The organism is Alishewanella sp. HL-SH06 (assembly GCF_052656265.1).
The window spans coordinates 543,530-1,004,902 of the sequence record NZ_CP199752.1 but is presented as its reverse complement, the minus strand read 5'-3'; the positions used below and the strand labels follow the sequence as shown (position 1 = coordinate 1,004,902).

428 protein-coding genes, 1 tRNA gene, 1 other RNA gene, 3 pseudogenes and 1 riboswitch (2 of these 434 only partly in view) are annotated in these 461,373 nt (G+C 46.3%); of the genes and pseudogenes, 194 read left to right on the top strand and 239 right to left on the bottom strand.

The window, feature by feature from the left end; all coding sequences use genetic code 11:
• Together tnpC (ACUJFK_RS04575) and ACUJFK_RS04570 are read left to right on the top strand one after the other, a co-directional pair.
• Positions 1 to 21, top strand: partial view of an IS66 family transposase gene (gene tnpC, locus ACUJFK_RS04575; protein WP_445426758.1) — the 3' portion only. 1,509 nt of this gene lie to the left of the window's left edge; only the last 21 of its 1,530 coding nucleotides appear in the window; its start codon lies beyond the left edge, outside the window; it ends in the stop codon at positions 19 to 21.
• Between the two features lie 174 nt (positions 22 to 195).
• Positions 196 to 492 (top strand): hypothetical protein, encoded by a 297-nt coding sequence (locus ACUJFK_RS04570; protein WP_445426214.1) that lies wholly within the window; start codon positions 196 to 198, stop codon positions 490 to 492.
• A 69-nt stretch (positions 493 to 561) separates the two neighbouring features.
• Here the strand turns inward: ACUJFK_RS04570 and ACUJFK_RS04565 are convergent, their stop codons facing one another.
• From ACUJFK_RS04565 to ACUJFK_RS04555, 3 genes are all read right to left on the bottom strand, one after another.
• Positions 562 to 1,251, bottom strand: a complete 690-nt coding sequence (locus ACUJFK_RS04565; RefSeq protein WP_445426213.1) for a hypothetical protein — start codon at positions 1,249 to 1,251, stop codon at positions 562 to 564.
• A gap of 163 nt (positions 1,252 to 1,414) precedes the next feature.
• Positions 1,415 to 3,052 (bottom strand): chaperonin GroEL, encoded by a 1,638-nt coding sequence (gene groL / locus ACUJFK_RS04560; RefSeq protein WP_226749493.1) that lies wholly within the window; start codon positions 3,050 to 3,052, stop codon positions 1,415 to 1,417.
• A gap of 49 nt (positions 3,053 to 3,101) precedes the next feature.
• Positions 3,102 to 3,392 carry a co-chaperone GroES gene (locus ACUJFK_RS04555; RefSeq protein WP_226749492.1) on the bottom strand — a complete coding sequence of 97 codons (291 nt, stop codon included), beginning with the start codon at positions 3,390 to 3,392 and terminating at the stop codon, positions 3,102 to 3,104.
• Positions 3,393 to 3,563: 171 nt separating this feature from the next.
• Between ACUJFK_RS04555 and cutA the strand changes: the two genes are divergently transcribed.
• The 9 genes from cutA to purH all read left to right on the top strand — a co-directional run bounded on the left by cutA (position 3,564) and on the right by purH (position 12,639).
• On the top strand, positions 3,564 to 3,890 hold the full coding sequence (gene cutA / locus ACUJFK_RS04550; RefSeq protein WP_226749491.1) for a divalent-cation tolerance protein CutA: 327 nt from the start codon (positions 3,564 to 3,566) through the stop codon (positions 3,888 to 3,890).
• Positions 3,880 to 5,817: a protein-disulfide reductase DsbD gene (locus ACUJFK_RS04545; protein ID WP_445426212.1), complete on the top strand. Its 1,938-nt coding sequence runs from the start codon at positions 3,880 to 3,882 to the stop codon at positions 5,815 to 5,817. The genes cutA and ACUJFK_RS04545 overlap by 11 nt, the downstream gene beginning before the upstream one ends.
• A gap of 259 nt (positions 5,818 to 6,076) precedes the next feature.
• Positions 6,077 to 6,535 (top strand): type II 3-dehydroquinate dehydratase, encoded by a 459-nt coding sequence (gene aroQ, locus ACUJFK_RS04540; RefSeq protein ID WP_226749489.1) that lies wholly within the window; start codon positions 6,077 to 6,079, stop codon positions 6,533 to 6,535.
• An 18-nt stretch (positions 6,536 to 6,553) separates the two neighbouring features.
• Positions 6,554 to 7,012, top strand: coding sequence for an acetyl-CoA carboxylase biotin carboxyl carrier protein (accB, locus tag ACUJFK_RS04535; RefSeq protein ID WP_445426211.1), 459 nt, complete (start codon positions 6,554 to 6,556; stop codon positions 7,010 to 7,012).
• Between the two features lie 15 nt (positions 7,013 to 7,027).
• Positions 7,028 to 8,371 carry an acetyl-CoA carboxylase biotin carboxylase subunit gene (accC, locus tag ACUJFK_RS04530; RefSeq protein WP_226749487.1) on the top strand — a complete coding sequence of 448 codons (1,344 nt, stop codon included), beginning with the start codon at positions 7,028 to 7,030 and terminating at the stop codon, positions 8,369 to 8,371.
• A gap of 122 nt (positions 8,372 to 8,493) precedes the next feature.
• Complete coding sequence (gene prmA, locus ACUJFK_RS04525) at positions 8,494 to 9,375, top strand: 50S ribosomal protein L11 methyltransferase (RefSeq protein WP_445426210.1); 882 nt, start codon at positions 8,494 to 8,496, stop codon at positions 9,373 to 9,375.
• A 251-nt stretch (positions 9,376 to 9,626) separates the two neighbouring features.
• The gene (gene dusB, locus ACUJFK_RS04520; RefSeq protein ID WP_445426209.1) at positions 9,627 to 10,598 is read left to right on the top strand and encodes a tRNA dihydrouridine synthase DusB; all 972 of its coding nucleotides are present in this window, start codon (positions 9,627 to 9,629) and stop codon (positions 10,596 to 10,598) included.
• Between the two features lie 18 nt (positions 10,599 to 10,616).
• A complete protein-coding gene (fis, locus tag ACUJFK_RS04515) occupies positions 10,617 to 10,907 on the top strand; it encodes a DNA-binding transcriptional regulator Fis (RefSeq protein ID WP_068228306.1) in 291 nt (96 codons plus the stop codon).
• Positions 10,908 to 11,052: 145 nt separating this feature from the next.
• A complete protein-coding gene (gene purH / locus ACUJFK_RS04510) occupies positions 11,053 to 12,639 on the top strand; it encodes a bifunctional phosphoribosylaminoimidazolecarboxamide formyltransferase/IMP cyclohydrolase (RefSeq protein WP_445426208.1) in 1,587 nt (528 codons plus the stop codon).
• A gap of 58 nt (positions 12,640 to 12,697) precedes the next feature.
• Here purH and ACUJFK_RS04505 read toward each other — a convergent pair whose 3' ends face one another.
• Positions 12,698 to 13,114, bottom strand: a complete 417-nt coding sequence (locus tag ACUJFK_RS04505) for a gamma-glutamylcyclotransferase family protein (protein WP_445426207.1) — start codon at positions 13,112 to 13,114, stop codon at positions 12,698 to 12,700.
• Between ACUJFK_RS04505 and ACUJFK_RS04500 the strand changes: the two genes are divergently transcribed.
• A complete protein-coding gene (locus ACUJFK_RS04500) occupies positions 13,113 to 13,340 on the top strand; it encodes a hypothetical protein (RefSeq protein WP_445426206.1) in 228 nt (75 codons plus the stop codon). The two genes, ACUJFK_RS04505 and ACUJFK_RS04500, sit on opposite strands and share 2 nt — an antisense overlap.
• On the opposite strand, the gene ACUJFK_RS04495 is transcribed toward ACUJFK_RS04500, so the two are convergent.
• Positions 13,337 to 13,675, bottom strand: coding sequence for a tRNA-binding protein (locus tag ACUJFK_RS04495; protein WP_226749482.1), 339 nt, complete (start codon positions 13,673 to 13,675; stop codon positions 13,337 to 13,339). The genes ACUJFK_RS04500 and ACUJFK_RS04495 overlap by 4 nt on opposite strands.
• 57 nt (positions 13,676 to 13,732) lie before the next feature.
• Here ACUJFK_RS04495 and ACUJFK_RS04490 point away from each other — a divergent pair, with 57 nt between their 5' ends.
• The gene (locus ACUJFK_RS04490; RefSeq protein ID WP_445426205.1) at positions 13,733 to 14,476 is read left to right on the top strand and encodes a ferredoxin--NADP reductase; all 744 of its coding nucleotides are present in this window, start codon (positions 13,733 to 13,735) and stop codon (positions 14,474 to 14,476) included.
• Between the two features lie 39 nt (positions 14,477 to 14,515).
• Here ACUJFK_RS04490 and traT read toward each other — a convergent pair whose 3' ends face one another.
• Positions 14,516 to 15,337: a complement resistance protein TraT gene (traT, locus tag ACUJFK_RS04485; RefSeq protein WP_306177134.1), complete on the bottom strand. Its 822-nt coding sequence runs from the start codon at positions 15,335 to 15,337 to the stop codon at positions 14,516 to 14,518.
• Complete coding sequence (locus ACUJFK_RS04480; protein WP_445426204.1) at positions 15,338 to 16,066, bottom strand: complement resistance protein TraT; 729 nt, start codon at positions 16,064 to 16,066, stop codon at positions 15,338 to 15,340.
• A gap of 225 nt (positions 16,067 to 16,291) precedes the next feature.
• On the opposite strand from ACUJFK_RS04480, the gene suhB reads away from it, so the two are divergent.
• Together suhB and ACUJFK_RS04470 are read left to right on the top strand one after the other, a co-directional pair.
• Positions 16,292 to 17,095, top strand: coding sequence for an inositol-1-monophosphatase (gene suhB / locus ACUJFK_RS04475; RefSeq protein WP_226749478.1), 804 nt, complete (start codon positions 16,292 to 16,294; stop codon positions 17,093 to 17,095).
• A 149-nt stretch (positions 17,096 to 17,244) separates the two neighbouring features.
• Positions 17,245 to 18,531, top strand: a complete 1,287-nt coding sequence (locus ACUJFK_RS04470; RefSeq protein ID WP_306177136.1) for a mechanosensitive ion channel family protein — start codon at positions 17,245 to 17,247, stop codon at positions 18,529 to 18,531.
• Positions 18,532 to 18,592: 61 nt separating this feature from the next.
• Here ACUJFK_RS04470 and ACUJFK_RS04465 read toward each other — a convergent pair whose 3' ends face one another.
• From ACUJFK_RS04465 to ACUJFK_RS04400, 14 genes are all read right to left on the bottom strand, one after another.
• Positions 18,593 to 18,964, bottom strand: a complete 372-nt coding sequence (locus ACUJFK_RS04465; protein WP_226749476.1) for a rhodanese-like domain-containing protein — start codon at positions 18,962 to 18,964, stop codon at positions 18,593 to 18,595.
• Between the two features lie 59 nt (positions 18,965 to 19,023).
• Entirely contained in the window at positions 19,024 to 19,971 is a 948-nt protein-coding gene (gene secF / locus ACUJFK_RS04460) for a protein translocase subunit SecF (RefSeq protein WP_226749475.1), read from the bottom strand.
• A gap of 10 nt (positions 19,972 to 19,981) precedes the next feature.
• Entirely contained in the window at positions 19,982 to 21,838 is a 1,857-nt protein-coding gene (gene secD / locus ACUJFK_RS04455) for a protein translocase subunit SecD (protein WP_306177137.1), read from the bottom strand.
• A 28-nt stretch (positions 21,839 to 21,866) separates the two neighbouring features.
• Complete coding sequence (gene yajC, locus ACUJFK_RS04450; protein WP_226749473.1) at positions 21,867 to 22,202, bottom strand: preprotein translocase subunit YajC; 336 nt, start codon at positions 22,200 to 22,202, stop codon at positions 21,867 to 21,869.
• Between the two features lie 26 nt (positions 22,203 to 22,228).
• Positions 22,229 to 23,359 carry a tRNA guanosine(34) transglycosylase Tgt gene (gene tgt, locus ACUJFK_RS04445; RefSeq protein ID WP_226749472.1) on the bottom strand — a complete coding sequence of 377 codons (1,131 nt, stop codon included), beginning with the start codon at positions 23,357 to 23,359 and terminating at the stop codon, positions 22,229 to 22,231.
• Between the two features lie 109 nt (positions 23,360 to 23,468).
• A complete protein-coding gene (gene queA, locus ACUJFK_RS04440; protein WP_445426203.1) occupies positions 23,469 to 24,494 on the bottom strand; it encodes a tRNA preQ1(34) S-adenosylmethionine ribosyltransferase-isomerase QueA in 1,026 nt (341 codons plus the stop codon).
• Between the two features lie 438 nt (positions 24,495 to 24,932).
• Positions 24,933 to 25,853: a hydrogen peroxide-inducible genes activator gene (locus ACUJFK_RS04435; RefSeq protein WP_226749470.1), complete on the bottom strand. Its 921-nt coding sequence runs from the start codon at positions 25,851 to 25,853 to the stop codon at positions 24,933 to 24,935.
• Positions 25,854 to 26,010: 157 nt separating this feature from the next.
• Positions 26,011 to 27,276, bottom strand: a complete 1,266-nt coding sequence (locus ACUJFK_RS04430) for an inorganic phosphate transporter (protein ID WP_226749469.1) — start codon at positions 27,274 to 27,276, stop codon at positions 26,011 to 26,013.
• An 18-nt stretch (positions 27,277 to 27,294) separates the two neighbouring features.
• Positions 27,295 to 27,972 carry a TIGR00153 family protein gene (locus ACUJFK_RS04425; RefSeq protein WP_226749468.1) on the bottom strand — a complete coding sequence of 226 codons (678 nt, stop codon included), beginning with the start codon at positions 27,970 to 27,972 and terminating at the stop codon, positions 27,295 to 27,297.
• Positions 27,973 to 28,114: 142 nt separating this feature from the next.
• The gene (phoU, locus tag ACUJFK_RS04420; protein WP_226749467.1) at positions 28,115 to 28,828 is read right to left on the bottom strand and encodes a phosphate signaling complex protein PhoU; all 714 of its coding nucleotides are present in this window, start codon (positions 28,826 to 28,828) and stop codon (positions 28,115 to 28,117) included.
• A gap of 47 nt (positions 28,829 to 28,875) precedes the next feature.
• A complete protein-coding gene (gene pstB / locus ACUJFK_RS04415; RefSeq protein ID WP_439647494.1) occupies positions 28,876 to 29,649 on the bottom strand; it encodes a phosphate ABC transporter ATP-binding protein PstB in 774 nt (257 codons plus the stop codon).
• A gap of 44 nt (positions 29,650 to 29,693) precedes the next feature.
• Positions 29,694 to 31,046 (bottom strand): phosphate ABC transporter permease PstA, encoded by a 1,353-nt coding sequence (pstA, locus tag ACUJFK_RS04410; protein WP_226749466.1) that lies wholly within the window; start codon positions 31,044 to 31,046, stop codon positions 29,694 to 29,696.
• Positions 31,046 to 32,908 carry an ABC transporter permease subunit gene (locus ACUJFK_RS04405; RefSeq protein WP_226749465.1) on the bottom strand — a complete coding sequence of 621 codons (1,863 nt, stop codon included), beginning with the start codon at positions 32,906 to 32,908 and terminating at the stop codon, positions 31,046 to 31,048. Before ACUJFK_RS04405 ends, pstA (ACUJFK_RS04410) begins: the two co-directional genes overlap by 1 nt.
• Positions 32,905 to 33,876, bottom strand: a complete 972-nt coding sequence (locus tag ACUJFK_RS04400) for a PstS family phosphate ABC transporter substrate-binding protein (RefSeq protein ID WP_445426202.1) — start codon at positions 33,874 to 33,876, stop codon at positions 32,905 to 32,907. The genes ACUJFK_RS04405 and ACUJFK_RS04400 overlap by 4 nt, the downstream gene beginning before the upstream one ends.
• Before the next feature lie 264 nt (positions 33,877 to 34,140).
• Here ACUJFK_RS04400 and ACUJFK_RS04395 point away from each other — a divergent pair, with 264 nt between their 5' ends.
• The 4 genes from ACUJFK_RS04395 to ACUJFK_RS04380 all read left to right on the top strand — a co-directional run bounded on the left by ACUJFK_RS04395 (position 34,141) and on the right by ACUJFK_RS04380 (position 38,997).
• A complete protein-coding gene (locus ACUJFK_RS04395; RefSeq protein WP_226749463.1) occupies positions 34,141 to 34,638 on the top strand; it encodes a glycine cleavage system protein R in 498 nt (165 codons plus the stop codon).
• Between the two features lie 92 nt (positions 34,639 to 34,730).
• On the top strand, positions 34,731 to 36,863 hold the full coding sequence (ppk1, locus tag ACUJFK_RS04390; RefSeq protein WP_445426201.1) for a polyphosphate kinase 1: 2,133 nt from the start codon (positions 34,731 to 34,733) through the stop codon (positions 36,861 to 36,863).
• Complete coding sequence (locus tag ACUJFK_RS04385; protein ID WP_445426200.1) at positions 36,860 to 38,413, top strand: Ppx/GppA phosphatase family protein; 1,554 nt, start codon at positions 36,860 to 36,862, stop codon at positions 38,411 to 38,413. Before ppk1 ends, ACUJFK_RS04385 begins: the two co-directional genes overlap by 4 nt.
• Entirely contained in the window at positions 38,413 to 38,997 is a 585-nt protein-coding gene (locus ACUJFK_RS04380) for a DNA-3-methyladenine glycosylase I (protein ID WP_445426199.1), read from the top strand. The genes ACUJFK_RS04385 and ACUJFK_RS04380 overlap by 1 nt, the downstream gene beginning before the upstream one ends.
• A 33-nt stretch (positions 38,998 to 39,030) precedes the next feature.
• Here the strand turns inward: ACUJFK_RS04380 and phoR are convergent, their stop codons facing one another.
• Both phoR and phoB read right to left on the bottom strand, forming a co-directional pair.
• Positions 39,031 to 40,362 (bottom strand): phosphate regulon sensor histidine kinase PhoR, encoded by a 1,332-nt coding sequence (gene phoR / locus ACUJFK_RS04375; RefSeq protein WP_445426198.1) that lies wholly within the window; start codon positions 40,360 to 40,362, stop codon positions 39,031 to 39,033.
• Between the two features lie 6 nt (positions 40,363 to 40,368).
• Positions 40,369 to 41,058 (bottom strand): phosphate regulon transcriptional regulator PhoB, encoded by a 690-nt coding sequence (gene phoB, locus ACUJFK_RS04370; RefSeq protein ID WP_445426197.1) that lies wholly within the window; start codon positions 41,056 to 41,058, stop codon positions 40,369 to 40,371.
• Positions 41,059 to 41,392: 334 nt separating this feature from the next.
• On the opposite strand from phoB, the gene ACUJFK_RS04365 reads away from it, so the two are divergent.
• Both ACUJFK_RS04365 and ACUJFK_RS04360 read left to right on the top strand, forming a co-directional pair.
• Positions 41,393 to 44,077, top strand: a complete 2,685-nt coding sequence (locus tag ACUJFK_RS04365) for a hypothetical protein (protein ID WP_445426196.1) — start codon at positions 41,393 to 41,395, stop codon at positions 44,075 to 44,077.
• Between the two features lie 102 nt (positions 44,078 to 44,179).
• Entirely contained in the window at positions 44,180 to 46,840 is a 2,661-nt protein-coding gene (locus ACUJFK_RS04360) for a TonB-dependent receptor domain-containing protein (protein WP_445426195.1), read from the top strand.
• Positions 46,841 to 46,969: 129 nt separating this feature from the next.
• Here ACUJFK_RS04360 and ACUJFK_RS04355 read toward each other — a convergent pair whose 3' ends face one another.
• From ACUJFK_RS04355 to ACUJFK_RS04320, 8 genes are all read right to left on the bottom strand, one after another.
• Positions 46,970 to 47,188 carry a hypothetical protein gene (locus ACUJFK_RS04355; protein WP_445426194.1) on the bottom strand — a complete coding sequence of 73 codons (219 nt, stop codon included), beginning with the start codon at positions 47,186 to 47,188 and terminating at the stop codon, positions 46,970 to 46,972.
• Between the two features lie 270 nt (positions 47,189 to 47,458).
• Complete coding sequence (locus tag ACUJFK_RS04350) at positions 47,459 to 48,370, bottom strand: porin (RefSeq protein WP_445426193.1); 912 nt, start codon at positions 48,368 to 48,370, stop codon at positions 47,459 to 47,461.
• A gap of 268 nt (positions 48,371 to 48,638) precedes the next feature.
• Positions 48,639 to 49,427: a phosphate ABC transporter ATP-binding protein PstB gene (gene pstB, locus ACUJFK_RS04345; RefSeq protein WP_445426192.1), complete on the bottom strand. Its 789-nt coding sequence runs from the start codon at positions 49,425 to 49,427 to the stop codon at positions 48,639 to 48,641.
• A gap of 43 nt (positions 49,428 to 49,470) precedes the next feature.
• On the bottom strand, positions 49,471 to 50,841 hold the full coding sequence (gene pstA / locus ACUJFK_RS04340) for a phosphate ABC transporter permease PstA (RefSeq protein ID WP_445426191.1): 1,371 nt from the start codon (positions 50,839 to 50,841) through the stop codon (positions 49,471 to 49,473).
• A 6-nt stretch (positions 50,842 to 50,847) separates the two neighbouring features.
• Positions 50,848 to 52,242 carry a phosphate ABC transporter permease subunit PstC gene (gene pstC, locus ACUJFK_RS04335; RefSeq protein ID WP_445426190.1) on the bottom strand — a complete coding sequence of 465 codons (1,395 nt, stop codon included), beginning with the start codon at positions 52,240 to 52,242 and terminating at the stop codon, positions 50,848 to 50,850.
• 203 nt (positions 52,243 to 52,445) lie between these two features.
• The gene (locus ACUJFK_RS04330; RefSeq protein ID WP_445426189.1) at positions 52,446 to 53,474 is read right to left on the bottom strand and encodes a substrate-binding domain-containing protein; all 1,029 of its coding nucleotides are present in this window, start codon (positions 53,472 to 53,474) and stop codon (positions 52,446 to 52,448) included.
• A gap of 123 nt (positions 53,475 to 53,597) precedes the next feature.
• Entirely contained in the window at positions 53,598 to 55,238 is a 1,641-nt protein-coding gene (locus tag ACUJFK_RS04325) for a methyl-accepting chemotaxis protein (RefSeq protein WP_445426188.1), read from the bottom strand.
• Positions 55,239 to 55,436: 198 nt separating this feature from the next.
• Positions 55,437 to 55,727, bottom strand: coding sequence for a high-potential iron-sulfur protein (locus ACUJFK_RS04320; RefSeq protein WP_445426187.1), 291 nt, complete (start codon positions 55,725 to 55,727; stop codon positions 55,437 to 55,439).
• A gap of 319 nt (positions 55,728 to 56,046) precedes the next feature.
• On the opposite strand from ACUJFK_RS04320, the gene ACUJFK_RS04315 reads away from it, so the two are divergent.
• Positions 56,047 to 57,285 (top strand): DUF819 family protein, encoded by a 1,239-nt coding sequence (locus tag ACUJFK_RS04315; RefSeq protein ID WP_226749447.1) that lies wholly within the window; start codon positions 56,047 to 56,049, stop codon positions 57,283 to 57,285.
• A 61-nt stretch (positions 57,286 to 57,346) separates the two neighbouring features.
• Here ACUJFK_RS04315 and typA read toward each other — a convergent pair whose 3' ends face one another.
• Positions 57,347 to 59,182 (bottom strand): translational GTPase TypA, encoded by a 1,836-nt coding sequence (gene typA / locus ACUJFK_RS04310; RefSeq protein ID WP_226749446.1) that lies wholly within the window; start codon positions 59,180 to 59,182, stop codon positions 57,347 to 57,349.
• A 345-nt stretch (positions 59,183 to 59,527) separates the two neighbouring features.
• Here typA and glnA point away from each other — a divergent pair, with 345 nt between their 5' ends.
• From glnA to glnG, 4 genes are all read left to right on the top strand, one after another.
• Positions 59,528 to 60,937, top strand: a complete 1,410-nt coding sequence (gene glnA, locus ACUJFK_RS04305) for a glutamate--ammonia ligase (RefSeq protein WP_226749445.1) — start codon at positions 59,528 to 59,530, stop codon at positions 60,935 to 60,937.
• Positions 60,938 to 61,068: 131 nt separating this feature from the next.
• Positions 61,069 to 61,575 (top strand): DUF4124 domain-containing protein, encoded by a 507-nt coding sequence (locus ACUJFK_RS04300; protein ID WP_445426186.1) that lies wholly within the window; start codon positions 61,069 to 61,071, stop codon positions 61,573 to 61,575.
• Between the two features lie 87 nt (positions 61,576 to 61,662).
• On the top strand, positions 61,663 to 62,724 hold the full coding sequence (gene glnL, locus ACUJFK_RS04295; protein ID WP_445426185.1) for a nitrogen regulation protein NR(II): 1,062 nt from the start codon (positions 61,663 to 61,665) through the stop codon (positions 62,722 to 62,724).
• A complete protein-coding gene (gene glnG / locus ACUJFK_RS04290; RefSeq protein ID WP_226749442.1) occupies positions 62,721 to 64,133 on the top strand; it encodes a nitrogen regulation protein NR(I) in 1,413 nt (470 codons plus the stop codon). The genes glnL and glnG overlap by 4 nt, the downstream gene beginning before the upstream one ends.
• 32 nt (positions 64,134 to 64,165) lie before the next feature.
• On the opposite strand, the gene ACUJFK_RS04285 is transcribed toward glnG, so the two are convergent.
• Positions 64,166 to 64,693, bottom strand: coding sequence for a Spy/CpxP family protein refolding chaperone (locus tag ACUJFK_RS04285; RefSeq protein ID WP_445426184.1), 528 nt, complete (start codon positions 64,691 to 64,693; stop codon positions 64,166 to 64,168).
• A 138-nt stretch (positions 64,694 to 64,831) separates the two neighbouring features.
• Between ACUJFK_RS04285 and ACUJFK_RS04280 the strand changes: the two genes are divergently transcribed.
• Genes ACUJFK_RS04280 through ACUJFK_RS04270 form a run of 3 tightly spaced genes read left to right on the top strand, consistent with a single transcriptional unit; the run spans position 64,832 to position 67,973 of the window.
• Entirely contained in the window at positions 64,832 to 65,527 is a 696-nt protein-coding gene (locus ACUJFK_RS04280; protein ID WP_445426183.1) for a response regulator, read from the top strand.
• A complete protein-coding gene (locus ACUJFK_RS04275) occupies positions 65,527 to 66,930 on the top strand; it encodes an ATP-binding protein (RefSeq protein WP_445426182.1) in 1,404 nt (467 codons plus the stop codon). The genes ACUJFK_RS04280 and ACUJFK_RS04275 overlap by 1 nt, the downstream gene beginning before the upstream one ends.
• The gene (locus ACUJFK_RS04270; RefSeq protein ID WP_445426181.1) at positions 66,930 to 67,973 is read left to right on the top strand and encodes an alpha/beta fold hydrolase; all 1,044 of its coding nucleotides are present in this window, start codon (positions 66,930 to 66,932) and stop codon (positions 67,971 to 67,973) included. The genes ACUJFK_RS04275 and ACUJFK_RS04270 overlap by 1 nt, the downstream gene beginning before the upstream one ends.
• Before the next feature lie 3 nt (positions 67,974 to 67,976).
• Here the strand turns inward: ACUJFK_RS04270 and ACUJFK_RS04265 are convergent, their stop codons facing one another.
• On the bottom strand, positions 67,977 to 68,441 hold the full coding sequence (locus ACUJFK_RS04265) for a tRNA (cytidine(34)-2'-O)-methyltransferase (protein WP_226749437.1): 465 nt from the start codon (positions 68,439 to 68,441) through the stop codon (positions 67,977 to 67,979).
• A gap of 169 nt (positions 68,442 to 68,610) precedes the next feature.
• On the opposite strand from ACUJFK_RS04265, the gene ACUJFK_RS04260 reads away from it, so the two are divergent.
• A complete protein-coding gene (locus tag ACUJFK_RS04260) occupies positions 68,611 to 70,494 on the top strand; it encodes a putative bifunctional diguanylate cyclase/phosphodiesterase (protein ID WP_445426180.1) in 1,884 nt (627 codons plus the stop codon).
• Here ACUJFK_RS04260 and gpsA read toward each other — a convergent pair.
• The 4 genes from gpsA to ACUJFK_RS04240 all read right to left on the bottom strand — a co-directional run bounded on the left by gpsA (position 70,484) and on the right by ACUJFK_RS04240 (position 72,699).
• Positions 70,484 to 71,497, bottom strand: a complete 1,014-nt coding sequence (gpsA, locus tag ACUJFK_RS04255) for an NAD(P)H-dependent glycerol-3-phosphate dehydrogenase (RefSeq protein ID WP_226749435.1) — start codon at positions 71,495 to 71,497, stop codon at positions 70,484 to 70,486. The two genes, ACUJFK_RS04260 and gpsA, sit on opposite strands and share 11 nt — an antisense overlap.
• Positions 71,497 to 71,922, bottom strand: a complete 426-nt coding sequence (secB, locus tag ACUJFK_RS04250) for a protein-export chaperone SecB (protein WP_445426757.1) — start codon at positions 71,920 to 71,922, stop codon at positions 71,497 to 71,499. The genes gpsA and secB overlap by 1 nt, the downstream gene beginning before the upstream one ends.
• Positions 71,923 to 72,004: 82 nt before the next feature.
• Positions 72,005 to 72,262 carry a glutaredoxin 3 gene (grxC, locus tag ACUJFK_RS04245; RefSeq protein WP_226749433.1) on the bottom strand — a complete coding sequence of 86 codons (258 nt, stop codon included), beginning with the start codon at positions 72,260 to 72,262 and terminating at the stop codon, positions 72,005 to 72,007.
• Positions 72,263 to 72,264: 2 nt separating this feature from the next.
• Entirely contained in the window at positions 72,265 to 72,699 is a 435-nt protein-coding gene (locus ACUJFK_RS04240; RefSeq protein WP_226749432.1) for a rhodanese-like domain-containing protein, read from the bottom strand.
• A gap of 191 nt (positions 72,700 to 72,890) precedes the next feature.
• Here ACUJFK_RS04240 and gpmM point away from each other — a divergent pair, with 191 nt between their 5' ends.
• The 3 genes from gpmM (at position 72,891) to ACUJFK_RS04225 (ending at position 76,465) form a co-directional block, all read left to right on the top strand.
• Positions 72,891 to 74,435, top strand: coding sequence for a 2,3-bisphosphoglycerate-independent phosphoglycerate mutase (gene gpmM, locus ACUJFK_RS04235; protein ID WP_445426179.1), 1,545 nt, complete (start codon positions 72,891 to 72,893; stop codon positions 74,433 to 74,435).
• A complete protein-coding gene (locus ACUJFK_RS04230) occupies positions 74,436 to 75,593 on the top strand; it encodes a murein hydrolase activator EnvC family protein (protein WP_445426178.1) in 1,158 nt (385 codons plus the stop codon).
• 98 nt (positions 75,594 to 75,691) lie between these two features.
• Positions 75,692 to 76,465, top strand: coding sequence for a divergent polysaccharide deacetylase family protein (locus ACUJFK_RS04225; protein WP_445426177.1), 774 nt, complete (start codon positions 75,692 to 75,694; stop codon positions 76,463 to 76,465).
• Between the two features lie 111 nt (positions 76,466 to 76,576).
• Here ACUJFK_RS04225 and ACUJFK_RS04220 read toward each other — a convergent pair whose 3' ends face one another.
• From ACUJFK_RS04220 to ACUJFK_RS04200, 5 genes are all read right to left on the bottom strand, one after another.
• Positions 76,577 to 76,948 (bottom strand): VOC family protein, encoded by a 372-nt coding sequence (locus ACUJFK_RS04220; protein ID WP_445426176.1) that lies wholly within the window; start codon positions 76,946 to 76,948, stop codon positions 76,577 to 76,579.
• A 70-nt stretch (positions 76,949 to 77,018) separates the two neighbouring features.
• A complete protein-coding gene (locus ACUJFK_RS04215) occupies positions 77,019 to 78,350 on the bottom strand; it encodes a sodium-dependent transporter (RefSeq protein WP_306177166.1) in 1,332 nt (443 codons plus the stop codon).
• Between the two features lie 741 nt (positions 78,351 to 79,091).
• Positions 79,092 to 80,276: an IS4 family transposase gene (locus ACUJFK_RS04210; protein ID WP_445425728.1), complete on the bottom strand. Its 1,185-nt coding sequence runs from the start codon at positions 80,274 to 80,276 to the stop codon at positions 79,092 to 79,094.
• Between the two features lie 239 nt (positions 80,277 to 80,515).
• Entirely contained in the window at positions 80,516 to 81,187 is a 672-nt protein-coding gene (locus ACUJFK_RS04205; RefSeq protein WP_445426175.1) for a site-specific integrase, read from the bottom strand.
• Positions 81,188 to 81,199: 12 nt separating this feature from the next.
• Entirely contained in the window at positions 81,200 to 81,799 is a 600-nt protein-coding gene (locus tag ACUJFK_RS04200; protein ID WP_445426174.1) for an Arm DNA-binding domain-containing protein, read from the bottom strand.
• Positions 81,800 to 82,014: 215 nt separating this feature from the next.
• Here ACUJFK_RS04200 and ACUJFK_RS04195 point away from each other — a divergent pair, with 215 nt between their 5' ends.
• Complete coding sequence (locus tag ACUJFK_RS04195; RefSeq protein ID WP_445426173.1) at positions 82,015 to 82,245, top strand: helix-turn-helix domain-containing protein; 231 nt, start codon at positions 82,015 to 82,017, stop codon at positions 82,243 to 82,245.
• A 120-nt stretch (positions 82,246 to 82,365) separates the two neighbouring features.
• On the opposite strand, the gene ACUJFK_RS04190 is transcribed toward ACUJFK_RS04195, so the two are convergent.
• Positions 82,366 to 83,550 carry an IS4 family transposase gene (locus tag ACUJFK_RS04190; protein ID WP_445424681.1) on the bottom strand — a complete coding sequence of 395 codons (1,185 nt, stop codon included), beginning with the start codon at positions 83,548 to 83,550 and terminating at the stop codon, positions 82,366 to 82,368.
• A 442-nt stretch (positions 83,551 to 83,992) separates the two neighbouring features.
• On the opposite strand from ACUJFK_RS04190, the gene ACUJFK_RS04185 reads away from it, so the two are divergent.
• Together ACUJFK_RS04185 and ACUJFK_RS04180 are read left to right on the top strand one after the other, a co-directional pair.
• Positions 83,993 to 84,451, top strand: coding sequence for a DIP1984 family protein (locus tag ACUJFK_RS04185; protein ID WP_445426172.1), 459 nt, complete (start codon positions 83,993 to 83,995; stop codon positions 84,449 to 84,451).
• 769 nt (positions 84,452 to 85,220) lie between these two features.
• Complete coding sequence (locus tag ACUJFK_RS04180) at positions 85,221 to 85,607, top strand: hypothetical protein (protein WP_445426171.1); 387 nt, start codon at positions 85,221 to 85,223, stop codon at positions 85,605 to 85,607.
• 771 nt (positions 85,608 to 86,378) lie between these two features.
• On the opposite strand, the gene rpoH is transcribed toward ACUJFK_RS04180, so the two are convergent.
• The 4 genes from rpoH to ftsY form a co-directional block, all read right to left on the bottom strand.
• Positions 86,379 to 87,230 (bottom strand): RNA polymerase sigma factor RpoH, encoded by an 852-nt coding sequence (gene rpoH, locus ACUJFK_RS04175; protein ID WP_226749423.1) that lies wholly within the window; start codon positions 87,228 to 87,230, stop codon positions 86,379 to 86,381.
• Positions 87,231 to 87,357: 127 nt separating this feature from the next.
• The gene (gene ftsX, locus ACUJFK_RS04170) at positions 87,358 to 88,338 is read right to left on the bottom strand and encodes a permease-like cell division protein FtsX (RefSeq protein ID WP_226749422.1); all 981 of its coding nucleotides are present in this window, start codon (positions 88,336 to 88,338) and stop codon (positions 87,358 to 87,360) included.
• Positions 88,335 to 89,018 carry a cell division ATP-binding protein FtsE gene (gene ftsE / locus ACUJFK_RS04165; protein WP_226749421.1) on the bottom strand — a complete coding sequence of 228 codons (684 nt, stop codon included), beginning with the start codon at positions 89,016 to 89,018 and terminating at the stop codon, positions 88,335 to 88,337. Before ftsE ends, ftsX begins: the two co-directional genes overlap by 4 nt.
• Positions 89,019 to 89,023: 5 nt before the next feature.
• Entirely contained in the window at positions 89,024 to 90,400 is a 1,377-nt protein-coding gene (gene ftsY, locus ACUJFK_RS04160; RefSeq protein WP_445426170.1) for a signal recognition particle-docking protein FtsY, read from the bottom strand.
• Positions 90,401 to 90,481: 81 nt separating this feature from the next.
• Between ftsY and rsmD the strand changes: the two genes are divergently transcribed.
• Complete coding sequence (rsmD, locus tag ACUJFK_RS04155; RefSeq protein WP_445426169.1) at positions 90,482 to 91,072, top strand: 16S rRNA (guanine(966)-N(2))-methyltransferase RsmD; 591 nt, start codon at positions 90,482 to 90,484, stop codon at positions 91,070 to 91,072.
• Here the strand turns inward: rsmD and ACUJFK_RS04150 are convergent.
• Positions 91,061 to 91,687 (bottom strand): YjaG family protein, encoded by a 627-nt coding sequence (locus ACUJFK_RS04150; protein ID WP_226749418.1) that lies wholly within the window; start codon positions 91,685 to 91,687, stop codon positions 91,061 to 91,063. The two genes, rsmD and ACUJFK_RS04150, sit on opposite strands and share 12 nt — an antisense overlap.
• 350 nt (positions 91,688 to 92,037) lie before the next feature.
• Between ACUJFK_RS04150 and ACUJFK_RS04145 the strand changes: the two genes are divergently transcribed.
• On the top strand, positions 92,038 to 92,625 hold the full coding sequence (locus tag ACUJFK_RS04145; protein WP_226749417.1) for a DUF4136 domain-containing protein: 588 nt from the start codon (positions 92,038 to 92,040) through the stop codon (positions 92,623 to 92,625).
• An 8-nt stretch (positions 92,626 to 92,633) separates the two neighbouring features.
• Here ACUJFK_RS04145 and ACUJFK_RS04140 read toward each other — a convergent pair whose 3' ends face one another.
• On the bottom strand, positions 92,634 to 93,218 hold the full coding sequence (locus ACUJFK_RS04140; protein ID WP_445426168.1) for a DUF3833 domain-containing protein: 585 nt from the start codon (positions 93,216 to 93,218) through the stop codon (positions 92,634 to 92,636).
• A 105-nt stretch (positions 93,219 to 93,323) separates the two neighbouring features.
• Here ACUJFK_RS04140 and ACUJFK_RS04135 point away from each other — a divergent pair, with 105 nt between their 5' ends.
• Entirely contained in the window at positions 93,324 to 93,941 is a 618-nt protein-coding gene (locus ACUJFK_RS04135) for a 2OG-Fe(II) oxygenase (protein ID WP_445426167.1), read from the top strand.
• Between the two features lie 3 nt (positions 93,942 to 93,944).
• Here the strand turns inward: ACUJFK_RS04135 and ACUJFK_RS04130 are convergent, their stop codons facing one another.
• Genes ACUJFK_RS04130 through ACUJFK_RS04120 form a run of 3 tightly spaced genes read right to left on the bottom strand, consistent with a single transcriptional unit; the run spans position 93,945 to position 95,784 of the window.
• Positions 93,945 to 94,385: a DUF192 domain-containing protein gene (locus tag ACUJFK_RS04130; protein WP_445426166.1), complete on the bottom strand. Its 441-nt coding sequence runs from the start codon at positions 94,383 to 94,385 to the stop codon at positions 93,945 to 93,947.
• Positions 94,382 to 95,269 (bottom strand): 4-hydroxybenzoate octaprenyltransferase, encoded by an 888-nt coding sequence (gene ubiA / locus ACUJFK_RS04125; protein WP_445426165.1) that lies wholly within the window; start codon positions 95,267 to 95,269, stop codon positions 94,382 to 94,384. Before ubiA ends, ACUJFK_RS04130 begins: the two co-directional genes overlap by 4 nt.
• Positions 95,266 to 95,784, bottom strand: coding sequence for a chorismate--pyruvate lyase family protein (locus tag ACUJFK_RS04120; protein WP_445426164.1), 519 nt, complete (start codon positions 95,782 to 95,784; stop codon positions 95,266 to 95,268). Before ACUJFK_RS04120 ends, ubiA begins: the two co-directional genes overlap by 4 nt.
• Positions 95,785 to 95,937: 153 nt before the next feature.
• Between ACUJFK_RS04120 and ACUJFK_RS04115 the strand changes: the two genes are divergently transcribed.
• Positions 95,938 to 96,336: a flagellar basal body-associated protein FliL gene (locus tag ACUJFK_RS04115; RefSeq protein ID WP_226749411.1), complete on the top strand. Its 399-nt coding sequence runs from the start codon at positions 95,938 to 95,940 to the stop codon at positions 96,334 to 96,336.
• Positions 96,337 to 96,343: 7 nt separating this feature from the next.
• Here the strand turns inward: ACUJFK_RS04115 and glpG are convergent, their stop codons facing one another.
• Together glpG and glpE are read right to left on the bottom strand one after the other, a co-directional pair.
• Positions 96,344 to 97,153: a rhomboid family intramembrane serine protease GlpG gene (gene glpG / locus ACUJFK_RS04110; RefSeq protein WP_445426163.1), complete on the bottom strand. Its 810-nt coding sequence runs from the start codon at positions 97,151 to 97,153 to the stop codon at positions 96,344 to 96,346.
• Positions 97,140 to 97,463, bottom strand: a complete 324-nt coding sequence (gene glpE / locus ACUJFK_RS04105; RefSeq protein WP_445426162.1) for a thiosulfate sulfurtransferase GlpE — start codon at positions 97,461 to 97,463, stop codon at positions 97,140 to 97,142. The genes glpG and glpE overlap by 14 nt, the downstream gene beginning before the upstream one ends.
• A 151-nt stretch (positions 97,464 to 97,614) precedes the next feature.
• Between glpE and ACUJFK_RS04100 the strand changes: the two genes are divergently transcribed.
• The 6 genes from ACUJFK_RS04100 (at position 97,615) to dusC (ending at position 102,602) form a co-directional block, all read left to right on the top strand.
• Positions 97,615 to 98,205, top strand: a complete 591-nt coding sequence (locus ACUJFK_RS04100; protein ID WP_226749408.1) for a LemA family protein — start codon at positions 97,615 to 97,617, stop codon at positions 98,203 to 98,205.
• 3 nt (positions 98,206 to 98,208) lie between these two features.
• A complete protein-coding gene (locus ACUJFK_RS04095; protein WP_445426161.1) occupies positions 98,209 to 100,017 on the top strand; it encodes a M48 family metallopeptidase in 1,809 nt (602 codons plus the stop codon).
• Between the two features lie 81 nt (positions 100,018 to 100,098).
• Positions 100,099 to 100,563: a hypothetical protein gene (locus tag ACUJFK_RS04090; RefSeq protein WP_226749406.1), complete on the top strand. Its 465-nt coding sequence runs from the start codon at positions 100,099 to 100,101 to the stop codon at positions 100,561 to 100,563.
• 42 nt (positions 100,564 to 100,605) lie between these two features.
• On the top strand, positions 100,606 to 101,478 hold the full coding sequence (locus tag ACUJFK_RS04085; RefSeq protein ID WP_445426160.1) for an HDOD domain-containing protein: 873 nt from the start codon (positions 100,606 to 100,608) through the stop codon (positions 101,476 to 101,478).
• A gap of 1 nt (position 101,479) precedes the next feature.
• Positions 101,480 to 101,635 (top strand): DUF2256 domain-containing protein, encoded by a 156-nt coding sequence (locus tag ACUJFK_RS04080; protein ID WP_226749404.1) that lies wholly within the window; start codon positions 101,480 to 101,482, stop codon positions 101,633 to 101,635.
• Position 101,636: 1 nt separating this feature from the next.
• Entirely contained in the window at positions 101,637 to 102,602 is a 966-nt protein-coding gene (gene dusC / locus ACUJFK_RS04075) for a tRNA dihydrouridine(16) synthase DusC (RefSeq protein ID WP_445426159.1), read from the top strand.
• 37 nt (positions 102,603 to 102,639) lie between these two features.
• Here dusC and tdh read toward each other — a convergent pair whose 3' ends face one another.
• The 3 genes from tdh to ACUJFK_RS04060 all read right to left on the bottom strand — a co-directional run bounded on the left by tdh (position 102,640) and on the right by ACUJFK_RS04060 (position 105,678).
• Complete coding sequence (tdh, locus tag ACUJFK_RS04070; RefSeq protein WP_226749402.1) at positions 102,640 to 103,665, bottom strand: L-threonine 3-dehydrogenase; 1,026 nt, start codon at positions 103,663 to 103,665, stop codon at positions 102,640 to 102,642.
• 14 nt (positions 103,666 to 103,679) lie between these two features.
• Positions 103,680 to 104,876: a glycine C-acetyltransferase gene (locus ACUJFK_RS04065; RefSeq protein WP_226749401.1), complete on the bottom strand. Its 1,197-nt coding sequence runs from the start codon at positions 104,874 to 104,876 to the stop codon at positions 103,680 to 103,682.
• A gap of 130 nt (positions 104,877 to 105,006) precedes the next feature.
• Positions 105,007 to 105,678, bottom strand: coding sequence for a TetR/AcrR family transcriptional regulator (locus tag ACUJFK_RS04060; RefSeq protein WP_226749400.1), 672 nt, complete (start codon positions 105,676 to 105,678; stop codon positions 105,007 to 105,009).
• A gap of 109 nt (positions 105,679 to 105,787) precedes the next feature.
• Between ACUJFK_RS04060 and coaD the strand changes: the two genes are divergently transcribed.
• Complete coding sequence (coaD, locus tag ACUJFK_RS04055) at positions 105,788 to 106,297, top strand: pantetheine-phosphate adenylyltransferase (RefSeq protein WP_445426158.1); 510 nt, start codon at positions 105,788 to 105,790, stop codon at positions 106,295 to 106,297.
• Between the two features lie 98 nt (positions 106,298 to 106,395).
• Here coaD and ACUJFK_RS04050 read toward each other — a convergent pair whose 3' ends face one another.
• Positions 106,396 to 107,130 carry a SapC family protein gene (locus tag ACUJFK_RS04050; protein ID WP_445426157.1) on the bottom strand — a complete coding sequence of 245 codons (735 nt, stop codon included), beginning with the start codon at positions 107,128 to 107,130 and terminating at the stop codon, positions 106,396 to 106,398.
• Positions 107,131 to 107,323: 193 nt separating this feature from the next.
• Positions 107,324 to 108,922: an AbgT family transporter gene (locus ACUJFK_RS04045; protein ID WP_445426156.1), complete on the bottom strand. Its 1,599-nt coding sequence runs from the start codon at positions 108,920 to 108,922 to the stop codon at positions 107,324 to 107,326.
• A 399-nt stretch (positions 108,923 to 109,321) separates the two neighbouring features.
• Here ACUJFK_RS04045 and ACUJFK_RS04040 point away from each other — a divergent pair, with 399 nt between their 5' ends.
• From ACUJFK_RS04040 to ACUJFK_RS04010, 7 genes are all read left to right on the top strand, one after another.
• A complete protein-coding gene (locus ACUJFK_RS04040; protein WP_226749396.1) occupies positions 109,322 to 110,071 on the top strand; it encodes a 3-hydroxybutyrate dehydrogenase in 750 nt (249 codons plus the stop codon).
• Positions 110,072 to 110,111: 40 nt separating this feature from the next.
• Positions 110,112 to 113,597: a PAS domain-containing hybrid sensor histidine kinase/response regulator gene (locus ACUJFK_RS04035; protein ID WP_445426155.1), complete on the top strand. Its 3,486-nt coding sequence runs from the start codon at positions 110,112 to 110,114 to the stop codon at positions 113,595 to 113,597.
• A 159-nt stretch (positions 113,598 to 113,756) separates the two neighbouring features.
• Positions 113,757 to 115,007, top strand: a complete 1,251-nt coding sequence (locus tag ACUJFK_RS04030; protein ID WP_445426154.1) for an HlyD family secretion protein — start codon at positions 113,757 to 113,759, stop codon at positions 115,005 to 115,007.
• A 32-nt stretch (positions 115,008 to 115,039) separates the two neighbouring features.
• Complete coding sequence (locus ACUJFK_RS04025; protein WP_445426153.1) at positions 115,040 to 115,282, top strand: hypothetical protein; 243 nt, start codon at positions 115,040 to 115,042, stop codon at positions 115,280 to 115,282.
• 15 nt (positions 115,283 to 115,297) lie between these two features.
• The gene (locus ACUJFK_RS04020; protein WP_445426152.1) at positions 115,298 to 115,519 is read left to right on the top strand and encodes a hypothetical protein; all 222 of its coding nucleotides are present in this window, start codon (positions 115,298 to 115,300) and stop codon (positions 115,517 to 115,519) included.
• A 48-nt stretch (positions 115,520 to 115,567) separates the two neighbouring features.
• Complete coding sequence (locus ACUJFK_RS04015; RefSeq protein ID WP_445426151.1) at positions 115,568 to 115,780, top strand: hypothetical protein; 213 nt, start codon at positions 115,568 to 115,570, stop codon at positions 115,778 to 115,780.
• 219 nt (positions 115,781 to 115,999) lie between these two features.
• A complete protein-coding gene (locus ACUJFK_RS04010; protein ID WP_445426150.1) occupies positions 116,000 to 118,093 on the top strand; it encodes a peptidase domain-containing ABC transporter in 2,094 nt (697 codons plus the stop codon).
• A 14-nt stretch (positions 118,094 to 118,107) separates the two neighbouring features.
• Here the strand turns inward: ACUJFK_RS04010 and ACUJFK_RS04005 are convergent, their stop codons facing one another.
• Together ACUJFK_RS04005 and ACUJFK_RS04000 are read right to left on the bottom strand one after the other, a co-directional pair.
• Entirely contained in the window at positions 118,108 to 118,758 is a 651-nt protein-coding gene (locus tag ACUJFK_RS04005) for a response regulator transcription factor (RefSeq protein ID WP_306177190.1), read from the bottom strand.
• Positions 118,759 to 118,825: 67 nt separating this feature from the next.
• A complete protein-coding gene (locus tag ACUJFK_RS04000) occupies positions 118,826 to 121,069 on the bottom strand; it encodes a TonB-dependent receptor (RefSeq protein WP_445426149.1) in 2,244 nt (747 codons plus the stop codon).
• 170 nt (positions 121,070 to 121,239) lie between these two features.
• Between ACUJFK_RS04000 and ACUJFK_RS03995 the strand changes: the two genes are divergently transcribed.
• The 3 genes from ACUJFK_RS03995 to ACUJFK_RS03985 are packed head-to-tail and all read left to right on the top strand — an operon-like array spanning position 121,240 to position 124,608.
• Positions 121,240 to 122,541 (top strand): GntP family permease, encoded by a 1,302-nt coding sequence (locus ACUJFK_RS03995; RefSeq protein WP_226749388.1) that lies wholly within the window; start codon positions 121,240 to 121,242, stop codon positions 122,539 to 122,541.
• An 11-nt stretch (positions 122,542 to 122,552) separates the two neighbouring features.
• Positions 122,553 to 123,716 carry an E22 family MetX-like putative esterase gene (locus ACUJFK_RS03990; RefSeq protein ID WP_226749387.1) on the top strand — a complete coding sequence of 388 codons (1,164 nt, stop codon included), beginning with the start codon at positions 122,553 to 122,555 and terminating at the stop codon, positions 123,714 to 123,716.
• 19 nt (positions 123,717 to 123,735) lie between these two features.
• Positions 123,736 to 124,608 carry a substrate-binding periplasmic protein gene (locus tag ACUJFK_RS03985; protein WP_445426148.1) on the top strand — a complete coding sequence of 291 codons (873 nt, stop codon included), beginning with the start codon at positions 123,736 to 123,738 and terminating at the stop codon, positions 124,606 to 124,608.
• Positions 124,609 to 124,621: 13 nt separating this feature from the next.
• Here ACUJFK_RS03985 and ACUJFK_RS03980 read toward each other — a convergent pair whose 3' ends face one another.
• The 5 genes from ACUJFK_RS03980 to ilvC form a co-directional block, all read right to left on the bottom strand.
• Positions 124,622 to 125,662, bottom strand: coding sequence for an ABC transporter ATP-binding protein (locus tag ACUJFK_RS03980; RefSeq protein ID WP_445426147.1), 1,041 nt, complete (start codon positions 125,660 to 125,662; stop codon positions 124,622 to 124,624).
• A complete protein-coding gene (locus ACUJFK_RS03975) occupies positions 125,662 to 127,230 on the bottom strand; it encodes an ABC transporter permease (protein WP_445426756.1) in 1,569 nt (522 codons plus the stop codon). The genes ACUJFK_RS03980 and ACUJFK_RS03975 overlap by 1 nt, the downstream gene beginning before the upstream one ends.
• Positions 127,231 to 127,334: 104 nt before the next feature.
• Positions 127,335 to 128,357: a Fe(3+) ABC transporter substrate-binding protein gene (locus ACUJFK_RS03970; RefSeq protein ID WP_306177198.1), complete on the bottom strand. Its 1,023-nt coding sequence runs from the start codon at positions 128,355 to 128,357 to the stop codon at positions 127,335 to 127,337.
• Positions 128,358 to 128,555: 198 nt separating this feature from the next.
• Entirely contained in the window at positions 128,556 to 128,987 is a 432-nt protein-coding gene (locus tag ACUJFK_RS03965) for a methylglyoxal synthase (RefSeq protein ID WP_226749382.1), read from the bottom strand.
• A gap of 179 nt (positions 128,988 to 129,166) precedes the next feature.
• On the bottom strand, positions 129,167 to 130,648 hold the full coding sequence (gene ilvC / locus ACUJFK_RS03960) for a ketol-acid reductoisomerase (protein WP_306177200.1): 1,482 nt from the start codon (positions 130,646 to 130,648) through the stop codon (positions 129,167 to 129,169).
• 166 nt (positions 130,649 to 130,814) lie between these two features.
• Between ilvC and ilvY the strand changes: the two genes are divergently transcribed.
• Positions 130,815 to 131,696 carry an HTH-type transcriptional activator IlvY gene (gene ilvY / locus ACUJFK_RS03955; protein ID WP_229584865.1) on the top strand — a complete coding sequence of 294 codons (882 nt, stop codon included), beginning with the start codon at positions 130,815 to 130,817 and terminating at the stop codon, positions 131,694 to 131,696.
• A 49-nt stretch (positions 131,697 to 131,745) separates the two neighbouring features.
• On the opposite strand, the gene ACUJFK_RS03950 is transcribed toward ilvY, so the two are convergent.
• The 8 genes from ACUJFK_RS03950 to zapE form a co-directional block, all read right to left on the bottom strand.
• Entirely contained in the window at positions 131,746 to 132,159 is a 414-nt protein-coding gene (locus ACUJFK_RS03950; protein ID WP_445426755.1) for a ClpXP protease specificity-enhancing factor, read from the bottom strand.
• A gap of 8 nt (positions 132,160 to 132,167) precedes the next feature.
• Positions 132,168 to 132,806, bottom strand: coding sequence for a stringent starvation protein SspA (gene sspA, locus ACUJFK_RS03945; RefSeq protein WP_226749379.1), 639 nt, complete (start codon positions 132,804 to 132,806; stop codon positions 132,168 to 132,170).
• A 76-nt stretch (positions 132,807 to 132,882) separates the two neighbouring features.
• Positions 132,883 to 133,617, bottom strand: coding sequence for a cytochrome c1 (locus ACUJFK_RS03940; protein ID WP_226749949.1), 735 nt, complete (start codon positions 133,615 to 133,617; stop codon positions 132,883 to 132,885).
• A gap of 2 nt (positions 133,618 to 133,619) precedes the next feature.
• A complete protein-coding gene (locus ACUJFK_RS03935) occupies positions 133,620 to 134,894 on the bottom strand; it encodes a cytochrome b (RefSeq protein ID WP_306177202.1) in 1,275 nt (424 codons plus the stop codon).
• Positions 134,894 to 135,484, bottom strand: a complete 591-nt coding sequence (petA, locus tag ACUJFK_RS03930; RefSeq protein ID WP_229584862.1) for a ubiquinol-cytochrome c reductase iron-sulfur subunit — start codon at positions 135,482 to 135,484, stop codon at positions 134,894 to 134,896. The genes ACUJFK_RS03935 and petA overlap by 1 nt, the downstream gene beginning before the upstream one ends.
• Positions 135,485 to 135,813: 329 nt before the next feature.
• Positions 135,814 to 136,206 carry a 30S ribosomal protein S9 gene (gene rpsI, locus ACUJFK_RS03925; RefSeq protein WP_019675270.1) on the bottom strand — a complete coding sequence of 131 codons (393 nt, stop codon included), beginning with the start codon at positions 136,204 to 136,206 and terminating at the stop codon, positions 135,814 to 135,816.
• 12 nt (positions 136,207 to 136,218) lie between these two features.
• Positions 136,219 to 136,647, bottom strand: a complete 429-nt coding sequence (rplM, locus tag ACUJFK_RS03920) for a 50S ribosomal protein L13 (RefSeq protein WP_226749376.1) — start codon at positions 136,645 to 136,647, stop codon at positions 136,219 to 136,221.
• A 203-nt stretch (positions 136,648 to 136,850) separates the two neighbouring features.
• Entirely contained in the window at positions 136,851 to 137,942 is a 1,092-nt protein-coding gene (zapE, locus tag ACUJFK_RS03915) for a cell division protein ZapE (RefSeq protein ID WP_445426146.1), read from the bottom strand.
• 123 nt (positions 137,943 to 138,065) lie between these two features.
• On the opposite strand from zapE, the gene ACUJFK_RS03910 reads away from it, so the two are divergent.
• The 3 genes from ACUJFK_RS03910 to ACUJFK_RS03900 all read left to right on the top strand — a co-directional run bounded on the left by ACUJFK_RS03910 (position 138,066) and on the right by ACUJFK_RS03900 (position 141,127).
• Positions 138,066 to 138,506, top strand: coding sequence for a YhcB family protein (locus ACUJFK_RS03910; RefSeq protein WP_226749374.1), 441 nt, complete (start codon positions 138,066 to 138,068; stop codon positions 138,504 to 138,506).
• Positions 138,507 to 138,595: 89 nt separating this feature from the next.
• The gene (locus ACUJFK_RS03905) at positions 138,596 to 139,948 is read left to right on the top strand and encodes a Do family serine endopeptidase (RefSeq protein ID WP_229584860.1); all 1,353 of its coding nucleotides are present in this window, start codon (positions 138,596 to 138,598) and stop codon (positions 139,946 to 139,948) included.
• A gap of 93 nt (positions 139,949 to 140,041) precedes the next feature.
• Positions 140,042 to 141,127, top strand: coding sequence for a trypsin-like peptidase domain-containing protein (locus ACUJFK_RS03900; RefSeq protein WP_445426145.1), 1,086 nt, complete (start codon positions 140,042 to 140,044; stop codon positions 141,125 to 141,127).
• An 89-nt stretch (positions 141,128 to 141,216) separates the two neighbouring features.
• Here ACUJFK_RS03900 and murA read toward each other — a convergent pair.
• The 7 genes and pseudogenes from murA to mlaF all read right to left on the bottom strand — a co-directional run bounded on the left by murA (position 141,217) and on the right by mlaF (position 145,759).
• Positions 141,217 to 142,471, bottom strand: a pseudogene (gene murA / locus ACUJFK_RS03895) (UDP-N-acetylglucosamine 1-carboxyvinyltransferase).
• Between the two features lie 8 nt (positions 142,472 to 142,479).
• The gene (locus ACUJFK_RS03890) at positions 142,480 to 142,737 is read right to left on the bottom strand and encodes a BolA family protein (RefSeq protein ID WP_306177207.1); all 258 of its coding nucleotides are present in this window, start codon (positions 142,735 to 142,737) and stop codon (positions 142,480 to 142,482) included.
• A gap of 9 nt (positions 142,738 to 142,746) precedes the next feature.
• On the bottom strand, positions 142,747 to 143,040 hold the full coding sequence (locus tag ACUJFK_RS03885) for an STAS domain-containing protein (protein WP_226749369.1): 294 nt from the start codon (positions 143,038 to 143,040) through the stop codon (positions 142,747 to 142,749).
• A 3-nt stretch (positions 143,041 to 143,043) separates the two neighbouring features.
• Positions 143,044 to 143,709 carry an ABC transporter substrate-binding protein gene (locus ACUJFK_RS03880; protein ID WP_445426144.1) on the bottom strand — a complete coding sequence of 222 codons (666 nt, stop codon included), beginning with the start codon at positions 143,707 to 143,709 and terminating at the stop codon, positions 143,044 to 143,046.
• The gene (mlaD, locus tag ACUJFK_RS03875) at positions 143,709 to 144,173 is read right to left on the bottom strand and encodes an outer membrane lipid asymmetry maintenance protein MlaD (RefSeq protein WP_226749367.1); all 465 of its coding nucleotides are present in this window, start codon (positions 144,171 to 144,173) and stop codon (positions 143,709 to 143,711) included. The genes ACUJFK_RS03880 and mlaD overlap by 1 nt, the downstream gene beginning before the upstream one ends.
• Before the next feature lie 3 nt (positions 144,174 to 144,176).
• Complete coding sequence (gene mlaE, locus ACUJFK_RS03870) at positions 144,177 to 144,959, bottom strand: lipid asymmetry maintenance ABC transporter permease subunit MlaE (RefSeq protein WP_306177208.1); 783 nt, start codon at positions 144,957 to 144,959, stop codon at positions 144,177 to 144,179.
• Positions 144,956 to 145,759, bottom strand: a complete 804-nt coding sequence (mlaF, locus tag ACUJFK_RS03865; protein ID WP_445426143.1) for a phospholipid ABC transporter ATP-binding protein MlaF — start codon at positions 145,757 to 145,759, stop codon at positions 144,956 to 144,958. The genes mlaE and mlaF overlap by 4 nt, the downstream gene beginning before the upstream one ends.
• A 287-nt stretch (positions 145,760 to 146,046) precedes the next feature.
• Between mlaF and ACUJFK_RS03860 the strand changes: the two genes are divergently transcribed.
• The 11 genes from ACUJFK_RS03860 to ACUJFK_RS03810 are packed head-to-tail and all read left to right on the top strand — an operon-like array spanning position 146,047 to position 153,759.
• Positions 146,047 to 147,024: a calcium/sodium antiporter gene (locus ACUJFK_RS03860; protein WP_445426142.1), complete on the top strand. Its 978-nt coding sequence runs from the start codon at positions 146,047 to 146,049 to the stop codon at positions 147,022 to 147,024.
• Between the two features lie 8 nt (positions 147,025 to 147,032).
• Positions 147,033 to 148,004, top strand: a complete 972-nt coding sequence (locus ACUJFK_RS03855) for a KpsF/GutQ family sugar-phosphate isomerase (RefSeq protein ID WP_226749363.1) — start codon at positions 147,033 to 147,035, stop codon at positions 148,002 to 148,004.
• A gap of 1 nt (position 148,005) precedes the next feature.
• A complete protein-coding gene (gene kdsC, locus ACUJFK_RS03850) occupies positions 148,006 to 148,560 on the top strand; it encodes a 3-deoxy-manno-octulosonate-8-phosphatase KdsC (RefSeq protein ID WP_445426141.1) in 555 nt (184 codons plus the stop codon).
• Positions 148,557 to 149,111, top strand: a complete 555-nt coding sequence (gene lptC / locus ACUJFK_RS03845; protein WP_306177210.1) for an LPS export ABC transporter periplasmic protein LptC — start codon at positions 148,557 to 148,559, stop codon at positions 149,109 to 149,111. Before kdsC ends, lptC begins: the two co-directional genes overlap by 4 nt.
• Entirely contained in the window at positions 149,101 to 149,592 is a 492-nt protein-coding gene (gene lptA / locus ACUJFK_RS03840; RefSeq protein WP_226749360.1) for a lipopolysaccharide transport periplasmic protein LptA, read from the top strand. The genes lptC and lptA overlap by 11 nt, the downstream gene beginning before the upstream one ends.
• The gene (gene lptB / locus ACUJFK_RS03835) at positions 149,589 to 150,311 is read left to right on the top strand and encodes an LPS export ABC transporter ATP-binding protein (RefSeq protein WP_445426140.1); all 723 of its coding nucleotides are present in this window, start codon (positions 149,589 to 149,591) and stop codon (positions 150,309 to 150,311) included. Before lptA ends, lptB begins: the two co-directional genes overlap by 4 nt.
• A gap of 48 nt (positions 150,312 to 150,359) precedes the next feature.
• A complete protein-coding gene (locus tag ACUJFK_RS03830) occupies positions 150,360 to 151,847 on the top strand; it encodes an RNA polymerase factor sigma-54 (protein WP_445426139.1) in 1,488 nt (495 codons plus the stop codon).
• 25 nt (positions 151,848 to 151,872) lie between these two features.
• A complete protein-coding gene (gene hpf / locus ACUJFK_RS03825; protein ID WP_226749357.1) occupies positions 151,873 to 152,160 on the top strand; it encodes a ribosome hibernation promoting factor in 288 nt (95 codons plus the stop codon).
• Between the two features lie 6 nt (positions 152,161 to 152,166).
• Entirely contained in the window at positions 152,167 to 152,640 is a 474-nt protein-coding gene (ptsN, locus tag ACUJFK_RS03820) for a PTS IIA-like nitrogen regulatory protein PtsN (protein ID WP_226749948.1), read from the top strand.
• Positions 152,637 to 153,494, top strand: a complete 858-nt coding sequence (rapZ, locus tag ACUJFK_RS03815; RefSeq protein WP_226749356.1) for an RNase adapter RapZ — start codon at positions 152,637 to 152,639, stop codon at positions 153,492 to 153,494. Before ptsN ends, rapZ begins: the two co-directional genes overlap by 4 nt.
• Positions 153,484 to 153,759, top strand: a complete 276-nt coding sequence (locus ACUJFK_RS03810; protein WP_226749355.1) for an HPr family phosphocarrier protein — start codon at positions 153,484 to 153,486, stop codon at positions 153,757 to 153,759. The genes rapZ and ACUJFK_RS03810 overlap by 11 nt, the downstream gene beginning before the upstream one ends.
• Positions 153,760 to 153,794: 35 nt before the next feature.
• Here ACUJFK_RS03810 and ACUJFK_RS03805 read toward each other — a convergent pair whose 3' ends face one another.
• The 6 genes from ACUJFK_RS03805 to ACUJFK_RS03780 are packed head-to-tail and all read right to left on the bottom strand — an operon-like array spanning position 153,795 to position 159,654.
• Positions 153,795 to 154,178 carry a Na+/H+ antiporter subunit G gene (locus ACUJFK_RS03805; RefSeq protein ID WP_226749354.1) on the bottom strand — a complete coding sequence of 128 codons (384 nt, stop codon included), beginning with the start codon at positions 154,176 to 154,178 and terminating at the stop codon, positions 153,795 to 153,797.
• Between the two features lie 8 nt (positions 154,179 to 154,186).
• Complete coding sequence (locus ACUJFK_RS03800; RefSeq protein WP_226749353.1) at positions 154,187 to 154,456, bottom strand: K+/H+ antiporter subunit F; 270 nt, start codon at positions 154,454 to 154,456, stop codon at positions 154,187 to 154,189.
• Positions 154,450 to 154,986 (bottom strand): Na+/H+ antiporter subunit E, encoded by a 537-nt coding sequence (locus ACUJFK_RS03795; protein ID WP_226749352.1) that lies wholly within the window; start codon positions 154,984 to 154,986, stop codon positions 154,450 to 154,452. The genes ACUJFK_RS03800 and ACUJFK_RS03795 overlap by 7 nt, the downstream gene beginning before the upstream one ends.
• Positions 154,983 to 156,506, bottom strand: a complete 1,524-nt coding sequence (locus ACUJFK_RS03790) for a monovalent cation/H+ antiporter subunit D (RefSeq protein ID WP_226749351.1) — start codon at positions 156,504 to 156,506, stop codon at positions 154,983 to 154,985. The genes ACUJFK_RS03795 and ACUJFK_RS03790 overlap by 4 nt, the downstream gene beginning before the upstream one ends.
• On the bottom strand, positions 156,503 to 156,859 hold the full coding sequence (locus ACUJFK_RS03785) for a Na+/H+ antiporter subunit C (RefSeq protein WP_226749350.1): 357 nt from the start codon (positions 156,857 to 156,859) through the stop codon (positions 156,503 to 156,505). The genes ACUJFK_RS03790 and ACUJFK_RS03785 overlap by 4 nt, the downstream gene beginning before the upstream one ends.
• The gene (locus tag ACUJFK_RS03780; protein ID WP_445426138.1) at positions 156,859 to 159,654 is read right to left on the bottom strand and encodes a monovalent cation/H+ antiporter subunit A; all 2,796 of its coding nucleotides are present in this window, start codon (positions 159,652 to 159,654) and stop codon (positions 156,859 to 156,861) included. Before ACUJFK_RS03780 ends, ACUJFK_RS03785 begins: the two co-directional genes overlap by 1 nt.
• 466 nt (positions 159,655 to 160,120) lie before the next feature.
• Here ACUJFK_RS03780 and ACUJFK_RS03775 point away from each other — a divergent pair, with 466 nt between their 5' ends.
• Complete coding sequence (locus ACUJFK_RS03775) at positions 160,121 to 160,303, top strand: helix-turn-helix domain-containing protein (protein ID WP_226749348.1); 183 nt, start codon at positions 160,121 to 160,123, stop codon at positions 160,301 to 160,303.
• Here the strand turns inward: ACUJFK_RS03775 and ACUJFK_RS03770 are convergent.
• The 8 genes from ACUJFK_RS03770 to mgtE form a co-directional block, all read right to left on the bottom strand.
• The gene (locus ACUJFK_RS03770; RefSeq protein WP_445426137.1) at positions 160,289 to 161,194 is read right to left on the bottom strand and encodes a phosphotransferase; all 906 of its coding nucleotides are present in this window, start codon (positions 161,192 to 161,194) and stop codon (positions 160,289 to 160,291) included. The two genes, ACUJFK_RS03775 and ACUJFK_RS03770, sit on opposite strands and share 15 nt — an antisense overlap.
• Positions 161,137 to 161,775 (bottom strand): nicotinamide riboside transporter PnuC, encoded by a 639-nt coding sequence (gene pnuC / locus ACUJFK_RS03765; protein WP_306177214.1) that lies wholly within the window; start codon positions 161,773 to 161,775, stop codon positions 161,137 to 161,139. Before pnuC ends, ACUJFK_RS03770 begins: the two co-directional genes overlap by 58 nt.
• Positions 161,772 to 162,020, bottom strand: coding sequence for a hypothetical protein (locus tag ACUJFK_RS03760; RefSeq protein ID WP_226749345.1), 249 nt, complete (start codon positions 162,018 to 162,020; stop codon positions 161,772 to 161,774). The genes pnuC and ACUJFK_RS03760 overlap by 4 nt, the downstream gene beginning before the upstream one ends.
• A gap of 10 nt (positions 162,021 to 162,030) precedes the next feature.
• On the bottom strand, positions 162,031 to 164,109 hold the full coding sequence (locus ACUJFK_RS03755) for a TonB-dependent receptor (protein ID WP_445426136.1): 2,079 nt from the start codon (positions 164,107 to 164,109) through the stop codon (positions 162,031 to 162,033).
• A gap of 110 nt (positions 164,110 to 164,219) precedes the next feature.
• A riboswitch (TPP riboswitch) is annotated at positions 164,220 to 164,337 on the bottom strand.
• 189 nt (positions 164,338 to 164,526) lie between these two features.
• Positions 164,527 to 166,908, bottom strand: coding sequence for a putative bifunctional diguanylate cyclase/phosphodiesterase (locus ACUJFK_RS03750; protein ID WP_445426135.1), 2,382 nt, complete (start codon positions 166,906 to 166,908; stop codon positions 164,527 to 164,529).
• Positions 166,909 to 168,078 carry a hypothetical protein gene (locus ACUJFK_RS03745; protein ID WP_445426134.1) on the bottom strand — a complete coding sequence of 390 codons (1,170 nt, stop codon included), beginning with the start codon at positions 168,076 to 168,078 and terminating at the stop codon, positions 166,909 to 166,911. It lies immediately after the preceding gene.
• Positions 168,068 to 168,484 carry a hypothetical protein gene (locus tag ACUJFK_RS03740; RefSeq protein WP_226749341.1) on the bottom strand — a complete coding sequence of 139 codons (417 nt, stop codon included), beginning with the start codon at positions 168,482 to 168,484 and terminating at the stop codon, positions 168,068 to 168,070. Before ACUJFK_RS03740 ends, ACUJFK_RS03745 begins: the two co-directional genes overlap by 11 nt.
• A 137-nt stretch (positions 168,485 to 168,621) precedes the next feature.
• Entirely contained in the window at positions 168,622 to 169,965 is a 1,344-nt protein-coding gene (gene mgtE / locus ACUJFK_RS03735; protein WP_226749340.1) for a magnesium transporter, read from the bottom strand.
• Positions 169,966 to 170,237: 272 nt separating this feature from the next.
• On the opposite strand from mgtE, the gene ACUJFK_RS03730 reads away from it, so the two are divergent.
• The 5 genes and pseudogenes from ACUJFK_RS03730 to ACUJFK_RS03710 all read left to right on the top strand — a co-directional run bounded on the left by ACUJFK_RS03730 (position 170,238) and on the right by ACUJFK_RS03710 (position 175,472).
• Positions 170,238 to 171,047, top strand: coding sequence for a DUF432 domain-containing protein (locus ACUJFK_RS03730; RefSeq protein WP_226749339.1), 810 nt, complete (start codon positions 170,238 to 170,240; stop codon positions 171,045 to 171,047).
• A 10-nt stretch (positions 171,048 to 171,057) separates the two neighbouring features.
• The gene (locus ACUJFK_RS03725) at positions 171,058 to 171,933 is read left to right on the top strand and encodes a mechanosensitive ion channel family protein (RefSeq protein ID WP_445426133.1); all 876 of its coding nucleotides are present in this window, start codon (positions 171,058 to 171,060) and stop codon (positions 171,931 to 171,933) included.
• 92 nt (positions 171,934 to 172,025) lie between these two features.
• Positions 172,026 to 173,657: a BamA/TamA family outer membrane protein gene (locus ACUJFK_RS03720; RefSeq protein WP_445426132.1), complete on the top strand. Its 1,632-nt coding sequence runs from the start codon at positions 172,026 to 172,028 to the stop codon at positions 173,655 to 173,657.
• Between the two features lie 167 nt (positions 173,658 to 173,824).
• Positions 173,825 to 174,156: pseudogene (locus ACUJFK_RS03715) on the top strand (alpha/beta hydrolase family protein); the annotation flags it as partial.
• A gap of 17 nt (positions 174,157 to 174,173) precedes the next feature.
• Positions 174,174 to 175,472 (top strand): APC family permease, encoded by a 1,299-nt coding sequence (locus ACUJFK_RS03710; RefSeq protein ID WP_445426131.1) that lies wholly within the window; start codon positions 174,174 to 174,176, stop codon positions 175,470 to 175,472.
• A 74-nt stretch (positions 175,473 to 175,546) separates the two neighbouring features.
• Here the strand turns inward: ACUJFK_RS03710 and mutM are convergent, their stop codons facing one another.
• The 5 genes from mutM to radC all read right to left on the bottom strand — a co-directional run bounded on the left by mutM (position 175,547) and on the right by radC (position 178,158).
• Entirely contained in the window at positions 175,547 to 176,356 is an 810-nt protein-coding gene (gene mutM / locus ACUJFK_RS03705; protein ID WP_445426130.1) for a bifunctional DNA-formamidopyrimidine glycosylase/DNA-(apurinic or apyrimidinic site) lyase, read from the bottom strand.
• A gap of 3 nt (positions 176,357 to 176,359) precedes the next feature.
• Complete coding sequence (locus ACUJFK_RS03700; RefSeq protein ID WP_445426129.1) at positions 176,360 to 176,821, bottom strand: hypothetical protein; 462 nt, start codon at positions 176,819 to 176,821, stop codon at positions 176,360 to 176,362.
• 94 nt (positions 176,822 to 176,915) lie between these two features.
• Positions 176,916 to 177,071: a 50S ribosomal protein L33 gene (gene rpmG / locus ACUJFK_RS03695; RefSeq protein ID WP_008219722.1), complete on the bottom strand. Its 156-nt coding sequence runs from the start codon at positions 177,069 to 177,071 to the stop codon at positions 176,916 to 176,918.
• An 11-nt stretch (positions 177,072 to 177,082) separates the two neighbouring features.
• Positions 177,083 to 177,319: a 50S ribosomal protein L28 gene (gene rpmB / locus ACUJFK_RS03690; protein WP_026349251.1), complete on the bottom strand. Its 237-nt coding sequence runs from the start codon at positions 177,317 to 177,319 to the stop codon at positions 177,083 to 177,085.
• Between the two features lie 164 nt (positions 177,320 to 177,483).
• A complete protein-coding gene (radC, locus tag ACUJFK_RS03685; RefSeq protein ID WP_445426128.1) occupies positions 177,484 to 178,158 on the bottom strand; it encodes a RadC family protein in 675 nt (224 codons plus the stop codon).
• 92 nt (positions 178,159 to 178,250) lie between these two features.
• Here radC and coaBC point away from each other — a divergent pair, with 92 nt between their 5' ends.
• The 3 genes from coaBC to slmA are packed head-to-tail and all read left to right on the top strand — an operon-like array spanning position 178,251 to position 180,543.
• The gene (gene coaBC / locus ACUJFK_RS03680; protein ID WP_445426127.1) at positions 178,251 to 179,474 is read left to right on the top strand and encodes a bifunctional phosphopantothenoylcysteine decarboxylase/phosphopantothenate--cysteine ligase CoaBC; all 1,224 of its coding nucleotides are present in this window, start codon (positions 178,251 to 178,253) and stop codon (positions 179,472 to 179,474) included.
• Entirely contained in the window at positions 179,474 to 179,932 is a 459-nt protein-coding gene (gene dut / locus ACUJFK_RS03675) for a dUTP diphosphatase (RefSeq protein WP_329605539.1), read from the top strand. Before coaBC ends, dut begins: the two co-directional genes overlap by 1 nt.
• A 17-nt stretch (positions 179,933 to 179,949) precedes the next feature.
• Entirely contained in the window at positions 179,950 to 180,543 is a 594-nt protein-coding gene (gene slmA, locus ACUJFK_RS03670) for a nucleoid occlusion factor SlmA (RefSeq protein WP_226749330.1), read from the top strand.
• 205 nt (positions 180,544 to 180,748) lie between these two features.
• Here slmA and ACUJFK_RS03665 read toward each other — a convergent pair whose 3' ends face one another.
• From ACUJFK_RS03665 to rph, 3 genes are all read right to left on the bottom strand, one after another.
• On the bottom strand, positions 180,749 to 181,126 hold the full coding sequence (locus tag ACUJFK_RS03665) for a diacylglycerol kinase (RefSeq protein ID WP_445426126.1): 378 nt from the start codon (positions 181,124 to 181,126) through the stop codon (positions 180,749 to 180,751).
• 77 nt (positions 181,127 to 181,203) lie between these two features.
• Positions 181,204 to 181,848 carry an orotate phosphoribosyltransferase gene (pyrE, locus tag ACUJFK_RS03660; RefSeq protein ID WP_445426125.1) on the bottom strand — a complete coding sequence of 215 codons (645 nt, stop codon included), beginning with the start codon at positions 181,846 to 181,848 and terminating at the stop codon, positions 181,204 to 181,206.
• A gap of 2 nt (positions 181,849 to 181,850) precedes the next feature.
• Entirely contained in the window at positions 181,851 to 182,570 is a 720-nt protein-coding gene (gene rph / locus ACUJFK_RS03655) for a ribonuclease PH (protein WP_445426124.1), read from the bottom strand.
• Positions 182,571 to 182,808: 238 nt separating this feature from the next.
• Between rph and ACUJFK_RS03650 the strand changes: the two genes are divergently transcribed.
• Complete coding sequence (locus tag ACUJFK_RS03650) at positions 182,809 to 183,669, top strand: YicC/YloC family endoribonuclease (RefSeq protein ID WP_445426123.1); 861 nt, start codon at positions 182,809 to 182,811, stop codon at positions 183,667 to 183,669.
• A gap of 148 nt (positions 183,670 to 183,817) precedes the next feature.
• On the opposite strand, the gene ACUJFK_RS03645 is transcribed toward ACUJFK_RS03650, so the two are convergent.
• Together ACUJFK_RS03645 and ACUJFK_RS03640 are read right to left on the bottom strand one after the other, a co-directional pair.
• Entirely contained in the window at positions 183,818 to 186,958 is a 3,141-nt protein-coding gene (locus ACUJFK_RS03645; protein ID WP_445426122.1) for a DUF3427 domain-containing protein, read from the bottom strand.
• A gap of 168 nt (positions 186,959 to 187,126) precedes the next feature.
• Positions 187,127 to 187,435: a hypothetical protein gene (locus ACUJFK_RS03640; protein WP_445426121.1), complete on the bottom strand. Its 309-nt coding sequence runs from the start codon at positions 187,433 to 187,435 to the stop codon at positions 187,127 to 187,129.
• 272 nt (positions 187,436 to 187,707) lie between these two features.
• Here ACUJFK_RS03640 and ACUJFK_RS03635 point away from each other — a divergent pair, with 272 nt between their 5' ends.
• From ACUJFK_RS03635 to ACUJFK_RS03625, 3 genes are all read left to right on the top strand, one after another.
• On the top strand, positions 187,708 to 188,013 hold the full coding sequence (locus ACUJFK_RS03635; protein WP_445426120.1) for a hypothetical protein: 306 nt from the start codon (positions 187,708 to 187,710) through the stop codon (positions 188,011 to 188,013).
• A gap of 53 nt (positions 188,014 to 188,066) precedes the next feature.
• Entirely contained in the window at positions 188,067 to 188,981 is a 915-nt protein-coding gene (locus ACUJFK_RS03630; RefSeq protein ID WP_445426119.1) for a helix-turn-helix transcriptional regulator, read from the top strand.
• Between the two features lie 155 nt (positions 188,982 to 189,136).
• Positions 189,137 to 190,450 (top strand): ATP-binding protein, encoded by a 1,314-nt coding sequence (locus ACUJFK_RS03625; protein ID WP_445426118.1) that lies wholly within the window; start codon positions 189,137 to 189,139, stop codon positions 190,448 to 190,450.
• Between the two features lie 510 nt (positions 190,451 to 190,960).
• Here the strand turns inward: ACUJFK_RS03625 and ACUJFK_RS03620 are convergent.
• Positions 190,961 to 191,236, bottom strand: a complete 276-nt coding sequence (locus tag ACUJFK_RS03620; protein ID WP_445426117.1) for a hypothetical protein — start codon at positions 191,234 to 191,236, stop codon at positions 190,961 to 190,963.
• Between the two features lie 194 nt (positions 191,237 to 191,430).
• Here ACUJFK_RS03620 and ACUJFK_RS03615 point away from each other — a divergent pair, with 194 nt between their 5' ends.
• The 8 genes from ACUJFK_RS03615 (at position 191,431) to ACUJFK_RS03580 (ending at position 201,053) form a co-directional block, all read left to right on the top strand.
• Positions 191,431 to 193,836: a fatty acid cis/trans isomerase gene (locus ACUJFK_RS03615; RefSeq protein ID WP_445426116.1), complete on the top strand. Its 2,406-nt coding sequence runs from the start codon at positions 191,431 to 191,433 to the stop codon at positions 193,834 to 193,836.
• A 79-nt stretch (positions 193,837 to 193,915) separates the two neighbouring features.
• Positions 193,916 to 194,410, top strand: a complete 495-nt coding sequence (locus ACUJFK_RS03610; RefSeq protein WP_226749315.1) for a PaaI family thioesterase — start codon at positions 193,916 to 193,918, stop codon at positions 194,408 to 194,410.
• 91 nt (positions 194,411 to 194,501) lie between these two features.
• Positions 194,502 to 195,134 carry a guanylate kinase gene (gmk, locus tag ACUJFK_RS03605; RefSeq protein ID WP_226749947.1) on the top strand — a complete coding sequence of 211 codons (633 nt, stop codon included), beginning with the start codon at positions 194,502 to 194,504 and terminating at the stop codon, positions 195,132 to 195,134.
• A 59-nt stretch (positions 195,135 to 195,193) separates the two neighbouring features.
• Positions 195,194 to 195,469, top strand: a complete 276-nt coding sequence (gene rpoZ / locus ACUJFK_RS03600) for a DNA-directed RNA polymerase subunit omega (protein ID WP_226749314.1) — start codon at positions 195,194 to 195,196, stop codon at positions 195,467 to 195,469.
• Between the two features lie 123 nt (positions 195,470 to 195,592).
• A complete protein-coding gene (gene spoT / locus ACUJFK_RS03595; RefSeq protein WP_445426115.1) occupies positions 195,593 to 197,713 on the top strand; it encodes a bifunctional GTP diphosphokinase/guanosine-3',5'-bis pyrophosphate 3'-pyrophosphohydrolase in 2,121 nt (706 codons plus the stop codon).
• 5 nt (positions 197,714 to 197,718) lie between these two features.
• Positions 197,719 to 198,111, top strand: a complete 393-nt coding sequence (locus ACUJFK_RS03590; protein WP_226749312.1) for a RidA family protein — start codon at positions 197,719 to 197,721, stop codon at positions 198,109 to 198,111.
• Between the two features lie 9 nt (positions 198,112 to 198,120).
• On the top strand, positions 198,121 to 200,205 hold the full coding sequence (recG, locus tag ACUJFK_RS03585; protein WP_445426114.1) for an ATP-dependent DNA helicase RecG: 2,085 nt from the start codon (positions 198,121 to 198,123) through the stop codon (positions 200,203 to 200,205).
• Positions 200,206 to 200,252: 47 nt separating this feature from the next.
• Entirely contained in the window at positions 200,253 to 201,053 is an 801-nt protein-coding gene (locus tag ACUJFK_RS03580) for a putative hydro-lyase (protein WP_226749310.1), read from the top strand.
• 18 nt (positions 201,054 to 201,071) lie between these two features.
• Here ACUJFK_RS03580 and ACUJFK_RS03575 read toward each other — a convergent pair whose 3' ends face one another.
• Positions 201,072 to 202,085 (bottom strand): diguanylate cyclase domain-containing protein, encoded by a 1,014-nt coding sequence (locus ACUJFK_RS03575; protein ID WP_445426113.1) that lies wholly within the window; start codon positions 202,083 to 202,085, stop codon positions 201,072 to 201,074.
• Positions 202,086 to 202,365: 280 nt separating this feature from the next.
• On the opposite strand from ACUJFK_RS03575, the gene ACUJFK_RS03570 reads away from it, so the two are divergent.
• From ACUJFK_RS03570 to ACUJFK_RS03525, 10 genes are all read left to right on the top strand, one after another.
• On the top strand, positions 202,366 to 203,154 hold the full coding sequence (locus ACUJFK_RS03570) for a 5-oxoprolinase subunit PxpA (RefSeq protein WP_445426112.1): 789 nt from the start codon (positions 202,366 to 202,368) through the stop codon (positions 203,152 to 203,154).
• Positions 203,142 to 203,885 (top strand): 5-oxoprolinase subunit B family protein, encoded by a 744-nt coding sequence (locus tag ACUJFK_RS03565; protein WP_445426111.1) that lies wholly within the window; start codon positions 203,142 to 203,144, stop codon positions 203,883 to 203,885. Before ACUJFK_RS03570 ends, ACUJFK_RS03565 begins: the two co-directional genes overlap by 13 nt.
• Entirely contained in the window at positions 203,882 to 204,880 is a 999-nt protein-coding gene (locus ACUJFK_RS03560) for a 5-oxoprolinase subunit C family protein (RefSeq protein ID WP_445426110.1), read from the top strand. Before ACUJFK_RS03565 ends, ACUJFK_RS03560 begins: the two co-directional genes overlap by 4 nt.
• Positions 204,877 to 205,785 carry a glutamate cyclase domain-containing protein gene (locus ACUJFK_RS03555; protein WP_445426109.1) on the top strand — a complete coding sequence of 303 codons (909 nt, stop codon included), beginning with the start codon at positions 204,877 to 204,879 and terminating at the stop codon, positions 205,783 to 205,785. The genes ACUJFK_RS03560 and ACUJFK_RS03555 overlap by 4 nt, the downstream gene beginning before the upstream one ends.
• A 24-nt stretch (positions 205,786 to 205,809) precedes the next feature.
• Positions 205,810 to 206,676 carry an aminotransferase class IV gene (locus ACUJFK_RS03550; protein WP_445426108.1) on the top strand — a complete coding sequence of 289 codons (867 nt, stop codon included), beginning with the start codon at positions 205,810 to 205,812 and terminating at the stop codon, positions 206,674 to 206,676.
• A gap of 177 nt (positions 206,677 to 206,853) precedes the next feature.
• The gene (locus ACUJFK_RS03545) at positions 206,854 to 207,273 is read left to right on the top strand and encodes a pilin (RefSeq protein WP_445426107.1); all 420 of its coding nucleotides are present in this window, start codon (positions 206,854 to 206,856) and stop codon (positions 207,271 to 207,273) included.
• Positions 207,267 to 207,725: a pilin gene (locus tag ACUJFK_RS03540; protein ID WP_445426106.1), complete on the top strand. Its 459-nt coding sequence runs from the start codon at positions 207,267 to 207,269 to the stop codon at positions 207,723 to 207,725. The genes ACUJFK_RS03545 and ACUJFK_RS03540 overlap by 7 nt, the downstream gene beginning before the upstream one ends.
• An 832-nt stretch (positions 207,726 to 208,557) precedes the next feature.
• Entirely contained in the window at positions 208,558 to 210,990 is a 2,433-nt protein-coding gene (locus ACUJFK_RS03535) for a TonB-dependent receptor domain-containing protein (RefSeq protein WP_226752135.1), read from the top strand.
• A gap of 135 nt (positions 210,991 to 211,125) precedes the next feature.
• Positions 211,126 to 212,151 carry a LacI family DNA-binding transcriptional regulator gene (locus ACUJFK_RS03530; protein ID WP_445426105.1) on the top strand — a complete coding sequence of 342 codons (1,026 nt, stop codon included), beginning with the start codon at positions 211,126 to 211,128 and terminating at the stop codon, positions 212,149 to 212,151.
• Between the two features lie 195 nt (positions 212,152 to 212,346).
• Positions 212,347 to 213,573, top strand: coding sequence for an MFS transporter (locus ACUJFK_RS03525; RefSeq protein ID WP_445426104.1), 1,227 nt, complete (start codon positions 212,347 to 212,349; stop codon positions 213,571 to 213,573).
• 186 nt (positions 213,574 to 213,759) lie between these two features.
• On the opposite strand, the gene ACUJFK_RS03520 is transcribed toward ACUJFK_RS03525, so the two are convergent.
• The gene (locus ACUJFK_RS03520; protein ID WP_445426103.1) at positions 213,760 to 215,688 is read right to left on the bottom strand and encodes an alpha-amylase family glycosyl hydrolase; all 1,929 of its coding nucleotides are present in this window, start codon (positions 215,686 to 215,688) and stop codon (positions 213,760 to 213,762) included.
• 308 nt (positions 215,689 to 215,996) lie between these two features.
• The gene (locus ACUJFK_RS03515) at positions 215,997 to 216,809 is read right to left on the bottom strand and encodes an HDOD domain-containing protein (protein ID WP_226752139.1); all 813 of its coding nucleotides are present in this window, start codon (positions 216,807 to 216,809) and stop codon (positions 215,997 to 215,999) included.
• A gap of 189 nt (positions 216,810 to 216,998) precedes the next feature.
• Here ACUJFK_RS03515 and ACUJFK_RS03510 point away from each other — a divergent pair, with 189 nt between their 5' ends.
• The 7 genes from ACUJFK_RS03510 (at position 216,999) to yacG (ending at position 223,780) form a co-directional block, all read left to right on the top strand.
• The gene (locus ACUJFK_RS03510; protein ID WP_445426102.1) at positions 216,999 to 217,832 is read left to right on the top strand and encodes a substrate-binding periplasmic protein; all 834 of its coding nucleotides are present in this window, start codon (positions 216,999 to 217,001) and stop codon (positions 217,830 to 217,832) included.
• Positions 217,833 to 218,110: 278 nt separating this feature from the next.
• Entirely contained in the window at positions 218,111 to 219,811 is a 1,701-nt protein-coding gene (pilB, locus tag ACUJFK_RS03505; protein ID WP_445426101.1) for a type IV-A pilus assembly ATPase PilB, read from the top strand.
• Positions 219,812 to 219,858: 47 nt separating this feature from the next.
• Complete coding sequence (locus ACUJFK_RS03500; protein ID WP_445426100.1) at positions 219,859 to 221,091, top strand: type II secretion system F family protein; 1,233 nt, start codon at positions 219,859 to 219,861, stop codon at positions 221,089 to 221,091.
• Entirely contained in the window at positions 221,088 to 221,966 is an 879-nt protein-coding gene (locus tag ACUJFK_RS03495) for a prepilin peptidase (RefSeq protein ID WP_445426099.1), read from the top strand. Before ACUJFK_RS03500 ends, ACUJFK_RS03495 begins: the two co-directional genes overlap by 4 nt.
• Positions 221,963 to 222,601, top strand: coding sequence for a dephospho-CoA kinase (gene coaE, locus ACUJFK_RS03490; RefSeq protein ID WP_445426098.1), 639 nt, complete (start codon positions 221,963 to 221,965; stop codon positions 222,599 to 222,601). The genes ACUJFK_RS03495 and coaE overlap by 4 nt, the downstream gene beginning before the upstream one ends.
• On the top strand, positions 222,598 to 223,350 hold the full coding sequence (zapD, locus tag ACUJFK_RS03485; protein ID WP_226752145.1) for a cell division protein ZapD: 753 nt from the start codon (positions 222,598 to 222,600) through the stop codon (positions 223,348 to 223,350). The genes coaE and zapD overlap by 4 nt, the downstream gene beginning before the upstream one ends.
• 190 nt (positions 223,351 to 223,540) lie before the next feature.
• Positions 223,541 to 223,780 carry a DNA gyrase inhibitor YacG gene (gene yacG / locus ACUJFK_RS03480; protein ID WP_226752146.1) on the top strand — a complete coding sequence of 80 codons (240 nt, stop codon included), beginning with the start codon at positions 223,541 to 223,543 and terminating at the stop codon, positions 223,778 to 223,780.
• Between the two features lie 103 nt (positions 223,781 to 223,883).
• Here yacG and mutT read toward each other — a convergent pair whose 3' ends face one another.
• Both mutT and secA read right to left on the bottom strand, forming a co-directional pair.
• The gene (mutT, locus tag ACUJFK_RS03475) at positions 223,884 to 224,291 is read right to left on the bottom strand and encodes an 8-oxo-dGTP diphosphatase MutT (protein WP_445426097.1); all 408 of its coding nucleotides are present in this window, start codon (positions 224,289 to 224,291) and stop codon (positions 223,884 to 223,886) included.
• The gene (gene secA, locus ACUJFK_RS03470; RefSeq protein ID WP_445426096.1) at positions 224,275 to 226,995 is read right to left on the bottom strand and encodes a preprotein translocase subunit SecA; all 2,721 of its coding nucleotides are present in this window, start codon (positions 226,993 to 226,995) and stop codon (positions 224,275 to 224,277) included. The genes mutT and secA overlap by 17 nt, the downstream gene beginning before the upstream one ends.
• 220 nt (positions 226,996 to 227,215) lie before the next feature.
• Here secA and ACUJFK_RS03465 point away from each other — a divergent pair, with 220 nt between their 5' ends.
• On the top strand, positions 227,216 to 227,689 hold the full coding sequence (locus tag ACUJFK_RS03465; protein ID WP_236128895.1) for a DUF721 domain-containing protein: 474 nt from the start codon (positions 227,216 to 227,218) through the stop codon (positions 227,687 to 227,689).
• Between the two features lie 77 nt (positions 227,690 to 227,766).
• On the opposite strand, the gene lpxC is transcribed toward ACUJFK_RS03465, so the two are convergent.
• From lpxC to mraZ, 16 genes are all read right to left on the bottom strand, one after another.
• Positions 227,767 to 228,678 carry a UDP-3-O-acyl-N-acetylglucosamine deacetylase gene (lpxC, locus tag ACUJFK_RS03460; RefSeq protein WP_445426095.1) on the bottom strand — a complete coding sequence of 304 codons (912 nt, stop codon included), beginning with the start codon at positions 228,676 to 228,678 and terminating at the stop codon, positions 227,767 to 227,769.
• Between the two features lie 146 nt (positions 228,679 to 228,824).
• Entirely contained in the window at positions 228,825 to 229,988 is a 1,164-nt protein-coding gene (gene ftsZ / locus ACUJFK_RS03455; protein ID WP_226752151.1) for a cell division protein FtsZ, read from the bottom strand.
• 26 nt (positions 229,989 to 230,014) lie between these two features.
• Positions 230,015 to 231,250, bottom strand: a complete 1,236-nt coding sequence (gene ftsA / locus ACUJFK_RS03450) for a cell division protein FtsA (protein ID WP_306177257.1) — start codon at positions 231,248 to 231,250, stop codon at positions 230,015 to 230,017.
• Positions 231,247 to 232,005 carry a cell division protein FtsQ/DivIB gene (locus ACUJFK_RS03445; RefSeq protein ID WP_445426094.1) on the bottom strand — a complete coding sequence of 253 codons (759 nt, stop codon included), beginning with the start codon at positions 232,003 to 232,005 and terminating at the stop codon, positions 231,247 to 231,249. Before ACUJFK_RS03445 ends, ftsA begins: the two co-directional genes overlap by 4 nt.
• A gap of 1 nt (position 232,006) precedes the next feature.
• Positions 232,007 to 232,918 carry a D-alanine--D-alanine ligase gene (locus tag ACUJFK_RS03440; protein WP_445426093.1) on the bottom strand — a complete coding sequence of 304 codons (912 nt, stop codon included), beginning with the start codon at positions 232,916 to 232,918 and terminating at the stop codon, positions 232,007 to 232,009.
• Entirely contained in the window at positions 232,915 to 234,369 is a 1,455-nt protein-coding gene (gene murC, locus ACUJFK_RS03435; RefSeq protein WP_445426092.1) for a UDP-N-acetylmuramate--L-alanine ligase, read from the bottom strand. The genes ACUJFK_RS03440 and murC overlap by 4 nt, the downstream gene beginning before the upstream one ends.
• Complete coding sequence (gene murG, locus ACUJFK_RS03430) at positions 234,366 to 235,451, bottom strand: undecaprenyldiphospho-muramoylpentapeptide beta-N-acetylglucosaminyltransferase (RefSeq protein WP_445426091.1); 1,086 nt, start codon at positions 235,449 to 235,451, stop codon at positions 234,366 to 234,368. The genes murC and murG overlap by 4 nt, the downstream gene beginning before the upstream one ends.
• Positions 235,444 to 236,646, bottom strand: a complete 1,203-nt coding sequence (ftsW, locus tag ACUJFK_RS03425) for a cell division protein FtsW (RefSeq protein WP_236128900.1) — start codon at positions 236,644 to 236,646, stop codon at positions 235,444 to 235,446. Before ftsW ends, murG begins: the two co-directional genes overlap by 8 nt.
• A complete protein-coding gene (murD, locus tag ACUJFK_RS03420; protein ID WP_445426090.1) occupies positions 236,643 to 237,971 on the bottom strand; it encodes a UDP-N-acetylmuramoyl-L-alanine--D-glutamate ligase in 1,329 nt (442 codons plus the stop codon). Before murD ends, ftsW begins: the two co-directional genes overlap by 4 nt.
• Before the next feature lie 4 nt (positions 237,972 to 237,975).
• Positions 237,976 to 239,058, bottom strand: a complete 1,083-nt coding sequence (gene mraY, locus ACUJFK_RS03415; RefSeq protein ID WP_226752158.1) for a phospho-N-acetylmuramoyl-pentapeptide-transferase — start codon at positions 239,056 to 239,058, stop codon at positions 237,976 to 237,978.
• Positions 239,052 to 240,431 (bottom strand): UDP-N-acetylmuramoyl-tripeptide--D-alanyl-D-alanine ligase, encoded by a 1,380-nt coding sequence (locus ACUJFK_RS03410; RefSeq protein ID WP_445426089.1) that lies wholly within the window; start codon positions 240,429 to 240,431, stop codon positions 239,052 to 239,054. Before ACUJFK_RS03410 ends, mraY begins: the two co-directional genes overlap by 7 nt.
• Positions 240,428 to 241,885, bottom strand: a complete 1,458-nt coding sequence (locus ACUJFK_RS03405) for a UDP-N-acetylmuramoyl-L-alanyl-D-glutamate--2,6-diaminopimelate ligase (RefSeq protein WP_445426088.1) — start codon at positions 241,883 to 241,885, stop codon at positions 240,428 to 240,430. The genes ACUJFK_RS03410 and ACUJFK_RS03405 overlap by 4 nt, the downstream gene beginning before the upstream one ends.
• Positions 241,875 to 243,626, bottom strand: coding sequence for a penicillin-binding transpeptidase domain-containing protein (locus tag ACUJFK_RS03400; RefSeq protein WP_445426087.1), 1,752 nt, complete (start codon positions 243,624 to 243,626; stop codon positions 241,875 to 241,877). The genes ACUJFK_RS03405 and ACUJFK_RS03400 overlap by 11 nt, the downstream gene beginning before the upstream one ends.
• Entirely contained in the window at positions 243,623 to 243,931 is a 309-nt protein-coding gene (gene ftsL, locus ACUJFK_RS03395; RefSeq protein ID WP_226752162.1) for a cell division protein FtsL, read from the bottom strand. The genes ACUJFK_RS03400 and ftsL overlap by 4 nt, the downstream gene beginning before the upstream one ends.
• The gene (gene rsmH, locus ACUJFK_RS03390) at positions 243,928 to 244,869 is read right to left on the bottom strand and encodes a 16S rRNA (cytosine(1402)-N(4))-methyltransferase RsmH (RefSeq protein WP_226752163.1); all 942 of its coding nucleotides are present in this window, start codon (positions 244,867 to 244,869) and stop codon (positions 243,928 to 243,930) included. Before rsmH ends, ftsL begins: the two co-directional genes overlap by 4 nt.
• Positions 244,870 to 245,334, bottom strand: a complete 465-nt coding sequence (gene mraZ, locus ACUJFK_RS03385; RefSeq protein WP_445426086.1) for a division/cell wall cluster transcriptional repressor MraZ — start codon at positions 245,332 to 245,334, stop codon at positions 244,870 to 244,872. It abuts the gene before it with no gap.
• A gap of 359 nt (positions 245,335 to 245,693) precedes the next feature.
• Here mraZ and ACUJFK_RS03380 point away from each other — a divergent pair, with 359 nt between their 5' ends.
• Complete coding sequence (locus tag ACUJFK_RS03380; RefSeq protein ID WP_445426085.1) at positions 245,694 to 246,539, top strand: MurR/RpiR family transcriptional regulator; 846 nt, start codon at positions 245,694 to 245,696, stop codon at positions 246,537 to 246,539.
• Here ACUJFK_RS03380 and ACUJFK_RS03375 read toward each other — a convergent pair.
• Together ACUJFK_RS03375 and ACUJFK_RS03370 are read right to left on the bottom strand one after the other, a co-directional pair.
• Entirely contained in the window at positions 246,536 to 247,633 is a 1,098-nt protein-coding gene (locus ACUJFK_RS03375) for a dipeptide epimerase (RefSeq protein WP_445426084.1), read from the bottom strand. The genes ACUJFK_RS03380 and ACUJFK_RS03375 overlap by 4 nt on opposite strands.
• An 11-nt stretch (positions 247,634 to 247,644) precedes the next feature.
• The gene (locus ACUJFK_RS03370; protein WP_445426083.1) at positions 247,645 to 249,039 is read right to left on the bottom strand and encodes an SH3 domain-containing protein; all 1,395 of its coding nucleotides are present in this window, start codon (positions 249,037 to 249,039) and stop codon (positions 247,645 to 247,647) included.
• 197 nt (positions 249,040 to 249,236) lie between these two features.
• Between ACUJFK_RS03370 and ACUJFK_RS03365 the strand changes: the two genes are divergently transcribed.
• Positions 249,237 to 252,080: a TonB-dependent receptor gene (locus ACUJFK_RS03365; protein ID WP_445426082.1), complete on the top strand. Its 2,844-nt coding sequence runs from the start codon at positions 249,237 to 249,239 to the stop codon at positions 252,078 to 252,080.
• Positions 252,081 to 252,143: 63 nt separating this feature from the next.
• Here ACUJFK_RS03365 and rnpB read toward each other — a convergent pair.
• Positions 252,144 to 252,524: RNase P RNA component class A (rnpB, locus tag ACUJFK_RS03360), an RNA gene on the bottom strand.
• Between the two features lie 184 nt (positions 252,525 to 252,708).
• On the opposite strand from rnpB, the gene ACUJFK_RS03355 reads away from it, so the two are divergent.
• A complete protein-coding gene (locus ACUJFK_RS03355) occupies positions 252,709 to 253,782 on the top strand; it encodes an alpha/beta hydrolase (protein WP_445426081.1) in 1,074 nt (357 codons plus the stop codon).
• 7 nt (positions 253,783 to 253,789) lie between these two features.
• On the opposite strand, the gene rsmI is transcribed toward ACUJFK_RS03355, so the two are convergent.
• Positions 253,790 to 254,641, bottom strand: coding sequence for a 16S rRNA (cytidine(1402)-2'-O)-methyltransferase (gene rsmI / locus ACUJFK_RS03350; protein WP_445426080.1), 852 nt, complete (start codon positions 254,639 to 254,641; stop codon positions 253,790 to 253,792).
• Between the two features lie 60 nt (positions 254,642 to 254,701).
• Between rsmI and ACUJFK_RS03345 the strand changes: the two genes are divergently transcribed.
• The 4 genes from ACUJFK_RS03345 to dolP are packed head-to-tail and all read left to right on the top strand — an operon-like array spanning position 254,702 to position 258,097.
• Positions 254,702 to 256,579 carry a penicillin-binding protein activator gene (locus ACUJFK_RS03345; protein WP_445426079.1) on the top strand — a complete coding sequence of 626 codons (1,878 nt, stop codon included), beginning with the start codon at positions 254,702 to 254,704 and terminating at the stop codon, positions 256,577 to 256,579.
• A gap of 6 nt (positions 256,580 to 256,585) precedes the next feature.
• Positions 256,586 to 256,930 (top strand): YraN family protein, encoded by a 345-nt coding sequence (locus ACUJFK_RS03340; RefSeq protein WP_445426078.1) that lies wholly within the window; start codon positions 256,586 to 256,588, stop codon positions 256,928 to 256,930.
• 11 nt (positions 256,931 to 256,941) lie between these two features.
• A complete protein-coding gene (locus tag ACUJFK_RS03335; protein ID WP_226752173.1) occupies positions 256,942 to 257,529 on the top strand; it encodes an SIS domain-containing protein in 588 nt (195 codons plus the stop codon).
• 1 nt (position 257,530) lies between these two features.
• Complete coding sequence (gene dolP / locus ACUJFK_RS03330) at positions 257,531 to 258,097, top strand: division/outer membrane stress-associated lipid-binding lipoprotein (protein ID WP_226752174.1); 567 nt, start codon at positions 257,531 to 257,533, stop codon at positions 258,095 to 258,097.
• 62 nt (positions 258,098 to 258,159) lie between these two features.
• On the opposite strand, the gene ACUJFK_RS03325 is transcribed toward dolP, so the two are convergent.
• Positions 258,160 to 258,837, bottom strand: coding sequence for a DUF599 domain-containing protein (locus ACUJFK_RS03325; protein WP_226752175.1), 678 nt, complete (start codon positions 258,835 to 258,837; stop codon positions 258,160 to 258,162).
• 100 nt (positions 258,838 to 258,937) lie between these two features.
• Positions 258,938 to 259,390 (bottom strand): thioesterase family protein, encoded by a 453-nt coding sequence (locus ACUJFK_RS03320; protein WP_226752176.1) that lies wholly within the window; start codon positions 259,388 to 259,390, stop codon positions 258,938 to 258,940.
• Positions 259,391 to 259,532: 142 nt separating this feature from the next.
• On the opposite strand from ACUJFK_RS03320, the gene recQ reads away from it, so the two are divergent.
• From recQ to ACUJFK_RS03305, 3 genes are all read left to right on the top strand, one after another.
• Positions 259,533 to 261,332, top strand: coding sequence for a DNA helicase RecQ (gene recQ, locus ACUJFK_RS03315; protein ID WP_445426754.1), 1,800 nt, complete (start codon positions 259,533 to 259,535; stop codon positions 261,330 to 261,332).
• Positions 261,333 to 261,370: 38 nt separating this feature from the next.
• Positions 261,371 to 262,564 (top strand): 7TM-DISM domain-containing protein, encoded by a 1,194-nt coding sequence (locus ACUJFK_RS03310; protein ID WP_445426077.1) that lies wholly within the window; start codon positions 261,371 to 261,373, stop codon positions 262,562 to 262,564.
• A gap of 111 nt (positions 262,565 to 262,675) precedes the next feature.
• Complete coding sequence (locus tag ACUJFK_RS03305) at positions 262,676 to 263,281, top strand: YkgJ family cysteine cluster protein (RefSeq protein ID WP_445426076.1); 606 nt, start codon at positions 262,676 to 262,678, stop codon at positions 263,279 to 263,281.
• 49 nt (positions 263,282 to 263,330) lie between these two features.
• Here the strand turns inward: ACUJFK_RS03305 and ACUJFK_RS03300 are convergent, their stop codons facing one another.
• Entirely contained in the window at positions 263,331 to 264,350 is a 1,020-nt protein-coding gene (locus ACUJFK_RS03300; RefSeq protein WP_445426075.1) for a zinc-binding alcohol dehydrogenase family protein, read from the bottom strand.
• A 53-nt stretch (positions 264,351 to 264,403) separates the two neighbouring features.
• Positions 264,404 to 265,378, bottom strand: coding sequence for a DUF4862 family protein (locus ACUJFK_RS03295; protein WP_445426074.1), 975 nt, complete (start codon positions 265,376 to 265,378; stop codon positions 264,404 to 264,406).
• A gap of 159 nt (positions 265,379 to 265,537) precedes the next feature.
• On the opposite strand from ACUJFK_RS03295, the gene ACUJFK_RS03290 reads away from it, so the two are divergent.
• Entirely contained in the window at positions 265,538 to 266,224 is a 687-nt protein-coding gene (locus tag ACUJFK_RS03290; protein WP_445426073.1) for a thiol:disulfide interchange protein DsbA/DsbL, read from the top strand.
• Between the two features lie 18 nt (positions 266,225 to 266,242).
• Here the strand turns inward: ACUJFK_RS03290 and ACUJFK_RS03285 are convergent, their stop codons facing one another.
• Positions 266,243 to 266,551, bottom strand: coding sequence for a hypothetical protein (locus ACUJFK_RS03285; protein ID WP_445426072.1), 309 nt, complete (start codon positions 266,549 to 266,551; stop codon positions 266,243 to 266,245).
• A 231-nt stretch (positions 266,552 to 266,782) separates the two neighbouring features.
• Here ACUJFK_RS03285 and ACUJFK_RS03280 point away from each other — a divergent pair, with 231 nt between their 5' ends.
• The gene (locus tag ACUJFK_RS03280) at positions 266,783 to 267,004 is read left to right on the top strand and encodes a helix-turn-helix domain-containing protein (protein WP_226752183.1); all 222 of its coding nucleotides are present in this window, start codon (positions 266,783 to 266,785) and stop codon (positions 267,002 to 267,004) included.
• Between the two features lie 28 nt (positions 267,005 to 267,032).
• Positions 267,033 to 267,647: a hypothetical protein gene (locus tag ACUJFK_RS03275; RefSeq protein ID WP_445426071.1), complete on the top strand. Its 615-nt coding sequence runs from the start codon at positions 267,033 to 267,035 to the stop codon at positions 267,645 to 267,647.
• Positions 267,648 to 267,649: 2 nt separating this feature from the next.
• Here ACUJFK_RS03275 and ACUJFK_RS03270 read toward each other — a convergent pair whose 3' ends face one another.
• A complete protein-coding gene (locus ACUJFK_RS03270; protein ID WP_445426070.1) occupies positions 267,650 to 267,844 on the bottom strand; it encodes a hypothetical protein in 195 nt (64 codons plus the stop codon).
• Between the two features lie 262 nt (positions 267,845 to 268,106).
• Between ACUJFK_RS03270 and ACUJFK_RS03265 the strand changes: the two genes are divergently transcribed.
• From ACUJFK_RS03265 to ACUJFK_RS03255, 3 genes are all read left to right on the top strand, one after another.
• Complete coding sequence (locus ACUJFK_RS03265) at positions 268,107 to 269,549, top strand: IS1182 family transposase (protein WP_445425745.1); 1,443 nt, start codon at positions 268,107 to 268,109, stop codon at positions 269,547 to 269,549.
• Positions 269,550 to 270,186: 637 nt separating this feature from the next.
• Positions 270,187 to 270,642 carry a hypothetical protein gene (locus tag ACUJFK_RS03260; RefSeq protein WP_226752185.1) on the top strand — a complete coding sequence of 152 codons (456 nt, stop codon included), beginning with the start codon at positions 270,187 to 270,189 and terminating at the stop codon, positions 270,640 to 270,642.
• Complete coding sequence (locus ACUJFK_RS03255; protein ID WP_226752186.1) at positions 270,635 to 270,859, top strand: helix-turn-helix transcriptional regulator; 225 nt, start codon at positions 270,635 to 270,637, stop codon at positions 270,857 to 270,859. The genes ACUJFK_RS03260 and ACUJFK_RS03255 overlap by 8 nt, the downstream gene beginning before the upstream one ends.
• Before the next feature lie 401 nt (positions 270,860 to 271,260).
• Here the strand turns inward: ACUJFK_RS03255 and istB (ACUJFK_RS03250) are convergent, their stop codons facing one another.
• From istB (ACUJFK_RS03250) to ACUJFK_RS03230, 5 genes are all read right to left on the bottom strand, one after another.
• Positions 271,261 to 272,016 (bottom strand): IS21-like element helper ATPase IstB, encoded by a 756-nt coding sequence (gene istB / locus ACUJFK_RS03250; protein WP_445426069.1) that lies wholly within the window; start codon positions 272,014 to 272,016, stop codon positions 271,261 to 271,263.
• A gap of 20 nt (positions 272,017 to 272,036) precedes the next feature.
• Complete coding sequence (gene istA / locus ACUJFK_RS03245; protein ID WP_445426068.1) at positions 272,037 to 273,599, bottom strand: IS21 family transposase; 1,563 nt, start codon at positions 273,597 to 273,599, stop codon at positions 272,037 to 272,039.
• A gap of 482 nt (positions 273,600 to 274,081) precedes the next feature.
• Complete coding sequence (locus tag ACUJFK_RS03240) at positions 274,082 to 274,414, bottom strand: hypothetical protein (RefSeq protein WP_226752187.1); 333 nt, start codon at positions 274,412 to 274,414, stop codon at positions 274,082 to 274,084.
• A 604-nt stretch (positions 274,415 to 275,018) separates the two neighbouring features.
• Positions 275,019 to 275,786: a PEP-CTERM sorting domain-containing protein gene (locus ACUJFK_RS03235; protein WP_445426067.1), complete on the bottom strand. Its 768-nt coding sequence runs from the start codon at positions 275,784 to 275,786 to the stop codon at positions 275,019 to 275,021.
• Positions 275,787 to 277,276: 1,490 nt separating this feature from the next.
• Positions 277,277 to 277,822 carry a hypothetical protein gene (locus ACUJFK_RS03230; RefSeq protein WP_226752237.1) on the bottom strand — a complete coding sequence of 182 codons (546 nt, stop codon included), beginning with the start codon at positions 277,820 to 277,822 and terminating at the stop codon, positions 277,277 to 277,279.
• A gap of 381 nt (positions 277,823 to 278,203) precedes the next feature.
• On the opposite strand from ACUJFK_RS03230, the gene ACUJFK_RS03225 reads away from it, so the two are divergent.
• Positions 278,204 to 279,759, top strand: a protein-coding gene (locus ACUJFK_RS03225) for an IS3 family transposase (RefSeq protein WP_445426066.1) whose coding sequence is annotated in 2 segments (ribosomal slippage) — positions 278,204 to 278,687 and positions 278,687 to 279,759 — 1,557 coding nt in all. Because the reading frame shifts where the segments join, the coding sequence is not laid out codon by codon here.
• Between the two features lie 355 nt (positions 279,760 to 280,114).
• Here ACUJFK_RS03225 and ACUJFK_RS03220 read toward each other — a convergent pair.
• From ACUJFK_RS03220 to ACUJFK_RS03190, 7 genes are all read right to left on the bottom strand, one after another.
• On the bottom strand, positions 280,115 to 280,657 hold the full coding sequence (locus tag ACUJFK_RS03220; protein ID WP_445426065.1) for a hypothetical protein: 543 nt from the start codon (positions 280,655 to 280,657) through the stop codon (positions 280,115 to 280,117).
• Positions 280,658 to 281,247: 590 nt separating this feature from the next.
• Complete coding sequence (locus ACUJFK_RS03215; protein WP_445426064.1) at positions 281,248 to 281,532, bottom strand: hypothetical protein; 285 nt, start codon at positions 281,530 to 281,532, stop codon at positions 281,248 to 281,250.
• Positions 281,533 to 281,607: 75 nt separating this feature from the next.
• Entirely contained in the window at positions 281,608 to 282,057 is a 450-nt protein-coding gene (locus tag ACUJFK_RS03210; RefSeq protein WP_445426063.1) for a hypothetical protein, read from the bottom strand.
• Between the two features lie 84 nt (positions 282,058 to 282,141).
• Positions 282,142 to 282,450 (bottom strand): hypothetical protein, encoded by a 309-nt coding sequence (locus ACUJFK_RS03205; RefSeq protein WP_445426062.1) that lies wholly within the window; start codon positions 282,448 to 282,450, stop codon positions 282,142 to 282,144.
• A 144-nt stretch (positions 282,451 to 282,594) separates the two neighbouring features.
• Complete coding sequence (locus ACUJFK_RS03200) at positions 282,595 to 282,885, bottom strand: DUF3144 domain-containing protein (RefSeq protein WP_445426061.1); 291 nt, start codon at positions 282,883 to 282,885, stop codon at positions 282,595 to 282,597.
• Between the two features lie 471 nt (positions 282,886 to 283,356).
• Complete coding sequence (gene ltrA, locus ACUJFK_RS03195; protein WP_445426060.1) at positions 283,357 to 284,694, bottom strand: group II intron reverse transcriptase/maturase; 1,338 nt, start codon at positions 284,692 to 284,694, stop codon at positions 283,357 to 283,359.
• A gap of 525 nt (positions 284,695 to 285,219) precedes the next feature.
• Positions 285,220 to 285,426, bottom strand: a complete 207-nt coding sequence (locus ACUJFK_RS03190; RefSeq protein WP_445426059.1) for a hypothetical protein — start codon at positions 285,424 to 285,426, stop codon at positions 285,220 to 285,222.
• 305 nt (positions 285,427 to 285,731) lie between these two features.
• Here ACUJFK_RS03190 and ACUJFK_RS03185 point away from each other — a divergent pair, with 305 nt between their 5' ends.
• Complete coding sequence (locus ACUJFK_RS03185; RefSeq protein ID WP_445426058.1) at positions 285,732 to 286,691, top strand: integron integrase; 960 nt, start codon at positions 285,732 to 285,734, stop codon at positions 286,689 to 286,691.
• 355 nt (positions 286,692 to 287,046) lie between these two features.
• On the opposite strand, the gene ACUJFK_RS03180 is transcribed toward ACUJFK_RS03185, so the two are convergent.
• The 4 genes from ACUJFK_RS03180 to ACUJFK_RS03165 form a co-directional block, all read right to left on the bottom strand.
• The gene (locus ACUJFK_RS03180; RefSeq protein ID WP_229584747.1) at positions 287,047 to 287,415 is read right to left on the bottom strand and encodes a hypothetical protein; all 369 of its coding nucleotides are present in this window, start codon (positions 287,413 to 287,415) and stop codon (positions 287,047 to 287,049) included.
• Between the two features lie 79 nt (positions 287,416 to 287,494).
• Complete coding sequence (locus ACUJFK_RS03175) at positions 287,495 to 288,679, bottom strand: IS4 family transposase (RefSeq protein ID WP_445426057.1); 1,185 nt, start codon at positions 288,677 to 288,679, stop codon at positions 287,495 to 287,497.
• Between the two features lie 88 nt (positions 288,680 to 288,767).
• Positions 288,768 to 290,323, bottom strand: a protein-coding gene (locus tag ACUJFK_RS03170) for an IS3 family transposase (RefSeq protein WP_445424806.1) whose coding sequence is annotated in 2 segments (ribosomal slippage) — positions 288,768 to 289,840 and positions 289,840 to 290,323 — 1,557 coding nt in all. Because the reading frame shifts where the segments join, the coding sequence is not laid out codon by codon here.
• 140 nt (positions 290,324 to 290,463) lie between these two features.
• Complete coding sequence (locus tag ACUJFK_RS03165) at positions 290,464 to 291,045, bottom strand: hypothetical protein (RefSeq protein ID WP_445426056.1); 582 nt, start codon at positions 291,043 to 291,045, stop codon at positions 290,464 to 290,466.
• Positions 291,046 to 291,105: 60 nt separating this feature from the next.
• Here ACUJFK_RS03165 and ACUJFK_RS03160 point away from each other — a divergent pair, with 60 nt between their 5' ends.
• The 5 genes from ACUJFK_RS03160 (at position 291,106) to ACUJFK_RS03140 (ending at position 294,680) form a co-directional block, all read left to right on the top strand.
• Positions 291,106 to 291,978 carry an ISAs1 family transposase gene (locus tag ACUJFK_RS03160; RefSeq protein ID WP_445426055.1) on the top strand — a complete coding sequence of 291 codons (873 nt, stop codon included), beginning with the start codon at positions 291,106 to 291,108 and terminating at the stop codon, positions 291,976 to 291,978.
• Positions 291,979 to 292,023: 45 nt separating this feature from the next.
• A complete protein-coding gene (gene tnpA / locus ACUJFK_RS03155) occupies positions 292,024 to 292,308 on the top strand; it encodes an IS66 family insertion sequence element accessory protein TnpA (RefSeq protein ID WP_226752469.1) in 285 nt (94 codons plus the stop codon).
• Between the two features lie 2 nt (positions 292,309 to 292,310).
• Positions 292,311 to 292,667 (top strand): IS66 family insertion sequence element accessory protein TnpB, encoded by a 357-nt coding sequence (gene tnpB / locus ACUJFK_RS03150; protein WP_445425237.1) that lies wholly within the window; start codon positions 292,311 to 292,313, stop codon positions 292,665 to 292,667.
• Between the two features lie 92 nt (positions 292,668 to 292,759).
• On the top strand, positions 292,760 to 294,340 hold the full coding sequence (gene tnpC, locus ACUJFK_RS03145; protein ID WP_445425506.1) for an IS66 family transposase: 1,581 nt from the start codon (positions 292,760 to 292,762) through the stop codon (positions 294,338 to 294,340).
• Between the two features lie 19 nt (positions 294,341 to 294,359).
• A complete protein-coding gene (locus tag ACUJFK_RS03140; protein WP_445426054.1) occupies positions 294,360 to 294,680 on the top strand; it encodes an ISAs1 family transposase in 321 nt (106 codons plus the stop codon).
• 12 nt (positions 294,681 to 294,692) lie between these two features.
• Here ACUJFK_RS03140 and ACUJFK_RS03135 read toward each other — a convergent pair whose 3' ends face one another.
• The 6 genes from ACUJFK_RS03135 to ACUJFK_RS03110 form a co-directional block, all read right to left on the bottom strand.
• Positions 294,693 to 295,157, bottom strand: coding sequence for a hypothetical protein (locus tag ACUJFK_RS03135; RefSeq protein ID WP_445426053.1), 465 nt, complete (start codon positions 295,155 to 295,157; stop codon positions 294,693 to 294,695).
• 201 nt (positions 295,158 to 295,358) lie between these two features.
• The gene (gene tnpC / locus ACUJFK_RS03130; RefSeq protein WP_445425506.1) at positions 295,359 to 296,939 is read right to left on the bottom strand and encodes an IS66 family transposase; all 1,581 of its coding nucleotides are present in this window, start codon (positions 296,937 to 296,939) and stop codon (positions 295,359 to 295,361) included.
• 92 nt (positions 296,940 to 297,031) lie between these two features.
• Positions 297,032 to 297,388, bottom strand: coding sequence for an IS66 family insertion sequence element accessory protein TnpB (gene tnpB, locus ACUJFK_RS03125; RefSeq protein ID WP_445425237.1), 357 nt, complete (start codon positions 297,386 to 297,388; stop codon positions 297,032 to 297,034).
• 2 nt (positions 297,389 to 297,390) lie between these two features.
• The gene (tnpA, locus tag ACUJFK_RS03120) at positions 297,391 to 297,675 is read right to left on the bottom strand and encodes an IS66 family insertion sequence element accessory protein TnpA (protein WP_226752469.1); all 285 of its coding nucleotides are present in this window, start codon (positions 297,673 to 297,675) and stop codon (positions 297,391 to 297,393) included.
• A gap of 45 nt (positions 297,676 to 297,720) precedes the next feature.
• Complete coding sequence (locus tag ACUJFK_RS03115; RefSeq protein WP_445426052.1) at positions 297,721 to 298,413, bottom strand: ATP-binding protein; 693 nt, start codon at positions 298,411 to 298,413, stop codon at positions 297,721 to 297,723.
• The gene (locus ACUJFK_RS03110) at positions 298,410 to 299,348 is read right to left on the bottom strand and encodes a hypothetical protein (RefSeq protein ID WP_445426051.1); all 939 of its coding nucleotides are present in this window, start codon (positions 299,346 to 299,348) and stop codon (positions 298,410 to 298,412) included. Before ACUJFK_RS03110 ends, ACUJFK_RS03115 begins: the two co-directional genes overlap by 4 nt.
• Positions 299,349 to 299,474: 126 nt before the next feature.
• On the opposite strand from ACUJFK_RS03110, the gene ACUJFK_RS03105 reads away from it, so the two are divergent.
• Both ACUJFK_RS03105 and ACUJFK_RS03100 read left to right on the top strand, forming a co-directional pair.
• The gene (locus tag ACUJFK_RS03105; protein ID WP_445426050.1) at positions 299,475 to 299,756 is read left to right on the top strand and encodes a transposase; all 282 of its coding nucleotides are present in this window, start codon (positions 299,475 to 299,477) and stop codon (positions 299,754 to 299,756) included.
• Positions 299,753 to 300,457 (top strand): annotated as a pseudogene (locus ACUJFK_RS03100) (IS3 family transposase); the annotation flags it as partial. The gene ACUJFK_RS03105 and the pseudogene ACUJFK_RS03100, both read left to right, overlap by 4 nt.
• A gap of 41 nt (positions 300,458 to 300,498) precedes the next feature.
• On the opposite strand, the gene tnpC (ACUJFK_RS03095) reads toward ACUJFK_RS03100, so the two are convergent.
• The 6 genes from tnpC (ACUJFK_RS03095) to waaA form a co-directional block, all read right to left on the bottom strand.
• Positions 300,499 to 302,058, bottom strand: coding sequence for an IS66 family transposase (gene tnpC, locus ACUJFK_RS03095; protein ID WP_445426049.1), 1,560 nt, complete (start codon positions 302,056 to 302,058; stop codon positions 300,499 to 300,501).
• Between the two features lie 92 nt (positions 302,059 to 302,150).
• Positions 302,151 to 302,507 (bottom strand): IS66 family insertion sequence element accessory protein TnpB, encoded by a 357-nt coding sequence (gene tnpB / locus ACUJFK_RS03090; RefSeq protein WP_445425237.1) that lies wholly within the window; start codon positions 302,505 to 302,507, stop codon positions 302,151 to 302,153.
• 2 nt (positions 302,508 to 302,509) lie between these two features.
• Complete coding sequence (tnpA, locus tag ACUJFK_RS03085; RefSeq protein ID WP_226752469.1) at positions 302,510 to 302,794, bottom strand: IS66 family insertion sequence element accessory protein TnpA; 285 nt, start codon at positions 302,792 to 302,794, stop codon at positions 302,510 to 302,512.
• A 49-nt stretch (positions 302,795 to 302,843) separates the two neighbouring features.
• The gene (locus ACUJFK_RS03080; protein ID WP_445426048.1) at positions 302,844 to 303,368 is read right to left on the bottom strand and encodes a TnsA endonuclease N-terminal domain-containing protein; all 525 of its coding nucleotides are present in this window, start codon (positions 303,366 to 303,368) and stop codon (positions 302,844 to 302,846) included.
• A gap of 132 nt (positions 303,369 to 303,500) precedes the next feature.
• Positions 303,501 to 304,682 (bottom strand): NAD(P)/FAD-dependent oxidoreductase, encoded by a 1,182-nt coding sequence (locus ACUJFK_RS03075; protein ID WP_445426047.1) that lies wholly within the window; start codon positions 304,680 to 304,682, stop codon positions 303,501 to 303,503.
• Between the two features lies 1 nt (position 304,683).
• The gene (waaA, locus tag ACUJFK_RS03070) at positions 304,684 to 306,687 is read right to left on the bottom strand and encodes a lipid IV(A) 3-deoxy-D-manno-octulosonic acid transferase (protein WP_445426046.1); all 2,004 of its coding nucleotides are present in this window, start codon (positions 306,685 to 306,687) and stop codon (positions 304,684 to 304,686) included.
• Positions 306,688 to 306,877: 190 nt separating this feature from the next.
• Between waaA and ACUJFK_RS03065 the strand changes: the two genes are divergently transcribed.
• Positions 306,878 to 307,903 carry a glycosyltransferase gene (locus tag ACUJFK_RS03065; protein WP_445426045.1) on the top strand — a complete coding sequence of 342 codons (1,026 nt, stop codon included), beginning with the start codon at positions 306,878 to 306,880 and terminating at the stop codon, positions 307,901 to 307,903.
• Between the two features lie 60 nt (positions 307,904 to 307,963).
• Here the strand turns inward: ACUJFK_RS03065 and ACUJFK_RS03060 are convergent, their stop codons facing one another.
• The 7 genes from ACUJFK_RS03060 to prlC form a co-directional block, all read right to left on the bottom strand.
• Positions 307,964 to 308,755, bottom strand: a complete 792-nt coding sequence (locus tag ACUJFK_RS03060) for a glycosyltransferase family 25 protein (RefSeq protein ID WP_226750390.1) — start codon at positions 308,753 to 308,755, stop codon at positions 307,964 to 307,966.
• Between the two features lie 9 nt (positions 308,756 to 308,764).
• Positions 308,765 to 309,505: a glycosyltransferase gene (locus tag ACUJFK_RS03055; protein WP_226750391.1), complete on the bottom strand. Its 741-nt coding sequence runs from the start codon at positions 309,503 to 309,505 to the stop codon at positions 308,765 to 308,767.
• A gap of 269 nt (positions 309,506 to 309,774) precedes the next feature.
• Entirely contained in the window at positions 309,775 to 310,248 is a 474-nt protein-coding gene (locus ACUJFK_RS03050) for a peroxiredoxin (protein WP_226750392.1), read from the bottom strand.
• 10 nt (positions 310,249 to 310,258) lie between these two features.
• Positions 310,259 to 311,008: a class I SAM-dependent methyltransferase gene (locus tag ACUJFK_RS03045; protein WP_226750393.1), complete on the bottom strand. Its 750-nt coding sequence runs from the start codon at positions 311,006 to 311,008 to the stop codon at positions 310,259 to 310,261.
• Positions 311,005 to 311,706, bottom strand: a complete 702-nt coding sequence (locus tag ACUJFK_RS03040; RefSeq protein ID WP_445426044.1) for a DNA-3-methyladenine glycosylase I — start codon at positions 311,704 to 311,706, stop codon at positions 311,005 to 311,007. Before ACUJFK_RS03040 ends, ACUJFK_RS03045 begins: the two co-directional genes overlap by 4 nt.
• A 42-nt stretch (positions 311,707 to 311,748) precedes the next feature.
• Positions 311,749 to 312,234: a hypothetical protein gene (locus ACUJFK_RS03035; RefSeq protein WP_445426043.1), complete on the bottom strand. Its 486-nt coding sequence runs from the start codon at positions 312,232 to 312,234 to the stop codon at positions 311,749 to 311,751.
• A gap of 29 nt (positions 312,235 to 312,263) precedes the next feature.
• Complete coding sequence (gene prlC / locus ACUJFK_RS03030) at positions 312,264 to 314,330, bottom strand: oligopeptidase A (RefSeq protein WP_445426042.1); 2,067 nt, start codon at positions 314,328 to 314,330, stop codon at positions 312,264 to 312,266.
• Positions 314,331 to 314,485: 155 nt separating this feature from the next.
• Here prlC and gorA point away from each other — a divergent pair, with 155 nt between their 5' ends.
• From gorA to ACUJFK_RS03005, 5 genes are all read left to right on the top strand, one after another.
• A complete protein-coding gene (gorA, locus tag ACUJFK_RS03025) occupies positions 314,486 to 315,844 on the top strand; it encodes a glutathione-disulfide reductase (protein WP_445426041.1) in 1,359 nt (452 codons plus the stop codon).
• Positions 315,845 to 315,937: 93 nt separating this feature from the next.
• Positions 315,938 to 317,263, top strand: a complete 1,326-nt coding sequence (locus ACUJFK_RS03020) for a tyrosine-type recombinase/integrase (RefSeq protein ID WP_445426040.1) — start codon at positions 315,938 to 315,940, stop codon at positions 317,261 to 317,263.
• Complete coding sequence (locus ACUJFK_RS03015; protein WP_445426039.1) at positions 317,256 to 318,986, top strand: hypothetical protein; 1,731 nt, start codon at positions 317,256 to 317,258, stop codon at positions 318,984 to 318,986. The genes ACUJFK_RS03020 and ACUJFK_RS03015 overlap by 8 nt, the downstream gene beginning before the upstream one ends.
• Before the next feature lie 14 nt (positions 318,987 to 319,000).
• Positions 319,001 to 321,049, top strand: a complete 2,049-nt coding sequence (locus tag ACUJFK_RS03010) for a hypothetical protein (RefSeq protein ID WP_445426038.1) — start codon at positions 319,001 to 319,003, stop codon at positions 321,047 to 321,049.
• A complete protein-coding gene (locus tag ACUJFK_RS03005; protein ID WP_445426037.1) occupies positions 321,046 to 321,507 on the top strand; it encodes a hypothetical protein in 462 nt (153 codons plus the stop codon). The genes ACUJFK_RS03010 and ACUJFK_RS03005 overlap by 4 nt, the downstream gene beginning before the upstream one ends.
• 670 nt (positions 321,508 to 322,177) lie before the next feature.
• On the opposite strand, the gene ACUJFK_RS03000 is transcribed toward ACUJFK_RS03005, so the two are convergent.
• The 7 genes from ACUJFK_RS03000 to tnpA (ACUJFK_RS02970) form a co-directional block, all read right to left on the bottom strand.
• Positions 322,178 to 323,107: a hypothetical protein gene (locus ACUJFK_RS03000; RefSeq protein WP_445426036.1), complete on the bottom strand. Its 930-nt coding sequence runs from the start codon at positions 323,105 to 323,107 to the stop codon at positions 322,178 to 322,180.
• Between the two features lie 155 nt (positions 323,108 to 323,262).
• Positions 323,263 to 323,472, bottom strand: coding sequence for a hypothetical protein (locus tag ACUJFK_RS02995; RefSeq protein ID WP_445426035.1), 210 nt, complete (start codon positions 323,470 to 323,472; stop codon positions 323,263 to 323,265).
• Positions 323,473 to 323,572: 100 nt separating this feature from the next.
• Positions 323,573 to 324,949 carry a DEAD/DEAH box helicase gene (locus tag ACUJFK_RS02990; RefSeq protein ID WP_445426034.1) on the bottom strand — a complete coding sequence of 459 codons (1,377 nt, stop codon included), beginning with the start codon at positions 324,947 to 324,949 and terminating at the stop codon, positions 323,573 to 323,575.
• On the bottom strand, positions 324,924 to 325,454 hold the full coding sequence (locus ACUJFK_RS02985; protein WP_306022601.1) for a helix-turn-helix transcriptional regulator: 531 nt from the start codon (positions 325,452 to 325,454) through the stop codon (positions 324,924 to 324,926). The genes ACUJFK_RS02990 and ACUJFK_RS02985 overlap by 26 nt, the downstream gene beginning before the upstream one ends.
• A 172-nt stretch (positions 325,455 to 325,626) precedes the next feature.
• The gene (gene tnpC / locus ACUJFK_RS02980) at positions 325,627 to 327,207 is read right to left on the bottom strand and encodes an IS66 family transposase (protein ID WP_445425506.1); all 1,581 of its coding nucleotides are present in this window, start codon (positions 327,205 to 327,207) and stop codon (positions 325,627 to 325,629) included.
• A gap of 92 nt (positions 327,208 to 327,299) precedes the next feature.
• Positions 327,300 to 327,656, bottom strand: coding sequence for an IS66 family insertion sequence element accessory protein TnpB (gene tnpB / locus ACUJFK_RS02975; RefSeq protein ID WP_445425237.1), 357 nt, complete (start codon positions 327,654 to 327,656; stop codon positions 327,300 to 327,302).
• 2 nt (positions 327,657 to 327,658) lie between these two features.
• A complete protein-coding gene (gene tnpA, locus ACUJFK_RS02970; RefSeq protein WP_226752469.1) occupies positions 327,659 to 327,943 on the bottom strand; it encodes an IS66 family insertion sequence element accessory protein TnpA in 285 nt (94 codons plus the stop codon).
• Positions 327,944 to 328,003: 60 nt separating this feature from the next.
• Between tnpA (ACUJFK_RS02970) and ACUJFK_RS02965 the strand changes: the two genes are divergently transcribed.
• Positions 328,004 to 328,351, top strand: a complete 348-nt coding sequence (locus ACUJFK_RS02965) for a helix-turn-helix domain-containing protein (RefSeq protein WP_445426033.1) — start codon at positions 328,004 to 328,006, stop codon at positions 328,349 to 328,351.
• A gap of 48 nt (positions 328,352 to 328,399) precedes the next feature.
• Here ACUJFK_RS02965 and ACUJFK_RS02960 read toward each other — a convergent pair whose 3' ends face one another.
• Positions 328,400 to 328,633, bottom strand: a complete 234-nt coding sequence (locus tag ACUJFK_RS02960; protein ID WP_445426032.1) for a hypothetical protein — start codon at positions 328,631 to 328,633, stop codon at positions 328,400 to 328,402.
• Positions 328,634 to 328,774: 141 nt separating this feature from the next.
• On the opposite strand from ACUJFK_RS02960, the gene umuD reads away from it, so the two are divergent.
• The 5 genes from umuD to istB (ACUJFK_RS02935) all read left to right on the top strand — a co-directional run bounded on the left by umuD (position 328,775) and on the right by istB (ACUJFK_RS02935) (position 333,321).
• On the top strand, positions 328,775 to 329,203 hold the full coding sequence (gene umuD / locus ACUJFK_RS02955) for a translesion error-prone DNA polymerase V autoproteolytic subunit (RefSeq protein ID WP_445426031.1): 429 nt from the start codon (positions 328,775 to 328,777) through the stop codon (positions 329,201 to 329,203).
• Positions 329,203 to 330,480, top strand: a complete 1,278-nt coding sequence (gene umuC, locus ACUJFK_RS02950; protein WP_445426030.1) for a translesion error-prone DNA polymerase V subunit UmuC — start codon at positions 329,203 to 329,205, stop codon at positions 330,478 to 330,480. The genes umuD and umuC overlap by 1 nt, the downstream gene beginning before the upstream one ends.
• Positions 330,481 to 330,683: 203 nt before the next feature.
• Positions 330,684 to 330,905 (top strand): hypothetical protein, encoded by a 222-nt coding sequence (locus ACUJFK_RS02945; protein ID WP_445426029.1) that lies wholly within the window; start codon positions 330,684 to 330,686, stop codon positions 330,903 to 330,905.
• 149 nt (positions 330,906 to 331,054) lie between these two features.
• Entirely contained in the window at positions 331,055 to 332,575 is a 1,521-nt protein-coding gene (gene istA, locus ACUJFK_RS02940; RefSeq protein WP_193759634.1) for an IS21 family transposase, read from the top strand.
• Positions 332,572 to 333,321, top strand: a complete 750-nt coding sequence (gene istB, locus ACUJFK_RS02935; RefSeq protein WP_445426028.1) for an IS21-like element helper ATPase IstB — start codon at positions 332,572 to 332,574, stop codon at positions 333,319 to 333,321. The genes istA (ACUJFK_RS02940) and istB (ACUJFK_RS02935) overlap by 4 nt, the downstream gene beginning before the upstream one ends.
• Before the next feature lie 402 nt (positions 333,322 to 333,723).
• On the opposite strand, the gene ACUJFK_RS02930 is transcribed toward istB (ACUJFK_RS02935), so the two are convergent.
• The 6 genes from ACUJFK_RS02930 to ACUJFK_RS02905 form a co-directional block, all read right to left on the bottom strand.
• Positions 333,724 to 334,446 (bottom strand): hypothetical protein, encoded by a 723-nt coding sequence (locus ACUJFK_RS02930; RefSeq protein ID WP_445426027.1) that lies wholly within the window; start codon positions 334,444 to 334,446, stop codon positions 333,724 to 333,726.
• Between the two features lie 108 nt (positions 334,447 to 334,554).
• Entirely contained in the window at positions 334,555 to 334,785 is a 231-nt protein-coding gene (locus ACUJFK_RS02925) for a hypothetical protein (protein ID WP_445426026.1), read from the bottom strand.
• A gap of 226 nt (positions 334,786 to 335,011) precedes the next feature.
• A complete protein-coding gene (locus ACUJFK_RS02920) occupies positions 335,012 to 335,200 on the bottom strand; it encodes an antitermination protein NusB (RefSeq protein WP_261257931.1) in 189 nt (62 codons plus the stop codon).
• Positions 335,201 to 335,329: 129 nt separating this feature from the next.
• Positions 335,330 to 335,671, bottom strand: a complete 342-nt coding sequence (locus ACUJFK_RS02915; protein WP_274450032.1) for a hypothetical protein — start codon at positions 335,669 to 335,671, stop codon at positions 335,330 to 335,332.
• 679 nt (positions 335,672 to 336,350) lie between these two features.
• Positions 336,351 to 336,566 carry a hypothetical protein gene (locus tag ACUJFK_RS02910; protein ID WP_445426025.1) on the bottom strand — a complete coding sequence of 72 codons (216 nt, stop codon included), beginning with the start codon at positions 336,564 to 336,566 and terminating at the stop codon, positions 336,351 to 336,353.
• Positions 336,567 to 336,972: 406 nt separating this feature from the next.
• Positions 336,973 to 337,224 carry a hypothetical protein gene (locus ACUJFK_RS02905; RefSeq protein WP_445426024.1) on the bottom strand — a complete coding sequence of 84 codons (252 nt, stop codon included), beginning with the start codon at positions 337,222 to 337,224 and terminating at the stop codon, positions 336,973 to 336,975.
• Between the two features lie 801 nt (positions 337,225 to 338,025).
• Between ACUJFK_RS02905 and ACUJFK_RS02900 the strand changes: the two genes are divergently transcribed.
• The 4 genes from ACUJFK_RS02900 to ACUJFK_RS02885 all read left to right on the top strand — a co-directional run bounded on the left by ACUJFK_RS02900 (position 338,026) and on the right by ACUJFK_RS02885 (position 343,828).
• A complete protein-coding gene (locus ACUJFK_RS02900) occupies positions 338,026 to 339,180 on the top strand; it encodes a hypothetical protein (protein ID WP_445426023.1) in 1,155 nt (384 codons plus the stop codon).
• Between the two features lie 84 nt (positions 339,181 to 339,264).
• Positions 339,265 to 341,727 (top strand): type I restriction-modification system subunit M, encoded by a 2,463-nt coding sequence (locus ACUJFK_RS02895; protein WP_445426022.1) that lies wholly within the window; start codon positions 339,265 to 339,267, stop codon positions 341,725 to 341,727.
• Positions 341,724 to 343,049 (top strand): restriction endonuclease subunit S, encoded by a 1,326-nt coding sequence (locus ACUJFK_RS02890; protein WP_445426021.1) that lies wholly within the window; start codon positions 341,724 to 341,726, stop codon positions 343,047 to 343,049. The genes ACUJFK_RS02895 and ACUJFK_RS02890 overlap by 4 nt, the downstream gene beginning before the upstream one ends.
• Entirely contained in the window at positions 343,049 to 343,828 is a 780-nt protein-coding gene (locus ACUJFK_RS02885; protein WP_445426020.1) for a hypothetical protein, read from the top strand. The genes ACUJFK_RS02890 and ACUJFK_RS02885 overlap by 1 nt, the downstream gene beginning before the upstream one ends.
• Before the next feature lie 202 nt (positions 343,829 to 344,030).
• Here the strand turns inward: ACUJFK_RS02885 and tnpC (ACUJFK_RS02880) are convergent, their stop codons facing one another.
• The 3 genes from tnpC (ACUJFK_RS02880) to tnpA (ACUJFK_RS02870) all read right to left on the bottom strand — a co-directional run bounded on the left by tnpC (ACUJFK_RS02880) (position 344,031) and on the right by tnpA (ACUJFK_RS02870) (position 346,326).
• Complete coding sequence (gene tnpC, locus ACUJFK_RS02880) at positions 344,031 to 345,590, bottom strand: IS66 family transposase (RefSeq protein ID WP_445425668.1); 1,560 nt, start codon at positions 345,588 to 345,590, stop codon at positions 344,031 to 344,033.
• Between the two features lie 92 nt (positions 345,591 to 345,682).
• Positions 345,683 to 346,039, bottom strand: a complete 357-nt coding sequence (gene tnpB, locus ACUJFK_RS02875; protein WP_445425669.1) for an IS66 family insertion sequence element accessory protein TnpB — start codon at positions 346,037 to 346,039, stop codon at positions 345,683 to 345,685.
• Between the two features lie 2 nt (positions 346,040 to 346,041).
• Entirely contained in the window at positions 346,042 to 346,326 is a 285-nt protein-coding gene (gene tnpA, locus ACUJFK_RS02870; RefSeq protein ID WP_445425670.1) for an IS66 family insertion sequence element accessory protein TnpA, read from the bottom strand.
• Between the two features lie 64 nt (positions 346,327 to 346,390).
• Here tnpA (ACUJFK_RS02870) and ACUJFK_RS02865 point away from each other — a divergent pair, with 64 nt between their 5' ends.
• Genes ACUJFK_RS02865 through ACUJFK_RS02850 form a run of 4 tightly spaced genes read left to right on the top strand, consistent with a single transcriptional unit; the run spans position 346,391 to position 354,497 of the window.
• The gene (locus tag ACUJFK_RS02865; RefSeq protein ID WP_445426019.1) at positions 346,391 to 348,199 is read left to right on the top strand and encodes a DUF262 domain-containing protein; all 1,809 of its coding nucleotides are present in this window, start codon (positions 346,391 to 346,393) and stop codon (positions 348,197 to 348,199) included.
• A complete protein-coding gene (locus ACUJFK_RS02860) occupies positions 348,192 to 350,693 on the top strand; it encodes a DUF262 domain-containing protein (protein WP_445426018.1) in 2,502 nt (833 codons plus the stop codon). Before ACUJFK_RS02865 ends, ACUJFK_RS02860 begins: the two co-directional genes overlap by 8 nt.
• Entirely contained in the window at positions 350,686 to 353,787 is a 3,102-nt protein-coding gene (locus tag ACUJFK_RS02855) for a type I restriction endonuclease subunit R (RefSeq protein ID WP_445426017.1), read from the top strand. Before ACUJFK_RS02860 ends, ACUJFK_RS02855 begins: the two co-directional genes overlap by 8 nt.
• On the top strand, positions 353,787 to 354,497 hold the full coding sequence (locus tag ACUJFK_RS02850; RefSeq protein WP_445426016.1) for a M48 family metallopeptidase: 711 nt from the start codon (positions 353,787 to 353,789) through the stop codon (positions 354,495 to 354,497). Before ACUJFK_RS02855 ends, ACUJFK_RS02850 begins: the two co-directional genes overlap by 1 nt.
• Positions 354,498 to 354,620: 123 nt before the next feature.
• Here ACUJFK_RS02850 and ACUJFK_RS02845 read toward each other — a convergent pair whose 3' ends face one another.
• Positions 354,621 to 355,001 carry an ATP-binding protein gene (locus ACUJFK_RS02845; protein ID WP_445426015.1) on the bottom strand — a complete coding sequence of 127 codons (381 nt, stop codon included), beginning with the start codon at positions 354,999 to 355,001 and terminating at the stop codon, positions 354,621 to 354,623.
• A 409-nt stretch (positions 355,002 to 355,410) separates the two neighbouring features.
• Between ACUJFK_RS02845 and ACUJFK_RS02840 the strand changes: the two genes are divergently transcribed.
• Entirely contained in the window at positions 355,411 to 357,408 is a 1,998-nt protein-coding gene (locus ACUJFK_RS02840) for an alkaline phosphatase D family protein (RefSeq protein WP_445426014.1), read from the top strand.
• A gap of 84 nt (positions 357,409 to 357,492) precedes the next feature.
• Here the strand turns inward: ACUJFK_RS02840 and ACUJFK_RS02835 are convergent, their stop codons facing one another.
• The 4 genes from ACUJFK_RS02835 to bfr (ACUJFK_RS02820) all read right to left on the bottom strand — a co-directional run bounded on the left by ACUJFK_RS02835 (position 357,493) and on the right by bfr (ACUJFK_RS02820) (position 364,296).
• Positions 357,493 to 360,363: an insulinase family protein gene (locus ACUJFK_RS02835; RefSeq protein ID WP_445426753.1), complete on the bottom strand. Its 2,871-nt coding sequence runs from the start codon at positions 360,361 to 360,363 to the stop codon at positions 357,493 to 357,495.
• A 263-nt stretch (positions 360,364 to 360,626) separates the two neighbouring features.
• Complete coding sequence (locus ACUJFK_RS02830) at positions 360,627 to 363,035, bottom strand: TonB-dependent receptor (protein ID WP_445426013.1); 2,409 nt, start codon at positions 363,033 to 363,035, stop codon at positions 360,627 to 360,629.
• A 320-nt stretch (positions 363,036 to 363,355) separates the two neighbouring features.
• The gene (bfr, locus tag ACUJFK_RS02825; protein WP_226750401.1) at positions 363,356 to 363,823 is read right to left on the bottom strand and encodes a bacterioferritin; all 468 of its coding nucleotides are present in this window, start codon (positions 363,821 to 363,823) and stop codon (positions 363,356 to 363,358) included.
• Positions 363,823 to 364,296, bottom strand: a complete 474-nt coding sequence (gene bfr / locus ACUJFK_RS02820) for a bacterioferritin (RefSeq protein WP_226750402.1) — start codon at positions 364,294 to 364,296, stop codon at positions 363,823 to 363,825. The genes bfr (ACUJFK_RS02825) and bfr (ACUJFK_RS02820) overlap by 1 nt, the downstream gene beginning before the upstream one ends.
• Before the next feature lie 243 nt (positions 364,297 to 364,539).
• Here bfr (ACUJFK_RS02820) and ACUJFK_RS02815 point away from each other — a divergent pair, with 243 nt between their 5' ends.
• The gene (locus ACUJFK_RS02815) at positions 364,540 to 366,054 is read left to right on the top strand and encodes a S10 family peptidase (RefSeq protein WP_445426012.1); all 1,515 of its coding nucleotides are present in this window, start codon (positions 364,540 to 364,542) and stop codon (positions 366,052 to 366,054) included.
• A 93-nt stretch (positions 366,055 to 366,147) separates the two neighbouring features.
• Here the strand turns inward: ACUJFK_RS02815 and ACUJFK_RS02810 are convergent, their stop codons facing one another.
• Positions 366,148 to 367,518: a peptidoglycan DD-metalloendopeptidase family protein gene (locus ACUJFK_RS02810; protein WP_306177294.1), complete on the bottom strand. Its 1,371-nt coding sequence runs from the start codon at positions 367,516 to 367,518 to the stop codon at positions 366,148 to 366,150.
• 253 nt (positions 367,519 to 367,771) lie between these two features.
• Between ACUJFK_RS02810 and ACUJFK_RS02805 the strand changes: the two genes are divergently transcribed.
• Positions 367,772 to 369,424 carry an amidohydrolase gene (locus ACUJFK_RS02805; protein WP_445426011.1) on the top strand — a complete coding sequence of 551 codons (1,653 nt, stop codon included), beginning with the start codon at positions 367,772 to 367,774 and terminating at the stop codon, positions 369,422 to 369,424.
• A 78-nt stretch (positions 369,425 to 369,502) separates the two neighbouring features.
• Here ACUJFK_RS02805 and ACUJFK_RS02800 read toward each other — a convergent pair whose 3' ends face one another.
• Positions 369,503 to 369,874: an HPF/RaiA family ribosome-associated protein gene (locus ACUJFK_RS02800; protein ID WP_226750406.1), complete on the bottom strand. Its 372-nt coding sequence runs from the start codon at positions 369,872 to 369,874 to the stop codon at positions 369,503 to 369,505.
• Positions 369,875 to 370,064: 190 nt separating this feature from the next.
• Here ACUJFK_RS02800 and ACUJFK_RS02795 point away from each other — a divergent pair, with 190 nt between their 5' ends.
• The 4 genes from ACUJFK_RS02795 to ACUJFK_RS02780 all read left to right on the top strand — a co-directional run bounded on the left by ACUJFK_RS02795 (position 370,065) and on the right by ACUJFK_RS02780 (position 373,191).
• The gene (locus tag ACUJFK_RS02795) at positions 370,065 to 370,832 is read left to right on the top strand and encodes a TrmH family RNA methyltransferase (protein ID WP_306177296.1); all 768 of its coding nucleotides are present in this window, start codon (positions 370,065 to 370,067) and stop codon (positions 370,830 to 370,832) included.
• Positions 370,829 to 371,713, top strand: a complete 885-nt coding sequence (gene cysM / locus ACUJFK_RS02790; RefSeq protein ID WP_226750408.1) for a cysteine synthase CysM — start codon at positions 370,829 to 370,831, stop codon at positions 371,711 to 371,713. The genes ACUJFK_RS02795 and cysM overlap by 4 nt, the downstream gene beginning before the upstream one ends.
• Positions 371,714 to 371,725: 12 nt before the next feature.
• The gene (locus ACUJFK_RS02785; protein WP_445426010.1) at positions 371,726 to 372,616 is read left to right on the top strand and encodes a DMT family transporter; all 891 of its coding nucleotides are present in this window, start codon (positions 371,726 to 371,728) and stop codon (positions 372,614 to 372,616) included.
• Between the two features lie 119 nt (positions 372,617 to 372,735).
• Entirely contained in the window at positions 372,736 to 373,191 is a 456-nt protein-coding gene (locus ACUJFK_RS02780; protein ID WP_226750410.1) for a GNAT family N-acetyltransferase, read from the top strand.
• Positions 373,192 to 373,331: 140 nt separating this feature from the next.
• Here the strand turns inward: ACUJFK_RS02780 and ACUJFK_RS02775 are convergent, their stop codons facing one another.
• Together ACUJFK_RS02775 and ACUJFK_RS02770 are read right to left on the bottom strand one after the other, a co-directional pair.
• Positions 373,332 to 375,410 (bottom strand): TonB-dependent receptor family protein, encoded by a 2,079-nt coding sequence (locus tag ACUJFK_RS02775; RefSeq protein ID WP_445426009.1) that lies wholly within the window; start codon positions 375,408 to 375,410, stop codon positions 373,332 to 373,334.
• Between the two features lie 111 nt (positions 375,411 to 375,521).
• The gene (locus ACUJFK_RS02770; RefSeq protein WP_445426008.1) at positions 375,522 to 376,226 is read right to left on the bottom strand and encodes a 2OG-Fe(II) oxygenase; all 705 of its coding nucleotides are present in this window, start codon (positions 376,224 to 376,226) and stop codon (positions 375,522 to 375,524) included.
• Positions 376,227 to 376,242: 16 nt separating this feature from the next.
• Here ACUJFK_RS02770 and ACUJFK_RS02765 point away from each other — a divergent pair, with 16 nt between their 5' ends.
• Both ACUJFK_RS02765 and ggt read left to right on the top strand, forming a co-directional pair.
• Positions 376,243 to 376,641, top strand: a complete 399-nt coding sequence (locus ACUJFK_RS02765; RefSeq protein ID WP_445426007.1) for an acyl-CoA thioesterase — start codon at positions 376,243 to 376,245, stop codon at positions 376,639 to 376,641.
• 92 nt (positions 376,642 to 376,733) lie between these two features.
• Positions 376,734 to 378,452, top strand: coding sequence for a gamma-glutamyltransferase (gene ggt, locus ACUJFK_RS02760; protein WP_445426006.1), 1,719 nt, complete (start codon positions 376,734 to 376,736; stop codon positions 378,450 to 378,452).
• A gap of 4 nt (positions 378,453 to 378,456) precedes the next feature.
• Here ggt and ACUJFK_RS02755 read toward each other — a convergent pair whose 3' ends face one another.
• The 7 genes from ACUJFK_RS02755 to ACUJFK_RS02725 form a co-directional block, all read right to left on the bottom strand.
• Positions 378,457 to 379,029, bottom strand: a complete 573-nt coding sequence (locus ACUJFK_RS02755) for an acyl-CoA thioesterase (RefSeq protein WP_226750414.1) — start codon at positions 379,027 to 379,029, stop codon at positions 378,457 to 378,459.
• Positions 379,030 to 379,060: 31 nt separating this feature from the next.
• Positions 379,061 to 379,417, bottom strand: a complete 357-nt coding sequence (locus tag ACUJFK_RS02750; RefSeq protein ID WP_226750415.1) for a DUF2288 domain-containing protein — start codon at positions 379,415 to 379,417, stop codon at positions 379,061 to 379,063.
• Between the two features lie 25 nt (positions 379,418 to 379,442).
• Positions 379,443 to 380,792, bottom strand: a complete 1,350-nt coding sequence (locus tag ACUJFK_RS02745) for a sigma 54-interacting transcriptional regulator (protein WP_226750416.1) — start codon at positions 380,790 to 380,792, stop codon at positions 379,443 to 379,445.
• Positions 380,785 to 381,393 carry a hypothetical protein gene (locus ACUJFK_RS02740; RefSeq protein ID WP_226750417.1) on the bottom strand — a complete coding sequence of 203 codons (609 nt, stop codon included), beginning with the start codon at positions 381,391 to 381,393 and terminating at the stop codon, positions 380,785 to 380,787. Before ACUJFK_RS02740 ends, ACUJFK_RS02745 begins: the two co-directional genes overlap by 8 nt.
• Complete coding sequence (locus tag ACUJFK_RS02735) at positions 381,390 to 382,811, bottom strand: sensor histidine kinase (protein ID WP_445426005.1); 1,422 nt, start codon at positions 382,809 to 382,811, stop codon at positions 381,390 to 381,392. The genes ACUJFK_RS02740 and ACUJFK_RS02735 overlap by 4 nt, the downstream gene beginning before the upstream one ends.
• A 122-nt stretch (positions 382,812 to 382,933) precedes the next feature.
• On the bottom strand, positions 382,934 to 383,122 hold the full coding sequence (locus ACUJFK_RS02730) for a hypothetical protein (protein ID WP_226750419.1): 189 nt from the start codon (positions 383,120 to 383,122) through the stop codon (positions 382,934 to 382,936).
• Between the two features lie 313 nt (positions 383,123 to 383,435).
• Entirely contained in the window at positions 383,436 to 384,662 is a 1,227-nt protein-coding gene (locus tag ACUJFK_RS02725; protein ID WP_226750420.1) for an adenosine deaminase family protein, read from the bottom strand.
• 238 nt (positions 384,663 to 384,900) lie between these two features.
• Here ACUJFK_RS02725 and ACUJFK_RS02720 point away from each other — a divergent pair, with 238 nt between their 5' ends.
• Positions 384,901 to 386,745, top strand: coding sequence for a methyl-accepting chemotaxis protein (locus ACUJFK_RS02720; RefSeq protein WP_445426004.1), 1,845 nt, complete (start codon positions 384,901 to 384,903; stop codon positions 386,743 to 386,745).
• 32 nt (positions 386,746 to 386,777) lie between these two features.
• Here the strand turns inward: ACUJFK_RS02720 and ACUJFK_RS02715 are convergent, their stop codons facing one another.
• Together ACUJFK_RS02715 and ACUJFK_RS02710 are read right to left on the bottom strand one after the other, a co-directional pair.
• Positions 386,778 to 388,397, bottom strand: a complete 1,620-nt coding sequence (locus tag ACUJFK_RS02715) for a methyl-accepting chemotaxis protein (RefSeq protein WP_445426003.1) — start codon at positions 388,395 to 388,397, stop codon at positions 386,778 to 386,780.
• A 448-nt stretch (positions 388,398 to 388,845) separates the two neighbouring features.
• Positions 388,846 to 388,932: transfer RNA gene (locus ACUJFK_RS02710), tRNA-Leu, on the bottom strand.
• A gap of 274 nt (positions 388,933 to 389,206) precedes the next feature.
• On the opposite strand from ACUJFK_RS02710, the gene ACUJFK_RS02705 reads away from it, so the two are divergent.
• From ACUJFK_RS02705 to ACUJFK_RS02695, 3 genes are read left to right on the top strand one after another with little or no spacing between them, the layout of a single operon-like run.
• Entirely contained in the window at positions 389,207 to 389,758 is a 552-nt protein-coding gene (locus ACUJFK_RS02705; protein WP_306177305.1) for a GbsR/MarR family transcriptional regulator, read from the top strand.
• 21 nt (positions 389,759 to 389,779) lie between these two features.
• The gene (locus tag ACUJFK_RS02700) at positions 389,780 to 391,156 is read left to right on the top strand and encodes a cytochrome ubiquinol oxidase subunit I (protein WP_445426002.1); all 1,377 of its coding nucleotides are present in this window, start codon (positions 389,780 to 389,782) and stop codon (positions 391,154 to 391,156) included.
• Complete coding sequence (locus ACUJFK_RS02695) at positions 391,156 to 392,160, top strand: cytochrome d ubiquinol oxidase subunit II (protein WP_226750712.1); 1,005 nt, start codon at positions 391,156 to 391,158, stop codon at positions 392,158 to 392,160. Before ACUJFK_RS02700 ends, ACUJFK_RS02695 begins: the two co-directional genes overlap by 1 nt.
• Before the next feature lie 104 nt (positions 392,161 to 392,264).
• Here the strand turns inward: ACUJFK_RS02695 and ACUJFK_RS02690 are convergent, their stop codons facing one another.
• The 3 genes from ACUJFK_RS02690 to ACUJFK_RS02680 all read right to left on the bottom strand — a co-directional run bounded on the left by ACUJFK_RS02690 (position 392,265) and on the right by ACUJFK_RS02680 (position 395,101).
• Entirely contained in the window at positions 392,265 to 392,924 is a 660-nt protein-coding gene (locus ACUJFK_RS02690) for a PEP-CTERM sorting domain-containing protein (RefSeq protein WP_445426001.1), read from the bottom strand.
• Positions 392,925 to 393,196: 272 nt separating this feature from the next.
• Entirely contained in the window at positions 393,197 to 393,727 is a 531-nt protein-coding gene (locus ACUJFK_RS02685; protein ID WP_229584693.1) for a TIGR00645 family protein, read from the bottom strand.
• 72 nt (positions 393,728 to 393,799) lie between these two features.
• Positions 393,800 to 395,101 carry a hypothetical protein gene (locus tag ACUJFK_RS02680; protein ID WP_445426000.1) on the bottom strand — a complete coding sequence of 434 codons (1,302 nt, stop codon included), beginning with the start codon at positions 395,099 to 395,101 and terminating at the stop codon, positions 393,800 to 393,802.
• A gap of 397 nt (positions 395,102 to 395,498) precedes the next feature.
• Here ACUJFK_RS02680 and leuA point away from each other — a divergent pair, with 397 nt between their 5' ends.
• Genes leuA through leuD form a run of 4 tightly spaced genes read left to right on the top strand, consistent with a single transcriptional unit; the run spans position 395,499 to position 400,163 of the window.
• Positions 395,499 to 397,085 (top strand): 2-isopropylmalate synthase, encoded by a 1,587-nt coding sequence (leuA, locus tag ACUJFK_RS02675; protein WP_445425999.1) that lies wholly within the window; start codon positions 395,499 to 395,501, stop codon positions 397,083 to 397,085.
• Positions 397,082 to 398,158: a 3-isopropylmalate dehydrogenase gene (leuB, locus tag ACUJFK_RS02670; RefSeq protein ID WP_226750429.1), complete on the top strand. Its 1,077-nt coding sequence runs from the start codon at positions 397,082 to 397,084 to the stop codon at positions 398,156 to 398,158. Before leuA ends, leuB begins: the two co-directional genes overlap by 4 nt.
• On the top strand, positions 398,158 to 399,564 hold the full coding sequence (gene leuC, locus ACUJFK_RS02665; RefSeq protein WP_445425998.1) for a 3-isopropylmalate dehydratase large subunit: 1,407 nt from the start codon (positions 398,158 to 398,160) through the stop codon (positions 399,562 to 399,564). Before leuB ends, leuC begins: the two co-directional genes overlap by 1 nt.
• Positions 399,561 to 400,163 (top strand): 3-isopropylmalate dehydratase small subunit, encoded by a 603-nt coding sequence (gene leuD, locus ACUJFK_RS02660; RefSeq protein ID WP_445425997.1) that lies wholly within the window; start codon positions 399,561 to 399,563, stop codon positions 400,161 to 400,163. Before leuC ends, leuD begins: the two co-directional genes overlap by 4 nt.
• A gap of 45 nt (positions 400,164 to 400,208) precedes the next feature.
• Here leuD and ACUJFK_RS02655 read toward each other — a convergent pair whose 3' ends face one another.
• Complete coding sequence (locus tag ACUJFK_RS02655; RefSeq protein ID WP_445425996.1) at positions 400,209 to 401,174, bottom strand: hypothetical protein; 966 nt, start codon at positions 401,172 to 401,174, stop codon at positions 400,209 to 400,211.
• Positions 401,175 to 401,370: 196 nt separating this feature from the next.
• Between ACUJFK_RS02655 and ACUJFK_RS02650 the strand changes: the two genes are divergently transcribed.
• The 7 genes from ACUJFK_RS02650 to ACUJFK_RS02620 all read left to right on the top strand — a co-directional run bounded on the left by ACUJFK_RS02650 (position 401,371) and on the right by ACUJFK_RS02620 (position 410,656).
• Complete coding sequence (locus ACUJFK_RS02650) at positions 401,371 to 402,003, top strand: trimeric intracellular cation channel family protein (protein WP_445426752.1); 633 nt, start codon at positions 401,371 to 401,373, stop codon at positions 402,001 to 402,003.
• Positions 402,004 to 402,128: 125 nt separating this feature from the next.
• A complete protein-coding gene (locus tag ACUJFK_RS02645; protein ID WP_445426751.1) occupies positions 402,129 to 403,502 on the top strand; it encodes a class II fumarate hydratase in 1,374 nt (457 codons plus the stop codon).
• A 56-nt stretch (positions 403,503 to 403,558) separates the two neighbouring features.
• The gene (locus ACUJFK_RS02640) at positions 403,559 to 404,179 is read left to right on the top strand and encodes a YigZ family protein (RefSeq protein ID WP_445425995.1); all 621 of its coding nucleotides are present in this window, start codon (positions 403,559 to 403,561) and stop codon (positions 404,177 to 404,179) included.
• Positions 404,180 to 404,269: 90 nt separating this feature from the next.
• Positions 404,270 to 407,935 (top strand): ATP-binding protein, encoded by a 3,666-nt coding sequence (locus tag ACUJFK_RS02635; RefSeq protein ID WP_445425994.1) that lies wholly within the window; start codon positions 404,270 to 404,272, stop codon positions 407,933 to 407,935.
• Positions 407,935 to 408,555, top strand: a complete 621-nt coding sequence (locus ACUJFK_RS02630; RefSeq protein ID WP_306177316.1) for a hypothetical protein — start codon at positions 407,935 to 407,937, stop codon at positions 408,553 to 408,555. Before ACUJFK_RS02635 ends, ACUJFK_RS02630 begins: the two co-directional genes overlap by 1 nt.
• On the top strand, positions 408,555 to 409,796 hold the full coding sequence (locus tag ACUJFK_RS02625) for a hypothetical protein (RefSeq protein ID WP_445425993.1): 1,242 nt from the start codon (positions 408,555 to 408,557) through the stop codon (positions 409,794 to 409,796). The genes ACUJFK_RS02630 and ACUJFK_RS02625 overlap by 1 nt, the downstream gene beginning before the upstream one ends.
• Positions 409,796 to 410,656: a DUF7281 domain-containing protein gene (locus ACUJFK_RS02620; protein WP_445425992.1), complete on the top strand. Its 861-nt coding sequence runs from the start codon at positions 409,796 to 409,798 to the stop codon at positions 410,654 to 410,656. The genes ACUJFK_RS02625 and ACUJFK_RS02620 overlap by 1 nt, the downstream gene beginning before the upstream one ends.
• A 37-nt stretch (positions 410,657 to 410,693) precedes the next feature.
• On the opposite strand, the gene ACUJFK_RS02615 is transcribed toward ACUJFK_RS02620, so the two are convergent.
• Both ACUJFK_RS02615 and ACUJFK_RS02610 read right to left on the bottom strand, forming a co-directional pair.
• Positions 410,694 to 410,870: a superinfection immunity protein gene (locus tag ACUJFK_RS02615; RefSeq protein WP_445425991.1), complete on the bottom strand. Its 177-nt coding sequence runs from the start codon at positions 410,868 to 410,870 to the stop codon at positions 410,694 to 410,696.
• A 113-nt stretch (positions 410,871 to 410,983) separates the two neighbouring features.
• Positions 410,984 to 412,438: an amidohydrolase family protein gene (locus ACUJFK_RS02610; RefSeq protein WP_445425990.1), complete on the bottom strand. Its 1,455-nt coding sequence runs from the start codon at positions 412,436 to 412,438 to the stop codon at positions 410,984 to 410,986.
• Between the two features lie 205 nt (positions 412,439 to 412,643).
• On the opposite strand from ACUJFK_RS02610, the gene ACUJFK_RS02605 reads away from it, so the two are divergent.
• The 4 genes from ACUJFK_RS02605 (at position 412,644) to glpD (ending at position 416,995) form a co-directional block, all read left to right on the top strand.
• Positions 412,644 to 413,147, top strand: a complete 504-nt coding sequence (locus ACUJFK_RS02605) for an RNA polymerase sigma factor (RefSeq protein WP_445425989.1) — start codon at positions 412,644 to 412,646, stop codon at positions 413,145 to 413,147.
• The gene (locus ACUJFK_RS02600) at positions 413,131 to 413,712 is read left to right on the top strand and encodes a hypothetical protein (RefSeq protein WP_445425988.1); all 582 of its coding nucleotides are present in this window, start codon (positions 413,131 to 413,133) and stop codon (positions 413,710 to 413,712) included. Before ACUJFK_RS02605 ends, ACUJFK_RS02600 begins: the two co-directional genes overlap by 17 nt.
• Before the next feature lie 196 nt (positions 413,713 to 413,908).
• The gene (gene glpK, locus ACUJFK_RS02595; protein WP_306177322.1) at positions 413,909 to 415,387 is read left to right on the top strand and encodes a glycerol kinase GlpK; all 1,479 of its coding nucleotides are present in this window, start codon (positions 413,909 to 413,911) and stop codon (positions 415,385 to 415,387) included.
• A gap of 120 nt (positions 415,388 to 415,507) precedes the next feature.
• On the top strand, positions 415,508 to 416,995 hold the full coding sequence (glpD, locus tag ACUJFK_RS02590; protein WP_445426750.1) for a glycerol-3-phosphate dehydrogenase: 1,488 nt from the start codon (positions 415,508 to 415,510) through the stop codon (positions 416,993 to 416,995).
• 16 nt (positions 416,996 to 417,011) lie between these two features.
• Here glpD and ACUJFK_RS02585 read toward each other — a convergent pair whose 3' ends face one another.
• A complete protein-coding gene (locus tag ACUJFK_RS02585; RefSeq protein WP_445425987.1) occupies positions 417,012 to 417,563 on the bottom strand; it encodes a histidine phosphatase family protein in 552 nt (183 codons plus the stop codon).
• Between the two features lie 236 nt (positions 417,564 to 417,799).
• Here ACUJFK_RS02585 and ACUJFK_RS02580 point away from each other — a divergent pair, with 236 nt between their 5' ends.
• Positions 417,800 to 420,463, top strand: a complete 2,664-nt coding sequence (locus ACUJFK_RS02580; protein ID WP_306177324.1) for a M14 family zinc carboxypeptidase — start codon at positions 417,800 to 417,802, stop codon at positions 420,461 to 420,463.
• A gap of 67 nt (positions 420,464 to 420,530) precedes the next feature.
• Here the strand turns inward: ACUJFK_RS02580 and ACUJFK_RS02575 are convergent, their stop codons facing one another.
• Together ACUJFK_RS02575 and ACUJFK_RS02570 are read right to left on the bottom strand one after the other, a co-directional pair.
• Positions 420,531 to 421,226, bottom strand: a complete 696-nt coding sequence (locus tag ACUJFK_RS02575) for a hypothetical protein (RefSeq protein ID WP_445425986.1) — start codon at positions 421,224 to 421,226, stop codon at positions 420,531 to 420,533.
• A gap of 360 nt (positions 421,227 to 421,586) precedes the next feature.
• Positions 421,587 to 422,177: a hypothetical protein gene (locus ACUJFK_RS02570; RefSeq protein WP_445425985.1), complete on the bottom strand. Its 591-nt coding sequence runs from the start codon at positions 422,175 to 422,177 to the stop codon at positions 421,587 to 421,589.
• A gap of 342 nt (positions 422,178 to 422,519) precedes the next feature.
• On the opposite strand from ACUJFK_RS02570, the gene ACUJFK_RS02565 reads away from it, so the two are divergent.
• Complete coding sequence (locus ACUJFK_RS02565) at positions 422,520 to 423,038, top strand: DUF7482 domain-containing protein (RefSeq protein ID WP_226750448.1); 519 nt, start codon at positions 422,520 to 422,522, stop codon at positions 423,036 to 423,038.
• 517 nt (positions 423,039 to 423,555) lie between these two features.
• Here the strand turns inward: ACUJFK_RS02565 and ACUJFK_RS02560 are convergent.
• Positions 423,556 to 424,998, bottom strand: coding sequence for an IS1182 family transposase (locus ACUJFK_RS02560; RefSeq protein ID WP_445425745.1), 1,443 nt, complete (start codon positions 424,996 to 424,998; stop codon positions 423,556 to 423,558).
• A 401-nt stretch (positions 424,999 to 425,399) separates the two neighbouring features.
• On the opposite strand from ACUJFK_RS02560, the gene ACUJFK_RS02555 reads away from it, so the two are divergent.
• On the top strand, positions 425,400 to 426,005 hold the full coding sequence (locus ACUJFK_RS02555) for a tyrosine-type recombinase/integrase (protein ID WP_445425984.1): 606 nt from the start codon (positions 425,400 to 425,402) through the stop codon (positions 426,003 to 426,005).
• Between the two features lie 345 nt (positions 426,006 to 426,350).
• Here ACUJFK_RS02555 and ACUJFK_RS02550 read toward each other — a convergent pair whose 3' ends face one another.
• The 4 genes from ACUJFK_RS02550 to ACUJFK_RS02535 are packed head-to-tail and all read right to left on the bottom strand — an operon-like array spanning position 426,351 to position 428,518.
• Positions 426,351 to 426,839, bottom strand: a complete 489-nt coding sequence (locus ACUJFK_RS02550) for an ankyrin repeat domain-containing protein (RefSeq protein ID WP_445425983.1) — start codon at positions 426,837 to 426,839, stop codon at positions 426,351 to 426,353.
• Positions 426,840 to 426,848: 9 nt separating this feature from the next.
• Positions 426,849 to 427,484 carry an RHS repeat-associated core domain-containing protein gene (locus tag ACUJFK_RS02545; protein WP_445425982.1) on the bottom strand — a complete coding sequence of 212 codons (636 nt, stop codon included), beginning with the start codon at positions 427,482 to 427,484 and terminating at the stop codon, positions 426,849 to 426,851.
• 58 nt (positions 427,485 to 427,542) lie between these two features.
• Positions 427,543 to 427,983 (bottom strand): helix-turn-helix domain-containing protein, encoded by a 441-nt coding sequence (locus ACUJFK_RS02540; RefSeq protein ID WP_445425981.1) that lies wholly within the window; start codon positions 427,981 to 427,983, stop codon positions 427,543 to 427,545.
• A 10-nt stretch (positions 427,984 to 427,993) separates the two neighbouring features.
• Positions 427,994 to 428,518 carry a DUF4258 domain-containing protein gene (locus ACUJFK_RS02535; RefSeq protein ID WP_445426811.1) on the bottom strand — a complete coding sequence of 175 codons (525 nt, stop codon included), beginning with the start codon at positions 428,516 to 428,518 and terminating at the stop codon, positions 427,994 to 427,996.
• A 359-nt stretch (positions 428,519 to 428,877) separates the two neighbouring features.
• Between ACUJFK_RS02535 and ACUJFK_RS02530 the strand changes: the two genes are divergently transcribed.
• A complete protein-coding gene (locus ACUJFK_RS02530) occupies positions 428,878 to 429,249 on the top strand; it encodes a c-type cytochrome (RefSeq protein ID WP_226750453.1) in 372 nt (123 codons plus the stop codon).
• A gap of 3 nt (positions 429,250 to 429,252) precedes the next feature.
• Here ACUJFK_RS02530 and ACUJFK_RS02525 read toward each other — a convergent pair whose 3' ends face one another.
• The 4 genes from ACUJFK_RS02525 to ACUJFK_RS02510 all read right to left on the bottom strand — a co-directional run bounded on the left by ACUJFK_RS02525 (position 429,253) and on the right by ACUJFK_RS02510 (position 437,421).
• The gene (locus ACUJFK_RS02525) at positions 429,253 to 432,471 is read right to left on the bottom strand and encodes a DEAD/DEAH box helicase (protein WP_445425980.1); all 3,219 of its coding nucleotides are present in this window, start codon (positions 432,469 to 432,471) and stop codon (positions 429,253 to 429,255) included.
• A gap of 163 nt (positions 432,472 to 432,634) precedes the next feature.
• Positions 432,635 to 434,317, bottom strand: coding sequence for a type IV pilus assembly protein FimV (locus ACUJFK_RS02520; protein WP_445425979.1), 1,683 nt, complete (start codon positions 434,315 to 434,317; stop codon positions 432,635 to 432,637).
• Positions 434,318 to 434,333: 16 nt separating this feature from the next.
• The gene (locus tag ACUJFK_RS02515; RefSeq protein ID WP_445425978.1) at positions 434,334 to 435,137 is read right to left on the bottom strand and encodes an outer membrane lipoprotein-sorting protein; all 804 of its coding nucleotides are present in this window, start codon (positions 435,135 to 435,137) and stop codon (positions 434,334 to 434,336) included.
• Positions 435,127 to 437,421, bottom strand: coding sequence for an efflux RND transporter permease subunit (locus tag ACUJFK_RS02510; RefSeq protein ID WP_445425977.1), 2,295 nt, complete (start codon positions 437,419 to 437,421; stop codon positions 435,127 to 435,129). The genes ACUJFK_RS02515 and ACUJFK_RS02510 overlap by 11 nt, the downstream gene beginning before the upstream one ends.
• A gap of 166 nt (positions 437,422 to 437,587) precedes the next feature.
• On the opposite strand from ACUJFK_RS02510, the gene ACUJFK_RS02505 reads away from it, so the two are divergent.
• A complete protein-coding gene (locus tag ACUJFK_RS02505; RefSeq protein WP_306177337.1) occupies positions 437,588 to 439,090 on the top strand; it encodes a YifB family Mg chelatase-like AAA ATPase in 1,503 nt (500 codons plus the stop codon).
• Positions 439,091 to 439,126: 36 nt separating this feature from the next.
• Here ACUJFK_RS02505 and pyrC read toward each other — a convergent pair whose 3' ends face one another.
• Positions 439,127 to 440,158 carry a dihydroorotase gene (gene pyrC, locus ACUJFK_RS02500; RefSeq protein ID WP_445425976.1) on the bottom strand — a complete coding sequence of 344 codons (1,032 nt, stop codon included), beginning with the start codon at positions 440,156 to 440,158 and terminating at the stop codon, positions 439,127 to 439,129.
• Between the two features lie 167 nt (positions 440,159 to 440,325).
• Between pyrC and ACUJFK_RS02495 the strand changes: the two genes are divergently transcribed.
• On the top strand, positions 440,326 to 440,478 hold the full coding sequence (locus ACUJFK_RS02495) for a hypothetical protein (RefSeq protein WP_226750460.1): 153 nt from the start codon (positions 440,326 to 440,328) through the stop codon (positions 440,476 to 440,478).
• Here ACUJFK_RS02495 and ACUJFK_RS02490 read toward each other — a convergent pair.
• Positions 440,475 to 441,659 (bottom strand): multidrug effflux MFS transporter, encoded by a 1,185-nt coding sequence (locus tag ACUJFK_RS02490; protein WP_445425975.1) that lies wholly within the window; start codon positions 441,657 to 441,659, stop codon positions 440,475 to 440,477. The genes ACUJFK_RS02495 and ACUJFK_RS02490 overlap by 4 nt on opposite strands.
• A 213-nt stretch (positions 441,660 to 441,872) precedes the next feature.
• Here ACUJFK_RS02490 and ACUJFK_RS02485 point away from each other — a divergent pair, with 213 nt between their 5' ends.
• Positions 441,873 to 442,904 carry a LacI family DNA-binding transcriptional regulator gene (locus ACUJFK_RS02485; protein WP_306177340.1) on the top strand — a complete coding sequence of 344 codons (1,032 nt, stop codon included), beginning with the start codon at positions 441,873 to 441,875 and terminating at the stop codon, positions 442,902 to 442,904.
• Here the strand turns inward: ACUJFK_RS02485 and dauA are convergent.
• The 3 genes from dauA to ACUJFK_RS02470 form a co-directional block, all read right to left on the bottom strand.
• Complete coding sequence (dauA, locus tag ACUJFK_RS02480; protein WP_445425974.1) at positions 442,877 to 444,637, bottom strand: C4-dicarboxylic acid transporter DauA; 1,761 nt, start codon at positions 444,635 to 444,637, stop codon at positions 442,877 to 442,879. The genes ACUJFK_RS02485 and dauA overlap by 28 nt on opposite strands.
• 179 nt (positions 444,638 to 444,816) lie before the next feature.
• On the bottom strand, positions 444,817 to 445,350 hold the full coding sequence (locus tag ACUJFK_RS02475; protein ID WP_445425973.1) for a cytochrome b: 534 nt from the start codon (positions 445,348 to 445,350) through the stop codon (positions 444,817 to 444,819).
• A complete protein-coding gene (locus ACUJFK_RS02470) occupies positions 445,343 to 446,344 on the bottom strand; it encodes a catalase family peroxidase (RefSeq protein WP_445425972.1) in 1,002 nt (333 codons plus the stop codon). Before ACUJFK_RS02470 ends, ACUJFK_RS02475 begins: the two co-directional genes overlap by 8 nt.
• Positions 446,345 to 446,430: 86 nt before the next feature.
• Between ACUJFK_RS02470 and ACUJFK_RS02465 the strand changes: the two genes are divergently transcribed.
• The gene (locus tag ACUJFK_RS02465; protein ID WP_445425971.1) at positions 446,431 to 446,925 is read left to right on the top strand and encodes a MarR family winged helix-turn-helix transcriptional regulator; all 495 of its coding nucleotides are present in this window, start codon (positions 446,431 to 446,433) and stop codon (positions 446,923 to 446,925) included.
• Positions 446,926 to 447,070: 145 nt separating this feature from the next.
• Here the strand turns inward: ACUJFK_RS02465 and ACUJFK_RS02460 are convergent, their stop codons facing one another.
• The 4 genes from ACUJFK_RS02460 to ACUJFK_RS02445 all read right to left on the bottom strand — a co-directional run bounded on the left by ACUJFK_RS02460 (position 447,071) and on the right by ACUJFK_RS02445 (position 452,974).
• A complete protein-coding gene (locus tag ACUJFK_RS02460) occupies positions 447,071 to 448,345 on the bottom strand; it encodes a hypothetical protein (RefSeq protein ID WP_445425970.1) in 1,275 nt (424 codons plus the stop codon).
• A 384-nt stretch (positions 448,346 to 448,729) separates the two neighbouring features.
• On the bottom strand, positions 448,730 to 450,445 hold the full coding sequence (locus ACUJFK_RS02455; protein ID WP_445425969.1) for an alpha-amylase family glycosyl hydrolase: 1,716 nt from the start codon (positions 450,443 to 450,445) through the stop codon (positions 448,730 to 448,732).
• A 3-nt stretch (positions 450,446 to 450,448) separates the two neighbouring features.
• Positions 450,449 to 451,945, bottom strand: a complete 1,497-nt coding sequence (locus ACUJFK_RS02450) for an MFS transporter (RefSeq protein ID WP_226750469.1) — start codon at positions 451,943 to 451,945, stop codon at positions 450,449 to 450,451.
• A gap of 171 nt (positions 451,946 to 452,116) precedes the next feature.
• Entirely contained in the window at positions 452,117 to 452,974 is an 858-nt protein-coding gene (locus ACUJFK_RS02445; RefSeq protein WP_445425968.1) for a LysR substrate-binding domain-containing protein, read from the bottom strand.
• A gap of 96 nt (positions 452,975 to 453,070) precedes the next feature.
• On the opposite strand from ACUJFK_RS02445, the gene ACUJFK_RS02440 reads away from it, so the two are divergent.
• Positions 453,071 to 454,075 carry a TDT family transporter gene (locus ACUJFK_RS02440; protein WP_306177348.1) on the top strand — a complete coding sequence of 335 codons (1,005 nt, stop codon included), beginning with the start codon at positions 453,071 to 453,073 and terminating at the stop codon, positions 454,073 to 454,075.
• Between the two features lie 51 nt (positions 454,076 to 454,126).
• Positions 454,127 to 454,927, top strand: a complete 801-nt coding sequence (locus tag ACUJFK_RS02435) for a sulfite exporter TauE/SafE family protein (protein WP_226750472.1) — start codon at positions 454,127 to 454,129, stop codon at positions 454,925 to 454,927.
• A gap of 42 nt (positions 454,928 to 454,969) precedes the next feature.
• Here ACUJFK_RS02435 and ACUJFK_RS02430 read toward each other — a convergent pair whose 3' ends face one another.
• The 4 genes from ACUJFK_RS02430 to ACUJFK_RS02415 form a co-directional block, all read right to left on the bottom strand.
• Positions 454,970 to 456,832: a glycoside hydrolase family 13 protein gene (locus ACUJFK_RS02430; RefSeq protein WP_445425967.1), complete on the bottom strand. Its 1,863-nt coding sequence runs from the start codon at positions 456,830 to 456,832 to the stop codon at positions 454,970 to 454,972.
• 66 nt (positions 456,833 to 456,898) lie between these two features.
• Positions 456,899 to 459,337: a TIM-barrel domain-containing protein gene (locus tag ACUJFK_RS02425; RefSeq protein WP_445425966.1), complete on the bottom strand. Its 2,439-nt coding sequence runs from the start codon at positions 459,335 to 459,337 to the stop codon at positions 456,899 to 456,901.
• Between the two features lie 9 nt (positions 459,338 to 459,346).
• Positions 459,347 to 461,254, bottom strand: a complete 1,908-nt coding sequence (locus ACUJFK_RS02420; protein WP_445425965.1) for an alpha-amylase family glycosyl hydrolase — start codon at positions 461,252 to 461,254, stop codon at positions 459,347 to 459,349.
• A 101-nt stretch (positions 461,255 to 461,355) separates the two neighbouring features.
• A protein-coding gene (locus ACUJFK_RS02415; RefSeq protein WP_445425964.1) for an EAL and HDOD domain-containing protein crosses the window boundary here: on the bottom strand, positions 461,356 to 461,373 show its final stretch. 1,191 nt of this gene lie beyond the right edge of the window; only the last 18 of its 1,209 coding nucleotides appear in the window; the start codon falls outside the window, past its right edge; it ends in the stop codon at positions 461,356 to 461,358.

The window sequence follows — 461,373 nt, the reverse complement described above, 5'->3', positions numbered from 1 at the left end:
CAGTCAGGTGACGCGATTTAAGACACCAAGTGTCCACTAAAATTAAGTGGACACTTAAATCAGAGCGCTAACCTGTGATCGCCGGACGCTTACAATTCACCGATTGATTGCTACGATATTGACGACATCCCTAGAGAAATCGTCAAGCAACTTATGCTGGTAAGCTTGAATGCTTCGAGCAAAGAGGAAGCTGTCATGGCGCTGTGTATTAAGTTAAAGAGGAAACGAGAGGAAGTCTTGGACTATCTGGATAAATTGCTTGAGTTTCACGCACCGATTGCTGACAGCTTCTTCAGCTCAGCTTGGCGAATTGTTCAGTATCAAGATGGAGAGCTAACTAACGACATATTGAAGGCTGCTCTGGCAGAAGGAATTGCTGTATTGCCAGTGCATGACAGCTACATTGTGGACGCAACGAAGCGAGAGCAGATGTTGGGTATCATTAATACAGCTTACAGACAACGCTTTGGCTTTGAGTGTGTTGTAGTTTAATTAGAGGGGGGATAGGTAGGTTAATTCTAATCAAAAGCCCTGCTAAAGCCCCCATATTCGCTCCGCCGCCTAATTAATCTCCGAGAACATAGACTGTATATCGTCATAATAGTCTGGGTAGGTTTTCCATCCCAAAGCTGAGAGCATAATCGATGAACGAACTATAATTGGCGCATATTCCAAATCGAATGAAGGATTTTTGAAATCCATTCCGTCATCAAACATAGAACCATCTTCTAAAGCTAAGGCTTCAAAAACATTGATATTTACCCTATCCTTCAAGGCGGCCTCATCGAAATGGTTATATTGATTTCTGCCTGCATAAATAATTAGACCTATAGGAACACGCTTTATCAGCCTCCCCACAAGAAATTTGTAATACTTAGGCCGCTTTTTACTATCAACCCCTTCAAATAAGAAAGCACACTCTGATTTAGGCTCTTTATTAGAAGAAAATAACTCAATCGCCTTAAACGCAATTTGTAAAATCGAGCCAGATATTACATGCCTTGAAAACAAACTTGCGCTAAGCTCAATGCTAATGCGTTCAGCCTCAAGAACTTTCTTATTAATATCCGGTTGATTGAGCCATTGCTCATAAATGTGCTGACACTCTTGTTTATTGTCTGAGTGCCTTAAGGCAGTATGCGGTCTATACTCAACGCTAGCTTTAAACAATCCATCATAGTAAGAAAGTATTTCAAACATCCCTTTTACAGCATGCTCTGTTTGCGCTACATACTCTTCAGCTTTAATCATCTGTCAATTCCTTCAGACAAATACCATACAAACAAAAAAAGGGTAATGCGTTAACACTACCCTCTCTTTTCGGTCTACAACACTGTCTACATTTATGTCTACAACGCTGTCTACTTTAGTTATAAGCTTTTGATTTAATTAAGATTTAAAAAGAAACCTTAAATTACATCATGCCGCCCATGCCACCCATGCCGCCCATATCAGGCATTGCAGGCGCATCATCTTTTGGTAATTCAGTTACCATAGCTTCGGTGGTGATCATCAGTGAACCTACAGAAGCAGCAAACTGCAATGCAGAACGCGTTACTTTAGTTGGGTCAAGGATACCCATTTCTAACATGTCGCCGTAAACATCAGTCGCGGCATTGTAACCGTAGTTACCTGTGCCTTCTTTCACTTTGTTTACAACCACTGACGGCTCTTCACCGGCGTTAGAAACGATTTGACGCAGTGGTGCTTCCATTGCGCGTAGCGCAATTTTGATACCGTGCGTTTGATCTTCATTTGCGCCAGTCATGCCCACTAAAGAAGCAGCTACGCGAACTAAAGCTACACCACCGCCAGGCACTACGCCTTCTTCTACTGCTGCGCGAGTTGCATGCAGCGCATCTTCAACACGGTGCTTCTTCTCTTTCATTTCGATTTCAGTCGCCGCACCGACTTTGATTACCGCTACACCGCCAGCTAGTTTCGCCAGACGCTCTTGCAGTTTCTCTTTATCGTAGTCAGAAGTGGCTTCTTCGATTTGCTGACGAATTTGCTTCACACGACCATCGATAGCCGCCTGATCACCGGCACCATCAATAATAGTTGTGTTATCTTTCGTGATAACCACGCGCTTAGCAGTACCTAAATCTTCCAGCGTGGCTTTTTCTAGCTCCATACCGATTTCTTCAGAAATCACAGTACCGCCAGTCAGTGTAGCAATGTCTTGTAACATGGCTTTACGACGATCGCCGAAACCTGGGGCTTTAACCGCAGAGATTTTCACGATGCCGCGCATGTTATTGACCACTAAAGTCGCTAAGGCTTCGCCTTCAACGTCTTCAGCAATGATTAACAATGGCTTGCCTGATTTTGCTACACCTTCTAATACCGGTAGTAATTCACGGATATTCGAAATTTTCTTATCAACAGCTAAGATGTAAGGGTTATCCAGTTCAACCTGGCCCGCTTCTTGGTTGTTGATGAAGTAAGGAGACAAGTAACCACGGTCGAATTGCATACCTTCAACCACGTCTAACTCGTTGTTCAGGCCTTGACCTTCTTCAACGGTGATCACGCCTTCTTTGCCTACTTTGTCCATAGCTTCGGCAATAATGTTACCGATTTCTTCGTCAGAGTTAGCAGAAATAGTACCTACTTGCGCAATCGCTTTGCTGTCGGCACAAGGCTGAGAAAGTTTTTTCAGCTCTTCAACGGCAGCAATAACCGCTTTGTCGATACCGCGCTTTAAATCCATTGGATTCATGCCAGCAGCAACGGCTTTAACACCTTCGTTGATGATGTTTTGCGCTAGTACCGTTGCGGTAGTGGTACCGTCACCGGCTTCGTCATTGGCTTTAGATGCGACTTCTTTCACCATCTGTGCGCCCATATTCTCGAATTTGTCTTCTAGCTCGATTTCTTTGGCAACAGAAACACCGTCTTTAGTGATAACAGGTGAACCGAATGACTTATCTAAAATAACATTACGGCCTTTTGGGCCTAAGGTAACGCGTACCGCGTTAGCCAGAATATTTACGCCTTTCAGCATTTTATTGCGAGCTTCGTCGCCAAAACGTACGTCTTTTGCAGCCATGTTATATATCCTCAAATACGATTAATAATTGATCAGAGAAGTGTGAAAATTAATCCAGAATCACACCTAAGATGTTGTCTTCTTTGGTAATAACATATTCCTGACCATCAATTTTTTCTGTGCGCTCTACATAAGCACCGAACAATACTTTGTCGCCAACTTTTACTTCTAGTGGCTTAACGTTACCGTTATCTAAGATACGACCATTGCCAACTGCAACGACTTCACCACGGGTAGATTTTTCGGCAGAAGCCCCGGTCAGCACGATGCCGCCAGCTGATTTGCTTTCAGCTTCGGTACGTTTGATGATGACACGATCATGTAATGGACGAATATTCATGCTCTATCTCCTAAAGCGAGTTTTATGTTTAACAAGGGTGTTAAATTGTGTGTTCGCTATATGGGGCGCTGACGAAAAAATTCCAAGGGCTGTTGTAAAAAAACCTGCATTTTTTTAAGGTCGCTTTCGCTTATAATCACTTTTCATTGTGCTTCAGATTGGGAACCGACGATGACGCCCTATTTATTGATTCTCTGTAATTGCCCTGATGACAGCAGCGCACAGCGCATCACCGAAAGCTTACTGTCCCAGCAGTTAGTCGCTTGTATCAATCGATTGCCGGATATTCGTTCCAGTTACCGCTGGCAAGGCCAAATTGAGCACAGTGTGGAAATACAATTGCAGTTAAAAGCACCAGCCGTTAACTTTACCGCAATAGAACAAGCCATCTTGGCCATTCACCCGTACACTGTGCCAGAAATTATTGCTTTACCGCTGACTCGGCTGCATGCACCCTACGGTCAATGGATAAATGAGGTAACCCTAGGTGATCATTAAACGTTTTTATTTTTTGCTTTTAAGTTTGGTTCTTACCCTAACCTTAACGGGCTTTGCCCAAGCACAACAAAGCAACGCACTAGCGAACAACAATTCGGTATTAAATAGCCTACTGCAAGCGCAGCCGCAATTTCTGCCAGTTGAACAAGCCTTTGTATTGGATTACCGGCAACAAGATGGCGCTTTATTACTGAATTGGACTATCGCTGATGGCTACTATATGTATCGCGATAAATTTAAACTTGGCGGCGTAGCCGTCAGTTTTTCACACCCGACCTACCCTGCTAGCATGACCATTGAAGACGAGTTCTTTGGCAAAACCGAGGTGTATTACCATCAATTGCAATTAAAGATCCCGTTAAGCGATATTGATGAAGACGCCATTTTTCGTGTGCAATATATGGGCTGCGCTGAAGCTGGTTTTTGTTATCCACCGAAAAGTGTTGAAATTCCTTTACAGCAATTCGATGCCATAGCTGAAGCAACCACTGCGAATGCCACTTCAGCGCCAGTGTCTAGCCAATATGATTTACTAGACCGCTTAACTGAAGGCTCATTACTGGCTATCCTTGGCGTGTTTTTTTTACTGGGCTTGGGGCTTTCTTTTACCCCTTGTGTTTTTCCAATGTACCCTATTTTAAGCGGTATCATTGTTGGCCAAGGTCAACAACTTTCAACCCGCCGCGCTTTTAGTCTGTCGATGTCTTATGTGCAAGGTATGGCAATTACCTACTCCTTATTGGGTTTGGTCGTAGCCAGCTTAGGCGTTAAATTTCAAGCGTGGTTACAACACCCAGCTATTTTAATCGTCGCCTCAGTCATTTTTGTGTTATTAGCCTTAGCGATGTTTGGTGTTTTCAACTTACAGTTGCCTGCGCGCTGGCAAGAAAAAGTAGCAGGTATCAGCAATAAGCAACAAGGCGGCTCGTTAAAAGGGGCTTTTGTGATGGGTGCGTTATCAGGCCTAATTGCCTCGCCCTGTACCACCGCCCCGCTGTCAGCTGCACTCTTGTATGTAGCACAAAGCGGCGACTTAATGATTGGCGCAGTGACCCTCTATGTACTGAGTTTAGGTATGGGTTTGCCTTTGTTGTTATTAGGTACTTCAGGTGGTCGATTACTACCAAAAGCGGGCAATTGGATGAATGCCGTTAAAAATATCTTTGGCTTTTTGTTACTGGCCGTACCGCTTATTTTATTAGAACGTTTTTTACCTTTTAGCACCATATTAGTGTTGGGCACATTGCTGACTCTTGCTCTGGTGTTTTATCTATACCGGTTAATTTTTACGTTAGAGAATATCAGCGGTAAAGCGATGATCGCGGTTGTAATCCAACTGTTGGTGCTAAGCGCGTTCTGGCTCAATTTACAAAACTGGAATCCAACTAAAGCTAATGAAACGCCTGCAAACTCGCAACAACTGTCGACGGAAGTATTAAGCGCTTTGGAAACTATTGAATCAGAAACCGCTAAACAACTGATAAAACTTGCCCTAAACCAGCAATTAACATTAGCGGATGACCTTGTTAACTCCCCGTCAGTATCTGCAGAATCAAAAAATGCGCTGGGCTTTATTGAAATAGAAACCGCAGAAGAGCTGGCCGAACAATTAAAACTGGCGGCTGCGGCGGGGCAATACACCATGGTTGATCTGTATGCGGAGTGGTGTGTCGCCTGTAAAGAGTTTGAGCAACTGACCTTCCCCAAACCTGAAGTGACGGCGTTAACGTCACAAATGCGCTTGATTAAAATTGATGTCACCACGATGTCACGTGCCGACGCAGCATTATTGGATAGCTATCAAGTACTCGGTTTACCCACCTTGTTATTCTTTGCTCCTGATGGCACGGAACTAACCCAAAGCCGTGTTACGGGCTTTCAAGCTGCAGCGCCTTTTGCCGCGCATTTAAATAGCATCATCAATTAAAGTCTGTCGGCGAACGGTAGCGTTCGCCGCAACTTGCAAAACTGACGTTGCGGGCATCGCTCGCAACAGACATCCAGACAGCCACTGGCTGATAAGACCAGTATTTTGCTGCCATTTGCTGCGATTTCACTATAATAAGGCAGGTAACTGCCAGTTGGCTCTCGACAACCAGACCGGTTTCGCCCTAAAGTGCTGCATTAACTTCAGCAAACAAGGCGTTTGTTGGTGGTAACAGCATTTTATAAGTGGATAGGGAAAGATGGCAGCAACTTTGCGCATATTACTGTTAAATGGCCCAAATTTAAATATGTTGGGCGTACGTGAACCGGCTACCTATGGTGCTGCCAGCTTAGCGGATATTGTTAGCGCACTGCAGCAACAAGCCGCTTCTTTAGATGTGCAATTACAAGCCCTGCAATCTAATGCTGAGCATGAATTAATCAACGCCATCCAGCAAAGCTATCAACAGCAAGATTTTATCATTATTAACCCTGGTGCTTATACCCATACCAGCATTGCACTGCGCGATGCGTTGTTAGCGGTTGCGATCCCTTTTATCGAAGTACACTTATCTAATGTACATGCGCGGGAAAGCTTTCGGCATCACTCTTATTTATCCGATATTGCCCGAGGCGTGATCTGCGGCCTCGGCGCTAAAGGCTATCACTATGCTTTAGACGCGGCAGTATCTTATTTACATTCACATAATCAAACCTAACTCAATCAGGCGAAAGACATGGATATTAGAAAAATTAAAAAATTAATTGAATTGCTGGAAGAGTCTGGCATTTCTGAATTAGAAATTACTGAAGGCGAAGAATCGGTACGCATCAGTCGCCATGGCCCCGCACAACATTATGCGCCACAACCTATGCATTATGCGCCAGCGCCAATGCAGACGCCTGCTCCAGCGCCTGCGGCACCCTCGGCTGCCGCAGTGGAAGCAAAACCAGTAGTCACGGGTCATGTTATGAAATCACCGATGGTGGGTTCTTTCTATCGTGCTGCATCGCCAACGTCGAAAAATTTCGTGGAAGTGGGTCAAGCCGTTAAAGTGGGTGACACCTTATGTATTGTTGAAGCCATGAAGATGATGAACCAAATCCAAGCAGATAAAGCGGGTGTGGTAAAAGAAATCTTGGTTGAAAACGGCGAGCCGGTTGAATTTGACCAGCCAATTTTTATTATCGAATAACATTAAGGCTGACTAATGTTAGAAAAAGTCCTGATAGCCAACCGAGGCGAAATTGCCCTACGCATTTTGCGTGCGTGCAAAGAACTCGGTATCAAAACGGTAGCAGTACACTCTACTGTTGACCGTAATTTAAAACACGTGTTGTTAGCTGACGAAACCATTTGTATTGGCCCAGCACCTTCACCGCAAAGCTACTTAAATATACCCGCATTAATTGCGGCTGCTGAAGTGACAAATGCGCAAGCGATCCACCCAGGCTATGGTTTCTTGGCTGAACGCGCTGATTTTGCGCAACAAGTTGAAGAAAGCGGCTTAGTGTTTATCGGTCCACATCCGGATTCTATCCGCCTAATGGGTGACAAAGTGTCAGCCATTGAAGCGATGAAAAAAGCCGGCGTGCCATGCGTGCCGGGCTCTGATGGTGCGGTAGGCGATGACGCTGCTGTTAACATGAAGATTGCGAAGCGCATCGGGTATCCGATTATCGTTAAAGCGGCTGGCGGCGGCGGTGGTCGTGGTATGCGAGTGGTGCGTACTGAAGAAGAATTAGTCAGCTCTATCGAGATGACGAAAGCCGAAGCGAAAGCCGCATTTGGTAATGACATGGTGTATATGGAGAAATTCCTGGAAAACCCACGTCATATCGAAATTCAAGTTTTAGCTGATGGCCAAGGTAACGCCATCCACTTAGGTGAGCGTGACTGTTCAATGCAGCGTCGCCACCAAAAAGTGGTAGAAGAAGCACCAGCGCCGGGTATTACCCCTGAACTTCGTGCCTTTATCGGTGGCCGATGTGTCGATGCCTGTAAAGTGATGAATTACCGTGGAGCCGGTACTTTTGAGTTCTTATTTGAAAATGGTGAATTCTTCTTTATAGAGATGAACACCCGTATTCAAGTAGAGCACCCGGTTACCGAAATGATTAGCGGTGTCGACTTAATTAAAGAGCAACTGCGTGTTGCCTCGGGTATGCCGTTGACCATCAAGCAAGAAGACATCGTTATCCGTGGCCATGCCATTGAGTGTCGGATCAATGCTGAAGATCCAGTGAGCTTTATCCCATCACCGGGTAAGATCACGCGTTTCCATCCACCGGGTGGTAATGGTATTCGCTGGGACTCGCACATCTATGCTGATTACACGGTGCCACCAAACTATGATTCGATGGTCGGTAAGTTAATCACCTACGGTGAGACCCGTGATATCGCTCTGGCGCGGATGCGCAATGCCTTAGACGAGTTATTAGTGGAAGGTATCAAAACCAACATTCCATTGCATAAAGACATTATGCGCGATGCCGGTTTCTGTAAAGGTGGTACCAATATCCATTATCTGGAAAAGAAATTAGGTATTAAATAACAGCGTTTTACTCACGTGAAACTGAAAAGGGCCTGCGGGCCCTTTTTCTTTTGGCATTCATTGGATCTCTGCTGGTTGCTGGCGCTATAATAAGCGCCTTTTTTCGCTTGTAGAGAACCGCTATGCCTTGGATCCAATTACGCGTCACGACCACTGAAAAGAAAGCCGAACAGGTCAGCGACATGCTAATGAGCTGGGGCGCGCAGGCGGTCACCTTTCTGGATGCGCAAGACACGCCGATCTACGAGCCGATGCCAGGTGAAGTGATTTATTGGGCCAATACCGTGGTGATGGGGCTATTCGATGCCGAACACCCGATGCAAAAAGTGATTGCGCAGCTTGAAAGCACTGCATTATTTAAGGAAGGCGTCAGCTACAAGCTAGAACAGTTAGAAGATAAAGACTGGGAACGCGAATGGATGGATAACTTTCATCCGATCAAATTTGGCGAGCGGCTATGGGTATGTCCTAGCTGGCGCCCTATCCCTGATCCTACTGCGGTTAATGTGATGCTAGACCCTGGCTTAGCTTTTGGTACCGGCACTCACCCCACGACCGCACTGTGCATGCAATGGCTTGACGCACACATTAGCCATGGTCAAACCGTGGTCGACTTTGGTTGCGGCTCGGGTATTTTAGGTATTGCAGCGTTAAAACTGGGTGCCAGCCGTGTTATTGGCGTGGATATCGACCCACAAGCCATTATGGCTTCACGCGCCAACGCGGAACGTAACGATGTGCTGAATCAAATAGAGTTGTACTTACCTAAAGATCAGCCACAACTTCAAGCCGATGTGGTGGTAGCCAACATTTTAGCCGGTCCTTTGGCTGAACTCTCTAGTATTATCAGTGCCTATGTAAAACCGGGGGGCTTATTGGCACTCTCAGGCATCTTGCAAAGCCAAGCACAAAGCGTGATCGATGCCTATGCCGCTGAGTTTACTTTTGACCCCATTGCCGAACAAGAAGAATGGGTACGTTTAAGCGCCAGAAAAAACGTCTAATTCAGCGTCTATTCAGTCAGGCTGTTGATTTTAGATTGGTGATAAAAACAACAACAACACAATTATCTTTTTATCGACATCAGCACTGGCGCTAACATAAGCTTGAGAAAACACGGCTTTTCAGCCTTTTAGGGAATGTCAATCCCTGAAAGGTCAAAAAAAAGCAGGTTTTGTTTAAATAATAACCTTTGCTTTAGTGACAAAAATCCGTAAACTTAGCGCCCCTTGGAGGTAGAGCCTTGGATTCAGTGGTGCGCATAGGTCCATATCAGTTAGCGAATAAGGTAGTTTGTGCTCCGATGGCTGGAGTAACCGATCACACTTTTCGTGAGCTTTGTCGGCGTTTCGGTGCAGCTTTAGCTGTGTCAGAAATGCTGTCAAGCAATCCGCTGGTCTGGCAGAGTGAAAAATCACAGAATCGCATGGGCCATCGTCAGGAGTCTGGGATCCGTTCGGTGCAAATTGCCGGCAGTGATCCTGAACAAATGGCGGCAGCAGCCCGTTATAATGTCGAGATTGGCGCACATATTATCGACATTAATATGGGATGCCCTGCCAAGAAGGTAAATAAAAAACTGGCTGGGTCTGCTTTATTGCAGTACCCCGAGTTGGTTGAACAGATTATCCAAGCGGTGGTTAACGCCGTTGACGTTCCTGTAACGTTAAAAATCCGTACAGGTTGGGATCCGGATAATCGCAATGGCGTGCAAATTGCGCGTATTGCTGAAGATAATGGCATACAGGCACTCGCGGTACATGGTCGTACCAAAGCTTGTATGTATAAAGGAGAAGCTGAGTACGACACCATTGCCGCAATTAAGCAGCAGGTATCGATACCAGTAATGGCGAATGGTGATATTACCACCCCGGAAAAAGCACGTTTTGTGCTGGACTTCACCGGAGCTGACGCCGTGATGATTGGCCGTGCAGCTCAAGGTCGACCATGGATTTTTCGGGAAGTAGTACATTATTTGGCAACAGGACAGAAATTAGCCGCACCTTCAGTTTCAGAAGTGCAGCAAATCCTGTTGGAGCATGTGCAAGGCTTACACCAATTGTATGGTGAACACGCCGGTGCTCGTATCGCCCGCAAACATGTCGGATGGTACTTGGCAGAACATGATCCACAAGGAATTTTTCGCAGTGAATTCAATGGCATTGAGCTGGCATTAACGCAGCTTGATGCATTAAATGACTATTTTCATAAACTAGCAGCCACCTAACGTAAAAGAGAAAAAGCAATGTTTAATTCGAACGTTACTTCGCCATTTATTACTAACGCCCACGTACAAACTCAGGAAAAGCCACAGGCTTTATCTAACGCCGCGCAAAAAGCCGTTGCTAACTATCTGCAACAGTTAAACGGCCAAGATGTTAACGACTTGTACGAGCTGGTTTTATCTGAATTAGAACGCCCGCTACTGGAAGAAGTGATGAAATATACCCGCGGCAATCAAACTCGCGCCGCTAACTTAATGGGTATCAACCGCGGTACGCTGCGTAAGAAACTTAAACAATACGGCATGTCGTAATGCCCCGCAGGGTTCGGCCCTGCTACCAAGCACCTTCGGGTGCTTTTTTATTAGCTGGATCAGGGTAAAACTTCGCTGCTAAGCTCTGTTCCAGCACGGCTTACGCCATGTCACTCTTTCTTTTAGCTACAACGAGATAATCCTGATGAGCACACTTCGTCCTGTCCGCCGCGCCCTTTTGAGCGTATCTGATAAAACCGGTATTGTTGAATTCGCCAAGGCACTCAGCGCCATGCAAGTAGAGATTTTATCTACCGGTGGCACAGCTAAATTATTAGCCGAGCAAGGTATTGCCGTAATTGAAGTTTCTGATTACACCGGCCACCCTGAAATTATGGATGGTCGTGTTAAAACGCTACACCCGAAAATTCATGGTGGTATTTTAGCGCGCCGTGGCATCGATGAAGCTGTGATGACGGCAAATAACATCGGCCCTATCGATTTAGTTGTCGTGAACCTTTACCCATTCGCTAACACCGTAGCCAAAGCGGATTGCTCATTGGCGGATGCAATTGAGAATATCGATATCGGTGGCCCAACCATGGTGCGTGCGGCCGCTAAAAACCATCAAGATGTGACAATTATTGTCAATGCTCACGATTACGCGATGGTACTGGCTGAAATGCAAGCACATGACGGTGCCACCACTCATGCTACGCGCTTTAGTTTAGCTATCAGCGCCTTTGAACATACCGCACAATATGATGGCATGATCGCCAATTACTTCGGCACCATGTTACCGGCATATGACACGCCCACCGCGCCGGCGAGCAAGTTCCCTCGCACCTTTAATAGCCAATTCGTGAAAAAACAAGATTTACGTTACGGCGAAAACAGCCATCAAACGGCGGCGTTTTATGTACAAGCCGGCGCCAATGAAGCATCGGTTGCCAGCGCCACACAATTGCAAGGTAAGGCCCTGTCTTACAACAATATTGCCGACACCGATGCTGCTTTAGAGTGTGTAAAAGAATTTGCCGAACCGGCCTGTGTGATCGTTAAGCACGCCAACCCTTGTGGTGTGGCTATTGGTGAAAACATTCTGGCGGCTTATAACCGCGCTTATGCAACCGATCCTACCTCAGCGTTTGGCGGCATTATCGCCTTTAACCGCGAGTTAGATGACACCACGGCGAAAGAAATCGTTAGTCGTCAATTTGTCGAAGTGATTATTGCTCCTAGTGCCACAGCAGCTGCGGTCGCGGTTGTCGCCACTAAGCCGAATGTACGCTTATTAGTCTGTGGCGAATTTGCTGTTGCCAGTGCTGCCGTGGATATCAAGCAAGTCAACGGTGGCATCTTATTGCAAGACCGCGATCAAGCTACTGTAACAGCGGCTGATTTAAAGGTAGTGAGTCAGCGCCAGCCCACCGAACAAGAGTTAAAAGATTTATTGTTCTGCTGGAAAGTCGCCAAGTTTGTGAAATCGAATGCCATTGTTTATGTGAAAGACAGCATGACCATTGGCGTCGGCGCCGGCCAAATGAGCCGCGTTTACAGCGCAAAAATCGCAGGCATCAAAGCCGCGGACGAAAACTTAGAAGTCAAAGGCTCTGTCATGGCCTCTGATGCCTTCTTCCCGTTCCGCGACGGTATTGATGCTGCCGCTGCTGCTGGTATTACTGCGGTGATCCAGCCAGGTGGTTCAATGCGCGATGCCGAGGTCATTGCCGCCGCAGATGAGCACGGTATGGCTATGGTGTTTACCGGCGTTCGCCATTTCCGTCACTAAACATCTGCTTTAACTGTAAAAAGGCCGCATAGCGGCCTTTTTTATTCCAAAGTCACGATCAGTTTCCATCCAGCGTAAAATCACCTGATAAAATGGGCTTTAAATCATCCGTCGCGCGGTTGTAAACATAGACCCAAGCAGTAACCGCTGCACCATTTTGCAGGGTGACGGGTTGTTTAAGTCGCAGATATTCAGTCGGGCTAGCAAAACCAGGGCGGCACTCTTCATAGGCATCCAGCTCTGTGAGTAAATTTGCAGCTTTCGCTAGCTGATAAACTTCACCAACAACCTGCCAAGCGGGGTCGTTACTTGGCACGGCACCGGGGTAATAATCGACCAAATACAGCTTAGCCTGCAAACCACCCAGCCCGACGAGGCTGGCATATTGCTGCAGTAACTGATAGCAACGATTGCCAGCTGCCCGGCGCGGGGCATGTTGGCGCAGCGTGCCATAGACAAATAAATATTCTGACATGAACAAAGTCCAGATTAACAGTAGCCCGCTATTTTTACATAAATTTAGCCTGAACTGCCCCTTCCAGCGCAAAGCTATTTCTCATTGCGCCGCAAACAAGCCAGCTTACCGCTGTTGTGTGGCAAATCCGCTAAGCAATTGGCTGATAAAAGCCGATATCAGCCTGACGCCACAACAACAAGCGCTGATTGGTGACTATGCTTCTTTAGTTAAGCAGTGGCGTTAACCCAACTTAGCCCCATTGGGCACTGGGCTGTCTACTGATACCAGCACGATAGCACCATCTTCTCTGGCAAAACCGGTAACCAGACACTCTGACTGCATAGGGCCGATTTGCTTAGCTGGAAAATTTACTACTGCCATGACCTGCTTACCCAATAATTGCGCTTTACTATATAAGCTAGTGATCTGGGCACTGGATTTTTTGATACCAATGTCGCTGCCAAAATCTAATTGCAATTTATAGGCGGGTTTTCGGGCCTCAGGAAAATCGTCTACAGCGATAATGGTGCCTACCCGAAGTTCTACTTTGGCAAAGTCTTGCCAGCTGATGGTTTCCATTACACCCTCTGCGTTAAGCTGCTATGCTAATCAAATTAAAGTAAACCGGAGAACGCCATGGCGCAATGGTTAAATGCGACGATAGCGGAAACAATTCACTGGACCGGAAATTTATTCAGCTTAAAAGCCAAGACCGGGCCACTCCCTTTTATTGCCGGTCAGTTTGTCAGACTGGCCATTGATGGCCCTGAAGGAAGGATTCAGCGCGCTTATTCACTGGTTAACCCACCTGACAGCGAATATCAGGAGTTTTTAGTCAGCACCGTTGCCGATGGCTTGTTATCGCCGTTATTACAGCAATTAACGCCAGGCGATACGCTGGGTATTAGTCAGCCGGCTACTGGTTTTTTTATTCTGGATGAAGTACCTGACGGCGACAACTTGTGGCTGATTGCCACTGGCACCGGCATAGGCCCCTATTTATCGATGCTAGCCACCGCTGAACCTTATCAGCGCTTCGCCCATATTATTCTAGTACACAGTGTCAGCAACGCAGTCGATTTAGCCTATAAAGACCTGATAGCCAGCTTTGTGGCAAAGTATCCCGAGCAGTTACACTATCAGCCGATCGTTACCCGCGAAACCTACCCTGGTGCCCTGCAAGATAGGATACCCAAATTAATAAACAGCCAGCAGTTACAACAACAGTGCGGTCAGTTGCTAAACCCAAAATCACAGGTAATGCTTTGTGGTAACCCACAAATGATTACCGACACTAAAGCCTTATTGGAAGGCATGGGTTTAACCAAAAACCTGCGGCGTAACCCCGGCAATATTACAGTTGAGCAGTATTGGAAATAATGTTGTCTTGGCTTTGATAACGTTTTGAGCGTAACGCCGTTAAAAAATGCCGGCCAAAGAACGTAATATACCGTTATGCAAAGAGGGTTCGGCTTCTTCCCACGTTAAATTGGCTTTATTGGCAAAGCCTAGCAACTTCACCTGATACTTACGCCGATCGGTATGTTGCTCCCAGAGCAATTCTAACTGGCCACTATCCCCTTGCCATAAGCGCTGTTCGCTTTGGTCAAGCACAAGCTCATCGCTGTCTGGGGCAATTCGCTCGGCAATTTGAATATCGGCTAACAAGGTAAAGTATTTATCTTTCACCAACTGATTACCAACATATTCTGCGCCTACAATCACCGCAACCACGGCTAAAGCACGCACTACATCTTTGGTATCAAGATCAGTAGAAAAGCCGGCATCGGCATAAACTACACCAGGGCCAGACGCGCGACGGCGCGTTGCCGGCGTGTTATTGGCAACAACACTGCTACCCGGGCGCATAAACTCGGCAATTTGTTGCTCACTCATGCCGTATTGTTCACGAAGCACTTGCTGCGGTGGTTGGTTTAATACGGTTCGAATGTTCACTTGCAACCAATACTGGGCAGCACTGGGGGTATTGACTAACTGATAACCGCGGGCGGTCAACAACGACGCCACATCGCGCATGAGTGGCCGTTGATACTCCGCCGCCGTTTGGCGGATATCTAAAAATACCGTGCGTAATTCGGCTTCAACCGGATCCAAATAAATGGTTTCGCTCATGCGCATTTGCACATCAAGCTTGCCCTTACTCACGGAGGTATGCAGCGCGCCGCAGCCGGATAACAGCAGTAAACCGCTTAAGATCGCGCCTTTGTAAAGCAACGACATTTAGAATAGGCCAGCTAAAGCACGCGCGACGCCATCGGTTAACGGCTGTGCCGCGGCTTCCCATTTTAGGTTTGCTTGATTAGCTGAACTGACAATGCGTGTTTGATATTTACGCATATTGGTTTGCTGAGAATAACTAGACCGAGTACTGCCACTATCACCTTGCAACAACGTATGCTCAGAACGCTCTTGTACTTGGCCAGCAAATCTCTCCATAATTTGAATATCCGTGATCACGCTATAATATACATCTTGTACCATAGCATCGACCACGGTACCCACTACCGCACCCGCTACCGCAGCACCTGCCGTTCCCCCAACTGAACCGCCAGAAGAGCGATGGATCACCGCGCCGGTTACCGCGGCACCAACCGCACCTGGGCCAGCAGCAAGCGCACCTTGACTATCCCGAGCATTGCTACGACCAACTTGTAACACATTTGCCTGTAACCAGTAGTGGGCTTTTGAGGGGCTATCAATGACTTGATAGCCCCGACTGCGCAGCGTCAAGATCACCTCTTCGCGCACATTAAACTCAGGCTTGTCAGAGGTATTACGAATATCAACATAAACCGTGCGTAATTCAGGATCGACTGGCTCAAGAAAAATACTTGAGCTCATTTTAGTTTGCACATCTAACTGTCGTTTAGCCACACTGGTATGCAGTGCGCCACAGGCAGTTAAACTGAGTAAAGCCGCTACAGCAAGCAATCGAGTCAGTAGGTTCATCAAGATATCCCAAAGGTTTTAAACAAGCATAAGCTTATTCTGCGGTTACTGGCTGAATATTATCTGAACAACCCTAGCAATTTATCACGTTTTTAACCTTTTACTGCAACAGACAAATTAAGAAACACCGAGGCAAATGCTTTACTTTTTTCAAGCAACCGCTACAATATGCGCCGCTCTTTTGATTGTTCTTTATACAGCTCTTTTTAAAATAAGGTAATCGCTATGCATCCGATGTTAAACATCGCCATTCGTGCTGCCCGTACCGCGGGTAATATTATTGCACGAGCTTGTGGCCAGCTCGACATGGTTGAAAAACTGCAGAAAGGCAGCAACGACTTTGTTACAAACGTTGACCGCGAAGCTGAACAAGCTATTGTTGCGGTGTTAAAAAAATCTTTTCCAACCCATGGTATTGTCGGTGAAGAACATGGCGATTACGGTAACAACGACAGTGAATTCCAGTGGATTATTGATCCGTTGGATGGCACAACCAACTTCATCAAAGGCATTCCACACTTTGCCGTTTCTATTGCCTTAAAACATCAAGGTAAACTAGACCAAGCCGTTATTTTCGATCCGCTACGTGGCGAATTGTTCACGGCGTCTCGCGGTCGTGGTGCACAATTAAACGGTACGCGTATTCGGGTAAATAACCTGCCAGATATGCAAGGCAGTATTTTAGCCACCGGTTTTCCGTTTAAAGCCAAACACCATTTAGACAGCTACAGCAAAATCTTCAACGCGTTTTTTGCCGACTGCGCCGACATGCGTCGTACCGGTTCTGCCGCCTTAGATTTAGCTTATGTCGCTGCCGGTCGTTTTGACGGTTTCTGGGAAATTGGCTTAAAGCCTTGGGATATCGCCGCAGGTGAACTGATCATCCGCGAAGCCGGTGGTATGGTCTGTGATTTTGCTGGTGGCAATAACCACATGAAAAGCGGCAACATTGTTGCAGCCAGCCCAAAAGTATTGCAAGCTATGGTAAAAGGCATGCGGCCACACCTGTCAGAAACGTTAGCAAAATAAGTTATACGGCCAGCGCTGTGCGGCCATCGCCACAGCGCTGGTATAGCGGGTCATCTATCCGCTGATGGTTGCACTGCTCACAGGCCTGCTCACAGCCTGACTAAGCTGGACGCTTTAGCCCCCTTATCTCAGCCAGTAAAAGGTTTAGCATGCAAGAACTTATTACCACCATCGCTACGATAAAATCTTGGTCAGAGGCCAATCCTCACCTTGCCATGTGGTTAGGCATCGCGATTCTATTATCACTTTCTTGGCTAGCCAATTTTTTGGTTAAGCATATTCTGCTACGTAGCGTCTTCAGTTTATTAGGTTTAAAGAAAAGTCAGTGTGAACAACGCGGCTTAGATTTTCGTTTTGTTAATCGGCTTTCCAATGTGGTTCCTGCGCTGGTTATATCGACCTTAGTCAATCGCGTACCGCTTTTACCCGAACTGCTGGTGCAGGTTACCATTAACGTGACTAACGCCTTTATTGTGCTGACTATCGCTATTGCGCTGAGTAATCTGTTAACGCTGATTAACTCTTTATACGCCCGACGCGAAGATGCACGCAGTAAGCCGATTAAAGGCTATATCCAACTGCTGAAAATTGTGATTTACGCGGTCGCGGTGATTTTGATGATTGCCTCGTTGTTCGACCGCTCACCTTTGATTTTACTGTCTGGCCTGGGTGCGATGGCCGCAGTACTGATGCTGATTTTCCAAGACACCATCTTATCGTTAGTGGCCAGTGTGCAAATCTCCTCTAACGACGTGATCCGCGTGGGTGACTGGGTTGAAATGCCACAACTGCATGCCGATGGTAATGTTATTGATATCGCCTTACATACGGTAAAAATACAAAACTGGGATAAAACCATCACGACTATCCCAACACGCCGCTTTATGACCGATCCGTTTAAAAACTGGCGTGGCATGCAAGACTCTGGTGGCCGACGCATTAAACGTAGCTTAATGCTCGATCAACAAAGTGTGCATTTTTTATCAGAAGAGCAAATCAAAAAGCTCAGTCGTTTCCGGTTATTAACTCAATATATTAGCGATAAGCAGGCTGATATTGCGGCGTGGAATGCTGAACTCAAAGAGCAAGGTCGCGAGCCGGTGAATACTCGGCGTATTACCAATTTGGGCACTTTCCGCGCTTATGTTACGCAGTATCTAAAAAGTCATCCGCATGTGCATCAAGACATGACCATGATGACGCGCCAATTAGCGCCCACCCCAGAAGGCTTGCCACTGGAGATCTATTGTTTTACCAATACCATTGCTTGGGTTGCCTATGAAGGGATCCAAGCGGATATTTTCGATCATCTGTTCGCGATCTTGCCCGAGTTTGGATTAAGTGTTTACCAGCACCCTAGTGGCAAAGACTTACAAATGTTACGTCTGGCATCAGGCCAAGCCCCCTCGCCAGCATCACAGCAAATTGCCGAGTAACGCTAAAACACAGGCTATGGCGACAGTGTATGCTGCGCCATGGCATGCATTCAAGGCTTAATCATAAAGGCTTAATCAGCGGTAACTGACGCTCTTGCCATTCACGAAACCCACCCGCCAAGCTGAACACCTGTTGATAGCCCATCTGCTGCAGGGTTAACGCCGCTAAAGCCGAGCGGTAACCGCCACCACAATACAGTACAATTTTTTGTTTTTTATCGGCAACAGTTTGCTCAATATCACGCTCAATAATCCCTTTGCCCAGATGCATCGCTTCAGGAAAGTGCCCCTGTTGCCATTCGTGATCTTCTCGAATATCTAACAATACATATGGCTGTTCATGAGCTAAAAGCTCATCGATACTGATTTCTTTGATCTGTTGTTTGGCGGCTTCAACCAGTGCGATAAAGCCTGCAGCATGTTGCTTACTCATATTTTACCCATAAAAAATGCCAGTCATTGACTGGCATTTTTAACACAGATTTCGCGAAATTACATTAACGGTTCGGTACCTTCACCTTCTTTCTCAGGTGGTGGTGGTGGTAACATATCATCGCGGTTTAAGCCCAGTTGTACCGCAATACCACTGGCCACAAAGATAGAAGAGTAAGTACCAATGGCGATACCAAATAACAGTGCAGTGGCAAAGTTATGGATCAAGGCGCCACCCATGTAAAACAACACAATCAATACAATAATCGTGGTTAACGACGTAACAACCGTACGGTTTAATGTTGAGGTTACTGCGTCATTGACGGTTTCTTCCGGCGTGCTATCACGTAATTTGCGGAAACTTTCCCGGATCCGGTCAAACACCACGATAGTATCGTTAATTGAGTAACCAATCAGCGCTAGAATCGCCGCCAGTACCGTCAGGTCAAACTCAAGTTGTAACAAGGAGAAAAGACCCAAGGTAATAATGACATCGTGTCCCAACGCTAATACGGCGCCTAATGACAAGCGCCACTCAAAGCGCATCCCCACGTACAACAAGATACCAATTAACGCCGTCAGCATGGCTAAGCCACCCTGCTCTTTTAATTCGTCACCCACTGAAGGACCAACAAATTCAATACGACGCATTTCAATCGGCGTAGCAGAGGTTTCGGATAACGCCGCCATAATCTCATTCGAGATCCGGCTTTGCTCTACCCCTTCTCTTGGTGCAATACGTATCGCAACGTCTTGGCTTGAGCCAAAATATTGCACTACCGCATCGGCATAACCGCGTTCGGCTAAAATGGCACGCACTTGGGTCAGATCAGCGTTTTGGGTGTAACCCACTTCGATAACCGTACCGCCGGTAAAATCCAGCCCCCAATTGATGCCTTTTGTGAACAACAAGCCAAACGAGCTTAGCAGTAACACGATAGACAGCATCAGTGCTGGCATCTTAAAGCGCATGAAATTGAGAGGTTCGTTAAAACTAAATATTCTCACACCAAGCTCCTTACATCGGTAACGACTGTACGCGACGGCCGCCCCAGATTAAATTAACCAGCAAGCGGGTACCCACTACTGAAGTAAAGATCGAGGTTAAAATACCGATAGCTAAAGTGATGGCGAAGCCTTTCACTGGGCCAGTACCAATTCCAAACAGGATCAGGGCCACTAATAATGTGGTGATATTCGAGTCAGCGATTGTCGCAAAAGCACGGTCATAGCCTTGATGGATCGCTTGTTGGATCGAGCGGCCTTCGGCAATTTCTTCACGGATCCGTTCAAATATCAGTACGTTAGCATCAACGGCCATACCGACAGTTAACACAATACCCGCCATACCCGGTAACGTTAGGGTGGCACCGGGGATCATCGACATAAAGCCAATAATTAACACCAGGTTAGCGACCAACGCCAAGTTAGCAATTAAACCGAACACACGGTAGTAAATCACCATAAAGATTAAGACCACCACCATACCCCACATAATGGCCGTCATACCTAGATCGATATTTTCCTGACCGAGGCTTGGCCCTATGGTGCGTTCTTCGATGATTTGCGTAGGTGCAATCAGTGCACCGGCACGCAGTAGCAAGGCGAGATTTTGTGCTTCAGCAGGGTTACCAATACCGGTAATGCGGAAACTGCGCCCCAAACGCGCTTGAATGGTCGCGGCATTGATCACTTCTTCCTGCTTAATCAACACGGGCGTGCCATCAGCTTGTAATTGCTCACCGGGCTTATATTCAATAAACACGGTAGCCATACGTCGACCAATCGAATCACGAGTCGAGGTTGAAAGTAAATTACCGCCTTGTGCATCCAGAGAAATGTTAACCTGTGGCTGGCCCATTTCATCGTAACTTGAGCTGGCATTGGTGATGTGCTCACCGGTCAGCATCACGCGGTTTTCCAGTAAGAAAGGTTGGCCACTGCGATCATAATACAAACCTGAACCGGGTGGTAAACGACCATTCAAGGCCGCACCTAAGTCACCTTGCTCGTCGACTAAACGAAACTCGAGTGTTGCCGTTGCGCCCAAAATCTCTTTAGCTTGCGCCGGATCTTGTACGCCAGGTAATTGCACTATAATACGATCAGCGCCTTGACGCTGTACCAGCGGCTCAGCTACCCCAATTTCATTAACCCGATTACGGATAATGGTAATGTTCTGTTCAAGTGCGTATTCACGAATTTCGCGCAGACGGATTTCGCTTAAGGTCACTTGTAGGCTAAATTCAGCAGGGCCGTCAGTAAACACTAACTCACGGTCCAGTTTGCCTAAGGCCGAGCGAGCCGCTTGCACATCTTCAGCTGAGCGCAATTGCAGTTGCACCATGCCGCGTTCAACATCTGCAGAAACTGAACGGTAGCGCACTTTAGCTTCACGTAAGTCGGCACGAAACGCACCCACCATGTCATTGATGTTTTTATCAATGGCCGCTTTCATGTCTACGGCCATTAAAAAATGCACACCACCACGTAAATCTAAGCCTAACTTCATTGGTGTTGCACCAATGCCAGCAAGCCAATCGGGGGTGGTGGGCACTAAGTTTAATGCCGTAACATAGTTAACAGTACCCAATAAATTAATGGCAATTTGCCGCGCTCGCAGCTGATCTTCAGCAGATTGAAAGCGCGCTAACACCTGACCATTTTCCAGTGTTACCGATTTTGGCGTAACACCTTCACTGATAAAGCTTTGCTCTAACTGTTGGCGAGTGCTTTCTAACACCACGCCCCCACGGGTTGCATTAATATTCAGCGCCGGATCTTCCGGGTATAAATTTGGCATTGCGTAAACTAATGCCAGTAGCAGTACCCCGATAACGACCAGGTACCGCCAGAGCGGATTTTGGTTTAACACGAATACATCCTTTCGTTAGCAGTGCCGCTTATAACGACTTTAAAGTACCCTTAGGTAATACCGCACTGATAGCGGATTTTTGTACTGTGACTTCAGTACTGTCATTTAATGCCACAACGACAAAGTCTTTATCTTCCGCAATTTTAGTAATGCGACCGACAATACCGCCTTGCGTCAGCACTTCATCACCTTTACCTAAAGCCGACATCAGGTTGCGATGTTCTTTTACACGCTTGGCTTGTGGGCGGTAGATTAAAAAGTAAAAAATCAAACCAAACGCCAACAACATAATAATTAAATCCCAACCACCACCTTGTGGTGCGGCAGCGGTATCGGCATAGGCTTGGTTAATGAATAAACTCATGGTTGTCCCCTTAATGTTAAAATCAGTTATTCTGTTAATTCTGCGTCCAGCGATGGTACTGGCATACTTCTTTTTGCGTAAAATTCTGCTACAAAGGCTGACAAGTTACCAGCGGCAATAGCTGCGCGCAATCCCTGCATCAGCTTCTGATAATGATGCAGGTTATGAATGGTGTTTAAACGCGCGCCTAAAATCTCGTTGCAACGATCTAAATGATGTAAATAGGCCCGAGAATAATTTTTACACGTGTAACAATCACAGTCTTTGTCTAACGGCGCGGTATCGGTTTTATGCTTGGCGTTGCGGATTTTAATTACGCCATCACTAACAAACAAATGACCATTACGCGCATTGCGTGTCGGCATGACGCAATCAAACATATCCACGCCACGGCGTACCGCTTCAACTAAGTCTTCTGGTTTGCCTACGCCCATTAAATAACGCGGTTTGTTCGCTGGCATTTTATCAGTGGTGTGGTTCAGAATATTAATCATATCGGCTTTGGGTTCACCTACCGATAAACCGCCGATGGCATAGCCGTCAAAACCAATCTCTTCTAAACCGGCTAATGAAATGTCTCGCAAATGCGGATACATGCCACCTTGGATAATACCAAACAACGCTGACGGGTTATCGCCATGCGCATCTTTTGAACGTTTCGCCCAGCGCAGCGATAATTCCATGGACTTACGAGCTTGTGGCTCGGTCGCCGGATAAGGCGTGCATTCATCAAAGATCATCACAATATCTGAACCCAGATCGCGCTGCACTTCCATTGAGCGTTCTGGCGTTAACATGATGCGTTCGCCATTTAGCGGCGAGCGGAACTTAACGCCTTCTTCGGTGATTTTGCGCAGTTCGCCAAGGCTAAATACCTGAAAACCGCCTGAGTCAGTTAAGATGGGTTTATGCCAATGCATAAAATCATGCAGGTCACCGTGTAACTTAATAATGTCAGTGCCCGGACGCAGCATTAAGTGAAAGGTGTTACCTAAGCAAATTTGCGCACCGGTGGCATCTAACTCTTCTGGTGTCATGCCTTTTACCGTGCCGTAAGTCCCCACGGGCATAAAGGCAGGGGTATCCACCACACCACGATCAAAAATAAGTTGGCCACGACGGGCTTTACCGTCAGTAGCAAGTAATTCAAATTTCAAAATTTACCTCTTCTGGCCGGAAAAACAGTCCGGCTCGTCATTATTAGCGTTTTGCCGCAATATGGCCGCGCGCAATCGGCGGCCATTATAGCAGTATTCAGCCAGCGGCTTAACTAATAAACATCGCGTCGCCATAGGAATAAAAGCGATATTGCTCTGCAATAGCCGTTTTATAAGCCTGTAATACATGTTGTTGGCTACTAAAGGCGGACACCAGCATAATCAGTGTCGATTCGGGTAAATGAAAGTTGGTGATTAGTGCATCAATGACTTGAAAGCGATAACCCGGGTAAATAAAAATTTGGGTATCGCCACTGTAAGGTTGCAGCTGACCGCCATGCTGTGCCGCAGCGGATTCAAGCGAACGCACTGAGGTAGTACCGACGGCTACTACCCGATTGCCGCGCGCTTTACATGCTGCAACGGCATCCACCACCTCTTGCTCCACTTCAATATATTCAGCATGCATTTTATGCTCTAGCACCGAATCAACGCGTACCGGCTGAAAAGTACCGGCGCCAACATGCAAAGTCACAAAAGCAAATTGCACGCCTTTGGCCGCTAATTGATCTAACAAGGGCTGGTCAAAGTGTAAACCTGCTGTAGGTGCAGCCACGGCACCGGGTTTTTTGTTATACACCGTTTGATAACGGGCTTTATCTTCTTCGGTATCAGGGCGCGCAATGTAAGGGGGTAACGGCATATGTCCTAGCCTGTCTAGCATGGCAAATACCGGCTCATCACCCAGTAACTCTAATTCAAATAAGGTATCGTGCCGTTGACGCATCAGCACTTTAGCGGAATTTTCTAACAATAATTCTGTGCCGGGTTTTGGCGCTTTACTGGCACGAATATGCGCTAAAAAACGCTGTTGGTCCAAGACACGTTCGACCAACACTTCAACCTGGCCGCCTGAGGCTTTTTGACCAAACAAACGGGCGGGGATCACGCGTGTGTTGTTAAACACTAACAAATCCCCAGGGTTAAGCAAATCAAACAGTTCTTTGAAGATATGATGGTGCAGTTCACCCGTTTGGCGCTGCATGGCCAGTAAACGACTGGCTGAGCGCTCAGCCTGTGGTTGACTGGCAATTAGATGTTCAGGTAACTCAAAACTAAAATCTTTCACTAACATAGCGTTGTCCTTGGCTTTACCGGCCAAATCCGGCGGTGCTATGTTAGCAAATTTATCCAGGGCTTGTTGACGTTTGATGGTTGTTTTTGCAGTTGAGTGGCTGGTATTTATACAAGGCAGAGCTAGTGCCGTGTAGTTATTCTACATAAACAAGCGACCTGTTTGTATGGAACAAACGGGAACACCTCTGCTGGCCAAAGGCGAAATATAGGATATATTTCGTATAACGTAGTAGAAATGCCAGCCACACGCTGCCCGAAGGGTTCGTCTGGCGATGCTTTGTTCTTTGTGGCCTACATGGATGTAGGTCAGGGGCGAGAGCAGGACGCGGTAGCTTCTCTCGTCATTTATTTAGACTAACAAACCGGATACCGCGTACTGCACTCCTCGTTTCGCGATCAAAACACCGCCAAACGAACAAAATCTAAACAGCAAACGTCAACAAGCCCTTGCTCGACACTTTTTTACCAGCACTTCACCGATTAACGCGGCCATTTGCTGATAACTACGCGCTTTACTTGACGTTGGACGCCACGCAACGCCGATATCCCGATATGCCTGCCCGGCAGAAGCCGGCTGACTGATTAACTCGGTGCCCTCTAAAACACCACTATTAATCGCCATCTGCGGCATAAAGGTCACCCCCAGTTTGTTATTCACCATTTGCGTAAGGGTATGTAAGCTGGTAGCGAAAAAAGGATTCACCTTACGGCTGTCTTCTAATTCACAGGCTTTTACCGCATGACCCGTTAAACAATGCTCGCGCTCTAACAAGAAGATACTTTCATCTGGCCATTGGTTAATATCCTGATTAAAACCCCGATCTTGCCAATCTTTATGCAGTACTAAATTAAACGCGTCTTGTTGCAGTACTTCAGTGTGCAATACGCCCGTTTCATAAGGTAGCGCCAGCAACACCATATCTAAGCGGCCTTCACTTAACGCATGCAACGAGTTATCTGAGGTGTCTTCGCGCAATAATAGTTGCAACTCGGGAAAACGCTCACGGCATAGTGTCATAACTTCACCCAGCACAAAGGGCGCAATAGTCGGGATACAACCCAACCGAAAAGGCCCGGTCATCGGTTTACCCTGTGATTTAGCAAAATCGGTCAGCTCTTCGCATTGCTCAATAATATGACGTGCCAGCCTGACAACATCTTCACCTAGGGCAGTGAAAATAAAGGTTTTATGGTCACGCTCTAATAATTGCGTTTCCATGGTCTCTTCTAAACTGGCAATGGCCGCGCTGAGTGTCGATTGCCCAACATAGCAAGCATCGGCAGCACGACCAAAATGCTGATGCTCATGCAAGGCGAGTAAATACTGTAATTGTTTAATACTGGGCAGACGTTTCATACTTAACCTTTCGCTACAATCTAATTGGTAAAACTTACCTTTTTTAATCGATTTAAGCAATTAGCATCAGTGGCATGATGAAAGAAATATAAGCTGCAGGCAGACAAGACTGGCTTTTTAGCTGCGACAGCCCTGCTGTCGCAGCTAACACAAAAGTTTAACTGAAAATCGCTTTTAAGATGTAGAAGAACACGATGGCCAAACCTGCGCCGACCGGTAAGGTAATAACCCAAGAAATAAAGATATTACGCACTACCCCCAGGTTTAAGGCCGCAATACCCCGTGCTAAACCCACGCCTAGTACAGCACCTACTAAGGTTTGCGTGGTAGAGATGGGTAAACCCGCACCCGAAGCAATAACCACGGTAGAAGCAGCAGACAGCTCTGCCGCGAAACCACGGCTGGGTGTTAAATGCGTAATCGCCGTACCGATTGTTTTAATAACACGGGCACCTAAGGTCGCTAAACCAATAACGATACCGATGGCACCTAAAGGCAACACCCACACGGCTAACGTTGCTTTAGCCGCAATTTCACCGCCAGAGGTCACCACACTGACTACCGCCGCCACTGGGCCGATAGCATTCGCCACATCGTTCGAGCCGTGTGCAAAGGCCATACAACATGCGGTGGTAATCATTAAAATACCGAAAATACGCTCTACGTTGTTGTAGTGCATCTCTTTGTCGGCTTCTGGGTCAATTTGAATACGCGAAATGGCGATCTTACCAATAACCGCTACAACCACACCGACGGCAATCGAGATATAAATACCATTGGCGGTAGAAATATCTAAACCAACATGCTTTAAGCCTTTTTGCACGGTAACCAAGGTCATCATTAAACCGGCGAAAAACATATAGAAAGGTACATAACGCTTGGCGTTTTCTAAAGGGTTATCGGTATCAAAAATTAAGCGTTGCGCACTCATAAAGATTAAATAAGCCAACACCCCCGCCAACATGGGTGTCACGACCCAGCTACCAACGATGCCACTGACTTTATTCCATTGCACGGCTTCAGTGCCGGCAGCAACTAAAGCAAAACCGATAATAGCACCGATAATCGAGTGAGTGGTGGAGACTGGCCAACCAAAGTAAGACGCTGCTAGCAACCAGGTACCGGCAGCTAATAAAGCAGCGATCATACCAAACACCATAAATTCAGGTGTATCGGCAAAGTAACCGGCATCAATAATACCCGAGCGGATTGTTGAGGTAACAGAACCGCCTGCTAAGTAAGCGCCAGCGAATTCAAATATCGCTGCAATCAAGATAGCTTGTTTAATCGTGAGGGCTTTAGAGCCAACAGAGGTACCCATGGCATTTGCCACATCATTGGCACCGACACCGTAAGCCATAAAAAAGCCAAATACTGCGGCCAAAATAATCAGGATCAGGCCGTAAGATTCTAAAATTGCCATAAAAAATTACCTATTAGGTTAGCGGGCTAGCATAATTTCAAGACGGGAACCAACACGTAAGGCGACATCTGCTAAATCGCCCAACCATTCCAGTGTGCGATATAAAAACATCACATCGACTGGGTTAAGATCCTTCTCGGCTAGCCGCAACTTCTTACGTAATTTAATTTGCATTTCATCGGTATCGTGCTCGATAGCATCCAATTGCTCGACCATCTTAATCACTAGATTAACTTCACGGCCACGAAAGCCCGTTTCCAGCAATTCATCTAGTTCATTAATTACCTGAGAAGCCATCTCGGTGGCATCAATACAACGCTGCACATAAGCAGTAAATTCAGTTTGGATTGTTTCAGGAATTTCTAATTCACGACCCAACACGCGGCCAGAAATATCTTTTGCTTTATTAGCAATTTTATCTTGTTGCGATACCAATTCTAAAATATCGGTGCGGTCAACGGGTAAAAACAAACCTCGCGGTAAGTTAATCCGAATTTCACGTTTTAAGCGATCAGCATCTTTTTCAAATGCAACGATGCTCTTACGCACTTCCGCTGCCTGGGTCCAATCTTTTTGATAAACCGCCGCAAAGAATGGCAGTAATTGCTCACTGGCTTGGTGTACTTTGCGAATATGCTCTTCAATCGGCTTTATTGGCGATTTGGCAAATACGGACAAAAAAGTATTAGCGGGCATAGAGGGCCTCATTGATGTTAAGTGACTGTAGTCGGCGAACATTGTAACCGCAATGCCAAAGTAATAAAAATGAAATGTCGTTTCAAAAAAAATGCCCCTGCTAGAATACCAGCAGAGGCACGGCAAAACATTTTACTAACAGCTAGTCGCCACGAACTTCCTGCTCGAGCTTTTCGTGGCTGGCATGTCTAACTACTTTACCTTTAACAAAGAAAATAATGTATTCCGACAAGTTCTTACAGCGATCGCCAATGCGTTCTAACGAGCGAGCCGACCACAGCACGTTCATCACTTTAGGAATAGAGCGCGGATCTTCAATCATGTAGGTCATTAATTGCCGCGTAATCGCTTCGTATTCACGATCCACTTTTTTATCTTCTTTATGCACGGTTAACGCTGCTTCAACGTCCATTCGAGCAAAAGCATCTAACACATCGTGCAACATTTGCGCGACATGCCGCCCCAGATTGTCTAGGTTTACCAGCAAGTCTTGTTGATCACTGTTAAAAGACTCCAGCGCCACTTTGGCAATACGCCGTGTTTCATCACCGATCCGCTCTAAATCGTTAATGCTTTTTAATATCGCCATTATTAAGCGCAGATCGCTAGCAGCAGGCTGACGCTTGGCAATCACTCGGGTACATTCTTTATCTATCTGTAATTCCCAGTCATTGACCTTCAGATCATTGGCAATAACCTGCTGTGCCAATTCACTATCGCTATTAGCAATGGCGGCTAAGGCATCATAAAGTTGCCGCTCAATTAGGCCGCCCATCGACATCACATGATTTCTAATTTGCTCCAATTCTTCGTTGAACTGGCTGGAAATATGCTTCGATAAATTTAATTTATCCATCCTGTTAGTCTCCGTGGTCCTATTCTGGCTTAGCCAAAGCAATTCAGTTAACCGAACCGCCCAGTAATATAATCTTCTGTTTGCGGCTGGCGTGGATCGGTAAAGATCTTGTTGGTGGCATCAAACTCAACCAACTGCCCTAAATTCATAAACGCAGTAAAATCCGATACCCGCGCCGCCTGCTGCATATTATGTGTCACGATAACGATGGTGTATTGCTGCTTTAACTCATACAGCAATTCTTCAATTTTTAGGGTTGAAATCGGATCCAACGCTGAAGCCGGTTCATCCAATAACAACACCTCGGGCTCAATGGCAATAGCACGGGCAATCACTAGCCGCTGCTGTTGACCACCCGATAAGGTCAACGCATTGTCATATAAACGATCTTTCACTTCATGCCAAAGTGCGGCTTTTTGTAAGGCCGCGGCGATTAACTCGTCTAACTGCCTAGCACTGTTAATCCCCTGCAAACGCAAGCCAAAAGCGACATTTTCATACACCGACAATGGAAACGGATTGGGTTTTTGAAACACAATGCCAACCCGTCGACGTAACTCGGCTAAATCGACACCCGTTTGATAAATATTCAATTCATCTAGCAACACCTGCCCTTCGGTGCTGGCATCATCAAGCAGTTCATTCATGCGATTGAAGCTTCGCAATAACGTTGATTTGCCACAACCGGATGGCCCAATCAGCGCCGTGACACGATTAGCCGGAATGTCTAAACTGATTTGATCCAGCACTGTTTTACCGGCCAAACTGACCGACAAGTTTTGTGCTGACATTTTCGTACTGACATCCGTTAATGCGGCCATTGTATTCCTCATTTATGACACTTTTATGAAAATAAGACGTATTTTTAAGCACCCTGACTGCGTGTCTTTGCCCGATAGTAACGGCGTAAGCGCATCGCTAATAAATTCAGGCTACCAATTAATAACAGCAACACCAGAGCAATAGCGTACACCCGAGGCTCAGCTGCGTCGGCATTCGAGCTTTGCAAGCCAACATCATAAATTTGCAAACCCAAGCTCATAATTTGCTGATCAAGCTGCACAAACGGCCATTCGCTCCGCAGTGGTAATACCGGTGCGTATTTCACCACCCCAACAAAAATTAACGGAGCAACCTCGCCGGCGGCACGTGACATCGCCAGCACCACACCCGTGATCATGGCAGGAATAGCAACCGGTAAAATAAGCTTACGTAATACTTCCGCTTTGGTCGCACCTAAGGCATAACCACCTAAGCGCAAACTTTGGGGTATGCGTGCCAGCCCCTCTTCTGTGGCGACAATCACCACGGGTAAGGTTAATAATGCTAGGGTCAGGGATACCCATAGCAAGCCGGGGGTGCCAAAAGTCGCTTGAGGGAGTTGTTCCGCGTAAAACAACTGATCAATACTGCCACCTAACACATAAACAAAAAAACCTAAGGCAAACACGCCAAATACCACAGAGGGCACCCCAGCAAGGTTGTGTACACTGAGTCGCACCAAACGCACTAAGCGGCCATCTTTGGCATATTCATGTAAATAAATACCCGCCATAATACCAATCGGCGCAACTAACAAAGCCATTAATAATACCGATAATACCGTACCCATAATGGCCGGTAAGATCCCGCCCGCGCTGTTTGCTTGCCGAGGTTCAGTACTCAAAAACTGCCACCACTGCGCCGCAAACAGTTGCAACTTACCCCATAACGACAACTGATTGGGTGAAATCACCCGTTCAATATCGCGACGCTGAAAGGTTCTGCTGCTGTTATCGCTTAAGCGTAATTGCAGTTCAGTCGCATTCTCTTGCGTCACGACACCATAAAACTCGCCTTGGCTAAAATGCCGCAGCAAACTTAGCTGCGCCGGCGTTTGCCAATCGTGGCTCAAATGCTGCCAATACCAACGAAACGCCGTTTGCCCTGCCATCTGGCCTTGTTTGATTAACACACGCTGTGCCTGGCTGTGGCTCGGTAGGCCCGCAGCAGCAAGTTGCTCAGCATTAACTTGCTGGCGAGACACCACCTCACCAAACACTTGCTGCATTTGGCCTGAGATGGGGTATTGAAACTGCACGACTTCGGCTGGCCAAAATAACCGTAAACCACGGCTTAAAATTAACAAACACAATAAAAAAAACGTGAGTAGCGTTAAAGCGGTGGCTAATGCCGAAAAGAAATAGAGTCGCCGCCCGGGCTGCCGATTCGTGCTCATTATTCCAACCTCTGTAAATTACGGCGTAAACGTTGGCGCACTAAGTCAGCTAAGGTATTTGCAGCAAAGGTGAAAACAAACAACAAAATAGCCACTAAAAACAACACGCGATAATGGCTGCTGTCGACCGCAGCTTCGGGGAGTTCGATGGTCAGCGTGGCCGTTAAACTGCGCAGCCCTTCGAACAGATTAAAATTGGTGATGGGGTTATTGCCGGTCGCCATCAAAATAATCATCGTTTCACCAATGGCACGACTTAACCCCAACATCACGGCCGCTAGAAACCCGGGCATCGCCACCGGTAACATAATTCGCCGTACAATTTGCCATTGATTGGCCCCCAGCGCATAGGCACCGGCCGTCAGTTGTTGCGGAATTTGTGCTAAAGCATCGTAGCTTACTGTATAAATGACCGGTAGCACGGCAAAACCCATCGCCAGACCAATCACTAAAGCATTACGCTGCTGATAATCTACGCCTTGTTGATCTAACCAAAAACGTAAGCTGTCTTCAAACAGTAAGCTTTCAAACCAAGAGCCTAAACCCAACGCCACCCAGGCACCAATCAGCAATATCGCACTCATCAGTATTAACGTGGCACCACTGCTATTTAAATGCTGCCAACGGCGGGGTAAATAATGCCAATAATAGGCCAATGCCCAAACAGCCGCCGGCACTAACAGTAAATACAGTAATAAAGAGAGCAAATGTTGCTCTAAGGCTGGGGCCAGCCAAATAGCCGCTAAAAAGCCAATAATGACGGTAGGAAATAACGCCATCAGTTCAATCATGCTACTTAAGTGGCTGCGAACCGGCTCTTGCAAAAAGCACACACTAAAAATGGCGGCCAAGACAGCTAAGGGTACCGCCACCAATAACGCATAAAAAGCCGCTTTTAGGGTACCGACGGTTAAGGGTACCAAAGAGTATTTACCTTGATAAAGCTCATAACCCCCACCGCTTTGCCAAACATATTCGGGTTGTTGCCAGCTTTCGTACCAGACTTTTTGCCACAGCGTACGCCATGAAATTTCGGGATGTCGATTATTAATGGCTAAAAAGCCTTCGGCCTGCTGCGCGCTGAGCAGCCACAAACCGTCATTATTAGGGGTAAAACGTAATTCGGTCACGCCTTTCTGCGCCAAAGAGAAAGTTGCATACTGTGCCTGCCAAATAGCTGAACTTAACGCACTATAAAACACACTGAGGCCACCGTTAGCATCTAATACTGCAAAGCCACGACGGCCTCGTTCGGCAGCAATAGCGACAATAGCCGCAGCTTGCTGGCTAAATGGTTTAACCCAACTCAAGCGAAGTTGCCCCGCCGCATCAGCAATCAAATACCATTGTTTTAATTGGCCACTGCTATCGCCGGTAATTAAGCTTTGTTGGCCTGCTAACCAAGTGGCGGCGGTTAACTGCACCGTGCGATCAGTAAGAGATAAACGCTGCTGACAGCCTTGTGACAATGCCGCACGCAGCAACACACAGGCTTCGCCATCGCGTTTAGCGAGTATAATGACGCGCTTTAACCCATCAATTAACTGAAAATCAGCGGCAAAACCCGCTTTTGCAGCAGCCATAGCCAAATCGTCATCGGCTATACTGGGTAGTATTAATGCCGGTGGCGGCGTGCTAGCAGCATGCGGCTGTAACTGAGCCGATACCGGTTTAAACAATGGCAGCACTTCTAGCAACAAATAAACAAAAATGGCCAATAACGTGGCGATCACACTGACCCCAGCCAAGGTGATTAACGCATGCCAGCCTCGGTCTAACCAACGCCGATGGCGACTTCGTCGCTGACGTTGCTGCGCATTCGGTAAATGACTGCCTGTAGGCTTTTCTGAGTTAGGCGTCATAAGCCTAAATCCTCAAACACTTGCTGTCTCAAGGGTAACGGGATTGGCACTAAGCCATCACTTTCTAATAGCTGCTGCCCCGCTGCGGATAAAATAAAGCGGAAAAATTCACGCTCGGCTGCAGCTAACGGCTGATTAGGGGCTTTATTAACATAAATATAGAGTAACCGAGCCAACGGGTAAGCCCCAGATAAGGCATTCTCCGGACTGGGCATAATGGCCGCTTCTTCTGCGCCTTGACTGATCGCCAACATTTTTACCCCAGCAATCTGCTGCCCCACCCCAGAGTAACCTAGGCCGTTCTCACTTAAACTTACCGACCTAACTACAGCAGCAGCGCCCGCTAGCTGCGCGACTTTTTGCTGAAAATCGTCGTTACAAAGCGCCTTTTGCCGAAAAAAAGCATAAGTCCCTGACGCTGGATTACGACCATAAGCGGCAATAGATCGTTGCTGCCATCGCCCCGCTAAACCCAAATCGCCCCAACGCGTGATCGCAGAATGAAGCGCACAACGCCGATTTTGCGAAAAAATTGCTTCAAGCTGCGCCATACTGATTTGTTGTAACGGGTTATCTTGATGCACATAAATTGCCAGCATATCCAGTGCAACAGGCACCGCATAGGCTTCATAGCCAAAACGACGGCGAAAACGATCTTGTTCAGCCGTTAACATGACGCGGCTCATCGGCCCAAGATTGGCGGTGCCCTCAACCAAAGCGACAGGGGCGGTAGCCGAACCACTACTTTGTATTTGAATATTTAATTGCGGATGTTTCAGCACAAATTCACGCCGCCAAACCATCATCATATTATGCAAGGTGTCAGAGCCGGTGCTGGATAAGGTGCCAGTTAAGCTTGCGGTTTGGCTAACACTATTCGGTCGAGTTTCAGTGCTACACACCAAGGGTGTAATCACTAATAACAGCACACTACAGAGGTGGCTTAAGCGCATGCGCAGGGTATCCATTGCTATCGAACCTAGTCCAGATGAGTTGCAATCTTAACGTGCCTAAGCAGCAACCCCAAATAAAAATTTAGTATTTACTTTAAAACCATCTGCTTGCAGCTACACTCTATAACAAGTATTCGACAGATTTTACCATGGGGGTGTTGACCTTACCGTGGCAAATCTTGTTTACTGCGCTGCTTAGAAACATATTACAGCATTAATCGGGCGTTAAGCAGCGGCTATAAATACTTACCCAAACCGGACCTAATGAGGAATAACAGAATGAAGCAGTTAGTACTTACCGTGATCGGTAAAGATAAAGCCGGTTTAGTTGAGCAACTCGCAAAAGTCATCAACGATAATCAAGGTAACTGGATGGCCAGTAACCTAAGCCATTTGGCCGGTTACTTTGCCGGTATAGTGCAAATTGAAGTGGCAGAGCCAGATCTCGCGCAATTAACCGCAAGTTTGCAGCAACTGACGGATCTGGATATTCGTGTACAGCACGGCGAACACATTGAACTCGATAAAAATCAGCAAATTCGTTTTGTGATCACCGGTAACGACAGACCCGGCATTGTGCGGGAATTATCGGCTATTTTAAGCCATAAAGGCGCTAATATTATTGCCTTTGAGAGCAATAAACAAAGCGCACCGAATTGGGGCGTACCGCTATTTCATGCTGAAGCGACCGTGCAACTGCCTGCTGGCTTGCATCGGGATGATGTTATCGAAGCACTCGAAGGGATAGCGACCGATATCGTCGTCGATTTGGAATAATCCGTTATTTTCACGATGCCGTGCGGATGTCATCGTGTTGTCATTAAACTGACATAGTGTGCTTTGCAGGAAGTAAGCAGGAGCAAAATCTAATGGAACAAACCATCCTCCCAGCGAAAACGGAAGATTATCCGCTTTATGCACGAGAGTTAAGCTGGCTGGCATTTAATGGCCGGGTGTTGCAAGAAGCCGCCGACACCCGAAACCCACCGATTGAGCGTTTACGCTTTTTAGGTATTTACTCTAATAACCTTGACGAATTTTTTCGGGTGCGGGTGGCCGATGTGAAACGGCGCATCCTCTTAAAAAAATACCAAACGTGGGAGCACGAAGACGCAGAGCAATTGCTAGGCGAAATTCAAAATCGCGTGCTAGAACTGGGTAAACAATTCAACAAAATCTACTTAGATATTCAGCTAGAACTGCGCAAACACAATATCGAGTTAATCGATGATAGCAAGCTCACCGAATTACAGTCTGGCTGGGTGCGTGGCTATTTTAATAACGAAGTGAAAAAACACATTTCACCGATTATTCTCTCCAGCGCTGATGCCTCTTTAAGTAAGATTTTAGAAGATAACACCACCTATTTATTGGTTGAAATGACCGGTCAGAGCAAGCCTGAATACGCCATCGTGCAAGTGCCTACCGCTGAAGTATCACGCTTTATTGAATTACCCTTACATCTCAATACTCGGAAAAAGAACGGCCATTATCGCCGGCAAATTTTGTTATTAGACGATATTATCAATCATTGTATTGCTGATTTATTTCAAGGCTTTTTTGAGTTTGAGCACATCTGCGCTTTTTCACTGAAACTGACCCGCGATGCCGAATACAATATCAGTGACACCCTTGATCAAAGCCTGATTGATAAAATGTCCAAGGGGATCCGGCAACGCTTAAAGTCTGAGCCCACACGTTTGGTGTATGACGCCGCCATGCCAGAGCAAATGCTTAAAGTGCTGACCAAACAATTAGGCACAAGCTCCGCCGATGCGTTGATTGCCGGTAGCCGTTATCGCAATTTTAAAGATTTTATTGGTTTTCCCAATTTAGGCCATCAAAGCATGGAGTTCCCGCCGCTACCGCCGCTACCCAGCGTCGAATTTGAGCAGCATCCCACCACCTTTGATGCCATCAAAAATAGCGATATTTTGCTGTACTACCCCTACCACAGCTTTGGTTATTTTACCGAGTGGGTACGACAGGCCTCGTTCGACCCCAAGGTAAGCCATATTAAAATCACTATGTACCGAGTAGCCAAGCATTCTCGGGTGATCCACTCGTTGCTAGATGCGGTGCGTAACGGCAAAAAAGTCACAGTGGTGGTGGAATTAAAAGCCCGCTTTGATGAAGAAAATAATATCAACTGGGCGCGGCGCATGACCGAATCGGGTATTGAAGTGATTTTTGGGCAAACCACGCTGAAGATCCACTCCAAGATCTGTTTAATTACCCGCCAAGAAAAAGGCAAAGCGGTGCGCTATGGTCATATCGGTACCGGTAATTTTAATGAGAAAACGGCCCGAATCTATACCGATATGAGCTTATTTACCTGTCATCCGGAAATTACAGCGGAGATTGAACAGGTCTTCGAGTTTATTCAATATTCGTATCGCCCGTTCCAATTTAAACATCTTATTGTGTCACCCACGTGGAGTCGCCCCAAGTTGATGTTGCTGATCCAACGCGAGATTGATTTCGCCATCAGTGGTCGCAAATCCGAGATCTTTCTTAAAGCCAATAACTTGGTCGATGAAGAAATTGTGCAATTACTGTATCGCGCCAGCCAAGCCGGTGTGAAAATTCGCATGATTATTCGGGGTATGTGTTCATTAGTCCCAGGCGTACCTGGTATGAGCCAGAATATCAAGATCATCAGTATTTTAGATCGGTTTTTAGAGCATGCTCGGGTGTATGTGTTTCATAATGGCGGGGATACTGATGTCTATATTTCCTCAGCCGACTGGATGACTCGCAATATCGATCAACGCGTTGAGGTGGGCGTGCCGCTGTTTGATGCTAAGATTAAACAAACAGTGATCGCCACTTTAGATATGCAATGGCGTGATAACGTTAAAGCCCGCAATATTGACGCAAAACAAACCAACACCTATGTTAAACGCGGCAACAAGCGTAATATTCGTTCGCAACAGAATATCTATGACATCTTTGCGGCACAGGCCCAACAGCTAATTAAACAGGTTGATTCCGAGCATTGACAACAACAACTGAACAAGAACAAGGCCAAGCGCCCTATATAGCCGCCGTCGATTTAGGCTCTAACAGTTTTCATATGGTGATTGCCCGAATTGTAAAAGGTGACATCCAATTACTGCATCGCGAAAAACAAAAGGTGCAATTGGCTGAAGGCTTAAGTGATGATTTGGTGCTAAGTGAAGATGCGATAGAGCGCGGATTAAATGTGCTGCGCCAATTTGCGGATACGCTGCAACCCTTTGCCCCGCAATCGGTGCGCGTGATTGCAACTTACACACTACGCCGCGCGAAAAACTCTGCCACGTTTTTACGTCGTGCCAAAACCTTGTTTCCGTTTCCAATTGAAGTGATCTCAGGGCAAGAAGAAGCCCGCTTTATTTATCAGGGCGTCGCGCACTTTGAACACTTTAGTGGCCGTCGTTTAGTGATTGATATTGGTGGTGGCAGCACCGAGTTCGCCTTGGGTGAGGCCGAGCAACCGTTGCGTTTAAGTAGCCGCAATATGGGCTGCGTCAGTTACGGTAAAAGTTTATTCCCGCAAGGTAAAATTAGCAGCCGTCGTTTTAATCGCGCCATTGTGCAAGCCGAGCAAGAACTCGAACCTATCGTTAACAGTTTTCGCACCGTGGGTTGGCAACAAGCGGTGGGTACTTCGGGTTCCGTCAAAACCATTCGCGATATCGTGGTTGGCTTTGGCTGGAGTACTAACGCGCTAGAGTTAGCGCACTTACTGCAACTGCGTAATTACTTGTTAAAGTTTGAAAACTGCCAAGACTTAGATTTACCCGGTTTAACCGATGATCGCAAACTGCTGCTATGCTCTGCGTTGAGTATTTTGATTGCGGCGTTTCAGATGTTACACATAGAACAACTGGTTTACGTTGACGCAGCCTTACGTGAAGGGGTGCTCTATGAAATGAGTGATCGCATGCAGCATTTGGATATACGTGAACAAACCATGCAAAGCCTGGTGCAGCGCTACGACATCGATCAAGCGCAAGCACAGCGGGTTCGTAGCACCGCTTTAGCCTTGGTTACACAAGTAAAAGACAGCTGGCAACTAAATGAGGAAGATGCGCTGCTGTTAAGTTTCGCGGCCACCGTGGCGGAAATAGGGCTACATATCAACTCATCTGGTGTGCAAAAACACTCTGCCTACATTTTGCAAAACGCCAACTTGCCTGGCTTTAACCAAGAGCAGCAAAACTTATTAGCCTGTTTAGTGCGCTTTCATCGCCGAAAAATTCGCGCTGACGAACTACCCTACTTTAGCTTATTTGAACTATCTAAAGTGATTAACTTATTAATTATCTTACGCTTAGCCGTATTACTTAATCAAAAACGCCGAGATGATTTTCTACCAACTTTAGTAATTGAAGCCGGGGCGCAAAGCATAAAATTAGATTTACCCTTGTCTTGGTTGCAGCCACAAAACGTGTTGGCCGCTGATTTACTACAAGAACAAAAAATCTTAAAGAAAATCGCCTTTAAATTAGATATCCCAAGTTTAACAGAGTTATCTAATCAATTGCTGGTAGAGAGCAGCAGCTAATGTGTCGTTGCCCATGGTTAGATATGAGTAAGCCTGATTATGTGGCCTATCATGATAGTGAATGGGGCGTGCCGCTATTTGATGATACAAAACTGTTTGAATTTTTAACGCTAGAAGCAGCGCAAGCGGGTTTGAGTTGGTACACCATACTTAAAAAACGTGATAATTATCGCCAAGCCTTTGCTGATTTTGATGCGGCAAAGGTAGCGGCGTTTGATGAGACACAGGTTCAAGCCTTGCTACAAAATGCCGGTATTATTCGCAACCAATTAAAAATTCGCGCCACCATTAACAATGCCGCCCGTTTTTTAGAAGTGCAAAGCGAATTTGGCAGCTTTAGTGCTTACCAATGGGCCTTTGTTGGCCATCAACCCATCGTTAACGAACCACGGCAATTAGCTGACTATGCAGCACGTAGCCCCGAATCAGACGCCTTTAGTGCTGATTTAAAACGCCGCGGTTTTAAGTTTATTGGTTCGACTATTATCTATGCGCATATGCAAGCCTGTGGCATGGTAAATGACCATAGTGCGACCTGTTTTCGGCGCCAGCAAATTATTGACTGCTACCAAAGCCTTTTCTGACACCCCCATCAGCTTAAGCCTCAACGAAAAGTGTTAATTTGGTTTAGAGAGTCTTTTCGAACTCTGCACATTCAGCACTAACTCTGGCGGCAGTGCAAAAGAAAAAGTACTGCCTTCACCCAGCTCTGAAAAAATCATTAGCTGGCTATTATGACGTGACAGCACATGTTTAACGATAGCTAAGCCTAAACCGGTGCCCCCGGTATGACGAGCACGCGCCTGATCTACGCGGTAAAAGCGTTCGGTCAGTCGTTTCACATGATTGGCGGCAATACCTTCACCATTATCGGTTACCGTAAAAAGTGCTTTTTGATGCTCACGCTGCCAACTAATATGAATAATGCCGTTAGCCGGTGTGTATTTAATCGCATTGGTCACTAGATTCGAGAACGCACTGCGTAATTCTTCCGATACCCCCGTCACTTTTAAGCTGTCATCAATATTAAAGTGTAATTGATGCTGTTTTTCTCGGTTCAAAGTTTCGGCTTCGTGTTCAATTAAATGCAGCATGGCGGGTACATCAACCTCTAATTCAAACTGTACTCTTGCCGCCGCCTCAATCCGCGATAAGGTTAATAACTGCTGCACTAAACTGTCCATGCGCCGCGTTTGTTCTAGCATAACAGTATGGGCTTTAGGCCAGATCGCCGGTGGCGGTTGGCAATCGGCATCCATCATTTCTAAGTAGCCTTGCAGCACGGTCAATGGCGTACGTAACTCATGCGATACATTGGCGACAAAGTCTTTGCGAATTTGCTCTAACTGCTTTAATTGGCTGATATCGCGGACGATCAGCAGAAATTGCGCCTTACCGTAAGGCATCATTTTACATTCAAGCACCAGATTGGATGAGGTAGGCGACAAGACTTCTAACGGCTGTTGAAAACGTTGTTCTTTAAGGTATTGATGAAACTCAGGCGAGCGAATTAAATTATCAATACGCTGCCCTTCATCGCTTGGCCAGCGTAAGCCCATCAGTATTTGCGCCAGTTTGTTACACCAAATGATACTCCAGTCTTCACTAAGCACCACCACTGCCTCAGGCAGGGCTTCAGCGCCATCTCGAAAACGCCGGACTAACGTCCGTAATTCTTTGCGTTTACGCCGCTCGCGCCGTTGCTGAAAATAAATACCGTCGAAGATTTGTTGCCAGCTACCATCACCTGCTGGCGGTGTTAGCTTTCGATCACGCCATAACCATTTATCAAGTAAAAAGATATGTTTATACTGCCAGGCTAGCTGAAATACACTGACAACCAGCAAAGCCAGTAATATTTCACCAAAGATCCAACCGACAAAAGCTGCCAAACCAAACTGCAGCAAGGCTTTGCTTAGCAGTGTCTTTTTAGACAGCAATAAACGCATGGGCGCTTACTTAGCCGAAAAGCGGTAGCCAGATCCGCGCACTGTTTGCACTAACCTGTCATGACCGTTAAAGGCAATCGCTTTACGCAAGCGTCGTATGTGTACATCCACGGTGCGATCCTCAACATAAACATTGGTGCCCCAAACGTGATCAAGTAATTGCTCGCGGCTATAGACTCGCTCTTGATGCGTCATAAAGAAATGCAATAAACGAAACTCAGTTGGCCCCATGTCTAAAGGCTGCTCGGCTGAGGTGACACGGTGCGATACTGGATCGAGCTTCAATCCCTGCACTTCAATCACATCATCCAAACTGGTGGGTGCAACCCGACGGATCACCGCTTTAATGCGTGCCATCAACTCTTTGGGTGAAAATGGTTTAGTGACATAGTCATCCGCACCCACTTCTAAACCTCGAATTTTATCTTCTTCTTCACCGCGGGCAGTTAACATAATGATCGGGATTGTACGGGTGATCTCATGCTGTTTCATTTTTTTAGCAAACTGAATGCCACTGCCACCTGGTAACATCCAATCGAGTAAGACGAGATCGGGATAAGGTTCAACCAACATCTCTACCGCACTGTTGAAATCAACGGCAGTAGCGGCTTGGTAACCATTTTGCTCTAGTACAAAACACAACATATCTCGGATTGGAGCTTCATCTTCTACAACGAGAATTTTACGCGACGACATTTATTCACCTGTGTAATGGTTATTTACCTAAGTGCCAGTATCCAATCAAAATATGACATTTTTATGAAATATAGCATCCTTTCTGTTTTTGCTCACCCACTTGCTTGATGACGCTAACAAACACCTCAAGGGTTTTACCAAAAATGCGTAGAAATTTATGACAGTTACATGAATTATTTATGGCAAGCAGGGCTGAAAGCCTTGATATATCTGCATGTTCCAATTTCATCCCCCCTCTCGCTCATCTGTAATAAAAGCGTCATAGCCGCAAGCTAAGTTAGCCGCACATTCATTCTTATTGCTCACTAATCAAAATAGATACGGAGAAATCTTCATGGCTTTACGCAAATTATTAAAACTGAGCGCAATCACATCCGCACTCATTCTCGCAGGGTGTGGTGGTGATTTAGTTGTTAATACCGGCGCAACAGACAATGCAACAGATGGCGGTGGCAATACCCCTCCTCCGGTAATCAGTAATTGCCCAACGTTTGCGACACAAGCTAGTAGCTTGGCCGGTGTAACCAAAACTGTTTGCGAAATCAGTGGTGCTATTACCAGTGATGTGCGCTTAACCGCCGATATTGCTTGGTCACTCAGTGGCAAAGTGACCGTGGGTAATGACAATAGCAATAGTGCTACCCTGACTATTGAACCGGGCACTTATGTATTTGGTAAAAGCGGCGCCGATTATTTAGTGGTCGCTCGGGGTTCAAAAATTCAAGCCATCGGTACAGCTGCAGCCCCTATCATTATGACATCGGTAAACGATATGTTAGGACTGTCTGATGAAGAATCAGCTGCTGAATGGGGTGGTTTAGTCATACTCGGTAAAGCCCCAACGAATAAATGTGATCAAGCCAACTTAGCCAGCTGTCAGGTTGAAGCAGAAGGCGAAGCCGGCCCCTATGGCGGTAACGATCCAGAAGATAACAGCGGTGCACTACGTTATGTGCAAGTGCGTTATGCTGGTTTTGAAGTGATCCCAGATAACGAGCTAAATGGTATTACCTTTGCCGGTGTAGGTCGCGGGACCACAGTAGAATATATTCAGGTGCATAATAACTTAGATGACGGCGTTGAATTTTTCGGCGGTACTGTCGATGCTAAATATGTGGTGTTAACCGGTAACCGCGATGACTCTTTAGACTGGGCTGATGGCTGGCAAGGTCGTATGCAGCATGTATTGATCCGCCATAACCCAAATGATACCAAGGCCAACCGGGGCATCGAAGCGGATAATCAATCTGGTAACTTCACCGCCACACCGGTGTCTAAACCGCAAATTGCTAACCTGACCATCATCGGCAACAACTTTGATGGCGAAGATGATTCTGAAGGTATCTTACTGCGCGCTGGCACTGCCGGTGAGTTATACAATGTCATTGTCACTGGCCCAACCGGTATGGGCGAATGTTTTGAAATCAACTCCGACGAAACCATCACTAACGCGGGTAATGGCGAAATCGTCTTCCGTAATTCTATTCTTGATTGTGCCGAGCCATTTAAAAACTCAGTTGATGCTAGCGGCAACATTACATTAAACGCTGAAACCTGGTTTCGCGCTCAGCCTGGCAATATGGTTACAGACGCATTGTTAGGCGGCTATATTCCTGCACCTAACTCACCTGCCCTAGGTAATGGCTACAACGTGGCGAATAACGTTGACCCTTGGTTTGATACTGTAAATTACATTGGTGCTTTTGATGGCATGAATGATTGGACAACTGGTTGGACAATTGGCTTACACCCCGATGACGACTTAGCAGCCTGCCCAGCAGGGACAACTGCGGTCAACAGCTTAACGGGTCGTTTAAATTGCCAATTATCTGGCGATATTACGGCGAATGTTACGCTTGCAGCCGGTGCGGATTATGTATTAAACGGCCGAGTGCGCGTTGGACAAGATAATCAAAACAACGCCACGTTAACCATTCAACCGGGTGTCACCTTATACGGTAAGTCTGGTGCTGACTTCTTAGTGGTAAGTCGTGGTTCAAAAATTAATGCCAATGGCACCGCAGCAAACCCTATCGTCATGACGTCAGTGCAAGATGTGATTGGCTCACCCACTGCAGCAGGCCAATGGGGTGGCTTAGTCTTACTGGGTAATGCACCTAGCAACAAGTGCGATCAAACTAATCTTGCCAATTGCCAAGTCGCTGCAGAAGGTGATGCCGGTAACTATGGCGGCGCTAACTGGGAAGATAACAGCGGCGTATTGAATTATGTGGTGGTAAAACACGCCGGTTTTGAAGTTATTCCTGATAATGAATTAAACGGTATTACTTTCGCCGGCGTGGGTGCAGGAACCCAATGTAGCAATATCCAAGTGCACCAGAACGTCGATGACGGTGTCGAGTTCTTCGGTGGCGCGGTTAGCTGTAAGAATGTGGTGTTAACGGCTAACGGTGATGACTCGGTTGACTGGGCCGACGGCTGGCGTGGCAACATGCAGTTTGTCATTGTTAAGCATGCTGCCGACGGTGCGAAAGCCAACCGCGGTATCGAAGCGGATAACCAATCAGGTAACTTCGGTGCCTTGCCCATATCAAACCCTGTTATTGCCAACCTAACCATTATCGGCAATACCTTTGACGGTGATGATGATTCTGAAGGCGTATTGCTTCGCGCTGGCACTAATGCACAGTTAGCAAACTTTGTGATTACTGGCCCAATGGGCATGGGTGAATGTTTAGAAATTGAATCAAATGAGTCGCGCGCGTTAGCGGCTGCCGGTTCACTCACTCTTACCAACAGCGTTATTGCTTGCCCCACTGAAGCGACCAAAGGCACTGTCGATAGCAACACCACGACAGAGCAATGGTTTTTAAATCAAGCAGGCAACAGCTTCGCGTCTAATCAAGCGGCGGTGTTGGACGGTATTTTCACTATCGACACTACCACACCTAAAGATATGACAGCCGTTAGCAGCTTCTTTGAAGCCGTTGACTTTATTGGTGCTGTTAAGCCCGGTAACGATTGGACCGCAGGTTGGTCAGTTGGCTTAGACGACTAACTCCCTTGCAGCACAACCAAAATGACGCGGTTGTGCTGCTCTTTTTAGGCCATCTCAAGGCCATCGCCAGTAACGTTTAAAAGCTGATAGGACAATGTTCAGATGAGCAGCAAACAAAAATTAAGTTTAAGTCGTGTAGGCCTGAGTGTCATGCTGGCCCTGAGCACCACGACAACCTTATTACCCATACATGCCAAGGCGCAAGATAGTGCTCCTGCACCTCAAACTGAAACTGAGGAACTTGAACGGATCTCCGTATCAGGCCGCTTGATGAGCTCCGCTGCAGCCGCCGCGGCAGAACGTCGAGAACAGCCCTATGTCGCAGAATTACTGGGCATGGAGCAAATTTCACGCGCTGGTGATAGCAATGCCGCCACCGCGCTGCGTCGCGTTACCGGCTTAACGCTAGTAAAAGACAAGTTTATATATGTTCGCGGTTTGGGCGAGCGCTATTCCAGCACGCTATTAAACGGTGCCTTGGTACCCAGCCCGGATCCAACCCGTAACGTGATCCCGCTAGATATGTTTCCGGCAGGCATTATCGAAAGTTTAGTGGTACAAAAGGCCTACTCCCCAGAACTACCGGCAGCATTTGGTGGCGGTAATGTCAATATTCGCACCGCAGCCATCCCCCTGCAAACTACCTTTAACCTAGCGATCGGCACGGGCTATAATAGCTTAAATAGCGCTGATGGCTTTAGCTATAACGGTGGCGACGATGATTGGCACGGTAAAGATGATGGCACACGTGCCATATCTTCCGAACTTGCTGCGGCACAAAACCAGTTTGGTGTGCTAACACCAATTAATATCGCGGAAGCCCTCGGTGGTATCAACGCCACCAATCTCGCACAAGCACAAACCATCGTGCGTGAACTGGGTACTGCATTTAATCGTGATATCGATATTAGCCGTACCTCAGTTAAACCCGACTTCGACGGCAGTGTCTCTTTTGGCAGCCGATTTGATCTGGCAAAAAATGTCGTATTTGGTGTGATGACAGGCTTTAGCTACGATCGTGCTACCCAAAATATTGAAGAACAAGAGCGGTATTACTCAATTTCTGGGGAGGCATTAACACCGCTTAATCGTTACGATGACATCCGAGGTACAGAGCATCAGATTAAGCTGTCTGGCATGTTAAATTTTGGTTTAGAGTTTGGCGTTGACCATCGTATAGAAACGTCGACGATTTATCTGCGCGATACAAAAGATGAGATCAAAATCAAAAACGGCGACAGTATTGAAACCATCAACGAAACGAACCGTTTTAATACTGACACCAGCCTCACTTATGAAGAGCGTACCATGCTGAGTAATCAGTTACGTGGCCGACATAATTTACCGTCACTGTGGGACCTGGCAATTGACTGGCAATATACCGATGCCAAGGCACGGCGTTATGCCCCAGGTCAAGTTGAATACCGTTACTTAAATGAAACGCAAGCCGACGGCTCAGTATTTTCGTTTTTACGACGCAATCAAAATGCCGTTACCTATAGCTTTGGTGATATGCAAGATAACACCCAGAATCTCAGCTGGAATGCGCATTTACCCATGACGCTGGGTAAAGCAGAGCTGACTTTCTCAACGGGTTATAATTATTTTGAGCGTAATCGTGATGCACAAACCGATCGTTTTAACTTTGATACTGTTGGTTTTAGCCTACAGCAATTAGCCGGTAGCTTTGCAGAAATTTTCTCAGATAGTCACATTCTAGATGCCGGTAATGGCTTTAAAATTTCTAACGTAACCACCCAAGCCGATGATTACCTTGCCGCTCAAATGATCGATGCCGGCTATGCCGCACTAGAGCTAAATTACGATTATCTGTTCCGGTTGAATCTGGGCGTACGCTACGAAGACTTTAAACAAGTGTCGCTACCCTTAGCCGCTGATGGGCAGATTAGCGGTAATGTCACCGATTCGGTGTTAGTAGAAGATGGGTTTTATCCCGCGCTATCACTAACTTGGTTTGTGAATGACGATTTACAAGCGCGCTTTGGTTACAGTAAAACGGTTGTACGGCCCGATCTACGTGAAGTTACACCAGTATTGTATGTCGACCCGCTAACCGACTTTAAAGTGACAGGCTTTAGCGGTTTAACCAGTACCGACATAAACAGTGCCGATGTGCGTTTCGAGTGGTATTACGATAACAGTAACTACAGTATAGGTTTGTTCTATAAAGACTTGGATAACCCGATTGAAGCAATTGAACTATCCGGTTCTGACGGTAACTTACTGATGTCATTTCGAAATGCCGAAAGCGGCAAATTATATGGCGTCGAAGCCGAGTTTTTACAGCAGCTTGATATGTTTAACGGCTCAATCGGTCAGATTGCCGATAACTTTTTCCTAGCAGGCAACTTAACGTTGAGTGAGTCAGAAATTACCATTCAGCGCTTCCCTGGGGCAAATTTAACCAATTTAGAGCGGGGTTTAAGTGGTCATTCTAAGTATGTCGCCAATTTGCAGCTTGGCTTTGATTCGGATAACGATAAGCACAATGCAACCCTAACCTATAATGTGTTTGGCAAGCGTATTGCTTTTGCTGGGGTCAATGGTAAAGACGATGCTTTCGAACAGCCGTTTAATTCGTTAGATGTGACATACAGCTATGCACCGAATAGCAATATCAGCGTTAAATTAGGCCTGAAAAATCTGCTAGATGAAGATGTCGAAATCTTACAGCAAGGCGAGATCTTACAAAAGCGTACAGAAGGCCAAAGTTACTCGTTGAGCTTTTCCTACAAATATTAAGCAAAAAACTCAGCCTGCAGTTGGCACAACCTTAACTTTTCCCTGTTTTACGGTTGTTTACTGCGGGCTTTATTTTTACTAACACTTATACCGATACCTTTGAATTAGCCTCTAGCTTCAACTTACTTTTTACTGCTGCTTAGCGGTTTCTGTTACTTTTACTCGTTTTTGTGGCGGATTTAACCAAACAACATGGCCAACATGTGGGCTAGTGCGCGTTAACGCGGTTGCCTCTTGCAGCCGTTGTTGGTCTGTTTCATAGGCATAATCAGCAGTGCCGATAGTTGAACAGCCGGATAATAGCGCTAGGGTAGAAATGGCCATCACGATAGGAAGATATTTTTTCATTGGCTAGACCTCTGTTGTTAACCTAAATTCACTATAAACAGAGAAGCCGCTGCTGTCTAACATAGCATTATGACAATTTGATGAATATCAACAAATATAAACCATTGAAAATATTGGATATTTAAAAATAGTTATTACAGGCATGACAAAAATAAGACAATTTAAGAGCTGCGAGCTATTAAAAGTTGTTTTGATATGAGAATTTGATTTAAAAAAAAGAGGGAAGTTAAAAAATAAGCCGGTCAGCGACCGGCCAAGAAGGCATTAAAATTAAAACTTATGCTTAATTCCCACCGCGATGTAATCACGATCAGGGTTTGTCATATCAAAGTTAAAGCTGCTGTACCAAGCATATAAAGTGGTGTTTTTACCTGCTTTGTAATCTGCACCCACGCTGACTGCATCATCATCTTCTAAGGTTTGATACTGTGCTTTAAGTTCTGTTTTACCAACTGGATAAGCTGCGCTAACTAACCAACCATCTTGCTCTACACCCGTGGTAATATTCTCTTGTGAATGAAGCATCGCGCCAAGTTTAAAATCAGCGGCTTTAAATTGGGTTTGTAAACGCAGAGTATCATAACCCGCTACCTCAGAATCCATTGATACAGCAGCATAATAATCGCTGTCTTTCAGGTTTTCGTCACCGTAATAAACTGATGCAGAGAAAGCATCTTCAGCATCTGCGGCATCTTCCATGACATAAGTTAAATGCATGCCGAAACCATTAAATTTAGGGGTGTAATAAGTCACTGAATTACTGGCTCGTACTTCACCACGCCACAACGCTTTTACGTCAGCTTCGTAATCACTGAATAAGTCAATTTTACCTTGCGCATCTTTTAGTGCTGTATCATGACGACCTAAACGCACTTCACCAAAGTTACCTTTTAAACCAACATATTGATTTCGAGACGTAATGTTCTCGCCTCCGCTAACATCCGCCAAATCAACTGCCCATTCAACTTGGTACACTAAAGTCATGCCACCGTCTAATGCAAAATCACCTTTCAAACCAAATCGTGAGCTGTTGCTTTTCAGTTCAGAGAACCGCCCTTCCCCTTCATCACTGGATTGTGCTGAAACATTCAGTTGACCATAAACGGTAAGTGGCTCAGCGTAAGCAACAGTGCAAACGGCTGAACCTAAAACTAATGCTACTGCAATTGATGATTTTTTCATGTTATCTACCCGAGTTAGTTAGGTTTCTTGTAGCTAATGCTCACAACCATAGTATTGATGACGGAGTGCATAATAAGAATTTTTTATGACAAACAAATGACAGTATAACATTTATATTGCGTTTATTTAGATTAGCCTGGACTGACCATAAAAATATGCATTAATAGACGAGCATGGCTACAGGGATAACACAAGCGCAGTCCATCAATGGGTTCAGCAAACAAGAAAGGCGCTTTCGCGCCTTTATTTTTTTACCAACAATCTAGGCTTAACCATAACGGCCTGTAATATAGTCTTCGGTTTTTTTCTGCTTCGGGTTGGTAAACACATCGTTGGTGCCACCAATTTCAATTAAGTTACCTAAATGGAAAAATGCCGTGCGATCAGACACCCGGGCAGCTTGCTGCATATTGTGCGTCACAATCACAATGGTAAAGTTTTGCTTTAATTCATCGATTAACTCTTCAATAATCGATGTGGCTATTGGATCCAGTGCTGAACAGGGCTCATCCATCAAAATCACTTCTGGACTAACCGCGATGGTACGCGCAATACACAAACGCTGTTGCTGACCACCCGATAAACCGGTACCTGGTTGATGCAAGCGATCTTTTACTTCTTCCCATAAACCAGCACGGCGCAAGCTGGATTCAACAATGTCATCCAAATCAGATTTTTTACTGGCTAAGCCATGCAACTTAGGGCCATAAGCAATATTTTCATAAATCGATTTTGGAAAAGGATTCGGTTTTTGAAACACCATACCGACCTGGGCGCGAAGCTGCACCACGTCTAAGGCCGGATCATAAATGTTGTTGCCATCTAACGCGATGTTGCCGGTTACTTTACAAATGTCGATGGTGTCGTTCATCCGATTTAAACAACGTAAAAACGTTGATTTACCACAACCTGACGGGCCGATAAAAGCAATCACTTCGTTTTCAACGATATCCATATCAATGCCATGGATTGCCTGATTGTCGCCATAAAACACTTTGACATCTCGCGCGGTCATTTTGATTTTTTCGGCGTTGTTCAACATGGTTACTTCACTCATAGTTTAATCCTGTTCGTTCAATTCTTAGGCTGTTTGCTACTTATTACCAACGCACTTCGTAGCGTTTGCGTAACCAAATCGCCAAACTGTTCAGAGATAACATCATCACCAATAACACGATGATAGCGGCCGATGTTCGGGCCTCAAAGAAATTCCGTAATTCGTTGCCTTGCCATAGGTAAATTTGTACCGGTAAGGCCGTTGCTTGATCCATGGCACTACCTGGCACCGAAGCAACAAAAGATTTCATACCAATCAGCAGCAAAGGAGCGGTTTCGCCTAAGGCTTGTGCCACACCAATAATCGAACCGGTTAAAATACCTGGAATGGCTAGCGGTAACACATGATGAAACACCGCCTGCGTTTTAGACGCGCCTAAGCCTAAGGCCGCTTGGCGGATCGACGGTGGTATCGCTTTTAATGTCGAACGCGTAGCAATAATCACTGTGGGTAGTGTCATCAGTGTCAACACTAACCCCCCCACAACCGGCGCTGACATCGGCAAATTAAACCAACCGATAAAAATTGATGCACCCAATAAACCGAACACGATAGAAGGTACTGCGGCAAGGTTATTGATATTGACTTCGACCAAATCGGTCATTCTATTTTTTGGTGCAAATTCCTCAAGGTAAATCGCCGCAGCAACGCCCATCGGGATGGCCAGCACAATGACGACGAGCATCATATAAAGTGACCCCATAAAAGCACCAGCTAACCCCGCCGAGGCCAGTGAACTGCGCGAATCGGGGTTCATAAACAAGGCAAAACTAAAGCGATTGCTGATGACGCCTTGCTGTTTTAATGAATCAACCCACTCGCGAACTTTGGCACTGAGCTGCTGTTGATCATCGGGTAAACTGCGATCAATATTCCCTTTTAACCAAACATCGATATTAGCATCTGTGAGCAAGTGTAAGGTTTTGGTTTGACCGATAATCGAAGGGTCAGCAATCACCAAATCACGCAACGCAAACCGCTCACCAGAGGTGACGATACGTTGTAATTCACGCCGATGCTGCTGAGCATCAGGGATCACTTGCTGTAACGCCGGGAAAATAAGCCGATTAAAGTTGACTAAACCCACTTCTGAACGCCACGCCAAATCACGCTGCCGAAACTCGTTCTCTGTTTCTCCTGCTTGCGGTTGCGGCTTTTCGCTGATCTTGACTATGGCAGGATCAAAGTAAATATCCAAGGTAATACTGTGCTGCCAAAACGCCGGTAGCCCTTTGGCAAAAATATTCACAAACAATAAGATTACCAATAAGATACTGGCCGATACCGCCAATAAACCTGCGGTTCTAAATAGCTTTTCTTGGCGATGGCGTTTTTTTAACGAGCGCACCACTTGTTGCTGTACTTTGCTGTAAGCCTTGTTCGTGTTGGTTACGGTTTTCAGTTCAGTCGTCATTTGGGATCACTCGTATTGTTCACGGTATTTACGCACAATCACCAATGCCACAATATTCAGCAGCAAGGTAATGGCAAACAAGGTTAAACCTAATGCGAAAGCCACTAAAGATTGTGGGCTAGCAAAGTCGTTATCACCGGTTAATTGGTTCACAATGGTCACGGTAACGGTAGAAACGGCTTCAAAGGGGTTAGCGGTTAAGCTTGGGCTGTTCCCTGCGGCAAGCAACACAATCATGGTTTCGCCAATCGCCCGACTCACCGCCAATAACACGGCCCCTACAATGCCGGGTAGCGCCGCCGGTAACACGACTTGCCGAATGGTTTCAGACTTTGTTGCCCCCAAACCTAAAGAACCATCACGTAATGACTTTGGTACCTGCGTAAGAATGTCGTCGGATAACGATGATATAAACGGGATAATCATGATGCCCATGACCACACCCGCCGTCAGTGCTGAGGTGGCACGAATCGTCATACCGATGCTTTGCCCGAACTCAGCAAAAAAAGGCCCAACGGTCACCAGAGCAAAGAAGCCATAGACAATCGTAGGAATACCGGCCAACACTTCGATAATCGGTTTAACGGTATTGCGTACCCGCTGTGGTGCGTATTCGGCTAGATATATCGCCACCATCAAACCTAGTGGAATGGCCACTAACATGGCAATCAACGCGACCAATAAGGTGCCCGATAACAAAGGAAGCAAACCAAAGCTGCCTTGGCTTCCGGTTAACGACCCTTCGGCTAAACCGACGGTAGAAAAACGCGGATTCCAAGTAGTGCCAAAGAAAAAGTCTGCCGGGCTGATAAATGAAAAGAATTTTAAGGTTTCGCCCACCATCGATAACACAATGCCAACCGTGGTTAAAATGGCGACGGTTGAGCAAAGCAATAACACGGCCATCAAGGCTTTTTCAACTTGATGACGCGCACGGAGTGACGGTTGGATCTTTTTAAAGCTGAGCAATAAGCCTAGCGATGCCAAGATAAACATTAACGCGGTTAACATTAAGGCGCTTTTCTGCTGCAATGCCGACAGATAACTCGCTGCAGCCACTTCCCAATCAGCGGCTTCGGCAACTACCCCAAAATTACTGGCTAAATTACTAATACGGCGCATCAATACCGCAGCTTGTTCGCTATCGGTTAACAGTTCTGCAGGCACCGTCGCTAACGTCAGCGTTTGCAGCACACCGGGCGCCAGCCAATTCCACAATAATAACAACAGAAATGGCGGTAACACCGCCCATAAGCCGACCATCATGCCGTAATGATGTGGCCGAGAATGCATACTGGCACTGTTCTGACCGCCCGCCATGCGCCGGCTCCGAGTCATGCCAAATTGATAGGCAATCGCCATGAAGATCAGCAGTACAAAAATTAAAGACAGATTATTCATCAAAGCTCCGCTTTCGCACAGAGGACAATTAAGTGGGGGGCAGGATAACGCGCTAAAGTTGCAGTTTTATGACAGTCACAGCAAACAACCCTATTGTTTAGCACAAACTAAAAAAAACCACCTTTACAAGTATGCTGATCAGTTAGCGGTGAGGCTTAACTGACCTGCATTAACCTTGCGGTGGTTTTATTAGAATACTGAAATTACAGTGACTTTTTACTACGAATCGCTGCTAAAATTTCAGCACGCTCGTCATCCGCTAATGGGATCAGACCGGCAAATTCTAGCGGGCTGGCTTCACCCGAGGCCGCATCCGATACAAAGTATTCAGCAAATTGCTGTAAACCAGGGATCACGCCAATATGCTCGCCTTTCACATAGAAAAACAGTGGCCGAGAAACCGGATAAGCACCAGAAATAATGTTTTCTACCGTTGGAACAACACCGTCAACTGTAGCAACTTTGATGCGATCACGGTTTGATTCATAGAAGCTTAAACCAAATACGCCCACCGCGTCTTTTTGTGCTTGTAAACGCGCTAAGGTTTCAGTGTAGTCACCCGCAATTTCAACTACGGCACCGTCAGTACGCATGGCTAAACAAAATTCACCCTGCTGATCCTTTGACATGGTTTTGATTTCAGGCAAAGACTTACACCCTTCTAAAACCACTTTTTCTTCGTACACTTCGCGCGTACCATGGTTAGAACCGGGGATGGCTAACAAGATACTTTGATCAGGTAATGACTTATCAATTTGCGACCAACGTGAGTAAGGGTTCGCCACCATTTTACCGTTTTGTGGCACTTGCGCTGCTTGCGCTAGAAAAACATGTTCAGGTTTTAAAGCAAAGGTTCCGGCATCCACTCGTGAGGCAAATACAATACCGTCGTAGCCTATTTTCACTTCAATAATATTTTTAACACCATTGGCGTTACACGCCTCTACTTCCGCAGGGCGAATTTTCCGCGATGAGTTTGCTACATCAATAGTATTGGTACCAACGCCTTGGCAAAACTGACGCAAACCACCTGAAGAACCGCCTGAGCCCACAACAGGCGTCTTGAACTGAGCAAAGTTATTGCCAAATTCTTCTGCCGCAATAGATGAGAATGGCAGCACGGTAGACGAGCCAGCAATTTGAATGGTGTCACGGGCACTTTGCGCAGTTGCCGCAAAACTGATACTTAAAGCAGTGATTAAAGCCAGCTTAGAAAATTTTTTGATTTGCATAAATTCATTCCTAGTTTGCAGAAGTTTATCTCAACCCCAGTAGTCTGCCTGCGTAATATTGCATTAATGTGACAAACAAGAATTTGTTTATTTTACTAGGTGGTCATTGCACCTGCGTAAAGATTATTGAATTCGAAATTGCCGCCAACCGGCACTCAGTTGCTCCGCAACGGCCGAAAGTTGTTCACTCGCCTCAGCTGATTGTGCGGCACCATCATGCAGTTGCTGACTTGCCGCATGAAGCAAACTAATTCCGCTGACAAAGCGCGAAGTCACCGCCTGTTGACCTAAACTCGATAAAGCAATTTGTTGGTTAAATTGGGCTAGCCTGCTGACTTCTGCCGCAATATCCCGAAACACAGCTTCAGTGTTACGCGTTTGCAAAACACTACTCTCGGCTTGCTCTGAGGCTTGATCAATGGCGGCAACCGCATGATCGGCTTGTTGTTGCAAAGTATTAATCATCTCGCGGATTGATTCAGTCGCAGCCTTAGTATTTCCTGACAACGTTCGCACTTCATCAGCCACCACCGAAAACCCACGCCCTGCTTCACCGGCACGAGCAGCTTCAATCGCTGCATTTAACGCTAGCAAATTTGTTTGCTCTGAAATACTTCCAATCACTTCCAATACACTGGAAATTTTGCCTGCATCGCCTTGTAAACTTCGCATCAAATCGCGCGATCGCAACATGGTTTTCTCAAGAAGCTCTGAGCTTTGCATACTGAGTAACGCATCAGCACTGCCTTGTTGGCAAAGTTGTTGTGCTCGGGTCGCACTGTCGGTTGCCGCTGCGGTTTGACTGACCACTTGGTTTAGTGAGGCACTCATCTCTGACACCGCCAAGGCCAGCTGATCGGCTTGATGCGCCTGCTGCCCTGCCCCCGTATTGACTTGCTCACTAATGGTTTGTACTTGGCCGGCTTGTTGACTGAGCGCCGAAGAACTCGCACCCAATTGCTGTAGTAGAACCGCAAAACGACCAAGCATTTGATTTAACGCTTTGGCCGCCTCTGCAATTTCATCATGACCTGCCTCATCAGCTCTTAAGGTGAGATCAGCCTGCTGTGATAATTGCAATAACATGTCACGCAACCGTTGCAGCGGTTGACTAACCGCAACACGGGTGCGCCAAATTAACGCTAACACCAATAGCAATAAAGCTGCACCGCCATATAAATAACCCTGTAGCATGGCTAAGGTTAATTGCTCAGCCTGATCGCGTACTTCGGCAGCGGTGGCAATTTGCTGTTCCACAAACTGCTCTGCTTGCACCGTAAACGGCGCAATGTGCTGTGACACTTCGTAAGTAATAGTCGATTCATTAAGAATTTTAACTAACAAGGCATCTGAACCAGCAAACTCTATCCATTGCTGATAATGCTGGATCGCCTTTGCAAAAGCAGTGTCTAATTGTTCAAGTAACACCGCATCCTCTGCCGTTTTGGCTATACGTTGATCGATAAACTGCTGCCAATGCTGTTCTGCCTCTAGCAGTAATTGTTCAACCTGCTGCTGAGCCTGCTCAGCGCTAATCCAGCCAGTTCGATACTGTTGTAACAAGCTTAAACCTTGTTGCTGCAAAAGTTTTTGCGGTGTCATCACATGCGTTAAAATCACCAAGTGCTGGGCATATAATTGATGAAATAAGCGGTCTTTGACCGTAGCTGCCCAAAAGCTGGCTAATAACACCACCACTAATAATATGCAGGGGATCAGCCCAAGTAGCACAACACGTTTAGCAATGGTAAGTTTAAGTCGCATGACACACCTGTCTTCATCCTAAAAAAGATACATTAACAAGCCGATATGGCTGTTTTATGACAGGACAATAAAGGGGTAAGGCAGCAAACGAAGTGAATGAATAACTCAAGAGAATGACTATGATTGCGGCTCAACCAGCCGCAAAATAACCTGAGTTCAAACACTCTGGTTTAAACTCAGGTTGAGGTGGAGGCATCGTTAAGCTTTTTTAACCCAAGCAGAACACCAGCCTTCAGAGGCCACTAATTTACCTGGGAAAATAGCACATGGGCGCCATTCATCACCATCGACGCCTTGCGCTAAGCTACAGTTTGCACATTTCTGATCGGCTTTCTCAGACTTGTGCGTGTATTTCATTGCGGCCGCTAATGGATCATCTAACTTTACCGGCTCGGCAGCAAAAGCTCTTAAGCTAACGCCACCCACGGTCATACCAATCACTGCACCGGCAGAGATCTTGAAAAAATTGCGACGATTAATATTATTCATGTTGTTTCTCCTGCATTGTTGCTTATTATAATACTGATGAATGCGCGTTGTGGATTTGATAAGCATCAAGTTTCCACTGAGTTGTGCCACGCCATCTTTGGTTTAACTATTGCCATGCTAAATTCAGTGTAGATGATTTCGTATTTATTAGCGCATAATTTTTTGCTTTGCAGCCCTCACCGCCATCAAACCTCGTTTTTACCGCTTTGGTCGTTTTTTCAATAGCGATCAAAAACGCATGCTAGCCAGCCCCACCCTGTCTGCGTTATTGTTGTTTTAAGACGTAATAGGAAGCAAAAGACTTCAGGAAAACCACACCATGCAAAACTCTGCTGTTCTGTTTAACAATGATGCTGTGTTATTTGGCGTCATTACGGTCATTCTGGGGGTGGTATTTTATACCAGCCACAGCAGTCACCGTTATTGCCAAGCGTTTTATCGTTTTGTTCCCGCCTTGTTACTTTGCTATTTTTTACCGTCACTGTTAAATACTTTTGGGTTAATCGATGCAGAAGGCTCGTCGATTTATCATGTCGCTTCACGTTACTTACTCCCCGCTAGCTTGGTGCTGTTTACATTAAGCGTCGACTTTAAAGCGATTTTAGGGCTAGGGCCTAAAGCCTTAATTATGTTTTTCACAGGTACCTTGGGCATTATGATCGGTGGGCCCATCGCGTTATTAATTGTTGGTAGCCTTGCGCCTGATGCTCTGGGTGGCGATATTTGGCGTGGCATGACCACCATTGCCGGTAGCTGGATTGGTGGTGGCGCCAATCAAACCGCGATGAAAGAAGTGTTTGAAGTGGATAACACGATTTTTTCGGTGATGATCACCGTTGACGTGATCATGGCGAATATTTGGATGGCGGTGTTATTAATTTGGGCCAGTCGCGCTGAGAGTTTTGATAAGAAAACCGGAGCGGACACCAGCGCCATTCGCGAGTTAAAACAACGTATCGAACACTATCAAGCGCAGCATGCACGGATACCGCAACTGCATGATTTGATGTTGATTATTGCGGTAGGTTTTGGTGCCACAGCCATAGCACATTTTGCTGCCGATGGTATTGCGCCTTGGATAGCCAAAGAAGCGCCACAATTAGCCATGTACAGCCTGACCAGTACCTTTTTCTGGTTGGTGGTGGTAGCCACGACGCTGGGGTTATTATTATCGAACACCAAACTCAGAAAACTGGAAGCCGTAGGCGCATCTAAAATGGCTTCAGTGTTTTTATATATACTGGTGGCCAGTATTGGTATGCAAATGGATATCCGCGCTATTTTAGATTACCCCATTATGTTTGTAGTTGGCGTAGTGTGGATGGCCATTCATGCCGGTTTACTGGTCATTGTGGCAAAGTGGATTAAAGCACCATTGTTTTATCTGGCTGTGGGCAGCCAAGCGAATGTCGGCGGTGCGGCCTCGGCTCCCATTGTCGCAGCGGCCTTTCATCCCTCTCTCGCGCCGGTCGGGGTATTATTAGCGGTACTCGGTTATGGTGTCGGCACTTATGGTGCTTACCTGTGTGGGCTTATGCTGCAGTTTGCTGCGCCTTAAGGTTGCTTTCTACACATAAAAAAGCCAGCTTTCGCTGGCTTTTTTATTACGGCTCTACCGATTAATCGGCTTTACGATTTGCACGCTTACGGTCGTTTTCCGTTAAATGACGCTTACGGATCCGGATTGACTTTGGCGTCACTTCAACTAATTCATCGTCGTCAATAAACTCTAACGCTTGCTCTAAAGCATAACGAATAGGTGGGACTAAGTTGATCGCTTCGTCAGTACCTGAAGCACGTACGTTAGTTAACTGCTTGCCTTTTAAACAGTTAACAGTCAGATCGTTGCTACGACTATGAATACCAATAACCTGACCTTCATACACTTCTTCAGCATGACCGATAAACATACGGCCGCGCTCTTGCAAAGAGAAAATGGCATAACCAGCGGCTTTACCCATAGCATTGGAGATCATCACGCCGTTCATACGTTGACCGATAGAACCGCCTTTATGCGGGCCATAATGGTCAAAGCTGTGGTACATCAAACCGGTACCAGAAGTGATCGTCATAAATTCAGTACGGAAACCGATTAAACCGCGGCTTGGCATCAGGAAGTCCATACGGTTACGACCTTTACCATCTGGTTGCATGTTGGTCATTTCGGCTTTACGTTCGCCCATCTTTTCCATGATGGTACCTTGATGCTGTTCTTCACAGTCAATGGTCACGTTTTCCATAGGTTCCATTTTCACGCCGTCTATGGTTTTCATAATCACTTCTGGCCGAGAAACCGCTAACTCAAAACCTTCACGACGCATGTTTTCAATTAATACACCTAAGTGTAATTCACCACGGCCTGACACTTTGAATTTGTCACCGTCTTCGGTTTCTTCAACGCGTAAAGCTACGTTGTGTTTCAGTTCGTTTTGTAAACGCTCTAAAATCTGACGTGAAGTCACAAACTTACCTTCTTTACCCGCGAAAGGTGACGTGTTGACTTGGAAAGTCATGGTAACGGTGGGCTCATCAACTTGTAACGCCGGTAAAGGTTCAACCTTAGTAGTGCTACAAATGGTGTCAGAAATTTTTAATTCGCCTAAGCCGGTAAAGGCAACAATATCACCCGCTTGCGCTTCTTGTGTTTCGATACGCTCTAAGCCTAGGTAACCGAATACTTGGCCTACTTTACCGTTACGCTTGGTACCATCAGCACTCACAATCGTCACTTGCTGGTTCGGTTTTAATGAACCACGCTTGATACGGCCGATACCGATAATGCCTAAGTAGCTAGAGTAATCTAACTGAGAAACCTGTAATTGCGTTTCGCCATTTAATTCAACGGCTGGAGGGGCAACATACTTGACGATAGCTTCAAATAAATCTGTGATGTCGTCTTTTTTAACGTCGGCTTCTAATGAAGCCCAGCCATTCAGACCTGACGCATAAACAATCGGGAAGTCTAATTGATCATCAGAAGCGCCTAAGTTATCGAATAAATCGAAAACTTGGTCGATAACCCAATCTACACGAGCACCTGGCTTATCAACTTTATTGATAACAACGATAGGCTTTAAACCATGAGCGAAGGCTTTTTGTGTTACGAAACGCGTCTGTGGCATAGGGCCTTCAACCGCATCAACTAACAACAATACCGAGTCAGCCATTGATAAAACACGTTCTACTTCACCACCGAAATCAGCGTGTCCTGGTGTATCCAGAATATTGATATGGTAACCGTTCCAACGTACAGAAGTGTTCTTGGCCAGGATAGTAATACCCCGCTCTGACTCCTGTGCGTTTGAATCCATCATCCGTTCTTGTAACTTAGCACGGGCATCGAAGGTTCCGGATTGTTGCAACAGCTTATCAACCATGGTTGTTTTACCGTGGTCGACGTGGGCAATAATAGCGATGTTACGTAATTTATCTAAATATGAAGCGGTAACGCTCATGAATATGTATCCTCTGTGGCACTAGATGACCATAATGACCACCAGGCAAACGCATTTTAAACTTAAGGGCGCATATTCTACTCTTTATTTGTCTGAAAGAAAAATTCCATGCGTGCTTTTACTGATTTTTTTTCAGGCGGTTAATTTTCCGCTACACTGAGAGCGAGCCCGCGAAGCACCAACTTGATGCAGTGAAGCACCATTTTAGTGCAAAGCTATCAACTGGCTGTGCTGATTTTTTTAAATAATTAATAGATACATAAACTTAGTATGTTGGCATATATCTGGCATTTAACAGGGCAACATACAATACAAATGCTCAAATTGGTTCACTTGGAGGACTGCATGTCTGTAGAAAACGTTCTGAAACTTATCAAAGAAAACGATGTAAAGTTTATCGATCTGCGCTTTACCGATACCAAAGGTAAAGAGCAACACGTCAGTGTACCGGTTAGCCAAATTTCTGAAGAGACATTTGAAGACGGTAAAATGTTTGACGGCTCTTCTATTACCGGTTGGAAAGGCATCAACGATTCAGACATGATTTTAATGCCAGACGCTTCTAGCGCTGTATTAGATCCTTTCTTTGAAGAAACCACGTTAAACATCACTTGTGACGTTATCGAACCAAGCACCATGCAAGGTTATGATCGTGACCCACGTTCAATCGCTCAGCGCGCTGAAGCGTATTTAAAATCAACAGGTATTGCTGACACAGTGTTGTTTGGCCCTGAACCAGAATTTTTTATGTTTGACGACGTGCGTTTCCACACGGACATGTCAGGTTCTTTCTTCAAACTGAACTCTACTGAAGCCGCGTGGAACTCAGGCACGAGTTATGAAGAAGGTAACAAAGGTCACCGTCCGGGTGTTAAAGGCGGTTATTTCCCGTTACCACCAGTAGATTCAGGCCATGATATTCGTAGTGCCATGTGTATGGTGCTTGAAGAGATGGGCCAAGTTGTTGAAGCGCATCACCACGAAGTGGCCACTGCGGGTCAAAACGAAATCGCAACGCGTTTCAATACATTAACTAAAAAAGCAGATGAAGTTCAACAGCTTAAGTATGTAATTCACAACGTAGCACATATGTACGGCAAAACAGTTACCTTTATGCCTAAGCCATTAGTCGGCGATAACGGTTCTGGTATGCACTGCCACCAGTCTTTAGCTAAAGATGGCGTTAACCTGTTCGCAGGTGACAAATACGCTGGCTTGTCTGAAATCGCACTTTACTACATCGGCGGTATCATTAAGCACGCTAAAGCCATCAATGCTTTCACTAACCCATCTACTAACTCTTACAAGCGTTTAGTGCCACATTTCGAAGCGCCTGTGATGTTAGCATACTCAGCGCGTAACCGTTCTGCGTCAATCCGTATCCCTCTGGTGCCTAGTGCAAAAGCACGTCGTATCGAGTGTCGCTTCCCGGATCCAGCAGCTAACCCATATTTAGCCTTCACTGCACAATTGATGGCGGGTTTAGACGGCATTCAAAACAAGATCCATCCTGGCGATGCCATGGACAAAGATTTGTATGACTTACCTGCTGAAGAAGCAGCCAACATTCCACAAGTGGCTACCTCTTTAGATGAAGCGTTAAACGAATTAGACAAAAACCGCGCGATCTTCACTAAAGGCGGCGTTATGTCTGACGAAATGATTGATGCTTATATTGGTATCAAGCGCGCGGAAGCCCGCAAAGTTGCAATGGCTGTGCACCCGCTTGAATTTGAATTGTATTACAGCGTGTAATATCAGTTAATTAAGTTTTTTCTGTGCATTAAAAGCTCACTTCGGTGAGCTTTTTTTTGTAGAATATTTAAGTATTTCCAGCTAAAGTTAAAAGAAGCGTCAGGAAGACGGAACTCAGGAATACAACATTAATGAAATTACTTTGGCTGTCACTGACATTATTACTCGTTGCCAACTCAACTTTGGCGCAAGAAAAGAAGATATTTGTCGGTCGTGATGCCAATGGTGTTTTGGTTTTTTCAGATAGCCCGTTACCCGGCTCAGAAGAAGTCAGTTTGCAAAGCCGACCTAATATCATGGAAGCAACAGACACACGCTTACCTGAAAAAAAGCCACCAGCCCCTGAGCCTTATACTGTCTCAATTACCCAACCTGAAAATGAAGCCACCGTTCGCGACAACACCGGTTCAGTTTATATCTCCGGCCGTATCAGTCCCCGTTTTCAGCGTGGCTTTCGCGTTAGGCTATTATTCGATGGTAAACCGCATGGCGAGCCACAGAACAGTGCGGTGTTTGTGTTGCGTGATGTTGATCGCGGAGAACACAACGTACAAATAGAGCTTCTAGATGAAAACGGCAAGCTAATTGCAACAAGTCCTCTTACCATCTTCTATATGCATAGAACTCGTATAAATTAACCAAATTAGTGCATTGTCAGTGAAATTCAGGTTGTTCTGAGTTAAGCTTCACTTCCATAGCACCAAATTGGTGCAATAGGTAAGTTTATGACTCAGGACTCGTTTGCGATCTCACTGGTTGATCAGCTCACTACCGCGGTAATGGTGTTAGATGAAACGCTCAGCGTGTGTTATTTTAATACCGCCACTTGTGCCGTTTTAGGCCTAGGCGAAAAAAAGCTTAAGCAACAGTTCTTTCCCGGTTTATTTCAACACATCGATTTAAAAGCCAATCATTTGTATAACGCGATGCAAAGCAAACAAGCTTTTAGCGTCAGTGACGTACAGGCAGTATTAATTGATGGTCGTCATTTATTGTTAGATATCTCAGTCACTATTATTGAGCAACAGCCGATATATTTGCTGCTGGAGCTGCGCCAAGTTGATCATCAACGCAAGATCAGTATGGAAAGCCTGCAACAACATCAGCATCTAGCCGCCCGTGAATTGATCCGTGGTTTAGCCCATGAAATTAAAAACCCCTTAGGCGGTTTAAGGGGTGCTGCGCAGCTGCTAGAAGAGTCACTGGATGATGAACAAAAAGAATACACCCAACTGATTATTGCCCAAGCGGATCGTCTTCGTAATTTAGTCGACCGTTTGCTCGGCCCTTATCGGCCTCCAAGTTTACAACAAAGTAATTTGCACCAGGTTGCAGAGCAAGTCCTTAAACTGGCGAACATGGATAATCCACAACAAATTTATTTTCAACGTGATTATGATCCCAGTATTCCCGATTTTATGTTCGATCCTGAATTGTTAGAACAAGCCTTATTAAATATCGTACGAAATGCACAACAAGCACTCGTCGATGGAGGTCAAATCACGCTACAAAGCCGTATCTTGCATCAGCACACCTTGCACGGTAAGCGCTATAAGCTGGTTGCCTGCATTAAAGTCATCGATAACGGTCCGGGTATACCCGTGGCCATTCGCGACACATTGTTTTATCCAATGGTTAGCGGCAAAGCGGGTGGCACAGGCTTAGGCTTATCCATTGCGCAAACGCTGATCCATCAACAACGCGGTTGGATAGACTGTGAAAGCTGGCCGGGACATACCGGTTTTATGATTTATTTACCTATTTCAGACTGTGAGGATGATGTATGAATCAATTTGTCTGGATCATTGATGACGATAACTCCATTCGTTGGGTCTTAGAAAAAGCCTTAGCACGCACCGATATCCAATGTGAAAGCTTTGCCTCAGCCGATTTAATGCTGCAACGCTTAGAGTATGAACAACCGGCAGTTGTCGTATCGGATATTCGGATGCCCGGTACAGACGGCATGGCGCTACTTAGCAAGTTGCAAGAACTTAGCCCTGATTTACCCGTGATCATAATGACAGCGCATTCTGACCTAGACAGCGCCGTCAACGCCTTTAAACGAGGTGCTTTTGAATACTTGCCTAAGCCCTTTGATGTTAACGATGCCGTCGCCCTGATCAGTCGGGCTTTAGAGCACAGCAAAAACCAATTAGCCAAACAGCAACCGCTGCCTCCGGCACTCAACCCAGAGATTATTGGTGAAGCGCCGGCCATGCAGGAAGTGTTTCGTGCTATTGGTCGCTTAGCCCGCTCCAGTATCAGTGTACTGATTAATGGGCAATCAGGTACTGGTAAAGAGTTGGTCGCGCGCGCCTTACATAAACACAGCCCTCGCTCAGAAAAACCCTTTATTGCCTTGAATATGGCGGCGATCCCAAAAGATCTGATTGAATCTGAGCTATTTGGTCATGAAAAAGGCGCGTTTACCGGGGCCAATACGCAACGTAAAGGGCGTTTTGAACAAGCCGATAGCGGCACCTTATTTCTGGATGAAATTGGCGATATGCCGCTTGATGTACAAACACGTCTGTTACGGGTATTAGCCGATGGCCAATTTTACCGGGTCGGCGGTCATCAGGCTGTCGGAGTAGATGTCCGTATTATTGCGGCCACCCACCAAAATTTAGAATTGCTAGCTCAAGAAGGTAAGTTTCGTGAGGATTTATTTCATCGTTTAAACGTGATCCGCGTGCATTTACCTACTCTAAAAGAGCGCCGCCAGGATATTGCTAAGCTGGCACGCCACTTCTTACAGCAAGCCGCAACGGAGCTTAATGTAGAAGCGAAAACGCTGAGCAAAGAAGCAGAATTATTTCTGACCGATTTAGATTGGCCAGGTAACGTGCGGCAATTAGAAAACACCTGTCGTTGGCTCACCGTGATGGCCAGTGGCAAACATATTGTGGTGGCCGATATGCCGCCAGAATTAACACAAAGCGGTAAAAACAGTTATAACTCGGTTACCGACGCAGTTCATGGTGATTGGCAAAGCTTGCTCGCGCAATGGGTGACGGAACGCTTAGCCGCAGGTGAAGAAAATATTTTGGCCGAAGCGGGCCCCGCTTTTGAGAAGATTGTGTTACAGCAGGCGCTGCATCATACGCATGGTCATAAACAAGAAGCCGCGCGCAAATTAGGCTGGGGCCGAAATACGCTAACGCGCAAATTAAAAGAGCTGGGCGTCGAATAGACGCCCAGCTGCTTATTTAAGCAGAACGTGCCTTAAGCTGAGCGCTCTGCTTTAGTACGACGGCCCTCAGGTTTACCTTCACCATCACGGCCCTCGCTTTTACTGCGGCGTTCTTCACGTTGGTTTTTCAATTGCTCACGTTGCGCAACGGTTAAGATCTGATTGATTTGATGACGTAATTGCAGCAAATGCAACTGACGCTCTTCTTGCTTAGCACGACGCTTTTCTAGTAAAAGTTTTGCCGTTGTTTCATCAAACTGTGGCGCATCCATCAGTGCTTGCCAAGCTTGCTTGTCGGCCGCTCGATCTGCTGCATCGCCTTGATTAACTCGGTGTTCGGCTAAGACAGCCGCAACGGCTTGCTTTTGTTCAGCAGACAAATCTAAGCTGGCTAACTGGCGCTTTAGCATGGCACCCGGTGCCATTTGTTGCCGCTTGTGCTGTTGCTGTTTATATTGATGCGGTGCTTTTTCTGCTGAGTCTGGTGCTGCAGCCATACTTGCAGAAGAAAAGGCGACAAGGGTGCTCAAGGTAAGTAATAAGGTTTTCGCTTTCATCATTTGCTCTCCGCTTAGTTGACTGTTACAGCTTAACTCAGCCAATGCAAAGCAACGCAAAGGACAGGTAAAGATTCTGTAAAGAGCCTGACAGTCTGAAAGTGACCACGTAAACTGACCTAAAGCAACAGGAGTAGTAGCATGCCAAAGATCTTGATGATTGATGACGACACTGAACTGTGTCAGCTAGTGGCGGAATATCTCGCACTAGATGGGTTAAGTTTCGAAGCAGTACACGATGGCCAAGCTGGGCTTGAACGTATTCAAACTGCTGCAGCCGATCTGATTTTATTAGATGTTATGCTACCCACTTTAGATGGCTTATCGGTATTAAAAGCATTGCGGGCCGGCCCTTATTGCCCCGTGCTAATGCTAACCGCCCGTGGAGATGACATCGACCGGATCCTAGGTTTAGAACTCGGCGCTGATGATTATTTGGCCAAACCGTTCAATCCACGAGAATTGGTCGCCCGCATTAAGGCCATCTTACGCCGGGTTGAATTACTGCAACAAGAGCCGAGCCATGCAGTAAGCCTTATACATATTAATGATTTGAGTTTAAACACACAAAATCGCCAAGTATTGTGCGCAGAACATCCGATAAGCCTCACTGCCACCGAGTTTCAGTTACTGGAAATGCTGATGCGCAAAGCAGGCGAAGTGATTTCTAAAGAAGAGTTGAGCAAAGTCGTGCTCGGTCGCCGATTACAAATGTATGACCGCAGTTTAGATATGCACATTAGTAATATTCGTAAAAAACTGGCGCAATTTAGCCCAAACGAAAAAATTCAAACCCTGCGGGGCAGTGGTTATTTATTTTTAAGTGATGGACACTGATGAAATTTCACTGGCTTAACCCGGTTAACTCGCTAGCCGGTCGTATCTTTATCTGGTTTTGGTTAGTGCTGATCCTGACAGTTTCAAGCACCTTATTTTTAAGTAGACAATTGCTTGAAGATACCAAAATTCATCGCTTGCCCAATAATATTGTCACGCAATTACAGCAGCAGGTGAAACAATTTCATCGCGCCGAGTCGGTCGACAAGCTGCTCCGTTACTTGCAGCGGCAACAAGATCCACGCTGGGTCGTCGTTGATTTAGCACAAAATCAGGTATTAACACCCGATGTCTTACCTCGTAACTTTGATCAAAACTGGTTATTTGAATTAAACCAGCTTAATCGGCCACGGCTGTTGCGGCATAATAATATGCATCTGGCGGGGCCTTTTATGCTAGAAATCGGCGAACAAACCCTAGCGCTTTACCAACAGCGTAATATGCCGAGTCAACCTTGGTGGAGCCTGCGCGGTTTATCCGAACCCATTCTGGTGCTGTTACTGCTCTTAACCTCGGCGGCAGCCAGCTTTATTTTGGCCATTTCCATTTCTAAGCCATTACGTGAACTGGTGCAACATAACCTGTTGTTCGCTTCCGGTAAGTTGGATAGCCGAGTACCACGTTTAGCAAAACGTAAAGATGAACTAGGCCAACTTGGCCGCAGTTTTAATACCATGGCCGAGCGGATCAGCGCCTTATTACATAATCAGCAACGCTTAATGCGGGATATTTCACATGAATTACGCTCACCCTTAGCGCGCGCGCAGTTGGTGTTGGGTTTAACCGAACGCCAACAAGATCTGCAACAATTACCGCGTTTAAAAAATGAATTAGAGCGGCTCGATGTGATGCTTGATGAATTATTAACCTACAGTCGTTTAGACGCAGGGCAATACCAACTGGATATCCATGCCTGTGATTTGGTCGCGTTAACCGAAGATGTGCTGCATTTAAATCAAGTCGATGCCGATGCTAAACAGCAACAATTACGCTATGTTGGCCCAGAGCAACTGTGGCTGCAAGCCGATAGCCGCCTGTTAGGCCGTGCCATTGAAAATATTTTACGTAATGCGCTTAAATATAGCCCCGAGCAAAGCACTATTGAATGCCGCATAAGTGCGCAGGCTAGCAGCGTAACCTTAACTATTCGCGATCATGGTTCGGGGATCCCGGCAGAACAGCTCGACAAAATCTTTTTACCGTTTTATCGAATCAGTGATAGTCGCACCAGCACCACCGGCGGTACGGGTTTAGGTTTAGCCATCGTGGCACAAATTATTCGCCAGCATCAAGGTGAGGTTGTGGCTAGCCTGCCCTCTGGTGCGGGCTTGCAAGTCAGTGTTACACTGCCGCTTACGCAACAACCGCCCACAACGAATACGGACGAACACGAAACCACCTAATGGCAGACGTTACTTTTAACCCGATCCAGCCGCTTACCACTGAACAGCAGTTAACCAAACACTGGCTAGACACCTTGTTGCCGTTTTGGCGACAAATGCAACACGGCCAGTTTGCTGGAGTGGCCGGTGTGCCGATACATTACAGTTATCATTTAACCCCCGGAGCGCACACGGCGTGGGTGATCAGTAGTGGCCGCATTGAAACGGCAATTAAGTACAGCGAATTAATGCTCGAATTAACCACTGCCGGTTATAGCGTGTTTATTTTAGATCATCGCGGACAGGGGCGATCCGGTCGCATGTTACCCGACTCACAACTGGGCTATGTTGCAGATTTTGCTGATTATCAGCATGATTTAGAGAGTTTTTTACGGCAAGTGGTCAAACCGGCGGCACATCAAAAACATGTATTACTGGCCCATTCAATGGGCGCAGCTATTGCCGCAGGCTTAATTACTCAGCCACCTTGGCAGGAATGGCAGTCGTTTTTCTGCGCAGCGATCCTTTGCTCGCCGATGTTCGGCATTTATACTGGCATGGTACCTTCTAACGTAGCTGAACCGCTCGCCCTGCTTTATTGCCAGTTACGGCGCTGGTGGCAGCCTAATGCGCCGCGTTATTTTCCGATGCAGTTAGCTTACAAAGATAAAGCCTTTGCCCATAATGAATTAACTCAAAGCCAAGCACGCTATCAAGCTTTACGTCATTGTTATCAAACCGAGCCACAACTGCAACTGGGTGGCGTAACATGCACTTGGTTACATCAAGCTATTTTGGCGATGAAACGTTTACGCTGCAGCGCGCACCACTGCCAAACACCGGTCTTGTTGTTACAAGCCGGCGCCGATCAAGTGGTGGCTAACCGCGCGCAACTGGCTTGGTTTAAGCAATTACCTAAAGCGCTACCACATAGCTTTAAAATAATTGAAGGTGCCAAGCACGAGCTTTTGATGGAGCAAGACAACCTACGCCAACAAGCCCTGGTTCACATCAATCAGTTTTTACAACAGCTACCCACTTTCGCGAACAAGGCGCTGAAATAAGACTTAAACCCCCGCCAGAAAATCATGCTGTCGCCACGCTTCGTAGCTAACAATAGCGACACTATTGGCCAAATTTAAGCTGCGCGCCCCCGCCTGCATGGGAATGCGAATTTTCTGCTCGCTGGGTAATTGATCGCGTACTGCATCAGGTAACCCGCTGGTCTCAGAGCCAAATAACAACACATCATCTGGCTGATATTGCACTTGATGGTAAAAACGCGTGCCTTTAGTGGTGACTGCATAAATGCGCCGCCCCTGCATTGCCTCGGCAAATTGCTGATAATTGGCATAGCGCGTGACACGCGTTAAATCGTGATAATCTAAACCTGCGCGGCGTAATTTCTTTTCTTCAAAATCAAAGCCCATTGGTTCAATGATATGCAATTGACAGCCATTATTCGCCACTAAACGAATGATATTGCCCGTATTCGGTGCAATCCGCGGTTCAAACAATGCCACATGAAACATTACTAATTAATCCTTGTTGTCTTTGTAGTACAAAGGTACTATCTGGAGTTGACCACGCAATGCGTATTGCTAGAAATCTAACTGTTATTTCTAGTTTACACACTGTACCCGCTGAGCAAAAAGCTCTATAGTTAAAGTTGGTCAGAAATTAACCTAGGAAAGTTTCGCAATGACCCACCTTAAAAGCACGTTTTGCGTAGCGTTATTTAGTATCAGTTTGCCTGCTACAGCGGCAAACCAGCCTATTATGGAAGGCGCCTTTTTGCTCTCTACCTTGACAATCTGTTTACTGGTAGTGGCCTTGATCTTAACCATGCGCAGCTTGGCGATAAAAAGTCATAAGCTCAAGCAATTTCGCACCAGTTTTAGTGATCTGCTCAGTCAAACTTCTGGTGTTATTGCTGTATTGGATAAAAACTTGGTGTTGCGTAATGGTAGCGGCACGCTAAAGCGTTTATTAAAAGCCGATGAAAGCGCAACTATTTCTGCTCCGCTCAATTTATATGCCGATCCTGATGGCAAAACATTATTGGATAACGACATTAAACTGGCTTTACGTACAAGTGGAAAGTGGCAAGGCGAAGCTTGGCTATTAAATGAGCGGCAACGCGAAGCTTTTGAGCTAAGTATTCACAGTGTGCAGCCAGATAACGTGCGTAATACAACCTACCTTATGTATGGCCAAAACATCAGCGAACTGCGTAAAGAAAATCAATTACAGTTGCAGCAACAAACCCGTGATAGTTTGACCTTATTGCCCAATAACAAAGTGTTTGATGAATTACTGAAAATGGTATTGCAAAGCTGTGATGCCCATTATCCTTCAGCTGCGGTTATTTTTATTCACTTAACACCCACCTATGACAGCAAACACAACGAAGCCAAATTACAGCAACAACTGCCAGAAATTGCGGCCAAGCTACAACAGGTGCTGCCACGAAAACTGCTGTTAGCTCGCTATAAAACCGATGGCTTTGTGGTATTAGTACCGCCCCATTTGTGTAACCACAACAGCAGCATTTATTTAAACCAGCTAGCACACAAAATTTTAGCCGGCATTAATCAGCCTGGCAGCGATGACAGCAAGGCTATTGAGATCTTTGCCCACCTAGGTATCAGTATCAGCCCGAACGACGGTATCGATGCCGAAAGCCTCTTGAACAGTGCTGAAAAAGCGGCGCATAAGGCTTCGCAACAAGGCCAAAACAATCTGTGCTTTGCCGATAGCGGCAGCCAAGAGCAAGCCCCAGATTATTTAGCCATGGAAACCGAATTATATCGCAGTGCTGCCCAAGGCGAATTCGAGTTGTATTACCAACCTAAGTTCAGCATTAGCAGTAATCGGATTATCGGTTACGAAGCCCTGCTACGCTGGCCTAGCCCACGTCGCGGCATGTTACCGCCACCCACCTTTATGCCCTTAGTAGAAGAAACCGGCCTCATTATTAGTTTGGATCGCCTGGTGTTCCGTAAAGCCTGTCAGCAAGTGAAATACTGGCAACAAACCGGGTTAATGCGTGGCCGTTTAGCACTAAACATTTCTAACCAACAATTCGAGCAAGCTGACTTCTTGCGCTTTATGCAAAACACCTTGCAAGATGCCGAGGTTAGCGCCAGTTTATTTGAATTAGAATTACCTGAGACGATTTTTACTCAACCCACGGTGTGGTTACGTGAACGGATGCATAGCTTGGATAAGATGGGCTTTCGTTTAATTTTAGATAACTTTGGTGAAGGGGTATCCTCTTTAACCCAGTTACGGCAACATCCACTGCATGGTGTGAAATTATCGCCCACGCTAACCAAGTATATTGAACAGCAAGAACAGCAACGTAATATCTGCGCAACGTTAATCCGCTTAGCCAATTACCTGACTCTGGATGTTACCGCGACGAATATCGAAACAGAGATGCAGGCATATTTGCTGCATGTGATGGGCTGTGATAATCAGCAAGGTCACCGCTTTAGTAAAGCCGTGCCCGCTGATGAAATTGGTCAATTATTACTAAAAGAAAATAACCTGCTGAACAACACGAACCTGGCTAGTGGCTAGTTTCGTCTTTGCGCTCGCGGCCTAACAAGTGTTGGGCTGCTAAGCGCGCATCCTTACCTTCATACAACACCTTGTACACTTGCTCTGTTATGGGCATTTCCACGCCCATACGTGCAGCTAAGTTAAACACCTCTTTGGTATTGCGGTAACCTTCAACCACTTGGCCAATGCTCTCAATGGCTTCAGCGACAGACTTACCCTCGCCTAACAATAAGCCGAAACGCCGATTACGCGATTGATTGTCGGTGCAGGTTAAGACTAAATCGCCTAACCCGGCCATACCCATAAAGGTATCTTTTTGCGCCCCCATAGCACAGCCTAAACGACACATCTCGGCTAAACCACGGGTAATCAGTGCAGTCCGCGCATTGGCACCAAAACCAATGCCATCGGCCATACCTGCGCCAATGGCAATAACATTTTTTACCGCACCGCCCAACTGCACACCAATAAAGTCGGGGTTGGTATAAACGCGAAACGTTTTCGCGCAGTGCAATAAATCTGATAATTCTTGAATAAAAACAGCATCGCTGGAAGATAATGAAATAGCAGTAGGTAAACCTGCGGCCATCTCTTTTGCAAAGGTAGGGCCGGATAACACCGCTAAGGCAATTTGCTCACCCAAGATATCGCGGGCGACATCTTGTAATAAACGCCCAGTATCAGGCTCTAAGCCTTTTGTGGCCCAAGCCACTCGGGATTTTGCAGTGAGTAATGGCTTAATTTGCTGAAGCGTAGCGGCGAAAGCATGACTAGGTACTACCATCAAAATATCATTGCTCGTTTGCACGGCAGCCGTTAAATCCGCGGTCACTTGCAAAGTTTTCGGTAAGGCAATGCCAGGCAGATATTTTTGGTTTTCACCTTGTTGCTGCATTAAAGCCATTTCGGCGGCGTTACGACCCCACAAGGTAATAGGGTTGCCGTTACGCGCCAAACAAATAGCAAGCGCGGTGCCATAAGACCCCGCGCCAATAACGGTAATAGCAGAAGGCTGCAACATTACGCGTTCAGTTGTGGTGATTCAGCCTGACGTTGCTGCAAATATTGCGCAAATAAGGCATCAAAATTCACTGGCGCTAAGTTTAACTGTGGGAAAGTACCACGGTTAACTAAGTTTGAAACAGCTTCACGGGCATAAGGGAACAAAATGTTCGGGCAGAATGACGCTAACATGTGAGCCATTTGCGCTTCTTCCATTTCACCAATAGAGAAGATACCCGCCTGTTGCACTTCGCATAAGAAAGCTGTTTCATCACCGACAGTGGTGGTTACTGTTAAAGATAAAATAACTTGATAAACGTTATCTTCAATTTTGTCGCTGCGGGTATCCAGATCTAACTTAACTTCTGGTTTCCATTCTTTACGGAAAATAGCAGGTGCGTTTGGTGCTTCAAATGAAACATCCTTAACAAAAATACGCTGAATGGCAAATTATAGACCCTGTGCAGTTTGATCTGCTGCAACGCCGTTTGCTTGTTGTTCGGCCATGATAAATCCTATGTTAATGTTATGCTTGTAATAATGAGTCGAGTTTGCCAGCTGATTCCAGCGCAAACATATCGTCGCAACCGCCAATATGCTGATTGGCAATAAAAATTTGTGGTACGGTACTGCGTCCACCGGCGCGTTCGATCATTTCAGCTCGACGCTCGGTTTCAACATCAATTCTGACTTCTTGATACGCAACTTTCTTCTCGCGTAATAACATGATAGCCCGAACACAATAAGGACAATACGCCTTAGTGTAAATAGTCACTTCTGCCATTATTACCTCTTCGATTTCACTACGGGTAAGCTAGCGCCTGTCCAAGCACTCATACCACCTTGTAGCGTAGAGACTTTGGTAAAGCCTTGCTTAGCCAGAGCTGATGCCGCTCGATTTGCGGTCATGCCGGTTTGACATACTACAATAATGGGCGCATCTTTTTGCTTTTCAAGGCCTGCCAGCTGTTGCTTATCAATTTGTGCCTGCGTTAGGTGCTTGGCATCGGTAATATGCCCTTTAGCAAATTCAGCTTCTGTGCGGATATCGACTACTACGGCATTTTCACGGTTTACCGCTAAAGTCAGTTGGGTTGGCGACACCGGCTTAATGGCAGAAAGCAACGAACTGATCCAGCTGCCCACAATTAACACCACCAATAATGCCCAAACGCCGCTCAGCAGCGGATGATTGCTGATAAATTCGATAACTTGATCCATAACGTCAATATTCTTCTCGTTGAAAACAAAACAGCGCTGAGTATACCGATTTTACATAAAATCCACAGCTAAAAATCGGTTTAAAAGCACTCAGCAAGCGTTAGAAAACGAATGATCACTGGAGAATTAACAAAAAATCGGTAAGATAATGGCTCATCCTCATTACCTGCTATTTTGTTCATGGAGTTTGTATGCACCCAGCTAAAAAACCTTTAGTCTTATTAATTCTCGACGGTTGGGGTTATCGCGAACAAACCGACAACAACGCCATTGCTCAGGCTAATACCCCGGTGATGGACAAACTATGGCAAGACTACCCTCACAGTTTAATTTCGGGTTCGGGTTTAGATGTTGGTTTGCCCGATGGGCAAATGGGCAACTCTGAAGTGGGCCACGTTAACTTAGGCTCAGGCCGTATTGTTTATCAAGACTTTACTCGCATTACCAAAGCCATTGCCGATGGTGATTTCTTTGAAAACCCCACTTTAGTAACAGCGGTGCAAAAAGCCGTGGCCGCAGAGAAAGCGGTACATATTATGGGACTACTATCACCCGGTGGCGTACACAGCCACGAAGAGCACCTACTGGCCATGGTAAAGTTGGCAGAACAACAAGGCGCCAGCCGCATCTATGTGCATGCGTTTTTAGATGGCCGCGATACTCCTCCTCGCAGTGCTGAGGCTTCAATCAAAATGTTTGAAGAACACTTTGCCGCTTCGGGTAAAGGACAAATTGCTTCAATTATTGGTCGTTACTATGCCATGGACCGTGACAAGCGCTGGGACCGTGTGCAACAAGCCTATGACCTACTAACCCAAGGCAAAGGCATTTACCAATATGATAGTGCCTCTGCAGCACTTACCGCCGCTTATCAGCGCGATGAGAACGATGAATTTGTTAAAGCCTCTGCCATCCGCACCGGCGATCAACAAACCATCAGTATGCAAGACGGCGATGCCCTCATTTTTATGAATTTCCGCGCCGATCGGGCCAGACAATTTAGCCACGCCTTTGTGGATGCCAACTTCGATGGTTTTGTGCGCCAGCATCAGCCTAAACTCAGCAGCTTTGTCATGCTGACCGAATATGCTGCCGATATTCCCGCGCCGGTCGCTTATCCACCAGAAAGCCTAAATAATGTGTTGGGCGAATGGTTAGCCAAGCATCAAAAAACCCAGTTGCGTATTTCTGAAACGGAAAAATATGCGCACGTTACCTTCTTTTTCAGCGGAGGACGTGAAGACCTGTTTGACGGCGAAGAGCGGATTTTAATTCCATCGCCACAGGTCGCGACTTACGATCTGCAGCCAGAAATGAACTCAACCGAATTAACCGACAAACTGGTCGCGGCCATTCACAGCGGTAAGTTTGATGCGATCATTTGTAATTATCCGAATGGCGATATGGTTGGCCATACCGGTATTATGAGTGCCGCAATTAAAGCCGTTGAAGCCGTTGATAGCTGTATTGGCAGAGTGGTAGCCGCCTTGCAAGCAGTCGGTGGCGAATGCTTAATTACCGCAGATCATGGTAACGCTGAAATGATGCAAGATCCGCAATCTGGTCAAGCTCATACCGCCCATACCAGCGGTCCAGTGCCGTTAATTTATGTAGGGCGTCAGGCTAAAGTTATCGAAGGCGGTGTACTCAGTGATATTGCACCGACCATGCTGCATCTGATGGGTATGCCAAAACCAGATGAGATGACCGGCAAAGTGTTGATGCAAGTTAACTAAATGCCACCATCGCACAGCAGGACACCCTTTATTATTTGGCAGCTTGGGCTGCTGGTGTTTTGCTGTGTGTTTTTCAGCACGGCGCAGGCGCAACAAAAACCGCAAGCCGAGCGTGAATTACAGCAACTGCAAAATCAAATTAAGCGTACCGAACAGCAAGTAAAACAGCAGCAACGCCAATTGCAACAAGCGGAGCAAAAACTGCAACAAGCAGACAGAGCCCTGGCGGAGGCTTCAGGCAAAGTTCGGCAAACCAGCCAACGTAAACAACAGCTTGAACAAGAAAGCGCTAAGCTAGAAAAACAACAAGCTAAATTGCAGCAACAATTAAATGAACAACAAACGCTACTGGCCGCCCAATTAAAAAGTGCTTACAGTATGGGGCAGCATGATTATTCTCGTTTGCTGTTGAATCAACAAGATACCGGCAAATTAGAGCGCGTACTGACTTACTATCAGTACTTTAACCAAGCGCGTATTCGGCAATTAGCCAAGATCAATCAAACGGCGCAAGATTTGGCCCATATTATGGCCAAACTCGATGAGCAGCAGCAATTATTAGCCCGCGAATTAAGCGCCTTAGAAAAGCAGCAGCAACAATTACAAAGTGCACGTAGCAGCCAACAAGATTCAGTTCAACAATTACAAGCCTTACTGAAACAACAAGGCAATCAGCTTAGCTACCTACGCCAAAATGAAAGCAGCCTGCAAAATACGATCAACGAATTACGCCGCCTTGCTGATCTGAACAAAGATATGAGCGGCCTCAGCAGTGGTAAAGGTCGTTTTCCATGGCCCTTAAAAGGTCAGTTGTTGCAACGTTTTGGGCAAAATCGGCAAGGTGGTATGCCCTCTCGTGGCATCCTGATCCGCGGCATAAATGGCAGTAACGTGCAAGCTATCGCCGATGGCCGTGTGATTTATGCTGATTGGTTAAAAGGCTATGGCTGGGTTATCGTATTAGATCATGGTGCAGGATTTATGTCGTTATACGGCCATAATCAAAATCTGTTAAAACAACCAGGAGCACAGGTAACGAGTGGTGAAGCGATTGCATTGGTCGGCGCCAGTGGTGGACAAGCCGACGCGGGGTTATATTTCGAGATCCGCGAAAAAGGCGAAGCGGTTAATCCCTTAAGCTGGCTTTCTCGTCAATAAATAACTGTTTAAAATCATCTTTAACGCTTACTATTCGCCATAATCTATTAAAGTGTTAAAGCTGTCGGAGTCCCGGCATTAAAAAGGAAAGTGTTGTCGTGCGTTTGAGTTTGTTGCTGTCTGCTGTTTTACTTTGTGTGAGCTCGGTTACCGCAGCAGCACCCCGCATTGCCATTATCATCGATGATATTGGCTATCAACGTAACGATCTGAAAATGGTCGAATTACCCTATCAGCTAACTTACGCCGTATTACCGCATACCCCTTATGGCAAACAAGCGGCCGAACAAGCCTTTATGTTACAAAAAGACGTGATGCTGCATATGCCGATGGAAGCCACTCATCGTAACAGTTTAGGCCCCGGTGCCTTAACGCAAGAAATGTCGAAACAGCAAGTGCAATTGACGCTGCAACAAGCGCTAGCTGATATTCCTTATGCGATTGGTATTAATAACCATATGGGTAGCCTGTTTACTGCCTTAGAGCAACCCATGGCGTGGACCATGGAATATTTGCAACAACGTCAGCTATTTTTTATTGATAGCCTGACCACACCGCAGAGCAACGCACGCCGTTATGCGAAACAATACAACGTGACCATTTTATCGCGGCATGTCTTTTTGGATAACGAACAAAACCAACAAGCGCTAGAAAAGCAATTTAAGCAATTGCTGCAAATTGCCCGGCGCCATGAAACCGCTATTGCTATCGGCCACCCCTACCCTGAGACTTATCGTTTTTTACAACAACGCTTACCGCAGCTACAAGCAGAAGGTATCGAATTAGTTGGGATTTCCGCACTGTTACCTGAAAGTCATCAAGTGATCGCTGCCGGTTTTACCGAGCCTGCAAGTTATAGCCCTGAAGAATAAACTAAAGCCCATTTCACGCGCCCTGCTATCAAGCCTAAAGGCGTCAATGCGCTGCAGTAACGCCGTTTACCCACTTAACGCCTACGTGCAGCCAGAATGGTCTGTTGCGGTTTAAACGTGTTGATCAAACAAGATAGTATTACCATCAGGATCGGTCACTGCAAAACTGCCTGGGCCACGTTCATTTTTCAACTGCTGTTGACTAAGCTCGATGCCTTGCGCCGTTAATTGCTCAGCAATTTGATGCACATCCGTAAAACTGGACAACGCTTGCGCATGTTGATCCCATCCCGGATTAAAGGTCATGATGTTGTGTTCAAACATACCTTGAAACAGCCCAATATTGGTGTCGCCATTTTTCATAATAAGAAAACGGTGCGCCAGCTCACCGGCATACACTGTAAAACCTAGCTTTTCATAAAATGCTTGTGATACCGCTAAATCTTTTACCGCTAAACTGATTGAAAAACAGCCGACACTCATAAAAAAGCTCCATTAAAAAAAAGCCTAAGCAATGGCTTAGGCTTGGTTAAATAAGCTTAGCAGATCGCCATTATAACGACCGGTAAAACATCACAGCGATCACCAGCGGACAAACAAATTTCACATACCAGGGCCAAATGCGCCAGAACCAACTGTATTCCGCATTCGCATCGGCGGTTTTTAAGTCTTGTAAAATGTCATTACGATGCCAGATCCAGCCAGCAAAAATGCACAGCATTAAACCGAGCAGTGGCTGGCTGTAACGCGTAGTTAGGGTAATCACGAAGCCAAACAAACTGTCAAAATTCAGCAAAATAGTCGCGCTAGCAATAAAAATAATCGCTGCGACTAACCATACGGCTTTCTTACGAGCCACTTTTTGGTGTTCAACCACGTAAGATACCGGTACTTCTAACATTGAAATAGACGACGTAAGGGCCGCAATCGACATCAATAAGAAGAACGTTAGGCCAACGAACAATCCGACCAAGCCCATAGTGTTAAACAGTGACGGTAACACGGTAAAAATTAAGGTATCTTCAGCAAGCAACTGGCCACTTTCATTGAAAATTTCGACTCCGTTATTCAGTGCTACATACATAGCAGGAATAATCACTAAGCCTGCCAGTACCGCAACACCGATATCAATTAAGGATACGGCCGCCCCTAAGCGCGGTAAGTTTTCACTATGGCTCACGTAAGAGCCATAAATCAGCATAGTACCCACCCCTAACGACATGGAGAAAAAGGCTTGGCCCATCGCGCTGATCAGCAAGTTAGGATTAAGCACTTCGGCAAAGTCAGGCAACAGATACACTTTTAAACCATCCATTGCGCCGTCTTGCGTCATAACATAAGCAAACAACAACAACATAATGACGAACAAGGTTGGCATTAAGCGAACTGACCAACGTTCGATACCATCTACCACGCCGCCGCTGACAATACCCACGGTTAGCAACATAAAGAACGCACAAAATAGCAGGTTGCGCTCTAACGAAAAGGTGACCAGCCAGTTAGCCAAGTCAGTTAAACCAGCAATATTAGCGACGGCTTCCAGCGCATAGGAAATCATCCAGCCACCGACAATGCCATAAAACGCCAAAATCAGTGATACCGTGATCAGACCCATCACCCCGACTGCTCGGCCAGAAATACCCCGCGACACCTGACCTAAGGCATCGACCACATTCGACTTGGTGGCACGGCCAATTAATAACTCTGCCATCAATACTGGGTATGCCAATAAAAACGCTAATAGTAGGTACATTAAAACGAATGCGGCGCCGCCATTACTGGCTACCTGCGATGGGAAGCCCCAAATATTTCCCAAACCAACAGCTGAACCTGACGCTGCCAGCACAAAGCCGATCCTCGATGAGAACTCTCCGCGTATAGCCATAAAACAACCTTTTTTATAATTATGTAATTAACCTGAACTTGAGTTGTGGTGGGTCGCGCTTTGCGCCAACCGGGTGTTAAGTTGCCACACCCTGCAATAAAACTGTTTTTATCTGTATTTATTTTTTGCTGCTTGAATATATCGCATAACGCCAACGTGTTCTATGGAATGTTCAAGCACAATGCCAGTATTACGCTGATTTTCGTCGCTACTGCGACGACTAAACCCAAGCAACGCTATCACAAGACAACAGCAATCAAGTTATGGCCTGAAATAAGCTCATTCAGGCACCCTCATTTTTATTAAATGCGATTATTGGCCTGTGTGCCGCTGGTGAGTCAGCAGCATTATGGTGAATTTTAAGTGAATTAAATACTTAGCATGCCTTTCAAGTTGTTTACTTTAAGTAAACTTATAAGTATAAACTTACTTGGCCTTGCAGATACGACTAAGAGATCAACATAAGACCTGATGGGTTAATTAAAATTATATTTTTGATTATTTAAATGGACTTGTTTAATGCTTAAATTGATTTTGTTTATTATTGTTTGCGCCAATATTGGTTGCCTAATTTGTTACAGAAAGTATCAATCGTATTTTGAAAAGGTAGCATATTACAATGCTATCGCTGGTCTTATAGTCCTTCCTGTTACTATCGTTGGTGTGTTTTTATCTGCAACCAATATTCAAGGAATACACGGCGATACCTGAGGGATCCCCACAAAATTAAGATACATACTATTAGCTCTTTGCCAATTTGATTACCGCCCAGTCCCACTGTGCAACCCAGAGCAAGATTTGTTTAAGTCCTTGCTGATAATTGTGCCTGCATATAGGCATTTTAGGTTCCTTACAAAGCAGTATCCCGAGGAAGTTCAGTGCAAGCACTCGCCGATTTTTTACCGTATTAGCCTGATATCGCAAATGTAAGCCAGCCTTTTCACCCGCCGAACCCATCAGGTAGTGGAACCAATTTGCCAGTGCCGCGAGTAACAGCAATATACCCAAACGTGATTTGATTTTAGTGCCGTGCAGGTCGCTTCCTAAGCCATAACGTGAGCTTTTCTGGTCTCGGAAACTTTCTTCAATTTGCATCCGGCTACTGTAGCACTTGGCGATTTTATCTGCGTAGCCATGGCACTCAGGCAAAGATGACACCAATAACCAAGGTTCTTTGTAAGACTTATTTTTGTCTCGCTTCAATAGCTTATAGCCTTTACCAACTAGAATCGCGCGGGTTTCATAATGTTGCGTCTGAGTCAGCACGATTGCGCCTAAGTGTTTAGGGGTGGCGCGAGCTTTTTTATAAAGCGCATTTACGGTCATAAACTCTGTTTGCTCTGCCAGTTTAAGCTTCACATTACCTCTGACTCTGGCGACATAATGCCAGCCTAATTTGCGCACCTGCTTAAGCCAAGGCACTTTAAAGCCAGCATCGGTGACGATAACAGGCTTACAGTCGCTAGGTAACATGGCCTTGAGTTGCTTTAAAAACGCCCAGTGCAAATGTGGGCAAGTGTAATCTTCTGCCGCCGCCACTTTTTGTAATAGCGTGAGTGCTCTGCCATCAACAGCGATGCTGGCTCGCAAAATAAAATGGCGCTTCGCGGTATCAGCGTTGCTCCAGTCAATCAAAATGAGCGGCTGCGTTTTGCTACTGACAATCAAATGAGTCATTGCCGCATAGATCAGAGGCAGTTCCCGTTGTAAATTGGCATTGCTGAGCAATCTATCCGCGCGCTTAATGCTGACTTTGTCAGATGTGCCTGGCATAGCGCGACCAATCGCTGTGACGGTGCACCGCGCATCTTTGGTCAAAGCTGTTACAGCATCTAAAAACACCGAAAATCGGGTTTTATGCATCGTTTTGGGGGTGACAAATGTGAGGAAATCAGCGAGCATAGTTTTTACATTCATGGTGACCATCCGCGTTTTGTGAGTTTTGGCGAATGATCAGATCGGGAACCACCATGAATGTTCCCTAATCGCCTAACTTTTTATTTTAACTACAGAATTTCTGGGGATACCTCAGTTAAATTAGAGTATTAAGATAGTTTCATTACTTGAATATCCCTCAGGGTCAGAACAAAAATTAAATTGATCGCTATGGCTCAATCCATAAATTGGTAATATTTATAGCCAGATTTGGATCCTTAGCGAATCGGTCAAAAAGCCCCCAGCAACGCTTCAAAAGCGCTACCATCTTGTCTGGTGATGTTTGGTATAAATCGACTGTAACGCTCAAACAGCATTTTGGTTGAGCTGTGGCCAAGTTGTCTGGCAATCCACTCCGGGTTCTCACCCGCAGCAAGCCATAGTGTTGCTGCTGTGTGACGGGTTTCATAAGCCCGACGGTGGGCCAAGCCCAATAATTTTAATGTTGGCGTCCAAATTCTTTTCGTTACGTTTCGATGATCGAGCGGGTTACCCGCGGCATTACAAAACACATATTCTTTGTCAGCTGTTGTTCGTTTTTGTGTCATCAGTGCATCGAATACCGGCTGTGACATATGCACATGGCGGTAGGAATAATTATTCTTCGGTGTTGCTTCAAGGTTATTGACGAGGGTTTCCTGCACCACAATTTGGCGGCGCTCAAAGTCGACAAATTTCCATTTAAGTCCATCGACTTCTGCAGTGCGTAATCCGGAGAAAAACCTAACCGTGTAATATGGCCTGAAATCAGCGCGTACGCCGGCCAAAAAAATACGAACCTCTTGCAATGTAAGAGGGTTGATAAGCGGTTTATCAATTTTTAATGGCTCGATATCAACAAAGGGGTTGTTAAAGTTGTAGCGCTTTGATGCTTCTACCAGGAGTTTGCGTAGTTGCGCCATGATATGATTAATTCAGTCATTTGAGATGCGTTTTTTGCCGTTACCTGTTTTGGTTAAGCGCGATCGAAACTTCAAAATGTCAGCACGAGTTATTGCATCCAGCCTTTGCGAGCCGAAAGCGGGTAGTAAGCAGTGTTCAAAAATAGCGTTAACGTTTGCACAGTGGCTTGCCTTCCAAATGCTCTCATTTTCATCTAACCACTCAGCTGTAAATGCGCTAAACAATGGGCAGTCGTGCACAAGAGAGATTGATTGAGGTAACGCTGCAATGCTTTGTTTTACCGATGCATCAAGCTCTGCAAAATACTTAGATCTTGGACTGCCCGGGAAAAAATCGGCGTAGACAAACCGACCCAAACGAATGGCTGCCTCAATATCATCGATGAGTTTTAAAAGCTTCGCACGGTTAGTTTTACTGTCAGTCAGTGCTGTTTGTTCGCGGCAGCGCACACCGTTATAGCGAAAATCCAGTACCAGTTTATTACTACGTACAGCGATACTAGCCACTACATACTCTCCCTGACGCCATTGGGATGAGATTTCTCGGCCTAACGGTATGGGAGTAAAGCTCCTGCTCAACAGCTTCCCAAATGTAGAAAATCTTCCTGCCACCAAAAGGTCTGATATAGTGTATGCCTTCGATGAACACAGCATCTTTAAGAACTCTATTGATGTAGCCGGCACTGAAATGTATTCTCATTGCCAAATCTTTAGTGGTGATAAGTGTTTTAGACATCTTAATTACCTGTTAACTGTTCTTTGAGAGAACATTATTGCAGCTTATTAGTGTTCTTTCAAAGAACACTTTGTGTTTTTTGGGGGAGCCTATGATCCTTTTTAGGATTAAAGAATTGATTACAGAAAAAGAGCGGCGGGAAAATCGCAAGATTAGTGTTAGTGAGGTAGCGCGTCACACTGGCGTTAACCGAACGTCTTTGTCGAAAATGCAGAATCCGGCAATACAACACTCAACCACCACGAATGCGATAGAGGCGCTTTGCCGTTATTTCGACTGCAAGGTAGAAGACGTAATGGTGTATCAGCCTGATGACAAGTGATTATGAATATGGTTGTCAGAATGATTTTGTTTGGACCAGTCTATGTGAGACTAATTAATTTTTGATTTGGGATTGGTGTTTAGTGACTGAGGGATCCCCACAAAATTTAGATACATACTATTAGCTCTTTGCCAATTTGATTAGCGCCCAGTCCCACTGTGCAACCCAGTGCAAGATCTGCTTTAGCCCTTGCTGATAATCGTGTCTGCGAATAGGCAGTTTCGGTTCCTTACAAAGCAGTATCCCGAGGAAGTTCAGTGCCAGCACTCGCCGATTTTTTACCGTATTAGCCTGATATCGCAAATGTAAGCCAGCCTTTTCACCCGCCGCACCCATCAGGTAGTGGAACCAATTTGCCAGTGCCGCCAGTAACAGCAATATACCCAAACGTGATTTGATTTTAGTGCCGTGCAGGTCGCTTCCTAAGCCATAACGTGAGCTTTTCTGGTCTCGGAAGCTTTCTTCAATTTGCATCCGGCTACTGTAGCACTTGGCGATTTTATCTGCGTAGCCATGGCAATCAGGCAAAGATGACACCAATAACCAAGGTTCTTTGTAAGACTTATTTTTGTCTCGCTTCAATAGCTTATAGCCTTTACCAACTAGAATCGCGCGGGTTTCATAATGTTGCGTCTGAGTCAGCACGATTGCGCCTAAGTGTTTAGGGGTGGCGCGAGCTTTTTTATAAAGCGCATTTACGGTCATAAACTCTGTTTGCTCTGCCAGTTTAAGCTTCACATTACCTCTGACTCTGGCGACATAATGCCAGCCTAATTTGCGCACCTGCTTAAGCCAAGGCACTTTAAAGCCAGCATCGGTGACGATAACAGGCTTACAGTCGCTAGGTAACATGGCCTTGAGTTGCTTTAAAAACGCCCAGTGCAAATGTGGGCAAGTGTAATCTTCTGCCGCCGCCACTTTTTGTAATAGCGTGAGTGCTCTGCCATCAACAGCGATGCTGGCTCGCAAAATAAAATGGCGCTTCGCGGTATCAGCGTTGCTCCAGTCAATCAAAATGAGCGGCTGCGTTTTGCTACTGACAATCAAATGAGTCATTGCCGCATAGATCAGAGGCAGTTCCCGTTGTAGATTGGCATTGCTGAGCAATCTATCCGCGCGCTTAATGCTGACTTTGTCAGAAGTGCCTGGCATAGCGCGACCAATCGCTGTGACGGTGCACCGCGCGTCTTTGGTCAAAGCTGTTACAGCATCTAATAACACCGAAAATCGGGTTTTATGCATCGTTTTGGGGGTGACAAATGCAAGGAAATCAGCGAGCATAGTTTTTACATTCATGGTGACCATCCGCGTTTTGTGAGTTTTGGCGAATGATCAGATCGGGAACCACCATGAATGTTCCCTAATCGCCTAACATTTTATTTTAACTAGAGAATTTCTGGGGATACCTCAGCGGCGATACATCAATTTATGGTTTGGTCATCTTTATTTGGGCTATCACAGTGTTAATCTCACTAGTTGCGGTAGTTAATCTAATTATCAAAAATATAAACATAACCTAACAGGCTGTTAAATCAAAACGAATAACAGTTGGCTTTTGCGCATACATCGCTTGTGTTAGCTGGTTCAAAGGCGTTGGTATTGAAAATCACGTTAGGATGTGGAATTGAGTCTGTATTTTTTGGTGCATCCATATAAATTCGTTTCGGCCAAAAAAGCGTGGCTTTCACTAGACAGCCTACGCTGCAGCAGCAAAATAGCAAAGCGTTAGCCTTTTAAGGAGATAAATTTGAAACTCGCAGAAGCATTAAGTATCAGAGCCGACTTACAAAGAAAGGTAAACCAATTAAAAGAACGGATCTTGAGGAATGCAAAGATCCAGGTTGATGAAAAACCTGCTGAAGATCCAAATGAGCTACTTTTAGAGTTAGATCAGGCTTCGAAAGAGCTAGTTGTATTGGTAAAAAAAATAAATAAAACAAACAATGTTTTGAAGTTTGAGCAAAATAATACAATGGCTGACATGCTAGCCGAGCGAGAGCAGCTGGCTTCTTTGCGAGATCTCTACAGAGAGTTAGCCAAACAGGCTACCGTTTCTCAAGATCGTTATAAAAAGCTAGAGATCAAGTTTACGCCTGCTGTAGACGTCAAGAGTATTCAGAAACAGGCTGACGACTTTGCTAAGCAGTTCCGTGAGCTTGACGTAAGGATACAAGCATTAAACTGGACTGAAGATTTGATCGAGTAAAGAAGTACGGTAGGTTTGTATTCGGGCGAATGTTTCCCGTCAACTGGGTTAAGTTGTAATACGGTGAGGTGTAGGGGCATGCCTCGAAGGTTCGACTCCTTCAGTTATTGTTATCCCCTGTATTGTGTACATTAGAACAGAGTACTCATTACTGTTACTCCCAAAAACATTGACGTTTACACGCTGAGGGTGGGTATGGGGTCTTCTTTAACTTAGCAAGGTTGAACTTAAGATAAGGCAATCATGATGAATCGTCATTTAGGATCAAATACAAAACATTAGGTGGTTTTAAATGCATGGCCTGCAGTCGCTTGGCTAGCAACAAGTTACAGTGCTATGTTTTTTTTACAAGGAAAAGTGATTTGAACAAAATAGATAATATTTTAAAAATAGGCATAGTTTTGGCTACTTTTGTTTTCATTAATGGTTGCGCCGCTCACCTTAACAAAGACACGTTCACCTCATCGGAATTAGTGAAAAAGCATGCAACAATGGCAATAGCAGCTTGCGGCCAAGGCAATGTTAAGAAAGTTTCTACCGAGGGCTACGAGTGTCATATCTAGCATGGTGCTATCGGCGCCGCTCCGATGTGCTCTAGCTAAACTTAATTTTGCTGATAAGTACTATGATAAACGCCTTATCGATGAGCGTTGCTTTAACGCTACAAGCAAACTGCTCTATATTTGACATGGGTAATTTTATGCACCTTGTATGATGTATTAATCGATTGCTGTGTAAACCTTTTCGTAACGTCAGTAGGGTAACTTTTATGGACACCGCGCATGGTAATTATTCACTGTCGGTCAATGGACAGATTATTTTCTGTGATTACTCGCAAGGGTTTAACATCGAAGGGGTGAGAAAACTTACCCATGATATTCTGGTATTGGCATCGAGCATGGATGAGTGGGTACTGTTCCAAAACCCTGAAGAATCTGCAGGTATTGTCCATAATGCTATCGTAGAAATGATGTCCAGTTACGTCAAACTGCAAAATGCAGGCTGTAAAGCAGTGGCAATTGTTGAAAACAGTATTTTTGTGAATGCAGGGATCCGATATCACCCTAAAGAGTTAACCATGCCCATTCGAATTGATAAAGATGGCAAAATGCTGCTGGCATGGTTAGAAACCGAACTAAAAAAGCCATGTGAATGATCTAAAAATACTGAAAAACGTTTTTAAATTGGTCATTAAATCCACTCATCATATTTTGCTGTTAACACCACTTTTAACGATAGGGTCTTTGAAAACACCCTTTAATTATTCGCCCATAACGTTGTAAGCCGAGCAAGATTGCGCGCCTAAGGTGTTAAGACGAGGGGTGTTTGAACGAGGCGAGGTAGCGCCGAGCGAGTTACCTCGTCGCCTTGGGTGGGCAAAATTTAACGGGCGTTGCCGCAACGTAAGCCTGTAATATCTTTGGTGACTTTCTTTTGGCGAAACAAAAGCAAGTTACTCGCCAACGGCGAAAACGTTAAACGCTGCGTAAAGCTTCGGCTGGAGCACGCTTTAAATACATCCTTGTACGCTCCTCTTTTTCATCCCTGAAAAAGACGTCTCCAGCCAAAGTTTACTTCGCTGTTGTCGCCCGCATCAATCCGAAGTGTCTATGCTGTTAATCCCATTACGTTGTAAGCCGAGCAAGTTTGCGCGCTCAAGGTGTTAAGACGAGGGGTGTTTGAGTGAGAAGCGGTAGCGCCGAGCGAGTTACCTCGTCGCATTGGGTGGGCAAAATTTAACGGGCTTTGCCGCAACGTGAGCCTATAATATCTTTGGTGACTTTCTTTTGGCGAAACAAAAGAAAGTTACTCGCCAACGGCGAAAAGGCTTAATAATGAACCAGATAATTAATTAATAAAAACCCGCGCATCACTCAGTGATTATCGCGGGTTTATCTTTTTAGTGCTGCTTTACAGCACAAAAAACTTAACTAACTAAAGCTTGATGCAGCTTTTTCATGGCGTTTTTCTCTAGCTGGCGAACTCGCTCAGCAGACACTTGATAACGCTCAGCTAACTCTTGCAGAGTGAGTTTTTGATTGTCTAACCAACGTGCGCGCACGATATCTTGGCTGCGATCATCAAGAGTGCGCATAGCTGCTTGTAAACGATCCACTGCGGCAGTATCCCACTGTTCATCGGCTACTTGCTCGGCCAGATCAGAACTTTTATCTTGCAGATAATACACTGGTGCCGTGTAGCTACTATCATCATCTTCATCGGGGGCATCAAACGGCATATCGTAGTTACTCATACGAGATTCCATTTCACGCACTTCGTGCTCGGCTACCCCTAGCGACTCAGCAACGTTTTTTACCTCGTCTTGGTTAAACCAACCCAGATGCTTTTTCGATTTGCGCAGGTTAAAGAATAATTTACGCTGGGCTTTAGTAGTGGCAATTTTCACAATGCGCCAGTTTTTCAGCACATATTCATGAATTTCGGCTTTAATCCAGTGCACAGCAAAAGACACTAAGCGTACGCCTACTGCTGGATCAAAACGCTTAACGGCTTTCATCAGGCCAATATTGCCTTCTTGAATTAAATCACTTACCGGTAAGCCATATCCTGAATAGCTACGCGCAATGTGCACTACAAAGCGTAGGTGAGACATAATAAGTTGACGGGCAGCTTCTAAATCGCCGTCTTCATGAAGACGCTCTGCCAGATGGCGCTCTTGCTCAGCCGTTAGCATTGGAATTGAACTAACAGAATGAGTGTAGGCTTCCAGACTACCGCTGGCAGCTACAGAAAGTGGCATATAAGCTGATTGTGTCATGGTTTTGCGCATCCTTAAAACAAACTATGGAGAGATATTAGCACTCTTTACGAGAGAGTGCTAATCCTAGATCAGCTTTTTTAAGATCTGCTTTTTATAACTAATAACTTTTTAAGCACTTTTAGTACTATGGGCCAGATGGCTCAATCGCCCGAATATGTCGGCGTACCGAAAGGTAAGAACCGCCAACACCTAAGGATACCGCCAGTAAAATAACACCGAAAAATTCGTATAGATTCATCGCCTGTAATTGAAAGTCGCTCTGATAAAGACTGGTGATATCACTGATGGCTCCCCGTAAACCCCAAAGCAAGGTTTCAGACACCAAAAACGCTAATAAGCCGCCTAGCACACCAAACCATAAACCCGTGTATAAAAAGGGGCGCTGAATAAAACTATCAGTGGCGCCGACCAATTTCATCACTTCAATTTCAGCTTGTTTGCTGATAATCGATAAACGAATAGTATTACTCACAATAAACAGAACTGCGCTGAGCAAAAGTAATGCGATAGCAATCACCGCTTGCTGCATCAAGCGCACCACCGCTTCTAAGCGGGTTAGCCACTCCAAATCCAGTTTAGCGAACTCAACGATGCGCTCAGCCGCTAATTGTTGCATTAAGGCCCGCGCTGCCGCAGGCTCAGTGTTCGCGGGCATAACCACTAACACATCTGGCAACGGATTTTCTGTCAGGTAATTCAGGGCTTCACCAAAGCTAGAGGCGGCTTGAAATTCAGCCATCGCATCGGCTTTATTGATATGCCTAACCGCGGTGATCTGTGGATCGGCTTTTAAAATAGTTTGCAGGCTTTGAATTTGCGCCGCCGATGCGTCCTCCCGAATAAATAAATTAATTTCAGCAGCTTTAGCAAAGCTATTACTGATTTGCTGGGCGTTCTTGACCAATAAGTGCAACGTAACCGGTAAGGTTAAACTGAGCCCCAGCACAATAATGGTTAAAAACGAGGCCGCAGGAGTACGCCATAACTCACCTAAGCTACTTAAAGCTTGGCGGATATGATGCACAAAAAACATCAGAAAACGGCGCACCAAGCTAATACGGTTAGCCTTCGCTCCCGTAGCGCGGCCACTGAACAAAATACTCATACTTGAATCCTCGTTGGGTTCAGATCATCGTTGATCATGCGCCCTTGCTTTAAGGTCAAAGTACGATAACGCATTCGCGCAATCAGCCCCAAATCGTGGGTTGCGACCAATACAGACACACCAACCTGATTAAAGGCTTCAAAGACTTGCATAATATCGCGTGATAATTCGGGATCAAGGTTACCGGTAGGCTCGTCTGCGAGTAACAGCGGCGGCTTATTTACTACCGCCCGAGCAATGCCGACACGTTGTTGCTCACCGCCTGATAAGGTTTCAGGCAAACAACGTTGCTTATCTAACAGCCCTACTTTATCGAGAGCGGCATGCACACGTTTAACCATCTCTTTGCCCGTAAAGCCTTCGATAACTAAGGGTAAGGCGACATTATCAAAGACGGTATGATTCATTAATAAGCGGTGGTTCTGGAAAATAATACCTACATCACGGCGAACATAAGGAACTTGGCTGCGCTTTAAACGGCTTAAATCAATATTATTGATCATCACCCGCCCGGTGCTAGGGCGCTCGATCATGCTAATCAGCTTTAAAATGGTACTTTTACCCGCACCAGAATGGCCGGTTAAAAACACCATTTCGCCTTTGGCGATGCGGAAATTGATACGCTCAAGCGCCACAAAACCGCCGGGATAACTTTTGCTGACATGATCAAACTGCAACATGCGGTTTAGTCCTTATTAAATAACGCCCGGATAAAATCTTTAGCTGCAAACTGCCGCAAGTCATCAATGGCTTCGCCTACACCGATAAAACGGATCGGCACTTTAAACTGATCCGCAATTGCGAAAATCACCCCGCCTTTGGCTGTGCCATCTAGCTTAGTTAAACTAATGCCCGTTAGCGGCACAGCCTCATTAAATAACTTGGCTTGGCTTAGCGCATTTTGGCCGGTGCCAGCATCTAACGTTAGCATCACTTCATGTGGTGCCTGCACATCAATTTTTTGCAGCACGCGTACGATTTTCTTCAACTCTTCCATTAAGTGCGCTTTGTTTTGTAAACGCCCTGCAGTATCAGCGATTAAAATATCCACTTTACGTGCTTTAGCCGCTTGATAAGCATCAAAAATAACAGAGGCACTGTCGGCACCGGTATGCTGTGCAATAACGGGGATCTTGTTACGCTCTCCCCACACTTGCAATTGCTCTACCGCAGCGGCGCGAAAGGTATCACCAGCGGCTAACATTACGCTCTTACCTTGCTGTTTAAATTGCTGTGCCATTTTTCCGATAGTGGTGGTTTTACCCACACCGTTAACGCCAACCATTAAAATAACAAAGGGGCCACTGCTGTTTTCGGGGATTAAAGGCTGTTCCACATCGTGTAATAACGTTGCCATATCCAGTTGCAGTTTATCAAATAATAAACCGGCATCTTTTAATGCTTTGCGATCGGCATGTGTCGTCAGCTGTTTAATCAGCTTTTGCGTCGTGTCCATGCCCACATCAGCCAGTAATAGCTGCGTTTCTAATTCTTCGTACAACTCTTCATCGATTTTCTTACCGACAAATAAACCCGCTAAACCGGCGCCGAGGTTTTGGCTGGTTTTTGCTAAGCCTTGTTTTAAACGTGTGAAAAAACCCGGTTTTTTCTGTGGCTGTGCGGCAGCGATGGGCTCTGCATTGTTTTCATCGCTGACTGCAACATCAGATGAAACTGCAGCATGCTGGCTTGAAGTCTCCACTTCGGCTTGAGGTTTCGTGGCAACTTGCTCTACCCCATCAGGTTTTATAGAGGCGGGTTCGACAGGTGTCGGCTCTGCAACACGCTCTGCTGGCTTTAATGCCGCCGTCACATCAGGTGATTCTGACAGTGCTTGCAGATCAGATGCTGGAGTGGCATCCGTTACGGCAGGCTCTGCAGCAGCCGTCTCTGGTGCGTTATCGGCGTTAGGCTGGGTGGGCGTTAACAAAGGCTCAGTAGCAGGTTCAACTGCCGTAGGCGTTGCATCGTTTTTGTTGGTATCCGCCGCAGGGGCATCGGCCGGGGGGGTATTTTTTTTACCAAAACCTAACCAGGAGAAGAGTTTATTTTGTTTTGTCATATGCTTTTGTGTCAGAGTCGGAAAACTAGGATAAAATTGGCTTTATACTAACACCTTTATCAGCAAGGCAAAATGCAATAGATGAAACAACTGAAAACGCATGCGGCTAAGGCAGCACAACCTGGCTTTGTCAGAATTATCAGTGGCAAATGGCGCGGTAAAAAGCTGCCGGTAGCCGATGCTCTGGGTTTGCGCCCAACCACCGATCGAGTAAAAGAAACGCTATTTAACTGGTTGATGCACGATACTGCACAAAGCACTGTGCTAGATTGTTTCGCCGGCAGTGGCAGTTTAGGTTTAGAAGCCCTATCGCGGCATGCGGCCTTTGTAACCTTAGTTGAAAAGGCGCCCAACTTGGCTAAACAATTACAGCAGCATTTACGCCAACTCGACGCCAGCAACGCTGAGGTGTTAAATCAAGATTGTTTATTGTGGTTACAACGCCCGGCGCTACGCCAATATAATTTAGTGTTGATTGACCCACCCTTTCGTCAGAATTTAGCGCAGCCATGCTGTGTAGCATTAGAACAACAAGGTTGGTTGGCTGAAAATGCGCTGATTTATCTGGAAACAGAAAAGGAACTGACATTAGAAAGCATACCGGCGAATTGGCGCTTATTAAAAGAGAATATCGCCGGTCAGTTAGCGTATCGCTTATGGTTAAGAGGCTGATGACGGGTTTTGGGGCAATTCCATTGCTAAGTTGGTCAGCCCCTGCTCTTTTACCCAGGCCTTAAGGCTTTGCATTTGCTCACGACCTATCACGGTCATCGGTGTTACTAACGCGATAAGCTCAGCTAAACACTCCATTTCATAGCACATTAGCGGATCTTCACGCACAATCTTCTTCAACTCGGCTTCGGTAGTAATATCTTCATCAACCGTGTTGTATTCAATTAAACGCGCCACTGTCGCTTGCGAAATTTTAGCAACATTGAGAAACTCTGCGGCATCTAGCTGACAAATACCATTTAACATCATATCTAACGCCGTGGCGCAATCAACCGCCGGATAAACACCGAACATATCAAAATGATTCACTTCTGGCGTCACCAACTCTAGCTCTTCCGCTAAACGCTCAAAGTTAATTTTAACTTTTTTTACCGTTAACCATTCCCAGCACAGATCTAAAATATTGCGTAACAACTTGCTGTCACCAAACTCGCTTACTTCAGCAAACAACTGATAGTTCGGTAACATTCTTTCCATTAACGTCGCGGCAATCGCGGCTTGTTGATATAACGATAATTCGCGCATTAATTGAAAGTTATTCGCTTTTTGATTCATAAAGATCCTGCTAAGGGTACTGGCAAAGACAGCGTGGTTAAGTGAGTTGTCGATTATAGCCTAATGTTAGCGATCGATGTTGCAAGCATCGGCGAGAATATTCGACTATTTACACTAACAGCATGTTGGCCTCGAAATATTTTTGCACCATGCCTTACGCCAAGGTCGGCGCAGTGTATGATAACTATGGCTCAGTATTATGGCGCAATTCGCTATAATAGGAACCTTTAAGTAGTTTTAACAGTCATACCCTGTGCAGATAATGCCAGATCCAGTCGATGCTAAGTGCTGATCGCACTTGGGCATTTTGCAGTAAAATACTTTATTTCAGTAACGGTAAGCAGGTGTTTATGAACAGACAATCTTTTTCAACCATGTGGCGTACTCTAGTAACAGCGGGCAGTTTGCTGCTCCTTAGTGCCTGCGCGACTGGCCCTACCGTACGCTCAGATCAAGCCCCCGATGCCAACCTGGCTAATTACCAAACCTTTGGCTTTATGACCGAGTTAGCCACTGACCGGGGCGGTTATACTTCGCTGGTGACACAACATCTGAAAGCCGCGGTCACAGCTGAAATGACCGCACGAGGTTATCGCTTTTCTGAAGAAAGCCCGCAGTTATTAGTCAATTTTAATTCGAACGTGGAGCAACGCACTGATATTCGCACCACCACTTCTGCCGCGCTTGCGCCTTATAGCTATTACCACTACCGTCGTGGTTTTTACAGCCCGTTTCCTTACTATCAAAAAGAAGTAGAAACCGTGCGTTACAAAATTGGCACCGTTAATATCGACGTGGTTGATGCGGCACGTAAGCAATTGGTGTGGGAAGGGGTTGCTGAAGGCGTGTTAAAAAGACAAGATTTAGAAGAGCCACGCCAAGCAATGGCTCAGGTTGTTGCGAACATTTTCGACAAGTTCCCACAACCGCGCCGCTAAGCGGCGCGCTAGCGGCTCAAGCTTTTATTGGCCAGTTCAGCAACCTGCTGTTTAAGGTTACTGCAACTGGCTTGCGGATTTAGCTGTTGAATAGACAAGGTTAATTCCGCCACCTTAATCCCAAACTTATGCATTGTTGTGCGGTTAATCAGGTTTTGTTGATCCACCAAGTACAACCAATCTTTCACCGTAACATCTAATTCATCACCGTTATACGGAATACGCAATACATACTGCCAATAAAGGCTATTACCGGCCAACTGGCCATTTGCTGCACCCACGACATCCCCTGCAGAACCGGTTATGCGACCATCGGCAAATTGCGTTAACTGCCAATGCCGCTGCTCAACTCGGCCATCGCTAAAATAAAAGACTTCATATAAGTCACCTTTATCACCCTGCCACTCACCGCACAAGTCTGCAGTAAAGCGTAATGTTTGCTTACCGCGCCAATCGTGCAGTACCCCATAAGCCTTGCCACTGCCTAAGAAAAATTCTTTTAACGAAAGCTTGGGTGTTTCGGCTTGATACTGCTGCACCGACTGACTACAACCGGCCAGCAATAACGCCGCCGCCATGATACAAATACGCATATCGGATCTCCTGATAAACCTTGCTTAAGCATACGCCAATAACTACCGTCTGGCTCAGTACTATGGCAAACTAGCGCCCCGTTATTCTTGCCAAGAAGATTCATCATGTTCAGCATTGACCCTGCGCAATTTGCCCCCTTATTGGACAAATTTAACCAACAGGGATGGGTATTAGCCCCTCAATTTGTGCCTGCGGCTTTAAATCAAGCGCTATTAGCGGATTTGCAGCAACAACAGTTGCAGCAGGCGGGCGTAGGACGACAGCAAGCGCATAGCATCAATGCAGACATTCGGCGTGATAAAACGGCGTGGTTTGATGGGCAAAGCACCGCGCAACAACAGTACCTGCAATTAATGCAAGCCTTACAACAGGCGTTTAATCGGGCATTTTTTTTAGGGTTATTTGATTTTGAGTGTCACTATGCGCGTTATAGCCAAGGCGACTTTTATCACAAACACCTTGACGCATTCCGCGGCCGCTCTAACCGGGTGCTGACCACCGTAAGCTATTTGAATACGGTCAGCCAAGGTGGCGAACTACAACTGTTTAGCGAAGAGGGTCAACTTATCAGTAGTATTGTGCCAACGGCAGGCAGTTTAATTTTGTTCGAAAGCGAGCGTTTCCCGCATCAAGTATTACCGGCCGTAGACGAGCGTTACAGTATTGCCGGTTGGTTTAGACGCAATAATAGCCTGCAAGGACACATTGATCCGCCTAATTAACATTTAAGGTTTTGCTTCTGCGGCCAGTAAACGTACATGAGTACCTTTACCTAGGTTTTGTGCAGCAAACCAACCTTGCGGCATTTCTAATGCCGCAATAATGGCAATCTCAGAGGGTACCGGCGTTTCATCAAATGGCTGCAGCTGACGAATATGGTGGATGGTCCAATCTTCGGTAATAAAAGCAACATCCAACGGCATGCTGGTGTTACGCATCCATAAACTGATTGCTTGTGGTTCGGTATAAAGCAGCAACATACCGGGTTCAGCCTGTTGTTGAAACATCAAACCCTGGGCGCGCAACGCAGGGGTATTGGCCAACTGCACCGGCACTGTTACCGAGTCTAACTGCAAACGCGCAGCGGGAAAAGTCAGCAGCGTCGTCTGCGTTATCGCGGCACAACTGGTTAATAACAAACAGAAACTCAGTAACCATGCTTTCATGCAAATCCCCCTAGGCTTTGTTGAGCAAAGCTCACAAAAAGCCCAATAAAAATAATTAAACCCACATAGTGGTTATGTAAAAAGGCTTTAAAAGCACCTTGCCTGCTGTTATACGCTAACCAGTGCTGGTAAGCAAAAGCCGGTAGCGTAGCAACAATAGCCAGATAATACGGCCAACCTAATAATAACTGCCAGCCAATCCAGCTTAATAAAGTTAAGAAGATCAGCTGCAGCACGGCAATAATCGGTAACGCGAAGGCACCAAACAAAATCGCAGTAGATTTTACGCCAATCTGTAAATCGTCTGGCCGATCGACCAGCGCATAGTAGGTATCATAAGCCACTGTCCAACATAAATTGGCTAAATACAACGCCCAAGCATAACCGGGGATCTCGCCCTGATAGGCCATAAATGCCATCGGAATACCCCAACTGTAAGCCGCACCTAGAACCACTTGCGGTAAATGAGTGTAGCGCTTCATAAAGGGGTAACAACTGGCCAGTAGCACGGCCACTAATGCCAATAATTGGGTGGCCCTATTGAGAAACAGCAATAAGCTAGCCGCCAGCACCAGCAGTACTACAAACAATTGTAACGCTTCGCGGGCAGTGACCGCGCCAGTTGCAAGCGGTCGGTTTTTCGTGCGTTCTACCTGACCATCGACTTTACGATCAGCGTAATCATTAATCACGCAACCGGCTGAGCGCATTAAAATCACCCCTAATGTAAAAACCAGCCACATGCTAAAAGACGGTATACCTTCGGCTGCGAGCCACAGCGCCCACCATGTTGGCCATAGCAGCAAATAAATACCAATAGGTTTATCTAGTCGCATTAACTGGCTGTAAAAAGCCCGCTGTCGCCAACGTAACTGCCAACTCATAAATTTAGTACCCCGGGCAAAAAGACTTCTGCAACCAATAACGGTTGCTCTGCTACTGAAAATACCGAGCGTCGCGCCCAAAAATACCCCGGTGCCACGCCAGCAAAACCTTTAGTTAAGGCTAATTGTGCGACTTCAATAGCGCTTCTTCTGACATCATCAAATTGAAATAGCAACTCGCCCAGCGGCTGTTCGCCTAGCGCAACTAAGGCTTGGATGTGCTGCATACTTTGCTCCGGTAACCAGCTTTGAGCATAAACGACAGGTTGTTCGTCACACCACATTAATACTTCTCGGCACACACACTGCTGCACTGGCTTTGGAAAACTCGCTTGTAGAAAATGCGGCAGTACAGCCGTAGTCTCGGCAATAACTTGTAAGCGAAAAGACGTACTGTGCGCTTTTAATCTGGCGGTTAAAGAACCCGACTCTAACAGCCAAGGCGCTAAAGATGTGGGTAAAAGCGACGTGGCCGCATGCTGCCAAGCCTCTTCTAATGATAAAACAACACTCATCGTTTTCTGCTATCAAGCCCTTATAAAAAGTTGCCGCATCATAGCAACTGCTTAAATTTTTTTCAGCTCAAATTGCCCGTGCACTAGGTGATTTCAGGATCTGCTGATATTATTAAAACACGTTATCTCTTTACGGTTACGGAATTTCTGCCTTTGAAATCAATTCTGCAAAGTCTATGCTTCGCCCTGTTGCTGTCTGGTACTGCAGCGGCGCAACAAACAACTACCGAAGTGGTTTATTACGGTTTTGAGCCGGATATCGTGACGAATTTTGTCTCGGAAAATCGCCGCAGTTTAGGCTATGTGCGAGTCTCCATTGAGTTGATGCTGCCAAATAAAGAAATGCTCTCAGTGATCGAGTATCACGAGCCGATGATCTTAGACACCATTATTGGTATTTTAAGTAAACAGCCTGAACAAAAAATTAAATCAATTACCGGTCGTGAAGAAATCCGTTTAGAGATTTTTGAACAGTTAAAAGTGGTATTGAAACGGGAAACCGGCCAAACCATGGTGCAAGATATTTTATTTACAAAGTATCTTTACCAATAAGCCCGCTTTACACGGGCTGTTTTGAATGACGCAATACAGCCCAAATTAGGCCACACGCCAACCCGCCTAAATGTGCCCAATTGGCCATATTAACCCATAGCACATCCATAAATCCTAACGCTAACCACAGCAGCATAAACGCCGCTAAACCATCGGTCACCGGGTAATGGTGTTTTCCGGCCAACTTATCACTCAGCCAACAATAGCCAAACAGTGCATACACCACGCCAGATAAGCCACCAAAATCAGGGCCAACTAACGCCAACTGCAAACCATTTGATAATAATGCACTACTCAAGGTTAATTGAATAAGCAACGCACTGCCCGCTCGCTGTTCGATTTTTTGCCCAAGCAAAAACCACCAGCACAAATTAAACACGATGTGCGTTAGCGAAAAGTGCAGCAGTATTGGTGTTATCCAACGCCAAATTTGCGCCGGTTCTGTTAACATCAGAGCGCTATTGGCCGCTTGAAAACTGAGTTGTTGCCATAAATATATGAGGCATACCAACAGCACGATGAGTGAGGTAACAGGAGATTGCAGTAACTGTGACCAACGCAAACTGGGCCGCTTACCACTTGTTGCTATGGTTCGGCTTTGTTGCCAAGCGGCGGCTTGATAACGGGCGTGATCGGGTTCAGTCAAAAACTGCTTTAATAATGGCTCAATTTGGCTCAGTTGCTCAGCAGGTGCGGCTAAGGTGGTTGTTTGGCCTTCCTGCTCCAGCTCTACCTGCAAACCTTTGCTGGTGCAATAGTCTGCAAATAAACGCGCAGGAATAGCCGACTCAAACGCGACAAACTTATGCATTGTCATCAGTGACAACCGGATACTCGGCACGCCAAGCTGCAACACCACCGTCCATGCTGTACACCTCTTCATAACCTTGTTGTGCTAAATATTGCGCAGCACCTTGGCTAGAATTGCCGTGATAACATACTACAACTATGGGCTGCTCAAACGGAAATTGCTGCATAAATTGCACAATACTGCCATTCGTTAAGTGATAAGCGCCTTCGATATGACCGGCAGCAAAACTGTTTTCATCCCGGATATCCGCAATAATGGCTTGCTGCATGATCAGCTGTTGGGTTTCTGCCACCGAGATACGTTTAAAATCGCTCATTTTCACCTCATTCAGAAAAGGCCTTATCATAGCGCAGCGCTTTGTGAATAGCAGCCTTGATAACAAACTTTACACGCATTAACCGAAGAACTGCTGGACAATCAGTTAAACCTTCGTTAACAATAAACCAAATATATTGTTGGAGTAGGCTATGGCACCCCTTATCATTTTAGCGCTGATCGCGGCTCTGGTGTTTTACATCATCAGCATCTTTAATCAGCTGGTAAAACTCAGAAATCGTTTTCAAAACGCCTTCGCACAAATCGAAGTGCAGTTGAAACGTCGTTACGATTTAATCCCAAATTTAGTCGAAACCGCGAAAGGCTACATGAAACATGAGCGCGACACACTGGAAGCGGTGATAGCAGCAAGAAATACCGCGTTAGCGGGGCTAAAAGTGGCCGCCAATAATCCAGGCGATGCCGGAGCAATTGGTCAACTGGCGGTTGCTGAAGGGGCATTACAAAGCTCAATGGCGCGCTTTAGTATGGTGATGGAAGCTTACCCTGACTTAAAAGCCAGCGAGAATATGCAGCAATTATCAGAAGAGCTGACCAGCACAGAAAACCGTATTGCCTTTGCCAGACAAGCGTTTAATGACGCGGTGACAGACTACAACAGCTACAAGCAAAGCTTTCCGCCGATGTTTTTCGCAGCCAGTTTTGGGCATAGCAAAGATGCGGTGTTATTAGAATTTGCTGATAGCGCAGCCATTCAAGCGGCACCGAAAGTTAGCTTTTAAATAATGGCGACAAACTTTTTTCAGCAGCAAGATTTAGCACGTCGCAATACCCGTTTGTTGGTGGTGATCTTTGGTATGGCGGTGTTGTCGCTGATTGTGCTAACTAACTTGCTGGTGATGATTAGCCTGGGTTTTGTGCAAGACGTACAAAGCAGCTTTATGCTGCCATGGGAAGTGATCAGCAGTATCAGTTTAGTGGTCATTGCCGTGGTCGGTTTAGCCATTACGGCTAAGTGGCAGCGGCTAAAACAAGGTGGCCGCACTATTGCCGAGGCGCTAGGTGGTATTCGGGTAACCCCTGATACCGCCGATAGTGCAGAGCGCCGTTTACTGAATGTAGTAGAAGAAATGGCCCTAGCGGCTAATTTGCCTGTTCCCCCCGTTTATTTGCTACCTGAAAGCGGTATCAATGCCTTTGCCGCCGGTTACAGCCAGTCTGACGCGGTGATTGGTATCACCCAAGGTAGCTTGCAACAACTAAGCCGAGACGAATTACAAGGCGTTATCGCGCATGAATTTAGTCATATTTTAAATGGTGATATGCGGATGAATATCCGCTTGATTGCCATTTTAAATGGCATCTTGTTTATTGGTCATATTGGCTATTATTTATTGCGCTCTGGTCGCGGTAGCAGCGCACTGATGAGTAGCCGCACACGCAATAAGAATGCTGGTGGCTTATTACTGTTTGGCATTGGTTTAGTGGTGATCGGCTATCTAGGTTCATTTTTTGGTAATTTAATTAAGGCTGCGGTAAGTAGACAACGCGAATATTTAGCGGATGCTTCTGCGGTTCAATTTAGCCGGAACCCTTTGGGTATCAGTGGCGCCTTGAAACGGATTGGCGGCTATCAAGCGGGCTCAAAAATTAACCACCCGAACGCGGATGAAATGAGCCATCTCTTTTTTGGCGAAGCACTGAGTCGCTGGACCAGTATCTTTGCCACTCATCCGCCTTTAGCAAAACGTATCCAACGTTTAGATCCCACTTGGAATGGTCGTTTCGCGGCAACAACGAGCCCCAAAAAAACCAGTGCAGAACAAACCACGAGCGACTCGCCAGCATTATCCGCGCGTCAGAGCATGCTCGCTGCCCTGCCGTTGCTATTAAGCCAAAGTAGCCATCAGCTATTACCCGCTAAAGCCATTGTTTGTGCCATGTTACTGACCCCAGAGCAATTGGCTACACAATTAGCTATGATTAAAAACCAAGGATCACCCACTCTTTTACAACAAGTGGATCAACTGGCCGATGAGGTGAGCCGTTTACCACTGGCGCAACAGGTGCAATTACTGCAACTGACGATCCCTACCCTGAAACAACTCAGCGCCATTGAATTTCAACAATTTTCAGCGCTGCTACAACAATTAACCGCCAACAACCCCAGCTTACAAGCTTGGCTATGTTTAAATTTTATTCAGCATAGTGTCGCCAGTCAGTTCAGCGCTAAAAACGTACATCATCGCGCGCATTCGCACAGTTTGGCGCAGTTACAGCCCCAATTAACTCTCTTATTCAGCGCACTAGCCGACTGCGCTGGGCCTGAGCAAGCCGAACCCGCGTGGCATGCCGCTTGGCAGCAACTGGCTTTGCCCAAGGTGCCGGCAAAACCCGTTACCGACTACCAAGCACTAACAGCTGCTTTACCTATGCTAATCAACGCTGCTCCCAAAGTTAAACAACAACTGTGGCAAGCCGTACTTGTTACTATCGCTGCTGATAAACATTTCAGTGACGCAGAACAAGCGATGACTAACTTATTGGCAATGCTCTTAGAAATGCCCGTCCCCTTAACAGCAGATTTTAGTTAGGTGTTGATTTTCAGACAGGGCTTTAGCACAAGCGCAGGCTAAGGTACAATGTGCGCTTTGTTGAATTGCCTGGAAGGTGCCATGTCTGATAATCGCTTATTCTTGTTGTACGATGCCTCGTTCGACGAAATGGATGCTGAAGGCTGCCCAGGATTTGGTTATGTTTTATTATTTTCTGCCGACGATGTAGAACAATTTCAACCGGGTGAAAACCCCGAGTGTGCTGCAGTGTCTATGCTATTTACGGATCATGCTGATGGCAGTATCAGCGGCGATTTATTAGGTTGGGCACATGTTGATGCCGCTATTTTTCAAGAATACCCGTTAGGTCAATTCTTAGTATTAATGGAACAAGCGGCTCAAGTAGCGATTAATGCTTATCGTCAGGTCGGTCAGGTACCCGATAAACTGGTTGCAGTGAATTTACCGGATGACGAATTATTGCAATTTGATGTGCAGTTTAACGATTTGCAACTTACAGAGCAGCAAACTGAACAACAACTGGCACAGCAATTGATGCTTGGTCGTCCTTACCTCGATTCATAACAGCAACATTAAACCGTTTTAACAAGCACGCGGAGTAGCGGCATGGTTCAAGCAATCAATATGGGCTTAATTGAGCAAGCCTTACAAGGTTTCACCATTCCACCGCAGCCGCAAATTTTGCAGCATATTCAAAAACAACTTAGCAGTCAGGATCCTGATCTGAATCGTATTGCAGCCCTAATCGCACTGGATATCGGTACTGCGGGTTTTACTTTAAAAGTAGTCAACTCTGCCTTTTTTGGGCTGAAAAATAAAATCACCTCTATAGAGCAAGCCTGCCGCTACCTGGGCTTAAACCGTGTGATTATGTTGGCGCGCAGTGTGTTATTACGCTTTACCTTGGAAGACGGGCGCCAAGATGCTTTTAATCAAAAGCTCTGGAATAACGCCTTGCACACTGCCAATATTGCCATGACACTCGCCAAACAATTGAATTTTAGCCAACACGTCCAAGATGATTGCTATTCTCTGGGCCTGTTTCGCAATGCCGGCATGGCCTTAATTAGCCAACAGCGCAATGACTATGCCGCAATCATGCAGCAAGGCCTGCAACAGCAACAACACTATAGTGAAATTGAAGAGCCACGTTTTCACACCAGCCATGAAGTATTAGGTTATTTGATTGCCGAATCTTGGGGGCTGTCAGACATGTTGTGCAATGTAATTGCATATCACCATAGCACGCCTTTAATCCTGGCAACTGACAACTCAGCAGAACAACAACGTTTTGCGTTGTTAAAGATTGCTGAGTATTTTAGTGGTGAAAGCCGACAATTGTTCGCTGTTCATCAAGATCCTGAGTGGCAAAGCCAGCAAAGCGCCATCCTCGATGTATTGGAGCTAGAGCCGCTGCAATTACCTGAACTGGCGGAACTGCTGCATCGCCAAGATTTACATACCATTTATAGCGTTTAAAATGGCGCATAAGAAATGTCATTTACCTGAAAAAATCTGCCCCGTCTGCCAACGCAGTTTTAGTTGGCGGAAAAAATGGCAGCAGCACTGGGACGAAGTGCGTTATTGCTCAGAGCGCTGCCGACGTCAACGAAACAACGATAAAGTAACCCCCTAATATGCGAATTATCTTGGCACCGATGGAAGGTGTTGTCGATCACTTGATGCGCGAAATGCTCACTGCTATTGGTGGTTATGATTTATGCGTTACCGAGTTTGTCCGTGTTGTCGATCAAAAACTGCCTACCCGGGTCTTTACGCGGCTTTGCCCTGAGTTATTACAAGGCGGTAAAACCCTTGCCGGCACACCTGTACGCGTTCAGTTATTGGGCCAAGAGCCCGACTGGTTAGCCGAAAACGCCGTGCGTGCCGTCGAGTTAGGTTCGCCAGGTGTCGATTTAAACTTTGGTTGCCCTGCAAAAACCGTTAATAAAAGCCGTGGCGGTGCTGTTCTGCTGCGTGATACCGAGCAGTTGTATCGTATTGTCAAAGCCGTACGTGCTGCGGTACCAGCTGAATTTCCAGTGACAGCTAAAATTCGATTAGGTTACGAAGATACCCGTTTAGCCATTGCTAATGCCTGCGCCATCGCCGAGGCGGGTGCTAGTAGTTTAGCCATTCATGCTCGCACTAAATCAGATGGCTATCGCCCACCCGCTTATTGGCCTTGGATCGCGAAAATTAAACAACAGGTCGCTATCCCATTAGTCGCCAATGGTGAGATCTGGAATGCCGAACAGGCTTTGTTATGCCAAGAGCAAAGCCAATGCCAAGATATTATGCTCGGCCGTGGTGCCTTAGCGATGCCGAATTTAGCTCAACATATTCGACTAAAACAGCCACCATTACCCTGGCCTGAGGTACTCGCGCTATTAATGCGCTATTCGGAATTTGAAATGTCGGGCGAGAAAGGTAAGTATTACGCCAACCGCGTAAAACAGTGGTTTAGCTATTTAAAACTGCAATATCCACAAGCCAGTGAGTTGTTTCAGCAATTACGTGTGCTGACTCGAAGCGCCGATATTTTAGCGCTATTGCAACAGCAGCGAGAAATAACAGAGCGAGCCGAAGCTCGCTCTGTGTAATGCAGTTGGCTGTGTTTTTTAGTACACAGCAAAAGCCTTAAGACCAGTTTAAGATCACTTTGCCCGATTGGCCTGAGCACATAATCTCAAAGCCTTCTTGGTAGTTTTCCATCGGCATTTCATGAGTGATAATCGGGCTTAAATCTAAGCCTGATTGAATTAAGCTGGCCATTTTGTACCAGGTCTCAAACATCTCACGGCCATAAACGCCTTTAATCACTAAACCTTTAAAAATAACTTTATTCCAGTCAATCGCCATTGAGCTGGGTGGAATACCCAGCATGGCAATTTTACCGCCGTGGTTCATGGTATCAAGCATGCTGCTAAATGCAGACGGCACACCTGACATTTCTAAACCGACGTCAAAGCCTTCGGTCATGCCCAGTTCGCGCATCACATCTTTCAAGTTTTCTTTACTCACATCTACGGCACGGGTTGCGCCCATTTTTTTAGCGAGTTCTAAGCGATAAGGGTTTACATCGGTCACCACCACATGGCGTGCACCGACGTGCCGAGCTACGGCAGCCGCCATAATACCAATAGGACCAGCACCGGTGATTAGCACATCCTCACCCACTAAATCGAATGACAATGCGGTATGCACCGCATTACCGAACGGATCGAAGATTGCCGCGATGTTGTCTGGAATATTGTCGGCGAGTTTAAAGGCGTTATAAGCAGGGATCACTAAATACTCGGCAAAAGAGCCGGTACGGTTAACGCCCACACCTATGGTATTTCGGCATAAATGCACGCGACCAGCACGACAGTTACGGCAATAACCGCAAGTGATATGGCCTTCGCCCGATACGCGATCGCCTATGCTAAAGCCACGAACTTCTGAGCCCATGCCTTCAATCACACCCACATACTCATGACCAACAACCATGCCATGAGGAATGGTATTTTGCGCCCACTCATCCCATTTGAAGATATGCACATCGGTGCCGCAAATAGCGGTTTTCTTGATGCGAATTAACACATCGTTCGGGCCCACTTCTGGTTTTTCAACTTCCGTTTGCCAAATACCCGGTTCTGCTTTTAACTTTGCTAATGCTTTCATTACTACGCCCCGCCTTATGCGATCACGCCCATGTCTTTACCAATTCGGATAAAGGCCGAAATGGCTTTATCTAATTGCGCTTTTGTGTGTGCTGCTGAAATTTGTGTGCGGATCCGCGCTTGGCCTTTTGGCACCACGGGAAAGGAGAAACCCACCACATAGATCCCCTCTGCCAACATGCGTTTTGCCATTTCTGCCGCGACCTTGGCATCCCCTAACATCACCGGAATGATGGCATGATCTTTACCGGCCAGCGTAAAACCTGCCGCCGTCATTTGCTCACGGAAATAATTAGCGTTTTGCCATAGCTGCGCGCGCAATTCATCGCCTTGCGCCAGCATGTCTAATACTTTAATTGACGCGGTAACAATAGAGGGCGCTAAAGAGTTCGAGAACAAATAAGGCCGTGAACGTTGCCGTAACCAATCAATAATGGCTTTTTTACCCGAGGTATAGCCGCCTGAGGCGCCACCTAAGGCTTTACCTAAAGTGCCGGTAATTATGTCAACGCGATCCATTACTTCACAATATTCGTGAGTACCGCGACCGTTTTTACCAACAAAACCGACCGCATGACTGTCATCTACCATGACCATGGCATTATATTTATCGGCCAGATCACACACTGATTTCAGATCGGCAATGACGCCATCCATCGAAAAGACACCATCAGTGGCAATGAGTTTAAAGCGCGCACCGTCGGCGTCGGCTTGTTTTAATTGCGCTTCTAATTCGGCCATATTGTTATTGGCATAACGATAGCGTTTCGCTTTACACAACCTCACGCCATCAATAATAGAAGCATGATTCAGTGCGTCAGAAATGATCGCATCTTCAGCACCTAAAATCGTTTCAAATAAACCTGCGTTAGCATCAAAGCAAGAAGAATACAAAATGGTATCTTCGGTACCAAGAAACTCGCTCACTTTGGCTTCCAAGGTTTTATGAATATCTTGCGTACCACAGATAAAGCGCACCGATGCCACACCAAAACCATGGCTTTGCAAACCGGCCGCGGCGGCAGCAATCAGATCAGGATGATTGGCCAACCCTAAATAGTTATTCGCACAGAAATTGAGTACCTGTTGCGAGCCAACCGTCACATCGGCTTGCTGTTGCGATGTGATGATACGTTCTGCTTTGTACAGACCTTCTGCTTTCACCTCTTCGAGTTGTTGTTCTAGATGGTGCAGAAAAGCGCCATTGCGCATAAAGCCTCCTCTGGCAATATTGGGCAGGAATTAAGCTGTTGAACTCGCTATTGTAAAGATTTAGTGCGGTGACTGCAGCGTTCAACGTGAAGCAGCTCGACGGCAGCGCCGCCAAGCTGTAAAGAAAAGCCTACAAATCGGCAGCAAATTCATCGCTACCGGCTAAATCGGTATAATGCTGCTGTAGCTTCCGAAAATCGGGTAATGCTTCTGCCGTGGCATAAGGCTTAAACAACAAGAGAACTTTTAGTACGCCGCGATATAAATTAGCCTTATTGACTGCCGCTAACGGTGCTTGGGTTTTTAAATAGCTGATCCAAAAACTCACCAGCAACTTGATATTATGCGCTACGTCGCGGATATCATTGGGCTCGATAGCAATCACCTTTGCGTCATTTAAGCCCTTAATCACCGCCATGACCCGTGCTAACACGTTTTGTTGTACGTGCAAGTAATCTTGCTGTAACGCAGGATCGCGCGCCAAAATATCCGGCAAATTGGCATAAAAAAACTGGAAACGCCACATTAACTCAAACACCGCATCAAGATAGTCGGTCAGTAAATCCAGTGCCTGTTCAGGCTGCGCAGGAGGTTTGATCCGTGTATCGAGTAATTTGGCATATTCGCGAAAGATCTGCCGCACAATATCTTCTTTATTTCTGAAGTGATAATACAAATTACCCGGGCTTATGCCCAAGTGTGCAGCGATATGGTTAGTGGTAACTTGACGTTCACCTACTTCGTTAAATAAGGCAATACTGGCCTGTAAAATGCGGTCTTTGGTTCTTAACTTCTTTTCCATTACGTCGTGCGAGCTTCTGTTAATCAGCAAGTATTTTGTTATAGTAACGCCAAACTGAATGTAATTACCAGCCACGCTTTTGCGTGCGCTGGCCGAGGACCACCCATAGATGAAAATCCGCGCTATTTATCCTGGCACTTTTGACCCTCTGACCAATGGCCATGCTGATTTGGTTTTGCGTGCTGCCCGCCTCTTTGATAGCGTCGTCGTGGCAGTGGCGTCTAACCCAAGTAAACAACCGTTATTCACTTTAGAAGAGCGTGTAGAACTGGCTAGAGCGGCATTTAAAGATTGCTCTAATGTCAGTGTCATTGGCTTTTCTGGCTTGCTCGCCAAGTTTAGCCAAGAACAACAAGCGCAAGTATTGATCCGCGGTGTGCGTGCGGTTGCTGATTTTGAATACGAGTTTCAGTTAGCCAGTATGAATCGTTCGTTAAACCCGGAATTAGACAGCATCTTTATGACGCCCTCTGAAAAAAATACCTTTATCTCATCCACCTTGGTCAAAGAAGTCTGTCGTCATGGCGGTGATGTTTCGAGCTTTGTCCCCGAGCATGTCAGAATTGCGCTGCAAGCACGTTTAGCCCAAGTAGCTGCAACAGCTCAACCCATTGGCTAAATAACTTAAATACCGCTTAAAAAAAAGGGCTCAGTAAAACTGCGCCCTTTTCTTATTGCACTGGCGGTTACTGTAACGGTAACCGCTTAGCTTTGGCCTTATTCTGTTTTTGCAACAGCGGCGGCATCACGTGCGGCTAACTTTTGCACTAATTTTTGCGTATGCTGAAGTGACATCAGGTGAGCATAAATCGCAGTTAAGTAACCTAACTTACGTAATTCAAGGAAGGTTTCATCGCTTAATTCATTCAACGCTTTATCATCAATCATGTTAATACCGTTGATATTACGCTTTTCTTCATTGATGGTAACAGTAAGCACTTGCTCTTTAATTAGGCCTAACTCTTGCATTTTTAGCGTGAAGTTATGAGTAATTTGGCTAAAATCAACAAAATCTGCCATTTGCTGTTTACGAGCAACTAAGTAGTCGCTTTCAGTGCCGTCTTCATTAAACAAGGCAAAACCTTCAGTGTCGTTCACACGCTCAGACGATTCGTCGATAGCCACGATTAAACGATCACTACCTGGCTGATCTTGTACTAGCACTAGAGGGTAATTACGAGCAACACGAGGAACATACATACCGTCCCACTTGCCATCTTTGATCACCAGGTTTTGCTGCGCTGATAAACCTAATAACACCACGGGTTGGAAATTTTCACCCGATTGATCTTTAACAAAAACGATAGGGAATTCAGCACCCGCAACCACAAACTCATGTACTACAACCGGTAACATATGCTCATTAGCAATGTGTTGAAAAAGATTTTGCGTATTGATCTTGGTTTTGGCGTGACCTTCTTTGTGTAACGCCACTACTTTATTTTCTGCCATATACTACTCTGCTCTCTAAATTTTAAATTAAGTATGTTGTGTTGGTTCGCTGCAGCATCTCACTCATTAACCTGGCTATGGAACGGTCGGCCCGCAGTAAGGCGGAACAAGCCTGACGTTATACAGACTGCTGCTTCGCTGCCTGAGCCATGTTATATCACAGCTTTCAAGCAGCGGTAAGCCTGATCACCAATTACTGTGTGAATTCGTAATAGGTCGGGGCATTTGGCCCCACGGGCATTCCTAATAAGAACACCCATGTATAAAATAAAAGGACCCAACCCACAAAAAATACCATGGTGTAAGGCAGCATGGTGGCAATCAGCGTACCGATCCCCATGTTCTTTTTATAACGAGAGGCCACCGCCAAAATAAGCCCAAAATAGCTCATCATTGGCGTAATGAGGTTAGTGACTGAATCACCAATACGGTAAGCCGCCTGAATCACCTCTGGTGAGTAACCGACAATCATCAGCATCGGCACAAAAATGGGTGCGAAAATCGCCCACTGTGCAGAGGCAGAGCCCAAAGACAAATTGACAAAAGCACACATCGCGATAAAAAACACGAAGAGTTCTGGCCCGGTTAAACCAATATTTTGTAACAAGGTGGCGCCTTTTACCGCAAATATCGCCCCTAAATTTGACCAGCCAAAAAACGCGACAAACTGCGCCGCAAAAAACACCAGCACGATATAAAGACCCATCGAGCTCATGCTTTTAGCCATGGCATCAATCACATCACGATCGCTTTTCATGGTGCCAACAATGCGACCATAAACGTAACCCGGAATACCAAAAGTAATAAAGATAAAAACAACGATGCCTTTAAGAAACGGGGAGTTATCTACCAAGCCGGTTTCGGGATGCCGTAACACACCATTTTCTGGCACGATACTGAGCGCCAGCAAAATGCCTAAGAATAAAAACGTTAAACCCGCCGCTTTTAAACCGCGTTTTTCTTGAGGCGTCAGTGCATCGAGTTTTTGCTCACCCAAATCAACCGAAGCTTCATTCGGGTTGTATTTGCCCAGTTTTGGCTCAACGATTTTTTCTGTGACTAAAGCACCGAGCGCAGCAATTACAAAGGTACTGACAATCATAAACCACCAGTTAGCTTCGGGGCCAACGACATAGTTTGGATCAATTAAATTCGCCGCTGAAGTGGTAAAGCCTGCCAGTAAGGGGTCGACCGTACCAATAAATAAGTTGGCACTGTAACCGCCTGAAACACCAGCAAAAGCGGCAGCTAAACCGGCTAATGGATGACGGCCTAACGAGTAAAAAATTAAGGCAGCCATCGGAATGAGCACCACATAACCCAGCTCTGAGGCTGTATTAGAAATGATACCGGCAAACACAACCGTGACCGTGACCATGCGTTTTGATGCATTCATCACTAAGCCACGCATCGCCGCAGAAATTAAGCCGGAGTGCTCCGCCACACTGACACCCAGCAAGGCCACTAACACCACGCCTAAAGGCGCGAAACTGGTAAAGTTAGTGACTAAATTTGAAATAATCCGCTGTAAGCCATCAACCGTCATCAGGCTTACCACCTGAATGGTGCCGTCGGCTGCGCGGCCAGAGGTACCCACAGGTCTTGGATCAATCGCACTAAAATCAAAGTAAGCGGCGATACCACTGCCAAAAACCACGGCAATAGCAAAACAAGCAAATAAAGTTACAGGGTGTGGGAGCAGATTACCTAAAAATTCTACAGTATCGAGAAATCGGGTAAACCAGCCACGTTTTTCCGCAACGCCGTTTGGCGTTTTGCTGGAATTCGTCATCAATCGGATCCTCTTGGTCAAAGGTGGCGCAATAAGACAGCGTTATTGCAAACCAGACGGTTTTTATTTTAATAAGCGCCAAGGTTGGTTTGCCTTGCTGGCTGCTCAAGTACCGTTCTGGTGAATTGTAAAAGCGCTAAATCTATCACAGGAAATCAGTAGCGCAAAGCTGCAAACCTTTTACCGCTTTACTTTCATCGTTAAAAGCCACTCACTGGCGAACCTTTATTGTGGTCATTTCGCTGCAGATTGTCGCTTTGGTTAAGCCCAATAAAAAGCATTTTAATGCCCTAAACTGTATTGGTTAACCACACGCATGGCACACATAGCACTAAAGTACCGTTGAAGTAAGACGCCAGCTTTCTTAGCATGTTAAGTATTATTTATAGGAGAGTTATTATGCGCGTAGTCGTTACTGGAGCCACCGGCGGCATTGGTTTTGCCGTTGCCGAAGCCTTTGCTAAAGCAGGTCATGCTGTGGTGTTGGCCGATTTAAATGCTGAATTACTGAAGAGCAAAACGGCAGAGCTCACCGCTGCCGGATATATCGCCGACGCCTTTGTATTAGATGTCACCAATGCCGAGCAAATTGCCGCATGTGCCGCACAATTTCCAGCAGATATTTTAATTAATAATGCAGGTATTCAGCATGTTGCTCGCTTAGAAGACTTTCCACCAGAGAAATGGGCATTATTATTGGATGTGATGCTAACCGGCCCCGCCATGTTAACGCGGGCCATGTTGCCGCATATGCAGCAACAAAACTTTGGTCGGGTGATCAACATTGGTTCTATCCATGCGTTAGTGGCATCGCCGTTTAAATCGGCCTATGTAGCAGCCAAGCATGGTTTACTGGGCTTTAGTAAAGTGATCGCACTGGAAAACGCAGATAAGAACTTTACCATCAACACCATTTGCCCAGCTTATGTTAAAACGCCATTGGTAGAAAAACAAATTAGTGCCCAAGCTAAAGAGCATAACTTAACCGAGCAGCAGGTCATTGAACAAATTATGCTAGCGCCGATGCCACAAAAGGCTTTTATTGATGTCAGTGAAATTGCTGAAACCGCCTTATTTTTGTGCCAACCGGCCGCCAAACACATTACGGCGCAAACCTTGGTATTGGATGGTGGCTGGACAGCACGCTAGCTGAACCAGTAAAACTCAGGCACAATCAGAGTATTATGTATTGACGAGCTCTGCCTCTGCAATGATTCAAAATGGTAGCGGTATCGGTTTAGCCACCCTTGCCGCCATATCACTGCTGTATTTGTTGGTGCTATATTGCGTTGGCCTGTTCGGCCGACGAATTACCGCACAGCATCCGCTTGCGCCCTGGGTGTTTAGTTTAGCCTTATCCATATATTGCACATCCTGGGCTTTTTATGGCGTTACGGCTCAAGCCGTGGTAAATGGCTGGTGGCTGCCCCCCACCTATATTGGCTCTTTTATCCTGTTTTGGTTTGGCTTTAAATTGCTCGCCCGCGTCGCTGTAGCGTGCCGGCGCTATCGCATCACCTCTATTGCTGACTTTATTGCCACCCGTTTTGGCCATTCGCGGCTGTTAGCGGTGATGATCACGTTAATTTTATTGATGACGGTGATCCCCTATATCACGCTGCAACTGCACGCCGTTGCGACCAGTATTAACACCTTAGTGAAAGTGGAAACCGGAGAGCATTGGTATACCGATACCGGGCTTTATGTGTGTTTATGGATGGCAGTGTTTGCGCTGCTGTTTGCCGGTAAAAGCGCACGCGCCCACCAGCCGAACCCCGGTTTAATGACCGCCATTGCCTTTGAGTCGCTAGTTAAACTGTTTGCGTTGTTAGCCATTGCGATATTTGTTGCATGGGGCATCTTTGACGGCGTAGGTAACATCTTTGAATTAGCCGCCGACAGTAACGCTGTACAGCAAATTCAACGTCAGCGCTTGCCTACGTACACCTATTGGATCCATGTATTACTGGGTTTTGCGGCTACCCTTTGTTTGCCTTGGTTATTCCATGTCAGCTTTGTCGAAAACCAAAAGTTGAGCCATTTGCGCAACGCGCGCTGGGTTTTTCCGCTGTACTTATTATTGATGGGCGCCTTTAGCCTGCCCTTAGGTTTAGCCGGTATTATGTTACTGGGTGAAAACGCCAATCTCGATTTAGTGATTCTACAACTGCCGCTCGCGGCTAATCGCACCGATATTGCCTTGCTAGCATATATTGGCGGTTTCTCGGCGGCCACCAGTATGGTTGTGATCGCCACCGTTGTACTGGGGATTTTGATCACCAACGAATTGCTAGTGCCGTTATTGTTTCGTCGAAACAACCTAGCCAATGATCAACAAAAACTGATTAAAGTGGCGACTGTACGACGTTTAGCCATGATCGTGGTACTCACGCTCGGTTTTATTTATTACCGGTTTATTGGCACTGGCACCGGGTTAGCGCAACTCGGCTTAATGGCATTTGCTTTAGTGGCACAGTTAGCACCTTCGCTAATTATGGGGCTGTTCTCACGTCAAATAAATCGGCGAGGTGCCATAACAGGTTTGGGCAGTGGCGCCTTAATTTGGGCTTATGTATTGCTGTTCCCTGAACTCGTGCGGGCCGGCATTATCAGCAGTCAAATACCTTTAACAGGGCCTTTTGGCGTAAGTTGGTTAGCCCCACAACATTTATTTGGCTGGCAAGGCGATAGCATTACGCTGGGGGTATTACTCAGTTTAAGCGTTAACTGTGTAATGACCTTACTGGTGAGCCAATTAACCAATACTGGTATTAGTGAATGGCTGCAAAGCGGCCGCTTTTTGCGCAGCAGCCGTGAAGCCCCAGCCAGACCATTACAACAACTGACCATTCAAGAGTGTTACTTATTAGTTCGACGTTTCGCAGGAGAACGCGAAGCCCAGCGCCTGTTACAACGCAACACCAAAGACAACCAAAGCGAATTGCAGCGTTTAGCGCCGATTAATGTAATTCAAGCCACTGAGCGCAGCCTGGCAGCAGTATTAGGCGGCGCTTCGATGCGTTTAATTATGGATGCCAGTGGTCGACATGGCCGTTTGCCGATGGAAACCGTTGAACGCTTTGTCGACGAAGCCAGCCAAGTTTTTCGCTTTAATCAGAATTTATTGCTCTCCACTATTGATAACATCAGCCAAGGTATCGCCGTAGTCGATGCCGATCAACGCGTTATTGCCTGGAATCAGCGCTATATCGAGATGTTTGATTACCCACCGGCGATGGTCGAAGTAGGTCGCCCAGTTGCTGAGTTAATCCGTTTTAATATGCAACGCGGTTTAATTGATAGCGCCGATATTGAAAGCGAAGTGGCTAAACGCATTGGCTTTTTACGCCAAGGCAGTCAATATCGGGTGCAGCGCGAACAACAAGATGGTCGCGTGTTAGAGATACAAGGTAACCCCTTACCCGGCGGCGGCTTTGTTACTACCTATACCGACATCAGCTCTTTTATTGCCGTGCAGCAACAATTAGAGCAAAGTAATCAACTACTTGAACAACGCGTAGCCGAGCGCACCAGCGCCCTACAGCAGTTAAATGCTCAATTACAACAAACCCAACAGCAGCTCGAAATAAGTACGCAAGCCAAAACCCGTTTTTTTGCTGCCGCTGGGCACGACTTAATGCAGCCTTTTAATGCCGCGGCTTTATTCGCTAGCTTGTTACGGCAAAAAGTGACGGAACCCGAATTAAAACAATTAAGTGAAAACTTGAGCCACTCCCTCAATTCTGCCGAGGAATTACTGACGGCTATCCTCGACTTAACCAAACTCGATTCAGGGGTAATTAAAGCACGTCATCAACCGGTGAGTGTGCAAATATTGTTAGAAGACATTGCCCGTGATGCCACCATTTTAGCCGAGAAAAAGGGCTTAAAATTTAAGCTGCATAGCACAAAACTAGTAGTGAATACTGATCGCAAACTGTTAAAACGTGTCCTACAGAATTTACTGGCGAATGCCATCCGTTATACCCCTGCAGGAAAAATTGTTTTAGGTGTGAAACGCCGCGGCGAGCAACTACAAATTTGTGTATTGGATACCGGTGTTGGTATTGCGCTGGCCGATCAGCAGCGTATTTTTGAGGAGTTTCAACAAGGTAGCCAACCCGATCAAAAAGGCTTAGGTTTAGGCTTAGCGATTTCTCACCGGATCAGCGCTATTTTAAATCACACCTTAACGGTGCAATCGGTGGAAGGCCGCGGCAGTTGCTTTAGCTTGTTATTACCTCGCGCCCACTTGGTACCGGCACCGCTTGAGAGCACTGCAACAATTAGCGATATTAGTGCCAGCTTTGCTGGGAAAAAAGTACTGCTACTTGATAACGAACCACAACTGCTGCATGCCGTCGCTGCGTTATTGCAAAGCTGGCAATGTGAAGTGCTCGCTTTACAACAGCCTGGTGATGTTCTAGCCGCACTACAACAAGGCTTTCAACCCGATCTCTGTTTATTTGACTATCACCTCGATAATGGTGCTACCGGTATCGACGTTGCGATTCAATTAACCAGTCACTTTGCCCTCAGTGTTCCAGTGATCATTCACTCTGCTGATCATGATCAATTAATCCGAGAACAAGCACTAAGTAGCGGTTTCTATTTCTTGCTGAAACCTCTGAAACCCGTCGCATTAAAACGTTTATTTCAGCGTCTATTAAAATAGCGCCAGCCCTCTTCGTTTAAAACTTAAATAACATCCTTTTTATAATTACGCGGCATTAACAATAATGTTTTTATAAAAAATTATTCTGTTGATTTGCTTTACGACTTTCAAGCCATAAACTATCTTAAAAATCACTTTTAATTAACAATAAAATGACAAATGAGCCAGCAGCCTTTATTTAGACAAGCCGCACTGAAACAGCAAGCGCAGCGCTTAGAGGGAGAGGTGGTGATCGCCCAACCGCTCAGTAGCACTGTGCTGACAGTCAGTTTATTAGTGCTGGTTTGCGGTATTGTCATTTTTTTAGCTCAGGCTGACTTTAATCGTAAAGCCACCGTCAATGGTTATTTGCAGCCAGATATGGGTATCGCCAAGGTGCATGCCGCACGTGCAGGAGTGATCAGTGAACTTTATGTTGCAGATGGCGCTATGGTCAGCCAAGGTCAACCGCTACTGTTAGTTAATGTACCGGACTATTTAGCCGAAGGCAGTAGCTTAGTCGGTAGCTTAAGCTTGAGCTTACAACAACAGCAACAATTACTCACCGCTCGACGCGAACAGCTAGTACTGCACTATCAACAGCAGCAACAAGAATTGCAAAGCCGCATGGGTTATCAGCAGGCACTATTGGCTGAACAACAGCAGCAAACCGCCCTGGTTGCCAATCGGCTGCAACTGCAACAACAACGCTTAGATAAGCTGAGCAGCTTGCAAGCAAAAGGCGCCATTAGCGAGCTGGATTGGCAAGTACAACAAGAAAACCTGCTGTTATTAAAACAACAAGTCACTGAACAGCAATTAACGCGGCAAAGTCAGCTCGCCGCACTGTCACAACTTGAGGGTCAGCTGCAGCGTTTACCTACGGAGCAACAGCAGCAACTCGCTTTATTAGAGGCAGAATTTTCACGGCTGCAGCAGCAACAATTAGAGCTACAAGCGCGTAATCAATTGCTGATCACTGCCCCAGTCAGCGGCCGAGTCACCAATTTAGTCGCCGAGCTAGGTAAATATACCCACAGTCATTTACCACTTTTAACTATCTTACCGGAGCAAGCACAGCTCCAAGCTATTTTGCTGGTGCCCACCCGTGCTTTTGGGTTTGTTAGCCCAGGCCAGCGCACTCGCTTACGCTTTGACGCCTTTCCTTATCAGCGTTTTGGTTTATATGAGGGCGAAGTGTTAACAACCGGTGAGGCGATTTTGTTACCGAATGAAGTGGAAATGCCAATTGCTATTCAAGAGCCCGTCTACCGCGTTGCGGTAGCACTGGACTCGCAAGAGATCCGCGCTTACGGCAGCAGCGTCCCGCTGCAATCGGGCATGCTGCTAAGCGCAGATATCGTGCTTGAGCAACGCAGCTTATTAAGCTGGTTGCTAGAGCCGATTTTCAGCCTGAAAGGGCGTCTTTAACCTTAACTGTAATCGTCTCTAGGAGAGATATTATGCAAGAACTTACATTTGAGCAAGTTGAAGAAGTGAGTGGTGGTGGACATTATGGCGCTATCGCAGGAGGCATAGGCGGTGCTGTCACAGGAGCAGCTGGCGGAATGAAAATAGGAGCAACCATAGGTGCAAAAATTGGCGCTGTTGGAGGACCAGCAGGTTCCGTTATTGGAGCAGCAGTTGGAGCGGGCATAGCTGCATTAACAGGAATTATAACTGGTCATCTTCTGACTAAAAATTAACTCAAGGAGAGAAATATGAGAAATTTACAAATTTCTGAGTTAAATCAAGTATCAGGTGGTAATTCCCCAACTAATCTAGCAGCAGGTATCGCGGGAACCACCTCAGGGTTGGCCACTGCAAAAGCCGGTGCTGCTATTGGAGCAAAAATAGGTGGAATTGCAGGTCCTATAGGGCTTGGTGTAGGGATAGTCTTAGGTTCAGTAGTTGGTACATTTGTTTATTTAGCTAACAAATAAACATTAGAAGAAGGTGGCAGCCACCTTCTTCTTCTTAAGGAATTTAAAATGAAAGATTATTTACCAATAACATTTTTAATGCTTTTTTTTATAAGTCTAGGGCTTATAAACATCTTCCAAAAAATAAATGAAGATCTACCACTTACAAAGTTAGATTACATTATCCCAATGATATTTCCTATCGGACTTATATTTATCGCATTTATTATATTAATAGTAAAATTATCTATACCAAAAAATAAAGAAGATAAAGAAAAATAGCAAAGTCGCAATTAAAAAATGCAAAACCTAAACAAAATTCAATTTCGCTTTATACAAAAAACTAAAAAAGTAGATGAGGGAATTATGGACCATATCGATATAAATTCATAAAAATCCAAAAACTCCAACATTAGTTCACTGATCGATCTTAGTCATTTTTTATTAAGCGAGATGCACAACTGTGCTATTCCCATTTAAATTATCTAATAACTTTTTAAAATGATCTACCAATCCGAAGCCGCTGAATGCGGGCTCGCCTGTATGGCGATGATTGCTAACCACCATGGCCATCAGCTGGATCTCACCACGCTGCGCAATCGCTATAGCGTGTCATTTAAAGGTGCGAATTTGCAGCAACTGATGGTGTTGGCTAATCAGTTGAGACTGGCAGGTCGCGCACTTAAATTGGAACTAGAAGATCTCGCTAAGTTAAAAACGCCCTGCATTTTGCATTGGGAAATGAACCACTTTGTGGTGCTGCGTAAAGTGCATCGAAACGGTATTAGTATTCTCGATCCGGCCATGGGAGAACGGCGATTGTCGTTAAAAGAGGTAGATAAAGCCTTCACCGGTGTTGCGCTGGAGCTTACGCCCACCTCAGAATTTAGCCAGGTTGATGAACGGGTAAAACTCAAACTCACCGCCTTTTGGCAAAAAGCCGCTGGCTTATGGCCTTCATTATCTAAACTTTTTATCTTGTCATTATTGTTACAGCTGTTCTTGCTGGCATCCCCTTACTACACCCAACTCGTGGTGGATGAAGTATTAATTAGTCATGATAAGCCATTGCTCATTGTGCTCGCTTTGGGTTTTGGCTTATTAGTGTTAATTCAAGTCGTTACCCAAACGCTGCGTGGTTGGGTGGTGCTGCACTTAGGCTCGGTATTAAGCGTACAAATGGCCACCAATTTAATGCGCCACTTATTACACCTGCCGCTGAGTTATTTTGCTAAACGCCATATGGGCGATGTCGTATCACGCTTTGGCTCGCTGCATGCCGTGCGAGAGTTATTTACCAACAGCTTAGTAGAAGGTGTTATCGACGGTATTATGGCCTTAGCTGTGCTAATTATGATGTATTTATACAGCCCAAAACTGGCGTTAGTGGTGGTGATTGCCGTTATGCTTTATGCCGCTATCCGTTTTCTACTTTATCGCCCACTGCATCAACTGACTGAAACCAGCATTATGGCCAGCGCCAAAGAGCAAACCAACTTTATGGAATCGGTACGCGGCATGCAAAGCATCAAATTGTTTGGGCAACAAGCTCAGCGCTTAAATGTCTGGCAAAATCGCTATGCTGATGCGATTAATCAAAATTACCGTTTAGGCAAATGGCAACTTGGCTGGCAAAGCACCAATCACCTGTTATTTGGCGTTGAAAATGTGCTGGTAGTCTATCTTGCCGCATTAACTGTGATGAGCGGCGACATGACCGTTGGGATGCTATTTGCTTTTATCGCCTATAAAAGTCAGTTTACTAACCGTACCGCAGCGCTGATTGATAAATTGATTGAAATAAAAATGACGCGTTTACATCTCGACCGTTTAGCCGATATTGCCTTAACCGAACAAGAACGAGAGGGCCTGACTAACCCTTACCGAACCATCAGCGGCAATTTGACGCTTACCGATCTGCAGTTTCGCTATGCCAGCAATGAGCCTTGGTTATTTAACCAGTTAAATTTAACCGTGAAAGCTGGCGATAATATTGCCATTATTGGCCCTTCTGGCACGGGCAAAACCACGTTAATGAAATTAATGCTGGGGTTATTAACGGCCGAAAACGGTAAAGTTTTGGTAGATAGCATTGAAATAACACAGCTAGGCTTGCGCCATTACCGCAGTCAAATCGCTGCGGTGATGCAAGACGATCAACTGTTATCCGGTAGTTTGGCAGAAAATATCAGCTTTTTTGATCCCGAGTTAAATATGCAGCAGGTGCATGAGGCGGCCCAATTGGCTGGGATCCATCATGATATCAGTGCCATGCCGATGGGGTATAACAGTTTGGTGGGGGATATGGGCAGTTCCCTGTCGGGTGGCCAAAAACAACGCGTTTTGCTGGCCAGAGCACTGTATCGTAAACCGAAGATTTTGTTTATGGATGAGGCCACCAGCCATTTAGACGTACAATTAGAGCACTATGTTAATCAGGCTATTAAGCAACTTAATATGACGCGTATTATTATCGCGCACCGGCCAGAAACCATATTGAATGCCGCACAGATCTATTTATTACAAGATGGTCAGTTACTAGAGATTACCCAGCAATACAAAGCGCAGTTTCAGCTTGCGACTGAGCCTACCTAACAAAAACGTACTGATTAGTCATACTGTTCAGGTAGTTTTAACTTCTCAAATAAGATACCGGCCAAGGTACGATTATTGACATTAAGTTTGCGCAAAATCGCCGACACATGCTGCTTGATCGTGGTTTCTTGCACATTCATTTCATAGGCAATTTGCTTATTTAACAAACCATCGGCAATCATTTTTAACACCCGAAACTGCTGTGGGGTGAGTTGTTCTAGCCGCTGCGCAAAGTCATGATCAATTAAAGCACGGGCGTTTTTCACATCATCGGCTAACTCGGTGGGTAACCAGGTATCGCCATTGGATACGGCATTAATGGCTTCAGACAATAATTCTAGCGGTGCTGATTTAGGAATATAAGCAGCCGCACCGAGTGCCAGTGCTTGCTTAATAATCACCGGATCTTCTTCTGCAGACACCATGATAACCGGCACATCAGGATATTCTGTACGAAGTGCGGTAAGGCCCGTGAAACCGTCGGAACCTGGCATTTTTAAATCAAGAAAAATAAAGTGAGTATCAGGATGTTGACGGAGTAAGGGCCAAACTTGCTGCATGGTTTGTGCCTGCAACAACAAGGCATCTTTACCTAAAATCGCCGCGCAAGCTTGCGACAGTGCAACGCGGAACAAGGGGTGGTCATCAGCAATAATAGCAATCATAACAATACTTCAGGACAATTTTGCCCATAATGAACCGGGGCTTTCGCCCCGGCAAGGTTTTTCTAGATTAGAAACGATAGCCAACAGTCAAACTTACTGTCCGTGGGTCAATGTAATAACCGGTAATCGTCTGCTCACCCGCTAACAGCGCAAAGTTGTAACCGGCAATACGCGCTTGCTTATCACCTAAGTTTTTACCCTGTAGCGACACATCCCAGAAACCATCATTTGAGTACCAGTTTACGCCGGCATTAATCAAGGTATAGCCGCCGTAATCAAGTACTGAAGGTACTTCAAAAATTTGCGTCGCGCCGCGATACGCTAAGTTAGCATTAAACACTAAGCTACCAAAATCGGTTTCTACGGTGTAACGGCTCGCTAAAGTTGCCGTTAATTCTGGCGTATTAGCAAATCCCCAAACATTAGAGACATCCACCACCGCTTGCGATACTGGGTCAAAGAACTCTACTTTGTTAAACGACGCGTCAATGTAACCGACAATCGCGGTGATTTCCAAATCACGGGTTGCTGCAAATAAGGCTTCCACTTCAGCACCGTTAATATCGGCGCTGGCCGCGTTTAATACTTGCGAGGCAACGTTATTACCTACCGCACGTTGCACGGTAACTTGCATATCTTCATAAGAAGAATGGAAGACCGCCGCATTCATACGTAAACGCTGATCTAACCATTCACTTTTTATACCAAACTCATAGGTATCAACGGTTTCTTCTTGGTATGGGTCGGTGGCGTTAGGGTTAACAATTTCAACCGCACGCATATCAAAACCACCCGATTTAAAGCCATCGGTGTAGCTCACGTAATACATTAAATCATTACTGTACTGGTACTCTGCACCTACACGTGGTGAGAAATGGCTAAAACTTTCGCTACCGCTAAAATCGGTTTGTACTTGTAATAAGGTACCTGGCGCAGCAGCATCACGTGGGCCTTTGTAGCCCAAATACAATCTGCGGTCTAAGGTCGCATCTTTGTCATCTTTGGTGTAACGACCGCCCGCGGTTAACGATAGCTTGTCAGTTAACTCGTAAGTACCTTGAGCATAAGCGGCAATACTGTCGGTGTCTACACAACCGCCATTTTCGACAGTCACACCTGCACCAGCCACAATAACAGTACCGAAGGCACCGCAGGCTTCACCGGTGTAATAATATAAACCCGAGGCCATTTTAAACTTATCGCCACTAAATAATAACTGCAGCTCTTGAGAGGTTTGCTCATCTTCGTAAAACGCCGGTACATCTAAAGACTGTAATGGCGTAGAGTCAAAATCAATATTGGTATCGGTAACACCTTTGCGTCTGGCGGTCACCGATTTCACCGTCCAGTTATCGTTAAGATCCCACGTTAAGGTTAACGATTGACCTTCCGTATCCACTTTGTTGTCAGCGGGCATACTGGTATAGGAGTCATACACGCTGTCAGTTAATGGCTGATTAGGAACCAATAAACTTGGCGTTAAACGAAAGCCGCCTTTTGAATTCGACTTATCGACTGTTTTATCGGCGCTGAAGCGCACGCTAAAATTGTCTGCGGCATTCCACTGCACACTCACACGGCCAGATTGCACATCTTTGTCGTAGTTATCAGCACCGGTATTTAAATAAGTACCAAAACCATCACGGTTAAAGCTGGCAATGGCGCCGCTGACAAATAAGTTATCCGTTAAACCGACCTGGCCCGATACTTTAAAATCTTGCTGATTATCAGTACCGATGGTACCGCGCACAGCAAAAGCCGTATCGCCGGTTAGTTCTTTAGTAACATATTTAACCGCACCACCAATGGTATTACGACCATATAAGGTACCCTGTGGACCACGCAGAACTTCAATGCGTTCTACATCATAAACATCTAAGGCTGCACCTTGCGGGCGAGCCATATATACGTCATCAATGTAAATACCTACGCCAGGCTCAAAACCCCATAACGGATCTTGCTGACCAATACCACGAATATAAGCCGTTAAAGTGCTATTAGTACCGCGTGATACTTGCAAAGTGGTGTTCGGTGAGTATTGCTGAACCGACGTAATATTATCGATACCACGCTGGGCTAATTCTTCTTCACCAAGTGACGTTACTGCCACGGGTACCGTTTGTAAGTTTTCTACTGTGCGTCGAGCAGTCACTTCAATCCGTTCTAATTTTACTTCATCGTCATTGCTGTTGCTTTCTTGAGCGAAAGCAGGCGCCATTAAACAGCTGCTTACGGCTAATGCCAAGAGACTGGGTTGAAAGAAGCGCGGGTAGATCGTTGAAGCTTGCTCAATCTTATTATTCTTGGCCATGGGGCTCTCCTGTTGATTGCAGATGTTGCTGTCTATTTGGAATTATAGATTTGTAAGTTCTTATCCATAGAGTAGCCGTGATCGCAGAAATATTAACCTGTACCTTAGTACTATGGTGAGGCAGAGCAGACTGTATCAGACTAAGAAAAAATAAAAACAAGGATTACTCCATGTTAAGTCTGTTCGGATTATTACTGGGTTTAGGTTTACTCATCGTGTTAACGATGCGCGGCTTCAACCTCTTCATCACCGCCCCACTCTGTGCGCTGTTGGTGGCGTTAACAAACGGTATCCCCTTTTGGCAGCTAAACGATAAGCTCGATTTTGTGCATGGTTATATGGCAGGCTTCTCTAGCTTTGTCGCCGCGTGGTTCCTGATGTTTTTACTCGGCTCCTTATTTGGTAAGTTGATGGAACACAGCGGTGCGGCAGATGCAGTCGCCTTGGCGATTGTCAAACGACTAGGCCATACCCGCGCTGTGTTAGCCATTGTGTTAGCGTGTGCCGTATTAACCTATGGTGGTGTCAGTTTATTTGTCGTGGCTTTTTCTGCTTACCCCATGGCGGTGAGCTTGTTTAAAGGGGCCAATTTACCACGGCGCTTTATTCCAGCCACACTAGCCTTGGGCTCTGTGACCTTTACCATGACGTCAGCAGGCTCTCCAGAAATTCAAAACTGGATCCCAATCCCATATCTTGGCACCACCCCTTACGCTGGGTGGCAAGTCAGCATCATAGTCGCGGTTTTCATGGCGGTTGGCGGCTATTTAGCGCTGATGTGGATGATCAAAAATGCACAAGCAAAGGGTGAGCAATTTGTCAGTCGCGCCAGCGATCCGACGGTTACCGATAAACCGTTACCGCATTGGCTAACGGGGTTAATTCCTTTATTAGTGGTGTTAGTGACCTCATTTTTATTACACGACAGTTTACAGCAAGCAGCCTTAATTATTGCCCTAACCGGTGGTGTCGTTAGTTTGTATTTATTAACCTTCCGTTTTATTCACAACCCTGGCGCGGCTACCAATGAAGGCGTGCTAGGTGCGTTACTCGCTATCGGTAATACCGCTGCCGTTGTCGGTTTTGGCGGTGTGGCTAAGCTAACGCCCGCGTTTAATCAAGTGGTTGAATATATGACGCATTTACCTGGCCCAGAGTTAATTGGTGCGGCGGTCGCGGTCAGTGCCATTGCAGGGTTAACCGGCTCGGCCTCGGGCGGTCAAGTTATTGCGTTACCTGAAATTGCGCCGACTTATTTAGATCGCGGTGTCGATGCCGAACAACTTCACCGTGTCGTGGCGATCTCATCCGGCGCACTCGACTCACTGCCGCATAATGGCTATGTCGTTACGACTATCCGTGCTATCTGTGGCGAATCACATCAAAATGCTTACTGGCCGGTCGCCGTGGTTAGCGTATTGATGCCGGTACTTGGTGTGATATTAGCCATTACCTTGTTTCAATGGTTTTAAGGAAAACAGTTATGCGTTCTATTTATTCTTTGCTGCTAGCCAGCTTATTGCTGTTAAGTAGCTGCAGTTCAGCTGAGCCATTACTCGTTACTAAACAAGCGTTTAGCATTGATAACTTTAAAACCGATAATGGCCAAATTATTCATCCGGTAAAAGTAGGTTGGGAAGCCTATGGCAAGCTTAACGCTGATAAGTCTAATGTGATTCTTATTACACATTTTTTTTCTGGCACGTCGCATGCTGCCGGTAAATATCATGCGGATGACGCCGCACCGGGTTATTGGGATGCGATTATCGGCCCTGGCAAAGCCATTGATACTAATAAGTTTTATGTAATAAGCGTCGACACACTCGTCAATGCTAATGTGTATGATCCTAATGTGATTACCACGGGGCCTGCAACCATCAACCCTGCCACCGGCAAGCCCTGGGGATTAAGCTTTCCCGTTGTCACCGTCGGTGATTTTGTCGAAGTGCAGCGCCATTTATTAGATAGCCTCGGTATTAAAAAACTGCATGCGGTAATTGGTGCATCAATGGGCTCTTTTCAAGCGATTGAATGGGCGGTGCGCTACCCAGAGCGGGTTGAACGCTTATTACCGGTGATTGGCACAGCATACATTGATGCCTGGGCTGCGGTGCGCTTAGAGCGCTGGGCTTACCCTATTAAACACGATCCCGCTTGGAATAAGGGTGATTATTATGAACAAGGTCAGCCCCGTGCCGGTTTAGCCACTGCCGTGGCTTATATTACGCAAGACGCGCTTTATCCAAGCAGTTTTAATGCACGTTTTCCTGCTCCTGCTACAGATCGCGCGCCGCACAATGATATTTTGGCGCCTTTTTCAGCTTGGCAACAGTTGATGGAACAAGCCGCCACGCGTGCCAGTGTGCAAGATGCCAATCATATTCTTTACCTCATTCGAGCATCGCAGTTATTTCGCGCCGGCATGGGCGATAACTGGCAAGCGGCATTAGCCAAAGTGACGGCGAAAACGCTGTTTTTACCGGCGACGGGTGATCAATTATTACTAGCGGAGATGTCGAAACAAAGCGTTGCGGTAATGAATCAAGACAATGCTACTTATGCTGAAATTCCCGGGCAATTTGGTCATTTAGATGGCGTGCTGAATATTAGCGCTGTTGCTGACAAGATCGCGGCATTTTTACGTTAAGCCAACTTTTTCCCTGGAGGTGCGGCTAGTAAAGCGCGCCTTTTTTCTTTGCTCGTGCTCTGCTAAACTCAATTCAGATAACACTGTGTTTACAGGGATAAGCTTTCTTGTGAGTCACTTTTTCGGCAAAATCTCACACTACGTTTTTTTAATAAACAGCCTGCTTTTCTGTTCAAGTCTTTCTGCAACCCCTTTAACTCATAACCCGATAATCTTCGCTAGCAGCGAATATCCGCCACATTATGGTACTGATCTTGTCAAGCAAGGTGTGGTTATTGAGATTGTGCGGCGCGCCTTTGCCAAACAACAACTCAATATTGACGTGGCATTCATGCCTTTTGCCCGCGCGATGCATGATACTAAACAGGGATTGTATTCTGGGGTGATTGCCATTTGGTATACCGAAGCGCGTGCCGAGAAATGGCTGTATTCCGAACCGATTTATGCCAATCACATTGTTTTATTTAAACGCAAAGCGGATTTCAGAGTAAAACAAAATCTTGACACCGTGTTAGCTGGCAATGGCACTTTGGGGTTCGTTACTGGTTATCTGCAACAGCCGTTACTGCAGCAAAGTAACTTGAGTAAAGTCAGTGTGGCTTCTGAAGAGCAACTGTTTAAAATGCTGGCGATGCAACGCGTGGACTTCGTCCCCGCAGATTTGCAAAGTGGCTTATATTTTTTCTCGCGATTACCTGTTGAATTACGGCAATCGGCAATAGATTGGCTGGAGCCAGCATTAGAAATCCACCCCATGCACCTCGCCTTTCCAAAACATCACCCTAATAGCGAATATTTAAAGCAGCAATTCGATCTGGGCTTGCAGGCCTTAAAAGACAGTGGCGAGTTTGCTGAATTACTGCATCAACTTTTGCCAGAGCCGAGCAAGTAACTCAGCCAGATATTTAAGTTAGCCTTGGAAACAGCACCAAGTGATCAAGATCAAGACGAATGCCAATATGCTCGCCAATCGCATGATTGTGATGACTTAGCGCTAAACAATAAACTTGCTCGTTGCCCGCTAACGCCAAGGTATACAGGATGTGCGAACCGCGAAAAGCTTTTTCCAACACAGTAGCTTGAATTGGGCTGTCATCATCATGCACAATGTCATCTGGCCGGATCAGGACATCAACTAAATCATCGGTCTGTACGTCCGTTAAATAACGTTGCCGAAAAACACCTAAACAGGTTTCAACTTGTTGCGCATCTAACATCTTGCCTGGCAACATCACGCCTCGTCCAACAAAGTCAGCCACAAACCGATTAACCGGTCGATGATACAACTCATAAGGGGTAGACCACTGTTGTAACTGGCCTTGTTGCATCACGCCAATCATATCTGCCATTGCAAAGGCTTCAAACTGATCGTGAGTGACTAATACCGCCGTGATATGTAATTGCTTTAAAATGATCCGAATATCCCGCGCTAACACTTCGCGAAACTCGGTATCTAAACTGGAGAAAGGCTCATCCAGTAATAACACCTTGGGCTCAGGAGCAAGGGCTCGGGCCAATGCCACCCGCTGTTGTTGACCGCCGGATAATTGATGAATATACCGTTTGCCCAGATCGGGCAAACCCACTAGCTGTAATAAACGGCTGACTTTCTCTGCTTTTTGCGCTTTATTAAAATCTTTTAAGCCAAAGGCAATGTTATCGGCAACAGTTAAATGGGGAAATAACGCAAAATCTTGAAACACCATGCCCACTTTGCGTAATTCAGGCGCCAACTGAGTTGTGCTATTACTCACCTGTTGACCTTGCAAGCGGATCACACCCGAGGCCGGCGCTTCAAAACCGGCAATTGCGCGTAAAATAGTGGTTTTACCACAACCAGAAGGGCCCACTAAACAGCCAATTTGGCCTTGGGCTAAAGTCAATGAAATGTCATTGACCACTTTATGAGGGCCATAAGCGACAGCCAGTTGCTCTAATGCCAACATTATTTGTTTCCTCGCATACGTTGCTCAGTGGAACGCGCTAAAATAATCACAGGTAACAGCCCCACCAATACAATAGCCAACGCAGGTAAGGCCGCTTCGGCTAAGCGCTCATCAGAAGCTAATTCATGCGCTCTCACCGCTAAGGTATTAAAATTAAAAGGTCGTAATAACAGCGTTGCGGGCAATTCTTTGAGTACATCAACAAACACCAGCAACAACGCTGTTAACACGCTACTGCGTAACAACGGTACATGCACGCGCCGCAGCACCTGCCAAGGCCCTAAACCTAAAGACCGCGCGGCATTATCCATATTAGGCTTTATTCGCGCTAAACCGGCTTCAATACCATGTAATGACACTGCCAAAAAACGCACACTGTAAGCTAACAGCAGCGCAAAAATAGTACCGGAAAACAGTAAACCGGTGCGGACACCAAACCATTGCTCGGCAAGTAAATCGATCCGTTGATCAAACCATGCCAAGGGGATCATCACGCCAATGGCAATGACCGTGCCAGGAACCGCATAGCCCAGCGCGGCTAATTGTACCGGGAATCGCACTAAAGGATCGTCGCGTAAACGTCGCGCATAAGCAAACAATAACGCCAGCAGTACCGACAACAAAGCCGCCGCCGCGGCCAAAGAAAAACTATTCCAAACTAATTGCCAAAAAGCACTATCCAAGGTGCGGTGCCAATTGCCAAGCGCCCAACTGGCTAACTGCCATGCCGGTAACAGAAAACCCAATAATACCGGCAGAGTGCACAACAGCAGAAATAAACATTGCCGAGCAAAGCTTACTTGGCGTAATGCCGCAGCACTGTGTTTTTGACCTTGATGATAATAACGCACTTTGCGCCGTGACCATTTCTCTAACAACAATAAAAACAGCACAAAACTGGTTAACAGCGCGGCGAGTTGCGCGGCGGCTAACGCATTACCCATCCCAAACCAGGTTCGAAAAATCCCCGTGGTAAAGGTAGGCACGCCAAAATATTGCACGGTGCCATAGTCGGCAAAGGCTTCCATCATCGCTAATGCCATCCCGGTTAAAATCGCCGGGCGCGCTAAAGGTAACGCGACTTGCCAAAAATGCTGCCGCGGCGTTAAACCTAAGGTGCGGCTCGCCTCAGATAACGACGCCGACTGCTCAGAAAAAGCATTACGTGCCAACATATAAACATAAGGATATAACACTAATGACAGCATCAATATCGCCCCACCCAACGAGCGGATCTCAGGAAACCAATAATCACCGTAAGACCAATCGAAAGTGTGACGTAATTGCTGCTGCACAGGGCCAGCAAAGTCAAGCATGCCGGTATAAGTGTAAGCAATGATATAAGCGGGAACGGCTAAGGGTAATAACAATAACCAGTCGAGATAACGTCGGCCAATAAATTGATATTGGCTAATCAGCCAAGCAGCGCCGGTGCCAATCGTTAAGGCACCTAAACCGGTTCCGCCAGCTAACAACAGGGAATTGAGAACATAATCAGGCAGAACGGTTTGGCGCAAATGCTGCCAAACCGCTGTTTGCCAAGAGAATAAACTGGCGAATACCATCATTACCGGCAGCGCCAACAACAAGGCGGGCAGTAATACTGCCCAGCGCCAACGATTAAACAGCGGTATTCTGAACAACGATGACGGCTCCTACTACGACGGGTAGTTTAACGCCAGCCAGCGCGGTCCATCACCCGGATCGCTTCGGCATTAAACTCGCCTAACTGTTCTAACGGTAACTCATCGGCTTTGAAGCGACCAAATTGCTCTAGCACTTTACTGATGTTAACGTCACTACGAACAGGGTATTCATTATTGACGTCAGCATACCAGTGCTGCGCTTCTGGCTCTACCATATATTCTAGCAATTTCAGCGCATTCGCTTTATTAGGAGCAAAAGCGGCTACACCCGCGCCTGAAATATTAATATGTACGCCATTATCTTGCTGATTAGGCCAGAAAATACGCATTTTTGCTGCCGCCGCTTGTTCAGCGGGATCAGTTAACATACCGGCTAAGTAGTAAGTGTTGGCTAAAGCGATATCACATACACCCGCTGCTGCGGCTTTGATTTGATCACGATCGCCACCCTGTGGTGGACGTGCAAAATTGGCCACTAACCCTTTAGCCCACTGCTCGGCTACCGCAGCGCCATCATGTGCAATAATAGAAGCAACATGAGATTGGTTATAGATGTTATTTGAAGAACGCACGCAAATTTTACCTTTCCACTTCGGATCAGCGAGATCTTCCATAGTCGATAATTGTGCCGGATCTACCTTCCCCTCAACATACATAATGGGCCGAGCTCGAACGGTTAAGCCATACCAAACACCGGCAGTATCACGTAATGTGCTAGGAATAGCGCTCACTAATTTGTCTGAGGTAACACCTTGCAATACCCCCTGCTCTTTCGCTCGGGTTAAACGGCCGACATCGGTCGTCAGAAGTAAATCAGCTGGGCTATTGCGGCCTTCACTACGCATACGCGTAATCAATTCATCGGCATTACCCGTAATTAAATTAACCTTAATACCCGTTTGTACGGTAAAGGTATCCAGTAAAGGCTTGATCAGTTCTTCTTGCCGCGCAGAGTACACATTGACTTCATCGGCATAGGCCGCAGCAGTATGGAATAAACAAGAAGTAAGACCGGCAGCAACTAACAGGGTGACAGAATTGAATTTCATTACAGCTCCACGAGATGATGATCCTAAGGCGCACATCTAAACACAAATAATAACAATTCGCAATAAGTACATATTGGTTTGAAGCTAAATTCACCACGAAAGCACTTAACTTCAAGGCTAAAGCACCCCAATAAAATAGCCCTGTCATGACAGGGCTATAACAAAGAATGCATCACTTGGCTTGCTCGCTTACCGAAACTAGCTCTTTTGCAGCCGATTATTGTGCTGCTGAAAATCAGGCACTGAACGCTGATAATCTTGCTGGTAAAGACTTGAATGTACGATAAAATCCGCTGTGGCGACATTACAAGCCACCGGAATATTCCATACTACCGCTAAACGAATTAACGCTTTAACATCAGGATCATGTGGCTGTGATGACAAGGGATCCCAAAAAAATATCAGCCAATCAATGTGTTGTTCCGCAATTAAAGCACCGATTTGTTGATCGCCACCCAGCGGACCACTGGCCATACATCGTACCGGTTGTTGTAACTTTTCACTGATCAGCTTTCCGGTGGTACCGGTTGCAATAAGTTGTTTATCGGCAAAAAAAGACTGATGTTTTTCGATCCATTCGAGTAATGCAGCTTTTTTACCGTCATGTGCTACCAATGCGATTGTTTTCATGATTATTCTCCAGTACTTAGCGTATTAGCATACTCAGTTTAAAACAAACAGGCAAAAAAAAGCCCCGACAAGCGGGGCAAAACAACCAAGGTCCACGTATAACATCATTATTGGTCTGGTATTAACTGCAACACTGCTGCAAATTAATCACCACTAACCACTTCATTCAGGGAGACGAATTAATTCGCCTCAACAATTCGTTTCATTGCCGTCATATAACCGCGTAATTTCTTACCAACCACTTCTACCGGGTGTTGGCGAATGGCTTCATTTACAGCGATAAGTTTTAAGTTATCAACGCCATTTTGGCTGCTGCTTAAACCTTTACCAATCAGTTCACTGCTCATGGCGTTTACTGTATCGCGTAACAGTGGAATAGCAGCGTGCGCAAACAAGTAATTACCATATTCAGCGGTATCTGAAATGACCACGTTCATTTCGTATAAACGCTTGCGCGCAATAGTATTAGCGATCAGCGGCGTCTCATGTAAAGACTCGTAGTAAGCCGATTCAGCGATAATTCCTGCATCAACCATCGTCTCGAAAGCCAATTCTACGCCGGCTTTTACCATGGCAACCAGTAAGATGCCGCGGTCAAAAAACTCTTGTTCAGCGATTTTTTCATCCGACACGGGTGCTTGTTCAAAACCGCTGTCTAAGGTTTGTTCACGCCAAGTCAGTAAGTTTTTGTCATCATTATGCCAATCGGCCATCATGGTGCGTGAAAACTCACCGCTGATGATATCGTCCATATGTTTTTCAAATAATGGCCGTAAAGTCAGTTTTAACTCTTCTGCTAAATCAAAGGCTTTTAACTTCGCCGGATTGCTCAAACGGTCCATCATGTTGGTGATGCCGCCGTGTTTCAGCGCTTCGGTAATGGTTTCCCAGCCAAATTGAATTAATTTTGCTGCGTAGCCGCTTTCCATGCCATCTGCCACCATCTTGTCGAACGCTAAGATGGCACCTGTTTGTAACATGCCGCACAGGATGGTTTGTTCACCCATTAAGTCAGATTTAACTTCCGCAACGAATGACGATTCCAACACACCAGCACGATCTCCACCGGTAGCCGAAGCGTAAGCCTTAGCAATTTCTAAACCTTGGCCTTTAGGATCATTCTCTGGATGCACGGCAATTAAAGTAGGTACACCAAAGCCACGTTTGTACTCTTCCCGTACTTCAGTACCAGGGCACTTAGGCGCAACCATCACTACAGTGATATCCGGACGAATTTGCTTACCTTCTTCAACAATATTAAAGCCATGTGAATAAGCTAAGGTTGCACCTTGCTTCATCAGTGGCATTACCGCATCAACCACGCTGCTGTGCTGCTTGTCTGGTGTTAAGTTTAAAACTAAATCCGCTGCTGGAATTAATTCTTGATAAGTGCCTACTTTAAAGCCATTGCTGCTGGCTTTTTGAAACGAGGCGCGCTTTTCAGCAATCGCTTCAGCACGCAAAGCATAACTAATGTTTAAGCCAGAATCGCGCATGTTTAAGCCTTGGTTTAGGCCTTGCGCACCGCAACCTACGATAACAATGTTCCAGTCTTTAATTAAAGCGCATCCGTTAGCAAACTCGGCTTTGTCCATAAAACGACAACGGCCTAATTGACTTAATTGCTGACGTAAATTTAAGGTATTAAAGTAGTTACTCATAATGTTCTCGGAATTCTTAGTCTGTCTCAGCCACGCTGAGCAGTAGCAGTATGCTGCGGCCTTATTGCCCTGTACTGCTTTAATGAACTCAGTTTAACTACAGACGTATATTGCGTGAAGTGATATATTTTCAATTCTGTATTTCATTTGTTGCAACAGAGGCATTATGGACCTACGCAGTGCTCAGCTTTTTTTACATTTAGCATCTAGCCTAAACTTTGCTAAAACCAGCGAGCAAATGTTTGTTAGCCCCTCAACATTAACGCGCGTGATCCAACGTTTAGAGGATGAACTTGATACCTGTTTATTTGAACGAGACAAACGCTCAGTTCACTTAACGGCTGCCGGTGAGCGAGTGCAACGTTTTGTGCGCGTATGGTTGGATGAATGGCATCAATTACAACTAGACTTGCAACTGGCGAGTGCAGAATTAAGCGGCACTATCCGGATTTTTTGTACAGTGACAGCCAGTTACAGTCACCTGCCTGCTTTACTCGATAAGTTTCGCTTGCAATGCCCAAAAGCTGAAATCCAATTAACCACCGGCGATGCCGCCTCGGCCATAGAGCGGATCCGTGCAGATGAAGCTGATGTGGCAATAGCCGCTTATCCTGAGTCCTTTCCTGCTAATTTATTTTTTCAAAGTATTGCGAGTATCCCTGTTTACTTAATTGCACCGGTGATCCCTTGTAAAGTCAATGATTTGCTTAATCAACAACCTATTGCTTGGAACAGTGTGCCGATGATTTTGCCTGAACATGGCCCTGCCCGCAGTCGTTTTAACCAATGGTTACTGGATAAAGGCATCAGCCCGAATATTATTGCCAAGGTAGATGGACATGAAGCGATGGTATCGATGGTGGCACTAGGTAGTGGTATTACTATTGTGCCTGAGCCCGTATTTCAGCATAGCCCAGTACGGGATCGCGTAAGAATTTTAGAAACAAATTATGCTTACAAAGCATTGGATTTAGGGGTTTGTATGCTGCAGAAGCGACGGCTAGAGCCGTTAATTGCTGCATTTTGGCAGCTAGCACTGAAAAAGTGAGTGGCGATTTCAGGTGGTTTACCCACCTGAAATACCGTTTAACCGCTTATTACTTAATAACTTTAAGATGACTACCCCGACCAGGCTTTGGTGGCTCTGGGGTTGGTTCATCATCTAATGATTCTGGCAGGAAATCCTGCTCATCTTCATCGTCTTCTTCTAAGGTAAATACCGTACCTGCACCGTTTTCACGGGCATAAATCGCCAGTACCGCTTTTACCGGCACCGACAAAGCAAAGGGTTGCCCACCAAAGCGTGCATTAAAGGTGACAACGTCATTACCCAGTTGCAAATTACCCACCGCTGACGGCAGTACATTTAAGACAATTTGACCATTTTGCACAAATTGTTGTGGCACACGCACATCTGGATAGTTGGCATCTACCACCAAATAAGGTGTGCATTTGTTATCAATTATCCAGTCGTAAAACGCCCGTAACAAATAAGGGCGATTTGGTGTCATTTTTTGCATTACAGCTTAAGTCCCTTGCGGATCTCACGCTCTGCCTCAGTTAATGAAGCTTGGAAAGCGTCGCGTTCAAATATACGGGTCATGTAGGTTTTTAATTGCTTACTACCTGTGCCGTTTAATTCAATACCTAGTAAAGGTAAACGCCATAATAAGGCCGCCATGTAGCAATCGACTAAACCAAATTCTTCACTCATAAAAAACGGCGCTTCGCTAAATAAAGGCGCAATCGACAATAAGCCTTCTTTAAGTTCTTGTCTGGCAATAGCGGCATCTTCATGATCGTTTAATACCTTGTCAGCTAAGCTATACCAATCATTTTTAATGCGATACATCATCAGGCGAGCCTGACCCCGAGCGACCGGATAAACAGGCATCAATGGCGGGTGAGGAAAACGCTCATCCAAGTATTCCATAATGATGTCAGCTTGATAAAGCGCAAGTTCACGATCTAATAAAGTGGGCAGACTACCGTATGGATTCACTTCATACAGGTCTTCTGGCACGTTGTCTGGTGTTACCTGAAGGATATCAACAGTAACTCCTTTTTCTGCTAGCACGATACGGACCTGATGGCTGAACATATCGTCAACTGCTGAAAACAGTGTCATCACAGGGCGTTTATTGGCAATGATCGCCATGTATTCCTCCGGTTAATTTAGAAACAGCAAAGGGGCACTAAGGCCCCTGAGTACAGCTTAATGTATAACTGATATATTATTCGACATCTTTCCAATATTCTTTTTTCAGGAAATACGCCAGAACAAAGAAAATCAGTAGGAATATCATAACCTTAATGCCTAAGGCATGTGATTCAAGCTTGCTAGGTTCGCCAGAATAGACCAAGTAGTTGACTAAATCACCTACCGCACGATCGTATTCTTCGGTACTTAATTCACCCGAGCCATCAGTACGAATACCAACATACACTTCTGTTGGTTGACCATCGACTAAACGTGTCTCATAAGCACGGTAAGGAACACCTTGTAACTCTTGTAGTACATGAGGCATACCCACTAATGGGAATACTTTGTTATTCACACCAAATGGGCGGCTTTCATCAACGTAGAAAGTACGAAGATAAGTGTAAACCCAATCAGCACCACGCACTCGAGCCACGTTGGTTAAGTCAGGTGGCAATACACCAAAAGAAGTTTGCGCATAATCAGCCGGCATAGAGTTGGTAATATGATCACCTAACTTTTCACCGGTAAACATTAAATGTTCCATACCTAAATCTTCAGGGATCCCTAAATCTTTAAAGGTACGAGAATAACGCTGATACTGCATTTGATGGCAGCCTAAGCAGTAATTCTGGAACAACTTGGCGCCATTTTGTAATGAAGCCTGATCACGCAGATCAACAGGTGCTTTATCAAGCGGAATGCTTGGCCCGGCAGCGATTGCCAGCGATGAAGCAAACAAGGCGACCGCAGAAAGTAACGTTCTCATCATTATGTTAACCTCACTGGCAATGGCTTGGTTTTCTCATTTTTACTGTATAACCACAGCAAGCCGAAGAAGGCAAAATAGGTGAATGAGAAAAATTGTGAAAATAAGGTGTAAGTTGGTGTTGCGGGTAATACACCCAACACACCTAAAGCAACAAAGCTGATACAGAACACCACTAGATTCCAGCGATGTAACTCACAACGGTAACGCACTGAACGTACGGTGCCACGGTCAATCCACGGTAATAATGCTAACGCGATAATCGCAGCAAACATCGCTACTGCCCCCAGCAATGGGTCAGGAATAGCCCGTAAAATGGCATAAAACGGTGTGAAGTACCAAACCGGTGCAATATGGTCAGGTGTCTTCATCGGGTTGGCCACTTCAAAATTTGGCTTCTCTAAGAAGTAACCACCGCCTTCTGGCGCAAAGAAAATAACAAAAGCAAAAATCAGTAAGAAACCGGCCACGCCCACTAAATCTTTTACCGTGTAGTATGGGTGGAACGGGATAGCATCAACGATAATCTTCTTACCACCACGAGTGAAATACTGGTGGAAGGTAAATTTCTTATCTGCTGCAGTTTGCTCAACGCTACCATCGTTGTCGCGTTTAATGTCGATACCATCTGGGTTGTTCGAACCCACTTCGTGTAAAGCCATGATGTGTAAAAACACTAAGATGACTAAAACTAAAGGTAAGGCGATAACATGTAAGGCGAAGAAACGGTTTAAGGTAGCACCTGAGATAACGTAGTCACCACGGATCCACAAGGTTAAATCATCACCGACAAACGGGATAACCCCGAAAATAGAGATAATAACTTGCGCACCCCAGTATGACATTTGACCCCATGGCAGCATATAACCCATGAAGGCTTCTGCCATCAGCACTAAGAAAATCAGCATACCGAAAATCCACAGTAATTCCCGTGGCTTCTGATAAGAACCGTACATCATGCCACGTAGCATGTGTAGATAAACCACCACAAAGAACGCCGAAGCGCCCGTGGAGTGCATATAACGTAACAACCAGCCGTATTCCACATCACGCATGATGTATTCAACAGAGGCGAAGGCACCTTCGGCAGAAGGAACGTAATTCATAGTCAACCAAACACCCGTCAGGATCTGGTTAACCAGAACTAGAATGGCAAGCGAACCAAAAAAGTACCAGAAGTTAAAATTCTTTGGCGCTGGATATTGCACTACGTGCAAATTCATCTTATCCATAAAGGGTAAGCGATATTCAATCCAGCTCATCATATTTTTAAACATTAGACAGTCCCCTCGTCTTCACCAATTAATATGGTGTTGTCGTCAACGTACATGTACGGAGGAATTACCAAGTTAGCGGGTGCAGGTACGCCTTGGAAAACACGACCGGCCATATCAAATTTAGAACCATGACATGGGCAGAAGAAACCTGAGCGAATGCCTTCAGTTTGTGCGGCAAAGTCATCTGGCAAGTAGGTAGGAGAACAGCCTAAGTGCGTACAAATACCGACAGCAACAAGGATCTCAGGCTTGATTGAACGATGACGATTCTGAGCGTAAGCAGGTTGTTGTTCCACCTCTGAACCCGGATCACGTAAACGGTCTTCAGTTTCAGCTAGCTGAGCTAACATTTGTTCGGTACGTTTAACGATCCAAACAGGTTTGCCACGCCATTCAACACGAATCAGCTGACCAGGTTCGAGTTTGCTAATGTCTGCACTTACTGCAGCACCAGCTTGTTTCGCCCTCTCACTCGGATTCCAGGACGCAATAAAGGGCACAGCAACTCCTATGGCACCGACGCCCCCTACTACAGAGGTCGCAATGGTAAGGAAGCGGCGGCGACCATGATCTACAGGCGCATTGCTCATCCACTCATCTCCACATTAAACACTTAAACGATTAAAATTTAAGCGGCTGAAATTCAGCAATTATTATAAGTACACAAATATGTTCGATCATAATGAAAAGCCTTGCTTTACACAAGGATTAAGGCGAACTGAATGGCTAATATCTTAGTCTTAGTCATGCTTTAACAGTAATCCTTAGCATACAGTTGTGCAGCAAAAGCAGTAAAACAGGGGTAATTAACTTTATTTTTCGCGTTAGTTTAAATCTTAGCCAGTCTGGCTGCCAATAACTAAGATTGCAGACATAAAAAAAACCCGGTAAAAACCGGGCTTTTCGACATACCAGCGAATTAACGCTTTGAGTACTGTGGACGCTTACGTGCTTTACGCAGACCGACCTTCTTACGTTCAACTTTACGAGCATCACGCGTTACAAAGCCTGCTTTACGCAGTGCTGGACGCAGTGACTCGTCGAACTCCATCAGTGCACGGGTAATACCGTGACGGATAGCACCGGCTTGACCGCTGATACCACCACCTTTAACAGTGATGTATAAGTCGAATTTCTCGACCATATCAACCAGTTCTAACGGCTGTTTAACTACCATACAGGCAGTTTCACGGCCGAAGTACTCGGTCAGAGCGCGCTGGTTGATAACGATGTTACCTGAACCAGCTTTTAAGAAGACGCGGGCCGTTGAGCTTTTACGACGACCAGTTCCGTAGTATTGATTCTGTGCCATGTTATGCTCCGATTAAATATCTAAAATTTGCGGTTGCTGAGCCGAATGTTGATGCTCTGCGCCAGCGTAAACTTTTAACTTACGGAACATAGCGCGACCTAATGGGCCTTTTGGCAACATGCCTTTGATAGCAGTTTCCAAAACCATTTCTGGTTTCTTAGCAATCAATTTCTCGAAACTGATTTCCTTGATACCACCTGGGAAACCTGTGTGCGAGTAATATGTTTTTGCCTTAGCTTTATTACCAGTTACAACGACTTTCTCAGCATTAACAACGATGATGTAATCACCGGTATCAACGTGTGGCGTATATTCTGGCTTATGCTTACCACGTAAACGGGATGCGATTTCAGTTGCGATACGACCTAAAGTTTTGCCGTTTGCATCAACAACGTACCAGTCGCGGGTTACGCTTTCTGGTTTTGCAGTAAAAGTTTTCATCTAAACCTATTCCAAAAATAACTTAAGTTACACCTGACACTGTGCAGGGCTGATGCAGCAATGTCGTTATCGCACCCCTTCGAATGCAAAAACCGCCGGGCTAACGGCAGTATGAGGCTGTAACGTCGGCCGGGCGCGGATTATATATTAAACAATCTTAAAAATCAGCATTCATTTGCAAAAAAATTAACGGTTCAGCACATTTAAGGTAAATGTTCACTGGCCAGATAATCGTGTGACTGCATTTCTTGTAAGCGACTTAAGCAGCGCTTAAATTCAAAGCTGAGTAAACCGCCCTGATAAAGCTGCTCTAACGGCACTGTTGCAGAGATAATCAGCTTTACATGCCGCTCATAAAACTCGTCAACCAGTGCTAAAAAGCGCCGAGCGACATCGTCATTTTGTTGTCCCATCGTCGATACACCCGACAATAATACCGTATGGTACAGCCGGCTTAACTCGATGTAATCGTATTGACTGCGCGCCGTCTCGCATAACTCATTAAAGCTAAACCACACGATACCATCGGCTTCGGCCCTCGTGGTTAATAAGCGGTTGGCGACTTCAATTTTTACTGCTTGCTGACGAGGCTCAACTGATAACGCATGAAAATACTGCTGTAAATTAATGTCAGCTTGCTCATCTAGCGGATAATGATAAATCTCGGCCATTTCTAAAGTGCGTAAACGATAATCAATGCCACTATCGACATTGACAATTTTGGTGTAGCGCTTGATAAGTTCAATTGCAGGTAAAAAGCGTGCTCGCTGCAAACCATTGCGATATAAACCGTCTGGCTCGATATTTGACGTGGCCACTAAGGTAATGCCGCGCGCAAACAAGGCTTGCATTAAGGTGCCTAGAATCATCGCATCGGTAATGTCCGAAACAAAGAATTCATCAAAGCAAATAATATCGGTTTCCGCTTTAAAACGATCGGCAACCTTTTCGAGCGGATCGCTCACCCCTTTTAATGACTTTAATTCATCATGCACTCGGTGCATAAAGCGGTGGAAATGCACACGCATTTTACGTTTTGTCGGTAAACATTCAAAGAACGTATCGACCAAATAGGTCTTACCGCGGCCCACGCCTCCCCAGAAATACAAACCGAGTAAAGGGCTATCGCTCTGCGTTTTTCCGGTCAATTTTTGCCAAAAACTCTGTTTTGCTGGCGTGCGACTGATAAAATCATCAAACAATCGCTGTAGTTGCTTAACCGCATTTTCTTGAGCAGCATCAAGATGAAAATCAGGGCGTAACAGATCTTGTTGATATTTTTCTAGTGGCGTCATGGTCTTTAACTTGAAAGTAACGAAACGAAACCTTAAATATGAGGCATAATAGTAACATGCCTTACCACCTTGTATAAGAAGTTAGGGTACACTAAGTAAAGTATTTCATCGTTAGGAGTAAGCATGGACTATACATCGGTTTTAATTGGGCTGGTTGTAGGTTTATTAATTGGTGCGGCCATTAGCCGGATCATTAGCCTGAAACAATTTGGCCAACACAAGCTGCAACAAGAATTAGACGAAAGCCGCAAACAACTGACGCAGTATCGCAAAGATGTCTCAGAACATCTGGAGACAACCAATCAGTTAATGAGCCAGCTGCAGGATAATTATTCACGCATTGCGCGTCATGTGCAGCAATCGAAAATGCAACTGGTTGAGCAGCCGACCAGCCCAAGCGATGAAGTAAATTATTTTGCTGCGGATACCACATTACATATTAAACAATCGTTACATCAACTGAATGAGCGTCGCAGAGAACACTCAGAAATTGGTGAGCAACCGCGTGATTACTCTGGTCAAGCCAGCGGCTTGATTAAAGAGCGGCCAAGTAAAGGCGAATAGAAAACTTTTACCGTTAGTGCGCGACTGCTCAGAACTTTTTTGAGGTGCGATGCTCTTAGTGACACTGTCATATAAGGAGACATTACGCGATGAACCAGAAATTTTCTTTGCTTAGCGCTGCCGTGTTAGCAGCCATGTTGTTGGCTCCTGCATCCCCAGCACACGCCAGCTTACCGTTTTTCGGAAAAGAAGAGCAGCAAATGCCTTCGCTGGCGCCAATGCTTGAACAAGCCACACCCGCTGTCGTCTATGTTTCTGTTGCGGGTAGCCGTGAAGTACGCCAGCGTATGCCTGAAGCTTTTCAATACTTTTTCGGCCAGCGCGGCCAAGGTGAAATGCGCCGTGAGCAACCCTTTCGTGGTTTGGGTTCAGGTGTCATTATTGATGCCAAAAAAGGCTATATCGTCACCAATAACCATGTTGTGCAAGATGCTTCTGAAATTCAAATTCGTTTAAAAGATGGCCGTACCTTTACCGCAAAAAAACTGGGTTCCGATCCAGAAAGCGACATCGCTTTATTGCAAATTGAAGCCGATAACCTGGTTGAGTTACCTCTAGCAGATTCTGACAAACTGCGGGTGGGTGATTATGCAATTGCCATCGGTAACCCCTTTGGTTTAGAACAAACCGTCACCTCTGGCATTATTAGCTCACTCAGCCGCAGTGGCTTAAATGAAGGCTTTGAAGATTTTATCCAAACTGATGCCGCTATTAACAGTGGTAACTCGGGCGGCGCTTTAGTGAACTTACGTGGCGAACTGATCGGCATTAACACGGCTATTTTAGGGCCTAATGGCGGTAATGTCGGCATCGGCTTTGCTATCCCCGCCAATATGATGAAAAACTTGGTTGAGCAAATTGTTGAATTTGGTGAAATTCGCCGTGGTAGCTTAGGTATTCGCGGTAATGATGTTAATTCTGAGTTGACCAAAGCATTAAATCTGAATGTCAGTCGCGGCGCCTTTGTCGGCGAAGTGCTGCCAGACAGCGCCGCAGCGAAAAGTGGTTTGAAATCAGGGGATGTGATTGTCAGTATGAACGGCAATCGTATTCACAGCTTCAATGAATTACGTGCCAAGGTCGCCACGCTGGGTTCAGGCCGTGAAGCCATTTTAGGCGTACTGCGTGACGGTAAAGAACGCGACATTAAAGTCGTACTGCAAGAGACCACCAGTGGCCAGGTTGCGGCGACACAATTGCACCCTATGCTACAAGGTGCAACCTTAAATAATGCTGACAAAGGCGTGGAAGTCAGTAGCGTGGAAGCGGAATCACCCGCGGCACAAATTGGCTTACGCCAAGGCGATATTATTACTGGGGTTAACCGTCAACGTGTGAACAACCTTGCCGAGCTACGTCGGTTATTAGAAAAACGCGATGGTGGCGTTGCCGCGCTATATATCCAACGTGGTAATGATCAACTGTATATCTTGATCCGTTAAGCGCTTAATTTAGGCAGGTGGTAGCTGAACGCTACTGCCTGTGCTAAAAAAATGCTATGCTAAACGCATTCATCTTTAGGCAGAAGCGACATTGTGCGCAACCTTTTGTTATTTATTTTAAAAAGTAGCGCATACGGCTTAGCGCTCGCCTTTATTCTTATCTTGTTTTTCCCCAACATCGCTCGGGTTGACTTGTCTTTATTGCAAGCACCTCGTGCCGAGCAAAATACCGCGCCGGTTTCTTATAACCATGCGGTACGACGTGCTGCGCCAGCGGTGGTCAATGTCTACACACGCAGTCGAATTGTCGATCCCCGGTCGTTACAACCCCGCACCATTGAACGGCAAGAGTTAGGTTCAGGTGTCATTATGTCGGCGCAAGGCTATATTCTGACTAATTATCATGTGGTGTATGGTGCCGATCATATTGAAGTGGCTTTGCAAGACGGTCGCTGGCTAGAAGCCGTGTTAATCGGTCAAGATGAAGTGTCTGATTTAGCCGTGCTTTATGTACAAGCCGACAACTTACCGGTGATCCCGCAAGATCCTAACATCGAACCGCAAGTTGGCGATCTGGTATTAGCTATCGGTAACCCACTTAATTTAGGTCAAACCATCACGCAAGGTATTATCAGTGCTAATGGCAACCATGGGTTAAGCTCTCGAGGCTATCCTGACTTTATGCGAATGGATGCCGCCATTAATAAAGGCAATTCAGGCGGTGCACTGGTAAACAGTAATGGCACCTTGGTTGGCATTAATGCTGCCGCATTCCAAGTACAAAATCAGGATATCCAAGGTATTTTCTTCGCCGTGCCCTATCAACTCGCCCGTATTATTATGGAAAAGCTCATTAAACATGGTCGGGTTACACGCAGTTATTTGGGCGTTGCCGGTCAAGCTGTAATCAACGCTGCGGGTGATCCTTTATTTTCTTCTGGCCAAGCGCTGTATGGTTTGCGCTTAAGTGAAGTCACCAGTAATGGCCCTGCGGCAATGGCTGGCTTACAAGCCAATGACATTATTTTGGAAATTGCCGGACAACACTTTCAAGATATGCGGCATGCGTTAAACTTTATCGCTGAAACGCCCCCCGATACCGAGTTACAAATCACCATCGACCGTAACGGTGAGCGTATGGTGATCCCAACCATCGTTAGGGAACAGCCGCGCCGCTAAATGCGCACATAAGATGCATCAGCTGATTTAATCAGTTTTAAGCAATAAAAAACCGCATTTCTGCGGTTTTTTTAGTTACAAGCAAACGCTTAACCGTTTACTCGCTCAATGTGCGCACCTAAACCTTGTAGTTTATGTTCGATTTGTTCATAACCACGGTCGATATGGTAAATGCGATCCACCACTGTTGTGCCTTTTGCCACTAACCCCGCAATCACTAAGCTTGCTGAAGCGCGTAGGTCGGTAGCCATAACCTGAGCTGCAGTTAACGATGGGCTGTGCTGACAAACTGCTGTATTTCCTTCTAAGCGGATTTTCGCGCCCATTCGTTGTAATTCAGGTACATGCATAAAGCGATTTTCGAAAATCGTTTCAGTGACGACACCAACACCTTCAGCTACCACGTTTAATACCGTAAACTGGGCTTGCATATCTGTTGGAAAGCCTGGGTGAGGCACCGTTTTAACATCTACCGACGTTAACTTTCTTCCGGTCATGTTTAAACGGATCCAATCGGCACCCGTTGTCACTTCAGCACCGGCTTCACGTAATTTCTCTAGCACAACTTCTAGGTCGCTTGGTGCTGCTTGTAAACAGGTAATATCGCCACCGGTTACCGCCGCTGCAACTAAAAAGGTGCCTGTTTCAATACGATCAGGCAGAACACGGTGCTCCCCCCTGTAACGCAGGCATGCCGTCAATCACTAAGGTGTCTGTACCAGCACCGCTAATTTTCGCACCTAGGGTATTGAGATAATTCGCTAAATCAACAATCTCTGGTTCACGAGCCGCGTTTTCAATGACCGTACGACCATCGGCTAAGGTCGCCGCCATCATCAAGTTCTCGGTGCCTGTCACACTGACCATATCCATTACTAAGTGCGCGCCTTTTAAACGCTTAGCCTGAGCTTTGATATAGCCGTTTTCAACCGTGATCTCTGCGCCCATTTTACGCAAACCGTCAATATGTAAATTGACAGGTCTGGCACCGATAGCACAGCCACCAGGCAAAGAAACCTCGGCTTGACCAAAGCGAGCCAATAAAGGGCCTAGCGCTAAAATAGAGGCACGCATGGTTTTCACCAAGTCGTACGGAGCAAATTGATTACTAATTTGGCTGGCATCAACAATTACGACATCCGCATCACACTCAACCTTGGCGCCAAATAGCTGCAACAGCTTAAATGTCGTTTCGATATCTTTGAGTTTGGGTACATTGCGAATGGTGGTAGGTTGCTCAGCTAATAAGCTTGCAAACAGAATAGGCAGGGCGGCATTTTTTGCGCCCGATATCACGACTTCACCTTGTAGTGGGCCGTTGGCAGTAACTAAAAACTGTTGCATAGTGGATCTCAGAGCGGAGGGTTTAAAAGTTTTTCTCTGCGCCACTGCTGCGGCGTAAAGGCCTTAATACTTACTGCATGCATACTGCCATCAGCAATCGCTGCCATTAACGGGCTGTAGACAAGCTGCTGTTGTTTAACGCGGCTTAAGCCGTCAAAACAATCACCTACGGCAGTGACTGCGTAATGTGAGCCGTCAGCTTTAACATAAACTTCTGCTAGTTGCAGATGTTCTTTTAACAGTTGCTCTATCTGAGCAATTTCCATAACTACACCTTAATTGGTTATAGGCAAAATGTCGGTCACCGCACTTACTTTAGCAAGTGAAAGTAGCTGTGCCGGCACCTTGATAATTTCAATTTTTATTTTCAACGTCTTGGCGCGTGCAATCTGCTGGATCAGCCAAGCCAACCCTGCCGAGTCTACATTGGTTAACGCCGAGAAATCAAAGATTACCTCACCCTGCAACTTATTTAACAACGTGAAGGGTGAATGCATCATTAACGTATCGCGATCGAGTTCGCCACTAAAAAACAGCGTTTGATCGGTTTGGCTGATTGCTAATGCCACCTGTTACTCCGAAGTGCTTGCACTATCATCGTTGGCTAACTTAACCGGCTCTTTAGATTTTTCTTTCAGCAACTCAGTCACACTGGCCAAACCTTGCTGTCTGATCAAGTTATTTAATTCGGCGCGTTTGCTATCGAGTAAAGAAATACCTTCGGCGATTAAATCGATCACCAACCATGTTTCCGCATTGCGTGGACGGCGTAATTTAAAATCAATAACGATGTCAGGCTTACCTGGATCCATCACCCGAGTACGAATAGTGATAATACTTTGATTACCAATCACTTTAGATGGCTCAATCATCACTTTTTGTTCTTTGTAATAGGTTAAAGCTCCCGCGTAAGAACCAATCATATATTGTTCAAAGGCTTTCACAAAATCATCAAAAGCTTTTGGGTCTTTACGAATATCAACGGTACGGCCAACGACGATCGCCGCAGCATAACGGCTATCAATATAAGGTAATAATTCTTCTTGCACTATCACCCGCAAATGTTCTAAATCTTGGTTAATGATCGGCTGATCTGTTTTCACCCGATTAAAGGTTTTGTCTGCAACCACTTCGATCATTTTGTAAGGATCGGTATAAGTTTCGGTAGCTTGCACAGGTAAGACTAAACCTGCAGTTAATAGCAAAGACACACTCACCTTTTGCAATAAAGCTCTCATTAATTCCCCCGATTGAATAAAAACTGCCCAATTAACTCTTCGAGCACGATTGCTGAACGCGTGTCTTCAATGGTATCACCGTTACCTAACATCAATACGGTGTCATCGACAAACCCAGGTAACAAGCCAACATATTGTTCACCTAATAAGCCTGAGGTTAAAATCGCCACTGAACTCGTTTCAGGAAAGTTACTGTACTCAGCGTTAATTTCTAACTTAACCACTGGCGTGTAACTGACGCGATCTAATTCAATTGAGCCAACACGGCCAACAATCACGCCACCCACCTTAATAGGTGAACGCACTTTTAAACCGCCAATATTGTCAAACTTGGCATACAAGGTGTAAGTTTGCGAAGCACCACCAAAACCGGTATCAGCTACTTTTAAGGCCAACATTAAAAAGGCCGCACAAGCCAAAACAATAAAGCCGCCAACTAAAATTTCAATTTTACGCGTGGTCATTTTTTATCCACCAAACATTAATGCAGTTAATATAAAATCAAAGCCCAAAACAGCCAATGATGCCGTGACTACCGTTTGAGTGGTGGCACGGCTAATACCTTCCGAGGTCGGGATGGCATCAAAACCTTTGTGTAATGCAATCCAGATCACTACGAGTGCAAACACTGCACTTTTTATTACACCATTTAGCACATCCTGATACAGGTCAACGTTAGCTTGCATAGCAGACCAATAGCTACCTGCATCGACACCTAGCCATTCTACACCAACCAAATGGCCACCTAATATGCCCACAGCATTAAATAGCAATGCCAGTAATGGCATGGCAACGACCCCCGCCCAAAAGCGTGGAGCGATAATACGACGCAGCGGATCAACTGCCATCATTTCCATACCGGATAATTGCTCAGTCGCCTTCATTAAGCCAATTTCTGCGGTAAGCGCGCTACCGGCACGACCCGCAAATAACAGCGCGGTGACCACCGGGCCTAACTCGCGCAGCAAACTTAGCGAGACTAACGGGCCTAACATACCCTCTGCGCCAAACTTTACTAAAACGTTATAACCTTGCAGTGACAGCACCATGCCGATAAACAAGCCGGACACGAGGATAATCATCAACGACAACACGCCAATGACATACAATTGTTTGATAAACAACGGGAAGCCTTTACGGAAATCGGGCTTACCCACTATGGCACCAAATAACATGATACCTGCACGACCAAAACCACTGATGGTGCTGAGCGTTTGATGGCCTATTTTTTGTAATCTATTTGCGATCACTTGCCGAGCTCCATTAATTCATCTTCATAAGCTGCAGCTTTATAATGAAAGGGCACTGCCCCGTCTGCATCGCCATTTAAAAATTGCTGCACTAATGGCGATGGATCGGCACGTAATTGCTCTGGCGTACCTTGGCCAATCACGGTTTTATCTGCCACAACATAAACGTAATCGGCGATACTCATGACTTCTTTTACATCATGCGATACCACGATAGACGTTAAACCCAAGGCGTTATTAAGTTCGCGGATCAGCCGCACAATAACTCCCATTGAAATAGGGTCTTGCCCCGCAAAAGGTTCATCGTACATGATTAACTCAGGATCTAAAGCGATTGCCCGAGCTAATGCAGCACGTCTTGCCATACCACCGGATAATTCCGCTGGCATCAAATCACGTGCACCGCGTAAACCTACCGCTTCCAATTTCATTAAGACAATTAATCGAATTAACGACTCTGATAAACGGGTGTGTTCACGAAGTGGAAAGGCCACGTTGTCAAATACCGATAGTTCGGTAAATAGGGCACCGCTTTGAAACAGCATGCTCATCTTTTTACGGGCTTGATATAAAGCTGAACGTGACAATTTAGGGATATTTACGCCATCAAACATAATATTGCCGCTGTCTGGGATCAATTGACCACCAATGAGTTTTAACAGCGTTGTTTTACCAATGCCGCTAGGCCCCATAATGGCGGTAACTTTTCCCCTGACAAACTGCATAGACATATCGCGGTATATCACTCGTTCTCCGCGTGAAAAGCTCAGGTTTTGGATATCGACCAACACATCAGACAACGTTATTTCTCCAGTTCTCTTTGCAACCAGTCAGCTCTCGTTAAACGGGCAATCTTGCTAAGGGCGCGCATGTTATATACATTCATAACAGTTTACAATATGAGCAAAGTGGCAAAGTGTGCTTATTGTAAACGCTATGAGAGAGTAAGTCGTGGCAATAATTCGAAACGAACAGCAGGTATTTTCGAATAATGCTTGGCGTAGGTGTTTTTACCGAGGTTTTTTTGCATTTAACAGCAAGAAACGGGAAAATACCCTTTTTAACTGTTAAGCAGACAACGGACACCATGATATCACCTTTGTTATTAGCCATTATCTTCGTTATCGTCGGACTCGTATTGCTGATTTGGAGTGCTGACCGTTTCGTATTCGGCGCATCATCTGTTGCCCGCAATAGCGGTGTTTCGCCAATGTTCATCGGATTAACGATTGTTGCGATGGGTTCATCCGCGCCAGAAATGTTGGTCTCGGCAACAGCCGCAGCACAAGGACGACTCGACACCTCGGTTGGTAACGCTTTAGGTTCCAATATCACAAACATCTTAATGGTCATTGGTGTTATTGCCCTATTCAAACCGATTACGGTTGCCTCATTAACCCTGAAGCGCGAATTTCCGTTAATGCTGTTTTTCACCTTTGTTGGATATTATTTTTTATCAGACCATAACTTAACGCGGGCTGAAGGTATTATCTTGCTTATCGCTTTTTTCAGCTTTATCAGTTTGTTGGTGTACTGGGGTAAGCATGCCAGCCCAACCGATCCGCTTATCAGCGAAATTGAATCAGAAATTCCACTACCAACCTCTACTCTAAAGGCGGTGTTTTGGGTTATCGCCGGCTTAGTGTTGTTATTAGCCAGCTCTCAGTTATTGGTTCAGGGTGCAGTCACCATTGCCCGTTATGCTGGAATGAGTGATTTAATCATCGGCTTAACAATTATTGCTATCGGCACCAGTTTGCCCGAACTCGCCGCAAGCGTCATAGGCGTAATAAAAGGCGAAGATGATCTGGCGCTGGGCAATATTATCGGCTCAAACATTTTTAACATTTTAGCCGTGTTAGGCTTAGGCGCAGTGATTGGGCCTTCAACACTCGATATTAATGCCGGTACGCGGGATAGCTACGTGATGATCGCGGCGGCCTTTGCACTGTTATTAATGTCAATACGTATCGGCAAGCAACAACGTATCAATCGATTAGAAGGTGGCTTGCTTTTAAGCGGCTTTATTGGCTACCAATATTTGTTATTTACTCATTTGGCGTAAACTTGGTTATGACCACAAAGACTTTCCGTGAACAGGCTTTAGCGGTATTACGCATCGAAGCCGAAGCCGTTCGACAACTCGAACAATATCTTAATGATGATTTTGAGCGCGCTTGTCAGCTGGTACTCGATAATAAAGGTAAAGTTATCGTCAGCGGTATTGGTAAATCTGGCCACATTGCCAACAAAATAGCGGCAACCCTCGCCTCTACAGGCTCTCCGGCTTTTTTTGTGCATCCAGGCGAAGCGAGCCATGGTGATTTGGGCATGTTATCAAAAGACGATATCGTTATCGCCATCTCCAATTCTGGTGAAACAGCAGAATTACTGACCATAGTGCCAATTATCAAACGCATGGGTATTCCACTGATCGCCATGACCGGGAAAGCAGATTCTACGTTAGCGCGCTTGGCCGATATTCACTTATGTGTAGCTGTACCTCAAGAAGCTTGCCCACTTGGCCTAGCGCCCACCGCCAGCACCACGGCGACACTGGCGATGGGTGATGCCTTGGCTGTCGCGGTGTTAGATATTAGAGGCTTTTCAGCCGATGATTTTGCGTTATCACATCCCGGTGGCAGCCTTGGTCGCAAGTTATTGTTGCGATTAGAAGATTTAATGCATAAAGAGAATTTGGTGCCTATCGTACCGCAAGAGGCCAGCATTAAAGATGCCTTATTAGAGATTTCACGCAAAGGGCTCGGCATGACCACCGTGGTCGATGCACAAGGTCGCTTAGCTGGGCTTTTTACAGACGGTGATTTACGACGTATTCTTGATCAACGTATTGATATACACAGCACCTCTATTGCCAAGGTGATGACGGTCAATTGCATTACGGTTAAAGCAGAAATGCTTGCCGCAGAAGCGTTAAATATTATGCAGCAACGAAAAATTAATGGCCTGATCATTGTTAACGAGCAGCGCGAGCCAATCGGCGCCATGAATATGCACGACTTACTGCGAGCAGGAGTAATGTAACATGGACTTATATCGCCAGTTGTACCAAGCTATCAGTGATACTAACGCCAGCCGCGCGGCAGATATTAAATTACTTATCTGTGATGTCGATGGCGTATTTTCGGATGGGCGCATTTACTTAGGTAATCAAGGTGAAGAGCTAAAAGCCTTTCATACCCGGGATGGCTATGGCATTAAAGCACTGCGCCAAGCTGGCATAGAAGTAGCCGTGATCACAGGGCGACAATCGGCCATTGTGGAGCAGCGTATGAAATCGCTAACTGTGCCCTATATTTATCAAGGGCAAGAAAATAAAACAGCTGCATTTCAAGCGCTGCTCGCTGAACTGCAATTAGATGCCAGCCAAGTCGCTTATATCGGTGATGATTTGGCCGATTGGCAAGTCATGCAACATTGTGGCTTAGCCGTCGCGGTAAAAGATGCACATCCTTATTTGCGAAAGCATGCCCATTTAGCCACGTCATTACCTGGCGGCTTTGGTGCAGTGCGCGAATTATGCGATCTGTTACTGATTGCGCAACAGCGATTTTTACAATTTGATGGCAGCAGCTCATGAGAAAGTTTTTTGTGCTCATCGTCATGTTACTCGTGATAGTCGCGGGCTACCTGTGGTTGAATCCCAGCGTTGAGCAAGTGGATCTGCAAGTGGATCGAGAATTTCAACCGGATTACATTGCTGAAAATGTTACCTTGCGCATCTACGACAATGAGGGCTATATTGCCGATCACGTGCAGGCGCTGAAATTAGAGCATTTTGAACAGCTCGGCTTTACGCAGTTTGATCAACCGCGCTATACCCTGTTTAATAAAGCACATCAGCCTGCTTGGGAAATCAGTAGCTTACAAGGTGTCTGGTTTCCTGAAGATAAGATTATTTTGGAAAACCAAGTGGTTTTGCAAAACAAACAAACCCTAGGTTTAGTAGAACGCGTTGAAACGGCCTCATTACAACTGATGTTGCCTGAAAAAAGTATTCATACGCATGAAATCGTTCAGATCACCGGCGCCGGTTTTTTCATTAAAGGGCAAGGTATGCATGTCGATTTAACAAAAGAAACCATACAATTGCAAAAGCATTTAGAGACGGTATATTTCAATGAAAATTAATAGCTTAATGATTGTTTTGGCCTTTTTTTCTGCCGTTAGTTTGGCCGCCGAACCGGATCATAAACAGCCCATCTCGGTCGATGCAGATAAAACCTTAGCCTCATTAATTGACAGCATTGCCAGTTATGCCGATAACGTTGTCGTACGTCAGGGGTCCATGTTGATCAAAGCAGACAAACTTGAAGTCGACGCCAGTGCTGGTAAAGGTAAAGAGGTGTTTATTACAACAGGCTCACCGGCGACCTATTCACAAACACTGCAAGGTGATCGTCCTGTAACCGCTCAAGCGAATGAGATCCGATTTGACCGTGCCAGCCGAATTTTAACGTTATCGGGTAATGCCGAAGTGATGCAAAGCGGTAGCTTAGTACGCGGTGCCGTGATCCGTTACAACATTGAATTACAACAATTAAGTGCTGAAGGTGAGCAAAATCGTCGCGTTACCACGATTTTCACCCCAGAAAACAAGGACAATCCATGAAGTTAGTGGTCTCGCACCTCGCCAAAAGCTATAAAAGCCGGCAGGTAGTGAAAGATGTCAGCTTAGAGGTCAATGCAGGGCAAATCGTCGGTTTATTAGGCCCTAACGGTGCAGGTAAAACAACAACCTTTTACATGATTGTTGGCTTAGTTCCCTCGGATAAAGGCACCATTACCCTCAACGAGCAAGATATTACTTTTGCTCCGATCCACCAACGTGCCCGCGCCGGCATTGGTTATTTACCGCAAGAAAGCTCGATTTTTCGTAAATTGACTGTGCATGAAAACTTATTGGCCATTTTGCAAACCCGCAAAGATTTAAGCACGCAACGCCGCGCTGAAATTGCCGATGATTTATTAGAAGAATTTCATATCGGCCATATCCGCAACAGTTTAGGGATGGCGTTATCTGGTGGCGAGCGTCGTCGGGTTGAGATCGCGCGGGCACTAGCCGCTGATCCCGCTTTTATTTTATTAGACGAACCATTTGCTGGGGTTGACCCGATTTCAGTACTTGATATCAAAAAAATCATTCAACACCTCAGCCAACGTGGCATTGGTGTTCTCATTACTGACCATAATGTGCGTGAAACGTTAGATGTTTGTGAAATCGCTTATATTGTCAGTCATGGCGAACTGATTGCAGCCGGTTCTCCGCAAGATGTTCTAGCAAATCAGCAGGTGCGTGATGTATACCTAGGTGAGCAATTCAGGCTATAGTAAAGAAGATAGAACGCAACTGCGCATTCAGGAGAGAATTACAGGTACATGAAGCCCTCTTTGCAACTCCGCCTAGGACAACAGCTTACCATGACGCCACAACTGCAACAGGCGATACGCCTATTACAGTTGTCCACCATTGAGCTACAGCAAGAAATACAGGAAGCGTTAGACGCGAACCCGTTACTCGAAGGCGATGATGATTTCGAACGTCAGCCAGATGAGGTTGATCACAGTCTTGGCAATATCAATCGCGATACCCTTGACGATCCACGCAACAAAAACTCAGAGCAAAAAGACGCAGCCGATCGCGATACCAGCGATGATCTGAATAAACAAAACATCCAAGAAGATTTACCGCTAGATAATAACTGGGATGACTTAGTCAGTGCCGCCCCTGTTAGCAGTGGCAACATGCCTGATGACGATATGGTGTATCAGGGTGAAACCAGCGATACCCTGCAAGATTATTTACGTTGGCAAATGCAACTCACGCCCTTTTCTGAAATCGACCGGGCTATTGCTGAGATCATTATTGAAGCCATCGATGACAATGGTTTTTTAAGTATCAGCTGCGAAGAAATACTCGACTCACTGCAATCTAACGAGGTCGAGGCCGACGAAGTTGAAGCCGTGATTAAACGCATTCAATTATTTGATCCGGTCGGGGTTGGCGCGCGCTCGGTGCAAGAGTGTTTACTGGTGCAGTTACGGCAGTTTGAGCCAACTACCCCCTATTTAAATGATGCAAAACTCATTATTAGCAACTATACCGAATTTTTAGCGAATAGAGACTTTCGTTCTTTGATGCGCGTGACTAAACTCAAAGAAGAAGAGTTAAAGGAAGTCATGCAGTTGATCCACAGTTTAAATCCACGGCCTGGTGCTGATGTGATTAAACAAGAGCAGCAATATGTTATTCCTGATGTCACGGTGACAAAAGTAAAAGGTCGCTGGCAAGTCGAATTAAACGCTGACGCTATGCCCAAAATACGGATCAATCAGCAATATGCGGCGATGAGCAAAACCGCTAAAAATACCGCTGATACGCAATTTATTCGTTCGCACTTGCAAGAAGCTAAATGGTTTTTAAAGAGCTTAGAAAGCCGAAACGATACTTTACTCAAAGTAGCCAATTGCATTGTGCAGCAACAACAAGCCTTTTTTGAGCATGGTGAAGAAGCCATGAAACCGATGGTATTGAATGATGTTGCAGAAATGGTCGGTATGCATGAGTCGACTATCTCACGCGTCACCACTCATAAATATATGCATACACCACGTGGAATTTTTGAACTTAAGTTCTTTTTCTCCAGTCATGTTAGTACAGAGAGTGGTGGTGAATGTTCTTCCACTGCCATTCGTGCTTTTATTAAAAAATTGGTGGCGGCAGAAAATCCGGCAAAACCGCTAAGTGACAGTAAAATGGCGGAAATTTTGTTAGAACAAGGGATAAACGTGGCTAGGCGAACTATCGCTAAATACCGCGAATCGTTGTTTATTCCGCCGTCAAATCAACGAAAGACCCTGCTGTAAGTGTCTTAACTAAAAGGAAGAGTCTATGCAAATCAATTTAACAGGCCGTCACGTCGAAATTACCGAAGCCTTAAAAGATTATGTCGAGAATAAATTTGCTAAGCTAGAGCGTCATTTCGAGAACATTAATAATGTACATGTCATCTTAAACGTGGAAAAATTACAACAGATTGCCGAAGCTAAAATCCATCTCACCGGTGGCGAAGTGTTTGCGGTGTCTGAGAACGAAAACATGTATGCTGCGATTGACCAGTTAATAGACAAACTCGATCGGCAGGTCATTAAACACAAAGAAAAACTGTCACGACACTAAGACATTATTATGAATTTAAACGCAATGTTAGCGGAGAACTGCACGAAAAGTGCAGTTCTATTTAACAGTAAAAAACGTATCCTCGAATATATCGCCGAACTGGCTCACCAGCAGCTTCCCGAACTATCTGAATACACCATTCTTGAAGCCTTAATGACCCGTGAAAAACTCGGTTCAACCGGCATCGGTGGCGGTATCGCCATTCCTCACGGCAAACTTGACTGCGTAACTCAACCGATTTTGGTGTTTGTGGTCAGTAAAGACCCTATCGCGTTTGATGCGATAGATAACCAAGCCGTCGATATTTTTTGCGCTATTTTAATACCTACTGAGCAATGCCAAACGCACCTAAGTACGTTATCCGGTATTGCCAAATTGTTGAGTCAGAAAGACTTAACCAAAAAAATCCGCCATGTCGAGTCAGATGAACAACTGTATCAGCTACTACTCGACTATAGCCAAAAAACAGGTGAGTCATGAAACTACTCGTCGTCAGTGGTCGCTCAGGCTCTGGCAAATCGGTTGCTCTGAGAGTCATGGAAGATCTCGGCTATTACTGCGTCGACAATCTCCCGGTTAATCTATTACCGACTCTGGCAACTGCAGTAATGGGCCAATATGAACGCGTTGCCGTGAGTATTGATGTACGTAACTTACCGAGCGATCCCGATGAGTTATCAGACATTTTGTCATATCTGCCGCGCAAGCTGGAACTGACGATTTTATATTTGGATGCGGATCACACCACGCTAATTAAGCGCTTTAGCGAAACGCGTCGCTTGCATCCGCTATCCCATCAAGCGATGTCGCTCGATGAAGCCATTTCACGTGAACAACAGTTATTAGATCCTATCTCTAGCCGCGCCGATTTATATATCGATACCACTGAGCTGAATGTGCATCAGTTGGCCGAGCAATTACGTGAGCGGATCTTAGGCCAAAAGACCGGCCGTTTAGTGATACTCTTTGAGTCCTTTGGTTTTAAATATGGTATTCCAAAGGATGCCGATTTTGTGTTCGATGCGCGGTTTTTACCCAACCCACATTGGGAGCCGGATCTGAAACCGCTCACAGGTTTAGATCAGCCAGTTAAAGATTACCTCGCCTCACAAGACGTGGTGGCAAAATATACGTGGCAGATCAATACCTTTATTGCCAGCTGGTTACCCCATCTCGAGCGTAACAATCGCAGCTACTTAACGATAGCGATTGGTTGCACCGGTGGCCAGCATCGTTCAGTGTATATCGCACAAAGCCTAGCCGAAACCTATCGCAGCCAGCGCGAAGATGTACAAATTCGCCATCGGGAATTAGTCAGACATCATGGCCGATAAGTTAGCTGCAACAGTCACGATTATTAATGCCCTAGGCCTACACGCACGTGCCGCCACCAAGCTAGTGCAGTTAAGCCAGCAATTTGATGCCAAAGTAGAATTAGTGCAAGAAGATGGTAAAACAGCAGATGCCGGCAGCGTACTGGCCTTGCTGATGATGGCCAGTAGTAAAGGTAAAACCCTTACAGTGACCACCGAAGGCCCTGACGCTGCTGAAGCATTAGACGCGATTACTTTATTAATTAATACCGGTTTTGGCGAATAGCGTAAAGCTTGTGCTTTACGCTATTGTTAGGTTTTTTAGGGTAAATTCGACTTAATATGCGAGCGGCTGCTGTTTTGTAATTGCCCTCGCTTCAGTTCTTGCTCACCTGTAGTACGCGCAATCGCCTCAGTCTGATGATGCAGGGCAGCTTTAATGAGCATATGTGCACTGATTGGCGCGGTGATTAATAAGAAGATAGTAATCAACAATTCATGCACGCTGATCTCACCGGGTGCCGCACTAAAAAATAACATCGAACCTAACAAAATACCGCCCATACCCAAGGTGGTCGCCTTAGTTGGCCCATGTAAGCGCATAAAAAAATCGGGCATCCGCGTTAAACCAATCGAGCCAATTAACACAAAGCTGCCTCCGAGTAATAAAAAGAAGGCAATTACCCATTCCATCCAATTTTGCATAGTCTCTCCTATTCGATGATATCGCCACGTAATAAAAACTTACACACGGCCACCGTGCTGACAAAACCTAACATGGCAATTAATAACGCGGCTTCAAAATACAATGAGGTGCCCATCAGCAGGCCATATAAGATGATCAGGGCAATGCTATTGATATACATGGTATCGAGCGCTAGGATGCGATCTGGCAAGCTTGGGCCACGTACTAAACGCCATAGGTTAAGTATCAAAGCCAAACTGATCATACCAAAGACTAAAAAGATAACATTCTCTAACATTGAAAGATCTCCTTTAGCGGGGCTTCATAGCGCGATTTGATTGAAGCAATCAGTTCTGCTTCGTCTTCCAAATTCAGTACATGAATCAACAACCAACGCTGTTTTACTTCCTCACCTTCTGCCAGCATTTCTTTAGTCGGGTAAATGTCCGCGCTTACCGTGCCTGGGGTCATTGACACGGTACTGGCCAAAATGGTGATGGGCAGTTCATGCTGTAAATCCAGCGGCACACGCACAAAAGCGGGTTTTAACCGTTTTGTCGGCCCTAAAATTAATATCGCGACCTGCGCATTTGCAGTAACAATATCCATCAAAACCATAAGAATATAACGTAGCGCCAAAATGGGGCGTTCAATCAACGGCTGAGGATCTCGGAACTTGGCACTGATCCAAGGGATTAATAACGCCAACACGAAACCAAAAAACAGATGCACTGGCGCGACACTTTGATTGAGAAGTAACCATACTAAAAACAACAACACGCTGCGATACGGTGTTGGCAACCAGCTGTAACGAGGTTGTAATCTCATTGAGCACCTCCAGACACGCTAGATTCAAGTAAAATCGTGGAAATCGTTTGTGACACGTCTTCAAGCTGCACCGCTGCCGCCACACTTAACTCGGTGAAAGGCCCGGCAAACACCACCAACATGGGGCTAGCTAACAGCAACAATGACACGGCAAAAACCTGCAGCGGTAAGGCTTTATCCCCACCCGACTCTGAACCGGTAACGCGCCAAAACAAAATACTGCCAGCTCGTGATAAGCCAATTAACACCATCAGGCTACTCAGCAGCACCACTGACCATAACAGGACTTGCTGTAATGGCGTAACAGCCGATTGCAGGATCATCAGCTTTCCGATAAAGCCCGATAACGGCGGTAAGCCCGCTACCGTTACCGCAGCAGCAAAGAACAGGCTACCCAGCAATACCGGTTGAGCTACACGGCGCCCAGACACTAAGCGATCACCGGCTTTACCACGTTGATTAGCAATCATGTCGGCCAATAAAAATAAGGCACCGGTCACTAAGGTGGAATGTACGGTATAATAAAGCACGGCAGCGTTGGCAGCGGTGTTTTGCATTGCCACTAAACACACTAAAGTACCCACTGATACGATAACCAAATTGGCCACCACCTTGCGAAAATCCAAGCTGCCCATCACCCCTATGGCTCCCAGCACAATGGTTGCTAAGCCAAAGGGCCATAACCAATTCATACCTAAACCCGCTAAAGGCCCAGCAGACTCACCAAAAATCGTGGTGTACACGCGAAGCAAAGCATAGACGCCGATCTTCGTCATCACCGCAAATAATGCGGCTACAGGAGGAGACGCTGCAGCGTAGGTGTCAGGTAACCAAAATTGTAATGGCAAAACGGCTGCTTTTAGCGAGAAAACGATCAACAGCAATAAGCCGCCGGCTTTGACTAACAACACATCTTCAGGTGGTAAGGTTGAGACTTTTAAAGCCATGTCGGCGATATTAAGGGTACCTAAAGCACCGTATAAAATAGCCAGCGAAAATAAGAATACCGCCGAACCGGCCAGGTTCAATACCACATAATGCACAGCCGCTTTAGTTTTGTTTTTACCACCCGCGTGGATTAACAAGCCATAAGAGGCAATCAGCAACACTTCGAAAAACACGAACAAGTTAAACAAGTCGCCGGTTAAAAAAGCGCCATTAATTCCCATAATTTGGAAGTGAAACAGCGGATGAAAAAACGAACCGCGCACATCCTCTCCTGCCGCACCATAACAAATCGCCGCCAGAGCTAAAAAGGTGGTTAAACAAACCATCACCACACTAAGGGTATCGGCAACAAGAATAATACCAAAGGGCGGCTGCCAATCGCCTACAGCATAAAAGGTTAAACCGTTTTGTTGCGTTTCCCACAACAAGCAGCAAGCAATAATCAATTGTAATGCCGTAGCAACAATACTCACTAAACGCCGCCGATTAGGCACATAGTGCACCGGGGGTAGCATAATGATAATGGCGGTTAAGATGGGTAATAAAATGGGAGCAATAATCAAATGGCTCATGCGCCGTTCTCCTTACGACGACCGTCACTATCAGGCAATTTACCATCGACATGGTCATTACCCAGATCTGAGCGCGCGCGAATGGCTAAAATAACTAAGAACGCCGTCATAGCGAAACCAATGACAATAGCGGTAAGCACCAAGGCTTGAGGGAGCGGATCAGCATAATTTTCAGACATCCCCAATACCGCAGCACCTTGTAAGTTAAGCCGACCGGATGAAAATAAAAATAAGTTCACGGCATAAGACAACATGGTTAACCCCATGGCTACCGGAAAGGTTCGGCCGCGTAACATGAGAAAGACGCCACAGGCAGTCAGAAAACCAATACAACAAGCTAACAAGGTTTCCACTAGATCGTCTCCTTATGCACCGGACGGTGCAAGGTCGTCATTTTACCTAAACTCGATAAAATCAGCAGTGTCGCGCCGACCACGGTTAGATAAACCCCTAAATCAAATGCAATTGCACTGGCCAGTTCTAACTCACCTAGGATAGGCAGATGGAAATAATCAAACCATGATGTTAAGAACGGTCGACCAAAAGCAAAGCTTGCCACACCCGTAACAAGGGCGATCAATAAACCGATTGCGATAACACGTTGATATTCAATATCCATCCGTGATTTTACCCAATCCACACCGTGAGCAATGTATTGCAGGATCAATGCCACTGAGGTAATTAAGCCTGCAATAAAGCCCCCACCGGGTAAGTTATGACCACGGAAGAAAATATACACCGACACCATTAATGCCAATGGCAGCAAACTTTGTGACACTGTCGCTAATAACAACGGATGGCGCTCGCGACTCCAAGGCCGTCCATCACCATCACTACTGGGTTTAAATAATGGAATACGTGTTAACAATTTGAAGATACCCAAGGCAGCAATACCCAATACGGCAATTTCACCGAAGGTATCAAAACCACGGAAATCCACTAAGATCACGTTAACCACGTTGGTACCGCCACCACCGGTTTTGGCATTCGCTAAGAAGAAATCAGAAATAGAGGTAAAGGGCCGCGTCATCACCGCATAAGCCCAACTGCCAATCACAATACCCACTAGACTCGCCAAGCTGATATCACGGATCACTCGAGAGGGTTCAGACTGACTCGGTGTTTTATGCGGCAAGAAAAATAAGGCTAACATCAACAAAATTACTGTAACAACTTCAACCGACAGCTGTGTTAGCGCGAGATCGGGTGCGGAGAAACGGGTAAAAGCAATCGATACCATCAGCCCCACGACCGAAATCATCAACAGCGCCACCACGCGTTTACGATGCCAAATCACTGTGGCCAAAGCACTGATCAGCAGTAATGCGGCACCCGTGGCGTTTACCGCATCAATCGGTAACTCTTCACGACCACCGGAAAGTACCGACACATCCAACAACGGCAGGCCAGCCAGTATGACTACTGCTGACAATAAAAACACCATGTAACGCTGTAAAGAGCCATTATCGAGCCATTCATAAAAATACCGGCAATAACGATTAACGGTTTTAATGGCCAATTCAAAACTGTTCAGTGCATCTAAACCTGGCAAGCTATTTTGAAAATCAAATAAACGTTTCCGATAACTGTAGATCAGTAAACCACCGCTAATCGCTACCACACTCATAAACAATGGCAAATTGACACCGTGCCACAGCGCTAGACTATAGGCAGGCACTTCTCCGCCTAACACTGCGCCCGCTGCAGATTGCAATAAGGCCCCCACTGCCCAAACCGGAAACAGGCCAATAACAATACACAGCACTACTAAAATTTCGACCGGCAAACGCATAAGATGCGGCGGTTCATGCGGTGTTTTTGTTAAGCCCCGTGGCTCACCATTGAAAAATACATCGTGAATTAATCTTAACGAATAGGCGACAGAGAATACCGCAGCAATCGTTGCTAACAATGGAATAAGCCAAGACAGTGCCCCGAGTAAATGCTGATCCAGTGTTTCGGCTAAGAACATTTCCTTAGATAAGAAACCATTCAGTAACGGAATACCGGCCATCGACGCAGCCGCTATCATCACTAAAGTACCGGTAATCGGCATGTAGGCCCACAAACCATTAAGTTTTCGCATATCACGCGAGCCGGTTTCATGGTCAATAATGCCCGCCGCCATAAACAAAGAGGCTTTGAAGGTAGCATGATTAATGATATGAAAAATCGCGACCACCGCCGCTAACTCTGTTCCCATCCCCAATAGTAGGGTGATTAAGCCTAAATGGCTGATGGTGGAATAAGCTAATAAGCCTTTTAAATCATGTTTAAATAACGCCAAATACGCGCCAACTAACAAGGTGGCTAAACCGGTTAAACTGACCAAGATAATCCACAAGTCAGAACCGGCCAACGCCGGATAAAACCGCGCCATTAAGAAAATACCGGCTTTTACCATAGTGGCAGAGTGTAAGTAGGCACTCACTGGCGTAGGAGCTGCCATGGCATTGGGTAACCAGAAATGAAATGGGAATTGCGCTGATTTGGTAAAACAGCCCAATAGAAACAACACTAATAAAATAGGATACCAGCTGTGTGCTAGCAAAATGTCAGCACTGGCTAAAATCACATCGAGATCATAGCTGCCAACAATACGGCCAATTAATAACAGCGCCGCTAATAAACAAAGACCACCGGCACCTGTGATGGTTAGCGCCATCCTGGCGCCGCGCCGCGCTTCCGATTTATGCCACCAAAAGCTAATCAGCAAAAAGGAGCTGATACTGGTGAGCTCCCAAAACAACCAAAGCTGTAGCACATTGTTGGATAACACAATGCCCAGCATCGCGGTCATAAAGAACATCAAAAAAGTGTAGAAACGCGGCATCGAATCAGCTGCAGAGAGATAAAAGCGCGCATAGAGGATAATCAGCAAGCCAATACCTAAGATCAGCAAGCTAAATAAATAGGCTAAGCCATCGAGTCGCAAAGCAACATCCAGGCCCAGTACCGGCACCCAAGCCAATGAAAAACGCAGTGTTTCACCGGCGAAGACCGCAGAGGTTTGGTTTAACAACAAAATAAAAGCCAAAGCTGGAGGTAGCGCCGTTAACAACGCACAGGCACTACGCGACCATTTTGCTGTCAGCATGGGTACGCTAATACCACACAGCGGTAACAGTAGGATCCATAACAAAGTCATAAGGTTTTTGCTTCCTCGTTAACGTTCACAGACCTGACACTCCTCACTGCTGCATTCATTAGACCATTGAAATACTGCTGATGTTAATCAGCCATTTATCACGTGTAATACGTTTGGCAGATGACTTGCTCGAGCAACAGAGGTAGGCAGAAAAACAAATTGTCAGGAAAACTGCGAATATTTATACCTGCATCACATCAAAATGTCTATTAAAGTCGGTTGCAAATGCCGTCTAATCCTTATAAATACAGGGGTTATAGCGTTTTTGCTGCTAGGTAACATCAACTTAAACGGCCTTTTGAACAGGCCTATTTTAGACACAATAGCCCTACTTGGAATAACTTCTAACGGTTAACAATCGTTTGTGGCAAATTATTTCATAGCAATATTTACTATTTCTGACTATATTTTGATTAATTGCGGCAGCAAATACATGTAGCCGCTCCTGTTTGAATAAGAGATCAGCATGGCCATAATGACTGTTAACGAGGTTGCCCAATTTTTAGATATTACCCCTATTCGGGTAGAACGCTTAGCCAGAGAACATCTATTGGTACCCTGTGATAAGGCTAATGACGGCAAACCGTTGTTTGCCGAAGAGGATGTGCAACGCTATAAAGTGTTAGCAGAACGTTTAGGTGGGCTTTAATGCCAACAACTGCGCGAGCTTATTTTGCCAATGAAGTGCGGCGTCCTGATCGGGGCTAGCTTGATACCATAACCAACAAAAACCGCTGTATAACCGCTTAGCTAGGTGTAAACGTTCGGCTAAGCTGTGTCGACAATCGCGCGCCGTTTGGCTATGGCTAAAATGCCTCGCGCTAATATACTCATGCAGCAATTGCGTTTCTTCAGCCGGGTTTAACTGATAGTTCAAGCAAATCGCCGCTAAATCAAAGCTACTGTCGGTTAACTGCGCATATTCAAAATCTAATAACCAAATCTGCTGTTTGGCCCACAGCACGTTGCCCTGATGCAAGTCCATATGGCATAACACCCGATCAAACGGCAAGCTTTGCATCTGCTCAGCACTGTGAAGTAAGGCGGCAAATAACGTGGCTGCCGGCTCTAAACTGGCTAACTGGCTATTATCCATAAGCTGACGTAAGTACTGACCCACCTGCAAAACAGGGGTTTGTATGGTTAATGAGTGTAATTTAGCCACGACTACAGCTAACTGTGTTAAACGCTCGGTGTTTAGCGCTAAAGGTATGCCGTCGCTAATGTAATCGCTGATCAGTAATTGTTGATGATTGTTTAAAGCTAAAGGTGCAGGCGCAAGACCAATTGCGGCGGCGGCATGCTGACAACGTAATTCTTGCTGTCGGCAGACGCCTAGCGTATCTAGCGGGTAACGGCGTAAGACATATTCGCCGCGCTCAGTTTTGATGTAATAATTAAGATTACTTTCACCTGAAGCCAGTGGCCGCACGATTAAAGGCGGATGGCCACTGAAGAACTCAAGATGTTCGCAAAAACGGCTTATAGCCGCGCTGGATCCAACGTCGATGTTTGCTGCAGTTGATAATGACTGCGCCATGCAAAATACCCAACTAAGGCAATGATGGTATACAGCATAAACAAGGCTGTTAGAAAATAAAGGTGTTTTTGCGCATAAACATAAATTGATACCGCATCTATCACCACCCAATATAACCAATTAGACACTAATTTTTGTGCCACTAACCACGTTGCTACCAAGCTAAATGCGGTTGTTTGTGCATCTAACCAAGCAAAATCAGCGTGAGTGTAATGCTCCATAAAATAGCCTAAAACCAAGCCTGCGATTGCCGTACCGCTAACCAGAATAAGGTGCCATTGCCAGGGACGCTCGAACACCGGCGCCTGGCCTTTGCCATGTTGCTGTTGGTATTGCTGCCAGCGGCGCCAACCATATAACGCCATACCGGCGTAATACAATTGCAACAACGCATCCGACAACAAGGCAGAATCCCACATCACATGGCTAAATAACAAGGTGCTGAGTAAGGCGGCAGGCCAACACCACAGGCTTTGCTTTAACGCTAAAAACACATAAGCCAGTGCCAATAATGTCGCAATCAGTTCAATACTGTGCAGTAATTGCCAATCACTAATCACCTTACTCAGCAGTTCATTCATGGCCGTAAATCACCTGGAATAAATTTACAAACAAACACCAACTTACCATAAGTTTGCATCGACCATTTCATGCATTTCTGCAAGGCCTGCATCACCGTATCGTAATCGCCAAAAATTTGGGTACTCATGGTATTGGTGATGATGTGCAAATCGGCTTGATCTGCTAACAAATCGATAAAGGCTTGGATCGGCGCTTTATAATCGTTTGCTAACGGATATTTACTGATTTCAACTGATAGTTTCATTATGCTTTCCTTAAAAACTGTAACTGGCGGTCACACCAAAACGACGTGGCTCAGCAAATTGTTCATAAACCTTAGGAGCATATTCGTCACGGGGATCATTGCCAAAGTAAAAACCTCTGACACCGGTTTCCTCATCAAAGGCATTACGCAACCATGCCGCGATTTGCCACTGTGCTACCTGATAATTCAAGCGTAAATTAACTTGTTCGCTGGCGGCAGCTTTTGCATTATGACCGTCAGAATAATAGAAACTGCTGCGTCCTTGCACTCCGGCTTGCAGTGACCATTGCTCGTTTAAAAACCAATCCGCACCGATGCTGAAGTTCACTCGCGGGGCATGTGCTTGGTCACGGCCGGTTAAATCTAAGCCGCCATCGGTGACATACTGGCCCAGTTTAGAACGCAAATAACCGACATTAACGAACAATTGCAACGCCGCATGCGCTTGGTAACGGTTTTCCATTTCAATACCGTAGTTACGACCACTGGCGGCGTTATCGATAAAGCCCGCAAACTCAGGGCCTAAATCGGGGTTAATCCAACCTTTCACCTGCATATCGTTACGCCACATATAAAATGCCGCAACTCGAGTCAGTAAGCGCTGATCTAAACTGCTCCCTTTCACACCCAACTCCGCATTGACCACGGTTTCAGGTGCAAAACTGGCTTTAGTCGCTAACAGGGCGAAATCGCCGTCATCGGCTTTGGCTAAGGCTTCACCGTTGATACCACCTACTTTATAACCACGCGACACTAAACCATAAATCATCGCTTGCGAGTTGACTTGATAATTTAAACTGATCTTGGCTCCCCACATGGTGGCATCTGGCGTTAGGCTGATACCGGCAACATCTTGATAATCATCGCCATATTGCTCAACGCGCCCGCCCAAGACCATGCTAAGCTGCTCAGTTAGCGCCGAAGTGGTCTCTGCATAAACAGACAGATTATTTCGCTGTAATTGACTGTCAAATAAGCGCATTTCGCTTTCTGCGCGACGAATGCGATTTAATGTCAAATCACGACTGCTAGCATACACGCCTAATACCCAGTCAGTATTATTCCAAAGTTGTGCTGCGGGTTTAGAGACTAAACGATAATCTAAAGACGATTGCTCACGTGAACGTAAATAGCGATCTTGGTAAGAATATTCCCACGGATGAATACCTTGATAACTCCAGTCTTCATCAAAGCCGTAATCAGATTGCGCATTTAAATAGCTAATTTGCCCTTGCAGATCGACAGCCGCAAACTCTTGATAAGCAAAGGTGAGTGCTAAAGCCTTACTACGCAGATTATCTTCTCCCGGCTCATCTGATAAGGTGACACGATTTTGATCAAGTGAAAACGCATCGTAGCCATTTTGCTGGTCAATCAGATGGGCAATCAAGCCCAGTTGCAGGTGCTCAGAAGGTAACCAACTTAATTTAAAACGCCCCGTAAATTCATCAATGTTGTTGGTGTCGTCGCGCTGTAAAAAAGCATTCTCAATAAAACCATCAGACAGCGCTTGGTCCAGCGTTAGGCTAAAGGCAACTTGCTCACTTAAAGGTGCACTGTAATAACCCGATAACTGCTGGCTATTATAATTTGCGACAGTGGCGCTGAGTTGCCCTTCTGGGCTAAATACGGGGTTTTTACTGGTGAAATTCAACATACCCGCAAGCGCATTAGTGCCAAAGCGCGTAGCCTCAGGCCCACGAAATACTTCTAACTGTTCCGGATGGGCGACACTGCTGATGCCCAAACCCGCATAGTCAATGCCATCAATAAGGATACCGACCGAAGGGTTAACCACATCGATAAATTCACTGCGCTCGCCAATACCCCGAATTTGAATAAAACGTCCACGCGAAGCACCGGCGGCAAAGTTCACGTTAGCAAATTGTTTTAACACGTCATCAAGATGCTGTGCCGATTGGCGCTGCATCTCTTGCTCAGACAAAATGACAACACTACCCGCCAGTTGTTGGATGTTTTGCTGACGAAAGTCGCCTTGCACGGTCACGCGCTCAATTTGTTGCTCAGAAGCATGCAGGTTAAATGCAGACAATAAGGCGATAGATAAAACAGAATAGCGAAAAAACATAGGTGATCGGCTCCGGTAAACAACACGTTGAGGATCACACTGTTCAGATTTAACGGTATTACGGCTAACACAACTTGCTAAGCAAGTGGTAAATAGCGAAACACGTTCTGATGGGGAGTTAGCACCATCCCTCCGCCGGTATGATCCGGATCAGGTTCTAAGGGTTTGCCTTACGGCATCTCAGCGCATTCAAACCGAAGTTTGAAGGTTGCACCCCTTGGTTGCTTGCGTAGTCTATGTGGTTTTAAAGAAAAAAACAACGCGCCTAAGCGATATTTGTCAACGACGTGTTTAGGTTATGTGACAGGCTTACCAACACAGGGCATCATCACTTTCCAAGTTTTATGCTGCTTACGCTTACTGACAATCGCGGTTTAAAGCTGCTTTGACTATCTAACCGTGTTGGCAAACGGCTACTTAGCGCCACTGGCCATTATCATGCAAATTCGCCTGTAACTGTTCAATTAACCTATCTGACGGGATCGGTCTTGAAAATAAGTAGCCTTGGCCAATATCACACTGATGCTGTGTTAAGGTTTTGCATTGCGCCTGGGTTTCAACACCTTCGGCGACAACTTCCAAACCTAATTTGCGTACCATGGCGATAGTCGAAGTAATAATATCGAAATCGGCTTGATTATCTAACATACCAAACACAAAACTTTTATCAATTTTTATGGTATCAACGGGCATCTGCCTTAAGTAACTTAACGATGAATAACCGGTGCCAAAGTCGTCAATCGCTAAGCGGAAACCACGACTTTTTAAGCGCTGCATACTCTTGATCGTTTCATTGATGTTGTTGGCCAGCATACTTTCTGTCAGTTCTAATTCGAATAGCGCAGCTGATAGTTGATGTTGCTGCAATAACCCATCAAGAAACGCTGGCAATTTAGTATCGTTAAGTTGTGCCGCGGAGAGGTTAATAGCCAAAGTCGCGTCCTTAAAACCCGCCGCTTGCAGTTGCACCATAATACGGAAACTTTGCTCGATCACCCAATAACCTACGGGGATCATCAAATGCGCAAGCTCTAATACTGCGATAAATTCGTCAGGCGATACCATACCGCGCGCAGGGCTATGCCAACGCAATAATGCTTCTAAGCCTTGTAGTCTGCGATTAGCCAAGTTAATTTTGGGTTGCAAATGCAGCGTAAACTGTTGCTGAGCTAACGCCAGCTTTAAATCGCTTTCTAATGCTAAACGATTTTGGAAATCATCAAACATTTGCTGACTGTAAAAGTGCAAACTATTACCGCCCTTCCCTTTAGCCTGATACATGGCTAAATCAGCTTGCCGCACTAAATCATCAGGTTTCAGCTGAGCATTACGCGTACTGCTGATACCAATACTGATATTTAATTGATACTCTTCATCGCCCAGTAACATGGGCTGACGAAACGCTGCAATTAACCGATTGGCCAAAGCCGTTAAGGCATCGATATCAGCCACTTCTGTCACCACAATAAATTCATCACCACCAAAACGGCAGATAATATCGGTTTTATCTAGCGATGCCCGCAGCCGATTACTCGCTTCAATCAGTAACTGATCGCCTTGCTCGTGGCCACGAATATCATTAACTCGTTTAAATTGGTCCATGTCTAAAAACAGTAACCCTAATATGGCACTGCTCTCGGTTAGCGCGGCGATACTTTTCTTTAGTTGATATTGCAACATATTACGATTAGCTAAACCGGTTAGCCGATCGTACATTGCCATATTTTCTAGCTCTCGGGTCTGGGTATTGATGTTGTCTTGCAGTTGCTCTAATTTACGACTTAACGTTTGACCGGCATCATAGAGTTGATCGACCTCGTCAGTCATGGCACCAGCAGATTTAGGTAAAGCATCGCGAAAAGCCCGATATTTATTTTCCGCTAACATCGGTAGCGCATTACAGATCAGCAACAAGCGACTGGTTAAGCGCCGCGTCAACATGTTAGTGAGCCAAGCAAATAACACAAAGCAAAGCGTAGCCAAGGCAATCAATTGCCATTTAAAAGCATTATTTGCTGCTTGGTAAGAGCTAATATTCTCTAGCAATAAAATCGCAAAATGCTGCTGCTGTTGTTGAACCAAGGGGATGTGGTAAACAAAGTAGGGTATCTCAGCTAAGCTGAACTGGGCGCCATTACTGTTTTGCCAGCTGGCTAACGCCAGCTGTTCTAATGCAGGCAAATTACCTGTGGCAGATAAAATAGTCGTGGCTGCCGCATCTAAACGCACAATCGCTACTTCACTTTGCAAGGCTTGCCCCAAAGCAATAACCACATCTGCCAGCGTTTGACTTGAAACCAGTACGGCTATATTACCGTTTTGATCGGATACTGGTAGGCTCACCACATTACTGCAATGCGTCGCACAGTAAATCCGTGATTGCGGCCGCTGCTCCTGCTGCGTTTGCGTTACCATACTGGCTAATTCAGTCGGGAAGATACTGCTAGCAAAGGCCGCTTGCGGGCTATCCTCGGTAAACACCCAAAGCGCTTCTATATTCAAATAAAGACTAAGCACGTCATAGCGTTGCTGCAATGCTTGAGTAAACACGGAGAAACCTGATTGCTGTTGCAGGCCGGTCAGCTCGGCAAAGCTTTCAAACCAAGATTGTTGCTGATTTTGCAGCAGCAATTGATATTGGGTAAAGTGCTGCTCAACTTGCTGCCGCTTTAACGTTTGCTGCTCGGTGAAGCTGTCACCTAAACGCTGCAAGGATAAGCTAGTCACCAACACGATTAGCACCAGCATCAGTGCCAGTGTTAACAGTAAAATCTTCGTTGGTAGGCTAAAAAATCGCATTTAAAACCAGTACATCAGTTGTAACGCCCATACCTGCCAATAGCGATGTTGATTTCGCTCTAGATCAGGGACCAAACTGGGTGATAAACGACCGGTGCCGTCCACCCAGTGATGTTCAGCTTGCAACCGAAAGCGACTGCCTAGCTCATAGCTGGCACCCAACATTAGGCTATGTTGATAACCAAAATAGGATGGTATACCGAGTTGCCCTAACTGACTGCCTCGTTTATCGTTTTTGTTTAGCGCCAACATATCAACACTGATTAATGCCGTAAGTTTAGGATCAAAGCGATAGCGCCCTAGTAAATAGCCGCCAATACCGATTTGAGCGCGTTCAAAACCTGGCGCATAAAAACCGTCAATGGTCATGCGTTCTTGAAATAATTCCGATGAAAGATCCCATTTTTCGGCTTGATAACGCCAGTTTAAAATGACTCTTTGAACGATAACGTCACCGTCTGCAAAAAAATCAAAGTTGGCCTGCTTATAAGAGAACTGTGAATCAAGAAGTGAGATACCATAACTGGCTTGGCTACCAATGCCCTGCCAAAACATACTGGCTTGATGCACATATTTTTGTTCTGAACTGCCTTGTATATCTGGGCTTAACAAAGTTCGGGCTTGCTCAGTGGTAATCTTGGTAGAACCAATACTCCAATTATATTCCAACTCACCATGGCCTAATTGTTTATAGCCTTTAAGCGCCAAACCATCACTCGCCACAGCAATATCACGAAACGCATCGTAATAAACCGATTGAGGTAAAATAATACTGGGCCGTGTAAAGGGCACATCACGGGTACTGGAAAAAAGCCAATGCTGGTTCTTATAGCGGCCAAGAAACACATTAAGTTGATGATCAAAATTATCTATCGCACTAAAGTCTAAAAATAAATAATCTAAACGAGCGCCTTCTGGGTAGCGATTACCACCATTTAAGTACACTACTTGCCCCGATAATTTTAAGTGTGGATACAAATCTAACTTTGCATTGAGTCCTAGCTCGGTAAGCGCCAGCGACACATCACCCTCATTATTAATTGCATTACTCTTTGCGGCTTGGGCAATACCTTGCGCAACAAAACCATGAATCTCTAAAGGCTCTGCCTGTGCCACCGCGCCAGCGAAGCACAGCGGCATGAACCAGTAAAATCGGTTGTTATTTTTCATTAATCGTCACCACTCTCAGATTGGATGAAAGGGTATCTGTGGGAAGATAACCGATGGCACCTGGTGTTGTTTCTAGCAATAAGAGCAATTCTGCTGCGGAATCCACTTGCATTGGAAAACTGCCAATGCCGGAATAGCGTTGCCGAGACCAAATTGCATCTAATTGATAAGGAAACATTTTTAATTTATCGCGGCTAAACCGCTGATGATGTGGATGGTCAGATTGCAAGACAAAAACCTGAATAGCTTGTCCATCTGTCCAGCGAGTCTGACGCATGGTAAAGATGGCTCGTAATTGCGCAGTGCTCAGCGTTGTCTCGCTCACCGATGAATGCACAACAACTTCTACGGCTTGCACAGAGCAAGCAAGTAGCAGTAAGCAACATAGTGAACGTAAAAAAGTCATTAGATACCTGTAAACCAGCTGTCGGGAAACCGATACTTTGTTCCGTCGGTATATAACCGACATATATACAGATAAAATATTGAAATTAAAGCGTTTGCGCAATAGTACATTTGGGTTGTTACAGCGCAAAAAAATATTTATAAGCCCAGATACCAGGTGGCGATCGAGAAATAAACCACCACACCCGTAACATCCGCAATAGAAGTAATTAGCGGTCCACTGGCTGTCGCTGGATCTAAATTAAATCGGCTTAACAAAAACGGGAGTGACAAACCAATCAAGCTACCGGCCATCACCACCAGCATCATGGTACAAGACACGACTATCGCGATATCGGCCCCCCCACGCCAAAGCCCTAAACCCAGGACAGCGGCAGACATGGTTAGCCCCAGCAGCCCGGCAACCAAGCATTCTTTACCGAGTAAATAGCCCCAATCGCGCAATTTGATTTCACCTGTGGCTAGCGCTCGCACCATCAATGTGCCGGCTTGCGCGCCAGCGTTACCGCTACTGGCAATCAATAACGGTAAGAAAAACAACAAGGCGATATAGCGGGCGATCGTTTCTTCAAAATAAGCGATACCGGCACCAGAAAAAATATTACCAAACACCAATACCACCAGCCAGAAAACCCGTTTTCTGTAAAGTAAACCGATACCGGCATTTTTCACGTTTCCGTCTAATTTGCCGATGGTGGCTGTTTTGTGAAAGTCCTCCGTGGCCTCTTCTGCGGCGACGTCCATCGCATCATCGTAAGTCACAATACCGACCATCTGATGCTCGCTATTGACGATAGGCAGTGCTAATAAATCGTACTTAGCAATCAAACTGGCTATCTCTTCTTGCGGCAATTCAACACTGGCAAAAATCGGATCCGTATTCATCAAATCATCAACCCGCATACTCACGGGTGCCAAAATCAAATCGCGTAAACTTACCACGCCAATGAGTTTTCTGGCTTCATCAACCACATAAGAAGAGTAAATGGTTTCTTTATCGGGTGCTTCTAATCGCAGCACTTCAATGGCTTCACGTACCGTCAATTCAGGTGGTAACAAAGCATAATCTGAGGTCATAATGGCGCCAGCAGAACCCTCTTCATGCGCAGATAAACGTAACAAATCTTCACGTTCGGCTTGAGCTAAGGCCGGTAACAAGGTATCGCGTTGCTCGTCAGATAATTGATTAAATAAATCGGCACGTTCGTCCGAAGACATTTGCCTGATAATCGGCGAAAGTTTGCGCCGACTCACGCTGATAGCTAAACTAACCTGCACTTCAGCAGGCAAATAACCAAACACCTCAGCTTGTTCTGCACGGGGCAATACAGTTAATAAACTCCACAATTCCGTGGCAGAAAATTCAGTTAGGGCTGCAGCATAATCAGCTGGATGCACATCTTCGAGTTGTTCACGTAACAACGGCAGCGTATCGTGTTGCAACGCATTACGCAGAGTTTTGATAAGAACGGGTAAATCCATAACAGCCTCTTATCAGCAGCACGTTGTTTCAGAGACTGCTGGGCAGTATGCTGAATCATGCAGGGTAAATGGAGTGTCGATACTAAGCAATTTGAGCTAATTTAGCTAAGTGCCAATGAAATGGCCAAATGCCACACGAATGATTAAGACATTGCCAATAAAACAATTAATAATGCTATTTTATGAACTAAGTTAGCTTAACTCAACCTGAGCGTAGAAAGTTTTACAGTAGCAACGTTTTTTAAACCGAGCCACTGAAAAGGAAGATATTGATGAGTCACTCTGCAGCAAGCGCTACTGCGCCACAATGGTGGCAACCACAAACAATGGCGTTAGATGAATGCTGGCATTTTACGATCGGCCCGGTTACCTTATATTTCAAACGCTGTTTGCAAGAATGGGTATTTGGTTTTGAGCGCAGTACGCAGCCAGAACAAGCTTATCGCGTACTTAGCCAATCTGCGGCCTGCTTACCGGAAGCCCTCAACATGCAGCGTTTTATGTTTCGCCATAGTCCCGGTCAATTTAAATTAACGCCGCATTTGCTCGAGCGCGCCGTAGTGATCAAAACGCATCAGCCGGTAAGCATTCCCGCAGGCGAACAAAGCGTATTCTATATTAGCTCACCGGTCAGTATCGAAATTAGCCTGCAAGAGCCTAGCGTAGTGCTCATGGAATTACCGTTACAACGTTTATCCGATACGTGGTTTGGTGACTCTACCCAGCAAGGCGAGTTATGTTTTGCTGACAAAACACATGCCAGGCATAGCCTCGATGATATACCCACACGGCCGCACCGTGCCGTGACCGCAGTGACAATCGAAAACCGCTCTGATCGTATGCTGACCATTGACAAGTTAAGTATTCCACTGCCATTTCTCGCCTTGTATGGTCATCGTGATGGCAGCTTGTGGACCGATCCGCTGTTGTTACAACACGAGAGTGTCGGGCAACTTACTCGCTTTAAAATTGGCAAAACCTTGCCGCTGGGTTTAACCAGTGCAGACTTGCTCGCCCCACCACGCCAGCATCATGATAAAAATAGCCTAGTGCGCGCCTTTACCGGCATTTTCAGTCAATAAGGAGTCACGCATGTTGGAAACGTTAATACAGTTTTTTCAATCTGAAACCGTGGTGAATGGCCTACAGGCTTTACTGCTTATCGTAGTAGGTTTGTTGTTAGCTCGCTACGCCTCGCAAGCGGCAGAAAAGCTCATTAGCCATAATTTCTCTCGACATCATGCCGCGCTGTTTCGTCGCGTACTTTATTGGTTAGTGCTCGCCTTGTTTGCCGCCTCAGCACTGCATCAACTAGGGTTTTCATTAGGAGTACTGCTGGGCGCAGCTGGCGTATTATCGGTTGCTATTGGCTTTGCCTCACAAACTTCCGCTTCTAATTTAATTAGCGGCTTGTTTTTAATCGGCGAACAACCCTTTCAAATTGGCGACACCATTAAAGTGGGAGCCACTGTGGGTGAAGTGCTGTCTATTGATTTACTCTCGGTTAAATTACGCACCTTCGATAACCTATTTGTACGGATCCCCAATGAAAGCCTGATTAAATCTGAAGTGATTAATATGACACGCTTTCCTATTCGGCGCTTCGATTTACTACTGGGTGTGGCTTATAAAGAAAACATGGCGCAAGTTCGAAAAATACTGTTTGAGGTCGCCGACAAAAACCCGCTAAGTTTAGATGAACCTGCACCCACGTTTTTGTTTGTGGGCTTTGGTGATTCGGCACTGAATATCCAGTTTTCGGTTTGGAGTACGACACCTAATTTTCGAGAGCTACGTAATAGCCTGCAAGAAGAAATTAAGCTGGCTTTCGATGCCAATGGTATTGAAATTCCGTTTCCACATCGAACGCTTTATACGGGAAGTGAAACCGCGCCTTTTCCGGTGCGGATCGTTCCCGAGCAAACAACAACTCCGGCCAATAATCCTGAGGATCACCGTAAAAACTAACGAACTTCAGCAATGCGTGTTGGCATTTCTGGCAAAAACACGCATAGTTAAGTAGAGTTTTTTCATTCCATTAGGCTACAAGGAGTCAACGCATGTGGCGTAGTTTATGCCTGTTGTCATTGCCGTTTTACAGCTTTACCTTGCTAGCCAATTGCAGCGATGAGTTTGATCTAGAACGCCTTGCTGAACAAAAGCCGCAGATTAGCGCTATTCATTTCGAACAAAATAACGTGTTTGATTTGACCGAGCCTGGGGTGTTTTGGTTACATCGCTTTGCCAATGCCAGCCATCGTATCAGCCTTGAAGGTACTATTCGTGATGATTTGCTGTTTAATGATCACGCACCGTTAAACTTGGCCGATCTGGCTGAAACCGAGCGGCTCTTAAGAAGCCGACGCTATATCCGCGATGCTCGCGTATCCGTTAGTCGCTATTGCCCCACTGAAAATACTGTTGAGGTACTGGTCCGAACTTGGGACACCTGGTCCTTGTTACCTAAAATTGATATTTCTAGTGAAGGCGGCGAAACTAATTACTCACTGGGCATTGCCGAAGATAATTTATTAGGTTTCGGCAACCAACTTCACTTAGATTACAATAAAGACAGCGAACGTAGTGGCTACTTAGTTAGCTTTGGCAGCCCCAACATTTTTGGTACGCACTGGAACACCTTTTTAAGTTACGCCAATAACTCTGATGGCGAAAATTATCGTTTTAATGTGCAGCGGCCTTTTTATCGCTTAGATTCACAGTGGTCTCTTAACTTCGATCTGCTTAAAAATAAAGAACTCGTTACCGATTATCAATTAGATGAGCGGGTTAATGAGTACAATCGCACTCGGCAACAATTCGAAAGCTCTGTTGGCTTTAAACTGGTTGAACGCGGTCGCAGCATTCAGCGCTTTATTGTTGGCATGACCCTAGAAGACGTCGCCTTTAATGATACCGAGGGGACGGTATTAACGTTACCTGACGAGCGTAATCTTTCAGCGTTATGGCTGGAGTATCAAATTTTAGAAGATGATTTCTATAAGCTTTACAATATCAATCAATTTAACCGCGTTGAAGATATTAATGCCGGCTGGCAATTACAACTGCGCCTTGGCTACTTACAATCATGGTTAGGCGCCGACAATTCTGGCTTGCAGCTCACTGCGCATGCAGAAAAAGCGTGGCAACTGCAAGAACATACTTGGTTATTTGGTCAGTTAAATTATCGCCGCTTAAATTGGCAAGATCAAACACAGCAACTGCTGCATTTCTCTTGGCAATTAAACCATCAACTGAATGAATACAATAGCGTCGTCGCCAGTATCTCTGCAGAACGTGGCAGCAATTTATTTGCCGATGAACGCCTATATCTGGGCGGTGATACCGGATTGCGCGCTTTCCCTCTGTATTATCAAAGCGGCGATAAACGGGTGATTGCCACAGCAGAATACCGGCGTTACACCGATTGGAATCTATGGCGGATCTTTGATGTCGGTTTTGCTGCCTTTACCGATATAGGCCGCAGCTGGGGCGATTCCGAACAATTTAAAGACTTAATGGCCCAACCCGATATCGATGACAAAGTTCTGTTCGGCATCGGTGTCGGTGTTCGCTTACTCTCTAGCCATTCTAGCCGTGGCACTATGGTGCATTTAGATCTGACCCGCCCATTTAGTGATAACCCAGATATTAACAACTGGCAGTGGCGTGCTACTGCAAAACGGCGTTTTTAAGATCGCATATACCTTTATGCAAACTTATTTAGTCACTTTGCACTTTATGGTCATCATTGCCATCGGTTTGTCGCCATGCAACGTGCTTTTGACTGTTTAGCTGTGTAACTTGTCGCCGAATGTTTTTTAGACTAGTTTTGAGTGCCCCCGCTAGTGGTAAATGAAGGGTAAATAACTCGATAAAAACCTTAACAAGCATCCCGCCTTGGTGGGAGTTGTTTCGGGAGTCCCTGTATGCTGAGCTGGGCGAGCCGGCTGTTGATGGTGAACGACTGCGGCGCATCTCACCGGTTTTTCATGGTAATAAAGTCAAAAAACCGGTATTAGTAGAGCAAGGCACAAATGATCCGCAGGTATTGCAAGTGGAAAGCGATGAAATGATCGCCGCAATTCGCGAAATGGGGTGCCAGTAGAGTATGTGCTGTTTCCTGATGAAGGGCATGGTTTGTTGAAAATAGCTAACCGGATCACCGCACAAAACGCGTATTTGAATTTTTAAGGCAGTATTGATAACTCGTGAATGTCACTTCGAACAAGGCAAGTTTACCACGCAACCTAGGGCTTTTCGGTCTTTGGTTGCTGGTGATTAATGGTTTTATTGGCGCCGGTATTTTTGGCTTACCGGGTGGCGCGGCTAAGTTAGCGGGCGAATATAGCCCCTATATTTATTTGCTCTGTGCCTTACTCATCTTACCCATCTTATTATCCATGGCAGAACTGTCGAGTTATTTTCGCGGCAGCGGCGGCCCCGTGCGCTATGGTACGGCCGCCTTTGGCCCTTTTATCGGTTTTCAGGCCGGTTGGTTATATTACATTGCGCGTTTAGTTTCTTTCGCCGCCAATACCGTGCTACTGGTCGATAGCATCAGTTATTTTTGGCCAGCGGCCAGCAATACCCTGCAACGTACCTTGCTTCTTACTGCCATTGTTGGCAGCTTAACACTGATTAATGTGCTCGGCTCGGTGCGCGCCATGCGCTCCTTGGCACTTCTTACCGTGCTGAAATTTGCCGTGTTATTACTGCTGGTGGTTACCGGCATAAGCTACTTTGGTGCACAACTGCTACCCGAAGCGAATGCCACGATTTTGTTTAATAATCACTACGATATTGGCGCTGCCGTGTTGTTATTAATTTATGCTTTTGTGGGATTTGAATCGGTGGTGGTACCCGCTGGAGAGGCCAAAAACCCCGCCAAAGATATGCCCCGTGCTTTATTACTGGGCTTAGGTCTCGTGACGCTGTTATATATTGCGATTCAATTAGTAAGTGTAGCCGCCGTTCCAAACATTGCTGATTCTAGCAACCCGTTACTGGATGTCGCCGCGACGTTATTCGGGCCCGTCGGTGCCATGATCTTAATGTTAGGTGTGGTCGCCTCCGTCGCCGCGAACTTATTGGGTTCTATTTTTTCTACACCGCGCGCCAGCTTCGCCTTAGCCGAAGACGGCAGCTTGCCAAACTGGTTTGCAAAAGTACAGCCGCGCTTTTTAACCCCAGCGAATTCGATTGTCTTTTTTGGGATCTTAGCGCTGATATTAACGCTTTATGGGTCATTTTTATGGCTGGCCGCTGCAACAGTAGTTTCACGCTTGTTGCTTTATGGCCTCACCTGCGCCGCCGTGCCAGTATTACGGCCCAAACTGGCCGCCAGCGACAGCTTTATTTTACCCTTTGGTTACGCCATACCACTACTGGGTATCGCGGCCTGCGTTTGGCTGGCGTTTCAGGTTAGCCTGTCATCGGTATTAGCCACCAGTGCTTTTGTGTTATTAGGCACGGCCTTGTACTTTTTGGCGCGTTGGCAGGCAAAATAATGGCTAATGGCTAATGGCTTTAGTGTAAGGCATTAGAGAAAACTTCAGACGATCCGGTATTCAGATAGGGCCGTTTAACGTTGACAGTGCTGACAAAACACCGTGCTACGCTGACCTAAACGGATTTCTTGTAGCGGCTCACCACAGCTAAGGCAGGGCTTGCCACCACGCCCGTACACTAACAACGCCTGTTTAAAATACCCTGGCTTGCCGTCTACTTGGCTAAAATCACGCAAGGTGGTACCGCCTTGCACTATGGCGGCCGCCAGCGTTTCTTTCACTACGGTTGTTAATAACTGTAATTTCTCTGCACTGACTTGATTGGCTGGGGCTTGCGGTGCAATGCCTGCTTTAAACAGCGCTTCGTTGGCATAGATATTCCCTACGCCTACCACCACCTTATTATCCATCAGCACCAATTTAATGGCGGCAGAACGTTTAGCACAGTGGCTGATCAGAGTTTGCGCGGTAAAGTCTGCCGTCAACGGCTCAGGCCCTAACGCCCCGAGTAATGGATGGATACTGCCATGAGCTTGCCACAGTACCGCACCAAAACGACGCGTGTCGTTTAAGCGCAAACATTGGCCACTGCCCAGCACAAAATCGATGTGATCATGTTTCGCTGGCGCGACGCTGTTCGATACCACTTTTAAATGGCCAGACATACCTAAATGCAAGATCACACTACCGCTTGGCAGTTCCAGCAATAAATATTTAGCACGCCGACGAACAGATAAGATTGGCTGCTGCTGGATCTCAAGCACTTCATCCGGGATCCACCAACGTAATTGCCGTTGTCGAGCAACGACCTTGGTAATCACTTGCTGCTGTAAATGCGGGCTAATACCCAGCCGGGATACTTCTACTTCTGGTAATTCAGGCACAGCCTACTCCAAGGTAAATAACAAACGCGCTTGGGCGGGCGCTAACAAATACAACTGGGTACGCCCCACTTGCTGTACTAAGTAACCGCTAGGTTGCAGATACAACAACCAGATCTGAGGTTCAAACTTCCCCACTAATTGCACACTGGCTTGAGCAATAGGTACCCAATTAGCACCTGCCGTTTCATTACTTGCTTCGAGTTGCGTAGTTTGCCAAGCTGCGGCCATCTCAGTAGCAGACACCGTGCTCGGTTGATGAGGTTGCCATTGCCATTGCCCTGCCGCTTGTACTAAACGTTTTGAGCCAATAGAGACACTTAGCAGCTGGCTAGAGTCAGGGAGCAAACTTAAACGTTCAGCGCGGCCAAAATAGGTATTACCTGACCAGTCATACAAGCTAAACATCAGCAGCAGCACAACAAAAATCAGTACATTGTTCCAATTACGACGAGACAATTTCAGCATGATGATGTGTTTTAAAGAAAAGACAGCAGAATAGTAACGCAGGGGCAGTATAAAAAGCAAAAACCCGGCGAAAGCCGGGTTCTTGTAAATTCGATTATTTGATTTTCGCTTCTTTGAAAATCACGTGCTTGCGCACTTTAGGATCGAACTTTTTGATTTCCATTTTTTCTGGCATGGTACGCTTGTTCTTCGTAGTAGTGTAGAAGAAACCAGTACCTGCAGAAGAAACTAAACGGATTTTATCGCGCATTTGTTAATTCCTTATACCTTGTGACCGTTGGCACGAACGTCAACTAGGACGGCATCGATACCTTTCTTGTCAATAATACGCATACCACGAGTGGTTGTACGTAAAGTAACAAAACGGTTTTCACTTTCAACCCAGAAACGGTGAGTTTGCAGGTTAGGCAGGAAACGGCGCTTTGTCGCGTTGTTGGCGTGCGAACGACGGTTACCAACCATCGGACCTTTGCCAGTTACTTGGCATACTCTAGACATGTCAATATTTCTCCAAAATTACGTCAGCTCGAGCTATCTTTCACCCTTCTGGCCTTGAAGGTTGCCCCGAAAATGGATGAGGGCGCACTTTATACACGAAAGCGCAATCAAACTCAAGACAATTTAGCCATGAGCTAGAACGCCTTGTTGTGCCAAGTCCTCATTTACAACCAGCCACGCTCAGCAAAAGAGACGACTTCTGCATCGCCCACAACAAAGTGATCCAATACTCTGATATCAACCAAAGCCATGGCTTGTGTTAGGCGCTCCGTTATTGCTCTATCGGCGCGGCTTGGCTCGGCCACCCCAGAAGGATGATTATGAGCCAGAATAACGGCCGCGGCATTATGCCGTAAAGCGTGTTGAACCACAATACGCGGATAGACTGGGCTTGCATCAATTGTGCCTTGAAATAAGGGCTCAGCACAAATCATACGATGTTGATTATCAAGATAAAGTACCATAAATATCTCGCGTTGCTCTTGTGACAACAAGGAACTCAAATATTTTCGTACTAATGCAGGCTCGGTAAATACCGTTTCTCGCTGCAATTGTTGTTGTAAAAAACGCCGACTCAGCTCTAATACCGCTTGCAATTGCACGTATTTCGCTTCGCCTAACCCCCTCGCTTGGCAGAATTCCGTTTTACTGGCACCAAGCAGCGCCCGTAAACTGCCAAATTGTTGCAATAACTGCCGGGCTAAACTCACAGCATCAGTGCCTGCAATACCAGTACGCAAAAAGATAGCGAGTAATTCCGCATCCGATAAGGCTTGCGTGCCCAATTGCAACATTTTTTCACGCGGCCGCTCTGAAAGCGGCCAATCAGTAATCGCCATAACTCGCTCCTTTTCTCGCTGCTGAACGGATGCTGAATTTCGGTTTCCATGCTATCTTATGCCAATCTAATTCTGGCTAGGGTGCTTCTGCTATGCAGCAAAGCCTTGCTTCTAAACGTATTTTACTTGGTATCAGCGGCGGTATTGCCGCTTACAAAAGTGCTGACTTAGTGCGGCGTTTAACGGAACGCGGCGCCGATGTACGGGTGATCTTAACCGATGCTGCCCAGCATTTTATTACGCCTTTAACGCTTCAAGCCCTTTCCGGCAACCCGGTAAGTCATAGCTTGCTAGACCCTTCAGCCGAAGCGGCAATGGGTCATATTGAATTGGCTAAATGGGCGGATCTCATTATTGTTGCTCCCGCCAGTGCCGATGTGATTGCCCGCTTAGCGCATGGCTTAGCGAATGACTTATTAACCACTTGCGTGTTAGCAAGTGACGCTATCGTGGCTGTGGCACCCGCGATGAATCAGCAAATGTATAAAAATATAGCTACACAAAAAAATATCGCAACATTAAAAGAACATAAATTTCACATTTTTGGGCCAGGTTCGGGTGTGCAAGCCTGTGGTGATGTGGGTGCGGGCCGCATGTTAGAACCGCTAGACATCGTCGCGTTAATTGAACCGCTTCTTACTTCTAAACACGTTTTATCGGGCTTAACTTTCACTATTACCGCAGGGCCTACGCGCGAAGCGATTGATCCAGTGCGTTATATCAGTAATCACAGCTCTGGCAAAATGGGCTATGCCCTTGCTGAAGCGGCGGTGAAAGCAGGCGCTAAGGTCACCTTAATCAGTGGGCCTGTGCAATTGCCTGCGCCCGCCGGCGTGCAAATGATTCAGGTTGAAAGTGCTGAGCAAATGCATCAAGCCGCACTCACTGCCGCCGCGCAATCCGCTATTTTTATTGGCTGTGCCGCGGTAGCAGATTATCGGATGAGCGAAATCGCCACCGATAAGCTAAAAAAAGGCAGCGAGAATGAGCTAAATCTCACCTTAGTGAAAAACCCCGATATTATTGCTGCCGTTGCCGGCATGAACAAAAACCGACCTTTTACTGTTGGTTTTGCCGCAGAAACACGCAATGTGCTCGATTATGCTCGGCAAAAATTACTGAATAAAAAACTGGATATGATCTGCGCCAACGATGTTTCTAAGCCTAATAGCGGCTTTAACAGCAATCAAAACGCCATTACGCTGATTTGGCCCCTAGGCGAATTAGATTTACCTGTACAACCCAAACAACAATTAGCAGAGCAGTTAATCGCCCTGATCAGTCAACATTATCACGCATTAGAAAAGAAGCCATGATGAAAAAAGCTATTGACCTAAAAATCCTCGACCCGCGTATTGGCAACGAGTTTCCTTTACCCGCTTATGCTACTCCAGGCTCTGCAGGTTTAGATCTGCGGGCTTGTGTCGAGCAAACGTTAACGCTAGCCCCAGGTGAAACCGCACTGATCCCTACGGGTATTGCCATTCATATTGGCGATGCCCAATTATGTGCAACTATTTTACCGCGCTCAGGTTTAGGCCATAAACACGGTATCGTTCTTGGTAACTTAGTCGGGCTGATTGATTCTGATTATCAAGGCCCGTTAATGGTCTCGATGTGGAACCGTGGCCAACAAAGCTTTAGCATTGAACCTGGCGATCGTATTGCGCAGTTGGTGTTTATGCCGGTAGTGCAAACAGAATTTAACGTGGTTGAGTTATTTGATAGCTCAGAACGAGGTGAAGGCGGCTTTGGCCACTCGGGTAAACATTAAGGATCGGTCCAGCTCGCATGACAACACCAAAACGCGCTAATCGTAAAGAAGATATCTTACAAGCTCTTGCCGCCATGCTGCAGAGTAACAGTAACGGTCAACGGATCACGACCGCGGCGCTAGCAGAAAAAGTCGGCGTATCGGAAGCCGCACTTTATCGGCATTTCCCAAGTAAAGCCCGCATGTATGAAGGCTTAATTGAGTTTATCGAAGACACCTTGCTTTCAACGGTAAACGCAATTAGCGATGAGCACAAAGATACTCGAACTCGCATCAGTTTAATGTTGCAGTTAGTATTAGTTTTTGCCGAACGTAACCCTGGCTTTTGCCGAATTTTAACCGGCGATGCCTTACAAGGTGAGCAAGAGCGGCTTTTGGAACGAGTGGCGGTTTTGTTTGAAAAGTTAGAAGCACAATTTCGCCAATGCTTACGCGAGCGCAAGTTGCGCGAAGGCAAAGGGTTCAGTATTGACGAAGCAGAACTCGCCAATTTATTGCTAGCCACCGTCGAAGGTAAGATTAACCAGTTTGTGCGCTCGGGCTTTAAACGTTTGCCAACACAATGCTGGAGTAATCAATGGGCGTTACTTGAGCAAAGTGTGTTTCAATAACCGAATAAAAAAGGCACCGCAAAGTGATAAACTCGCGGTGCCTTGTTGTAACGTTAACCGGTCACTCAACCAGTGTATTAATTCGTAAAGCTTAATTGGCGCAAACGGTATGCTTGCGCGCTAACGTGAGCCTGAGCGCGCTGCAACGGTTAACGGTTAATGACAAGCAAAACCGCCATTTAACGTACCTGAGCAAGCCGGCAGTTTAAAGCAGCGTAAACCACTCCCATAGCGCCGCTCCCCACACTAAACCAACAATGACTAAGCTGGTAAACACCGCGGCTGAAGCAAGATCTTTTGCCCGACCTGACAATTCATGCCGCTCTAAACCGACACGGTCGGTTAATGCTTCAATAGCGGAATTAAGCAATTCAACCACTAACACTAAACACCATACGCCAACAAGCAAGGCAAATTGACTGACCGATTGCGCTAACATCACGGCTAAGGGCACAGACAGCAGGGTTAACAGCGTTTCTTGACGAAAAGCGGATTCGTGCCGCCAGCCAGCAGCAAAGCCCTGCATAGAGCATTTAGCGGCTTTTAACACCCTTGCTAACCCAACGCCATTTGGCTTTATCATAGTGCGTTCCTAACTGTGCTTAACAGGCTGTCTTTTTATTTGGATAGCGAGCTTAGGTATTAAATCTTAAGAATAGATTAATTTACACCATACTCTGCACGATAAGCTTGTACCGCGGCCAAATGCTCAGCTAATTCCGGTTTATCCATTAAATAATTGATCAGATCCGGCAAGCTGATAATCGACACCACCTTAGTCGCAAAATCACGCTCAACTTCTTGAATCGCTGATAACTCACCTTGGCCACGCTCTTGCCGATCCAACGCAATTAACACGCCGGTTAGCGTGGCGCCTTGTGCTTGGATCAGTTGCATCGATTCACGAATAGCCGTACCCGCGGTAATCACATCATCCACCAACATGATGCGCCCTTGCAGAGGTGCGCCGACTAAATTGCCGCCCTCGCCATGGGTTTTCGCTTCTTTGCGATTAAAACAATAAGGCACATCGCGGTCATAGTGATCCGCTAAGGCTACCGCGGTAGTCGTCGCAATTGGAATGCCTTTATACGCTGGGCCAAATAGAACATCGAAGTCTAAGCCGCTATCTTGTAAAGCCGCAGCATAAAAGCGACCTAACTTTGCTAAATCGCTACCGGTATTAAACAAGCCTGCATTAAAAAAATACGGGCTAGTGCGGCCAGACTTTAAGGTAAAGCTGCCAAACTTTAACACTTGGCGCGCTAAGGCAAATTCAATAAATTCACGTTGAAAGGCTTTCATAGTTACTCCTGGCCTAACGCCTGCTTTTGGGCTGTTACAATATCACTAATAGCAGCACTACCTAGCGCCAGCATTTGCTGCATTTCGTCAAAACTAAAGGGCGCTTCTTCGGCTGTACCCTGAATTTCAATAATCTTGCCGGTTTCCGTCATCACCAGGTTCATATCGGTTTCAGCGGCAGAATCTTCAGCGTAATCTAAATCGGCAACCGCATTGCCCTGATACATGCCCACCGATACCGCTGCAACCATATATTTTAACGGCGACGTTTTTAACAAGCCTTTGGCTTGCATATAGCTAAAAGCATCCACTAAGGCCACACAAGCGCCGGTAATTGAAGCGGTACGGGTGCCGCCATCGGCTTGAATCACATCGCAATCCAAAGTAATGGTATTTTCACCCAGCTGGCTTAAATCGACGGCAGTACGCAGCGCGCGGCCAATTAAGCGTTGAATTTCCATGGTGCGGCCACCTTGCTTACCGCGAGCGGCTTCGCGATCATTACGGCTATGTGTTGCGCGCGGTAACATGCCATATTCCGCCGTGATCCAGCCTTTACCTTGGCCTTTTAAAAAACGTGGCACACCTTCCACTACGCTGGCAGTACAAATCACTTTGGTATTGCCGAACTCCACCAGCACCGAACCTTCGGCATGAGCGGTAAAATTACGGGTAAATGAAAGAGGACGGATTTGACTGGCGGTTCTGCCACTTGGACGCATAAAGCTTCTCCTGACTAAAAATGTAAGGGCTATTATAAGAGCTTAGGCCGCTAAGGGCTATCTCTAGCCCAAATCAATCACGTTTTAGTCAGGTAGCAAACCCATTAGGTATGATAAACAACCCACTTTAACCCATGCCCTTGCGCCGATAGCGACAGGGTAAGCTCCTGCTGATATTGGCCATTTAACCTGAAACTCAGGTATACTCGGCCATATTCTCGCTGTTTGGAACAAATCAATGATTCATAGTATGACCGCCTTCGCCCGCCACGAAACTAAAGCCAGTTGGGGTACAGCTCAATGGGAAATTCGCTCTGTTAATCAGCGCTATTTGGAATCGTACTTTCGTTTGCCCGAGCAATTCCGTGGCCTCGAAAGTTTATTGCGTGACAAACTGCGTAACAGCCTGCAACGCGGCAAAATAGAAGTGAATTTACGTTTTCATGCTAACCAAGCTGCAGGAGAACTGACGGTAAACGACGTTTTTGCCGAGCAGCTGTTACAAAAAGCGCAGCAATTACTGCAAAAAGCCCCGCAAGCTCAACTTAATATTGCTGATATTCTGCGCTGGCCCGGTGTCATGGAAACACCAACAGAAGACTTGGACGCCTTGCAAGGCGAACTGCTCGCCGGTTTTGATGCCGCGCTGCAAGATTTCTTAGCAGGCCGTGGTCGTGAAGGCACTGCCATTGAAGATATGATCCAGCAGCGGCTTGCGGCCATTGGCGAGCGCGTCGCTTTTGTACGGGAACATTTACCGCAAGCCATGCAATGGCAGCGTGACCGCATCACCAACCGTTTAAATGAAATTAAAGCCGATTTAGACCAAAACCGTCTCGAACAAGAAATGGCGTTTTTAGCGTCTAAATCTGACGTCGCCGAAGAGCTAGACCGCCTCGACGCCCACATTAAAGAAACCCGCCACGCTCTAAAAAAAGGCGGCGCCTGCGGCCGCCGTTTAGACTTTATGATGCAGGAATTTAACCGCGAAGCGAATACGCTATCCTCTAAAGCTATTAGCACTGAAATTACCAATGCGGCGGTAGAGCTGAAGGTGTTGATAGAGCAGATGCGGGAGCAGATCCAGAATATTGAGTAATATTCTCCGCTTTTCCAAAGCTTTTCAATTTCCACCCAAGCCCTGACCCCACAGGGCTTTTTATTTTTACGGTGCCCTATCCGATTTCATCTTTTAGATTAATTCAGTAACGAAACATGAGTTATCACCAACTACAATATCGCTCCTCTTACCCTACTGCTAATTTTGCTGCTTGTTGCCACATAAAGTCGGGCATAGGTTCTTTTAGCTGCCAGGTGATATTCATGGGTTGTGAGCCGGTATGCGAGACATATTGTACTTCACCGTAATTTACAAACCCCATGGTGCGGCCATACTCATCACTGGTTTGCTCGCGTACAAATAAGAACACTCGCTTTCGCAGCTTTTGCTGTTGAACGTACTCTAAACCACGGCCACGATCGGGTCTGGCACTATTTTGCGACTGCCAATGAAACAAGTGTTCATTGATGGCATAGTCGTGATACATGGTGGTTGGCGAGAAGTGTTTTTCGTTTTTATCTAAGGTGACAAACAGTAGTTCGATATTTTGTTCTTTCAATACCAATACGCCTTCGCGCGCAGGGGCTTGCTTTTCGAAAATGGTTGCACCAAACGCCACCAGAATTTGTTCTCGTGCATAACGGGCATGCAGCCTTAATGGTACTTCAGGTAAATTTTCCATACTCAGTTGCTGGTGCTTGGTTTGCGCTAATTGCTGGGTAAGCACATCGAGCAATTCCGCCTTAACACCCAGTTTATTCAACTCAGCAAGGCTCTGCGCTAAGGAGTTAAAGCCAGCCTCTGTGCCTGTTTTTTGCCAAAAATCATAATGACACATTAAGGAGTAACGCGAAGCGTCAGCCGTAGTGACAAAATTATTCAGGCAAAGCTGTTTTAGAAAACTTAAGTAATGATGATCATCACAGGTCAGAATTCGGTTAAAAATAGCCTTTTTACACATGTTAAACCAATTGCCACCTGGGCTTTGCTCTTGAACAACATACTGTGACTTTTGCACCAGTTCCGCCCAACAGCCACGCTTATACAGCTCATGCAAATTAATAAAAGGGTGCTGACTTAAAAAATTCCTGAGTGTTAACGGCAAGGTGGAATGCTGCGGGTACTGCCGGATAAGCGCCAATAATCGAGTTAAATTTAGCGTAGCTTGGCGAATATTACTCAGCACCATTTCTTGCGTGCGTTTACTTAACTCAATACGACAACCCAGTGGGGCGTGCGGAAAACCTTGTTTGATTTCGTCGCTAATGGCGCGGTTTGTTCGGCCAATTAATGCTCGAAACTTATTGGCAAAGTCGTATTCGGGGCGGGAATTACCCACAAAATCCAGCACCGTGCAGCACTGTTTACCATCGGCTAAGCGTAAGCCCCGACCAAGTTGTTGCAAGAAAATCGTTAAGCTCTCTGTTGGCCGCAAAAACAACAAGGTATCCACTTCAGGGATATCGACACCCTCATTAAAGATATCCACAACACACAGCACATTGATTTGGCCTGAGCGAATGGCCTGCTGCTTTTGCTGTCGTTCCTGACTGTTATCACTGGTCAGCACATCGGCCTTAATGCCTTTAAGTAAAAATTGCTGCGACATAAACACTGCATGCTTCGTATCTACACAAAAAGCCAGCGCTTTCGTCTGGTTAAGATCAGTAATAATCTCCTGCATACTCAGCAAAATCTTGTTCACCCGAACTTGGTTGTGGGTATACAGATTAGTTAACTGAGCCACATCATAGCGCCCGCGCGCCCATGGGATGCTGCGTAAATCGGTATCATCATCAATACCAAAATACTGAAACGGACATAAATGGCGCCGATTAATCGCTTCAGGCAAACGAATCTCCGCCGCAATCACACCACCAAAGTCCGCTAAAATGTCACCACCATCATGCCGCTCCGGCGTGGCCGTTAAGCCTAATAAAATGGTGGGGGTAAAATAGTCTAAAACCGCACGATAACTTTTTGCGGCAATATGATGCACTTCATCGATCACAATATAGTCGTAATAATCGGCGCTAAGGCTCAGTTGGCTTAGCTGACTGTTTAACGTTTGAATAGACACAAACAATTGTCGGTAATGGGCCGGTGTATGGTTACCTACCCAAAGCTCACCAAAACTACTGTTGCGTAACACTCCACGATAAGCCGCTCGGGCTTGCAGTAAGATCTCTTCCCGATGCGCCACAAACAAAAAATGCGCTTGCGGTTTAGTTTTAACAAAACGCGCAAAATCAAAGGCGGAAATCAGCGTTTTGCCTGTTCCTGTTGCGGCTACTACCAAATTTTTAAACCGTTGATGTACGCTACGCGCTACCGCCAGCTGTTCTAAAATCTCACGCTGATGCGCAAAAGGCGCAACATCAAAAAAATGTGTTGGCTCACTTTCTCCGCTGCTTCGCTGTTTTTGTAATGCCGCTTTGAGTTTTTCACTACAACTAACATCACCACTAAAACGCTCAAAATCCGTAGAAGCCCAGTAGGTTTCAAAGGTACTCAACGATTTGTTGATAATATGCGGAATTTCTTGCGAAGTGATTTTCAAATTCCATTCTAAGCCACTGGTTAAGGCTGAATGCGATAGATTAGAAGAGCCAATATAGCCCGTGTGATAACCGGTATTACGCAAGAATAAATAACTCTTAGCGTGTAAGCGCTCGCGCTCAGTATTATAACTGAGCTTTACTTCGGTATTGGGCAAGCTAGCCAGATACTCAACCGCTTTGGCATCGGTCGCGCCCATATAGGAAGTGGTGATGATTTTTAACTCGCGGCCACTAGCGGTGAAGGCCTCAAGCTCCTTTCGAAAGATCCGAATACCTGCCCACTTGATAAAAGAGACTAACCAGTAAATTTTATCCGCCGATAAAATTTCGCGTTTAAGTTCAGACTCAAGCGATAAACCGGCATTGCTACCACAGAACAGCTCGCTTTGGCTAAGTCCTGTCAGCGGAAAAATATCACTAATATAACTTTGTAAGTCGGCAGCAACCGGGTTTTCTAGCTCATAAAGTGCCGTTAAAATTTTCCCTTGGCTGCTGAGCAAATTCTCATCGATAAAATCTTTATCTTGAATCTGTGATTTTAACCACAGTAATAATTGATTGGATAAAGCAATTTGCTGCTGCAAACGATCAGCACTGGCAGGCACCGACTCAATGGCGTATTCCAAAATATGGGATAAGAAACGCGATAACCAAATCGATGCCTCAACACTCGTTAGTTCACGCTCACCTACATAGAATTTTTCTCGATCAAGACGGTCAGCAACAAGCTGAGTGATAAGTTGCTCATAAATACCGATCTGTTGCATACCTATCCTTGTGTTAGAAGGGTAAATCCCTAAGCATGGTAATTTTCTATAACAGTTACACCATCATTGATATTGAATCTTACCAACTCTACCTTTTTGAACAAGCGATATACCTTTACTGAGTGAATAACATAACATAAAGCATGTTTTAACCTGCAAGCCACAAATCTACTGCCGATTAAACGCGGGCTCTTCAAAGTAAGCATAATCGCCTAGCTGCAAAGCCTGCTGGCGCTGCGCTTGGGCTGAGGGCTTGCGTTCGGTAATGCTAACGCCAAACACGTCCAGATGTACCTTTTCCATTAGTTGTTGCACTTGCTGGCGGCTGCATAGCTGCAATAGCTCACCGGCATGAATAAAGCCCTGTGCCCGAAGGCGTTGTTCGCTGTTATCTTTACCGGCTTTGCTGGCTTGAAACAGATCGCGAAATTGCGCTTCTAAGGTGATTAAGAATAAATCTTGCTGCAGCATGCTCATGTAAGCTTCCTTCGATAATTGGCATCCCTGCCAGTTTGTCCCTGCCAATCCTTATGAATAGCTTCCTGCTATTTTTTCCATACACTGTCATGGTTAATGACATGTCATCCGTGAGCTTCCATCTTAGGCTGTTTCTTATTTCACGCCATACTGTGCAGGTGTTCAGTGTATGTTTTTCAGGCAGATGTTTTATGGCGCTTGCGCCAAGTCCTTTAAAACGCTAGCGCCCTGGCTTAGAGTTGGAGCAAAACCCCATACAAAGCGAGCTAAACATGAACAACCAACTTATTCGCGCTGAGGATTTACCCCGGCTAACCCGCTTACAAGAACTCTGTAAAACTCTCAATGCTATTGAACACTTAGCCAACGTTAAGCAAGATAAAGTGGTGTATGCTGGGCGTATTTGGCGTTATGCTGATTTGGTTTATTTGGCCTATGAGTATTATGTGCTGGCCATTCCTTATGGCTTAAAGATGGATAACTTCAGTAAGTGGTTAGCGGCAGAGCAAGCTATTCTTAAGCAGTTTAATTTACCCTGGCCGGTTGCCACCTTAAATGCAGCAACGGATGAAGCCTAAACTTATTTATTCCAGGTATGTATGCTTAGCAGACACATCTTACAGGAGTTCAGATGCAAAAAAGTCAACCTCAGCAACACGTCTCAATAGATAACAATAGTAGTTTAGATGCTAGTGGCTGGCCGCTGCGCTGGGAGCTGTTAATGCGTTATCGGCTGATTGAAATCGTCGCGCTATGGGAAGGCCGCTTAACCACTAATCATTTATGTAATAGCTTTGGTATCGCGCGCCAGCAGGCATCAAAAGATATTAATGCCTATTTGCGGGATATTGCGCCCGGCAACCTGGTGTATGACGGCAAGTTAAAAGGTTATAAACCGGCTGCCAATTTTACCCCCAAAGTCACCAGCGGCCTGGCCGATGAATACCTGCATGCGCTCGCCAGCACCAAAGATTTTGCCCATACCTTTAGCCAGCTTGATTTAGGCTTTGCCCATACCGAAATGCTGACACCACCCTTTCGACAGGTAAACCCGGATATTCTGCGGGCATTGGTGCAGGCGGCTCGGGACGGGAAAAAAATCGATATGGGCTATGTGTCGCTGACTAGCCCGGATGAAGAAAGCCGCATTATTGCGCCGCATACACTGGTCTGCACGCCACTACGTTGGCATGTACGCGCTTACTGCGAGAAGAACCGAGACTTCCGCGATTTTGTATTAAGCCGTTTTCGCGGCATAAATGGCATCGAAGGCGATGCCGAGATGACGAAAGCACAGGATGAGCGCTGGAATAGCACTATTGATATCGTGCTAGTGCCAGACTCCCGCTTAACCGACTATCAAAAAGCCATTATTGCCGAGGATTACAATATGCAACACGGCAAGCGAGTGTTCTCCGTGCGCTCGGCACTGGTGCCCTATGCCGTGCAGGCGCTAAACCTGGATTTAGCCAAAATTGAAGCGCGCCCGGAGGCACAACAGATTATGGTGGCAAATTTGGATGAAGTGAAGCGGCATACGTTTTGAAACTTAGGCAAAAATGTCAATTCCTGAATGCCAAAGGCCACCATACTACACTTTTACGCGCATAAAAATGTAAAAACCTGCACTTTTCTGCGCGTAAAAGTGTAGATTGAGTTATGCTACTGGCAGTTAACAGTCTTAATTGGCGGGAAATGACAATGCAGCGCAACTTACTAAACGCCCTAATAGCATGGAAAAATCAACCGGTGCGCAAGCCATTATTGATCGATGGTGCAAGACAAACAGGTAAAACCTATCTGCTACAAGAGTTATTTGGGAACACCTTTGCCAACATCCTTCGTATCGATTTCCTTGAAAACCCTGCCTACAAAGAAGCGTTCGATGGCTCACTGTCACCTGACGAGCTAGTAATGAACATTGAGTTGCTAACCAACCAAGCGTTCAACCCAGCAACCGACCTGCTGATATTAGATGAAATTGGCGAGTGTGAACGTGCCGTAACTTCGCTTAAATATTTTGCCGAAAAAGCCCCGTCCTATTTTGTCGCCGCCAGTGGTTCGAACATTGGTTTGCTTAACACCTTCCCTGTGGGCAAGGTAGAACAATACAATTTACGACCACTGACCTTTCAAGAATTTATTTATGCATCCAACGAGCAAGCACTGATCAAAGCGTTTGATAGTCAAGCAAGCACACCGGCAGTACACACTAAATTGATGGATAAACTAACAGACTACTTTTTTACCGGTGGTATGCCGGAAGCCGTTTCTTCTTGGTATCAGTATAAGGATTTAAGCATTCTAGAGCGTGTTGAAAAAATCAAAAAAATTCATGCCGATTTAGTTGAAGGTTATCGCCGCGATTTTGGTAAGTACGCGGGCAAGGTCGATGCCACACTAATTGAATCTGTGTTTAATAGCATTCCAGCGCAGCTATCACTTGTGAGCGACGCGTCGGTAAAACGCTTTAAATTTAAACAAGTGCATGAGCGTAAATCTCGTTATAGCGATTTTGAAACCGCGATCCATTGGCTTAACTGCTGCCGCTTAGCTTTGCCAAACTACCCTGTTGAAGGGTTGCCGAAATCTCCGCTGGCGGCCTATAAAAAAGAAAATAGGGTTAAACTGTTTCTGTTTGATGTGGGCCTGCTCAATTATATGCTAGGCAGCAGTTATAAAGAGATTAAGCAACAAAACTATGAATACAAAGGCTATGTGGCTGAAAACTTTGTGCAACAAGAGCTCACAGCTATTGGCGTTGCCCCAAGCTATTCATGGAATGATGCCCGCGCCGAAATCGAATTTATTTTGGCGACCGATGAAGGCGATATCATCCCTGTTGAAGTCAAAAGTGGTAAACGTACAAGAGCAAAATCGTTGGCATCCTACGTTGAAAAATGTACTCCAAGTAAAACCTTTAAGTTAACGGGTACACAAGGCTCTTCAGCGTTAGAGCAAACCAATATCGTGATGCCTTTGTATTTCACGCAATATTTACCTCAGAGATGGTAAAAGCGCTTTGCTTAGCCCCCGAGTTCTACACAACATTACCTTATGGGTAACAATTTGTAGACCTTGATGCCTGATATTCGATACTCAGCCTTATCAACATTGGATACCACAGCATCCAAATTGAGCTTTATTCTATGAAAATGGACACCATGACATTCATTTAAGGCTAGGCTAGTTTTCTGCTGACTCATCACGGTCACATAGGACAAGCGAAAAATGGCGAAGCTATGTTGGCAGAAATCGTGCTCGATAAAGCCCTTCAAAACTGCTATTTTTAGACCCTAACAGCAGCATAAAAACGACACTGTTTTTCCGTAGTCATAGCCAACAAGCACCACTAAGATTTAGTAAAAGCCATAGGCAAGTGGTGGGCAGTTTGGTGGGCAAACAGGCATTTATGAACGGTTTCTTTTCGATAACTCATTGAGTTTGTTCGGGTCTAGGCCTCTACTCAATAAGCAGGTCCAGAGCATCGGATAATGTAAAACTAGCTTGTAGCGATAGGCAAGCTCAAAAATCAGGGTCATCGTTTTCACCGCTTGGGTATTTAGCTTGTATGTACGCTAAGCGGGCTTCTGCAGTGGCAAATGCGGTGCATTTGATAAATTCCATGTCATCGCTTTCTTCTTCCAGTAAAAAAGCCATCGTGCTTTCGTCAACTACCACTAAGAATTGCGTATCGGTATCAAAGGTGTAAACCGTACCGCCTTCAAAGCGCTTAAATACCGTCATTTTGGCAAAGTCATCTTCCGTGAAAACCACCGCAGCACCCTCTTGCTCGCTCATGCTCATTCCTTAATTTTATTGTTGAACCACTCATAACAACACGACAAGCGCCTTAACATCAACAATATTTAATCAATACTAAAAAATCTCATTCTCGACACCACAACGACTTTTAATAGCCGGTTTTTTGGTTGCGGTTAGTAATTTTAGCAAAGAACGGCTAGTATATTTGCTTAAGAAAGTAGGGAGTTATTTTGAAACGGACAGTATTTTTATCAAACAAATGGCGAGTATTACTTGTCTTATGCGCGATTGTTGCGGCGCTGTACTTCGCAGATCGGGCATCACCATTAGCTCGCGGCAAAGCTACCGACAGCCTAACGCAGCCGTTAATCAGCCAAGATCCAGAGCTTGCTGCACATTACCAACAACAGATAAAACCGCTGCTGGAGTCTCGCTGCGTGGTTTGTCATGCCTGTTACGACTCCCCTTGCCAATTGAACATGAGCGCACCGCAAGGCTTTGCGCGCGGCGCGCACAAAGAAAAAGTGTACGATGGCACACGTTTATTAGCCGCAACACCGAACCGGCTGCATCTTGATGCTGCCACCACGCAAGAATGGCGTGAACGTGGCTTTTTTTCAGTGCTGGAAAACCAACAAGTCGATGCGCCAATCACCACCGGTTTAATAACGAAAATGCTGCAATTAAAACAAGCACATCCGCTACCAGACGCTAATGCGATGACAGAACAATTTGATTTAAGCCTGAATCGTCAACAGCAATGCCCAACAGATAGTGAATTTGCTAGTTATGCCAAGGCGCAGCCTTATGCCGGAATGCCATATGCTTTACCCGGTTTAAATGCACAAGAACATAGCCTTTTAACCAACTGGCTTAGCGCCGGCGCTTATTTTCCTGCGGATGCGTCATTACCGGCCGCACACCAAGCCGCTGTGCAGCAGCTTGAGCAATGGCTCAATACTGATGATTTGAAAACTCGGTTAAGTGCTCGCTATATTTACGAGCATTTATTTACGTCTCATTTATATTTCAGCGCACTGCATGATAACAACGAACGGCCGCAATTCTTTCGGCTTTTGCGCTCAAAAACACCACCAGGCCAAGCTATTGAGGTGATTGCCGGGCGCCGACCTTATGATGATCCAGCAGTTGAGCGCGTTTATTATCGGCTACAAGCCGTGCGCGACACCATTGTTAATAAAACACATCAACCTTATGACATCAATGATAGCTTGCTGCAAAAATGGCAACGCTGGTTTAAAGATGCCGACTATCAAGTGAGTGCGTTACCCGGCTATGCCCCCGAGATCGCCGCCAACCCACTGACCGCCTTTAAAGAACTGCCAGTGAACGCCCGCTATCGCTTTATGTTAGAGCGTGCAGAAAATACCATTATGGGCTACATCAAAGGCCCAGTTTGCCGAGGCCAGGTGGCGCTTAATGTCATTAACGATCGGTTTTGGGTATATTTTATTAAACCCGAACTCGCTGAAAGTGCCGCCGTAAATGCTTTTTATCTCTCGCAACAAGACAATTTGCGCTTACCGGCTGAAGAAGAAAGTACCACCTTTGCCGTGAGCTGGGTCGGCTTTGCTGCTCGACAAGGCGATTATCTGCAAGCACGTAGCGCTTTTTTAAATGAGCATTTACAACAAAGCGCCTACCTAACCCCTGACGTGTTATGGGATGGCGATGGCCAAAATCAAAATGCTAGCCTCACCGTTTTTCGGCATTTTGACAATGCCACTGTGGTAAAAGGGTTACTGGGCGAACCTCCTAAAACCGCTTGGGTTATTGATTATGCGCTGCTTGAACGCATCCACTACTTGCTGGTTGCTGGGTTCGACGTTTATGGTAATTACGGTCATCAATTGATGACACGGCTGTATATGGATTTTCTGCGCATGGAGGGTGAATCGAATTTCTTAGCCTTTTTACCCGAGGCCAGCCGCCGCCAAGAATTTGCAGATTGGTATCAGCAAGCAGGTCCAGAACTGACCGAGTTTATTAAAGGTGACATTAACCCCTTTTCACAACCCAGCGGCATCACGTTTCAAACGCCAGATCACAAAGCCGAACTATATCAATTATTTGCAGAGCAATTACACGCTGTGCAACCGCAGCGTTATCAATTAAGCGATAGCCAATTAAACAACAACAGCTTAAACCTGCTCTCTCAATTAGGGCAGCTACAAGGCACCAGTGCGACACTATTGCCTGAGCTTACCATTATTATGCTGGAACCTGCCGATGGCCGTGCCGCAGAATTATTTACGTTGATCCGCAATAGCGCCCACTTTAATGTCAGCAGCCTATTAAAAGAAGAAGAAAACCGTCATCCGGCTGCAGATACCACCACCTTAGTCAGCGGTATTTTAGGCAGTTACCCTGATGCATTTTGGAAAATATCCGAAGCACAGTTGCCTAAAGTTGTAGCACAAGTGCAGCAAATGCACACTGAGCAACAGTATCGACAATTGCTGAACGACATTGGCATTGGTCGGCACCATCCGGACTTTTGGCAGTTTAGTGACAAACTTAACCAGCTGTTTCAACAGCGCTACCCCATTGACGGCAGCTGGCTAGATTACAATCGGTTAGAACATCGGCCATTGCAACAAGCCAAGGCCAACTAGCGCTAAGCGAAATCGCCAATTTGCTTTTGGTCAGACCAGTGGTAAGCTAGGCTAAAGCAAACAATTTTGAGTTTTAGATATGGCAACCTCACTACGCAAAGCCAATTGGTTTTTAAAGTTATTCGCTTGGCGCTATATTCCGCTAATTGGTTTTTGTTCACCGAAAATTGTCCGCATGGATGAAAAAACGGTAGAAATTACCATGCCGCATGCTTGGCGCACTAAAAATCATTTAGGCAGTGTTTATTTTGGTGCTTTGGCCATCGGCGCCGATTTAGCCGGGGCTTTTTCTGTATTTAGTAAAGCCAAAGATCGCGGTGTTAATGCCAACTTTGCCTTTAAAGATGTACAAGGCCAATTTTTAAAACGCCCCGAAGCGCAGGTGCATTTTACCAGCCATGATGGCGATGTGATTGATCAGATGATTGATGAGTCTTTAGCCAGCGGCGAGCGCATCAATAAGCCCGTTTCAGTGGTGGTGACCTGCCCCAGCTTACATGGTACTGAGCCAATGGCCACCTTCACGTTAACCTTGTCGATCAAGGCCAAAGCTAAAAGAAGCGCAAAAGCCTAAGCCGCGACAATTGCACGCAGCGACGACAGGCAGTAAACTTGCTCGCCTATCCTCGTTGCGCCTAAAGGTAACCACTTTGACTGAACACAACATGCAGCAACTTAGCGGCAATCTGTTTATCATTTCTGCCCCCAGTGGCACCGGTAAATCCAGTTTGATCCAAGCCTTATTGCAGCGCCATGCTGATATGCAATTAAGCGTCTCGCATACCACCCGTGCCCCACGGGCCGGTGAGCAAAATGGCGTGCATTATCATTTTACGACGGTCGACGATTTTAAAGCGCGCATTGAAAATCATGAGTTTTTAGAATGGGCCGAAGTCTTTGGTAATTATTACGGTACGTCTCGCGCAGCAATAGAGCGGCAATTAGCCCAAGGTATTGATGTGTTTTTAGACATCGACTGGCAGGGCGCAAGGCAAATTCGCGAACAAGCAGCGGGCACCATTGGTATTTTTATATTACCGCCAAGCTTAACTGAACTGCAGCAACGCCTAACAAATCGCGCAACTGACAGTGCCGAAGTGATTGCTGGGCGTATGGCAAAAGCCCAAAACGAAATGTCGCATGCCGACGAATATGACTATTTAATTATCAACGATGACTTTGCTGCTACGCTGCATCAACTTGAGCAAATTGTACTTTGCCAGCGGCACCGCTTCGCCTCTGCACAACAACGGCAACAGCCATTGCTCGATCAATTGTTGGCGAAACCGATAAAATAGCGTATATTATGCGGTCTTGTAACATCCCTGATTAACCCTGAATATTTCCGGAGTGCTGAATGGCTCGCGTAACCGTTGAAGATGCTGTAGATAAAATTGGTAACCGTTTTGATTTAATTCTGGTTGCAGCACGCCGTGCTCGTCAGCTGGCCGTTGAAGGCAAAGAGCCATTCGTTGAACTTGAAAACGACAAACCCACGGTAGTGGCGTTGCGTGAAATCGAACAAGGTTTCATCACGAGCAGCATCTTGGATGCGCAAGAGCGTCGTGATCAATTACAACAAGAAGCCTCTGAAATGGCAGCAGTCGCGGCCATTATTGGTTCAGATCAGTAAAAATTCCCGTCTAATCGATGTCAGCGGCACTTTAGCCGTTGGCATTCGTTAAATTTAATCGTATATTCTAAACTTTCATCAGCTTGTAACGCTGTCGTTATGCTGTTTTAGTTTGGAGTGCTTGTGTATCTATTCGAAGGTCTGAAAAATCAGATAAGTGCCTATCTGCCACAAGAGCAGGTAAATCTGGTACAACAGGCCTATGTGGTTGCCAGAGACGCGCACGCACCGCAATTTCGTTCAAGCGGTGAGCCTTACATTACCCACCCTGTTGCCGTAACTAGCATCTTAGCGGACATGCGACTCGACCATGAAACGCTCATGGCCGCCTTGTTGCACGACGTGATCGAAGACACCCCAGTTAGCAAAGAAGATTTAAGCCGCTTGTTTGGTGCTACCGTTGCCGAACTGGTGCAAGGTGTCAGTAAGCTCGACAAAGTTAAATTTAAAGACTTTAAAGAATTCGAAACCACGAACCTGCAAAAAATGTTTATGGCAATGACCCAAGACATTCGGGTTATTTTGATTAAACTGGCCGACCGTACCCATAATATGCGAACGCTCGGGGCACTGCGGCCCGAAAAACGCCGCCGGATCGCCAAAGAAACCCTCGAGTTGTATGCGCCTATCGCCAACCGCTTGGGTATTCACAATATCAAAAATGAATTAGAAGATTGGGGCTTCCAAGCGCTCTATCCCATGCGTTATCGGGCGCTCAGTACAGCGGTAAAACAGGCCCGTGGCAATCGGCGTGAACTGTTAGAAAAAGTGCAGCACGATATCCGGCACCGTATCGAGCAAGCCGGTATCAGCGCCGATGTCAGCGGCCGCGAAAAGCATTTGTACAGCATCTATCGCAAGATGAAAAACAAAGAGCTGATGTTCAACGATGTGATGGATATTTACGCCTTTCGCGTGGTGGTAGATAACATCGATAGTTGCTATCGCACGCTGGGCATTATGCATAACTTGTTTAAGCCTATTGAAAGCCGTTTTAAAGACTATATCGCCATTCCAAAACAAAACGGTTATCAATCGTTGCATACGTCGTTAATTGGCCCGCATGGTATTCCTGTTGAAATTCAAATGCGTACTCGCGAAATGGACGAAATGGCCGACAAAGGCATCGCCGCACATTGGATGTATAAAACCAACGGGGAGTTGCCACGTGAATCGACCGCGCAGATCCGAGCGCAGCGTTGGATGCAAAGCTTACTTGAGCTGCAACAATCTGCCGGCAACAGCTACGAATTTGTCGAAAACGTTAAATCTGAGCTCTATCCTGACGAACTTTACGTGTTTACCCCTAAAGGCCTCATTGTAGAATTGCCAATTGGCGCCACTGCAGTTGATTTTGCCTATGCTGTGCATACGGATATCGGTAATCGCTGCGTAGGGGCTAAAGTTGATCGGCGGCCTTACTCCCTCAGTAAACCGCTTGAAACCGGCCAAACTGTCGAAATTATAACCAGCTCAGGCGGTAAACCTAACGCCAATTGGTTGAATTACGTGGTGACTAGCCGCGCCATTTTAGGCATCCGTAACTACCTGAAAAAACAGCAACAAAATGAAGCTATTACGCTAGGTAAACGCTTGCTAACCTCAGCCTTGGGCAGCGTTAAATTAGATGACATTGCCGCAGAACGTATCGAGCAAGTTTTAGCTAATGTGAATCAACAATCCTTAGATGCGCTTTATACTGAAATCGGTCTGGGCAACCAATTACCTATCGCTATTGCAAGGCGCTTATTAGGTGAATTTGAAAGCCAAGAGCCACAAAGCAAAACCCCGCAGCTACCGAAGGGCAATGCCTTTATTGTCGGCTCTGAAGGCATGCTGATTACCTTTGCCAAGTGTTGTCGACCGATACCGGGTGATCCTATTGTGGCGAATGCCACACCGGGTAAAGGATTAAACGTGCATCGTGCGGATTGTCGAAATATCAAAGGCTGGGAGCGCGAACCGGCGAAGTTCTTCCCAGTACGTTGGGATAACACTTCAGAGAAGCAATTCTTATGTGATATCCGCGTCTTTATTATTAATCGCCAAGGGGTGCTAGCGAAGCTAACTTCACTCATTGCTGCGCAAGACTCCAATATTCAAGATCTGTCGACCGACGATCGGGATACCGGCGAATATGTCATTAAAATAACCCTGTCGGTGCGCGATAGGGTCCATCTTGCTAACGTTATGCGCAAAATTCGTGTGCTGCCTGACGTACAAAAAGTATATAAAAGGAAATAGTTTTCATGTCTAAAGTGATTATTCGCACTGATGCGGCGCCAGCCGCTATTGGTACTTACAGCCAAGCGGTAAAAATTGGTACCACAGTGTATTTATCAGGCCAGATCCCACTCGTGCCAGCCACCATGCAATTTGTTTCAGACGATTTTGCGGAGCAAACACACCAAGTGTTTAAAAACTTAGCCGCGGTATGTGAAGCCGCCGGCGGTAGTTTGAATGACATGGTTAAAGTGAATATTTTCTTAATTGATCTTAGCCAGTTTGCTGTAGTTAACCAAATTATGAGCCAATATTTTGCCGAACCCTACCCTGCTCGTGCAGCGGTACAAGTCAGTGCTTTACCACGCGGCGCTCAAATTGAAATTGACGGCGTGATGGAAGTACCGTCTACTCACTAGGCCTGTATCTTGAGCCCAACGCGTTTAGATAATATTGCCATCGCCGTGATCAAAGGCGTTGGCAGCAAAGTAGCGGAACGGCTCGCCAAGCTGGCTATTTTTAGTGTGCAGGACCTGCTGTTTCACCTGCCGCTGCGCTATGAAGATCGCACTCGCCTGTATCCTATTGCCGATTTGCAACCGCTGATCCATGCCACTGTGCAAGGTGAAGTGTTAAGTAGCGAAGTGCAATTTGGGAAAAGACGTAGCTGGTTGGTCACGCTACAAGATGGTAGCGGCCGCATCACGCTGCGTTTTTTTCATTTTTCTGCCGCACAAAAAAATGCAGTAGAAAAAGGCAGCCAACTTCGCTGTTTTGGCGAGGTAAAGCGCGGCCATCGTGGCTTAGAAATGCTGCACCCGGAATATAAGATCATAAACCCGCTGCATACCGAGCAGCAGGTGGCTGAAACCCTAACGCCGGTTTACCCAACAACCGAAGGGCTAAAACAAGCCACGTGGCGCAATCTTACCGATGCCGCCCTCGAATATTTAGATCGCTACGCGCCAGCAGAATACTTACCGGCGCATTTATTGAAACAGCCTTGGTCACTGGCTGATGCGCTGCGTTATATACATCGCCCGCCGCCAGATGCCGCACTCATATTGCTTGAAGAGGGCAAACACCCCGCGCAGCAACGGCTTATTTTAGAAGAGCTGATTGCCCAGCAACTCAGCATGTATAAACTGCGCAGCCAAGCACAACAGCAACAAGCCGTGGTATTAACAACGCCAGAGCCTTTACTGGCACAATTTTTAGCCGCCTTGCCTTTTAGCCCAACCGGCGCACAACAGCGGGTGGTGGCACAAATTCAACAAGATCTTGCCAAACCGCTGCCCATGCTGCGTTTAGTGCAAGGTGATGTTGGCTCAGGCAAAACACTGGTGGCCGCTCTAGCGGCACTTACCGCTATCGGTAATGGCTATCAGGTGGCATTAATGGCCCCGACTGAATTGCTCGCCGAGCAACATGCCGTTAATTTTCAACGCTGGTTTGCACCACTGGGCATCGAATTAGCCTGGCTGGCTGGTAAAACCAAAGGTAAAGCTCGGCAAAGTGCCTTAGATGCCATTGGCAGTGGCCAAGCCCAGATGGTGATTGGTACCCATGCGCTGTTTCAGCAGCATGTCGAATTTCGCCGCCTCGCGTTAATCATTATTGATGAGCAACACCGTTTTGGGGTGCATCAACGCCTAGCGCTTCGTGAAAAAGGCGGCATTGTTGCTCACTACCCGCATCAATTAGTAATGACGGCAACGCCGATCCCCAGAACCTTGGCCATGACCGCTTATGCCGATCTCGACACCTCTATTATTGATGAGTTGCCACCGGGCCGTACGCCCGTCACCACGGTGGCCATCCCGGATAGTCGCCGCGACGAAGTGATGGCGCGCGTCCGTCAGGTAGTTACCGAGCAAAAGCGCCAAGCCTATTGGGTGTGTACACTCATTGAAGAGTCTGAAGTGCTGCAATGCCAAGCCGCAGAAGACACCGCCAGTTTATTGCAGGCCGCCCTACCTGAATTAAAAATTGGTTTGGTACATGGCCGCTTAAAAAGCGCAGAAAAACAACAACTGATGCAGCAATTTAGCCGTGGCGAGTTAGATTTATTAGTGGCAACAACCGTTATCGAAGTTGGCGTTGATGTGCCCAATGCCAGCTTAATGATTATTGAAAACCCTGAACGGCTGGGCTTAGCGCAATTACACCAGTTACGTGGCCGCGTCGGTCGCGGTAGCGCAGTATCACATTGCGTATTGCTGTATCACGCGCCGTTGTCTCGCACCGCACAATCGCGCTTAGCCGTATTACGCGAAAGTAATGATGGTTTCGTTATTGCGCAGCGCGATTTAGAAATTCGTGGCCCGGGCGAATTACTCGGTACCCGACAAACCGGTTTAATGCAGTTTAAAATTGCCGATTTAACCCGAGATAGCGCCTTACTGCCGCAAGCCGGCGCCATTGCCGCACGGCTATGGCAAGATTCACGTGAAGATAGCTTACAATTAATCAAACGCTGGCTGGCCAATAGTGAAATCTATGGCAATGCTTAACGCGCTGCAAACTCAATAAAACCCCATAACACTAAGCCGGAGTTGGTATGTCACAACCTAACCCTTTGCAACTGAGCCCTTTGCAAATTCGTCAGCAATGCCGCAGTGGCGCTTTTAGCCGCAACACCTCTGGGTTGGCGCCTGGTTTTGTACAAGCTAATATGGCGATTATTCCCGCCGCTTATGCGGCTGATTTTTTGCAGTTTTGTCATTTCAATCCGAAACCCTGCCCCTTACTGGGCATGGCGGCTACACCTGGCGCCATTGACATGCCGCAGTTAGCTGCCAATTTAGATATTCGCAGCGACTTACCACGTTATCGGCTATTTCGACACGGCGAATTTACCGAAGAAGTTACCGACTTAGGTGCAGTATGGCGGGATGATTTAGTTACTTTTTTAATCGGTTGCTCGTTTTCATTTGAAGAAGCGCTACTGGCCGATGGCTTGGAAATTCGTAATATTACCGAGCAGAAAAATGTCCCCATGTACAAAACCAATATTCCTTGCCAAAGTGCTGGGGTGTTTAGCAGTAATATGGTGGTCAGTATGCGACCAATGCAGCCTGCCGCAGCGATCCGAGCCATTCAAATTTGCTCGCGTTTTCCACAAGTACATGGTGCCCCGGTGCATTTTGGTGATCCGGCCCGGATTGGAATTCAGAATATCAATCAGCCCGATTACGGTGATGCGGTTAGTATTAAAGAAGGCGAAGTGCCGGTATTCTGGGCGTGTGGTGTAACGCCACAATTGGCCATAGCGCAAGCGAAACTGGATTTTTGTATCAGCCATGCCCCAGGCCATATGCTGATCACAGACTTACCCAACAGCAAATTAGCCGTACTTTAAACGGCTGAGTGGCTTAGCTTAGCGTCGAAAAGTGTTAACGATAATGACACCCCGCCCTGAGTTTTTGGCTTGATACAGTGCCTTATCGGCCAGTAGCAGTAAATCGTCACTGGCGCCTTGTTCGCTAACCGCCACACCAATACTGATGGTATGAGACTGGCCATGTAACGTGGCCAAATATTGCTGTTGAATGCGCTCGCTAATTTGCAGCGCATCTAGCCTTTTACAGGTCGGCAAAACCAACATAAATTCATCTCCACCCAAACGCGCTGCAAAATCATAATCGCGGATATTCAAGGTCAAGATGTTCGCCAGTGCTTTTAATGCATCATCACCGGCCTGATGGCCAAAGTTATCATTCAGTTGTTTAAAGTTATCAAAATCTAGCGCCATTACGCTGATATCAGAATCCGTTGATTCCTGCTCAATACAACTTTGCCATAAATCTGCAAAACCACGTCGATTTAATAAACCGGTCAGCGGATCTTGCTCGGATAACATGCGCAGCGATTCTTTATCTTGAAAGGCTTGTTTTAAATGGCGACGCGAAGTTTGTAAGCGCCGCTGTAATTTAATTAAACGCTGCCATTGGGAAACTTGCCACGACACCGCTTCGGCAATTAATTGGATCTGCTCGTATTGTTCAGTATTAAGTTCGGTTTCGTTCACGCTGGTACCACACAAGCTGCCAATCAACCGATTGTTATATTGCACCGGTAAGGCAAAAAACGTATTCATGCCCGATTTGGCTCCAATACTGTCAGGGTATCTTTTAGCCACGCGACTTTGGATCCAGCCTTCATCATTAAAAATCAATCGGCACATTGAATCATGCCATTCGAGTTCATCACCAGCGACAATATTAATTTCGCCATCACCCGACACCGCCACCACTTGCTGACGGCCTGCCACCGGATCGATATAGGAAACAAATGCGGTTTCTAAACGCGAAATTCTATTCACCAGTTGGATTAAAGGTAACAAAGCCTTTTGCAAGGTTCTGAGCCGACTTTCTAATTCACTACTATCCATAAAAGATCCGTCGTTTCTGAAAATGGACACTGCTACACTTTAGTAAAGCACAGGCTCAGCCAAAGCTGCAGCGAAATAACGAATATTCTCGCTAGGTTGATGCTTTTTAATTAAAAGCGGTTATTTAGCCGCAAAACTGCAGCAAAGCACCACCGCAGAATAGTTTATTCTTAACAAATTAAAGCCTGAATATTTTATTATTTGCGCGGTTAGGCAACTGGACATTACATAGCGTCTCACGCACACTATGACAGTTTAGAAAGACGTTAGCGGAGCCGTTATGACAGTACAACAGATCTCGTCAACTGCAGCAGACATGCCTCGAGCCCCCCTGTTACTTAACTGCGATCTCGGCGAAAGTTTTGGTAGCTGGCAAATGGGGCGTGATCACGACGCCATGCCACATATCGATCTTGCCAATATCGCCTGTGGTTTTCATGCCGGCGATGCTAATGTTATGGCGCAAACCCTCAGCCTAGCCAAACAACACAAGGTGACCATTGGGGCGCATCCCAGCTATCCCGACTTACAAGGTTTTGGCCGGCGCAGTATGCACTGTTCAGCAGCAGAAATTCGCCATTTGTTACATTATCAAATAGCCGCACTCGATGGCATGGCGCAATGCCAAGGTATGAGTGTTAGCTACGTGAAACCACATGGCGCTTTATATAATGATATGATGAGCCAGCCTGCGGTATGGCAAGCGGTATTAGCAGCCATTGCCAGCTATCATAAACCCCTAAAATTAATGATTTTAGCCACTGTCGACGCCGCTTTACTAAAACAGCAAGCCGCCACAGCCGGTGTGTCTTTATTTTTCGAAGCCTTTGCTGATCGCCGTTATACCGACCAAGGCAAGCTAACGCCTCGCGCTCAAGCCGGTGCCGTGTTACATGGCGCAGAAGTGCTCGAGCAAGTCGACCAACTACTGAAAAGCGGCACCGTGACCACCGACACCGGCCGTACTCTCGCCTTGCAAGCCGATACACTGTGCGTACACGGTGATAACCTTGAAGCCATCGCACAATTGCAACAGATCCGAATGCGAGTCAATGCATGTCAGAGATAAATCTTAACCGCTCAGATCTGTTGGTGGGCGGCTTATCCGCTGCAGATTATCATTTACAAATTGCCGGTGAAAATGCGTATATATTGTATTTAACTACGCAGCAAATTAGCCCTGGCGCAGCGCTGCATATTCAAACCGCTATGCAGCTATTACAGCCGTTAGTCGGCACGGTGTTAGTAGAGTTATTACCCTCTTATGCCTCATTACTCATTACCTTTAATCCGCTGCAGCAAAGCCACTTAACACTGCGGCCTCAATTAGTTAAGGCTTTAGCCAAACCTGCAGCAAAATTAGCGACCAGTACGGCCAAATGCGTAGAGTTGCCCGTGTGGTATAGCGAACAAGACGATCTAGATTTAGTGCGGGTGGCCAAAGCCACAGGCTTATCGGTTGCAGAAGTGATTGCACTGCATAGCCAGTGTAGTTATCAGGTATATGCCATTGGCTTTGCACCCGGTTTTGCTTATTTGGGTGAACTCCCGGCCGCACTGGCGCTACCACGCTTAAGCACACCACGCGCCAAAGTACCGGCCGGTGCAGTCGCCATTGCCGATCGCCAAACCGCGGTGTACCCCGCCGCTTCACCTGGTGGCTGGCATTTGTTAGGGCTTTGCCCGGTACCGATGTTTAACGCCAAACAACAACCGGCGATGCCGGTGGCCGTGGGCGATCAGGTCAATTTTGTGCCGATCACCGCGCGCGACTATAGCTTGCTAGGCGGTCTAGTATGACGAGCATGACGGTACTGCGCATTATTAGCCCTGGAGTGTTAAGTTTACTGCAAGACCAAGGCCGCTTTGGCATGGGGGCGCTGGGTTTAACCCAAGGCGGCCCACTCGATTTACACAGCTTTCGCTGGGCTAATGCGTTAGTGGCCAACCCTATTAACAGCACACTGATTGAACACAGTGTGGGCGGCTTAACATTACAAGCCGTTGCAAACTGCGTGATCGCGGTCACGGGTGCAGAATTAGCCTTAAGCTTAAATGGCAAGGCGGTGCAGTGCTGGCAGGCATTAGCGCTTAAAGCCGGTGACGAAATTGAACTGGGCATGTGTAGCCGTGGCTTACGGGCTTACATTGCGGTTGCTGGCGGTATTGCCGCCCCTGCTCAGTTTGGCAGTAGCGCCACCGTAATGCGCGAGGGGATTGGCGGCTTGCAGCAAAACGGTCAAAAGCTTACCGCAGGGGCTGAGCTCGCTTTAGCAACCAAAGCAAACAGCCATATCAACACCAACAAAGCGCCGGTTGCCGCCGCCATTCGTCAACGCACCTTACCTGGCACCACTCCTCTGCAACTGCGTTTAATTGAAGGCTATCAAGCTGCGTTGTTTAGCGCCACCGCGCGGGCGCAGTTTTACTTGCATACTTATCAAGTCAGCCCACAGTTCGATCGCATGGGCTACAAGTTAAACGGCCCTGCCATTCGTTGCAGTACCAGCCAGTTGTTATCCGAGGGGATCAGCTATGGCGCCGTGCAAATTCCACCCGATGGCCAACCGATAGTGCTGTTAAACGATCGGCAAACCTTAGGCGGCTATCCGAAAATAGGCAATGTGCTGTCTCTTGATTGTTGGGCGCTGGCGCAGGCCAGTAGCGGCACACAGCTTAATTTCAGCCCAATTACCGCTGCCGATGCGCACAATGCTACTCATTTAGCTGCCGCTAGGTTACAACGCGAATATCAACACTATGGCATTAGCCCGACTGTTTTGGACACCCTATGACACACGCTGCGCCCAATACCGCCTCAAGCCAACCCATGGTGAACTTAAAGCAATTAAGCCAACAGCTGGAAAACTGCTTGGTGGAGCGCAATTTACGCGGTATGCAACTGTTACAACCGCATTTACGCCCCGGTTATTTGCTGCGCGCCGCGCGGTTGTTTAATTTACCCGCCGGCAGTACGGTATTAATTGGCACTGGCTTTCCGGTATTAGAGACCTTTGAAACCGATGGCCCGGTCGGTGCCATTGCCCTGTATCAATGCGCACTAAACATGCAACTAAAGCCGATTATTGTTTGTGGTGATCCGCTGTTCAGCGTGTTAAGCCAGCGTTACCAGTGCTATGCACTGCGGGTCAATCAATATCAACAGTTAGCGCAAATTGCCACAGAGGCCTTAGCCGAATTAAAACCGGCTTTAGTACTGGCGATCGAGCGCCCCGGTTTTAGTGCCAATGGCCGCTATATGAATATGCGCGGTGAAGATATTTCGGAGCGCTGCGCCAGCTTTGATTATTTTTTAGAGCAAGCCGCTTGCCCCACCTTGGCTATTGGCGATGGTGGCAATGAAATTGGCATGGGTAATTTAGCCGCCGTTTTGGGCCAATTAAATATCACACCCAGTGTTACCGAATGCGATGAACTGGTGATTGCCGATGTTTCCAACTGGGCCGCCTGGGGCATTATTGCCATGGTGTCGGTTTTACGCGGCGAAAATTTACTGCAACAAGCCAACCTACTGGAACTACTACAATACCTTGTTGCTAACGGCTGTATTGATGGCGTCACCCGCGCCAATACCTTAACAGAAGATGGTTTACCTTATAGCGAGGGTGCAGCTCTGATTGCCCGCATGCAGCAATGGGTAAAAGATGCGTTAAACCCCGTTGCTACCCCAACCCTTTAATTTTTTAACTGACACGAGATATCCATGAGCACAGTCTATTTAAACGGTCATTTTATACCTGCCAGCGAAGCGAAAATATCGCCTATGGATCGCGGCTTTTTATTTGGCGACGGTATTTACGAAGTGATCCCGTCATACCATGGCCGTTTTGTTGGGTTTGCACCGCATATCACGCGCCTACACAATGGGCTAGCCGAGCTGCGCATTCAACATGGTATGCAAGCCGCAGAGTGGGCCGACATTTGCCAGCAATTACTGACGCTCAATCAACCGAGCATGGGCGATAATCTCGCGGTGTATATTCAGGTCAGCCGTGGCACTGATAGTAAGCGCAACCATGCCTTCCCAACCGATATCCGCCCAACGATCTTTGCTTATGCCTTTGCCATTGCGGCAGAGCCCATCGCCGATAAGCAACACGCCACCACCTATCATGCGGTAACCGGTAACGATTTACGCTGGCAGCGTTGTCATATTAAATCCACCTCGCTGCTTGGTAACGTGCTGCACTACCAACAAGGTAAAGAGCAAGGTGCGCAAGAAATCTTATTGTTCGATCGTGAAGGTTTTTTAACCGAAGGTGCCGCCGTTAATGTGTTTGTGATTAAAAACGGAGAAATTGCTACGCCGCCGCTTTCTAATAAATTGCTACCCGGCGTTACACGCTTGCTGCTATTACAGATTTTACGCCAGCATAGCCAGCTAAAGGTGGTTGAGCGCGACATCAGTTATGATGAGGTATTGGCCGCCGATGAGATCTGGTTAACCAGCTCCAGCAAAGAGATTGCGCCTGTCACGCAGTTGAATAATCAACCGGTCGGTAACGGCCAAGTCGGTGATATTTGGCTACAAGCACAACAGTTATTCAGCCAATACAAATACAGTATCTAGTACTTTATTGTTATTTATTTGTGCTGCTTTATTGCGCAACAACGGTCAAAAAGCTTTTATAGAGCAATAAATTAGCAACTTTTTAATTAGATTAAAAAATAGTGCTTGCGAAATGTGAAAAACCGTCCAGAATAAGAACTAGCCCAAGTGGCTAACAAAACTCAGGAGATGTAAATTATGAAACGTGTACAACAAGGTTTTACCTTAATTGAATTAATGATCGTAGTAGCGATCATCGGTATTTTGGCTGCGATTGCTTTACCTCAGTATCAAACTTACACTAAAAAAGCACGTTTTGCTGAGGTGGTTTTAGCTGCACAATCAGTTAAAAGTGCCATAGATGTCTGTTATCAAACACGAGGTGCTGGTGTTCTTACAGCTTGTGATACAGCTGAAGAAATTGGTGCAAATCTAACAGGAGCTGCAGCAGGTGGTAACGTTGCTTCAGTAGCAATAACTGCAACGACAGCTGTAATTACCGCTACTGGTGATGCAACGACAGTAAACGGTGCTACTTTTACTCTAACACCAGCTGAAACTAATGGTTCATTAACATGGACTCAAGGCGGAACTTGTATCGCTGCGGGTATATGCTAATTTTTACAACAAATAAAAGAGGAAGAAGATTATCTTCCTCTTTTTTTATCAGAGGTTTTACACTTTTAGAGTTAATGATAGTCGTTGCTTTAATTGGCATTTTGTCCTCGCTCGCCATTCCTCAATATCAAAATTATTTTAAACGTTCAAAATTTACGGAAATAATTTTACAAACTACAAAAATAAAGTCTGCTATTGATGTTTGCTATCAAACAAGAGGTGCAGGAAATTTAGCCCTTTGTGATACAGCTACAGAGTTAGGCATTTCAACAGTTGATATCACAAATAACCCAAATATTTCTTCTATTAATATCTCTGCAAATAGTGCAATGATCACTGTTACCGCTAATAGCAACTTAGATTCAAAAACTTACATTTTAACGCCAACACCAACCAATGGTAGCTTGGTATGGAATGAATCTGGAAGTTGTTTAGACGCAGGTATTTGTTAAATAACACCTTATGGGTCACCCTTTAGCCTCTCGGTGTCAATAGCATAAGCGAACTCGCGCGCACGCAAGTGCGCGTGTTTTTTTATTCCTTGTAAACCAATAACCTTCGCATTTTAGTTCTCGTTGGTGGTTGTGCGTGTAGCGCACCCGTCACCGATCAGGATCAAGTCTCTGGACTCACTGCGTCCTGCCCCTGGCTGCTTGTCGCCCCAGAAAACCCTCTGTTCTCTTGCTTGTCCAAGTGATGCCGCTTTGCTGCGACAGAATCATGGCTTTAAACCAACATCTTGATGGCTCAAGCAGCAGGCGATGTTACAGATACCGAATACAGATAACTCGGCGCCCTTATAACTTGTCGCCGTTGATATGGGTGTTAATAAGATGGCGTTGCGTTTAATTACGCCCTCTAAATTCTCACACTAACGAATGACCTTTTAAATTAACCAGAAAGCAACGATGCCAATACCGAACCTCAGTAGTCATGTCATTTTTTTCAAAAAAAAACCTGTTTAGTTATTAACCACTCTTGACGACTGCAAATTTTAGAGGTAAAACGTTTAAGATAACTTTAACGTAGCATATCAACTCGAAGACACAACCAAGTTTATGTTTGAAAGCGCTTAGCTAACTTTGCTGTTTTTGGTTAAAACAAGCAAAATTAACTTAGTCTGCTACTATAAATCAAAGAATGCTGCAAAAGCACACTTGATAATGAAATTATACAAACGTTATTTTTCGGCTCTCATCTGAAACGATTTAGAAGAAGCCAAAAAGTAGTCTGAATCACCGTATGATAATAATATTTTTTCAAGACCGACAAGGGAGACACCAGATGAAAACAACACCAAATCGCCGTTCTTATTTGGCGCTGGCTATTAGCTTAGCCTTAACTGCTAATGCTGCGCAGGCGCAACAAGACAACACCGAGACTGAAACCGCAAATGCTGAACAAGCTGCTGAGCCCACCGGTTTGGGCTTTGAACGTATTATCGTTACAGGTTCTGTCTCACGTAATCAAACCGTAATGCAATCTAGCGTATCAGTGAGTGCTTTGACACTAGAAGATATTGATGCGAGTGCGCCAAGATCAACTGCCGAAATCTTCCGTATGCTGCCCGGTGTACGCAGTGAATCAACCGGTGGTGAAGGTAACGCTAACATCGCTGTTCGTGGTTTACCGGTTGCCGCAGGCGGTGCTAAATTTTTAACTTTACAAGAAGATGGCTTACCCGTAGTACAGTTTGGTGATATTGCCTTTGGTAACGCCGATATCTTTGTGCGTGCCGATGCTACCCTCTCGCGGTTAGAAGTGATCCGTGGTGGCTCAGCCAGTACGCTTGCCAGTAATTCACCTGGCGGTGTGATTAACTTTTTAAGTAAAACCGGTGCCGATAATGGCGGCAGTATCGCCATGACGACCGGTTTAAATTACGACCAGTTCCGTACAGACTTTGAATACGGTGGCGATATTAATGCGGATACCCGCTTCCATTTGGGTGGTTTTGTTCGCCAAGGCGAAGGCATTCGTGATCCTGGTTACCAAGGTGAACGTGGTTATCAAATAAAAGCCAATCTCACTAAAGAATTTGATACTGGCTATGTACGGCTTTATGCCAAACACTTAAATGACCGTGTTGCCAGCTATATGCCAATGCCAATGCGTGCCGATGGCAGCTCAGTAGCAGGCTACGATTCGCAACAAGACACCTTACAATCCGTGTATTTAACCGAGACCGTGCGCTTAAATGGTGCCAATCAGATCTCGCGCGGTGATATTCGTAACGGGATGAATCCTGAAGTGAATAGCTTCGGTGTAGAAGCCGTTTTTGATTTAGATGATAACTGGACACTGGATAACCGCTTCCGCATTAGCAGTGTTAGCGGCAATTTTATTACACCCTTCCCAGCCGAAGTGGATAATAGTCAAAGTATTGCCGACAGTATTGCAGGGCCAGGTGCGGTCGTTCGTTACGCCGTAGGACCTCAGGCTGGCGAGCGTTATGATGCCAGTGCCAATGCGATGCGTATTCATACCTTTGATGTTGAGATCAACGATTTCGGTTCAATGGTTAACGACTTAAAACTGTCCCGAAGCATTGGTGAAGTGGATGTGACTTTAGGCTATTACATCGCCGATCAGACTATTGATATGTCTTGGCTGTGGAATTCCTATTTTATGGCCTTAAAAGGCGATAACGCAGAACTACTTGATGTTACCGCTGCAAATGGCACAGCGTTTTCTGAGAAGGGTTTATTAGCTTATGGCGTGCCATTCTGGGGCAATTGTTGTCAACGGAATTACAACACCGATTACAGCATCAAAGCACCTTATGCCTCTGCAAGCTGGGGCTTTGGCGATTGGTCATTCGAAGCCAGTATTCGTCGTGATATGGGTGATGCGACAGGTACCTATGCAGGTGCTGTACAAAGCAGCCGTGATATGAATGGCGATGGTGTCATTAGCCAAGTTGAACAAAGTGTTTCAGGTATCGACTTAGCTAACCCACAGTTAGTGAATTATGACTGGAGTTACAATTCTTACTCAGTTGGTGCTAACTACCAATACAGTAATGATTGGGCAGTGTTTGGTCGCATCAGTAAAGGTGGCCGTGCTAATGCCGACCGTTTACTGTTTGGCAAAGTCAATGCTGATGGTTCAGTAGCAGCACAAGATGCGGTAGATCAAGTAAAACAGTACGAGTTTGGTAGCAAGAGCCGTCATGGTAATTTAAACCTGTTCGCCACAGTGTTTTTTGCTGAAACCGATGAACAAAACTTTGAAGCCACAACTCAACAGTTTTTTGACCGCGTATATGAAGCCAAAGGTGTTGAGTTAGAGAGTAGCTATCGGATTGGTGATTTCGATTTCCGCGGTTCTGTGACTTGGACGGATGCTGAAATCAGCCAAGATGCACTTAATCCAGCGGTAGTAGGTAATACGCCACGTCGTCAAGCCGACTTTATCTATAACTTATTAGCACGTTATACGATGGATAACGCACAGGTCGGTTTCACTGTAGTCGGAACGACCGGTGCCTATGCGCAAGATAACAATGATCTGAAGTTTGATGCTTATACACAGTTCAATGCGTTTGCTAACTATGAGTTAGCTCAAAACTTAACGCTTTCACTGAATGTAAATAACCTGTTCGATACTGTGGGTATTACTGAAGCTGAACAAGGCAGTGTTCCAGCAAACGGGATTATTACGGCCAGAACCATTAACGGTCGCACCGCTTCGTTAGGCATACGTTACCAATTCTAAGTGAGTTGAGCGCTTTTCTAACTAGCAATGTGAAAAGAGATATGTAAAGCTGCATTAACGTGCAGCTTTTTCTTTTTAGAAAATCTAATCTGCGTCGGTAGTGCAAGTCTAAAAGCAGTTTAAGGATAGTACAGTATGGCAAAAATTACATTGAAATCACTGGCTAAGCACCTAGGGGTGTCCGTGGCAACGGTTTCAAATGCTTTTAATCGGCCAGACCAACTATCTACTGATTTGCGCCGCCATATCTTGGCCGAAAGTGAAAAACTCGGTTTTAACGGCCCGAATGCCACGGCGCGCAGCTTACGCACCGGCCGTTCAGATATGATTGCCATCTTACTCGCCGACTCACTCGATTATGCCATTAGCGATCCGGTAGCGAGCCAATTGATTAAAGGTATTGCCGAAGTACTACAGCAGCAGGGTAAAGATATGTTATTGCTCTCTGGTAGCAAAGCGGTGCACAGCACGGCCGAAGCCATGCCTGATGGCTTTATTATTTATGGCCGCTCGAAAAACCCCGAGCAGCTCGACCGTGTATTGGCCAGTGGAAAGCCGATGATCACCGTCGACTGTAACCTCCCCGATGTGGGTTCTGTCAATATCGATAATTACCGTTATGCCTATGACATTGCAGAGTATGCCTTGCACCAACAAGCCGGCAAGGTGGCAGTATTGGGCTTACGTTTACTGGATTCAGACCGTGTCTGTCGGATGCAACCGAACGAGTTGTATCAGCAAGAAGAATCCATCGCGCGGCGGCGCCTCGATGGTTATTTAGCGGCGATGCAAGCGCAAAATCGAGCCTTGCCAGCCGAACAAGTGTGGCATATCCCTGTTAATACGCATCATTATGCCGAAACCGCAGCACGTGAAGCCCTTACTCAACATCCCAGGCCGCAGTTATTACTTTGTATGAGTGATCGCATCGCCTTAGGAGCCATCGCTGTCGCCCGCCAACTGGGCTTACGCATTCCAGAAGATCTGCGCATTGTCGGTTTTGATGGCATTGAAGAGGCCGAGCGTGCCTACCCTGCGCTGACCACGATTGCCCAGCATAGTGATGAGAAAGGCCGCACTGCCGCCCGTTTGTTACTGAGCGGCCAACAGCAACAACATGTTTTGCTTGATTGTGAGTTGCGTTTACGCGACAGCTGCTAAGGTGCCTGACTTACCGACTATCCTCTTGTGTTAATCTAACAGCATTTTGTTTAAATATCGTGCAGAAGCCTTGCAACTTAATCGTTTAAGGTGTAATTTTAAGTTAATTAAAAACAGGCGACGACATGTAGTCACTACAGCGATCACCTGATAAAAATAACGTTAGCCTCAGGCTGATCTTAACAAGGTAGAAACATGCAAAACTCTCAACCGCACGCTGCTGTCGTGGTGGATAACCACACCCATAATCAGGTTAAATGGATGACCTGCCTAATGTTTTTTGTGTTCGCTATGACCACAGATGCCGTTGGCGTTATTATTCCAGAAGTGGTGGCTCAGTTTAATCTAACACTGACGCAAGCCGCCGCCTTTCATTATGTACCGATGATCTTTATTGGCTTATCTGGGTTATTCCTAGGGCAACTGGCCGATCGTTTGGGCCGCAAAAAGATCATCTTATTTGGCTTATTTATTTATACGTTAGCCTGTGTTGCCTTTGCACTTGGCCAAAGCTTTAACTTTTATTTGTTGCTACTGGGCCTTTGCGGTTTAAGTATTGGTTTATTTAAAACCGGTGCCTTGGCGCTAATTGGTGATATCAGTAACAATGCGCAAGGTCATACCCGTTTAATGAATAGGGTAGAAGGTTTCTTTGGCCTCGGTGCCATTGCTGGCCCCGCTTTAGTGGCACTGCTACTGAGTTATGACCTAGCTTGGGAGCAGCTTTACTTGTTAGCCGGCTTTATTTGCGCAGTACTACTGCTGATTGCTTGGCGCATGGATTACCCCGGTTATGTTACGCAAGCGCAAAGCTCGATTTGGGATTGTTTAGCCTTAGTTAAAAATCGCTACGCGCTGGGCTTTTCGCTAGCAATCGCCTGTTATGTGGCAACCGAAGTGGCGATCTTTGTTTGGCTACCGACCTTACTGCAACAATATGATGGCCAATGGACCACCATGGCAGCACATGCAATTACGGTATTTTTTATTTTACGCACGCTGGGCCGCTTCTTAGCTGAATGGCTGTTAACCCGTTTTTGTTGGACGAGTTTATTGGCTTGGTTTAGTACTGCGATCGCAGCCTGTTTTATCGTCAGTATGTGGCAAGGTATTGCTTGGGCACTGTGGCTCATGCCGCTGTCGGGGCTCTTTATGTCGATGATGTATCCCACCTTAAACTCTAAAGGCATTAGCTGCTTTCCGCGCAATCAGCACGGCGCTGCCGCAGGCTTAATTTTGGCCTTTACCGCTTTGGCCGCTGCTTTAGGGCCTTTGTTGATGGGCATTGTTGGCGATATGTTTGGTGATGTGCGCTATGGCTTTTATCTGGCCACCGGCTTTGCCGTGCTGCTGTGTATCGGTTTGTGGTGGAACTTCTTGTTTAACCCGGCAGAGCAGCAACTGCAAAAAGCCACACATTAGACTTATACAATCAGTTAAGCAAACCGCGCCATGCTGAGTAGCAAACTGAATAATATTACCTACTAGCTCTGAACGTTTTCTCTGTAGTTTGCCCCGCTTGCGGGGCTTTTTTTTATCAAAATTAAATCTATACAAGGCTGAAAGGAATACGGCTTAGTAGACTAAGCCGTAAATCAATAACCGCCTTTAACTCACCGTTGCGCTTAACCATAGCACTTGATAAGGCGCCAAATGTAAGCTGCGACCATGCAACAACTCACCGCTTAGCTCTTCGCGCCATTGACTACCAGGGGCACCCACAAAAACTTGCGGCTCTTCACTAAAATTGACCACACATAACATGCTTTGTTGATCTAATTGCCGCCGATAAGCGAACAAATGCGGATTACCGCTTTGTAGGATCTCGGTTTGCCCCGCCCCCAATACCGTTAAACGGCTACGTGTGCGAATAAGCTGTTGCAGCTGAGCATAGATTTTACCTGAGAGACTGTCTGGGTTGTGGGCTTCAGCTAACTGTTGTTCGCTAACGGCAACGCGGTTAACCCAGCGGCTATCGTCGCGTTTGTGCGGATCATCCTGATAAGCATAATCATTGAGTAAACCCAGCTCGTCGCCCATATAAAGTAACGGCAAGCCACCAATACTGAGAATAATACTGTTAAGGAGATAAATACGCGCTAAGGCGAATTGTAAATGCGTGGCGTTACCACTTTGCACCGCCTGCTCGACGCCCGTTAATGACGCTAGCATGCCCGCCACCCGACAATCACCGGTTACTGGGTTTTGCTGAAAAGGAACGCCCGTGGCAAAGCTGCCAGCAAACTGCCCAGTATAGAACTGATTTAAAAATTGCCGATGATGTTCAGGGTTAATGCCTAACTGCCAGGCAATGTTATCATCAAAAGTCCAGCCAATATCATCATGGCAGCGAATGTAGTTGACCCAACTGCACTGTGGATCAATCGCAAAACGTCGTTGCAATGACTCGGTTAACAAGCGTGTTTTACGGGTCGCTAGGCTATTCCATAGTAAGGCCATTAACAGTGGGTTATAAGATAACTGGCACTCTTGCGGCGCAATGTACTTCACGACTTCATCTGGATGCACTATAGCTTCTGATTTAAATTGTAAAGCCGGTGCTGCTATCGCTGCTACCGCATTAAAGGCACGGATCAAGGTATGCGCTTTTGGCAGGTTTTCACAAGAGGAGCCGGCTTCTTTCCAAACAAAGGCTAAAGCATCCAGCCGCAACACTGCAGCGCCCTGATTGGCCAGAAACAACATTTCTTCAGCCATAGCACTAAACACTTCCGGGTTAGCGTAGTTTAAATCCCACTGGAAGCTGTTAAAGGTCGTCCAAACCCAGCGCTCGGCATGGGGTTCAAAGGTAAAGCAACCCCGACGAATTTCTGGGAAAATTTCTCGTAGCCAGGGCGCATACTGATCGCGTTCTTGCTCATCGAAAAAAAAGTAATAATCTTGGAATTGCTGCTCACCGGCTTTAGCTTTTTCGGCCCAGCGGTGCTCATCAGAGGTATGATTGAACACAAAATCGAGTACAGGCCTAATCCCTGCACTATGCAATTTTTGCATCAGCTCAGCCAGTTGCGGCATTGAGCCGAGATGTGGCATGGTTTTGCGATAATCGGATACCGCATAACCGCCATCGCTGTTTGGCTCAGGTGCTTTAAACAGTGGCATCAAATGCAAGTAATTGATGCCGGTTTGCTGAAGGTAAGGAATACGCTGCTCAAGACCTTTAAAATCGCCCGCAAATAAATCGACATAACAAGCAGAGCCCAGCGCCGTTGGCGCTTTATGCCACTGCTGTGGATCTTCATCTTCTTGCAGCAAATAATCCGGCCGTTGTGCCAGCGCTTTGGCTAACACCTTCAGTAATTGTTCTAAATGGTAATGGCAATCGTAACGCTCACCATACAGCTCTAGATACAGTGGCAGCAACTGTGGTAACAGCTGCTGCAAACGCGCTTCGAGTATGGGCCAACGACTTTTCGCACTGGCTTTAAGTGTCGAACTATAACGTTTAAGAATGATTGCGCATTCTAATTGTAATTGGCTCGAATTTTCTAATAATGATGTCGCTGTTTTTTGCATGGCGATCTACCTTTGTCTTCTTGTCTTAACTCTGTATATTTGCTTTTATCTTGGGATAATTCAAGTAAAAGCTAAAAAATAAGCAATTTATTTCCAGCTAAATGCCAGCAAACTGTAGAGACTAAAAATCACATCTTAATCAATTAAGTTTTGATGTTTTGCAAGAGGGCTTAAGAGGGTGTTGGCATACGAATGTCATAATGAATCATAACCGAAAATGAACTTGAGTAATGTCAAAGCGGGCTTGGGGAAACAGGAGGTTGTATCAGGCCTACCCGGTAACAAACGAGCAGGCCCTTGCGAATGGCTTAACCCATTAGCATTTCAATATCAGCATCAACATCTGGCATAGCTAGAATATGCTTATAAACGTCGTCTAATTGCAAATGGAGAGCATGCGCTAATTTTGCTGGGAATAACTCAAATTGTTCTTTTTGTATATCCTGCTCATGCTCAATTAAATAGCGGCTTAGTACCAGTAAAGAGGCATAAGGATCTAAGGTGCCGCTCTTCGCGGGTGTGTATTGATGTTGAATAGCTTGAGCAATCTCTTCCGGAAAATGCCAATGCCGTGCCAGCTCGGCACCGGCTTGGGTAAAATCAAAACCTAAATGTTTCATCTCAATTTCGCGGCGGCGATTACCCGCAGCCACTTCTTGATCAATTAACACCGCCATTTCGGGTTTAACGATGTGAATTAAATATTCCCCCACGCCGTGTAATAAACCGCACGTGTAGGCCATTTCAGCATCAGCTTTAATCAGCTTGGCTAAATACTTTGCCCGGTTCGCCATCCGAAACGAATAGCGCCAGTAAGCAGGTAAATCGAAACCTGGAATAGCCTTAAAACTGCCAGCTAAGCCAACCGATAACACTAGGGTACGCAGGGTACTGGTGCCAAGTACTAACACCGCATCTTTGACGGAGCCAATTTTCCGATGACCGCCGTATTTGGCTGAGTTGGCCAAACGCAATACTTTTGCTGTTAACGCTTGGTCATTGCTTAAAATGCTGGCAATGTGTTCGCTGCTCACGGTATCACTCTGAAAACTAGCAATCAGTTCTTGTAACACTTTTGGAATGGATGGCAGAGTAGTCGCTTTTTCGATAAGTTGACGCATAAATAACGTAATCCCATAACGATTAAATGGTTTTAATTATCAGCATAGTGCATTTTTGCCTTGATTAGCTATTGCTTTACCTAACTTTTCTGCATTTTTTTGCAATAGAGCCCTGCCAAATAGCCTTACTGGTAAAGCAAGCAAAAACACCTACACTTATTAAGTCAATTTAATCTAAGGAGTTTTGCTATGCGCAGTGTTCCTATGTTTCTTTATCCGATTACGCTGATATTCACTAGCCTGCTGCTCACAGGTTGTAAACCGAATACGCCAGCCGCCCCGACTATGAATCCGATAGCAGAAGTTGCAGTGACCACCGAACCGGTGCACCCCGACACTTGTCTGTTAAAAGTTGGCTTTGATGCTTGGGAGCCTTACCATTATTTAGGGCAAGCCGCACAACCACAGGGTTTAGATATCGACATTTTGCAAGCGCTGACCCGCGAACTCAATTGTGAGTTACAACTGGTGCCGGGTGACTGGGCGAATTTATTAAGCCAGCTACAAGCCGGTGAACTCGATGTATTACCCGGCGCCTCAAAGAATGCTGAACGTGAACGTTATGCTTGGTTTTCTAATGCCTATCGACAAGAACAATTTGTGTTACTGACCAGAACCGAGGTGGAAATGGATTATGCCGATTTTCCAGCGTTCATCGAGGCAGGCCATACTATCGGTGTGGTCAGTGGTTATTATTATGGTGACTTAATTAATCAATTGTATGGCGAAAAACCGCAAGCCTTTGTTAACGCCCAGATCAGCGAACTTAATTTAGCGCGCTTACAAGATGAAGAGATCAGTGGTGCCTTAGAAGATAGCTTTGTCGCTGCCGCGATTATTCGCCGTAAAGCTTTGAGCCAACAAATACAGCCACTCTCACTCAGTTTGGCGCCATCTGAGGTGTACTTTATGCTCAGTAAAAAAAGTATATCAGAATCACAACTAGCCGAATTTAATCAAGCTATTAGCGCCTTGCAGCAAAATGGTAGCTTGGCTGAATTAATCAGCCGCTATCAGCAATAACACGTTTAGCTACTATGCCTTAAAAAATGCGGCCTCGTAAACCCAGCAGAATAAAAAGCGCAATGTTGCTGTTATTTTGCTCAGAAAACTCACTGCTGAGCATGGTTTACTTGGCCGTATTTTCATAAACAGAACTGGCAAAGTCATATCGTGCTGCGCTCAGGCTTTTCGAATAGACTATCTGCCGGATAATTGACAGTAAATCTTGAATAGTTAAAGGATACTGGCATACTCTTAACTAATTGTTTAACTTCAAGCTACCGGAGTAAACGGCCACTATGGCGGTGACGAGTAATTCCACCCTGCTCAAGAAATTGATCCAGCAAAGCATTATTGATGGCGATAAAGTGACGAAACTGATTACCGAAAAGGGTAAACAGTATCGTACTTTGCCTGAACTATTAATCACCGAAAAGCTACTCGATTCAGTTAAGTTAGCCGAAGTGGCGAATAGCATTAGCCAGCACATCATGCTGGATCTGGATTTTTTTGATGTCAGCTCTATTCCCGAAGACTTACGCAATGAAAAACTGACACGTAAAAGCGATATGCTGCCGTTGGCCAAAAAAGGCCGAACCATGTATCTGGCGGTGGTGGATCCGACCAATATGGCGGCGATTGAAGATTTCGAATTTAATGCCGGCTTAAATGCTGAAATCGTCATCGTGCAGTACGACAAATTAGCCAAGCTGATCGAACGCTTGTTTGAAAATGCTTATGCCAGCTTGGGCTCAGGTGATGGCGAGTGGGATTTGACGGCCATGGGTGTGGTCGAAGAAGAAACCGATGATGCGCCTGCCATACAAAGCGATAAAGAAGATCAGCCGATCATTACCTTTATCAACAAAATTTTATTAGATGCTATTCGTAAAGGCGCCTCAGATTTACACTTTGAGCCCTATGAAAAAATGTTTCGGATCCGCTTTCGAATTGATGGCATTTTAACTGAGGTGGCCAGCCCACCTGTTGCGCTGTCCACACGGCTATGTGCCCGTTTAAAAGTGATGTCAAGGCTAGACATCGCCGAAAAACGTGTACCGCAAGATGGCCGCATTAAACTAAAACTCTCCGCAAAAAAATCTATCGATTTTCGGGTCAGCACCCTGCCGACATTGTATGGCGAAAAAATCGTAATGCGGATCCTCGACTCAGACAGCGCCATGCTGGGTATCGATATCTTGGGTTATGAGGACGCACAAAAACAACTGTATTTAAATGCCTTAGCCCAGCCACAAGGCATGATCTTAGTAACCGGCCCTACCGGTAGCGGTAAAACCGTATCGCTGTATACCGGCTTAGCGATTCTGAATACCGAAGAAACCAATATATCTACCGCGGAAGACCCCGTCGAAATTAACCTGCCTGGCATCAACCAAGTACAGGTGAATGCCCGTGCGGGGTTAACTTTTGCTACCGCCTTACGCGCCTTTTTACGGCAAGACCCGGATGTGGTGATGGTGGGTGAAATCCGCGATTTAGAAACGGCCGAAATCGCCATTAAAGCGGCGCAAACCGGTCACTTGGTGTTATCGACATTACACACCAACTCAGCTCCGGAAACACTGACACGCTTGCTTAACATGGGCGTACCGGCTTATAACGTCGCCAGTTCGGTTTCGTTGATTATTGCCCAGCGTTTAGCGCGGCGGCTTTGCCCAAAATGCAAAGTACAAGAAGAGATCCCGCAGGCCGAATTACTGCGCCAAGGTTATGAAGAAGATGAAGTGCATAACATCAAAATCTTTAAACCGGTTGGCTGTGAGCATTGTACCAATGGCTATAAAGGCCGCGTGGGTATTTATGAAGTTATGCCGATCAGCCCGAAAATGGCAGACATCATTATGCAAAACGGTAACTCCATTGATATCGCTAATCAGGCAAAACTGGATGGCATTAATAACTTGCGCCGCTCAGGCTTGCTAAAAGCAGCGGCGGGTGTGACCAGTTTAGCTGAAGTCAATCGGGTCACCAAAGGCTAAACAAGCCCTAGACCAACGCTTTAAGAGCCGCAAAAGGACAATCGCAGATGGCGCAGAACAATAATTTCAAAATCAAAGAGCTGCATACCCATACTTACAAAGCACTCAACCGTAAAGGTGAAAAAAAATCGGGGGAAATTAAAGCGGGCAGTATTGCTGAAGGTAAGGCACTATTAAGACAGCAAGGTTTAACGCCAATCACCGTTAGAAAAAAGCCCAAGTCATTATTTGGTGATCAAACCAAAATTACCGCAGCAGACATTTCTATTGTTACGAGACAAATCGCCACTATGCTGGGTGCGGGTGTGCCTTTGGTGCAATCAATTGATCTCATTGCCAATGGCTCAGATAACAAAAGCCTGCGTATTTTAATGCAAAAAATCTCAGTGAAAATTCAAGCGGGTTTACCGCTTTCAGAGACACTGCGCGAACACCCGAAGTATTTTGATGAGCTGTATTGTGATTTAGTGAAATCCGGTGAGCAATCGGGTGCCTTAGATCGGATTTTTGATCGCATTGCCATTTATAAAGAAAAAGCCGAAGCGCTAAAGTCAAAAATCAAAAAAGCCATGTTTTATCCCATTGCAGTTCTTGTAGTAGCCGCGATAGTAACTTCAATCCTTTTAATTTTTGTAGTACCACAATTTGCCTCAATTTTTGCGGGTTTTGGTGCTGAATTGCCCGCGTTTACCTTATTTGTTTTAGGTATCTCTGAGCTAATGCAAAGCTATTGGTGGGTCGTTTTAGGCATCATTTTGCTCACTGGTTACCTTACAAGCAAAGCGTATAAAAATAACCTACAATTTCGTACGGCTTCAGATTTATTTATTTTAAAAGCGCCAGTAATTGGCAATATTCTGAACAAAGCGGCGGTCGCACGTTTTGCTCGCACCCTATCCACTACCTTTGCTGCTGGTGTGCCACTGATTGAGGCTTTAGAGTCGGCTGCGGGCGCCTCAGGCAATGAGATTTACCGTAATGCTATTATGGAAATACGCGATGAAGTCTCTTCCGGTAATCAAATGCATTTATCGATGAAACAAACTGAGCGCTTCCCGGAAATGGTTATCCAAATGGTGTCTATCGGTGAAGAATCGGGGGCTTTAGACAGTATGCTATCAAAGGTCGCTAATATTTATGAGCAAGAAGTCGATGATGCGGTAGACGGCCTTACTGCCTTGTTAGAGCCGATGATTATGGCCGTGCTGGGGGTAGTTATTGGTGGTTTGATTATCGCGATGTATTTACCGATCTTCCAATTAGGCAATATTGTTAGATGAATGAAATAACAATTATTTTTAACACTTATCCTTGGCTTTTTTTAAGCCTAGTGGCGTTACTCAGCTTAGTGATTGGCAGTTTTTTAAATGTGCTGATTTATCGGCTGCCGATTATGATGGAGCGTGAGTGGCAGGCGGAATTTCAAGAATATTTTCAGCCTAACCAGCAACATAAAGCAGCAACCCCTTTTAACTTAGCTGTACCACGTTCAGCTTGCCCCAAGTGCCAACAACCGATTGCCGCTTACGATAATATCCCGCTGTTAAGTTGGCTATGCTTAAAAGGCCGTTGCCGGCAGTGTAAAACCGCCATTAGTGCACGTTATCCTGCGGTAGAGTTGTTAACAGCCGTACTGTCTACTTTAGTGGCTTGGCAATATGGTCCTACCCTGACCAGTGCAGTACTGATTTTTTTAACTTGGGGCTTAGTGGCGCTGAGCTTTATTGATATTGATAAAATGCTGCTGCCGGATCAGCTGACCTTACCCCTGCTCTGGTTGATGTTGTTATTTAGCATCACTAGCAGTGCCATAGTTAATCCAGAACAAGCCTTGCTTGGTGCCGCAGCCGGTTATTTAAGCCTGTGGTCGGTGTACTGGGCTTTTAAGTTACTCACCGGCAAAGAAGGTATGGGTTATGGTGATTTTAAACTGTTGGCGATTTTTGGTGCATTGCTAGGCTGGCAGCAATTACCCCTGATCATTTTACTGTCGTCTGTAGTTGGTGCGGTGATTGGTGTGACTTTGCTCAGCATTCAAGGTAAAGATAAAGCGACCCCTATCCCCTTTGGCCCCTATATTGCCGCAGCAGGCTGGATTGCCATGCTCTGGGGTGAGCAAATGACGGGCGCCTATCTGCATTATCTCGGCCTATGAAGCAGCCTACTGCAATAACATCACTGCTGATTGGCCTGACTGGCGGCATAGGGAGCGGTAAAAGCACGGTAGCAGAACATTTTAAAGCGCTGGGCGCTCACTATGTTGATGCGGATATCGTTGCACGCGAAGTGGTTATGCCTGGCAGCCCTTGTTTAGCGGCTATCGTGCAACACTTTGGCCCGGGTATTTTATTAGCAGATGGTCAGTTGGATCGTGCAGCATTACGCAAGACCATCTTTGCCGATAGCGCCGCCAAACGCTGGTTAGAACACTTACTCCACCCAGCGATCCGCAGCGAGTTACTTAGCCAACTGGCGGCCAGCACAACACCGTATACACTTCTGGTAGCGCCATTATTACTTGAAAATGGCTTAGATAAATTGGTGTCTCGAGTGCTGGTTGTGGATGTGAGCGAACAAACGCAGTTAGCCCGCACGACCACGCGAGATAACAACAGTGTAAACCAGGTTCGTGCCATTATGGCAGCACAAATCGACAGAGCCGCTCGCTTATCCGCTGCGGATGATGTTATCGATAACAATGGCACTGCCGCAGAGTTGTTGCCGCAAATTAGCCGCTTACATCAAGCGTATCTTGCCATGAGCCAAAAAATAGGTGAAAAATCGCAGTGACGACTGCCGAATTAATTTACGAACATCCACTAAATGAAAAAATCCGCACTTATTTACGGGTTGAGCATTTATTTACCCAACTTAACAGCCTTGCCGATCTTGAAAATGAAGCACAGCAGCTCAGTTATTTTAGTGCGTTATTTACACTGATTGATGTGTTAGATCGGCATGATATCCGCCCCGATTTACTCAAAGATATTGAACGCTGTGAAAATCAATTAGTGCAATGGTCACGCCATCCATCGGTGTCTGATAAAAAGCTGCAAGTGATGCTGCAACAAGCGCTGCGTTTACAAAGTGACTTATTACGCAGTGGCAAATTAAGTAGCCCGATCAAAGATGATGTGTTTTTAGCGCCGCTGCGCCAACGGTTTGGCTTACCCGGTGGTTGCTGTTACTTTGATATGCCACAGCTACAATACTGGCTAGCCTTACCACAAGCAGAGCGACAACAGCAGCGCGCAGAATGGCATAACGCCTTGCAACAAACGGAGCAAGCCATTCAATTTGTACTTAGTTTTGTGCGTGAACGTGGCCATTTTCAAACGATCAGCAGCGATAACGGTTTTTACCAACAAAATGCTGAACAGTTTGAACTGCTGCGCATTAAATATCAGCAGTCGGGTGGTTCTTTTCCTACGGTGAGCGGTAATCGTTATCGCTACGCCATCCGCTTTATGCAATTAACCGAGCAAGCCGGCCGCAGTGTGTGTGCTGAAGCGGTAAGTTTTCAATTGGCATGCTGTTAGCACTGGCAAGTCTGCTGTTTTAATACAACTAATATCGCAAGCTTTTACTTGCTGCCGTCATTTTTTAATCTGGCCTGCAGATAAGTTCTCTGGCTGTGCCTAACGCATACAGAGCTGATCTGTTACAATCCACGTGTGTTTATTGTTGCTGCTACAGATCTCGCAGCAGCAGCCGTTAGAGGAGCCCTGCATGACCACTACAATTCAATGCCCTACCTGTAAAACGCCGGTTATTTGGCAACCCGAATCGGTATTTCGCCCTTTTTGTAGCGAGCGCTGTAAGTTAATCGACTTAGGTGATTGGGCAGCAGAAAATCATCGTATTCCCGATAAAATGCCGATTGATGCAGCGTTATCAGAAGCGTATTTAGCAGAATTAGAACAAGAGATGATGGCGCAGGATAATCAGTTTTTTAAAAATACGGATTAATACAAAAATGCGCTTAACTCAGTGCACAGTGAAGCAGTAGCTTAGCTGTGCGTGTTGAGTTTTGAGTTTTGAGTTTTGAGCTTTGAGCTTTGAGTTTTAGGTGTTAGAGAAAGTGTTGTTGCAGATGCTCAACAATTGGCTGATTGGCATCGGGCAGTGCAATAGTATCAAGCTCACTGATAGCAAACCACTTTACCGCTTGACCTTCTAAGCCTTGCGGCTCACCAGTAAACGCAGTAACCAAACGAATATCCAAAAACACTTCACGCTCTGGATATTGATACCGCAATTGCAGCAAAGGGGAACTGGCCTGCACTGTAATACCAATCTCTTCGGCTAATTCGCGAACCAGGGCGTGCTCTGTTAACTCACCTTGTTCCAGCTTTCCGCCTGGAAACTCCCATTTACCCCCTTGATGCTGTGTTGCTTTGCGCAAGGCAAGCAACACCTGCTGCTGGCGCACAATCACGCCAACAGCCACATGCAACACCGACTTAGCTAAGTTGGCCATGACAGTGCTTGTATTTTTTACCTGAACCACAAGGACAGGCGTCATTACGCCCTACTTTTGCGCCGTCACGCATCACTGGGGCAGCGTTTTGCATACCTTCTGGTAAATCACTAGCTAACGACTCGGCATCCGCATGTTGATAGTTATGCGGTACGTTGTCAGCTTGACGGCGTTGCTCTTCAACTGCTTCAACATCTTCTGCCGCTTTTACTTGCACGCGACTAAGAATACCAATCACATCCAGTTTCAGTGCATCCAACATGTTGGTGAATAACTCAAAAGATTCGCGCTTATATTCTTGCTTCGGATTCTTCTGCGCATAACCACGTAGGTTGATCGCTTGACGCAAGTGATCCATCGCCGCCAAATGCTCTTTCCAGTGTGTATCTAAGCTTTGTAACATAATGGCTTTTTCGAACTGACGTAGCACTTGTGGGCCAACCATCTGTTCTTTTGAATTGTAAGACGCGCTCACTTCTGCTTGAATACGCTCACGTAGCTTCTCTTCAAACAGCTTTTTGTCATCCGCTAACCATTGGCTAACAGGCAATGCCACGCCAAAGTCGGCTTGCAGACGCTGCTCTAAACCCGGGATATCCCACATTTCGTCCATAGACTGTGGCGGGATATAGTCATTAATCATGCTGTTAACAACGTCATCGCGTATGGCATGAATGGTTTCGCTAATATCGTTGGCATCTAACAAGTCGTTACGTTGCTCATACACCACTTTACGTTGGTCATTGGCTACGTCATCAAATTCAAGTAACTGCTTACGAATGTCAAAGTTACGCGCTTCCACTTTACGTTGTGCGTTTTCAATGGCACGACTGACCCAAGGGTGCTCGATAGCTTCACCTGGTGCCATACCAATACGGCGCATCATCGCCGCCATCCGATCTGAGGCGAAAATCCGCATCAAGGCATCTTCTAGCGATAAGTAAAAACGAGAAATACCTGGGTCACCTTGGCGACCGGCACGACCACGCAACTGGTTATCAATACGACGCGATTCGTGACGCTCAGTACCAATGATATGCAAACCACCGGCTGCAATCACGGCATCATGGCGTTTCTGCCATGCTGCTTTCGCTGCCGCAACCACTTCGGCATCCGCATCGGCACCTAAGGCTTGTAATTCACTCTGCCAACTGCCACCTAAGACGATATCGGTACCACGACCCGCCATGTTAGTAGCGATAGTGACCGTGCCTGGACGACCGGCATCAGCAATAATTTGTGCTTCGTTAGCGTGAAACTTAGCGTTTAATACCTGGTGGGTAATTTTGGCTTTGTTCAGTAACGTTGATAAGTATTCTGAGCTTTCAATTGACGCCGTACCTACCAACACAGGGCGGCCAGTATCGCGAGCGGTTTTCACATCTTCGATAATGGCGTTGTATTTATCTTCAGCCGTTAAATACACTAAATCGGCCAGATCCTGGCGTACCATCGGCTTGTTGGTCGGTACCACTATGGTTTCTAAACCATAGATTTGTTGGAACTCAAACGCTTCGGTATCAGCAGTACCGGTCATACCGCCTAATTTGTCATATAAGCGGAAATAATTTTGGAAGGTAATAGAGGCCAGCGTTTGGTTTTCGTTTTGAATGCGCACGCCTTCTTTAGCTTCTACCGCTTGGTGTAAGCCTTCAGACCAACGGCGGCCTTCCATTGTCCGGCCCGTGTGCTCATCGACAATAACGATATCGCCATCTTTTACAACGTAATCAACATCGCGTTTAAACAACTGGTGCGCACGTAAAGCAGCATATACATGGTGCAGTAGCGTAATATTTGCAGCAGAGAACAAGGTGTCGTGTTCGCCAATCATGCCGCGCTCTCGCAACATGTTTTCGACTTGAATTTGACCCGCTTCCGTTAAGTACACCTGGCGCGCTTTTTCATCCACAGTAAAGTGGCCATCACCGTGTTTATCTTCTTCGTCTTCTTTTTCTTGCCGCACTAACTCGGGCACTAGCACGTTAATCTTTTTATACAGCTCAGAGCTGTCTTCGGCGGGACCGGAGATAATCAGTGGTGTCCGCGCTTCATCGATCAGGATTGAATCCACTTCATCGATGATGGCAAAAGCCAGATCGCGCTGTACACGTTCTTGTGGCGAGAACGCCATGTTGTCACGTAGATAGTCGAAACCGAATTCATTATTGGTGCCGTAAGTGATATCGGCGGCATAGGCTTTTTGCTTTTCTGGGTGTGCCATGCCGGGCACGTTAACACCCACAGTTAAGCCTAAGAAGGTAAACAGCGGCTCGTTAGTTTGCGCATCGCGTTTTGCCAGATAATCGTTAACGGTTATAACATGTACCGACTTACCACTCAGTGCATTAAGGTAGGCAGGCAAAGTCGCCGTTAAGGTTTTACCTTCACCGGTACGCATTTCCGAGATTTTACCTTGATGCAGCACCATACCGCCGACCAGCTGCACATCGAAGTGGCGCATATTAAACACGCGCTTACTGGCTTCGCGCACGGTGGCGAAGGCTTCAGGCAGAATGTCGTCTAAGGTTGCGCCGTCTTGCACGCGCTGTTTAAATTCGCTGGTTTTCGTTTTTAATTGTTCATCACTCAGCTTTTCGTATTCCGCTTCCAGCGCATTGATTTGCTGTACCTGTTTTTTTAATTTTTTTAAGAAACGGTCATTACGGCTACCAATTAATTTGGCAAAAAATTTTCCAAACATTATCCAGATACCATTTTAAGTTAAAGCTGCAATGCAGCCCTGGCCATGCCAGTATTATCGTCAGTGTGAGGTCTGGCTTAATGCTCAGACATGGGCCAAAGTTTACAGGATATGGTGATGGTTTATCCCGCTTTCAAGGGCAGTGGCTACTGCTACTGCCGCAGCCTAAAAACTGTTACACTTTGTGCGTTGCTTTACTATTCCAAACAGGCTGCTGCAAATGAAACGTTATAGCCATAAACCAGAAGATTTAACTAAACTTTTTAGTCATAGCACTCTGGCTGGCGTGCAACAGCAGTTTCAATTAATCGGTAAACTTAATGCAGAATTGTGTCAGATCCTGCAATTAACACAACTCACCTCTTGTCAGGTCGCAACCATTAAAGAGGGGCGAGCGATTATTTTATGTAGTTCGGCAGCCTGGGCTACGCGACTAAAAATGCAACGCGACGCCATTCTAGACAATTTCCGCAAAAAAATCTTGCCTGAATTAGCAGGGATTGATATCGAAGTGTCACCTGTAGGTCAAACAAAGCCATTACACGTGCAAGAGCAACCGGCAAAACCCTATTGTGCAACCTTAAGTCATGATACCCGCTTACAGTTACAACAGGCCGCTGCGCAAACCGATGGCCCAGTGCAACAAGCCTTACAACGCTTATTGCGTAATATGCCGGATAACACACCGCGCTAACGGCAAGGCTTAAAACCGATTAAGTGAGATCCCATGCTAAATTGCAGACGAAAAAAAAGCCGCTAAGCGGCTTTTTCTTAGGCAAGTTGCGGTGCTAAAAAGGATATCGGCATTTCTGCCTTATCTTCAAAGGTCACAAATTCCCAGTTTTCTTGCTTGGCCAATACCGATGATAACAGTTGGTTATTTAAACCATGACCTGTTTTATACGAACGGAACTCACCTAAAATACTGTGGCCAGCCATGTAAAGATCGCCGATGGCATCTAACATCTTGTGCTTAATAAACTCATCGTCATAACGCAGGCCATCTTGGTTTAACACGCGGAACTCATCGAGCACCACCGCGTTATCCATACTGCCACCCAGCGCTAAATTGTTAGCACGTAAAAATTCAACTTCGTGCAGGAAGCCGAAAGTACGCGCACGGCTGATTTCTTTAATAAAGCTGGCGGCTGAAAACTCCATCACCACGTGTTGCGTGGTTTCTGAAATGATCGGGTGATTAAAGTTAATGGCAAAATCTAACTTAAAGCCATTGTAGGGCTTAAATTCTGCCCATTTATCACCGTCTTCTACCCGAACCGTTTGTTTAATGCGAATAAACTTCTTCGCTAAACGCTGCTCGGCAATACCCGCTTCTAATAACAAATAGACAAATGGGTTGGCGCTGCCGTCCATAATTGGGATTTCGGCTGAATCAACATCAATAACTAAATTATCAATGCCCAGGCCAGCAATCGCAGCCATTAAATGCTCAGTGGTAGATAACCGCACACCCTGTTCATTAATCAAACAGGTACACATTACAGTATCGCCCACTAACGAAGGGGTGATTTTGAAATCGACTACCGGAGACAGGTCTACACGCCGGAATACAATACCGGTATTGTCAGGTGCAGGTCGGAGAGTAAGCGTAACCTTTTCACCTTTGTGTAAACCCACGCCGACAGAGCTAACAGTCTGTTGAATGGTACGTTGTTTAATCATAAGTTTTTCCTGCTCAATTAGTAAGCAATCATAAACGGGCGCGCAGCATAGCACATCACTAATAGTATGCCAATTATTAGCTTAACAGCGGATGAATCTCATCTGCTTGACTATGTCCACTTTACGCTGTCGCAAAGCGACAGCGATTAATCAGCCTGTTTTCTTAAAAACGCTGGGATATCGAAAATATCGATGCCGCCTTTTGCTTCTGCCTGTGGCTTAGTTTGTGGCAACTCTTCACGTTGTGCCGCAACCGCAGGAGCCGGTTGGCGCACAGCATTACCGTGTTGGACATAACTGGTAGTAACAGGTTCAGCGCGATGCGTTGGTACTAAGCTGATATCTGGGCGACGATCCGCACCGATACCGGTAGCTACCACAGTAACGCGTAATTCGTCATGCATTTCTGGGTCAATAACGGCACCCACTACCACGGTCGCATTTTCTGAAGCGAAAGCTTTGACGGCATTACCGACAATTTCAAACTCTTCAATACTGATATCTAAACCGGCGGTAATGTTTACCAAAATACCTTTCGCACCCGATAAATCGATATCTTCTAACAGTGGGCTAGAAATCGCTTGTTCAGCGGCTTCTTCTGCACGGTCAGGACCACTGGCACGGCCAGTACCCATCATAGCAGTGCCCATTTCTGACATCACAGTACGTACGTCGGCGAAGTCAACGTTGATCAAACCTGGACGCGTAATAAGTTCAGCAATGCCCTGCACGGCACCCAGTAACACGTTATTCGCGGCTTTAAAGGCATCCAGCAAGCTAGTGCCTTTACCTAATACTTTTAATAACTTATCGTTAGGAATAGTAATTAACGAGTCAACATGTTTGCTTAACTCTAAAATACCTTCATCAGCATAAGCAGTACGCTTTTTACCTTCGAATGGGAAAGGTTTCGTCACAACCGCAACAGTCAGAATACCCAACTCACGCGCCACTTCCGCAACGATAGGTGCAGCACCTGTACCCGTACCACCGCCCATGCCGGCTGCGATAAAGATCATATCCGCGCCTTGTAGGGTTTTCTTGATGGTTTCACGATCTTCTTCTGCTGAACGACGACCAATTTCTGGATTCGCACCCGCACCTAAACCTTTGGTTACACTGGCACCCAGTTGTAAGGTGACATTGGCAGAGGAATTACGTAGTGCTTGGGCATCGGTATTCGCCGCCACAAACTCTACGCCTTCAATATTGCTGGCAACCATATATTCCACGGCGTTACCACCGCCACCACCAACACCAATCACTTTAATAACCGCTTCTTGGTTGTGGTTTTCCATTAACTCAAACATAGCTCTCTCTCCGTTTTTACGCTTACTTAAAACTGACCATTGAACCAGCTGCTAATTTTTTTAAAAAAGCTGCTGACTGAATCACGGCTTTGACTGGCTGCCTTGTTTTGGCTGCGCACGTCCTTGCCATAGAGTAACAAGCCAATGACGCTGGCGTAGGCCGGGTCATTAACATATTCTTTTAAACCAGTGATATGCATCGGATAACCGACCCGCACCGGCATCTGGAAAATATCTTCGGCAAATTCGACCGCACCTTCCATTTTGGAGGTGCCTCCGGTTAACACTAAACCGGCAGCAATTTGCTCTTCTAAACCACTGGAGCGAATTTCTTCTTGCACCAGTTCAAATAATTCTTGGTAACGCGGTTCGACCACTTCCGCTAAGGTATGACGCGACATAGATCGCGCAGCTCGCCCCCCCACACTGGGTACTTCGATGCTTTCTTCTTTACCCACCATGCTGCGCAGCGCGCAAGCATACTGCACTTTAATCTCTTCCGCATGACTAATTGGTGTACGGAAAATTTTCGCGATATCACTGGTTACCTGATTGCCCGCTACCGGGATGACTGCCGTGTGGCGTAAGGCGCCATTGGTGAAGATCGAAATATCGATAGTGCCACCGCCGATATCCACCACACAGACCCCTAACTCTTTTTCGTCGTCGGTTAACACGGCATAACTTGATGCCAGCGACGAGAAAATAAGCTGATCAACATGTAAGCCACAACGCTCGACACACTTCTCAATATTCTTCGCCATATCGTTCGCACAAGTAATAATGTGTGCCCGCGCTTCCATCCGAACGCCTGACATACCTACTGGGCTTTTAATGCCCTCTTGCATGTCGACTGAAAACTCTTGAGGTAAGACATGCAACATGCGACGCTCGGCGGAAATGGGTACCGATTTCGCCGCATGGATCACATTGGCCACGTCTTCGTTGGTTACTTCGGTATCGTTAATCGGCACCATGCCACTTTCGTTTTGGCAACGAATATGTTTACCGGTAATACCTAAATACACTGACGATACTTGGCAATCCGCCATTAACTCGGCTTCATTGATCGCGCGCTGTACTGCCTGCACCACCAAGTTCAAGTCGTTGACGCCGCCTTTATCCATGCCACGCGAAACATGGGTGCCAACCCCCACGATGCTCAGCTGATTGTCTGCGGTAATTTCGCCCACAACCGCCTTAATCTGGGCAGTACCGATATCCAAGCCTACAATCAAATCCCGCTCTAATGACTTTGTCATGTTTTTCTCTTTGTCTCTGTTGCACCATAGCGCACGGCAATACCCGTGTCATAACGTAAATCCACTTCCACCATGGCGGCGTTTATCTTGTGTTGCTGCATGGTGGGATACAACTCAACAAACCGCTGAAGCCGCTTTAATGATTCTTCCCTGCCCAGTTGCAGCTGTAAGCCATCGGCTAATTCTAGGCGCCAAGCAAAACGCTCGGTCAACCAAACTTGCCGTACACTAAACTCATGTAGCTGCAGCAATTGCTGCATATTAGTAAACATGTTCAGGGCATCCTGCGCTGAGCCTTGTGGCCCATGCAATAGGGGTAGCGAAGTGGTCAGCTGTTCGAGTGGGGCATCAAACACCACCCCTTTGTTGTTGATCAGCTGCTCTGAATTCCACACCGCGACCGGTTGCTGCTCTGTCACCACCACCACCAAGGTATCAGGCCATTGTTTGCGCACGGCGACCTGATAAACCCAGTGTTGTTGTTGCAGGAACTGCTGCACCTGATCCACGTTCACTCTAAAAAAGTTACCGACATATTCCTGTTGAATGCGCTGCTGTAACGCTTTGGCATCCAAATGCTGAAAATTGCCATACAACTTCACTTGTGAAATCGGTACACTTTGTTGATCTTGTACCCATTGCACTAACTTCACCGTTAAATAACCTAAAAACACTAACGAGCAGCCAAAAAACACCAGCCCCGCGATAAAAGCGGCTCGGCTAGGTGTAGCTGGTACGGTCGCAGTGTTCGTCATACTAGCGACGCGCCGACTCAGCTTGCGTTAAAATCGCCAGCACTAACTGTTGAAAACTGTAACCGGCGGCTTTCGCTGCCATAGGCACTAACGACTTTTCTGTCATGCCCGGTACGGTATTCACTTCTAATAAATAAAATTGACCTTGCTGGTCCAGCATTAAATCAACCCGGCCCCAACCTGAAGCGCCCACGGCTTGAAAAGCCGCTAAAGCGGTTTTTTGCATTCCTTGCGTCAGCTCTGCCGTTAATGGCGCAGGGCATAAATATTCGGTGCTATTGGCCTGATACTTCGCTTCGTAATCATAGAAGGATCGTGGTGTCCGCATTTCAACAATCGGCAATACCGCACCATTTAAGATGGCGATTGTAAATTCACGCCCTTCAATCCAGCGCTCGACTAAGACTTCTTCGTCATATTGATGAGCTGTTGCAATAGCTTGCGCTAACTCTTCAGCCGTCACTGCCACGCTCATGCCAATGCTTGAGCCTTCATTGGCGGGCTTAACCATCACTTTGCCACCAAGTTGCGCTAGCAAGGGGGCGTAATCTTCAGAGCCTGGCCTGGCTACAGCAAAAGCCGCTGTGGGTAATCCTTGGGCTTGAAACAACCATTTACAGCGAATTTTATCCATCGCTAAGGCAGAACCCAGCACACCGCTACCGGTATAAGGCAGGCCGCGCTGCTCTAAAGCGCCTTGCATCACGCCGTCTTCGCCGCCGCGCCCGTGTAACACAATAAACACTTTATCGGCGTCTAGGCTGCTTAAATCTTCTTGTTGTGGGTCAAATGCAAAGGCATTAACGCCAGCATCTAATAATGACGCTAACACCGCTTTGCCAGAACGTAACGACACTTCACGCTCAGCTGAAGAACCGCCAAACATCACCGCTACTTTTGCGTTTTGGCTCATAACGCAGCTCCCTTAGTCGCTTTTAATTGTTCGATATTTAATCCCAAAGCACTCAGTTGTTTTACTAAGGTGCCGATATTACCCGCGCCCTGCGTTAACACCACATCCCCGTCTTGCAGCACATCGGCTAAACAAGCGGCTAAATCGCTTGGCTGCGCCACATAGATAGGTTCTAACTGGCCACGAGCTCGAATAGAACGCGCTAAACTACGGCTATCGGCCCCGGCAATTGGCGCTTCGCCTGCAGCGTATACTTCCAATAATAATAAGGTATCCACTTCAGACAGTACCCGAGCAAAATCATCATATAGATCACGGGTACGGGTATAACGATGTGGCTGATAACACATCACCAAACGTCGTTCTGGCCAAGCATTGCGCACCGCCGCAACGGTAGCGGCAACTTCTGTTGGGTGATGACCGTAATCGTCGAGCAAGATGGCCTTGCCACGACCGGTGTCAAATTCACCATACTGTTGAAAACGCCGACCAATGCCTTCAAATTTACTTAACGCCGCTAAAATTGCCGGTTCCGCTATGCCCTCGTCTTGCGCTAAGGCAAAAGCGGCGGTGGCATTTAACGCATTGTGCTTGCCTGGCAAATTTAGGATCACTTGCCGGGTTTGACCTTGAGCATCACGAATACTGAACTGCGTGCGTGTGCCAGACTGCTGAAAATTGCTGATTTGAAAGTCGGCATCTTCACTAAAACCATAGGTCAGCACCGTGCGGCCAATGCGCGGGATCAAGTCACGTAATACGGGGTCATCTAAACAAATTACCGCCATGCCATAAAACGGCAGATTATGTAAAAACTCTAAATAGGTGGCTTTTAGCTTTTCAAAGTCACCTTGATAGGTGTCCATGTGATCCGCTTCAATATTGGTGATCACTGTTGCCATCGGTTGCAAATGTAAAAACGAGGCATCGCTTTCATCGGCTTCGGCAATTAAATAACGCCCCGCCCCTAAGCGTGCATTGGAACCGGCAGAATTTAACAAGCCGCCAATTACGAAAGTGGGATCGGCACCGGCTTCAGCAAAAATTGAAGCGAGCAAGCTGGTCGTCGTGGTTTTGCCATGAGTACCTGCAATCGCAATACCATGGCGAAACCGCATTAATTCACCGAGCATTTCGGCACGGCGCACCACAGGAATGCGTAACTCGCGCGCGGCTTGCACTTCAGCATTGTCGTTTTTAATGGCGCTAGAAACGACGACGACACTGGCACCTTGAATATTTTCAGCGCTGTGGCCAAAGAATAATTCTGCACCTAGGCTGCGCAATCTGTCGGTAACGGTGTTCGGTGCGATATCCGAGCCGGAAACCTTATAGCCTTCATTGACTAATACTTCGGCAATACCGCCCATACCGGCACCGCCAATGCCAACAAAGTGAATGCGTTCAACCCGGCGCATCGCCAGTTTTTTCTGTTGTGGCGTGGTAATCATACTGCTTGTCCTGTTACTTGCCGACATACGGCTACTACTGCGGTAGTCGCATTGTCTCGTGCCTGCAGCCTGGCATTTTGCGCCAACTGCTGCAGCACACTTTTATCTGTTAAACACGGCGCCAATAATGGCACTATGCCTGTTTTGATGAGTTCCGACTGCGGTAATAACCAGCCCGCGTCAGCACTGGTTAAACTGCGGGCATTGGCGGTTTGGTGATCATCAATCGCGCTGGGCAGCGGTACAAAGATTGCGGCAACGCCAACGGCGGCCACTTCGCTGACAGTCAAGGCACCGGCACGACAAATCACCACATCAGCCCAACGATAAGCCGCTAACATACTGTCGATAAAGGCACTGACCTGCACCGACACACCCTTTGCTTGTAATGGCTGGTAAGCGGCTTGCACTTGCGCCAGCATGGCTTCGCCCGTTTGATGCCAAATCGCGATCTCACCTTGTGCGGCCAGCATGCTAAATTGCTCTGGTAACTGCTCGTTTAAGGCTTTCGCGCCTAAACTGCCGCCGACCACTAAAATATTGAGCGGCGGCTCACTTGTACGCGACTGGCGACAAGCAATCAGTTCTGCCCGCACCGGATTGCCCACCACCTGTTGTTTAGCTGAGTTGGCAAACGCGGCCGGAAACGCCACTAACACCTGCTTGGCTAAACGCGCCAGTAATTTATTAGTGCTACCAGCAACGGCATTTTGTTCATGGATCAATAAAGGCACACCGGCTAACCAAGCAGCCACGCCACCGGGGCCACTGGCATAACCACCAAAGCCAATCACTAAGCTCGGTTTTACCTGCTTGACCACTTGCCGCGCCTGTCGGATCGCCCTCCACACCATCAGCGGCGCATGCACAATGCTGCGCCAGCCTTTACCACGTAAACCCGCCACTTGGATGGCATGAAATGCCCAGCCAAAACTCGGCACTAAACGCGCTTCCATCCGATCTGCGGTGCCAAGCCAAGCAATCTCCCAGCCTTCAGCATGCAACGCTTTGGCTACTGCCTGTGCTGGGAAAATGTGGCCACCCGTGCCACCGGCCATAATCAACGCTAGCGGTTTAGTCATGCTTACCCCCGCTAACGGCCTGCTTGCCTTGCATCCGTACTTCAAAGTCAATGCGCAGCAATAAAGCTGCAGCCATTAACATGATAATTAAGCTACTACCACCGTAACTGACAAAAGGTAAAGTCATACCCTTGGTCGGTAACATACCGCTGGCCATACCGGCGTTTACGGCGGTTTGAAAACCAATCCAAATGGCTAAGGCATAGGCTAAGAAACCGTGGAAACTCATGCCTTTTTGTAAAGCACGATTACCCATCATCAGCGCACGAAACACGAGTAAGAACAACAAACTTAGTAACGCTGCCACCCCTAGAAAACCGGTTTCTTCGCCAATAACGGCAATAATAAAGTCGGTGTGCGCCTCGGGCAGATATTCTAATTTTTGAATACTGTTACCCAAACCTTGGCCAAACCAGCCACCGCGACCAAAAGCCATTAACGACTGGGTTAACTGATAACCACTGCCAAAGGGATCTGCCCAAGGGTCAAGGAAGGCCGTGACCCGACGCCAGCGGTATTCACTATAAAAAATCAGCACGCCCACTGCGGCGATACCGGTAAGAATTAACGCGATAAATTGCCACAAGCGCGCACCGGCTAAAAACAATAGCACCACGGCAGTGGCGAACATCACAATCACGGTGCCTAAGTCAGGCTGCATTAACAGCAGCACTGCAAAAATAAATAGCATGATTAATGGCTTAAGAAAGCCCATTAAGTTCTCACGTACTTCTTCATGCCGCCGTACTAAATAACTGGCTAAATACACAAAGAAATACAATTTGGCCGGCTCAGCCGCCTGAATGTTGATGGGACCTAACGCTAACCAACGGGTGGAACCGTTGACGTTTTTACCAAACAATAACACGGCCACCAGTAACGCTAAGGCGGCAAATAACAGCTGCATATTGTAGTTATGCCAAAAGCTGATAGGTAAACGCATCACGACCAAGGTCGCGCCTAAACCAATGAACATATACACTAAATGGCGCAGCGTGAAATGCAGCGGATTGTCAAATAAACGTTCAGCCACCGGAATAGAGGCACTGGTTACCATCACTAAACCCAGTGTCAGGATTAACAATAGTACGGTTAAAAACATACTGTCGTAATTACCCTGATCTTTACTCTGCCACCAAGCATCAAAGCGAGGTAACGGATTAAAACGACCACCCAGTAAAGCGGCTTTAATCATTTCAGCTCCTTTACTGCTTTGGCAAACTGCTCGCCGCGATCGGCATAGCTTTTAAACATATCTAAACTGGCACAAGCCGGTGATAACAACACCATATCGCCTGCTTTAGCTAACGTTGCTGCGGCGCTGACCGCTTGCTGTAATGTTTTGACTTGTACGCTGTCGGCTTTTAACGCGGCAATCGCTGGGCCATCTTGGCCTAAGGTAATCAAATGCTGCACATCTTGCTGCAATACGGTTTGTAACTCTTGCACGTCAGCGCCTTTAGCATCGCCGCCAGCAATCAAAATCAGCTTGCCTTGAATACCAGGGCGTAAACCGGCTAAGGCCGCTAAGGTTGCGCCAATGTTGGTGCCTTTTGAATCATTCACCCAGCGCACGCCATTAAGCTCGGTCACCAACTCACAACGATGTGCTAAACCGCTAAAAGTACGCAAAGTGGCCGCTAAGGCTGCACGAGAAGCCCCCGCCGCTAAGGCTAAAGCCGCTGCCGCTAGCGCATTAAATTGGTTGTGCTCGCCAAACAGGCTCATCTCAGCGACGGGCAATAACGGCTCACCCTCTACTAGCAACCAAGGCGCTTGCTGATGCTGCACAATGCCATAACCACTGGTGTTTGGTTTTAAACTCAGTGCCAAGCTAGCTTGCGACTGAGCGGGTTGCGTCATGCGGTCATCCGCATTGTAAATAGCTAATTGGCTATGCCGATGAATACGCTGTTTGGCTGCCGCATACTCGGCAATGGTGTTATACCGATCAAGGTGGTCAGCGCTAATGTTTAAATTCACACTGGCGACCACCGCTAAGCTATCGGTGGTTTCTAGTTGAAAGCTGGATAGCTCCAACACAAACACTTCAGCATCACTGTGGTTGATCGCTTCTAATACCGGTAAACCGATATTGCCGGCCGCAACTGCTTTGATACCGCTTTGCTGCAACATGGCCGTAGTCAACATGGTCACAGTCGACTTGCCATTAGAGCCGGTGATCGCCAAGACAGGTTTGTGGTTAAAATGCGCAAACAGCTCAACATCACCAATAATCTTAGCGCCTTGTAACCGAGCAAAACGCAAGGCCGGATGCTTCACCGACAAACCCGGGCTGACGATAATCAGTTCCATCTGCGCCAGTCTATTGGCGTCTAACTCACCTAAGTAGATACCGTCTACTTTCTCAACCGGAATCTGCTCTAGGCCAGCGGGTTGTTTGCGGGTATCCATCAATACCGGCTTGATCCCTTGTGCAAGTAAAAAGCGTACGGTCGCCAGGCCAGAAAGACCGAGCCCCACTACTGCAATTCGTTTTGCTGTTAGGATACTTTGCATGCTGTTATCTCAGTTTCAGGGTGGCGAGGCCAACCAGCACAAAAATGATCGATAAGATCCAGAAACGCACAATAACGCGCGGCTCTGGCCAGCCCTTTAATTCGTAATGATGATGAATAGGTGCCATACGGAAAATGCGTTGTTTACGCAGTTTGTAAGAGCCAACCTGCAGGATCACCGACAGGGTTTCCATCACGAAAATTCCGCCCATGATAAACAGCACGATCTCTTGGCGCACAAGAATGGCGATCACACCCAACACCGCTCCTAACGCCAACGAGCCGACATCGCCCATGAAAACCAAAGCCGGATAAGTGTTAAACCACAAGAAACCTAAACCCGCACCAATCAGCGCGGCACAAAACACCACTAACTCACCGGCATAGGGTAAATAAGGGATATTTAAATAACTGGCAAAGTTTACGTTACCACTGGCATAAGCAATGATAGCAAAAGCGCCCGCTACCATAATGGTCGGCACTATCGCTAAACCATCTAAGCCGTCAGTTAGGTTAACGGCATTACTGGTGCCAACAATGACGAAGTAACTAAGAGCAATAAATAATAAACCCAGTTGCGGCATCACATCTTTGAGAAAGGGCACGAGCAGTGCGGTTTCAGCTGGCCGCTCTGCGGTGCTATACAAGAAAATGGCGGTAATAAGGGCGAATACGGATTGCCATAGGTATTTCCAGCGCGCGATTAAACCACGGGGATCTTTTCGGATCACCTTACGATAATCATCGATAAAGCCGATAGCACCAAAGCTGACGAGTACAAATATCACCACCCAAACGTATTTGTTGGCCAAATTAGCCCACAGCAGCGTAGAGATTAACACTGAACCAAGGATCAAAATGCCGCCCATAGTAGGCGTGCCTTTTTTCGAGAAATGACTCTCTGGGCCATCATTACGAACCACTTGACCAATTTGCATGCGCTGCAGCGCCGCAATCAGCTTAGGCCCTAAATAAAGGCTTAATAATAAAGAGGTTAACACGCCTAAAATGGCGCGAAATGTCAGATAACTAAAGACATTAAAACCGCTGTAATATTGTGTTAGATATTCTGCTAACCAGACTAACATGCTGGGATCTCCTGCTGACAACGTTCTAGCAAGTCTTGTACTACTAATTCCATCTTCGCACTGCGCGAACCTTTAACCAGCAGTGTCACTGCCGTTTCGGCTGCAATAATGGGCAGCAATTGCGTAATTAGCGTTTGCCGTTGGCTGAAATGTGCTCCTTGCTGTTTGAACACATCACTGGCGCTCTGTGATAACACACCGACAGTGAACAACAGATTAACCCCAGCCGCTTTAGCATATTCACCGATTTCTTCATGGTATAAACGCGCATTGGTGCCCAGCTCACCCATGTCTCCGAGAATCAAACCCCGAAAGCCACTGTAACTGGCCAATAAGTCAATGGCGGCTTTTACCGACTCGACATTAGCGTTGTAGGTGTCATCGATAATTTTTAGCGTTGAGCTAACCTGAATCAGATTAGTGCGCCCTTTCACAACACGCATTTTTGCTAAACCCTGCTGTACCTGCTGCGCACTGATACCAATGGCAATAGTAGCTGCCGCGGCGGCAAGGGCGTTAGCAACATTATGACGCCCTGGCACCGTTAAACGTATTGGCAGCTGCTCTGTTGGCGTATGCAACGTAAAATGCGCACAGCCGAGGCTGTCTAATTGCACTTCTGAAGCATAAAAATCGGCTTGTGGCTTATCGACGCTAAAGGTAAGGCAGGATAAATGTGCCACCTGGGTGAGCCAGAAATCACTGTAATCACTATCTAAAGAGATGACCGCCGTGCCTGACGCAGGAATACCCTGATAAATTTCTGCTTTAGCGCGAGCAACACCGGCAATATCACCAAAGCCTTCTAAATGTGACGCGGCAGCATTAGTAATGAGTGCCACATCGGGTTTCACCAAAGCCGTGGTATACGCAATTTCACCATGATGATTGGCACCCAGCTCCATCACCGCATAGCGATGCGCTGCCGTTAAGCGTAATAAGGTGAGCGGCACACCGATGTCATTATTGAAATTACCCGAGGTTGCTAACACCTCGGCTTGCTCACTTAAAATAGCCGCCAGCATTTCTTTTACCGTGGTTTTACCGGCACTGCCTGTCACGGCGATGGTTTTAGGCGCTAAGCGTGCTTTTAATGCGGCAGCAAACTGGCCTAAGGCTATGCGCCCGTCGGGGACTAAAATATAAGGGACGTCCACCGGAGGTACTTCACTACAAATTAACGCCACCGCACCTTTACTGACGACATCAGCTAAAAAGTGATTGGCATCAAAGTTCGCCCCTTTTAAAGCAATAAATAACGCGGCACCGCTTAATGTTCGGCTATCCGTGCTCACTGCATCGATTTGCACATCAGCACCCTGCCAAGTGGTACCCAGCATTTGAGCTATCTCTGATAAATTAAGCGTGATCATGATGCCATCTCCGCCACCAATTGTTGAACATAGGCTCTTTCATCGTAATGCAGTACTTGGTTACCGATGATTTGTTCTGTTTCATGGCCTTTACCCGCCACCAAAATAATGTCGCCCTCTTGCGCTTCTGCAATGGCTAACTTGATGGCGGCGCGGCGATCCGGTTCGATGGTATAGTTGCTTTGCGGATGCATGCCCGCAGCAATATCTTGCAAAATCAGTAAGGGATCTTCGCTACGTGGGTTATCCGACGTGAGAATAATATGATCGGCTAATTGTTCTGCCAGCTGCCCCATGATGGGCCGCTTACCTTTGTCACGATCACCACCACAGCCAAATACCGCCCATAGATGATTATCACAATGCTGACGCAAGGCCCGTAGTGTTTGATCTAAGGCATCAGGTGTGTGAGCGTAATCGACTACCACCGTCGCACCGGTTTTTAGGCTGTATTGTTCCATGCGCCCAGCCACCGGTTGCAATAAAGCGGCTACCGCAATCAAGTCAGACAGGGAATGGCCCAAGGCTTGTAAACACTTCACGGCAGCCAGCGCGTTTTGCACATTAAATTCACCCAGCAACGGCAAATTTAACTCGTAGCTTTTAGCGGCATACTTCAACTGACAATAAGTACCGTGGGCTTTGGGGCTTAAACGTTGGTAGCTCAATGCCTGCACATCCGATTTACAATCAATACTGGCACCATAAGCATGCACAGGGATCTGCATTTGCTCGGCGTAATGACGACCGGTTTCATCCGATAAATTCACAATGGCCAGCATGCTTTGCTCAGGCTTGAACAATAGCGCTTTTGCCGCAGCATAAGCGGGCATACTGCCGTGGTAATCTAAATGATCACGACTTAAATTGGTAAACACTGCCGCCGCAAAATGCAAACCGGCCACGCGCTTTTGAACTAACGCATGCGAGGACACTTCCATTGCCACTAAACGCACACCTTTACTGACCATTTCCGCCAGAATGCGTTGAATATCGACAAAGTGCGGCGTGGTATTTTTTAAGGGTGTAAGCTGTTGCCAGTTGCCGTAACCTAGGGTGCCAATTACCGCGCTCTTGACACCAAGCTCGCCTGCAAGCTGGGCAATAAAGCTACTTACAGACGATTTGCCATTGGTGCCGGTCACGCCAATTAATGTCAGCTGCTGTTGTGGCTGGCCATAAAAGTCAGCTGCCAATTTCGGTAACACCATATTCAGCCGTGGTATGGTCAACACCCGACTATCACTCGAATGGGCGTTTTCCGTCAGCACTAAGGCGGCGCCTTGAGCCAAGGCCTTATCAATAAATAAACTGCCATCTGTGGTTGTGCCGGGTAAAGCAATAAACACATCGCCAGGCATCACGTCGCGGCTATCAATGCGTAAGTGCTGCAACTCTAAAGACGGCACTTCACTGAGGTAATTCGCTAACCAACGTTGACTATTAACCGGCATTTTGACCTCCACGAACCGCGGTGATCCTTGGGCGGCTCTGTCCATCTGGTGGCAAGTTCAGCAGCTGCATCGCTGCTCCCATAATATTGGCAAACACTGGGGCAGCGATCTCGCCACCATGGTAAAAATCACCGGCAGGTTCGTTAATCACCACCACACAAGCTAACCGCGGTTGACTGATTGGGCCGACACCGGCAAAAGAAGCGATATAATCATCACCGTAACCGCCGGCGACCGCTTTACGGGCCGTACCTGTTTTACCGCCTACGCGATAACCGGGCACCTGTGCACGTGTTGCCGTGCCGCCAGGACCGATATTGGCTTCCATCATTTCCAGCATAGCCAGCGCAAACTCTTCTTTTAATACCCGTTCGCCCAGCTCTGGTTCCGTTTGTTTAATGATACTCAGTGGCCGATTAATACCGCCATTGGCCATGGTGGCGTAAGCGCGCGCCAGTTGCACAGCGGTAACCGATAAACCATAGCCGTAAGAAAAGGTAGCGCGTTCAAAGTCAGACCAACGCTGGCGGTAACTAAAAATACCGGTGCTTTCACCAATAATCGAAGCGCCCGACTCTTGGCCTAACCCCATATTGTGATACAAACCAATCACATGTTGATGCGGCACTTCTAACACTAAGCGCGCTACGCCCATGTTGCTCGATTTTTGAATAATACCGGTAAGATCTAAGCGATTGTAATTAGATGGATCGCGCACCCAACTGCCACCAATGCGCATAAAACCAGGGCTAACATCCACTATCGTATCTAAATTGGCCGAGCCAAACTCTAAAGCGCTTAAGACCGCTAACGGCTTCATAGTAGAACCCGGTTCAAAGGTGTCGGTAATGGCCCTATTACGAAAGCGATGGATCGGCGTATTACGGCGGTTATTCGGGTTAAATGAGGGACTATTGACCATGGCTAAAATTTCGCCGGTTTGCACGTCAACCACCACTGCAGAGCCAGACGCAGCACCATTGGATAACACCGCTTTTTTCAATTCACGATAAGCTACCGCTTGAATGCGTTGATCGATGCTCAGCACCACGGTGGCCGATTCGGTCGCTTGCTCGCGCTCTAATACTTCGATTTCACGGCCTTTGGCGTCTTTACGATAAACCTTGCGACCCGCTGTACCGGTGAGTAAATCATTAAAACGTTTTTCAACACCTTCTACACCAACGTCATCGACATTGGTAAAACCGATTAACTGCGCGGCGACCTCGCCAGCAGGATAATAACGACGCGATTCTTGGCGGAAATGAATACCGGGCACGCGCAGCTTACGCACATAATCGACTACTGCCGGATTAACTTGGCGCTGTAAATAAACAAAACGCCGCTGCGGGTTATCACCGATGCGGCTTAGAAGTTGCTGCGGGCTTAGTTGTAGTATTTCTGCAAGCGCATGCCAACGCCGCTCATCTCCTGGCGCGTTGCGCTCCAGTACTTCTTTAGGATCTGCCCAAATGGCCTCTACCGGCACGCTGACAGCTAATGCTTCACCATGACGATCGAGGATCATACCGCGCATCACTTTGTCAGATTCCACGCGTAAACTGCGCAAGTCACCTTGAGTAACCAGCATATCCGGCTCTAACACTTGTAACCAAGCGGCCCGCGCCACCAGGGCTACAAACACCGCGCTAATACTGACCAGCACAAAAGCAAAACGCCAGCCGAGTACGGCGGGTTGCGTTCTGGTTTTTGCTTGGGCCTTTCTTACCGGGCGTTTCATTGTAATTTCACCGTAATATCACGATCGCCCGTAGGGCGTTGCATATTCAGTTGTTGCCGCGCAATCTCTTCTACACGGCTGTGTTCGGCTAACGCGCGTTGCTCTAACAGCAAATTGCGCCATTCGGTATCGAGCTGATCACGTTGTTGATAATTTAAGTCCTGCTGGATCGTTAATTGCCGGTTTAAATGCGACATTTGCACTACCGCAAGGGCAGACAGCAAACACGCCAACAACAACGCGATAACTAACTTGCGTTGTTGCAGTTCCTGGGCAATGATTTTGATCAGCTGGACTTGTTTCATAGCGCCTGCCTCTCCGCGATACGCAACACCGCACTCCGAGAGCGCGGATTCGCAGCCAGCTCAGCGGCAGAGGGCATAATCGCTTTACCAATTAAGCGCAGCGGGATCGCTTTGTATAACTGAGCATCCGTTAACGGTAAGCCACGTGGCACCGGTTCAGGTTTGGAATGGCGACGCATAAATTGTTTCACTAGGCGATCTTCTAACGAATGAAAGCTGATCACACAAAGTCGGCCGCCAGGCTTTAACGCCGCCATTGCGCCCTGTAACGCTAAATTCACCTGCTCCAATTCACTGTTAACGTAAATACGAATGGCCTGAAAACTGCGGGTTGCAGGGTGCTTTTTCTCTTTCGGGCTTTTCGGCACCACATTGCTAATTAAATTAGCCAGCTCACTGGTGCGAGTGAGGGGTTGCTCAGCACGGTGGGCAACGATGGCATTAGCAATACGCCACGCTGATTTCTCTTCACCGTATTCCCGCAGCACAAAAGTAATGTCTTCGACATCGGCATGGGCTAACCACTGAGCTGCAGATAAGCCATTTGTAGGGTCCATCCGCATATCCAGCGGACCATCGCGCATAAAACTAAAACCTCGTTCAGCTTCGTCTAATTGTGGGGAAGACACGCCAAGGTCCAGTAAAATGCCATCGATTTTGCCGAAAATGTTTTGTTGTTCGGCGATATTTGCCAGGGCGGCGAAGGGGCTATGGGTGATGTGAAAACGCGCATCGGCGAGCAGTGGGGCTGCAGCAGCAATGGCGGAAGGATCGCGATCAATAGCGAATAAGCGGCCGTTAGGCCCTAACGCTTGAATTATTTCTCTACTGTGACCGCCACGGCCGAAGGTGCCATCTAAATAGATGCCATCAGCCTTGATTGCCAGGCCTGCTAACGTTTCCGCTAACAGTACCGAGATATGTGGACTTGTGGTCATTTACAGTACAAAATCCTGTAATCGTTCTGATAACTCCACAGTACCGGCTTCTGCTTGCTCCAGCTCAATATCCGCTGCAAGCCGCTCTTGCCAGGCTGTTTCATCCCAGATTTCAAATTTATTTAATTGGCCCACCAAACGGATGTTTTTCGTTAATCCAGCATGTTGCCGCAATGACGCTGGCAACAAAATACGGCTGCTTTTATCCATATCACAGTCGGTGGCATTACCCAGTAATAACCGCTGTAAACGGCGTTCCTGAGGATTTAAGCTTGAGAGAGATTTTAGTTTTTCTTCTATTTCTTCCCACTCAGCTAGCGGAAATAGCAACAAACAGGGATCGTGCAAATCGATGGTGCAAATCATTTGGCCCTGAAATTCAGACATAAGGCGTTCACGGTAACGCGCTGGAAGCGCTAACCGGCCCTTTTCGTCTAACGTCAGTGTAAATGATCCACGAAACATCTTAGTTTGCCCGCCTTAAGAGTTTGCGTTGCTCGAGTAAAGTATCAGAGACGACAAAAAGGGGTGCCAGCTACCACTATCACCACAAATTTACCAAAATGATCCACAATTACCCACATATCCCCACAACGAGACAGTTTAGGGTGCCGCTTCCGCTGCTGTCAAGGTAAAAACACCGGCAAAGATCGAATAAGATCGAGCTAAAATAAGCGCTCTAGCGAAGTGGATGATTTTCGTAGGAAATTCCTTTTGCGCAGAGTGAAGCTGCGTGCTTGCTATTGCGGAATAATTTATTCAATATAAATTTACATTAGCTATCACCCTGGCAGCGTCTTTGCCGGTGTTTAAGGGCAAAAACCATGCTAAGTCTATTGAAAATTCAAGGAATGTTGGACCAGTTGTCCGTTAGCGAGCGGAAACTCGCTGACTTTATTTTAGATAATTCGCATTTAATGCGTGATTATTCATCTCAACAATTGGCAGACGCCGTTGGCATTAGCCAGTCTAGCGTGGTGAAGTTTTGTCAAAAATTAGGGTACAAAGGCTATCCAGATTTAAAACTGGCCATCACCGAAGCCGTAGTGACCGCATCGACCCTACAACGTGAACAACAAGACGTAAATACGGCACTCGGTAGCGTAGCGCAGCTCGCCGAACAATTGCAGTTAGGGCTGACACAAAGCTTTCGCAATCTGCTGAGTATTAATAGCGAAAAAACCTTGAAACAAGCCGCTCGGTTATTAGATAAAGCCGATTGCATTTTATTAGCGGGTTGCGGCCACTCCGCCGTTGTCGCCGCCGATATGCAATGCCGCTTACTTGAACTGGGCAAACTGGGCTTGTATCACAGCGATCCGGCATTAAGTTTACAACTGGCACGCACCCTCACACCTAATAGCGTGCTACTGTTAATCTCAGACAGTGGTCAAAATGCGGATATTTTGCGGTTAGAAGTGTTTGCCAGACAGCGCAAACTTAAGATTATCTCGTTAACACGTTATCAAACCAGTGCGCAAAGCGCTGGGGCGGATTTGCAATTATTCACGCTGGGCAGTGAAACCGACGAGCAGCTGCAACAGTTAATTACACAACAAGCGCAGCAGCACCTCTGTCATTTATTGTATTTAATGCTATGTCAGCAGCCCGCTAACCGACAACAGCTAGCGGATCATTCGCAAGTGATGAGCTTACTGGAAAAGCATTAACTGCTCAGCATCTGTAGACCCTGAATATCCGTGATGCCCAAGCCTGGGGCATCACCAATAATAATATCCGCTTCATTAAAAGTAACACTGCTGGTGACTGGGTTAAAGGCACTCAGTGACGGCCCATCTAGGTCAATCTTGGTAATCACATCGGCTTTCGCTACGGCCACATGCACCGCTGCCGCAACGCTAATGCTCGATTCCAGCATACAACCAATCATACATTGCATATCGTAAAACGAGCAGATATCGGCAATCTTAATGGCATTAGAAATACCGCCCGTTTTCATCAACTTAATATTGATAATATCGGCCGCCCGCATTTTGATCAGTTCAATCACTTCGCGTGGTCCAAAACCGCTTTCATCGGCCATAACCGGCGTATGCACGCGCTCGGTAATATACTTTAAGCCTTCCAGATCATAGTATTTTACCGGCTGTTCGATCAGCTCTAGTCTTACCCCGGCGTCTTCTAACTTATGCAGGGCATACACCGCTTCTTTCGCGGTCCAGCCTTGGTTAGCATCTAAGCGGATCAACGCCTTACCTGCCACAGCGTTATAAATTGCTTTTACCCGCTCGATATCGACCCCAATATCTTTGCCCACTTTCACTTTCAGCGTTTCAAAACCTCGGGCGACAGCATCTAAGGAATCGGCTACCATTTTATCGATGTAATCGACACTGATGGTAATGTCCGTCGTCAGTTTAGGTACGCCGCCCCCCAGCAATTTATATAACGGCGTTTTATATTGCTGGGCAAATAAGTCATAAACGGCCATTTCCACTGCTGCTTTCGCACTGTAGTTTTTCATAATACAGTTTTGAATAATGCGGATCAGATGGTTTAAATCACTGATGTCTTGGCCAACCAATTTGGGCTTCATTACTGTGCGGATCGCCCCGATTATCGAATCATGAATATCACCCGTGATCACGGCCGTGGCCGGAGCTTCACCATAACCACGATGCCCCGTATCAGTCTCGATAATGACAATCACATCTTCAATTTCATTCACCGTGCGCAACGCGGTTTTAAAAGGTGTCTTTAATGGCACCTTCAGCATACCCAAACGGATATCGGTAATTTTCATAATAACCTCAGTTAACGCAACGATTTAATAGCATAAATACGATCCAGATAGCTCTGCTCAGCACTGAGATACAGCGGTGCCAAGGGCGTGACGGATACACTGTTTAAGGTGCCACGATAAAATTCGCCAGCGGCATTAACATAAGCCAGATCAAATACCGCATGGATCACGAAGGGTTCGCCCGCACTTTCACCTAAGTACAACATGACATGACCAGGACGATAAATAAAATCGCCTATTTGCGCCTGCTTAATCGCCTGTAGCTTAGTGTTATGGCTGCTTTGTTCAGTAAAACGCACATTTTGACCAAATTCGCCATAGCCTTGCTGACCTGAGTTACGCGGCATCAGCAAGCCAAAGGTGCGGAAAATATCCACCAAAAAACCGGTACAGTCGACGCCGTTATAGTCGTACCCCCAACCATAGCGCTGACCTAAGTATTTAAAAGCTTGCCGCACAATATGCTCGGTGCTGTAAGGCAAATATCCAATATGCACATCTTGATTGCGCGCCAGCAACGCCGGCACTAACTGTAACTGCCCTTTGGCGTTACGTGTGGGTAATTGCACGATATAGCTCGCATGCGGATTTTGACCATAGAGGTTATGCCCCACTGCAGCGGCGGATAATAGCGGCAAGCGGGTGCCCATATCCAGCTGTAATTCAGAGATCTGCGGTTGATTCGGTACATAATTACTAAAAGCACGCGCGCCGGTAACCACTAAAAAAGGCGCTTGCTCGGCATAAGCCAGTACCTGTGGTCGAGGCGCCAGCGCCAGCGCCTCTGTCGCCACCCAACCGCTATAGTGGTAGTTTTGCACCAAAGACCAGTGACCGTCGGCGCTTTGATGTAACACCGCCACTGGCTCACCGACAAATAAGGCGGTTTCTTGTAAGCGATTTAAATCTAACGACATGCTGTCGTTAAAAACCCGCTGCGTGGTTGGCATGGCTAACAAAGCACTGCGCTTCGTTACCAATGCAAATTGTGTGGTGATGTTTTCCGCAACACCGACACGATTCACTTGTTGCTGGATGGGCGCCCAATCGCTTTCTTGCAGCGGTTTGCCATCGGCAAAAAAACGCGGTGACTGCGGTATAGCACTTACCTGTTCGATCACCTTGAGCAACTCGGCCCGACTAAACTGTAGCGGAATATCCGCTATCGGAGTCATTTCAGCTTGCTGGGCAAAGGTTAGGGCATTTCGCTGCACAATTTGACTGGGGGTAAGTAACAATTCAGCGGCATTGGGCTGCTTAGCTAACCAATATTCTGGCGACAAATGCTCGACTTTTAACAGGGGAATATCTGAGGTGAAATGTTCTGTCGCAGCACTGCTTAAGCCACTTATCAGCAGCAATAAGCCGCCCGCGAAAGCATATCTTAAAGCTAAAAAACCACGCATTTGCTTGACTCTCGGTCATCAAGGAATGAAATATTCCAAATATTATTAATTTTTAGCATAAATTATTTTCAAAACCAACAAAAGATTGCTATGTTAAATTTGTGCAGAAATCAAACATCCCTGCACAGCGCCGCAAGGCTTAAGCAGCGCAACGTTATAAAAAACTATAAAGGGTGTAACATCCAGGAGAGATTGCAATGAAGTTGAACAGGCTTATTCAGTCTATTGCCCTTGCCGGCTTTAGCTCGACGGTCGTCATGGCACAAGATACTGTAACCCCGGAAGCCGATGATGCAAAAGTTGAACGCATCAGAGTTACCGGCTCGAATATCAAAAGAACCAATATTGAAGGTTCATTACCTCTCACGGTATTCAGTAAGGCAGACATTGATGCTCAAGGCATCACCTCTGCTGAACAATTGCTGATGCAACTGAACATTGCCGGTAACTCCTCAGATAACCTCGCCAGTAACGGCGGTATTGTTTCTGAAGAACAACGTGGTAATAACGGTGTCTCAGGAGCTAACTTACGGGGTCAAGGCGCAGATGCCACTCTGGTATTGTTAAACGGACGCCGCGTTGCCACACACGGCTTAAAAGGCCGCGCAGTGGATTTAAACTCGATCCCCTTTGCCGCCTTAGAGCGCGTTGAAGTGCTTCGGGATGGCGCTTCTGCCATGTACGGTACTGATGCAATCGGCGGTGTCATTAACTTTATTACCAAGAAAGATTACACCGGTGGTGAAGCTTCTGCCTTCATGGATGTGACAGAAGCCGGTGGTGGTAACATTTACCGCACCAACCTATTATTAGGTGCAGGTGATATTAATAAAGATGGTTGGAACCTGTTTGGTACCCTGTCATTTAAACGAAATGCCACGTTAGAAGGCTCAGATCGCGAATTTTCTAATACCTTCCAACCCAATCGCGGCTTATCGCCTGATACACGCGGTACGCCTTTTGCTACCGTGTTTAACCGTGGTGCTACCCAGCCCAACTTAATTGGCACCGGTTTAGTCGATCCACGTGATGGTCAATCAGTTATTGCGGTAAACATTTTAGATTTACCGGGTGCGGCGGGCTGTGAAAGTGGCGGCGATATGATGGGCCCTTACGATCAAAAGTTATGGAGTTCGGAATCTTCACGTTATGCCTGTGCTTGGGACTACCCTGCGGCAGCACGTATTCAACAGCCACAAGAAAGTACGGACTTTATCAGCCGTGCCTCGTTTAAACTGAACGAGAATCACAGTGCTTATTTAGAATTGGTTGCTTCCAAAGTCGATGTCAGTAAGGCCTTTGAACCGAACCAAATTTCCCCCGGCTCGACCTTCGGTCCTGCCACTTGGTATCCTAGCACCGGTGCGTCTTACAATACCATTTACAATGCTTTAGCCAATTACTTTGGCGCATCACAGCTAAATTATGGCCAACCCATAGCTTATCGCTGGCGTTGTATGGCCTGTGGTGGTCGTGAAATTGATACTGAAACTAATTCTTATCGTTTGATGGCGGCATTTGAAGGTATTATTCCTGGTATTGAGTGGGACTACACCGCAGGTTTATCACGCGCATCAAGTGAGTCAGAATCTGTCCTTGGCGGTGGTTACCATTACACTGCTGAACTGCAACAAGTATTAGGCAGCGGTTTAATTAACCCCTTCTTATTACCTGGTCAAAGCCAGTCTGCCGCTGGTATCGCAGCATTAGAGGCCGCTTCCGCCACCGGTGTTAAATTGTATGGTGGCGAGTCATTAATGACGCAGTTAGATGCCACCATCAGTGGCGGTTTTGGTTTTGACTTACCTGGCGGTGAATTACAAGCGGCGTTCGGTGTCGATTTACGCCGTGAAGAGTTTAAATTTAATGGTGATGAACGCGCTGAGATGCGGCCAATTTTTAACGCGCCATTCGATAATGCCAACGTGTTAGATAAAGTCAGCCGAGATATTCAGGCGGTCTTTGCTGAATTCTATCTACCGATTTTCGATAGTTTAGATGTCAGCTTATCGGGTCGTTATGACAAATATGATGGTTTTGGTAGTACAACTAACCCGAAAGTGAGCTTTACTTGGCGGCCAGTAGAGGGCTTCTTAGTGCGCGGTGCTTATAGCACGGGCTTTAAAGTCCCCACCTTTAACCAGCTGTTTAACGGCGTCACTGAATCGCAATACACTGGTCTTGATTTAGCCGATCCTGCCACCTGTGCTAGCGGTATCGCCAGTGAGACGGTAGCCGGCTGTGCTTCTATTCGCCCGGTAGAGATTTTCGGTGGTAAAGAAGATCTGCAACCTGAAGAATCAGAGCAGAAGAGCATCGGTTTTGTGGCCGCGCCTTATGACAATTTTAACTTCAGTGTCGACTGGTGGGAAATTGAACGTACCGACACGATCCGCTCCGCGCCTCGTGATGTACTGATTGAAAACTATGCTCAATTCCAAGCTAACTGGATCCGTGATAGTAGCGGTCAAGTGATCGCCATCGACCGTCGTTATATCAACTCAGGCGGCACCCTAACCCGTGGTATCGAAGTAGACGCTAATTTAAGCGGCGAGTTTGCCGACGGTAATTGGCGCTTAAATATGAACGGTAGTTATATCGACAGCTTCAAGACCAAAGGCTTAGATTCGCTACCTTACAGCGATAACTTAGTGGGTGAATACGTTCGTTATTACAACCTGCCGATCAAGTGGAAACATACGCTGAACCTAAGCTATGTGAAAGGCGATTGGAGCCATACGTTAAGCCAGTTATTCCGCGACGGTTACAAGGATGAATTACCGGTTAGCGTGCGTAATGGCAGCTACATTCCAGACGATTGGAACCCAGAAGTCAGCAGCTATACCACCTATAACTATAGTTTGAGCTATAGCGGCTTCGACAATGTCAGCTTTACCTTTGGCATTAAAAACATCTTTGATCGCGATCCACCTTTTACTGCACACCAAAACGACTTTGCAGCCGGTGCAGCATGGGAACCGCGTATTGCCGATCCACGTGGCCGTTCCTTTACCTTACTGCTTGATTACAAGTTTATGTAAGGTGAGTTAACACCCCGCAATAAAAAACCGCACGTTGTTTTAGCAACGTGCGGTTTTCTTTATTAGGGGAGTCGGTCATTAAGCCGGGTTTTGTGCTCTGTTGCCAGAGTAGCAATCATTCCTCTAGGACTTAGGTCACCCTAAGCCTCAAGCAATCTACCCGCCCTCAACGCGGGCCGCGCCATAGAGGGCCTATTTGATCTTGCTCCGGGTGGAGTTTACCGTGCCACGAACTGTTGCCAGTCGCGCGGTGCGCTCTTACCGCACCCTTTCACCCTTACCTGATCTCAGGCTTTCCGAAGAAAGACTGAGCCATCGGCGGTTTGCTCTCTGTTGCACTAGTCGTAGGCTCGCGCCTCCCAGGCGTTACCTGGCACCCTGCCCTGTGGAGCCCGGACTTTCCTCCCCTTGCTTGCGCAAGCAGCGATTGCCTTGACCCACTCCGCTGACCATTATACGCAAAAGCCGCGCCGACAACAGCATATTTGCCCGTTGCAACACAAATGCTCGCATTAAGTGCCATCATTCGATGGCAAAGCCGCCATGGCCAACTATAGTTAACCCGATAACGTCCCCTCAACAGCGACTCCCAGCCTTATTCGCTACCTTAGTTCAATAAGGAGCCAACATGTTTATTATTACCAATCGGCGCGTGAATGAAGGCAAAACCACCGTAAAAACCGCCTTTGGCGACAAACCCGCAGAAGGCCCGAATGAATTACGTTTAGCTGAAGCCAGCCGCGTGAATAGCAAATGGCACATCAATGTCTTTCCGGATCGAGTGAATGCCACAGGACAAGCCGTTAGCGCCAAAAAAGCCCAAGAGCAAGACAGCATGTTTGCCAGTGAATACGTTGCCAAGCAATTGGTCAGTAAACTGAAAACCTACACCCCCTCGCGCCACCTCATGTTGTATGTGCATGGCTTTAATAACGATTTAGCCTCGGTGCTCGATCGCGCAGAACAGCTTGAGCAAAACTATAATTTGGAAGTGGTGATTTTTAGCTGGCCTGCGAATGGTGGCGGTGTACAAGGTGTTTTAAGTTATAAGAGCGACAAACGCGATGCGCTGGCCTCAGTTGGCGCACTTAACCGGGTGCTAGAACGTTTACAAAGTATTGTGCAGCAACTGCATGCCGATTATGTCGAACAATTAGAACAAACAACCGAGGCAAAATTTGGTGATGACGCTGAAAAGTGGGATCGCTATTTTACGGCCGCGGCCGCTGCGCGCTGCCCCTTTACCATTAATTTGATGCTACACAGTATGGGCAATTATCTGTACAAACATTTGTTAAGCTCCAGCGTTTATGCCGGTGATCAGTTAATTTTCGATAATATTGTGATGGTGGCCGCAGATACGAACAACGCGGGGCACGCTAACTGGGTAGATAATATTCAGTGCCGCAATCGTTTGTATATCACGTTGAATGAACATGATAGTGCGCTACGGGCATCGCGTATGAAAATGGGCGAGAAACAAAAAGCGCGTTTAGGGCATTACCTACGCTGCTTAGAATCTAAAACCGCCACCTATATTAATTTTACCGGGCAGGCTCATGTCGGTACTTCGCATGCTTACTTTGAAGGTAAGCCACTGGAGAATTCGCAAGTGCGCAGTTTTTTTCAGTTAGCCATTAACGGCCAGACTGCCGAAGACAGCCTGACCTTTGACGCAGCGCGCAACTTCTACTACTTTTGAGCCGCATTTAATCAGGGCTTTTCAGCCCTAGGGCAAATTGATACAGCACATTTTTCTTTTCGTTATGAATTTGCGCAGTTAACGCAGCAGCTTGCTTGAGCGGTAACTCCGCTAACAGGAGTTGCAGCGTACGCTGTGCCTCTGCGCTGATCTCTGAAGCCGGCTTTTCGGCTTCGGCGGCAATCATTAACACCATTTCACCTTGGCAGCGCTGTGGATCTTCGCGCAACCAATGCTGAATTTGCGCGGCGTTGCCATAGGCAAAATGCTCGAAGGTTTTGGTCAGTTCTTTCGCTAACACCAGTTGCCGCTCAGCACCGAGTACTGCGGCAACGTCATCTAAAGTATCTAAAATACGTCGCGCCGTATCGTAACAAATAATGGTGCCAGCATTGGCCGGAACATCGGCTAATTGCTTTTGCCGTTGGCTCGATTTGGCGGCTAAAAAGCCAATAAATTGAAATTTATCGGTCGGTAAACCGGCGGCACACAAGGCGGTAATCAAGGCACAAGGACCTGGAACCGGCACTACGGGAACACCGGCTTCACGGCATAAACGCACTAGGCTGTAACCAGGGTCACTGATCAATGGCGTGCCGGCATCAGAAATTAGCGCAACATCTTCACCAGCAAGGCATTTTTCAATAATGCTGGCGGCGCGTTGTTTTTCATTGTGATCATGTAAAGCCAGCAATCGATTGCTGATACCAAGGTGTTGTAATAACTTGCCGCTGTGCCGAGTATCTTCAGCTGCGATACAGCTAACCTGCTGTAAAGTAGCTATCGCCCGCTGGCTAATATCAGCCAGATTGCCTATCGGCGTGGCCACAACATAAAGAGAACCGCTTTGTTTGGTCATATTTCGCTAATTATTTGAGCTTAACGGGTTGTGTCAGTAAGATAACACCACGAAAACTCTATGGTACTGTGCATTGTGAAAACCAGCAAATTTAAGCCGCTATTTATTTTAACCTTGGCCGCCTTAGTCAGCAGCTGTGCGCAAACCATTCCGCAGCAAAGTAGCACAGCTGAGCGCGAGCTGATCACTGAGCTTGCCAAAGACGAAACCCCCGAACCGGCAACACTTTCGGCTGAGCAATTGTTAGCCCAAGCCGCAACTTATCAAGGCGAAGCGCAACAGATTCGCTTATTAAAAGCCGCCGAAGCCGCCTTGTTAGAGCAAAACAGCGCGTTGGCCTTAGCCATTACCGATACCTTACGCCAAAGCGACAGTGCGCTGATCCGCCAGCGTAATCAGGTGCTGTTGTTACAAGCTTATCTGCAACATAACGAGCTGGCGTTAGCCGAACAACTGATTGAGCAAACTAACCGCGCACAACTCGCGCCGAGCGATCAAGCCGCTTTTTTATGGTCCAGTGCCAAACTGTATCAACAGCAACAGCGCGCTTACGCTGCAGCCCGAAGTTTATTGCAACTAGATGAGATGCTCGGCAACAACCCTACGCTACTAAACAGCTATGCTGAATTACATGAACAGTTATGGCCGCAGCTCAGTGCTTTAAGTCATAGCGAACTCACCAACTTACAAGTGGGTGCGGGCCAACGCGCGCGCGGTTGGCTCAATTTATTAGAAGTGGTACGCAATAAACTGGGCAACCCCGAGCAATTAAACAATGCGCTAACCGAATGGCAACAGCGTTATCCGCAGTTACCGAGCTTGTCGCAATTACCAAAGGCTTTACAACAGCAATTGGCCCTAACGCCTTATCAACCAAAGCGTATCGCCGTATTATTGCCGCTCAGTGGTCAATTTCAGCAACATGCAAAAGCGATTCAATATGGCTTACTGGCCGCTATCAGCGCGGATAACAGCTTACCTCGTGAATTGCTGTTTATTGATAGTCAGCAATCGGTTGCCGACATTCAACAGCAATTAGCAGCGAAACAAATCGACTTTGTGATTGGCCCTCTGTTAAAAGATCAGGTAGAACAAGTCAGTAAACAATCCGATTGGACTTACCCAACCTTGTTTTTAAACAGCCGTGACAGTCAATTACCGGCGCAACCTGATCGCTTTTACTTTGCTTTAAATTTGGAAGATGAAGCGGCGCAGATGGTGCAATTGTTTGCGCAAAAAAATTATAAGCGGCCTGTGATCATCAGCTCGCGTAATGCCATTAGTCAGCGTATGCAGCAACACTTTACCCGACAATGGCAAGCTCTGGGCCATGAGGCACCCGAGAGCTACCAATTTGAAGCCAAAGCTGAATTAGAAGCTTTAATTACCCGGTTATTAGAAACAGACAGCAGCCGCGAGCGTATTCGGCTGATCTCCGGTTTAATTCCTGGCAGTGTGGAAAGTGAAGCGCATAGCCGCTTAGATATTGATGCTATTTATTTACTTGCCGATCCGGTGCAAACCAGAATGTTTAAACCTTTTGTCGATGTCTCGGTGATGCAAACCGCGCCAAAGCTGCCTATTTACGCCAGTTCTCGCAGCTACAGCGCCGGCGGTGATGCTAATGATTTACGCGATCTCAACGGCCTCACGTTTACCGAAACGCCTTGGTTGTTAAACGAACAGCACAGTCAAAAGGTTCGGCAGCAATACCTTGAATTATTTAGCGAGCAGGATGAAACCCTGCAGCGATTATTCGCAATGGGCTATGACGCCTATCACATTATTGGCAGCCTAAAGCAACAGCAACAACTACCCAGTTTAAGCCATCCCGGTTTTACTGGCAGACTGACCGTCAACGCCGATGGCAGTATTAGCCGGCAATTAAGCTGGGGCAGTTACCGCAGCAACCGTTTGGTTGCGGTGCAAGAGCCATAAGCCGGTATGAACGAGCTTGGTCAGCAATATGAAGCCTTGGCGCTGCAATTTTTGCAGCAACAAGGCCTAAGCTTGGTGCAACAGAATTTTAGCTGTAAGCTCGGTGAAATTGATTTAATTATGCGCCATGGCCCTTACTGGGTATTCGTTGAGGTAAAATATCGGGCGAGCACAGCGTTTGGTGGGGCACTAGCCGCCATTACGCCAGCCAAACGACAAAAAGTGTTAAAAGCCGTACAGTATTATCAACAGCAGCATCGACTTAGCCAACAGCCTTGTCGCATAGATGTAGTAGCCATTGAAGGGCAAGCGCCCTATCAATATAACTGGCTGCAAAATGCCTTTAGTTAACAGGACCCCGGATGCAAGAACATATCAGACACCTGTTTAGTGAAAATATCCAAACCATGATCGCCACCAGCGAAGCGTTAGCTGGCCCAATTGAAAGCGGTGCGCTAATGATAGTGCAAACGCTGATTAATGGCGGTAAGGTGATTTGTTGTGGTGAAGGGGCCAGCGCTAATTTAGCCAGCCATTTTGCCCAACTGTTATTGGATCAATTTGAAACCGAGCGCCCGTGTTTACCGGCTTTTGCTTTACAAGCGGATCACTCTAGTCTGCAACCGGCTAACCAACAAAATCATGATTACTTAGCGAGGCAAGTGAAAGCGTTAGGTCAAGCTGCGGATATTTTAGTGGTGATTTCACTTAATGGTGCAGAACAAAGTCTGATCCGTGCAACCGAAGCGGCACTGACCAACGATATGAAAGTAATTGCCCTCACGGTAGATAACAGCAGTGATTTATCCGGGTTATTAAATCAACAAGATGTTGAATTAAAAGTGCCGGCACACCGTCCGGCACGGGTGATTGAATGTTACACCTTTTTACTACACTGCCTTTGTGAATTGATTGATATGACGCTGTTTCCACAGCAAGGAGAGTTTTAATATGATGAAATTAGCCAGTGTTTTAGCTGCTATTCTATTACTACAAGGTTGTGCTGCAGCCGTGGTAGCCGGAGGCGCAACCGCGGTGACCGCCGCTAATGATCGCCGCACTTTAGGTTCGCAAATTGATGATAACGGTATAGTGCTAAAAGCACGCCGGGCATTAGGTGATAACGACATCACCGCTAAAGGCAGTAATCTGAATGTGACGAGCTACAATGGCGTGATTTTGCTCACCGGCCAAGCCAAAAGCGAGCAAGTTCGCGAGCAAGCACAACGTTTAGTGCAAGATATAGCCAGCGTAAAAATGGTGCATAACCAAATTCGCCTTGGCAACAATACCTCACTGACCACCCGTACCCGCGATAGCTGGATTGGCACTAAAGTAAAAAGTAAGTTGTTAGCCGATGATGATGTTAGTGGTTTAAACATCAAAGTGGTTACCGAAAACGCTGAAGTGTTTTTAATGGGGCTAGTCGGTGGGCCTGAAGCAGATAAAGCGGTTGATATTGCCCGTAATGTCGAAGGTGTGGTTCGGGTTATTAAAGCCTTTGAAAGCCCGCAATAAGTGGAATTAATCACTCGCCACCGCTTATTTATATGATAAGCGATGGCGTTTGCTTTAACCCCTTAGCACTGCTGCAGAGCTTTTAATACCTTAGAATGAAACTCTCGGTGTTTTAAGATCAATACCACCACCACAGTTGCACCCATAAACAAACTGCTATCAATAAACCAGGTCAGCGCCGCTAGCGAAAAATAGATGGCGCGCAAGCCATAGTTAAACGAGTGGTTGGCTTGATCAATCACCTTGGCCGTGCGGCTGGTATACAAATCTTGCTCTTCTGTCGCCATCTCGCGTCCATCTGGCGCTGCACCAATTAATACCCCACAAAAACCGTATTGGCGTAATGACCAGGTAAATTGAAAAAAGGCGAACACATAAATCAGTGCTAACAACAAAATCTTAATTTGAATTTGTGTTTCGGTTTGCGCGCTCCACGGGATCAGCCCGCTCAGCATAGTCTTTAAGCGTTCACTCGATGTCAGCACCGTTAGCAAACCGGCCATAATTAACAAACAACTTGAAGCAAAAAAGGTCACGTTGCGCTCAAGGGTAGAAATCAGCCCGACATCCGCCATCTTATTGTCACGCCGTAACATCTGCTGCATCCAATGGTTTCGCTTACGGCGCAGCTCAAATGACAAACAACTCACCACTTTCGCACGGCGTTTCGCGTAGAGTGTGTAGCCTCCCCAAGCTAAACTAAACCAAACTAAGGCGATAATATCTAATAAGCTCAGCACTTGACGCTCCTTCGTGTTTTAACTTTGTGCATCATATAACGAAAGCACAGTGTGCCTTAAGACTGTTTTATTAAGACTTATGCGTAAACAAACTTTGCAACTACCCCACCAGATAAGTACCGGTTCCCAACGCGATATGAATACCCAGCTCGTTATGCAGTTCCATACGACACACTGCCACTTTATTGCCCGCACGGATCACTCTGGCGCTAGCAATAAACACGTTGCCACGGCCCGGCCTTAAGTAATCGGTGCGAATATCAATAGTGCTCATTTTACCGAAACGTTCGTGCAACTGCTCTGGCGCAACTTGCTGCACGCGACCTAAAGCACTGGATACGGCCATCAGACCCCCTGCCACATCCAGTACCGAAGCAATCACGCCGCCATGCAAAATTTGCTGTAACGGGTTGCCAATAAGTTGCTCTGCCCAATTAAAACGTACTTCAGCCACTTCCTCATCAAAGCGTGTTACGGTTAAACCGATAAGTTTATTAAAAGGCATTTCATTGAAAACGCTAGCAATGTAAGGCACCAATTGTTCAGGGGTCATGTAATCGTCTTATTCTTAAAGGTTTTTGTCAGTGTACTGCCTCTGTTGTTCAGTGCAAAGCCCACTGGGGTATAACTTTGCGGCATTTCTGCTTACAATACGCCTCTTTTTGACCGGAGATCGACACCGCGTGCTTGAGCAAATGCTACCCGCCCTAAAACAAACCTTTGGTTATGACACCTGGCGTGAAGGTCAGGCTGAAATTATTGGTGCGGCGATGCAACAACGTGATTGCTTTGTATTACTGCCAACCGGTGGTGGTAAATCACTTTGTTATCAATTACCGGCTCTACACCTACCTAAAGTGACGTTAGTCGTTTCGCCGTTAATGTCTCTGATGAAAGATCAGGTTGATGCGTTAAAAGCCAATGGTATTGCGGCCGAATTTATCAATAGCAGTTTAAGCCGCGACGCCGTGCAAGAGGTCTTTACGCAGCTGTACGACGGCCGTTTGAAATTATTGTATGTCGCCCCCGAACGCTTGTTGCAACCCAATTTCATTGCTCGTTTACAAGAAGTAGGGGTGAGCTTATTTGCTATTGACGAAGCGCACTGTATTTCGCAGTGGGGCCATGATTTCCGCCCTGACTACATGGCGTTAGCCCAATTAAAACAGCGTTTTCCTGATACTCCGGTGATGGCCTTAACCGCCACCGCTGATCCTGGTACTCAGCAAGATATCTTGCAACAACTCGATCTAAACAACCCACTGATTTATCGCGGCAGTTTTGATCGCCCGAATATTCGCTACACGGTACAAGAGAAGTTTCGGCCATTAGAACAGTTGCTGGCTTATCTGAAACAACAAGAAAATAACAGCGGCATTATTTACTGTAGTTCGCGGCGTAAAGTAGATGAGTTAACTGCGCAATTAGCCGAGCGGGGCTTTCGCGTGGCCGCTTATCATGCAGGTTATGACGCAACCCAACGTGACCAGGTACAAGACGCCTTTAAACGTGATGATATCAGCATTATTGTGGCTACCGTGGCCTTTGGCATGGGTGTTAATAAGCCGAATATTCGCTTTGTGGTGCATTTTGAACTCCCCCGCACTATTGAAGCTTATTACCAAGAAACGGGGCGCGCAGGACGAGATGGCGTGGCAGCAGAAGCGCTGCTGTTATTTGATCCGGCTGATATCGCCAGAATGAAACGCTGGTTGGAAGCCGAAGATAACCCGCAACGCGCAGAAGTGGCGTGGCAGCGCTTTCAATCAATGGCCGCTTTTGCCGAAGCGCAAACGTGCCGCCGACTGGTGTTATTAAATTACTTTGGCGAAGCGCGACAACAACCCTGTGGCAACTGTGATATTTGCTTAAACCCGCCACAGCAATTTGATGGTACCCAAACCGCACAACAGGCGTTGTCTTGTGTTTATCGGGTAGGCCAAAACTATGGCCTGCACCATGTGATTGAAGTGCTGCGCGGCAGTCAAAATCATAAAATTCAGGAGCTTGGGCACGACAAACTCTCTACCTGGGGCCTAGGTAAACAACTCAGCCATGATTATTGGTTAAGTATTTTTCGACAACTCATTCACTTTGGCTTGTTACAGCAAGATATTACTCAGCATTCGGTATTACGTTTATTACCCGCGGCACGCCCGGTGCTTAGAGGTGATCACCCACTGCAACTGGCTGTGCCTCGCCTTCAAGCCAGCAGTAAAACGCAGGCGAAGCTTGGCCAACAAAAACATGACAAGGTATTATTTTCCCGCCTGCGAACACTACGCAAAGCCATAGCGGAGCGCGATGACGTGCCACCTTTTGTGGTATTTAGCGACGCAACGTTGATTGATATGTGCCACAAACTACCCACCGATAACGCCGCCATGCTCGCGATCTCAGGGGTGGGTTTTACGAAGTTAAGTCGTTACGGCAAAGAATTTATGACCGAAATTGGGGATTATCTGGCTGATAGCCGTAACCCTCTGCTAGAGTAGTAAGCAAATATCCTATTTTTTAACCTGAGGTTCACAGCTTGTCACCTTTTCTGACCTTAGCCCGCATCGCCTTGCTATGCTTAAGCCTATGTTGCAGCGTTCATGCTGCCGGTACCTTGGATATTATTCAGCAACAACCGCATCGGTTAACCGAGCTACAGTATCAAATCACCGATGTGTCACTGTCGGCCAATGAACTGGTCGCCGACCCCGCGTTATTTCATAACTTTACCGCGCTAACCCCCCAACAAAATACCCTTAGGATCACCGCACAACAAGCCGTTTGGCTGTTAGCCAAAATTAAAAACCCATACCCTGAACCCTGGGATGCGGTGCTGAGCTATCATTTTCTCGCCGTCGATAAAGTCAGTTTTTATAAAGTCGCAACCGACATCCCTAGCGTGCAATTTTTGGGGCGCAGCGGTAGCGCATTTCCATTTAGTGAGCGGCCCTTGCCGCTTTACAGCTTTTCACAACCGCTGCGCTTTGACATTGCAGAGCAAACCAGTGTGTTAATTAAGCTAGAAGATGCCGCCATGATAGGAACCGAATTAAGCATTTCTTCGCTTGCACCGCTGCTCGAAGCAAGCCAGCAGCAGTTACAACAAGACAGTATGATCAATGGCGCCCTGCTGTTACTGGTCTTGCTAGCACTGTGCCGGGGTGTGCAGCAACATCAACCAGCACTGTATGCCTTAGCGGGATTTTATCTGGCCTTTTTATTAGTGTTAATTACGCTTAATGGCCAAGCCTTTAGTCGCTTATGGCCATTACATCCGGAAATGAACGCGGTATTTATTTACATTAGTGTTGGGGCGAGCTTAGCTTGCTTAAGCTTGTTTGCCCGTTTTAGTTTACTTCGACAAAGTTCAGGCTATGGTTTATGGCTGAATAGCGGCAGTTTCTTGCTGGCCTTGTTACTATTGTTTAGCCCGTTATTTGCCTCGGGCCCCATGAAGCTTAAACTCTTATTTATCTGTATGACCTTAGTGTTAAGCATCACGTTGCTGCAGGCATTATTTATTAGTTTAACCACGCAGGTCCGCTACACGCCACGGTTTTCCTTACTAGCGGTGGCGGCTACCTTGCAGTTATTACTTCTGCAACTTAGTTACATGGCCAGCTTTGTGCAGTGGCTTAACACTAGCTTATTGTTTGTTTTGGCCATCTCCACTTTTTTATTACTGCATATTCCTAAAGCACGTTTACAGTTTGCCCGTCGTGATCTTTGACTATATTTTCAACTACCTCTTGCAGACAGAGGCCATAGCACCCTAGAATGGCGACGCGGCAAATCGCCGTTTCTATCGACTATTCTTTAGTTATTTCGTTCGGAGTCTTAAATGCAACGACTGCGTGAGTTATCGCGTCGTGTTGAGGCTGTGTATGGCGAAATGGCGGACACATTTTCCAGTTATCAGCAAGACAGCGGTTTAAGCTGTCGTAGTAGCTGTGGTGAGTGCTGCACTCAACCCACTATTGAAGCGACCGTGCTAGAGATGTTACCGCTGGCATTACACCTGTTTGATCAGGGTAAAGCCGAGCAAACACTGACACAACTCGAAGAGTTACCAGAAGTTTCTGGTTGCTTTTTTTACCAGCGGCTATCGTTTGATGGCAAGCAAGGGCAATGCACTGTATATCAGCAGCGGCCTAGTATTTGCCGAGTTTTTGGTGCGGCAGGATACCGTGACAAAATGGGCAAAACCTCACTTTCGGTATGTAAAACGATCAAAAGTGATAAAGCAGAAAAGTACCAACAACACCTGATTATGCTGACTGAGCATCCGCCACCGATGATGATGTCAGCCAAAGAGCAGGTAAACGAGCTAGATTATGAATTGGGTAATAAGCATTATCCGATCAATCAAGCCATGTTTTTGGCGCTAGAAAAAGTGCTATTTAAATCTTACTACAGTAGTTTCAGTACTGATTTACAAATAGCCTAACGCCCTATTGCAGACCTGACACAGCCGGTTGCTCTGTCAGGTCTGACACTTAAAATCCTGCCAACACAATCTTGCCCATGGCTTTACCGCTTTCTAATAGGGCATGCGCTTTGCGTAAGTTAGCCGCGTTGATGGTGCCAAACTGCTGCTGTAATGTGCTTTTGACTTGGCCTTGTTCAATCAGCTTGGCGAGATCGGTTAATATCTGATGTTGTACCTGCATATCGGTAGTAGCAAATAACGATCGGGTAAACATAAACTCCCAATGCAGAGAAATACTTTTTTGCTTCAACGGCATAATATCCAAGCCACCAACCGGATCGTCAATCAATGCCAGCTTACCTTGTGGCGCCAGCGCTTTCACTAACTCTGCATAGTGGGCATCTGTATGGGTTAAACTCGCCACATGGCTGACAGCATCAATACCCAGCGCCTGCAACTGCGCTAACAACGGCTTACTGTGATCAATTACATAGTGCGCGCCCATCTCTCGCACCCAGGCTTGTGTTTCTGCTCTGGAAGCCGTCGCGACAATCGTTACCGTGGTTAATTGACGCGCCAGTTGCAACAATACCGAACCGACACCACCGGCAGCCCCTACCACCAGTAACACCGGTTTCGGATGCTTTAAGCTAGGCGTAGCAATATCTAGGCGGTCAAATAACATTTCCCAGGCCGTTAGCGCCGTTAAGGGTAAAGCTGCCGCTTCTGCATAACTGAGGTTCGCCGGCATTTTGCCGACAATACGTTCATCCACCAGCTGATATTCTGCATTCGAGCCTGATCGCTGCAGTGCACCGGCGTAAAAAACTTTATCGCCCGGCACAAAATGCTGCACTTTTTCGCCAACAGCAACAACCTCACCCGCTGCGTCCCAACCTAAAATTTTATATTCGCCGGCTGGCGGTGTGACACGTTGCCGAATTTTTGTATCTACCGGATTAACCGAGATCGCAGCGATCTTCACCAACACATCATGGCCGCTGGCCACCGGTTGCGGTACTTCAATATCCAATAATGCTGCCGCATCGCTAATTGCTAGTGAGTGTTGATAGCCAATCGCTTTCATATATCCCTCTGCTTTTTATCAAATTGAGTAACTGAAATTCAGTGTGCCAAGCTTCAGCGACAAAGCGCCACCTGCCGTTGCAGCATACCAAGCTGTGCCCGCAAATAATTCAGCCGTAAGGTTAAATCGGCGCTATGTGGGCGAATGCCTATTTTTAAACCCAGCACCGCTAAATTAACCCCTTGGCAAGCTTGTAAGGTGTCTGCCACTGCTTGCTCGGTTAACCAAGAACCCGGCTCACCAAAAGCCACTAATTCATTCGTTTGTGCCGGTTGATGGCTGTCTCGCCAAGCGCCATATTCGGTGGCTTGATCAGAAATACCCGAGAACATCACGCCGGCGAGCAAACCCTGGGCTTTGGCTGCGGCGATATGCTGCAAGGCGCCGTCGGGCTGCCGTGTTTCTAACACGGAACGGCCCCAGTTAATCACAACGCCTAGCGGTAGCTCTGGCGCTTGGGTGGCATTCAATTCAGATAACACGCTTAACTCATCGGTTAAACTTAAAAACCCTTTAGAAGGCGCATGGCTGTCGATTAAGGCATCACAATGCTCTACCAGCAAACTCGCACCGTGCCAATCCCAACTTAACAAGGTTTGCATAGATGTTTTAAACGCCGCAGCAGAACCGGCACAGTTATGCCGTGCTGGCGCGCTATGTAGCATAATGGCGGTCACGGCTTGTCGTTTCAGATGGGTATTCAACTTTGCAATGGCATGATTCGCTTGGCGCATAAAGGCAATCGCGGCTTCACGCCCGGCTTCATCCGTAGATGCCAAGCCAAATGTAGGTAAGGTGGCTAAAGCGTTCATCACGCCAGGAATAGTGGTAAAAACAAAATCCCAATTAGTATCAATATGCTGCAAAAACCACTGATCATCCTGCGCATGCAAGCTACCTAAAAAAGGGTGCTCTAAGCCACGAACCGATTCTAAGCTTTTTAACTGTTGATAATAAGCAGCTTCAAGTTGGGGATCCCAACCCGATACATTAGGAGAGGCGGCATAAGCCCCTAAATAAAACGACATGGCTTGAAACCTGTGCAAGAAAAAAAACTATCATACCGTGTCTTGTTAAAAAACGGCAGCCCCAGCCTAGCGGTGAAGCCTAGCGATTGTGCTGCTGCGCTAAAGTGATTACACTCGATACACGCATCTGTGGTGTTTATAACCTGATTAGGAATCTTTATGACGTTTTTTCGCCGAACTCTTCTCCTTAGCTCCGCTTTTTTAATGATCAGCGCTTGTTCGCCTGAGCCAAGCAGTAATACTCCGACAACAACCGTGGAACAAGCGGCTCCTGCTGCAAGCAGTCGCGCGTTTACCGAAGGTAGCCACTACACTGTTTTAGCCAACCCGGTACTTGAAGCCGCGCATCAGCGTTACATTACTGAATACTTTTGGTTAGGTTGCCCACATTGTCAAAACTTTGAACCGACCTTACGCAATTATCTGCAAGCCAATCCGGATGTGGTGTTGGTACGCAAGCATCCTGCCCTAGGCGAGCGTTGGGCTTTTGATGCCAGTGTGTTTTATGCCTTGCAACAAAGCGGTAATGAGCAGTTAGTTGAGCCGTTGTTTGAACTGTATCGGCAAACACGGGAACAACAAAACACCATGCCCGATACCCAAGCGATTAATGCGTTCATGGAGCAACATGGGCTCGATCCAAAACAATTAACTGAACTGGCACAATCGCCAGCCGTACGCCAAGCGATGGAGCAAGCCAACCGTGAAATGCTCGATAACCGCATTCAAGGCGTACCCAGTGTGGTGGTTAAAGGTAAGTATCTGGTGAATGGTGATTTACCAGAAGATGTGAAAACCGCTGAAGATTATTATGAGCTGTTAAATTACCTGCAAAACAAACCCTAAACGTGCAGCGGGCCAGCCCTAACTCTCTGGCCCGCTTAACGTAAACACCAAATGTTTGCGCATATCTTTAAGCACTACGCCCTTTTTCAACAATAAGCCACTGAGCTTTTTTTGCCACGGCAATAACACTGCCTGCGCCGCATCTAACGCCGCCTGCTCTACAAATTGCAAACGCACTAATAGCGAGCTGGGGAACACGTTATATTCCATGCTAAACCAACATTGTTGCACACCGGCTAATTGCTGTATGGCTTGCTGTTCCAGCGTAGTGACGACGTCCATGACTAACGCTTGTTGTTTCTTTTGCACACTCGACAGCTTTTTCATGGTTAAACCTAATCCTTTCTGTATATTGAGCCGCGATTCAGCCGCTGCGCCATGCCTATTGCATCTTACAACAGGTTAAGATCGCGATCTTTGCACAAAGTGCATCAGACCGCAAAGACAACTCACAATTCTGAGCTTTGTGGCTGCACATAATCCGATAAAAACTATAAATTTACGTTTATCGTAAAATATTTATTGATATACGCAAATCAACAGGCTAAAGTTTGTACTATGAATATACAAATTAATCTCGATATCGAACTGGCTAAAAAGAAGATGTCTCTTACTGAGTTATCGCAGCAGGTGGGTGTGTCTATGACAAATCTGTCGCTGCTAAAAACAGGAAAGGTAAAAGCCATCCGCTTTAGTACGCTGGCGGCCATTTGTCAGGCGCTGAGTTGTCAGCCTGGCGATATTTTGCAATATATAAACAATGATACTGACACGGAGTAAGCGCGGTTAATTGTAAACAGGAGTTACTATGTTAAAGCACGAATTTGTTGCACCCGGTATTGCGGCGTTACTGCTCGCCGTAGCCTTTCCTATCTATTGGCTATACGCCTTTCATATTGGCTCGGAGAATTTTGCTGAAGTGTATCGAGCAGACTTACTTAGCCTAAGTTGGTCCGATCTGGCCTTTGTATTGATTGGCGCTTTAGAAGTGTATATCTACCTGAGCTTACGGCGCAGTTTTGCTGAACGCCTAACCTCTAGCAGTGCAGCCATTTTATTGCTGATACTGGCGCTGCTGGTTACCTTATTCCACGCCACAGTGCTGGTTGATATCGCACTCACCTTCACCGGCAACTCGCTGTCTGAGCAGGCAATCAACACCCTTGGTGAGTTTACCGTAGTGGTGGCGCTAGGGTTATTATTTGCCTATGCGTTAGTCGGCTTTATACTCAGTATTGTGTTACTGCGAAATCGCACCGGCGCGCCAAGTGTTTTAAAGTACTTCGCGGTGATCCTGCTGGCATGCTGTTTGTTCCAACTATCGATCATTTTCAGTCCTGCCAATATCTTTGTTTTTCCAGTGGCGTTGTTATTACTGGCCTTTTACTTTCTGTTGCCACCGCAGATGCTTGAGGTCGTATAATTTTACGCCACTGGCGAAAGCCGAGCCACGGCGGCATGGTGATATTGCAAAGTAGTGGCAATGACCCTTTTCGCCGTTGGCAAGATACTTTCTTTTGCGTCGCCAAAAGAAAGTATCCAAAGAAAATGCGACCCCACTTCCGCTCGAAAGCCCAACTGCTCATGCGTTGTCCAAGGCGAAAACGTAACTCGCGCCATGCTTCGTCGCCGCACTCAAACACCCGTTTTCTTAAAACCTTGGCCAACGATGTTCAGTCGGCTCGCTCTAAGGGGAATAAAAGCCAGAGTGGTATTCGTTTAGTTGAATAGCTTGTTTGTCCCCAGGCTGTGTGAAAACTGCTGATCACCTTTTGGTCTAAGTAGCAGGTTTTTATGATCAATTATTCTTAATAAAACGCCCCAAGCCAACTGCTTGTTTACTAAAATTAATAGCATACGAAGCAATAGTAAGTGTGCTGATATGACCCACCATATAAAAGGCTCAGGCAGACATCAAGTAACATTGTTTCCTGAGGCACTGGATGATTTTGTTATTGAAAATAACCCTGTCCGAGTAATCGACATCTTTGTTGATGGTCTGCAACTTGCTTCTCTCGGCTTCGAAAATATTAATCCAAAACAGACTGGGCGGCCTGGGTATCACCCGGCCACCATGCTTAAACTGTATATTTATGGATATCTGAATCGTATCCAGTCTTCCCGCAGATTAGAAAAAGAAGCGCATCGAAATGTTGAATTGATGTGGCTGCTTGAGCGATTAACCCCTGACTTTAAAACCATCGCTGATTTCAGAAAAAATAACGGTAAAGGTATTAAGAATGCTTGCCGTGCTTTCATTGACCTATGCAAGCAAATGCAAATGTTCACTGATGTGATTGTTGCCATTGACGGTAGTAAATTTAAAGCGGTAAATAGCAAATCGAATAACTACACTCCGAGCAAGGTTAAAGGCCACATCGAAAGAATTGAGCAAAGCATCAGCTTATATCTGGATAAGCTCGATGATGCCGATAAAAAGGCAGAGCTTGAAGCTAACTCAGAATTAACAGCAACAAAGTTGGCATGGCTTCAAAAGCGTTTAGAAGAGTTAAAGCAAGTGCAGCAAGCCGTAGAGCAACATCCTGATAAACAGCTGTCATTAACAGATCCTGATTCTCGGCTGATGAAAATAAACAATGTTAACCGCCAAGTTAGCTATAACGTACAGACAGCAGTAGATGCAAAGCATCATCTGATTGTTGCTCACGAGGTAACCAATATCCCTGACCGTGGCCAGCTAACGACTGTGACCAAATTAGCGCAAGAGGCAGTGGGTAAGACTGATATTACTGTTCTTGCCGACAAAGGGTATTACAGCCGGAGTGATATTAAAGCGGCTCAGGACTTAGGAGCCGTAGCCTTAGTTCCAAAAGGTGATACCTCTGGAGCTGACCGCAAAGGGCTTTATAACCTCGCACTGTTTAAATATAACCAGGAAAAAGACATCTACATTTGTCCTGCGGGTAACGAGCTTCAGAATCGGTTTACCACCGTTGAAGATGGCTTAGAATTGCAAATGTACTTTAATTGTATTGCTTGTAGGGATTGCAGCCAGCGCGCCAAATGCACCACGTCAAAAAGTGCAGCTAGGCGGATCCGTCGTTGGGTGCATGAATCTGAAATGGAAAACATGCAGGCTAAGTTAGATGCTGCACCACAATCAGCTACGATACGAAAGCAAACCGTGGAGCACCCGTTTGGAACGATCAAAATGTGGATGGGTGCGACTCACTTCTTGATGCGACGATTTACCAATGTAAGCACTGAAATCAGCTTACACATACTGGCATATAACCTGAAACGGATGATATCGATTTGGGGCGTTGAGGGATTGAAAATTAAGCTAAAGGAGCTTTATGAATAGTGAATATTATTGCGTATAAGCCATTGTCAGTCACAAAGACCACTTGGGTATGTCGATTTAGTCAAAGCCAAATCCCCATAGAACAAAATTAAACTTTAGTTAGCCAAGTTGAGCGAAATTCTATTGCTGCTATGGAATAACTTGGTGGCAAAGCAGAAATTTTGAGTTTTTACACAGCCTGTCCCATTTGCAGACGTTCACCAACATTCATCTCAATTGGTGCTATGGGCAGTTTCAGTACGTTACCTCTGAGCACCCTATTTTAAAGGCATTATTGTTCTAACCCAATGACTTGATTGGCAAGCTAATCCAATAGCCGCTGTTCGCGACATCTACATCAAGTCATGCTTGCGAAGGCAATGACCTAACAGCTTGGCAAATCAAATAAATTGAGTCTAACAAGACTGAATATAAGTCCTTTAAGACAGGATTCATTTCATTGATTAACCTGTTCTTACAATCTCGTTTCTATGGAATTTTGAGCTAGATTAATCTCTACAAGTCTACTTTAGTAAAAAAAGATTGATACCTTAAGATGTCAAGTAGTAACCTTAAGGTTTCAGATGATAACCTTAAGGTTATAACAGTCGGATAAGTTTCAAATAAATTGCTACCAGAAAAGACAAGGAAAGCTGTTATGCAAGCTCTAAAAACTACTGCTGAATTAGAATACGAATATCTTAAGTGGCATGGATACATTCATTTACTAGCTGGGATTTTAATTTTATCTGTGACATCAGTAAATCTTTTAGGGCTTGTGAATGGAGGCGTTTTGGGGCTCATCATTGTCATTGCTTCAGGAATAATGTTTACCGTAATTTATTTATTAGCATCATGGAAACTACAGGGAAATTTTTCATTTTCGAAGCAAGCATGGAGAGGTACATTTGAAGATGAATTTTTGAATATGGTAAGCCTCAAAGCGTATAAAGTCGGTTATATTGCCGTAATCTTAGCATTTATACCGGGGGTGTTAGGTGTTTATAATTTTGTTCCTCTCTCACGTGAAGATTTAATTACATGTTTTTTGGGAATAAGCGCTGTCGCTTACGGAATTACGATAGCTGTAGGGTTGAGAAAGGACAATGAGTAGAATAGTTTCAAATAACATTGTTGTGCATCGCGCTGAAAAGGGTATTTCTCAACAAAAGCTAGCAGCTGCTATTGGCGTATCTCGAAAAACAATTAGTACCATTGAAACAGGCAGGTTCACGCCTTCTGTTCAGATTGCTCTGTGCATTGCAGAGTATTTTAATACGCCGGTTGAATCCATTTTCAGACTAGAAGAACCTTCTAACAAATCAATTTAAATCAAATAGGTAACGAGCATCACAGTGCTATAGAAAATCCTTTACCGAATCTTCACTCGACATGGGGCGGTAACGGATTGCTGAGTATCGATAAGCTTCGAGGTCAGATACCGAGAGTGCAACCCTGAACGAGTCTATCGGTTTAGCTGCTGAGATCAACGAAGGCTCAATCACCGACCTGCAGAGCCTGAAAGCTAAGAAAAAGTAGCTTCGGGGGTCAGATACCGAGAGTCTGTGGGATCAGTCACTAGCATTAATTTTGCTAACACAGCTTTGCTTTTAAATCCCATTACGTTGCAAGCCGAGCAAGTTTGCACGACCTGGCTAATAACATCATTCCGATCGCTCAATAACATCATGCCGATCAGGTTTTTTCTTCCCGCGCTTACTACAACATTCTTTTACTCTTTTTGATCGGCATGCGTCAAGTTGGACTGCTGTTTACGCATCGATTCACCCGTTAACGGCAGCCTTATCGCTCTATGGATCAGTCTGTCTAAGATCGCTTCGGCGAAGGTGGCTTCTCCGATCATGACATACCATTTATCTACCGGTAATTGGCTTGAAACCACCGTTGATAACTTGCCATGTCGCATGTCTATCACTTCCAGTAAATTACTTCGCTCTGTCGCATCCAGCACTTCCATTCCCCAGTCATCCAAGATCAAGATAGCGACTTGACTGAGTTGGTTCAGTAACCTTGGATAACTGCCATCCGCTTGTGACAACCTCATATCTTCTAATAAGGTCTTTAACCGGTAATAGCGCACCGCCATTCCCTGACGGATAAAGTAACGCCCCAGTGCACACGCCAGATAGCTCTTACCGCATCCTGCTGCGCCAGTTAACAACAGATTTTGTTGATGTTTAAGCCAGTTGCCCTGCAGTAAATCCCTTATCTGTGATGCGTTAAAGCCCCGGTTTGCGCGATAGTCTATCTGTTCAACATGTGCACCTAAACGGAACGCGGCTTGCTTCTCTAACCGGCTAATTTTGCGCTGCTCGCGCTGCACTAATTCATGGCTGAGTAACAGTTGCAGGCGCTCTTCGAAGCTCATGTCTTGATAGAGCATTGTTTGCTCTTGTTGTTTTGCCAAGGCTTGCTTAACGCCGCTTAAATACAGCAGGCTGAGTTGTTCTTCAATTCGTAATTCCATAGCGTTTCTCATGTATTCTGTCAGTGGAAGTAGCTTTCACCGCGCACATTGTCGTGCACCAGCGTTTTAAGAGGATCATGTTTCACAGTTTGCACCGGTTCATGTTCCAGGCCGTTTTTCAGGATCGCCCTGATGTTGTGTAAGCGGTTAGCGCCGGTTAGGTGACCGCGAAGACAGGCCGCTTCCAATCGTACTTTGCTATAGATTTCGCTCTGCCCTAGTAAACTTAAGCAGGGGCGCACCGCTAATGCAGGATGTGCCGCGTGTGCCAATGTATCCTGCACCCACTGCTGTGTGTAAATCCCGATCGAGGCTGCCCATTTCAAGAGCCGCTCCGGTGACCATTCCAGCATCACTTTATGGTGATCGGGCATATGTGCCATGTCACAGGTATGTTGCCCTTTACGGTGGCTGCGCGGATGCTCTGCAACCACTTGCCCATGATGGTAAATCACGATGGTTTGTGCCCTGACCTGCGCTTCCAGTCGCTTACCAACCAAGGCGTAAGGCACTGAGTAATAATGCTTTTCGATATCAACATGGTAATCCTTACCTGCCAGTACCCGTTGGATTTTGGTGTACTCGTATGCAAAGCGGGGTAACGGTTGTAAAGCTGGTGCATCTAGCTCATTAAACAGGGATGCCCGGCAACCAGGTAACTTTTGGAAGGGTTTTTTATTGAGCTTTATAAGCAACTCAGCGATACGCTGATTCAAATGTGCCAGACTGTGGAAGATCTCATGACGTAATACCGCAAGGATCCAGCGCGTGACCACCTGCACGCCGACTTCGGCCTTGGATTTATCTTTAGGCTTACGTGGTCTGGCGGGCATGATGGCGGTACCGAAGTGCGCTGCCAGCATTTGATAGGTGGGGTTGAGATCCGGATCAGTATTGCGAGCCACGCTGACTGCACTTTTTAAGCAATCGGGTACCACCAGCTGTGGTACGCCACCGAAGAACTCAAAGGCTCGTTTATGGCTCATGATCCAGTCTTCCAACTGCTGTGAACGGGTGGCTTCGGCGAAGGTGTAATTGGACGCGCCCAACACCGCAACGAAGATCTGCGCACGACAGGTAATTTCACCGGTATCAGGGTCAACTATTGGCATGGTTTGGCCGCAGTAATCAACAAAGAGTTTTTCACCCGCCAGATGGGTTTGCCGCATAGAAGGTTGTAGTACTGCCGCCCACTCTTTATAAAGACGGCAGAAGTGATTGTAGCTGTAGTGCTGTTCTGGGTTGCGCTCTGCATACTCCTGCCACAGCAGCTCTAAAGTAACGCCTTTACGGCCTGGGGTTTTGAGTTCTTGATAGACTCCCGCCCAGTTAGGTAGCGCTTTATGCTGGGTTTTATGCACCACAATCGTTTTGAGGAAAGCACGCTCAAGCGTCACATCATCCCATATATCAGCCAGTGGCCAGTTAGTTATACCCAGTTGTGCCGCTCGATTGACATAGTAAGAGACAGTGCTCGCTGAGATAGTGAGGCTAAGGGCAATCTGACGATGCGTCAGCTTGCCCTGATATTTGTAACGCAGAATTTCTTTTAGTTTTCTCACAGAAATGGGCCTCGCAGACATGTACTTTCCTCAGCAGTAACAGATAGAAAGTACGGGTTTAACGAAGCGGGAGAAAAAAGTCACGTAATAACATTGATGCCGATCGCACTTTACCATGAATGGCAAAAAGTGATCGGTATGAGATGTTATTGTGTGATCGGCATGGATGTTATTAACTGATCGGCTTGAATGTTATTGGGTGATCGCCATGCGTGAAAATATGCACGACCAAGGTTTTAAGACGAGGGGTGTTTGAGTGAGGGGCGGTAGCGCCAAGCGAGTTACCTCGTCGCCTTGGGCGGGCAAAATTGAACGGCCTTTAGCCGCAACGTGGGGAATAAAAAGCCAGAGCGGTATTCGCTTAGCTGAATAGCTTGTTTACGACAATTGCAGATGATGTCTGTTCCAAACCTCAATGACAGCTCAGTATTCCAAAGCATTACTCAACCCCAACAATCTTAAGAGTCAGAGACTAAGCATTCATACACTAAACATTGAACGTCTTAGGCAGGTTGTGTTGGCGTTTTTTTAGCCTGAAGAATTGAGACCGGCTGTTTATCGTATAACGAACAAAAGACCTTCAAGTGTTTAGCTAGAAAACTATGGCTACTCATTTCGGCTTTGTATGTTTCATTATGCTTTTCCGCTAGTGTTTTACCGAACGTATAGCCTAGGCAAACGACAACGATAAAAATAACGACAGTTCTGTATTTTTTAATATCATGCCACATCAGAATAATCGGCATTAACGCGATAGCCCAAACACCGAAAAAAATAAAAAATGCCATCATTAAAATGATGTGCTCTAAAGCAATTTTTTCCATAATTTTTTTCATAATTCAATTCCCTGCATAACACGAACGAAAAGCTTTACGGTTAAAGTAGCATCTGATTGTATTCATTTTAGTTTAGGCACTAAATATTATAAGCACTTACAAGTTTCTGCGAACTCAGGTAAGGCTCTTCCCCCTGATTTTTCGATCTAGCTCGTTTTTAGCATTCGCTTTTATACAAGTATGTTTAACTTCATTTGGGTTGAAACGCTAAACATTCATTTTGCTAACACTGCTATGCTTTTAAACCCATTACGTTTTCGCCGCAACGTGGGTCGCCTTTTCTTTGCGATACTTTCTTTTGGCGACGCAAAAGAAAGTATCTCACCGCAAGGTGAAACCTTGGCTAAACACTTACCACTGTTGTATAAATGATGCAGATTTTGCTAACACTGCTGTGCTGTTAAATCCCATTACGTTGCAAGCCGAGCAAGTTTGCGCGACCAAGGTTTTAAGACGAGGGGTGTTTGAGTGAGGGGCGGTAGCGCCGAGCGAGTTACATTACAGATTAATATCAATTAACTGTTTCATTTTAAAAGTGAGATTTTAATTTTATAGAGGAACATAAGCCTAAAAAACTAGGCTTATATCCAAAAAAATTTAAAAATCAGAATTTTTTTCTTTTGAGGGTAATACCTGCCAACGCTAAACAAAATATAAATAAAGATGAAGGTTCAGGAACAGAAACGGAGCTAGGGATAGCTGATCCACCAAATGCATGATTGTCTATTGCAAAAGCAAATTGCCCTTGATTACCACTTATGACAACTGACTGAATATCTGCGGCATTGCTTTGAAAGCCAAAAAATGACATGGATGAAATGCCAGTGAAATTAGCGTTATAACTCGAGCCAGATAAAAAGTTTATTACAATGTCAAAGCTAGGCATTAAATTATTTGTATCAAAGCCAAATGCAGAAATAAGTGGACTGTAAGTTATTGTTAATCTTCTGCTGCTTGGAAACATACCATCAAGAAAACCACCTGCAAAACCACCACCAGCATCTATATTAAAATAGTTACCAGGGCCAACAGGAGTAGAGTATGTTGCACCCGCCTTGATATCGCCTGCAGATAAACCACCAAAACTTGATAAAGAGTTTAAGCTTCCTCCTGGAATAGGAAAGTGACTTGTATCAGTGAAATCCTCTAATACAGTACCCCCAACAGATGAATCAAAGGCGACGCGATCAGTAAACGTCGTAATTAAACCTGCATTAGCTCCACTTGCAAATAAACAAGCTAACAAATAAATAACTTTTTTCATTTCCTTTTTTATCCTAGAGTTATTAATTAACGCGCGAAACCCAAGCATAGCAAAAATCGAGCCAGCAAGCTTAGCCATTGTTTTATAAAGATTTTTTACTTTTAACATATATGAAGTGTAAATATTTATGACACTTATGTTGTGTTATGTGATTATTAAAATCACTGATTTTTTCAATTTAGCTCGTTTTTAGCATTTACTCTTTCTCAAGTATGCTCAACGTCTTTTGGGATCAGACGCTAAACATTCATTTTGCTAACACTGCTTTGCTTTTAAACCCCATTACGTTGCAAGCCGAGCAAGTTTGCACGACCAAGGTTTTAAGACGAGGGGTGTTTGAGCGAGGTGCGGTAGCGCCGAGCGAGTTACCTCGTCGCCTTGGGCGGGCAAAATTGAACGGGCTTTCGCCGCAACGTGGGTCGCCTTTTTCTTTGCGAGACTTTCTTTTGGCGATACAAAAGAAAGTCTCTCACCGCAAGGTGAAAGCTTGGCTAGCAAGCTTGATGGACTACGTCTTTTGGGATCAGACGCTAAACATTAATTTTGCTAACACTGCTATGCTTTTAAACCCATTACGTTGCAAGCCGAGCAAGTTTGCACGACCAAGGTTTTAAGACGAGGGGTGTTTGAGCGAGGTGCGGTAGCGCCGAGCGAGTTACCTCGTCGCCTTGGGCGGGCAAAATTGAACGGGCTTTCGCCGCAACGTGGGTCGCCTTTTTTTTGCGAGACTTTCTTTTGGCGATACAAAAGAAAGTCTCTCACCGCAAGGTGAAAGCTTGGCTAGAAACTCACAGCAAGGTGACAGCTTCGCTAAGCACTTACCACTGGGTGGTTATGCTATAGATAACCGAACCGCAACAAACAATTAAATAACAGTACTTAACGCGCTATCGCATGTCAAAATCAGTTAAGCGCTACGATGAAAAGTGTCACTTTGTGTAATGACAATAAAGTTTGCCCGTAAGGGTAAAACAAGACAATATAGTTTGCCCGTAAGCGATGAATCAATCAATAAAGCTTACCAGTAAAACGTAAACTCAATATTCCTCCATGCACACTCACTAGCTGCAAATCAGTATGACAAAACATAGCGATCAGACATTAATTGACGAGCAGATCTCAACTGCTGGAAATTTAACGCGTGCGGTAAGCCTTGAAGCTGCTGAGTAATTGCGGGTGCCAGACGGTGCCACTTAGTAACATTAGGTAACTATTCGGTTGTTGTTTACGGTAACAAGATGAAAATGAACCCACTTATAAAAAACGAACACGAATATGAAGCTGCTTTAGAAGCAAATGAGCAACTGATGGAAGCTGAGCCAAAACACGCCTGAAGGTGAAAAGTTTAATGCCTAGGCAAAAATAATCGAAGAGTATGATCATATTCATCACAAGCTCAAGGATTAATCCAGTGCTTGGTTGTTATTTGAATCGTCACAAAGTGCCAATTGCAGACATTTCAACTTTAAGGCTTTAAAGTCCGCTTTTAGGCGTTAGCAGAACGCTCGGCTCACCGAGCAGATTTTGGATGGCGACTTTTTTGCCACGCAAAAAAGGTGACAGCGGAAATATGTCCGGTGCAGCCGCTTGTTAAGCCTTTATTGCAATAACGAACGTAACAAAGCTGCACGGTAATCATTGTCCTTTTCATTGAACTCTAGCTTTTTAGCTGCAAGATCAATGTTAATGAAAACCTCAGAATACAAACCTTCATCGCCATCGGGACTGAAGAAGAACTTCATCTTGCAGGCTGACACCTCAAGCTGCCCGGGGTTACAGCCTAGCCCAACTACTTGGGCATACACTTTATTTGGGACAGATGCATCAGTTACAGTTGCGCCGTATAGAAGAGCCAGCGCTCTTATAAAAGAGTCTGAATCCGCCCCCGTGTTTTTAAAGAATGCTTCGCCCCAGTAAAAAGCATCATCAGTACCTTCTATAGCTTTCGGGTTCCACGAAGGCAATAACTCGATTGCAAACCCAACTTGATCGCCTTTTAGGTTGCCTTTAACTACAACTTCATGTGCACCAGATTCGAACTTCTTGGAGTTTGAAATTGTAAACGTCAGATCAACAAAACCCTCTTCCTCACCGACAACCACTTCTGGATAGTCTTTTGCGGAAGAAAAAATACTCCAAATCATTATTAGGATTCCTAAAACGTACTTCATATGTGCGCCTAGAGGCTTAACGCATTACTAATGGGCTGCCGCAGCGCAGCGTAGGCAGTCCCGTGGAGGCCATGCATTTTATGGCCGGAACGAAATTAAGTAACTTGTTATATGTCATAAGCTACTTTTCCCAAGCGATATTGTTTGAATATCTCCGCGAAATCGTAAACTCGAATTTGAGCGCATATATATACCTGAGATCAGGCAAATGAAAAAAAGTATTCCGTATGGCCATGTTTCTATAACCTTGACGTATTCTAATTTTTCTAACGAATACCCCGCCGTGTCAGGATAGTTGTCCGGTCTTTTTTTCACAATAGTTAGCGTCAGACGGCGGGTGGTTAGCAGGTTGAAATGGCTATATCCCCAGAAAGAAAAGAAGCGATCTTAAAGAAGTTATTACCGCCAGTCAGTCGCTCAGTAGCGCAGTTGGCAAGAGAGGAAGGCATTTGCGAGCAGACGCTGTACAATTGGCGTAATCAGTTAAAAGCTCAAGGATATGCTGTGCCGGTAAGTGGACAAAAGCCTGATGATTGGTCAGGAGAAGCAAAATTGGCGGTGGTGATTGAAACTGCCCCGCTATCAGAGGCTGAGTTAAGCCAGTATTGCCGTGAAAAAGGCTTGTTGGTTGAGCAGGTTAAAGAGTGGCGCAGTGCCTGTGTGATGGGCAATATGAGCGAAGCTCAGCGCAAGGCTGCTGAGAAAAAGCAGTCTAGAGAAGATAAAAAGCGCATTAAAACGTTAGAGCGCGAGCTTAACCGTAAAGAAAAAGCCTTAGCGGAGGCGGCAGCGTTGCTGGTGCTGCGAAAAAAGCTCAGAGCGTACTACGGCGAGGAGGACGAGGACAGTTAACGTCGGTTAGTGAACGCAGCTTAAACCTGGTCTGGTTTGATGAAGCCGTGTTAGCCGGTGCCAGGCGTGATAAGGCTGCACAGGAGCTTGAGATACCGTTGCGTTCACTGCGCCGCTGGCGGGATGAGCAAGGTGTGGTGCTTGAAGATAAACGGCCAGTAGCCATCAGGCAAGAGCCGAAGAACAAGCTTAGTGAAACCGAGCGCGAGCAGATACTGGCCACCTGTAATGACGAAGAGTATGCCAGCTTACCGCCATCGCAAATTGTGCCGAGGTTGGCAGATAAAGGTGTTTATCTGGCGTCGGAATCGACGATGTATCGGGTATTAAAAACGGCAAACCAACAGCACCATCGTGGCAAAAGCAAAGCACCTCAGAAGCGGCCAATGCCCACCAGTTACAGTGCGTCAGCACCCAATCAGGTGTGGTGTTGGGACATCAGCTATATGCCCTCAGGCATACGCGGTTTATACTGGTATTTATACGCGATCATCGATATTTACAGCCGAAAACTGGTGGCTTGGGAAGTGCACGACAAGGAATGCAGTCAACTGGCCAGTGAGTTGGTACAGCGTGCATTACTCCGTGAGCAGTGCCTGTTTAAACCACTGGTACTGCACTCAGATAACGGCAGTCCGATGAAAGGCAGTACGCTCAGGGTAAAATTGCAAGAATGGGGTGTAACCTCCTCATTCAGCCGGCCCAGAGTGAGCAATGATAATCCGTATGTGGAGTCGTTGTTCAAGACGGTGAAATATTGTCCGCAGTGGCCAACCGGCGGCTTTGCAACCGTAGGTAGTGCCAGAGAGTGGATGTTAGAATTTACACGCTTCTACAATAATGAGCATCGCCATAGTGGTATCAGGTTCGTGACACCGGCGCAGCGGCATCAGCACCAAGATACGGCTCTGCTGGAAAAGCGTAAAGCGGTATATGAACAAGCAAAGTCAGATTACCCACAGCGATGGGCTGGCAGAGCAACAAGAAACTGGAGCCCTATAGGGCCAGTAAGTCTGAATCCTGAGCGGGAAATCGTGCCAGTTCAGGCAGCAGCATAAAACGGGAAAATCGGACAACTACCTTGAAAAACTCCGATACCCCAAGAGTACAAGTATCGAACTTATCCAAAATAACCAAGTGCATTCCTTTTCAAACGGAAATGGTATTTCAATAATCTTTAAGTAGTGCCTGCATTTAGGGCAAATAATTGATTTATCCTTGCATCTCCAGTCTTCACAAATACGCTCATGTTCTCCAAAGACGATTTCGCAATTTCCGCAACAATATTTATGCATATTGGGACATATAACGCTAAGCTAAGGGGCGCGAATGTGCGGCGAAAATGGCGAAGCCGCCGCGCGTTTGCGTCCCAACGAACGAAGTGAGTGACTTTAGCGCTTTGTTAGCCACACACTACTCCACAAGGTTGAAAGATGTCTTAAGAGACACCTGAACTCCCCTCATCGAGTCCTGCATATCAAAGTAGACATTCCACTTACCAAAAGCATCGCCTTCTTCACCAATAAATTTAATGACCGTTTGTGTAAGAAAAATTGATTTGGGATCCATGTTTAGAACCCCATTGGCACAAGGAATGTTTTTTTCGTCAATAGATAACGAACCTGTGGGTGATTCGACTCTAATATTGCAGTTGATATCAAATTTACCTGATTTATCTAACCGAGGATTTGCAAAGAATGGCAAGATGGTTAGTTCTTCTCCAATCTTCACATCCTTCGCCTCAGAAAAGTATGGGGTATTTTCTCTGGGTGTATTCCATTTATCTTCCCAGTCTTTATCTGGAGTAACAAGTAACCAGCCACCAAAGCCGCCATTACTTTTTTGGTTTTCTCTTTCAGGAGCTATTTCACCTGATTCTGTAAGCCAATGAAAATTGTCGTCGCTGACGACTTGTGTAGAAAAAATAAGAATTAATAAACTTAATATTGTTTTCATAACTATCCTTGTGTGGCTAACACTCGATTCAGTGGCACTGAGTGCGGAGCGGTTTTGTGTTAATGTCTGAGCGCAGCGAGCAACACAAAAACATGGAGTGCTCGGTGTCCATCTGTAATCGTTTGTTATACGCCATTTTTTACAAACCCCATATTTGTCCTGTTGCTATCAAGAGGAAAAAACACAGCGCTACTGACAAGAATCCAAGTGAAAAGGAAACAAGAATCATCCAGACTCCAAATTTTCTATCACTTATGAAAAAAGTCATTAACAGTCCACTAATCCAGGTACTTGAACTTAAAATAAGTCCATTCCCTACCCGTGAAATTTCATGTTGAGATTCCCATGAAAACCAACCAATGCCAAACATTAAAACCAGCATGGAAAACCAAGAGAACAAAAACAGTTTTGGTTGCTTCGTAAATTTGTCCACAAAAAGGTAAAGTATCACCAAAATAAAATTTGGAAAAAATACTATTGCAAAATCAAGTAAGCTCAGCATCTATGGCGTATAACGCAAAGCACACTGGCGACGAGCCGCGCAGCGGGTTGGCGTCCCAGCGGCCGCAGGCCGCGAGTGATGCGCCTTGTTAGGGATTTGCTGAATGCTGCTGTTTAATTTTTGCATAACAAAACTCGCAAACAAGACTGAAATTATTAAATGCTCTGAATGATTCAGTCATTTCACCTTCGCTAAGAAAAAACTCCTCACAAGCACCACACCAAGCTTGCAAGTCATCAGGCTCGGTGCTGTTTTCTACAAAACCCAAAACGCCTTCTGTTTTTTGCAACAAATGACAGCAAACTACAGCAGAGTTTACTGTGCCATGTGTACCGCATTTGATGGTTGGATTATCGGTCTGAGCCATCATCATCCCTAACGCACGCCTAAACGGCGAGCAACTTGTTGCGAGTCCAGCGGCCGCAGGCCGCGATGTTTAAGGCGCTTGTTAAGTGCGTTTTGCACGATCTACCCGATCAATAAGATCGTTCACTATTGGGTTTTTGGCGAACTTGTTGAAGCGCATTGGAGGATTAAATGCTAACTCTTTGCCAATCGCTCCCTCTTCGCGTAAATGAAGTACGACCTTTTCTGGAGATTGCATTGGAGTATGACTAATATTGATGATGTCTTTTAAGAATACTCTCTGTTCTTTAACACCCTTTCGGAACAATAACGAATCTCCTTCGTCGTAGACCTCATCGGCTAAGTCCCAAAGCAATTTCTTAAAAAACAAGAAACCAAACACCACCATAAAAGCCGGGACAACAATAAACATGAAGGACTCAGCCGTTGCACCTGATAAGACCGCTGTGATGATAAAAAAAGCCAGAAATCCAAACCATATCGTAGGGAATAGCTTTTTAAAATAAAACGTGGAGCCCGAAATTTTCTTCATACTCATCCTTGCACTTAACGCCCCGCGCATGCGCGCGAACTTGTGAGCGTCGCAGGGGCCGCAGGCCCCGAATGACGCGGATTGTTAGGTGACGGTCTGTCCATGAGGTTTGCCAGTCAATGTAATAATGATTTCTCGTATATCCGTTTTTATGCAAATTTGAGAGTCGTTTAGCCAATTAATGCCAATGACACCATCTATTAATTCGTCATCGACTTCTTCAATAGATTCTGAATATTTGGTGATTCCAGAAAATGTAATCACTCTGACGACTAGCATATCTTCCGGATTGTTCACTGCTTTTAGTACAACTTCTCTTTTGAGCGAATCGTAAAAAAGCCCACTTAAAAACGGTGATGCCCCGCTTAATAATTCCGATGTAATATCAGTCATACGCTTGAGTCACCTAACGCCGCCAACAACGGCAGACTTGTGATTGTGACTTTTGTGCAATAATGGCGAAGCCATGCACAAAAGGCGCAAGCGCAAGGCTGTCCAGAGAGCGCAGCGAACGATGTTGCTTGGCCTTGTTATGCATTAGTCGCTAGACCTCATATAAGAATCGAAGTTTTCGATGTAATCGTCTAGGTTTTCTTCGAGCATTTTCCGGTACTCGGTGACGAAGTAGTCCAGCGTTTCTTGTTTCGACGCAGCCATTTCTTGGCCATTATTCCAACCGCACGCACTAACCCATGCATTGAAACGAGCCGTAGCATACATATTTGAGGCGCTGACTTTTCCTAGGGTGGCCTTTTCATTTATCTGATCGTTGGACAAATGAATATGCGCATCAGCACGCTCGTAAAATTCGTCATCTACTTCTTGCACGGATTCTCCTTGGATGCATAACGCCCGCCACAAACGCGAGCAACTTGTTGCGAGTCGAGCGCCAAAGGCGCGTTTTGCTGGCGTTTGTTATGTTCCTTGCGGCTACATGACATTACAGTGTGATACCAAGAATGTATTCTCAACATTTCTTTCCAGCTCAACGATCATAATTGACGGTATGTTCTTACCTTTGTACATGTAAGCTAGTTTATTGTCTTCCTCATCAGACTTTTGGAAAGGTTCGCCAAGCCTATCTACTAGTTCAGATTCGCTAATTCCTAAACTAATTTGATTGCACGGCTCGATATCAGCATTGCAACCAAGCAAAAATAAAGGCAAAAGAATTATTAGAACTGGCAATGTCACTCCTTGAAAACATAATCGGGATAGGGAGACGCCTCACGACGCCTCTCCTCCCACACCACCGTGCATACGGATCACGTACACGGCGGTTCATTTTCATAATCCTAATCATGCTGCTATGGTGGGCAGCCCCATGTTTGTAAAATATCTGTTAGGCAAGGCAATGTAAAGTGCTGGGCTTTTGCTCAGACGCCAAGGGCCATGTGCTGATTTCGCAGTGTTCCAGGCTAAGAACCTATCAACTCCTGCTTTCCTCAACATTCGATAGCCCTTACTACCCCATTGCTTCCAGATATAACACCGTAACTTTCGCCGCAACCATTTGTCTGTGTCTCGCAGCTGACTCTGTACTTCCGCTATACCGAAGTACGCTTTCCAACCAAGCAGGGCTTTTCTTATATCTGCGATAACACTACCAATATTATGGCCTCTCGTACGACGCGTCAGCTCGCGCAATTTGTCTTTCAGCCTGTCCAGTGCCTTATCGGTCACTTTAAGTCTGTTGCCTTTCCTGCGGCTGAACGTAAAGCCAAGGAAGCTTCGCTCCCAAGGCCGAGCTACAGCGCTTTTCGCTTTGTTTACCTTGAGCCTCAGGCGGGTTTCGATAAAGCGCTCTATGCTCTGTTTTATTCGTTCACCTGCTCGCTTGCTGCCTGCGTAAATCTGGCAATCATCGGCATAGCGGGCGAAGGAATGGCCTCGGCGTTCCAGCTCCCAGTCCAGTTCATTGAGCACAATGTTGGCAAGCAGTGGCGACAGTGGCCCACCTTGTGGTACGCCCTCCTGACAACTTTCTAGTTTGCCTTTGTGGTCAATTTTCGCTTTAAGATAACGATGGATCAGCTTTAGCAATGTTGGATCTTGAATTTGCGCCCGTAGTTTACTCATCAACCTGTCATGGTTAACTCGGTCGAAGAACGCATCTAAATCCAGATCCACTACCCAGCCTTTACCTGATAGCAATAAAGCCTTGGCATAACTCACTGCCTGATGCGCACTGCGCATCGGTCTGAACCCATAGCTATTGTTATGGAACTGGCTTTCCCAGTGCCCGCTTAGTACCTGTGCTATCGCTTGTTGAATAAAGCGATCCAGCACTGTTGGGATACCAAGCTTGCGTTTACGACCATCAGCTTTGGGGATTTCTACCCGCTTTACTGGTTCTGGTTGGTAGTTGCCAGTTTCTAATTGCTCTTTTAGCGCTGGCCAGTGCTGTTTGAGATAATCCGATAATCTATCTACCGTCATACCGTCTACACCTGCAGCTCCTTTGTTACGTTTAACTTGGTTTAAAGCGCGGACAAGATTATCCCTTGCAAGTACCTGCGCCATCCATGATGTTGGATTACTTGGTGGCTGGCTTTGTATTTCCTGAGCATGAATTTCATCCACTGCCTGCGGCCGTGATCTCAGTTGAGACTTGGCAGATGCAATATTCATGTTCATTCAGTACACCATCACCTGAAAATGTTCGGGCCTTCAGCGTTGAGAAACCGCCTAATATGCCCTCTGCTGACTTCTGCATGACGATCACGCACAGTTGCCCGTTTGTCAGTTGTTCCTTCAACATCATGCAGATCTCTCGGGGTAAGACACATAGCTTTTATGACGTAGATGCCAGATTTATAAAATACAGCCCAATCGCAGATGGAAGGCTTCGCGGTCACGTGCCCGCTCGCCTCAGCTGTATCACACCTCAGATCTGGTTCTTGTACATCATCCCGTCATTTTGGATTGGGCTTCCTCCAGACCTTGCCTCGCGACAACGCCCTTGCCCTTCTCCTAGCCTTCGGCTCTGCGAACACCTGGCAAGAGGACTTTCACCTCTCTAGTTACGTGTCATGCCCGACACACACGCCTCGGTAAGGGGCGTGAAAATGCGCAGCATTTTTGCGTCCCAGCCGAAGGCGACTTAACCGACTTGTTATGTGCCTTGACTAAGACTGTGTTACTTGAGGCTAGATACACTGTTTAAATATCCTTCTCAAACGCAATGATGACCCCATTTGCTAGAACTGCTACCGCCACGAGTAGAGCTGTCCACCAAAAGCTAAAATCTGTGTACCAGGAAATCAGTACACTAACCATAAAAACGATCGAAACTGAAAGCACAAAAATTTTAAGATCAATGATATTCCTGATCTTGTCTCTAAGTGATGTGCGTTCATGATCGGTCATAGCAAAAGCCTAATTTGGCACATAACTTTTTTTTTAAACAGTTATTATGTAGACCTCTCAGTAACACCCGAGAGGTAAAATAAATTTATACCTATGAGTTTACCGAAAATCAATAACTTGAGAAGCCAACCAAGCATTTAATTCACTTTAAATTTACCATGTTACTGAGAAGTCTCAGTAACACCCCACCTCCAAACAGAGTAAACATACGCAATATCAACAGCCTAGGTTAATTTAGCTCTGTTTATCATAGATATTACTGAGACTTCTCAGTAATACACTCGATATTCAACAGGAGGATTAATATGGCTCGCTCACCTTTCCTTGAAAGTATTAGGCAGGTTATGCGCACTAAACATTACTCAATTCAAACTGAAAAAACGTATCTATTGTGGATAAAACGCTTCATTTTATTCAATAAAAAACAGCACCCAAAAGTCATGGGAGAGCAGGAGGTAACTGATTTCTTGACCTATTTAGCCGTAAATAGACAAGTGACTGCGTCCACTCAAAACTTGGCACTCTGCGCTATCGTATTTATGTATAAACATATCCTTAAAAGAGAGCTCACTTTACTGCCCGATACGATAAAAGCCCGCGCGCCTAAAAGAGTACCAACTGTCTTGTCTCATAACGAAGCTATTAGTGTGATTAATCAACTATCTGGTAGCTATAAACTGATGTTTTCACTTTTATACGGCTGCGGACTCAGAAAAGCTGAGCTGCTGAAGTTGCGAGTTAAGGACGTCGACTTTGAATCAAAAAACATCTTTGTTTTTCGTGGCAAAGGTGGAAAAGACCGTGTCACTATGTTGCCTGATAAGCTGGTTGCGCCACTTCAATCTCAAATTGAAAAAGTACGTGAACTTCATGAGAAAGACCTTTGCGAAGGAGAAGGAAAAACCAGTCTGCCTGCGGGACTGGCTCGAAAATATCCCTATGCGATATCTGATTTTAAGTGGCAATTTATTTTCCCTTCGTCAGTCAGGTGCAAGCATCCTGTAGATGGGTATTCATGCCGCCATCATTTACACTGGACGTCACTTACCAAGAAATTAAGACTTGCTGTAAAAAAGTCAGGCGTTCAAAAGCACATCACTGCGCATACTTTCAGGCATTCTTTTGCTACGCAACTACTCAAAGCAGGCACTGACATACGCACGGTTCAAGAGTTGTTAGGCCATACAGATTTGAAAACCACTCAAATATACACGCATGTCATAGGGCAACATTCATCTGGGACATCGAGCCCGATAGATCGGTAATTTGTAACCAAAACCGGACTCAATGTCCGGTTTTGCAGTAAAGCAGATATTGGCATATGGATTATGATGCGGTGATGGATCTCTGCTATTCGCTCAAAGCAGCACATAGCTGAAGTTAGTTAATTGTTGGTACTTTCGGGTTAAAGTTCTGGAGCACAAAGATTGCATCGAGTGGTCAGTGTTTGGTGAAAACAGTGATAACTCAGTGTGTTTTTTTCACCGTTCTCATGGAATACAAAAAACCTTTAGAATCGAATAAACTAATTGCGCTGGCTGAAGAAACTGCGTTAGATCAACAAATGGACATATGATGTCAAAAGCAGATGATTAAATACTTCAGTTTAGCAAAATGCTACTAATTGAAACCGCCCATTTCTCGCTCTGTGATCCAATCATTCAATGCCTCAATACCAGAACCATGAAATTTTTTAATAATCTCTGATGGCGTTAATCGTTCAAAAGCTACAATCGGCTCACCGATATACCATGCCCATGCAGCCTGATCAGAATTAAACCAAGGTCGCACCCGACGCAATAGTGCATGGATCTCGATTAACCTCGTTTGCACTTTCGATTGCTTAACGCGCTCTGACCTTTTAAGAGACTGAGGAGAAAGATCAACAAAGTCAGCAAGATGTTCTATTGAAGTAAAAAACGCCGCAGCCCAGGCCTTAGGTTGTTCAACACCCTGATCTGGTGCAGTACCTATCTTGAATGGCGTCAATTTGTATCCTCATAACGGTTAATAACAAAACAAACTATAAAATAGCTGAGGGATCCCCACAAAATTAAGATACATACTATTAGCTCTTTGCCAACTTGATTACCGCCCAGTCCCACTGGGCCACCCAGAGCAAGATTTGCTTTAGTCCTTGTTGATAATTGTGCCTACGTATAGGCAGTTTCGGTTCCTTACAAAGCAGTATCCCGAGGAAGTTCAGTGCCAGCACTCGCCTATCTTTTACCGTATTAGCCTGATATCGCAAATGTAATCTAGCCTTTTCGCCTGCCGCACCCATCAGGTAGTGGAACCAATTTGCCAGTGCCGCCAGTAGCAGCAATATATCCAAACGTGATTTGATTTTAGTGCCATGCAGGTTGCTCCCTAAGCCATAACGCGAGCTTTTTTGGTCTCGGAAGCTTTCTTCAATTTGCATCCGACTGCTGTAGCACTTAGCGATTTTGTCTGCGTAGCCATGGCATTCAGGCAACGATGACACCAATAACCAGGGTTCTTTGTAAGACTTATTTTTGTCTCTCTTCAATAGCTTATAGCCTTTTCCAACAAGAATGGCGCGGGTTTCATAGTGTTGTGCCTGCGTCAGCACGATTGCGCCTAAGTGTTTAGGGGTGGCGCGAGCCTTTTTATAAAGCGCATTGACAGTCATAAACTCAGTTTGCTCTGCTAGTTTAATCTTCACGTTACCTCTGACTCTGGCGACATAATGCCAGCCTAATTTGCGTACCTGCTTAAGCCAAGGCACTTTGAATCCAGCATCTGTCACTACAACAGGCTTACAGTCGCTAGGTAACATGGCCTTGAGTTGCTTTAAAAACGCCCAGTGCAAATGTGGGCAAGTGTAATCTTCTGCAGCTGCCACTTTTTGTAATAGTGTCAGTGCTCTGCCGTCAGCTGCGATGCTGGCCCGCAGAATAAAATGGCGTTTCGCCTTATCGGCATTGCTCCAATCAACCAAAATTATCGGCTGTGTTTTGCTACTAACAATCAAATGAGTCATTGCCGTATAAATCAGATGCAGTTCCCGTTGTAGATTGGAATTGCTGAGCAATCTATCCGCGCGCTTAATGCTGACTTTGTCAGAAGTGCCTGGCATAGCGCGACCAATAGCTGTGACGGTGCACCGCGCGTCTTTGGCCAAAGCCGTTACCGCATCTAACAACACCGAAAATCGGGTTTTATGCATCGTTTGGGGGGTGACAAATGCGAGGAAATCGGCGAGCATAGTTTTTACATTCATGGTGACCATCCGCGTTTTGTGAGTTTTGGCGAATGATCAGATCGGGAACCACCATGAATGTCGGAGTTTTTCAAGGTAGTTGTCCGATTTTCCCGTTTTATGCTGCTGCCTGAACTGGCACGATTTCCCGCTCAGGATTCAGACTTACTGGCCCTATAGGGCTCCAGTTTCTTGTTGCTCTGCCAGCCCATCGCTGTGGGTAATCTGACTTTGCTTGTTCATATACCGCTTTACGCTTTTCCAGCAGAGCCGTATCTTGGTGCTGATGCCGCTGCGCCGGTGTCACGAACCTGATACCACTATGGCGATGCTCATTATTGTAGAAGCGTGTAAATTCTAACATCCACTCTCTGGCACTACCTACGGTTGCAAAGCCGCCGGTTGGCCACTGCGGACAATATTTCACCGTCTTGAACAACGACTCCACATACGGATTATCATTGCTCACTCTGGGCCGGCTGAATGAGGAGGTTACACCCCATTCTTGCAATTTTACCCTGAGCGTACTGCCTTTCATCGGACTGCCGTTATCTGAGTGCAGTACCAGTGGTTTAAACAGGCACTGCTCACGGAGTAATGCACGCTGTACCAACTCACTGGCCAGTTGACTGCATTCCTTGTCGTGCACTTCCCAAGCCACCAGTTTTCGGCTGTAAATATCGATGATCGCGTATAAATACCAGTATAAACCGCGTATGCCTGAGGGCATATAGCTGATGTCCCAACACCACACCTGATTGGGTGCTGACGCACTGTAACTGGTGGGCATTGGCCGCTTCTGAGGTGCTTTGCTTTTGCCACGATGGTGCTGTTGGTTTGCCGCTTTTAATACCCGATACATCGTCGATTCCGACGCCAGATAAACACCTTTATCTGCCAACCTCGGCACAATTTGCGATGGCGGTAAGCTGGCATACTCTTCGTCATTACAGGTGGCCAGTATCTGCTCGCGCTCGGTTTCACTAAGCTTGTTCTTCGGCTCTTGCCTGATGGCTACTGGCCGTTTATCTTCAAGCACCACACCTTGCTCATCCCGCCAGCGGCGCAGTGAACGCAACGGTATCTCAAGCTCCTGTGCAGCCTTATCACGCCTGGCACCGGCTAACACGGCTTCATCAAACCAGACCAGGTTTAAGCTGCGTTCACTAACCGACGTTAACTGTCCTCGTCCTCCTCGCCGTAGTACGCTCTGAGCTTTTTTCGCAGCACCAGCAACGCTGCCGCCTCCGCTAAGGCTTTTTCTTTACGGTTAAGCTCGCGCTCTAACGTTTTAATGCGCTTTTTATCTTCTCTAGACTGCTTTTTCTCAGCAGCCTTGCGCTGAGCTTCGCTCATATTGCCCATCACACAGGCACTGCGCCACTCTTTAACCTGCTCAACCAACAAGCCTTTTTCACGGCAATACTGGCTTAACTCAGCCTCTGATAGCGGGGCAGTTTCAATCACCACCGCCAATTTTGCTTCTCCTGACCAATCATCAGGCTTTTGTCCACTTACCGGCACAGCATATCCTTGAGCTTTTAACTGATTACGCCAATTGTACAGCGTCTGCTCGCAAATGCCTTCCTCTCTTGCCAACTGCGCTACTGAGCGACTGACTGGCGGTAATAACTTCTTTAAGATCGCTTCTTTTCTTTCTGGGGATATAGCCATTTCAACCTGCTAACCACCCGCCGTCTGACGCTAACTATTGTGAAAAAAAGACCGGACAACTATCCTGACACGGCGGGATGTTCCCTAATCGCCTAACATTTTATTTTAACTACAGAATTTCTGGGGATACCTCAGGTTAATTACACCATGTTATTATATGTTTTTTTTAATCTTATATCACAAGGGTTACTTAAATACTCCGCATCTACATAACCATCTTTATCAAGTACAAACATTTTAATGGGTGCAATTGAGCACTTATCGCCTCTGTTCAATTGATAACACTTTGAACAGTTCTCACCTTTCTTTTTAATTATTCTCTCACTTAAAGAATTATTTTGGTTAATTCCAAATGTATGGAAAATCACTTCTGCTCTTTCATCCATAAATTTATTAAAATCTGGAGCATTAAAACTCATGAAGTTCGTGAGTTCAGAATCCATATTAAACTCATGCACTTTCTTTTTTCTACCGTCAGCAAAGTAAAATTTTTCTTTTAAGTAAATTCTAGCGATACCGTAAAATTGATTACTGATAGTTTTATAAAACTCATTAATTATGCATGGCATAAAATGAAAATCAAAACTTTCAACTTCTTCTTTTATAAATTTCATTTCACTTTGATTGAAGTTTTTTTTAAAGTATGTCCCTTTCAAAATACAGCTTAATTTTACTAAAGTATCCAGGGCAAGATCACGAACATTTAGTACGCACTTTAGCATAACTGATTGACCCCGATCTTCAGCTGTGATCAGATACTGGCTTTTACGCGGAGCCAGTTTATGAACATCGATATTTTTGCAGAGCACTTTTCAGAATTAGAAGACCCAAGGCAAGCCGCTAAGGTCGTTTACCCCTTGTTTGACGTAGTGTTTTTAACGCTTTGCGCAGTCATTGCTGGCTGTGAGGGCTGGGAAGATATTGAAGATTTCGGCGAAAACCGCTTTGACTGGCTGCAAGAACATGGCTTTTTTAAACTGGGTTTGCCGGTACACGACACCATCGCGCGGGTGATGTCACTGCTGGACAGCGAAGCCTTGCAGCGCTGCTTTGCCAGTTGGATGCAGGCTTGTACAGAGCTTACCGATGGTCAGGTGGTCGCAATCGACGGCAAAACGCTTCGCGGCTCCTACAACCGGGAAGACCGCTGCTCTTCTATTCATATGGTTAGCGCCTTTGCCAGCGCCAATGGTGTGGTAATGGGCCAGGTTAAAACGGACGAGAAGAGCAACGAAATTACGGCGATACCTCAGCTACTTAACTTGCTGGAGCTTAAAGGATGCCTGGTCAGTTTGGATGCAATGGGATGCCAGAAAGAGATAGCGCAGCAGATAGTAGATAAAAAAGCTGATTACCTGTTGACGGTTAAAGGCAACCAAGGTCATCTGCACGATGCAGTAAAACAAGTCTTTGCGGGTAAAGCGCATAAAGATAGTGCAGCGCAGTCACTGGAAAAGAACCGTGGGCGTCTAGAGTACCGTGAATTCCAGGTCTGTCCGGCCAGCGAATTACCGGAAAAACTCAAAGCTGCCTGGCCAGCGCTGACAACCTTAGGCATGGCAACGACTTACCGGGTGGAAAAGCACAAGCGTGCGGTGTTAGAGCAACGTTATTTTGTAAGCGTAACGCCAACCACACATTCCTATCCTAACTGATCAACATTACCCTGTCTGCCTCTTTAAATTATCAGGGTAATCATCATGAAACGCACTAAAGAACAATGGCTGGCCTTATTCGCCGAGCAAGCCCAAAGTGGCCTTACTCAAACGGCATTTGCTAAACGACAAGGGATTATCCCGACCTATTTCAATCTCCGTAAACGCCAGTTGTTGGCTCATCAGAATGATGACACCGGTTTCATTGAATTAGCACCACAAAGCTCGCCACTGGCCCGGCATATCCTGCTACGCAAGCGTGATATGGAATTGCAACTTCCAGCAGGGACGGATGCACTCTGGTTAGCCGCCTTGCTCAGGGCACTTTGACCATGAAAATGTTCCTCGATGTGCTTAAGGTCTATTTGCATAAACAGCCGGTCGATTTTCGCAAATCCATTAATGGCTTATCGTTGCTGGTCGAGCAAGAGATGCAGCTCTCGCCATTTAGCGGCGCATTGTTTGTGTTCTGTAATCGGCAGCGTACCCGGTTAAAAGTGCTGTACTGGGATAGCACTGGGTTTTGTCTGTGGTACAAAAGGCTTGAAAAAGACACGTTTCGCTGGCCAAGGCAGATGCCAGGTAAAGTGTTGTCTATTAGCGAGCAGCAATGGCATTGGCTGTTGCAAGGTGTCGATATTCAAAAAATCACCGCGCACCAGCCGCTGCATTACCAGAGTGTGGGTTGATATGCCGATCGGCTATAAATCCTGTAGATCGCATCCAAAACAATCTAAATCTTACCAAGCACTTAGCCAAATTGGCCGTTACAATAACGGCTATGAAAAAGATACCAGATACCCTACCTGATGACGTTGAACTGCTTAAGAAAATGCTGCTTGAGCAGACAGCGCTACTTGCCAAGCATGAGCAAAAGCTTGAGCGAAAACTGGCGCAAAAAGACAAACGCATCGCTAAATTAGAGCGGGTTAACCAGCAGCTGTCGGATAAGCTGCAGCAATTGCTGGAGCGCTATAACCTGAAGAAGTATCAGAAATTTAGCCCCAGCAGCGAGACCTACGAAGGTGAAGGCGAAGTCTTAAATGAGGCCGAACAGCTTATTGAAGAGCAGTCCGTAGCGACAGAGCCAGACACTCAGACGACCGAGAGCGCTGAGAAAACCGTCAAACCACGTCGGCCGCGTATTATTCCTGAATTGCCCCGCGTTGACGTTATCCATGACATTGACGATAAAACCTGTGCCTGCTGCGGCCATGCGCTGCATCAAATGGGTGAAGAAGTCAGTGAGCAAATCGAGTTCGTGCCAGCACAAATCCGGGTGCTTAGGAACGTGCGGCTGAAATACAGCTGCCGGCAGTGTGAAACCAATGGCACTAAGGTCGACATTAAGATTGCCGATGTACCGCCTGCGGTTATCCCTAAGAGCATGGCCACGCCAAGTTTACTGGCGCAAATCATCAGCAGCAAAATGCACTATGGGATGCCACTTTACCGACAAGAAAAACTGTTTAATGAAGCCGGCATTGAGCTTAGTCGTCAAACGATGAGTCGTTGGCTGATAACCTGTGCAGATAAACTTAAACCGCTACTGGCGTTAATGAAAGCTGAGCTTCTGAAACAGCCGGTGCTGTGGGCAGATGAAACCACGGTCAATGTGCTAGATGTTGAGAAAAGCACCTGTTACATGTGGGTATATGGCTGTGGCTTAGAGAAAAGTACCGGCCCTAAGCTGGTGCTGTTTGATTATCAGGATAGTCGCAGCAGTAAACATCCCTGTGACTTCTTATCCGGCTTTAACGGTTATCTGCAGGTCGATGGTTATGCCGGATATGAGAAAACTCACGCAACCTTAGTCGGTTGCTGGGCGCATGCCAGACGCAAGTTCGTTGAAGCCCAAAAAGCACAGGGCAAAGGCAAAACGGGTAAAGCGGATGTGGCCCTTAACCACATCCAGAAACTCTATGCACTGGAGAGTAAATTAAAAACTGCGCCGCCTGATAAGAAGTATGACGCCAGACAAGCACTAGCTAAACCACTGCTAGAACAATTTAAAAGCTGGCTGGATAAATCAAGCGAGAGTGTCACGAAAGAAAGTTTACTGGGAGTGGCTATCACGTATAGCCTGAATCAGTGGCCCAAACTAATCCGCTATCTGGGTGATGGCCGATTAAATATCGACAACAACCGTGCTGAGCGCGCGGTCAAACCGTTCGTGATTGGTCGCAAGGCGTGGCTGTTTGCCAATACCAAGACGGGTGCACAAGCCAGTGCGGCGCTGTACAGCCTGGTTGAAACCGCCAAAATCAATGGTCTGGAACCGTATGATTACTTATGCCGCTTGCTGACAGAGCTGCCCAAAGCCAATACCCACGAGCAACTGCAACAACTCCTGCCTTACTGATCACCAGCCACACCGCAAGGTGTGGTTGTTGTTACGCTTACGTTATTTTATCAGCTCAGCCGACCTTACCGCAGAAAGGCTGTCCCAGGCAGTACGCGAGCATTGGTGTATTGAAAACCAGCTGCACTGGGTGCTGGATGTGAGCTTAAGTGAGGATGCGTGCCAGATATACCGTGGTAATGCAGCAGCCAATCTTGCCACGATGCGACACTTCGGCTTGAATATGTTACGCGCTGAGAAGCGAAAAATGAGTATCAGAAGAAAGCAGCGTCAGGCATTGATGAATGAGGCTTATCTTGATGCGGTGTTGGAAGCTGGCATGAGTGTGGTGATTAAATGACCACTCGTAATCTCACCCTGCTAAAGTATCTATCCTTGAGGTAGATTCTAATATTCCAAGTTCTATATTGTGAATTGTACACTTCGATCCATAAAGCCATTCAGACTTGATATATCCAAATCCATTATTCTTAATAGCCGCTTTGATACATAAATTACAAAATGCAATTGTAACCTTTCCTTTGCTATAATTTACAGGGTGATATGATTTAGGAAAAACATCATAGACTTCATTGACATAAAGTGTTGGATTTTCTAACAAACTTGCTTTTTTAATTCCAATGCCAGACAAACGTAAATATCCTATTAATTCTTGATCTGGTATAGAGCTGTACTCAACTTTAACCTCTTTTGGAAAGTATGGATATCGATGCCAAAGGCCATCAGAACCAATCACTGATGAAAAATCAGAGAAACCGTTAACAATGATATTTCGATAAATCCAACTTTGTAGAGCTTCCCCCTTAACAAATTTCAATCTATACCCTTCCATATTTTGCAGACATGATCACGAACCTTGGCAACAAGATCGGCATACTTGGTGCCAGTAAGTTTTTACAGTTAAAACATGCGATAAACGCGCTTAAACAATAACTTTTTCCATCCCAACTCGGCCTTTATTCCATACTTAGTCTTTAGTAAGCGTAACAACAACCACACCTTGCGGTGTGGCTGGTGATCAGTAAGGCAGGAGTTGTTGCAGTTGCTCGTGGGTATTGGCTTTGGGCAGCTCTGTCAGCAAGCGGCATAAGTAATCATACGGTTCCAGACCATTGATTTTGGCGGTTTCAACCAGGCTGTACAGCGCCGCACTGGCTTGTGCACCCGTCTTGGTATTGGCAAACAGCCACGCCTTGCGACCAATCACGAACGGTTTGACCGCGCGCTCAGCACGGTTGTTGTCGATATTTAATCGGCCATCACCCAGATAGCGGATTAGTTTGGGCCACTGATTCAGGCTATACGTGATAGCCACTCCCAGTAAACTTTCTTTCGTGACACTCTCGCTTGATTTATCCAGCCAGCTTTTAAATTGTTCTAGCAGTGGTTTAGCTAGTGCTTGTCTGGCGTCATACTTCTTATCAGGCGGCGCAGTTTTTAATTTACTCTCCAGTGCATAGAGTTTCTGGATGTGGTTAAGGGCCACATCCGCTTTACCCGTTTTGCCTTTGCCCTGTGCTTTTTGGGCTTCAACGAACTTGCGTCTGGCATGCGCCCAGCAACCGACTAAGGTTGCGTGAGTTTTCTCATATCCGGCATAACCATCGACCTGCAGATAACCGTTAAAGCCGGATAAGAAGTCACAGGGATGTTTACTGCTGCGACTATCCTGATAATCAAACAGCACCAGCTTAGGGCCGGTACTTTTCTCTAAGCCACAGCCATATACCCACATGTAACAGGTGCTTTTCTCAACATCTAGCACATTGACCGTGGTTTCATCTGCCCACAGCACCGGCTGTTTCAGAAGCTCAGCTTTCATTAACGCCAGTAGCGGTTTAAGTTTATCTGCACAGGTTATCAGCCAACGACTCATCGTTTGACGACTAAGCTCAATGCCGGCTTCATTAAACAGTTTTTCTTGTCGGTAAAGTGGCATCCCATAGTGCATTTTGCTGCTGATGATTTGCGCCAGTAAACTTGGCGTGGCCATGCTCTTAGGGATAACCGCAGGCGGTACATCGGCAATCTTAATGTCGACCTTAGTGCCATTGGTTTCACACTGCCGGCAGCTGTATTTCAGCCGCACGTTCCTAAGCACCCGGATTTGTGCTGGCACGAACTCGATTTGCTCACTGACTTCTTCACCCATTTGATGCAGCGCATGGCCGCAGCAGGCACAGGTTTTATCGTCAATGTCATGGATAACGTCAACGCGGGGCAATTCAGGAATAATACGCGGCCGACGTGGTTTGACGGTTTTCTCAGCGCTCTCGGTCGTCTGAGTGTCTGGCTCTGTCGCTACGGACTGCTCTTCAATAAGCTGTTCGGCCTCATTTAAGACTTCGCCTTCACCTTCGTAGGTCTCGCTGCTGGGGCTAAATTTCTGATACTTCTTCAGGTTATAGCGCTCCAGCAATTGCTGCAGCTTATCCGACAGCTGCTGGTTAACCCGCTCTAATTTAGCGATGCGTTTGTCTTTTTGCGCCAGTTTTCGCTCAAGCTTTTGCTCATGCTTGGCAAGTAGCGCTGTCTGCTCAAGCAGCATTTTCTTAAGCAGTTCAACGTCATCAGGTAGGGTATCTGGTATCTTTTTCATAGCCGTTATTGTAACGGCCAATTTGGCTAAGTGCTTGGTAAGATTTAGATTGTTTTGGATGCGATCTACAGGATTTATAGCCGATCGGCATATCAACCCACACTCTGGTAATGCAGCGGCTGGTGCGCGGTGATTTTTTGAATATCGACACCTTGCAACAGCCAATGCCATTGCTGCTCGCTAATAGACAACACTTTACCTGGCATCTGCCTTGGCCAGCGAAACGTGTCTTTTTCAAGCCTTTTGTACCACAGACAAAACCCAGTGCTATCCCAGTACAGCACTTTTAACCGGGTACGCTGCCGATTACAGAACACAAACAATGCGCCGCTAAATGGCGAGAGCTGCATCTCTTGCTCGACCAGCAACGATAAGCCATTAATGGATTTGCGAAAATCGACCGGCTGTTTATGCAAATAGACCTTAAGCACATCGAGGAACATTTTCATGGTCAAAGTGCCCTGAGCAAGGCGGCTAACCAGAGTGCATCCGTCCCTGCTGGAAGTTGCAATTCCATATCACGCTTGCGTAGCAGGATATGCCGGGCCAGTGGCGAGCTTTGTGGTGCTAATTCAATGAAACCGGTGTCATCATTCTGATGAGCCAACAACTGGCGTTTACGGAGATTGAAATAGGTCGGGATAATCCCTTGTCGTTTAGCAAATGCCGTTTGAGTAAGGCCACTTTGGGCTTGCTCGGCGAATAAGGCCAGCCATTGTTCTTTAGTGCGTTTCATGATGATTACCCTGATAATTTAAAGAGGCAGACAGGGTAATGTTGATCAGTTAGGATAGGAATGTGTGGTTGGCGTTACGCTTACAATGCATTGCTCTAATTGGCGAACAAGTGCACCAATCGTTCCTGCTGGTTTAGTCTTTTCTCTATCCAATGAAAGATCTAACGCTGCTAAAATTTCTTCACACAAATCTCTTACACTTGAATTACTTGGGCAATCGACCTTTATCCAGACAACTTGCCTTCGAAGAGCTAAAGGATGCTCTTTGTATGAGCCATGCTCAATGACGTTAGGAAAGTAACTAAGCACTTGCTCAAGCATAGATGTTTTGCCTACACCGCTTTCACCAATTAGCGTTAAGCCCTCTCCTTTGGGTTGAAAGAAGCCTGTTCTAGGCTCTATTTCTGGTCTTTCATCCACCAAATAATGCAAATATTGTGCGGTAGTCGGGGTTAGTGGATTTTTTGCAGAATATCCTTTTTTGATAGCTCTCTCTATAGCCCGAAAACATGCTTGATAATCTGTTAATGGCTGTCTGATCTCTTCTATACGATTTAGATACTCATCACGAACTAAAGGGTCTGGATGATCAGCTATATCTTCAGCATAATCTGGGTAATTACTGAAATCTTCCATCACCGCTTCCCAAGGAAGCTTAGGGCGAAGGGCTTCTATAAGGGGATTACCTTGGTGCTCTGGCAGGATTGCATCATGGTAAATTGCTTTATCCGTTCTCATGATGGATCTCCTTTTGTTCTTCTTATTCTTCCAATTGGCAAGGAAACGACTTTACCGACGATTTCATTTGATGAGGAATAGTCGACAGTTTCTTGGCTTTCTGTAATTTGTTGAAGAACATTAGTAGTTGCTTTTAATTCATCTTTGCGACGTTGGCGTACATTTTTAGTTTTTTCAGCGAATGATATATTTTCAGAGCTCTTACTTCGTTCTTTAGCATTTTTAGTCATCAGTTGACGATTTTTGTGATCATCAATAGATGTTACGCTTATCGGACTTAACTCTTTTTTTGAGTCTAGCCAGTCTTGCATAAATTCAGACTCATACATCGATTTATCTTTAAACATTCGACTACGAGGCAGTAAGTGACAAAGTGTAAAACCATGGCTTTTATCTAACTTTACATAAATATGGTTAGTAGTATTCTCATCAATTCGTGCTTCTAATCGCCATTGTCCTGACGATCGAGCAACAGATGCTAAATTTCGTTCTTCAACTTCTGAACATGTATAATACAACCCATTAAAGTGAATTCCACTTCGTGTCATACTTACTGTTACAGGAGGAAGTAAACGAGCTATAATGTCATCAGGAAGTGCAGCTTGAAGCTCATGTTTATGCTTAGCAAGATGAATCTTCCAATAATTGATTGGTGTTGGTGATAAGTCATTTTCGACTAATAACGGACTTGAAAAAGCTAAGTCGTCAAAAATGGATCTATTATGCTCTAGAATGGCTTTTATTATTTCAGTAGTCACTTCTTTTAAAGTGTAGATAGCATCCTTTCTTGGGTCTCGACTACCTCTGACAATATTACCACCTCTCGTAGTCCCCAAAAATTCATGAATAACTTCTTTATTTAGAATATCAAAACGTTTCTCAACCACTCCTTTACAGTCAGGTCTGTAAGGGGGAGTGAAAGAAAGCTTAGTCATTGGATTTAGTGCTTTCTTAGGCTGTAAGCCAATCATTTCGCCATTATCACAAACCAGCTCCTTGGACTTCCCAGACTTTGCTAGACACATTTAACAGTTACAATGTAACTTAAATTAGAGGTGTTTATGAGCAAAGGTAAACGTTATACCGAAGAGTTTAAAATTGAAGCAGTAAAGCAAATCACTGATCGTGGTTATTCTGTTCAGGAAGTGGCTGAACGTTTGGGTATTTCAACTAAATCGTTATACCACTGGCGAGACCAGCTTAGTGGCAACAAGGTTGTTGCGCGCCCCAAGTCAAATGACTCTGTTCGCATTGCTAAGCTAGAAGCAGAGCTTAAAAGAGTGACGGAGGAGCGGGACATATTAAAAAAGGCCGCAAGGTACTTTGCAAGCCAGCCAGAGTGAAGTACGCCTTTATCCGTGACCATCTGCGATTATTTTCCGTTTTAGCCATGTGTCGTGTTCTGAAGCTCAATCGCAGTGGTTTTTATGCTTGGCTAAAAGCGCCGTTGAGTCAGCGAACTATTGAAGATCAGCGTTTACTCACGCGGATTAACGCGTTTTATATTGCCAGTGGCGGCACTTATGGCAGCCCCTGGATACATCGTGATCTGCGAGAAGCCGGTGAAACCTGTAGTGTTCATCGTGTGGCTAAAATTATGCGATTGAATCGATTAAAAGCCCAAATAGGCTACAAGCGACGGTATATCAAAGGTGGCAAGCCATCACGGATAGCGGATAACGTGTTAGAGCGCGATTTTAAACCCGTTGCACCTAACACCGCTTGGGTAAGTGACATCACGTATATTCGTACTTATGAGGGCTTTTTATACCTAGCAACGGTCATCGATTTGTTTTCACGTCGCGTTGTGGGTTGGTCTATGGATAAAAACATGGATAAACATTTAGTCATTCAAGCTTTACTGATGGCAGTTTATCAACGACGGCCTAAACACTCAGTTTTAGTGCATAGCGATCAAGGCAGCCAATATGGCAGTGCTGATTATTTATCGTTTATGAAAGAGCATAACTTGAAACCGTCGATGAGCCGCAGAGGCAATTGTCATGATAACGCCGTAGCAGAAAGTTTTTTTGCGACTTTAAAAGTAAGCGTAACAACAACCACACCTTGCGGTGTGGCTGCTGATCAATATGGCAGGAGTTGTTGCAGTCGCTCGTGGGTATTGGCTTTGGGCAGCTCAGTGAGCAAGCGGCATAGATAATCATACGGCTCTAGGCCATTGATTTTAGCCGTTTCGACTAGGCTATACATTGCAGCACTGGCTTCTGCGCCCGTTTCAGTATTGGCAAACAACCACGCCTTGCGTCCAATCACGAACGGTTTGACGGCGCGCTCAGCACGGTTGTTGTCGATATTAAGTCTACCATCGTCCAGATAGCGGATGAGCTTGGGCCACTGATTCAGGCTATACGTGATAGCGACTCCCAGTAAACTTTCTTTCGTGACACTCTCGCTTGATTTATCCAGCCAGCTTTTAAATTGTTCTAGCAGTGGTTTAGCTAGTGCTTGTCTGGCGTCATACTTCTTGTCAGGCGGTACGGTTTTTAATTTACTCTCCAGTGCATAGAGTTTCTGGATGTGGTTAAGGGCCACATCCGCTTTACCCGTTTTGCCTTTGCCCTGCGCTTTTTGGGCTTCGACGAACTTGCGTCGGGCATGCGCCCAGCAACCGACTAAGGTTGCGTCGGTTTTCTCATATCCGGCATAACCATCGACCTGCAGATAACCGTTAAAGCCGGATAAGAAGTCACAGGGATGTTTACTGCTGCGACTATCCTGATAATCAAACAGCACCAGCTTAGGGCCGGTACTTTTTTCTAAGCCACAGCCATATACCCACATGTAACAGGTGCTTTTCTCAACATCCAGCACATTGACGGTGGTTTCATCTGCCCACAGCACCGGCTGTTTCAGAAGCTCGGTTTTCATTAAGGCCAATAGCGGTTGCAGTTTTTCTGCACAAGTTATCAGCCAACGACTCATCGTTTGACGACTAAGCTCAATGCCGGCTTCATTAAACAGTTTTTCTTGTCGGTAAAGTGGCATCCCATAGTGCATTTTGCTGCTGATGATTTGCGCCAGTAAACTTGGCGTGGCCATACTCTTAGGGATAACCGCAGGCGGTACATCGGCAATCTTAATGTCGACCTTAGTGCCATTGGTTTCACACTGCCGGCAGCTGTATTTCAACCGGACATTTCTCAGCACACGGATTTGCGCGGGCACGAACTCAATTTGCTCACTAACCTCTTCACCCATTTGATGCAGGGCATGGCCACAGCAGACACAGGTTTTATCGTCAATGTCATGGATAACGTCAACGCGGGGCAATTCAGGAGTAATACGCGGTCGGCGTGGCTTGGCGGCTTTCTCAGCGCTCTCGGTCGTCTGAGTGTCTGGCTCTGTCGCTACGGACTCGTCTTCAATAAGCTGTTCGGCCTCATTTAAGACTTCGCCTTCACCTTCGTAGGTCTCGCTGCTGGGGCTAAATTTCTGGTACTTCTTCAGGTTATAGCGCTCCAGCAATTGCTGCAGCTTATCCGAGAGCTGCTGGTTAACCCGCTCTAGTTTAGCGATGCGCTTATCTTTTTGCGCCAGTTTGCGCTCAAGCTTTTGCGTCTGCTCAAGCAGCATTTTCTTGAGCAGTTCAACATCATCAGGTAAGGATTGAGGTATCTTTTTCATGGCCGTTATTGTAACGGCCAATTTGGCTAAGTGCTTGGTAAGATTTAGATTGTTTTGGATGCGATCTACAAGATTTATAGCCGATCGGCATATCAACCCACACTCTGGTAATGCAGCGGCTGGTGCGCGGTGATTTTTTGAATATCGACACCTTGCAACAGCCAATGCCATTGCTGCTCGCTAATAGACAACACTTTACCTGGCATCTGCCTTGGCCAGCGAAACGTGTCTTTTTCAAGTCGCTTGTACCACAGACAAAACCCAGTGCTATCCCAGTACAGCACTTTTAACCGAGTACGCTGCCGATTGCAGAACACAAACAACGCGCCGCTAAATGGCGAGAGCTGCATCTCTTGCTCGACCAGCAACGATAAGCCATTAATGGATTTGCGAAAATCGACCGGCTGTTTATGCAAATAGACCTTAAGCACATCGAGGAACATTTTCATGGTCAAAGTGCCCTGAGCAAGGCGGCTAACCAGAGTGCATCCGTCCCTGCTGGAAGTTGCAATTCCATATCACGCTTGCGTAGCAGGATATGCCGGGCCAGTGGCGAGCTTTGTGGTGCTAATTCAATGAAACCGGTGTCATCATTCTGATGAGCCAACAACTGGCGTTTACGCAGATTGAAATAGGTCGGGATAATCCCTTGTCGTTTAGCAAATGCCGTTTGAGTGAGGCCACTTTGGGCTTGCTCGGCGAATAAGGCCAGCCATTGTTCTTTAGTGCGTTTCATGATGATTACCCTGATAATTTAAAGTGGCAGACAGGGTAATGTTGATCAGTTAGGATAGGAATGTGTGGTTGGCGTTACGCTTACACTTAACGCTCAGCAACTCCCAGCAAACTCTTTCAATATTAATCTTTTCAAGCACTCGTTGTTTATCAGATTCGCTTTCAGGCTTAACAGAAACTGCATGATAAGAAGTGCCATTGGTTGAATCAATAGTAAACAACTGATCCGTTGTAATGATGATGGGTTCTTTAGTTTTGGGATGGGTAGGATGCTTAACCCCCAACATACTCGCCACTTTCTGCGTGTAGTTAAGAGGAAAGATAGGAAACTGCTCTCTTATATCAACGATGCTGTCAGAGAACTCAGCTAAATAGAAAAGCTCACTCTCAATTGAAGACATCATATGATGACTTCGGTGAGATTTTCTTCCAAAAATTATCGATCTAGTTCCGTGAGATTTTACATCTTGGATTCTAAGCCACGGCTTATAATCAGAGCCTTCTCCAATTCCATACTTATTTTTTAAGGCTCGTTGATAATCTTTAAAGGATTCAAGTTTTTTTCCTCGCGACATAACATTTCCTGATGTATTCCATTCAGAAAAGCATAGTACCAAAGGCCACTACGGGCAAACTTTATTGTCTGAAAATACTCTTACGGGCAAACTATTGTGCTTACGGGCAAACTTTATTGTCACTACACACACTTAACAATACTGCCCTGCCACCCAACCACTACTCCACGCCCATTGAAAATTATAACCCCCTAGCCAACCGGTAACATCGACCACTTCGCCGATAAAATACAAACCAGGTTGCTTTTTCGCTTCCATGGTTTTAGAGGATAACTCGTTGGTGTCAACGCCACCGAGAGTGACTTCGGCGGTGCGATACCCTTCGGTGCCATTGGGTTTGAACACATATTGCGTTAATAACTCATCGAGGCGGGCAATGCTCTTGGCGTTCAGAGCTTTTAATGGCTGGTTTTGAAACAACTGTAACTCCAGCAGCTTATCCACTAAGCGCTTGGGAATTAAGCGCGCTAAGCTGGTTTTTAACTCTTGCGCCGGATGCTGTTGCTGCTGCTCGGTTAAAAACTCGGTGACATCTTGGCCGGCAGCGAAATTAACACGCAGCTCGTCACCGGGTTGCCAGTAGTTAGAGATTTGCAAAATAGCCGGGCCGCTTAAGCCGCGGTGAGTAAACAACATATCTTCCGGAAACTGGGTGTCATTGGCCTCAGCCGTAACCGGAAGCGCCACACCGCTAATTTCTTCAAACACCGCTTTATCGCTGGGTTGCCACGTTAACGGCACTAAGCCCGCACGCACCGGCAACACCTTTAAACCAAACTGCTCTGCTAGCTGAAAACCAAAGGCGGTAGCGCCTAAGTTCGGCAAACTTAAACCGCCACTGGCGATCACTAAACTGTGGCACTGCCGCACGCCTTGCGCTGTAGTAAGTTGATACTGGCCATCCACAAAACTGACCTGTTGAATATCTTGTTGTAAGCCGATTTGCACGCCTGCTTTGTCGCACTCTTGCTGCAGCATCTCGACGATGTCTTTGGCGCTTTTGTCACAAAACAACTGGCCTAGGGTTTTCTCATGGTAAGCAATACCATATTGTTGCACCAGCGCGATAAAATCCCACTGGGTATAACGGCTGAGTGCCGATTTACAAAAGTGCGGATTTTGCGATAAAAAGTTAGCGGGGCTGGCATACATATTAGTGAAATTACACCGGCCGCCACCCGACATAATAATTTTGCGACCGATGCGCTTACCATTATCCAGCACGAGGGTTTTTCGGCCGCGTTTCGCGGCTTCAATAGCACAAAATAACCCGGCGGCACCGGCGCCAATAACGATAACATCCCACTGCTGCATCTTATGCCTGACCTTTGCTGTTTAATTGTTGCTGATAACCCTGCATCACATCATCCCATGCGGCAGCTTGCCAATGAAATACCGGCAATTTACCTAATTCTTTATTAAATGAGCGCAATAACCGCGCTAAGTTTTGCTCCGTCCACGGGCCTGCTGAGCGGCGCTGACATTTATCAAAATCAATTAACCACACCGTGCCGCTGCCATCTAACATGATATTGCGACAGTTCAGATCCGAGTGATACACACCCAGCTGATGCATACGAGCAATCGCCTTACCTACCGCTTGCCATTCGGCTGGCGTAAGTGGCCGTTGTTGTAAAATGGCGGCCAAGTCTTTGCTATCGGGGATCAGTTCAATGAGTAAATCAGCGCGGTATATTAAGCCGCTGCGCTGATAACGCGCGGCCACCGGCTTGGGTACGGCCAACTCTTGCTCGCGCATCCAAGCTAACAGCTGGTATTCTTGCATGGCGCGGCTATTACCCACTGATTGCAGCCAAAATTGATCATGCAACAGCTTACCGACTAAGCCACCACGGTAATAATGACGCAACACCAGCTTATGCTGCTGATGCTTAACAAAGTACGCAATATTGCGACCACTGGAACTGCCAATTACCGCGTTGTGTTGCTGCCACCACTGGCTATCAAATTGTGCGGCGCTAAGCGTTGAAAAAAAGTCGGGATCAAACCAGAAGGTTTCATGCCCTTGCTGGTGAACATGATGCGGCATGCTTGCTCCTATCAGCTGTGCAATGGCTTGCAGCGTGCGTGAAGTTGCACCTTGTTGCTGCAAGAAAAATACCTGTGCTCGCTGGCCTTGCGTTTGTCGCAAGGCACTGTCAGCAAGCAACCTTTGGCTATCGGCTAACAAGGCGGTAGCGTCTGACACGATACTCACCGCCGAGCGTTGTTGAAGCTGGCGGTAAGCTTCTTTAAAATTAAACACATGTGGTCCGCTTTGCACGGCTTTGGCAAAGCTGATGGCTTCCAGCGGGTTGTGACCGCCGCGAGGAATTAAACTACCGCCGATAAACACTAAATCAGCTAATTGATACCAACTGAGCAACTCCCCCATAGAGTCACCGAGTGCCACCTCAATATTCGCTTCGGGCAAGCGGTCGCTGCTACGCCGCCACAAGCTTAACCCCGCATCCGTGACTAAGTCGGCAACCTTGTCAAAACGTTCCAGATGCCGTGGCACTAGCATCAACAGTAAATTTGGAAATTGCTGTTTTAAGGCGGGATAAAGCGCCAGCAACTGTTCATCTTCACCCGCATGCGTACTACCGGCCACCCACACTAAGCGGTTTGCCATTACCGGCGCAAAACGTTCAACTAAGGCTTGTTGTGTAGTTGGCAAGGCCAACTCAAACTTTAAATTACCCGCCACCTGCAGCTCATTACGATAACCTAATGCCCGAAAGCGAGCGGCAGTAGCGCGGTTTTGGCACAACAACAAGCGAATATCCGCTAACAGGCTTTGGCTAACTTTATGAAAACGCCGATAGCCTTTAGCCGACTTAGCCGATAACCGCGCATTCACCACCACCACGGGGATGTTCGCATAGCGACAACCTGCCAGAAGATTCGGCCACAGTTCCGTTTCAACAATCACCACTAAGCGCGGTTGCACACAGCGTAAAAAACGCCCCACTGCGCCAACATAGTCAAAGGGTAAGTAACAATGCTGCACACTATCACCAAACCGCTCAACTATAGTGGCACTGCCGGTTGGCGTGGTGCAGGTTACCGTAATAGGTTGTGTGGGATAACGTTGCTGCAACTGGCGGATCAGTGGGGTGGCGGCAATCACCTCACCAACCGACACCGCATGCACCACAATACCGTGAGGTTTTAGCTTTAAGGCAGCCAGTTGCCAGCTAAACCGCTCAGTTAAGCGCTGCCGATAAGCAGGATCTTTGCGCGAACGCCAAAGCAAATAAAGTAATAGCGGCAACAGCAGCAAATACAGGAGTAGCGAGTAGATCAGCCTAAACAAATCAACAACCCTTTTATAAAGCCATTCATGGCGCTAAAATCACTGCCAACGGTGTCGTCAGCCTTACGTGGCCTGACCTAAACGCTGTTAACGGCAACCTTAGTAACGGCTTTTGCCAAAACGGCAAATAGTATACCATGCGGTTATCTAGTCCGCTGCGCTTGCGCGCCACCCTTGTTGATGAGCCGTTATGAAAATTGTCCATATTATTCTCACCCACAGTTTTGCAGGTAGCGAGCGTTATGCGGTCGAACTGGCCAACCTACAGGCCGAACAAGATCATGACGTCACCCTGATTTTGCATCAACGCGGCGCTGAACAACGGGCTAATGCCATTGCCCATCGGGTTTCGCCTAAGGTTAACCTTAAATTGGTTAGTGGCATGAAATTCCTCGCGATCTTTCGCGCGAAACGCCTGCTGAAACAGTTAAAACCCGATGTGGCACACGCGCACCTTAGTGCTGCCTGTCGGGTATTACAAGGTGTGCCCGGTTTGTGTCTACGCGTAGCCACTTTACACATTCATTATAAAAAACAACAGCATGCTAAGCTTGATGCCTTAATCGCTATCGCCCCTTGGCAAATGGCGGCCATTCCTCTGCCGCTGCGTGAGCGCACGGTGCAACTCGATAACTGGTCAGCCGCCAAAAGTGTACCGATGGATGCGCGGGAACGCTTGCGCCAAGAGCATGCGATTGGCCCTGATGATGTCGTGATTGGTACTTTGGGTCGGGTAGAGCAAAGCAAAGGCCAAGAGACCTTATTACAAGCCTTTAGCCTCGCGAATATCCCCAATAGCCGCTTAGTGATTGTGGGTGAGGGCAAACATTGGCAGCAAATACGAGATAAAGCGCCAAGTACTGTGATTATGCCAGGCTTTAGTAGCGAACCTCAACAATGGCTCGCTTGCTTTGATCTGTTTGTCAGCACCGCCCGCAGCGAACCCTTTGGTTTAGTCTTTTTAGAAGCGATGCATGCTGGTTTACCCATTGTTGCCACCGCCTCAGAAGGCGCAAAATATTTACAACCGCTGTTTGCTACCGAATTAGTACCGATTGATGATGCTGAAACCTTGGGACAGCGCATCAAAGAGCAGCTTACACAGTTGCAGCGCCGCCAATATCCGATGCAGCGGTTTGACCCAGCCGCTAAAGCTGCTGAAGTGTTAGCTTTTTATCAGCAACAACTGGCCATACAGAATACAGCGAAAAGCTAAGTTTGACTCTATAGTATATGACTAAACCGCAATGGCGTTGCCGCACGCCAGGTTAGCAGGCTAGTTTGATAACCGCGTACTGCCACGGCTATTCGGCCATTTACGGGCACGCAACAACGCCTTAGGGCCGTAAGTTTTCAGGTTATGCCATAAATTGGCAACAATAAATTCCAGCCGTCGCCAGTAAAACACTGACCGCTTGACCTGATCATTTTGCTTACCGGCTATGGTGCTATCAAAACCCAGATCCGGTTTAAAGATCAGCGGCCACAAGCCCATCGCCTGAAAGCCTAATTGCCAACTATATTGCATGGCAACATCTACCGGCCGCCCAAAAGGCACTTCTCGCTCTAACAACAATTTAGCGCCAGCCAAGCTCACCGCTTGTGCCACAGCCGAGATCGGATTCTTCTGAAAATGCACCAACTGAAAAGGCGTACCGGGGGAACTGGCTATGATTTTTTGTTGTTTATTTGGCATGGCCAGTTTTAATAAATGCCAGGGTGTTGGCACGGCCGCAATAGCCGACAATAAAGCGGGTAAATCGCCATCCACCAAAAAGTCATCTTCGAGGATCAAGGCAAAATCGAGCTGCTGAGCCACAATTTGCTGCCAGCAACGAATATGGCTAATAAAAGCGCCCTTTTCACCGGCTTTTAGCGTTTTATGATGTAAGCGTTGGTTGGCGCTGGCAGAGTAATATTGCGCAATGTCGGCTGCCGACATCACCCGGCCATCGGCCGCGTCAATGCGTTCTACAGGCAGATCAGGCCATTGCGCGAGCTGCGCTAAAGCTTGCTGGTAGCGCTCGGGTGAGCGCGCCAGATTGATAATGAAAATTTTATAGCGCATTAGCGAAACTTACTGCCACATATCCTTAACCCACTGCACTGGCAGCACGCGTCGATACCACTTGCCACTGATACCTGCGACGGCATCCGGCGGATTAGGTTTACCATGGAAAGCAACAATTTTCGCCCCTTTCGGGATCACGGCTGGCTTAAACCAGTTCATAATGCCTTTTGGCAAACAGTGTCGTTTAAAGCTTACGCACCAACCTTCAGGCCAGTATTGTAATTTGCCTTGTTTTGATAGGTTTTGCGTCACGAACTCTTGTTCATTGCGCACCTTCGCCAATTCACGTTCTTTGTGGTTTTTCAGTAAATCAATCAAGTCGCTGTGGGCACCTATCTCGTAACGATAAACCGAAGTATTACCGGTATCGTCTGATTTATCCCACTCTTTGATCACGTAAAACTCGCCTTTAGGCTGGAAGAAACAATCAATGTTGTCGACAATCACAACATCTAAATCGATAAACAACGTTGGCCCCGTTAAGTCATATAACGGATCTGCAAAGCTGGTAACTTTTAACCAACCATGGCCAAAACTCCATGGGTGACGTTCATCAAAGTCTTTAAAACCCACAGCCGGGATATCTTTTACTTCAATATGGCTGTCGATACCAACAGCGTCGTCGGTTAAGCAAATGAAGCGAAACGGCAAGGTCAGATTACGACTCACCATCGAATGCAGCTTATTGACGTAATCAGGGCCATACTTTTTGCCCCACTTAATACACAGTACATTTACTGTTGTCATAAATTCCTCAGATCCACTCTGTCTACATGCGCAGTTAGCAAGCTACTATGCTTACGGAATAAGGTCAAATACCTCACTACACTCTCATACTGCCTATGATAACCGTTAAGCGACCTTGCTGCGCTGCTTTTTCTAAACGGTACTGGCATAAAGGTGATGGATTGACGGGAAATCGCGCAGGTGTAACTGACTCGCCCTACTCAACCGCAGTTTTAACCTCTTCAAAAGCAAAACGCGCAGCTCAATGGCTACGCGTTTTACGCTGAGACTTAAAGTGCAGCGAGCACCGTTTCGGCTTTACTGACTTCAAAGCTCTTTGGTGGTTCAACATTAAGCAGGCTTACTACGCCGTCATCGACGATCATGGCGTAACGCTCTGAACGAACACCGCCAAAATCACCGGTCTCCATGGTTAAACCTATTGCTTTATGGAAACTGGCACCGCCATCGGCTAAAAAGGTAATTTCTTCTGCATTTTGGCTGTCGGCCCAGGCTTTCATCACAAATGCATCGTTTACGGCAATACAAACAATAGTATCAACGCCCTTCGCTTTAATTTGATCCGCCAGCGCAATATAACCAGGCAAATGTGCTGCTGAACAGGTTGGCGTAAAGGCGCCAGGTACGGCGAACAACACCACTTTTTTACCAGCGAACACATCGCTGGTGGTTGGGCTTTGCATACCTTCTGCCGTTAATTGCGCAAAAGTCACTTCGGGTAATTTATCGCCTACTTTAATCATTGTTATATCCTTAGGTTATGGCTTGTTTAATATAAACATCAAAACGGTTATTTTTACCTTTTACCACCAGTTGCGGCTCGCGCTGAGCCAGCACTTGCGCATAGCCCGGGCGTTTTACCACAACACGATACTTCGCCAAGGCCAACGCCGGTTCTAACAGGGCATCCGCATCGGTATCACTGCCTACCACATCATGAAAGGCACGCATTTCTTTTTTAACTAGCGCAGATTTTTCACGCGGTGGAAACATCGGATCAAGATAGACGACATCGGCCGTGGGCAAGCAGGTTAACGCTTGTAGCGCTGGAGCAAAATGTAGCTGCATTCTACTGGCCAACTCGGCCGTGCTGGCATGCGCAGCCGCGCGCTGCAGGCCATTGTATAATAGTGCAGCAACCAGCGGGTTGCGCTCAACTAAGGTAACATGTGCGCCGACATTCGCCAGCACTAAGGCATCACGCCCCAAGCCGGCAGTGGCATCAATAATCTGCAAATCGCGCTTTTTATGCAGGCCACAAGCTTTGGCGATGCCTTCGCTTTTGGCGCCACCATGTTGACGGCGATAAGTCGCGGCTGCACTGGCAAAATCGACCACGATATCACCCTGTTTCGGCATGTCGGTGTGTCGAAGCACTAACTGCTGCTCAACCCAACGTAGATGCCAACCCGTCGCGCTATCGCTTAAGGTTAAACCAAAACGTTGCGTTAACTCGGCCGACAACTCAGCGGGCAAGTCAGTAATAAGTAACACCGCACTCATTGCTGCATACCGGCATAATTTTCGCCGACACTGTAAGACACGATTTGACTGATTTCTTGTAAACTCAGGCCACTTTGTTGCTGCCAGTCGTTAAATTGTTGCTGGATCTGCTGTTGGCTGCGTTTACTGCTAATGCCCCCATCAAATACCCCATAAGCTTTTAAATAGGCTTCAACATCTTGGGTTAATAAAAAGGTGTCTTTACCCAAGGTGCGCAAAGCGTAAGGCCCGGTATTGCCACCTAAGCGTGCGCCGTGTTTTTTTAAATAATTCCACAGCCCAATAATATCAGCGCTTGGCCAATCAGCCACAAAGCGCGCAAAGCTGCCGTGTTGCTGCTGCACGTGATAAATCATCAATGCATTATCACGGATAGTAAAAACCTTATTTAAGTTGCGAATAATCCGCGGATCTTGCGCTCTTTTTTCCAGCATTTCGTCACTTAGCAACAACATTTTTTCGATATCAAAGTCGAAAAACAGCTCACAAAATGCGGGCCATTTTTGCCGCACTACGCGCCAAACAAAACCAGATTGAAAGACTTTTTTACTAAACTCGGCTAAAAACACACTGTCGGGCAATTGTGCGATAGCCTTGTTCGACAAGGGTTTACCCACTAACGCCGCCAAGGCTGCTGCGCCGCCCTTACGCTCTTTTGCGCGTTGCAGAATGTCACTAAATTTTTCTACCTGACGCACTCAGCATCCCCTTTACCGCAGCGAAGCGTTAATCTTTGCTGCTTACTGCGTAAGTTCTTTTACCAACTCACATTGGCCATTATTTAATTGTACTTGGGGTTTCATCACCACCGAGCAGTCAGACATCATGCCCTTGCGCATATTTTCAGCTTCGACCGCTTGATTATAGGCACTAATTTTTTTCAGCAGGACACTTTCATCACGCCCCTTGGTCGAAACAGCGATATACTCCGATGGCCCACCACAAGATTTATGCCCCAACCCTATTACTAAGCATTGCTGCACGTTATCAGCGCTTTTATCTCGTGTCAGTTGTAACACCTCAGCGCGTAATTGCCCAACATCGGCCAGCGCCATCGTTTGTTGCTGTTGATGCGCACGCATGGCTTTCACGGGTTCGGTTTGTGGATCAATTTGCTCCACTAAGGGCGCGGGTGCAACCCGTTCAGCACTGTTACCAACCGGTTGCTGACACGCTAACAGCGGCAAACAACCTAGTAGCAAGACGAGTTTTTTGGCATGCAACATAATGTTTTCCTTTTTTCATTAAGCCAGCCTTAGCTGGCAATCCCCATATGTCGCAATAAGGCTTCGTTAGAGGGCTCGCGGCCTCGGAAACCTTTAAACAACTCCATGGGTTCGGCACTGCCACCGCGCTCTAAAATCCATTGTAAAAAGTCTTGCCCGGTAGCGGCATTAAATACCCCTTCTTCTTCGAAGCGGCTAAAGGCATCGGCGGATAATACTTCTGCCCATAAGTAACTATAGTAGCCTGCCGCGTAACCACCGGCAAAAATATGACCAAAGCTATGTTGAAAGCGATTAAAGCGTGGCGGCATAATCACCGACACCTCGGCGCGCACTTCATCCAGCAACTGTTGCACACGGCCCCCCTCGGTTGGGTTGAATTCGGCATGCAAGCGCATGTCAAACAAGGCGAACTCTAATTGTCGAATCAAAAACAACGCCGATTGGAAATTTTTCGCGGCCAACACTTTGTTTAATAGGTTTTCTGGTAGCGGCTCACCCGTTTCATAATGGCCTGAGATCAGCGCTAACGCTTCTGGTGTCCAACACCAGTTCTCTAAAAACTGACTGGGTAACTCTACTGCATCCCAAGCGACACCATTAATACCCGCCACGGCAGCCGCATCAACTTGGGTTAACATATGATGTAAACCATGACCAAACTCATGAAATAAAGTAATCACTTCGTCATGCGTAAACAGCGCAGGCTTGCCACCTACGGGTTTATTAAAGTTACAGGTTAAATAGGCCACCGGGGTTTGTAACTGACCGTTGGGTAAAACACGTCGGCCTTGGCAATCATCCATCCAGGCGCCACCGCGTTTTTTACTACGGGCATACAGATCAAGATAGAAACTGCCACGCAACGAGCCATCGGCAGCAAACACATCATAAAACTGCACATCAGCATGCCACACATCCACGCCAGCACGCGGTTTCACTGTAATGCCAAACAATTTATGTAATACGGCAAACAAACCCGGTACCACTTTTGTAGCCGGGAAATAAGGGCGCAACAGCTCATCAGAAACGGCATAACGCGCTTCTTTCAGCTTGTCGGCATAATAAGTGATATCCCAAGCATGCAACTCAGCCACGCCAAATTGTTCTTTGGCGAATTGGGTTAACTCGTCTAAATCGCGCTGCGCTTGTGGTTTAGCGCGACCCGCTAAATCCGTTAAAAAATCTAACACTTGCTGTGGCGACTCTGCCATTTTGGTCGCCAACGACTCATCGGCGGCATTAGCAAAATCTAGCAGTTTCGCTAACTCATGTTTTAGCGCCAGGGTTTCTTCAATTATTGCCGTGTTATCAAACTGGCCCGCGGTTGGGCCTTGCTCTGAGGCGCGCGTGCAATAGGCGCTGTATAACTCTTGGCGCAGTGCCTGATCGTCAGCGTAAGTCATCACGGCGATATAACTCGGGAACTCCAGGGTAAACACCCAGCCGGTTAACTCACGCTGTTCCGCTTCTTCTGCCGCAGCCAGTTTAGCATCTGCCGGTAAGCCCGCTAATTGTGCCTCATCAGTAACGTGCTTGAACCACGCCTGAGTGGCATCTAAGGTATTATTAGCAAAGCTTGAGCTTAAATCAGATAAACGACTTTGAATTTCGCCATAACGCTGTTTCTTCGCTGCCGGTAAGCCAATGCCTGATAATTTAAAATCACGCAGGGCGTTGGTGATGACTTTTTGCTGGGCCGCCGTTAACTGTGCGAACTCAGCACTATCATGTAACTGCTGATATTTTTGATATAAGCCCTCATGCTGACCTAACCAGGTACTAAACTCTGACAACAGCGGCAAACAACTTTCATAGGCTTCACGCAGCTCTGGGCTATTGGCTACAGAATTGAGATGCGACACTGGCGACCACAATTTGCCCAGCCGATCGCTGTCTTGCTCTAACTCAGTAATCAGGCTATGCCAACTCACATCTGCCGCGGCAACCACACGTTCAACCGCAGCTCGCGCGCTGGCAATGGCATGCTCAACGGCAGGCTTTATATGTTCTGGTTGGATAGCGGAAAATGGCGGTAAGTCAGTGAAGGTTAACAAGGGGTTAGCTTGAACGGCGGCAACAGATGCAGTTGTCATAAGAGCAGTTCCTTTAAATAAGCGAGATGTATGCTATGTTGGGGTTTTGGCTCTGGTTGTCAAGGCGTTAACCGCAAATTGCCGGCATTAGCTTGTAATCTGTGGCTTAACCCCTTATATCTGTCAGCAATCATTTTTGCATTATAGGTTTAGTTATGTCTCGTCATTATGATTTTCTCGCCATTGGTGCCGGTAGCGGCGGTATTGCTTCAGCCAATCGCGCGGCTATGCGTGGCGCAAAAGCCGCCGTAATAGAAGCAAAAGCGGTGGGGGGCACCTGCGTTAACGTGGGCTGTGTGCCCAAAAAAGTCATGTGGTTCGGGGCACATATTGCAGAAGCCATAAAATACAGTGCAAGTTATGGCTTTGATTTAAAGCAACAAGGCTTTGATTGGGCCACTTTAGTGAAAAATCGCGAAGCCTATATTGAACGTATTCACGGCGGCTATCAGCGTGGTTTTAGCAGTAATGGGGTTGAATATATCCAAGGTTTCGCCCGCTTTATTGATAAAAATACGGTTGAAGTGAACGGTGAGCAGATTACGGCCGACCATATCACTATTGCGGTTGGCGGTCGTCCAACCAAACCGCAGATCCCAGGTGCCGAGCTGGGTATTGATTCTGATGGTTTTTTTGCCTTAACCACTCAGCCTAAAAAAGCGGTTGTGGTAGGTGCGGGCTATATCGCGGTGGAAATTGCCGGTGTATTACATGCACTGGGTACTGAAACGCATTTATTAGTGCGTGGCGATCGGCCGTTACGCAGCTTTGATACTGACATTACTGATGCCTTACTCAGCCGCATGGCTCAAGACAAATTACCATTGCATACGCATAGCAATGTTCAAAGCGTGGAAAAACAACCTGATGGCTTATTAAGCCTATCGCTGGAAAAAGGTCAAACTATTAAAGATGTTGATTGCTTAGTTTGGGCCATTGGCCGTGAACCGACCACCGATGCCATTAATTTAGCTGCGGCCGGTGTTCAAACAGATCAATATGGTTTTATTCGTACCGATAAATACCAGAACACCAATGTCCCTGGCATATATGCGGTGGGCGATGTCACAGGCGAAGCGCAACTTACGCCGGTAGCAATTAAAGCAGGCCGCTTGTTAGCTGAAAGGCTCTTTAACCCGGCCTTGCCTGATGCACATATGGATTTCTCGTTAATTCCTACCGTGGTATTCAGTCACCCGCCAATTGGTACTATCGGTTTATCCGAAGCCGATGCGATAGCCATTTACGGCAAAGAACAGCTGAAAATCTATCGTTCTGGTTTTGCCGCCATGTACAACGCTATTACCCCACACCGTGCACTCAGTAGCTTTAAACTGGTTTGCTTGGGCGCTGAAGAAAAAATCATTGGTTTACATGGTATTGGTGAAGGCATGGATGAAATTTTACAAGGCTTTGCTGTCGCCATAAAAATGGGGGCAACTAAAGCAGACTTTGACGCCACCGTTGCGCTGCACCCGACCAGTGCCGAAGAATTTGTTACCATGACAGGTTAGTGTAGGAAAAGAATCTTACACACATAAATAAATCTGGAAAACAACCAATCACTGTCTACACTTGCTAGACAGTGATTTTTTTCAGGATGATTTATGGCTTATCTCGTACACTCGGACAATGTGTTCAAACAGACTGAATTACAAAAACTGGAGGATGATTCATTCGATTGCAGACCAATTAAAGGCAATATCGGTTCATTACCAACTTTATTTACACTTGATGGCAAATTTAATCACGAAGCTAATAGTTACTTCTTCTACCTCAAAGCCATCAAGCAAGCAAAAGACCTTTCCCCCTGCGCCCAAGCACTGAATGCCTATTATCGATTTCTGGACGATGAAGGTATGTCCTGGGATTACTTCCCACCGGTGAAGCGTTTAAAACCAACGTATCGTTACTGTTCTCACTTACGCAAGCAGATAAAGGATGGGGAAATTGCACACAGCACAGCCAGTATCCGAATGAATCAGGTGATTAATTACTACAAATGGTTACTGTATGAGGGATATCTAAAGATCAATAGCGAAAAAGAAGCGCCGTTTGTTGTTGAGTATACGTCTATTCAAACCACAGGAATGCTTTCTCATATCTCACCATCTTTCATCGTGCAAACAACCGATCTAAGAATTAAAGTACCGAAGGATGCCAGTACCAACAACATCAGACCTTTAATGCCTCTCAGTAAAGAGTTTCTGGATATCCTTACATCCTACTTACCAAAAGCCTCCGAAGAATTGCGTCTGCAGGTCCTTATCTCTATCGACACAGGACTACGAATCGGAGAAGTTGCCACGCTTTCCCTCGATGCATTAGATACCGCAACCCCTCTTGCAGAAAGTGAACATAGATACGAGTTACGCATTTCTCCTCAACTTAACGGAGTACAAACCAAATACGGTAAAGCCAGGCGCATTGAAATTTCAGCCCAATTGTTGTCTATCATAAATGAATATCGCACCTCTGAGCGCCGTCTAAAACGCGTCTCCAAGCTTGATATCAAACTTGAAAATCTGGTTGACTCGGCACTTACTCTTAATCAAAAAGCCAAAGAGGCACTTGAATTGTGTGTGCTTCATGAGCCTTTGTTCATTAGTGAGCAAGGCAATCCCGTCTCAGGAAAGTCTATTGAAGCGCGATGGACGGACCTAAGAACGATGATTAGAAAAAACTATCCTACATTTACCCATCGCTTTCATGATTTACGGTCAAGTTATGGAACATATCGCCTAAATGACTTACTCGAAGCTAATCTACCTGTTGTTGATTGTATGGAACTGTTAATGGGCTGGATGGGCCACAGACATGAAGCAACAACATGGAAATACCTACGTTTCTTGAAGCGAAAAGAGACCTTTAAGGTGAAATTTGGCATTCTTGACAGCATCATGCATGAAGCGTTAGGCGGTGGCAATGAGTGAGGTAACATACCTAAGTGGTTGGAAAGCTGAGCTATGTATTATGTTAGACACAGATTACAACGATCGAGCAGACTTCAATCGCCTTTTAGTCAAAAATGTTCCTTCAACTGAAGACTTGCAAAAAGGTGGCATATTTGAAAATGCCAACCGGGAATTGCTTATCCTCAGACTAAAACAAAGATTTGATGACTTTATTGAAGAAGGGGCTAGTCATAAAACTCTTCACCAGCAGTTTAGTTTAATTTCTCGTTATCTTCGTTGGTGTGACAAGCACGATTTGCCTGTTTTTACGCAGTCCTCACTTGAAAGCTATTTATCGGCCATGGACAAGTTAGTAATGCTAGGCAACATCAAAAGTTCTACTTATTGTAGGATACGTTCTCAGTTTACTACACTTTTCACTAAATATCTTGACTTACCCTATTCTTATTTTGATTACGTGGTTTTAAGAGACAAGAGTGATTCTGAACCTTTTGAAGCCTACACACGAAGCGATTTAAATCAACTTCTACCGTTTTTAAGACAACTGTTTAAGCAAACCTATTCACAGTTTATTGTCGAGCCTGAAAAATACTTTAACACCCCTAAAAATGCACCCGATATGACTTTTTATTGGCAAGGTCAGCAGCACCTATTATACGCAGGCATTACTAAAATGATGTGTGCTGCAACTTACTTATTGGCATACTATACCCACGCTAATACAGGAGAATTATTTAAACTAAAGCATCCTCATAACGCATCGATGACAATAAGCGAGACATGGTTCACTATGCCAGCTTTTAAGCGTCGCGCTTTTAAAACTATACAGGTTGAAATGGGCGGTCATGAGCTGGGAATCCCTAAATATGCGTTAGATTTTTTCAACAAATTACTCTCGGCGTCAAAGCTTATTGATCAAAGTGAAAATGCAACATTACTTCAAACTATCATTCTTAATAAAAGAATTACCATTAAGAGCGGCATACTCACATCTTTCTTAAGATCATGGGTCGATAGTAACTTTAACTTTACTGATAAAATAGGTCGGCGCTTGCGCCCTGTTGTGAGTCGCTTTCGTGAAACAGGCGCACAATTAACTGCATACCATCAAAGTGAATTGGCCAATGAAGTTCTACTTAATAACAATCGTAGCACTCGAAGCAGGCATTACAGCGCAGGCAGCAAAATCGCCAATAACGGCATGATGCAAGATGTGATGGCGATCCGTGAAGAGCAAGTAAAGAGCAAGGTTAACACTAAGCAAGCACAGGAAAACCTAAATATTAAGGTTTTGGTTATTGAAGCGGAATACAAAGTTAATATCCCCAATTTAAGTCGTACAATCAATGGGGCAAGCTGTGCTGATCCATTCGGTGAGAAGTCAGAGAAATATACCAAGCAAGCACAATCGAGAGGATTAGCGCGAGAGGGCGAACGATTAGCTTGCGCAGATCTCTTAGCGTGTTTTGGGTGTCCACATCAAGTTGTCGTCCAGTCCGTAGTTGATATTTGGTGTCTATTGTCTTTTAAGGCATGTATTGAAGAGTCATTATACTTACATCTGGATTCTAGCCATTATCGCAGTAACTTTGAAGTCATCATTCAATTTATTGAAGAAAAAATACTTCCAATAATTAATAACAAAATACTCAAAAAGGCCGAATCCAAACTTAATGATGAAGGCTATCATCCAGCTTGGGGTGACACTGAAGCCATCTTAAAGTTAATTCCTAAAATATGAATTGAGGAACAATAATGGACACGTCAAAACTTTATTTAGCTGATTTTCCAGAGGAACACAAACTCAAAAATATTGATATTGTCTCGCTCTACCATGAGAGACGTTTTGATGAACTGGATTCGGTAGTTATTTGTAAAGATAGGCATGGTCAGATAATTTCATTTTTTGGCGAACATAATTGGGATTGCTTTCCATTTTCACGAAGGAAAGACAGAAACAACCTAGCCACAAATGAGTTTTCAAACAATCCTGAACTGCAACGCGAATTAAAACTAATTACTTTTGGCTGGCTTTTTAATATAAATAAAAAAAAGAAAAAAGCCGTAACGTTTTCGTCGGTTTTATCACGACTAGACAAAATGAAGATTGCCTATCGTTTCTTAAATGATCACAATTACACCACCCTTCGAGAGCTCTCAAAACCAAGCCTATGGCAGGCATTTGAGGCTTATCTGACAGATCAAAACTATACGCAAAATACAATTCAAAAAGTTTTTGTTGCGATAAACTCAGCGATACATGCTGAGTCCTGGCACAAACTAGCATTGGGCTTTAGCAAACAGATTAGGTCTAACACAGAGTCAGAGCGACTGAGCAAAAAAGAACCACAACAAACGCTGGCGATACCTGAGCGCTTATGTGATGCGATTTACGGTAAAGCGATTGCACTGATTGAAGGTGCTTATCCTTACTGTCAACAGATTGTTGATACCGAAAAAGCACTGCAAGCCAACTACATGGAAGGCAGACGCATTATCGATGACAAAGTGAAAAGAGGCGGAAAATTTACCTTCATTAATAAAGATGGCAGTATCAACAGCCAAAAATTTGCAACCTCAATTAAAGGCTATACACCGCAACCATCTAAGGAAATAATTGCACCTTTAGCAAAACTTCTTCCTGAGATTGAACTTTCAAATGCCATTGATTTTCAGCGCTATTTGAGTAATTTAATAACGGCCAGTTACATAGTCTGTGGTGGGTTTAGCGGAATGCGCGACTCCGAGTTGAATAAACTTACCCCACACAGTTATTACAAAGACAGCTTTGAAGGTCGTGATTATCACATGTTGCAATCACACACCTTTAAACTGGGTGAAAAAAGAGAAACGTGGGTCACGGCTGCATCATCAAAAATAGCCATAGAGCTAATGTCAACTCTGACCGAGCATTGGCGAAATGAAGTCGTTTATCCCGACGATAAATATACAAATACCCTATGGGTTAACCAAAAAGCTCGTTCAGTCCCTCCTGTCACAATTACACATTGGAATCTGCGTTTAAAGAATTTCTGTCGGCAATTTGGTTTCATTGTTACCGAGGCAGACTACCAAGAGTGCCTTGAATCTAACCCTCGCTCACTGTCGCTAATTGAACATTTTGTGAAGATAGGTCAACCGTGGCCCTTATGCACTCACCAGTTTAGGCGTACCTTAGCGTTTTACTGTATCAAGAACCGCTTGGGAACATTGGTGGCACTTAAACAGCAATTTAAGCACCTCTATCTAGCAATGACCGAGTGGTATACCAACGGTGGCAAACTGGCAAGCCTCCGCGATTTGAAGGTAGATGGTCAAATTATTAATTTACTTAACGCAATCAATGCAGAAACTACTGCCAATAAAATATTCCAGCAGTGGCACTCGGATGAAACACTGTCAGGTACACACGGTAAAGCCATCATGAAAATGCGTGGTGATGTGCCAACCATCTATAGTTCTTGGGAGGTAATATACAAAGCCGTTAAAGACGGAAAGCTCACCCTGCACGGCTCATTACATAGCTATTGTAAGAACGGATACGAATGCGATATGGATGGCGTAGTTGCACCTCAGTTTTGTGTGGACTGCAGCGCCGGCGGCAGCATTATTGATGAGCAGCAAGCGAAATGGTGGCAGAAAAAACACCGCAGCTTAACCGCTTATATGGCATCCGGTGAAGATATCTCTGTTAGTGAACGCAGTCATTATATAACCCAAATTCGTGCAGCAGAGCTTGTCATGGCCGACTTTAATATTCCATTTTCGGCTTTCGAAGCAGATTTAAGGACAATTGCATTATGAGTAAGAGTGAAAATACCCTTTTACTACTTGAAGCTGCTCTTGAACGCATTGTGCAAGGTAAGCCTAAACGCATACCGACCTTCCGCAAACTCAGCGTAAGAGCCGTTGAGGAAGAGGCAGATTTGGGGAATGGCAGCGGCTATTACTACCCTGAATTTGTGACGAAAGTAAAACAAGTCAAAGCCGATATTGCGGAGGCAAAGGGGGAATATGTACAACCTGAAATTCAATCAGTTCGAACTAAGCTAAATGAACAAAAGAGGATCAAAAATAATTTCAAAGAAAAGTACGAAGCTGAGAGAGCAAAGTTAGCGTTGTTTGCAGCTAATCAGCATCATCTTAACGATAAGCTGGTTCAAGCCTTTGCTCGTATCGACGAACTGGAATATGAGAATGCTGAGCTTAAAGAAAAACTGGCAGAAACTAATAGAAATAAGGTAACAGCTATTCGTCAGTAAAGCTGATCCATCAAACCTGTGGGCTTAAGCATTAATCGCAAGCTGGGGATCTTTTGTGATCCACAAAAAGAGCGTCTAAAAGCATTTTAGCGAAAGTGTGACATATCACACATTGAGGCGAGCTTAGAGTGAATTCCGGCCAGGTTACTGCGTGGTAGGACTAAATTACTCTCATATTTGTTGGGCAGTTATCACCGGCAGATTATGAAGAAAAAGCTAATCTCAACAAGGTTAATGAGTGTCTATGAGATTAGGGGAAGTCCACTGAGCCAGGCACGTCTGAAGGTGATAAGTTTGATACCTTGGCAAAGATGATCGAAGAGTATGATGATATTCATCACAAGCTCAACGAGTAATCCAGTGCCTGATTACTAATTGAATCGTCACTAAGTGCCAAAAGCAGACATTTTGGTTCATAGAGATAAGGCTGGTTTTTTAATAATTTAGACAGATTATTGATAATCTGATAAGCCACGACAGAAAGGGTCAGGTGATGAAGGTCATATTCACGGCTTACAAGATAGGGTAATGGAAGTTAAGAGCCAATTTAGAAATTATATTAACAACATAGATTATTCTTTCACGCCTTAACCAGCAGTTTGACTTTGAGTCTGACCCAACTGATAATTAGTTTATTAAAATAAAGCCACCTAAAGGTGGCTTTATTGATTTATTTCTTTTCAAACAACAACTCTTTTCCATTTTTATACACTGCTGCATATGACCTGTTTACTGTAATTCTCAATGGTTTATTTACAGCAACGAAATTAAAATAGTCAGGCATCATTAAGTATCCTTTGTAATTTCTGGCAAGCGCGTCATTGAAAAAATGACCGAATTCAATTTTAAATGTTACTATATAAAAATCTTCGCCATTTAAAGTTGTTTTACCTGCTATTGATAGCAAACCACCAAGCTCACAATATTTTGAAATATTGCTTGTGTCTTCAAAGAAATTACTATCCGGTATCTTTGGAAAGCCGGCTTTATCATAATCTCCATCTATTGATGAAAATTTGTATGAGTCTCTACAGGCTGTATCATCGAAGAAAATAAAGTCCGTGTTAAACAAATGACTTCTTCTTTTGTCATTTAGGGTAAATGAACCAAGCCATTTGAGATTTGGATAATCAGCAACGATTGACCCCTTTACCTTTTCGCCAAGAATTTCTTGCACAGATTTGAATATATTATTTTCATCAACAGATTTAACAGGTATTAAATCTACAATTGTCGGTTTCCAATCTACCTGTCTGTTCACACCTTGACTCAATGACTCATGCGCTATCACACCAAAAATACCTTGGCTTAATAAACCTATGCCCGCGTCAAAGGTTCTCATTCCCGCACCAATTCTGCCTGTATTAGCCTGAGTACCATCAGCAAAATCACGCATGCCATTACCTACACCTGCTGGCTGCGCCATACGAGCGACGTTTAGCGCTTCAGAAATGGAGTCGTCCCAAACGTAAGGTTTATCTGATAACACGTTTAACACAGGGTACTGACTAACAGAGCCTGAATCGCTGCTGGTGTTGGCGCAACTGGTCATTATTAAAGTGGTGAATGTAGCAAATGCGAATATGGCAATCCTTTTCATGGACATGTCCTTTATGTAAAATTTTATGATAATAAAAGCCTAATTAATGAGCAAGAGTAAATTTATTAAATTAATTTATGTAAATTTGAACGGGAATTATGCAAGTTGGGATACAGTAAACTTTTCAGCTGATGTCTGCTATTCGCTCATATCAGTCAGGCTATATCACCAAATTTCATTTCCTGCAGCAATTGAAACAGTTCTTTACGATTTTCATCTGTTAAAAGCAGGATGCGTGGGCACTGGCCTTCCAGTCTTGGGATTGGCGTATCCAACCATTCATTCATTAAAATAAGGTTGTAATTGAAAAAAATATTCAGCTCATCCAGCAGTTGCCATTCTGAAAACTCTGTGTTTTTTTGCATGTGGTTTCCGAAATTATTGTTAAGCTGATATCAGTTAGCTCATTTTGACTTTATCAGCTAACAAGAGCATTACTTCTTTTAAAGTTACACTCAATAACCATTAAACATCAGAAAAAATTGAAAATACTTTTTGACGGTACTGCCCCTGCAACCGGAATAACAGAGCATTATTTCCAATCTCTGAAGTATTGTCTGTGTTCTCTGACTGCGTGCACTTCCAATTATCAGCATTAAGAATGCTTGGAGCTTCGTAGCCTGAATTCGGCTCTTTCCCTCCTCGAATTTCAGAGGAACTGGCTTCTGTCGCCCCTCTTACTTTTTCAACCTTTAGAATTTTATCCGGTATATCTTGTTGCAGCCTTTCAGCAAATTCAAGAAGTGATGGTTCTGCAAATGAAAACAACCACCCGTGACCATTGACTATACCAGGAATTAGCCTTAGAACACGTCCCAAAACCTGCCTAAAAAATAGCTCTGTTCGTATCAAACTGAGGTGAGCGCATACTCGCAACCTTGGGATATCGGTACCCTCAGAAACCATACCAATACTAATAATCCATTGGGTTGTCATCGTTTTGAACATGTTGATTTTTTTATGGGCATTTGGATCTTTATAGCTCACAAGAATCGATGATTGACGAAAATCACAAAGAAGCATCTGAATCCTGACCGCCTCTTCAACAGAACTAGCAACGACCAGCCCCCCTGCATTTTCATGTTCAAGCCTAGCCCTTGCCAGCTGTTTTACTGCCGCAGACATTAAAAACATGAGTGCCTCATCGTTCCTAAGCACTTCAGAATACCTAAGTTCGGAATTTTTAATGGCTGAGCTCAGTGATTCATAAGTCTCATTAGCAACTTTCAGCTGATCATTATCAATAAGTGTGACCATGGGTCGACGACATACCCCGTCTCTTATTGCCTCTGCTATACCATAGCTATAGTCGCATTTGATTGTGTTATCTGGATCAATATAAGTTGCTAAAGAAATTTTAGTTGAATCAGAGCGCCATGGCGTCCCCGTCATTGATAGAATCAGGTTTGCATGTTGTCCAATCGTTAAAAGAACTTCTCGACCCCACGCATTTGCAAGATCAGGATCATCGCCTGAACAATGGTGAATTTCATCAAATACCACCAAAACCCGGTATTTTTCTAAAAATGACCAGTCAGCAGTTTTACTGCTCGCCAAATATTGATAACTGAATACGCCGCCGGCAGCGCCAAGTTGTCCATGCATAGGTCGATTTAATATCGAAGAAAATGTTGAACGCATACCATCCAGGACTGATATGGATGGCGCAAAGCAAACAACATAGTCAATAACCCCTTTACTAAATAACTCCTTTGCAACAGTGGCCGCCATCACTGTTTTCCCAGCACCTGGCGTAGCCAGAACAAAGAAGTGTTTTTGACCAGCAGAGAATCGATTTAAAGCCAGGTCAACACAACTAGCCTGCCAATGACGAAGTTGCATCGATTTTCTCCTTTAGCAGGTTTTCGACTGCGGTTAGACGGCCCTTAAAATGAGCAGCTCGAGATTTCGCATCGATGAACTTTTCTTCTAGGTAGTCTTTTAAATTTGGCAATTTCAGCGATAGATCTTGATATTCCTGAGCCTCAGCACTGGCTTCAGCGAGGGCTACACTGTACTCGCTAATAAGTCGGCTAACTTTTTCAAAAGGATTCTTCGGGTTAACAATCTCTTTTGGTGGTTCACTGATAAGGGTAATGGTATCTAAAAGTCTCAGGCCTTGTTCTGTCAGCGCGTAAAATTTTTCACTTTTATCAGACGTATCTTTTACCGCTTCAACAATCCCTTTTTTCTCAAGAACCCACAATGCCTTGTAAATTATCGCATTAAAGTGTTTCGTTGATTGGGAGTTAACTGCACCTTTGCAGAGACTTCTTAATTCGTTGAGAGTGAATTCATTAATTCCATTGCGCTTGATAAGCGCCAAAACTGTGTTGCGCACTGACATACTGCATTCCTGATAGTGACAAAGTGACATTCCCCTAACAAATACTTAGGATTCCTAAGTATACTATGCGAATGCAAAATTAGACAATCTAGGAATTAAGCTCTATCTCATGGAAATGCTTTGGAATTATCGTAAGCGTAACAACAACCACACCTTGCGGTGTGGCTGGTGATCAGTAAGGCAGGAGTTGTTGCAGTTGCTCGTGGGTATTGGCTTTGGGCAGCTCTGTCAGCAAGCGGCATAAGTAATCATACGGTTCCAGACCATTGATTTTGGCGGTTTCAACCAGGCTGTACAGCGCCGCACTGGCTTGTGCACCCGTCTTGGTATTGGCAAACAGCCACGCCTTGCGACCAATCACGAACGGTTTGACCGCGCGCTCAGCACGGTTGTTGTCGATATTTAATCGGCCATCACCCAGATAGCGGATTAGTTTGGGCCACTGATTCAGGCTATACGTGATAGCCACTCCCAGTAAACTTTCTTTCGTGACACTCTCGCTTGATTTATCCAGCCAGCTTTTAAATTGTTCTAGCAGTGGTTTAGCTAGTGCTTGTCTGGCGTCATACTTCTTATCAGGCGGCGCAGTTTTTAATTTACTCTCCAGTGCATAGAGTTTCTGGATGTGGTTAAGGGCCACATCCGCTTTACCCGTTTTGCCTTTGCCCTGTGCTTTTTGGGCTTCAACGAACTTGCGTCTGGCATGCGCCCAGCAACCGACTAAGGTTGCGTGAGTTTTCTCATATCCGGCATAACCATCGACCTGCAGATAACCGTTAAAGCCGGATAAGAAGTCACAGGGATGTTTACTGCTGCGACTATCCTGATAATCAAACAGCACCAGCTTAGGGCCGGTACTTTTCTCTAAGCCACAGCCATATACCCACATGTAACAGGTGCTTTTCTCAACATCTAGCACATTGACCGTGGTTTCATCTGCCCACAGCACCGGCTGTTTCAGAAGCTCAGCTTTCATTAACGCCAGTAGCGGTTTAAGTTTATCTGCACAGGTTATCAGCCAACGACTCATCGTTTGACGACTAAGCTCAATGCCGGCTTCATTAAACAGTTTTTCTTGTCGGTAAAGTGGCATCCCATAGTGCATTTTGCTGCTGATGATTTGCGCCAGTAAACTTGGCGTGGCCATGCTCTTAGGGATAACCGCAGGCGGTACATCGGCAATCTTAATGTCGACCTTAGTGCCATTGGTTTCACACTGCCGGCAGCTGTATTTCAGCCGCACGTTCCTAAGCACCCGGATTTGTGCTGGCACGAACTCGATTTGCTCACTGACTTCTTCACCCATTTGATGCAGCGCATGGCCGCAGCAGGCACAGGTTTTATCGTCAATGTCATGGATAACGTCAACGCGGGGCAATTCAGGAATAATACGCGGCCGACGTGGTTTGACGGTTTTCTCAGCGCTCTCGGTCGTCTGAGTGTCTGGCTCTGTCGCTACGGACTGCTCTTCAATAAGCTGTTCGGCCTCATTTAAGACTTCGCCTTCACCTTCGTAGGTCTCGCTGCTGGGGCTAAATTTCTGATACTTCTTCAGGTTATAGCGCTCCAGCAATTGCTGCAGCTTATCCGACAGCTGCTGGTTAACCCGCTCTAATTTAGCGATGCGTTTGTCTTTTTGCGCCAGTTTTCGCTCAAGCTTTTGCTCATGCTTGGCAAGTAGCGCTGTCTGCTCAAGCAGCATTTTCTTAAGCAGTTCAACGTCATCAGGTAGGGTATCTGGTATCTTTTTCATAGCCGTTATTGTAACGGCCAATTTGGCTAAGTGCTTGGTAAGATTTAGATTGTTTTGGATGCGATCTACAGGATTTATAGCCGATCGGCATATCAACCCACACTCTGGTAATGCAGCGGCTGGTGCGCGGTGATTTTTTGAATATCGACACCTTGCAACAGCCAATGCCATTGCTGCTCGCTAATAGACAACACTTTACCTGGCATCTGCCTTGGCCAGCGAAACGTGTCTTTTTCAAGCCTTTTGTACCACAGACAAAACCCAGTGCTATCCCAGTACAGCACTTTTAACCGGGTACGCTGCCGATTACAGAACACAAACAATGCGCCGCTAAATGGCGAGAGCTGCATCTCTTGCTCGACCAGCAACGATAAGCCATTAATGGATTTGCGAAAATCGACCGGCTGTTTATGCAAATAGACCTTAAGCACATCGAGGAACATTTTCATGGTCAAAGTGCCCTGAGCAAGGCGGCTAACCAGAGTGCATCCGTCCCTGCTGGAAGTTGCAATTCCATATCACGCTTGCGTAGCAGGATATGCCGGGCCAGTGGCGAGCTTTGTGGTGCTAATTCAATGAAACCGGTGTCATCATTCTGATGAGCCAACAACTGGCGTTTACGGAGATTGAAATAGGTCGGGATAATCCCTTGTCGTTTAGCAAATGCCGTTTGAGTAAGGCCACTTTGGGCTTGCTCGGCGAATAAGGCCAGCCATTGTTCTTTAGTGCGTTTCATGATGATTACCCTGATAATTTAAAGAGGCAGACAGGGTAATGTTGATCAGTTAGGATAGGAATGTGTGGTTGGCGTTACGCTTACGAATTATCTCACCCGTTCCCTAAACGCCTTAAGCTTGCGAGGCGAAACAAGGGGCTCACCCAGACGGAGTTGGGCATTCTTATCGGTTTTAACATCGATGTGTCGAGTAGTCGAATGAATCACTACGAGAAAGGCAGGCACATTCCAGACTTTGATACGGCAAAAAGAATTGCCGCGGAGCTCGACGTTCCAGTCGCATATTTCTATTGTGAATCCGAAGAGATTGCAGAGCTGTTATTGTCCTATCACAAGCTAACATCAGAACAGCAGCAACGCGTCATCGCGTTTATTCGTGAACAGAACGAAGCACCTTCTGAAGACTGAGTTGCCTTAGATATACGTCAGCTGATACGTATATATTCTTTTAATCCTTCAGATACCCATTTTATCCAGCATCTGTCCGTACCAAAGAAGCACCTCGCGATAGGACTTAAAATGCTGCTCATAGATATACTGAACGGTATTATCGATGCTGACCACGCTGATCCTAATACCTGTCTTAAACCGGCTAATTTTTGGAAGGGTTAACAAACTTCTGCCCACCCCATGCCAGGTTGCAAGAATATCTTTGAACTGATGCTCATTTACCAACCGCTCTTCCATCATTCGCCTCTCACATTATTAATGTGAATTAAATGTAGCATTTCGGTTTAAGATTTCCAGTTTGGCCGGATTTTTCGGCGCACCCGCTTCAAAGAAAATCAAAAATCGCTATACTGTATTTATATACAGCTTTTGGGTGTTGAGATGTCAGTAGAAATACTCGGGCAGGCTGAGCGTAATCAGCCTGCATTTTTACCGCTATATGGCGATTTAATTTCAGCCGGCTTTCCTTCTCCGGCGCAGGATTATGTTGAACAAACACTGGATTTAAATGAACTCTGCATTCGCCATCCTGCTGCTACCTTTCTGGTTAGGGTAAGCGGCGATTCAATGAAGGATAAAGGGATATTAGATGGCGATGTCTTGGTGGTAGACCGCTCTGTGAATGCTGTTCATGGCAGCATTATTGTGGCCGCTTTGAATCGTGAATTTACCGTAAAGGAGCTATGCCTTAAGCCGGTTAAGCAGTTACTACCTCATAATAAGGCGTATCAGCCTATTCCTCTAACCGAGCAGGATGAGTTTGAGGTCTTTGGTGTAGTGGTTAGTGTGGTTCGCAAAATGGTGTATTGATGAGCCCGTGTTTTGCCCTGGTTGACTGCAACAACTTTTATGCAAGCTGTGAAACGCTATTTCGTCCTGATTTGAAGGGGCGGCCGATTGTCGTGCTATCCAACAACGACGGTTGTGTGGTTGCGCGCTCGAAAGAGGCAAAGGCTCTGGGCATTAAAATGGGTGTACCAGCCTTTGAATTAAAGCGACTGTTTGAAGACGGCACGTTACTCGCTTATTCATCGAATTATGCGCTTTATGCCGATATCTCTGCCCGGGTGATGAGTACGCTTGAAATGTTAGCGCCGGCAGTTGAAGTCTATTCGATTGATGAAGCGTTCATTGATTTGACTGGCGTATCACATTGCGTCGATTTAACGGCATTTGGGCAATCTGTGCGACATACCATCCAGCAAAACATTGGCATCACGGTTTGTGTTGGGATTGCTCCCACCAAAACCCTGGCTAAGCTGGCGAATTATGCCGCCAAAAAATGGCACAAATCAGGTGGCGTGGTCGATTTAACGGATAAAACCCGGCAACGTAAACTGATGGCATTGTTACCTGTCGGTGAAGTCTGGGGTATTGGCAGTAAACTCTCTGCAAGGCTTAACAAACTCGGTATTCACACTGTTCTGGATTTGGCTGATTCCAGCCCCTCTTTTATCAAGCAGCAATGCTCTGTGGTTGAATCACGCATCGTAGCAGAGCTTAATGGCGAATCGTGCCTGGCGTTAGAGCAGGTTGCTCCCACCAAAAAACAAATTGTCAGCTCCCGGGCCTTTGGTGAGCGCATCACCTCAAAAGATTTGATGCACGAAGCTATCGCTGAATACATCAGCAGAGCCTGCCAGAAACTGCGTAAAGAAAAGCAGCAAGCCAAGCAGTTAACGGTGTTTGTCCGCACCAGTCCGTTTAGCGACCGGCAACGAGACCCATACTATGCCAATAGCATCACCACCTCCCTGGCACATCCCTCGGCTGACACGCGGGATTTTTTGTCAGTAGCAACGAAGCTGCTCGATAAAATCTGGAAAGACGGATACCGCTACGCCAAGGCCGGTGTCATGCTTGCTGATTTTTATGATGAAGGCGTATATCAAGTTGATTTATTTGAGCCTGCGCCTCCTGCCTATCAGAGCAAAGCGCTGATGACGGTGATTGATACCATCAATGCCAAAACGGGCAGCAAGGTCTGGTTTGCAAGCCAAGGCGCATCACAGGCATGGAGTATGAAGCGTGCGATGTTATCGCCGCAATACACAACGAAATGGACGGATTTACCGGTAGCCAAGTAAGTTCTATAAAATCACACATAATTGATTTAAGGCATAATTGCGCATAGTATTTCGGTTGAGGGTCCTGGCATATCACTGCAACCTGCAGACCACCAGGAACATGGGAATGGCCGGTCGATTTGATTGGCCTTTTTCTTTATTAAACTATGCCTACCGAGCTAATCAAAGCAAGACGCTTGTTCTTTTTTTACATAAGGGACGCCATGAGTTATACCGTTGAAATTACCAAGGACAACCTTATCCCAATTCCTGATACGCTCTGTGCTGAGCTAGGATTTACCGTTGGGGATATACTGGTTTGTGCGATGGATAAAGATCGTGCTGAAATCAGCATGAAAAAGCATAGCGACCAAACACTAACTGACGAACAGATCTCTGCTGCAGGAAATTTAACGCGTTTGGTAAGCCTTGAAGCTGCCAAGTGATTGCGGATGCAAGGCACTCCCTCAGGGCATTTTAAGGTAACAAGATGACAATCGACTGTTCGGCGACAATTAGGATGACCGGTTGACGACAATTATCTTGGCCGGTTGGGTGTCACAATAGGTACCTTGTTTTCTGTTCGGAGTTCAAGGTGCCTGGACAACATATCACCCAACGACAAGAGGAGCTGTATATGCAGCATCGCCAACAAGGCATGACTCAAGAAATCGCTGCCGCGAAGTCTGCCATTTCCACCCGAACTGCCCGACGTATTGAGCAGTCCAACACCTTACCCCGCGCTAAAGCTGATAGAGATTGGCGCACCCGCGAAGATCCACTGGAAGCTGTATGGGAAACCGAATTGGTTGTGCTGTTAAACGCCAAGCCCGAGCTCACGCCCATTACTTTGCTGGAGCATTTGCAGGCGCACTACCCAGACCAATATGACCAGCGAGTTCTGCGCACCCTGCAGCGGCGGGTTAAGCAGTGGAAAGCGCTACATGGCCCGGAGAAAGACGTCATCTTCCGCCAGCAAGCCCAAGCCGGTTTACAGGGCTTCTCCGATTTCACTCATCCTGATAGCCCGGTCACCATTAAGCAGCAGCCCTTTGCCCATTTACTGTATCAGTTCCGCCTCGCTTATAGCGGCTGGCGTTCAGTGACGGTGGTTCAGGGGGGTGAGAGTTATTCTGCCTTGTCTACCGGCTTACAGCGTGCGCTGACGCAGGCCGGTGGCTGTCCGGTAGAGCACCGCACCGATAGCCTCAGTGCCGCCAGAAACAACACACAAAACGTTTGGACAGATGCCTATCAGGACTTGTGCGAGCATTACAACATGACGCCGACAAGGAATAATTTAGGGCAATCGCATGAGAATGGCGTGGTGGAATGCGCTAATGGCTCATTTAAGCGCCGCCTGGCGCAGCACCTGCTGCTTCGTGGCCACAGTGACTTTGACAGTATCGAAGCCTATCAGGCCTTTATTGACCAAATCGTCGGCAAGCTGAACCAGCGCTCACGCAGCCGCTTTTTAGAAGAGCAGCAAGCCCTGCAGGCCTTACCGGAGTATGGTGCTGTTGATTACACCTTACTGAGCATTAAAGTCACCCGTAGTGCCACCATCGAAGTGCGTCGTGTGGTGTACAGCGTGCCATCCCGGCTGATTGGTGAGCGCCTGCAGGTACGACTGTATCATGACAAACTGGTGCTCTATGTGGGCCAGCAGGTGGCATTGACCTTGCCAAGAATTTACCCGGCACCCGGCCAAAGCCGCGCGAGGTGTATTAACTACCGGCATATTATCGGCTCACTGGCGGCTAAACCGCAGGCGTTTCGTTTCTCGCAGCTGCGGGATAACATCTTACCTGACGACAATTACCGTGAGCTGTGGCAGTTAGTGGATGATGCCTTACCAGCACAGGAGGCCTGTAAATGGATCGTCACGGTGCTACGGTTGGCCTGTGAATATGATAGCGAACACGCACTGGGTGAAACTCTGCTGCAACAGGCCAGAGTGGGGCAATTTGAGTGTACCCAGACTATCCAGGCGCGCTTCTTTACACCGCAACGTGCGCCAGAGCTGAAGAGTCAGCAGCACAGCCTGCAAAGTTATGATGCGCTGCTGTCTTCATTAAAGGCCCAGGCGAAACACGATGTGGAGGTGCCATTTTGACCTCCTCCGTTGCATTACTGCTCAAAGAATTACGGCTGCCGGCGTTCGTCAGACACTATGAAAAACTCTGGCAAACCGCGGTAGAAAAAGGCTGGTCGCACAGTGACTATCTGGCGGCCTTATGCGAATACGAGCTCGCAGAGCGCTTTACACGGCGTACACAAAGTTGGGTGCGCGAAGCCAAGTTAGCACCGGGAAAAACCTTAAGCGCTCTGGATAACAGCGTGCTAAGCCGGGCAAATCAAGCGCTGATCGCTAAGTTGCATCAAGAACTGTCCTGGGCGCATCATGCCGATAACATCCTGCTGATAGGCCCCAGTGGCACCGGCAAAACCCACCTGGCCAATGCACTGGGTTACCGGCTGATAGAGCAAGGCATACGCTGCAAACTGTTTCCGGCTATCGGTCTGGTACAGCAGTTACAACAAGCCAAGCGCGAATTGGATCTGATGAGCGAGATGAGCAAGCTGGACAAGTATCAGGTGATCATTATTGATGACATTGGTTATGTGAAGAAAACCGATGCAGAAACACAGGTACTGTTTGAGTTTATCGCGCATCGATATGAAAGCGGCAGCCTGATCATTACAGCTAATCAGCCGTTTAGTGCATGGGATCAGATCTTCCCGGACAGCATGATGACGGTAGCGGCCATAGATCGGCTGATCCACCACGCGACAATTATAGAATTAGAAGGGGAAAGCTATCGGAAACAACATCAGTTAAAACAGGCTGAAGCCAGATAAAATGCGAAAACCTAACCGGCCATCATAATTGACGCGAACCGGCCAAGATAGTTGACGCCGAACACAAATCGACACAGCTATAAAAAACGATCAAGAATATGAAGCTGCATTAAAAGCAATTGAGCAACTGCTTGAAGCTGAGCCAGACACGCCTGATGGTGATAAGTTTGAGGAATTGGCTAAGATGATCGCAGAATATGATGATATTCATTACAAGCTAAACGAGTAATTCAGTGCCAAGTTGCTCTTTGAATCGTCACAATGTGCCAATTGCAGACATTCCAACTTTAAGGCTGTAAAGTCCGCTTTTAGGTGTTAGCAGAACGCCCCGCGCATGCGCGCGAACTTGTGAGCGTCGCAGGGGCCACAGGCCCCGAATGACGCGGTTTGTTATAAAGAAACTTAGTTGAGACTATTCTTGTCCCTTCCTATCAAAATTCTCATAACACCATCTTTGGTTTCATGGTTAAACATGACGGGAGCACTTTTATCTCTCCATTCTTGCTCGCTGAGGGATTTTGAAAATAAGGTGCCCAGTAGTAGTGCATTATCATCATTTGCTATGATTTTTAACTCACAAAGAGTCCTTTTACAAGTTAACTCTTGTATATCGAACTTACGATCTTCGTCTGACGCAATGAAATCACGGATATTTGCTTCATACTGATACGCCCAACTCCCATCAACTTCTTCCTCCCTAAATTGTGTAAGGGCTTTATCTTCAAAACTTGAAATACTTTCACCACTTCTCATTCTATTTGCAAAGGCTAATAGTACATCCATATCAGTTTTTGTTTCTGAGCTATTATCCTCTGAAAATTCAGGTTTCTCTTCAGATGCGGCTGGAATAGTAGCCAGCTCAGATACCACCGGATAACTTTTCAGTTCTATTACTTCGTCATTTAATGAAGCAGTTGGCGCTTCGCTGTTATTTAATTCCTGTTGATACACAGATAAATCATTTCTAAGCTTTTCAAGCTCTCTAACCAACTGTAAGTTATGCTGACTTAAAGCGATATTATCTTGTTCTAGCCTTTCACTAGCACTGTCAAATTTATATACGGCAAATCCAGAGGCTAGTGTCGTAACAGCAAGAACAGTAATTAGCACATTTGATAACTTCACGAAATCTCCTTATTTCTCGTTTCTTTATAACGCAGCCAGCAGCGGCCGAAAAGCCGCGCAGCGGGTTTGAGGTCCAGCGACCAACGGGAGCGTTGCTGACTGGCCTTGTTATGAGCTTGCGATTTCAATTTCGCATTCTCTTACTTCTATGTCTTTTCCAGATTCTGTTTCAACAATATAAAGGATGTTCGGCTCAAATTTAATAACTGACACAACCGAGCCAGCTTCTCCAGCGTGGTTTCCAGAAGAAACTACAACATAATCGTTCATCACGAAGCGTACGCCGGGCAATCTTTCTCCACCGAGCCATCTATTATGTAGGTCCATCTCTACGCTCATGATCTTCCCTCATAACGCATTACTCACCGGAAAATGACGAGCGCTAGCGAGTTATTTGTCCGGTGCAGTAACTTGTTAGCAGCAAACACCATACTTTCGCGGCGTTGCCGCCATACAATGTTGACAGTTGAAACTGCACCCATAAATTAAAAAACTAACCAGCGTGCAAGCTACGATACCGCGAAATGGCTGAAACTTTAAAAACCTTGTGCACGTGGAGCTGCATCTACTGACTGTCAGGTAGCTTCGGAACTAGCGCCAATATCAATGTCGCAATTGGCCCTAAAATTAATGAAACTAAAAACCAAACTAAACCGCTACGATTTTTGCCTTGGGCTAGTACTGCATTAATTAGCATTAACGTTCCCCATCCGACAAAATATTGCTTACCAACCTCAATGTATTCAGGACTCAAAAGAATCTCCTTTTCTCGTTTCTGATAACGCAAAGCACACGGGTGACGACCGCGTAGCGGTTGGCATCCCAGCGGCCGAAGGCCGCGAGTGATGCGCCTTGTTAGCAGTGCGTGTGCTGTCACAAATATTTAACTGGAATGCTTTTTAACTAAAAAAGTAAATTTTTGATCGTTAAAATTAAATTCTGCTGGTTGGTCAAGCTCTAAGACAACCTCTGCTTCGCTTTTGTAAGCGCCACCTGCAAAATCAAAGTTAACTAGAACCTGACTATCTGTTTTTTTACTCACTACAACCGCAAAGCTCTGCACTTGCTCGTTTGAAAAAGATGCACTTTTACCTTCATCAACACGAAAAACCAGCTCGCCAGAGTATTCTGTACCGGCACTGTAAGAAGCGGAAACATCATAGGTTTCTGCTGAAACAGCTAGACTCATGCCTAAAACAACTGCACTGATTAGTAATTTCTTCATTTTTTACTTCCTTTTAAGGTTGGGGTTAATTGCACTGCTAACAGTTATTATGTAGACCTCTCAGTAACATCCGAAAGGCAAAACAAATTTATACCTATGAGTTTACTGAAAATCAATAACTTAAGAAGCTAATTAAGGGCTTAATTTACTTTTAATTTACGACATTACTGAGACTTCTCAGTAATGCCTCCACCCCAAAACGGGGTAATATTATTAATATCAATACCTTATCTTGATTTGGCCTCCTTATCATCAGGTGTTACTGAGAAGTCTCAGTAACACACTCGATAATCAACAAAGGAGCTTACATGACTCGTTCACCTTTCCTTGAAAGCATCAGACAGGTTATGCGAACCAAGCATTACTCAATTCAGACTGAAACATGTCCGGTTTTCAGTCAAACCAGACATTCGTAAGGGGATTTTTGTTCGAGGGCAATCTCTGCTTTTCGCTCATTCCCGACAGTAGACCTCGGTTGCCAGGCAGCTAAGTGCCGAAACCGGAAATTCACTGAGATTCGATTGAATCGGCACTTTTCACTGAAAGCGGACATTGCCTCTTTCATAACAGAACAAAGTGTCTCGAAAATTTTGAGACAATATCAATCAATTTACTCAAGATCTCTGGTGTAATTCATTCGAATAGCCACTAAACCAAAGATGTCACCCGAATTTAAGCTTCATTTTACTTTTTTCCATGTACTGGATTTAGATGAATTACCAGGGCCACACATTTTCATGAAACTTTTCTTCTTTCTCTTGGGTTTAGCTTCGCTGGCATTTTCCGTAATTGATATCGGGTTAATGCCATGAACTTTTAAATTATGTTCGTCTAGTTTTCTACCTTCTATAGCTTTACCGCATATCTGACAGAGAATTTTTACTGATTTGACCATGACTTTACCTAAACCCCATTTAACCTATCTGATAATAATTAAGAGTACCATCTGGTCAAGTTATCCCACGTCTTCCATTTTATAAAATAGATACGAACCTTGTTTAATTTGTGATTAATTTGTAAAGTATAAAGAGCTATTGTCTAAAGTTATTAGATGTAAAGTCGCTTTACAAAATAGTAGAAGCATTCGCCAGCTTTTATCTCATGCAATTTATGTTTGGTGCGTGAGTTTGAATGTTTTGGTGGTCAGTGATTAGAACTGATGGTCATGCTAAAGTGAAACCAATGGAAACTTGGGGGAACAATTTTCTTCATTCATTTTCAGTCACAAAGACGCATAATTCCGTAGGTAAAGTATGAGTCAATTCAGGGCTTTATGGACATAATCCGCAATAAATTATGGATTACTTCGTCTTTTTCCATGTTCTAGCTGAGGTTTTGCCGCTAGAGCTAATTAATACCATGCCAGGCCCGATTTTTCCCGGCTTCAGCTTTCTCTTTTTCTTTGCGTTATTCTTTAATTTTTGTGATAACTGGGAAAGAAATGAGTGTGATTTAATTAGCAGCTTTAGCTTATGTTCAGCTGCTAAATCACCTAAAAGAGCACTAGTAGCCAGGTCGTTAGCTTCCTTTAAAATTTCGTCTTTCTTATCCATTAGTAAGAAGTGCTCTGTATCATCGTTAAAAATGATGATGCACAATACTTGTATAAGCTGTCAATACCGGGTTTCAATCACGGCTTTGCTATAAGAGCTGACATTCACACAGAAATTTTGGTGAAGGGGGTATTTCCGCTTTTCGCTCATTACCGTCGAAATTGTGTTACTTGTGACGCTTCTTTGAAATATTTTTTAGGTGCATTTTTTTATGCTCTTTAAAGATCTTAACTTTGATCCTGAACATCTTTAGCAATTTGTGCGGAGATCCCAAAAGATTTTGCCCATTGACATTTAACCCTAAAACTTCGCAAAAAAATCAGTAACCGTTGACGATTTATAGCTGCAAAAGTGAGGGAAAGAACAAAACTAACTAACCAAGAGTTACATGTATCAAGAGGCTGGTCAAAAAAGCATTGGCTTGCTGTGACATGTCACACTTAGATAATTATGAATTAAGGTGGTTTTTTACCGGATCGTTCAAGATCCGACGCTTTTAGCAGATCATGTAATAATTGGTTTCCGGGGCGCCTTTTTATCTTGCTCACGGGCTAAGGGAACTAAAAAAGCTCCGGCATCACTACCCCAGTTGCCTGGTCCCGGTCAGTAGTGGCCTAACTATAATAACGAGTTTGGGTCAGCAGACAAAGTAAGGAGCGATATTTTTTGCACGAATCACGGCAGTTCCTATAAACGTCAACTACCACATATATTGTTATTGGTTGTTACAATATTGAACAACATGTCAGTCTAAGCTAATGTACAACTCTCTTGCGTGTTTACCTAAAAACGGAATTTAGGATGGAGTTCAGAACACTCAAAGATGGTCGGGTTATCCCAATAGCTAACCCGATACCATCGACTAGTCATTCAACAAATCGGCCTGTACCGCAAAAGCCTAAAAATTATCAGGGTTACAGAAACCGTGAAGCCTTCACGATCCCGAATTACACCTGCAAATCCTGTGGCGGTTCTGTTTTTTACTACGAGCATCCTAATGGTGCCAAGGTATTATTTGACCAGCTTGGTCCGCCTTGGCCAAAGCATCCTTGCTATGAGCCAAAGTTAAGCATTCCAACATCCGCTGAAGATATAACAGCCGCTTCAATTAAACACTGGCAGCCATTACTGATAAGCCGGGTCGTCAGATTACAGACCGGCGGTTTGCGTATTGAGGCCAGAATTAAACGCGGCAAGCTTCGATTTGAGCTGGATGCCGCCCAGGTAAAAAAACTAGATATTGATGAATACACCTGCAAAGACGCACTTGCAATGGCACAGAGTGAGCCTGGAGCGACCTTAGCGAAAATAGCGCTTCACACCGGTGTCAATCAGTTAGAGGTGGTTTCAACTCGTTTGGAATGGTTGTCTGAACAAGAGAATAATAATCTGCATGATAGTGCTAAGCCTTCTGAATTAGAACTCGCCAACCCTTTTGCTAAGCCATTGGCTATCATTATTAAACCGGTTAAAGAAAAGTCGCATCCAGCAGAGAAAAAAGAAATCCCTATTCTACGGTTAAAGCCTAACCGCACCTCGCAGACGAAAACCAAGCAAAAAGGACAGGTAATAACCCAGCTTTTTCTAGAACAACTGAGTCAAGATTATTACTTAGTTCATGGCACCCATAATCAACAACGTATGGTTTTTGGGTTGGATATAAAATTCCCTAATAATCCGAATGTGTTAAGCTATCTCATCACTAATCCAGACGGTATTTTGCTTGTTCCTGTAGCGAAAGCTGATGATATAAATTTTTCGCTGAAACATGAGAATCGAACCTTTGGTAAGCTCGAATTAAACCCAGATATTACAGTGTATAAAGTTAAATCTGGTCATGACCAAGCAAAGGATATCGCCAGCAGCCAGCGTTCACCTGCAGAGAATCCATTTCGAAACCCGGTGTTGTCGGCATCCTTGCTAAGTGAATTAAAAGCCAAATTCAGACTTAGATAAGTGGCTTAAACAAAGCCTTCTGAAAAAATACAAATACAGCGCGTAAATCACTCATTTTGGCGCGCTTTCGTTAAGGGACTCTACATGGCAATCAAAAAAACCGAACTCTATTCATCCTTATGGGCCAGCTGTGATGAGCTGCGCGGCGGCATGGATGCATCGCAATATAAAGACTATGTGCTGACCATGCTGTTTATGAAGTATGTTTCAGACAAAGCCAAGTACGACCCAAACGCGATGATTGATGTACCAGAAGGTGCCAGCTTTGATGACATGGTATCGCTGAAGGGTAAAACCGAGATTGGTGAAGGCTTAAACAAAATCATCGCTAAACTGGCCGAAGAAAACGATTTAAAAAGCGTCATCGACATTGCCGACTTTAACGACGAAGACAAGCTTGGCAAAGGCAAGGAAATGGTCGACCGCTTAACCAAGCTGGTCGGTATTTTTGAAGGCTTAGATTTATCCGGCAACCGCGCCGATGGCGATGACTTATTAGGCGATGCCTATGAATACCTGATGCGCCACTTCGCCACCGAATCGGGCAAATCCAAAGGCCAGTTTTATACCCCGTCTGAAGTGTCGAAAATCCTCTCCAAGGTGCTGGGCATTAACGAACACACCTCGCAGGACTGCACCGTGTATGACCCAACCTGCGGCTCTGGCTCTTTGCTTCTAAAAGCCAGCGACGAAGCGCCACGCGGCTTGTCGATTTTTGGTCAGGAAATGGATAACGCTACCAGTGCCTTGGCCCGTATGAACATGATTTTGCATGACAACGTCACCGCCAAAATATCTAAGGGCAATACGCTGGCCGCGCCAGAATGGAAAGACAGCAACGGCGAGCTGAAAACCTTCGACTTTGCCGTAGCCAACCCGCCGTTTTCCAATAAAAACTGGACCAGCGGCATCAATGCCGAGCACGACGAATTTAAACGCTTTACCTGGGGCGTACCGCCTGAGAAAAACGGCGACTACGCCTTTTTGCTGCACATTATTAAAAGCTTAAAAAGTACCGGCAAAGGCGCGGTCATTCTGCCACACGGCGTGTTATTCCGCGGCAATGCCGAAGCGCGCATCCGCGAAAACCTGCTGAAACAAGGCTATATCAAAGGCATTATTGGTCTGCCGGCCAACCTGTTTTACGGCACCGGTATTCCTGCCTGTATTATCGTTATTGATAAAGAATCGGCCGCCAGCCGGATGCTGAAAGACCCGCTCGACCTTGGCAAAACCGAAGGCGGCATCTTTATGGTCGATGCCAGTAAAGGTTTTGCTAAAGACGGCAATAAAAACCGCCTGCGCGCGCAAGACATTCATAAAATCGTGGATGTCTTTACCAAACAGCTGGAACTCAAAGGCTACAGCCGTTTAGTGTCGCTCAAAGAAATCGCCGGCAACGACTACAACCTGAATATACCGCGTTACATCGATAGCAGCGAAGGTGAAGACTTACACGATTTATCCGCCCATTTAGCCGGTGGTATCCCAGAGCGTGACGTCGCCGCCTTGGGCGATTTCTGGCAGGTATTACCCAGCCTGCGCGACAGCTTATTCGCTCCGGCACGCCCAGGTTATTTGCACGCCAAAGTCGCCGCCCGCGATGTGAAGCCAACCATCCTGCAACACGCTGAATTCCAGCAGTTTGCCCAAAGCGCCAACGCACCATTTCAGGCATGGTTTGCGCAAATGCAGTTAGAGAGCATCGACGGCAGCGAAACACCCAAGGCACTCATTCACCGCATTAGCGAGGCGTTGCTGGAAGCCTATGACCAGGTGCCGCTGTTAAGCAAATACGACGTCTACCAGCTACTGATGGATTATTGGCAAGAAACCATGCAAGACGATGTTTATGTGCTGGTGCAAGATGGCTGGGACGCTGGCAAAAAGTTGCGTGAGCTAATTGCCGCCAAAGGTGATGCAAAAGCCAGTAAAGAAGTGCCAGATTTAGTTATCGGCAAAGCCAAATACAAAGCTGAGCTGTTACCACCCGCTTTGTTGGTGAAACGCTTTTTTGCCGCTGAACAAGCCGAGCTAGACCGCCTGCAAAGCGAGCTCGATAGCATCAGCCAGGAGCTGGAAAGTTTTATCGAAGAACACAGCACTGAAGACGGCCTGCTCGCTGATACGTTGAATGACAAGGACAAAGTCACCGCAGCGTCGGTGAAAGCAAGGTTAAAGCTTGCAGCAGACCAAGACGAGCGCAAAGCGCTGCAGCAAGTGCAGTGCCTGTTTGATAGTGAAGGTGCCAGCAAAAAAGCCGTAAAAGCGCAGCAAGATAAGCTCGACCTATTGGTGTTTAAACGCTACGCCACACTCACCACCAACGAGGTGAAAACTTTATTAGTGCAAGATAAATGGCAAGCCACGCTGCAAGCCAGCATTCAGGCTGAAATTGAACGTATGGGCCAACAACTGGCCAGCCGCGTGAAAGATTTGGAAGAGCGTTATGCCGAGCCATTGCCGCAGATAAGTAAGTCGGTTGATGTGTTAAGTGCCAAAGTCGCTGAGCATTTAAAGGCTATGGGTTTGGAGTGGTTGGTATGAGTGGTGTAACAGAGGTAAGTGCCAAATTTGTACCCGATTCGCGTGAGAATGATTTGCCAAATGGATATAAACATACTCTGCTGGGGCTGATTCCAATAGAGTGGAATTGCGAATCCTTGGGTGACTTATGCTCGCTAAAAAGTGGATTAGGAATAACCTCCAAAAGCATAAATGAAACTGGTGAATACCCCTGTTATGGTGGTAACGGGTTGCGTGGCTACACTAGTCAGTTCACTCATGAAGGTGATTACGCACTCATAGGCAGACAAGGTGCATTGTGTGGCAACATCCAATATTTAACAGGTAAATTTTTTGCTTCTGAACATGCTCTAGTTGCTAGTCCATTTGATCGAGTAGACCCAAAGTGGCTTGCAATCTACCTTGAAAGCATGAATCTTAATCAATACTCCGAGTCATCAGCCCAACCGGGATTGTCTGCTGAAAAGCTTCGGGTTCTTAATTTAATTACACCAACTTTTGCCGAACAAACCGCCATAGCAAATGCCTTATCGGATGTGGATACGTTAATTCAGGAACTGGAAAAGCTGATTGCGAAAAAGCAGGCGATTAAAACCGCGACCATGCAACAACTGCTCACCGGCCGCACCCGCCTCCCACAATTCGCCCACCACCCCGACGGCCGCAAAAAAGGCTATAAACCCAGCGAACTCGGCGAAATCCCAGAGGATTGGGAAGTATCAGTTTTGGCATCAATGGTCTCAACATTAAACGCTGGTGTTAGTGTAAACTCAATAGACCGTATTGATGCTTTTACGCATGGAAAGCACATTCTTAAAACATCTTGTGTTACATCAGGATACTTCGATGAATCAGAGATAAAATCAATACTGCCAATCGATTTGAATAGAGCAAAATGTTCACCGGAAGCTGGCTGCATTATTGTCAGTCGTATGAATACTCCAGCGCTTGTTGGTGAAATCGGATATGTAAGCCAAGACTATCCAGAAATGTTTTTGCCTGACAGGTTGTGGCAAATGAAGTTTAAGGCAGATAGTTCACTAAATTCCCGTTGGCTTGCCTATGTTCTTAGTTATCCGTCTACTGCAAAAAAAATAAAAGAAGCAGCAACGGGAACTAGTGACAGTATGAAGAATATATCTAAGGAAGGTTTGTTGGCACTTCGAATACTGAATCCGTCATTTAACGAACAGACCGCCATAGCCACCATTCTCTCCGATATGGACGAAGAAATTCAGGCACTCGACCAACGCCTGAACAAAACCCGCCAAATCAAACAAGGTATGATGCAAGAGCTGTTAACCGGCAAAACCCGCTTAGTCAAACCAGCAAGCGCAGCCTAATGACTGTGCAGCAAGCTTGGTATATCGGGTGGGATGTCGGCGCCTGGAACTGTGAGAAAAACGCCAACAGCCGCGATGCGCTGCTGGTGTTAAATCAGCATGGTGAGCTGGTAGGTCAACCTTGGCGCGGCAACCTGCGAGATACCATTGCCGCAACAGCCAGTTACACCGACTGGCTGTTCACGGTTGCCAAGCTCTGCCTGTTTGACGACAACACCAAAGCAGCATTCACCACGCAAAACCTGATGATGGCCATCGATACGCCATTGGGCTTCTCCAGTGGTTTCTTGCAGTTATTACAAGGCGAAGCCGTCGCCACGCCTTTTACCGCATCATGCGATAACCCGTATTTATACCGCCATACCGAGCGCGAGTTATTTGCCCACGGCTTTAGCCCGTTATCGGCCGTCAAAGACATGATCGGCAGCCAAGCCACCAAAGGCCTGCATTTACTGCGCAAATTCGGCTTCACCCCAAGCCCAAGCGGTGTTTGGCAGCTTAATCAGAGTAGCCAAAACCAATGCCAACAACACGCATTGGAAAGCTACCCAACGGTGCTAAAAACCTCCAATACAGTGCAGCAATACATCAAGCAACTGCGCAGCCAAACCGACTTCAATAGCTGGCACCAAGACATCCAAGACGCCGCCTACTGCGCCATCGCCGCACTGCTTTACCAGCAACAACCAAGCACCATGTCCACCCCAAATGAAGACGTTACTACCGAAGGCTGGATCTATGTGCCGAAAGAGTGTTTAGCCGGTTATCTTCAGCGCTAAGTGCTGGATTTTAATTAAGTAAATCTCTATATTGGGGAATTAAACGCTTGGCATTATCCCTTTAAAAGCATTCATCGTTGCCCGATGACCACAAGGACCGTGTTATATGTCAGAAACGCCTGCTATTGATTCAAATCTGTGTCTTAAAAGTGTGTATGAGCGTAAGCGTAACAACAACCACACCTTGCGGTGTGGCTGCTGATCAATAAGGCAGGAGTTCTTGCAGTTGCTCGTGGGTATTGGCTTTGGGCAGCTCTGTCAGCAAGCGGCATAAGTAATCATACGGTTCCAGACCATTGATTTTGGCCGTTTCGACTAGGCTATACATTGCAGCACTGGCTTCTGCGCCCGTTTCAGTATTGGCAAACAACCACGCCTTGCGTCCAATCACGAACGGTTTGACGGCGCGCTCAGCACGGTTGTTGTCGATATTTAATCGGCCATCGTCCAGATAGCGGATTAGTTTGGGCCACTGATTCAGGCTATACGTGATAGCGACTCCCAGTAAACTTTCTTTCGTGACACTCTCGCTTGATTTATCCAGCCAGCTTTTAAATTGTTCTAGTAGTGGTTTAGCTAGTGCTTGTCTGGCGTCATACTTCTTATCAGGCGGCGCGGTTTTTAATTTACTCTCCAGTGCATAGAGTTTCTGGATGTGGTTAAGGGCCACATCCGCTTTACCCGTTTTGCCTTTGCCCTGTGCTTTTTGGGCTTCAACGAACTTGCGTCTGGCATGCGCCCAGCAACCGACTAAGGTTGCGTGAGTTTTCTCATATCCGGCATAACCATCGACCTGCAGATAACCGTTAAAGCCGGATAAGAAGTCACAGGGATGTTTGCTGCTGCGGCTATCCTGATAATCAAACAGCGCCAGTTTGGGGCCGGTACTTTTTTCTAAGCCACAGCCATATACCCACATGTAACAGGTGCTTTTCTCAACATCCAGCACATTGACGGTGGTTTCATCTGCCCACAGCACCGGCTGTTTCAGAATCTCAGCTTTCATTAACGCCAGTAGCGGTTTAAGTTTATCTGCACAGGTTATCAGCCAACGACTCATCGTTTGACGACTAAGCTCAATGCCGGCTTCATTAAACAGTTTTTCTTGTCGGTAAAGTGGCATCCCATAGTGCATTTTGCTGCTGATGATTTGCGCCAGTAAACTTGGCGTGGCCATGCTCTTAGGGATAACCGCAGGCGGTACATCGGCAATCTTAATGTCGACCTTAGTGCCATTGGTTTCACACTGCCGGCAGCTGTATTTCAACCGGACATTTCTCAGCACACGGATTTGCGCGGGCACGAACTCAATTTGCTCACTGACTTCTTCACCCATTTGATGCAGGGCATGGCCGCAGCAGGCACAGGTTTTATCGTCAATGTCATGGATAACATCAACGCGCGGCAGCTCAGGCGCAATGCGTGGGCGGCGTGGCTTGGCGGCTTTCTCAGCGCTCTCGGTCGTCTGAGTATCTGGCTCTGTTGCTACTGACTGCTCTTCAATAAGCTGCTCGGCCTCATTCAACACTTCGCCTTCACCTTCGTAGGTCTCGCTGCTGGGGCTAAATTTCTGGTACTTCTTCAGGTTATAGCGCTCCAGCAATTGCTGCAGTTTATCCGAGAGCTGCTGGTTAACCCGCTCTAGTTTAGCGATGCGTTTGTCTTTTTGCGCCAGTTTGCGCTCAAGCTTTTGCGTCTGCTCAAGCAGCATTTTCTTGAGCAGTTCAACATCATCAGGTAAGGATTGAGGTATCTTTTTCATGGCCGTTATTGTAACGGCCAATTTGGCTAAGTGCTTGGTAAGATTTAGATTGTTTTGGATGCGATCTACAGGATTTATAGCCGATCGGCATATCAACCCACACTCTGGTAATGCAGCGGCTGGTGCGCGGTGATTTTTTGAATATCGACACCTTGCAACAGCCAATGCCATTGCTGCTCGCTAATAGACAACACTTTACCTGGCATCTGCCTTGGCCAGCGGAATGTGTCTTTTTCAAGTCGCTTGTACCAGAGGCAAAACCCGGTGCTATCCCAGTACAGCACTTTTAACCGGGTACGCTGCCGATTGCAGAACACAAACAGTGCGCCGCTAAATGGCGAGAGCTGCATCTCTTGCTCGACCAGCAACGATAAACCATTAATGGATTTGCGAAAATCGACCGGCTGTTTATGCAAATAGACCTTAGGCACATCGAGGAACATTTTCATAGTCAAAGTGCTCTGAGCAAGGCGGCTAACCACAGTGCATCCGTCCCTGCTGGAAGTTGCAATTCCATATCACGCTTGCGCAGCAGAATACGCTGCCCGAGCGGCAAGCTTTGTGGTGCTAATTCAATGAAACCGGTGTCATCATTCTGATGAGCCAACAACTGGCGTTTACGCAGATTGAAGTAGGTCGGAATAATCCCTTGTCGTTTAGCAAATGCCGTTTGGGTTAGGCCACTTTGGGCTTGCTCGGCGAATAAGGCCAGCCATTGTTCTTTAGTGCGTTTCATGATGATTACCCTGATAATTTAAAGAGGCAGACAGGGTAATATTGATCAGTTAGGATAGGAATGTGTGGTTGGCGTTACGCTTACGTATGAGCTTCTGAACGAAGACTTTTTTATCCCAGCTTATCAGCGTGGGTATCGTTGGGGTGAGTCTGAAGTAAAGGCCTTATTGGACGACATGTGGGAGTTCGCGAAAACCCCACAGAATAAACAATCTGCTTTCTATTGTTTGCAGCCAGTGGTGGTAGTGCGTGGTGAAGAAAAATGGCATGTGGTTGATGGTCAGCAAAGACTTACAACGCTTTTTTTAATCTTGCGCTATTTTGAAAAGGTTCATATAAAAGAATCTCTTAAAGAAAGCTATGGGAAAGCTCTATATTCCTTAGCGTATGAAACTAGGCCAAACTGCGTTGAGTTTTTAGAACATATTCATAACGACAATTTCGAAGATAACATCGATTTTTTTCATATGAACCAGGCGTATCAAACTATTCGAACATGGTTCAGAGAAGATGGGCGTAATAGACAGGATGAATCTCAGCTCTTGAACCTGTTACTAGAGAGGTTTGCTGATCGCCCATCTGTGAAAGTTATCTGGTATGACTTAACTGGTGAAAGTGCCGACTACAACTATGCGATAGATGTCTTCGCGCGCATTAACATTGGCAAAATCCCTTTAACCAATGCCGAATTAATCAAAGCACTGTTTTTGAAAAGCTCAAACTTCAATGAGAAGCAAGCAAACCTAAAACAGCTGCAAATTGCCTCAGAATGGGATCAAATTGAAAAACGGCTGCAGGAGCCCTCGTTTTGGTATTTTATCAACGACTCTGGTAGAGAATATTTAACGCGCATCGAGTTCGTGTTCGACTTAATGAAAGCAAGTCAGCATGGACAAGACCTTTTTTATACTTTCATCCAGTTTCAAGACGACCTCAGCATTCGTGGGAAGACCATTGACCAACTATGGAAAGAGGTCAAAGACTATTTCATGACCTTGGATGAGTGGTATCAGGACCGAGAGCTTTATCATTTGATAGGTTTTTTGGTGACCACTGGTTGCAAAGTCGCAGCTTTGAAAACTACAGCCCAAAAGCCTGAGATGACCAAAACACTGTTCAAACAGTATTTACGAGGACTTATCAAGCAACAGTTTACCCGTAATGTGGAAGATTTGAACTATGATGAACACACCGGCGAAATACGGAAGTTGTTGTTATTGTTTAATATTCAAACTCTGCTTTCCACCACCAATGCAGATATTCGTTTCCCATTTGATAGATTTAAGAAGGAGCAATGGGACATTGAGCATATTCGTTCCAAAGCGGATCGAGTGCCTAAAGGCAAAGAACGAAAGTTGTGGCTGGAAGATTTGGAAAAATTCCTTTTAACCGATCCGAGCGCAATCGCATTTTTCATACCAGCCGATGAATTGAATACTGCCGCCAAAATGAACCCAAAAGTTTTGGAAGATGCTGCCAAAAAGATTTCTCAGCTAGTTAATAGGATTGAATCACTCAAAAGCGACAATGAAAATTCGCAGATGTTTGTAACCTTCTATAACGAGATTAACAACCAACTAAATAAAGAGTTAGTAGATTGGGTCGATGATCTCGGTAATTTAGCATTGCTTGATGCTAGTACGAATCGAAGTTACAAGAGTGCAATTTTCCCCATCAAACGGGCGCGAATAATCGAAAATGATAGTCTCGGCATTTTTACCCCTATTTGTACCAAAAATGCATTTCTGAAGTACTACAGCAAGTCTTACAACGAGTTAGCTCAATGGGGTGAGGACGATGCAAACGACTATGTAGCAGCTATCAAGCATGTATTAGCAGGATTTTTACCGCAGCAAGGAGCAGCAAATGATTAATCAAATGGATAATCTACAACAAGGTCAGCGTTTGAGTTTTATCCAGCTGTTTCGCGATTATGATTTAAGCATCGAAATTCCGATCATTCAGCGCGACTATGCGCAAGGACGTCAACAAGCTACCGAAGTCCGTGAAACCTTTCTGCAAGCATTGTTTAACTACTTAGAATCTAATCGCCCACATAACGACCTCGACTTTGTCTATGGCAGTATCGGCAAGTCCCAGAAATTCATTCCTTTAGATGGTCAACAACGGCTGACCACCTTATTTCTACTGCATTGGTATTTAGCCGTGAGTGCCGATGAGCAGCAAGAGTTTCGAAACGTCATTTGTCGAGGTGAGCTTTCACGATTTACCTATGAAACTCGAAGTAGCTCTAGGGAATTTTGTGATGCATTAGTAACCCATCATTTTAATTATGGGCTTATTAAAGACAGTACATCTGAAAAAGCGATTTCGGTTGTGCTTCAAGACCAGCCTTGGTTTTTTATGTCTTGGTGCTTCGACCCAACCATCCAAGCAATGCTGAATATGCTGGATGCTATTCATCTAAAATTTCGGAGTTTCCCTGAGTTCTACCAACGCCTAACAGCGCAAGACTCCTCAGTAATTACTTTTAGATTTCTCAATCTAAGAGAATTTTCACTTACTGATGATCTTTACATCAAGATGAATGCTCGGGGTAAACCCTTAACGCCATTTGAGAATTTCAAAGCCAAGCTGGAGCAAAAAATCCAAGGGTTCCAGGAACCTTGGCCAACAACATATCGGTTGTCATTTAAAAAAGAGCCCGTTTCCGGCTACGATTACTTTATCCATAAAATTGATAACGAGTGGGCTGATGTTTTTTGGCCGTTTAGGAATACTGTGTCGGTGGACAACACATTCGACGATGAGCTGATGAATTTTATTGGCTTGTTTATCGCGCAACATTATTCACTTCAACTTGGCGTCGATGTTGAAGATGTTCAGGGACGGCTGTATGACGGCGCCCAAGTTAAATCTCTGAGTTTGGACGATTATGACAAAGCAAATATATTGTCACAGTCGTTACTGGTTAAACTGATTGCAGTGTTAGATTTGTTGAGTGCAAAACAGTCCCAACAGTCTGGGATCGCACGGTATTTGCCTGACAATCCTTATTATCAAGAAATAGATATCTTCAAAAAAGTTTTATCGAATTCGACAAGTTACCCAGAAAAAATTCGTTTTTTTGCCTTTTATAGCGCTGTCGCGTACGGGAAACGCGACCAAGAACTTTTGGAATTGATGCGTGTCGTGTTCAATTTGACTGAACACCCCCGTATTGTTGAAGTCAAAGATTATCAACCCGCCCTAGTAAGCATGAATGAATTGCTGCGTCACCAAAAACCAATTCTTGATTTACTTCGCGAAAATATCGAAATAACAGCCTTCTCTAAGCCTCAGATTTTTGAAGAAAAGTTAAAAGCACATTTACTGATGAAATCAAGAGATTGGCGAAATGACATTCTACAGTTAGAGCAACATGCTACGTTTCAAGGGCAGATAGGTTTTGTCTTACAGTTTGCCGGATTAGTGGATTACTTCCTTAAGTACAACCATGTGGCATGGGAAGCGCTTGATACACACTTCCATGAAAAATTTAAATTTTACGCTTTTTCAGCCGCACAAACATTTGCTGCTCTAGCAAAAGGTTCACAATCAATAAACTACGCATGGGAAAGAGCTGTCTTATGCAAAGGCATGTATTTCATCCAAAAAGACAACAAGTACAACATGCTTCACTCGACACGAGTAAGCAACGCCCGACGCGATTATTCATGGTACCGGTTACTACGATTATCTCTGGTAAAGAGCGATGAGTGGAACCAAAAGCAAGGTTTTGTCCAGCAGGTGTTTGACGACCCTCTGTTTGACCCTGCAAATGTAGTGCAGAGCTTGGAAAGAATTTGTTCGTCGACCTTAAAGTTAGAGGAATTTAACGAAAATGATTGGCGGCATTTATTGATTGCTAGTCCATTCCTTTTTGATGTATCAGAACAAGGTTTCGTAGTACTAGAGAAAAAAACGCTACTTTTAATGCATCAATCTCAGCGAAATCATAATCATACGGAAGTAGTCACTTATTATTTTAAGCAAAAGCTTGAAGACGAATCGTTTGCTACGGCACCCTTTGGTGGCCCTGAATATTCGGCACTTCGAGGGAGTGGTTGTGAGCCAGGAATTACACTTAGATGGTTTAGATTTGGTAGTAGTTATTACAAGCTTGATATTACATATGCTGAGTCTTTGTTTAAATTGACGTTTAGTAAAGATGCACAGCCAACACAGACTGAAAATCCACTGTTCCCAGTTGTGCTCAGAGAAGTTTTATATGGGTTTGGATTTTCAATGCAAAAATTATTGGGGATTGAAGTCGACGTATTTGAACGCACTTACGCGAATTTTTCTGAAGTAAAAGCAGCGCTACTCCAGCTATGTCAAACACTCATAGGATTACCAAATGACTGACGTTGGCCAAAAAGAAAAACTCACCCAGCAACGTGTGATCAAGTTATTCACCCAAGAGCTTGGCTATCGCTACTTAGGCGATTGGACCGATCGTGCCAATAACCGCAATATCGAGGAAGACATTCTTTCTACATGGTTAAGCGAGCGCGGCGTGTCGGCGGCGTTGATTGCCCGTGCGCTGCGTCAGCTCGACAAAGCCGCAAGCCTAGGTGAAGGCAAGCACCTTTACTATGCCAACAAGGATGTTTACCAGTTACTGCGCTACGGTGTAAAAGACAAAGAAAGTGCGGGTGAGCAAAACCAAACCATTTGGCTTATTGATTGGCAAAACCCGGAAGCCAATGACTTTGCCATTGCCGAGGAAGTAACGGTAAAAGGCGAAAATAAAAAACGCCCGGATTTAGTGCTTTATGTGAATGGTATTGCGCTGGGTGTGATTGAACTCAAGCGTTCCAGCGTTTCGGTATTTGAAGGCATTGCGCAGAACCTCGATAACCAGAAAAAAGACTTTATCCGCAATTTCTTTACTACCATGCAGCTGGTGATGGCCGGAAATGATACTCAGGGTCTACGCTATGGCACCATCGAAACTACCGCTAAGCATTATCTGGAGTGGAAAGAGGATTGTGTTAATCCCTATGAATATATTCTGGATTTTCATATCAGTCGCATTTGCCAAAAACAGCGTTTTTTAGAACTGATTCACGACTTTATGGTGTTCGATGCTGGGCGAAAAAAGACCTGCCGACACAACCAGTACTTCGGTATTAATGCCGCCAAGAAATTTATCGCCCGCCGTGAAGGCGGTATTATTTGGCATACCCAAGGCTCGGGCAAAAGCTTAACCATGGTGTGGCTGGCGAAGTGGATCCGAGAGAATGTGCGTGATTCGCGCGTGTTGGTGGTAACCGACCGTACCGAATTGGATGAGCAAATAGAAAAGGTATTCTCCGGCGTTGATGAGCAAATTTACCGTAGTAAAAGTGGTGCCGACTTGGTGGATAAGCTCAATAAGCCCAACCCTTGGTTGGTCTGCTCGCTGGTGCATAAATTTGGTCGGCATGGCGAAGAGGATGACGAATCAACCGTAAACGCCGATGACTTTATCAGCGAAATGAAGAAAAGCCTGCCGGCTGACTTCTCGCCCAAAGGTGATGTGTTTGTATTTGTTGATGAGTGTCACCGCACTCAGTCGGGCTTATTGCATGCTGCCATGAAAAGCATTCTGCCCAATGCGCTCTTTATTGGTTTTACCGGTACGCCGCTGATGAAAGAAGACAAGAAAAAATCAGTCGAGGTGTTTGGTACCTATATTCATACCTACAAGTTTAACGAAGCCGTGTCGGATGGCGTGGTGCTTGATTTGCGCTATGAAGCGCGTGATATCGACCAGCGGGTGAAATCACAAAAGAAAGTGGATGAATGGTTTGAAGCTAAAACCAAAGACCTATCCCGCTTAGGCAAGCTGCAAATTAAGCAAAAATGGGGCTCAATGCAAAAGTTGCTCTCAAGCAGGGCAAGGCTAGAGCAGATTGTTGGCGATATCCTGATGGATTTTGATACTAAGCCACGCCTTAAAGAAGGCCGCGGTAATGCCATGTTAGTCTGCGCCAGTGTCTATCAAGCCTGTAAGGTGTATGAGATGTTCGCCGATGCAGGTTTTATGGGCAAATGCGCCATTGTTACCAGCTATCAGCCGAATGCTGCTGAAATTAAAGGCGAAGAAACCGGCGCCGGGGCCACTGAGAAGCTGAGTAAATACAAGATTTACCGAAAAATGCTGGCCGAGTTTTTTGAACAATCAGAAGATGAAGCCGCAAAGCGCGTCGAGGAGTTTGAGCAAACCGTTAAAAAGCGCTTTATCGAAGAGCCTGGGCAAATGCGCTTACTGATTGTGGTCGACAAGCTACTGACAGGCTTTGATGCGCCTTCAGCAACTTACCTGTATATCGACAAAAAGATGGCAGACCATAATCTATTTCAGGCTATTTGCCGCGTAAACCGCTTGGATGGAGATGATAAAGATTATGGCTACATTATCGATTACAAAGACTTGTTTAAATGCCTGGAAAAAACCGTTAACGACTACACCAGCGAAGCTTTTGAAGGCTACGACAAAGAGGATGTGGCAGGTCTTTTAAAAGACCGGTTAAAAATGGCCAAAGAAGATTTAGACAATGCCCTTGAAGCCGTTAAAACCCTTTGTGAGCCGGTAAAAGCCCCGAAAAATCAAATCGATTACCAGCATTATTTCTGCTGTCAGCCTGGTGCGCAGGAAGAAGAACTTAGCGAAAAAGAAGCGCTGCGCCTAACACTGTACCAGAGCGTAGCGAAGCTGATCCGCTGCTTTACTAATATTGCCAGTGAAATGCCGCAAGCAGGCTATAGCAAAGGTGAAGCTGATATGATTCGCCAGGAAGTAGAACACTACAGCAAGGTGCGCGATGAAATCAAAATCGCCAGTGGCGATGTGGTGGATATGAAGCAGTTTGAGCCTGCGATGCGCCAAATGCTCGACCTGTATATTGACGCCGAACCAAGCGAAACCCTGATGGATTTTGAAGAGCTGGGCCTGATTGAGCTTATCGTGCAAAAAGGTACTGATGCCTTGGATGGCTTGCCAAAGGATATGAAAAATAACCCAGAGGCAATGGCGGAAGCGATTGAGAATAATGTGCGTAAAACCATTGTTGATGAAAACCCAGTCAACCCGAAATACTACGAGCAGATGTCGGTACTACTGGATGAGCTGATTGAGCAGCGCCGGCAGCAAGCTATTTCGTATCAGGAATATTTAGAAAAGGTGCGGGAACTGGCGAAGAAGGTAAAATATCCAGCCAGTAATACAGCTAAAGCCTATCCGGAAACGATGGATACCATGGCGAAACGGGCACTTTACGATAACTTTGGCAATAATGAAGTACTGGTAACTAAAATCGACACTGCCGTACGCTATACCAAAAAAGCCGAGTGGTTAGGCGACAGATTTAAAGAAAAAGAAATCGCCCGGGCTATTCAGCAAGAAACTGCTGAATACCAGGTAGATGTAAAAGCCGTAATGGACTTGATTAAAGCGCAAAAAGAGTATCATTAATGGCGGAAATCACCATCGGCAACATCACGCTCGATTTGCAGCGCAAACCGATAAAAAACCTGCATATCTCGGTACTGCCACCAGAGGGTAAAGTACGGGTATCGGCACCGCTAAAACTGAGTGATACCGCCATTCGCATGGCGGTAGTGAAACGTATCGCTTGGATCCGTGAACAACAAGCCGATTTTGCCGCACAGCCGCGCCAATCAGAGCGTGAAATGTGTACTGGCGAAACCCACTACCTGTGGGGCCGAGGATACCGTTTGGACGTAGCGCAAGGCTTTGAGAACAATGTGAAACTTAAGGGCGGTAAAATTGTTCTCTCCAGTCGCAAAGACAGTACCTCAGAAAAGCGGCAAATGATCTTACAAGATTGGTACCGTGCCATTCTGCGTAAGCGTGTTGAACCACTTATCCAGCAATGGCAAGAGCGTATAGGTGTTAAGGCCAGCTTTGTCGGTATCAAACGAATGAAAACCAAATGGGGCAGCTGCAACCCCAGCACTGGCCGCATCTGGCTTAATCTGGAGCTCGTCAAAAAGCCCCCTGAGTGCCTGGAATTCATTATTGTGCATGAGCTGGTACATTTGTTAGAGCGGCATCATAACGAGCGCTTTAAAGCACTAATGCAGCAACACTTGCCTAAGTGGCCGGAATATCGGCGAACACTTAATCGCTCACCGTTGGCGTTTGATAAGTGGGGGTATTGATTTGAGTTAAATGAAACTGAAATCATCTTGCTAGTCACTTTTAATGCGCATTCTGATTTATGTGAACACCGATTCTGGTGAATGTGAACACCCGGCATTTCCCGCATTGGGCTCAGTTCTCTTTTAACCTAGGTGTTTATTTTCAGTCAAATCTGATGTGACTTTGCGCATCGATTCTCCTTTGAGTTTTAGTCTGTGTGGGTTGTGCATTAACCTGTCCAGGATGGTATCGGCCAGCGTGTTATCGCCAATTGCCTGATACCATCCCTCCGTTGGTAACTGGCTTACCATAATTGTTGACTTTAGTTGATGCCGATCATCCATGATCTCCATTAGATCGTTGCGCTGTGTCGCTTTTAAATTCTCCAACCCCCAATCATCCAGAATCAGGATGTCGTATTTCGACAGCTGTTTTAGTGCTTTGCTGTGACTGCCATCTGCTTTGTGTTGGCTAAAGGTTAAACTGGTTCCCCAGGCAATTCTTTCGCTCTGAAGCAGCTCCATATAAAAATCAGATCCCATTAAGATCTTTTATTACTCTCAGAAACGCTCGATTTTTTTAGCTTTGGTGAAAGTGTCACAAGTAACAAAAGTTGTGATTTTGAGTGCATTAAATGCAGGTAAGATTAAAGAAAACGCCCAAGCAATTTAGCTTGGGCTAGTCATGCCCCCAGTGGTCTGCAGGTCGCAGCGATGTATCAAGGCCCTCGATTTAAATACTATCTGCTTTTTAAAACGGTATCAATTACATAAGGCAATGAGAATTCTTCAGCCTACTACTGGCAAAAACTCTGGAAAGTGATACATTTTAATCCAGTATTTTAGGAAAAATCACCGTGATTTGGTGTTTTTCTGGAAAAGTCGCACAACCCTTGTTTCATATAACTTTCCAGATTTATTTCAGAAACCACCTGTGTTGGTACTTCGGCACCCTGCGATAACACAAGCCATGACCCGCGCAGCAGAGCCCAGCGAACCGTCAACACTGCCATTAGTGTTGGCAGGGCCTATGCTGCGGGCCTTAACACCGACAACCGTGACGTTCTGGCTCGCTACGCGTGAGCCGGTTCAAATGCAACTTACACTGACCCCTACAGGCCAACAACCGCTTAGCTTTGACGCTGCGGCCTTAAGTCAGTATTGCCGCAGTATTCGCTGCGCGGAAAAACTGAACTTACAATTATTGCAACTGCCGCTAACGGCAGCATTACCGCAAGCGGTGTGGATCAGCTACGATTTACAAGTCGCGCCCCGAACATCAGAGCCAGCCAAATGGCAAGGCTGGCAACAGTGGGCACCGGATCTTGTTTATGCTGGGCGCGATAACCCGGGCTTTATCATACAGCCGAAACTACAACGCTTATTACATGGCTCTTGCCGCAAACCGCATGCCGACTGTGAAGATGGTTTACTTGCCGCCGATTTGCTATTGCAGCAACAAGAGGTGACTGAGTGGCCGGCATTATTGTTGCTCAGTGGCGATCAAATTTATGCCGATGATGTCGCGGCACCAATGTTACAGGCGATACATCAGTTAATTAATCAACTAGGCTTTCACAATGAAAACCTGCCCTGTTCCCGGGTCAGCGATGCCGATACTCTGCACCAGCAAACACCGCATTATTATCAGCGACATACATTATTACCCAAAACCAAAGCCAGCGAAGCGATGCTCAGCCAGGTTTTTCGCGGTGTGAAAAAACCAGTGTTTACCACTGATACAGCGCGCAACCATTTAATTAGCGCCGCAGAAATGCTCGGAATGTATTTACTCGTTTGGTCTCCCGCTGGTTGGCAACCCGATTCAATGGCGTTAAATTCAACCTTAAAGTCGCAATTATCTCAGGATGAACTTGAACGTTATCAGCAACAACAGCAGTTAATTGAAACTTTCGCAGCAGGTTTAGCCAAGGTACGACGTGTTCTGGCGCATTTACCAACAGCGATGATCTTTGATGATCACGATGTTAGCGATGACTGGAACCTCACGGCAGAATGGGAAAAAACTGCTTATGAGCATGATTTTTCTAAACGCATTATAGGTAACGCTCTACTGAGCTATTTGCTTTGTCAAGGTTGGGGCAACAAGCCGGTCGATTTCTCCAGCGCATTACTCGATCGCGTTGAGCAAGCCTTAGCTCACAGCGGCGGCCCTGAGCATGAAGCACTGATCAGTGAATTATTACAGTTTCAGCAGTGGCACTATCAATGGCCAACCGAGCCGCCGTTATTGGTGTTAGATACCCGCACCCGCCGTTGGCGTTCTGAAGTGAATATTAACCGCCCTTCGGGTTTATTGGATTGGGAAGCCATTACCGAGTTGCAGCAAAACCTGCTTGGACACGATGCTGTGGTGTTGGTGGCGCCAGCGCCGATTTTTGGGGTAAAGCTGATTGAGAATATTCAAAAAATCTTTACTTTTTTTGGTCGCCCGCTGCTCGTTGATGCGGAGAACTGGATGGCCCATCGTGGTACTGCGCATGCCATGCTGAATTTATTTCGACACCCCAAAACGCCCAAACACTTTGTGATTTTATCAGGCGATGTGCATTATTCTTTTGTGTATGAAGTGCATTTACGCAGCAAAGCCGCTGGGCCGGATATTTGGCAAATTACCAGCAGTGGCTTAAAAAACCAGTTCCCTGGCCGTTTACTGGATATTTTAGACCGGTTAAATCGTTGGTTATATGCCCCCCGCTCGCCTTTAAACTGGCTGACAAAACGTCGGCGCATGCGCATAGTGCCGCATAAACCCGATAATGCGCAGCGCGGAGAACGCTTATTAAATCAGGCGGGTATCGGCTTAGTCGACCTGCATGAGGATGGCTCACCAAAACGTATCGCGCAGTTAACCTGTGCCGGAAAAGCCATCGATTTTATTATCAAAAAAGAAGAAGCGCGCTGGGAGTAGGCCTTAGCCTAGCACTGTGCAGATCCCGCATGATCAAAAAGGCAGCCTTAGCAGGCTGCCCTCTCTTTTTGTGGCTAAATAAGCTTATTGCTTCGGCATGGTTTTTTGGAATTCCGCTAAATCTTTCACCACTTGCTGATTAGGCAAGGTAGCAAAAGGCTTATCTTTAAAGCTGGTGCCACGCATTTGCACCGAAATACGTGCGGCATCAGGGTTTAATAGCGTTTGCTGATAAAAGGCTTTGACGTCATCCAAATTCACCTGCTCTACCGCGGCAATCAGTTTCGCTTTGCTATCAAACTCAAAACGCTCACGATACCAATCACTGACAAGTGGCTGCATTTCTTCAAACAGATTCTTCGGCGGCTCATTCAAGCTTAGCAATAAACTTTGCTTTAATTGCGCAAATTGCTCAGGCGTTACCTGTTGTAAACTAAGCCAGTATTGCTGTTTAAACTCGTCAAAGCGTTGCTGCATATCAGCCGGACCTTTTACCGGTGTTTGAATATACAAACCAAAACCGGTGTATTCATCTAGGTCAATTGCCGTGCCGCCCACCGCATAAGCCAGTTGCTCTTCGGTACGCAGCTTATCAAAGGCTTGATTGCTAAAGTGCGATGCTAACACGCTGGCTGCAGCACGCTGTGCCATACCTTTAGTGGGATGCACATGCATATCGATAAGCGCAACGTCGGTTACATCAATATCGCGCTGCAACACGATGCTTTTACCCGGCGTTGGCTGCCAAAATGGGCTTTGTGTGTATGCGGTGGATTGCCGTGCTGCAGGTAAAGCCGCTTGCAGCTTACTGACTAAAGCGACCACCTCTTGTTTATCATAGTTACCAAAGGCAAACACCCGTACTTCGTTGTTCAGCAGTGTGTTGCTGATCACCTGTTGTAAATCTGCTAACGTCATTTGCTTAGCGGCGGTTATCAGTTGCTCAGGGTTATAGTTACCGCCACGATAGAGACTGTTAAAAGCCCAAAACGCTTGGCGAAACGGCACTTGCCGCGTCTGGTTAGCAATACCTCGCACATAGCGATCAACCGCTTGGGCAAACCCTTCTTCGGTTATCGCCGGTGTTAACCCCGCTAACACTTGCTCTAATAACTCAGGTTGCTTATCGGTAAAACCATCTAAATTTAGTGTTAAGCCATTACCATCATTCAGCCACATGCTAATACCCGCAGCCTGCGCCTCAGTCGCTAAGGCACTTTGCGCCAAATTGTAGAGATCGCGCCATAAAGCAAAGGCGACTTTTGCCTGCACACTGTTTTGCGCTGCTGGGCTATTTAATACAATATCTAAGCGACCTTTAGGTTGGTCGGCAAATACTTTACTCGGGTATAACCACGCTTTAATACCGGCTTGCTCGTGAACTAAGGTGGGTTTTTGCTGCTCGATGGGCGTTTTAATGGCAAAGCTTTCTGGCAACAAGCGGTTCACTTGGGGTAAGTTCAGCGCCACTATCGGTTGCTGCCACGCTGCTTGCTCTTCTGCACTAATATCAACAATTTTATATTTACCGACATGGCGCACCAGCTCGCTATCGTGTGGCTCTTGCTTACTGATATACCACAAACGCAAATTTTCTGGGGTGAGTTGCGCTAATACCTCTTCTATCGCTGCGGCATCAAAGCGTTCATATAAATAGGGTGCGGCGACCACATCTTTGACTGGCAGTTTCAACATCGAGGCGGTTAACTGTGAAGCATAACCAAAACCATCGGTTTTTTCTAAAAACTGAAATTGGTTACTCAGGCTGGTTTTAATTTCATTAAAGTATTTACTATCAACACCTTGCTCTTTAATTAAGGCTAAGTACTGCATCACTACCGCGGTAATCGCCTCGCGTTGCTGCATACCGGCATCGGTCAGGCTTAGATCAATCGTTAGGCTGCCGTAATTACCATAAAAATCTGGGGTCGCCGACACGTTCATGCTGGAAATAAGCCCAGCCGCTTTCAACTGTGCCGCTGCCGTACCCGGCATTTCTGAACCCAGTAAGTAACTAATAAATTCATTGGGTTTTACCGCGTATTTTTCTAAATTGGCACGAATGGTAAAGTCGAGGCGTAGCTGTTTGATATCCTGATTTGGCACATAATGAATACGCTTAGCACCAAATAAACGGTTATCTAAGGGTGCTGTCACGCTGGGAATGGCAATGTCTTTATTTTCAATAGCGGCAAAATGCTTTAACGCCAGCAGCTCCATTTCAGCTAACGGTAAATTGCTGATCATGGCTAACTTCATATTATTGGCCGAATAATAGCGCTGATAATATTGCAGCATCTCATCATGCAATTTACTGTCAGGTTTATCGCTTAAACTCTCTAAGCTACCGGCCAAAAAACGATTTGAAGGGTGATCACCAAACATCCGGCGCATCAATTCAAATTGACCGAGGAAATCCATTTCACGACGCATCGACTGCTCCGCATTCACGGCATTGCGTTCTTTGTCTGAGTACTCAGGGTAAAACTTCGGAGATTTGAAGAAATCTGAAAAACGATCTAAAGCTTCGTCATATACATTGTTATTAATTTCAAACATGTAGTTGGTAATATCTAACCAAGTGTAAGCATTGTAAGCGCCGTTATGCAGGCTCATAAAACCGGCGTACTCAGCAGGATCAGGATAACGCTCGGTTCCCATAAACAGCATATGCTCTAAATAATGCGCTAAACCTTGCTGTGACATTGGATCTTGTAACATACCCGCGCCGACACTGAGCGACACGGCAGATTTTTCGGACGCCGGATCAGAAACTAACACTACTGCCAACTTATTGGGCAAGGTCAGCGTTTTATATTGCCGCTGATCGTTCGGACTCACCACTATGGCTGCTGCCGCTTGTTGTATGGTTGTCACATCTAAAGAGGTGCTTTGTTGGGCACAGCCTGTCATCACCGCCAGTGCTACCGCGCTAATTACTAAAAGTTTTTTCATCATCAATTCCCTCACTGAAAAATGTAAAAATAATGTAGAACAAGCATAACCAAATAGCAAACAAATAAACCAAACGTCTCTGAGTATGGTCTGACCTGTACCGGAGTGTGGTCATACCTGTCTCAGAGACTGGTCTAACCGGTGTCTGAGTGTGGTCGGATCTGCCTCAGAGTGTGGTCAGAGGAGTGTGTGAGTGATGGCGCGTACCCAAAAAAAATGGCAGCGCGATGCTGCCATTTTTTCTTAAAAGCCCTGCTGAGGCTCTAGAAGCTGCCGCGAAGGCCTACAGCAAAATTACGACCAGGTAGCGGTGTAACATCTCTTAGAAACGAGGTGTGCACCAGTGCTAATTCGTCCGTGATATTTTGTGCTTTTACATAGGCCACTAAAGCTTGCTGCCCCCAGTTAAAGCGATAGCTGACACTGGCATCAACCATGGTGTATCCCGGTGTCGCCTCTTCTAAGGTAGCGGTATTATCTTGCTTAAAATAACGGCTAATGCTGAAGTCGGCATCGAACTGTTCACCTTGATAGGCCAGTTCAGTCATCAGGCGCAGCGGCGGCGTGCGCGGTAATTCACCGCCACTACGTAAACGAGCGCGAATATAATCGGCTTGCACAGTTAAATGATAAAACTCATCTAACTGCCAATTCACTTGGCCTTCAAAGCCATGCAACGTAACGGTATCGGTTGTATACAGATAAACCGGCAATTCATCGGCGTGATCATGCTCAGCCTCTGGCTCTTCACCTTCATGCGCAAACTCAGCATATAAACCGGTGTTACCAGCATAATAGTAGTTATCCACGCGGTTATAAAAGGCGTTGAGCACCCAGCCAACATTGCCATGGAACTTACGTAGCGTTAAATCTAAATTGCGTGAACGCTCTAGCCCTTGTGTGGCTGCATTTAATTCAAAGCCATCGCGATCTTCATTTAATTGGAACAAAGCACCGACTTCGTAACTACGTGTGCCAAGGTGTGGCCCAAACGAAAGTAATTCAGCAGCGCTTGGTGCGCGCTCAGCATGCGAGAACGACAGGCCAACATTATAACCTTCTTGGAAATCCCACACTAAACCGGCCGACACGCTAAATGGATTATAGCGCTCAGCAAAAGCAAAATCGGCAATCTCAGCACCATGCTCTTCACCTGCATGCTCGGCTTCATCGCCATGTAATTCTATATCAACTAATTTTACTTCAGCGGCATCCAGTCTGACTTGCTCAACACGCGCTCCTAACTGTAATAAAACTGGGCCAAAGTGCCGCTCGGTCATCCAACCTAAACCCAGCGTGCGAGTCTCTGATGCAGGCGAAAAGGCCTCTTCACCAACCGCGCCGAAATCACTTAATTTATAATGCAGGCTCAAACCACCCTTCCAGTCAAACCATGGCCGGTGCAGTAACTCGAAACGAGCTTCTTGGCTTTTATTAGTAAAAACCGTGCCCACCTCACCGTTTTCTATTTCGGCATGCTGATAGTCGGTAAAGGCCAAACGACTATTAAACTGTCTTATCCAATGATCATTAAAATACAGCTCGCTTTGCAACTGCACGCGATCTTGGGTTTTCTCAGCTTGGGTCAACTCTTCTTCATCACCATGGCTGTGGCCTGGCATGCCAAAATCGCGTTCTAAGCGACCGTAAGCTATACCTACAAAACCATTTTCCAGCAATTTGCTGCCGCCTAAGGTAAAGCCTTTACTGGTACTAAAGGTATTGGCGATACGCTTAGTGCTATGCTCATCATGCTCTGCCTCATCGTGTTCGGCTTCATCATGATCATGGTCAGAATGATCGTCTAATTCACCTTGCCAATCGCCTGGGGTACGGTAATTAATGCTATCACGCCAAAAACCATCTAAATATACGGCATAATCACTGTTGCCAGTAACCATATTACCCGCCACCAACTTGGCCGAATCCACGCTTTGTAACTCGGTTATCCACTCTGCACGCGGCGTGCTGTTGCTTGGCACACGTTCATCTACCACGTTAACCACACCACCAATAGCACCGCTGCCGTAAAATAAGGTTGCAGGCCCACGCAGAACTTCAATTTGCTTAGCGGTACTCGCTTCAGTGGCGACACTGTGATCTGGGCCAACGCGCGAAGCGTCACCCGCATCTAAACCGTTTTGCATGATTAAAACACGTGGACCATCTAAACCGCGAATAATCGGGCTACTGGCCACGCCACCTTGAAACGTTGAATGCACACCCACTTGCTTACTGAGCGTATCGCCCAAGGTAGTGGCTTGCTGCATTTTTAATTTGTCACCCGCTAACACACTGATGGGTAAAGAAGATTCAATAATAGAAGCGTGCAATGGGCTGATGGTGACGTCGATGATTTCAATTGAGCTCGCTTGCAGCACTAAGGTCACATCGGTTAAACCGTTGGCAGGCACAGTGAATTGGGCATTACTGTGGCCATAACGGCGCGCTGAAAAGTGCACTTCAACTTGATTAACCGGCACATCCGTAAGCAAGAACTGACCATTTTCATCTGACACCGTTTTACTGGCACTGCCAGCTACATTTAAGCTGGCATTCGCTAAGGGCTTACCCTTGCTGTCGACGATTTTCCCACTGATCGTGTTAGCGAAGGCGGAAGTGGAGGCTAAACTGGCGGCAATTAATAGCGCCAAAGCACTTTTCTGGTTCATTGGGTCCTCTCAGAGCAACGCGATAAATTAAATGTTATATCGTAACAATATACTGCAATAGTGATATTATCACAATACGCGATTTCGCTAAGTGCGTTGTGTGGTCGAGGTTTTACGATAAAGCGCGGTTAATGTTCGAACTACCAAGCCAAGGCTCAGCGCAAAGTCTCCACGATAAAACGTACAAGAAAACAAAAACAGTACGTTAACTGACACATAAAGAGCGGCGCAGCAGGCTATAGAAGTGGTAATAACAAGAAAGGCATAAAAACTGAAGAAAGGCTGCGCGGATCGCGATGACTCGCGCAGTAATATAACGCTTATAGTTGAGCTTGTAGATAATTAGGTAAGCCCAGCATTTTGATTAAGCGCAATTGTTGCTCTAACCAATGCGCGTGATCGGTCTCAGTATCATCTAGCAGTTGTTGTAACATATCGCGGCTGACGTAATCTTGCTCTTGCTCACACAACGCCATGGTTTGTTTTAATAACTTCTGCACGGTGTATTCAACGTTTAAGTCGTTTTGCAGCATGCTCGGCACATCTTGCCCGACATGAATAGCATCACGCTTTGTCATATCCGGCACACCGCCCAAGAATAAAATACGTTCAATCAGCGCGGCAGCATGGCCTTTTTCATCGTCAAACTCATGATCGATGCGAGCAAACAGCTTACTCAAGCCCCAATCATCATACATCCGAGAATGAATAAAATATTGATCCATAGCGGCTAATTCATTGGCCAGTAAAGTGTTTAACGCACTGATGACTTTTGGACTACCTTGCATTACTCACCTCCTAGTTGCGCTTGTAGATAATTCGGTAAACCCAGCGCGCTAATTTGGTGCTGCTGCGTTTCTAACCAATCTAAATGACTTTCTTCATACTCTAAAATATCTGTCAGTAGGTCGCGGCTGACATAATCTTGTAAACTTTCACACAGGGCGATGCTTTGCTTTAACAGTGGCAGTTGCTCTAACTGAAAAGCCTCGTCGCATTGCAGCATTTCTGGCGTGTCTTCACCGATCCGCAATTTGCCCAGCGCTTGTAAATTAGGCAAGCCCTCTAGCATTAAGATCCGCTCAATCAATTTATCGGCCTGCTTCATATCTTTAATCGATTTTTTGTAGCAAACCTCGTCTAAGGCCTTTAAGCCCCAATTTTTATAGATGCGGGCATGTAAAAAATATTGATTGATTGAGGTCAGTTCTGCCGTCAGTACTTCATTCAATTTGCTCAGTACCTGAGAATCACCTTGCATAACTCACTCCTGCTAAATGCATTTAGTGATACAGCATAGTACAAAGCCATCAAACAGGCAAAAAAATCATGTATATCATTGATATACAATTAAGAATGCTTTGCATTAGCAATGTGTATTTCGTTCACGGTGCACCACCTATCCTGAAAATCCGTAACCAATCGCAACTCACTTCGTTTTCAGCAAAATTAGCGCTATGGTGAATTGAAGCTGTCCGTTTTTAACGCAACACGAGAAATCACTATGCAAGCAATACGTTATATCAGCCTGCTGTGTTTAACACTGGGGTTATCACTGAGTGTGTCACTGCAAGCCGAGCAAATTAGCATTGATATAGACAACGCCATTGTTACCGAGCATCGCACGGAAATTAATGGCCAACGCGTAAACTATAAAGCCCATACCGGCACCCAACCTGTTTGGGACGATAATGGTCATCCTACGGCCACGCTGTTTTATACGTATTATCAACGCACCGATATTAAAGATAATACTAAACGGCCGTTACTGATCTCCTTTAATGGCGGGCCTGGCTCGGCATCGGTTTGGATGCATATCGCTTATACCGGCCCAAAATCGTTAGTGATTGACGATGAGGGCTTCCCAATCCAGCCTTACGGCGTCAAAGCCAACCCACACTCGGTGCTGGATGTGGCCGACATTGTGTTTGTAAACCCGGTAAACACCGGCTTCTCACGTGTGCTACCTGGCCCTGACGGTAAAATGCCATCGCGCGAACAACAGCAAAAAATGTTCTTTGGCGTCAATGCCGACATTCGTTACTTAGCAGCTTGGGTGAATACCTTTGTTAATCGCTATGAGCGCTGGCCTTCACCGAAATTTTTAATTGGTGAAAGCTATGGCACTACGCGGGTTTCGGGCTTGGCATTAGCCTTACAAAATAACGAGTGGATGTATTTAAACGGCGTGATTTTGGTTTCGCCTACCGATATCGGTATTGAACGCCAAGGCCCGGTTAAAGCAGCCAATCGCCTACCCTATTTCGCTGCGGCTGCGTGGTATCATCAAGCACTGGCCAGCGATTTACAGCAAAAAGATTTGTACGATATTTTGCCTGAAGTGGAAAACTTCACTTTAAATGAGTATCTACCGGCTTTGGCGCGTGGCAATTCCTTAGCCGATGCGGAAAAACAGCGTATTGCTGGTTTAGTCAGCCGCTACTCGGGTATCAGTGTACAAAATGTGCTGCGAGCCAATTTGGATATCAGCACAGCGTATTTTTGGAAAGAGCTATTACGTGATCGCGGTCAAACGGTCGGACGCTTAGACTCACGCTATCTTGGCCTTGATAAAAGCGATATTGGCGAGCGCCCTGACTATTGGGCAGAGCTAACCTCATGGTTACATTCATTTACCCCAGCGATTAATCATTACCTGCGTACCGAGTTAAATTACAAAACCGACATTAAATACAATATGTTCGGCGATGTACGGCCTTGGGATAGCAGTAATGACAATACCGGCGAAAATCTTCGTCAAGCCATGGCGCAAAACCCCTACTTACGGGTGTTAACGCAATCGGGTTATTATGATGGCGCCACCAACTACTTCGACGCTAAATATAATATGTGGCAGCTAGATCCCAGCGGCAAAATGAAAGACCGTTTAAGTTTCAAAGGCTATCGTAGTGGCCATATGATGTATCTGCGCAGTGAAGACTTAAAGAAATCAAACGATGATTTACGCGAGTTTATTCTGCAATCATTACCCACGACTGGCCAAGCTGCGAAATATTAATCTGCCGATAGCGCTTTAAGCTTAACGCCATTAAAAAAGCCGGTGAAGCAAACTTCACCGGCTTTTTTTATGCAGCTTAACAACGCGTTAAACTTATTCTGCGTTATCCTCTAGCGTGCTACTGGCTGCATTTTTCGCCAATAAGCTTTGCTGTTCCATTTGTGCCGTCAATTGCTTCACTCGCTTAGCAAAGCTGGCTCTGGATTCAGCAGATACCGGCTTTGCTAATGGAATATGCGCCGTCATCGGATTCACGGGCCGGTTATTGATATGCAGTTCGTAATGTAAATGCGGCCCTGTAGAGCGGCCAGTATTACCCGATAAGGCAATACGTTGACCACGGGTAACCCGCTGCCCGCGCTGCACATTAAAGCGGCTTAAATGTAAGTAACGGGTTTTGTAATTACCAAAATGCTGGATCTCAATATATTTACCCGCATAAGGATGGTTTTCAATCCGAGTGACCACGCCATCTGCCGGGGCTAACACCGGCGAACCCACTGGTAACGGGAAGTCTGTACCATTGTGCGGTGACACACGTTGCGTGATCGGATGTAAGCGGCGCGGGTTAAAATGCGAGCTGATACGCTGTTGCTTTTGTAGCGGGTAGCGCGAGAACGCACGCTCTAAACTGTCGCCATTTGCATCATAATATTGGCCATCTTCATGCATAAAGGCGCTGAGGGTTTGCCGACGATTCAAAATACGAATGCCTTCAATGCGGCTTTGCCCAGTACTTTCTTCACCCACGAAGTTTTCACTGCGCAGCACTTGAAACTGGGCGCCGGCTTGGATGTCACGCGAAAAATTCAAGCGCTCTTTAAACAGTTGATTAATGTTATAGATATCAGCATCGCTTAAACCCGCACGCTGCGCAGAGACATAAAAGCTGCCGTATACTTCACCCACCAGAATATTGCTTTGCCACACGCCGTCATCCACGATTTCTTGATAAGCAAACTCATCTGCAGCGACCCGTTGATACACCACTTTTTTACCGGCATGAATATACAGCTCCATGCTTTGTAACTCACCAACATCATCTAACTGTAAGGTCAGTCGATTACCCGGGTGCAGCACGTCAAGCGCCAGCAAGGATTCATCAGAGGCCATTACCTGCTGAACCGTTTGGTAACTGAGGTTATAACGCGCAAAAATACGGCTTAAACTATCGCCACGCGATATCTGGTACACTTTTACAAAGGGATCTTCAACCGGCTCGGTTTGCAGTTGTTGATGTACCCAACTTAACGCTTGCTCTAACGGCAGTAGTTCGACATTTTGCGGGGCATATTGTAAGCCCATCCCCAGCATAAGCGGTAATACACCCATGCCACTCGGCTGTGTTTCCTGTGGTTTTGGTAACACCAGCAAGACACTCAAGCCCAGCAAACAACCTAACATAAGGCGTTGATGCAAGGCCGGCACTCGACGCCGAAAATCATTGATGAAGTTATTAACCATTTTGCATTCTTTCTTATCGGTTGAGGAAGGTGAATGTGGTTGCGGCATTCACTTAGCAAGGCATCACCGCGAAGGCTCGCAGCGGCACTGAAAAAAATCATTCTATGCCATCAGTCAACGTTTTGCATCCCCACTTTAGCGCTGTTTAACAGATATAATAGCGAGTTTGTTGCATGTTATCGCAAGCATCTGCCCGAATCGACAGAGAGCTGATATAGTCTGACGGAATTTTCCTCAACTTACAGGTATCGTTATGCTGCGTAAAACCGTCGCACTTCTCAGCTGCCTTTGCAGTTTGTCGCTTAGTGCCGCCCCGGTGGTACTTCATAATATCCATGGCTATGGCTTTGATGAGCAACGACAATTAGTCAAATTCCAAACCTTAGTGTTTGATAACGAAACGGGGCAAGTGTTAGCGCGGGGTGATAGCACCTTACGCCAACAGTATGCCCAAGCGACGCAATGGGATGGCCAAGGTAAAACGATACTCCCAGGCCTAATTGATGGTCATGGCCATGTCCTCGGCTTAGGCGATTACCTTAATCAAGCCGATTTACGTGGCATTAGCAGTGAAAAACAATCGGCTGCCAGTGTCGCGGCATTCGCGCAAAGTAACCCAAAACAACAATGGGTAATGGGCCGAGGTTGGAATCAAGTGCTTTGGGATAGCAAAGCCTTCCCAAGCAAAACCAGTTTAGATGAAATGGTCGCTGACAGACCGGTTTATTTGGTTCGTGTTGATGCGCATGCGGCTTGGGTCAACAGTAAGGCACTGGCCTTGGCGGGGATCACGAAAGATACCATCGACCCTCCTGGCGGTGAAATTATTCGCGATGCCAATGGCGAACCCACCGGCGTGTTAATTGATAATGCCATGGGCTTAGTACAAAGTAAGATCCCTGCGCCAACCAACGAAGATAAACAAGCAGCGCTAGACAAAGCTTTCGCCCACTTATTAGCCTTAGGGATCACCTCAGTACATGATGCTGGCGTAAGCTCAGAGCTAGCTGCCTTGTATCAGCAGTTGCAACAACAGCAACAACTCGGTGTGCGTATCTATCCGATGCTTTCGGCCAAAGATCCGCAACTCGCCGATTGGTTTAAAAAAGGTATTGTGGATGACAGCACTGACTGGTTAGATATTCGGTCGGTAAAAATTTATGGTGACGGTGCCCTGGGCAGCCGTGGCGCAGCGTTACTTAGCGACTACAGTGACCGTGCAGGCCAACAAGGGTTGTTAGTAACACAGCCCGATGCCCTAACCGAAATTATGCGTTTAACCATTGGCGCTGGCTTTCAGGCTAATGTGCATGCCATTGGCGATCGCGCTAATCGTTTAGCATTAGATCGCTTTGAACAACTCAGCCCGCTGGCTGATTTAGCTAAAGCGCGGCATCGGATTGAACATGCGCAAATTGTTTCACCCAAAGACATTCCGCGCTTTAAAGCTTTACATGTGTTACCAGCTATGCAAGCAGTGCACGCCACGTCAGATATGAATATGGCCGGTGATCGCTTAGGTGTGGCACGTTTACGCGGTGCTTATGCATGGCGAACCTTTATCGACCAAGGCAGTATCATTGTTGGTGGTTCAGATTTCCCTGTGGAATTGGCCAACCCGTTTCATGGTTTACATGCCTCAGTAACACGGCAAGACCAACAAAATCAGCCTGAAGGCGGTTGGATGCCAGAGCAACGCCTCACCTTGGTGGAGGCATTGCGCTCCTTTACCGTTGATGCGGCCTATGGTGCGTTTCAAGAAGATAAAATGGGACATTTACAACCGGGCAGTTGGGCCGATTTTATTTTAGTTGATCGGGATATTTTTAACGTACCGGCGACGGAACTGTGGCAAACCACCACTTTAGAAACGTGGATCCACGGCAAACAACGTTATAAAAAATAACCCAGTAAAAAGCCGCGATTAACGCGGCTATGGATGGCGCTGCTGGCGAAAGCCGCAGCGCAAATAGCTTAAGGACGTTTACTCTTCGATCACTTCTTCGAGTTCAGAGAAATCTGGGCTCGCTTTGCGGTTATGTTTATCACGTAATTTACCGACAATCGACGCTAACTTACGTTGTAGCTTATCGGCAGCGCCCGTTACGGCTTGGCCAACCGTTGCAGCATGTTCGGTTACGGCAACAGGTTCAACACCTTCTAATCGAGCCTCTAACAAGCAGCGTTTATCATGGCCATCACGCTTAATGCTGCTGTTCTCATCACTTAAATGCACTTCAACCCGAGTAATGTGATCGGCAAAACGGCTTAATTTGCTGTTTAACGTATCACGGGTAAACTCGGCCAAACGTTCATCGGCCTGAATATGCCGGTCACTGTTTATCTGTACTTGCATAGGCTACTCCTTTTGAAAACGGTGTGTTGTCACTACCAATGCAGCTCACAATCACTCCGCATGCACTTTATAATTGGTGACAATAAGGCTAACAGTCAAGGGTGAAAGTTCAAAATAACTGACATATTTTCAGACAGCACGGTAAAGTCTGGTTAAAATAGCCAAATGTTAAATCACTATAGCCGGCAATATGATAAGCATTAAATGGGCGAAGCTAATTAAATCGCTTCAGCTAAAAAAACACCGTAAAGCCGAGCAACTGTTTTTTGTCGAAGGTGAAAAAGCGGTATTAGAAGTACTTGCCTCAGGTTGGACAGTGCGTGCACTTTTTGCCACTGAACGCTTTATTGCGACACAACCACAGGCCATTAAAGCAGCACAACTCCTGCAAGCATGTAGTAGTGATGAGCTAGTAAAATGTGGCACTTTTAGTAGTAATGACGCGGCCTTGGCAGTGGTGGCAATGCCGCAATGGCCTGCTTTTAGCCCGACAGCCACTAGCTGGACCTTGGTGCTCGATAACATTAATGATCCAGGTAATCTGGGCAGCATTATTCGCATTGCCGACTGGTATGGTATTCGTCATATTGTCTGTTCACCTGACACGGCCGACTGCTTTAACCCCAAAGTGATTGCGGCGGCTAAAGGCTCTTTTTTACGGGTACAACTGCACTATTTGCCATTAACAGAAGTATTAAGCCACGCCCAGCAACCCATTTATGGCGCCTATTTGGGTGGTGAGTCCATCCATCAATTAAGCTTAAACAGCTTAGGGGGCTATATCGTACTGGGCAATGAAGCCAACGGTATTAGCCAAGACGTTGGCCGCTGGGTCAATCGTCAAATCACTATTCCGGCCTTTGGTAACGCAGAATCGTTAAATGTTGGCATCGCCGCTGCCGTGATTTGTGATAATTTAATGCGCTTAACCGCGCAATCTAAAGAGAGCAACTTATGACCTTTCCTACCATCGAAGCCTATGTTGGCAATACGCCATTGGTGCGCTTGCAACGTATGGCCAGTCACACGCAAAGCGTGGTGTTATGTAAGCTCGAAGGCAATAACCCTGCCGGTTCAGTGAAAGATCGCCCGGCGATGAATATGATTGCAGAGGCCGAGCGCCGTGGCACTATTCAGCCTGGGCAGCGTATTATTGAAGCGACCAGTGGCAATACCGGTATTGCTTTGGCCATGGCGGCTGCCATCAAAGGCTATCCAATGACCCTTATTATGCCCGCCAATGCCACTGAAGAGCGTAAAGCCTCTATGCGAGCCTATGGCGCAGAATTGATTTTAGTCAGTAAAGAACAAGGCATGGAAGGTGCGCGCGATTTGGCCATGCAAATGCAAGCTGATGGCAAAGGTATCGTCTTAGATCAATTTAACAATACGGATAACCCTGCTGCGCATTACCACAGCACGGGGCCTGAGCTTTGGCAGCAAACCGAGGGCAAAATAACCCATTTCGTTTCCAGCATGGGCACTACCGGTACCATCATGGGCACTTCGCGTTATTTAAAAGAACAAAACCCAGCGATTCAAATCATTGGTTTGCAGCCCGCCGAAGGCGCTAGTATTCCGGGGATCCGTCGTTGGCCGGCTGAATACCTGCCGGGCTTTTTTCAAGCCGAACGTGTTGATCAAGTGATCGATATTGCACAAGACGCCGCACTGGATACTATGCGGCGCCTGGCCAAAGAAGAAGGCATTTTCGCCGGTGTCAGCTCAGGAGGCTCGGTATTCGCGGCTTTGCAAATCGCTGAACAAAATCCCGGCTCAATAGTGGTTGCGATTATTTGCGATCGCGGAGATCGCTACCTATCATCCAATATTTTTTAAGCGCAGCGCAGCGTGAGTTTTGAATATCTGGCGCTGCTTGCCGCGGCTTGCTGGGCCTTTGGCAGTTTATTGTCGGCGCAAGCCGCAACGCATCTGGGTGCCTTTGCCTTTAATCGCTATCGCATGCTGGTGGCGATGCTGTTGCTTTGGGGCATTTCGCTCCTTACCGAGGGTTGGCGCACATTAGACAGTGCTAGCATCTTGCTGTTAACGGTTTCCGGTGTCATTGGTATTGTGATTGGCGATACCGCACTGTTTGCCGCGATGAATCGCTTAGGCCCGCGCCGTGCCGGTGTATTGTTCGCTACCCATGCGTTATTTTCTGTGGTACTCGCTTACTTTTGGCTTGGTGAGACCCTCTGGGGGTTAACCTTGGTTGGCAGCAGTATGCTGATGGGTGGTGTGATGATTGCAATTTTATTTGGTAAACGTCGCGCAGAGCAACACATCTGGGAAACCAATCAATATGGTTTAGCCAGTGGCATAGCCTTAGGCTTGCTGGCGGCATTTTGCCAAGCAGTTTCCACCTTAATGCTAAAACCACTGATGCTAAGCGCTATTGATGCGATTGCCGCTTCAGCGGTGCGCATGAGCAGCGGTTTTCTATTACATCTGCTGATTTTTTTACTCGGTTTTCAGGTAGCGCGTAGCCATTTGCCGATGACTGCACGCATTTTATGGTTAGTGATTATCAATGCCAGCTTATCGATGGTGCTGGGCATGACCTTGATTTTGCAGGCCCTAAAATACGGTGATGCCGGCATGGTGGCGATGCTGTCATCGATTAGCCCGGTGTTAGTACTGCCAATGTTATGGTTAGTGTATAAACGCACACCGGCTTGGGGGGCATGGTTAGGTGCTTTATGCACCGTTGTGGGCACCATGTTGATTTTATGGCATTAAATGCAGGCATTTCTGCCAAACCCGTTAGTAAAATTGCAGCATTCCCTGTCGTTCGGCCGTAGCAACCCACTAGCTTGCTCTGATATAGTGCAGTTTCGATAGAAAAAGAGGTTTACAGCATGCAATGGCAGGTCCTTACCTTCGCTGAATTAGACACCCTGACACTTTATTCATTACTGCAACTGCGAGTAGATGTCTTTGTCGTGGAGCAGAACTGTCCTTATCCAGAATTAGACGATAAAGATTTACACCCGCAAACACGCCATGTAATGTTGAAAAAAGGCGACAAGGTGATCGCTTATTCACGTATTTTAGCGCCAGATGTCAGCTTTAAAGGCTTTCCAGGTATTGGTCGCGTTTGCATTTCTCAAACCGCACGCCGATTGGGTTTAGGTAAAATCTTAGTCGAAAGAACATTAGCGGAAGTCGCCAACTTATGGCCTGATACCGATGTGCATATTTCAGCGCAGTGTTATTTACAACGCTTTTATCAAGATCTCGGTTTTGCTGCTGCCAGTGAGCCTTATCTAGAAGATGATATTCCACATTTAAAGATGATCCGTGCTGCGCACTAAGTGTGCTGCTACCGATGCAAAAGCGGGTGAGCATTAAGCAATAAAAAACCCGCCATATCTCAGTAACACCGATCAGTTTAGTGTATAACTGATCGGCATCACCGAATCACGGCGGGTTTTTCTAATAAGCAGCGGCCTGCTTAGAACCGATAACGAAAGCCCGCTTCAACAGAGCGTTCAGTGCCGACATAAATACCTTGGCGTAAACCAGTAATGTAGTCTTTATCTGTCAGGTTTTTCACTGAACCAAAAACGGTAAAGCCTTCAAATACCTGATACTGCGCAAACAAATCATACACCGTGTAAGCCGGTAACAAGCCTCCCCAAATGCCGCCTGCCGCGGTCGATGGAATCGCCACTTGGTTACTGGCATCACCATATTGTTCACCACGGTGATGTGCCGATAAACTCAAGCTTACGGCTTCAATGTTGTAGCTCAATGCCATATTTGCGAGTAACTTTGGCGCATAAGGTAAGCGATTACCTGCAAAATCCCCTGTTTCAAACTCAGACGTCGGCACCCAGGTTGCATTACTGTCGATCCGAAACCCCGCACCAAGGTTATAGCCGAGCACCAACTCCATCCCTGCATGCTTAGTGGCACCGGCGTTCGACTGGGATAAATTCGGGTTACTGTTACCGGTAACCACTTGATTAGTGAAGTCCATGTAAAACGCGGCGGCTTCATAATTCAACTCGCCTGCATTACCACGGATACCAAGCTCGTAGTTCGTCGATTGCTCACCTTCTAACAACTGATCAGCCAAACCATCTAACGCCACACCATTAGATGCCGGCGAAAACGCACGGTACACACCACCATATAACTGGCTGGCAGGGGTTAATTCATAAGTAGCACCAACACCTGGTAAAAATTCCGTATTGCTGGTTTTGGCCGTTGCACCGTTATCAGTTAACACCACACGTTTTTGCTCGTATGACTCTACACGTAAACCTGGGGTCACTGCTAAATCGCCGGTTAACTGAATACGGCTTTGCGCATAAGCGGCAATACTGGTGGCAGAATCAATAATATGCCGGTCGTTAACACCTGAGCGATCCGACAAACGCGTTGCACGGATGCGATTATCATCGGCCTCTTCTTTCATTAAACGTAAGCCAAGCTCCGTCGCGGCAGCGGCGCCCATGAAGTCTTGATCAAAGCTTAAACGGCTTTCAATACCAACACGTTCGAAGCTGCGGTTATTGCCGGTTAAGGTATCCGCATACACCCAACGGCCAGCAGCATTAGACGCCGCCGTATTAACATCATAACGCCAGTAATCGCGAGTAATATCACTCCAATACACGAGGGTGTTGAGTTTAGTAGTGTCGCTAAGCAGCAATTCATGGTTTAAATCAAATGCCGTACGATCAGTTAAATACCAATCATCAGGTGCAGCGTTATAACGTTCGCCATTTTCAAAAGCGTCTAAAAAAATACCACGATAGGAAATATTGGCGTCGTTTTCATTATAAGCAAACTTCAGCCCGACTTTTTGCGTGTCACTTAAAGCAATACCGGCTTTGACCATCACATCTGACATGTCATAGCCTTTATCCATAAAGCCGTCGCTGCTCGCTTGCGTGGCAACAATACCCGCAAAAGCATCTTCAGCGGCGTTAGTGGCGCCCGCCTCTACATTCACTTCTTGCATATTGAACGAGCCAACACGCGCAGATAACTGTACGCCATCATCCGGATTTTTGGTGATGTAGTTCACTACGCCGCCGATGGTAGAAGGGCCATAACGTAATGAGGCCGAACCTTTTAGCACTTCGACCGACTCTACTCGCTGAATACGGGTGTTAAAATAGCGATCGTTACCAATAAATAAACCCGGTGCCACTGGCACACCGTCTTCTAATAATAACGATTTTGACTCACTGGCCGACAAACCGCGCATACCAAAGTTAGCAACAATGGCAGTTTCTTCTTCGCTTTTAAGGTTAATGCCTGGCACGCGACGCAGCACGTCTTCGGTAGATAAGGGTTGTACTTGCTCTATTTGCTTGCGGTCAATCAAGATCACCGAGCCGGTTTCATCAAACACATGGCTCTGCTGTTGGCCTTTGATTTTCAACACTTCGATAGCCGGCATAATTTTACTGGCTTGTTGATCAGGGCTGGTCACTTCCGCGGTTTCAGCTTGAGTACTCGCAGCAGCGAATGAGCATAAAATGGCAGCAGCAATGGGATGATAATTCAGATATTTCATAGCAACCTATCTAATTTAATAATGGTTCAACAAGTAAAGTGGGCGCAAGAATAGCACCCATCAATACCAATGACAATTATTATCATTTAGATTTGCGTAAGCATTGCTAAATTATAGAGTGGGCGCGGCGTATAATTGCTCTGCCCGGTTAAACAAGATCCAACTGGTGAGGATATATTTGTCGTTCGATACCGGTGTACAACCGCGGTGCGTATGCGTGAAGTAAGCCGGTGCAATCACCATGCGGCCCTGTTGGGGTTGAATAGATTTTTGCTGATAAAAAAACTCGGTTTGACCGCCTTCTGCCACATCATTTAAATAAAACATAAATAATAACGTGCGATGCAACGGCTCGTTATCTGGCAGTTGTGGGTATACCTCGCAATGCCAATAGTTATAGTTGCCTTTTGCCTGTTGATATTTTTGCGCTTGGATCGGCCCTAACCGGTACAAGGTACGCATAAAACCAAAGGTTTGCTCTTGGCTAAACTGGCCAAAATTATCATGGTTTACTGGCTGCGGTTGCTGAGTGATGGGATCTTGCGTAGTAATCCCAACTGGGGCAATTAAGGCAAAATGGTATTTCTTAAAATACGCATGCGCATAGTGCGAAGTGCTCTGTATTACTTGCTGTAGTAGTTGTTGATACTCAGGATATTGATTTAAATATAAGTCAGTACTGATTTTTTTACTGGTATCTACGCCAGAGCCGGTACGACCCGCTTGTTTATGTGGGCTTTTGTCAAAAGCACGGATCAACTGTTGGCAAAGAGCCGGGCTTAGCGCATTATCGTATACTTCGATAAAATTGGTCATTTAGGCAATCCTGACTATGTTTACTGAAACTTTGCAGCCCCGCTTCTCAGAAACCGATGCGCTGGGCCATATAAATAACACGGTATTTGCAACCTGGTTTGAAAGCGGCCGCCAAGGCGTTTTTCGCATTTTCACTCCGGATTTAGACGTCAAACGTTGGACGTTGATTATCGCCAGCATTCACATTAATTACCATGCCCAAACGCACTATAACGCCCCTGTCGAGCTACGAACTTGGATCAGCCGTATCGGCAGTAGTTCCTTTGATATTTATCAAGAGGCTTGGCAAAACGGCCAAAAATGCGCATCCGGTACTGCCGTTATGGTGAAGTTCGATTATACACAACAACGCGCCAGTAAGCTGACAACAATAGAGCAAGCCGCGTTAAACTCGCATTTACTGCCCACGCCTTAGCGTTAACGGGGGGCAATTGGTCGAAAGCCACTAGCCAGAGACGACAATCCCCCGTAAGTTAGCTTGGTACTAGCCACCAACGGAGCCATTAAATGAACTATAAAATCCCCCTGTTGTGTCTCAGCGTGTTAATTTGCATGCCGCTGCAAGCCTTTGATCGGATCACGGGCAAAGACTTTGCCAGCCGCTCAGAAGTGATCGCAACCGAAGCGATGGCCGCCACCAGCCATCCGTTAGCCACACAAATCGCCCTCGATATAATGAAACAAGGCGGTAATGCCATTGATGCAGCCATTGCCGCTAACGCTGCACTGGGTTTAATGGAGCCGACCGGCAATGGTATTGGTGGTGACTTATACGCCATTATTTGGGATGCGAAAACGGGCCGTTTACACGGTTTAAACGCTTCTGGCCGTTCACCGATGGGGCTAAGTTACGATACCTTAAAAGCCGAGCTGGATAAGCTGGGCCGCCACGATTTACCGCCACATGGTATGTTGCCGATCAGTGTACCTGGTGCGGTTGATGGCTGGTTCGAGATGCATCAAAAATTTGGCAAATTATCGATGCCGAAAATTCTGCAGCCTACCATCCAATATGCCGAAAAAGGCTTCCCCGTTACTGAGCTCATTGCTTATTACTGGGATCGCAGCGTGCCGATTTTAAGTAAACAACCAGGCGATTTTAGCGGCACTTATACTATTAATGGTCGTGCCCCGGCTAAAGGCGAGATTTTTAAAAACCCCGCGCTAGCTAATACTTTAAAAGCCATTGCTAAACATGGCCGCGATGCTTTTTATCGTGGTGAGATCACCCGCAAAATTGACAGCTTTATGCAACAAAACGGCGGCTACTTACGCTATGACGATTTTGCCAAACATCGTTCAGATTGGGTTGAGCCGGTAGGTGTTGATTACAAAGGCTATACGCTGTGGGAATTACCACCCAATGGCCAAGGGATTGCGGCCTTACAAATGCTGCAAATTCTAAAAAACTTTGATTTAGCCAAGCTGGGTTTTAACAGCGCCGAAAGTATTCACTTAATGGTGGAAGCGAAAAAGTTGGCGTTTGAAGATCGTGCAAAGTTTTATGCCGATATGGATTTTAATCAATCACCGATTGCCGGCCTGATCTCAGAAGCCTACGGCAAAGAGCGGGCAAAACTGATTGGTGAGCGCGCCGCACAACGGGTTGATGCGGGTAACCCGAATCTGTATGAAGGCGATACTATCTATATGACCACCGCAGACAAAGACGGCAATATGGTGTCGCTTATTCAAAGTAATTATCGCGGCATGGGTTCAGGCGTTACCGTACCGGGTCTAGGCTTTATCTTTCAAGATCGCGGCCAATTATTCTCGATGGATAAACAACACGCCAACGCTTATCAACCTGGCAAAAGACCTTTTAATACCATTATCCCAGCCTTTATTACCAAAGATAACAAGCCATTAATGAGCTACGGTGTCATGGGGGGAGCGATGCAACCGCAAGGTCATGTGCAAATCTTAGTGAATATGGTCGACTATGGCATGAACCTGCAAGAAGCGGGTGATGCCGCCCGCTGGCAACATTTAGGGAGCACTGAGCCAACAGATGGCCAAGACGCTTACCTGCAAAATGGCGGTTATATAGAGGTTGAACGCGGTGTACCCTTTGAAACCGTGCGCGAATTACAGCAACGCGGCCATGACATCCGCTGGGGCTTAGGTGGCTATGGCGGCTATCAAGCTATTATGCGTGATCATGCCAACGGCGTGTGGATTGGCGCCTCTGAATCACGCAAAGATGGTCAAGCAGCAGGTTACTAATACGTTATAAGCTGACGGCGTCTGCCGTCAGCGACACCTTGGCATCATGGTGTTGCTCAATATGCCGAATGGCTTGTGTTACATCACCATCAAAAGGCACTGCCGACGCAGTACGTTGTTTACGCAAGCTAATTCGCTCCGCGGCTTTTAAATAGCGCATAATCTCTTCTTCACTTTTTAATTGCAGCCGTGGCACCCGAACGGGTTTACCCGTGTCGCTGTCTTTGGCAATCATCGTGAAGTACGACGAATTACAATGCTTAACCAGCCCGGTTTGAATATTTTGGGCATCAACTCGGATCCCAACCACCATCGAACTCGCGCCCACATAATTGACAGAGGCATTTAGTGTGACTAACTCACCCACTTCAATAGGATTAAGAAAATCGACGCGATCTACCGATGCGGTGACGCAATATTTACCGCTAAACTTGGAGCCACATGCAAAAGCAATTTGGTCCATTAACGACAACAAGTAACCACCGTGAATTTTCCCGCTGAAATTAGAATGAGAAGGCAACATTAGCTGCGACAAGGTAATTTGTGAGCATTTCACTGTTTTGTATGCGTTATCCATGGCAAGCACTCCCATATATGTATTTCACAACTTAGTTTAGTTGCTCTGTTAAAGGTTTGTCTTGCACTAAGATCCACGGCGAAATCACTACTGCCCAAAGCTCCGTTTTTGCCTGATACCATTGCTGCGCTTGTTGCTCTGTGGTGCGACGAATACTGCCCTGACTTAACCAATCGGCAACTTGTGCTTTATTATCCTGACTAAAAGCAAAAGCCACTTCAATTAAATCGGCAACTGGCTCCACGCTGATCACATTTCCCGCAGCATAAAACTTTTGCAACTCGAGCCAACTGATACGCGCCGTTTCGGCAATAATTTTGGCACGGATTAAGGTAGGATCTTCAGCCTCCTCAACCAAATGGGCATCAGGCGGGGTAATCGCAGTCATAACATCCTCAACGTCGTTTAAACTCTCATTCTTGCTCGTCTTGCTGCTCAGTGATCTGTTGTGCACTGAGCTCGTGTTTTTTCAATAATTTATAAAAATCGGTTCTGTTGCGCCCGGCTAAATCGGCGGCACGAGTCACATTACCTTCGGTCATTTGCAGCACTCGCGTCAAATATTGCCGCTCAAATTGATCACGCGCTTCCGTCAGCGTCGGCCAGTAACTGGTGTTTTGTGATAACGCTTGCTCAACTAACGCAGCGCTAATAATCGGGCTTTGCGTTAAAGCTACGCATTGCTCCACCACGTTAACTAACTGCCTGACATTTCCCGGCCATTTGGCGGTAGCGAGAATTTGCAGCGCATCGTCTGAAAAGCGTGTCACTTTCACGTGATGCCGATCGGCGCTTTGCTGCAGTACATGCCGAGCTAATAACGGAATATCTTCTGCTCGCTGCTCTAAGCCCGGTAATTGTAGGTTTACCACATTTAAACGATAGTATAAATCTTCTCGGAATTGACCTTCAGCCATCGCTTGCTGTAAATCGCGATGCGTGGCCGATAGCACGCGTACATTAATCGGGATCGTTTTAGCACTGCCAACCGGGCGAATTTGTCGCTCTTGCAACGCGCGTAGCAGCTTCACTTGAAGCGCCACCGGCATATCACCAATTTCATCTAAAAATAAAGTACCGCCATCCGCTTCACGAAATAAGCCCAAGTGCTCCGTCACCGCCCCAGTAAAAGCCCCTTTACTGTGACCAAATAACTCTGACTCTAACAAATGCTCGGGTAAGGCCCCGCAGTTAATCGCAACAAAGGGTTTACTGCCACGTGGGCTGGCCTGATGGATAGCATTGGCTAACAACTCTTTACCGGTTCCGCTGGCACCGGTAATTAACACGCTAACATCACGCTGAGCGACACGATAGGCTTGCTCCAGCAAGTCTTGCATCAGTTTACTGCGAGTAATAATAGCGGCACGCCACTGCGCTTGCTCGGGTAACGACTGATTTAAAGCCCGCTGTAACACCTCCCGTAACTCAACCGGATTGAGCGGTTTAGTAAGGAAGCCAAAAACACCGCGCTGTGTAGCCGCTACCGCTTCTGGAATAGAACCATGTGCAGTCATTAACACGACAGGCAAACCTTTATAGCGCTTGGCTATTTCATCAAATAAACTCATGCCATCTAAACCAGGCATGCGTAAATCGCTTAGCACCACATCAACTGTTTGCTTGGTTAACATGCTTAATGCCATTTCAGCACAATCGGCATTTAAAACCTGGTAGCCTTCACCTTCTAAACGTAAGGTTAATAAGCGCAGTAAACTCGGATCATCATCGACCAATAATAAACGTGGATTTTCTTTAGCCATGGTTTGCTCCATTGCCATTCTCAGGCAGTGGTTGCTGATTCAACTCTGCCTCGATTTGCGTTAAAGCATCGATTTTCTTTTGCAGTTCACGATTGGTTTTTTGGGCCCTATCGATCATATCTTGTTGTTGCGCATTCAAACGGGTCACTGCACTGACGGCAGATTCGGCCTCTAATAACTTTTGATTAAACGTTAGCTCCCAGCTAAACAACGCGGCAAGGCGAGGTGGCAAAGACGATAATAATTCTGCTAAATGCGTTTGCACTCGAAAGCGCGTGACATGAGGCATATCAGGATGCAAATTAAGCAGCGCTTGCTGAAATTGAGCCAACTTATCCAACTCTGGTAGGCTGCGTAACCGAGCACGCTCGGGCATCGGATCGCTTAAGATTTGCTGCTTGTAATCCAACCACGCTTGCAAACTTGCCGCAGAATCATTTAAGGCCAATTCAAAAACAACCTCAGGCTCAGGTTCAACAAGAGCTGGCACAGCTTCAGGTACTGGCTCTACTGATGTGGTGGCGCTAGGTAACTCTGGTAACGTCGTTAATTGACACCCAGCCAGTGTCAGCAACATCAGCAGTAGCACTGCATTTTTCATAGCGGTTTTTCTCCTAAAAACGGCAAGTGAACACGGATACACACATCCGCATACACGACATCGACGATATCCGCGTGGCCCCCTAACAAACGAGCACAATCGGCAACTATAGACAGGCCTAAGCCAGAGCCTTGTACCGAGTCGAAACGTGGCGTGGTGCCACGTTGAAAGGGTTCAAACAACTTTTCGCGCAGTGCCACCGGAATGGGTGCGCCATTATTCGCCACTTCTAACAAGATCATATCGTCTTGCCGATACAATTTTACCCAAACGGGGCTACTTTCAGCACCGTAAGCTTGAGCGTTATTGATCAAATTATCCAAAATACGTCGGAACAAGGTGGCATCGGTATAAAGCGTATTCAGCTGGCAATCGAGCTTCACTTGTTGCTGACGCTGCTGCAGCGATAACGCATGATCATTAAAACAAGCTTGCAATAATTGTTGCGGTGTTTGCCAAGCCCACTCTGGTTGAGCTTGTTGCAATAATCGATTGTAATCGAGCAATTGTTCAGTTAACACGCTGAGTCGATCGGCACTGCCATTTAGCAGGGTCACCACTTCTAATTGTTGTGGTGTTAATGGGCCAACCAATTGCTCAGTTAGCAAAGCGCAACCTTCACGAATACTCGACAGGGGCGTTTTTAGTTCATGAGAAGCGTGGCGCAGTAAAATCAGTCGCAGCGCTTCTAACTGCTGTAAGCGCGAACTTAGCCAACGCAATTGTTCGCCCAGTTCGGTTAATTCACGAGGGCCGCGCAGTTTTTCATCGGGAAATTGATGCTTAGGTTGGCCAATAGCACGGATCATCCGATCAAGCTTTTTCACCGGCGCCGTAATACGGTTAGAGCTCCATAGCACCAGCAGTAAGGTCAGCAGCACCAAAGCAAAGGTTTGCCAAGCAAGTTGTTGCTGGGTATGCGTGACAAATTGCTGCTGTTCAGACAACTGCCGTTCTAGTAGATCCCAAATTTGCTGAGTGATCCGCTGCTGCTGTTGGCGAATTTGCTGCATTAAACCTTCAGGCGTATTGATGAGTTCTTCACTCAGGCGTTGGCGCAGCATTTCTAAAGCTGCTTCTTGCTCGGCGCATAAATTCAGTTGTGGTAAATCCTGACAAACCTGTTGTAGTAATTGCTGCTGATTCTCGATATGCGTTAAAGCCACTTTGCGGATCGCTTCTGTGCGCACCACACCGTATTGCCGCACGGCTCGTTCAATATCAATCACTACACTTTGCATACTTTCCGATTGGCGTACATAGGATACCGAGCGCTCGGCCGAGGTAATCGCGAATGAACTGACGCCACTGAGCGATTTATTACTTTGCCACAGCAGCACCCCCACCGGGATCAATGCTAAAAAGAAACTGAGCAAGACCAGCTGGCGTAACGAGGCAGTTTGGATTGAAAAACGCATAACGACCGAACTCAGACTAAAAGACAGTGCTGGCTAGTTTACTGAAAAAACGCGCCTTTGTATTGCAGATATAAAAAAGGCCAGCAATGCTGGCCAAGGCAGATTCAGCATAACGCTGCAGATTACTGCGCCAACTCGGTGGTTAATGAGGCAGTAAAGGTGGTTTGTGGAGCCTGTGCCAGATGCACGGCTTGTTCTTGCTCCCACGCTTGCACACTGCTGTTATTCAAATCGATACGACGCAGCATAGTGAACACAATAGCCATGTTAGCAACCAGAAACAGGGTAACAAAACTTAAAAACATATCCATGATACTTCTCCGCAAATGGCGCCTTGTTGCAGGCGGTTAGAACTGTCTCAGGAGAATCGCGTAAAGGTAAAACTGCTTTGCCTTTACGCTATTCCCCTGCAGTCTTATCATAGATAATGCACGGCGCGTGCCAACATTTAAAAATACTTATAAATCAGGCGCTTGAGAGTTTTCAGAGAGGTTTCAGTGTGGTGAGCTCGGAGGAGGTGTTGCCAAATGGCGACACTAAAAACAGCATAAAACCGATAATGTTAAAAATCAACAACTTAGGCTGTATGCTTTTTGCGACACACAACCTAAGCCGCTGTTCTAACTAAATAAAACCGTAGCGCTGCGCTACGCGATCGAAATATTCTAAACAGTGTTTGGCATATTGACGCTTTTCCACGTAGCTTCCTGGGAAAAAGCTCTTCTTAAAACCATAAGCCACCATATCTTTCAGCCGCTTTAATGGCACATCAAAGTTATCTAGCGCCAGCTGATATTCTTTACTGACCGTGGTATTTGACACTAAGCGGTTGTCAGTACAAATGACCGTGGCAATACGGTGCTCTAACATGTCTTTAAATTTATGCTGGCGAATATCGGTAATAGCCGGATTGGTTTGTAAGTTACTGGTTAAGCACACCTCAATTGCAATACGCTTATCGGCAATGTAAGAAGCCAAATTCTGAATATAACTGGCTTTATCCAGAATAGCGGGGTCTTTAATCATATCGGGCATAAACATCGAATAACCGTGGCCAATACGATCGGCATAACATTCTGTGATGGCTTCAAACACACTTTCTGCGCCATAAGCTTCACCCGCATGTAAGGTTTTTAATAAAAAGTGTTGATGCGCGTATTCATACACTTCTTTAAACTTGCCAGCAGGATAGCCTGCTTCTTGCCCAGCCAAATCTAAACCAACAATCGGGATGCCTTCTTCGTCACGCAACCGCACACTGGCGCGCACTAATTCCATCGCCGCTAGCTTAATCACATCCATCGGTGCAAAATCACGCATCAACTGAAATAAATTGGTGTAATAAGGTGAAAACCCTTTATTGCCAAACATGCGCATCGCGCAATTGATAATACCGTAATGAAACGGTGGCCGCTCGCCACGCAACACCCGCTCTGTGGCGTTATACTCTTGCATAGCGCGCTTTAAGCCATTGTTCACCGCGTGCATGATTTGGTCAAAGTCGATGCCTCGCGTTAAATCGATTAATAGCTGAGGGGCAAAACGTACCTCGATATAATTGACGCCCTCGGCTTGGTTATCCAACGCCAGCTCGTAAGCCGCTTGCTCTAAGTTTTCCGGATCGCGCAGCACCGCACAGGTATATTGAAAGCAGTGAAGATACTCACCTAAATTTTGGTAACGGTCTTTAAACACCAACTCTTTGAGGCCGCTAATACTTTGTGATGGCAATGCCACCTGACTGCGCTGCGCCATCTCAATTAAACTGTCTAAACGCAGGCTACCATCCAGATGCAAGTGTAAGTCGGATTTCGGCATATCTTTAATAAAATCGGCAGAGTATCTAGGCATAATGATTCCTTCTAATTATCCATGCAGAATAACATAGAAGACTTCGGCAACGCACATGGCTTGAATGTGGGGGACGACTTAATACGCTGGATTCTCTGCTAACAAAATTAGCTATGGCAGCAAACTAGGTTTATGCTTTTAAAAGGTTACTTTTTTCATTCGACGATATAAATGCGCCGTTCAACAACGGACTGTTATGACTCAATTCATAAAAGCCTAGGCTTAATACGGAGATTTTATGCACTTGAACACTTTTACCATTCGCACAAGACTAATATTAATCGCGTCAGTCGCCGTAACAGCCCTAGGATTTATGTTGTTCCTTATGCAATATCAAGAGCGAACCTTAAGTCAGCTCGCTCAAGCAGATAAACTCATCGCTGAATTGAATAGCGGCATGCTGACCTTACGGCGCCATGAAAAAGATTTTTTACTACGAAAAGAATTACGCTATCAACAGCGACATCAAGATACTCAACAACAACTCACTCAAAAAATGACTGAACTGCAAGCGCTATTACAGTCACTCTCGATAGAACAACAACAAACGCAAAAATTTGCCGCTTTAGTTCAGCTTTATGCACAAGCTTTTGATCAGTTAATTTTAACTGAACAACAGATCGGCTTAACCGCAAAAGAAGGGCTAATGGCAAGCTTGATGGAAACTAGCCAACCATTACACAACAGTTTGAGCGACCGCCCCTTTGAACAAGGTTTATACTGGCAGATCCGCTCTGTTGAAAAAGACTTTATCACCTATCTGCAACAAGAAAGTGCTGAGCGCCACCTAACACTTAGCCGCCAGTTATCTGCCACATTAACCCCAGCAGAAGCACTTTTATACAACGACTATCAGACTGTCTTCCAACAACTCGTGGCGCTATTCCAGCAACGAGGTTTAACCCCAAGTGAAGGGCTAGAAGGGAATATGCGCCAACAAATCCAAGCTACAGAAACCTTACTTGCAGATATGTCGGAGCAGCTAAGCCATCGTTTTGAGCTGGCTATGCAAAAAATTAATAGATTGAGCCTGGGCCTATTTGTACTGATCATCTTTTTGGTGATCTCTTTGGTAAGTTTAATTGCTCGCAGTATCAATAAACCCATTAGCCAAGCCTCAAGCGATTTAGCAAAGATACGAACCAATAAAGATTTTACCCTACGCTTGCAACTCACTGGTAAAGATGAAATTTCAGCACTCGGTCAGGACATGAACTCCTTGCTTTCCGATGTCCAAAATTTAGTAAAATCGGTAAACCATTCTTTGGAGACATTAGATAAAGTCACGGTTGAACTTGCAAAAACTGCAGCGAGTACCGCAGAAGTGACGCAAGCACAACAGGGTGAAACCGATATGGTCGCGACGGCAGTAACCGAGATGGGCGCAACTATTCAGGAGATTGCGTCAAATACTGAAGCAGCGTCCAGTACCGCGCAAACGGCCAATGAGCATGCGCAAAAAGGACAGCAACAAGTGAATGATACTGTTACCTATGTGCGTGCTCTTGCTGAGCGTTTACAACACGCCAATTTATCAGCAGTTGAGTTACAGAAAGACAGTACCAGTATTGGTTCAGTGCTAGACGTCATCAGAAGTATTGCCGAACAAACCAATTTGCTGGCACTGAATGCCGCCATTGAAGCCGCACGGGCGGGGGATGCCGGCCGAGGCTTTGCGGTGGTTGCAGATGAAGTAAGAACACTTGCACAGCGAACCCAGCAATCGACTCATCAAATTGAAGGTATTATTCAAAAACTGCAAGAACGCACTAAGGGCATTACCAGGATCATGCAAGAATGTGGTGACGAGGGGGGGCGAAGCGCAACTCAAGCAGCGGCAGCCAGTGAGTTACTACAAACCATTACCAACGCTGTATCAACTATAATGGACATGACCACTCAAGTCGCTACTGCAATTGAAGAGCAAAGCTCTGTTGCAGCTGAGGTCAATCGTAATGTAGTAAAAATTCGTGACTTATCTGAGGACACTGCTGACGTAGCAGTAAAAACCAATCAATTAAGTGACGATGTGGCCAACCAAGCTAAAATGCTAAGGCTAGAAGTGAACAAGTTTCGTGCCTAAAAAGCGCCAGCATAACTGGCGCTATCAAGACCTTACACTTTAAAGCGGCTAACTAACTCGTTTAGTTGTGTCGCTAAACGGGAAAGCTCTGAAGCACTGGCTGTGGTTTGATGCGAGCCAGTTGCCGTTTGATTGGCAAGGTCGCTAATGGTAATAATATTTCGATCAATCTCCCGCGCCACTTTCGATTGCTCTTCGGCTGCGCTGGCGATAACGTGGTTTTGATCACTAATACTGGTGATGTTTTCCGCAATACGTGTTAACGCCGTGGCCGCTTCAATTGCCACGTTTTGAGCATTATCCACATTGCTGCTAATTAAGCCCATTGCACTAACGGCTTCTTTTACCGAGGCTTGCACCTGATTGATCATTAACTCAATTTCTCCAGTCGAGGTTTGAGTGCGATGCGCTAAACTACGCACTTCATCGGCGACCACGGCAAAACCACGGCCGGCATCCCCCGCTCGAGCGGCTTCAATGGCCGCATTCAGTGCCAGTAAGTTCGTTTGCTCTGCTACGCTACGAATCACCTCTAATACCTGGTTAATCGAAGACACTTTTTCAGCTAAGACATTAATCACACTGGTACTTTGCCGGACATCGGCATTCATCTTGTCGATAACAGTGCGGGTTTGCAGTACTTTTTTACTGCCATCTTCTGCTAAGGCAGCGGATTGAATAGACGCTTCCGAGGTTTGCATGGCCGTTGCCGCCACTTCATCCACCGCAGAGCTCATTTCGGTTATCGCAGTAGCAGCTTGTTGCACTTCATCATTTTGAAGTTGAATAGCACGAGCGGATTCATCCGTCACCGCATTTAACTCTTCCGCTGCAGAAGCCAGCTGACTGGCTGAACTAGAGATGTGACCGATCGCTTCACGCAAATTAGTTTGCATTTGCGAAATGGCTTGCGCTAATTTAGTCAGTTCATCATTACCATCACGACAAACATCCCGCGTTAAATCACTGTTGGCAATAAACTGAGCTGACTCAATAACCTGCGATAAAGGCTGATTAATACTTTTTGAGATCATTAACGCTATCGCAATAGCAGTAATTACGGCTAACGCAATTAATGCGATAACAACCAACTTAGCGCTTTCATAAGCCGCAATCGAAGCGGTTCGAGAATCAGCGACAGACTGCTGATTTATGCTAGTTAACTTTAACAAATTTTGGGTAAGGGTATTTTCTAAGCCATTCATCTGAGGCAACAGATCTAAGGCGGCCCCCGTTTCATCTTGCTTTAGCAAATCAATCACTTGCTGTTGAATGTCTAGATAACTTTCTTCTGCTTTTTTAAAAACATTGAACACTTGTCTCTCTTCTGCAAGCGTAATCACGCTTTCATAAGCTGATACGTTTTTCTTAACCTCTGCCCGGACATTTTCAACTAATTGTAGGGTTTCGCCTTCTTGGCGAATATCCGTTGTTAGCATCAGTCTTAAGGTTAATACCCGCAAGCGAGTTACATTTAGATTTAAGTCTGCCAAATTCATCAACGAAGGTAGAATATTGGTTTCGACTTGACTCGCTCGATCGCGAATATCAGACATCGTGTTCAGGTTATATGCGCCCAAACCCGCTAACATCAAAACGAGCGCTCCAAATGCGCTGAGCAATCGTTTTTGAATACTTAATGACCTGAACATAGGGTGCCTCATTGATCCATTTAGAGATAGTTTATGCCAATAAAAACTACCCCATAAAATAAAGGGTGTGTTTATTCATTTACTCTAGCAGTAAATACGCGGTATAGCAGCTTTTTAATCGGCAATGTTGTTATAAATCCAATACTAACAACCACTGCCCTGTCTATTGGCAATGTTATCGAGTTAGCCAATTTGACCAGCTTGCCGCTGACCACATCACTATTAAACCTTGACATGTTGAGTCACATTTTGTCGTACAAAACGAACCGTATGAACGAGGATTGAAGTGATAAAAGCAAACTTGCATGAACTTCAGCTTTTTTAAAGCCGTATGGTGTGACGACAAGAGACACAATCAGAACAAAAACAAGACTATAGATAAGGATATTGCAGAAAATTGACAAACACAAATTAGTGTGGAAAAGGGAGAAAAAGCGCAGAAAGAAAATGGTGCCCGGGGCCGGACTTGAACCGGCACGAGGTTTCCCTCGAGGGATTTTAAATCCCTTGTGTCTACCGATTTCACCACCCGGGCAACGAATACTGATTAGTACCGACAGAACGGCGCGAATATTATGCAAGCTCAGCCATTTTTGCAAGCGATTTCTGAAATTATCTGCTAATCAGCGCGCAACTGATGCTTTATCGAACAAAATCAACTGTATCAGCCCTTCCCGACAACGATTTCACGCCAGTTTCAGCCTCTTTACAGGGCTTATTATAAATTTTCCAGAAACACATTGATCAGGATCAAAATCTGAGCGTACAATAGTTTCAGAAATTTCTGAAAGTTCAGTAAGGTCCGAGTTATGCAAATGACACCAATGATTGAATCCTTTGTTTACCACTTCGGTGAGATGGGAAGCCGCTGGGGATTTAACCGCACCGTTGGGCAAATTTATGCCTTGCTAGTAGTGAGTGAAGAGCCGATCTGCGCCAATGATATTGCCGAGTTATTGGGTATTTCTCGTGGCAACGTCAGCATGGGTTTAAAAGAGCTGGGCAGTTGGCAGCTAGTACAAGTGCAACATAAAGCCGGTGATCGCAAAGAATACTATTGTTGTCGCGGCAGCATTTGGGACATGGCCAATAAGGTGTTTGAAGAGCGCCGTAAGCGTGAAATGGACCCAACGCTGTCACTGCTGCGCGACATTATGATGGATGAAGCGGCAAATAAAGAAGAGCGCTTTGCACAACAGCGCATTACCGAAATCCATGATTTACTCGAAAACATTACCGACTGGACACAAAGCTTGCAGTCGTTATCGCCTGAAAAGTTAAACACCTTAATGAAGCTTGGCTCTGGTGTTGGCAAGGTGTTGGAATTTACCGAAAAGTTTCGCTCGAAAAAAGACGCTTAATAGCCTATTGCTGAGGTGGTTATGTTAGACACGTTAATTCTGTCGCGTATTCAATTTGCGGCCAATATTAGTTTTCATATCCTGTTCCCAACCATTACCATTGCCTTAGGTTGGTTGTTATTTTACTTCAAGTTACGCTTCGACTTTTCAAAGCATCCGGTTTGGATGCGTGCTTATCGCTTTTGGGTAAAAGTGTTTGCGCTAACCTTTGCACTGGGTGTCGTTAGCGGCATCACCATGTCGTTTCAGTTTGGCACTAACTGGCCTGGTTTTATGGAAACCATCGGTAATATTGCTGGGCCCTTACTGGCCTATGAAATATTAACAGCGTTTTTTCTTGAAGCTACCATGCTCGGTATTATGTTATTTGGTTTTCATAAAGTGCCGCGCTGGGCGCATACCCTCGCCACTTTTTTAGTCGCCTTAGGCACCACCTTCTCGGCATTTTGGATCTTAGTACTGAATTCATGGATGCAAACGCCAGCAGGTTTTGAAATGCGCGATGGCGTAGTGCATGCCACCGACTGGTTCGCGATTATTTTTAACCCGTCTTTTCCCTATCGCTTTATGCATATGTTGCTGGCCTCGGCCCTCACCGTTTGTTTCCTGGTGGCCGGTATTTCTGCCTATCGCTTATTACGTGGCGATAATAAAAAAGCCCCGAAACTGACGCTGAAAACCGCCTTATTCACGGCCGCTATTTTAGCGCCCACCCAAGCTTTGGTCGGTGATTTTCATGGCTTAAACACCTTAGAACATCAACCGCAAAAGATCGCGGCGATGGAAGGGATTTGGCATACCGAAAAGGGTGCACCACTGGTGTTATTTGCCATTCCCGATGCTGAAACCCAGCAAAACCGCTTCGCGATTCAGATCCCCAAACTCGCCAGTTTAATTTTAACGCACGATGCGAATGGCGAACTGAAAGGTTTAAATGAATTTGTCGGCGAGCATCCGCCCGTTGCGCCAGTGTTTTATAGTTTCCGCGTCATGGTGGGAATCGGCATGCTGATGCTGCTAGTGGCTTGGTGGAGCAGTATTAAACTAGTGAGGCATAAAACGCTGACACCGCTGCATTTGAAAGTATTGATCGGTATGACGTTCTCGGGCTGGGTCGCCACCCTAGCCGGCTGGTATGTCACCGAAATTGGTCGGCAGCCCTACTTAGTATATGGCTTATTAAAAACACGTGACGCGGTAACTACCGTGCCGAGTGAGCATGTCGCGCTAACCCTAGGCTTATATTTAGTGCTGTATGCCGTGTTGCTGGTGCTCTATATCAAAACGCTGTTCTGGTTAGCCAAGCGTGCGGTAGAAGTAGAAGAGTATGATCTGACGATGCCAGGTTTACCTGAAAACGCGCCAGCCACTGACAAAGCCACAGGAGCTTCAGCATGATGAATTGGTTAACGGCCGAACATTTGGCCCTGGTTTTTGGTGGCTTGACTGCCCTGTCGATTTTACTTTATGCCATTTTAGATGGTTATGATTTAGGTGTCGGTATCACCCTACCGATGGGCAACGAAGCTTGGCGCGATACGGCCATTGCCTCGATTGGCCCGTTTTGGGATGCCAATGAAACTTGGCTCGTATTGGCGGTAGGTTTGTTACTGGTTGCCTTTCCCGCCGCGCACAGCGCGATTTTACATGCGTTATATTTGCCCACGGCCATGTTACTCATCGGCTTAATTTTACGCGGTGTTGCTTTTGACTTTCGGGCTAAGGTAAAAACTCAGCGTAAAGTGTACTGGGATTACACCTTTAAAGCCGGATCGCTGTTAGCAACCTTCAGTCAGGGCTTTATGCTGGGCATTTATGTGATGGGTTTACAGTATCATACGGGCAGTATTATTTTCGCGTGCTTCAGCGGTCTGTGTGTTACGGCCGCCTATGCGATGATTGGTAATGCCTGGCTAATTGGCAAAACCAGCGGTGAGCTGCAACTGCATGCCATTAAGCACTGTAAAATAGCGGGCGTGTTAACGCTAAGCGGGATCTTGGCGGTGAGCCTGATTAACCCTATGGTAAACGCTAATGTGTTACAAGTGTGGACTGAACCGCCATTAGCCTATTTCTTTGCTGCGATCCCGTTGTTGTGCTTTGCCATGTTTGTTATTGGTTATTTGGCCTTGAAACGTTTACCACTGCCAAAAGATGCCGGTGCTTGGTTGCCCTTTGCCATTTGTAACGTGATTTTTATCAGTAGCTTTATCGGCCTAGCCTTAAGCTTCTATCCATTTGTCGTGCCAAACCAAATGACACTTTATCAAGCGGCCAGCTCGCGGGAGTCGCTACTGATTATTTTCTTTGGCGCAGTGGTGGTCATTCCGGTGATTGCGGCATATACCGCAGTAGCCTATTACGCGTTTAGAGGTAAGGCTGACGGCTTGAAGTATTACTAATAGCAAGGCTATTGAAACTTATTGTAGAAGGTAAACTGACAATACAAACAAAAAAACCAAAAGCCGTATCACCGCGCTTTTGGTTTTTTGATGAATAAGAATGATTAAGCTTTACGACGACGTGATGCACCCAAACCTAATAAACCCAGACCGATTAAAGCAAGAGTAGTGGGTTCTGGTACTGCAGCAATATTAGCAGTTCTAGGCGGATTATAGCTTAATAATATGCCGTTGTTGTTTTGGTTGTTATTACTTAAAGACGCCAACTCAATTAAAGGGGAGCCGCTATAAACATTATAAGTAAAAGCAGTATTGTTAGTTTTAAATACCTGAAAATCGAAAACTTCACCGGCAGCTAAGGTAAAATTCAGACCATCAAGATAACCACCGGCCACATAAGAGGTAAAAGCGCCTGTTAACAGGTTTAGCGAGTCATAAGTATTAACTTCATCTGAGTGAAAGCTTAATGTGCTGCCGGTGGGTAGGTTAAGCGTACCGTTTATGTTGGTAGCCGTGCTAAAAGTCCAACGAATAAACCAGTTAGTATCAACATTCCAAATATAAAAGCTGTTGGCATTCAAAAGCCCAGTGTTTCTTGCAAGAGCGGTACCTGTAGCATTCCAAGTTGAAGAATCGGCAGTGATTAAACCAGCATGAGCTGACGAGACCGGTAGAAAAGCCGCTGAAAGGGTAAATGCTAGCGAAAGTGCTAATACCTTAAGTTTCATCTGTACTCCAAATATCATTTGATGGTCATTATTCACGATTAAGAATTCGAGGTTGTTTAGAGATGACAAGAAACAACACTAAAAAACAAAGCAAAATAAATGCCAAAATATTAAGCCATTGATTTTTATGTGCTTATAAAAAGAGGTCTAACCAGACTGTAAAAAAAGCTGTCACTTTAGCAACTCGTTAGACAAAGTAACTACACATAAACCGATCCTAATAAATAGGTCTACTCGTAGCTACTTAGCCTGAGTTATACAAAAAACCTTGTTAACTCAACGCTGTTATGTCGAGTACCGGCTAAATGTTATAGTTTACTGTTTTCAACACTCACGGCTTTTGCATCAGGCTTGTCGCGCAAAATTTTATCTAAGTAACCCATCGCAAAAGCAGATAATACGAAAGTAATGTGGATCAATAAGTACCATTTAATCTTATCGTTATCGATAGATTCGGTATTCATAAATACTTTTAACAAATGAATGGACGAGATTGCAACAATAGACGCCGCCACCTTGTTTTTCAGTGAGTTAGAGTCTAACTTACCCAACCAACCTAACTTGTCATCATGGCCGTGTAAATCGAGCCGCGAGACAAAGTTTTCATAACCTGAAAACATCACCATCACCAACAAACCACCAACTAAAGCAATATCAATTAAGCTTAGGGTGATCAGGATCAGTTCTACTTCTTTCATGCTAAAAATCATTGGGATAACATGAAATATTTCCTGAAAAAATTTAATGGCTAATGCCATTAAACATAAACTCAAACCCAGATATATCGGTGCCATGATCCAGCGCGTGCCATACATCAGTCTTTCAAAGTAACGTTCCATGCAATTTCCTGTTTATCGGTTTAAGTAAGCTGTCGCGCATGTAAACACGAGCGACGGGCAACGGCGAGCATTTTATTCCCAAGCAATAGAAGACGGCAACTTCGGCGTTGACAACAAACTGATAAAACGCTGCCAACGCTCATCTTCAGAGCCGCCTTGCTCGATATAGTTCTTCACTAAATCTTTGCCCCAATTGTAATTGATCACATAAGCGCCATAGGTATCAACAAACCGGATGCCTTGCTTGGCCTCTGCTTCACTTTGCAATAAGTAACGCTGGCGTAAGCTTTGTGCCGTTGCCGCATCAATTTCACCATTGAGGTATAACCGCGCAATTTCATTACCGGCATAGCTTAGTTGAGCCATTAACTTTAAAAATTGCGCATACTCTGCAGCCAACGCAGCATCTAAGCCCGCTAACGGATAGAGCACATCGCGCTCGAACTGCATCTTTTGCTCACCAGGGAACGCCATACTAATACCATAGTTTGCCGTACCTTCCGCGATTAACGACTGCGGGCTAAACAAGGGGTAAACGCTAAATTCGACCCACTGTAACTCGTTTTTTAATTTCTGCTCTAACAACGCATTGTAGGTGTGATGTCCTGGATACCCTTCATGACACCCCAAGTCGACCGCACGCGAGATATCAATGGGTCGCTCGATATTAATTTGGATCAGACTATAAGCCGCACCTTGATACCAGTTATAGCCACTCCAGGGTTTGTCTTCGACAAACTCCAACGTAAAACGCTCCTGCTGGGGTAAATCTATGCGACTGAGCGTGCGAGCCTGACACTCAGCTATCGCCCGCTCAAAGACCTGCTGTTGTTTATCTTGCGGGATCACAAAGCCCGCGCGGTATGCAACCACTCGCTCGGTTAAATCCCCCTCGCCCGGCACTAGCGCATCTAGCTCGGCTAAAACAGTATCAAAACTGGCCAAATCACGTTGCGGCGGCAAGGTGTCATACAATTGTTGTGCTTGTTGCTCAAAACTGATCCGCTTGCCCGTTGCCAGCGTTTGCGCATGGCTAACTAAGGCCGTTAATTGCGTGATTAAATAGTGTTGGCGTAAGCGCAACATAGTATCAGTGGCACTTAACGCCCTGATTTCAGCCTGTAAAGCACTGCCCGCAGTGACAATCTCTGCCGCTGATAGCGCAGCCGTTTTGGCCTGTTCTGCCCATTCGGCAGGGCCATAATAGGCATCGACATAACTTTTATCATGCTCACCCAGTGCCAAAACTAAACTGACATAACGCTGAGCCAAAGGCGACCACGCATCTGTTGTCACAACGGGTTCTGGCGCTTTTTGACACGCGCCCAGTAATGTGGCCATGGTTAGGGCCGAGAAAATCAGTTTCACTTGCACAAGACGTTCCTTAAAAATCAGCAAGCCTTAATCTAACGTTGTCGCGGCTTAGGTGCAACGTGGTTAAGTAAAGAGCCCATCGAAAATTGGGCAACACACTGAAAAAACGCGCAATCTACAACCAAAGTTTTTATCCATTTAGCCATCTATACTGTTGCACTGCAAAAATAACCATGTTATTAATATGGCGTTCTGTACATAAGGCAGCAATACAGTAAATGAATTCTTCAGTTGTGACCTACATCATTAGCCTACTCCTCGTGCTCCTCTGCGCTGCACGGGTTCGTGCTTATTGGTGAGCGTTCACTACCGATAAACGAAAACCCCGTGCCTTGGCCGGGGTTTTTTTATGACTTCCGGCATGTTGTACGCCTAAGGCCATTAAAAGGAAAGCGTGATGAGTGCTGATAACAAAATTTGGATTTTCGATACCACCTTGCGTGATGGTGAGCAGGCTTTACGCGCCAGCTTAAGCCAAAAGCAAAAAATTCAACTGGCGCATGCTATTGCCCGCTTAAATGTTGATGTGATGGAAGTGGGCTTTCCGGTATCTAGCCCAGGTGACTTTGCTTCAGTGCAACGTATTGCCCGTGAAGTAAAAGGGCCGATCATTTGTGGCCTTTCGCGTGCAGTCAGTGCCGACATTGAAGCCTGTGGCGAAGCGTTAAAAGACGCCGAGCGCCGCCGCATTCATACCTTTATTGCCACCTCGCCCCTACACTTGCAGTACAAATTGCGTAAAACCTTAGCCCAAGCCACTGAACAAGCCGTTGCCGCTATTAAGTTAGCCAGCCGCTACACCGACGATATTGAATTTTCTTGTGAAGATGCCGGTCGTACCCCGATTGACGATTTATGCTGGATAGTTGAGCGCGCCATCGCTGCCGGCGCAACCACCATTAATATACCCGATACCGTCGGTTACACCATCCCAAATGAGTTCGCTGCCATTATTCATAGCTTAAAAAGCAAGGTGCCAAATATTGATAAAGCGCGCTTAAGCGTGCATTGCCATAACGATTTAGGCTTAGCGGTGGCGAACAGTATCAGTGCCATTCAAGCCGGGGCACGCCAAATCGAATGTACGGTCAATGGCATCGGGGAACGTGCTGGTAATTGCTCACTGGAAGAAGTGGCGATGATCATCAATACCCGTAAAGATGTGTTAGCGCCTTTGTACACCGATATTAAAACCACCGAGATTTATCGTAGCTCTCATTTGGTTAGCCAAATTTGTAATATGCCGATCCAACCGAATAAAGCCATTGTCGGTGAAAATGCCTTTGCCCACAGCTCGGGTATTCATCAGGACGGCGTGTTAAAAGCACAGAACACCTACGAAATTATGTCGCCAGAGCACGTCGGTATTCGACAAAACGAATTAAACCTAACTTCGCGCTCGGGTCGCCATGTCATTCAACATCGATTAGCCGAGCTGGGTTACACCAAAGAGGATTATCAATTAGAAGAGGTTTATCAAAGCTTCTTGGCCTTAGCCGATCAAAAGGGTCGGGTATTTGATTACGATTTAGAAGCCTTGGTGTTTTTCCAAAACTTACAAGAGCAAGACGAATATTACAAACTTGAGTTTTTAAGCTCCTCAACGCATACCGGCCACGTCGCCAGCGCCACCGTGGGTTTAAGTTGTGATGGTAAGATAGTCACCGAAGCGGCAACAGGCAATGGCCCAGTTGAAGCCGCTTTTTTAGCCGTGCAGCGCATTAGCCAATTACAGATCAAGATGGTCGATTTTAATTTGTCGGCCAAAGGCAGTGGCGAAGATGCTTTAGGCCAAGTCGATATTACCGCGGAATATGAAGGGCAACGCTTTCATGGCGCGGGTTTAGCCACCGATATCGTTCGTGCCTCGGTGCTGGCCTATGTGCATGTGCTGAATATGATCCAGCGTGCGCAAACCATCCACGCCCATAAACAAGCAAAAAATACCGAATCTCAGAGTAATCAAACAGCAGGTGAAGCATGAGCAAGCATTATAAAGTCGCCGTATTGGCCGGTGATGGCATTGGCCCAGAAGTGATGGCCGAAGCCATTAAAGTGTTAAACGTAGTGGCAGAAAAATTTCAGTTTAGCTTAAGCCTAACAGAAGCCTTAGTCGGTGGTGCTGCGATTGATGCAACCGGTGAGCCCTTACCTGCGGCAACCTTAGCACTGTGTAAAAACAGTGATGCTATCTTATTTGGCTCGGTCGGTGGCCCTAAGTGGACCGGTTTAGCGCCAGACAGTCAGCCAGAGCGAGGTTCATTATTACCCTTACGCAAAACCTTCGATTTATTTTGTAATATGCGCCCTGGGCAAATTTATCCGGCCTTTGCGGAATTATCGCCGCTACACCCCCGCGTAAGCTCGCTGGGCATGGATGTGTTATGTATTCGTGAGCTAACCGGCGGTATTTATTTCGGCGAGAAAGGCCGCACCGCTGTTGACGCCTTTGATATTCAGCGTTACAGCGTGCCAGAAATCGAACGTATTGCCCGCGTCGCCTTTGAAGCCGCCGGCAAGCGCAGCAAAAAAGTGACCTCTATTGATAAAGCCAACGTGCTGCAAACCAGTATTTTATGGCGTGAAACCGTGGAGCGCGTAGCAAAAGAGTTTCCGGACATCACTTTAGAGCATATGTATATCGATAACGCCGCCATGCAGCTTATCCGTAGCCCACAACAATTTGACGTGATGCTGTGCGACAACTTGTTTGGCGATATTTTATCGGACGAAATTGCGGCCATTGCCGGTTCATTGGGTCTATTACCCTCTGCCAGCTTAAACGGCAGTGGTTTCGGTTTATATGAGCCCGCGGGCGGCAGCGCCCCAGATATTGCCGGCAAAGGTATTGCTAACCCTATCGCACAAATTCTCAGTGTCGCCTTAATGCTGCGTTACAGCTTTGCGGAAGAAGCCGCGGCGCAAGCTATTGAGAAAGCAGTGCAGTCTTGCTTAGAGCAACACATTGTTACCCGCGATATTAACCCGAAATCGACTTATGGAACGGCCGCCGTTGGCGCTGCCATTGTTGCCACTTTACGCCAGGAGAACAACTGATGGGCCAAACGCTATATCAGAAGATTTATCAAAGCCATGTTGTGGGTAAAATTAATGCCAGCACCGATTTATTATATGTAGACCGGCATTTGATCCACGAAGTGACCTCGCCTCAGGCTTTCTCAGGTTTAAAATTGGCTGGGCGTCATGTGCGTCGTACCGATCTCACTTTTGCCACCATGGATCACAACGTATCCACGCAAAAGCGCAGTTTAGATGCCGCCGGTGAAACCTCGCGCAAACAACTTGAAGCGCTGGCCGAAAACTGTGCCGAAAACCAGATCCCGATTTTGGATTTAACTCATCCCGATCAAGGCATTGTGCATGTCATTGGCCCTGAGCAAGGCTTAACGCAGCCAGGTATGATCATCGTGTGTGGCGACTCGCACACTTCAACGCATGGCGCTTTTGGTGCCTTAGCCTTTGGCATCGGTACTTCAGAAGTGGAACATGTGTTAGCCACACAAACACTGCCACAACAACAAGCTAAAACCCTGAAAGTCGAGATCAATGGTCAATTATCTGCGCATGTCACTGCAAAAGACGTCGCCTTAGCGGTCATTGGTAAGCTCGGCACTGCCGGGGGTAATGGTTATGTTGCAGAATTTACTGGCAATACCATTAGCGCTATGAGCATGGAAAGCCGTATGACCCTGTGCAATATGAGCATTGAGATGGGCGCAAAAGCCGGCTTGATCGCACCAGATGACGTTACTTTTGCTTATTTAAAAGATAAAGCCAATGCGCCTCAAGGTGAACATTGGCCTGCCGCTGTCAGTTATTGGCAAAGCCTGCATTCAGATAGCGATGCGGTATTTGATCAAACCGTACAGATTAATGCCGCCGATATTGCACCGCAAGTGACTTGGGGCACCAGCCCTGAGCAAGTCATTTCGGTCGATACGCCGGTGCCTGCCCCAGAAAGCTTTGCGGACGAAACGAAACGTGATGCCGCAGCACGAGCGCTGCAGTATATGGGGTTAAGTGCCGGTCAAAAATTAACGGATTGCCAAGTGGATGTGGTGTTTATTGGTAGCTGTACTAACAGCCGCATTGAAGATTTACGTGCCGCCGCCAGTGTGATTAATGGCAAAACTGTCGCAGCGGGCGTACGCGCGTTAGTCGTACCTGGCTCAGGTATTGTGAAACGCCAAGCCGAAGCTGAAGGCTTAGCTGATATCTTTAAAGCTGCCGGTTTTGAATGGCGTGAGCCCGGTTGCTCCATGTGCTTAGGCATGAATGACGATCGCGTAGAAGCCGGTCAACGCTGTGCTTCTACGAGCAACCGTAATTTTGAAGGCCGCCAAGGTCGTGGCGCCCGCACCCATTTAGTAAGCCCTGCTATGGCAGCGGCAGCGGCAATTGCCGGTAAATTTGTTAATATCACGCAAGGAGACTGGGCATGAGTCAGATTTTTAAAGCCGGGTTAGTCTGCCCATTAGATAAAAACAATGTGGATACGGATCAGATCATCCCAAAACAGTTTTTAACTTCAGTCAGCCGTGATGGTTTTGCCGAAGCGCTATTTTATGATTGGCGCTATGTGGCAGACGGCGTCCCGAATACCGACTTTGTGCTGAACTTCCCGCAATACCAAGGCGCGTCTATTTTGTTAACCCGAGCAAACTTTGGCTGTGGTTCAAGCCGTGAACATGCGCCTTGGGCACTGCAACAGTATGGTTTTCAAGTAATTATCGCCGAGAGCTTTGCCGATATTTTCTTTAATAACAGCGTGAATAACGGCATGTTATTAATTCAGCTAAGCAAAACCAATATTGATCTGCTGTTTAAACGCTGCGCCCAAGGGCCGCAACAATGGCAGATCGATTTAGCTAGCCAAGAAATTATGTTTGGTAATAACGCCGCAATGGGATTTAGTATTGATCCTGATATTAAACAACGCTTACTAAGTGGCTTAGACTTTATCGGCTCCAGCGAACAACTAGGTGCAGAAATTTCTGCCTTTGAAGCGCAGCGCAAAGCCCGTTTGCCCTGGTTAGGCTAAAACGGTATTGGTCACAAGCAGCCAACTACTACGCTGCTTGTGACATTATTCTGGATTAACCAGCAAGAGCATATTGCCAAACTCTAACATCTGCTCAGCGCTTTGCACCTGCTCTGGCCACTCACCTTGCTGTAACTGCACAAAACTTAACGGTTGCGCTAATTTAAATTGAAAGGTTAACGCGCGCGGATCGGCCAAAAAAATCAATAGCGGCTGGCTAATGGCACTCGGTAAGCTGGGATGCTGCGTTAAAAACTGCTCTAACTGCCCTTTTAACGCTTCCACTTGTGCGGTTTGCTCGGTTTGACGAAGCGCCTGATACAAGGCTTGTAAAAACCCCGCATTAACGATATTTAACTGCCCCTCTGCCACTAAACCTTCGGTTAAGGCTTGTGTTAACTGCTGACTATAAGCATCCGACTGACTAAATACTTGCTGCGCTTCAGCGTCCATTGCCGTCCACTGTTTGGCAAACTGCCAAAACCGCTGCATCTTTTGCATCTGCAATTGAAAATTTACCGAGAGGCCCTCGCCAATATACAATTGCTGCGTTAAACGCAAATTGCCGCTTTTCCCTGAGTAATGATATTGATAATCCGTATTGATTAATAAGCCTTTGGCGAGTTTGGCCAACTCGGGCGGCAAAAACACCTGCATCCCTTCAGAGAGTTTTAACCCCACAATCGATACCTGACCGTTATCGGCTAACGTACCCGGCTCAAAGCCACGTACTTGCAGCTTCTCTACTTCTGCCAAAACACCGACGGCCGCCACATCAACTTGAACACCTTCAATCCGGTAATCATCTTGCCAATAATTGGCTTTAATCCGCTGATAGCTCAAACTTAGCCCAGGCATCAAGCCAGCAGACGCCATTTCAGCATAAGATTGGTTAATATAGTCAATTTGCTGGCCAATGATCTTAGCCGCTTGGTAATTAACATACTGATAGATAGCCACGCAAACTAATGCGGCTAAGCCAATGCCTAATAACAGTTTATTCTTTCGCATACTCAAACCAACCCCAAAAAAATCTTGCCTACCATAGGCGATGTGCCGCGAAAAGTCATGCGCTTTGTCGACACAGGTTCGACCTTTATGTATTTGTTAGATTAACACGCTGCGATCTGCTGCAAAGGATGTTGCCACAGCACCATCAATGTTAAAATACGTACCGCAGGCCATACCAGACAGGACGGATAACGCAGTGACAGACTATTTCCATTGGTTCGATTTATTAGGCATCGCTGTATTTGCTGTGTCGGGTACTTTGGCAGCATGGCGTAATCACATGGATGGCTTCGGCGTGATTGTATTAGCCACAGTTACTGCCATTGGCGGCGGAACACTGCGCGATCTCATTTTAGATGTGCCCGTGATCTGGATGAACAACAACAGCTACTTTTTTGCCATCTTTGCCGCAGCCGGCGCCACCATCTTACTGGTTCGTAATCGTCTGACCATTCCCAATAATACGTTACAAATTGCCGATGCCATTGGGCTGGCTTTTTTTGTGATTATGGGTACGCAAAAAGCGCTGGATCACGGCACCTCGACCATGGTGGCCATTATGCTCGGCACCATGAGCGGCGTGTGTGGTGGCATGATCCGGGATGTACTGTGCCGGGAGATCCCGATGGTGTTTCGCGGCGAGCTGTATGCCTTTACCTGTATTTTTGGTGGTGCGGTATATACCAGCCTATTGGCGCTGCATATCGCCCCTATTTATGCCATGCTCGCCGGCATGGCAAGCCTCTTATTACTGCGCTTAGCCGCCATTAAATGGCAACTGACCATTCCGGTATTTGGCCGTAACTCGCAGGAGTTGAACGAGCCTTAATCTGATTATTACAGCGCTTCCCAAACGCCTGAGGTATCACGCTTGTGCTAAACCCTACTCAGGCCAACCTGGCATCTTCAGCACACTGCAGCTAGGCTAAAGGGCATCCTTTAATAACAGGAGTCATTATGTCTACCCGCACCGAACGCGATTCCATGGGCGAGTTACAAGTGCCAAGTAGCGCGCTTTACCAAGCACAAACGCAACGCGCCGTGCAAAACTTTCAAATCAGCTCAAAAACACTGCCGCTGGGCTTTATTCAGGCCTTGTTACAAATCAAACATGCCGCTGCCCGTGCTAATCAACAGCTAGGTTTGTTAAGCAAAACCCAGGCTGATGCCATTTGCCAAGCCGCTACACAATTATTAAAAGATACCGATTTAGCGCAGTTTCCGGTGAGTGTCTATCAAACCGGTTCAGGCACCAGTAGCAATATGAACGTGAATGAAGTGCTGGCGACCTTGGCCAGCCAATTGTCTGGCGACAGCATCCATCCCAATGATCAGGTGAACTTAGGCCAAAGCAGTAACGACACTATCCCCACAGCGATACAATTGAGTAGCTTATTGGCGTTAAAGCAGCACTTATTTCCGGCACTACAGTCGTTACAAGAAGCAATCAACACAAAATCTGCAGAGATAGGTCATATTGTTAAAACCGGCCGCACCCATTTAATGGATGCTATGCCGGTGACCTTTGCGCAAGTGCTCGGCGGCTGGCACAGTCAGCTGAGCCATGCGCAAACCCAGTTACAGCTGCAAGTGCCGCTGTTAAGCCAATTAGCGCAAGGCGGCACCGCAGTGGGTTCAGGTATTAATGCGCATAAAGATTTCGCCGTCCTGTTTGCCAAGCAACTAAGCCAACAAACCGGCTTAAGCTTAACGCCCAGCTCTAACTTCTTTTTTAATTTAAGCTCACAAGATGGTGCGCTCGCGCTCTCCGGCGCGTTAAAAACCTTAGCCGCAGTACTGTTAAAAATGGCTAACGATTTACGCTGGATGAACTCTGGGCCGTTAGCAGGCCTAAGCGAAATTAGCTTAGCGGCTTTACAACCCGGTTCGTCGATTATGCCGGGTAAAGTCAACCCGGTGATCCCCGAAGCGGTAGCGATGGCCTCTGTGCAAGTGTTTGCCTGTGATACCGCCATTAGCATGGCGGCGCAATCGGGTAATTTTGAATTAAACGTGATGCTGCCGCTTGTGGCCGATAATGTCTTAGAAGCCATCAGTTTACTCAGTGGCAGTTGCCAAGCATTGGCCACACAAGCCATAGCGGATTTTACGGTTAATGAGCAACACATTGCGCAAACGGTGGCGAAAAACCCGATTTTGGTGACCGCACTCAACAGTAAAATTGGCTATGACCAAGCTGCTGCGATTGCCAAACAGGCTTATCAGCAGCAACGCTCTATCATTGATGTGGCGGCGGAACTGACGGAGTTAAGCAGGGATGAGCTAAAGGAGCTATTAGATCCAAAGCAATTAACGGGAGAATCGTAGCAGCAAGATCCGATATAATCTTTTCACCTGAGCGCAAGAAGTTAGCTTAAGCAAACATGACCACCTACACTACCCTGACCGCGCCGGTTGAGCATCGGCTCACTGAAAAGAACAGTGATTTTCTGACCTTTTTGCAGCCGGTCACTGATCGTGAGCTCGCCTTGCAGTGGCTACAGCATTATCGTGAACGCTACAAAGATGCCAATCACGTATGCTGGGCCTATATTATTGGCAACACGCGCCAACCCTTGACCCAAGCCTTTAGTGATGACGGCGAGCCCAGCGGCACCGCTGGTAAACCGATGTTGCATGTACTAACTGAGCGCGGATTGGGGAATACGCTTGCTGTGGTCGTGCGCTATTTTGGTGGGGTGAAACTGGGTGCGGGTGGCCTGGTGCGCGCTTACTCAGCTGCAGTGTCGCAAGCCACAGCGTTGGCAAGCTTCACCACGATAAGCCCACAGCGCGAACTGACACTTAGCCTAGCCTTTGCCGATGAAGCAAGGCTGCGACAACTGTTGCAACAATGCGCCGGCGAAGTGCTCACACAGCACTACTCGCACCAAGTAGAGCTTAGTGTGCGCCTACCTGAGCCGGCTGTAAGCGATTTTATCGAGCAAATGAATAATGTGACTGCAGGTCAGGCACAGATCCTGTCGCCACTTGGCACGAATTGAAACTGGCATTTAGCCCTATTCCGTGGATAATAAGCCGCAATAACTTGCAGATAGCGGCGCAGTATTCTCGCGCCGCCGACAGGATGCGCTATGTCTCAATTACTTCGTATTGTGTTAATCCATACCCACCTGCCCGGTGTGGTCGAATTACAGTTGGATCAACACACCAATATTTGTGGTACCAATGCCTCAGGCAAAACCACCTTACAACGCTTAGTGCCGGTATTTTATGGTGAGCAACCCAACCGCGTAGTACCGAAAACCCGTAAAAAATTCGATGAGTTTTACCTGCCGTTTTCTAACAGCTACTTAATTTATGAATATCAGCGCGAGAGCGGTGATATTTGCCAAGTGGTGCTAACCCGGAAAAGCGACGGCGGTGTTGACTATCGCTTAGTGGCCGCGGCTTATCAAAGCGACTTTTACCTGACGCAAAGCGATGAAGGCGTAAAAGCACTCAGTTACAGCGATTGGGCCAGTGCCATGCGCGCTCGGCCGGATGTGCAAGTGTCAGCCAAAATCAGTGCCACCAGCGAGTACCGCAGTATTATTCAAAATGATGCGGCGGCCTTGCGTGGTAACAACGCCGATAGCGTAAAGCTAAGGCGTTTAGCCGCAACCTTTAGCTTGGTTAGCAGTGGCCATAAATTACGCCACATCGAAAAGCTGGTAAGTGCCGTGCATGCCAAAGAAGGCAAAATGGACACGCTAAAAGCCATGCTGGCCGCCATTTTTGAGGAAGATGGCGTTACCTTACCTACCACTAAGGTGAAAAACACCAAGGCGCGCGAGTGGATCCAGCAAATGCGTCAGTCGATGCGGTTGGACAAGCTACAACAAGATTTTGAGCGCTTAAAACAATTAGCACTGCAGTTAGACGGCGCCGAAGGGCAGCTCAGTGCATTGTTACCGTTGTTACAACAAGATGAGCAACAACAAAAACTGCGTAAAGCCGATGCCGAACAGCAAGTTAATCAGTTACGGGGTGAACTGCTGTTATTAAAAGAACACTTTAATGCACAGCAACTTGAGCACAATGGCAAACTGAGTAAAACCGAAGCCGATTTGCATGAAACCAGTGCGCGTTTAGATCAGTTACAACAGCGTTTCGATGATTATGACGCCAAAGATATGCCTAAGCTGCAACGTGATACTGATGCCCTACCCCTGTGGCGCGACACCTTGCAAGAAGTGGTCGAGCAGTATCAATTAATGGTGGAACAGCATGGTGATTTAGAACGGCAATTAGAACAGCGCAAAGCCAAACTGGCCGAAGCATTTAATCGCTTAAGTGAGCAGCATCGTGCCAAAGCACGGCAATTACAGCAGCAAAAAGACCAGACTCGGGAGCAGCAAGAAAACAAACTGGCGCTACTCGAGCAAAGCTTTCAAAGCCGCCTACAACATGCCCAACAACAATTTGCTGAACAACTAACGCAACTGAGCAGTACCATTGCAGTACTTCAAAGCCAGTTAAATACTTCCCCCCTCACCGAAGTTGAACACGATGAATTGCGTGCGGCCGAACTGCGTTTAGAGCAAGCCCAGCAGCAAGCCCAGCAGCAAGCTCGGCAACTCCAGCAGTTGCAACAACAGCATCAAAAGGCTCGGCAAGAGCGTGAACAGGCCAATCAGCAGTTAGAGCAAAGCCGCAAGGGGCTGCATAGCGCCGAGCAACAATTACAGCAACTCAACCGACAACTGACGCCGGAACAAGGTAGTTTGCGCCACTACTTGCGCTTGCACTATAACGGCTGGGAGCAAAAGCTAGGCAAGGTGATCGATGAGCGCTTATTAGAACGCCAAGACTTACAGCCGCATTTGGCGGAATTGAGCGACAGCCTTTATGGTTTAAAGGTCGATCTCAGCGCCATTGATACCCCCGATTATGCGCAAGATGAAGCGGCCATTCGCCATCGTATTCAAACGGCGGAGCAACAGCTACAACAAGCCCAGGCCAACAAACTGCAAGCCGAAAAGCTATTAAAAGAGCGTTTCGAACAGGCCGAGTTGTGTCGTGCTCAAGTGGAGCAAGCCGAGTGGCAACTCACTCAATCTGAGCAAAATATTGACTATGCCCGTGACGCTCGCAATCGTTTACAAGCACAGCAACGCGAATTAACCAAACAACGGCAAAGCAGTGTGCGCGATACGTTGCAAAGCCAACAGCAACAACTGGAAAAATTAAAGCAGCAGCAACAAGCTGATTTAGGCGCGCTAAAAGAAGATCATCAAAGCCAAAAGCTTGAATTAAAAACCGACTGGCAAGCAGAGTTATACGTTTTTGATGAACAAATTGACGAATTAGAGCGTCAACTTGAGCACAAGCGCGACGATAACAAAAACCAAATTAAAGATCTGCAACAAGCTTTTAATGAAGAGTTATCGGCAAAAGGCATTGATCCGCGTCGTTTAACTGAGCTCAAGCAAAAACAAGATCAGCTAAAAACTGACATCAAAGCCACAGAGAATCGTCATGATGAACTGAATAATTGGCAAAAATTTATGGCGCTGGATTGGCAACAATTGCGGCCTCAGTTGCTCGCTCAAGAAACCGAATTAAAACAACAGCAACGCAGCGGTAAACAAGCTTTAGAGCAGTTAAAAGCAGAATACAGTGCTCGCCAAAAGCAGCTGGAAGAACAAAAACGCCAGCAACAAGAGTTGATGAGCCAAGCAGAACAGTTACTTAACCAATTAAAACCGGTACTCACTAAACTGCAAGAACTGCATTTAGCTAGTATTACCCCTGCATCCATGGCACCGTCTGCCGACAGTGTTGAGCGCTTAGCTCGCGCCAATGAAGCCTTAGAGCAGCGTAGTAAATTGGATAGCGCTTTAAAATTTGCCTTCGAGCAGTTTGAAACCGTGCTGAGCAAAGATGCTGGCCCAGAGTTTTTAGACCGGCTCGAGCATGAAAAACGCAAATTGCCGGATTACGCCGGTAAACGCCAACAACTGCCTATTTTGCAAAACCTGCTAGAAATCTTAAAAGGTGCGCAGCAGCAATTACTTGAAATGGGCGAGAACATTGGCGGCGATTTAAAGAAATTCTTCACGGTGTTTAGTGATATTAACCGCCGTATTGCGCTACAAAGCCGCCGGTTAAGTGAAGCGGTGGCGGATGATCTGGTACTAGAAGGCATTAGCCGCTCTGAAGTACGTATTTTATCAACTATTGACGAGTTGGGCTTTTGGCAGCCATTAAAACAGTTCGCCAAATTGTATGATGACTGGGCGGCGTCAGGTAAGGCTTTGCCATCAGAACATTATTTGAATGCCTTAGCTGATGTGGTCGATTTACTGCGCGCTGACGAGCAATACAGCATCGAATCGCTACTCAGGTTAGAGCTACATTTAAGCGAAGGGGGCTCGGAATTAGTCATTAAAAACGATCGGCAACTGCTGGAATCGTCTAGTCATGGTATGGCTTACCTGATTTTATGTAAGTACTTATTGGCGTTCACCCGTCTCTTACGTGGCGAAGCTAAAGTGATGATCCACTGGCCTATTGATGAAATTGGCACCTTGGCCTATCACAACGTCGAAAAACTGTTTGCGGCCTGTAGCAGCAACGATATTGTTATTGTGGGTGCTTTCCCTAATCCAGAATCCGACGTGTTAATGCTGTTTCAACATCGCTATTTAATTGAACCGAGCCAACAAGATCCAAGCCAGCGCCAGCTTAAACGTATTCAGCCGAAAGTCAGTCGTTTAGCCGAGCGATTAGCCCAGAAACAGCAGGAGGTAAGCTAATGTTACACCATGGACCTTTATTAGAGCGCCTGCTGGCCGGTGATTTTATTTGTCAGATCACTGATGAAGATGCTTATCGGCATTTAAGCCAAGAACAAACGCAGCAAGAGATTAACCATTATTTACGCCCATTGAATCGCCGCTTAGTGAGTAACGATGATCACAGTGTGTATTTCTTGGGGTTTCATGAGCTAACTAAAGAAGCACGTGAACACTTAAGCAGCCAATTTTCTTTAACCGTACAATCTTTGCTGCCGTTATTAGAGTGGCTACAACTGGTGCAAGAAACCTTAGGCCGCGACAGTGCGCTGACCGCCGGTGATACAATTAAATTGCAAGAGTTTGTGCTGCGCACCGAAGATAACCAAAGCTTGCGCCAGCGTTTAAATACGCTTGCCAGCGATCGCTTTTTTAATAGCCAAAGCGAGCAGTTAGATAACCAAGTTAAACTGATTTTCCGCCGCTTAAAAGAACACGGTTACTTATTACAACCTCATGCTGAACGCCAATACTATGTGGTTACCGGTAAAATTGATTACCTTATTGATCTCATTCGTTTTATCCGCGATGAAGAGCATCTACCGGTTGATGACACACCCACTCAAGAGGCGCTGATCTAATGGCGCCTTTAGAACCGGCTATCGCCTCGAACCTATTTAGCATCGGCGCTGAACGTTTAGCGTTATTGGGCAAGCATCATAAAGCCTTGATGCAAGGTTATGTCGATGGCTTTATTGACGAAAGTGCTTTTAGCGAAGGGGCGTTAAAAAAACTGATTGCCGCGCGCATTTTATGGCGCCCAGATGAACAGCAACCGTTGGCGCTGCGGCCATTAGTCAGTGAATTAATTGCCAGTATGGTGGCTGATGAAAACCGCCGTCAGATCAATGCCGACGTTGCCGAAAAGCTCGAGCAGATCCGTAACCGGGTTCAAGCCTATCGCGATGCCCAGTTTAAAGGCGATTACAGTGTGGCCGAGCTACAACTGCAACGCTTAACCGAACATGTGCATGACCTAAGTGGCCAGTTTGAAGAAGCCATCGACAGCTTATGGCATCGGCTTAACAGCGACTTTGGCTTTGTCAGTAGCCTCGATGATAAAATTCGTGAAAACGAACGCGCGCAAAAACAATTACGCCGCTTACTCGATGGTTTAGATTTACTCGACTTTCACGAACTGATTGAGCTGTCGGAAGGGAATAATCACCTGCGAAAACTGCTGGTCAGTCAATTGCAAAACCAACTCAGCTCGCATCACAGCAGCTTGTTAGAAGTACAAAAACGCTTGGTCGAATTGCTGGCAAAATTCCGCCAACAGCAAGCACGCTCGTTGTTAATTGCCAATATGGCCGCGTTTTTACGGCAGCACCCTAAATATCAGCCTGCTGATTATCCTCATCGCAGTGACGTGCCTAGCTTGTTTAACCAAGCTGCCAGTATTAAACCGCAAGCCGCCATTGCGCTAGATAAGGCCACAGAGCGACAAGTGCTGGCAGAATTAGTCAGAGCGCTACCACGCCCAAGCAGCGTGACCCTAACCGATACACAAAGCGCTAGCTTTAGCTTGCTGCTGCAAGACGAAGAAATTGCTGCGCGTCAGCAAGCGCTGAAAACGGATGTTGAAAACTTCTATCTGCGGGTAATTGATCAAGGTGGCAAGATCAGTGCCTTAGATTATCTGAGCACTCAGCAATTAAGCTGGGATAGCGAGATCTGGCTGTATCAGATCATAGCCGAATATCAGGCGTTACCGCTGGATGAAAAACAGATGTTTAGCATCACACGCGAAGAAGCCCCAGCCAGTGCCTTTAACGGCCTGTTGCTGATCCGCGATATTAATATTGGTTTAAAGGCAGCCTAATGCAGGCGGCACTTGGCTTACAGGCGCTGAACTGGCTGGCACAGCTTGAGCAGCGCCTTAAGCGCGATGGTCAGGTTGCCATTAGCAGCAAGGGAAAAGTCGCTCAACAGGTTATTGCTTGGTGTATCGAGCAACAGTTACTGCCAAGCCACAGCGCCAACTTACCCGTTGTGCAGTTTACTCTGCCGCTATTGGCACACATTGCCGAAGCACAATTGCAATTACAGCAAGTCTGTTTTCGCGCTAAGGTCTGTGAGCAAGATCGGCTGCAGCAAGCTCAGTACGCTAACCAAGAGCTGAAAAGTGCCGGGGCAAGCCCGCGACAAAACAGAGTATTGCTGAGGCTGAATACTGCCATCTCGCAAACGGGGTTAACCATAGCAACCGTTGATCTTGATTGGCGTGAGCTGCAGCTAAGCGAGTATGACGCCTTAGTCATCGTCGAAAACCTCGATTGTTTTTATCAGCTCACGCGCTTTCGCTTACACCACCGCTACACAAACCCGCTGGTGATCTATCGGGGCGATAGCCACTATAGTACCGGTGGCAAAGCCCTGAACGACGCATGGCAACACACCGGTAAACCTAGCCTGTATTTTGGTGATGCCGATTTAGCGGGGTTAGCTATTGCCTTTAGTCTGCACTGCCAAAGCATCCTGTTACCTGAGTTTGCACAGTTTAAACAATGTGCTAGCGTCGACATGCAGGCTGATCAGCAACTAAAGTATCAAGATCAGCTGTTACGCGTAGAGGTTCATTCTGCATTTCAACCCTATCAACAACTTATTTGTCAGCAATTAAAGGGCTTGCGCCAGCAGCAAATGCAAGGCTTGGCGCTTTATGCCATTAACTTGCGCTAACACAGCGGCTTTATCGTCAGCCGCTGTGTCACTTGGTTTATGACTCGACTTTACTCACAGGGGCTAACTTTGCTTTTGCGGCGAGCTTGTGACTCAGTTTGCCCGTTACCGCCCAAGCGAGCAGTGCAAACCACGCTATCCAAGACATGCCTGCCGGAATGTTTAACAGCGCAATCTTACCCAAATGCTGCCGATTAAAGATGGCCGCTAACACGCTGGGTAAAAACTAAATGGCCAAAAACAGCACGCCAAAACCGACTAACCCAAGGGTGTTCATTTGTTGTAGTTCAGCGATGAAGGCATTAATAGTATCCATGATGGGGCTCCTTACTTGGTGGTGGTGTTAGCCGCAATGCCGGCTGTAGGTAAAAATGGGTTAGCCGCGTTTTGTAACGAGGCCACAGTGTGCAGTTTGCCGCCTTGCACCACGCTCTGAATACGTTGTAATGCGCTTAAATCCTGCAAGGGGTTATCTGCCAACACGATAAAGTCTGCCGCATAGCCTGCACTCAACTGGCCAATTTCTTGGCCCAAACCCAAGTGGCGTGCTGCATCACTGGTGGTTAATTGCAGTACCTGCCAAGAGGTTAGTCCTGCTTGTTGATGTAATTGCATTTCACGCAATAAAAATGGGCCACTACTGACCGCATCGGTGCCCAGTAATAAAGGTACACCGGCTTCATACAGGCGGCGGATCAACTCCAGTACTTTGGGTAGTTGCTGTTGTGCAGCTGCGAAATCTTGCTCGGTCCAGTTGTATACCAACATGCCCATATTGGCGCGCCAGCTTTGCCGTACATCAGGATGCAAAACGCTGAGCGCTTGTTCTGGATATAATTGGTTTGAGTCCGCAAAGTGATAGAGCAATTCATTGAAGGTCGCAGTCAGATCCACCCGAATCTGTTTCTCAGCCAAAGTACGAAACAACCTTTGTAAGGCTGGGCTGTCAAAATCGACATACTCAAACCACTGATAAACATAGCGGGTGTCGTAAGGGTTCTTGCGCAGTGCTAAATACTCGGTACGTGCCGGCTCCGCTAACAACTCGGCACTGGTCGGTAAAGCATGCGTTAAGGCATCAATACCCAAATCGGCCGCATATTGCCAGCTCACGCCATCTAAATGCGCGATGGTTTTTAAGCCCGCCGCTTTTGCTAACTTAATGCCTTGTGCCAACTCAGCTTGCGTTAAGCCCTGATATAGCTTTATCACGTTGACACCGAGTGCTTGCTGCCGTGCGATCTCGGCTTGCCAACTGGCCTCAGTACTCGGATAAACTGAACCGCCAATAATGGGGGTTGGCTCAAACACTTCACCGGCGTATAGCATTCTAGGCCCTAGCCAAGCCCCCTGTTGCTGCTTGGCAACATAATGCGCATTGGCGGCCGCTTCACCGGCTGGATTAAAAATGGTGGTCACACCCGCCGCTAAGGTGGTTAAAGCATGGTACTGCGTAAGCTCTGGCGTGCCCGTCACCGCTAACACCGGTTGGCCGTTACGCATTTCTACCCGATGCGGCCCTGCGGTCATATGCAAATGAGCATCCACCAGCCCCGGCAACACATACTGCTGTTGTAAATCGATCTGCGTGACTGCGTTAGGTAACGCACCTTGCCCAGTTTGCACAATGCGCCCATCTGCGACTAACAACCAAGCATCACGGGTTTGTTGCTGTGTGGCCGGCTCGATGACCGTTGCATTGTGGTAAAGCACCGTTTCAGCCAGCACACTTTGACTCAGTAGTGCCGAAAACAATAACGGCTTGATAACACCCTTTCTCATTACGCGCTCCTGTTGTTGCGTGAATCTTTTGTCGGTTATCTAATAAGTCGTGCAGGTTGAAAAAACTGTTACAAAAAAAATTATTTTTATTTTTGTAACAGTTAGCACGTTGCGGCAGACTAGAACTAAAAATGGCTCACGCGCGATCAGGCGATACAGAGCCGAATCACTTAAGGATAAGTCGCTATGGTTTTAGTAAGGCATTATGACTGTTGATCTCGCACTGCAACTTTGGCTGCAGTATCAAGCCGCGATTAGCCGCACGTTAATGAGCTATGAAGCCGATCCGTCTTTACGCCAAGATTTGGCACAAGAAGCCTATCTGGCCTTGCACCGATCAGCAGAGAAATTAAGCCAAGTAGATAACAAACGCGCCTATTTGTTTCGAATTGTGCATAACGTAGTGGTCGACCATATCGCCGGTTCGACCCGCATGGTGTGGCAACCGTTAGAAGAGCAGCATCTAAACGAATTACAAAGCGATTGCCCCTCAGTGGCATTTTCCTCACAGCAACAAAACAATGTGTTGTTACAAGCCGTGCGGCAACTCGCCCTTTCTCATCGGCAAGTACTCACCTTGGCGATGGAAGATATTGATGAGAAAGAGATCGCCGATATTCTCGGCATCAGTTACGGTGCCGTGCGGGTAAGAATGAATCGCGCCAAAATGGCTTTACAGGAGATCTTGCAACATGCAACCGCCCTTTGATTTTAAGCAGCTCAGCAAAGCGTGGCAGCAACAACCAACGCAGCCACTGGCCACGGATTTACGCGCAGCCAAACGCCAGCAAAACTATCAACGTTGGCAATACTGGGCCGAACTCGCTGCTGCTGGGCTACTGCTATTAATGGGCTGCAGCCAACTGTTCGGGGAGCGAACCCTATTAGATATGTTTCTAGCGCTCTTTTTGTTTGCTGGGGCCATCAGCATCGTACTGACCAGCGTGAGCCTGCACCGGCCCTTGCTCAATTATTCTGACTGGAGCAGCCAAGGCTTGCTGCTCTTTCGTTTAGAAAAATGCCGAAACACCGTGCGCTATTTGCGTTACAACCAATACAGTTGCTTAGCCTTGTTATTATTTGTGATAACGCTATGGGGCCTAGCCTGGTGGCAGCCAGCGCAAGTTCCTACTATCTTGCTGCAAGTATACAGCTTTATAGTGCTCCCAGGCTGCGCTATAGGTTGGTGGTTATTAGGCAGAAAACGGCAACAAGCAAAGAAGCAGCTGGCGCATCTAGAGTTGTTGTATGCGGAGTTTCAAGAAAGCGAATAAAAGAAGGTGCCAAGCGACCGAATAAGAAATTTAAAGCAGTTAAATACTCAGTTTCACTTACGGTCATAGCCAATTTGTGTTTATATTAAAGTCACTTATCTTATTTCTAGCATGAGTCGACGTAGCTGTTAGTGGCACTAACTCTAAAGCGCTAGCAGCGATGTGGCTATGCTCAGATCCATGCGACGGGCACCCCATGGCAGAGTATTTACTGGCAATCGATCAAGGTACGACGAGCTCTAGAGCCGTTCTGTTCAACTTACAAGGCCAACCGCAGGCCAGTGTCAGTGAGACGTTCGAACAACATTTTCCAGACAATGGCTGGGTAGAACACCACCCAGAAGATCTGTGGTCGTCGGTGCTACGTTGTTGCCAACAGGTACTCGCCAAGCAACAGATCACGGCAGCTCAGGTCAAAGCCTTGGGCATTACCAATCAACGAGAAACCACGCTGGTGTGGCACAAAAGCACCGGCAAAACCCTTTATCCGGCCATCGTCTGGCAAGATCGACGCACCAGTGGCTATTGTGAACAGCTGCTAACCCCACAGTTAGCGGACACCATCAGTAACAAAACCGGTTTACTGCTCGACCCTTACTTTTCTGCCAGCAAAATCCGTTGGATCTTAGATAACGTCCCCGGTGCCCAACAACAAGCCGCACGCGGCGAACTGGCTTTTGGCACCGTAGACAGCTTTTTACTCTGGCAACTGACCGCAGGTAAAGTGCATCGCACCGATGCCACTAATGCCTCTCGCACTCTGCTATTTAATATTCATAACCAGCAATGGGATCCGGAGTTGCTCGAGGTCTTTGACATCCCAGCCAGTATGCTACCCGAAGTCATGGACAGTGCAGCCTATTTTGGCGAAACTGAGGCCGCCTTGTTTGGTCAGCCTATTGTGATTGGCGGTATGGCGGGTGATCAGCAAGCAGCACTGATTGGTCAAGCCTGTTTTGAACCCGGCATGGCTAAAAGTACCTATGGCACAGGCTGTTTTTTAATGTTGAATACCGGCGAAAAGCCACTTAAATCAGCCAATAAGCTGCTCACTACCATCGCCTATCGTCTAGAGGGCAACGTCACTTATGCTATCGAAGGCAGCATTTTTATGGCCGGAGCCACCATGCAGTGGATTGTGGAAGGCTTAAAATTATTACGCAACGCGGGCGAGAGTGAAACCATGGTGCAACATGTACCCCATGACCATGGCGTGTTCTTAGTTCCCTCATTCACCGGTTTAGGCGCTCCGTATTGGGATGCCAACGCCAGAGGCGCTATTCTGGGCTTAACCCGCGATACCGGTATCGATAAAATTGTCGCCGCCGCCCTACAATCTGTGGGTTATCAAACTAAAGATTTACAAAAGGCCATGGAGAAAGATGGTCTACGCCCCAACGTGCTGCGCGTCGATGGTGGTATGGTTAAAAATAATTGGGTATTAGCTTTTTTAGCCGACATTTTAGGCGCTATTGTCGAGCGCCCAGAGAACACCGAAACCACCGCATTGGGTGCCGCTTATTTAGCAGGACTGCACTGTGGGGTTTTTAGCTCTACGACACAGCTGGCCAGTTTATGGCATTGCGAACGCCGTTTTGAGCCAAGTATTCGTGCCGAAGAACGACAACAACTGTATGCCAAATGGCAACATGCAGTGGCACAAGTTCGTTTATAGTCAGCTTTCTTAGCTAACTCAACAAGCGTTTTAACGTAATATCCCGCGGTATTCAGCACTCACTGAACGTCGCCACCTCAGCCAGCCGTGTTATTCGCTATTAGGAGTTCTATCTTGGTCATGAAAGTCGATGTGGTGGTGATTGGCGGTGGCGTTAACGGCACCGGTATTGCGCACGACGCCGCAGGGCGCGGCTTAAAGGTTTTGCTATGCGAACAAACCGATTTAGCCTCTGCCACCTCATCTAAAAGCAGTAAATTGATCCATGGCGGCTTACGCTATTTGGAGCATTTTGAATTCAGCTTGGTCAGAAAAGCCTTAGCTGAACGGGAAATATTACTAAAAAATGCGCCACACATTATGTGGCCGTTGACTTTTTGCTTACCTTACCAAGCCCATCTACGCCCAGTTTGGATGATTTGGCTAGGGCTGTTTCTGTACGACCATTTGACCACTCGCCGTAAATTACCGGCATCGCGCAAAGTAACATTCGACGCCACTAGCCCGCTCGAATCGAGTATCAAAGTTGGCTTTGAATACGCCGATGGTTGGGTTGATGATGCCCGCTTAGTGATTTTGAATGCCTGTGCCGCGCGCAACAGAGGTGCCAGCATTTATACCCATACGCGCTGCATTCAAGCCCAACGACAAGATGATTATTGGTGTTTAACTTTACGCCATCAAGATAACGGTGATGTATTTACCGTGCACAGTAAAGCCGTGGTAAATGCCACCGGGCCATGGGTTAGCCAACTGTTTAGCGAGGCTTTCGCACAGCCTAGCCCGCAAGCAATTCGTTTGGTCAAAGGCAGCCATATTGTGGTGCCTCGCTTACATTCGCAGCCACAAGCTTATATTTTGCAGAATGAAGATCAGCGTATTGTTTTTGCTATTCCTTATGAAGATCAGTTCACGCTGATTGGCACTACCGACGTCGAATATCAAGGGGATCCAGCAGATGCCAGTATCAGCTCTGAAGAAACAGACTATTTGCTCGCGGTGATTAATCACTACTTTAAACAAAAAATTACCACAGCAGACATTGTGCATAGTTTTGCTGGCGTACGGCCATTGCTCGAAGATGAGTCCAGTTCGGCGCAAAGCGTCACCCGTGACTATAAAATCTTACTCGACAGCCTAGATGATACCTTGCCGTTAATTTCGGTATTTGGTGGCAAAATCACCACCTATCGTACTTTGGCAGAATCAGTCGTTGATCAAATAGCGCCTTTTTTCCCGCAACAAGGCCCTCGCTGGACAGCTGCCAATGCTTTGCCAGGCGGTGACTTTACCGATCAAGCCGCACTTAAACAGCATTTGCTGCAACATTACCCTTGGCTTGCGCCAAGTTTTTGCCAACGCTTGGTTCGCACTTATGGCACCTTAAGCTTTCACATACTGGCAGAAGCAAAAACCGAAACCGATCTAGGCCAGCATTTTTTTGCTGATCTATGGCAAGCCGAAGTGGATTACTTGCGCAGCTTCGAATGGGCACGCTGTGCCGAGGATATTTTATGGCGTCGCACCAAACTCGGTTTACAGGCCACACCAGAGCAGGTGCAAGCTTTAACCTATTACTTGCAACATAACACCTCCACGACGGCATAGCGAATAAACAGTGGCGTTAAGGCGCTACACGCGCTAACACCTTTACGGGCTTATTTAGTGGCAGGGCGATAATCAGCGCTTCGGCCGATTTCGGAAAAATGCCGGTGAGCTCGGTAAGGTTAACTTGATGAGTCACTAAAACAGTAGGTTGCGTCACGGTACTGCTGGCAAAATACTCTATTAAAGCTGCAGTTTGCTGGTTACGACTACCGCGACCAGCGAAAAAAGAATTGAGTATCGGTAATGGCTTCACCTCGCCTACCGCCATATAAGATGCGGTGTCTAAACAACGACACCACTGACTACTATAAACGCTGATCTGAGCAGTAGTCCGTTGCCGCAAACGTTGCCCCCAAACCAAGGCCTGCTGCTGACCTTGGCTATTGAGGTTACGCTGCGTACTGCAATCTGCCAGCTGAAAATTAGCTGGATCGCCAATACCTGGCGCAAGGGCATGTCGCATCACTAACAGTGCTTCACCCTTTTGCCAAGCCTGCCAAGCGGCCTCGGTATCTGCCAACACGTTAGCACTGAACATTAACAACACAAGCCATTTGACAAGTTTCATTAGAGTATCCTTTTCGGGGCGACACATCTTAGTTGCAAGCCATGACGCATGCTGTATAACTCTTGTTCACAACACCTGATATAGGCTACGCATTAAAGCGCTAAAACGATTAATCTGAATCTATTTCGCCATTTACCGAGGCCTATAGCAACTTGAGCGAAACTCTAGCAGGTGTGGCTTGCCTTTACACTTACGAGCTTCTACAGTAGTTTTTTTCGTTTTTAGGATGCTAATTTATGCGCGCCTTATATCTCGCAAGTTGCCTTGCGTTTCCGACATTAGCCATGGCGGCTTCGCCAACAACAGTGCCGTTTTTTCCCGATAGTCAATATCAAAACGATGTTGTCTCAATTGAGCAACGCTTAGGGCATGCGCTGGGCGAGCGCATTTCAGCGCCCGCTGAGATTTTAAATTATTTTGAAACCCTGGCCAGCAGTTACCCAGAGCGCATCAAATTAGTGAAGTATGGCGAAAGTTGGCAAGGTCGGCCGTTATTTTATGCGGTGATTGGTAGTGCTGATAACCTTGCCAAGTTAGACCGTTTAGAAAGTGATATGCGCCGTTTGGCCGATCCACGTAACTTAAACAAAGCCTCTGCAGATGCGCTAATTAATAGCTTACCCGCCAGTGTTTGGCTTGCCGGCGGCGTGCATGGTAACGAAATTAGCCCACCGGAAGCGCTGATGGGCCTAGCTTATCATTTACTCGCAGACCAAAGCGCTCAAACCCAAGCCATCTTGACCAATACCCTGGTGTATATCGAGCCTATGCAAAACCCGGATGGCCGTAACCGCTTTGTTAGCCGTTATTACGCCACAGTCGGTATCGCGCACTCCGCAGATCGTTTCTCAGCAGAGCAAAACGAACCTTGGCCAAATGGCCGCACCAATCATTATCTGTTTGATATGAACCGCGATTGGATCTCGCTGACCCAACCTGAAATCAAAAATCAGGTAAGAGTGTTACAGCAGATGTTTCCGCTGATCTTTGTCGATTCGCATGAAATGGGCGGCGATCAAAGTTTTTACTTCAGCCCAGAAGCAGAACCTTACAACCCACTGGTCACCGGTGCACAGCGTGAAAGCTTAGATTGGTTAGGCCAAAACAACGCCAAATGGTTTGATCAGCTTGGCTATGATTATTTTACTCGGGAAATTTTTGATGCCATGTATCCTGGCTACGGTGCCAGCTGGCCACTGTACTATGGCGGCATCGCCACAACCTACGAAATGGGCTCAGCTCGCGGCCATAACTATCGCCGTACCGATGGCAGCATTTTAACGTATGCCGATGGCGTACAACGTAACTTTATCGCTTATATGTCTACGCTTGAAACCGCCAGTAAGCGCGCCAAAGATCTATTACAGCGCTTTTACAGCTATCGGCAAACATCGCTCACTCAGGGTGAGAAAGATGGCATCCGCAGCTATATTTTCCCTGCCACCCGTGATGCCGCTGGCCACCAAAAATTAATGGGCGTGCTCACCCAACACGGCATTACCGTTAACCAAGCCACGGCCGATTTTCGGGCTTGTGGTAACAGTTATCAGCAAGGCGCTTACGTGGTTAATGCCGCGCAGCCAACTTATCAGTTAATTCGCAATCTGCTAGATGACGACGTCAAAATGGCTGAAGCCTTTATTGCTCGCCAGCAGGATCGTCGCTCGAAAAACCTGCCTGATGAAATTTATGACGTGACCGCCTGGTCATTACCGTTGATGTATAACCTGGAAGTAAACCGTTGTAACCGCGCGGTAGACGTTGCCAACACAATCGTGGGCCCAGAGACCACCTTAGCCGGTAAAGTCACGAATACCGATGCCAGTTATGGCTTCATTGTACCTTGGGGCGATATGGCGGCTGCGCGCTTGTTAAGCCACGCACTGCAGCAAGGTTTAACGGTTAAAAGCAGTGACTTGCCATTTACGCACAGCAATGGCGTGCGCTACCCCGCCGGCAGTTTAATTTTAAGCCATGCCGACAACCCACAGTTAGCCACTAAAATTCAACAACTTGCTCAAAGCAGCGGCGCTCATGTTACCGGTATTAATAGCAGCTGGATTAAAGATGGGCCAAATTTTGGTTCAGGCAATGTGCAGAACATCCCTAATGCTAGAGTGGCCCTGTTATGGGATGAACCGGCGAACCCATTAAGTGCCGGTAGCGCGCGTTTTGTCTTAGAAAAAGGCATTGATTACCCGGTAACGGCTATTCGCCCGGCACAACTGTTACGTGCTGAACTGCGCCATTACGACGTACTGATCTTGCCAGCAAGCCAAGGCAATTATAATCAAGCTTTGGGGGCGCAAGCTCAACAAAAAATTCACGACTTTGTCAGTCGCGGCGGTGTGTTAGTGGCGCTGGGTAATGCAACCGATTGGTTGATCCAAGGTGATAAGCCGCTGTTGAATAGCAAGCGGGAATTTAAAGTCAGTGAGCAAAAGAAACCTGAAGCTGAAGCGCAAGTCGCCGGTATGCTACTAGAAAACCGTGAACTGTATCAGCAGCGCTTAGAAGCATTTCAAGCGCAGCCTGATAGCGTGTCTGGATTTTTAGCGCGAGCCGAAGTAGACCAAGATCATTGGCTAACCGCTGGGGTGCCAGCGAATGTGAATAGCATCTTTGTTGGCAATTATATCTATCAGCCACTAACGCTGGCACATGGTCGCAATGTACTGACTTTCGCATCACCGGAAAAGCTTGTTGCTGGGGGTTTTGTTTGGGAAGAAAATCGCCAGCAAATTGCGCATAAACCGTTGTTAATGGTGCAAGCGCAAGGTCGTGGCCAGGTTATTGCGTTTACCCAAGAGCCTAATTTCCGCGCCTATGTCGACGGCATGCACCTGTTGTATATCAACGCGGTATTCCGCGGTGCGGCGCACGCCACTCCACTGCGTTAATGCTTTAAACGTTTCATGATTCGCTTAAAAGCGGCAGGCTGGAAAACCTGCCGCTTTTTTTGGCCCGCTACTCGGTGTATTGCTTTACCACGCGTGCTGCCAGTGCGGCATTTTCTAATTTCAAGTTCACCTCTTGTTTTAAGATGATCTGCCCCTGCACGTTTGAATCGGCACTGATGGTTAAGGTTGCCGGTTTATGCTTATCCTTACCAAACCAGCTAAACCAACTTTTGCGGGCAGTGCGCTCGGCATAAACCAGATCGCCCTGCACTACTGAGCCTGCCAGCAAACTAACATTACCGTTTAACGTCGTTAGATTTCCAGCGATTTGGCTGCCTTCAATTTTCAAAGTGCCATTTACCGTACTAACATCGCCCGCTACGGTACTGCTGTTGATCACCATGTCGCCATTCACCGTACTCAGTTCGCCCATCACCTTGCTACCTGAGGCCAGTTTAATACTGCCATTTACTGTTGAGGTCTCTCCGGTAACCTGCGCTCGCTCTGCCAAAGTAATGCTACCATTTACCGTAGACGCCGATTTTACCTGGCTATCTTCCGCTACATTGATACTGCCATTCACGGTGCTCACCTCACCCGCTACGCTGCCGGCGGCCACTTTAATACTGCCATTCACTTTGGAAATATCTTCCGCATTTTGCGTGGCAGTTTCTGCCGCCTCCGCGGAAAAAGGCATAACACCGCCAACATAACAGGCAGCTAAAGTAAGGCTAACAGCCAGGGTTAAGGTGCTCATTTTCATAAATAGTACTCGCAAATAATTAAGATAGGTTGAGCATTGCAAAAACATAGCCAACTTAATAAACCTATTAATAACAGCATCTTAAAAATATACATCAAACTTAAGTTAGTCATTTTAACTAGAAAATAGTCGAAAACTATATCGAAACGGCGTTAATTCACTCGCTGTGCCAGCACCCGATGTCACATTTTTACACCGTTAGCTCTAACGGCAGCAACGCTTTCACCTGCGGTAAGAGACTTACTTTTGCAGCACAAACAAACATCTAAAGAAAATGCACGCCAATTCCGCTAGAGAGATCGGCTCACGCTAAAGGGCAGCCCTAGCCAAGCCAGCGAAACCTTGTTGCAAATATCATTTTTAATTATTGATTTGCACTGGCGTTTGCCAGCCTTGCGCTACTTTAGCCGCACATACCGGATTGCCTTCAGCAACCAGTGACTCGGCAAAAAACCATTCTTTAAATACTTGCCACTCATCATTGATGGGGCTTTGGCACTTACCATTCGCCTGCTCAGCAAATACTGCATCACTACATTGCGGCGTGTTATCCAATTTGCCGTGATAAGCATACGCATAGACGACCTGACAATGGCTACTGACGTAGGTACGAAACACCACTAACCAACCTTGCTGATAACGCACCACACTAAAACTGGGAATATTGTGTTTTACCGCAGTCGCAATAATCTCAGGGGCTTGCACGTCCTTTAACAGCGTTAACTCACCGTTTTGGCGCTGGCGAATTTGAATAGTCTCGCCCCGCCGCCAGGCAAAGCCATCATACTCGGTTTCATCTGCCGCCTGAGTTAGCGCAGTTAACCCCGTAACATCGCGCTTCACCTCTTGGCGGATAGTGCGCTCTACTTGCGCCGCTTCAGAAAGGGTTTGCATTTTATCGCAGGCCACAAGTAGCCCTAACATGAATATAACTAACGTAGCTTTACGCACATTGTTCACCTTAATTTAATCGCGCAGACATTATTGGCATAGCTGCCCTGTTTTTAACCATTAAACCATACTAGCGATTATTTATCAGGCTGTGCGGGCCAGCCAGCAAACTGGCATAAAGCCAGTTTCCGCAGATATAAAGGGGTTATGAGTGAATATGGACGCTAAGTATCTAGCGGTTAATCTTTAATCTCAAACACTTACCATAAAAAATACGTTCACTTTCACCTTATTAAGTCAGCGCCATGCTAGGCTTACCTAAAACAAATCATCATCGCGCCTTAGAAGTAGCGCTTTGCTAACTCTTGCAGCGCCAAGCAGCAAATCAAATAGAGGTCAGTCATGAAATTCGCCATTTTTTCTACCATCGTTATTGCGCTACTCTCTGCTTGTACCTCACCTGTATTCGATGCCGGACGCAGCGAAACCGTGTTACCGCTTAGCAGAGCGTGGATCGATGGCCGAGTCGTCGAGTACATCACAACTGACATCTCTGATTTGGCAATGGCTCAAATGATGGGAGCAAACCATGTACCTAAACTTGCCTCAGCAATCAACATGCCCAGAGGCTCTTCTATTGTAGAACGCGTGTACAAATTTCCTAACGAAGAACAAATCAGCGTTTTTCAGTCTGCACCGGATCCGGTTGGTGCCGAGAACAAAGACCGCAGTTACAGCCCACTTTGGCGAGTCGTAATGGTTAGATGGTCCACGCAAGCAACCCCGCGCGAACTAAAGTCTGAAGAAGACGTACTGGCTGCCGAGGAGAATAAAGAAGTCGTGCTAGAGATGACAAATATTGTGGTGAACTGCCCCGTGACACGCAGCGAAAATGGCCAAGCGCTTCGGGGGGTGCGCTAAGCATGTTTCGGCTCTGCCTCAAACACTTAGCGGCAATCGTTTGTAACATAATCCCAGCCTAAGTTTAGAGCGTGTCTATCAACGATTTCACCTGCGGTGAGATACTTTCTTTTGCGTCGCCAAAAGAAAGTATCCAAAGAAAATGCCTCAATTCCGCTCGAAAGCCCGACTGTACCTGCGATGTCCAAGGCGAAAACATCACTTGCGCAGCGCTACCGTCGCTGCACTCAACCACCCGTTTTCTTAAACCTTGGTCAACGATGAACAGCCGGCTCGCTGCAAAGGGGGGATATTTTTCGTAGCGGTATGTGCTTGGCTGAATAACCGATGTGTGCCCAGGCTGTGTAAAAACTCAAAATTTCTGCTTTGCCACCAAGTTATTCCATAGCAGCAATAGAATTTCGCTCAACTTGGCTAACTAAAGTTTAATTTTGTTCTATGGGGATTTGGCTTTGACTAAATCGACATACCCAAGTGGTCTTTGTGACTGACAATGGCTTATACGCAATAATATTCACTATTCATAAAGCTCCTTTAGCTTAATTTTCAATCCCTCAACGCCCCAAATCGATATCATCCGTTTCAGGTTATATGCCAGTATGTGTAAGCTGATTTCAGTGCTTACATTGGTAAATCGTCGCATCAAGAAGTGAGTCGCACCCATCCACATTTTGATCGTTCCAAACGGGTGCTCCACGGTTTGCTTTCGTATCGTAGCTGATTGTGGTGCAGCATCTAACTTAGCCTGCATGTTTTCCATTTCAGATTCATGCACCCAACGACGGATCCGCCTAGCTGCACTTTTTGACGTGGTGCATTTGGCGCGCTGGCTGCAATCCCTACAAGCAATACAATTAAAGTACATTTGCAATTCTAAGCCATCTTCAACGGTGGTAAACCGATTCTGAAGCTCGTTACCCGCAGGACAAATGTAGATGTCTTTTTCCTGGTTATATTTAAACAGTGCGAGGTTATAAAGCCCTTTGCGGTCAGCTCCAGAGGTATCACCTTTTGGAACTAAGGCTACGGCTCCTAAGTCCTGAGCCGCTTTAATATCACTCCGGCTGTAATACCCTTTGTCGGCAAGAACAGTAATATCAGTCTTACCCACTGCCTCTTGCGCTAATTTGGTCACAGTCGTTAGCTGGCCACGGTCAGGGATATTGGTTACCTCGTGAGCAACAATCAGATGATGCTTTGCATCTACTGCTGTCTGTACGTTATAGCTAACTTGGCGGTTAACATTGTTTATTTTCATCAGCCGAGAATCAGGATCTGTTAATGACAGCTGTTTATCAGGATGTTGCTCTACGGCTTGCTGCACTTGCTTTAACTCTTCTAAACGCTTTTGAAGCCATGCCAACTTTGTTGCTGTTAATTCTGAGTTAGCTTCAAGCTCTGCCTTTTTATCGGCATCATCGAGCTTATCCAGATATAAGCTGATGCTTTGCTCAATTCTTTCGATGTGGCCTTTAACCTTGCTCGGAGTGTAGTTATTCGATTTGCTATTTACCGCTTTAAATTTACTACCGTCAATGGCAACAATCACATCAGTGAACATTTGCATTTGCTTGCATAGGTCAATGAAAGCACGGCAAGCATTCTTAATACCTTTACCGTTATTTTTTCTGAAATCAGCGATGGTTTTAAAGTCAGGGGTTAATCGCTCAAGCAGCCACATCAATTCAACATTTCGATGCGCTTCTTTTTCTAATCTGCGGGAAGACTGGATACGATTCAGATATCCATAAATATACAGTTTAAGCATGGTGGCCGGGTGATACCCAGGCCGCCCAGTCTGTTTTGGATTAATATTTTCGAAGCCGAGAGAAGCAAGTTGCAGACCATCAACAAAGATGTCGATTACTCGGACAGGGTTATTTTCAATAACAAAATCATCCAGTGCCTCAGGAAACAATGTTACTTGATGTCTGCCTGAGCCTTTTATATGGTGGGTCATATCAGCACACTTACTATTGCTTCGTATGCTATTAATTTTAGTAAACAAGCAGTTGGCTTGGGGCGTTTTATTAAGAATAATTGATCATAAAAACCTGCTACTTAGACCAAAAGGTGATCAGCAGTTTTCACACAGCCTGTGCCAATAGCAGACATTTACCTTGGCAAGCCCCGATGACCGCTTTGAGTTCTAAAGCAGTCATTAATTCAGCTAGTATCAAGCTGATGTAGCTGCTTTTAATTGCACATCATCTTAAGCAGTAATTCCTCAACCGTAGCTACCTTTTTATGAAGTGCGTGACCAAGCTTGCTATTAGTTGGGCCTGCTTAAATCCAATGCGGTTATTTTTTCTGCGACTCAGTCGATAACCCGATGTCACTACAAAACAACGAGACATCATCATGGCAAGTCTCATACCTTGGAACAAAGGCAAGATTATCGGCCAAAAAGCGCCGCTGCGCCAACAAGAGATTTGGTCTATTCGTGCCCGGCTGGAAATAGCCAACAACCTAAAGGAACTGGCTCTATTCAATCTCGCGATTGACTCTAAACTTAGAGGCTGTGATTTAGTCGCGTTGAAAGTCTCAGACGTGATGCGCTCTGGCGATATTCTGACTCGTACTAGTGTGGTACAGCAAAAAACCGGTACGCCGGTGATGTTTGAGATAATTACTCATACCCGTCAGTCGTTACGCACTTGGATAGCCCACGCTGAGTTAAGCCACGATGACTATTTATTTCCCTCGCGTAAGCATACTGTGCCGCACCTTGGCACACGTGCTTATGACCGACTTGTGCATAAATGGGTCAGATCGATTGGTCTAGATAGCAGCCTCTACGGCACCCACTCAATGCGCAGAACTAAAGTGTCTATTTTGTACAAACGCGACAAAAACCTTCGTGCAATTCAATTGTTGCTGGGACACAAGAAAATTGAGAGTACCGTCCGTTATTTAGGAATTGACGTGCAGGACGCTCTTGAAGCATCAGAAAACTTAGATATTTGAGATAACAGACATCCTCTATCAAGACGCACCAATTCCGGATAATTTTTTTATTTTAAGCACCTATTATTTGAACGCACTCTAAACCGCAAATGACAGCAGCTTGATCAGCATTAAGCAGCAGAACTGATCAGTCACCGCCAGCAGAAAAGATCAATTTGTGCAGCACCGCTATATGTAGGCGCTGCACCACAATGACAGGCCTGCTGGTGAGGACTGATCACTTTTACTGGAATTCACTGATCAGGCTGCTGGGGATTTTGCTCGGTTTGAGATAAAAAAAGGACACCGGTTGATGGGTGTCCTTTTATATTGCTTATTGCTCGCTGTATAAGACAAAAACCTATCTCAAATTTCGTGCTTTTTTAAATTACGAATGTGAGCGAGATAATTTTTCATTTTTTCCCATTTAATTCCTGAAGGATAATCGTCTCCTGGTAGTAATCCGTCATTATTTAATATATTGGGGTTTGCTCCTTTCGAAATTAAAAATTTAATGACCCCTAAGTATTCCGCTGCGTGTAAAGGTGTTGAACCATTCCAATTTACGTAGTCAACATCGGCACCATACGATACTAATAGTTTTATGAAGCTGAGTTTGCTATGACTATGTAAGGCAGATGTCTTCAAAATATCATTGCTAGTTTTAGCTCCACGCTTAAGACACTCTTCGAGAATCTGGATATCATCGCAACTATGCACGTATGGAGAAATACCTGTGCATAGCTCATCTCCTCGCCATCCTTGTTCAAGGTACTCTATTGCTTCATCATATGTTTCACAATAATGCAGCGGGGTGGCTTTAATAGCGGAACCATAATAGTTAAATGGCTTCATATTTCGTCCTTAACATTTAACTTTGCAAGTTCCATTTTTACTAACTTCAACAACACCATCAAAGTTTTTCTTTACCACATTTGCCTCTTGAGTTGTGAGTTTTCCAGGAACGTAGCCATGATATTCATTACTTGGTGTGCCATTATTTTTAAGAACAACAACTTCTTTGTTTTCAGTGTCAACACCGACACGGGCAGTAGTATTTTTTCCAAGAGGTACGGAATTGTTCAGTGCAGCTTGTCCATCAGCTGGCTTACGAGAAACATCTCCACTCTGAGACTGCCGTGCAGAATTTCCATGTTTTTTGTATCCAGAATCATTGTAAATTAACTTCTGCGTGGTATCCGCAACACTCTGAGCCGCATTATTAATTGGAGAGCCTTTTTCAGTAACCGCTACAACAGCTCTTGCGGCTAGGTTGGCTACTGCAATCCCACTTTTATCTCCTTTATACTTCGCCTCACCAGTTGGGTCAGTATACTTATAGGGATTATTTGCAACATACGAGTAGCGGTTAAATGTATCAGGCTCGCCCGTAAACCCAACCGGATCATTCGAATAAAACCGCCCAATCACCGGGTCATAATACCGCTGCTGCATATAGATTAGTATGCAGTACGATCCAATCCAACTTAAAAAAACCATGAAAAAAACCGACTAAATAGTCGGCTTTAAGTATGCTGCATTAGGTGGCACTAAACTACTATGCTGCGATTTCCCATTGATCTTCAATCTCTTCCAGGCGAATTACTTTTGCCGCTTCCTCTGCTTCAGTATCCGCCAGTAGATCAAGAAAATAACTTACTGGATTATTTTTTTCTTGGCTTTCCATATACAGAGTTCGCAAAGCCGCATCTGTCGTACGGGGAATTTTTGTCTGACCTTTCTCATAACGTGCAATTGTCTGCTCATCCACACCAAAACGTGTTCCAAGCATTTTCTGAGAAACATTCAGCTCAATACGCAAAAACTTAAACTCTTCGTGCGTAAGTGGTTTCCTGCTATCGACAACAGCCTGTGCAATCGTTCTATGAAGGCCATTCATATCATCAATACTTGTATATTCTTCACCATCGATTTCTTCAACGGTAAAACCATTCTTGAGATACACATTTGATAAACCGCTTTCAGTGTAATGGTACATACCAACCTCTTTAATCGATCCAAACAGTTACCAGAACTGACATAGGACTGTCATGATGATTCTTGAGCGCAACAGTCAATTCAATAACTTTGCCTGCAGCTAACCCTTTCAAGTTAAATTTCCAATCTCCATTTACTTCTGGATATGGGCCTTCTCTAAAAACTGAGTGCTTACTTTTAAGTAAGGTGATTACCTGCCCGGCAGTCACACCGCGCTCACTCATGCGTTCCTTTACGTGCTTACTCCATCGAATCCTGTGGGTATAATTTTCTGCCAGATCATTCATTATCTTTCTGGCTGTTTCCTCAGTAAGAGGAAATTCGTTAACGCCTTTAGGGTTGCTTTTATTCATGAAGAACCTATCAACTTGATACCCGTCATTCTGATAGGTAAAGTGCGCACTGTCAACTATTGTTTTAAATTCATCCAAACAACCCACTGCCGCCTTTAGCTGACGGATGGGTATTCTGGTACACCTGACTGAGTTTTTGCCTGTTGACATGAGTATAAATCTGCGTGGTGGATATGCTGGCATGGCCCAGCATTTCCTGCACATGCCGAAGGTCGGCACCGTTATCCAGCATCATGGTGCCGGTCGCAAGACTATGGGGTCACGCAAGACTACAAGACTATGGGGTCAGGTCTTGCCTTTTGCCTCAATGGAGTCAGGTTTACGATAAATCGAATGTCTGCAAAGAAGGCAAAGTAGACATTCGTTTTTCCGAGAGAGCCTGAACTGAACAGCTGCAATTCGCTCAAAGCGGCAACAAAAGTACTTAACTGATATTACTCTTCAACATCTATACTCTCAACGCTCTTCATGTTGCATGCCATAGAAAAAATAGGCTTAACCAGCAAGTTGTGGCAAACTACATGAATAATAAGGAGAAGTGTATGCGTAAAGCCATGTTCATTTTCGCCGCCATGCTCTTAGTGGCTTGCGATAACAATATGACGCAACCACCCGCACCTAGCCGAGACTATACGCCAGCAGAGCAGCAAACGTTAGCCGCGGGTAGTGCACGGGCACGCACCTGTGCAGCGTGTCATGGGCCGCGAGGTATCTCTCGCAATGCCATGTACCCACATCTTGCGGGGCGCTCGGCTAACGAGCTGAGTGCGGCACTAACGGCTTATCGTGATGGTGAGCGAAAGCATGCCATTATGAGCCCGCAAGCACGCGGTCTTACTGATGATGACATTACCCTACTAAGCAAATATTTCGCGTTACTGCCTGCGGCTGCCACAGCAACCACGGCAGAATAAGGCTTAATCGGCCGTAAACAGCGCCAGCAAGTCTTCGGCTTGGCCTTGCCATACTTGGCCTTTGCCACCACCCAGTAACTGATCCGATAAGCCCTGCTTATACTGCTGTAATTTTTGTACTTTTTCTTCAACGGTATTACGGGCAATCAGCTTGTATACAAACACCACTTTGTCTTGACCAATGCGATGCGCACGATCGGTTGCTTGGTTTTCCGCAGCGGGGTTCCACCAGGGATCGTAATGAATAACGGTATCGGCGGCGGTTAAATTCAACCCCGTGCCACCGGCTTTTAGGCTGATTAAAAATACTTCCGTTTCACCGTTTTGAAAGGCATCAATTTGCTGCTGTCGCTGCTTGGTTTGTCCCGTTAATTTACTGTAGCTAATGCCCATGTATTGCAGTTCTTGCTCGATTAAATGCAGCATGCTGGCAAATTGACTAAACAGTAACACCCGCCGCCCTTCTTCAATCATTTCAGGCAGGTTTTCTCTTAACCAGCTGAGCTTGGCGTTGTGCTTCACTAATTGCGCTTGTTCAATGGGTACTAAGCGCGCATCACAACAAGCTTGACGCAGTTTTAATAACGCATCTAAAAACTCAATTTGACTGGCCGCCACGCCCTTGCGCAAAAACAGCTCGCGCACTTTGGTTTCCATAATTAAGCGGATGCTTTCGTACAGATTGCGTTGGTCAGCTTCTAATTCGAGTAGTTGTAATATCTCGTTTTTCTCAGGTAACTCGGTGGCAACCTGGCTTTTACTGCGCCGCAGCATAAAAGGCGCGATTTTTTGTTTTAACACCTGAGCACGTTCGGTATCCGCATGCTTTTCTATTGGCTTACGATACACCTGATTAAAATGCGCTTCGGTACCCAGTAAGCCCGGTAACACAAAATCAAATAACGACTTTAACTCGCCTAAATGGTTCTCTAACGGCGTACCCGATAACGCTAAACTAAATTCACGTTTTAATGCCCGCACACTTTGCGCCGCCTGACTGCCCGCATTTTTAATATGCTGCGCCTCATCCAGTATCACTAAACTAAATTCGCGCTGGCGATATAAATGCAGATCGCGCACTAACAATGGGTAGCTAGTAACAATAACGTCAAAGTCATCCATTTGCTCGAACAACGGCCGACGTTTAGCGCCGTAAAGCTGCAGCAAAGATAAGTCAGGTGTAAAGCGAGCGGCTTCGTTTTGCCAATTGCCTAATAACGACGTGGGGCAAACAATTAATGCCGGCTTTTTTAAACGCCCTTGTTGTTTTTCATACAACATAAAGCTGAGCGCTTGTAAGGTTTTACCCAGGCCCATATCATCGGCTAACACGCCACCTAAACCAAAGCAGCGTAAAAACACCAGCCAGTTAAAACCCTGCTGCTGATAAGCGCGCAACACGGCATTTAAGCCGCTAGGCAAGGCCACTTCTTCTATACCTTGGAAATTATGCAGTTGCTCACTTAACCGAGTTAAACGGTTAGCATTTAAATATTGAATCTCAGCTGCACCAGGCGGGGGTAAGATGGCGGCCTTATAATCGGGTAACTCCAAGGTTAACGGCGACTTTTGTAAATTGAGTAATTCAACGATGGTATCAATCAGCGGCTGAATTAATTGCATCGGCAGGGCTAATTTGCCCTGTGGCAAACTAAGCCAAATGGTTTGGCCGCTTACCGGTAAACCATATTGCCGCAACCATTGGCTGATTAACGGTAATAACGGCACTTGCTGGCCGTTCACATCAACTTGGATACCTAATTCAAAGCCACTTTGCTTACCATCTTGTACTTGCAAATACGGCGTGGCATCGAGGATCTGCAAATTAAAATCGGCAGCTTGCTCTACCTGCCAGCCTTGCTGTTGCAAGGTATCAAGCTCCGCCAATAACGGCTGCCATAACTCTGGGTTATCTGGGCCATCGCCAACATCAAAAGCTGCTAAACGTTCAGCAGGCGGGGCAAGCTCGCAACTAACTAATCCCAGTGCTAACAATTGCTCTAGTGCTGCCACTTCGTTTTCACGTTGGCGTTTAATAAACAAGGTTTGATCTGGCAAGCTGATTTCGGTTTGCGCTTGTTTTAAATCGAGTGGTAACCGCTGCCCAGCATAATCAAAATACAATAAGGCGGTGGGTCGTGCCGCTGCATTTGCTTGTTGCACACGCATTTGTAACGCTAACACCGGAGTGGGGGCAACCGTCACTTGCTGCACGGCAACACCCTTAGGTACAGGCAAGCTCACTTCTTTAAATAACTGCTGTAATTGCCCCAACCGCGATGATAATTGTTTAAGTGGGATCACCGGCATTTTGGCTAAGAGTTTAAGCTCGCGCGCACTTAAAGGCGTGTTAACTTCGCCTAGCGAATAATGATCGGTATTTAAATAACACAGCGGTTCAGTAAAAATAAGATGGTTGGCTTCATCATCAGCAATTTGCCAGTGCAGTCGCTGGCCATTTTCGTGCTCTTGCCAATATAGCGACAAATCCTTTGGCTCTTGCCAGGTTAATTCATGCCGAGCCTCACCAAAAAAACAGCGGCCGGTGGCGAAAAAGGCCTGCAGTAACTCATAGCCCCAACGACCTTCTAACACATGCTGATCTTGTGGGTTATGCGAGCGAAACACCGTAAGCAAACGATAGTCTTCGGCACTGAGCCAGCTTGGCGGTTGCGGTGCCACCAGATCGTATTTTCCTAAAGGCTGACCTTTACTATAGCCACCCTTTTTCAAAATTTTCACCCGCCGCGGATACAATTGTAAGCCACTGTGACCGTAGCTCAGCAGATACAGCATGGTATCTTCAACTATTTCTTTGTTGGGTGCTTGCTGTTGTTCCACCTCGGCAAACCAATTATCGACCTGCAGCATGGGTAATTGCTTAACCCGTAATTGTTGCTGCGCATAATCACGCTTTAAGCGCAATAACACCGCCAACACATGCTTGCAGCGAAAACCAACAGGGCAGCTACAACGCGCTTCTAATTGCCAACGACCATGATGCTGTTCTAAAGACAAATGTTGCCGATAAGGCGCAAAGCCCGCTCCCCATACTTGGGCACTGATCTCACTTAAATCATCATTGTATTCGAGCTTCAACACCTTACCGGCCTGCAAATAGGCTTTCGCGCGGTGCATAGTGGCAGTGTCAAACCATTGCGTCAGGTTCGCATCGCTTAGCGGGAAAAAATTGGTGTCTTCACCTTTGGTGTGATCAGTCAAATTGCTCGGCTCACTTTACATTGCACTTAGGCAACACGCCCAAAAAATGGGCGCAAACAAAAGCTCTATGCTACCGCAAACGCCGAGCAGACCAAAGCACTGCCGACAGAAATAGGCACTTTTTCAATGTTCTGTTAGCAGGCAGGCTTGGTTGAGGTCTGTTTTAGAAGTAATAGCTCAATTGCAGAGATAAATAGTCATCGCGTTGTAACCAATACAGCGGATCGTTGATTTGCTCACTTTGAAATAACCAGGCATTAATGCTTAAGCGCAGGCTATCGGTTAAACGCCGTGAACCTTCCAGTTTTATACTGCGGCTTTGACGTTCATCTAAATCTTGTAAAACGCCGACCAAGAAACTAGAACCGGCCACATCATTCAGCGCTAAGCGCCAGCCGATGAACAGATCATTTTGCCCCGGCATACTGGCTGTTTGGCCGCGACTGTCATGCTGATATTCGACAATCCAGCCGAGATCCCACACCTGTTGCAGCACACCATATTGGGTAAACTCAAAACCCGCAGTGGCAGCGGCATATTCATCCACTCCCAAGCGCCGATAAATCGACTCCATTTTCCATATCCAATCGCCCTGCACCCATTGCAAATCGAGCCCATACTGCTCCATTTGATAATACAATGGCTGTAACTCACCGCTTACAGTGGGTTGCAATAAGGGTTCGCGGCTGGTGCCGCTAAAAAAGCTTAAACCGACATCTAAACCCGAAAAACGATGGGCGTATCGTAAGGTAACGTCGAGGTTATTTTGAGCTTTGGACGACTCATACCAGGCTAAATCATGATTTACCGCTAACGGCGTAGCTAAACGGCCCGCTAAACCGGGAAATTGCCGTTCACGAAAGTAAGGTAAAACGTAGATATCTAAGGTACCCGCGCCAGCACTGCGACGCAGGGCAAGCATCGGTTGCCCTAACTTAGCCTCTAGCTCAACGCCGGCGGTCACATCCGTTTGGTTAATCACGTCAACTAAATGCTGTGACTCACTAACGCCCCAAAAAATGGTGTCTAAACCTACTTTTACTTCCCAACCCTCTTGCACATATCGCCAATAGGCTTGTTGAAAATCAATAAGATGGCTTTTACTGTCACGCTGATGCCAACGTAAGTAAGGCTCTAAATTAACACTGTGCTGCCGACTGGCGTCTTCATAAGACCATTGGCCACGATAACTCAGCATGCTGTGCTGTTTGCTACTGGGCTGCAAGCCGCTTTGGCTAAACATGCGCTGCGTAAAGTCCAGCTCATGTTGCCAACGCCAACTGCCCTGTGGCTTGGGCGCAGGGGCTATTGCTGCAGTTCGAGCAGAAGTATTAGCCTTAGCACTGCTGTTATTTGTGGGTAAGGTGGCGCGAGCAGGCGCTGCGCTGCTCACCGCTGTAGCGGATGGTATTGTGGCCGTAGGGGGGCTTACTGGGCTAACAGCAGCACGGCTAGTACTTGCTATAACCTCAGGGTTAGCCGCAGTGACAGCGCGTTTCGGTTCAGCTATCGCTTTGCCTGGCAACGCTTGACGGGCTAATTGTTGTTGATACCACTGCGCGGCAAAGGTCACGTCGGTGGCTAACATTTGTGCTTTGTTAGGCACGGTTAATTCCGCACCTTTTAAAAGATAATTAACATTGTTATCGCGAAACGCTTTTGGATTTTGCTGCCATAAAGCATACATCACTTGCGCCATGCTAACTTGCTCATCCGGCCTAGCCGCAAGCGCCAAACGCCATAGTGTGCTCTCAGCCGTTATGGAATCTGGTGTCGCTGCGTGTAGCGTTAAGCTACCCGTAAGTAAGGCAACAGCGCAGCAAAGGTTTGCGATGGTATGTTTCATAGGCAATAACGCACGCTTAACGCGCTCGCTCCAAAGCACTTACATCAAAATCGGCAGCAGTACGGCCGGTTTGAAAACGCATACTTTCTAACAACAACTCGGTGCTTTTACCGGTTTGTTGGTTCTCCATTACCAAGCGATGTGGCCGCCAAAACTTATCTAAATACAGCTGATAATCGTAGGTGGTTAAGGTTTTTAATAGACTATCTTTACGATCATAATATTCTGCGCGCTGCACCCGATAATGCTCAGTATCTACCCAAACCAAAATTTTGCTGTAACCCGAAAAACTGTCTGTTGGTGTTTGCTCTACCACAAAACACTGTAATTGCTCTGCACAGGCTTCGTCACGCAGATAACGGAAACTGAATTTCTCTAATTCAAAACTGGTCATATCTTCATAAGCAAACTCACTGGCCATAAAAGGGCCAGATTTATTACGACTGGCAATACGCCGCGTGCGTTTAACGCTGGGTAAATATAACCACTGTTCATCTTCAGCCGTGGGGTGAGCATGGGTTAAAAAAGCGGAACCGCGCACATCCATGGGTTCATCAAAAATAGTCAGCGACTTATCACCATCACCTTGCACTTCAAGGGCTAAAGCCCGCATCCGCCTTACACTTTCACGGCCTTGGGCATTACGTAAGGTCATCTGCAGTTCGCTTTCACTGTCACCCCAGCCGCGATCACGCATTTTTTGTTCTTTTGCAATTTGTAAGCCTTTGGCTTGCGCTTCATCTTGCGCCGCCACCGGCGCCCAAGGTGCACACAGCATCGCAGCGAACAACAGGCTGCGAGATGTTAGATTATTTAGCATGCTTAGCTCTCCCAAATTTGCCAACTTGTAACAAGACGGCGGGTAAAAATAATAAATCGATGATCAGTGCCACCAAAATAATGCTAGATGTCAGCAAGCCCATATCGAAATTCAAACGGAAGCTCGACAGCATCAACACCGCAAAACCACTGACTAGTACCAAGGTGGTGATCCAAAGCGCGCGGCCAACACTGTGAAAAGCAAAACGCACGGCTTGTTCGTTATCTTGGCCCTCTTTGCGGGCATAGCGATACTTGGTTAAAAAGTGCACCGTATCATCAACAATAATACCGAGGCTCATACCGGCGACCACTGACAACGCCAAGTTCACTTCGCCAACTAATAAACCCCACAAACCAAAACCAATTATCGCCGGCACTAAGTTTGTTAATAAACTAATTAAACCCAGCCGCCAAGAACGCAACGTAAACAGCAATAATAAAGAAATTAACACCAACGCTGCCGGTAAGGTTTTCAGCATAGACGCCATATTGCGCTCGCCAATATGAGCGAACATGAGGGCTGCACTGGCAGCCGATAACTGGTATTCCGGCCATTGCTCGGCAAAATACGCTAAAGCACGCTCTTCTAAAGCAATTAACTCTTTGCTGCCTAAATTGTATAAGGTGGCACTTAACCGCGTGGCACTTTTATCAATGTTTAACTGGTTATTTAAATCAAGCCCAAAAGGTAAGGACATTTCATACAATAAGATATATTGCGCTGCTTCTTCGGTGGAATGGGGTAAACGGTAATAGGCCGGGTCATCCTGATGCATATTCCGATTGAGCTTTTTCAGAATATCGGTGAAAGTGTTTACGTGCATCACTTCCGGTTGCTCAACTAACCAGTCACTAAACTGCGCCACGGCCAACAGCATTTCTGGTTGATAAACCGCGCCTTCCCCGTCGCCCTTCACTTCAAAATCCATCAAAGTAAAGCCACTGAGGTTCTCTTCTAAAAAGTCATTCGATTGACGAAATGACGTACTGGTAGAGAAATACTCGTTGGGCTCGTCATTCACTTTATTTAAGGTTAATAAACCTGAACACACGATAGTAATGGCAATAAAGCCAAACATGATCGGCCGCTGCCAGCGGATCACGAACAGCGCCAGTTTATCCATGGCATTCAGGCCGCTTTCAACATGGTCCGGCTCATGAAACGGTAAGGCATTCATTAATAATGGTAGTAAGGTCAGGCTGAAAATACACGCCAATACCACACCAATGGCGGTTAAATTACCCAGATCACGTAAGATCGGCACTTCCGAGAAATTCAGGGTTAAAAAACCAATAGCGGTCGTGACACTGGTTATCACTACCGGTAACCAATTACGCTCTAAACTGTACTGAATGGCTTGCTGCTTACTTTTCCCTTCGCTCATCGCAAATTGCATTCCGGCCAGTAAATGCACCGAATCAGCCACCGCTAAAGTCATTAAAATGGTTGGCACGTTCACCGTGGCGGTACTCATAAAAATACCCAACCAACCTGCTATACCTAAGGTACTGACTACCGTAACAATCAAGATGATGATGGTCACTAACGAGGCATAAAACGAGCGGAAAAGCCAAGCCAGCATTAACGCGATCACCAACAACATCATGGGTACTAAGCGCTTCACATCGGCTTCAGCTTCTGAGGCAAAAGCATAGTTCATGGCAATAATGCCAGTGTGATAAAATTCAACGTCGGGATACTGCTCGGCAAACTGATCTGTCAGCGCCATCACCGCCGACCAAATTTCATCTACCTGCGCTTGCCCAGTAGGTTCGGGTAATTGCACCGTAATATTGATTGCTGTCACTGCGCCATCGGCGGCAATTAATCGATCACGAATAATCGGCTCGTTTAAGGCAATGTCGCGAATACGAGCTAGCTCAGCATCATCCAAGGTGCGTTCGGCACTCACCAAATCTTGCACCCGCAAATCATCATCTTCAGCTTCGGTATGCTGAAAATTACTAATTGAATCAATACGAATAGAGTAAGGTGTTTGCCAAGCGGCATTGGTAAAGTCTTGCACTAATTGCAGCACATCGGCTTGAAACACATTGCGATCTTTTGGTGCAATACCAATTAGCACGTTGTCACTTTTATTAAACTCTTGCTGCATTTGTTCAAAGGCTTGCAGCTGCGGATTATCCGGCCCAAAGAAAATGCGGTAATCGCCACGAAAATACAGTTGATTTAAACCGGCACTAAACAGGGCAATAATCAACAACAGCGCAGATAACACCGACCAAGAATGGCGTAAAACAAAAGGACGGGATGAGGTCATGCAGCGTGCTCCGAGGCTTTTTTATTTTAAATGTTGTAATTCAGTGTACACCTTAATTATCGACCAATGATTACAAGCCATGAATATTTTTCTTTTTGCACACCTTGCTTGCAAATAATTTACAATTAAATAAACTTATTTTATGTCTGCTTGCTCTGGGTGCATTATGTCACTGGCCATTATTTATAGTCGGGCACGTTATGCCTTAGCCGCGCCGTTGGTAACTGTCGAGGTTCATCTCAGTAATGGTTTACCGGCTTTTCAATTAGTCGGCTTGCCGGAAACCTCGGTGAAAGAAGCCAAAGATCGGGTTCGTAGCGCGTTAATTAACAGCGGCTTCAACTTTCCAGATAAACGCATTACCGTTAATTTAGCCCCTGCCGACTTACCCAAAGAAGGTGGCCGTTTTGATTTAGCTATTGCGCTGGGAATTATTGTCGCCTCGGCGCAATTGCCTGAAAACTGCACCGCGAATTACGAGTTTTGTGGTGAATTAGCCCTTTCGGGTGAGATCAGACCGGTGCTGGGCGAGATCCCGTTAGCCATCGCTTGTCGTGATGCAGGCCGTGCCGCCGTGTTACCCATGGCCAATGCCCAACAAGCTTGTTTAATCCCTGATGCACAAATTCATGGCGCTGAGCACCTATTGCAAGTACATAGTTTTTTATTAGCACAACAACCGCTGCCCGCCATACCGCCTCTGCCGCCGCAACCACTTAAAACGCAAGCTGATATGGCCGATGTTAAAGGTCAGTCTCAAGCCAAACGTGTGCTAGAAATTGCCGCGGCAGGTGAGCATAACTTATTGATGTTTGGCCCTGCTGGCACCGGAAAATCGATGTTGGCACAACGTCTCGCCAGTATTTTACCGCCACTCACCGAACAAGAAGCGCTAGCCACCGCGGCGCTTTATTCTATTGCCGGTCAACCGCGTGACCAACAAAGCTGGCTACAACGTCCCTATCGCGCACCGCATCATACCGCCTCAGCCGTGGCTTTAGTTGGGGGCGGCTCAGTACCGCGACCTGGCGAGATTTCTTTAGCGCATCATGGTGTGTTATTTTTGGATGAGCTGACCGAGTTTCCCAGAAAAGTGTTAGATGTATTACGCGAGCCGCTGGAAACCGCGCATATTCATGTTTCCCGCGCTGCACGCCAAGCGGAATTTCCAGCGCAATTTCAATTAGTCAGCGCTTTAAACCCCAGCCCCACCGGCCATCACGAAGATGGTCGCAGTAGCCATGAACAAGTATTACGGTATCTGAACCGTTTATCTGGGCCTTTTTTAGAGCGAATCGAATTACAAATTGAAGTACCGCTGCTGCCCGCCGGCACGCTCAGTAGCCAACACGCTGAAGAAAGCAGTGAGCAAGTACGGCAGCGAGTGATTGCGGCCAGAAATATTCAACTAACCCGTCAAGGCAAAGCGAATGCGCGGCTACAAGGCGGCGAATTAATGCAGCATTGTCGGCTTAGCGACGTAGATAGTCAGTTTTTAGAAGAGACATTACAGCGCTTAAAGTTGTCAGCACGTAGCTTTCATAAGCTACTTAAGGTGGCAAGGACCATTGCCGACTTACAACAAAGCCCACAGATTAGCCGACCACATTTGTTAGAGGCGATCAGCTATCGGGCACTGGAAAGATTAATCCAATATCTAAAACAGTAGCCCGATAGGTTAAAAGACTATGCCGCTATTAGCGGTTTAAACTAAACGCCAATTCAGCATTTCACCGGCAAAAAATGGCACGATCGGCTGGCCATTCGCCAAGGTTATTTCGGCAGGTACCTGCCACTGTTGTTTTTGTAAGGTGATGCTGCCGCTATTGCGCGGTAAACCGTAAAAGTCTGCGCCATAATGGCTGGCAAAGCCTTCCAGCTTTTCTAAGCAACCCAATTCATCAAACACCTGGGCATACAACTCAATGGCACTGTGAGCACTGTAACAACCGGCACAACCACAGGCTGACTCTTTGCGATGCTTTTCATGCGGCGCAGAGTCTGTACCTAGGAAAAACTTACTCGAGCCACTCGCCACCGCGGCGCGCAAGGCTTCTTGATGGGTACGACGCTTTAAAACCGGTAAACAATAATTATGCGGCCGTACACCACCTACTAATAAATCGTTGCGATTTAACAATAAATGTTGTGGTGTGATGGTTGCAGCCACATTTGCAGAAGCTTCCGCTACAAAAGTTGCGGCATCAGCCGTGGTAATATGCTCAAACACAACCTTTAATTGTGGTAAACGTGTAACGATATGCTGCAAATAGCGGTCAATAAACACTTTTTCACGGTCGAAAATATCAATATCGTGATCAGTCACTTCACCGTGGATCAACAGCAACATGCCCACTTCAGCCATGGCTTCAAACACCGGATAAAGCGCGTCAAGCGCTGCGACACCCGAAGTAGAGTTGGTTGTTGCTCCAGCCGGATATAATTTAGCCGCCACCACGCCCGCCGCTTTCGCTTCAATAATATCTTGCTTGCTGGTTTTATCGGTTAAATACAATGTCACTAAGGGTTGAAACTCACTGCCCGCTGGCCGTGCCGCGAGAATACGCTCGCGATAAGCCATGGCTTGCGCTGCGGTGGTCACGGGCGGTACTAAGTTAGGCATAACAATAGCGCGACGAAAGACCCGAGCCGTGGCCGGAACAGTTTCTAACAGCATATCACCGTCGCGAAAATGCAGATGCCAATCATCAGGGGTTTGAATGGTTAAAGTGGTCATTAGAATGCTCCGGCAGGATGTCAAAAGTGCCTTATGATAGCAGGGAAGCAGAAATGAAGAAATTACCCAGGTGGTTTTTCAAGCCGCACTGCGACTTTTCTCAGGCATTGCTTTAGTCACTGCGTCGGCTCTGCTACACTATTTTTTAGCAAATGAAGGAGCCCACCATGTCAGAATTTGATTTCGATTTAGATCATTTAGATTTCGCAGCCGCCGAAGACTCTGTCGCAGCCACTCAAGCCGCCGTAGCCGCTGCCGAAAGCGAGCCACAATTTGGCGATGACGATGACGAATGCAGTGGCGGTGCTTGTAAAATTTAAGCTCCCTGTGGGCGCAATTGATAAAAACGCGTTAATTGCGCCACTAAGATACAAATCGTACCCGCCAGCATCAACAATGAAAACGGCAATGCCGTACCGTTGTAAAATACCCCTAATAAAGGCCCTGCCAGTGCGCCTATGCCAAAACGCAACGTACCAATCACCGCAGTGGCGGTGCCGCTATGCTCTGGAAACTTCATTAAAATCATCGCATCGGCATTAGTAGCCATCAGCCCTAAACTGGCCATTAACGGCGCAATACTCAGCACCGTGTACCACAGCCCTAAACCCAGATAATTAAACAAGCTTAGTAGTGACGCGCAGCACAAAGCTAACACTAAGCCAACGCCTAACATGCGCTGCGGCCCTTGCCGGGTAACCAAGCGGCTGTTAATAAAGTTGGCAAGCATGAGCGCCGACACATTAAGCGCAAATAACACCGCGAATAACTGCTCACTCACGCCAAAGTAACTGATATAAATAAAGGATACAGCCGTTAAAAACGTAAAAAAGCTAAAAGAGGCAAACATCGAAGTCGCAATATCTGGCCATGCTGCTTTATTAGCAAAAACTTGCCGATAACCACTAAAAAAAGCAGGTTTTACCACATCGTCTGGCCGTGTGATCTCAGGCAGAAAACGCCAACTTAAACCCACCAATAACAAAGCATAACCGGCTAACACAGCAAAAATAACTTGCCAGTTTGCCAACACCATAATGCCACTGCCCAGCGCTGGAGCAATTAATGGCGCCAGCATCATAATCATAGATACATAAGACATGCCTTTAGCAGTATTTTGCTGATATAAATGCCGCACGATGCCAGGGATCACCACGGTTGCAGCCGCACCACAAAAGGCTTGAGCAGCGCGCCAGACTAAAAAGCTTTCGATACTGCTAACAATACTGAGCATAATACTACTCAGTAAAAACCCACAAAGCCCGGCTAGCGCTAAAGGGCGACGCCCCAGCATGTCGGCTAAGGGCCCAAATAGCAGCATGCCTAAGGCATAAGCAGCCAAATAGATACTGAGCGATTGTTGCACCAAGGCCATGGAGGTGTTGAGATCGGTCACCATGGTTTGCATTGCGGGCAAATACATGTCGATTGCTAAAGGGGTAATAGCAATTACAGACGCGAGTAGCATAATCAGCCACAGCGAAGGGGTTGACGCTTTCATTTGAGGTACCTCCAGAGGAGTTGCATAGTACCGTTACAACACGATGCTGACTAGCAGGTTTTTTCGTAAGAACAAGCGCTTATTCACCTAAAATACCGTATTGTCGACAGATTTAGACTGCGTTGAATCTTCTGCCAATAAGCTCTATGATGATGGGGCTTTGTTGAATCTGACACGCTGCAATGTTTTGACGGTAACCGCATCGAGTAACGCATGAAAGAAAAAGCTACGTCTTTTGATATCGCCTATTTGGCTGGAGTGTCGCAATCTACCGTTTCTCGGGCATTACGCAATAGCCCGCAAGTGAATCAAGAAACGCGCGAAAAGGTGCAAGCGATTGCCCGCCAGCTTAATTATAAGGTCGATAAAAACGCCAGCAATCTGCGTAAACAACGCAGTAGCACGCTCGCGTTGCTGTTATTTGAAGATCCCACCACCGATGAATCTCTGATTAATCCGTTTTTTCTGTCAATGCTGGGTAGCATCACCCGTGCCTGTGCCAAGCGCGGCCAAGATCTGCTCGTGTCGTTTCAGCAACTTAGTAACGACTGGCATGCCGATTATGAAGACAGTAAAAAAGCCGATGGCATTATTTTGCTTGGTTACGGCGACTATGTAGATTACGAAGAAAAATTAGCCAAGCTGTTAGCGCAAGAAACCCACTTTGTTTGCTGGGGTGCCGAAGTATTGGGCCATCCGGAATTTACTATTCGCAGTAACAATTGGCAGGGCGGCAAATTAGCCGGCGCGCATTTAATTTCCACCGGCCATCGTAACTTTGCCTTTATTGGTAACGCCTCTGAAGGCAGCCCAGAGTTTAGTGCTCGTTATCAAGGTTTTATTGAGGCGTTAGTCAGTGCTGGCATTAACGCTGCGGATGTGCCGCACCATGATGCGATCTCCACCGAAAGCGCCGGCGATCTCGCCACCGAGCAACTGTTAAAAAGTGGTCAGCCGGTCGATGCCATTTTTTGCGCGAGCGATTTAATCGCCATTGGTGTGATCCGCTGCTTAAAACGCAACGGCATTCGTGTTCCGGAACAAATTGCCGTGATGGGCTTTGATGATATCCCTGCCGCCTCTTTTGCCTCGCCCGGTTTAAGTACGATCCAGCAAGACACCAGCAAAGCCGGAGAAATGCTCGTCAATAACCTGATGAACCTGATTACCAACCAACCGATCACCGATAACCTGATTGAACCTAAGCTGGTGATCCGTCAATCTTGCGGTGCCACGTCGGCTTGAGTTGCTAGCTCAGTAGATGGCGGCAAAGCCTCTAGCGCTTCACGTAACGTGGAGTAAAAGGTTAGCCGACCGGGTTCTGCCACTATCCCCGCTTTCGCTAAGGTTTTTAATGGCTGAAATTGCAAGTCGGCAATAAGCAATTCAATATTGTTAGTATTACAACTGTGTCGCAGTTTTTCTAAAGCCGCCAAGCCACCGGCATCTAATAGCGTAACGCCATCCATATACAACACTAAACCACGCTGCTTTTCAGCTAACAGCGCAATTTCTGCAAAAATACGATCGGCGGCGGCAAAAAACAGTGGGCCACTAATTTTTAAGACTTTCCAACCCGCGGGTAATGGTTGGCTAATATGCTTACGACTTGCCGAGATGTCCGTGACCTTGGTCATGGCGGCGATATCTTTCATAAACAAGATGGTTGCTAACAGGATGCCCGTGGTAATAGCCAGCACCATATCAAAAATAACGGTTAGCGACAGACACACCAAGAAAACCCAAACATCACTGCGCGGCGCAGTTTTTAATAAATGCAGTGCCTTGGGTGCTTCACTCATGCCCCACGCCACCATCACCAATAATGCGGCCAAAGCCGCCATGGGCATATAAGCCAGCACAGGGGTTAACAATAATAAAGCCAGTAATACCACCAGCGCATGGATCATCGCAGAGATGGGTGATTGCGCGCCAGCATTAAAGTTCGCGGCCGAGCGAGCCAGCGCCGCTGTCGCGGTAATACCCCCGAAAAAAGGTGTAATAATATTACCGATACCTTGCCCCATTAATTCGCTATTTGCACTATGGCGTTGGCCACTACTGTTATCCAATACCACCGCACACAATAACGACTCAATCGCGCCAAGCATGGCAATGGCAAAGGCGGCGGCCAGCAGATCTTTTGCCAATTGCCAACTAAAACTCAGCGCTACACCCTCAGGCCCAGGGCGATTCCAAGGCCAATCAAAATAAGGTAAATACGCCGGCACGCCGGCAGCGATAGCACCATCTTCTGCTATATAAGTAAACCGCGAGGCGATAGTGGGTACATCTGCGCCGAATTGCAGCAATAACAACCCTAGCAGGGTGCCGATAAACAATGCCGGTAAATGCGGTGGAATGGGGGTGTGAAGTCGGCGCCAACCAAGCATAACGGCTAAGGTCACTACCGCCACCAGCAAGCTAGGCCAAGCGGTTTGGGGTAATGCTTGTGCTAACACTAAAATTTTATCGCCAAAATGCTCGGGCAAAGCGGCTAACGGTAGCCCCAAAAAGTCTTTGACCTGCAAAATGACAATAACAATGGCAATACCCGAGGTAAAACCTAAGGTGACTGACTCAGGTATATATTCAATTAAACGGCCCAAGCGCAATAAGGCCATAGCGACCAGTAATAAACCAGATAGCACAGAGGCAATTAATAAGCCGCTTAAACCATATTTCACGGCAATGGGGTATAGGATCACCACAAAGGCGGCGGTGGGCCCCGAAATGCTATAACGCGAGCCACCGGTTAGCGCAATCACAAAACCGGCGATAATAGCCGTATACAGGCCGTATTGCGGCGGCACACCCGATGCGATCGCCAACGCCATAGCCAGTGGAATGGCAATAATGCCCACGGTAACGCCGGCTAACAGATCTTTGAATAATTTTTGCCGCGTGTAACCTTCAGCCAAACTCTCGCGTAGCGCATGACCAATACGCAAAGAAAACAAATGGGCGCGATGAGACAAAACAGACTCCGCTGATCTGGCCTAAACAATACATCACTATAGCGCAGCAATTTTGCTAAACCTATGCACTTTTAGTCTCAGATGGCATAGTTATAAACCCTTTTAACTGCCGCTTAACGCAAAAACGCTGTTCGAAAACAGCGTTTAGATTCAATTAGGTGCATTGAGTCGCGATGGCTTTATGCTGATTTTTTTAGCATGCTCGCCAGTACACCATCGCGTTTAATGAAACCATGCTGCAATGCTGCGCTGATATGCAGAATAATTAACAGCATCAGTAGCACACTGGCCCAGCCATGCAGTTCGCGTAATAAGCCATAATGGGCTAAATCAGTTGCTAACAGCATCGGCAAACTGACATCGAACAGCACCACCGGCAATCCAGCAGCATTTTGCATTAAATAACCCGACAGCGGCATTAACACCAACAACAGATAAAAAGCAAAATGGGTGAGTTTCGCGGCCCACTGTTGCCATAACGGTAGCGAGCTGGATAAAGCCGGAACCTGCGAAGTCAACCGCAGATAAATGCGCAGCAGCACGGCACAAGCGGCTAATAACCCAGCCATTTTATGCGCACTGAGCAATTGCTGTTGCCAAGCCCCTAATGCACTAACCATCGTTAAACCAGCCAGCAATAAAGACAATACTAAAGCCGCCATCAGCCAGTGCATCAAGCGCATAGCTAACGAGTACGTTGCCGGATTATTCATGCTGTTCCCCTACCACTGATTGCACTAATACTTCACGCGCTCGGCGCCGATGTGACTCGGCATAAGCAGCAGCGCGCGCACGTAAAATCGGATCGGCGGTTGGCGCAACACCACGAGGTAACACTAAGGGGTCAAAATTAAGCGCATTACAATTCCCGTCTAACTGCTCTGTCGCCTGATGGATCTGCAGTATTCCCGCACTTATTTGTACATTACTGTCAGGCCATAATACCGTCGCGTTATTTTCATCATCCGCGGCCGTGCCAAGGGTAAATTGCCAGTCAAAGCTCACCATGCCCGCATTTAAGCGCGCAAAAAATTCTTTTTGCAGGGCATCAGCATCTGTTTCATCTAACTCACTGCTGATTGTCGACGTTAACATCGGCACTGCAGCCCATTTCACGGCTTGCTGCTGACCAGCCGCATTCTGCAAATAAAAGGCGTTAATACTGTGATAGCGTTCACTGGCAAAGCTACTGCTGGCTTGATAGGTTGAACGCCATTTTACAAAAGCCTGACTCTCTGGATGCTCGGCAAAAAATTGCGGCACACTATTATTTTGAATGGCTTGCAGCTGCAGATAAAACTTCTCTGGTGTTCCTACCGCTAGCACCGGTGGGGTGTTCATTGCTATGCGCCATTGCTGTGCGGTTTCGGGCAACAAGGTGATGGCGAAACTGCGTACCGGTGCTTTTAAATCAGGCGCCAGCGGATTATTACCAGCAATCGAAAATCGACCAATAAACGGATAACGCCCGGCTTGCAACACCGCAGCACTTGAATAAGGCGCTAACGCGCCGCTGGAAATAAAATCACCGGCTACGCAAAACCCTTTCGCATGCGCGCGGCGAAAACCGACATGCGCTGTTGAACCTTGCTGTAAATCGACAAAATCTTGCGCACTGAGTGCATTACCCGTGCCCAAATTAGCGGCCAATAAAAATGCCGCGCTAACACTGCCCACTAGCGCGGCCACAATAAAATAAGCTCGCATCTTGTCACGTCCCCAACATTTATCTTGAACTCAAGATAAAGCAAAGGTATCTTGAACTCAAGATAAATTTAACATAGCGATACATAATGGACGAACTCGATCGGATCCAGCAGGCTTGGGCCACTGAAATGCCCACATTGAATACCGACAGCATGGCGCTGATTGGTCGTTTGCAGATTCTGCATAAACGTTTAACCAACGCCATGTCGCCGAATTTTCGGCTGTACGGTTTAACGGATGCTGGCTTTGATGTACTAGCCACCTTACGTCGTAGCGGTATGCCCTATCAACTCACACCTAATCAGCTACTTGGGCAAACTTTAATTACCTCAGGCTCACTAACTAGCCGCTTACAGTCATTAGAAAAACAAGGCTTTGTCAGTCGCCACACCGCCGCAGCAGACAAACGCAGTATTGTGGTAAGCCTAACGGAAAGCGGTAAAAACGTGATCGAGCAACTGCTGGTCAAGCATGTCGAGACGCAACAGCAGCTGCTCTGCGGTTTAAGTGCGCACGAACAACAGCAGCTAATTTCGTTAATGCGCAACTGGCTTAATGTGACTACCGAGCAAGATCTCTGAGTCTGGTAAAACCTGTACCAGAGTCTGGTCGGACCGGTGTCTGAGTGTGGTCTTACCTGTACCGGAGTGCGGTCGGACCAGTAGTCGGTAAAAATGAGCATCTGCGCTGTTATCCACAACAATGCGCAGTTACCCACTCTGCTCGTTAGGGATTAGAGCAAGGTTTTAACGTTGTAAAAGTGAGATTGTGACAACCTTCCGCGGTTCCACCACCCGTATTGGTGCAAGCTCGATAGGTTATCTGTTGCTCACACAAGGTGGCCATGCCAGAACCAAAATCATAATCGTATGGCATACCTAGCGGTCCCTCGCCTACAAAGTCAGTATCTCCTGGTGACAAATCGTTTATATATTTAGCTAAGCAACTATCCTGTATATATTGGATATTTAATGATGAACCGCCACTGCCATGCCCTGTAATATCACGAACTGAATAGCCATCGATCACAGAGGTTGCTGGGTTTAAATCGAAGATCAAATCCAACTGGTTCAACTGTGTACCTTTAGTGTTAAAGTTACCTGCATAGCTAACCTTGTATTGAATGTAGTTGATTGGATTTGCCGGTTCACAACGCTCACCAAACCAAGAAGAACTGCAAATCTGCGCCCCAACTGGGCTAATGTATGGCGTCTGTTCAATATAGGTTTTATCCACTGTGACAGAGTGGGTGCTTTGTACATTAAAACCTGTGCCTATACTGATCGTCATGCCTCTAGTGGTTGAGTTTCCCGTTGTCTCAAGCGTCGTTGTATATTGACGCCAACTCTTCCTGCCCATACTCTCTATGATTGCATTTCGCATGTCATCTTTAAGCCTTTTCTTATTTTCGAGAGAACTAAATAAATGCGCTGCAGCAGAGTTTTTGCAGGTTGCGTCTGGGGAACTTGCGGTATTGTTTGTTAACGTCGAGTATTGATTTGAACTAGCCGCACTTGATTCAGCCGCATTGAATAGCCCACGCGCTGGGTCTAATGAAGAAGACAAGCCACTTGCCATGTAGGTATTGTTGAACTCTTCAACAGCGGAATAAAAAGTGCTGTGGATATCAAAATAAGCCGTTATGATTTCGTGATCTAAATCAGATAAAGGCAAGCTCATCACATAGCCAGACTCACCCGCATTGGGATTATGTGTTTTTACTCTGAATTTAAAGGCAACTCGAGTCTCTGGATTAGCAACGAGTAACTCTTTAGTGGGGGCATAACAATTTGAATTATTCAACCAATACTCAACATCAGCCACGCCTGTCTCTGGATTAATCCCACTTTCACACTGCAGTAAAGGTGCCTGTGACTCGGCAATTTGTTGCATACCCAATACACTGCAAGTATCACAAGCAAATAGTTTCATAGCCTCACTGGCAGAGACCGCTGCAGAACTTACTGCAAAAAATACGACAAAGAATACATATTTAAACATTTGAATTTCTCTATAAAAACTTGTTGAAAAAACAAGCTACCCCCTCACATAAAGTAAACTATTTATTACATAAAAAACATTTAAGTTAAATCTTTATAATTCCCTTGTGTTAATTAATAAAAGTCCGAGCAGTCTTCGAGTGTGGCCAAACCAGTGTCTGAGTGTGGTCTTACCTGTACCGGAGTGTGGCCAAACCAATGTCTGAGTGCGGTCATACCAGTACCGGAGTGTGGTCGGACCGGTGTCTGAGTGCGGTCGGACCAGTACCAGAGTGTGGTCTGACCGGTGTTGATTGGTTAAGTACGAAGATCAGCAGCGATGTGGCTGACAAAGAACCACGGTATGCTTTTTGATACCGTGGTTGCTAAGGTTTGACAATGCGGGTTAGGGTGTTTGCAAAATCAGCAGGCCATACGCTGCCAGCATATTACTTTGCAAATCAAAAGCCCAATTGGCGGTTTGCTCGGTGTTTAACAGCGAACTAATGTCTCGTGCTGAATCACTAAGATTTAACACAAAACGGGTTTTGCTACCGTTTAACTCGCGCTCTATTTGCAATATACCATTTGCCAATTCAGTGACCTGATAATTGCCGGCCAGCTTCAGCTCTGGCCGCTGTTTTTTCTGGGCGATAAGCCACTGATATAAACGCCACACAGAGTCAGGCAGCGCTTGTTGCTCGGCAACGGTGCTGCCGCCTTGTGCTAATTGCTGTTGTAAAAACGCCGGCCACCAATTTTCAAATTGTTGGGTAAATAACTCGGCTTGCTCTACCCAACTCAGGGTCGCTGGCGTAAAACCGCCTTGCGTTTGTGTGGACCAAAGCATTGGCGCGCGTTTATAAACGTCATGGCCGGTATTCGCCTGGGTTAAGCCAATTTCTTCACCGTAATAAATGTACTTGGTGCCGGGAGAGCTAAATAACATCGCCGCGGCTAACTTGGCTTTTTGCTGCGCGATTTTAGGCTCGGATGCCAGCTGATAGGCCACCCGCTCTTGATCATGATTGGTTAAAAACGGCGAGAAAAAGGCCAACGGCGCATTAGATTGCTGGCGACGCTGCACGTTTTCTTGTAAAGGATGTAACTCGCCGCTTTGTGTACCACTGATGGTGCCAAATTGCGCCTCATTACCGACGGTAGGCAGCAACTGCCCTAAGATTTTATAACCCACTTCAAAATCAAAGCCTTGATCTAAGCCCTCGCCATTGCCCCAATATTCGGCGGCCACCGGAATATCGACCCAAGCTTCACCCACTAGGTAGGCTTCCGGGTTCACGCTTTTCACGTAAGCATTAAAATCGCGCCAGTAATCGATGGTTTCGGGTAAGTCAGCTTGACCTTCAGGGCCAGTTTCCATCACAAAGCGCACTGCATCTAGCCGAAAACCGGCTACGCCTTTATCCAGCCAAAACTTCGCCATCTTTTTCATTTCAGCCACCACATCGGGGTGCTGCAAATTTAAATCAGGCTGCGTTGCACCAAAGGCCGCATAGTAATATTCACCCCGGCGCTCATCGAAATGCCAGACGGCTTCAGGTTTATCCGACTGATCCCAGGCATAGCCCCAGCCTTCACCTTTGGCGGGTAAGTCTTTACGCCACACAAAGTAATCACGATAAGGCGCAACACCTTCAGCCGATAACCGGAACCATTCGTGCTCACGCGAGATATGGTTAATCACCAAATCGAGAATCACCTTCATGCCTTTGTCATCGGCCGCTTGAATAAAGGTTTCAAACTCGGCCATCGAGCCGTAATCAGTTTCTACCTGGTAAAACTCGGTAAAGTCATAACCATGATAAGACGGCGCTTCAAACATTGGCGTTAACCAAATGGCATCGATACCGAGCTCTTGTAGATAAGGCAGTTTGGCAGTCATGCCATTAAAATCGCCATGGCCATCGCCATTGGTATCGTAAAAGCTGCGGGGCCAAATTTGATAGAACACGGCATCTTGCCACCACGGCGCGTCTGCTGTTGCTGGGCTTAGCGTGGTGGCCTCTGGCACAGCACTGTCGTGACTCGCTTGCTGAGGAGCTGGCTTACAACCGCTTAGCGCCAGCGCTAACATCAAACAACTTAAGGACGTTTTAAGCATCAGTTACTCCTGTACCAAATCAGTTTTCACACGTAGCACATACAGCGCCGCAATAATGTAACTTACCCCGCCAATCGCCAACGCATAAATAGCTTGCCCTTGGAAAAAGTAGCCGACCAAACTTCCCAAAATGGCCGCAGCCAGCAGCTGTGGTAGCACGATAAAGATATTAAACATGCCCATATACACCCCCATTTTATTGGCTGGCAGGCAGTTGGAGAGCATCGCATAAGGAAGTGATAAAATGGATGCCCAAGCGATACCAATACCAATCATCGGGATCCAGAGTAAGGCCGGATCCTTAATAAAGAAAAAGGCGAATAGCCCTAAAGCGCCACAGCATAAATTAATCGCGTGTGCCTTTTGTGTGCTGGTAGCTTTAACTAACAGCGGGATCAGTAGGGCCGCAATTGCCGCAAAACCGTTGTAAACCGCAAATAACACACCAACCCAATCGGCACCATCGTTATAAGCGACCGATGTGGTATCCGTGGTGCCATAGTGATAACTGGTCACCGCCGCCGTGGTATAGATCCACATGGCAAATAACGGAAACCATGAGAAAAACTGCACTATCGCCAATTGCCGCATGGTGCTTGGCATAGTAAATAAATCATCGACCAGTTGTACCAGCATATTGCGATTTTGCTGTTGCTTAAACCAGCTCGCCAGCCACTGTAATACCCCAAAGCTGGCGATAAGTGCGCCCAGTAAATACAGTTGCTTATCTAATTGCGCAGAAGCGACAGCAATCATTGCTGCCACACCCACCACCACGGCCACTGCGCCGCTGCGCCAATAGTTTGCAGCAGGCGTTGCACGCTCAGCGACCGGCTGAGCCGCTTGTTCAGCCGCATCGAAGGCAGCTAATTGCGCAGGGCTATATTCTTTCGAGGAAATAATCGTCCAGCCAACTGAAAGAAATAATACGGCACCACCGGCATAGAACGAAAACACCACCGAGTCAGGGATCAACCCTTCTGCCGCCGTATTCGACACACCAAACCAATTGCTCATCATCCATGGCAGCGCCGACGCTACCACGGCACCGACACCGATAAAGAACGATTGCATGGCAAAGCCGGTGGGGCGCTGCTGTTTATTGAGGTTGTCGCCGACAAAAGCGCGAAACGGCTCCATCGTGACATTGATGGCCGCATCTAACAGCCACAACATCCCTGCAGCAATCCACAAGCTTGGTGAGTTTGGCATAAAAAACAATGCCGCGGTGGTGGCCAGTGCACCGTATAAAAAGAAAGGGCGACGCCGACCTAATTTAGTCCACGTTTTATCACTGAAATGGCCGATAATCGGTTGTACCAACAAGCCCGTTAACGGTGCGGCAATCCACAAAATAGGAATTTGATCCATATCTGCGCCCAACGTTTGGAAAATTCGGCTAACATTGCCATTTTGTAAGGCAAAACCGAATTGGATACCGAAAAATCCAAAACACATGTTCCAGATCTGCCAAAAGCTGAGGTTCGGCTTAGTTTGCATAAGTATGTTCTCTATCGTCGCAGTTGTTATTATTGTTACCCACTCGGTTGGCCACAGCCGCCAAAATGGGTAGAAAACCTGTCAGCCTGATTGATACCGCCATTTGTTTGCGACTACAAGATGAATACGTATTCAATGCGCCAAAAGTGTGCAAGCCAACCCATCCGTTATTCAAGGCTGACAAAGCGCGATAAATTGCCGTGCTAACACCGAATGGTACTTTTGTTTATGCCAAACTAACTGCAATTGTCGCGTAAAAGGCGTCGGTAAGGTAATTTTCGCCAGCCGACCATAGTGCAAACGATCGGCGGCCGCGGCGGCAGAAATAAAGCTCAACCCCAGCCCTGCTTCAACGGCCTGCATGATCGCCTCTGGCGAGTTAAATTCGGTAATCGCCTTGATCGTCGGCAAATGTGGGGCAAGATGGCGGTCAAACTGCGCTCGACTGCCCGAGTGCGCCTCGCGTAACACCCAGCTTTGCTGTTGTAATGCGTGATAGTGGTGCACTGTTGTTCCGGCGAGCGGATGATCGGCTTTGGCAATAATATACATTTCGTCTTGCCGCCACGGTTGTGTGATCAAATCTGGGAAAGGGTTATCTCCTTCGATCAGCGCTAAATCAAGTTCAAACTGCAGCACTTGCTGACACAGCGTATAGGTATTGTCGATACTGACTTTAAATTGCCCTGGCGCTAATTGGCTCAATAAGCGGGGTAATAAATAATTACCAATGGTTTGGCTGGCTCCTAAGCTCAGTTGGCCTTGTGGTGTGTTTTGTTGAAATAGATGTTCAATGTCTGACACTCTGGCCAAAATTTCATCGGCTAACGGCTGTAATAAGCGCCCTTGTTCATTGAGTTTTAAGCGCGGGTGTACCCGATCAAACAGCGGTGCACCTAGTTGCGCTTCTAATTCATTTAAGGCCTGCGAAACCGCCGCCTTACTTAAATACAGTTCGCTCGCCGCACTGCTTAAATTCCCTAACCGAGCAATACAACTAAATACCTGCAGCTTTCGAATAGCAATCATGTTCGGTTTATCCTAACGCTAGGTTAAAAACGTTCAGATATGCTAAAGCAAAAGTGAGCGCTATCCTAGCGTCATTCTGTAAATTGGAACCATGACATGTCAAACGATCGCACTGATCTCACTCGCGCCATTCCAACCCCCTTGGCCGCGTTAGCATTAGGCATAGCCAGTTTGGGCTGGTGCTGGGATAAAGCATTGCAATTACAAGGCGCGCTGCAAACCGCAGCGGCATTGTTCGCCTTGGTATGCCTTAGTTTGTTACTGTTTAAGTTTATCCGTCAACCGGCGCTGCTACGCGAAGATTTAGCGAACCCGATACTCGGTGCTGTACTACCTGCGTCAGCCATGGCGTTAATGGTGATCGCCACTGCGCTACCGAGCAGCCTAGGGCGTTGGCTTTGGTCCATTGCTGTGGTGTTGCATTTATGGTTACTGGTGGCGTTTATCTGGCATCGCGTAGGCACTTTACAGTTTAATCAGCTGTTACCCGGTTGGTTTGTGCCGCCTATTGGTATTGTCACTGCCGTGGTAACCTGCCCTGCAGCCGTTTCAGAAAATGTCATACAGGGTATTTTTTGGTTTGGACTGCTCTGCTATGCCGTATTACTGCCTTTAGTGATCATTCGTTTGCTGTTCGCCGGTAGCGTCCCGTTAGCGGCAAGGCCGAGTTTAGCGGTTTTAGCGGCTCCGGCCAGTTTATGCTTAACCGGCTATCTCAGTTTAACCAGCCCAGCACAACCAATGATCGTTCTGAGCTTGCTAATATTAGCACTGGTGATGACCAGCATTATTTATGCGGCCATGCTATATTTATTAAGGTTACCGTTTTCGCCCGGCTTTGCTGCTTTTACCTTTCCCTTAGTAATTGGCGCAACGGCGCTGTTTAAAGCCAGCGAACAATTTGCGCTATGGCAACAGCCTGAAAGCGCAGCATTACTGCAGCAGCTCGCTTATCTGGAATTAGTTATCGCAACTCTGGTAACCTTATATGTCAGTTTTCGCTTTGCCGGTTATCTCTGGCAACAAAGTGCAGCGCTGCGGCCAGATACGCTAGCCAAGCAAACACACAGACTGGTTGAATCTGCTAGCAGCAAAAATTAATGAATAAAAACAGATCGGTTCGCAACCTCTAACCTAAATAAGGCTTAATACATGGCAATTGAATGGATACTGGCTTTTGTATCCTTGGGAGTGTTTGCTGGCTTTATGGCTGGTTTACTCGGTATTGGCGGCGGCGGCATTATGGTGCCTATGCTCACCAGTATTTTTGTCGCACAAGGGATCTCACCCGATTACGTGGTGCACTTGGCCCTTGGTACCTCTATGACATCTATCATGATGACGTCGCTTTCGAGCCTGCGCGTGCATCACGCCAAAGGCGGTGTACTTTGGCCAATCGTAAAAGTGATGGCCCCTTGGCTGATTATCGGCTCTTTTGCCGCCACCTTTGTCGCAGCACGGATCAGTGGCTACGCTCTCGCCGTGTTCTTTGCCATTTTTATGAGTTACATTGGGATAAAAATGCTGCGGCCGAAAAAAGCCATTGTGGCTGAAAGTAGAAACCCCAGAAAACTGGAGTTAGCGGCAGTAGGTACGGGTGTCGGCGCTATTTCAGCCTTGGTATCCATTGGCGGTGGCACCCTCACCGTACCCTATTTAAGTTGGCGCAACATCACGTTAAAGTATGCCATTGGCACCTCAGCGGCGATTGGTTTACCTATCTCGTTAGCCGGTGCCTCGGGTTATTTACTGAACGCCCAACCACAGCTGGATTTACCCTACACTGTGGGTTTAGTGTATTTACCTGGCGTTGTTTTAATCTCTGCAGCCAGTTTTTTTACTGCTCGCATTGGCGCAAAACTGGCACACAAATTACCCGTGAACACCTTGCGAAAAATCTTCGCTATTTTGTTGATCTTACTCAGCTTAAAAATGCTCTGGTACGTGCTATAGGCTATCTATATCTGGGTATATAAATAGCCATTTTTCAGCGCCTTATCTTATATCCAAGATAACACTCCCACGCGCAGGAATATTCAGTGGCTGTTGCAAACTCACGACGTTACCGGTCAGCACATTGGTGGCGGTTTTATCTGTCGCTAGCACTTCACGAAAACGCGCTAAATCCAGTGTCACAGCCTCGTGTTGCTTATTCAGCACCACCATCACCGTCTGCTGCTCATTGTAGCGAAAATAAGTATAAGTGCCGCGATCCGGCGCGAAATGTTTTAATTTACCGTTATGTACCGCACTCGCAGTTTTACGCCAATTCAGCAACGTTTTCACTAGCTGCTGCGCCTGACGCTGCGTTGTGTTTAAACCTTTACCGGTAAACGCATTCACCTGATCGCCGGCCCAGCCGCCCGGAAAGTCAGCGCGCACTTTGCCATCGTCACGCTGTTGAGGGCTGGTCATCGCTAATTCTGTACCGTAAAACAGTTGCGGGATACCGCGCATCGTTACCAGATAACTCAGTGCCATCCGATACAAGTCCATATCTTCATTGAACACTGAAAATAGCCGCGCTGTGTCATGATTACCTTCAAAAATCACCAAGTTAAAGGGATCGGCATACACATGATCATTACTGAGCATTTCATACAGCCTGATCCAACCACTGTTCCAGCTCTCTTGCTCCACTAAGGCATTTAATAAGGCATCGTAGAGCGGAAAATCCAACATGGCCGGCGTATGCGAGACATAACCGTCTTTATTTTGTTTACCGGCCTGCCAATACGACACGATCAATGGATTAGGGCTCCATTCTTCGCCAACAATATTAAAGTGCGGGTATTCCTGCATAATGCGCCGGCCCCATTCGCTTAAAAAGGCTTTGTCGGCATAAGAATAGGTATCTTCACGAATGCCTGATAAACCGGCATATTCCACCCACCAAATACTGTTTTGAATCAGGTAAGTGGCTAATTGTGGTTGCCGTTGATTTAAATCCGGCATGCTGTCGACAAACCAACCATCGGTAAATAATTGGCGATCACCTGCGGCGGCATAGGGGTCTTGAATGGTACTGCGGTTGTGATTGGTTGGCACAAAGCGCCCCTTTGCATCACCGCTTGGAAAATTAAACCAATCTTGCGTGGGTAAATCGGTCAGCCACCAATGCTTACTACCGATATGATTAACAATAATATCTTGAATCACTTTAATGCCACGACGATTCGCAGCGGCGACAAAGTCACGAAATTGCACATTACTGCCAAAGCGTGGGTCAACTTGGTAAAAATCGGTGGCTGAATAACCGTGATAAGAATACGCCGGTTGGTTATTTTCGGTTAACGGTGTGGGCCACACCGCCGTAATACCCAAGGTTGCAAGATACGGCAGTGCCGCTTGCATACCCGCGATATCGCCACCATGACGACCATTATCCTTTGCACGATCCACACCTTCTTGCATGGCGGGTACATTGTCATTGCTCGGATCGCCGTTGACAAAACGATCAGGGGTAAGCAAATAAATCACATCACTGCCATTAAAGCCTTGCCGCTTCGCGGAACCCAGCGCTCGCGAAAGCAGCGGATAATCATAGCGAAGTGCTACCTTTGCTCCCTGCTTTAGTTGCAGCGGCAACTGCCCGGCTTTTGCCTCAGCAGCGATAGTGAGCTCCACAAATAAATAGTTGGGATTGTCAGTGCGCGTGACCTTGCTAATCGTGACCCCGGGGTAAGTTAACGCAGGTGTTAAGCTACTGATATTTTTACCATATAACAGCAGTTCAACCGTTGGATGCTGCATGCCCACCCACCAATTTAACGGCTCTACCCGTTGTAACGTTGGCATGCTGGCGTGAAGCGGTAAGTTACAACCAAGAAGAATGACAGCAAGCAGCAAAAAGCGCATGTAAGATGAGCTCCTGTTTAAGTAAACAGCGCCAGATAAAACCGGCGCTAGTGATCAGTACTGAGACTATTTAATGACAATCTGACTCAACTCAGCCTGCCACGTGAGTTTGAGATACACTTTTTTTGCCGCTTTATCGTACCAAGCCAACTGCTGGCCTTTTGCAAAGCGCTGTGGTTGCGCGACGAGTGGAATATACTGGCCATCGACATAGATTTTGTCTGGTTTGCCACGTTGATTATGTACAACTAAGGTTAGTTCGCGCTGTGCGGGTTTACCCTGATAATCTCCACCTTGGCGCTGCAACGAAAACAGCAGCTGGCCGTTGCTGTGCTCTGCGTTAAAGCTCAGCAATTCATATTGGCCTTTGGCAAGCGAATCGGGCGTTACGCCGTCATCTTCAAACATCTGGCCTTTAGCCGAGCTTACACTGGTATCCGCGTAATAATGTAGGGTAAGCGCTTGGCTACTGTAATCTGCGGTGCGCTGGATCGGTGCCGTCATCGGGATAAAACTGCCGGCTTTGACTAACACCGGTATGGTCTGCAGAGTGACTGGACGCTTTACAACTTCGCCGCCAATAATGCGTTCTTCGTTAAAAAAATCAAACCAAATGCCAGCAGGCACATTCACCGGCCACTGCGTAACACCCGGATCTGTTACCGGCGCGACTAAAAAAGCATCCCCCCACAAGTAACTGTTGGTCTCAGTACGTAACGATGCATTGCTTTCATCAAGGAAAAACAACGGCCGCATCAGGGGTATCCCCGTTTGGCTATGTTGATAGGCCAGCGTGTAGTTATAGGGCAGCAGTTTATAACGTAAGTTTAGCCAGGGGCGCAGAGTGTCAATGACCTCATCACTGTGAAATACCGGCTCAGGGGCAATATGTTCTTGCGCATGTGGCCGATAAACTGGCTGAAACACACCGTACTGCAGCCAGCGAATATACAGCTCCGCATCAAACTGCTCACCGCCGGCAAAACCACCCAGATCAGAATGAATATAGCCAAAACCAAATAAGCCCATTTGTAGTGCCAGCTCAACTTGTGGCTTTAACCCACCCCAACTGCGGTCGACATCGCCGGTCCAAGGCACCATGCCATAACGCTGCGAACCAAGATTCCCGGCACGCATCATAATAAAAGGCCGCTGCTCGGGGAAATCTTGCCGATAGCCTTGATAGACTAATTCTGCCCAGCGCTGACCATAGGCATTGTGTACCTCATTGGCCGTCACACTACCGATCCCAGGTAACTGATGCTGGGTATCCGCCGGGTGCACTTCAGGCTCACCTAAGTCGCCCCAAATACCACCAACCCCTTGCGCCAGTAGATCACGATAAATACCCCAAAACCAACTTGACGCTTCCGGTTTAAACACATCAATTAAGCCGGTATTGCCAAAATAAAAATCAAAGGTGTTTGGCTTGCCATCGGGGCCCAAGGCTATAGCACCGGCGTCAACGGCTTGCTGCCAACGCTTGGAACTGGTTAAGATAAATGGCTCAGTAACCAAAATGGTTTTTATGCCATCGGCGGCAAAGTCAGCCAGCATGTGCTCGGGTGTAGGAAACGCCTGTTTATCCCAAGCCAAGTTGCCCATATGGCCTTGAATGTCTTTACCAAACCAATATAGATCAATGACGATGGCATCTAGTGGTAAGTTTAGCTCACGAAATTTTTGCACCACATCACGCGCTTCGGCTTCTGTACGATAACCAAAACGCGACGCATAATTGCCTAAAGTCCAACGCGCCGGTAACGGTGCCTGACCGCTGGCCGCAGTGTAGTTAGCAATCAGCTCTGGCGTATTTTGCCCTGCCACCACGATATAAGCACTACGGCCACCTTCGGCTTGAAAAGCCAAGGTATCGGCTTGGCTATGGCCCAGATCCAACTCGCCGCTAGCACCATTATCAAATAGCAGCATGTAGTTTTTACTCGACATCACCCCAGCCAAACTAAAATACATCTGGTCTGATTCGGTGCTATAACCATAATGTGCTTTGTTATACAGCGGTAATTTATGGCCACGGCGATCCATACCTAGCACGCGCTGGCCACCGCCAAATAACATCTCTTCGGGCGTTAAGCGAAACTTAAAAGCAATTTTTGTAGCGTCGGGTTGCAGTAAACCCGCAATATCTTCAGTCAGTAACTGCTCACCTTGATAAAAACGTAATGTCAGTGGGCTTTTTTGTATTTCGACCCGCAAGCGGGCGCTTTGCATGATCAGCTGCTCTGGTTGTTGCTGCAAGGTTAGTGCGACTGCATGCGCCTTATCGGCTAAAATCAGTGATGGCAACTGCTGCCGCCCTTCCGGCTGATACCACACTTCAACCGCCGCTTCGTGTTGAAAGCGCACGCTCACTTGGCCACGGTCGGTGGTTAAAATAAGCTGGTTATCATTAACCCGATGTGATTGATAATGTTCCGCCGCGCCGAGTAGCAGCGAGGCAAACAGCAGCGCACTACACACCAACCATTGAAAATAACGTTGCATAGTTTTTCCTTAACGCACCAATTGATATACCAAAGAACCCAGTGGTGCCAACTTCACCGCAATACGGCCTTCACCATTGGTCACTACTAGTTCATGGTTTACACCCGTTAACTGTTCATGTAATGCATATTTGCCATCGGCTAATTGCCATCGCTGCATGAGCGTGCGAGGTAATTGCAGCTGAAATTCGACTGACTCTGTGGCATTGAAATGGCTCACCACCACCAATTGTTGTTCGTTAGAAAACCGTGCAAAAGCCAATTGCTGCTCGGAATAAGCACTGCCTGCCGCTAAATTTAGCGTATGCAATTCCACATAATCACCGTTTAATGCCGGCGCATCGCGACTAAAGCTAAGCAAGCGTTGATAAAAATGCCGCAAGTTCATTTCGGCGGGCGTCAATGCGCCACCATCAAACTTCCCGCCATTCACCCAGCGCTGATGATGCGGTACGCCCCAATAATCAAAAATCGTGGTGCGGCTGGCTTTGCCAAAACCGGCATCTTCACTCGCCGGCTCACCGACTTCTTGGCCAAAATACAACATAGTGGGTGAACTACTAATTAATGTTGAGACCACCATGGCTGGCATGCCTTTACGCGCATCTCCAGCAAACTCGGGGCTGGCAATGCGCTGCTCGTCATGATTTTCTAAAAAATGCAGCATATGGTGTTCAATATCCGCCATGCGCTGCTGCACCTGCACTAAGGCTGAGGTAGGTCCTTTGCCTTGCATCACTAATTTTAAGCTGTCGTAAAATTCGACCTTGTCATACAAATAGTCCATTAAACCTAACTGAATATAGTCGCGATATAGCGCCGGCTGATACACTTCTGCAAGTAAAAATGCTTGCGAATTAGTGTGTTTGATATGTGCGTTTAAATAACTCCAAAACTCAACGGGCACCATTTCGGCCATATCATAACGAAAGCCATCAACACCCAGTTGCAGCCAATATTGCGTAATATCACGGAATTTTAACCAAGAGTCAGGCACTGACTTACCTTGCCAAAACTGGTAATGCGCTTGCCAATCTTTCTGCGCATAATCAGCCGGCAAGCGGTCAAAATCATAACTGCCATCAGGCCGCACACCATAATTGATTTTGACCGTTTCATACCAATCATCAAAGGCGGGTTTGGCCGCTCGTGCACCATTACCTGTCCATTTCGCCGGATTTTCGTTAAATTGGCCATCAGCCAACGGATGCGCTTGCCCCCCTAACACTTGATAATCAGCTGGCCAGTCAGGTACTTGAAAGGCTTCGCCAGGCACATAGTAAAAGTTATTGTCTCGCGCATAGACCTCACTGGTATCATCATTCGCGCCAAAATCAGCCACGCCAGCAGGTTTCGCCAGCGACTGATAAGAGCGCGCCACATGATTGGGTACAATATCAATTAACACCTGCATGCCATGCTGGTGAGTACGCGCAATCAACGCTTGGAATTCTTGTAAACGCTCAGCAGGATCAACCGCTAAATCAGGATTCACACTGTAATAATCTTTTACCGCATACGGCGAACCGGCGCGGCCTTTCACCACATCAGGATCATCTAAGCTAATGCCATAGGCGGTGTAATCATTAATCACGGCATGATACGGTACGCCGGTATACCAGATATGCGTCACGCCAAGGGCATAAATTTCGCTAAGGGCCTGGTCGGTAATGTCATTAAACTTACCCACGCCATTGTCGGCGATGCTGCCCCAAGGTTTATTGGTGGTGTTGGTATTACCAAACAACCGGGTAAAAACTTGATATACCACCGCTTTGCCCTGAGCAGTAGTCTGTTCTGAAGCGCTGTTGACCACAGCTGGCGGTGTTGCAGTATGCAATTCAGGTGTGGGGGCTTTTTCACAGGCGACTAACACTGCGAGTGCCGCCAAGCTCAATAAGCGAAGGGTTTTTATCATTTTGCTGCTACCTATTGGGTTGATCCCAATAAGTTACCGCAATTTTGGACGCAAGCATTGCCTTTTTTTGGTGCATACGTATGCAAGCATGCATCCGCGTTTTATGGTTGAAGTACCTG

What these genes read in the sequence shown, in the direction of transcription:
- ACUJFK_RS02530 (WP_226750453.1), top strand. Translation starts at nt 428,878, where the DNA reads ATGCGTAAAGCCATGTTCATTTTCGCCGCCATGCTCTTAGTGGCTTGC.
- ACUJFK_RS02805 (WP_445426011.1), top strand. Translation starts at nt 367,772, where the DNA reads ATGCTGCGTAAAACCGTCGCACTTCTCAGCTGCCTTTGCAGTTTGTCG.
- ACUJFK_RS03530 (WP_445426105.1), top strand. Translation starts at nt 211,126, where the DNA reads ATGGCAAAAATTACATTGAAATCACTGGCTAAGCACCTAGGGGTGTCC.
- ACUJFK_RS04080 (WP_226749404.1), top strand. Translation starts at nt 101,480, where the DNA reads ATGGCGCATAAGAAATGTCATTTACCTGAAAAAATCTGCCCCGTCTGC.
- ACUJFK_RS02535 (WP_445426811.1), bottom strand. Translation starts at nt 428,518, where the DNA reads ATGCCAGCATATCCACCACGCAGATTTATACTCATGTCAACAGGCAAA.
- ACUJFK_RS03580 (WP_226749310.1), top strand. Translation starts at nt 200,253, where the DNA reads ATGTCACAACCTAACCCTTTGCAACTGAGCCCTTTGCAAATTCGTCAG.
- tnpA (WP_445425670.1), bottom strand. Translation starts at nt 346,326, where the DNA reads ATGAAACGCACTAAAGAACAATGGCTGGCCTTATTCGCCGAGCAAGCC.
- ACUJFK_RS04065 (WP_226749401.1), bottom strand. Translation starts at nt 104,876, where the DNA reads ATGCGCAATGGCGCTTTTCTGCACCATCTAGAACAACAACTCGAAGAG.
- ACUJFK_RS02460 (WP_445425970.1), bottom strand. Translation starts at nt 448,345, where the DNA reads ATGTTTAAATATGTATTCTTTGTCGTATTTTTTGCAGTAAGTTCTGCA.
- fis (WP_068228306.1), top strand. Translation starts at nt 10,617, where the DNA reads ATGTTTAATTCGAACGTTACTTCGCCATTTATTACTAACGCCCACGTA.
- ACUJFK_RS02630 (WP_306177316.1), top strand. Translation starts at nt 407,935, where the DNA reads ATGTTACACCATGGACCTTTATTAGAGCGCCTGCTGGCCGGTGATTTT.
- mutT (WP_445426097.1), bottom strand. Translation starts at nt 224,291, where the DNA reads ATGGCCAACTTAGCTAAGTCGGTGTTGCATGTGGCTGTTGGCGTGATT.
- ACUJFK_RS02520 (WP_445425979.1), bottom strand. Translation starts at nt 434,317, where the DNA reads ATGAAACATACCATCGCAAACCTTTGCTGCGCTGTTGCCTTACTTACG.
- ACUJFK_RS02780 (WP_226750410.1), top strand. Translation starts at nt 372,736, where the DNA reads ATGCAATGGCAGGTCCTTACCTTCGCTGAATTAGACACCCTGACACTT.
- coaBC (WP_445426127.1), top strand. Translation starts at nt 178,251, where the DNA reads ATGCAGCAAAGCCTTGCTTCTAAACGTATTTTACTTGGTATCAGCGGC.
- dusC (WP_445426159.1), top strand. Translation starts at nt 101,637, where the DNA reads ATGCGAATTATCTTGGCACCGATGGAAGGTGTTGTCGATCACTTGATG.
- tnpA (WP_226752469.1), bottom strand. Translation starts at nt 327,943, where the DNA reads ATGAAACGCACTAAAGAACAATGGCTGGCCTTATTCGCCGAGCAAGCC.
- rph (WP_445426124.1), bottom strand. Translation starts at nt 182,570, where the DNA reads ATGCGTCCAAGTGGCAGAACCGCCAGTCAAATCCGTCCTCTTTCATTT.
- ftsW (WP_236128900.1), bottom strand. Translation starts at nt 236,646, where the DNA reads ATGATTAAAGCCGCTTTACTGGGTGGTCGTTTTAATCCGTTACCTCGC.
- ACUJFK_RS02640 (WP_445425995.1), top strand. Translation starts at nt 403,559, where the DNA reads ATGACCACCTACACTACCCTGACCGCGCCGGTTGAGCATCGGCTCACT.
- ACUJFK_RS03590 (WP_226749312.1), top strand. Translation starts at nt 197,719, where the DNA reads ATGTCTAAAGTGATTATTCGCACTGATGCGGCGCCAGCCGCTATTGGT.
- rpoZ (WP_226749314.1), top strand. Translation starts at nt 195,194, where the DNA reads ATGGCTCGCGTAACCGTTGAAGATGCTGTAGATAAAATTGGTAACCGT.
- rapZ (WP_226749356.1), top strand. Translation starts at nt 152,637, where the DNA reads ATGAAACTACTCGTCGTCAGTGGTCGCTCAGGCTCTGGCAAATCGGTT.
- ACUJFK_RS02810 (WP_306177294.1), bottom strand. Translation starts at nt 367,518, where the DNA reads ATGGTTAATAACTTCATCAATGATTTTCGGCGTCGAGTGCCGGCCTTG.
- ACUJFK_RS03305 (WP_445426076.1), top strand. Translation starts at nt 262,676, where the DNA reads ATGCAACGACTGCGTGAGTTATCGCGTCGTGTTGAGGCTGTGTATGGC.
- ACUJFK_RS03980 (WP_445426147.1), bottom strand. Translation starts at nt 125,662, where the DNA reads ATGTTGGCATTAGAGCAACTGGCTGTCGCTTATGGCCCTCATAAAGTG.
- ACUJFK_RS03345 (WP_445426079.1), top strand. Translation starts at nt 254,702, where the DNA reads ATGGTACTGTGCATTGTGAAAACCAGCAAATTTAAGCCGCTATTTATT.
- ACUJFK_RS03650 (WP_445426123.1), top strand. Translation starts at nt 182,809, where the DNA reads ATGATTCATAGTATGACCGCCTTCGCCCGCCACGAAACTAAAGCCAGT.
- istA (WP_445426068.1), bottom strand. Translation starts at nt 273,599, where the DNA reads ATGTCTGCGAGGCCCATTTCTGTGAGAAAACTAAAAGAAATTCTGCGT.
- phoU (WP_226749467.1), bottom strand. Translation starts at nt 28,828, where the DNA reads ATGGATAAATTAAATTTATCGAAGCATATTTCCAGCCAGTTCAACGAA.
- ACUJFK_RS03975 (WP_445426756.1), bottom strand. Translation starts at nt 127,230, where the DNA reads ATGATGGTATTCGCCAGTTTATTCTCTTGGCAAACAGCGGTTTGGCAG.
- ACUJFK_RS03175 (WP_445426057.1), bottom strand. Translation starts at nt 288,679, where the DNA reads ATGGTCACCATGAATGTAAAAACTATGCTCGCCGATTTCCTCGCATTT.
- ACUJFK_RS03730 (WP_226749339.1), top strand. Translation starts at nt 170,238, where the DNA reads ATGAGTCACTCTGCAGCAAGCGCTACTGCGCCACAATGGTGGCAACCA.
- ACUJFK_RS03625 (WP_445426118.1), top strand. Translation starts at nt 189,137, where the DNA reads ATGCAGCGCAACTTACTAAACGCCCTAATAGCATGGAAAAATCAACCG.
- pstC (WP_445426190.1), bottom strand. Translation starts at nt 52,242, where the DNA reads ATGAATAATCTGTCTTTAATTTTTGTACTGCTGATCTTCATGGCGATT.
- ACUJFK_RS03320 (WP_226752176.1), bottom strand. Translation starts at nt 259,390, where the DNA reads ATGACCCCTGAACAATTGGTGCCTTACATTGCTAGCGTTTTCAATGAA.
- glpG (WP_445426163.1), bottom strand. Translation starts at nt 97,153, where the DNA reads ATGACAATGCATAAGTTTGTCGCGTTTGAGTCGGCTATTCCTGCGCGT.
- coaE (WP_445426098.1), top strand. Translation starts at nt 221,963, where the DNA reads ATGAAGCAGCCTACTGCAATAACATCACTGCTGATTGGCCTGACTGGC.
- ACUJFK_RS04275 (WP_445426182.1), top strand. Translation starts at nt 65,527, where the DNA reads ATGAAATTTCACTGGCTTAACCCGGTTAACTCGCTAGCCGGTCGTATC.
- ACUJFK_RS02605 (WP_445425989.1), top strand. Translation starts at nt 412,644, where the DNA reads ATGACTGTTGATCTCGCACTGCAACTTTGGCTGCAGTATCAAGCCGCG.
- ACUJFK_RS02755 (WP_226750414.1), bottom strand. Translation starts at nt 379,029, where the DNA reads ATGGATAACGCATACAAAACAGTGAAATGCTCACAAATTACCTTGTCG.
- tnpC (WP_445425506.1), bottom strand. Translation starts at nt 327,207, where the DNA reads ATGAAAAAGATACCAGATACCCTACCTGATGACGTTGAACTGCTTAAG.
- cutA (WP_226749491.1), top strand. Translation starts at nt 3,564, where the DNA reads ATGACGCCCTATTTATTGATTCTCTGTAATTGCCCTGATGACAGCAGC.
- ACUJFK_RS02655 (WP_445425996.1), bottom strand. Translation starts at nt 401,174, where the DNA reads ATGCGAAAGAATAAACTGTTATTAGGCATTGGCTTAGCCGCATTAGTT.
- ACUJFK_RS03525 (WP_445426104.1), top strand. Translation starts at nt 212,347, where the DNA reads ATGCAAAACTCTCAACCGCACGCTGCTGTCGTGGTGGATAACCACACC.
- ACUJFK_RS04045 (WP_445426156.1), bottom strand. Translation starts at nt 108,922, where the DNA reads ATGACGAATTCCAGCAAAACGCCAAACGGCGTTGCGGAAAAACGTGGC.
- ACUJFK_RS04180 (WP_445426171.1), top strand. Translation starts at nt 85,221, where the DNA reads ATGGACACCGCGCATGGTAATTATTCACTGTCGGTCAATGGACAGATT.
- tnpA (WP_226752469.1), bottom strand. Translation starts at nt 302,794, where the DNA reads ATGAAACGCACTAAAGAACAATGGCTGGCCTTATTCGCCGAGCAAGCC.
- ACUJFK_RS02945 (WP_445426029.1), top strand. Translation starts at nt 330,684, where the DNA reads ATGAGTTATACCGTTGAAATTACCAAGGACAACCTTATCCCAATTCCT.
- glpK (WP_306177322.1), top strand. Translation starts at nt 413,909, where the DNA reads ATGGCAGAGTATTTACTGGCAATCGATCAAGGTACGACGAGCTCTAGA.
- ilvC (WP_306177200.1), bottom strand. Translation starts at nt 130,648, where the DNA reads ATGAGTAACTACTTTAATACCTTAAATTTACGTCAGCAATTAAGTCAA.
- pstA (WP_445426191.1), bottom strand. Translation starts at nt 50,841, where the DNA reads ATGACGACTGAACTGAAAACCGTAACCAACACGAACAAGGCTTACAGC.
- ACUJFK_RS03570 (WP_445426112.1), top strand. Translation starts at nt 202,366, where the DNA reads ATGACAGTACAACAGATCTCGTCAACTGCAGCAGACATGCCTCGAGCC.
- ACUJFK_RS04500 (WP_445426206.1), top strand. Translation starts at nt 13,113, where the DNA reads ATGAACAAAGTCCAGATTAACAGTAGCCCGCTATTTTTACATAAATTT.
- ACUJFK_RS03185 (WP_445426058.1), top strand. Translation starts at nt 285,732, where the DNA reads ATGGCTCGCTCACCTTTCCTTGAAAGTATTAGGCAGGTTATGCGCACT.
- ACUJFK_RS04015 (WP_445426151.1), top strand. Translation starts at nt 115,568, where the DNA reads ATGAAAGATTATTTACCAATAACATTTTTAATGCTTTTTTTTATAAGT.
- ACUJFK_RS04360 (WP_445426195.1), top strand. Translation starts at nt 44,180, where the DNA reads ATGAGCAGCAAACAAAAATTAAGTTTAAGTCGTGTAGGCCTGAGTGTC.
- ACUJFK_RS02740 (WP_226750417.1), bottom strand. Translation starts at nt 381,393, where the DNA reads ATGAAAAATGCAGTGCTACTGCTGATGTTGCTGACACTGGCTGGGTGT.
- ACUJFK_RS03880 (WP_445426144.1), bottom strand. Translation starts at nt 143,709, where the DNA reads ATGAGAGCTTTATTGCAAAAGGTGAGTGTGTCTTTGCTATTAACTGCA.
- ACUJFK_RS03990 (WP_226749387.1), top strand. Translation starts at nt 122,553, where the DNA reads ATGCGTTCTATTTATTCTTTGCTGCTAGCCAGCTTATTGCTGTTAAGT.
- ACUJFK_RS04005 (WP_306177190.1), bottom strand. Translation starts at nt 118,758, where the DNA reads ATGATTGCTATTATTGCTGATGACCACCCCTTGTTCCGCGTTGCACTG.
- ACUJFK_RS03750 (WP_445426135.1), bottom strand. Translation starts at nt 166,908, where the DNA reads ATGCGATTTTTTAGCCTACCAACGAAGATTTTACTGTTAACACTGGCA.
- lptB (WP_445426140.1), top strand. Translation starts at nt 149,589, where the DNA reads ATGAAGTTAGTGGTCTCGCACCTCGCCAAAAGCTATAAAAGCCGGCAG.
- tdh (WP_226749402.1), bottom strand. Translation starts at nt 103,665, where the DNA reads ATGAAAGCATTAGCAAAGTTAAAAGCAGAACCGGGTATTTGGCAAACG.
- ftsX (WP_226749422.1), bottom strand. Translation starts at nt 88,338, where the DNA reads ATGAGTATTTTGTTCAGTGGCCGCGCTACGGGAGCGAAGGCTAACCGT.
- ACUJFK_RS04010 (WP_445426150.1), top strand. Translation starts at nt 116,000, where the DNA reads ATGATCTACCAATCCGAAGCCGCTGAATGCGGGCTCGCCTGTATGGCG.
- purH (WP_445426208.1), top strand. Translation starts at nt 11,053, where the DNA reads ATGAGCACACTTCGTCCTGTCCGCCGCGCCCTTTTGAGCGTATCTGAT.
- pilB (WP_445426101.1), top strand. Translation starts at nt 218,111, where the DNA reads ATGGCGGTGACGAGTAATTCCACCCTGCTCAAGAAATTGATCCAGCAA.
- glpD (WP_445426750.1), top strand. Translation starts at nt 415,508, where the DNA reads ATGAAAGTCGATGTGGTGGTGATTGGCGGTGGCGTTAACGGCACCGGT.
- coaD (WP_445426158.1), top strand. Translation starts at nt 105,788, where the DNA reads ATGAAAATCCGCGCTATTTATCCTGGCACTTTTGACCCTCTGACCAAT.
- ACUJFK_RS02440 (WP_306177348.1), top strand. Translation starts at nt 453,071, where the DNA reads ATGTCAAACGATCGCACTGATCTCACTCGCGCCATTCCAACCCCCTTG.
- gorA (WP_445426041.1), top strand. Translation starts at nt 314,486, where the DNA reads ATGTCTCGTCATTATGATTTTCTCGCCATTGGTGCCGGTAGCGGCGGT.
- yajC (WP_226749473.1), bottom strand. Translation starts at nt 22,202, where the DNA reads ATGAGTTTATTCATTAACCAAGCCTATGCCGATACCGCTGCCGCACCA.
- istB (WP_445426069.1), bottom strand. Translation starts at nt 272,016, where the DNA reads ATGGAATTACGAATTGAAGAACAACTCAGCCTGCTGTATTTAAGCGGC.
- ftsZ (WP_226752151.1), bottom strand. Translation starts at nt 229,988, where the DNA reads ATGTTTGAGTTAATGGAAAACCACAACCAAGAAGCGGTTATTAAAGTG.
- tnpA (WP_226752469.1), top strand. Translation starts at nt 292,024, where the DNA reads ATGAAACGCACTAAAGAACAATGGCTGGCCTTATTCGCCGAGCAAGCC.
- ACUJFK_RS02580 (WP_306177324.1), top strand. Translation starts at nt 417,800, where the DNA reads ATGCGCGCCTTATATCTCGCAAGTTGCCTTGCGTTTCCGACATTAGCC.
- ACUJFK_RS03405 (WP_445426088.1), bottom strand. Translation starts at nt 241,885, where the DNA reads ATGCCGGTTAATAGTCAACGTTGGTTAGCGAATTACCTCAGTGAAGTG.
- dut (WP_329605539.1), top strand. Translation starts at nt 179,474, where the DNA reads ATGAAAAAAGCTATTGACCTAAAAATCCTCGACCCGCGTATTGGCAAC.
- ACUJFK_RS03465 (WP_236128895.1), top strand. Translation starts at nt 227,216, where the DNA reads ATGAAACGTTATAGCCATAAACCAGAAGATTTAACTAAACTTTTTAGT.
- ACUJFK_RS03760 (WP_226749345.1), bottom strand. Translation starts at nt 162,020, where the DNA reads ATGAAACTATCAGTTGAAATCAGTAAATATCCGTTAGCAAACGATTAT.
- ACUJFK_RS03300 (WP_445426075.1), bottom strand. Translation starts at nt 264,350, where the DNA reads ATGAAAGCGATTGGCTATCAACACTCACTAGCAATTAGCGATGCGGCA.
- leuD (WP_445425997.1), top strand. Translation starts at nt 399,561, where the DNA reads ATGAGTCAGATTTTTAAAGCCGGGTTAGTCTGCCCATTAGATAAAAAC.
- rpsI (WP_019675270.1), bottom strand. Translation starts at nt 136,206, where the DNA reads ATGGCACAGAATCAATACTACGGAACTGGTCGTCGTAAAAGCTCAACG.
- ACUJFK_RS04565 (WP_445426213.1), bottom strand. Translation starts at nt 1,251, where the DNA reads ATGATTAAAGCTGAAGAGTATGTAGCGCAAACAGAGCATGCTGTAAAA.
- ACUJFK_RS02600 (WP_445425988.1), top strand. Translation starts at nt 413,131, where the DNA reads ATGCAACCGCCCTTTGATTTTAAGCAGCTCAGCAAAGCGTGGCAGCAA.
- ACUJFK_RS03890 (WP_306177207.1), bottom strand. Translation starts at nt 142,737, where the DNA reads ATGGAAATTGCTCAGATAGAGCAACTGTTAAAAGAACATCTGCAACTA.
- ggt (WP_445426006.1), top strand. Translation starts at nt 376,734, where the DNA reads ATGAACTATAAAATCCCCCTGTTGTGTCTCAGCGTGTTAATTTGCATG.
- ACUJFK_RS02965 (WP_445426033.1), top strand. Translation starts at nt 328,004, where the DNA reads ATGTGTGGTTGGCGTTACGCTTACGAATTATCTCACCCGTTCCCTAAA.
- ACUJFK_RS02885 (WP_445426020.1), top strand. Translation starts at nt 343,049, where the DNA reads ATGACTGTGCAGCAAGCTTGGTATATCGGGTGGGATGTCGGCGCCTGG.
- ACUJFK_RS03755 (WP_445426136.1), bottom strand. Translation starts at nt 164,109, where the DNA reads ATGTTTTTTCGCTATTCTGTTTTATCTATCGCCTTATTGTCTGCATTT.
- ACUJFK_RS02495 (WP_226750460.1), top strand. Translation starts at nt 440,326, where the DNA reads ATGTCAGAATTTGATTTCGATTTAGATCATTTAGATTTCGCAGCCGCC.
- ACUJFK_RS04425 (WP_226749468.1), bottom strand. Translation starts at nt 27,972, where the DNA reads ATGCCCGCTAATACTTTTTTGTCCGTATTTGCCAAATCGCCAATAAAG.
- mraY (WP_226752158.1), bottom strand. Translation starts at nt 239,058, where the DNA reads ATGTTAGTCTGGTTAGCAGAATATCTAACACAATATTACAGCGGTTTT.
- murG (WP_445426091.1), bottom strand. Translation starts at nt 235,451, where the DNA reads ATGACTAAACCGCTAGCGTTGATTATGGCCGGTGGCACGGGTGGCCAC.
- rpmB (WP_026349251.1), bottom strand. Translation starts at nt 177,319, where the DNA reads ATGTCTAGAGTATGCCAAGTAACTGGCAAAGGTCCGATGGTTGGTAAC.
- ACUJFK_RS02575 (WP_445425986.1), bottom strand. Translation starts at nt 421,226, where the DNA reads ATGAAAATGAGCACCTTAACCCTGGCTGTTAGCCTTACTTTAGCTGCC.
- ACUJFK_RS02765 (WP_445426007.1), top strand. Translation starts at nt 376,243, where the DNA reads ATGTTTACTGAAACTTTGCAGCCCCGCTTCTCAGAAACCGATGCGCTG.
- rpoH (WP_226749423.1), bottom strand. Translation starts at nt 87,230, where the DNA reads ATGACACAATCAGCTTATATGCCACTTTCTGTAGCTGCCAGCGGTAGT.
- pnuC (WP_306177214.1), bottom strand. Translation starts at nt 161,775, where the DNA reads ATGAATGAACTGCTGAGTAAGGTGATTAGTGATTGGCAATTACTGCAC.
- ACUJFK_RS04350 (WP_445426193.1), bottom strand. Translation starts at nt 48,370, where the DNA reads ATGAAAAAATCATCAATTGCAGTAGCATTAGTTTTAGGTTCAGCCGTT.
- ACUJFK_RS02855 (WP_445426017.1), top strand. Translation starts at nt 350,686, where the DNA reads ATGACTGACGTTGGCCAAAAAGAAAAACTCACCCAGCAACGTGTGATC.
- ACUJFK_RS03255 (WP_226752186.1), top strand. Translation starts at nt 270,635, where the DNA reads ATGAGTAGAATAGTTTCAAATAACATTGTTGTGCATCGCGCTGAAAAG.
- ACUJFK_RS03740 (WP_226749341.1), bottom strand. Translation starts at nt 168,484, where the DNA reads ATGACTTTTTTACGTTCACTATGTTGCTTACTGCTACTTGCTTGCTCT.
- tnpB (WP_445425237.1), bottom strand. Translation starts at nt 302,507, where the DNA reads ATGAAAATGTTCCTCGATGTGCTTAAGGTCTATTTGCATAAACAGCCG.
- typA (WP_226749446.1), bottom strand. Translation starts at nt 59,182, where the DNA reads ATGAGCGTTACCGCTTCATATTTAGATAAATTACGTAACATCGCTATT.
- ACUJFK_RS03375 (WP_445426084.1), bottom strand. Translation starts at nt 247,633, where the DNA reads ATGAAAATTACCGATATCCGTTTGGGTATGCTGAAGGTGCCATTAAAG.
- ACUJFK_RS03935 (WP_306177202.1), bottom strand. Translation starts at nt 134,894, where the DNA reads ATGTTTAAAAATATGATGAGCTGGATTGAATATCGCTTACCCTTTATG.
- ACUJFK_RS02960 (WP_445426032.1), bottom strand. Translation starts at nt 328,633, where the DNA reads ATGATGGAAGAGCGGTTGGTAAATGAGCATCAGTTCAAAGATATTCTT.
- ACUJFK_RS03640 (WP_445426121.1), bottom strand. Translation starts at nt 187,435, where the DNA reads ATGAGCATGCTGCAGCAAGATTTATTCTTAATCACCTTAGAAGCGCAA.
- ACUJFK_RS03005 (WP_445426037.1), top strand. Translation starts at nt 321,046, where the DNA reads ATGAGTAAGAGTGAAAATACCCTTTTACTACTTGAAGCTGCTCTTGAA.
- ACUJFK_RS04280 (WP_445426183.1), top strand. Translation starts at nt 64,832, where the DNA reads ATGCCAAAGATCTTGATGATTGATGACGACACTGAACTGTGTCAGCTA.
- ACUJFK_RS03220 (WP_445426065.1), bottom strand. Translation starts at nt 280,657, where the DNA reads ATGAAAACAATATTAAGTTTATTAATTCTTATTTTTTCTACACAAGTC.
- accC (WP_226749487.1), top strand. Translation starts at nt 7,028, where the DNA reads ATGTTAGAAAAAGTCCTGATAGCCAACCGAGGCGAAATTGCCCTACGC.
- tnpB (WP_445425669.1), bottom strand. Translation starts at nt 346,039, where the DNA reads ATGAAAATGTTCCTCGATGTGCCTAAGGTCTATTTGCATAAACAGCCG.
- ACUJFK_RS03015 (WP_445426039.1), top strand. Translation starts at nt 317,256, where the DNA reads ATGAGTGAGGTAACATACCTAAGTGGTTGGAAAGCTGAGCTATGTATT.
- sspA (WP_226749379.1), bottom strand. Translation starts at nt 132,806, where the DNA reads ATGGCGATCATTGCCAATAAACGCCCTGTGATGACACTGTTTTCAGCA.
- glnA (WP_226749445.1), top strand. Translation starts at nt 59,528, where the DNA reads ATGTCTGTAGAAAACGTTCTGAAACTTATCAAAGAAAACGATGTAAAG.
- yacG (WP_226752146.1), top strand. Translation starts at nt 223,541, where the DNA reads ATGACCACTACAATTCAATGCCCTACCTGTAAAACGCCGGTTATTTGG.
- ACUJFK_RS04365 (WP_445426196.1), top strand. Translation starts at nt 41,393, where the DNA reads ATGGCTTTACGCAAATTATTAAAACTGAGCGCAATCACATCCGCACTC.
- ACUJFK_RS04555 (WP_226749492.1), bottom strand. Translation starts at nt 3,392, where the DNA reads ATGAATATTCGTCCATTACATGATCGTGTCATCATCAAACGTACCGAA.
- ACUJFK_RS04025 (WP_445426153.1), top strand. Translation starts at nt 115,040, where the DNA reads ATGCAAGAACTTACATTTGAGCAAGTTGAAGAAGTGAGTGGTGGTGGA.
- ACUJFK_RS04480 (WP_445426204.1), bottom strand. Translation starts at nt 16,066, where the DNA reads ATGAACCTACTGACTCGATTGCTTGCTGTAGCGGCTTTACTCAGTTTA.
- rsmH (WP_226752163.1), bottom strand. Translation starts at nt 244,869, where the DNA reads ATGACCACAAGTCCACATATCTCGGTACTGTTAGCGGAAACGTTAGCA.
- ACUJFK_RS03240 (WP_226752187.1), bottom strand. Translation starts at nt 274,414, where the DNA reads ATGAAAAAAATTATGGAAAAAATTGCTTTAGAGCACATCATTTTAATG.
- ACUJFK_RS04220 (WP_445426176.1), bottom strand. Translation starts at nt 76,948, where the DNA reads ATGAGTGTCGGCTGTTTTTCAATCAGTTTAGCGGTAAAAGATTTAGCG.
- ACUJFK_RS02910 (WP_445426025.1), bottom strand. Translation starts at nt 336,566, where the DNA reads ATGGTCAAATCAGTAAAAATTCTCTGTCAGATATGCGGTAAAGCTATA.
- ACUJFK_RS02800 (WP_226750406.1), bottom strand. Translation starts at nt 369,874, where the DNA reads ATGCAAGTACAGATAAACAGTGACCGGCATATTCAGGCCGATGAACGT.
- ubiA (WP_445426165.1), bottom strand. Translation starts at nt 95,269, where the DNA reads ATGAGTTGGCAGTTACGTTGGCGACAGCGGGCTTTTTACAGCCAGTTA.
- ACUJFK_RS03335 (WP_226752173.1), top strand. Translation starts at nt 256,942, where the DNA reads ATGCAAGAACATATCAGACACCTGTTTAGTGAAAATATCCAAACCATG.
- ACUJFK_RS02705 (WP_306177305.1), top strand. Translation starts at nt 389,207, where the DNA reads ATGCAAATGACACCAATGATTGAATCCTTTGTTTACCACTTCGGTGAG.
- ACUJFK_RS03380 (WP_445426085.1), top strand. Translation starts at nt 245,694, where the DNA reads ATGCTAAGTCTATTGAAAATTCAAGGAATGTTGGACCAGTTGTCCGTT.
- ACUJFK_RS03630 (WP_445426119.1), top strand. Translation starts at nt 188,067, where the DNA reads ATGCAAAAAAGTCAACCTCAGCAACACGTCTCAATAGATAACAATAGT.
- ACUJFK_RS02430 (WP_445425967.1), bottom strand. Translation starts at nt 456,832, where the DNA reads ATGCGCTTTTTGCTGCTTGCTGTCATTCTTCTTGGTTGTAACTTACCG.
- ACUJFK_RS04465 (WP_226749476.1), bottom strand. Translation starts at nt 18,964, where the DNA reads ATGAGTAAGCAACATGCTGCAGGCTTTATCGCACTGGTTGAAGCCGCC.
- ACUJFK_RS03400 (WP_445426087.1), bottom strand. Translation starts at nt 243,626, where the DNA reads ATGAAACGCCCGGTAAGAAAGGCCCAAGCAAAAACCAGAACGCAACCC.
- ACUJFK_RS04325 (WP_445426188.1), bottom strand. Translation starts at nt 55,238, where the DNA reads ATGCGACTTAAACTTACCATTGCTAAACGTGTTGTGCTACTTGGGCTG.
- ACUJFK_RS03830 (WP_445426139.1), top strand. Translation starts at nt 150,360, where the DNA reads ATGAAGCCCTCTTTGCAACTCCGCCTAGGACAACAGCTTACCATGACG.
- ACUJFK_RS03790 (WP_226749351.1), bottom strand. Translation starts at nt 156,506, where the DNA reads ATGAGCCATTTGATTATTGCTCCCATTTTATTACCCATCTTAACCGCC.
- ACUJFK_RS02585 (WP_445425987.1), bottom strand. Translation starts at nt 417,563, where the DNA reads ATGAAACTTGTCAAATGGCTTGTGTTGTTAATGTTCAGTGCTAACGTG.
- umuD (WP_445426031.1), top strand. Translation starts at nt 328,775, where the DNA reads ATGTCAGTAGAAATACTCGGGCAGGCTGAGCGTAATCAGCCTGCATTT.
- ACUJFK_RS02845 (WP_445426015.1), bottom strand. Translation starts at nt 355,001, where the DNA reads ATGGAGCTGCTTCAGAGCGAAAGAATTGCCTGGGGAACCAGTTTAACC.
- ACUJFK_RS04230 (WP_445426178.1), top strand. Translation starts at nt 74,436, where the DNA reads ATGCCACCATCGCACAGCAGGACACCCTTTATTATTTGGCAGCTTGGG.
- ACUJFK_RS03230 (WP_226752237.1), bottom strand. Translation starts at nt 277,822, where the DNA reads ATGATTTGGAGTATTTTTTCTTCCGCAAAAGACTATCCAGAAGTGGTT.
- murC (WP_445426092.1), bottom strand. Translation starts at nt 234,369, where the DNA reads ATGATTACCACGCCACAACAGAAAAAACTGGCGATGCGCCGGGTTGAA.
- secA (WP_445426096.1), bottom strand. Translation starts at nt 226,995, where the DNA reads ATGTTTGGAAAATTTTTTGCCAAATTAATTGGTAGCCGTAATGACCGT.
- lptA (WP_226749360.1), top strand. Translation starts at nt 149,101, where the DNA reads ATGAAAATTAATAGCTTAATGATTGTTTTGGCCTTTTTTTCTGCCGTT.
- ACUJFK_RS04100 (WP_226749408.1), top strand. Translation starts at nt 97,615, where the DNA reads ATGGCACCCCTTATCATTTTAGCGCTGATCGCGGCTCTGGTGTTTTAC.
- ACUJFK_RS02565 (WP_226750448.1), top strand. Translation starts at nt 422,520, where the DNA reads ATGAAATTCGCCATTTTTTCTACCATCGTTATTGCGCTACTCTCTGCT.
- tnpB (WP_445425237.1), bottom strand. Translation starts at nt 327,656, where the DNA reads ATGAAAATGTTCCTCGATGTGCTTAAGGTCTATTTGCATAAACAGCCG.
- ACUJFK_RS03775 (WP_226749348.1), top strand. Translation starts at nt 160,121, where the DNA reads ATGGCCATAATGACTGTTAACGAGGTTGCCCAATTTTTAGATATTACC.
- ACUJFK_RS02620 (WP_445425992.1), top strand. Translation starts at nt 409,796, where the DNA reads ATGCAGGCGGCACTTGGCTTACAGGCGCTGAACTGGCTGGCACAGCTT.
- ACUJFK_RS03515 (WP_226752139.1), bottom strand. Translation starts at nt 216,809, where the DNA reads ATGCGTCAACTTATCGAAAAAGCGACTACTCTGCCATCCATTCCAAAA.
- ACUJFK_RS03210 (WP_445426063.1), bottom strand. Translation starts at nt 282,057, where the DNA reads ATGAAGAAAATTTCGGGCTCCACGTTTTATTTTAAAAAGCTATTCCCT.
- ACUJFK_RS02505 (WP_306177337.1), top strand. Translation starts at nt 437,588, where the DNA reads ATGTCACTGGCCATTATTTATAGTCGGGCACGTTATGCCTTAGCCGCG.
- ACUJFK_RS03165 (WP_445426056.1), bottom strand. Translation starts at nt 291,045, where the DNA reads ATGCTAAAGTGCGTACTAAATGTTCGTGATCTTGCCCTGGATACTTTA.
- ACUJFK_RS02510 (WP_445425977.1), bottom strand. Translation starts at nt 437,421, where the DNA reads ATGACCTCATCCCGTCCTTTTGTTTTACGCCATTCTTGGTCGGTGTTA.
- prlC (WP_445426042.1), bottom strand. Translation starts at nt 314,330, where the DNA reads ATGACAACTGCATCTGTTGCCGCCGTTCAAGCTAACCCCTTGTTAACC.
- ftsL (WP_226752162.1), bottom strand. Translation starts at nt 243,931, where the DNA reads ATGAAACAAGTCCAGCTGATCAAAATCATTGCCCAGGAACTGCAACAA.
- ACUJFK_RS02915 (WP_274450032.1), bottom strand. Translation starts at nt 335,671, where the DNA reads ATGAAGAAATTACTAATCAGTGCAGTTGTTTTAGGCATGAGTCTAGCT.
- ACUJFK_RS03905 (WP_229584860.1), top strand. Translation starts at nt 138,596, where the DNA reads ATGAACCAGAAATTTTCTTTGCTTAGCGCTGCCGTGTTAGCAGCCATG.
- ACUJFK_RS04085 (WP_445426160.1), top strand. Translation starts at nt 100,606, where the DNA reads ATGGTTCAAGCAATCAATATGGGCTTAATTGAGCAAGCCTTACAAGGT.
- ACUJFK_RS02900 (WP_445426023.1), top strand. Translation starts at nt 338,026, where the DNA reads ATGGAGTTCAGAACACTCAAAGATGGTCGGGTTATCCCAATAGCTAAC.
- groL (WP_226749493.1), bottom strand. Translation starts at nt 3,052, where the DNA reads ATGGCTGCAAAAGACGTACGTTTTGGCGACGAAGCTCGCAATAAAATG.
- ACUJFK_RS04040 (WP_226749396.1), top strand. Translation starts at nt 109,322, where the DNA reads ATGCGCGTAGTCGTTACTGGAGCCACCGGCGGCATTGGTTTTGCCGTT.
- ACUJFK_RS03965 (WP_226749382.1), bottom strand. Translation starts at nt 128,987, where the DNA reads ATGAAAACAATCGCATTGGTAGCACATGACGGTAAAAAAGCTGCATTA.
- ACUJFK_RS03645 (WP_445426122.1), bottom strand. Translation starts at nt 186,958, where the DNA reads ATGCAACAGATCGGTATTTATGAGCAACTTATCACTCAGCTTGTTGCT.
- ACUJFK_RS02830 (WP_445426013.1), bottom strand. Translation starts at nt 363,035, where the DNA reads ATGAACCAGAAAAGTGCTTTGGCGCTATTAATTGCCGCCAGTTTAGCC.
- ACUJFK_RS02905 (WP_445426024.1), bottom strand. Translation starts at nt 337,224, where the DNA reads ATGGATAAGAAAGACGAAATTTTAAAGGAAGCTAACGACCTGGCTACT.
- ACUJFK_RS04210 (WP_445425728.1), bottom strand. Translation starts at nt 80,276, where the DNA reads ATGGTCACCATGAATGTAAAAACTATGCTCGCTGATTTCCTCACATTT.
- ACUJFK_RS03610 (WP_226749315.1), top strand. Translation starts at nt 193,916, where the DNA reads ATGGCAACCTCACTACGCAAAGCCAATTGGTTTTTAAAGTTATTCGCT.
- suhB (WP_226749478.1), top strand. Translation starts at nt 16,292, where the DNA reads ATGCATCCGATGTTAAACATCGCCATTCGTGCTGCCCGTACCGCGGGT.
- ACUJFK_RS03270 (WP_445426070.1), bottom strand. Translation starts at nt 267,844, where the DNA reads ATGGCGCGAGTTACGTTTTCGCCTTGGACAACGCATGAGCAGTTGGGC.
- ACUJFK_RS02860 (WP_445426018.1), top strand. Translation starts at nt 348,192, where the DNA reads ATGATTAATCAAATGGATAATCTACAACAAGGTCAGCGTTTGAGTTTT.
- mgtE (WP_226749340.1), bottom strand. Translation starts at nt 169,965, where the DNA reads ATGGATTTACCCGTTCTTATCAAAACTCTGCGTAATGCGTTGCAACAC.
- petA (WP_229584862.1), bottom strand. Translation starts at nt 135,484, where the DNA reads ATGAGCAATGCGCCTGTAGATCATGGTCGCCGCCGCTTCCTTACCATT.
- ACUJFK_RS02895 (WP_445426022.1), top strand. Translation starts at nt 339,265, where the DNA reads ATGGCAATCAAAAAAACCGAACTCTATTCATCCTTATGGGCCAGCTGT.
- ftsA (WP_306177257.1), bottom strand. Translation starts at nt 231,250, where the DNA reads ATGACAAAGTCATTAGAGCGGGATTTGATTGTAGGCTTGGATATCGGT.
- ACUJFK_RS02795 (WP_306177296.1), top strand. Translation starts at nt 370,065, where the DNA reads ATGATAAGCATTAAATGGGCGAAGCTAATTAAATCGCTTCAGCTAAAA.
- rsmD (WP_445426169.1), top strand. Translation starts at nt 90,482, where the DNA reads ATGAAACAACTGAAAACGCATGCGGCTAAGGCAGCACAACCTGGCTTT.
- ACUJFK_RS03995 (WP_226749388.1), top strand. Translation starts at nt 121,240, where the DNA reads ATGTTAAGTCTGTTCGGATTATTACTGGGTTTAGGTTTACTCATCGTG.
- hpf (WP_226749357.1), top strand. Translation starts at nt 151,873, where the DNA reads ATGCAAATCAATTTAACAGGCCGTCACGTCGAAATTACCGAAGCCTTA.
- ACUJFK_RS02750 (WP_226750415.1), bottom strand. Translation starts at nt 379,417, where the DNA reads ATGACTGCGATTACCCCGCCTGATGCCCATTTGGTTGAGGAGGCTGAA.
- lptC (WP_306177210.1), top strand. Translation starts at nt 148,557, where the DNA reads ATGAGAAAGTTTTTTGTGCTCATCGTCATGTTACTCGTGATAGTCGCG.
- pyrC (WP_445425976.1), bottom strand. Translation starts at nt 440,158, where the DNA reads ATGACCACTTTAACCATTCAAACCCCTGATGATTGGCATCTGCATTTT.
- ACUJFK_RS02725 (WP_226750420.1), bottom strand. Translation starts at nt 384,662, where the DNA reads ATGCCTAGATACTCTGCCGATTTTATTAAAGATATGCCGAAATCCGAC.
- ACUJFK_RS03190 (WP_445426059.1), bottom strand. Translation starts at nt 285,426, where the DNA reads ATGACCGATCATGAACGCACATCACTTAGAGACAAGATCAGGAATATC.
- ACUJFK_RS03020 (WP_445426040.1), top strand. Translation starts at nt 315,938, where the DNA reads ATGGCTTATCTCGTACACTCGGACAATGTGTTCAAACAGACTGAATTA.
- ACUJFK_RS03795 (WP_226749352.1), bottom strand. Translation starts at nt 154,986, where the DNA reads ATGAGATTACAACCTCGTTACAGCTGGTTGCCAACACCGTATCGCAGC.
- ACUJFK_RS03860 (WP_445426142.1), top strand. Translation starts at nt 146,047, where the DNA reads ATGATATCACCTTTGTTATTAGCCATTATCTTCGTTATCGTCGGACTC.
- gmk (WP_226749947.1), top strand. Translation starts at nt 194,502, where the DNA reads ATGCAGCAACTTAGCGGCAATCTGTTTATCATTTCTGCCCCCAGTGGC.
- ACUJFK_RS03370 (WP_445426083.1), bottom strand. Translation starts at nt 249,039, where the DNA reads ATGCGTGGTTTTTTAGCTTTAAGATATGCTTTCGCGGGCGGCTTATTG.
- ACUJFK_RS03440 (WP_445426093.1), bottom strand. Translation starts at nt 232,918, where the DNA reads ATGAGCCAAAACGCAAAAGTAGCGGTGATGTTTGGCGGTTCTTCAGCT.
- ACUJFK_RS03080 (WP_445426048.1), bottom strand. Translation starts at nt 303,368, where the DNA reads ATGTCGCGAGGAAAAAAACTTGAATCCTTTAAAGATTATCAACGAGCC.
- grxC (WP_226749433.1), bottom strand. Translation starts at nt 72,262, where the DNA reads ATGGCAGAAGTGACTATTTACACTAAGGCGTATTGTCCTTATTGTGTT.
- rplM (WP_226749376.1), bottom strand. Translation starts at nt 136,647, where the DNA reads ATGAAAACTTTTACTGCAAAACCAGAAAGCGTAACCCGCGACTGGTAC.
- ACUJFK_RS02545 (WP_445425982.1), bottom strand. Translation starts at nt 427,484, where the DNA reads ATGGTTTTTTTAAGTTGGATTGGATCGTACTGCATACTAATCTATATG.
- ACUJFK_RS04570 (WP_445426214.1), top strand. Translation starts at nt 196, where the DNA reads ATGGCGCTGTGTATTAAGTTAAAGAGGAAACGAGAGGAAGTCTTGGAC.
- ACUJFK_RS02475 (WP_445425973.1), bottom strand. Translation starts at nt 445,350, where the DNA reads ATGAATAATCCGGCAACGTACTCGTTAGCTATGCGCTTGATGCACTGG.
- ACUJFK_RS03745 (WP_445426134.1), bottom strand. Translation starts at nt 168,078, where the DNA reads ATGAAAAATAACAACCGATTTTACTGGTTCATGCCGCTGTGCTTCGCT.
- ACUJFK_RS02625 (WP_445425993.1), top strand. Translation starts at nt 408,555, where the DNA reads ATGGCGCCTTTAGAACCGGCTATCGCCTCGAACCTATTTAGCATCGGC.
- ACUJFK_RS02995 (WP_445426035.1), bottom strand. Translation starts at nt 323,472, where the DNA reads ATGCAAAAAAACACAGAGTTTTCAGAATGGCAACTGCTGGATGAGCTG.
- ACUJFK_RS04195 (WP_445426173.1), top strand. Translation starts at nt 82,015, where the DNA reads ATGATCCTTTTTAGGATTAAAGAATTGATTACAGAAAAAGAGCGGCGG.
- ACUJFK_RS03355 (WP_445426081.1), top strand. Translation starts at nt 252,709, where the DNA reads ATGTTTATTATTACCAATCGGCGCGTGAATGAAGGCAAAACCACCGTA.
- ACUJFK_RS03540 (WP_445426106.1), top strand. Translation starts at nt 207,267, where the DNA reads ATGCTAATTTTTACAACAAATAAAAGAGGAAGAAGATTATCTTCCTCT.
- ACUJFK_RS03275 (WP_445426071.1), top strand. Translation starts at nt 267,033, where the DNA reads ATGTTAAAGCACGAATTTGTTGCACCCGGTATTGCGGCGTTACTGCTC.
- ACUJFK_RS02560 (WP_445425745.1), bottom strand. Translation starts at nt 424,998, where the DNA reads ATGACCCACCATATAAAAGGCTCAGGCAGACATCAAGTAACATTGTTT.
- queA (WP_445426203.1), bottom strand. Translation starts at nt 24,494, where the DNA reads ATGTTAGTGAAAGATTTTAGTTTTGAGTTACCTGAACATCTAATTGCC.
- zapE (WP_445426146.1), bottom strand. Translation starts at nt 137,942, where the DNA reads ATGACGCCACTAGAAAAATATCAACAAGATCTGTTACGCCCTGATTTT.
- ACUJFK_RS02835 (WP_445426753.1), bottom strand. Translation starts at nt 360,363, where the DNA reads ATGAAAAAACTTTTAGTAATTAGCGCGGTAGCACTGGCGGTGATGACA.
- ltrA (WP_445426060.1), bottom strand. Translation starts at nt 284,694, where the DNA reads ATGAACATGAATATTGCATCTGCCAAGTCTCAACTGAGATCACGGCCG.
- ACUJFK_RS04215 (WP_306177166.1), bottom strand. Translation starts at nt 78,350, where the DNA reads ATGGCTATACGCGGAGAGTTCTCATCGAGGATCGGCTTTGTGCTGGCA.
- ACUJFK_RS03635 (WP_445426120.1), top strand. Translation starts at nt 187,708, where the DNA reads ATGAACAACCAACTTATTCGCGCTGAGGATTTACCCCGGCTAACCCGC.
- ACUJFK_RS04140 (WP_445426168.1), bottom strand. Translation starts at nt 93,218, where the DNA reads ATGCGTATTTGTATCATGGCGGCGGCGTTATTGCTGGCCGGTTGTAGT.
- ACUJFK_RS02745 (WP_226750416.1), bottom strand. Translation starts at nt 380,792, where the DNA reads ATGGCTAAAGAAAATCCACGTTTATTATTGGTCGATGATGATCCGAGT.
- mlaD (WP_226749367.1), bottom strand. Translation starts at nt 144,173, where the DNA reads ATGACCACGCGTAAAATTGAAATTTTAGTTGGCGGCTTTATTGTTTTG.
- ACUJFK_RS04130 (WP_445426166.1), bottom strand. Translation starts at nt 94,385, where the DNA reads ATGAAAGCATGGTTACTGAGTTTCTGTTTGTTATTAACCAGTTGTGCC.
- ACUJFK_RS03065 (WP_445426045.1), top strand. Translation starts at nt 306,878, where the DNA reads ATGAAAATTGTCCATATTATTCTCACCCACAGTTTTGCAGGTAGCGAG.
- ACUJFK_RS02485 (WP_306177340.1), top strand. Translation starts at nt 441,873, where the DNA reads ATGAAAGAAAAAGCTACGTCTTTTGATATCGCCTATTTGGCTGGAGTG.
- tnpB (WP_445425237.1), top strand. Translation starts at nt 292,311, where the DNA reads ATGAAAATGTTCCTCGATGTGCTTAAGGTCTATTTGCATAAACAGCCG.
- pstB (WP_439647494.1), bottom strand. Translation starts at nt 29,649, where the DNA reads ATGGCCGCATTAACGGATGTCAGTACGAAAATGTCAGCACAAAACTTG.
- leuA (WP_445425999.1), top strand. Translation starts at nt 395,499, where the DNA reads ATGAGTGCTGATAACAAAATTTGGATTTTCGATACCACCTTGCGTGAT.
- ACUJFK_RS02695 (WP_226750712.1), top strand. Translation starts at nt 391,156, where the DNA reads ATGAATTGGTTAACGGCCGAACATTTGGCCCTGGTTTTTGGTGGCTTG.
- ftsE (WP_226749421.1), bottom strand. Translation starts at nt 89,018, where the DNA reads ATGTTGCAGTTTGATCATGTCAGCAAAAGTTATCCCGGCGGTTTTGTG.
- ACUJFK_RS04265 (WP_226749437.1), bottom strand. Translation starts at nt 68,441, where the DNA reads ATGTTTCATGTGGCATTGTTTGAACCGCGGATTGCACCGAATACGGGC.
- ACUJFK_RS03700 (WP_445426129.1), bottom strand. Translation starts at nt 176,821, where the DNA reads ATGCTGAAATTGTCTCGTCGTAATTGGAACAATGTACTGATTTTTGTT.
- ACUJFK_RS04315 (WP_226749447.1), top strand. Translation starts at nt 56,047, where the DNA reads ATGCAAAACTCTGCTGTTCTGTTTAACAATGATGCTGTGTTATTTGGC.
- ACUJFK_RS03110 (WP_445426051.1), bottom strand. Translation starts at nt 299,348, where the DNA reads ATGACTAAGCTTTCTTTCACTCCCCCTTACAGACCTGACTGTAAAGGA.
- ACUJFK_RS04400 (WP_445426202.1), bottom strand. Translation starts at nt 33,876, where the DNA reads ATGGATACCCTGCGCATGCGCTTAAGCCACCTCTGTAGTGTGCTGTTA.
- ACUJFK_RS03035 (WP_445426043.1), bottom strand. Translation starts at nt 312,234, where the DNA reads ATGTTGCATGCCAAAAAACTCGTCTTGCTACTAGGTTGTTTGCCGCTG.
- tnpB (WP_445425237.1), bottom strand. Translation starts at nt 297,388, where the DNA reads ATGAAAATGTTCCTCGATGTGCTTAAGGTCTATTTGCATAAACAGCCG.
- prmA (WP_445426210.1), top strand. Translation starts at nt 8,494, where the DNA reads ATGCCTTGGATCCAATTACGCGTCACGACCACTGAAAAGAAAGCCGAA.
- tnpA (WP_226752469.1), bottom strand. Translation starts at nt 297,675, where the DNA reads ATGAAACGCACTAAAGAACAATGGCTGGCCTTATTCGCCGAGCAAGCC.
- pstA (WP_226749466.1), bottom strand. Translation starts at nt 31,046, where the DNA reads ATGAGCACGAATCGGCAGCCCGGGCGGCGACTCTATTTCTTTTCGGCA.
- ACUJFK_RS04050 (WP_445426157.1), bottom strand. Translation starts at nt 107,130, where the DNA reads ATGGCAGAAAATAAAGTAGTGGCGTTACACAAAGAAGGTCACGCCAAA.
- ACUJFK_RS03290 (WP_445426073.1), top strand. Translation starts at nt 265,538, where the DNA reads ATGACGTTTTTTCGCCGAACTCTTCTCCTTAGCTCCGCTTTTTTAATG.
- phoB (WP_445426197.1), bottom strand. Translation starts at nt 41,058, where the DNA reads ATGTCGTCGCGTAAAATTCTCGTTGTAGAAGATGAAGCTCCAATCCGA.
- tnpC (WP_445425506.1), top strand. Translation starts at nt 292,760, where the DNA reads ATGAAAAAGATACCAGATACCCTACCTGATGACGTTGAACTGCTTAAG.
- dolP (WP_226752174.1), top strand. Translation starts at nt 257,531, where the DNA reads ATGATGAAATTAGCCAGTGTTTTAGCTGCTATTCTATTACTACAAGGT.
- pyrE (WP_445426125.1), bottom strand. Translation starts at nt 181,848, where the DNA reads ATGAAAGCCTTTCAACGTGAATTTATTGAATTTGCCTTAGCGCGCCAA.
- ACUJFK_RS03000 (WP_445426036.1), bottom strand. Translation starts at nt 323,107, where the DNA reads ATGAAAAGGATTGCCATATTCGCATTTGCTACATTCACCACTTTAATA.
- ACUJFK_RS03780 (WP_445426138.1), bottom strand. Translation starts at nt 159,654, where the DNA reads ATGACTTTGTTATGGATCCTACTGTTACCGCTGTGTGGTATTAGCGTA.
- ACUJFK_RS02815 (WP_445426012.1), top strand. Translation starts at nt 364,540, where the DNA reads ATGCAAGCAATACGTTATATCAGCCTGCTGTGTTTAACACTGGGGTTA.
- leuC (WP_445425998.1), top strand. Translation starts at nt 398,158, where the DNA reads ATGGGCCAAACGCTATATCAGAAGATTTATCAAAGCCATGTTGTGGGT.
- ACUJFK_RS02735 (WP_445426005.1), bottom strand. Translation starts at nt 382,811, where the DNA reads ATGCGTTTTTCAATCCAAACTGCCTCGTTACGCCAGCTGGTCTTGCTC.
- ACUJFK_RS04145 (WP_226749417.1), top strand. Translation starts at nt 92,038, where the DNA reads ATGAACAGACAATCTTTTTCAACCATGTGGCGTACTCTAGTAACAGCG.
- ACUJFK_RS03855 (WP_226749363.1), top strand. Translation starts at nt 147,033, where the DNA reads ATGACCACAAAGACTTTCCGTGAACAGGCTTTAGCGGTATTACGCATC.
- ACUJFK_RS03235 (WP_445426067.1), bottom strand. Translation starts at nt 275,786, where the DNA reads ATGTTAAAAGTAAAAAATCTTTATAAAACAATGGCTAAGCTTGCTGGC.
- ACUJFK_RS03340 (WP_445426078.1), top strand. Translation starts at nt 256,586, where the DNA reads ATGAACGAGCTTGGTCAGCAATATGAAGCCTTGGCGCTGCAATTTTTG.
- ACUJFK_RS02720 (WP_445426004.1), top strand. Translation starts at nt 384,901, where the DNA reads ATGCACTTGAACACTTTTACCATTCGCACAAGACTAATATTAATCGCG.
- ACUJFK_RS04505 (WP_445426207.1), bottom strand. Translation starts at nt 13,114, where the DNA reads ATGTCAGAATATTTATTTGTCTATGGCACGCTGCGCCAACATGCCCCG.
- ACUJFK_RS04270 (WP_445426181.1), top strand. Translation starts at nt 66,930, where the DNA reads ATGGCAGACGTTACTTTTAACCCGATCCAGCCGCTTACCACTGAACAG.
- ACUJFK_RS03550 (WP_445426108.1), top strand. Translation starts at nt 205,810, where the DNA reads ATGAGCACAGTCTATTTAAACGGTCATTTTATACCTGCCAGCGAAGCG.
- ilvY (WP_229584865.1), top strand. Translation starts at nt 130,815, where the DNA reads ATGGACCTACGCAGTGCTCAGCTTTTTTTACATTTAGCATCTAGCCTA.
- ACUJFK_RS02425 (WP_445425966.1), bottom strand. Translation starts at nt 459,337, where the DNA reads ATGCAACGTTATTTTCAATGGTTGGTGTGTAGTGCGCTGCTGTTTGCC.
- ACUJFK_RS03495 (WP_445426099.1), top strand. Translation starts at nt 221,088, where the DNA reads ATGAATGAAATAACAATTATTTTTAACACTTATCCTTGGCTTTTTTTA.
- ACUJFK_RS02730 (WP_226750419.1), bottom strand. Translation starts at nt 383,122, where the DNA reads ATGGATATGTTTTTAAGTTTTGTTACCCTGTTTCTGGTTGCTAACATG.
- ACUJFK_RS03800 (WP_226749353.1), bottom strand. Translation starts at nt 154,456, where the DNA reads ATGTTAGAGAATGTTATCTTTTTAGTCTTTGGTATGATCAGTTTGGCT.
- cysM (WP_226750408.1), top strand. Translation starts at nt 370,829, where the DNA reads ATGACCTTTCCTACCATCGAAGCCTATGTTGGCAATACGCCATTGGTG.
- ACUJFK_RS03115 (WP_445426052.1), bottom strand. Translation starts at nt 298,413, where the DNA reads ATGAGAACGGATAAAGCAATTTACCATGATGCAATCCTGCCAGAGCAC.
- ACUJFK_RS02435 (WP_226750472.1), top strand. Translation starts at nt 454,127, where the DNA reads ATGGCAATTGAATGGATACTGGCTTTTGTATCCTTGGGAGTGTTTGCT.
- tnpC (WP_445425668.1), bottom strand. Translation starts at nt 345,590, where the DNA reads ATGAAAAAGATACCTCAATCCTTACCTGATGATGTTGAACTGCTCAAG.
- ACUJFK_RS04490 (WP_445426205.1), top strand. Translation starts at nt 13,733, where the DNA reads ATGGCGCAATGGTTAAATGCGACGATAGCGGAAACAATTCACTGGACC.
- ACUJFK_RS04380 (WP_445426199.1), top strand. Translation starts at nt 38,413, where the DNA reads ATGTGTCGTTGCCCATGGTTAGATATGAGTAAGCCTGATTATGTGGCC.
- ACUJFK_RS03520 (WP_445426103.1), bottom strand. Translation starts at nt 215,688, where the DNA reads ATGCAAAAAACAGCGACATCATTATTAGAAAATTCGAGCCAATTACAA.
- ACUJFK_RS02490 (WP_445425975.1), bottom strand. Translation starts at nt 441,659, where the DNA reads ATGAAAGCGTCAACCCCTTCGCTGTGGCTGATTATGCTACTCGCGTCT.
- tnpC (WP_445425506.1), bottom strand. Translation starts at nt 296,939, where the DNA reads ATGAAAAAGATACCAGATACCCTACCTGATGACGTTGAACTGCTTAAG.
- ACUJFK_RS04090 (WP_226749406.1), top strand. Translation starts at nt 100,099, where the DNA reads ATGTCTGATAATCGCTTATTCTTGTTGTACGATGCCTCGTTCGACGAA.
- ACUJFK_RS03215 (WP_445426064.1), bottom strand. Translation starts at nt 281,532, where the DNA reads ATGATGATGGCTCAGACCGATAATCCAACCATCAAATGCGGTACACAT.
- ACUJFK_RS03910 (WP_226749374.1), top strand. Translation starts at nt 138,066, where the DNA reads ATGGACTATACATCGGTTTTAATTGGGCTGGTTGTAGGTTTATTAATT.
- ppk1 (WP_445426201.1), top strand. Translation starts at nt 34,731, where the DNA reads ATGGAACAAACCATCCTCCCAGCGAAAACGGAAGATTATCCGCTTTAT.
- ACUJFK_RS03620 (WP_445426117.1), bottom strand. Translation starts at nt 191,236, where the DNA reads ATGAGCGAGCAAGAGGGTGCTGCGGTGGTTTTCACGGAAGATGACTTT.
- ACUJFK_RS03160 (WP_445426055.1), top strand. Translation starts at nt 291,106, where the DNA reads ATGAACATCGATATTTTTGCAGAGCACTTTTCAGAATTAGAAGACCCA.
- ACUJFK_RS04060 (WP_226749400.1), bottom strand. Translation starts at nt 105,678, where the DNA reads ATGGAAAAGAAGTTAAGAACCAAAGACCGCATTTTACAGGCCAGTATT.
- ACUJFK_RS03075 (WP_445426047.1), bottom strand. Translation starts at nt 304,682, where the DNA reads ATGCAGCAGTGGGATGTTATCGTTATTGGCGCCGGTGCCGCCGGGTTA.
- ACUJFK_RS03500 (WP_445426100.1), top strand. Translation starts at nt 219,859, where the DNA reads ATGGCGCAGAACAATAATTTCAAAATCAAAGAGCTGCATACCCATACT.
- ACUJFK_RS02990 (WP_445426034.1), bottom strand. Translation starts at nt 324,949, where the DNA reads ATGCAACTTCGTCATTGGCAGGCTAGTTGTGTTGACCTGGCTTTAAAT.
- ACUJFK_RS04260 (WP_445426180.1), top strand. Translation starts at nt 68,611, where the DNA reads ATGACCCACCTTAAAAGCACGTTTTGCGTAGCGTTATTTAGTATCAGT.
- ACUJFK_RS02555 (WP_445425984.1), top strand. Translation starts at nt 425,400, where the DNA reads ATGGCAAGTCTCATACCTTGGAACAAAGGCAAGATTATCGGCCAAAAA.
- bfr (WP_226750402.1), bottom strand. Translation starts at nt 364,296, where the DNA reads ATGCAAGGTGATTCTCAGGTACTGAGCAAATTGAATGAAGTACTGACG.
- ACUJFK_RS02635 (WP_445425994.1), top strand. Translation starts at nt 404,270, where the DNA reads ATGTCTCAATTACTTCGTATTGTGTTAATCCATACCCACCTGCCCGGT.
- traT (WP_306177134.1), bottom strand. Translation starts at nt 15,337, where the DNA reads ATGTCGTTGCTTTACAAAGGCGCGATCTTAAGCGGTTTACTGCTGTTA.
- ACUJFK_RS04030 (WP_445426154.1), top strand. Translation starts at nt 113,757, where the DNA reads ATGAGCCAGCAGCCTTTATTTAGACAAGCCGCACTGAAACAGCAAGCG.
- ACUJFK_RS03105 (WP_445426050.1), top strand. Translation starts at nt 299,475, where the DNA reads ATGAGCAAAGGTAAACGTTATACCGAAGAGTTTAAAATTGAAGCAGTA.
- ACUJFK_RS03280 (WP_226752183.1), top strand. Translation starts at nt 266,783, where the DNA reads ATGAATATACAAATTAATCTCGATATCGAACTGGCTAAAAAGAAGATG.
- ACUJFK_RS04095 (WP_445426161.1), top strand. Translation starts at nt 98,209, where the DNA reads ATGGCGACAAACTTTTTTCAGCAGCAAGATTTAGCACGTCGCAATACC.
- ACUJFK_RS04430 (WP_226749469.1), bottom strand. Translation starts at nt 27,276, where the DNA reads ATGGCAATTTTAGAATCTTACGGCCTGATCCTGATTATTTTGGCCGCA.
- ACUJFK_RS03770 (WP_445426137.1), bottom strand. Translation starts at nt 161,194, where the DNA reads ATGGCGCAGTCATTATCAACTGCAGCAAACATCGACGTTGGATCCAGC.
- ACUJFK_RS02540 (WP_445425981.1), bottom strand. Translation starts at nt 427,983, where the DNA reads ATGTACCATTACACTGAAAGCGGTTTATCAAATGTGTATCTCAAGAAT.
- ACUJFK_RS03265 (WP_445425745.1), top strand. Translation starts at nt 268,107, where the DNA reads ATGACCCACCATATAAAAGGCTCAGGCAGACATCAAGTAACATTGTTT.
- ACUJFK_RS03805 (WP_226749354.1), bottom strand. Translation starts at nt 154,178, where the DNA reads ATGCAAAATTGGATGGAATGGGTAATTGCCTTCTTTTTATTACTCGGA.
- ACUJFK_RS04320 (WP_445426187.1), bottom strand. Translation starts at nt 55,727, where the DNA reads ATGAATAATATTAATCGTCGCAATTTTTTCAAGATCTCTGCCGGTGCA.
- ACUJFK_RS02420 (WP_445425965.1), bottom strand. Translation starts at nt 461,254, where the DNA reads ATGATAAAAACCCTTCGCTTATTGAGCTTGGCGGCACTCGCAGTGTTA.
- ACUJFK_RS03545 (WP_445426107.1), top strand. Translation starts at nt 206,854, where the DNA reads ATGAAACGTGTACAACAAGGTTTTACCTTAATTGAATTAATGATCGTA.
- rpmG (WP_008219722.1), bottom strand. Translation starts at nt 177,071, where the DNA reads ATGCGCGATAAAATCCGTTTAGTTTCTTCTGCAGGTACTGGTTTCTTC.
- glpE (WP_445426162.1), bottom strand. Translation starts at nt 97,463, where the DNA reads ATGAGCGATTTTAAACGTATCTCGGTGGCAGAAACCCAACAGCTGATC.
- ACUJFK_RS03950 (WP_445426755.1), bottom strand. Translation starts at nt 132,159, where the DNA reads ATGACACCAAATCGCCCTTATTTGTTACGGGCGTTTTACGACTGGATA.
- ACUJFK_RS04330 (WP_445426189.1), bottom strand. Translation starts at nt 53,474, where the DNA reads ATGCAAATCAAAAAATTTTCTAAGCTGGCTTTAATCACTGCTTTAAGT.
- ACUJFK_RS04240 (WP_226749432.1), bottom strand. Translation starts at nt 72,699, where the DNA reads ATGGATCAAGTTATCGAATTTATCAGCAATCATCCGCTGCTGAGCGGC.
- rsmI (WP_445426080.1), bottom strand. Translation starts at nt 254,641, where the DNA reads ATGACCAAACAAAGCGGTTCTCTTTATGTTGTGGCCACGCCGATAGGC.
- ACUJFK_RS03665 (WP_445426126.1), bottom strand. Translation starts at nt 181,126, where the DNA reads ATGATAAAGCCAAATGGCGTTGGGTTAGCAAGGGTGTTAAAAGCCGCT.
- glnL (WP_445426185.1), top strand. Translation starts at nt 61,663, where the DNA reads ATGACTCAGGACTCGTTTGCGATCTCACTGGTTGATCAGCTCACTACC.
- ACUJFK_RS03535 (WP_226752135.1), top strand. Translation starts at nt 208,558, where the DNA reads ATGAAAACAACACCAAATCGCCGTTCTTATTTGGCGCTGGCTATTAGC.
- ACUJFK_RS02890 (WP_445426021.1), top strand. Translation starts at nt 341,724, where the DNA reads ATGAGTGGTGTAACAGAGGTAAGTGCCAAATTTGTACCCGATTCGCGT.
- ACUJFK_RS03295 (WP_445426074.1), bottom strand. Translation starts at nt 265,378, where the DNA reads ATGTCGTTTTATTTAGGGGCTTATGCCGCCTCTCCTAATGTATCGGGT.
- ACUJFK_RS03575 (WP_445426113.1), bottom strand. Translation starts at nt 202,085, where the DNA reads ATGGATAGTAGTGAATTAGAAAGTCGGCTCAGAACCTTGCAAAAGGCT.
- ACUJFK_RS02445 (WP_445425968.1), bottom strand. Translation starts at nt 452,974, where the DNA reads ATGATTGCTATTCGAAAGCTGCAGGTATTTAGTTGTATTGCTCGGTTA.
- ACUJFK_RS02775 (WP_445426009.1), bottom strand. Translation starts at nt 375,410, where the DNA reads ATGAAATATCTGAATTATCATCCCATTGCTGCTGCCATTTTATGCTCA.
- ACUJFK_RS03205 (WP_445426062.1), bottom strand. Translation starts at nt 282,450, where the DNA reads ATGACTGATATTACATCGGAATTATTAAGCGGGGCATCACCGTTTTTA.
- ACUJFK_RS04020 (WP_445426152.1), top strand. Translation starts at nt 115,298, where the DNA reads ATGAGAAATTTACAAATTTCTGAGTTAAATCAAGTATCAGGTGGTAAT.
- ACUJFK_RS03555 (WP_445426109.1), top strand. Translation starts at nt 204,877, where the DNA reads ATGACACACGCTGCGCCCAATACCGCCTCAAGCCAACCCATGGTGAAC.
- ACUJFK_RS02770 (WP_445426008.1), bottom strand. Translation starts at nt 376,226, where the DNA reads ATGACCAATTTTATCGAAGTATACGATAATGCGCTAAGCCCGGCTCTT.
- ACUJFK_RS02715 (WP_445426003.1), bottom strand. Translation starts at nt 388,397, where the DNA reads ATGTTCAGGTCATTAAGTATTCAAAAACGATTGCTCAGCGCATTTGGA.
- ACUJFK_RS02455 (WP_445425969.1), bottom strand. Translation starts at nt 450,445, where the DNA reads ATGCTTAAAACGTCCTTAAGTTGTTTGATGTTAGCGCTGGCGCTAAGC.
- ACUJFK_RS02550 (WP_445425983.1), bottom strand. Translation starts at nt 426,839, where the DNA reads ATGAAGCCATTTAACTATTATGGTTCCGCTATTAAAGCCACCCCGCTG.
- ACUJFK_RS04150 (WP_226749418.1), bottom strand. Translation starts at nt 91,687, where the DNA reads ATGAATCAAAAAGCGAATAACTTTCAATTAATGCGCGAATTATCGTTA.
- ACUJFK_RS04285 (WP_445426184.1), bottom strand. Translation starts at nt 64,693, where the DNA reads ATGATGAAAGCGAAAACCTTATTACTTACCTTGAGCACCCTTGTCGCC.
- ACUJFK_RS03445 (WP_445426094.1), bottom strand. Translation starts at nt 232,005, where the DNA reads ATGACGAACACTGCGACCGTACCAGCTACACCTAGCCGAGCCGCTTTT.
- ACUJFK_RS03050 (WP_226750392.1), bottom strand. Translation starts at nt 310,248, where the DNA reads ATGATTAAAGTAGGCGATAAATTACCCGAAGTGACTTTTGCGCAATTA.
- ACUJFK_RS02470 (WP_445425972.1), bottom strand. Translation starts at nt 446,344, where the DNA reads ATGCGAGCTTATTTTATTGTGGCCGCGCTAGTGGGCAGTGTTAGCGCG.
- ACUJFK_RS03720 (WP_445426132.1), top strand. Translation starts at nt 172,026, where the DNA reads ATGTGGCGTAGTTTATGCCTGTTGTCATTGCCGTTTTACAGCTTTACC.
- ACUJFK_RS03410 (WP_445426089.1), bottom strand. Translation starts at nt 240,431, where the DNA reads ATGATCACGCTTAATTTATCAGAGATAGCTCAAATGCTGGGTACCACT.
- ACUJFK_RS02850 (WP_445426016.1), top strand. Translation starts at nt 353,787, where the DNA reads ATGGCGGAAATCACCATCGGCAACATCACGCTCGATTTGCAGCGCAAA.
- kdsC (WP_445426141.1), top strand. Translation starts at nt 148,006, where the DNA reads ATGGACTTATATCGCCAGTTGTACCAAGCTATCAGTGATACTAACGCC.
- murD (WP_445426090.1), bottom strand. Translation starts at nt 237,971, where the DNA reads ATGCAAAGTATCCTAACAGCAAAACGAATTGCAGTAGTGGGGCTCGGT.
- ACUJFK_RS04405 (WP_226749465.1), bottom strand. Translation starts at nt 32,908, where the DNA reads ATGACGCCTAACTCAGAAAAGCCTACAGGCAGTCATTTACCGAATGCG.
- ACUJFK_RS03285 (WP_445426072.1), bottom strand. Translation starts at nt 266,551, where the DNA reads ATGAAAAAGCTGTCGAGTGTGCAAAAGAAACAACAAGCGTTAGTCATG.
- ACUJFK_RS03260 (WP_226752185.1), top strand. Translation starts at nt 270,187, where the DNA reads ATGCAAGCTCTAAAAACTACTGCTGAATTAGAATACGAATATCTTAAG.
- ACUJFK_RS04190 (WP_445424681.1), bottom strand. Translation starts at nt 83,550, where the DNA reads ATGGTCACCATGAATGTAAAAACTATGCTCGCTGATTTCCTTGCATTT.
- accB (WP_445426211.1), top strand. Translation starts at nt 6,554, where the DNA reads ATGGATATTAGAAAAATTAAAAAATTAATTGAATTGCTGGAAGAGTCT.
- mraZ (WP_445426086.1), bottom strand. Translation starts at nt 245,334, where the DNA reads ATGTTTCGTGGATCATTTACACTGACGTTAGACGAAAAGGGCCGGTTA.
- ACUJFK_RS03810 (WP_226749355.1), top strand. Translation starts at nt 153,484, where the DNA reads ATGGCCGATAAGTTAGCTGCAACAGTCACGATTATTAATGCCCTAGGC.
- pstB (WP_445426192.1), bottom strand. Translation starts at nt 49,427, where the DNA reads ATGAGTGAAGTAACCATGTTGAACAACGCCGAAAAAATCAAAATGACC.
- ACUJFK_RS04000 (WP_445426149.1), bottom strand. Translation starts at nt 121,069, where the DNA reads ATGGCCAAGAATAATAAGATTGAGCAAGCTTCAACGATCTACCCGCGC.
- ACUJFK_RS03970 (WP_306177198.1), bottom strand. Translation starts at nt 128,357, where the DNA reads ATGAAATTCAATTCTGTCACCCTGTTAGTTGCTGCCGGTCTTACTTCT.
- ACUJFK_RS04120 (WP_445426164.1), bottom strand. Translation starts at nt 95,784, where the DNA reads ATGAGTGTTGTTTTATCATTAGAAGAGGCTTGGCAGCATGCGGCCACG.
- ACUJFK_RS03055 (WP_226750391.1), bottom strand. Translation starts at nt 309,505, where the DNA reads ATGACAACAGTAAATGTACTGTGTATTAAGTGGGGCAAAAAGTATGGC.
- ACUJFK_RS03560 (WP_445426110.1), top strand. Translation starts at nt 203,882, where the DNA reads ATGACGAGCATGACGGTACTGCGCATTATTAGCCCTGGAGTGTTAAGT.
- lpxC (WP_445426095.1), bottom strand. Translation starts at nt 228,678, where the DNA reads ATGATTAAACAACGTACCATTCAACAGACTGTTAGCTCTGTCGGCGTG.
- ACUJFK_RS02610 (WP_445425990.1), bottom strand. Translation starts at nt 412,438, where the DNA reads ATGAGAAAGGGTGTTATCAAGCCGTTATTGTTTTCGGCACTACTGAGT.
- leuB (WP_226750429.1), top strand. Translation starts at nt 397,082, where the DNA reads ATGAGCAAGCATTATAAAGTCGCCGTATTGGCCGGTGATGGCATTGGC.
- gpsA (WP_226749435.1), bottom strand. Translation starts at nt 71,497, where the DNA reads ATGTTGCAGCCTTCTGCTATTACCGTTATTGGCGCGGGGTCTTATGGC.
- ACUJFK_RS04435 (WP_226749470.1), bottom strand. Translation starts at nt 25,853, where the DNA reads ATGAAACGTCTGCCCAGTATTAAACAATTACAGTATTTACTCGCCTTG.
- gpmM (WP_445426179.1), top strand. Translation starts at nt 72,891, where the DNA reads ATGCACCCAGCTAAAAAACCTTTAGTCTTATTAATTCTCGACGGTTGG.
- ACUJFK_RS04395 (WP_226749463.1), top strand. Translation starts at nt 34,141, where the DNA reads ATGAAGCAGTTAGTACTTACCGTGATCGGTAAAGATAAAGCCGGTTTA.
- ACUJFK_RS03060 (WP_226750390.1), bottom strand. Translation starts at nt 308,755, where the DNA reads ATGCGCTATAAAATTTTCATTATCAATCTGGCGCGCTCACCCGAGCGC.
- ACUJFK_RS02700 (WP_445426002.1), top strand. Translation starts at nt 389,780, where the DNA reads ATGTTAGACACGTTAATTCTGTCGCGTATTCAATTTGCGGCCAATATT.
- ftsY (WP_445426170.1), bottom strand. Translation starts at nt 90,400, where the DNA reads ATGACAAAACAAAATAAACTCTTCTCCTGGTTAGGTTTTGGTAAAAAA.
- ACUJFK_RS03365 (WP_445426082.1), top strand. Translation starts at nt 249,237, where the DNA reads ATGAAGTTGAACAGGCTTATTCAGTCTATTGCCCTTGCCGGCTTTAGC.
- ACUJFK_RS02465 (WP_445425971.1), top strand. Translation starts at nt 446,431, where the DNA reads ATGGACGAACTCGATCGGATCCAGCAGGCTTGGGCCACTGAAATGCCC.
- ACUJFK_RS04495 (WP_226749482.1), bottom strand. Translation starts at nt 13,675, where the DNA reads ATGGAAACCATCAGCTGGCAAGACTTTGCCAAAGTAGAACTTCGGGTA.
- ACUJFK_RS02985 (WP_306022601.1), bottom strand. Translation starts at nt 325,454, where the DNA reads ATGTCAGTGCGCAACACAGTTTTGGCGCTTATCAAGCGCAATGGAATT.
- phoR (WP_445426198.1), bottom strand. Translation starts at nt 40,362, where the DNA reads ATGCGTTTATTGCTGTCTAAAAAGACACTGCTAAGCAAAGCCTTGCTG.
- radC (WP_445426128.1), bottom strand. Translation starts at nt 178,158, where the DNA reads ATGGCGATTACTGATTGGCCGCTTTCAGAGCGGCCGCGTGAAAAAATG.
- ACUJFK_RS04300 (WP_445426186.1), top strand. Translation starts at nt 61,069, where the DNA reads ATGAAATTACTTTGGCTGTCACTGACATTATTACTCGTTGCCAACTCA.
- ACUJFK_RS02515 (WP_445425978.1), bottom strand. Translation starts at nt 435,137, where the DNA reads ATGCTAAATAATCTAACATCTCGCAGCCTGTTGTTCGCTGCGATGCTG.
- ACUJFK_RS04470 (WP_306177136.1), top strand. Translation starts at nt 17,245, where the DNA reads ATGCAAGAACTTATTACCACCATCGCTACGATAAAATCTTGGTCAGAG.
- ACUJFK_RS04135 (WP_445426167.1), top strand. Translation starts at nt 93,324, where the DNA reads ATGTTCAGCATTGACCCTGCGCAATTTGCCCCCTTATTGGACAAATTT.
- aroQ (WP_226749489.1), top strand. Translation starts at nt 6,077, where the DNA reads ATGGCAGCAACTTTGCGCATATTACTGTTAAATGGCCCAAATTTAAAT.
- slmA (WP_226749330.1), top strand. Translation starts at nt 179,950, where the DNA reads ATGACAACACCAAAACGCGCTAATCGTAAAGAAGATATCTTACAAGCT.
- ACUJFK_RS03725 (WP_445426133.1), top strand. Translation starts at nt 171,058, where the DNA reads ATGTTGGAAACGTTAATACAGTTTTTTCAATCTGAAACCGTGGTGAAT.
- ACUJFK_RS03510 (WP_445426102.1), top strand. Translation starts at nt 216,999, where the DNA reads ATGCGCAGTGTTCCTATGTTTCTTTATCCGATTACGCTGATATTCACT.
- bfr (WP_226750401.1), bottom strand. Translation starts at nt 363,823, where the DNA reads ATGCAAGGTAGTCCAAAAGTCATCAGTGCGTTAAACACTTTACTGGCC.
- recQ (WP_445426754.1), top strand. Translation starts at nt 259,533, where the DNA reads ATGCTACCCGCCCTAAAACAAACCTTTGGTTATGACACCTGGCGTGAA.
- ACUJFK_RS03565 (WP_445426111.1), top strand. Translation starts at nt 203,142, where the DNA reads ATGTCAGAGATAAATCTTAACCGCTCAGATCTGTTGGTGGGCGGCTTA.
- ACUJFK_RS04205 (WP_445426175.1), bottom strand. Translation starts at nt 81,187, where the DNA reads ATGGCGCAACTACGCAAACTCCTGGTAGAAGCATCAAAGCGCTACAAC.
- ACUJFK_RS03940 (WP_226749949.1), bottom strand. Translation starts at nt 133,617, where the DNA reads ATGAGAACGTTACTTTCTGCGGTCGCCTTGTTTGCTTCATCGCTGGCA.
- glnG (WP_226749442.1), top strand. Translation starts at nt 62,721, where the DNA reads ATGAATCAATTTGTCTGGATCATTGATGACGATAACTCCATTCGTTGG.
- ACUJFK_RS03010 (WP_445426038.1), top strand. Translation starts at nt 319,001, where the DNA reads ATGGACACGTCAAAACTTTATTTAGCTGATTTTCCAGAGGAACACAAA.
- tnpC (WP_445426049.1), bottom strand. Translation starts at nt 302,058, where the DNA reads ATGAAAAAGATACCTCAATCCTTACCTGATGATGTTGAACTGCTCAAG.
- ACUJFK_RS02685 (WP_229584693.1), bottom strand. Translation starts at nt 393,727, where the DNA reads ATGGAACGTTACTTTGAAAGACTGATGTATGGCACGCGCTGGATCATG.
- umuC (WP_445426030.1), top strand. Translation starts at nt 329,203, where the DNA reads ATGAGCCCGTGTTTTGCCCTGGTTGACTGCAACAACTTTTATGCAAGC.
- ACUJFK_RS03045 (WP_226750393.1), bottom strand. Translation starts at nt 311,008, where the DNA reads ATGAGTGCGGTGTTACTTATTACTGACTTGCCCGCTGAGTTGTCGGCC.
- ACUJFK_RS04355 (WP_445426194.1), bottom strand. Translation starts at nt 47,188, where the DNA reads ATGAAAAAATATCTTCCTATCGTGATGGCCATTTCTACCCTAGCGCTA.
- ACUJFK_RS02925 (WP_445426026.1), bottom strand. Translation starts at nt 334,785, where the DNA reads ATGAGCGTAGAGATGGACCTACATAATAGATGGCTCGGTGGAGAAAGA.
- ACUJFK_RS02450 (WP_226750469.1), bottom strand. Translation starts at nt 451,945, where the DNA reads ATGCAAACTAAGCCGAACCTCAGCTTTTGGCAGATCTGGAACATGTGT.